At 67.1% G+C, this 455828-nt stretch carries 404 protein-coding genes, 8 tRNA genes, 3 pseudogenes and 2 riboswitches (2 of these 417 only partly in view); of the genes and pseudogenes, 237 read left to right on the top strand and 178 right to left on the bottom strand.

Going from position 1 to position 455828, the window contains the following annotated elements:
- The 6 genes from ACEOAB_RS16555 to ACEOAB_RS16530 form a co-directional block, all read right to left on the bottom strand.
- Positions 1-590: the 5' portion of a substrate-binding domain-containing protein gene (locus ACEOAB_RS16555; protein WP_495652972.1), read on the bottom strand. 301 nt of this gene lie to the left of the window's left edge; only the first 590 of its 891 coding nucleotides appear in the window; the start codon lies at positions 588-590; its stop codon lies off the left edge, out of view.
- 103 nt (positions 591-693) lie between these two features.
- Positions 694-891 (bottom strand): type II toxin-antitoxin system antitoxin, encoded by a 198-nt coding sequence (locus ACEOAB_RS16550; RefSeq protein ID WP_056592145.1) that lies wholly within the window; start codon positions 889-891, stop codon positions 694-696.
- A gap of 21 nt (positions 892-912) precedes the next feature.
- Positions 913-1809 carry an SPFH domain-containing protein gene (locus tag ACEOAB_RS16545; protein ID WP_056592148.1) on the bottom strand — a complete coding sequence of 299 codons (897 nt, stop codon included), beginning with the start codon at positions 1807-1809 and terminating at the stop codon, positions 913-915.
- 151 nt (positions 1810-1960) lie between these two features.
- A complete protein-coding gene (locus ACEOAB_RS16540; RefSeq protein ID WP_413748917.1) occupies positions 1961-2731 on the bottom strand; it encodes a TIGR04325 family methyltransferase in 771 nt (256 codons plus the stop codon).
- A 90-nt stretch (positions 2732-2821) separates the two neighbouring features.
- Complete coding sequence (locus ACEOAB_RS16535; RefSeq protein WP_413748918.1) at positions 2822-3715, bottom strand: response regulator; 894 nt, start codon at positions 3713-3715, stop codon at positions 2822-2824.
- Positions 3693-7091: a hybrid sensor histidine kinase/response regulator gene (locus ACEOAB_RS16530; RefSeq protein WP_413748919.1), complete on the bottom strand. Its 3399-nt coding sequence runs from the start codon at positions 7089-7091 to the stop codon at positions 3693-3695. Before ACEOAB_RS16530 ends, ACEOAB_RS16535 begins: the two co-directional genes overlap by 23 nt.
- A gap of 244 nt (positions 7092-7335) precedes the next feature.
- On the opposite strand from ACEOAB_RS16530, the gene urtA reads away from it, so the two are divergent.
- The 9 genes from urtA (at position 7336) to ACEOAB_RS16485 (ending at position 16164) form a co-directional block, all read left to right on the top strand.
- Positions 7336-8601 (top strand): urea ABC transporter substrate-binding protein, encoded by a 1266-nt coding sequence (gene urtA, locus ACEOAB_RS16525; RefSeq protein ID WP_056592157.1) that lies wholly within the window; start codon positions 7336-7338, stop codon positions 8599-8601.
- Between the two features lie 145 nt (positions 8602-8746).
- Entirely contained in the window at positions 8747-9661 is a 915-nt protein-coding gene (gene urtB, locus ACEOAB_RS16520; protein ID WP_056592160.1) for an urea ABC transporter permease subunit UrtB, read from the top strand.
- A 29-nt stretch (positions 9662-9690) separates the two neighbouring features.
- The gene (urtC, locus tag ACEOAB_RS16515; protein WP_413751194.1) at positions 9691-10881 is read left to right on the top strand and encodes an urea ABC transporter permease subunit UrtC; all 1191 of its coding nucleotides are present in this window, start codon (positions 9691-9693) and stop codon (positions 10879-10881) included.
- 18 nt (positions 10882-10899) lie between these two features.
- The gene (gene urtD, locus ACEOAB_RS16510; RefSeq protein WP_056592166.1) at positions 10900-11643 is read left to right on the top strand and encodes an urea ABC transporter ATP-binding protein UrtD; all 744 of its coding nucleotides are present in this window, start codon (positions 10900-10902) and stop codon (positions 11641-11643) included.
- Positions 11644-11972: 329 nt separating this feature from the next.
- Positions 11973-12662 carry an urea ABC transporter ATP-binding subunit UrtE gene (gene urtE / locus ACEOAB_RS16505; protein ID WP_056594302.1) on the top strand — a complete coding sequence of 230 codons (690 nt, stop codon included), beginning with the start codon at positions 11973-11975 and terminating at the stop codon, positions 12660-12662.
- A gap of 35 nt (positions 12663-12697) precedes the next feature.
- A complete protein-coding gene (gene fmdA / locus ACEOAB_RS16500; protein ID WP_413751326.1) occupies positions 12698-13930 on the top strand; it encodes a formamidase in 1233 nt (410 codons plus the stop codon).
- Between the two features lie 8 nt (positions 13931-13938).
- Positions 13939-14280 (top strand): zinc ribbon domain-containing protein, encoded by a 342-nt coding sequence (locus ACEOAB_RS16495; RefSeq protein WP_056592171.1) that lies wholly within the window; start codon positions 13939-13941, stop codon positions 14278-14280.
- Between the two features lie 129 nt (positions 14281-14409).
- Positions 14410-14760 (top strand): hypothetical protein, encoded by a 351-nt coding sequence (locus tag ACEOAB_RS16490; protein ID WP_056592174.1) that lies wholly within the window; start codon positions 14410-14412, stop codon positions 14758-14760.
- Between the two features lie 108 nt (positions 14761-14868).
- Entirely contained in the window at positions 14869-16164 is a 1296-nt protein-coding gene (locus tag ACEOAB_RS16485; RefSeq protein ID WP_413751223.1) for an aspartate carbamoyltransferase, read from the top strand.
- 42 nt (positions 16165-16206) lie between these two features.
- Here the strand turns inward: ACEOAB_RS16485 and ACEOAB_RS16480 are convergent, their stop codons facing one another.
- The 7 genes from ACEOAB_RS16480 to ACEOAB_RS16450 form a co-directional block, all read right to left on the bottom strand.
- Entirely contained in the window at positions 16207-18510 is a 2304-nt protein-coding gene (locus tag ACEOAB_RS16480; RefSeq protein WP_056592188.1) for a glycoside hydrolase family 3 N-terminal domain-containing protein, read from the bottom strand.
- A gap of 85 nt (positions 18511-18595) precedes the next feature.
- Positions 18596-19564 (bottom strand): Bug family tripartite tricarboxylate transporter substrate binding protein, encoded by a 969-nt coding sequence (locus ACEOAB_RS16475; protein ID WP_413751055.1) that lies wholly within the window; start codon positions 19562-19564, stop codon positions 18596-18598.
- 47 nt (positions 19565-19611) lie between these two features.
- A complete protein-coding gene (gene tcuB, locus ACEOAB_RS16470; protein WP_495652971.1) occupies positions 19612-20844 on the bottom strand; it encodes a tricarballylate utilization 4Fe-4S protein TcuB in 1233 nt (410 codons plus the stop codon).
- On the bottom strand, positions 20828-22255 hold the full coding sequence (tcuA, locus tag ACEOAB_RS16465; protein ID WP_413751053.1) for an FAD-dependent tricarballylate dehydrogenase TcuA: 1428 nt from the start codon (positions 22253-22255) through the stop codon (positions 20828-20830). The genes tcuB and tcuA overlap by 17 nt, the downstream gene beginning before the upstream one ends.
- Positions 22256-22332: 77 nt before the next feature.
- The gene (locus ACEOAB_RS16460) at positions 22333-23259 is read right to left on the bottom strand and encodes a LysR family transcriptional regulator (RefSeq protein WP_007834918.1); all 927 of its coding nucleotides are present in this window, start codon (positions 23257-23259) and stop codon (positions 22333-22335) included.
- 55 nt (positions 23260-23314) lie between these two features.
- On the bottom strand, positions 23315-24082 hold the full coding sequence (locus tag ACEOAB_RS16455) for a class II aldolase/adducin family protein (protein ID WP_413750454.1): 768 nt from the start codon (positions 24080-24082) through the stop codon (positions 23315-23317).
- A gap of 35 nt (positions 24083-24117) precedes the next feature.
- A complete protein-coding gene (locus ACEOAB_RS16450) occupies positions 24118-24711 on the bottom strand; it encodes an HD domain-containing protein (RefSeq protein ID WP_413750453.1) in 594 nt (197 codons plus the stop codon).
- A gap of 103 nt (positions 24712-24814) precedes the next feature.
- Between ACEOAB_RS16450 and ACEOAB_RS16445 the strand changes: the two genes are divergently transcribed.
- The gene (locus ACEOAB_RS16445; protein WP_413750452.1) at positions 24815-25537 is read left to right on the top strand and encodes a Crp/Fnr family transcriptional regulator; all 723 of its coding nucleotides are present in this window, start codon (positions 24815-24817) and stop codon (positions 25535-25537) included.
- A gap of 15 nt (positions 25538-25552) precedes the next feature.
- Here ACEOAB_RS16445 and ACEOAB_RS16440 read toward each other — a convergent pair whose 3' ends face one another.
- The 7 genes from ACEOAB_RS16440 to ACEOAB_RS16410 all read right to left on the bottom strand — a co-directional run bounded on the left by ACEOAB_RS16440 (position 25553) and on the right by ACEOAB_RS16410 (position 31672).
- Entirely contained in the window at positions 25553-26722 is a 1170-nt protein-coding gene (locus ACEOAB_RS16440; protein ID WP_056592207.1) for an ABC transporter substrate-binding protein, read from the bottom strand.
- Positions 26723-26817: 95 nt separating this feature from the next.
- The gene (locus tag ACEOAB_RS16435) at positions 26818-27228 is read right to left on the bottom strand and encodes a VOC family protein (protein WP_007834908.1); all 411 of its coding nucleotides are present in this window, start codon (positions 27226-27228) and stop codon (positions 26818-26820) included.
- Positions 27229-27262: 34 nt separating this feature from the next.
- Positions 27263-27712, bottom strand: a complete 450-nt coding sequence (locus ACEOAB_RS16430) for a helix-turn-helix transcriptional regulator (protein WP_056592209.1) — start codon at positions 27710-27712, stop codon at positions 27263-27265.
- Between the two features lie 55 nt (positions 27713-27767).
- Complete coding sequence (gene trmB / locus ACEOAB_RS16425; RefSeq protein ID WP_056592211.1) at positions 27768-28541, bottom strand: tRNA (guanosine(46)-N7)-methyltransferase TrmB; 774 nt, start codon at positions 28539-28541, stop codon at positions 27768-27770.
- Entirely contained in the window at positions 28541-29506 is a 966-nt protein-coding gene (gene gluQRS / locus ACEOAB_RS16420; protein WP_056594308.1) for a tRNA glutamyl-Q(34) synthetase GluQRS, read from the bottom strand. Before gluQRS ends, trmB begins: the two co-directional genes overlap by 1 nt.
- A 10-nt stretch (positions 29507-29516) precedes the next feature.
- Complete coding sequence (locus ACEOAB_RS16415; RefSeq protein ID WP_495652970.1) at positions 29517-30599, bottom strand: NAD(P)/FAD-dependent oxidoreductase; 1083 nt, start codon at positions 30597-30599, stop codon at positions 29517-29519.
- Between the two features lie 119 nt (positions 30600-30718).
- Entirely contained in the window at positions 30719-31672 is a 954-nt protein-coding gene (locus tag ACEOAB_RS16410; protein ID WP_056592214.1) for a LysR family transcriptional regulator, read from the bottom strand.
- A 161-nt stretch (positions 31673-31833) separates the two neighbouring features.
- Between ACEOAB_RS16410 and ACEOAB_RS16405 the strand changes: the two genes are divergently transcribed.
- From ACEOAB_RS16405 to ACEOAB_RS16390, 4 genes are all read left to right on the top strand, one after another.
- Positions 31834-32535, top strand: coding sequence for a pirin family protein (locus tag ACEOAB_RS16405; RefSeq protein ID WP_056592218.1), 702 nt, complete (start codon positions 31834-31836; stop codon positions 32533-32535).
- 75 nt (positions 32536-32610) lie between these two features.
- On the top strand, positions 32611-33063 hold the full coding sequence (locus tag ACEOAB_RS16400) for a DoxX family protein (protein ID WP_413751417.1): 453 nt from the start codon (positions 32611-32613) through the stop codon (positions 33061-33063).
- A gap of 334 nt (positions 33064-33397) precedes the next feature.
- Positions 33398-33949: a flavodoxin family protein gene (locus tag ACEOAB_RS16395; RefSeq protein ID WP_056592224.1), complete on the top strand. Its 552-nt coding sequence runs from the start codon at positions 33398-33400 to the stop codon at positions 33947-33949.
- 23 nt (positions 33950-33972) lie between these two features.
- Positions 33973-34896, top strand: a complete 924-nt coding sequence (locus tag ACEOAB_RS16390) for a pirin family protein (protein ID WP_056592227.1) — start codon at positions 33973-33975, stop codon at positions 34894-34896.
- Positions 34897-35232: 336 nt separating this feature from the next.
- Here the strand turns inward: ACEOAB_RS16390 and ACEOAB_RS16385 are convergent, their stop codons facing one another.
- The 5 genes from ACEOAB_RS16385 to ACEOAB_RS16365 form a co-directional block, all read right to left on the bottom strand.
- Complete coding sequence (locus tag ACEOAB_RS16385) at positions 35233-36801, bottom strand: tripartite tricarboxylate transporter permease (protein WP_007837948.1); 1569 nt, start codon at positions 36799-36801, stop codon at positions 35233-35235.
- Between the two features lie 4 nt (positions 36802-36805).
- On the bottom strand, positions 36806-37336 hold the full coding sequence (locus tag ACEOAB_RS16380; RefSeq protein WP_413749387.1) for a tripartite tricarboxylate transporter TctB family protein: 531 nt from the start codon (positions 37334-37336) through the stop codon (positions 36806-36808).
- A gap of 143 nt (positions 37337-37479) precedes the next feature.
- Positions 37480-39075, bottom strand: a complete 1596-nt coding sequence (locus ACEOAB_RS16375; RefSeq protein WP_495652969.1) for a sensor histidine kinase — start codon at positions 39073-39075, stop codon at positions 37480-37482.
- Complete coding sequence (locus ACEOAB_RS16370; RefSeq protein ID WP_413749389.1) at positions 39023-39742, bottom strand: response regulator; 720 nt, start codon at positions 39740-39742, stop codon at positions 39023-39025. Before ACEOAB_RS16370 ends, ACEOAB_RS16375 begins: the two co-directional genes overlap by 53 nt.
- A gap of 12 nt (positions 39743-39754) precedes the next feature.
- Positions 39755-40540 (bottom strand): sulfurtransferase, encoded by a 786-nt coding sequence (locus ACEOAB_RS16365; RefSeq protein WP_056592236.1) that lies wholly within the window; start codon positions 40538-40540, stop codon positions 39755-39757.
- A gap of 124 nt (positions 40541-40664) precedes the next feature.
- On the opposite strand from ACEOAB_RS16365, the gene dnaE reads away from it, so the two are divergent.
- Positions 40665-44183 (top strand): DNA polymerase III subunit alpha, encoded by a 3519-nt coding sequence (dnaE, locus tag ACEOAB_RS16360; protein ID WP_495652968.1) that lies wholly within the window; start codon positions 40665-40667, stop codon positions 44181-44183.
- Positions 44184-44196: 13 nt separating this feature from the next.
- Here the strand turns inward: dnaE and ACEOAB_RS16355 are convergent, their stop codons facing one another.
- The 13 genes from ACEOAB_RS16355 to ribD all read right to left on the bottom strand — a co-directional run bounded on the left by ACEOAB_RS16355 (position 44197) and on the right by ribD (position 60275).
- Entirely contained in the window at positions 44197-49371 is a 5175-nt protein-coding gene (locus ACEOAB_RS16355; RefSeq protein ID WP_495652967.1) for a PDDEXK-like endonuclease domain-containing protein, read from the bottom strand.
- A complete protein-coding gene (locus ACEOAB_RS16350) occupies positions 49368-50606 on the bottom strand; it encodes a SprT-like domain-containing protein (RefSeq protein ID WP_157610086.1) in 1239 nt (412 codons plus the stop codon). Before ACEOAB_RS16350 ends, ACEOAB_RS16355 begins: the two co-directional genes overlap by 4 nt.
- 34 nt (positions 50607-50640) lie before the next feature.
- Positions 50641-52371, bottom strand: a complete 1731-nt coding sequence (locus tag ACEOAB_RS16345) for a peptidoglycan D,D-transpeptidase FtsI family protein (RefSeq protein WP_413749393.1) — start codon at positions 52369-52371, stop codon at positions 50641-50643.
- A gap of 103 nt (positions 52372-52474) precedes the next feature.
- On the bottom strand, positions 52475-53386 hold the full coding sequence (tolA, locus tag ACEOAB_RS16340) for a cell envelope integrity protein TolA (RefSeq protein WP_495652966.1): 912 nt from the start codon (positions 53384-53386) through the stop codon (positions 52475-52477).
- A gap of 3 nt (positions 53387-53389) precedes the next feature.
- Positions 53390-53827 carry an ExbD/TolR family protein gene (locus ACEOAB_RS16335; protein WP_413750658.1) on the bottom strand — a complete coding sequence of 146 codons (438 nt, stop codon included), beginning with the start codon at positions 53825-53827 and terminating at the stop codon, positions 53390-53392.
- A 15-nt stretch (positions 53828-53842) separates the two neighbouring features.
- Positions 53843-54562 (bottom strand): protein TolQ, encoded by a 720-nt coding sequence (tolQ, locus tag ACEOAB_RS16330; RefSeq protein ID WP_495652965.1) that lies wholly within the window; start codon positions 54560-54562, stop codon positions 53843-53845.
- On the bottom strand, positions 54559-55017 hold the full coding sequence (gene ybgC / locus ACEOAB_RS16325; RefSeq protein WP_056592258.1) for a tol-pal system-associated acyl-CoA thioesterase: 459 nt from the start codon (positions 55015-55017) through the stop codon (positions 54559-54561). The genes tolQ and ybgC overlap by 4 nt, the downstream gene beginning before the upstream one ends.
- Positions 55014-56210 carry a pyridoxal phosphate-dependent aminotransferase gene (locus ACEOAB_RS16320; RefSeq protein ID WP_413750659.1) on the bottom strand — a complete coding sequence of 399 codons (1197 nt, stop codon included), beginning with the start codon at positions 56208-56210 and terminating at the stop codon, positions 55014-55016. Before ACEOAB_RS16320 ends, ybgC begins: the two co-directional genes overlap by 4 nt.
- A gap of 88 nt (positions 56211-56298) precedes the next feature.
- Positions 56299-56844 carry a transcription antitermination factor NusB gene (nusB, locus tag ACEOAB_RS16315; protein ID WP_007837974.1) on the bottom strand — a complete coding sequence of 182 codons (546 nt, stop codon included), beginning with the start codon at positions 56842-56844 and terminating at the stop codon, positions 56299-56301.
- Entirely contained in the window at positions 56841-57302 is a 462-nt protein-coding gene (gene ribH / locus ACEOAB_RS16310; RefSeq protein WP_413750660.1) for a 6,7-dimethyl-8-ribityllumazine synthase, read from the bottom strand. Before ribH ends, nusB begins: the two co-directional genes overlap by 4 nt.
- A 6-nt stretch (positions 57303-57308) precedes the next feature.
- Positions 57309-58463, bottom strand: coding sequence for a bifunctional 3,4-dihydroxy-2-butanone-4-phosphate synthase/GTP cyclohydrolase II (gene ribBA, locus ACEOAB_RS16305; protein ID WP_413750661.1), 1155 nt, complete (start codon positions 58461-58463; stop codon positions 57309-57311).
- Positions 58460-59122: a riboflavin synthase gene (locus ACEOAB_RS16300; RefSeq protein ID WP_056592278.1), complete on the bottom strand. Its 663-nt coding sequence runs from the start codon at positions 59120-59122 to the stop codon at positions 58460-58462. The genes ribBA and ACEOAB_RS16300 overlap by 4 nt, the downstream gene beginning before the upstream one ends.
- Positions 59123-59177: 55 nt before the next feature.
- On the bottom strand, positions 59178-60275 hold the full coding sequence (ribD, locus tag ACEOAB_RS16295; RefSeq protein WP_495652964.1) for a bifunctional diaminohydroxyphosphoribosylaminopyrimidine deaminase/5-amino-6-(5-phosphoribosylamino)uracil reductase RibD: 1098 nt from the start codon (positions 60273-60275) through the stop codon (positions 59178-59180).
- Between the two features lie 219 nt (positions 60276-60494).
- Between ribD and ACEOAB_RS16290 the strand changes: the two genes are divergently transcribed.
- The 6 genes from ACEOAB_RS16290 to ACEOAB_RS16265 are packed head-to-tail and all read left to right on the top strand — an operon-like array spanning position 60495 to position 66922.
- Complete coding sequence (locus ACEOAB_RS16290; protein WP_413749909.1) at positions 60495-60992, top strand: GspH/FimT family pseudopilin; 498 nt, start codon at positions 60495-60497, stop codon at positions 60990-60992.
- Positions 60986-61528, top strand: a complete 543-nt coding sequence (gene pilV, locus ACEOAB_RS16285; RefSeq protein WP_056592282.1) for a type IV pilus modification protein PilV — start codon at positions 60986-60988, stop codon at positions 61526-61528. The genes ACEOAB_RS16290 and pilV overlap by 7 nt, the downstream gene beginning before the upstream one ends.
- Positions 61525-62349, top strand: a complete 825-nt coding sequence (locus ACEOAB_RS16280) for a PilW family protein (protein ID WP_413749908.1) — start codon at positions 61525-61527, stop codon at positions 62347-62349. The genes pilV and ACEOAB_RS16280 overlap by 4 nt, the downstream gene beginning before the upstream one ends.
- Positions 62346-63041 (top strand): PilX N-terminal domain-containing pilus assembly protein, encoded by a 696-nt coding sequence (locus ACEOAB_RS16275; protein WP_413749907.1) that lies wholly within the window; start codon positions 62346-62348, stop codon positions 63039-63041. The genes ACEOAB_RS16280 and ACEOAB_RS16275 overlap by 4 nt, the downstream gene beginning before the upstream one ends.
- 20 nt (positions 63042-63061) lie before the next feature.
- Positions 63062-66457: a pilus assembly protein gene (locus ACEOAB_RS16270; RefSeq protein WP_413749906.1), complete on the top strand. Its 3396-nt coding sequence runs from the start codon at positions 63062-63064 to the stop codon at positions 66455-66457.
- A gap of 3 nt (positions 66458-66460) precedes the next feature.
- Positions 66461-66922, top strand: coding sequence for a type IV pilin protein (locus ACEOAB_RS16265; RefSeq protein WP_413749905.1), 462 nt, complete (start codon positions 66461-66463; stop codon positions 66920-66922).
- 18 nt (positions 66923-66940) lie between these two features.
- Here ACEOAB_RS16265 and nrdR read toward each other — a convergent pair whose 3' ends face one another.
- The 3 genes from nrdR to ACEOAB_RS16250 all read right to left on the bottom strand — a co-directional run bounded on the left by nrdR (position 66941) and on the right by ACEOAB_RS16250 (position 69685).
- Complete coding sequence (nrdR, locus tag ACEOAB_RS16260; protein WP_007836918.1) at positions 66941-67384, bottom strand: transcriptional regulator NrdR; 444 nt, start codon at positions 67382-67384, stop codon at positions 66941-66943.
- Positions 67385-67405: 21 nt separating this feature from the next.
- Positions 67406-68650: a serine hydroxymethyltransferase gene (glyA, locus tag ACEOAB_RS16255; RefSeq protein ID WP_413749904.1), complete on the bottom strand. Its 1245-nt coding sequence runs from the start codon at positions 68648-68650 to the stop codon at positions 67406-67408.
- 42 nt (positions 68651-68692) lie between these two features.
- A riboswitch (ZMP/ZTP riboswitch) is annotated at positions 68693-68817 on the bottom strand.
- Between the two features lie 28 nt (positions 68818-68845).
- Positions 68846-69685 (bottom strand): lytic transglycosylase domain-containing protein, encoded by an 840-nt coding sequence (locus ACEOAB_RS16250; RefSeq protein ID WP_056592289.1) that lies wholly within the window; start codon positions 69683-69685, stop codon positions 68846-68848.
- Between the two features lie 599 nt (positions 69686-70284).
- Between ACEOAB_RS16250 and ACEOAB_RS16245 the strand changes: the two genes are divergently transcribed.
- Both ACEOAB_RS16245 and ACEOAB_RS16240 read left to right on the top strand, forming a co-directional pair.
- Positions 70285-74100, top strand: coding sequence for a DUF748 domain-containing protein (locus ACEOAB_RS16245; protein ID WP_495652963.1), 3816 nt, complete (start codon positions 70285-70287; stop codon positions 74098-74100).
- A 201-nt stretch (positions 74101-74301) separates the two neighbouring features.
- On the top strand, positions 74302-77163 hold the full coding sequence (locus ACEOAB_RS16240; protein ID WP_495652962.1) for a DUF349 domain-containing protein: 2862 nt from the start codon (positions 74302-74304) through the stop codon (positions 77161-77163).
- A gap of 86 nt (positions 77164-77249) precedes the next feature.
- On the opposite strand, the gene ACEOAB_RS16235 is transcribed toward ACEOAB_RS16240, so the two are convergent.
- The 6 genes from ACEOAB_RS16235 to ACEOAB_RS16210 all read right to left on the bottom strand — a co-directional run bounded on the left by ACEOAB_RS16235 (position 77250) and on the right by ACEOAB_RS16210 (position 81337).
- Positions 77250-77846 carry a hypothetical protein gene (locus ACEOAB_RS16235; protein ID WP_056519039.1) on the bottom strand — a complete coding sequence of 199 codons (597 nt, stop codon included), beginning with the start codon at positions 77844-77846 and terminating at the stop codon, positions 77250-77252.
- A gap of 94 nt (positions 77847-77940) precedes the next feature.
- Positions 77941-78732, bottom strand: a complete 792-nt coding sequence (locus tag ACEOAB_RS16230; protein WP_056592297.1) for a M90 family metallopeptidase — start codon at positions 78730-78732, stop codon at positions 77941-77943.
- Between the two features lie 17 nt (positions 78733-78749).
- Complete coding sequence (locus ACEOAB_RS16225) at positions 78750-79538, bottom strand: UDP-2,3-diacylglucosamine diphosphatase (RefSeq protein WP_082572045.1); 789 nt, start codon at positions 79536-79538, stop codon at positions 78750-78752.
- On the bottom strand, positions 79535-80047 hold the full coding sequence (locus ACEOAB_RS16220) for a peptidylprolyl isomerase (RefSeq protein ID WP_007836899.1): 513 nt from the start codon (positions 80045-80047) through the stop codon (positions 79535-79537). The genes ACEOAB_RS16225 and ACEOAB_RS16220 overlap by 4 nt, the downstream gene beginning before the upstream one ends.
- Positions 80048-80073: 26 nt before the next feature.
- A complete protein-coding gene (locus ACEOAB_RS16215) occupies positions 80074-80670 on the bottom strand; it encodes a peptidylprolyl isomerase (protein WP_413749857.1) in 597 nt (198 codons plus the stop codon).
- 76 nt (positions 80671-80746) lie between these two features.
- A complete protein-coding gene (locus ACEOAB_RS16210; protein WP_495652961.1) occupies positions 80747-81337 on the bottom strand; it encodes a tetratricopeptide repeat protein in 591 nt (196 codons plus the stop codon).
- Positions 81338-81541: 204 nt separating this feature from the next.
- On the opposite strand from ACEOAB_RS16210, the gene cysS reads away from it, so the two are divergent.
- The 6 genes from cysS (at position 81542) to ACEOAB_RS16180 (ending at position 87019) form a co-directional block, all read left to right on the top strand.
- Positions 81542-82918 carry a cysteine--tRNA ligase gene (cysS, locus tag ACEOAB_RS16205; protein ID WP_056592306.1) on the top strand — a complete coding sequence of 459 codons (1377 nt, stop codon included), beginning with the start codon at positions 81542-81544 and terminating at the stop codon, positions 82916-82918.
- A gap of 17 nt (positions 82919-82935) precedes the next feature.
- Positions 82936-83586, top strand: a complete 651-nt coding sequence (locus tag ACEOAB_RS16200) for a DNA-3-methyladenine glycosylase family protein (protein WP_056519028.1) — start codon at positions 82936-82938, stop codon at positions 83584-83586.
- Between the two features lie 16 nt (positions 83587-83602).
- Positions 83603-84583, top strand: a complete 981-nt coding sequence (locus tag ACEOAB_RS16195; protein ID WP_007836892.1) for an acetyl-CoA carboxylase carboxyltransferase subunit alpha — start codon at positions 83603-83605, stop codon at positions 84581-84583.
- Positions 84584-84598: 15 nt separating this feature from the next.
- The gene (gene tilS / locus ACEOAB_RS16190) at positions 84599-85576 is read left to right on the top strand and encodes a tRNA lysidine(34) synthetase TilS (RefSeq protein WP_056592309.1); all 978 of its coding nucleotides are present in this window, start codon (positions 84599-84601) and stop codon (positions 85574-85576) included.
- 55 nt (positions 85577-85631) lie between these two features.
- Entirely contained in the window at positions 85632-86900 is a 1269-nt protein-coding gene (locus tag ACEOAB_RS16185; protein ID WP_007836888.1) for an aspartate kinase, read from the top strand.
- 26 nt (positions 86901-86926) lie between these two features.
- A tRNA-Ser gene (locus ACEOAB_RS16180) sits at positions 86927-87019 on the top strand.
- Positions 87020-87085: 66 nt separating this feature from the next.
- On the opposite strand, the gene ACEOAB_RS16175 is transcribed toward ACEOAB_RS16180, so the two are convergent.
- Positions 87086-88678: a tannase/feruloyl esterase family alpha/beta hydrolase gene (locus ACEOAB_RS16175; protein ID WP_413749859.1), complete on the bottom strand. Its 1593-nt coding sequence runs from the start codon at positions 88676-88678 to the stop codon at positions 87086-87088.
- Between the two features lie 101 nt (positions 88679-88779).
- Between ACEOAB_RS16175 and ACEOAB_RS16170 the strand changes: the two genes are divergently transcribed.
- Positions 88780-89475 (top strand): Crp/Fnr family transcriptional regulator, encoded by a 696-nt coding sequence (locus ACEOAB_RS16170; RefSeq protein WP_056592312.1) that lies wholly within the window; start codon positions 88780-88782, stop codon positions 89473-89475.
- 10 nt (positions 89476-89485) lie between these two features.
- Here ACEOAB_RS16170 and ACEOAB_RS16165 read toward each other — a convergent pair whose 3' ends face one another.
- Positions 89486-90946 (bottom strand): efflux transporter outer membrane subunit, encoded by a 1461-nt coding sequence (locus ACEOAB_RS16165; protein WP_056592315.1) that lies wholly within the window; start codon positions 90944-90946, stop codon positions 89486-89488.
- A 104-nt stretch (positions 90947-91050) separates the two neighbouring features.
- Here ACEOAB_RS16165 and ACEOAB_RS16160 point away from each other — a divergent pair, with 104 nt between their 5' ends.
- From ACEOAB_RS16160 to ACEOAB_RS16135, 6 genes are all read left to right on the top strand, one after another.
- Entirely contained in the window at positions 91051-91668 is a 618-nt protein-coding gene (locus tag ACEOAB_RS16160) for a TetR/AcrR family transcriptional regulator (protein ID WP_056592317.1), read from the top strand.
- Positions 91669-91750: 82 nt separating this feature from the next.
- Positions 91751-92860, top strand: coding sequence for an efflux RND transporter periplasmic adaptor subunit (locus tag ACEOAB_RS16155; protein WP_056592318.1), 1110 nt, complete (start codon positions 91751-91753; stop codon positions 92858-92860).
- A complete protein-coding gene (locus ACEOAB_RS16150) occupies positions 92857-95934 on the top strand; it encodes an efflux RND transporter permease subunit (RefSeq protein ID WP_056592321.1) in 3078 nt (1025 codons plus the stop codon). The genes ACEOAB_RS16155 and ACEOAB_RS16150 overlap by 4 nt, the downstream gene beginning before the upstream one ends.
- 39 nt (positions 95935-95973) lie before the next feature.
- Complete coding sequence (locus tag ACEOAB_RS16145) at positions 95974-96780, top strand: oxidoreductase (RefSeq protein ID WP_056592324.1); 807 nt, start codon at positions 95974-95976, stop codon at positions 96778-96780.
- A gap of 64 nt (positions 96781-96844) precedes the next feature.
- On the top strand, positions 96845-97750 hold the full coding sequence (locus ACEOAB_RS16140; RefSeq protein WP_056592328.1) for a LysR family transcriptional regulator: 906 nt from the start codon (positions 96845-96847) through the stop codon (positions 97748-97750).
- Positions 97751-97915: 165 nt separating this feature from the next.
- Complete coding sequence (locus ACEOAB_RS16135; protein WP_056592331.1) at positions 97916-98263, top strand: hypothetical protein; 348 nt, start codon at positions 97916-97918, stop codon at positions 98261-98263.
- Between the two features lie 33 nt (positions 98264-98296).
- Here the strand turns inward: ACEOAB_RS16135 and ACEOAB_RS16130 are convergent, their stop codons facing one another.
- The gene (locus ACEOAB_RS16130; RefSeq protein ID WP_056592333.1) at positions 98297-100240 is read right to left on the bottom strand and encodes a sensor histidine kinase; all 1944 of its coding nucleotides are present in this window, start codon (positions 100238-100240) and stop codon (positions 98297-98299) included.
- Positions 100241-100414: 174 nt separating this feature from the next.
- Here ACEOAB_RS16130 and ACEOAB_RS16125 point away from each other — a divergent pair, with 174 nt between their 5' ends.
- Positions 100415-101083 (top strand): hypothetical protein, encoded by a 669-nt coding sequence (locus ACEOAB_RS16125; protein WP_056592337.1) that lies wholly within the window; start codon positions 100415-100417, stop codon positions 101081-101083.
- Between the two features lie 31 nt (positions 101084-101114).
- On the opposite strand, the gene ACEOAB_RS16120 is transcribed toward ACEOAB_RS16125, so the two are convergent.
- The 4 genes from ACEOAB_RS16120 to ACEOAB_RS16105 form a co-directional block, all read right to left on the bottom strand.
- The gene (locus ACEOAB_RS16120; protein WP_056592339.1) at positions 101115-101921 is read right to left on the bottom strand and encodes a PPK2 family polyphosphate kinase; all 807 of its coding nucleotides are present in this window, start codon (positions 101919-101921) and stop codon (positions 101115-101117) included.
- A 47-nt stretch (positions 101922-101968) separates the two neighbouring features.
- Positions 101969-102406, bottom strand: coding sequence for an RNA-binding S4 domain-containing protein (locus ACEOAB_RS16115; protein ID WP_495652960.1), 438 nt, complete (start codon positions 102404-102406; stop codon positions 101969-101971).
- A gap of 19 nt (positions 102407-102425) precedes the next feature.
- The gene (locus tag ACEOAB_RS16110; protein ID WP_056592343.1) at positions 102426-103856 is read right to left on the bottom strand and encodes a sensor histidine kinase; all 1431 of its coding nucleotides are present in this window, start codon (positions 103854-103856) and stop codon (positions 102426-102428) included.
- A 115-nt stretch (positions 103857-103971) separates the two neighbouring features.
- On the bottom strand, positions 103972-104655 hold the full coding sequence (locus tag ACEOAB_RS16105; RefSeq protein WP_007836848.1) for a response regulator transcription factor: 684 nt from the start codon (positions 104653-104655) through the stop codon (positions 103972-103974).
- Between the two features lie 136 nt (positions 104656-104791).
- On the opposite strand from ACEOAB_RS16105, the gene ACEOAB_RS16100 reads away from it, so the two are divergent.
- From ACEOAB_RS16100 to ACEOAB_RS16090, 3 genes are all read left to right on the top strand, one after another.
- Positions 104792-105751, top strand: a complete 960-nt coding sequence (locus ACEOAB_RS16100) for a tripartite tricarboxylate transporter substrate binding protein (protein WP_413750266.1) — start codon at positions 104792-104794, stop codon at positions 105749-105751.
- A 106-nt stretch (positions 105752-105857) separates the two neighbouring features.
- Positions 105858-106394 (top strand): tripartite tricarboxylate transporter TctB family protein, encoded by a 537-nt coding sequence (locus ACEOAB_RS16095; protein WP_413750267.1) that lies wholly within the window; start codon positions 105858-105860, stop codon positions 106392-106394.
- Between the two features lies 1 nt (position 106395).
- Entirely contained in the window at positions 106396-107919 is a 1524-nt protein-coding gene (locus tag ACEOAB_RS16090; protein WP_413750268.1) for a tripartite tricarboxylate transporter permease, read from the top strand.
- An 80-nt stretch (positions 107920-107999) separates the two neighbouring features.
- Here ACEOAB_RS16090 and ACEOAB_RS16085 read toward each other — a convergent pair whose 3' ends face one another.
- The 4 genes and pseudogenes from ACEOAB_RS16085 to ACEOAB_RS16070 form a co-directional block, all read right to left on the bottom strand.
- Complete coding sequence (locus tag ACEOAB_RS16085) at positions 108000-111116, bottom strand: efflux RND transporter permease subunit (protein ID WP_495652959.1); 3117 nt, start codon at positions 111114-111116, stop codon at positions 108000-108002.
- 20 nt (positions 111117-111136) lie between these two features.
- Positions 111137-112339 carry an efflux RND transporter periplasmic adaptor subunit gene (locus ACEOAB_RS16080; RefSeq protein ID WP_495652958.1) on the bottom strand — a complete coding sequence of 401 codons (1203 nt, stop codon included), beginning with the start codon at positions 112337-112339 and terminating at the stop codon, positions 111137-111139.
- Positions 112336-113837 (bottom strand): annotated as a pseudogene (locus ACEOAB_RS16075) (efflux transporter outer membrane subunit). Before ACEOAB_RS16075 ends, ACEOAB_RS16080 begins: the two are co-directional and overlap by 4 nt.
- Positions 113834-114538 (bottom strand): TetR/AcrR family transcriptional regulator, encoded by a 705-nt coding sequence (locus ACEOAB_RS16070; protein WP_413748895.1) that lies wholly within the window; start codon positions 114536-114538, stop codon positions 113834-113836. Before ACEOAB_RS16070 ends, ACEOAB_RS16075 begins: the two are co-directional and overlap by 4 nt.
- Positions 114539-114675: 137 nt before the next feature.
- Between ACEOAB_RS16070 and ACEOAB_RS16065 the strand changes: the two genes are divergently transcribed.
- From ACEOAB_RS16065 to ACEOAB_RS16010, 12 genes are all read left to right on the top strand, one after another.
- A complete protein-coding gene (locus tag ACEOAB_RS16065) occupies positions 114676-116205 on the top strand; it encodes a sigma-54 interaction domain-containing protein (RefSeq protein WP_413748896.1) in 1530 nt (509 codons plus the stop codon).
- A gap of 68 nt (positions 116206-116273) precedes the next feature.
- On the top strand, positions 116274-116609 hold the full coding sequence (locus tag ACEOAB_RS16060; RefSeq protein ID WP_413748897.1) for a hypothetical protein: 336 nt from the start codon (positions 116274-116276) through the stop codon (positions 116607-116609).
- Positions 116606-116893: a hypothetical protein gene (locus ACEOAB_RS16055; protein ID WP_413748898.1), complete on the top strand. Its 288-nt coding sequence runs from the start codon at positions 116606-116608 to the stop codon at positions 116891-116893. Before ACEOAB_RS16060 ends, ACEOAB_RS16055 begins: the two co-directional genes overlap by 4 nt.
- A gap of 132 nt (positions 116894-117025) precedes the next feature.
- Positions 117026-118213, top strand: coding sequence for a substrate-binding domain-containing protein (locus tag ACEOAB_RS16050; protein ID WP_413748899.1), 1188 nt, complete (start codon positions 117026-117028; stop codon positions 118211-118213).
- Between the two features lie 227 nt (positions 118214-118440).
- Positions 118441-119886, top strand: a complete 1446-nt coding sequence (locus tag ACEOAB_RS16045) for an extracellular catalytic domain type 2 short-chain-length polyhydroxyalkanoate depolymerase (protein WP_056592372.1) — start codon at positions 118441-118443, stop codon at positions 119884-119886.
- Positions 119887-119927: 41 nt separating this feature from the next.
- Positions 119928-120695 (top strand): ABC transporter ATP-binding protein, encoded by a 768-nt coding sequence (locus tag ACEOAB_RS16040; RefSeq protein WP_056592375.1) that lies wholly within the window; start codon positions 119928-119930, stop codon positions 120693-120695.
- Positions 120696-120831: 136 nt separating this feature from the next.
- A complete protein-coding gene (locus tag ACEOAB_RS16035; RefSeq protein ID WP_056592378.1) occupies positions 120832-121557 on the top strand; it encodes an ABC transporter ATP-binding protein in 726 nt (241 codons plus the stop codon).
- 145 nt (positions 121558-121702) lie between these two features.
- A complete protein-coding gene (locus ACEOAB_RS16030) occupies positions 121703-122686 on the top strand; it encodes a branched-chain amino acid ABC transporter permease (protein ID WP_056592380.1) in 984 nt (327 codons plus the stop codon).
- Between the two features lie 13 nt (positions 122687-122699).
- Positions 122700-123767 carry a branched-chain amino acid ABC transporter permease gene (locus tag ACEOAB_RS16025; RefSeq protein WP_056592383.1) on the top strand — a complete coding sequence of 356 codons (1068 nt, stop codon included), beginning with the start codon at positions 122700-122702 and terminating at the stop codon, positions 123765-123767.
- Between the two features lie 118 nt (positions 123768-123885).
- Positions 123886-124761 (top strand): alpha/beta fold hydrolase, encoded by an 876-nt coding sequence (locus ACEOAB_RS16020; protein WP_056592386.1) that lies wholly within the window; start codon positions 123886-123888, stop codon positions 124759-124761.
- Between the two features lie 54 nt (positions 124762-124815).
- Positions 124816-125322 carry a DUF1993 domain-containing protein gene (locus ACEOAB_RS16015; protein WP_056594325.1) on the top strand — a complete coding sequence of 169 codons (507 nt, stop codon included), beginning with the start codon at positions 124816-124818 and terminating at the stop codon, positions 125320-125322.
- A gap of 124 nt (positions 125323-125446) precedes the next feature.
- Positions 125447-126019 (top strand): thioredoxin family protein, encoded by a 573-nt coding sequence (locus ACEOAB_RS16010; protein ID WP_056592389.1) that lies wholly within the window; start codon positions 125447-125449, stop codon positions 126017-126019.
- Between the two features lie 36 nt (positions 126020-126055).
- Here ACEOAB_RS16010 and hemH read toward each other — a convergent pair whose 3' ends face one another.
- Complete coding sequence (gene hemH / locus ACEOAB_RS16005) at positions 126056-127093, bottom strand: ferrochelatase (protein ID WP_056592392.1); 1038 nt, start codon at positions 127091-127093, stop codon at positions 126056-126058.
- Positions 127094-127108: 15 nt separating this feature from the next.
- Here hemH and ACEOAB_RS16000 point away from each other — a divergent pair, with 15 nt between their 5' ends.
- Positions 127109-127840 carry an HAD family hydrolase gene (locus tag ACEOAB_RS16000; RefSeq protein WP_007829818.1) on the top strand — a complete coding sequence of 244 codons (732 nt, stop codon included), beginning with the start codon at positions 127109-127111 and terminating at the stop codon, positions 127838-127840.
- A gap of 3 nt (positions 127841-127843) precedes the next feature.
- Here the strand turns inward: ACEOAB_RS16000 and ACEOAB_RS15995 are convergent, their stop codons facing one another.
- On the bottom strand, positions 127844-128149 hold the full coding sequence (locus ACEOAB_RS15995) for an NIPSNAP family protein (RefSeq protein ID WP_056592395.1): 306 nt from the start codon (positions 128147-128149) through the stop codon (positions 127844-127846).
- A gap of 115 nt (positions 128150-128264) precedes the next feature.
- Here ACEOAB_RS15995 and ACEOAB_RS15990 point away from each other — a divergent pair, with 115 nt between their 5' ends.
- Positions 128265-128906 carry a LysE family translocator gene (locus tag ACEOAB_RS15990; RefSeq protein WP_413748161.1) on the top strand — a complete coding sequence of 214 codons (642 nt, stop codon included), beginning with the start codon at positions 128265-128267 and terminating at the stop codon, positions 128904-128906.
- Between the two features lie 6 nt (positions 128907-128912).
- Here ACEOAB_RS15990 and ACEOAB_RS15985 read toward each other — a convergent pair whose 3' ends face one another.
- From ACEOAB_RS15985 to hpnC, 4 genes are all read right to left on the bottom strand, one after another.
- Positions 128913-129221, bottom strand: a complete 309-nt coding sequence (locus tag ACEOAB_RS15985) for a hypothetical protein (RefSeq protein ID WP_056592401.1) — start codon at positions 129219-129221, stop codon at positions 128913-128915.
- The gene (gene hpnE, locus ACEOAB_RS15980; RefSeq protein WP_495652957.1) at positions 129218-130474 is read right to left on the bottom strand and encodes a hydroxysqualene dehydroxylase HpnE; all 1257 of its coding nucleotides are present in this window, start codon (positions 130472-130474) and stop codon (positions 129218-129220) included. Before hpnE ends, ACEOAB_RS15985 begins: the two co-directional genes overlap by 4 nt.
- A 160-nt stretch (positions 130475-130634) precedes the next feature.
- On the bottom strand, positions 130635-131474 hold the full coding sequence (gene hpnD / locus ACEOAB_RS15975; RefSeq protein ID WP_056592407.1) for a presqualene diphosphate synthase HpnD: 840 nt from the start codon (positions 131472-131474) through the stop codon (positions 130635-130637).
- Positions 131471-132385 carry a squalene synthase HpnC gene (hpnC, locus tag ACEOAB_RS15970; RefSeq protein WP_495652956.1) on the bottom strand — a complete coding sequence of 305 codons (915 nt, stop codon included), beginning with the start codon at positions 132383-132385 and terminating at the stop codon, positions 131471-131473. Before hpnC ends, hpnD begins: the two co-directional genes overlap by 4 nt.
- Before the next feature lie 151 nt (positions 132386-132536).
- Here hpnC and ACEOAB_RS15965 point away from each other — a divergent pair, with 151 nt between their 5' ends.
- From ACEOAB_RS15965 to ACEOAB_RS15950, 4 genes are all read left to right on the top strand, one after another.
- Entirely contained in the window at positions 132537-134381 is a 1845-nt protein-coding gene (locus ACEOAB_RS15965; RefSeq protein WP_056594328.1) for a potassium transporter Kup, read from the top strand.
- A 93-nt stretch (positions 134382-134474) separates the two neighbouring features.
- Positions 134475-135674 carry an efflux RND transporter periplasmic adaptor subunit gene (locus ACEOAB_RS15960; protein WP_413748162.1) on the top strand — a complete coding sequence of 400 codons (1200 nt, stop codon included), beginning with the start codon at positions 134475-134477 and terminating at the stop codon, positions 135672-135674.
- Positions 135671-138832, top strand: a complete 3162-nt coding sequence (locus ACEOAB_RS15955; RefSeq protein WP_413748163.1) for an efflux RND transporter permease subunit — start codon at positions 135671-135673, stop codon at positions 138830-138832. The genes ACEOAB_RS15960 and ACEOAB_RS15955 overlap by 4 nt, the downstream gene beginning before the upstream one ends.
- Positions 138833-138933: 101 nt before the next feature.
- Positions 138934-139020, top strand: a tRNA-Leu gene (locus tag ACEOAB_RS15950).
- A gap of 84 nt (positions 139021-139104) precedes the next feature.
- Here ACEOAB_RS15950 and ACEOAB_RS15945 read toward each other — a convergent pair.
- On the bottom strand, positions 139105-140040 hold the full coding sequence (locus ACEOAB_RS15945; protein WP_495652955.1) for a hypothetical protein: 936 nt from the start codon (positions 140038-140040) through the stop codon (positions 139105-139107).
- 267 nt (positions 140041-140307) lie between these two features.
- Between ACEOAB_RS15945 and tig the strand changes: the two genes are divergently transcribed.
- From tig to ACEOAB_RS15900, 9 genes are all read left to right on the top strand, one after another.
- On the top strand, positions 140308-141624 hold the full coding sequence (tig, locus tag ACEOAB_RS15940; protein ID WP_007829791.1) for a trigger factor: 1317 nt from the start codon (positions 140308-140310) through the stop codon (positions 141622-141624).
- A gap of 112 nt (positions 141625-141736) precedes the next feature.
- On the top strand, positions 141737-142345 hold the full coding sequence (gene clpP, locus ACEOAB_RS15935) for an ATP-dependent Clp endopeptidase proteolytic subunit ClpP (protein WP_056592422.1): 609 nt from the start codon (positions 141737-141739) through the stop codon (positions 142343-142345).
- A 110-nt stretch (positions 142346-142455) separates the two neighbouring features.
- Positions 142456-143721 carry an ATP-dependent Clp protease ATP-binding subunit ClpX gene (gene clpX, locus ACEOAB_RS15930; RefSeq protein ID WP_007829783.1) on the top strand — a complete coding sequence of 422 codons (1266 nt, stop codon included), beginning with the start codon at positions 142456-142458 and terminating at the stop codon, positions 143719-143721.
- 23 nt (positions 143722-143744) lie between these two features.
- The gene (gene lon / locus ACEOAB_RS15925; protein WP_056592425.1) at positions 143745-146186 is read left to right on the top strand and encodes an endopeptidase La; all 2442 of its coding nucleotides are present in this window, start codon (positions 143745-143747) and stop codon (positions 146184-146186) included.
- Between the two features lie 61 nt (positions 146187-146247).
- Positions 146248-146323 (top strand) — tRNA-Gly (locus tag ACEOAB_RS15920).
- Positions 146324-146386: 63 nt separating this feature from the next.
- Positions 146387-146460 (top strand) — tRNA-Cys (locus tag ACEOAB_RS15915).
- A gap of 99 nt (positions 146461-146559) precedes the next feature.
- A tRNA-Leu gene (locus ACEOAB_RS15910) sits at positions 146560-146651 on the top strand.
- A 20-nt stretch (positions 146652-146671) separates the two neighbouring features.
- Positions 146672-147304, top strand: a complete 633-nt coding sequence (locus ACEOAB_RS15905; protein ID WP_007829779.1) for a DUF6806 family protein — start codon at positions 146672-146674, stop codon at positions 147302-147304.
- 24 nt (positions 147305-147328) lie between these two features.
- The gene (locus tag ACEOAB_RS15900) at positions 147329-148633 is read left to right on the top strand and encodes an MFS transporter (RefSeq protein ID WP_056592428.1); all 1305 of its coding nucleotides are present in this window, start codon (positions 147329-147331) and stop codon (positions 148631-148633) included.
- A 6-nt stretch (positions 148634-148639) separates the two neighbouring features.
- Here the strand turns inward: ACEOAB_RS15900 and ACEOAB_RS15895 are convergent, their stop codons facing one another.
- The 6 genes from ACEOAB_RS15895 to proV are packed head-to-tail and all read right to left on the bottom strand — an operon-like array spanning position 148640 to position 155288.
- Positions 148640-149419, bottom strand: coding sequence for a PA3715 family protein (locus ACEOAB_RS15895; protein WP_056592431.1), 780 nt, complete (start codon positions 149417-149419; stop codon positions 148640-148642).
- 5 nt (positions 149420-149424) lie between these two features.
- The gene (gene murI, locus ACEOAB_RS15890; protein WP_056592434.1) at positions 149425-150213 is read right to left on the bottom strand and encodes a glutamate racemase; all 789 of its coding nucleotides are present in this window, start codon (positions 150211-150213) and stop codon (positions 149425-149427) included.
- Between the two features lies 1 nt (position 150214).
- Positions 150215-151768 (bottom strand): fumarate hydratase, encoded by a 1554-nt coding sequence (locus ACEOAB_RS15885; protein WP_056592437.1) that lies wholly within the window; start codon positions 151766-151768, stop codon positions 150215-150217.
- A 56-nt stretch (positions 151769-151824) separates the two neighbouring features.
- On the bottom strand, positions 151825-152829 hold the full coding sequence (proX, locus tag ACEOAB_RS15880) for a glycine betaine/L-proline ABC transporter substrate-binding protein ProX (protein WP_413748166.1): 1005 nt from the start codon (positions 152827-152829) through the stop codon (positions 151825-151827).
- Between the two features lie 23 nt (positions 152830-152852).
- Positions 152853-154013, bottom strand: coding sequence for a glycine betaine/L-proline ABC transporter permease ProW (gene proW, locus ACEOAB_RS15875; protein WP_413748167.1), 1161 nt, complete (start codon positions 154011-154013; stop codon positions 152853-152855).
- A gap of 21 nt (positions 154014-154034) precedes the next feature.
- The gene (gene proV / locus ACEOAB_RS15870) at positions 154035-155288 is read right to left on the bottom strand and encodes a glycine betaine/L-proline ABC transporter ATP-binding protein ProV (protein WP_056592444.1); all 1254 of its coding nucleotides are present in this window, start codon (positions 155286-155288) and stop codon (positions 154035-154037) included.
- A gap of 498 nt (positions 155289-155786) precedes the next feature.
- Here proV and fumC point away from each other — a divergent pair, with 498 nt between their 5' ends.
- On the top strand, positions 155787-157184 hold the full coding sequence (gene fumC / locus ACEOAB_RS15865) for a class II fumarate hydratase (protein ID WP_056592449.1): 1398 nt from the start codon (positions 155787-155789) through the stop codon (positions 157182-157184).
- A gap of 113 nt (positions 157185-157297) precedes the next feature.
- Here fumC and ACEOAB_RS15860 read toward each other — a convergent pair whose 3' ends face one another.
- On the bottom strand, positions 157298-157915 hold the full coding sequence (locus ACEOAB_RS15860) for an NAD(P)-dependent oxidoreductase (RefSeq protein ID WP_056592453.1): 618 nt from the start codon (positions 157913-157915) through the stop codon (positions 157298-157300).
- A gap of 114 nt (positions 157916-158029) precedes the next feature.
- On the opposite strand from ACEOAB_RS15860, the gene ACEOAB_RS15855 reads away from it, so the two are divergent.
- Positions 158030-158938, top strand: coding sequence for a LysR family transcriptional regulator (locus ACEOAB_RS15855; RefSeq protein ID WP_056592456.1), 909 nt, complete (start codon positions 158030-158032; stop codon positions 158936-158938).
- Here the strand turns inward: ACEOAB_RS15855 and ACEOAB_RS15850 are convergent.
- Positions 158935-159570, bottom strand: coding sequence for a YqhA family protein (locus ACEOAB_RS15850; protein ID WP_056592458.1), 636 nt, complete (start codon positions 159568-159570; stop codon positions 158935-158937). The genes ACEOAB_RS15855 and ACEOAB_RS15850 overlap by 4 nt on opposite strands.
- Positions 159571-159716: 146 nt before the next feature.
- On the opposite strand from ACEOAB_RS15850, the gene acs reads away from it, so the two are divergent.
- Together acs and ACEOAB_RS15840 are read left to right on the top strand one after the other, a co-directional pair.
- Positions 159717-161714 (top strand): acetate--CoA ligase, encoded by a 1998-nt coding sequence (acs, locus tag ACEOAB_RS15845; protein ID WP_056592461.1) that lies wholly within the window; start codon positions 159717-159719, stop codon positions 161712-161714.
- Between the two features lie 148 nt (positions 161715-161862).
- Positions 161863-162363: an SPFH domain-containing protein gene (locus ACEOAB_RS15840; protein WP_056592464.1), complete on the top strand. Its 501-nt coding sequence runs from the start codon at positions 161863-161865 to the stop codon at positions 162361-162363.
- Between the two features lie 12 nt (positions 162364-162375).
- Here ACEOAB_RS15840 and ACEOAB_RS15835 read toward each other — a convergent pair whose 3' ends face one another.
- The gene (locus tag ACEOAB_RS15835; RefSeq protein ID WP_007829749.1) at positions 162376-162690 is read right to left on the bottom strand and encodes a c-type cytochrome; all 315 of its coding nucleotides are present in this window, start codon (positions 162688-162690) and stop codon (positions 162376-162378) included.
- Between the two features lie 105 nt (positions 162691-162795).
- Between ACEOAB_RS15835 and ACEOAB_RS15830 the strand changes: the two genes are divergently transcribed.
- Entirely contained in the window at positions 162796-163047 is a 252-nt protein-coding gene (locus ACEOAB_RS15830) for a TIGR04438 family Trp-rich protein (protein WP_007829747.1), read from the top strand.
- Positions 163048-163161: 114 nt separating this feature from the next.
- Here the strand turns inward: ACEOAB_RS15830 and ilvD are convergent, their stop codons facing one another.
- Positions 163162-164856, bottom strand: coding sequence for a dihydroxy-acid dehydratase (gene ilvD / locus ACEOAB_RS15825; protein WP_056592467.1), 1695 nt, complete (start codon positions 164854-164856; stop codon positions 163162-163164).
- A gap of 100 nt (positions 164857-164956) precedes the next feature.
- Here ilvD and ACEOAB_RS15820 point away from each other — a divergent pair, with 100 nt between their 5' ends.
- The 7 genes from ACEOAB_RS15820 (at position 164957) to ACEOAB_RS15790 (ending at position 172582) form a co-directional block, all read left to right on the top strand.
- Positions 164957-165916 (top strand): LysR family transcriptional regulator, encoded by a 960-nt coding sequence (locus tag ACEOAB_RS15820; RefSeq protein WP_056592470.1) that lies wholly within the window; start codon positions 164957-164959, stop codon positions 165914-165916.
- A gap of 133 nt (positions 165917-166049) precedes the next feature.
- Positions 166050-166880, top strand: coding sequence for a prolipoprotein diacylglyceryl transferase (gene lgt / locus ACEOAB_RS15815; RefSeq protein WP_056592473.1), 831 nt, complete (start codon positions 166050-166052; stop codon positions 166878-166880).
- Between the two features lie 119 nt (positions 166881-166999).
- The gene (locus ACEOAB_RS15810) at positions 167000-167668 is read left to right on the top strand and encodes a GntR family transcriptional regulator (protein WP_056519164.1); all 669 of its coding nucleotides are present in this window, start codon (positions 167000-167002) and stop codon (positions 167666-167668) included.
- Between the two features lie 46 nt (positions 167669-167714).
- A complete protein-coding gene (locus ACEOAB_RS15805) occupies positions 167715-169181 on the top strand; it encodes a malonyl-CoA decarboxylase (protein ID WP_056592479.1) in 1467 nt (488 codons plus the stop codon).
- Positions 169182-169266: 85 nt separating this feature from the next.
- A complete protein-coding gene (locus tag ACEOAB_RS15800; protein ID WP_056594331.1) occupies positions 169267-170253 on the top strand; it encodes a Bug family tripartite tricarboxylate transporter substrate binding protein in 987 nt (328 codons plus the stop codon).
- A complete protein-coding gene (locus ACEOAB_RS15795; protein WP_056592482.1) occupies positions 170250-171026 on the top strand; it encodes an enoyl-CoA hydratase/isomerase family protein in 777 nt (258 codons plus the stop codon). Before ACEOAB_RS15800 ends, ACEOAB_RS15795 begins: the two co-directional genes overlap by 4 nt.
- Before the next feature lie 17 nt (positions 171027-171043).
- A complete protein-coding gene (locus ACEOAB_RS15790; protein WP_056592485.1) occupies positions 171044-172582 on the top strand; it encodes a malonate--CoA ligase in 1539 nt (512 codons plus the stop codon).
- A gap of 6 nt (positions 172583-172588) precedes the next feature.
- Here ACEOAB_RS15790 and ACEOAB_RS15785 read toward each other — a convergent pair whose 3' ends face one another.
- On the bottom strand, positions 172589-173653 hold the full coding sequence (locus tag ACEOAB_RS15785) for a phenylacetaldoxime dehydratase family protein (RefSeq protein WP_056592488.1): 1065 nt from the start codon (positions 173651-173653) through the stop codon (positions 172589-172591).
- Positions 173654-173670: 17 nt separating this feature from the next.
- A complete protein-coding gene (locus ACEOAB_RS15780; RefSeq protein WP_056592491.1) occupies positions 173671-174681 on the bottom strand; it encodes a carbon-nitrogen hydrolase family protein in 1011 nt (336 codons plus the stop codon).
- Positions 174682-174861: 180 nt separating this feature from the next.
- Between ACEOAB_RS15780 and ACEOAB_RS15775 the strand changes: the two genes are divergently transcribed.
- Complete coding sequence (locus ACEOAB_RS15775; protein WP_056592494.1) at positions 174862-175824, top strand: AraC-like ligand-binding domain-containing protein; 963 nt, start codon at positions 174862-174864, stop codon at positions 175822-175824.
- A 12-nt stretch (positions 175825-175836) separates the two neighbouring features.
- Here the strand turns inward: ACEOAB_RS15775 and ACEOAB_RS15770 are convergent, their stop codons facing one another.
- The 4 genes from ACEOAB_RS15770 to ACEOAB_RS15755 all read right to left on the bottom strand — a co-directional run bounded on the left by ACEOAB_RS15770 (position 175837) and on the right by ACEOAB_RS15755 (position 178018).
- Positions 175837-176262 (bottom strand): universal stress protein, encoded by a 426-nt coding sequence (locus tag ACEOAB_RS15770; protein ID WP_007829729.1) that lies wholly within the window; start codon positions 176260-176262, stop codon positions 175837-175839.
- An 81-nt stretch (positions 176263-176343) separates the two neighbouring features.
- Positions 176344-177171, bottom strand: coding sequence for a sulfite exporter TauE/SafE family protein (locus ACEOAB_RS15765; RefSeq protein ID WP_056592497.1), 828 nt, complete (start codon positions 177169-177171; stop codon positions 176344-176346).
- 293 nt (positions 177172-177464) lie between these two features.
- Positions 177465-177797 (bottom strand): cell division protein ZapA, encoded by a 333-nt coding sequence (locus tag ACEOAB_RS15760; protein ID WP_056592500.1) that lies wholly within the window; start codon positions 177795-177797, stop codon positions 177465-177467.
- Positions 177794-178018: a hypothetical protein gene (locus ACEOAB_RS15755; RefSeq protein ID WP_007829722.1), complete on the bottom strand. Its 225-nt coding sequence runs from the start codon at positions 178016-178018 to the stop codon at positions 177794-177796. The genes ACEOAB_RS15760 and ACEOAB_RS15755 overlap by 4 nt, the downstream gene beginning before the upstream one ends.
- 113 nt (positions 178019-178131) lie before the next feature.
- On the opposite strand from ACEOAB_RS15755, the gene ACEOAB_RS15750 reads away from it, so the two are divergent.
- Genes ACEOAB_RS15750 through ACEOAB_RS15740 form a run of 3 tightly spaced genes read left to right on the top strand, consistent with a single transcriptional unit; the run spans position 178132 to position 180752 of the window.
- Positions 178132-179730, top strand: coding sequence for a flavin monoamine oxidase family protein (locus tag ACEOAB_RS15750; protein WP_056592503.1), 1599 nt, complete (start codon positions 178132-178134; stop codon positions 179728-179730).
- Between the two features lie 25 nt (positions 179731-179755).
- Positions 179756-180175: a c-type cytochrome gene (locus ACEOAB_RS15745; RefSeq protein ID WP_235507953.1), complete on the top strand. Its 420-nt coding sequence runs from the start codon at positions 179756-179758 to the stop codon at positions 180173-180175.
- 37 nt (positions 180176-180212) lie between these two features.
- Positions 180213-180752: a RidA family protein gene (locus ACEOAB_RS15740; RefSeq protein WP_056592507.1), complete on the top strand. Its 540-nt coding sequence runs from the start codon at positions 180213-180215 to the stop codon at positions 180750-180752.
- A 20-nt stretch (positions 180753-180772) separates the two neighbouring features.
- Here the strand turns inward: ACEOAB_RS15740 and ACEOAB_RS15735 are convergent, their stop codons facing one another.
- Complete coding sequence (locus tag ACEOAB_RS15735) at positions 180773-182491, bottom strand: ClcB-like voltage-gated chloride channel protein (RefSeq protein WP_413749642.1); 1719 nt, start codon at positions 182489-182491, stop codon at positions 180773-180775.
- 55 nt (positions 182492-182546) lie between these two features.
- A riboswitch (cobalamin riboswitch) is annotated at positions 182547-182804 on the top strand.
- An 88-nt stretch (positions 182805-182892) separates the two neighbouring features.
- Between ACEOAB_RS15735 and ACEOAB_RS15730 the strand changes: the two genes are divergently transcribed.
- From ACEOAB_RS15730 to ACEOAB_RS15650, 17 genes are all read left to right on the top strand, one after another.
- Positions 182893-184809 carry a TonB-dependent receptor domain-containing protein gene (locus tag ACEOAB_RS15730; protein ID WP_413749641.1) on the top strand — a complete coding sequence of 639 codons (1917 nt, stop codon included), beginning with the start codon at positions 182893-182895 and terminating at the stop codon, positions 184807-184809.
- A complete protein-coding gene (locus ACEOAB_RS15725) occupies positions 184794-186203 on the top strand; it encodes a cobyrinic acid a,c-diamide synthase CobB (RefSeq protein ID WP_495652954.1) in 1410 nt (469 codons plus the stop codon). Before ACEOAB_RS15730 ends, ACEOAB_RS15725 begins: the two co-directional genes overlap by 16 nt.
- Complete coding sequence (locus ACEOAB_RS15720; RefSeq protein ID WP_413751217.1) at positions 186187-186786, top strand: bifunctional adenosylcobinamide kinase/adenosylcobinamide-phosphate guanylyltransferase; 600 nt, start codon at positions 186187-186189, stop codon at positions 186784-186786. Before ACEOAB_RS15725 ends, ACEOAB_RS15720 begins: the two co-directional genes overlap by 17 nt.
- The gene (locus ACEOAB_RS15715) at positions 186783-187655 is read left to right on the top strand and encodes an ABC transporter substrate-binding protein (protein ID WP_413751216.1); all 873 of its coding nucleotides are present in this window, start codon (positions 186783-186785) and stop codon (positions 187653-187655) included. The genes ACEOAB_RS15720 and ACEOAB_RS15715 overlap by 4 nt, the downstream gene beginning before the upstream one ends.
- Positions 187652-188677: a FecCD family ABC transporter permease gene (locus ACEOAB_RS15710; protein WP_495652953.1), complete on the top strand. Its 1026-nt coding sequence runs from the start codon at positions 187652-187654 to the stop codon at positions 188675-188677. Before ACEOAB_RS15715 ends, ACEOAB_RS15710 begins: the two co-directional genes overlap by 4 nt.
- On the top strand, positions 188674-189456 hold the full coding sequence (locus ACEOAB_RS15705) for an ABC transporter ATP-binding protein (RefSeq protein WP_495652952.1): 783 nt from the start codon (positions 188674-188676) through the stop codon (positions 189454-189456). Before ACEOAB_RS15710 ends, ACEOAB_RS15705 begins: the two co-directional genes overlap by 4 nt.
- Positions 189457-189535: 79 nt before the next feature.
- Positions 189536-190105 carry a cob(I)yrinic acid a,c-diamide adenosyltransferase gene (gene cobO, locus ACEOAB_RS15700; RefSeq protein ID WP_413751442.1) on the top strand — a complete coding sequence of 190 codons (570 nt, stop codon included), beginning with the start codon at positions 189536-189538 and terminating at the stop codon, positions 190103-190105.
- Positions 190106-190378: 273 nt separating this feature from the next.
- Entirely contained in the window at positions 190379-191074 is a 696-nt protein-coding gene (bluB, locus tag ACEOAB_RS15695; RefSeq protein WP_413751257.1) for a 5,6-dimethylbenzimidazole synthase, read from the top strand.
- Complete coding sequence (locus ACEOAB_RS15690; RefSeq protein ID WP_413751258.1) at positions 191074-191547, top strand: MotA/TolQ/ExbB proton channel family protein; 474 nt, start codon at positions 191074-191076, stop codon at positions 191545-191547. Before bluB ends, ACEOAB_RS15690 begins: the two co-directional genes overlap by 1 nt.
- Positions 191544-191900 (top strand): DUF2149 domain-containing protein, encoded by a 357-nt coding sequence (locus ACEOAB_RS15685; protein WP_413751259.1) that lies wholly within the window; start codon positions 191544-191546, stop codon positions 191898-191900. The genes ACEOAB_RS15690 and ACEOAB_RS15685 overlap by 4 nt, the downstream gene beginning before the upstream one ends.
- Positions 191897-195901: a cobaltochelatase subunit CobN gene (gene cobN / locus ACEOAB_RS15680; RefSeq protein ID WP_495652951.1), complete on the top strand. Its 4005-nt coding sequence runs from the start codon at positions 191897-191899 to the stop codon at positions 195899-195901. The genes ACEOAB_RS15685 and cobN overlap by 4 nt, the downstream gene beginning before the upstream one ends.
- Before the next feature lie 21 nt (positions 195902-195922).
- Positions 195923-196897 (top strand): adenosylcobinamide-phosphate synthase CbiB, encoded by a 975-nt coding sequence (gene cbiB / locus ACEOAB_RS15675; protein WP_413749784.1) that lies wholly within the window; start codon positions 195923-195925, stop codon positions 196895-196897.
- Positions 196894-197883 (top strand): aminotransferase class I/II-fold pyridoxal phosphate-dependent enzyme, encoded by a 990-nt coding sequence (locus tag ACEOAB_RS15670; RefSeq protein ID WP_413749785.1) that lies wholly within the window; start codon positions 196894-196896, stop codon positions 197881-197883. The genes cbiB and ACEOAB_RS15670 overlap by 4 nt, the downstream gene beginning before the upstream one ends.
- 22 nt (positions 197884-197905) lie before the next feature.
- Complete coding sequence (locus ACEOAB_RS15665) at positions 197906-198259, top strand: CidA/LrgA family protein (protein WP_056592551.1); 354 nt, start codon at positions 197906-197908, stop codon at positions 198257-198259.
- Positions 198256-198984, top strand: a complete 729-nt coding sequence (locus tag ACEOAB_RS15660) for an LrgB family protein (RefSeq protein ID WP_056592554.1) — start codon at positions 198256-198258, stop codon at positions 198982-198984. Before ACEOAB_RS15665 ends, ACEOAB_RS15660 begins: the two co-directional genes overlap by 4 nt.
- A gap of 44 nt (positions 198985-199028) precedes the next feature.
- Entirely contained in the window at positions 199029-199580 is a 552-nt protein-coding gene (locus ACEOAB_RS15655) for a GNAT family N-acetyltransferase (protein ID WP_056592558.1), read from the top strand.
- A 27-nt stretch (positions 199581-199607) separates the two neighbouring features.
- Positions 199608-200069 carry an OsmC family protein gene (locus tag ACEOAB_RS15650; RefSeq protein ID WP_056592561.1) on the top strand — a complete coding sequence of 154 codons (462 nt, stop codon included), beginning with the start codon at positions 199608-199610 and terminating at the stop codon, positions 200067-200069.
- A gap of 6 nt (positions 200070-200075) precedes the next feature.
- Here the strand turns inward: ACEOAB_RS15650 and ACEOAB_RS15645 are convergent, their stop codons facing one another.
- Positions 200076-200990: a LysR family transcriptional regulator gene (locus ACEOAB_RS15645; RefSeq protein ID WP_056518855.1), complete on the bottom strand. Its 915-nt coding sequence runs from the start codon at positions 200988-200990 to the stop codon at positions 200076-200078.
- A 183-nt stretch (positions 200991-201173) separates the two neighbouring features.
- Here ACEOAB_RS15645 and ACEOAB_RS15640 point away from each other — a divergent pair, with 183 nt between their 5' ends.
- The 4 genes from ACEOAB_RS15640 (at position 201174) to ACEOAB_RS15625 (ending at position 208267) form a co-directional block, all read left to right on the top strand.
- Complete coding sequence (locus ACEOAB_RS15640; RefSeq protein WP_007837053.1) at positions 201174-202058, top strand: alpha/beta hydrolase; 885 nt, start codon at positions 201174-201176, stop codon at positions 202056-202058.
- Positions 202059-202205: 147 nt separating this feature from the next.
- Complete coding sequence (locus tag ACEOAB_RS15635; protein WP_495652950.1) at positions 202206-203450, top strand: efflux RND transporter periplasmic adaptor subunit; 1245 nt, start codon at positions 202206-202208, stop codon at positions 203448-203450.
- Positions 203451-203490: 40 nt separating this feature from the next.
- Positions 203491-206754, top strand: coding sequence for an efflux RND transporter permease subunit (locus ACEOAB_RS15630; protein WP_413749787.1), 3264 nt, complete (start codon positions 203491-203493; stop codon positions 206752-206754).
- Positions 206755-206773: 19 nt separating this feature from the next.
- Positions 206774-208267 (top strand): efflux transporter outer membrane subunit, encoded by a 1494-nt coding sequence (locus tag ACEOAB_RS15625; protein WP_495652949.1) that lies wholly within the window; start codon positions 206774-206776, stop codon positions 208265-208267.
- Positions 208268-208331: 64 nt separating this feature from the next.
- Here ACEOAB_RS15625 and ACEOAB_RS15620 read toward each other — a convergent pair whose 3' ends face one another.
- A complete protein-coding gene (locus ACEOAB_RS15620) occupies positions 208332-208565 on the bottom strand; it encodes a hypothetical protein (RefSeq protein ID WP_056592574.1) in 234 nt (77 codons plus the stop codon).
- 167 nt (positions 208566-208732) lie between these two features.
- Between ACEOAB_RS15620 and ACEOAB_RS15615 the strand changes: the two genes are divergently transcribed.
- Genes ACEOAB_RS15615 through ACEOAB_RS15600 form a run of 4 tightly spaced genes read left to right on the top strand, consistent with a single transcriptional unit; the run spans position 208733 to position 212593 of the window.
- Positions 208733-210193: a cobyric acid synthase gene (locus tag ACEOAB_RS15615; RefSeq protein WP_495652948.1), complete on the top strand. Its 1461-nt coding sequence runs from the start codon at positions 208733-208735 to the stop codon at positions 210191-210193.
- The gene (cobT, locus tag ACEOAB_RS15610) at positions 210190-211230 is read left to right on the top strand and encodes a nicotinate-nucleotide--dimethylbenzimidazole phosphoribosyltransferase (RefSeq protein WP_056592577.1); all 1041 of its coding nucleotides are present in this window, start codon (positions 210190-210192) and stop codon (positions 211228-211230) included. The genes ACEOAB_RS15615 and cobT overlap by 4 nt, the downstream gene beginning before the upstream one ends.
- 5 nt (positions 211231-211235) lie before the next feature.
- Positions 211236-212030 carry an adenosylcobinamide-GDP ribazoletransferase gene (locus tag ACEOAB_RS15605; protein ID WP_056592580.1) on the top strand — a complete coding sequence of 265 codons (795 nt, stop codon included), beginning with the start codon at positions 211236-211238 and terminating at the stop codon, positions 212028-212030.
- Positions 212027-212593 (top strand): histidine phosphatase family protein, encoded by a 567-nt coding sequence (locus tag ACEOAB_RS15600; protein WP_413751357.1) that lies wholly within the window; start codon positions 212027-212029, stop codon positions 212591-212593. The genes ACEOAB_RS15605 and ACEOAB_RS15600 overlap by 4 nt, the downstream gene beginning before the upstream one ends.
- A gap of 26 nt (positions 212594-212619) precedes the next feature.
- Here the strand turns inward: ACEOAB_RS15600 and ACEOAB_RS15595 are convergent, their stop codons facing one another.
- Together ACEOAB_RS15595 and nth are read right to left on the bottom strand one after the other, a co-directional pair.
- Entirely contained in the window at positions 212620-213459 is an 840-nt protein-coding gene (locus ACEOAB_RS15595) for an Ivy family c-type lysozyme inhibitor (RefSeq protein ID WP_056592583.1), read from the bottom strand.
- A 12-nt stretch (positions 213460-213471) separates the two neighbouring features.
- Positions 213472-214119, bottom strand: coding sequence for an endonuclease III (gene nth, locus ACEOAB_RS15590; protein WP_056592586.1), 648 nt, complete (start codon positions 214117-214119; stop codon positions 213472-213474).
- Positions 214120-214230: 111 nt separating this feature from the next.
- Here nth and ACEOAB_RS15585 point away from each other — a divergent pair, with 111 nt between their 5' ends.
- Positions 214231-215418, top strand: coding sequence for an aminotransferase-like domain-containing protein (locus tag ACEOAB_RS15585; protein ID WP_056592591.1), 1188 nt, complete (start codon positions 214231-214233; stop codon positions 215416-215418).
- 9 nt (positions 215419-215427) lie between these two features.
- On the opposite strand, the gene ACEOAB_RS15580 is transcribed toward ACEOAB_RS15585, so the two are convergent.
- Together ACEOAB_RS15580 and ACEOAB_RS15575 are read right to left on the bottom strand one after the other, a co-directional pair.
- Positions 215428-215655 carry a hypothetical protein gene (locus ACEOAB_RS15580; RefSeq protein ID WP_007837035.1) on the bottom strand — a complete coding sequence of 76 codons (228 nt, stop codon included), beginning with the start codon at positions 215653-215655 and terminating at the stop codon, positions 215428-215430.
- Positions 215656-215721: 66 nt separating this feature from the next.
- Positions 215722-216744, bottom strand: a complete 1023-nt coding sequence (locus ACEOAB_RS15575) for a histone deacetylase family protein (protein ID WP_056592594.1) — start codon at positions 216742-216744, stop codon at positions 215722-215724.
- Positions 216745-216867: 123 nt separating this feature from the next.
- Here ACEOAB_RS15575 and ACEOAB_RS15570 point away from each other — a divergent pair, with 123 nt between their 5' ends.
- On the top strand, positions 216868-217194 hold the full coding sequence (locus ACEOAB_RS15570; protein WP_007837030.1) for a DUF6172 family protein: 327 nt from the start codon (positions 216868-216870) through the stop codon (positions 217192-217194).
- A gap of 6 nt (positions 217195-217200) precedes the next feature.
- Here the strand turns inward: ACEOAB_RS15570 and ACEOAB_RS15565 are convergent, their stop codons facing one another.
- The 3 genes from ACEOAB_RS15565 to mfd form a co-directional block, all read right to left on the bottom strand.
- The gene (locus ACEOAB_RS15565; RefSeq protein WP_413751334.1) at positions 217201-218265 is read right to left on the bottom strand and encodes an Ldh family oxidoreductase; all 1065 of its coding nucleotides are present in this window, start codon (positions 218263-218265) and stop codon (positions 217201-217203) included.
- A gap of 315 nt (positions 218266-218580) precedes the next feature.
- A complete protein-coding gene (gene serB, locus ACEOAB_RS15560) occupies positions 218581-219294 on the bottom strand; it encodes a phosphoserine phosphatase SerB (RefSeq protein ID WP_413749395.1) in 714 nt (237 codons plus the stop codon).
- A complete protein-coding gene (gene mfd / locus ACEOAB_RS15555) occupies positions 219291-222773 on the bottom strand; it encodes a transcription-repair coupling factor (RefSeq protein WP_413749396.1) in 3483 nt (1160 codons plus the stop codon). The genes serB and mfd overlap by 4 nt, the downstream gene beginning before the upstream one ends.
- A gap of 119 nt (positions 222774-222892) precedes the next feature.
- Here mfd and ispD point away from each other — a divergent pair, with 119 nt between their 5' ends.
- Both ispD and ispF read left to right on the top strand, forming a co-directional pair.
- Positions 222893-223615, top strand: a complete 723-nt coding sequence (gene ispD / locus ACEOAB_RS15550) for a 2-C-methyl-D-erythritol 4-phosphate cytidylyltransferase (protein ID WP_056592608.1) — start codon at positions 222893-222895, stop codon at positions 223613-223615.
- On the top strand, positions 223612-224100 hold the full coding sequence (ispF, locus tag ACEOAB_RS15545; protein ID WP_007837020.1) for a 2-C-methyl-D-erythritol 2,4-cyclodiphosphate synthase: 489 nt from the start codon (positions 223612-223614) through the stop codon (positions 224098-224100). Before ispD ends, ispF begins: the two co-directional genes overlap by 4 nt.
- Before the next feature lie 13 nt (positions 224101-224113).
- Here the strand turns inward: ispF and ACEOAB_RS15540 are convergent, their stop codons facing one another.
- Both ACEOAB_RS15540 and ompR read right to left on the bottom strand, forming a co-directional pair.
- Entirely contained in the window at positions 224114-225529 is a 1416-nt protein-coding gene (locus tag ACEOAB_RS15540) for a sensor histidine kinase family protein (RefSeq protein WP_495653842.1), read from the bottom strand.
- A 74-nt stretch (positions 225530-225603) separates the two neighbouring features.
- Positions 225604-226335, bottom strand: coding sequence for an osmolarity response regulator transcription factor OmpR (gene ompR, locus ACEOAB_RS15535; RefSeq protein ID WP_007837017.1), 732 nt, complete (start codon positions 226333-226335; stop codon positions 225604-225606).
- Between the two features lie 172 nt (positions 226336-226507).
- Here ompR and ACEOAB_RS15530 point away from each other — a divergent pair, with 172 nt between their 5' ends.
- Complete coding sequence (locus tag ACEOAB_RS15530) at positions 226508-226867, top strand: hypothetical protein (RefSeq protein WP_056592612.1); 360 nt, start codon at positions 226508-226510, stop codon at positions 226865-226867.
- Between the two features lie 60 nt (positions 226868-226927).
- A complete protein-coding gene (locus tag ACEOAB_RS15525) occupies positions 226928-227635 on the top strand; it encodes an SIMPL domain-containing protein (protein WP_413749397.1) in 708 nt (235 codons plus the stop codon).
- Between the two features lie 27 nt (positions 227636-227662).
- Here ACEOAB_RS15525 and ACEOAB_RS15520 read toward each other — a convergent pair whose 3' ends face one another.
- Complete coding sequence (locus tag ACEOAB_RS15520) at positions 227663-228433, bottom strand: 3-hydroxybutyrate dehydrogenase (protein ID WP_056594347.1); 771 nt, start codon at positions 228431-228433, stop codon at positions 227663-227665.
- Between the two features lie 26 nt (positions 228434-228459).
- Between ACEOAB_RS15520 and ACEOAB_RS15515 the strand changes: the two genes are divergently transcribed.
- The 6 genes from ACEOAB_RS15515 (at position 228460) to rimO (ending at position 234448) form a co-directional block, all read left to right on the top strand.
- Complete coding sequence (locus tag ACEOAB_RS15515) at positions 228460-229449, top strand: alpha/beta fold hydrolase (RefSeq protein WP_413749399.1); 990 nt, start codon at positions 228460-228462, stop codon at positions 229447-229449.
- 47 nt (positions 229450-229496) lie between these two features.
- Positions 229497-231701 carry a RelA/SpoT family protein gene (locus ACEOAB_RS15510; protein WP_413749400.1) on the top strand — a complete coding sequence of 735 codons (2205 nt, stop codon included), beginning with the start codon at positions 229497-229499 and terminating at the stop codon, positions 231699-231701.
- A gap of 48 nt (positions 231702-231749) precedes the next feature.
- Positions 231750-231826 (top strand) — tRNA-Val (locus ACEOAB_RS15505).
- Positions 231827-231998: 172 nt separating this feature from the next.
- Positions 231999-232367: a hypothetical protein gene (locus ACEOAB_RS15500; protein ID WP_056592625.1), complete on the top strand. Its 369-nt coding sequence runs from the start codon at positions 231999-232001 to the stop codon at positions 232365-232367.
- A gap of 74 nt (positions 232368-232441) precedes the next feature.
- A complete protein-coding gene (phaR, locus tag ACEOAB_RS15495; protein WP_007837005.1) occupies positions 232442-233002 on the top strand; it encodes a polyhydroxyalkanoate synthesis repressor PhaR in 561 nt (186 codons plus the stop codon).
- Between the two features lie 39 nt (positions 233003-233041).
- Positions 233042-234448: a 30S ribosomal protein S12 methylthiotransferase RimO gene (gene rimO / locus ACEOAB_RS15490; RefSeq protein ID WP_056592627.1), complete on the top strand. Its 1407-nt coding sequence runs from the start codon at positions 233042-233044 to the stop codon at positions 234446-234448.
- 84 nt (positions 234449-234532) lie between these two features.
- On the opposite strand, the gene ACEOAB_RS15485 is transcribed toward rimO, so the two are convergent.
- Together ACEOAB_RS15485 and ACEOAB_RS15480 are read right to left on the bottom strand one after the other, a co-directional pair.
- Positions 234533-234617, bottom strand: a tRNA-Leu gene (locus ACEOAB_RS15485).
- Positions 234618-234772: 155 nt separating this feature from the next.
- Positions 234773-234857, bottom strand: a tRNA-Leu gene (locus ACEOAB_RS15480).
- A gap of 81 nt (positions 234858-234938) precedes the next feature.
- Here ACEOAB_RS15480 and rnr point away from each other — a divergent pair.
- Both rnr and ACEOAB_RS15470 read left to right on the top strand, forming a co-directional pair.
- Positions 234939-237200: a ribonuclease R gene (gene rnr, locus ACEOAB_RS15475; RefSeq protein WP_413749401.1), complete on the top strand. Its 2262-nt coding sequence runs from the start codon at positions 234939-234941 to the stop codon at positions 237198-237200.
- A 54-nt stretch (positions 237201-237254) separates the two neighbouring features.
- Positions 237255-238019: an SDR family oxidoreductase gene (locus tag ACEOAB_RS15470; RefSeq protein ID WP_413749402.1), complete on the top strand. Its 765-nt coding sequence runs from the start codon at positions 237255-237257 to the stop codon at positions 238017-238019.
- Between the two features lie 6 nt (positions 238020-238025).
- Here the strand turns inward: ACEOAB_RS15470 and ACEOAB_RS15465 are convergent, their stop codons facing one another.
- Positions 238026-239486, bottom strand: coding sequence for an NAD(P)H-hydrate dehydratase (locus tag ACEOAB_RS15465; RefSeq protein WP_495652947.1), 1461 nt, complete (start codon positions 239484-239486; stop codon positions 238026-238028).
- Positions 239487-239522: 36 nt separating this feature from the next.
- Here ACEOAB_RS15465 and ACEOAB_RS15460 point away from each other — a divergent pair, with 36 nt between their 5' ends.
- Complete coding sequence (locus tag ACEOAB_RS15460; RefSeq protein WP_413747919.1) at positions 239523-239951, top strand: hypothetical protein; 429 nt, start codon at positions 239523-239525, stop codon at positions 239949-239951.
- On the opposite strand, the gene ACEOAB_RS15455 is transcribed toward ACEOAB_RS15460, so the two are convergent.
- Together ACEOAB_RS15455 and ACEOAB_RS15450 are read right to left on the bottom strand one after the other, a co-directional pair.
- On the bottom strand, positions 239941-241194 hold the full coding sequence (locus tag ACEOAB_RS15455) for a D-amino acid dehydrogenase (protein ID WP_495652946.1): 1254 nt from the start codon (positions 241192-241194) through the stop codon (positions 239941-239943). The two genes, ACEOAB_RS15460 and ACEOAB_RS15455, sit on opposite strands and share 11 nt — an antisense overlap.
- 56 nt (positions 241195-241250) lie before the next feature.
- Complete coding sequence (locus tag ACEOAB_RS15450) at positions 241251-242573, bottom strand: amidase (protein ID WP_495652945.1); 1323 nt, start codon at positions 242571-242573, stop codon at positions 241251-241253.
- Between the two features lie 208 nt (positions 242574-242781).
- Here ACEOAB_RS15450 and rpsB point away from each other — a divergent pair, with 208 nt between their 5' ends.
- From rpsB to ACEOAB_RS15345, 21 genes are all read left to right on the top strand, one after another.
- Complete coding sequence (rpsB, locus tag ACEOAB_RS15445; protein WP_007836997.1) at positions 242782-243534, top strand: 30S ribosomal protein S2; 753 nt, start codon at positions 242782-242784, stop codon at positions 243532-243534.
- 81 nt (positions 243535-243615) lie between these two features.
- Positions 243616-244539, top strand: a complete 924-nt coding sequence (gene tsf / locus ACEOAB_RS15440; RefSeq protein ID WP_007836995.1) for a translation elongation factor Ts — start codon at positions 243616-243618, stop codon at positions 244537-244539.
- Between the two features lie 96 nt (positions 244540-244635).
- Positions 244636-245358, top strand: coding sequence for a UMP kinase (gene pyrH, locus ACEOAB_RS15435; protein WP_007836993.1), 723 nt, complete (start codon positions 244636-244638; stop codon positions 245356-245358).
- 11 nt (positions 245359-245369) lie between these two features.
- On the top strand, positions 245370-245930 hold the full coding sequence (gene frr, locus ACEOAB_RS15430) for a ribosome recycling factor (protein ID WP_056592642.1): 561 nt from the start codon (positions 245370-245372) through the stop codon (positions 245928-245930).
- 8 nt (positions 245931-245938) lie between these two features.
- On the top strand, positions 245939-246658 hold the full coding sequence (gene uppS, locus ACEOAB_RS15425) for a polyprenyl diphosphate synthase (protein WP_056518791.1): 720 nt from the start codon (positions 245939-245941) through the stop codon (positions 246656-246658).
- A gap of 19 nt (positions 246659-246677) precedes the next feature.
- Positions 246678-247523 carry a phosphatidate cytidylyltransferase gene (locus ACEOAB_RS15420; RefSeq protein ID WP_056592645.1) on the top strand — a complete coding sequence of 282 codons (846 nt, stop codon included), beginning with the start codon at positions 246678-246680 and terminating at the stop codon, positions 247521-247523.
- Complete coding sequence (gene ispC, locus ACEOAB_RS15415) at positions 247520-248710, top strand: 1-deoxy-D-xylulose-5-phosphate reductoisomerase (protein WP_056592648.1); 1191 nt, start codon at positions 247520-247522, stop codon at positions 248708-248710. The genes ACEOAB_RS15420 and ispC overlap by 4 nt, the downstream gene beginning before the upstream one ends.
- A gap of 30 nt (positions 248711-248740) precedes the next feature.
- The gene (gene rseP / locus ACEOAB_RS15410) at positions 248741-250114 is read left to right on the top strand and encodes an RIP metalloprotease RseP (RefSeq protein WP_056592652.1); all 1374 of its coding nucleotides are present in this window, start codon (positions 248741-248743) and stop codon (positions 250112-250114) included.
- Positions 250115-250152: 38 nt separating this feature from the next.
- A complete protein-coding gene (bamA, locus tag ACEOAB_RS15405) occupies positions 250153-252624 on the top strand; it encodes an outer membrane protein assembly factor BamA (protein WP_056592655.1) in 2472 nt (823 codons plus the stop codon).
- Positions 252625-253170 (top strand): OmpH/Skp family outer membrane protein, encoded by a 546-nt coding sequence (locus tag ACEOAB_RS15400; RefSeq protein ID WP_056592658.1) that lies wholly within the window; start codon positions 252625-252627, stop codon positions 253168-253170. It abuts the gene before it with no gap.
- Between the two features lie 14 nt (positions 253171-253184).
- Complete coding sequence (lpxD, locus tag ACEOAB_RS15395; RefSeq protein WP_056592662.1) at positions 253185-254162, top strand: UDP-3-O-(3-hydroxymyristoyl)glucosamine N-acyltransferase; 978 nt, start codon at positions 253185-253187, stop codon at positions 254160-254162.
- Between the two features lie 23 nt (positions 254163-254185).
- On the top strand, positions 254186-254644 hold the full coding sequence (gene fabZ, locus ACEOAB_RS15390) for a 3-hydroxyacyl-ACP dehydratase FabZ (protein WP_007836981.1): 459 nt from the start codon (positions 254186-254188) through the stop codon (positions 254642-254644).
- 26 nt (positions 254645-254670) lie between these two features.
- Positions 254671-255459 carry an acyl-ACP--UDP-N-acetylglucosamine O-acyltransferase gene (lpxA, locus tag ACEOAB_RS15385; RefSeq protein ID WP_056592665.1) on the top strand — a complete coding sequence of 263 codons (789 nt, stop codon included), beginning with the start codon at positions 254671-254673 and terminating at the stop codon, positions 255457-255459.
- A gap of 10 nt (positions 255460-255469) precedes the next feature.
- Complete coding sequence (gene lpxB, locus ACEOAB_RS15380) at positions 255470-256618, top strand: lipid-A-disaccharide synthase (protein ID WP_082572077.1); 1149 nt, start codon at positions 255470-255472, stop codon at positions 256616-256618.
- The gene (gene rnhB, locus ACEOAB_RS15375) at positions 256590-257312 is read left to right on the top strand and encodes a ribonuclease HII (RefSeq protein ID WP_056594355.1); all 723 of its coding nucleotides are present in this window, start codon (positions 256590-256592) and stop codon (positions 257310-257312) included. The genes lpxB and rnhB overlap by 29 nt, the downstream gene beginning before the upstream one ends.
- Positions 257313-257317: 5 nt before the next feature.
- Entirely contained in the window at positions 257318-258106 is a 789-nt protein-coding gene (locus tag ACEOAB_RS15370) for a TrmH family RNA methyltransferase (RefSeq protein ID WP_056592668.1), read from the top strand.
- Positions 258107-258248: 142 nt separating this feature from the next.
- Positions 258249-259433, top strand: a complete 1185-nt coding sequence (gene carA, locus ACEOAB_RS15365; RefSeq protein WP_056592670.1) for a glutamine-hydrolyzing carbamoyl-phosphate synthase small subunit — start codon at positions 258249-258251, stop codon at positions 259431-259433.
- Positions 259426-262674 carry a carbamoyl-phosphate synthase large subunit gene (gene carB / locus ACEOAB_RS15360; protein ID WP_056592673.1) on the top strand — a complete coding sequence of 1083 codons (3249 nt, stop codon included), beginning with the start codon at positions 259426-259428 and terminating at the stop codon, positions 262672-262674. The genes carA and carB overlap by 8 nt, the downstream gene beginning before the upstream one ends.
- A gap of 8 nt (positions 262675-262682) precedes the next feature.
- Positions 262683-263552 carry a Kdo hydroxylase KdoO gene (gene kdoO, locus ACEOAB_RS15355; protein WP_056592676.1) on the top strand — a complete coding sequence of 290 codons (870 nt, stop codon included), beginning with the start codon at positions 262683-262685 and terminating at the stop codon, positions 263550-263552.
- A gap of 66 nt (positions 263553-263618) precedes the next feature.
- Positions 263619-264095, top strand: coding sequence for a transcription elongation factor GreA (gene greA / locus ACEOAB_RS15350; RefSeq protein ID WP_056518766.1), 477 nt, complete (start codon positions 263619-263621; stop codon positions 264093-264095).
- An 11-nt stretch (positions 264096-264106) separates the two neighbouring features.
- Positions 264107-264523, top strand: coding sequence for a DUF4149 domain-containing protein (locus ACEOAB_RS15345; RefSeq protein ID WP_056592680.1), 417 nt, complete (start codon positions 264107-264109; stop codon positions 264521-264523).
- A gap of 33 nt (positions 264524-264556) precedes the next feature.
- On the opposite strand, the gene ACEOAB_RS15340 is transcribed toward ACEOAB_RS15345, so the two are convergent.
- The gene (locus ACEOAB_RS15340) at positions 264557-265276 is read right to left on the bottom strand and encodes a hypothetical protein (protein WP_056592683.1); all 720 of its coding nucleotides are present in this window, start codon (positions 265274-265276) and stop codon (positions 264557-264559) included.
- 41 nt (positions 265277-265317) lie between these two features.
- Positions 265318-265797, bottom strand: a complete 480-nt coding sequence (locus tag ACEOAB_RS15335; protein ID WP_056592686.1) for a YhbY family RNA-binding protein — start codon at positions 265795-265797, stop codon at positions 265318-265320.
- 33 nt (positions 265798-265830) lie between these two features.
- Between ACEOAB_RS15335 and ACEOAB_RS15330 the strand changes: the two genes are divergently transcribed.
- The 5 genes from ACEOAB_RS15330 (at position 265831) to ACEOAB_RS15310 (ending at position 271339) form a co-directional block, all read left to right on the top strand.
- A complete protein-coding gene (locus ACEOAB_RS15330; RefSeq protein WP_056592689.1) occupies positions 265831-266499 on the top strand; it encodes an RlmE family RNA methyltransferase in 669 nt (222 codons plus the stop codon).
- Between the two features lie 167 nt (positions 266500-266666).
- A complete protein-coding gene (gene ftsH / locus ACEOAB_RS15325) occupies positions 266667-268583 on the top strand; it encodes an ATP-dependent zinc metalloprotease FtsH (protein WP_056592692.1) in 1917 nt (638 codons plus the stop codon).
- Between the two features lie 103 nt (positions 268584-268686).
- Positions 268687-269499 carry a dihydropteroate synthase gene (folP, locus tag ACEOAB_RS15320; protein WP_413747922.1) on the top strand — a complete coding sequence of 271 codons (813 nt, stop codon included), beginning with the start codon at positions 268687-268689 and terminating at the stop codon, positions 269497-269499.
- Positions 269496-270824, top strand: coding sequence for a phosphoglucosamine mutase (glmM, locus tag ACEOAB_RS15315; protein ID WP_413747917.1), 1329 nt, complete (start codon positions 269496-269498; stop codon positions 270822-270824). The genes folP and glmM overlap by 4 nt, the downstream gene beginning before the upstream one ends.
- A gap of 14 nt (positions 270825-270838) precedes the next feature.
- Positions 270839-271339, top strand: coding sequence for a GNAT family N-acetyltransferase (locus ACEOAB_RS15310; protein ID WP_413747916.1), 501 nt, complete (start codon positions 270839-270841; stop codon positions 271337-271339).
- Between the two features lie 83 nt (positions 271340-271422).
- Here ACEOAB_RS15310 and ACEOAB_RS15305 read toward each other — a convergent pair whose 3' ends face one another.
- The 9 genes and pseudogenes from ACEOAB_RS15305 to lexA form a co-directional block, all read right to left on the bottom strand.
- Positions 271423-272697 (bottom strand): acyl-CoA dehydrogenase family protein, encoded by a 1275-nt coding sequence (locus tag ACEOAB_RS15305; RefSeq protein WP_413747915.1) that lies wholly within the window; start codon positions 272695-272697, stop codon positions 271423-271425.
- A gap of 28 nt (positions 272698-272725) precedes the next feature.
- Positions 272726-273832: a phosphotransferase gene (locus ACEOAB_RS15300; RefSeq protein ID WP_413747914.1), complete on the bottom strand. Its 1107-nt coding sequence runs from the start codon at positions 273830-273832 to the stop codon at positions 272726-272728.
- Between the two features lie 16 nt (positions 273833-273848).
- On the bottom strand, positions 273849-274568 hold the full coding sequence (locus ACEOAB_RS15295) for a Crp/Fnr family transcriptional regulator (RefSeq protein WP_007836955.1): 720 nt from the start codon (positions 274566-274568) through the stop codon (positions 273849-273851).
- Positions 274569-274629: 61 nt separating this feature from the next.
- Positions 274630-275409 carry an oxepin-CoA hydrolase, alternative type gene (locus tag ACEOAB_RS15290; RefSeq protein WP_056592706.1) on the bottom strand — a complete coding sequence of 260 codons (780 nt, stop codon included), beginning with the start codon at positions 275407-275409 and terminating at the stop codon, positions 274630-274632.
- A gap of 6 nt (positions 275410-275415) precedes the next feature.
- Positions 275416-276936 (bottom strand): 3-hydroxyacyl-CoA dehydrogenase, encoded by a 1521-nt coding sequence (locus tag ACEOAB_RS15285; protein WP_413747913.1) that lies wholly within the window; start codon positions 276934-276936, stop codon positions 275416-275418.
- 85 nt (positions 276937-277021) lie between these two features.
- Positions 277022-278180: pseudogene (locus ACEOAB_RS15280) on the bottom strand (MFS transporter).
- On the bottom strand, positions 278177-279184 hold the full coding sequence (locus tag ACEOAB_RS15275; protein ID WP_413747911.1) for a D-2-hydroxyacid dehydrogenase family protein: 1008 nt from the start codon (positions 279182-279184) through the stop codon (positions 278177-278179). Before ACEOAB_RS15275 ends, ACEOAB_RS15280 begins: the two are co-directional and overlap by 4 nt.
- A gap of 89 nt (positions 279185-279273) precedes the next feature.
- Complete coding sequence (locus tag ACEOAB_RS15270) at positions 279274-279651, bottom strand: hypothetical protein (protein WP_413747910.1); 378 nt, start codon at positions 279649-279651, stop codon at positions 279274-279276.
- A 138-nt stretch (positions 279652-279789) separates the two neighbouring features.
- On the bottom strand, positions 279790-280473 hold the full coding sequence (gene lexA, locus ACEOAB_RS15265; RefSeq protein ID WP_013541704.1) for a transcriptional repressor LexA: 684 nt from the start codon (positions 280471-280473) through the stop codon (positions 279790-279792).
- Positions 280474-280546: 73 nt separating this feature from the next.
- On the opposite strand from lexA, the gene ACEOAB_RS15260 reads away from it, so the two are divergent.
- Entirely contained in the window at positions 280547-281512 is a 966-nt protein-coding gene (locus ACEOAB_RS15260) for an asparaginase (protein WP_413747909.1), read from the top strand.
- A gap of 36 nt (positions 281513-281548) precedes the next feature.
- Here the strand turns inward: ACEOAB_RS15260 and adk are convergent, their stop codons facing one another.
- From adk to ACEOAB_RS15230, 6 genes are all read right to left on the bottom strand, one after another.
- Positions 281549-282205 carry an adenylate kinase gene (gene adk, locus ACEOAB_RS15255; RefSeq protein WP_413747908.1) on the bottom strand — a complete coding sequence of 219 codons (657 nt, stop codon included), beginning with the start codon at positions 282203-282205 and terminating at the stop codon, positions 281549-281551.
- Positions 282206-282337: 132 nt separating this feature from the next.
- Positions 282338-283111 (bottom strand): 3-deoxy-manno-octulosonate cytidylyltransferase, encoded by a 774-nt coding sequence (gene kdsB / locus ACEOAB_RS15250; protein WP_413313576.1) that lies wholly within the window; start codon positions 283109-283111, stop codon positions 282338-282340.
- Positions 283108-283290 (bottom strand): Trm112 family protein, encoded by a 183-nt coding sequence (locus tag ACEOAB_RS15245; protein ID WP_007836935.1) that lies wholly within the window; start codon positions 283288-283290, stop codon positions 283108-283110. Before ACEOAB_RS15245 ends, kdsB begins: the two co-directional genes overlap by 4 nt.
- Entirely contained in the window at positions 283271-284302 is a 1032-nt protein-coding gene (gene lpxK / locus ACEOAB_RS15240; RefSeq protein WP_413747907.1) for a tetraacyldisaccharide 4'-kinase, read from the bottom strand. Before lpxK ends, ACEOAB_RS15245 begins: the two co-directional genes overlap by 20 nt.
- Positions 284303-284728: an ExbD/TolR family protein gene (locus ACEOAB_RS15235; protein WP_413747921.1), complete on the bottom strand. Its 426-nt coding sequence runs from the start codon at positions 284726-284728 to the stop codon at positions 284303-284305.
- 11 nt (positions 284729-284739) lie between these two features.
- Positions 284740-285372, bottom strand: coding sequence for a MotA/TolQ/ExbB proton channel family protein (locus ACEOAB_RS15230; RefSeq protein WP_042674017.1), 633 nt, complete (start codon positions 285370-285372; stop codon positions 284740-284742).
- Between the two features lie 315 nt (positions 285373-285687).
- Here ACEOAB_RS15230 and xseA point away from each other — a divergent pair, with 315 nt between their 5' ends.
- The gene (gene xseA, locus ACEOAB_RS15225) at positions 285688-287001 is read left to right on the top strand and encodes an exodeoxyribonuclease VII large subunit (RefSeq protein ID WP_413747906.1); all 1314 of its coding nucleotides are present in this window, start codon (positions 285688-285690) and stop codon (positions 286999-287001) included.
- 49 nt (positions 287002-287050) lie between these two features.
- Complete coding sequence (locus tag ACEOAB_RS15220) at positions 287051-287632, top strand: superoxide dismutase (RefSeq protein ID WP_413747905.1); 582 nt, start codon at positions 287051-287053, stop codon at positions 287630-287632.
- Between the two features lie 68 nt (positions 287633-287700).
- Here ACEOAB_RS15220 and ACEOAB_RS15215 read toward each other — a convergent pair whose 3' ends face one another.
- The 3 genes from ACEOAB_RS15215 to ACEOAB_RS15205 form a co-directional block, all read right to left on the bottom strand.
- The gene (locus tag ACEOAB_RS15215) at positions 287701-288159 is read right to left on the bottom strand and encodes a DUF192 domain-containing protein (protein WP_413747904.1); all 459 of its coding nucleotides are present in this window, start codon (positions 288157-288159) and stop codon (positions 287701-287703) included.
- Positions 288160-288249: 90 nt separating this feature from the next.
- Entirely contained in the window at positions 288250-288450 is a 201-nt protein-coding gene (locus tag ACEOAB_RS15210; RefSeq protein WP_056590677.1) for a hypothetical protein, read from the bottom strand.
- A gap of 155 nt (positions 288451-288605) precedes the next feature.
- Positions 288606-288929 (bottom strand): cell envelope biogenesis protein TolA, encoded by a 324-nt coding sequence (locus ACEOAB_RS15205; protein ID WP_413331505.1) that lies wholly within the window; start codon positions 288927-288929, stop codon positions 288606-288608.
- A 219-nt stretch (positions 288930-289148) separates the two neighbouring features.
- Between ACEOAB_RS15205 and icd the strand changes: the two genes are divergently transcribed.
- The 5 genes from icd to sbcB all read left to right on the top strand — a co-directional run bounded on the left by icd (position 289149) and on the right by sbcB (position 296376).
- Positions 289149-290408, top strand: a complete 1260-nt coding sequence (gene icd, locus ACEOAB_RS15200) for an NADP-dependent isocitrate dehydrogenase (protein WP_413747903.1) — start codon at positions 289149-289151, stop codon at positions 290406-290408.
- 228 nt (positions 290409-290636) lie between these two features.
- A complete protein-coding gene (gene clpS, locus ACEOAB_RS15195) occupies positions 290637-290996 on the top strand; it encodes an ATP-dependent Clp protease adapter ClpS (RefSeq protein ID WP_042674481.1) in 360 nt (119 codons plus the stop codon).
- A gap of 67 nt (positions 290997-291063) precedes the next feature.
- A complete protein-coding gene (gene clpA / locus ACEOAB_RS15190; protein ID WP_007838831.1) occupies positions 291064-293385 on the top strand; it encodes an ATP-dependent Clp protease ATP-binding subunit ClpA in 2322 nt (773 codons plus the stop codon).
- A gap of 105 nt (positions 293386-293490) precedes the next feature.
- Positions 293491-294936: a cardiolipin synthase gene (gene cls, locus ACEOAB_RS15185; protein ID WP_413747902.1), complete on the top strand. Its 1446-nt coding sequence runs from the start codon at positions 293491-293493 to the stop codon at positions 294934-294936.
- Positions 294937-296376 carry an exodeoxyribonuclease I gene (gene sbcB, locus ACEOAB_RS15180; protein ID WP_413747901.1) on the top strand — a complete coding sequence of 480 codons (1440 nt, stop codon included), beginning with the start codon at positions 294937-294939 and terminating at the stop codon, positions 296374-296376.
- 55 nt (positions 296377-296431) lie between these two features.
- On the opposite strand, the gene ACEOAB_RS15175 is transcribed toward sbcB, so the two are convergent.
- Complete coding sequence (locus ACEOAB_RS15175; RefSeq protein ID WP_056590655.1) at positions 296432-297409, bottom strand: Bug family tripartite tricarboxylate transporter substrate binding protein; 978 nt, start codon at positions 297407-297409, stop codon at positions 296432-296434.
- A 69-nt stretch (positions 297410-297478) separates the two neighbouring features.
- On the opposite strand from ACEOAB_RS15175, the gene ACEOAB_RS15170 reads away from it, so the two are divergent.
- Entirely contained in the window at positions 297479-298312 is an 834-nt protein-coding gene (locus ACEOAB_RS15170) for an NAD-dependent protein deacetylase (protein ID WP_413747900.1), read from the top strand.
- On the opposite strand, the gene ACEOAB_RS15165 is transcribed toward ACEOAB_RS15170, so the two are convergent.
- The 12 genes from ACEOAB_RS15165 to ACEOAB_RS15110 form a co-directional block, all read right to left on the bottom strand.
- Entirely contained in the window at positions 298309-299193 is an 885-nt protein-coding gene (locus ACEOAB_RS15165; RefSeq protein WP_495652944.1) for an alpha/beta hydrolase, read from the bottom strand. The genes ACEOAB_RS15170 and ACEOAB_RS15165 overlap by 4 nt on opposite strands.
- Before the next feature lie 73 nt (positions 299194-299266).
- A complete protein-coding gene (locus tag ACEOAB_RS15160) occupies positions 299267-300553 on the bottom strand; it encodes an amidohydrolase family protein (RefSeq protein WP_056590646.1) in 1287 nt (428 codons plus the stop codon).
- 44 nt (positions 300554-300597) lie between these two features.
- Positions 300598-301062, bottom strand: a complete 465-nt coding sequence (locus tag ACEOAB_RS15155) for a hypothetical protein (RefSeq protein ID WP_056590643.1) — start codon at positions 301060-301062, stop codon at positions 300598-300600.
- On the bottom strand, positions 301062-301985 hold the full coding sequence (locus tag ACEOAB_RS15150; RefSeq protein ID WP_056590640.1) for an ABC transporter permease: 924 nt from the start codon (positions 301983-301985) through the stop codon (positions 301062-301064). The genes ACEOAB_RS15155 and ACEOAB_RS15150 overlap by 1 nt, the downstream gene beginning before the upstream one ends.
- Positions 301986-302115: 130 nt before the next feature.
- A complete protein-coding gene (locus ACEOAB_RS15145) occupies positions 302116-303177 on the bottom strand; it encodes an ABC transporter permease (protein WP_200955411.1) in 1062 nt (353 codons plus the stop codon).
- Complete coding sequence (locus ACEOAB_RS15140; RefSeq protein WP_413747899.1) at positions 303177-304784, bottom strand: ABC transporter ATP-binding protein; 1608 nt, start codon at positions 304782-304784, stop codon at positions 303177-303179. The genes ACEOAB_RS15145 and ACEOAB_RS15140 overlap by 1 nt, the downstream gene beginning before the upstream one ends.
- A gap of 127 nt (positions 304785-304911) precedes the next feature.
- Complete coding sequence (locus ACEOAB_RS15135) at positions 304912-305883, bottom strand: 5'-methylthioadenosine/S-adenosylhomocysteine nucleosidase (protein ID WP_200955409.1); 972 nt, start codon at positions 305881-305883, stop codon at positions 304912-304914.
- Entirely contained in the window at positions 305880-308693 is a 2814-nt protein-coding gene (locus ACEOAB_RS15130; RefSeq protein ID WP_495652943.1) for a polysaccharide deacetylase family protein, read from the bottom strand. The genes ACEOAB_RS15135 and ACEOAB_RS15130 overlap by 4 nt, the downstream gene beginning before the upstream one ends.
- 10 nt (positions 308694-308703) lie before the next feature.
- Positions 308704-309705 (bottom strand): BMP family protein, encoded by a 1002-nt coding sequence (locus tag ACEOAB_RS15125; RefSeq protein WP_413751104.1) that lies wholly within the window; start codon positions 309703-309705, stop codon positions 308704-308706.
- Between the two features lie 150 nt (positions 309706-309855).
- Positions 309856-310485, bottom strand: coding sequence for a uracil phosphoribosyltransferase (upp, locus tag ACEOAB_RS15120; protein ID WP_007837874.1), 630 nt, complete (start codon positions 310483-310485; stop codon positions 309856-309858).
- 35 nt (positions 310486-310520) lie between these two features.
- Entirely contained in the window at positions 310521-311930 is a 1410-nt protein-coding gene (locus tag ACEOAB_RS15115; RefSeq protein WP_495652942.1) for a URC4/urg3 family protein, read from the bottom strand.
- Positions 311927-313237, bottom strand: a complete 1311-nt coding sequence (locus tag ACEOAB_RS15110) for a GTP cyclohydrolase II (RefSeq protein WP_007837869.1) — start codon at positions 313235-313237, stop codon at positions 311927-311929. Before ACEOAB_RS15110 ends, ACEOAB_RS15115 begins: the two co-directional genes overlap by 4 nt.
- 112 nt (positions 313238-313349) lie before the next feature.
- Between ACEOAB_RS15110 and ACEOAB_RS15105 the strand changes: the two genes are divergently transcribed.
- Both ACEOAB_RS15105 and ACEOAB_RS15100 read left to right on the top strand, forming a co-directional pair.
- Positions 313350-313940, top strand: coding sequence for a sigma-70 family RNA polymerase sigma factor (locus tag ACEOAB_RS15105; RefSeq protein ID WP_413751362.1), 591 nt, complete (start codon positions 313350-313352; stop codon positions 313938-313940).
- The gene (locus ACEOAB_RS15100) at positions 313937-314578 is read left to right on the top strand and encodes an NrsF family protein (protein ID WP_495652941.1); all 642 of its coding nucleotides are present in this window, start codon (positions 313937-313939) and stop codon (positions 314576-314578) included. The genes ACEOAB_RS15105 and ACEOAB_RS15100 overlap by 4 nt, the downstream gene beginning before the upstream one ends.
- 19 nt (positions 314579-314597) lie before the next feature.
- Here ACEOAB_RS15100 and ACEOAB_RS15095 read toward each other — a convergent pair whose 3' ends face one another.
- Positions 314598-316112: a helicase HerA-like domain-containing protein gene (locus tag ACEOAB_RS15095; protein ID WP_413750568.1), complete on the bottom strand. Its 1515-nt coding sequence runs from the start codon at positions 316110-316112 to the stop codon at positions 314598-314600.
- Between the two features lie 126 nt (positions 316113-316238).
- Here ACEOAB_RS15095 and ACEOAB_RS15090 point away from each other — a divergent pair, with 126 nt between their 5' ends.
- The 10 genes from ACEOAB_RS15090 (at position 316239) to fabG (ending at position 325745) form a co-directional block, all read left to right on the top strand.
- Positions 316239-316550 carry a phosphopantetheine-binding protein gene (locus tag ACEOAB_RS15090; protein ID WP_007837856.1) on the top strand — a complete coding sequence of 104 codons (312 nt, stop codon included), beginning with the start codon at positions 316239-316241 and terminating at the stop codon, positions 316548-316550.
- A gap of 70 nt (positions 316551-316620) precedes the next feature.
- Complete coding sequence (locus tag ACEOAB_RS15085) at positions 316621-317199, top strand: COG4648 family protein (RefSeq protein WP_235507914.1); 579 nt, start codon at positions 316621-316623, stop codon at positions 317197-317199.
- Positions 317200-317215: 16 nt separating this feature from the next.
- A complete protein-coding gene (locus ACEOAB_RS15080) occupies positions 317216-318931 on the top strand; it encodes an AMP-binding protein (protein ID WP_056590613.1) in 1716 nt (571 codons plus the stop codon).
- The gene (locus ACEOAB_RS15075) at positions 318931-319953 is read left to right on the top strand and encodes a lysophospholipid acyltransferase family protein (protein ID WP_056590608.1); all 1023 of its coding nucleotides are present in this window, start codon (positions 318931-318933) and stop codon (positions 319951-319953) included. Before ACEOAB_RS15080 ends, ACEOAB_RS15075 begins: the two co-directional genes overlap by 1 nt.
- Complete coding sequence (locus ACEOAB_RS15070; RefSeq protein ID WP_056590605.1) at positions 319925-320551, top strand: LolA-related protein; 627 nt, start codon at positions 319925-319927, stop codon at positions 320549-320551. Before ACEOAB_RS15075 ends, ACEOAB_RS15070 begins: the two co-directional genes overlap by 29 nt.
- Positions 320551-322944, top strand: a complete 2394-nt coding sequence (locus tag ACEOAB_RS15065) for an MMPL family transporter (protein ID WP_056590602.1) — start codon at positions 320551-320553, stop codon at positions 322942-322944. The genes ACEOAB_RS15070 and ACEOAB_RS15065 overlap by 1 nt, the downstream gene beginning before the upstream one ends.
- On the top strand, positions 322944-323783 hold the full coding sequence (locus ACEOAB_RS15060; protein ID WP_056590599.1) for a polysaccharide deacetylase family protein: 840 nt from the start codon (positions 322944-322946) through the stop codon (positions 323781-323783). Before ACEOAB_RS15065 ends, ACEOAB_RS15060 begins: the two co-directional genes overlap by 1 nt.
- A complete protein-coding gene (locus tag ACEOAB_RS15055) occupies positions 323780-324547 on the top strand; it encodes a class I SAM-dependent methyltransferase (RefSeq protein ID WP_056590596.1) in 768 nt (255 codons plus the stop codon). Before ACEOAB_RS15060 ends, ACEOAB_RS15055 begins: the two co-directional genes overlap by 4 nt.
- A complete protein-coding gene (locus tag ACEOAB_RS15050; RefSeq protein WP_056590593.1) occupies positions 324544-325017 on the top strand; it encodes a hotdog family protein in 474 nt (157 codons plus the stop codon). The genes ACEOAB_RS15055 and ACEOAB_RS15050 overlap by 4 nt, the downstream gene beginning before the upstream one ends.
- Complete coding sequence (gene fabG / locus ACEOAB_RS15045; RefSeq protein WP_056590589.1) at positions 325014-325745, top strand: 3-oxoacyl-ACP reductase FabG; 732 nt, start codon at positions 325014-325016, stop codon at positions 325743-325745. Before ACEOAB_RS15050 ends, fabG begins: the two co-directional genes overlap by 4 nt.
- A 24-nt stretch (positions 325746-325769) precedes the next feature.
- Here the strand turns inward: fabG and ACEOAB_RS15040 are convergent, their stop codons facing one another.
- The 4 genes from ACEOAB_RS15040 to ACEOAB_RS15025 all read right to left on the bottom strand — a co-directional run bounded on the left by ACEOAB_RS15040 (position 325770) and on the right by ACEOAB_RS15025 (position 328914).
- Complete coding sequence (locus ACEOAB_RS15040) at positions 325770-326462, bottom strand: P-loop NTPase family protein (protein ID WP_007837844.1); 693 nt, start codon at positions 326460-326462, stop codon at positions 325770-325772.
- A gap of 64 nt (positions 326463-326526) precedes the next feature.
- The gene (locus ACEOAB_RS15035) at positions 326527-327819 is read right to left on the bottom strand and encodes a type II toxin-antitoxin system HipA family toxin (RefSeq protein ID WP_495652940.1); all 1293 of its coding nucleotides are present in this window, start codon (positions 327817-327819) and stop codon (positions 326527-326529) included.
- A complete protein-coding gene (locus ACEOAB_RS15030; RefSeq protein WP_413748093.1) occupies positions 327816-328130 on the bottom strand; it encodes a helix-turn-helix domain-containing protein in 315 nt (104 codons plus the stop codon). The genes ACEOAB_RS15035 and ACEOAB_RS15030 overlap by 4 nt, the downstream gene beginning before the upstream one ends.
- Positions 328131-328203: 73 nt before the next feature.
- Positions 328204-328914 (bottom strand): hypothetical protein, encoded by a 711-nt coding sequence (locus tag ACEOAB_RS15025; protein ID WP_495652939.1) that lies wholly within the window; start codon positions 328912-328914, stop codon positions 328204-328206.
- A 173-nt stretch (positions 328915-329087) separates the two neighbouring features.
- Between ACEOAB_RS15025 and smc the strand changes: the two genes are divergently transcribed.
- The 5 genes from smc to def all read left to right on the top strand — a co-directional run bounded on the left by smc (position 329088) and on the right by def (position 336957).
- Entirely contained in the window at positions 329088-332603 is a 3516-nt protein-coding gene (smc, locus tag ACEOAB_RS15020; protein ID WP_413748091.1) for a chromosome segregation protein SMC, read from the top strand.
- Between the two features lie 14 nt (positions 332604-332617).
- Positions 332618-333721: a cell division protein ZipA C-terminal FtsZ-binding domain-containing protein gene (locus ACEOAB_RS15015; protein WP_056590574.1), complete on the top strand. Its 1104-nt coding sequence runs from the start codon at positions 332618-332620 to the stop codon at positions 333719-333721.
- Between the two features lie 25 nt (positions 333722-333746).
- Complete coding sequence (ligA, locus tag ACEOAB_RS15010; RefSeq protein WP_056590571.1) at positions 333747-335834, top strand: NAD-dependent DNA ligase LigA; 2088 nt, start codon at positions 333747-333749, stop codon at positions 335832-335834.
- A gap of 115 nt (positions 335835-335949) precedes the next feature.
- Positions 335950-336381, top strand: a complete 432-nt coding sequence (locus ACEOAB_RS15005) for a hypothetical protein (RefSeq protein WP_082572018.1) — start codon at positions 335950-335952, stop codon at positions 336379-336381.
- Positions 336382-336417: 36 nt separating this feature from the next.
- Complete coding sequence (gene def, locus ACEOAB_RS15000; protein WP_056590568.1) at positions 336418-336957, top strand: peptide deformylase; 540 nt, start codon at positions 336418-336420, stop codon at positions 336955-336957.
- 6 nt (positions 336958-336963) lie between these two features.
- On the opposite strand, the gene ACEOAB_RS14995 is transcribed toward def, so the two are convergent.
- The gene (locus tag ACEOAB_RS14995; protein WP_056590565.1) at positions 336964-337359 is read right to left on the bottom strand and encodes a DoxX family protein; all 396 of its coding nucleotides are present in this window, start codon (positions 337357-337359) and stop codon (positions 336964-336966) included.
- Between the two features lie 173 nt (positions 337360-337532).
- Between ACEOAB_RS14995 and ACEOAB_RS14990 the strand changes: the two genes are divergently transcribed.
- The 4 genes from ACEOAB_RS14990 to ACEOAB_RS14975 all read left to right on the top strand — a co-directional run bounded on the left by ACEOAB_RS14990 (position 337533) and on the right by ACEOAB_RS14975 (position 342199).
- Positions 337533-338567, top strand: coding sequence for an amino acid ABC transporter substrate-binding protein (locus ACEOAB_RS14990; protein ID WP_056590562.1), 1035 nt, complete (start codon positions 337533-337535; stop codon positions 338565-338567).
- A complete protein-coding gene (locus ACEOAB_RS14985) occupies positions 338564-339562 on the top strand; it encodes an amino acid ABC transporter permease (RefSeq protein ID WP_056590559.1) in 999 nt (332 codons plus the stop codon). The genes ACEOAB_RS14990 and ACEOAB_RS14985 overlap by 4 nt, the downstream gene beginning before the upstream one ends.
- Complete coding sequence (locus ACEOAB_RS14980; protein ID WP_056590556.1) at positions 339559-340614, top strand: amino acid ABC transporter permease; 1056 nt, start codon at positions 339559-339561, stop codon at positions 340612-340614. The genes ACEOAB_RS14985 and ACEOAB_RS14980 overlap by 4 nt, the downstream gene beginning before the upstream one ends.
- Before the next feature lie 271 nt (positions 340615-340885).
- Positions 340886-342199, top strand: coding sequence for a homoserine dehydrogenase (locus ACEOAB_RS14975; RefSeq protein ID WP_495653818.1), 1314 nt, complete (start codon positions 340886-340888; stop codon positions 342197-342199).
- 97 nt (positions 342200-342296) lie between these two features.
- Here ACEOAB_RS14975 and pgm read toward each other — a convergent pair whose 3' ends face one another.
- The gene (pgm, locus tag ACEOAB_RS14970) at positions 342297-343952 is read right to left on the bottom strand and encodes a phosphoglucomutase (alpha-D-glucose-1,6-bisphosphate-dependent) (protein ID WP_056590550.1); all 1656 of its coding nucleotides are present in this window, start codon (positions 343950-343952) and stop codon (positions 342297-342299) included.
- Positions 343949-344626 carry an HAD family hydrolase gene (locus tag ACEOAB_RS14965; protein ID WP_056590671.1) on the bottom strand — a complete coding sequence of 226 codons (678 nt, stop codon included), beginning with the start codon at positions 344624-344626 and terminating at the stop codon, positions 343949-343951. Before ACEOAB_RS14965 ends, pgm begins: the two co-directional genes overlap by 4 nt.
- A 187-nt stretch (positions 344627-344813) precedes the next feature.
- Between ACEOAB_RS14965 and ACEOAB_RS14960 the strand changes: the two genes are divergently transcribed.
- Positions 344814-345158, top strand: coding sequence for a hypothetical protein (locus ACEOAB_RS14960; protein ID WP_056590547.1), 345 nt, complete (start codon positions 344814-344816; stop codon positions 345156-345158).
- Between the two features lie 124 nt (positions 345159-345282).
- Positions 345283-346632 carry a putative bifunctional diguanylate cyclase/phosphodiesterase gene (locus tag ACEOAB_RS14955; protein WP_495653817.1) on the top strand — a complete coding sequence of 450 codons (1350 nt, stop codon included), beginning with the start codon at positions 345283-345285 and terminating at the stop codon, positions 346630-346632.
- Positions 346633-346651: 19 nt separating this feature from the next.
- On the opposite strand, the gene ACEOAB_RS14950 is transcribed toward ACEOAB_RS14955, so the two are convergent.
- Genes ACEOAB_RS14950 through map form a run of 3 tightly spaced genes read right to left on the bottom strand, consistent with a single transcriptional unit; the run spans position 346652 to position 351186 of the window.
- The gene (locus ACEOAB_RS14950; RefSeq protein ID WP_495653816.1) at positions 346652-347689 is read right to left on the bottom strand and encodes a sensor domain-containing diguanylate cyclase; all 1038 of its coding nucleotides are present in this window, start codon (positions 347687-347689) and stop codon (positions 346652-346654) included.
- A 43-nt stretch (positions 347690-347732) separates the two neighbouring features.
- Positions 347733-350339: a [protein-PII] uridylyltransferase gene (locus ACEOAB_RS14945; RefSeq protein WP_056590542.1), complete on the bottom strand. Its 2607-nt coding sequence runs from the start codon at positions 350337-350339 to the stop codon at positions 347733-347735.
- Between the two features lie 22 nt (positions 350340-350361).
- Positions 350362-351186, bottom strand: coding sequence for a type I methionyl aminopeptidase (gene map, locus ACEOAB_RS14940; RefSeq protein WP_056590539.1), 825 nt, complete (start codon positions 351184-351186; stop codon positions 350362-350364).
- A 239-nt stretch (positions 351187-351425) separates the two neighbouring features.
- On the opposite strand from map, the gene purL reads away from it, so the two are divergent.
- Entirely contained in the window at positions 351426-355394 is a 3969-nt protein-coding gene (purL, locus tag ACEOAB_RS14935) for a phosphoribosylformylglycinamidine synthase (RefSeq protein ID WP_495653841.1), read from the top strand.
- 79 nt (positions 355395-355473) lie between these two features.
- Here purL and ACEOAB_RS14930 read toward each other — a convergent pair whose 3' ends face one another.
- The 6 genes from ACEOAB_RS14930 to ACEOAB_RS14905 all read right to left on the bottom strand — a co-directional run bounded on the left by ACEOAB_RS14930 (position 355474) and on the right by ACEOAB_RS14905 (position 360156).
- On the bottom strand, positions 355474-356259 hold the full coding sequence (locus tag ACEOAB_RS14930; RefSeq protein ID WP_056590532.1) for a peptidylprolyl isomerase: 786 nt from the start codon (positions 356257-356259) through the stop codon (positions 355474-355476).
- 71 nt (positions 356260-356330) lie between these two features.
- Positions 356331-356603, bottom strand: coding sequence for a BolA family protein (locus ACEOAB_RS14925; RefSeq protein ID WP_056590529.1), 273 nt, complete (start codon positions 356601-356603; stop codon positions 356331-356333).
- Positions 356603-357145 carry a septation protein A gene (locus tag ACEOAB_RS14920; protein ID WP_007837800.1) on the bottom strand — a complete coding sequence of 181 codons (543 nt, stop codon included), beginning with the start codon at positions 357143-357145 and terminating at the stop codon, positions 356603-356605. The genes ACEOAB_RS14925 and ACEOAB_RS14920 overlap by 1 nt, the downstream gene beginning before the upstream one ends.
- Complete coding sequence (msrB, locus tag ACEOAB_RS14915) at positions 357142-357552, bottom strand: peptide-methionine (R)-S-oxide reductase MsrB (RefSeq protein WP_007837799.1); 411 nt, start codon at positions 357550-357552, stop codon at positions 357142-357144. The genes ACEOAB_RS14920 and msrB overlap by 4 nt, the downstream gene beginning before the upstream one ends.
- The gene (locus ACEOAB_RS14910) at positions 357549-359030 is read right to left on the bottom strand and encodes a protein adenylyltransferase SelO (RefSeq protein ID WP_056590526.1); all 1482 of its coding nucleotides are present in this window, start codon (positions 359028-359030) and stop codon (positions 357549-357551) included. Before ACEOAB_RS14910 ends, msrB begins: the two co-directional genes overlap by 4 nt.
- Positions 359014-360156, bottom strand: a complete 1143-nt coding sequence (locus tag ACEOAB_RS14905) for an AraC family transcriptional regulator (protein ID WP_495653840.1) — start codon at positions 360154-360156, stop codon at positions 359014-359016. Before ACEOAB_RS14905 ends, ACEOAB_RS14910 begins: the two co-directional genes overlap by 17 nt.
- Before the next feature lie 231 nt (positions 360157-360387).
- Here ACEOAB_RS14905 and ACEOAB_RS14900 point away from each other — a divergent pair, with 231 nt between their 5' ends.
- The 18 genes from ACEOAB_RS14900 (at position 360388) to ACEOAB_RS14815 (ending at position 381743) form a co-directional block, all read left to right on the top strand.
- A complete protein-coding gene (locus tag ACEOAB_RS14900; RefSeq protein WP_413748090.1) occupies positions 360388-362031 on the top strand; it encodes a 3-(methylthio)propionyl-CoA ligase in 1644 nt (547 codons plus the stop codon).
- 140 nt (positions 362032-362171) lie between these two features.
- Positions 362172-363401 carry a branched-chain amino acid ABC transporter substrate-binding protein gene (locus ACEOAB_RS14895; protein ID WP_413748089.1) on the top strand — a complete coding sequence of 410 codons (1230 nt, stop codon included), beginning with the start codon at positions 362172-362174 and terminating at the stop codon, positions 363399-363401.
- A 199-nt stretch (positions 363402-363600) separates the two neighbouring features.
- Positions 363601-364833, top strand: coding sequence for a branched-chain amino acid ABC transporter substrate-binding protein (locus ACEOAB_RS14890; RefSeq protein ID WP_056590516.1), 1233 nt, complete (start codon positions 363601-363603; stop codon positions 364831-364833).
- A gap of 80 nt (positions 364834-364913) precedes the next feature.
- Positions 364914-365867 (top strand): branched-chain amino acid ABC transporter permease, encoded by a 954-nt coding sequence (locus tag ACEOAB_RS14885; protein ID WP_056590513.1) that lies wholly within the window; start codon positions 364914-364916, stop codon positions 365865-365867.
- Positions 365868-365871: 4 nt separating this feature from the next.
- Positions 365872-367209, top strand: coding sequence for a branched-chain amino acid ABC transporter permease (locus tag ACEOAB_RS14880; protein WP_056590509.1), 1338 nt, complete (start codon positions 365872-365874; stop codon positions 367207-367209).
- Positions 367206-367976 carry an ABC transporter ATP-binding protein gene (locus ACEOAB_RS14875; protein WP_413748088.1) on the top strand — a complete coding sequence of 257 codons (771 nt, stop codon included), beginning with the start codon at positions 367206-367208 and terminating at the stop codon, positions 367974-367976. Before ACEOAB_RS14880 ends, ACEOAB_RS14875 begins: the two co-directional genes overlap by 4 nt.
- A gap of 328 nt (positions 367977-368304) precedes the next feature.
- A complete protein-coding gene (locus tag ACEOAB_RS14870) occupies positions 368305-369000 on the top strand; it encodes an ABC transporter ATP-binding protein (protein ID WP_413748087.1) in 696 nt (231 codons plus the stop codon).
- A gap of 239 nt (positions 369001-369239) precedes the next feature.
- Positions 369240-371345 (top strand): 3-hydroxyacyl-CoA dehydrogenase NAD-binding domain-containing protein, encoded by a 2106-nt coding sequence (locus tag ACEOAB_RS14865; RefSeq protein ID WP_413748086.1) that lies wholly within the window; start codon positions 369240-369242, stop codon positions 371343-371345.
- 25 nt (positions 371346-371370) lie between these two features.
- Positions 371371-372846 (top strand): M20 family peptidase, encoded by a 1476-nt coding sequence (locus ACEOAB_RS14860; protein WP_056590500.1) that lies wholly within the window; start codon positions 371371-371373, stop codon positions 372844-372846.
- A 46-nt stretch (positions 372847-372892) separates the two neighbouring features.
- Entirely contained in the window at positions 372893-374068 is a 1176-nt protein-coding gene (locus ACEOAB_RS14855) for an acetyl-CoA C-acyltransferase (RefSeq protein ID WP_056590497.1), read from the top strand.
- A 137-nt stretch (positions 374069-374205) separates the two neighbouring features.
- The gene (locus tag ACEOAB_RS14850; protein ID WP_056590494.1) at positions 374206-376059 is read left to right on the top strand and encodes an acyl-CoA dehydrogenase; all 1854 of its coding nucleotides are present in this window, start codon (positions 374206-374208) and stop codon (positions 376057-376059) included.
- Entirely contained in the window at positions 376059-376325 is a 267-nt protein-coding gene (locus tag ACEOAB_RS14845; RefSeq protein ID WP_056590491.1) for a hypothetical protein, read from the top strand. Before ACEOAB_RS14850 ends, ACEOAB_RS14845 begins: the two co-directional genes overlap by 1 nt.
- 11 nt (positions 376326-376336) lie before the next feature.
- Complete coding sequence (locus ACEOAB_RS14840) at positions 376337-376639, top strand: Dabb family protein (RefSeq protein WP_056590488.1); 303 nt, start codon at positions 376337-376339, stop codon at positions 376637-376639.
- Between the two features lie 141 nt (positions 376640-376780).
- Positions 376781-377578 (top strand): SDR family oxidoreductase, encoded by a 798-nt coding sequence (locus ACEOAB_RS14835; protein WP_056590485.1) that lies wholly within the window; start codon positions 376781-376783, stop codon positions 377576-377578.
- A 1-nt stretch (position 377579) separates the two neighbouring features.
- Complete coding sequence (locus ACEOAB_RS14830) at positions 377580-378047, top strand: PaaI family thioesterase (protein ID WP_007832732.1); 468 nt, start codon at positions 377580-377582, stop codon at positions 378045-378047.
- Between the two features lie 28 nt (positions 378048-378075).
- Positions 378076-379092: an NADP-dependent oxidoreductase gene (locus ACEOAB_RS14825; protein ID WP_056590483.1), complete on the top strand. Its 1017-nt coding sequence runs from the start codon at positions 378076-378078 to the stop codon at positions 379090-379092.
- A gap of 41 nt (positions 379093-379133) precedes the next feature.
- The gene (locus ACEOAB_RS14820; RefSeq protein ID WP_056590480.1) at positions 379134-380774 is read left to right on the top strand and encodes an isovaleryl-CoA dehydrogenase; all 1641 of its coding nucleotides are present in this window, start codon (positions 379134-379136) and stop codon (positions 380772-380774) included.
- A 30-nt stretch (positions 380775-380804) separates the two neighbouring features.
- A complete protein-coding gene (locus ACEOAB_RS14815; protein ID WP_056590477.1) occupies positions 380805-381743 on the top strand; it encodes a glutathione S-transferase family protein in 939 nt (312 codons plus the stop codon).
- A gap of 30 nt (positions 381744-381773) precedes the next feature.
- Here the strand turns inward: ACEOAB_RS14815 and ACEOAB_RS14810 are convergent, their stop codons facing one another.
- Complete coding sequence (locus tag ACEOAB_RS14810) at positions 381774-382238, bottom strand: hypothetical protein (RefSeq protein WP_056590475.1); 465 nt, start codon at positions 382236-382238, stop codon at positions 381774-381776.
- Positions 382239-382553: 315 nt separating this feature from the next.
- Between ACEOAB_RS14810 and ACEOAB_RS14805 the strand changes: the two genes are divergently transcribed.
- The 3 genes from ACEOAB_RS14805 (at position 382554) to ACEOAB_RS14795 (ending at position 384285) form a co-directional block, all read left to right on the top strand.
- Positions 382554-383459: an SDR family oxidoreductase gene (locus tag ACEOAB_RS14805; protein WP_056590467.1), complete on the top strand. Its 906-nt coding sequence runs from the start codon at positions 382554-382556 to the stop codon at positions 383457-383459.
- A gap of 289 nt (positions 383460-383748) precedes the next feature.
- Positions 383749-383994 (top strand): hypothetical protein, encoded by a 246-nt coding sequence (locus tag ACEOAB_RS14800; protein ID WP_007832741.1) that lies wholly within the window; start codon positions 383749-383751, stop codon positions 383992-383994.
- A 75-nt stretch (positions 383995-384069) separates the two neighbouring features.
- Positions 384070-384285, top strand: coding sequence for a general secretion pathway protein GspL (locus ACEOAB_RS14795; protein ID WP_082572017.1), 216 nt, complete (start codon positions 384070-384072; stop codon positions 384283-384285).
- Between the two features lie 3 nt (positions 384286-384288).
- Here the strand turns inward: ACEOAB_RS14795 and ACEOAB_RS14790 are convergent, their stop codons facing one another.
- The 3 genes from ACEOAB_RS14790 to ACEOAB_RS14780 form a co-directional block, all read right to left on the bottom strand.
- Positions 384289-385008 carry a hypothetical protein gene (locus ACEOAB_RS14790; protein ID WP_056590460.1) on the bottom strand — a complete coding sequence of 240 codons (720 nt, stop codon included), beginning with the start codon at positions 385006-385008 and terminating at the stop codon, positions 384289-384291.
- Positions 385005-386582, bottom strand: coding sequence for a serine hydrolase domain-containing protein (locus tag ACEOAB_RS14785; protein WP_056590457.1), 1578 nt, complete (start codon positions 386580-386582; stop codon positions 385005-385007). Before ACEOAB_RS14785 ends, ACEOAB_RS14790 begins: the two co-directional genes overlap by 4 nt.
- Before the next feature lie 80 nt (positions 386583-386662).
- Positions 386663-387604: a LysR substrate-binding domain-containing protein gene (locus ACEOAB_RS14780; RefSeq protein ID WP_056590454.1), complete on the bottom strand. Its 942-nt coding sequence runs from the start codon at positions 387602-387604 to the stop codon at positions 386663-386665.
- A gap of 108 nt (positions 387605-387712) precedes the next feature.
- On the opposite strand from ACEOAB_RS14780, the gene ACEOAB_RS14775 reads away from it, so the two are divergent.
- Together ACEOAB_RS14775 and ACEOAB_RS14770 are read left to right on the top strand one after the other, a co-directional pair.
- Positions 387713-388453: an FMN-dependent NADH-azoreductase gene (locus ACEOAB_RS14775; protein WP_495653815.1), complete on the top strand. Its 741-nt coding sequence runs from the start codon at positions 387713-387715 to the stop codon at positions 388451-388453.
- A 133-nt stretch (positions 388454-388586) separates the two neighbouring features.
- Positions 388587-391364, top strand: a complete 2778-nt coding sequence (locus ACEOAB_RS14770; protein WP_413749988.1) for a sensor domain-containing diguanylate cyclase — start codon at positions 388587-388589, stop codon at positions 391362-391364.
- 26 nt (positions 391365-391390) lie between these two features.
- On the opposite strand, the gene ACEOAB_RS14765 is transcribed toward ACEOAB_RS14770, so the two are convergent.
- Entirely contained in the window at positions 391391-392581 is a 1191-nt protein-coding gene (locus tag ACEOAB_RS14765; RefSeq protein WP_413749987.1) for an MFS transporter, read from the bottom strand.
- Positions 392582-392672: 91 nt separating this feature from the next.
- Between ACEOAB_RS14765 and ACEOAB_RS14760 the strand changes: the two genes are divergently transcribed.
- Positions 392673-393635: a LysR family transcriptional regulator gene (locus ACEOAB_RS14760; protein WP_413749986.1), complete on the top strand. Its 963-nt coding sequence runs from the start codon at positions 392673-392675 to the stop codon at positions 393633-393635.
- On the opposite strand, the gene ACEOAB_RS14755 is transcribed toward ACEOAB_RS14760, so the two are convergent.
- Complete coding sequence (locus tag ACEOAB_RS14755; RefSeq protein WP_413749985.1) at positions 393584-394354, bottom strand: fumarylacetoacetate hydrolase family protein; 771 nt, start codon at positions 394352-394354, stop codon at positions 393584-393586. The two genes, ACEOAB_RS14760 and ACEOAB_RS14755, sit on opposite strands and share 52 nt — an antisense overlap.
- A 310-nt stretch (positions 394355-394664) precedes the next feature.
- On the bottom strand, positions 394665-397232 hold the full coding sequence (gene gspD / locus ACEOAB_RS14750) for a type II secretion system secretin GspD (RefSeq protein ID WP_495653814.1): 2568 nt from the start codon (positions 397230-397232) through the stop codon (positions 394665-394667).
- Positions 397233-397596: 364 nt separating this feature from the next.
- Between gspD and ACEOAB_RS14745 the strand changes: the two genes are divergently transcribed.
- Both ACEOAB_RS14745 and ACEOAB_RS14740 read left to right on the top strand, forming a co-directional pair.
- Positions 397597-397725 carry a hypothetical protein gene (locus ACEOAB_RS14745; RefSeq protein ID WP_413749983.1) on the top strand — a complete coding sequence of 43 codons (129 nt, stop codon included), beginning with the start codon at positions 397597-397599 and terminating at the stop codon, positions 397723-397725.
- Positions 397722-398258 carry a methylated-DNA--[protein]-cysteine S-methyltransferase gene (locus ACEOAB_RS14740; RefSeq protein ID WP_413749982.1) on the top strand — a complete coding sequence of 179 codons (537 nt, stop codon included), beginning with the start codon at positions 397722-397724 and terminating at the stop codon, positions 398256-398258. The genes ACEOAB_RS14745 and ACEOAB_RS14740 overlap by 4 nt, the downstream gene beginning before the upstream one ends.
- Before the next feature lie 17 nt (positions 398259-398275).
- Here the strand turns inward: ACEOAB_RS14740 and ACEOAB_RS14735 are convergent, their stop codons facing one another.
- Both ACEOAB_RS14735 and ACEOAB_RS14730 read right to left on the bottom strand, forming a co-directional pair.
- Positions 398276-399499 (bottom strand): MFS transporter, encoded by a 1224-nt coding sequence (locus ACEOAB_RS14735; RefSeq protein WP_495653813.1) that lies wholly within the window; start codon positions 399497-399499, stop codon positions 398276-398278.
- 76 nt (positions 399500-399575) lie between these two features.
- On the bottom strand, positions 399576-400463 hold the full coding sequence (locus tag ACEOAB_RS14730; RefSeq protein ID WP_056597932.1) for a LysR substrate-binding domain-containing protein: 888 nt from the start codon (positions 400461-400463) through the stop codon (positions 399576-399578).
- A 78-nt stretch (positions 400464-400541) separates the two neighbouring features.
- Between ACEOAB_RS14730 and ACEOAB_RS14725 the strand changes: the two genes are divergently transcribed.
- The gene (locus ACEOAB_RS14725) at positions 400542-401708 is read left to right on the top strand and encodes an MFS transporter (protein WP_056597930.1); all 1167 of its coding nucleotides are present in this window, start codon (positions 400542-400544) and stop codon (positions 401706-401708) included.
- Positions 401705-402325 carry a pyridoxamine 5'-phosphate oxidase family protein gene (locus ACEOAB_RS14720; protein WP_056597122.1) on the top strand — a complete coding sequence of 207 codons (621 nt, stop codon included), beginning with the start codon at positions 401705-401707 and terminating at the stop codon, positions 402323-402325. The genes ACEOAB_RS14725 and ACEOAB_RS14720 overlap by 4 nt, the downstream gene beginning before the upstream one ends.
- A 72-nt stretch (positions 402326-402397) precedes the next feature.
- Here ACEOAB_RS14720 and ACEOAB_RS14715 read toward each other — a convergent pair whose 3' ends face one another.
- On the bottom strand, positions 402398-402559 hold the full coding sequence (locus ACEOAB_RS14715) for an HHHH-motif protein (protein ID WP_165403270.1): 162 nt from the start codon (positions 402557-402559) through the stop codon (positions 402398-402400).
- 146 nt (positions 402560-402705) lie between these two features.
- Positions 402706-404559, bottom strand: coding sequence for a M48 family metallopeptidase (locus tag ACEOAB_RS14710; RefSeq protein WP_495653812.1), 1854 nt, complete (start codon positions 404557-404559; stop codon positions 402706-402708).
- A 293-nt stretch (positions 404560-404852) separates the two neighbouring features.
- Here ACEOAB_RS14710 and ACEOAB_RS14705 point away from each other — a divergent pair, with 293 nt between their 5' ends.
- The 11 genes from ACEOAB_RS14705 to ACEOAB_RS14655 all read left to right on the top strand — a co-directional run bounded on the left by ACEOAB_RS14705 (position 404853) and on the right by ACEOAB_RS14655 (position 416744).
- Positions 404853-405713: a CmcJ/NvfI family oxidoreductase gene (locus ACEOAB_RS14705; protein WP_056597119.1), complete on the top strand. Its 861-nt coding sequence runs from the start codon at positions 404853-404855 to the stop codon at positions 405711-405713.
- Positions 405714-405841: 128 nt separating this feature from the next.
- Complete coding sequence (locus ACEOAB_RS14700) at positions 405842-407056, top strand: multidrug effflux MFS transporter (RefSeq protein WP_056597117.1); 1215 nt, start codon at positions 405842-405844, stop codon at positions 407054-407056.
- A complete protein-coding gene (locus ACEOAB_RS14695; protein WP_495653811.1) occupies positions 407056-408510 on the top strand; it encodes an MFS transporter in 1455 nt (484 codons plus the stop codon). The genes ACEOAB_RS14700 and ACEOAB_RS14695 overlap by 1 nt, the downstream gene beginning before the upstream one ends.
- A 70-nt stretch (positions 408511-408580) precedes the next feature.
- On the top strand, positions 408581-409222 hold the full coding sequence (locus ACEOAB_RS14690) for a paraquat-inducible protein A (RefSeq protein WP_056597115.1): 642 nt from the start codon (positions 408581-408583) through the stop codon (positions 409220-409222).
- Positions 409219-409938, top strand: a complete 720-nt coding sequence (locus ACEOAB_RS14685) for a paraquat-inducible protein A (protein WP_056597113.1) — start codon at positions 409219-409221, stop codon at positions 409936-409938. The genes ACEOAB_RS14690 and ACEOAB_RS14685 overlap by 4 nt, the downstream gene beginning before the upstream one ends.
- On the top strand, positions 409935-411578 hold the full coding sequence (locus tag ACEOAB_RS14680) for a PqiB family protein (RefSeq protein WP_056597112.1): 1644 nt from the start codon (positions 409935-409937) through the stop codon (positions 411576-411578). The genes ACEOAB_RS14685 and ACEOAB_RS14680 overlap by 4 nt, the downstream gene beginning before the upstream one ends.
- Entirely contained in the window at positions 411575-412195 is a 621-nt protein-coding gene (locus ACEOAB_RS14675) for a PqiC family protein (RefSeq protein WP_056597110.1), read from the top strand. Before ACEOAB_RS14680 ends, ACEOAB_RS14675 begins: the two co-directional genes overlap by 4 nt.
- A gap of 153 nt (positions 412196-412348) precedes the next feature.
- On the top strand, positions 412349-413950 hold the full coding sequence (locus ACEOAB_RS14670; protein ID WP_056597108.1) for an MFS transporter: 1602 nt from the start codon (positions 412349-412351) through the stop codon (positions 413948-413950).
- Between the two features lie 140 nt (positions 413951-414090).
- On the top strand, positions 414091-415164 hold the full coding sequence (locus ACEOAB_RS14665) for a LacI family DNA-binding transcriptional regulator (RefSeq protein WP_056597106.1): 1074 nt from the start codon (positions 414091-414093) through the stop codon (positions 415162-415164).
- Entirely contained in the window at positions 415161-416162 is a 1002-nt protein-coding gene (locus tag ACEOAB_RS14660) for an NAD(P)-dependent oxidoreductase (RefSeq protein ID WP_056597104.1), read from the top strand. The genes ACEOAB_RS14665 and ACEOAB_RS14660 overlap by 4 nt, the downstream gene beginning before the upstream one ends.
- A gap of 105 nt (positions 416163-416267) precedes the next feature.
- Positions 416268-416744 carry a VOC family protein gene (locus ACEOAB_RS14655; protein ID WP_056597103.1) on the top strand — a complete coding sequence of 159 codons (477 nt, stop codon included), beginning with the start codon at positions 416268-416270 and terminating at the stop codon, positions 416742-416744.
- 17 nt (positions 416745-416761) lie between these two features.
- Here the strand turns inward: ACEOAB_RS14655 and ACEOAB_RS14650 are convergent, their stop codons facing one another.
- From ACEOAB_RS14650 to ACEOAB_RS14635, 4 genes are all read right to left on the bottom strand, one after another.
- Entirely contained in the window at positions 416762-418177 is a 1416-nt protein-coding gene (locus tag ACEOAB_RS14650; protein WP_056597101.1) for an MATE family efflux transporter, read from the bottom strand.
- Entirely contained in the window at positions 418174-418749 is a 576-nt protein-coding gene (locus ACEOAB_RS14645) for a DUF2239 family protein (protein ID WP_056597100.1), read from the bottom strand. The genes ACEOAB_RS14650 and ACEOAB_RS14645 overlap by 4 nt, the downstream gene beginning before the upstream one ends.
- A gap of 39 nt (positions 418750-418788) precedes the next feature.
- On the bottom strand, positions 418789-419157 hold the full coding sequence (locus ACEOAB_RS14640; RefSeq protein ID WP_235508056.1) for a GIY-YIG nuclease family protein: 369 nt from the start codon (positions 419155-419157) through the stop codon (positions 418789-418791).
- A gap of 149 nt (positions 419158-419306) precedes the next feature.
- Positions 419307-419813, bottom strand: coding sequence for a hypothetical protein (locus ACEOAB_RS14635; protein WP_413311981.1), 507 nt, complete (start codon positions 419811-419813; stop codon positions 419307-419309).
- A 515-nt stretch (positions 419814-420328) separates the two neighbouring features.
- Here ACEOAB_RS14635 and ACEOAB_RS14630 point away from each other — a divergent pair.
- The 5 genes from ACEOAB_RS14630 to ACEOAB_RS14610 all read left to right on the top strand — a co-directional run bounded on the left by ACEOAB_RS14630 (position 420329) and on the right by ACEOAB_RS14610 (position 425931).
- Entirely contained in the window at positions 420329-421123 is a 795-nt protein-coding gene (locus ACEOAB_RS14630) for a LuxR C-terminal-related transcriptional regulator (RefSeq protein ID WP_007827664.1), read from the top strand.
- A gap of 8 nt (positions 421124-421131) precedes the next feature.
- On the top strand, positions 421132-422100 hold the full coding sequence (locus tag ACEOAB_RS14625; RefSeq protein WP_056597096.1) for a sensor histidine kinase: 969 nt from the start codon (positions 421132-421134) through the stop codon (positions 422098-422100).
- A gap of 78 nt (positions 422101-422178) precedes the next feature.
- Positions 422179-424554, top strand: coding sequence for a Tex family protein (locus ACEOAB_RS14620; RefSeq protein ID WP_495653810.1), 2376 nt, complete (start codon positions 422179-422181; stop codon positions 424552-424554).
- A gap of 38 nt (positions 424555-424592) precedes the next feature.
- Entirely contained in the window at positions 424593-424850 is a 258-nt protein-coding gene (locus ACEOAB_RS14615; protein ID WP_056597092.1) for a type II toxin-antitoxin system prevent-host-death family antitoxin, read from the top strand.
- Positions 424851-424857: 7 nt separating this feature from the next.
- Positions 424858-425931, top strand: a complete 1074-nt coding sequence (locus ACEOAB_RS14610; RefSeq protein ID WP_056597925.1) for a patatin-like phospholipase domain-containing protein — start codon at positions 424858-424860, stop codon at positions 425929-425931.
- On the opposite strand, the gene ACEOAB_RS14605 is transcribed toward ACEOAB_RS14610, so the two are convergent.
- From ACEOAB_RS14605 to ACEOAB_RS14585, 5 genes are read right to left on the bottom strand one after another with little or no spacing between them, the layout of a single operon-like run.
- Complete coding sequence (locus ACEOAB_RS14605; RefSeq protein ID WP_056597090.1) at positions 425895-426263, bottom strand: hypothetical protein; 369 nt, start codon at positions 426261-426263, stop codon at positions 425895-425897. The genes ACEOAB_RS14610 and ACEOAB_RS14605 overlap by 37 nt on opposite strands.
- Positions 426260-426631, bottom strand: coding sequence for a RidA family protein (locus ACEOAB_RS14600; protein ID WP_056597089.1), 372 nt, complete (start codon positions 426629-426631; stop codon positions 426260-426262). The genes ACEOAB_RS14605 and ACEOAB_RS14600 overlap by 4 nt, the downstream gene beginning before the upstream one ends.
- Positions 426628-428136, bottom strand: a complete 1509-nt coding sequence (locus tag ACEOAB_RS14595; RefSeq protein WP_495653809.1) for an efflux transporter outer membrane subunit — start codon at positions 428134-428136, stop codon at positions 426628-426630. Before ACEOAB_RS14595 ends, ACEOAB_RS14600 begins: the two co-directional genes overlap by 4 nt.
- Before the next feature lie 12 nt (positions 428137-428148).
- The gene (locus ACEOAB_RS14590) at positions 428149-431244 is read right to left on the bottom strand and encodes an efflux RND transporter permease subunit (protein WP_413749078.1); all 3096 of its coding nucleotides are present in this window, start codon (positions 431242-431244) and stop codon (positions 428149-428151) included.
- Entirely contained in the window at positions 431237-432391 is a 1155-nt protein-coding gene (locus tag ACEOAB_RS14585; RefSeq protein ID WP_413749077.1) for an efflux RND transporter periplasmic adaptor subunit, read from the bottom strand. The genes ACEOAB_RS14590 and ACEOAB_RS14585 overlap by 8 nt, the downstream gene beginning before the upstream one ends.
- A 188-nt stretch (positions 432392-432579) precedes the next feature.
- On the opposite strand from ACEOAB_RS14585, the gene ACEOAB_RS14580 reads away from it, so the two are divergent.
- From ACEOAB_RS14580 to ACEOAB_RS14570, 3 genes are all read left to right on the top strand, one after another.
- Positions 432580-433284 (top strand): response regulator transcription factor, encoded by a 705-nt coding sequence (locus tag ACEOAB_RS14580; RefSeq protein ID WP_056597080.1) that lies wholly within the window; start codon positions 432580-432582, stop codon positions 433282-433284.
- Positions 433277-434683, top strand: coding sequence for a sensor histidine kinase (locus tag ACEOAB_RS14575; RefSeq protein ID WP_413749076.1), 1407 nt, complete (start codon positions 433277-433279; stop codon positions 434681-434683). Before ACEOAB_RS14580 ends, ACEOAB_RS14575 begins: the two co-directional genes overlap by 8 nt.
- A 103-nt stretch (positions 434684-434786) precedes the next feature.
- On the top strand, positions 434787-435767 hold the full coding sequence (locus tag ACEOAB_RS14570) for a tripartite tricarboxylate transporter substrate binding protein (RefSeq protein WP_413749075.1): 981 nt from the start codon (positions 434787-434789) through the stop codon (positions 435765-435767).
- A 15-nt stretch (positions 435768-435782) separates the two neighbouring features.
- Here the strand turns inward: ACEOAB_RS14570 and ACEOAB_RS14565 are convergent, their stop codons facing one another.
- The 7 genes and pseudogenes from ACEOAB_RS14565 to gbd all read right to left on the bottom strand — a co-directional run bounded on the left by ACEOAB_RS14565 (position 435783) and on the right by gbd (position 444659).
- Positions 435783-436169: a DUF4150 domain-containing protein gene (locus ACEOAB_RS14565; RefSeq protein ID WP_056597071.1), complete on the bottom strand. Its 387-nt coding sequence runs from the start codon at positions 436167-436169 to the stop codon at positions 435783-435785.
- A 33-nt stretch (positions 436170-436202) separates the two neighbouring features.
- On the bottom strand, positions 436203-436874 hold the full coding sequence (locus ACEOAB_RS14560; RefSeq protein WP_413749074.1) for a DUF3540 domain-containing protein: 672 nt from the start codon (positions 436872-436874) through the stop codon (positions 436203-436205).
- Positions 436871-437956: a pentapeptide repeat-containing protein gene (locus tag ACEOAB_RS14555; RefSeq protein WP_413749073.1), complete on the bottom strand. Its 1086-nt coding sequence runs from the start codon at positions 437954-437956 to the stop codon at positions 436871-436873. Before ACEOAB_RS14555 ends, ACEOAB_RS14560 begins: the two co-directional genes overlap by 4 nt.
- Complete coding sequence (locus ACEOAB_RS14550; RefSeq protein WP_413749072.1) at positions 437953-440616, bottom strand: DUF2169 family type VI secretion system accessory protein; 2664 nt, start codon at positions 440614-440616, stop codon at positions 437953-437955. Before ACEOAB_RS14550 ends, ACEOAB_RS14555 begins: the two co-directional genes overlap by 4 nt.
- 22 nt (positions 440617-440638) lie before the next feature.
- Positions 440639-441028, bottom strand: coding sequence for a DUF3592 domain-containing protein (locus tag ACEOAB_RS14545; RefSeq protein ID WP_413749071.1), 390 nt, complete (start codon positions 441026-441028; stop codon positions 440639-440641).
- A 17-nt stretch (positions 441029-441045) separates the two neighbouring features.
- Positions 441046-443322: pseudogene (locus tag ACEOAB_RS14540) on the bottom strand (type VI secretion system Vgr family protein).
- Positions 443323-443522: 200 nt separating this feature from the next.
- Positions 443523-444659 (bottom strand): 4-hydroxybutyrate dehydrogenase, encoded by a 1137-nt coding sequence (gene gbd, locus ACEOAB_RS14535; RefSeq protein ID WP_413749069.1) that lies wholly within the window; start codon positions 444657-444659, stop codon positions 443523-443525.
- 134 nt (positions 444660-444793) lie between these two features.
- Here gbd and ACEOAB_RS14530 point away from each other — a divergent pair, with 134 nt between their 5' ends.
- The 4 genes from ACEOAB_RS14530 to ACEOAB_RS14515 are packed head-to-tail and all read left to right on the top strand — an operon-like array spanning position 444794 to position 450791.
- Entirely contained in the window at positions 444794-445708 is a 915-nt protein-coding gene (locus ACEOAB_RS14530) for an alpha/beta hydrolase (protein ID WP_413749079.1), read from the top strand.
- Positions 445705-447075, top strand: a complete 1371-nt coding sequence (locus ACEOAB_RS14525; RefSeq protein WP_495653808.1) for an SWIM zinc finger family protein — start codon at positions 445705-445707, stop codon at positions 447073-447075. Before ACEOAB_RS14530 ends, ACEOAB_RS14525 begins: the two co-directional genes overlap by 4 nt.
- On the top strand, positions 447072-449873 hold the full coding sequence (locus ACEOAB_RS14520) for a DUF6493 family protein (protein WP_495653807.1): 2802 nt from the start codon (positions 447072-447074) through the stop codon (positions 449871-449873). Before ACEOAB_RS14525 ends, ACEOAB_RS14520 begins: the two co-directional genes overlap by 4 nt.
- Positions 449874-449915: 42 nt before the next feature.
- Positions 449916-450791 carry a YbgC/FadM family acyl-CoA thioesterase gene (locus ACEOAB_RS14515; RefSeq protein ID WP_413749066.1) on the top strand — a complete coding sequence of 292 codons (876 nt, stop codon included), beginning with the start codon at positions 449916-449918 and terminating at the stop codon, positions 450789-450791.
- Here the strand turns inward: ACEOAB_RS14515 and ACEOAB_RS14510 are convergent.
- Positions 450785-451693 carry a hypothetical protein gene (locus tag ACEOAB_RS14510; protein WP_495653806.1) on the bottom strand — a complete coding sequence of 303 codons (909 nt, stop codon included), beginning with the start codon at positions 451691-451693 and terminating at the stop codon, positions 450785-450787. The genes ACEOAB_RS14515 and ACEOAB_RS14510 overlap by 7 nt on opposite strands.
- Positions 451694-451840: 147 nt before the next feature.
- Positions 451841-452767: a CAF17-like 4Fe-4S cluster assembly/insertion protein YgfZ gene (gene ygfZ, locus ACEOAB_RS14505; RefSeq protein WP_056597047.1), complete on the bottom strand. Its 927-nt coding sequence runs from the start codon at positions 452765-452767 to the stop codon at positions 451841-451843.
- Positions 452768-452880: 113 nt separating this feature from the next.
- On the opposite strand from ygfZ, the gene mltG reads away from it, so the two are divergent.
- The 4 genes in view from mltG to ACEOAB_RS14485 are tightly spaced (each overlapping or abutting the next) and all read left to right on the top strand, a layout consistent with a single transcriptional unit that may run on beyond the window.
- Positions 452881-453906, top strand: a complete 1026-nt coding sequence (mltG, locus tag ACEOAB_RS14500) for an endolytic transglycosylase MltG (RefSeq protein ID WP_056597045.1) — start codon at positions 452881-452883, stop codon at positions 453904-453906.
- On the top strand, positions 453903-454559 hold the full coding sequence (tmk, locus tag ACEOAB_RS14495; protein ID WP_056597043.1) for a dTMP kinase: 657 nt from the start codon (positions 453903-453905) through the stop codon (positions 454557-454559). The genes mltG and tmk overlap by 4 nt, the downstream gene beginning before the upstream one ends.
- The gene (locus tag ACEOAB_RS14490; protein ID WP_495653805.1) at positions 454556-455569 is read left to right on the top strand and encodes a DNA polymerase III delta subunit-related protein; all 1014 of its coding nucleotides are present in this window, start codon (positions 454556-454558) and stop codon (positions 455567-455569) included. The genes tmk and ACEOAB_RS14490 overlap by 4 nt, the downstream gene beginning before the upstream one ends.
- A protein-coding gene (locus tag ACEOAB_RS14485) for a PilZ domain-containing protein (RefSeq protein WP_007827708.1) crosses the window boundary here: on the top strand, positions 455566-455828 show its 5' portion. 118 nt of this gene lie beyond the right edge of the window; the window shows 263 of its 381 coding nt (coding positions 1-263); it begins with the start codon at positions 455566-455568; its stop codon lies beyond the right edge, outside the window. The genes ACEOAB_RS14490 and ACEOAB_RS14485 overlap by 4 nt, the downstream gene beginning before the upstream one ends.

The raw sequence follows: 455828 nt of genomic DNA, 5'->3' as shown, positions 1-455828 counted from the left end.
ACCACCGAGCCCACGCGCTCGCTCAGGATGCGCTTGCTCTTGGGCTTCACCTGGTCTTCGATGCCCAGCTTCTTGAGCAGCTCGGTCTCGTAGTAGGTGCCGCTCGCGCTCGCCGAATAGGCGATCGACGGTGCCGCGAGCAGCGTGCGCTTGAGCGCGTCGACCGTGCCGATGTCCGGCTTGGGTGCGCCCTTGCGCACCGCAAAGCCGATGGGCGAGCGCACCAGGTCGACCTGGCTGCCCGCCACCACCTTGCCCTGCGCCACCAGCGCATCGAGCGCCGGGCGCGCGAGGATCACGACGTCGGCCGGCTCGTTGCGCGCCAAGCGGCTGGGGATCGAGTCGGTGGCGTTGCCCATCGAGGCGCCATAGGCGGTTTTGACGGTGCGGCCGCTGCTGCGCTCGAACTCCGGGCGCAGGTCGTTGTAGGCGGCGGTGAAGCCGCCCGAGGTCATGACGTGGATGTCTTCGCCCGCAGGCTTGTTGCCGCCGCCGAGGACGCCGCAGCCGGCGAGCGCGAGGGCCGCGACCAGCGGCAAGGCGGCGCGGCGGGTGAGGGCGAGGAAGGGGGAAGGAAGGGGCTTTGTCACGATGTCTCCGGGAGGAAGAAAAGGCCAGTGGCCTGGAGGCCGCCTGTCGTTGCCTATCGTAGAGGCCGGAGCTGTCATTCCGCCCTCAGCGGATTCGGGGTTATCACCGAGGCGATGCGGGCTTGTCGGGCGCGTCGGCGTCCTTGGTCGGCAGCCGCCCGCGTCTGGCCAGCCCCTCGCGCAGCAAGAACTCGACCTGCGCGTTCGCGCTTCGCAGCTCCTGCGCCGCCAGGCGTTCGATCTCGGCCCACAGGGCCGGGTCGATGCGCAGGGGGTAGGATTTTTTTCCGGGACTTGCCATCGAGGGGATCGGGAGCGGGCTTCAGGTGTACAGCGTACCGGTGTTCACCACGGGCTGCGTCTCGCGGTCCGAGCACAGCACCACCAGCAGGTTCGACACCATCGAGGCCTTGCGTTCGTCGTCGAGTACCACGAGGTTGCGCTCCGACAGGCCCTTGAGCGCCGCTTCGACCATGCCGACCGCACCCGCCACGATCTGGTGCCGCGCGCTGACGATGGCCACCGCCTGCTGGCGGCGCAGCATCACCTGCGCGATCTCCGGTGCGTACGCGAGGTGGGTGAGCTTGGCGTCGAGCACTTCGACGCCTGCGCTGGCGAAGCGTTGGTTCAGCTCCTCCTTGAGCGCGTCGGCCACCGTGTCGAGCCCGGCGCGCAGCGTGGTCTCTTCGCTTTGCAGGTCGTCGCCGCTGTCGTAGGCGTAGAGGGTGGCGAGATGGCGGATCGCGGCTTCGGCCTGGATGGCGACGAACCTGTTGTAGTCATCGATCTCGAACACGGCCTGCGCCGTGTCGTAGACCCTCCACACCACCGCCGCGCCGATCTCCACCGGGTTGCCGCGCTTGTCGTTCACCTTCAGCGGCGGCGTGTTGAGGTTGCGTGCGCGCAGCGAGATCTTCTGGCCGCTCTGCAGCGGGTTGGTCCAGCGCAGGCCTTCGGTGCGGTCGGTGCCCTGGTACTCGCCGAACAGCGTGAGGATGATGCCCTCGTTGGGCTGCAGCATGTAGAGGCCGGGGATCAGCACGAGGCCCACAACGATCAGCAGGATGCCGATCGGCAGGGGCATCAGGCGCTGCACTATCGCCAGCACGCCGACGGCGATCAGCAGCAGCACCACCGCGCACACGCCGTATCCGTTGATCGACCGGTAGGGGCGCTCCTTTCGCACCGGCCGGGGGGTGTTGGGGGTCTTCTCTTGCATGGATGCCTCCGTTAAAAGTGATATCACTTTAATATCTTTTCGGAGGCGGTCAAGATTTTTTTGGCGGCACTGCGCCGCCGCTGATGCCTGAGGCGGCGCCAAGCCGCCGGCCGGGATCTGCCGACCGGAGTTCCCCGGCCGGGTGGGCGCATCAATCGACGAGGTCGAAGCAGCAGCCCGCGTAGTACGGCTTGTCGCCACCGTCGACGAAAGGCACCTCGATCGGCTTGCCCTCGTTGCGCCACACGTCGCGCTTCCTGTAGCCCGAGCGTGCGAGATCGGCCAGGAGTTCGTCGTGGTGCTGGATGCGGTAGGCGCACACGGCCACGCCGATGCTGTTGAGCGTGTAGATCGTGCGCTCGGGGTGCACGGCCGTGGTGTTCATGACGATGCGCCTCGGCTTCACGGCCAGCGCGGAAAGAATCGCGTCCATGCGCGTCGGCAGGTACTGCAGGCTGCCCGAGACATACAGCACGTCGCAGCCGCTCGCATCGCGGTAGTCGGTGGTGAAGCCGAGCTGCGCGGTGGCTTCCCGCTTCACGGCCATCGCGCGGCCGCTCTCGACCACGCCTGGCACGTCGCACACGGTCCATTGCAGGGTGGTGGGGTAGGTCAGCACGCGCCGGAATGCGTAGTACTTGATGCCGACGTGTCCGCCGAGGTCGAACACGCGCGTCAGCCCCGCATCGATGGAGCGGCCCAGCCAGAAGAGGCCGGGATAGTCGTAGAAATAGATCTGCGGGCTGTAGAGATCGCTCGCATCGGCGTTGGCGTAGCCCACGGCTTTGGAAGGCGGCGCGCCGGCCTCGGCTGCCGCGAAGCTCTCGAACGAGCCCATGAAGAGGTTCTCGTCCGTGTTGTTCAGGAACTTGCGCCTGTACGCACTTTCGCGGGGAGGAAACTGCAGAAGGCTTGAGAGCATTGTTGACTCCGGTGGCGCTCTCATTTTGAATGCAACCAAAGTATTCGCGACCTATAGCCCCGTGCCGTTGGGGCGGTTACCCCATGGGGGTTACATACCGCTCGCCAGCGCCGCCGCAGCCGCCCGCGTCTCTACCCCCAGCTTCTCGAAGATGTGCTCCAGGTGCTTGTTCACCGTGCGTGGGCTGGTGCCGAGGATGTCGCCGATGTCGCGGTTGGTCTTGCCCTTGGCGAGCCAGGAGAGCACCTCGGTCTCGCGCGGCGTGAGGGCGGCATCGGCCAGCCGGGCCGCCGGGCCTTCACGCTGGATGGCGAACAACAGCATCGTCTCGCCGAGCGCCGCGGCGCCGAGGTTGCGCACCGACAGCCGCATGCCCGTGGCGGTGCCGATGGTAATGGCCGCGCCCGGTGCCAGCGCCGGTTCCAGCGACGCGGGCAGCAGGCCCGGCGCCACCGGGTCTTCGAGCGCGTGCAGCCACAGCGCGGCCTGCGGCGAGCGCCACGCGATGCGTCCGCGCGTGTCGACGAACACCACGCCCATGCCGGCCACATCGACCGCGTCGCGCGCCATGCGCGTGATGCGGGCGTTGCGCGCGTGCGTGTGCAGCCGCGCCAGCACCTCCTGTGCGCGGATCGGCTTCACCACGTAGTCGACGCCGCCGCACTCGAAGCCCTCGACCACGTGCGAGGTTTCCGACAGGCCCGTCATGAACAGCACCGGGATGTGCGCGAGCGCCGGGTTGGACTTGATGCGCCTGCAGGTCTCGAAGCCCGAGAGACCGGGCATCAGGCCGTCGAGCAGGATCGCATCGGGCACCACGAGTTCGAGCCGCTGCAGCGCGGCCTCGCCGTCGACCGCCACCAGCACGGTGTAGCCGCTGGCCTCCAGCGTGTCGCACAGCATGCCGAGGCTGCTGGGCGCGTCGTCCACCACCAGCACCACGGGCCGTTCGGATGACGATTCAGGGGGCGAGGGTGTCTGCATCTTCGGCCAGTGCATTGCGGAGGTTGTCGAGTTCGAAGCGCACGACCATGCCGCGCAGCCAGGTGCAGGTGGCGGCCGCGGCGGGCGAGGCGGCTGCCAGCCGGTCGAGCGCCGTGTGCAGGCCGCGCACGTGGCCCATTTGCACGAGGCGCATGAGTTCGGCGCGGTCGTCTTCCGAAAGAGCGAGTTGCCGGGGGCGCTGCGGCGCTTCTTCTGCTTCACCCGCGAGAGGCGAGAGCGCGTCGGCGGTCGACAGCCATTCGAGCCCGAGGTGGCGCTCCAGCGTGGCGATCAGCTCCGACTCGATCACTGGCTTGCCCACAAAGGCCTGGCAGCCTGCGGCTTGCAGTCGCTCGTTCTTGTTCTCGAACATGTTGGCCGAGACGATGATGATCGGGATGTCCCCGAAGCCCGAGGCGCGTACCGAGGTGGCGGTCTGCCAGCCGTCCATGTCGTCCATCGTCAGGTCGAGCAGGATGGCCGAGGGCAATTCTTCGCGCAGGCTGTCGAGGCATTCGGTGCCGCTTGCGGCCTCGCGTATCTCGAAGCCCAGCGGTGCGAGCATGCCGGCCAGCATCTGGCGCTGCACGGGCTGGTCGTCGACCACCAGCAGCGTGCGGCGCGCGCCGATGTAGCCCGACACGGGCTGCCGCAAGGCGCCGGCCTTGGCCTGCGGGCCGGGGTCGGCCACCTCGCGCAGGTACACGCGCACGCTGAAAGTGCTGCCTTGCGACGAGGTCTGCGCCAGCTTGAGCTCGCCGCCCATCAGCGAGGTGAGCAGCCCGGTGATGGTGAGGCCCAGTCCCGTGCCCGGCTCGCCACGGCGGCGGCCCGCAGCGCCGCGTTCGAAGGGCAGGAAGATGCGCTGGTGGTCCTGCGGCGCGACGCCGATGCCGGTGTCGACCACGTCGAAGCGCAGCACCTCGCGCCGCGCATCCACATGCAGCGTGACCGTACCGCTGTCGGTGAATCGCACGGCATTGGTCAGCAGGTTGATGAGGATCTGCCGCAGCCATTTCGCATCGGCGTGCACCCACGGCGGCAACTGCCCCGCATGCGTGAAGACGAAGGCCAGGCCCTTGTTCTCGGCCTGCGGGCGCACCATGTGCACGAGCTGGTCGAGAAAGGCGGGCAGCGCGAGCGGCGCGGGTTCGAGCTGCAGCCGGCCGGCCTCGATGCGCGCGAGGTCGAGCAGCCCGTCGATCAGGCCCAGCATGTGCTCGCCGCTGCGGTGAATGGTCTGCACCGCCTCGCGCGGGGGCGCGACCGCGTCGCCCTTGAGCAGGATCTGCGAGTAGCCCAGGATGCTGTTGAGCGGCGTGCGCAACTCGTGCGTCATGCCGGCCACATAGCGCGTCTTGGCCTGGTTCGCGGCCTCGGCGGCTTCCTTGGCGGTCTGCAGTGCGGCGTCGGTGCGGCGGTGCGCCTCGATCTCGAGCGCGAGCAGGTTGTTGTGGCGCATCGATTCTTCCTGCGCCATCTGCCGGCTCTCGCTGCCCAGCACCACCCACCATGCGGCGACCGCGGCCACCACCGAGAGCAGCGCGAACACTTTCAGGAAGGCCGTGGCCATGACCGAATCGCTCGTGCCCGCCAGCGCCTCCTGCGCATAGACCACGCCGACCACGGTGGCCAGCAATGCAATGAGCGAGGTGGCGATCAGCAGGTAATGCGCGACGCGGAAGTTGAGCCCCGCCGACAGCGCCGGCGGCAGCAGCGCCTGCAGCCAGCCGCTCATCTGTTCGGCCGCGCGCGAGTCGGTCTTGCAGCGGTCGTGGCAGCGCGATTCGAGCGTGCAGCACAGCGAGCAGATCGGTGCGCTATAGGCCGGGCAGTGCGCCATGTCTTCCGACTCGAAGCTGTTGTCGCACACCGAGCACTTCACGTTCTGTCCGGGCGTCCAGCGGTCGATGTCGTGGCGCGCCAGGTAATAGCGCCCGCGCGTGCGCCACGCCAGCAGCGGCGACAGCGCCATGGCGGTGGCCAGCGCGATGAAGGGCGAGAACGCCTTCGCCCAATGGCCCAGCGCGCCGGAGTAGGCCAGCATCGCCAGCGCGGCGGCCACCAGCATCGCCACCAGCCCGACCGGGTTGATGTCGTACAGGTGCGCGCGCTTGAATTCGATGGTCTTCGGGCTCCACCCCAGCGGCTTGTTGATGACCAGGTCGGCCACCAGCGCGCCGACCCAGGCGATGGCGATGTTGCTGTAGAAGCCCAGCACGTGCTCCAGCGCCGCGAACACGCCCAGCGCCATCAGCAGGATGGCGATGACCACGTTGAACACCAGCCACACCACGCGCCCCGGGTGGCTGTGCGTGAGCCGGGCGAAGAAGTTCGACCACGCGAGCGAGCCCGCGTAGGCGTTCGTCAAGTTGATCTTCATCTGCGACACCAGCACGAAAAGCACCGTGATGCCCAGCACCCAGGCCGGGTCGCGCAGCACGTACGAGAAGCCCGTGAGGTACATCTGCGTGGGCTCGATCGCATGATTGGCCGGTATCTCGTGCTGCAGCGCCAGGAAGGCGAGAAACGCGCCGCCCATCATCTTCAGCATGCCCGGCACGATCCAACCCGGCCCGGAGACGAGCACCGCCGTCCACCAGCGCACGCGGTTGGCGGCGGTCTTCTCGGGCAGGAAGCGCAGGTAGTCGACCTGCTCGCCGATCTGCACCACCAGCGAGAAGGCCACCGTGGCGGCGGCGCCGAACATCAGCGGATCGAAGCCGCTGCTGTCGGAGGTGCGGCCCACGAGGCCGGTGAAGTCGGCGTAGAGCTCGGGCTTCTTCACCATCACCGCGACGAAGGGGCAGACGAACAGCACGATCCAGATCGGCTGCGTCCACAGCTGCAGCCCCGAGATGAGCGTGATGCCCCGCGCCACCAGCGGAATGATGACGATCGACGACACCATGTAAAGCAGCCACAGCGGCCAGTCGAGGTACATCTGCAGCGCCAGCGCGAGGATGGCTGCCTCCAGCGCGAAGAAGATGAAGGTGAAGCTCGCGTAGATCAGCGAGGTGAGCGTGGAGCCCAGGTAGCCGAAGCCCGCGCCGCGCGTGAGCAGGTCCATGTCCACGCCGTGGCGCGCCGCGTAGTACGAGATCGGCAGCCCGGTGAGGAAGGTGATGAGCCCGACGACGAGGATGGCCCACAGCGCGTTCGAGAAGCCGTAGCTCAGGGCGATCGCGCCGCCAATGGCCTCCAGCGCCAGGAAGGAGGTGGCGCCGAAGGCCGCGTTCGCCACGCGGAACTCCGACCACTTGCGAAAGCTGCGCGGCGTGTAGCGCAGCGCGTAGTCCTCCAGCGTTTCGTTCGCGACCCAGGCGTTGTAGTCGCGGCGGATGCGGAAGATCTTCTGTCCGGAGACGGATTGCATGGCGGGTTGTCGCGGCGGCGGTGGCATGAGGGCGGACACAGCAAGAAGCGCTCCCTGGTTGCATTGCCGCCAATGTCGTGCCTTCGAGTCTGCAGGCAGGGCGCCTGCGCACCGCTACGTTGAATGACGTATTCGCGAGTACGCAGGTGATTTCTAAAGTACCAGCCATGGTGCTCGGGGCACCGTCCGATGCACTTCGATGGTGCGCGGCCTTACTTTCCAACAACCTGCCTGGAGTTTCCTGATGTCGCGTGATTCCGATCTTTCTCTCGATGCCCTGGCATTGCGCCGCCGCCGTCTGCTGCAGGGCGCCGCAGCGTTGCCCGTGTTGGGCCTGAGCGGCCTGAGCTTCGGCCAGGGACAGTTCCCCACGGCCAAGGTGAACACCACCAAGCTCGCCGTGACCGACACCGAGGTGACGGTGGGCCAGCTGCACTCGTCCTCCGGCACCATGGCCATTTCGGAGACCGGCTCCATCCAGGCCGAGCAGCTCGCCATCGACCAGATCAACGCGATGGGCGGCATCCTCGGCCGCAAGATCAAGGTCATCAAGGAAGACGGCGCCTCCGACTGGCCGACCTTTGCAGAGAAGTCGAAGAAGCTGCTCGTCAACGACCACTGCGCCGCCGTGTTCGGCTGCTGGACCAGCGCCTCGCGCAAGGCCGTGCTGCCGGTGTTCGAGAAAGAGAACGGCCTGCTGTACTACCCGACTTTCTACGAAGGCCTGGAGCAGAGCAAGAACGTGATCTACACCGGCCAGGAAGCCACGCAGCAGATCATCTGGGGCCTGGACTGGGGCGCGAAGGAGAAGAAGGCCAAGACCTTCTTCCTGGTGGGCTCCGACTACATCTGGCCGCGCACCTCGATGAAGATCGCGCGCAAGCACATCGAGAATTTCCAGAAGGGCTCGGTCAAGGGCGAGGAGTACTACCCGCTGGGCCACACCAACTTCAACTCGCTGATCAACAAGATCAAGGTGGCCAAGCCCGACTGCATCTTCGCGGCCGTGGTGGGCGGCTCGAACGTGGCTTTCTACAAGCAGTTGAAGGCCGCGGGCATCACGGGCGACAAGCAGTTCCTGCTGACGCTGGCCGTGACCGAAGACGAAATGACTGGCGTGGGCGGCGAGAACTTCGCGGGCTTCTACTCGTCGATGAAGTACTTCCAGTCGCTGGACAACGCGAACAACAAGAAGTTCGTGGAAGCCTTCAAGGCGAAGTACGGCAAGGACGCGGTGATCGGCGACGTGACGCAGGCGGGGTATCTGGGGCCGTGGCTGTGGAAGGCGGCGGTGGAGAAGGCGGGCAGCTTCGATGTGGACAAGGTCGTGGCCGGCTCGCCGGGCATCGAGCTGAAGACGGCGCCGGAAGGCTACGTGAAGCTGGATGCGAACCACCACCTGTGGAGCAAGGCGCGCATCGGGCAGGGGCAGCTGGATGGGACGTTCAAGGTGGTGGCGGAGTCGGCTGAGTTGATCAAGCCGGATCCGTTTCCGAAGGGCTACCAGTAAGTCTCCGTTTTTCTCCCTCCCCCTCTGGGGGAGGGCAGGGGTGGGGGCAAGCGGCGTTACCACTGGGCGCTCTCTGCCTGCCCCCATCCCAGCCTTCCCCCAGAGGGGGAAGGAGCCAATACCCCAACCACCGGAATTCGTTGCCATGACTCTGTCGGACATGATGAACATCGGCCTCATGCAGGGCTTCGCGGGGCTGAGCCTCTTCGCGGTGCTGCTGCTGATGGGGCTGGGCCTGGCGATCATCTTCGGCCAGATGGGCGTGATCAACATGGCGCATGGCGAGTTCATGACCATCGGCGCCTACTCGATCTACCTGGCCGCGCGCGTCACTGAGAGCCTGGCGCCCGAGTTCATGCCGTACTACTTCCCGATCGCCATCGGGCTCGCTTTCGGCTTCGCCTTCATCGTCGGCTGGCTCGTGGAGTGGGTGCTCATCCGCCACCTCTACAAGCGACCGCTCGACACGCTGCTCGCCACCTGGGGCGTGAGCCTGGGCCTGCAACAGATTTTCCGCACCTTCATTGGCCCGAAGGAAGTGAGCCCGACGCTGCCCGAATGGCTCATGGGCTCGTGGACGCCGCATGAAGGCCTCGACATTCCCATCAACGGCCTGTTCGTGCTGGCGCTCACCGCACTGGTCACTGGCGGCGTGCTGATCGCGCTGCACAAGAGCCGCTGGGGCCTCAGGGTGCGCGCCACCGTCGCCAACCGCACCATGGCCAACGCCACCGGCATCGACACGAAGAAGACAGACCGGCTCACCTTCGCCATCGGCTGCGGCATCGCGGGCATGGCCGGCGCGGCCTTCACCACCATCGGCTCCACCGGTCCGACCTCGGGCTCGCTCTACATCGTCGACGCCTTCCTGGTCGTCACCTTCGGCGGTGCGGCCAGCCTGCTGGGCACGGTGGTCTCGGCCTTCGGCATTGCGCAGACGCAGTCGATTTCCGAGTTCTTCATGACCGGCTCGATGGCCAAGGTGCTGACGCTGTCGCTGATCGTGCTGATTTTGATGATGCGGCCGCAGGGCCTCTTCGCAGTCAAGGTCCGCCGCTGAACCCGATTCCTGTTTTGGAGAACGTTCCGATGAATTTCATCAAGGCCTCGATCCAGCGCTACCAGCTCGGCAGCCTGTTGCTGCTGGTGCTGCTGCTGGCGGTGGTGCTGCCGCTGTCGCTCGACATCTTCCGCCTCAACCTCGTGGGCAAATACCTCACCTACGCTTTCGTGGCCGTGGGCCTCGTGATGGTGTGGGGCTACGGCGGCGTGCTGAGCCTGGGGCAGGGCGTGTTCTTCGGCATCGGCGGCTACGCGATGGCGATGTTCCTCAAGCTCGAAGCCTCCGACCCCGTCTCCACCAAGATCCAGACCACGCCCGGCATTCCGGACTTCATGGACTGGAACCAGATCACCGAACTGCCCACGCTGTGGCTGCCCTTCAAGAGCCTGCCGCTGAGCCTGGCGCTGGTGGTGCTGGCACCGATGGCGCTGGCCTGGCTCGTGAGCTTCGCGATGTTCAAGCGGCGCGTGGGCGGCGTGTACTTCGCGATCATCACGCAGGCGGTGGCACTGATCTGCACCGTGCTCATCATCGGCCAGCAGGGCTACACGGGCGGCGTGAACGGCATGACCGACCTGAAGACGATGCTGGGCTGGGACACGCGCACCGACGGCGCCAAGTACGTGCTGTATTACGTCTGCGTCGGCCTGCTGGTGGCGAGCATCGTGCTGTGTCGCTGGATACAGACCAGCAAGCTCGGCACGCTGCTGCTCGCCATGCGCGACAAGGAAGACCGTGTGCGCTTCTCGGGCTACGACGTGTCGAACTTCAAGGTCTTCATCTTCTGCCTGGCAGCCGGGCTTTCGGGCATCGGTGGTGCGATGTTCGCGCTGCAGGTGGGTTTCATGTCGCCGAGTTTCGTGGGCATCGTGCCTTCGATCGAGATGGTGATCTTCTGTGCGGTGGGCGGGCGCATGAGCCTGGTGGGCGCGGTGTATGGCGCGCTGCTGGTGAATGCGGGCAAGACGCTGTTCTCGGAGAGCTTTCCGGACTTGTGGCTGTTCCTGATGGCGGGGCTCTTCATCGGCGTGACCATGGCCTTCCCGATGGGGCTCGCGGGGTTGTGGGAAGAAAAGATCCGGCCGTGGTGGAAATCGCGCCGTCAAGCCTTGCGCGATGCGGCAGTCAAGCGACCGGCGGTCGCCGCACCCGTGGCACCCGCAGCAACACCATCCGAACCCACTCTGCCCGACGGCGTCGGCAGCCAGCGCGCCTGAACCCGGAGCCACACCCTCATGAGCAACACCGACTTCGCGCTCGCCGTGGAAGACCTCACCGTGTCCTTCGATGGCTTCAAGGCCATCGACGACCTCACGCTGTACATCGACCGCAACGAGCTGCGCGTGATCATCGGCCCCAACGGAGCCGGCAAGACCACGCTGCTCGACCTGATCTGCGGCAAGACGCGTGCAAGCGCCGGCAGCATCAAGTTCAACAACACCGAGCTCACGAAGATGGCCGAACACAAGCGTGTGCGGCTGGGTATCGGGCGCAAGTTCCAGACGCCGTCGATCTACGAGAACCTCTCGGTGTTCCAGAACCTGGAGGTCTCATTCCCGAAGGGCCGCTCGGTGTTCGGCGCGCTGGCCTTCAGGTGCGACGACGAGGTCAAGAACAAGGTGCAGGCCATTGCCGAAGACATCGGCCTTGCCGACAAGCTCGACACCGAGGCCGGCCTGCTGAGCCACGGCCAGAAGCAGTGGCTCGAGATCGGCATGCTGCTGATGCAGGAGCCCGAGCTGTTGATGCTCGACGAGCCCATCGCCGGCATGAGCGCGCGCGAACGCGAACTCACGGCCGACCTCCTCAAGCGCATCTGCCAGAACCGCGCGGTGATCGTCATCGAGCACGACATGGCCTTCGTGAAGCAGATCGCGCACAAGGTCACGGTGATGCACCAGGGAAAAATCCTTGCCGAAGGGCCGATGGAGAAGGTGCAGGCCGATCCGAAGGTCATCGACGTTTATCTGGGGCACTAGATGGCTGTTTGCTTTTCGAGTCTTTTCGGTGGGCGCTGTTCAGGGCGCGATCACGCCGACGGCGTGCTTCTTTTCTCGAATGTCCCCCGGCCTTCGGCCTCCTCCTTTATTTCGAGAAAAGAAGCCCACCATCGACGTGATCGTTCAGAGCACTCGTTGATCGGCCAGCACAAGCGCTGCGTCCATCGTGCGCAGGGCGCCGGGTGCTCCCCGCAGCGAAATAAAGGAGGAGGCCGAAGGCCGGGGGACATTCGCGGAGGGGAGTACCCGGTGGCCTGCGCACTCGCCAAGAACGTCAAAACCCGGAAATAAAAAACATGAGCAACATCATGCTGAAGGTCGAAGACCTGCACGTAGCCTATGGCCAGAGCGAGGCCCTGCACGGCATCTCGTTCGAGGGCCATGCCAACGAAACCATCGCCATCATGGGCCGCAACGGCATGGGCAAGACCACTCTGTTCAAGGGCCTGATGGGAATCTTGCCCTTGAAGAGCGGGCGCATCGAGGTAGCAGGCAAGGACGTGTCGCGCGACGAGAGCTTTCGCCGCGTCGCCAAGGGCATCGCCTACGTACCGCAGGGCCGGATGATCTTTCCGACGCTCACGGTGGAGGAGAACATCCAGACCGGCCTGGAGAACTCGAAGACCCGCCGCATCCCCGAGGAAATCTACGCGCTGTTCCCCGTGCTGTGGGACATGAAGAGCCGCAAAGGCGGCAACCTCTCCGGCGGCCAGCAGCAGCAGCTGGCGATTGCGCGCGCCCTCGTCACCGACCCCAAGGTGCTGCTGCTCGACGAGCCCACGGAAGGTATCCAGCCTTCGATCATCAAGGACATCGCCAAGGCGCTCAACGAGATCCGCAAGCTGCGCGGCATCACCATCGTCGTGTCCGAGCAGGTGCTCAGTTTCGCGATGGATGTGGCCGACAGGCTCTTCGTCATCGAAGGCGGCCGGCTAGTGCACGAGACCGCGCGCGACAAGACCGATGTCGACCACATCAAGGCCTATCTCTCCGTTTGACCTGACCACACCAACCCAACCAGGAGCCACTGCACATGACTGACACGCTGATCAAGGTCGACCTGACCAAGTCGCCCGTCGAGAACGAGAACATCCACAACCGCTGGCATCCGGACATTCCGATGGCCTGCTGGGTCAACCCGGGCGACGACTTCATCCTCGAGACTTTCGACTGGACCGGCGGCTTCATCAAGAACAACGACAGCGCCGACGATGTGCGCGACATCGACCTGAGCACCGTGCACTACCTCTCGGGCCCCGTGGGCGTGAAGGGCGCGGAGCCCGGCGACCTGCTGGTGGTCGATCTGCTCGACATCGGCGCCAAGCAGGACAGCCTCTGGGGCTTCAACGGTTTCTTCTCGAAGAAGAACGGCGGCGGTTTCCTGACCGACCACTTTCCCGAAGCGCAGAAATCGATCTGGGACTTCAAGGGCATGTTCACCAGTTCGCGCCACGTTCCGGGCGTGAACTTCGCGGGGCTGATCCACCCCGGCCTGATCGGCTGCCTGCCCGACAAGCCCATGCTCGACATGTGGAACGAGCGCGAGAAGGCCCTCATCGCCACCGATCCGGAGCGCGTGCCCGGCCTCGCGAACCCGCCGTTTGCAGGCACTGCCCACATGGGCAAGATGACCGGTGAAGCCCGCGCCAAGGCCGCCGCCGAAGGCGCGCGCACCGTGCCGCCACGCGAGCACGGCGGCAACTGCGACATCAAGGATTTGTCGCGCGGTTCGAAGGTGTTCTTCCCCGTGTACGTCGACGGCGCGGGCCTGAGCGTGGGCGACCTGCACTTCAGCCAGGGCGACGGCGAGATCACCTTCTGCGGTGCCATCGAGATGGCCGGCTGGGTGCACATGAAGGTCACGCTCATCAAGGGCGGCATGGCCAAGTACGGGATCAAGAACCCGATCTTCAAGCCCAGCCCAATCACGCCGCAGTACAACGACTACCTGATCTTCGAAGGCATCTCCGTCGACGAGAGCGGCAAGCAGCACTACCTCGACGTGAACGTGGCCTACCGCCAGGCCTGCCTGAACGCCATCGAGTACCTGAAGAAGTTCGGCTACTCGGCTGCGCAGGCCTATTCGATCCTGGGCACGGCGCCGGTACAGGGCCACATCAGCGGGGTGGTCGACGTGCCCAACTCGTGCGCCACGCTGTGGCTGCCCACGGGCATCTTCGACTTCGACATCAACCCGAACGCATCGGGCCCGGTAAAGTTCATCGACGGCAGCATCGACATGCCGCTGTCGCACGACCTGCGCTGAAGCCAGCCATGCCGACCTACGACTATGCCTGCGGGCAGTGCGGCGGCTTCGAGGCGTTGCGGCCCTCAGGCCTGCGCGACGAGCCGGCTGCGTGCCCCGATTGCAGATGCGCTTCGCCGCGCGTGCTGTCGGCCGCGCCGCGGCTCGCGCTGATGGCCTCGGGCACGCGCCGCGCCATGGAAACCAACGAGCGCGCGCGGCACGAGCCGGGCAGCTCGCGCGACTATGCGCGCTTCAAGCATCCGGCGGGGTGCGGCTGCTGCGGCTCGGGCAAACGAGGCGCGACGGTGACGGCGCCGAGCGGGGCCAAGTCCGCGCCGTCACGGCGACCGTGGATGATCAGCCACTGAAGACCGGCTGTTTTTCAAGGGCTCGATTGTTTCAATCCCGTGAACGCCGTGGTTCCTTTTGCCGGCGTTTTCCGAGGCTTTTCAGGATCAAACTTCTCCTCACCAACCAACCACCTGAAGGAGATTGAAATGAATGCCTCGAAGATCCTCGCTGCTGCTGCTCTCTCGCTCCTGGCCGCTGCCGGAGCCCATGCAGAAACCTACGACGGCGTGCACGTCGTGAACTCTTCTGTCAGCCGCGCCGAAGTCGCACCGCAAGCCGCTGCCGCCGCACGCGCTGGCAACGAGTACGCCGATGCCTCTAGCGCTGGCGCACAGACCTTCACGTCGACCGCCAACCGCGCGACCGTGCAAGCCGAAGCCGTTGCCAAGGCTCACGACCCGCTGGCCAGCCTCGATCGCCGCGCGTTCTACCGCGACGAAGTGCCGCAAGCCTACAAGAAGCCCAGCGTGTCGTTCACGCGCCAGGCCGGCCTGTAAGCCAAAGCCGCGACACCTGCGGGTGTGCGCAAGACAAAAACGGGCCTCGGGCCCGTTTTTTTCGCCTGTGCTTTTCAAGTATACGCATTGAGTATATATTTGCGGTCCATGAACATGCCGCAACAGGTGCTCCTCCGCGACGCGATGCGTCAACTCAACATGACGCGCGACGCTTTCGCCGAGCGCATCGGCAGCCGAAGAAGAGCGCTCGACGCCTGGCTGCTTCCCGATGAATCCAACGAATTCAGGGCCATGCCCGAGGTCGCTCGCCGCTTCGTGAGCGAAATCCTGGCTTCGGACGGTCGACGCAGTGAATATACGCAAAGCGCATATGAAGGCGCCTTTCGCAAGTCGATGGCGGTCGAGGGCGCGCACCACCTGCTCTCGGTCAGCCAGTTCAATCGCGACGCCATCGACGAGCTGTTCCAGCTGGCCGATGTCATGCAGCCCATCGCGCGGCGGCGCAAGGTCAGCCGCGTGCTCGAAGGCGCCGTACTCGCCAACCTTTTCTTCGAGGCCAGCACGCGCACGCGTGTGAGCTTCGGTGCGGCGTTCTGCCGGCTGGGCGGCTCGGTGTGCGACACCACCGGCTTCACCTTCTCGTCGATGGCCAAGGGCGAATCGATCTATGACACCAGCCGCGTGATCAGCGGCTATGTCGACGCCATCGTGGTGCGGCATCCGGAGCAGGGCTCGGTGGCGGAGTTCGCACGCGCCACCAACGTGCCGGTCATCAACGGCGGCGACGGACCCGGCGAGCATCCGAGCCAGGCGCTGCTAGACCTGTACACCATTCAGCGCGAGTTCTCGCGCCTGGGCAAGCTGGTGGACGGTGCGCACATCGCCATGGTCGGCGACCTGAAATACGGGCGAACCGTGCACTCGCTCATCAAGCTGCTCGCTCTGTACAAGGGGCTGAAGTTCACGCTCATCTCGCCGCCCTCGCTCGCGATGCCGGCGGAAATCGTGGACGCCGTGAGCCGCAACGGCCACGTGGTCGAGACCGCCGCCACGCCCGCGCAGGCGCTGGCCGTCGCCGACATCATCTACGCCACGCGCATCCAGAAGGAACGCTTCGCGCACGACGAAGTGCTGGAAGGCTTCGACAACGCCTTCGAGATCAACCGCGCGCTCGTCGAGTCGGCCTGCAAGCCCGATGTGGTGGTGATGCACCCGCTGCCGCGCGACAGCCGCCCCGGCTCGCACGACCTCAGCGTCGACCTGAACAACGACCCGCGCCTAGCCATCTTCCGCCAGACCGACAACGGCATCCCGGTGCGCATGGCGATCTTCGCCACGCTGCTGGGCGTGGAAAAGCTCGTGAGCCGCTCGATGCGCGACGCCGCCTGGACGCCGCCCTCGCACATCGGGCCGGACGACAGCGTGTTCCACGGGCTTGACTGAAACTGCCGCACGACGCACTGCCCCTGACGGGCGTCGACAGCTTCACTCCCGCGTGAGAGCGAACTGCTTGCGAATGCCGCCCGCGGCCGAAGGCCCCACCCAGAGATCGAAATCGCCGGGTTCCACGGCCGGCTTCATGTCGCGGCCGACGAATGCCAGGTCGTCGGCCGTGAGTGCGAACTCGACGACCGTCGATGCGCCGGGCGCAATGTCGACCTTGCGGAATTCCTTGAGCTCGCGCACGGGCCGGGTCACGCTGGCGGCGCGCTGGGCGATGTAGAGCTGCACCACTTCCTCGGCCTCGCGCTGGCCGGTGTTGCTGACGGTGGCGCGCACGCGCAGCGTGCCCGACAGCGGCAGGCGCTCCGAACTCAGCTCCACGCCGTCGTAGTGCACCGGTGCATAGCCGATGCCGAAGCCGAAGGGGTAGAGCGCTTCGTTGGTCGCGTCCAGGTAGCGGGTCCTGAAGGCCGTGCCCGGTGCGTTCTCGGGCGAGGGGCGGCCGGTGCGCTTGTGGCCGTAGTAGTAGGGCACCTGTCCCGCCGTCTGCGGAAAGCTCACGGGCAGGCGGCCCGAGGGATTGAAGTCGCCGAACACCACGTCGGCGATCGCGTTGCCGGTCTGCACGCCCAGGAACCACGTGACGAGGATGGCGCGCGCATCGCGCACCGCACCCTTGAGCGCCATCGCGCGGCCGTTGCTCAGCAGCACGACCACCGGCTTGCCGGTGGCGGCCACGGCTTCGGCCAGGTCCTGCTGCGCCTGCGGCAAGCCGATGTCGGTGCGCGAGCGCGCCTCGCCCGACATCTTCTGGCTCTCGCCGATGGCCAGCAGCACCACGTCGGCATCGCGCGCGGCGGCCACCGCGGCGTCGATGCCGCCGGGCAGCGCCGACTCGATGCCCGAGCCGCGCACGACGTTCACCGACGAATCGGCCCCCAGTGCCGCGCGCAGGCCCTGGTCGACGCCCACCGGCGCCGACTGGCCCGGGGACAGGCTCCAGGCGCCCATCAGATCGACAGTGCCCTCGGCGAAGGGGCCGATCAGCGCGATCTTCGTGCCGGCCTTGGACAGCGGCAGCAGCGCGCGCTCGTTCTTCAGCATCACGATGGAGCGGCGCGCGCTCTCCCGGGCCAGCGCGATGAATTCGGGGTTCTCGGTGCGTTGCGCGGCAGGTGGGCCGTCGAGGCCGCGCATGGGGTCGTCGAACAGGCCGAGCCTCTGCTTCACGCGCAGCACGCGGCGCACCGCGTCGTCGAGCCGTGCCATCGGCACTTCGCCCGAAGCCACCAGCTCGGGCAGGTAGCGCGCGTACAGGCCGCTCTGCATGCTCACGTCGGTGCCGGCCATGAAGGCCTGTCTGGCCGCTTCGCGCGGGTTGGCGGCGTAGCCGTGCTCCACCAGTTCCTCGTCGGCCGTGTAGTCGGACACCACGAAGCCCTTGAACTTCCATTCGTCGCGCAGCACGCCCGTGAGCAGCGCGGGGTTGGCGGTGGAGGGCACGCCGCCGATCTCGTTGAAGGCGCTCATGATCGACAGCGCGCCCGCGTCCAATGCCGCGCGGAAGGGCGGCAGGTACACCTCGCGCAGCGTGCGCTCGGAGATGTCGCTCACGCTGTAGTCGAGTCCGCCCTCGGCCGCGCCGTAGGCCGCGAAGTGCTTGGGCGTGGCCAGCATGGCGTCGGGCCGCGAGAGGTCGGGGCCCTGGAAGCCGCGCACGCGCGCGGCGGCGAACTGCCTGGAGAGATACGCGTCTTCGCCCGCGCCTTCGAGGCCGCGGCCCCAGCGCGCGTCGCGCGCGACATCGACCATCGGCGCGAAAGTCCAGCGGAAGCCGTCAGCCGTGGCTTCGACCGCCGCGGCGCGCGCGGTGCGCTCGGCGAGCGCGGGCTCCCAGCTCGACGCCTCGGCCAGCGGCATCGGGAACATGGTGCGAAAGCCGTGGATCACGTCGGCGCCGAAGATCAGCGGAATGCCCAGGCGCGACTCGCTTACCGCCATCTGCTGCAGCCGCCGCTTGCTCTCGAGGCCAGCGTTGTTGAACAGGCCGGTGAGGCGGCCGGCGCGCACGTCGGCGGTTTCCTGCTGCGCATTGCGCGAGCCGGCCTGCGGGTTGTTGGGGGTGTCGATGTCAGCCGGGCCGTACAGGCTCAGCTGGCCGGCCTTCTCCTGCACCGTCATGCGGGCGATGAGGGACTCGATGCGGGCCTCGGCGGCGTCGGGCGAGCGGGAGGGTTGAAGGTCCTTGGGAGCGGCCGCCGCGGTGGCGGGGGGAAGCAGGGCGGGGAGGGAGAGTGCGGAAAGGAGGAGGACGAGGGCGGGAACCGCAGCTTTTCGAACGTGCATGGCCCTCTATTCTGCAGACAACGCACGCCGGCCCCGGCCAGCGGGTTTCCGCCCTGGCCGTAGGGGCTTGTCCGAGCCGGCCCGCTTACTCGGCGGTGGCGCCGGCTTCCTTCGCCACTTTGACCCACTTGGTCGTCTCGGTGCCGATGAAGTTGGCCAGTTCCGTAGGCTTCATGTTGCCGGCCGTTACACCCTGTTCCTCGAAACGTTTGATCACATCGGGCTGTTGCAGCGCGCGGGCGAGTTCGGTGTTCAGGCGCTGCACGATCTCGGGCGGCGTGCCGTGCGGCGCCATGAGCGCGAACCACGTCGTCATGTCGTAGCCCTTGAGGCCGGCCTCGTCGAGCGTGGGCACGCCGGGGTAGGCGGGCGCGCGCGTCTTCGTTGTCACGGCCAGCGCATGCACCTTGCCGGCGCGGATATGCGGCGAAGCCGAGGGGCTGGTCTCGATGGCCATCTGGATCTGGCCGCCCATCAGATCGGCCATCATCGGCGCGCCGCCCTTGTAGGGCACGTGCACGATGTCGGTCTTCGTCATCGAGCGGAACAGTTCGCCCGAGATGTGCTCGGTGCTGCCGTTGCCGGCCGAGCCGAAGTTGACCTTGCCGGGGTTGGCCTTGATGTACGCGACGAGTTCGGCCACCGTCCTGGCGGGCACCTTCTCGTTGACGATCAGCACGTTGGGCGTGGACGCTGCGAGCGCGACGGGATCGAAGTCGCGCTGGAAGTCATAGGCGAGCTTCTTGTAGAGGCCCGGCGCGATCGCGTGTGCAATGGTGGCGAGGAACAGCGTGTAGCCATCGGCCGGCGCCTTCGACGCGATGGTCGCGCCCACGGTGCCGCCCGCGCCGCCGCGGTTGTCGACGATCACCGGCTGCTTGAGCGATTCGGAGAGCTTCTGGCCGATGGTGCGCGCGACGATGTCGGTGGTACCCCCGGCCACGAAGGGAACGACGAGCGTGATGGGTTTCGTCGGCCAGTCGGCGGCGGATGCCGCGCCGCTGGCGAGCATCAACGCGGCGATGGTGGTGCGAAGGAAGGTGCGTCGGTTCATGGTCGTGAGGTCTCGGTGTTGTTGTGAAATGGCAGGAGTCGGGTCGGTCAGTCCGCGCCCAGCCGCAGCCGGCTCGGCAGGCGCTTCTCGATGGCGAACTTCAGCAGCGCCGCGCAGCGGAAGATGCCGTGCGCGAACTTGCCGTAGGGCAGTGTGAGAAAGAGCGCCATCACCACGCCCAGGTGCACCGCGAGCAGCAGCGCCATGAAGCGGGTGTCGCGCCAGGCCAGCAATGCCAGGCCGGTGAGGCTCGTGAGCAGCAGCAGCGCGATGAAGCCGCGGTCCATCGGCCGCTGCGCCGCGTCGCCGTGCGCGGCGTGGCGACGCAGGTTCAGCCACAGCAGGCCGACGGGGCCGATCGCGAGGCCAACGCCGCCCGCGGTGCCCAGCAGCACCGGCAGGCTCGTGAGCGCGTAGGGCGCGTGCAGGTCGAACAGGTAGTGATAGAGCGTCGCCACGCAGGTCGAGGCGAAGCACAGCATGAAGCCGTAGAAGGTGAAGTGATGGAAGCGCCGGCGCCAGAGGGTGAAGCGGTCGTCGTCGTTGTTGCAGCCCTCGCCGTGGCCGCCGCCCAGGTACTTCAGGCGCAGCGCGTCGTGCGCGGCCTCGGCGCCGGCCGCGCGGCGCACGCCCGGCAGGTCGGGGGCATTGCCCGGATCGTTCGCGGGCGACACCTCGCGCCAGAAGCGGCGCGTGCCCATAGCCAGCGCGCACATCACGAAGAGGAACACCGCGCCGAACACCAAGGCGAGGAAGTTGTGCGGAAAGATCGCGTAGAAGTTGCCCGCAAGCGGGTCGTGCAGCAGCGAGCCCGACATCGCCACGGCCAGCACGAGGAACAGCGCCAGCCCGCCCGCCAGTGCGAGCGCGACGGTGAGCCCGGCCTTCTTGTAGAGAGCGCCCATCACGGGCGGCCAGGCGTAGTCGTGGTAGGTCTGCAGTCGCACCTGCGCCATCGCCTGCGGCACGTTCACCGCGAACTCGTGCGGCGGCGCGTACTGGCAGGCATGCAGGCACGAACCGCAGTTGTGGCAGAGGTTCGCGAGGTAGTGTGTGTCGGCCTTGCCGAACTCGAGTCGACGCGTCATCGCGGGGAACACGGCGCAGAAGCCTTCGCAGTAGCGGCAGGCGTTGCAGATCTGCAGGATGCGCGCGACCTCGCCTTCGGACGCGGTCAGCGGCAGGGCGGGCTGGATCGGGATCACGCGCGACGCGGGGCTGCCGCCGATGCCGTCGGCATCGGCACGGGCGCGTGCAACAAGGTCAGTGAGCTGCTGCAAGGGCGGCCTCCGGGGATTGCGTTGAAATGTTCTTTGCAGCGTTCGCCGCCTGCGTGCCGGCGATGCGCCCGAAGGCCGTGCCGATGCTCATGCCGACGCCGGCCGTGTAGCCCTTGCCCAGCACGTTGCCGGCCATCATTTCGCCGGCCACGAAGAGGTTGGGGCTCGGCCGGCCGCCGAAGCGCACGGCGGCGGTCTCGTCCACCTTCAGGCCGAGATACGTGAAGGTGATGCCGGGGCGCACGGGATAGGCGTAGAAGGGCGCGGTGTCGATCGGCCGCGCCCAGTGCGTCTTGGCGGGTGCGAGGCCTTCGGTGTGGCAGTCGTCCAGCGCGGTGTGGTCGAAGCGGCCGACGCGGCAGGCGGCGTTGTAGTCCTGCACGGTGCGAACGAAGGCGGCTTCGTCCAGGCCGAGCTTCTGCGCGAGTTCGCCGAGCGAGTTCGCCTGTGTGCCGCTGAACACCGGCGGCATGAAGCGGCCCACCGCCTGTTGGTCGATGACGGACCAAGCGATCTGCCCCGGCTGCTGCGCCACGAGCCGGCCCCAGATTGCATAGCGCTTGGGCCAGAAGTCTTCGCCTTCGTCGTAGAAGCGTTGTGCGTCGCGGTTGACCACCACGCCGAGCGACACGCAATCGATGCGCGTGCAGATGCCGCCGTCGTACAGCGGCGCGCGCGCGTCGATGGCCACCATGTGGCCCTGTGATGGATCGCCGATGCTGTCGGCGCCCGCATCGATCATGTGCTTGAGCAGCACGCCCTGGTTGAAGCGCGTGCCGCGGATCAGGAAGTTGTCGGCCGGCCATTCGCCGCGCTCGTTTCGGCCCCACGCTTCGCGCAGCCATTCGCGGTTCGACTCGAAACCGCCCGAGGCCAGCACGCAGCTCTTCGCCGCGATCCGCTCGCCGGCTTCGGTGCGCACGGCGACGAAGCGGTCACCGTCGAGTTCGACCGACGCTACGGGCGTGTCGTAGCGGATCTGCACGCCCAGCCTTTCGGCGCTGCGGTAGTAGGCGTTGACGAGCGCCTTGCCGCCGCCCATGAAGAAGGCATTGGTGCGCGCCACGTGCAGCGCGCCCGACAGCGGCGGCTGGAAATGCACGCCGTGGCTGCGCATCCAGTCGCGGCAGTTCGACGAGGCGCGGATCACCAGCCGCGCCAGGTGCTCGTCGGTGAGGCCGCCGGTCACCTTCAGCAGGTCTTGCCAATACTCCTCTTCAGGGTAGGCATCGACCAGCACATCCTGCGGCGCGTCGTGCATGCAGCGCAGGTTGCGGGTGTGCTGCGAATTGCCGCCGCGCCATTCTTTGGGCGAAGCCTCCAGCAGCAGCACCGAAGCGCCGGCCTCGCGCGCCATCAGCGCGGCGCACAGCGCGGCATTGCCGCCACCGACAACCAGTACGTCTATCACTCGTGGGTCTCCTTGGAATGCAGGAGACTTTAGGGAGCGTAGCCTTCACGCGAAAGGCCGAAAGAAGCAACAGGTGTTCAGTGATCGAGAAGACTTGCGCCGGCCCAACGGCCTTCGCGCACCAGCGTGCGCGCGGTCTCGGCCACCACCACGCGCGCGGCCAGCGCGGCGGGCGAGAGTTCATCGTCTGACAGGCTCACGAGCAGGTTGCGCCGGCCCACGTGCGCATCGGAAATCTGCGTGAGCACGAGATCGTCGCGGTCGTGCCGCGCCGTGGCGGCGCCGGGCTGGATGGTGGCGCCGTGGCCGGCGCGCACAGCGTCCATCAGCAGCGCGAGGCCGTCGACCTCCGCCACGATGCGCGGCGCCACGCGCGCCCGCGCAAAGGCGGCCATCAGCGTGGCGCGCAGGCCGTGGCTGCCGCTGGGCAGGATCAGCGGCACCTCGGCCAGCTGCGACAGTCGCACCTTCGCACCGGTGGGGCGCGGTGACAGCGTGGGCGAGGCGATCACGAAGAGCTTTTCGGCCAGCAGCGGCGCTACGCTCCAGCGCCGCGGCGTGTCGGTCTGGAACAGCACGGCCAGGTCGAGCTGGCGCGCGTGCAGCATCGTCGTGAGGTGGCCCGACAGCGCCTCGACCATGTGCAGGCGCACCTCCGGATAACGCGCCTGCATGGCCTGCATCAGCGGCACGCCCAGCACGGTGGCGGTGGTGGGCGCCAGGCCCACGCTCACATGGCCCGACAGGCGCGCCTGCTGGGCGGCGCGCACGGCGTCGTCGGCGTGGCGCAACGTGAGCTGCGCCTGGTGCAGGAAGGCCAGGCCCGCGTCGGTGGGCATGACGCCGGTCGAATGGCGGCGCAGCAGCCGCGTCGAGAGTTCACTTTCGAGCCGGCTGATCTGCTGGCTCAGAGCCGACGTGACCACGCCCAGCTCGACCGCCGCGCGGCCCATGCTGCGCAGCTCGCAGACCTTGACGAAGTAGCGCAGTTGCCGGAGTTCCATCGCCCGATCATCGCGCAGGCGCCGTCGGCCGCGAAAACAGCGGGCGACGCGCGTCTTATTGTTTGTAGCTGTCGTCGATGCGGTCGAGCTTGCGGATCAGCGAAGGCCAGACGAACTGGCCGCCCATGCCGCCGGTCTGCACCTTCATTGCCTGGCCCACGCCCTCGACGATCTTGGGGTTCACCTGCGTGAGTTCGGTGCCGCCGGACTGCGCCGCGATCTGGATCTGGCAAGTGTTCTCGAAGGTGTACATCGAGAGGAAGGCGTCGGCGATGGTCTTGCCGCAGGTCAGCAGGCCATGGTTGCGCAGCATGAGGAAGTTGGCGCTCCCCATGTCGGCCTGCAGGCGCGGCTTCTCGTCGTCGCGGAAGGCCACGCCTTCGTAGTCGTGGTAGGCCAGCGAGGCCAGCACGAAGGTCGACTGCTGGCTGATGGGCAGCACGCCGTTTTTCTGCGCACTCACGGCAATGCCGGCCTTGGTGTGGGTGTGCAGCACGCACTGGATGTCTTCGCGCGCGGCATGCACGGCGCTGTGGATCACGAAGCCGGCCGGGTTCACGGGGTAGGGTGAGTCGATGATCTTGTTGCACTGCTGGTCGACCTTCACCAGGCTCGACGCGGTGATCTCGTCGAACATCAGGCCGTAGGGGTTGATCAGGAAGTGGTGCTCCGGACCGGGGATGCGTGCGCTGATGTGCGTGAACACCAGGTCGCTCCAGCCGTACAGCGCCACGAGGCGGTAGCAGGCGGCGAGGTCGACGCGCAACTGCCATTCCTCGGCGGAGACGAGTTTCTGGATTTCGGGTTGGGTGGCGGCGTTCATGGTGTGGTGTCCTTTGGAGGTTGTGGAATTCGGCATCAGGCCGCAGCCGGCTCTTGCAAGGCCGCCTTGTAGATGCTTTGCTTCGGCTGCGCCATCAGACGGCGCAGCATGGGCTCGAATTCGCCGATCGGCAGGGTCTCGGCCTTGGGGTCGAAAGCGGGGTTGTCGTAGAGCGCGCAGAACTCGGCCGTGCGCTCGTAGTGCGGATGGTCCTTGAAGCTGTCGCGCATGTCGCGGTCCAGCCCGATGTGATGGAAGAAGTAGTGGCCCTGGAAGATGCCGTGGTGCTGCACCATCCAGTGGTTGGCTTCGCTCACGAAGGGCTTGAGGATGGCGGCGGCGATGTCGGGGTGGTTGAAGCTGCCGAGCGTGTCGCCGATGTCGTGCAGCAGCGCGCACACCACGTACTCCTCGTCGCGGCCATCGCGCAGTGCGCGGGTGGCGGTCTGCCGCGAATGGGTGTAGCGGTCGACCGGAAAGCCGCCGTAGTCGCCTTCGAGGATCTGCAGGTGCTTGATCACGCGTGCGGGCAGGCCGCCCGCGAACTGCATGAACTCGCCGCCGATCAGCTGCCAGTCTTCGCGCGTGCTTTCCTGCATGCTCCTGAAACTTGCGCGTGCGTTGCTCATCGTGAGGTCTCCGTTCTTGTGGGTGCCGGTCACTGTATGCCTGCGCTTGACCTGGAACTGTCAAGAATTTGACAATGCAGGGTTCTGGTAAACCCCCGCCCGCATGGCCACTTCGTCCAAACCCCGCCTCTCTGCCGCGCATCGCGGCGCCCTCGAGGGCAATCCATGGTTCACCAGCATTCCGCGCCCGCAACGGGAGGCGCTGCTCGGCGCGGCCGAGCTCATCCATGCACGGCGCGGCGCGATGGTGTTTCGCCAGGGCGATCCCATTCACGCGGCCGGCGGCGGCTTCTATGGGCTGGTGGCGGGCACCATCAAGATCTCGTCCCTGCGGCAGGACGGGCGCGAGGCCATCCTCGCGGTGCTGGAGCCCGGCAACTGGTTCGGCGAGATCACGCTGATCGACGGCTCGCCGCGCACGCACGACGCCACCGCGCTGGAGGCGCTCGACCTGCTCGCGGTGCCGCCCGCGGCCTTCGTGCAGCTGATGCGAGACGTGGTCTTCTCCAACGCCATCGCCGCGATGCTGGCGGCGCGCGTGCGCATGCTCTACGGCCTGACGGAAGACGCCATGCTGCGCAGCCTGCGCGCCCGCGTGGCGCACCGGCTGCTGGTGCTGGCGCGCGGCGATGCCACGCAATCGGTGCACCTGCGGCACCAACTGCAGCTGCCTCAGGAGGCGCTTGCCATGATGCTGGGCGTGACGCGGCAGACGCTGTCGAAGGAGCTCAATGCGCTGGCAGGCGAGGGCGTCGTCGCACTGGGCTACGGGCGCATCGAGCTGCGGTCGATCGATGCGCTGCAGGCGCTGGTGAGCACGGGTTGAGCCCGTGCGCCGGCGTCAGCGCAATACGCGGCCGTCGGCGGAGATGCTGATGAGGTCGATGCTGCGCACGTTGTCGCGCAGGCCCGGGCGCAGGTTGATGCGGAAGCCGCCCACGTCGTAGTCGGTCATGCCGGACATCACGCGCAGCAGGCTCGCCGTGTTGAAGCCGCGGCCCGCGCGGCGCACGGCCTCGCCGGCCGCCTTGGCCGCGATGAAGCCTTCGAGGCCTTCGTACGACGCGGTCTGGTCGGAGTTGTCGACGGCCGCAAGGTATTCCTTGACGATCGGAATGGCCGATGGCCGCGGCGAGGGCACCACCTGGGAGATCACGATGCCCCCGATGTCCTTGCCGAGCGTGGCGTAGAGCGGGTCGATGCCGACGATGGAGAAGGCCATGAAGTTGCCCGCATAGCCGCTCTTGCGCAGCTTGCGGATGGCGTTGGCCGTGGTGCCCGAGAGCGACACCAGAACGATGGCCTGGGGCGACTGCTGCTGCACCGTCTTCAAGGCTGCGTCGAGCTTGTCGCCGGTCGGCGGCACCAGTGCCGTCGCCACCAGCGGCGTCAGCTTGAGTTCGCTGATGGCCTGCTCGACGGCCGCGAGGCCGGCGCGGCCCATCGCGTCGTCGTCGCCCACCAGCGCCACGCGGGTCTGCCCCACGGTGGCGCACTGCTTCACTATCTTGAGGGCCTCGTCGATCATGCCGGGCCGCACGTGGAACACGTTGGGATGGTCGACGCCGCGCAGCGTGTCGGAGGCCGCGAAGGGCGCGAACAGCAGGCTGCCCTGCTGCGTCGCAACGTTGGCGCCGGCCTCGCTGCTGGCCGTGCCGACGAAGCCGAAGAGCATGTCGGCCTTGTGGGTGGTGAGCAGGGTGCGCGCGTTGGCGGCCGCGCGGGCCGCGTCGTAGCCATCGTCGAGCTGCAGCAGTTTCAGCTGCAGGCCATTGGCGGCGTTGCGTTCGTTGAACTGGCTCACCGCGAGGCGGCTGCCGGCAGCGAAGGCGGTGCCGATCTCGTAGGCACTGCCCGTGAGCGGCACCGATTGCCCGAGCAGCACGACATGCGGTGCGCCAGCCGCCGCGCGCGCGGACTGCGCCATGACGGGGCGGGCAATGCCGATGCCACTGCCCAGCAGCACTGCGCCCCATGCCTTGCCCAACCACTTTCTGCGTGATCCGTTCATTGGACACCTTCTTTCACATTAGTAAAAAAGTGTAGCAATTTCGGGGCCAAGGGGGAAGGCGGGTTAGCTCGGCCTCCCTCGTCGCAGGGGCCGGCTCAGGACAGCTGCTGGATGCGGATCAGGCTGCCTGCAGGATCGCGTACGGCGCAGTCGCGAACGCCGTACGGCTGGTCGGTCGGCTCCTGGACGATCTCGGTGTCGCTGGCCTGCAGCCGTGCGAAGGTGCCCTCGAGATCGGGGGTGGCCAGCAGGATGGCGGCGTAGGTGCCCTTGGCCATCATCTCGGCGATGGTGCGGCGCTCGTCGTCGGTGATGCCGGGGTAGGCGGCCGGCGGCGCCAGCACGATGGACGTGCCGGGCTGGCCGGCGGGGCCGACCGTGATCCAGCGCATGCCGCCGTATCCGACGTCGTTGCGGACCTCGAAGCCGAGGAGGTCGCGGTAGAAGGCCAGGGAGGCCTCGGGGTCGTTGTGGGGAAGAAAACTCGCGTGAATGGTGATGTTCATGGTGCTCGGTTCGGTCCAGGTGTTGTCAGGCCGGTCAGTCTAGATTCGGACCGCCGAGCGGCGCTTCTCGATTCCTGATCGGTCTGGTCACCTGTTTCGCCACGCACGCCGGCATTTCCGCGGCCGCATGCGCGGCCTGCCGCCGGTAGGTGCTGGGCGGCACGCCGACCAGTTCGGCGAAGCGCGTGCTGAAGGTGCCCAGCGACGAGCAGCCGACCTCGAAGCAGACCTCGGTGACGCTGAGGTCGCCGCGCCGCAGCAGCGCCATCGCGCGTTCGATGCGCCGGGTCATCAGATAGGAATAGGGCGACTCGCCGTAGGCGAGCCGGAACTGGCGGCTGAGGTGCCCGGCCGACATGTGCACGCCGTAGGCGAGCGCCTCGACGTCCAGCGGCTGTGCGTATTCCCGGTCGATGCGGTCGCGAACGCGGCGCAGCCGTGCGAGGTCGCGCAGATGCTGCGCTGCTTCGGGTTTGCTGGTCATCCGCGGGATCGTGCCACGCCCCACCGGGGCGCTCAAGCCCGCTGACGGGGCGTGCTCAGGTCGATGCGACCCGCTCGAACACCAGGTCCCACACGCCATGCCCCAGCTTGATGCCGCGGTTCTCGAACTTGGTGAGCGGGCGGTAGCCGGGCTTGGGTGCGTAGCCTTCGGCCGTGTTGCGCAGCAGCGGCTCTGTCGACAGCACTTCGAGCATCTGCTCGGCATAGGGCTGCCAGTCGGTGGCGCAATGGATGTAGCCGCCGGGGCGCAGGTGCTGCGCGAGCTTGGTCACGAACTCGGGCTGGATCAGGCGGCGCTTGTTGTGGCGCTTCTTGTGCCACGGGTCGGGGAAGAACACATGCACGCCGGCCAGGGTGCCGGGCTGCAGCATGTGGTCGAGCACGTCGACCGCGTCGTGCGCGCAGATGCGGATGTTCGACAGCGACTGCTCGCCGATGCGCTTGAGCAGCGCGCCCACGCCGGGCTCGTGCACTTCGCAGCAGAGGAAGTTGGTCTCGGGCAGCACGGTGGCGATGTGCGCTGTGGCCTCGCCCATGCCGAAGCCGATCTCCAGTACCGTAGGGCCGGCGCGGCCGCCGAAGGCGGCAGTCAGGTCGAGCGGTTCGGGCTTGTAGGGCAGGAGGAACAGCGGGCCCAGTTCGGAAAAGGCGCGTGCCTGGCCGTCGGTGGTGCGGCCGGCGCGCTTCACGAAGCTCTTGAGGCGGCGATGCAGCGGGTGCGGCTTGGCCGCGTCGTCGTCGCTGCCGTCGGAAGAGGGCGCATCGTCGCTGCGCGGGAGGTCGTTGGACACGGTGTCGGGAGAATTCATTACGGCTGCGAATTGTAGAGAGCGCGCCATTCGGGCACCCAGCCGGCCAGGGCGTCCGCGCAGCCGGTGGCCGTGGCGGGTCGCAGGCCGAGCACGCGTGCGGCGCTGTCCAGCGCGGCCAGGGCGGCTTCGGGCGTGCCCGTGTCGATGGAGATCGCGCCGTTTTGCTTCGACAGCTTGTCGCCGTCGGCGCCGCGCACCAGCGGCGTGTGCAGGTAGCTCGGCGTGGGAAAACCGAGCGCGCGCTGCAGCAGGATCTGGCGCGCCGTGTTGTCGGTGAGGTCCTCGCCGCGGACCACGTCGGTCACGCCCTGTTCGGCATCGTCGACCACCACGGCGAGCTGATAGGCCCAGGGGCCGTCGGCGCGGCGCAGCACGAAGTCGCCGACATCGCGGCTCACGTTCTGGCACTGGCGCCCGAGGCGGCGGTCGGTCCAGCAGAGTTCGCTGCCGGCATCCGGGGCGTCGGCGTCTTCTTCCTCCCAGGGCACGCCCGGCGTGGGCGGCCGGTCGGCTTCGAACTTCCCGGTGGCGAAGCGCCAGGCGCGCGCCGGCTTGCCGTGCAGTCCGTCGCGGCAGGTGCCAGGATAGACCCGCTCGCCGTGGCGCTCGTGCCGCAGGCCGAGGCGCGCGAGCGCCTGGTTGATGTCCTTGCGCGAGCAGCCGCAGGGGTAGGCCAGGTCGCTGGCCTGCAGCCTGGCCAGTGCGGCTTCGTAGCGCGCGGTGCGCTGTGTCTGCCACACGGGGGCTTCGTCGGGCAGCAGGCTGCAATCAGCCAACTGCTGGAGGATGTGCTCGCCCATGCCGGGCAGGCAGCGCTCGGTGTCGGCGTCTTCGATGCGGACCAGCCAGCGCGCCTGCGGACCGCGGGCACGCACGTCGAGCCAGCTTGCCAGCGCTGCCACCAGAGAGCCCGCATGCAGCGGGCCGGTGGGCGAGGGCGCGAAGCGGCCGGTCTCCCTCATCATCTCCCGGTCAGATGACGTCGAGTGCGAGCGACAGGCCGGAGAGGAACGCGTCTTCCACGCGGTGGCCGGTGCACCAGTCGCCGGCCACGCCGATGTGCGCCTTGGCATCCCAGAGGTGGGTGGTGCCCATCGGCACCTGCGTCTGCGCTTCGCTCCAGCACAGCGCCTGGGCGTGCGCGGGGGTGGCATGGACGCCGGTGATCTCGGCGAAGGCACGCAGCAGCTTGGCCTCGACGCGCGCGGGCGTGTCGCGCACGTGTTCCTGCGACCACGCGGCGCTGGCCTGCAGCGTCCAGCGTTCGACGGGCTCGCGGCCGGGCTTGGAGGATTCGCGTGCCAGCCATGCCACGCGGTGGTGGGTGCTGCGCGCAGCGTTCCACTGCGGGCCGAGGTGCGACATGGTGGGCTGGTTGGCCTGGGGGTAGGCGATCATCAGCGTCCAGCAGGGCGCGATGCGCACGGGTTCGATCTTGCGGCTGAGCGTGGCCGAGAGCTTGCCGTCGCCCAGCAGCGCGCGGGCGCGCGAAGGCGGCACGGCGAGCAGCACGGCGTCGAAGCCCGAATACACGTGCCGGGAGTCGTCGGTGCCCGTGGTGCGCAGCTGCCAGCGCTGGGGGGCAAGTGCATCGCACTCGATCTGCGTGCCCTGCGTGCCGGCGACGAGGCTGTCGCCGAGCGGCTTGGCCCAATGGGCCACCAGCGCATCCATGCCGGGCTGCGCCACCCAGTGCGGCTCGAGCGAAGGCAGGGCCGCCTCGGCTACGCGGCCGTGGGCGTCGAGCACGCGCACGAGGTTGGCGCTCCAGCGCTTGCACAGGCTGGGCGTGCTTGCCAGCGCCAGCGCAAAGCGCGGGTCGCGCACGGTGAAGTACTGCGCGCCGCTGTCGAAGCGGCCGAAGGCGGTGTCGATGCTCGCCATGCGTCCGCCGGCCGTGGCCTCGCGTTCGAACAGCGTGACCTTGTGGCCGGCTTGCACCAGCGTTCGCGCACAGGCCACCCCGGCAATGCCAGCGCCGACGACGGCGTAATGGCGCGGGGTGGCTGGGGTTCGGTGGCGGACGGAGGGCTTGGCAGTTGCGCGAGTGCTCATTGCAGACTCTTTTCTTCTGGGTGGGAATGCGGTTGGATGTGTCTGCACTCTACATCGGTCCGAGAGGGGCTTCGCCTGAGGGCACACCCTTAGCGACGCCGCGCGCTCCTCGGCAATACTTATCGGCCCCGATGCCGCTCGAGCAACGCGCGCCGCGTGCCTTCATGCTCGAACTGCGCCAGCCACCATTCGAGCGCCTTCCCCGGCTTGCCCGCGCTGCGCACGCGCCATGCGCAATGCATCGTTCCAAGCGGCGGCTTGCGCTCTGTCTTCAGCTCGACCAGGTGCCCGGCCTCGATGTACGGCCGCGCCATCGGCTCCGGCAGGAAGCCGCCGCCCAGCCCGTGCAGCTGCGCCGCGATCTTGGCCTGCATGCTCGGCACGGTGAGCACGTCCTGCCCGCCCACGAGGTTCACCGTCATGCTGGGGCCGTGCCGCGCCGAATCGGCTGCGGCCACCGCGCGGTGCTGCCGCATCACCGCGTCGCTCAGCGGCTCGGACATGCGCGCCAGCGGATGGTGCGGCGCCACGGCGTAGACGAAGCGCAGCTCGCCGATCAGCCGGCTGCGGATGCCGGTGGCGGTGAACGTCAGGCTCGCCGCATCGAGCACCGCGCCGATGGCCAGGTCGGCCTCGCCGGTGGTCAGCGCCTCGATGGTGCCCAGCAGCGTCTCGTCGCGCAGCTTGAGCCTCGTCGGCGGCTCGAGGGCGAAGAAGGCGGTGGCCAGGTCGAGCAGCGGGTCGCGCGCGATCACGCTGTCGACCGCGATGGTCAGCATCGGCTCCCAGCCCGTGGCGACGCGCTTCACGCGGTTGGCCACCGCATCGATCTCGGCCAGCAGCCGGTCGGCCTCGCGCAGCAGTTCGGCTCCGGCCTCGGTCAGCCGCGCCTGGCGGGCGCTGCGGTCGAACAGCAGCACGTCGAGCGCGTCCTCGATCTGGCGCACGCGGTAGCTCAACGCGCTCGGCACGAGATTCAGCGAGCGGGCGGCGGCAGCAAAGCTGCCGGTGCCGGCCACGGTCTGGAGCATGGCGAGGGCGTCGGGGGTCAGCACGTCTCGGGGGCTGGGCATGGGGGCTCCATTGATCAAATTATTTGAATGGTGCCATCAAACCGAGGCGTCTTTCCGAATGGGGTGCGGACCTAAAGTTCTTTACATCCGCTGCGCATCCGGCGCGGCATATGAAAGAGGCCCGCATACCCCCAAAGGGGCAGGGCCAAAGGAGTTCTACGATGTTGCAAGTCCGTAAATCTCAGGAACGCGGTTATGCCGATCATGGCTGGCTGCGCTCGTTCCACAGCTTTTCCTTTGCCGGTTACTACGACCCTGCCTACATGGGCTTCGGCAACCTGCGGGTGATCAACGAAGACCGCGTGGCGGCGGGCGCCGGTTTCGGCACCCACGGCCACAAGGACATGGAGATCATCAGCTACGTGCTCTCGGGCGAACTGGCGCACAAGGACAGCATGGGCAACGTGGAAAGCATCCCTCCCGGCGACGTGCAGCGCATGAGCGCTGGCCGCGGCGTGATGCACAGCGAGTTCAACCACAAGGCCGACGAGACCACGCACTTCCTGCAGATCTGGATCGAGCCGAATGTGCGCGGCATTGCGCCGGGCTACGAACAGAAGCAGTTCACCGACGCCGAGAAGCGCGGCAAGCTGCGCCTCGTGGCCTCGCCCGACGGCAGCGACGGCTCGGTGACGGTGCATGCCGATGCCCGCCTGTACGCCGGCCTGCTCGACGGCGAGGAAAAGGCCAGCCTGGCGCTCGACCCGCAGCGCAAGAGCTATGTGCACCTGGTGCGCGGCGAGCTCGAAGTGAACGGCCAGAAGCTCGTGGGCGGCGACGCCGCGATGCTGCAGGGCGAATCGCAACTGACGCTGGGCGCCGGCAAGGACGCCGAAGTGCTGGTGTTCGACCTGGCCGCCTGATCCCCCTTGCCGGGCGCTCGGTGCGCCCGGTTCTTTTCTCTTTTTTCTTTTTCAACAACCGAGGAGTTTTCAACCATGGCAACCGCAACCGCAACCGCAACCGCAACCGCAACAACCACCACCACTACCGCCAATTCCACACAAGACACGCTCGCTCTGATCGGCCGCATCCTGGTCGCCTACCTGTTCATTCCCGCCGGCATCGGCAAGCTCATGGGCTTCGGCGGCACAGTCGGCTACATCACCTCGGCCGGCCTGCCGCTGCCCGAAGTGGCGGCGGCCATCGCGATCGTCGTCGAGCTGGGCCTCGGCATCGCGCTGCTGCTGGGCGTCAAGACCCGCTGGACCGCCATCGTGATGGCGATCTTCTCTGTGGTCACGGCGCTGTTCTTCCACAAGTACTGGTCCGCGCCCGACGCGATGAAAATGATGCAGCAGATCAACTTCAACAAGAACATCGCGATTGCCGGTGGCCTGCTTGCGATCGCTGCTTTCGGCGCTGGTCGTTTCAGCATCGATAGAAAGTAAGCTCTTCCTGGAGGCTTCGCGCACTTCGAGTTGTTTCGGGGTGCGCTCACGCCGACGGGGTACCTTGCTCCGCGAATGTCCCCCGGCCTGCGGCCTCCTCCTTTATTTCGCTGCGCAAGGCACCCCATCGGCGTGATCGTTCAGAGCACTGGTTGATCGGCTGCAAACCAACAGCGTGCCCATCGTGCACAGGGCACCGGGTGCTCCCCGCAGCGAAATAAAGGAGGAGGCCGAAGGCCGGGGGACATTCGCGGAGGGGAGTACCCGGTGGCCTGTGCACGCACCCCGAACAAAAGCACTCCGAACAACCCACCGTCACTGGAGAAAACATCCCATGGCAAACATCGTCGTCGTCTTCCATTCCGGCTACGGCCACACCCAGCGCGTGGCGCAAGCCGTGGCCGATGGCGCTGACGCCCAACTGCTCGCCATCGATGCGGACGGCAACCTGCCTGAAGGCGGCTGGGAACTGCTGGCCGCGGCCGACGCGATCATCTTCGGCTCGCCCACCTACATGGGCGGCGTGAGCTGGCAGTTCAAGAAGTTCGCCGACGCGTCGTCGAAGGTCTGGTACACGCAGGGCTGGAAGGACAAGCTCTTCGCCGGCTTCACCAACAGCGCGACCATGAACGGCGACAAGGTCACCACCATGACCTACCTCTGGACGCTCGCGATGCAGCACGGCGGCATCTGGGTCAGCATGGGCATCCTGCCGGCCAACAACAAGGCCGCCACGCGCGACTCGATGAACTACGTGGGCGGCTACGGCGGCCTGCTGACGCAGTCGCCGACCGACGCCAGCCCGGCCGAGATGGCGAAAGGCGACTTCGACACCGCCCGCGCGTTCGGCGAGCGCATCGGCACAGTGGCAAGATCGCGCGAATAACCGGCAACCCCACGGAGAACACGATGACCGACACCAACCCCGAGACCCAATTGCTCAACCCGCACGACAAGGACCTCGGCGGTGGCTTCAAGGTGCGGCGCCTGCTGCCCGCGGCGCAGCGCCGATCGGTCGGCCCGTTCGTGTTCTTCGACCATTTCGGCCCGGCCACCGAGCAGCCGGGCACCGAGCACGACGTGCGGCCGCATCCGCACATCGGCCTCTCGACGGTCACGTATCTCTTCAAGGGCGCGATGATGCATCGCGACAGCCTCGGCAGCGTGCAGGAGATCCTGCCCGGCGCCATCAACTGGATGACGGCGGGGCGCGGCATCGTGCACTCCGAGCGCAAGCCCGAGCGCCTCAAGGCCGACACCTACGTGAACCACGGTCTGCAACTGTGGGTCGCATTGCCGCAGGCGCATGAAGAGATCGAGCCCAGCTTCGAGCACACGCCGGCCGACGCGATCCCCGAGCTGAAAGAGCAGGGCGCCGGTGTGCGCGTGTTGGTGGGCGAGGCCTTCGGTGCGCGTTCGCCGGTCAAGACGCTGTCGCAGACCGTGTACCTCGACATCGCGTTGCCGGCAGGTGGGCGCTTCGTGCTGCCCGCGCTGGCGCCCGAGCTGGCCATCTATGCGGTCGATGCCGATGTCAGCGTGAACGGCGAGCCTGTTTCCGTGCACACCATGGCCGTGCTGCCCGACGGCCAGGGCGCGGTGCTGGCTTCCGACACCGCCGCGCGCCTGATGGTGATCGGCGGCGAACCGCTCGACGGACCGCGCTACATCACCTGGAACTTCGTCTCCAGCCGGCGCGAGCGCATCCTTGAAGCCGGTTCCGACTGGGCCGCCCAGCGCATGGGCCATGTGCCCGGCGAGACCGAGTTCATTCCGCTGCCAGGCAAGCCTTTTGGCGTGCGCGAGCCTGATGTGGGCACTACGCCGGTCTGATCTCGAGTGGCCGTTGTCCAGGGCGCGTGCGCAGGGCACCGGGTACTCCTCTCCGCGAATGTCCCCCGGCCTGCGGCCTCCTCCTTTATTTCGCTGCGGGGAGCACCCGGTGCCCTGTGCACAACGAGCGTTGCTGTTGTTTCGCTCGATCAACAAGTGCTCTGAACGATCACGTCGATGCGGGGGCCTTTTTCGCGAAATAAAGGAGGAGCCCGAAGGGCGGGGGACATTCGCGAAAAAGGTCACCGCGTCGGCGTGATCGCGCCCTGAACGCACGCACAGCGCCATGAAAAAGGGCCCGCTCAACGGGCCCTATGCATTGGCGAAGCGCGCGGGCTATTCGCCGCTGAGCGACACCGCCTCGGCCGGCGGCGAACCTTCCGGCGCCTTCGGCAGCTCGACCATGGCCTTGCGGCCTCCACGAGCGCGCCACGCCGAGTAACCCACGCCCGCCAGCAGCAGCGCGCACAGGCCGATGAAAGTGCCGCTGATAGGACGCGTCACGAACACCGACATGTCGCCGCGCGAGAGCAGCAGCGCGCGGCGGAAGTTCTCTTCCACCATCGGGCCGAGCACGAAGCCCAGCAGGATCGGTGCGACCGAGAATTCGAGCGTCATCAGCACGGCGCCGACGATGCCGAACACCAGCACTTCCCAGATCTGAAACAGGCTGTTCTGCGTGCTGTACACGCCCGTCGCGATGAAGAACATCGCGGCCGGGAACAGGTACTTGTAGGGCACCTTCAGCAGCTTCACCCACACGCCGATCATCGGCACGTTCAGGATCACGAGGATCACGTTGCCGATCCAGAACGAGGCGATCAGGCCCCAGAAGATGTCCGGATGCTCGGTGATGAGCTGCGGGCCGGGCTGGATGCCCTGGATCAGCAGCGCACCCAGGATCAGCGCCATCACCGCGTCGCCCGGAATGCCCAGGCTCATCGTCGGGATGAAGTCGACCTGCGTCTTCGAATGGGCCGAGGCCTCGGGGCCGGCCACGCCTTCGATCATGCCGGTGCCGAACTTGTTCGGCGTCTTCGACACCTTGCGCTCCAGCGCATAGGCGATGAAGGTGGTGATGGTCGGGCCCGTGCCGGGCATTGCGCCGAACACCGTGCCCACCAGCGTGCCGCGCAGCATGGCGGGGAAGGCGCGCTTGAGTTCTTCCTTGCTCGGGCGCATGTCGCTGAGCTTGAGCGTGCCGGTGTCGCCGATGGCCTTCATGCGGTTCACGTTGAGCAGGAAGTCGGCCACGCCGAACAGGCCCATCGAGATCGCCACGAGTTCGAGGCCGTCGCTCAGCTCGGGCAGGCCGAACGCGAAGCGGAAGCTGCCGCTGTTCACGTCGGTGCCGACCACGCCGCACAGCAGGCCGAACAGCGTCATCGCCACGCCCTTGAGCGGCGAGCCGCGCGACATGGTGGAGCCGGCGAGCAGGCCCAGCAGCATGATCGAGAAGATCTCGGTCGGGCCGAACTTGAACGCGATTTGCACCAGCAGCGGCGAGGCGAAGATCATCACGATGATGCCGACGGACGCCGCGAAGAACGAGGCGATCATCGTCACCCCGAGCGCGACGCCCCCCTTGCCCTGCTTGGTCATCGGGTACCCGTCGAGACAGGTCACCGCATGCGGCGGGTGCGAGGGCATGTTCATCAGGATGGCACCGATGGCGCCGCCGTACTGCGAGCCGTAGAAGATGCCGGCCAGCATCAGGATGGCGGGCACCGGATGCATCGCGTAGGTGAGCGGCAGCAGGATCGAGATGGCCTGCAGCGCGCCCATGCCCGGCAGCACGCCGATCAGGTTGCCCACCAGCACGCCAAAGAACGACCACAGCAGGTTGGAGCCCTGGAACGCAACGCCGAAGCCGAACCAGAGGTCGTGGAGCGATTGACCGATCATGATCTCAGCCTCCCCACTGGAACAGGGGCAGCTGCAGCTTGAGCGCCCACCAGAAGACCACCACTGCGATGAAGCACATCGCGAGCGCCAGCAGCAGCGCCTCGGTCAGCGTGTTGTCGCGGTCGCCGAGCGCCGAGATGAACACGATCGCGAAGGTCGCCGGCAGCAGGCCGCCGTACTCGCCGAACAGCAGGAACGCGAGGATGCCGAGGATGATGCAGATGCAACCGCGCATGTCGGGCATGCCGCCCGGATGGCCGTGCGACGCGGCCTCTTCACTGGCGCCGCTCGCGGACTTCTCGCCGCGCGCCGAGATGGCGATGAGCAGGCCGGTGAGCGCCAGCAACCCGCCGAGCGCAACCGGAAAGAAGCCCGGTCCCATGTGCGCCAGCTCGCCCACGCGGTAGCCGATGCCGGCGTATACCGCGGCCAGTCCAGTGACGATCAGCAGGGCGCCGCCGTAGTAATTTTTTTTGAATTTTGAAGCGGGCCGGGGCGCGTGCGAGGCCGGATCTTCACCGAGCTGGTGCTGCATAAGTCTCCTTCGTTTGGAAGGAGCGCAGTCTAGGAATCGAGACTTTCAATCCCCTTTCGGAAGAGGCTCTGGCGGCCTTGCGAACCGCAAAATACGTGTAATCACGTACCGGCATGTCCGGTGAAACCCTTGCAAAAAGGACTTCAGAAGGCGCGCAGCGGCAGCCTCAGGATTGCGCGCAGTCCGCCGCCGTTGGCGCTCTCCGGCATGTCGGCGTTGTCGAGTTCGATCTCGCCGCCGTTGCGCCGCGCATAGCTGCGCGCAATGGTCAGGCCAAGGCCCGCGCCGTGCGCCGGACCGGCGCCTGCGGAGGGGTCGCGATGGAAGCGTTCGAACACCTGTTCGCGTCGTTCGGGCGCAATGCCCGGCCCGCTGTCGCACACCTCGGCCAGAGCGTACGAAGCCTCGCGCCGCACGGTCACGGTGATGTTGCCGCCGCGCGGCGTGTACTTGATGGCGTTGTGCACGAGGTTGGCGAGCGCCTCGTGCAGCTCGGCGGCGTTGGCCGCGACGGGCAGCACGGGTGGGTCGTCTTCCTCGCCGGCCGCGTCGGTGCTGTCGATGTCCGCCACGCCGTTTGCAGTGTCGCCGCGTGCATCGACCCAGCCCAGGTCCTGGTCGTTCTCGCGCGCGAGCGGCAGGTACTGCAGCACCACGGCGCGCGCGATGGCGTTGAGGTCGGCCACCGCGGGCTCGGCCGGTGCGGCCTCGTCTTCGGAGGTGGCGTGGGCCAGCGCCAGCAACTGTTCGCTCAGGCGGCGCGTGCGCGCGAGCTGCGCGACGATGGCGTGCAGCGATTCGCGCATGCGTGCCGGATCGGTCTCGCGCACCGCGTAGCCCGCCTGGATCGACAGGATGCTCAACGGCGTGCGCAACTGGTGCGAGGCATCGGCCAGGAACTGCGATTGCTTGGCCACCATGCGCCGGTGGCCCGCGATGTGGTGGTTCACCGCGTCGACCAGCGGCACGACTTCATGCGGCACGCCGCTGGCGTCGAGCGGCTTCAGGTCGTCGCGCGAGCGTTCGCGCAGCGAGCGGCGCAGGCGCTCCAGCGGGCGCAGCGACCAGGCCACGCCGAGCCACACCAGCAGCGCCATCACCACCACCATGCGCGTGTCGCGCAGGAGTTCCTGGCGCAGTGTCTCGGCCTGGGCCGCGGCGCGCGGGCCGATGCCCTCGGCCGCCTGGATCAGCACGCTGTAGGCAACGCCGGGGTGGACGTCGTCGTACACCGTCTGCCGCAGCGCGGCCACGCGCACCGGATGCTGTTCGTGCACCGCGTCGTAGAACACCGGCGTGCCGTCGGGCGGACGCTGCGCCGGGCGGGGCAGGGCAGGCACGCCCATCAGCGTGGTCTCGGGCGATTTCACGTCGAGCGCCTCGCCCTTCGGAATGCGCTGCACGCCGACGTGCAGGTATTTGTAGCGCAGGTGCGTGGACTCGAACATCGCCTGGATCGAAAACGGCTCCTGCACCCGCACGCTGCCGTCGCCGGCCACCACGATGCCGTTGGCCAGCGCCTGCACCGGCTCGAGCAGGCTTTGGTCGTAGGCGACCACGAGCGAATCGGTCAGCGCCTGGTAGTCGCTCCAACTGTCGAGCGCCAGCAGCGCGACGATGCCGGGCAGCAGCAGCGCGAGCATCCGCGCGCGGATGCCGAAGCGCTGCGCTTGCTGCGGCGCCGGCTCAGTCGTCTTCGCCGGGGAGCTCGGGGCGGACTGCTGGGGCAGAGGATCCATCGGCAATGCTCTCCAGCATATAGCCCAGGCCACGCACGGTGACGATGCGCACGTCGCTGTCCGCGAGCTTGCGCCGCAGCCGGTGCAGCACCACCTCGATGGCATCGGGGCCGGCAGTGCTGTCGTTGGTGAACACCTTGGCAAAGAGCTGCGACTTGCCGACCGGCGCGCCGCTGCGCATCAACAGGGCGGTGAGCGCGGCCTGCTCGCGCGGCGTGAGCGACAGCAGCGTGCCGCGCAGCGTGAAGGCGTGGCTCTGGCTGTCGTACGACAGCGAGGCGCACTGAAGGCGCGGGTGCTGCTTGCCGCGGCTGCGGCGCACCAGGGCCGACAGGCGCGCTTCGAGTTCGGCCAGCTCGAAAGGCTTGGTGAGAAAGTCGTCGGCGCCCAGGTTCAGGCCGCGCACGCGGTCCTGCAAGGCACCCTGCGCGGTGAGGATCAGCACCGGCGTGCGGTCGTCGGCATTGCGCATGTCGGCCAGCACGCTCAGGCCGTGCTTGTCGGGCAGGCGCAGGTCGAGCACGATGGCGTCGTATTCGGTGCCGGCCATGAAGGCCTCGGCGGTGCGCGCATCGGGCGCATGGTCGGCCACGAAGCTGCTCTGGGTCAATGCGCGGACCAGCCACGAGGCCATGTCCAGTTCGTCTTCCACCAGGAGGATCCGCATCCGGCGCCCGTGTTATTTCTTGATGCCGAGATCCGGATCTTCGGATGCGCGGGCACTGGCGCGTGCCGAGCGCGCGCTCAGGTCGGGCGCCAGGGCCTCGCGGCCGTCGAACACGAAGCAGTCGCCCTGGTAGTGCGCGCTGCCGATCTCCTCGAAGTACTTCAGGATGCCGCCTTCGAGCTGGAGCACGTGCTCCACGCCTTCCTCGCGCATCAGGATCGCGGCCTTCTCGCAGCGGATGCCACCGGTGCAGAAGCTCACGACCGTCTTGCCCTTGAACTCCTCGCGATGCGCCTTGAGGGCGGGCGGGAACTCGGTGAACTTGCCGATGCGCCAGTCGATGGCGCCTTCGAAGCTGCCGTAATCGACTTCGAAGGCATTGCGCGTGTCGAGCAGGGCGATCTCCCGGCCCTCATCGTCATGGCCCTGGTCGAGCCAGCGCTTGAGCGTAGGAGCGTCCACGCCGGGCGCCCGGCCCGCGGCGGGCTGGATGGCCGGATGGTCCATGCGGATGATCTCGCGCTTGAGCTTCACCAGCATGCGGCGGAAGGGCTGCGCGGCGGACCAGCTTTCCTTGGCCTCGAGGTCGGTAAAGCGCGCATCGGCGCGCAAATGCGCCAGAAAAGCCCGCACTCCGTCGGTGGGGCCGGCCAGGAACAGGTTGATGCCCTCGGGCGCCAGCAGGATGGTGCCCATGAGTCCCAGGGCCTGCGCGCGGGCGCGCAGGTCTTCACGCAGCACGGGGCTGTCGTCGATGGCCACGAACTTGTAGGCCGCGATATTCAAAATCTCTTGCACGGGGCGGGATTTTAGGTGCCGCCGGTGGGGCTTCCCTGACTCGGGGCCTCTTCCCGGCAGGCCGGGAGCGATTTCAGGGATTGCCAACCCACATCGTGGAGGCGGCGCTTTCTACAATGAAAGGATGTTTGTTCACCTGCGCCTGCACACCGAGTTTTCCGTCGTCGACGGCACCAACCGAATCGACGAAGTCATCAAGGCCGCCGCTGCCGACAAGCAGCCCGCGCTGGCCATCACCGACCTGAACAACCTGTTCGGTGCGGTCAAGTTCTACAAGCAGGGCCGCGGCAAGGGCGTCAAGCCCATCATCGGCGCTGAAGTGTTCGTGGAAGGGATGGGCAAGGAGCCCGGCGTGCTCACCCGCATCGTGCTGCTGGTGCAGAACATGGAGGGCTACCTGAACCTGTCCGAGCTGCTGGCGCGGGCCTGGACGCAGAACGTGGGCCGGGGCCAGTCGCAGGCGGCCTGCAAGCTGGAATGGGTCGAGGAACTGGCGGGCGGGCTGATCGCACTCTCCGGCGCCCAGGCGGGGCCGCTGGGACAGCCGCTGCTGCAGGGGCAGGGCGAGCGTGCGGCCGAGCTGGCACTGAAGCTGGCGGGCATCTTTCCGCATCGCTTCTACATCGAGCTGCAACGCGCGGGCCGGCCTGAAGACGAGCCGCACGTGATCGCTGCCGTGCAGCTGGCGGCCCGGCTGCACCTGCCGGTGGTCGCCACGCACCCCGTGCAGTTCGCCGCCCGCGAAGACTACGAGGCGCACGAGGCGCGCGTGTGCATTTCCGAAGGCGAAATTCTTGGCAACCCGCGCCGGATGCGCCGGTTCACCGAGGAGCAGTACTTCAAGTCGACCGCCGAGATGCAGGCACTGTTCGCCGACGTGCCGAGCGCGCTGGCCAACACGGTCGAGATCGCCAAGCGCTGCAACCTGACGCTGGTGCTCGGCAAGCCGCAACTGCCGGACTTTCCGACGCCCTTCATCAGCGAAGGCGTGCGCATGCCTATCGACGATTTCTTCCGCCAGGAATCGTTCGCCGGGCTGGAGCAGCGCCTGAAGCATCTCTTTCCCGACGAGGCCAGGCGCGAGGCCGAACGCCCGCGCTACGTCGAGCGGCTGGAGTTCGAGATCAACACGATCCTGAACATGGGGTTCCCGGGCTACTTCCTGATCGTGGGCGACTTCATCCAGTGGGCCAAGAACAACGGCTGCCCGGTGGGCCCGGGCCGGGGCTCGGGTGCCGGCTCGCTGGTGGCCTATGCGCTGAAGATCACCGACCTCGACCCGCTCGAATACAAGCTGCTGTTCGAACGCTTCCTGAACCCCGAGCGCGTCTCGATGCCCGACTTCGACATCGACTTCTGCCAGGGCAACCGCGACCGCGTGATCGACTACGTGAAGGACAAGTACGGCCGCAACGCCGTGAGCCAGATCGCCACCTTCGGCACCATGGCCGCGCGCGCGGCCATCCGCGACGTGGGCCGCGTGCTCGACATGAGCTACATGTTCTGCGACGGCATCAGCAAGCTGATTCCGAACAAGCCCGGCATGTCGGTCACGCTGCAGTACCCGCCCGAAAAGAAGATCGAGGGCGACAAGAACAACTACGCCATCGAGATGGAGCCGCAGCTCGCGGAGCGCATCGAGAAGGAAGAAGAAGTCCGAATGCTGGTCGAGCTCGCGCAGAAGCTCGAAGGCATGACCCGCAACATCGGCATGCACGCCGGGGGCGTGCTCATTGCGCCGGGCAAGCTCACCGATTTCTGCCCGCTCTACCAGCAGCCCGGCAGCGAATCGGCCGTGAGCCAGTACGACAAGGACGACGTCGAAGCGATCGGCCTCGTGAAGTTCGACTTCTTGGGTCTTGCCACGCTGACGATCCTGGAGATCGCGCGCGAGTTCATCATGAAGCGCCACAAGGGCCAGGAGAACTTCGCGTTCGAGAACATCCCGCTGAACGACGCGGCCACCTACCGGCTCTTCTCCGACGGCAAGACCGAGGCCGTGTTCCAGTTTGAAAGCCGCGGCATGCAGGGCATGCTGAAGGATGCGCGCCCGACACGGCTCGAAGACCTGATCGCGCTGAACGCGCTGTACCGTCCGGGCCCGATGGACCTGATTCCCAGCTTCGTGGCGCGCAAGCACGGCCGCGAAGAGGTGGAGTACCCGCACCCGGCGGTGGCCGAGATGCTCTCCGAGACCTACGGGATCATGGTCTACCAGGAGCAGGTGATGCAGACCGCGCAGATCCTGGGCGGCTACTCGCTCGGCGGCGCCGACCTGCTGCGCCGCGCGATGGGCAAGAAGAAGCTCGAGGAGATGGCCGAGCACCGCGAGAAATTCCGCGCGGGCGCGCTGGCAACGCACGGCATCGTCCAGGACAAGGCCGACGAGATCTTCGACTTGATGGAGAAGTTCGCGGGCTACGGCTTCAACAAGTCGCACGCGGCCGCCTATTCGCTGCTGGCGTATCACACGGGCTGGCTCAAGGTCCACTACACGGCCGAGTTCTTCTGCGCGAATATGACCGTGGAAATGGACGACACGGACAAGCTCAAGCTCTTGTTCGAGGACGCCCAGAAGAACTTCGGCATCACCTTCGAGCCGCCGGACGTGAACCGCGGCAACTACCGCTTCGAGCCAGTCACGAACAAGATCATCCGTTACGGCCTGGGCGCGGTGAAGGGCACGGGCCAGCTCGCGGTCGAGGCCGTGGTGCGTGCACGCGAGGAGGGCGGGCCGTTCAAGAGCCTGTTCGATTTCTGCGTGCGCATCGACCGCCAGCGCATCAACAAGCGCACGGTCGAGGCGCTCATCAAGGCCGGCGCGTTCGACGCGATCCAGCAGAACCGCGCGTCGCTGATCGCCTCGGTCGATCGCGCCTTCGAATTCGCCAACGCCACGGCGGCCAATGCGGCGCAGGTCGACATCTTCAGTGACGCGGAGCACGGCTCGGCCCCCGCCGAGCCCGACCTCGTCGACGCCACGCCCTGGGGCGTGAAGGAGCGGCTGACGCTCGAGAAGACGGCCGTGGGCTTCTACCTGTCGGGCCACCTGTTCGACGAGGTCTCGCACGAGGTGCGGCGCTTCTGCAAGCGCGAGATCGGCGACCTGCTCGACAGCCGCGACCAGCAGGTCATTGCCGGCATCGTGAGCGACTTCCGCGTGATCAACGGCCAGCGCGGCCGGCTGGCGATCTTCAAGCTCGACGACAAGTCGGACTCGATCGACGCCACGGCCGACGAGGCACTCATCAACGCCAACCGCAACACGCTGAAGGACGACGAGCTGGTCATCGTCAGCGGCCGGTTGCAGCCCGCGCGCGGCGGCTTCGAGGCGCGCTTCCAGGTGCAGCAGGTGTGGGACCTGGCCACCGCGCGCTGCCGTTTCGGCAAGTTCCTGCGCGTGGCGGTGAACGGCAAGGCGCCCGACATCGCGCGCCTGCTGAAAGACTTTCCGCCGCGCACCGAGCAAACCGAGGTCGGCGACCTGATCCAGGGCCTGCCGGTGCGGTTGTCGATGGCGCGTGGCGGTGCGCAGGTCGAGCTGCAGCTGGGCGAGCGCGCCAAGTTCTTCCCGACCGACGCGGCGCTGGCGAGTTGGACCGCGCAGGCGGAAGCGGGCAAGGCGCTGATCGTCTACGACTGAGCTTGGGGCGGGGTCAGGGGCGTTTCGCTAGCGCCTGCTCGATCTGCTCCAGCACGGCCTGCGGCGTGTGCAGCCAGTCTTTCGCCAGCACCTGCACCACGTCCCATCCGAACGCATCGAGCACGCGCGGACGCGAGACGTAGCGCTCCAGCACGTTGCGGTTCTCGTAGTGCGTCGCGGTATCGACCAGGATGCCCAGCGCATAGTGCCCCCCCCCGGGCGCACGCAACGCCAGATCGCAGCGAAAGCGCGACTGCCCCACCTGCTCGTCGACCGCATGGCCACGCGCACGCAACGCCGCTGCGAGCTGCGCCGTCACCTCGTCGGCACGCGCATGCTGCGCGCTGCTGCCCCGCGTGAGCGGATTCATGCTTTCGAGCACGCGCCGAGCCGTGGCCGAATCACCGCGCGACAGGCACTCCGCATAGCGCAGGAACTGCTTGAGCGCCGCGGCGCCTTCGTTGTGGTCGTTGGTGATGGCCTCGTGGCGAATCGTCGAGACCACGGCCATGTGGTGGCGCGCGCGGCTGAAGATCACGTTGAGCCGCTTCTCGCCGCCGCGCTGGTTGATCGGGCCGAAGCTCATCAGCATGCGGCCCTCGGGGTTGGGGCCGTAGCAGATGCTCAGGATGATGATGTCGCGCTCGTCGCCCTGCACGTTCTCCAGGTTCTTGATGAAGAGGCCGCAGAACTGGTCGTCTTCTTCGCGCACATACTCGGCTTCGAGCCGCGCGGCGAAGTCGCTGTCGATGGCGCCAAGCGCATCGAGCTCGGCCTCGATCTCGGTCTGCTGCGCTTCGGAGAACGCGACGATGCCCAGGCTGCGCCCGGTCTCGCGTTTCAACAGTTCACGCACCAGCTGCGCGATGTGGCGCGCCTCGCCGTCGTTGATGCGGTTCTCGTACACCGCATCGGTCACGCGATGGAAGCTGATGGCGCGCGAAAGCAGGGCGTCGACGTTCGCGGCCACCGATGCGTCCGTCGGGTTGCGCGATTGAACGAGGATTTCGTCGCGCGCGTCCGCCGGGAGGCTGCGGTCCGGAATGGTGAAGAGGTTGCCTGCGTAGAAGGCCGCGTTCGAGAAACCGATCAGCGATTCGTAGCGGCTGCGGTAGTGCCAGGCCAGCAGCGTGGCCGGCAGATTGCGCGCGCCCTGGTTCAGCAGGCTGTCGGCATCGAGCACGACTGCGATGCGGTCGCCTTCGTCTTCCACCGACACCGTCTCGTCCTCCGGGTCGCGGCCGGACGAGAAGAAGCTCGTCGGCGGCAGCTGCATCTCGTCGCCCACCACGATGATCTGCGGCGCGCGATAGAGCGCGGGCACGGCTTCTTCCACCGGGATCTGGCTCGCCTCGTCGAAGATCACCACGTCGAAGAGGTCGGCCGCGAGCGGCAGCGTGTCGGACACCGAGAGCGGGCTCATGAGCCAGATCGGCTTCATGTCGCGCACCACCTGGCCGGTGTCGCCCGAGGCGAGTTCGCGGATGGCCTTGTAGCGCATGGTCTTGCCGAACTCGTGTTCGAGCTCGCGCCGCCCTGCGTTGTAGCTCTTCTTGAAGAGCTTGCCGCCGGCGTCGAGCTGGCTCGCGGGCAAGGCGCTTTTCTGCACGTGGTCGCGAAAGCGCTGGCGCACTGCGGCGGCAAGGGTGCGAGCGTTGCGGTCGAGCAGCTTGCGCTCTCCGTCGGCCAGGCGCTGCGCATGGCGCGCGAGCGCGGCGCTGTCGAAGCGCGGCAGCCAGCGCTCGGTGCGGTAGACGCGCTCCAGGCCTTCGCGCGCGACTGCGTACTCGACGGCCTCGGGCGGCAGCGGCAGCGTGCGCAGCGCACGGGCCAAAGCCGGGTCGGCATCGGCAAGCTCCTGCAGGTGAGGCAGCGCGGCCGGCAGGCTGTCGGCTTGTTCGCGCAACGTGCGGGCCAGCGTTTCGAGCGAGGCCAGCGGCTGCGCGGTGGGGTCGTCGAGCAGGTCGCGCCACAGGGCGTCGAGCGCGTCGGTGCGTTCGCCGAGCGCGGCCAGCCGTTCGACACTGCGGCTCGCGCCGGCGTCGGAGCGCAGGTGCGCGTGGAAGGTTGCGCGCACGCCGTTGCCGGTGGCATCGCCGCGGCGCAGGGCGTCGAGCTGCTGCACGAAGTCATCGGGATCGGCGCAGCCGTAGGTGGCCTCGATCTGCATCGCCTGTTTGCCGACGGCTGCGCGGGCCGTGTGCTCGGCCAGCAGTTCATCGAGCACCTGGCTGGGCTGCGGGCGAACGGCATGCCCGGTGAAGTCGTAGCGGCGCTTGAGTTCGCCCGACAGCCGCCACCACGACGCCTTGAGCCAGCGCAGCAGCGAGCCTTGCTGCGCCTTGGCCTGGGCGAGGCCAGCTTCGGTGTCGCTCGGCGAGAGCTTGTCGCGCCAGCGGTTCGTGCGCTCGAGGGCCTCCTCGAGCGCCTGCTGCAGCGCGCGGCGCTGCGTCATCGCCTCGCCGAACGCGAGGCTCGTGGGGTGCGCGGTGTCGAGCAGCGAGAGATGCCCGCGCGCGGCCAGCGCGGCCACGCGGCGCGCGTCGGCCACCACGGCCAGCGCATCGCCCCAGAGGGTGGGATCGTCGCCCAGCGGCGGCCAGGCGCCGGCCAACGCGTCGCGATGCGGGCCGATCTGTTCAGCCGCGCGGTCGCTGAGTTCGACCAGCCGCGCAAGCGGCCGCTCCTGTCGCAGCAGCACCGGGGCGAGTTGTGCGAACGCATGTGCCGACAGGTACGGCACGCCGAGGCTTTCGGTGACGGCGAGATGCAGGCGCGCGACCAGGTCTTCGTGCCTGCGCCAGGCCGCAAAGGTGGGCAGTGCCTCGGCCTGCAGCGGCGTGAGCGCGGGATCGTGCGGCTTGAGCGCGATCAGTCGCGCCATCAGCGTGCGCACCGCCACGGCCAGGTGCTCGGGCGCCTCGCGCATCGCGGCATCGAAGCGTTCCAGCGCCTTCAGGTCGGCGTCCATGGTGTCGACGAGCTGCGTGCGCTCGCGGGTTTCTGCGTCCAGTTCCTCGGGGGCCGCGAGCCAGTGCTCGTAGGTCTTCTTGAGGTTCTGCACGAAGGCCTTCTTGTCGCCCTGCGAGTCGTGGATCATGCAGCAGAGCTCGTCCAGTCCCTGCTGCCGCAGGCGGTGGAAAACCACGTCGATGGCGGCGCGCTTCTCGCAGACGAAGAGCACGCGTTGCCCGCGCCCCACGTAGTCGGCGATGAGGTTGGTGATGGTCTGCGACTTCCCGGTGCCCGGCGGCCCCTGGATGATGTAGCTGGTGCCGGTGCGCGCAAGCGCCACGGCGGCGGTCTGCGTGGCATCGGCCTGCACCACGGGCCACTGGTCGGCCAGTGGCAGCGCGGCCGGCGGCTCGGCATCGACTTGGCGCGGCTGCAGCGAGAACACGCGGTCGAAGGCGTCGCTCGCGATTTCCGATTCGCTCAGTGCCGAGTAGTCGCGCACAAGAGACATCTTGCGGTGATTGAAGTTGCCGAGCGTCACCGAGGTGAGGTCGACGTCCCACTGGTAGGGGTTGCCGGTGCTTTCGTGCAGCGAGTACGTCTGCTGTTCGGTCTGCGCGGCGGTGGCGGCCATCTGCGGCGCGCGTGGCATGGGAGGTGCGCCCACCGCGCTGCGCAGCGGCAGCGGAACCGGCCGCACCTTGGCGTGATAGAGCTGCAGGCCGAGCGGGCGGAAGTCGTCCTTCGCATAGCTGAAGTCCTGTGCTGCGACGGGTTGCGCGCCGGGATTGCGCACACGGGTGCGGCGCTTGAACTGTTCGAGCCGCTGGCGCGCGCGCTGATGGATCAGCTCGATCTCGGGCTGCTTCACCAGCCGCAGCTGCACGCCGGGCTCGGTCGCCGCGATCTGCGCGGCCAACTGGGCGTGGAACTGCTCGATGGTGGTTTCGTGCAGGTCCACCGTCTCGGGCAGCACGATGCCGTAGAGCTGGCGCAGGTGGTGGCGCAGCGTCGGGTTGACCTGCGCTTCGCTCGAAGCGGCTTCGAGCAGGTACTGGTCCTTCACGCCCTTCTTGCGCGTGAGCTCGACCGACAGCATCAGCAGCGGCGAGGCAATGCGCTCGGCTCGCTCGCTCTCTCCTTCCTTCAGGTTGTGCCAGCGCAGGAAGGCCATCACCAGCGAAAGCTGCGAGAAGCCGTACTCGGAGCGATCTCGCCGCGCCTCCTGCAGGATGCGGTCGAGCGCGCCCGGCAGGTAGGGCTGGTCTTCGAAGCGCAGCCAGCGCGCGAGCGGCACCGGGTCGCAGGTGGCGATGTCGCTCGCGAAGCGGCCGTCCCACACGCAGAGCTGGTCGATGCGGATGTTCTTGATGTCCACCACCAGGGGCACGCTCGCCACCGTGAGGTTCACATGCGTCTGGCTGGGCTTGAAGTGCAGCAGGCGGTTGCGGCGCGAGAGGTCGAAGAGGCGATCGCGCAGGTGCAGGCGGATCGCCTGCCGGCGCTGGCCCGCGCCGTCCTTCGCGGGTGCGATGCGGTCCAGGCCCAGGTCCAGCGGCTGGTCGCGGTAGGTTTTGAGCCGGCGGATCACCGAGGGCAGGTCGCGTGCGCGCTCGTGGCGGTCCAGCGCGGTCATCTCCCCGATCACCGCGGCCACCACCGGGTGCAGGCGGCGGTTGAGCGCGAACAGGTTGCCGCGGCTCGCGGCGAAGCGGGCCAGTTCCTCGCTGTCGGTGAGATCGAGCCCGCACGAAAGGCTGGCGAGCACCTGGCCGAGGCAGAAGATGTCGCTCAGTGCGTCGTGGTGCGCAAAGCGCAATTCCCAGGCGGTGTAGCCGGGCAGGTACACGGGGCGGGTCGGCAGGGCATCGGGCGAGGCATCGGCCATGAGCGCAAGGTTCTCGACGGAGACGCCCTCGTCGGCATCGAGCGTCACGCGGTGCTCGCCGACCACGCGCAGCACGGAGGCGGCGGGCTGTTCGAGCGGCGCAATGGCTTCGCGGTTCTGGTGCGGCTCGGTGCCTTCGGGCTGCATAAGCATGAGGGCGGGCGTGTCGTAGACGCGGTAGGCGAACGCGCTGCCGAGCGCGGCGACCTTGCCTTGCTCGTGGAGTGCGGACACTTCGCGCAGCAGCGGCAGCACGAGGCTCAGCACGTCGTCGGTCTGCAGGCCGCCGTGGGCGTCCGCGGTGTCCAGCAGTTGCAGCAGGGGAGCGATGGCGGGTGTGGTCATGCGGATGCGCCCTGCAGATGTTGGGCCGCTGCCTTTTCGAGCAGCGTGGCGGCGTCGCGCTTCACACGCGTGAGGCTGCGCTTGGGAAGGCGCATGTCCTTGACGACGCGTTCTTCGAGTTGCGCGGCGCAGCCCATGGCTTCGGCCAGGCCGATCGCGGCGGCGAGCGTGATGTCGTCAAGATCGGGATCGGCCGCGACAAAGTCGACCAGCACGCTGGCCAGGTAATCGCGCACGCCGGCCGGCACCGGAGCAGGCGGCGGCATCGGCCCGGCGGGTGGCGCGAAGTTCGGAAAGAAACGGCGCGCATGGGCCAGCAGCGATTCGGACTGGAGGAACGGGCGTTGCAAGAGCTGCGCGATGGTTTCGCGCGTCAGCGCATCGGCGCGCTGCTGCCCGAGCAAATCGAGCGTGGCGATGTCCAGCGGGCCTTCGAGCGCGCCGGCCAGCCAATCGTCGGCCTCGGGCTGGCGCTCGGTCCACAGGCGCAGAGCCCGCGCCCGCACGAAGATTTCGGGATGGCTGGTGCCGCGCGTCTGCAGTTCGGGCGCAGCGCAGATTTCGTCGGCCTGCCTCAGGTAGCTTGCCGCATTGACCTGCGCCAGGCCCGTCTGCACCTTGACCAGCGCGGTGACCGCCGGTTCGAGCGCCTCGCAGGCGATGCAGGCGCCGCGGTCGGCAAAGGCCTCGGTGTAGAGCCCGTAGCGGCGTGCCGCATGCAGGTGGCTCGCATCGGCGCGGACATCGGCCGCCGCGGCCTGCAGGATGCGGTCGACCACGTGGTACCTGCCGCCGTCGCGCTCCCACAGCAGGTAGTGCGCGAGTTCGTGGCCGAGCACGGCCTCCAACTCGGGGCCTTGCAGCCGCTCCATCAGAGGGCCTGAGAGCACGATGTGCGCCTCGCCGGGCAGGAAGTAGAGCGTGGCGTTCATCGTGCCGTCGCCCGCCTGGTAGAGCGTGACGCGCGCCGCGATGCCCATGCGGTGCGCCGCCGCATTGCAATGCGCGTGCAGCTCGGGGTGGGCATCGGCATCGAGCCGGTACGAGTTGCGCAGCAGGTCGGCGCGGACGGCCGCGGCGTGCTCCTCGCGCGCTTCGGCTGAGGCCGCCCAGCGCCACAACTCGGGTTCGTTCGCCTGCAGATGGGCGGCGAGGGCTTGCTGGTAGGGGAGCGGGAGCAGGTCTTCGAGGCGAACGGCAGGAGAGGTGTCGACCATGTCGGGAGCGTCAGGCAATGAGTTGCCGGCGATCCTAAACGAGGGTGGCGAATCAATGCGCCATCGACGCCACCGCGAGGTCCGGCACCACGTTCATGACGCGCAGCGTCTGCTGCACGATCTGGCTGAACACCGGTGCCGCAACCAACCCGCCGAAATATTTGCCCGCGCCGGGTTCGTCGATCATCACCGCGACGATGATGCGTGGCTTGTCGATGGGCGACATGCCGGTGTACCAGGCGCGGTACTTGTTGCTCGCGTAGCCCTTGCCGACCTGCTTGTGCGCGGTGCCGGTCTTGCCGCCGACCGAGTAGCCCTCGGTCTGCGCGAGCGGCGCGGTGCCGCCGGGCGCGGCCGCCAAGTGCATCATCTGGCGCACCTCGCTCGCCACCTGCGGCGAGAACACCTGCACGCCGGGCGGCTCGGTGCCGGTGCTTTTCAGGAGGCTCACAGGAATGACCTCGCCGCCGTGCGCGAACGCGGTGTACGCATGCGCGATCTGGAAGAGCGACGCCGAAAGGCCGTAGCCATACGACATGGTGGCCTGCTCGATCGGGCGCCACGACTTCCAGGGCCGCAGGCGCCCGCTGACCGCGCCGGGGAAGGGCGTCTGCGGCTTCTGGCCCAGGCCCACGGCGGTGAACGAGTTCCACATCTCCTGCGCCGTCATGCGTTGCGAGATCTTGGTGGCACCGACGTTGCTCGATTTCTGGATCACGCCCTCGACCGTCAGCACGCCGAAGTTCTCGTCGTCGTGGATGGTCGCGCCCGATACGGTGATGCGCCCCGGGTTGGTGTCGATGATGGTTTTGGGCGTCACGCGGCCCAGCTGCAGCGCGGTGGCGACGGTGATCGGCTTCATCGTCGAGCCGGGCTCGAACACGTCGGTCATGGCGCGGTTGCGCAGCTGCTCGCCGGTGAGGTTGCGGCGGTCGTTGGGGTCGTAGCTCGGGTAGTTGGCCATGGCCAGCAGCTCGCCCGTGCGCGCATCGACCACCACCACGCTGCCCGCGCGCGCCTTGTTGGCGACCACGGCGTCGCGCAGCTTCTCGTAGGCCACAAATTGCACGCGGTCGTCGATGCTCAACTGGATGTCATGGCCGTCGGTCGGCGGCACCTGGTCCTCCGTGTCCTCGACGATGTGGCCCAGCCGGTCCTTGAGGACGTGGCGCGAGCCCGACTTGCCCGCCAGCTCCTGGTTGAACGCGAGTTCCACGCCTTCCTGCCCGATGTCTTCCACATTGGTGAAGCCGGCCACGTGCGCCGCCGCCTCGCCTTCGGGGTACTGGCGGCGATAGTCGCGGCGCAGGTAGATGCCCTTGATGTCGAGCGCGGCGACCGCCTTGGCGACCGGCTGATCGACCTGGCGCTTGATCCAGACGAAGGTCTTGTCCTCGTCCTCGAGCTTCTTGTCGAAATCCTTCTGCGGCATGCCGAGCAGCTTGGCGGCCTGCCTGAGCTTGGCCTGCACCGTAGGGTCGTCGCGCTCGATGTCCTCGGGAATGGCCCAGATGCTGGGCGCCGGAATGTCGGAGGCCAGAATCAGCCCGTTGCGGTCGAGGATGCGGCCGCGGTTGGCCGGCAGCTCCAGCGTGCGCTGGTAGCGCACCTCGCCTTGGTGCTGGAAGAAATCGTTGTTGAAGATCTGGACGTAGGCGGCCCGGCTTGCCAGCAGCACGAAGCCGAAGGCGATGCTGGCCACGATGAACTTGCTGCGCCACACGGGTGTGGGGCTGGCGAGCAGTGGACTGCTGCCGTAGCGGATGCGGCCGTTGGGGTTCATCTTGTGCGGGCGTGGACCCGGCTGTTGTTGTGCGCGGGTAGACAGTGCGGCAACCGAGGAGTTCCGGGCGGCCTTGGAGAAGATCGCCCGGAACCGGCAGGAATCAGCGCTTGGGCCGCAGTGACACGATCAGCGACGGGAAGATGCGCCCGTCGGTGTCGCGCGGCAGCTTGTCGGTCTTGCGCAGGCCGCGCTCGGCCGCGTCGTCCCAGCCAGGCAGGCCGCTCGATTTGCTCAGCTTGACGCCGACGATGGTGCCGTCGGGCGCGAGGCTCACCTCGAACTCGGCCGCCGGGTTGCCGTTCACGGTTTCGGCATCGGGGAAGGTGATGTTCGGGCGCACGGCAGCGGCGATGCGGCCGGCGTAGCCACTCGAAGGCCCCGAAGAGCGCTGGGCCGTGCCCTTCGAATCGTCGCTGCCGCTCGCACCGGCCAGGCCCTGCATGCGCTTGAGCGCTGCGGCACGGTCGGCGGCGGCCTGCTTCGTGGCGGCCTCGGCCTTCTTGGCTTCGGCCTGCTTGGCCTCGGCTTCCTGCTGCTTCTTCTGCTCGGCCAGCTTCTTCTGCTGTTCCTTCTTGCGCTCGGCTTCGTCCTCGGCGCGTTGCTTGGCTTCGAGCTCTTTTTTCTTCTGCTGTTGCTCCAGCTCGCGCTCTTTCTGTTCCTTCTGCTCCTTGAGCTTCTTCTCGCGCTCCAGGGCAATGTCGGGGGCCTTGGGTGCGGGCGCGGGCTCAGGGGCCTTGGCAACAGGCGGGGGCGGCGGTGCGGGGGCGGGCGGCGGCGGCGCGGGAACCGGTGCGGGCGCCGGCGGTGCCTGCAGGCGGGGCGCTGCCTGCTGAACCGTGGACGACCACAGCTCTGCATCGACCGCGCCTTCGTCGACATCGCTGCGCCAGCGCACGCCCCAGGTGAGTGCGGCGATCAGCAGCGCATGCGCAATGAGGGCCAGCACGACGGCGCGCGGCGTGCCGCGTTGCGGCGGCGGCGCGAACTCGGGGCGATCCAGTGCGAGCGACATGCCTTATTTGCCGCCCGTGGTCGTGACCGACAGGCCTACGCGCTCGACGCCGCTCTTCTTGAGCTGGTTCATTGCTTTCACGACGGTTTCGTACTTCACCGACTTGTCGGCGCTGATGACCACCGGGCGCTGGTCGTCGCCGCCCTGGGCGGTCTTGGCCGCGGAGCCAATCTGCGTCATGGGAATGGACGTACCACCCGTGCCGGTGGACGGGTCCTTCTTGATCTGTACCTCGTCATCGCTCTTGATGACGATCTCGATGGGCTTGTCGGGCTGCTTGTTGGCGCGGTCGACCGAAGGCAGGTTGATCACGCTCGGCGTGATGAGCGGCGCGGTGACCATGAAGATGATCAGCAGCACCAGCATCACGTCGATGAACGGGACCATGTTGATCTCGTTGATCGTCCGGCGGCCGCGGCCCCGGGATGAAACGGCGGGCATGCGTTGCGCCTCCGCTCAGCGGTTGGCCGGAGCCACCGACGATGCAACGCCCGCATTCGGGTTGGCCGAGAGGTTGCGCTGCAGGATGTTGGAGAACTCCTCGATGTAGGTTTCGAGGGCAATGGCGATCTTGTCGATCTCGCGGGCGAAGCGGTTGTAGCCCACCACCGCCGGAATGGCGGCGAACAGGCCGATGGCGGTGGCCACCAGCGCCTCGGCGATGCGGGGGGCCTCGGTGGCCAGCGTCACCTGGGCGAGGGCTGCGAGACCGGTGAAGGCATGCATGATCCCCCAGACCGTGCCGAACAGGCCGACGTACGGCGACACCGAACCCACGGTGGCCAGGAACGAGAGGTTCTGCTCGGCCGCATCCAGCTCGCGCTGGAAGCTCGCGCGCATGGCGCGGCGGGCACCGTCGAGCAGCGTGGCGGCGTCGCTCACGTGGCGTTCGCGCAGCTTCTGGTACTCGCGCATGCCGGAGGCGAAGATGCGTTCCATGGGGCCGGCGAACTTGGCGTTCTGCGCGGCCGAGGCGAACAGCTCGTTCAGGCTGGTGCCCGACCAGAACTCGCGCTCGAAATCGTCGTTGAGGGCGCGCATGCGCCGCAGCGCGAAGTACTTGCGGATGATCGCGGCCCAGCTGGCGATCGAGACGATCACCAGCAGCAGCACGACCAGTTGAACCACGAAGCTCGCATGGAGCAGGAGATTGATGATGGAGAGGTCTTGGTTCATGGCTTGAAAGGTTGTGTCATGGAGCCGCTGTAGCGCTCGAGGGTTCCCGTCACTTGCTTCGGAATGCGTGCGGGACGCAATGTGGCGGCGTCCACCCAGCCGATGCGGATCGTGCCTTCGCACAGCAGGACAGGCGCCGAGGCATCTGTCCGCTTTTGCTCTGTTTTTGATAGCACGCGCTGGCCGATTATCAACGACGCGGTGCCCAATTGTTGAAGATCGGCTGTAACGAGCAGTTCGTCGTCCAGCCGCGAGGGGCGATGGTATTTGAGCTGCGTTTCGCTCACCACGAACTGGCCGCCGGTTTCCTCGCGCAGCTTGTGCTGCTCGACGCCCAGTGAGCGCAACCACTCGGTGCGACCGCGTTCCATGAACTTCAGGTAGTTGGCGTAGAACACGATGCCGCCGGCATCGGTGTCTTCCCAGTAGACGCGGATCGGAAACGCGTAGCTCATTGGGCCCGGTTCTCTGCCATCGCCCGCAGACGCTCGATGGATTCCTGCAGGTGCGCCATCGAGCTGGCGGTGGAGAAGCGCACGAACTTCGCCGTCTCCGCCGTGCCGAAGTCGCGGCCGGGCGTGACGGCGACGTGGGCGCGCTTCATGGTTTCGAAGGCGAAGTCCCAGCTGCCGGAGATGCCGAGCTTCTCGGCGAAACCGGTGCAGTCGGCCCAGGCGTAGAAGGCGCCGTCGGGCACCACGGGCACGTTCAGGCCCAGCGCATTCAGCTGCGGAATGAACCAGTCGCGGCGCGCCTTGAATTCGGCGCGGCGGCGTTCGTATTCGGCGATGCTCTCGGGCTCGAAGCAGGCGAGCGCCGCGTACTGCGACACCGTGCTGGCGCAGATGAAGAGGTTCTGCGCGAGCCGCTCGACCACCGGCACCAGCGCCTCGGGCACCACCAGCCAGCCGAGGCGCCAGCCGGTCATGTTGAAGTACTTGCTGAAGCTGTTGATGCTGATGACGTTGTCGTCGATGGCCAGTGCGGTTTGCCCGAATGCGTCGTCGTACGAAAGGCCGAGGTAGATCTCGTCGATCAGCGTGATGCCGCCGCGCTGCGACACCACCTCGTGGATGCGGCGCAGCTCGCCGGGCGCGATCGAGGTGCCGGTCGGGTTGGAGGGCGACGCCAGCAGCACGCCGCGCGTCCTGTCGGTCCACGCGGCCTCGACCTTGGAGGCCGTCAACTGGAAGCGCTCTTCGGCCGTGGTCGGCACCAGCACGGCCTTGCCGTCCGCCGCGCTCACGAAGTGGCGATTGCACGGATAGCTCGGGTCGGGCATGAGAATTTCGTCGCCCGATTCGATCAGCGCGAGGCACGCCAGCTGCAGCGCGGCCGAGGCGCCGGCCGTGATGACGATGCGGCGGGCCGGCACGTCGACGTTGAAGCGCTGCCTGTACCAACCGCTGATGCGTTCGCGCAGATGGTCAAGACCGGTGGCCTGCGTGTACTGCGTGGCGCCGGCGCGCACGGCGCGGGCCGCGGCTTCCTGCACCAGTGGCGGAGCGGTGAAGTCGGGTTCACCGATGTTCAGGAAGATCATCGGCCGGTCGGTATGGGCCACTTCGCGGGCCAACGCACCGGCCGCCTTCGCCACCTCCATCACGTAGAAGGGCTCGATGCGCTGGGCGCGCGTCGAGATTCTCATTGCACCCCCAGGCTGCGGCGCTGCGGGTCTTCGCCTCCCCCCTCGCAAGCGAGGGGGCGAGCGCCTTCGGGCGGCCGGGCGGCGATCCTCATGCCTTGGCCTTCCCCGAAGCGCGGTCGGCTTCCACTTCGAGCGGGCGCAGCTGCGGCGCCAGGCCGTTCAGCACGGCGTTCACGTACTTGTGGCCGTCGGTGCCGCCGAATTCCTTGGCGAGTTCGATGCACTCGTTGAGCACCACGCGCCATGGCACGTCGGGGCAGTTCTGGAACTCGTACACGCCGATCCACATCACGGCGTGCTCGATGGGCGAAATCTCTTCGAACTTGCGGTCCAGCAGCGGGCGGATCAGCGCGTCGAGCTGCTCGGCGCCTTCGATCGAACCGTGCAGCAGCGCGTCGTAGTGCAGCGCATCGGCCTTGTGGAAGCCCGCGAGGTCGCGCGTGAAATGGTCGATGTCGGTCGGGTCGTTGCGGCCCACCAGATGCTGGTAGAGCGCCTGCAGCGCGAACTCGCGCGCGCGGCTGCGGTTCGATTTGGCCGAAGCCTTGCGCGCGCCGGTGCTGGTGAGTCCGACGCGCGACTGGCGCGGCTTGGCGCCAGCGGGCTTGAGGGGCTTGGAGGTGTCTTCGGTCATGAAAGGGTGGCCAGCAGTTGCGCCATTTCGATGGCGACCTGGGCTGCATCGCGGCCCTTGTCGGTTTGCCGCGCGATGGCCTGCTCGAGGTTTTCGGTGGTGAGGATCGCGTTGGCGATAGGCAGGCGGTAGTCGAGCGCAACGCGGCTCACGCTCGCGCCCGATTCGTTGGCCACGAGTTCGAAGTGGTAGGTCTCGCCGCGGATGATGCAGCCCAGCGCAATGAGCGCGTGGTAGCCGCCGCGCTCGGCGAGCGCCTGCAGGGCCACGGGCACTTCGAGCGCGCCGGGAACCTGCAGGTGGTGGATGTCGCTGGCAGCCACGCCCAGTGCCTCGAGCTCCGAGAGGCAGGCCGAGGCCAGCGCGTCGGTGATGTCGGCGTTGAAGCGCGCCTGCACGATGCCGATGCGCAGTCCTTTTCCGTTGAGCGTCGTCTCGCCCTTGTTTGAACCTTGCATGGTCGTTCAGTCTTTCGTGAGGTAGCCGGCGATTTCGAGGCCGTAGCCTGCTGCCATGCTGGGCATGCGGCGCGGCGTGCCCAGCAGGTTCATCTTGTGCACGCCGCATTCGCGCAGGATCTGCGCGCCGATGCCGTAACTGCGCAGGTCCATGCGGCCGCGTTCGGGGGCTTGCGCGGGACGCGCGGTGCCATCGAACTGGGCCAGCAATTCGCCGGCGGTTTCGCCGCAGTTCAGCAGCACGGCCACGCCCTTGCCTTCTTTCGCGATGTGCGAGAGGCTGGCGTCCAGGCTCCACGAGTGCAGCGAGCGGTTGATCTCGAGCGCGTCGAGCACCGACAGCGGCTCGTGCACGCGAACCGACACCGTGTCTTCCGGCGCCCACTTGCCGCGCACCAGCGCGAGGTGCACGCCGCGGCTGGGCTTGTCGAGGAAGGCATGGGCGGTGAAGGCGCCCCAGTTGGTCTGGATCTCGCGGCAGCCGACCTTCTCGACCAGCGATTCGACGCGGCTGCGATGCTCGATCAGCGCGGCGATGGTGCCGATCTTGATGTCGTGCTCGGCCGCGAAGATCTGCAGGTCGGGCAGGCGGGCCATCGTGCCGTCTTCGTTCATCACCTCGCAGATCACCGAGGCGGGCGAGCAGCCGGCCATCGCGGCCAGGTCGCAGCCGGCTTCGGTATGACCGGCGCGCATCAGTACGCCGCCGTCCACCGCCTGCAGCGGGAAGATATGGCCCGGTTGCACCAGGTCGGCGGCCACGGCGTTGGGCGCCACGGCGGCCTGCACGGTGCGGGCGCGGTCGGCGGCGGAGATGCCGGTGGTCACGCCTTCGGCCGCCTCGATGGACACGGTGAACGCGGTCGAATGCTTGGCGCCGTTGCGCTGGACCATCGGCGGCAACTGCAGCCGCTCGCACATTTCGCGCGAGAGCGTGAGGCAGATCAGGCCGCGTGCATGGCGCGCCATGAAGTTGATAGCTTCGGGCGTGATGTGGTCGGCCGCGATGACGATGTCGCCTTCGTTCTCGCGGTCTTCCTCGTCGACCAGGATCACCATGCGGCCGGCGGCGAGCTCGGCCACGATCTCCTCGACCGGGGAGATGGGGGCAGGAGCGCGCGCGGCGCGGGGGGCGCCGATCGGCGTGACGGAGGCATTCATTCGGCTGTGTCCTTGGAATACGTGGAGGGCGGCACCAGCACGCCGGCCTGGAGCATGCGCTCCACGTAGCGCGCCACGGTATCGATTTCGAGGTTGACCTTCGAGCCGGCCTGCAGGCTGCCGAGCGAGGTGTTTTCGACGGTGTGCGGGATCAGGTTGATGCTGACCTCGGCGCCTTCGGCGACGTCTTTCACGCTATTGACCGTCAGGCTCACGCCGTTGATGGTGATCGAGCCCTTGTACGCCAGGAAGCGGGCCAGCGCCTGCGGCGCAACGATGCGCAGCTCCCAGCTTTCGCCGACGGGCTCGAAGAAGCTCACGCGGCCGATGCCGTCCACGTGGCCCGAGACGATGTGCCCGCCGAGGCGGTCGCTGGCGCGCAGCGCCTTCTCGAGGTTGATGCGGCTGCCTTCGTCGGTCAGGCCCGCAGTCTTGTCGAGGGACTCGGCTGAAATGTCGATGGTGAACTGCTGTCGCTCGGGGGCGAGCGTGGTGACGGTCATGCAGGCGCCGTTGAGCGCGATGCTGTCGCCAAGGCCGACGTCATCGAGGTAGCCGTCGGGCACCGCGATGCTGAGTCTTTTGCCGTAGGAGGAGGAGGTGCCGAGGTCGTGAATGGCGGCGATGCGCCCCACGCCGGTGATGATTCCGGTGAACATCCGCGCATTTTCGCAGACATCCTGGGTCCGGCCGTCGGACGCCCGCATTCGCCCGCTAGAAAGCGTCCCTTCCGGCGACCCGGGCCACGATCCGCAGGTCCGGTCCCACCCGGTCGAAGGTCCGGAATTCGAGCGGTAGCGCGCCCGCCAGGTCGGCCAACAGGCCGCCCGTGTGAATGCCGGATGCCATGCCGAGGCCATCGCCGATCAGTTTCGGCGCCAGATACACCAGCAGTTCGTCGACCAGGCCTTCGCGCAGCAGCGATCCATTGAGCTTGTGGCCGGCCTCGACGTGGAGTTCGTTGACCTCGCGCCGGGCGAGATCCCGCAGCATCGCCGCCAGATCGACCTTGCCCTGCGCATTGGGAAGAAAGGCGATGGTGGCGCCGCGCGCTTCCAGGGCGGCGGCCTTCGCGCTGTCCTGGGCCGCGGCGTAGATCCAGACGGCGCGGCCGGGCAAGAAGAGCTTTGCGTCGGGCGGGGTCTGCAATTGGCTGTCGATCACCACCACGTGCGGCTGGCGCTTGGTTTCCACCAGCCGCACGTCGAGCCGGGGATCGTCTTCCAGCACCGTGCCCACGCCCGTCAGTACCGCGCTGGCCCGCGCACGCCATGCATGGCCGTCGGCGCGCGCCGGTTCGGACGTGATCCATTGGCTCACGCCGTTGTGCAGGCCGGTCTTGCCGTCCAGCGAAGCTGCGGCCTTGAGCCGCACCCAGGGTGTCTTGCGGACCATGCGGCTGAAGAAGCCGATGTTGAGCTCCCGCGCTTCCTCTGCGCCCGGGCCCACCTCGACCTCGACGCCCGCAGCGCGCAGCCGCTCGAAGCCCTGGCCGGCGACCAGCGGGTTGGGGTCGGCGAGCGATGCAACGACCCGGCCGATGCCCGCCGCGACCAGCGCATCGCAGCACGGGCCGGTGCGGCCGTGGTGGGCGCAGGGCTCGAGCGTGACCCAGGCGGTTGCGCCCGTGACCGAATGGCCCCGCGCGGCCGCATCGCGCAGCGCCATGATCTCGGCATGCGGGCCGCCGACCTGCTGGGTGCTGCCTTGGCCGATCACAGCGCCATCCGCGGCCACCAGGACGCAGCCGACACGCGGATTCGGATCGGTCTCGGGTCCGGCCTGGCGCGCGAGATCCAGTGCATGGGCCATGAAATTCGCAATTTCTTTTGTCATCTTTTTGTTAAATCGAATTTATTTGATTGGCAATTTGTAATCAATTGAAAACCATTGACCGTTGATCCATTTGCTTTGACCGCTTGTCGCGCAATGGCCTTCAATAAGAAATTGAAAAAATAGAATTTCCGGCTATTGCAAACAGGGGAGAAGCGTCCGTCCGGCACTGTGGTGCAAGGCGGCGGGCGACACGACATGAACAACAGATTCTGCGCGTCCGCGCGGGGCTTCACGCTGGTCGAAATGATGACCGTCATCGTACTGATGACCGTCCTGCTGGCCATGGCGCTGCCCAATTTCAGCAGCCTGATCGAAAAGTATCGCGTACAGGGCATGGCCTCGGCCTTGATGGCGAGCCTGAGCCACGCGCGCTCCGAGGCCGCCCGGCGCGGAAAAACCGTGACCCTCCAGCAGCGTGCAGAGTGCCGCGGCAGGGATTGGAGCTGCGGCTGGGACACGACGGTTAGCAGCGGGGACACCGTCGAAACCCTCAGGCGGCAAGACCCCGACACGCGGGTCGCGATCGGAAAGAGTTCCCTCGGTGCCGTGTCCTTCGATGCCATGGGCCACTCTGCAGGCGTTGCCAGCTTCAGCTTCCGCCCGGCCGGGAACGACGCTTCGCCCAATGCCGCCGCAGTGTGCGTGGCGCTCGGTGGGCGCGACCGGCTGGTGAAGGGGAGCGCAACGTGCTGAGCGTTCCATTTCGCAAGCCGCGCGGGAGCCAGGCGGGCTTTTCGCTGATCGAGGCCATGGTGGCCGTTCTCGTGCTCTCGTTCGGCCTGCTGGCGCTGGCCGGCCTCCAGCTGCGCGTGCTCGCAGACAGCGCGGGTGCCAGCAACCTGAACATGGCCGTGCAACTGGCCGGCGACATGGCCGACCGCATCCGTGCCAACCTTGTCACGGGCGCCACGGCCGACAGCCCCTATGTGGCCGACTGGTCGCCGGCAAGCGCTGCCGCACCCGAGCGTTCATGCGCAGGGGCCGATGCCAGCTGCAGCGCCGTCGAGCTCGCGGCCTACGATCTGTGGAACTGGAAGCGCACGGTAGCAAGTGCGTTGCCGGGCGGACTGGCCGACATGCAGGGCAAGGCGGCGGCCGGCGGCTTGCTGTTCATGCACATCGCCTGGGACGAGCCTGCCGTCGTCAACCCGATCGCGCCGGATCCGGCCTGGAGCTGCCCGACGGGCAAGGCCTGCCTGGAAGTCGTCGTTGCGGTGCCGCAGCCATGAACGACAAGGCCCGCGCTCCTCGCCCGCCGCAGGCCGGCTTCACGCTGGTCGAGTTCCTCGTCGCGCTGATCATCGGCATGCTGGTGGTGCTGGCTGCCATCGCCAGCATGCTCGGCACCCGCAACACAGCCATGACGAGCGACGACGTCAACGCGCTCCACCAATCGTCGGCATTGGCGTTCAGGCTGCTGGGCCAGCAGATCCGGCAGGCCGGCTACATCCCCATCGACGCGACCGAGCCGCTGTACTACTTCAATGCCAATGCGGACAGGAACACCAATCTTGCGAGCGAGCCGGCCTTCTTCGCGATCAAGGGAGAGGAGTCGCCGGGCGGTTCGGTGCACGACAGGCTGAAGATCGGCTACGCGCCGAATCCCGATTACTTCAAGGACTGCCTGGGGCAGGGCGCCAAGAACGCGGCGGGCGACGTTTACGACCCGGCCATTCCTGTCGCTCCGGACAACGTGCGGGTGATCACCAGCGAGTTCTCGGTGGCGAACGGCGTCCTGAGATGCAAGGGCAGCGGCAATACCGCGCCGCAGCCGATCATCGACGGCGTCGAGCGCTTCGATGTCGCGTACGGCGTAGGGGCTGCGGCGGGAAGCGAACAGGTGGTGCGCTACGTAACGGCCGATGACGTGGCGAGCTTCAACCGCGTTCGCACGGTGCGCGTCTGCCTGCAACTTGCGGGCAGTTCCAGGAACAACCCGAGCGGCGGCTATACCGATTGCGACGGCAAGTCGCAGGCCAGCGGCGATGGCAGGCTGCGGCGCGTCTACACGGCGGTATTCGCGCTGCGAAACAACCTGGGGGCGCTGTGAGGCGCGCGCTCCGGTTCGGCGGTGGTTCCGGCGCCTGGTTGGCGCAGCGTGGGTTTTCGCTTTTCATCGTGCTGATCATGCTGCTGCTCTCAGCGCTGCTGGCGGTGGGCGGCGCGCGAGTGGCGCAGTTGCTCGAGTCGGTGGCAGGCAACCAGCGCGAACACCAGCGCGCCTTCGAGGCTGCGGAAGCCGCGCTGCTGGATGCGGAGCGCGACATCCGGCAACTGGCTTTTGCCACCGCAACCCAGACCTACGTGGCCTGTTCGACGCTCCCGGCGTCGCGCTGCCGCAAGGCCGACGATGGCCGTGTCTTCCCCGACAGGGAAACCGGCTGGGTGACTGCCTACATGGCCGACGGCGCCAACAGTTGCGAGCAAGGCATCTGCTATTTCTCCGCGGCCGATTCGGTGGCGGCTGCGTCCGGCAGCGAGGCCTACCGGTTCTGGACCCGTACCGCGTATGTGAACAAGCATGCGTCGTACGGGCAATTCACGGGGGCGCCCGCTGCGGGCAATCCGGCGCTGGCCAGCGCCAGGTACTGGATCGAAGTCATCGACCGCAAGAACAGCAAATACCCGCTGTACCGAATCACCGCCGTCTCCACGGGGGCGCGCAGCGCGAGCGCCGCAGGCGGGACGCGGGTCGAATTGCAGGTGTCCTTCGATCCGGACCCGGTCACCGAGGTGAATTGAGCATTGCGAGAGGGAGGCATATGAACATCGACAGGTTTTCGAGGAACGCCCTGGTGTGCGGCTTGGTACTGGTGCAGGCCGTCGGCCACGCCGGGCAATATGTGCTGGCACAGGTGCCGCGCAGCACCACAGTCGATGAACCGGCGCCGAACGTGATCGTGTCGGTCGACAACTCGGGGAGCATGGCCTGGTCCTCGCGGGCGTCGGACGGGCAAGCTGCGCCGCCTCCCGGAACGCCCAACCGGATGGAAGCGCTGAAGACCGCGCTCCGCGCCAATTTCTCGGTGGCCAACATTCCCGATGACCGTATTCGTCTCTCCTGGCAGGCGATGAACGACAACAAGGACAACAGCTGCGTCGGGTTCTTCGGCGACACCTCGCCAGGCACCTACCAAGCCGGCGGCTGCCGGATCAACGGCCTCGCCAATGCGAACCTGATGAATTCGCTGGGCGGCACGCACCGCGCCGCGTTCATGAGCTGGGTCGACGCCCTGGCCGCGGGCGGCGGCACACCGCTGCACGCCATGATGACCCGCGCCGGCGAATACATGAAGACCACCGGGCGCTACAGCCCTTACTCGGACGACCCGGGCGTGGAGGGGGCCGCACAGTCGAGTTGCCGCAAGTCCTTTCACATCTTCATGACCGACGGCGACTACAACTTCTTCGGATTCAACCCGGATCCGGCGGCGCTCGGCATGCCGGCCATCGGCAACGCCGACGGGACGAATCGCGTGCTGCCCGATTCCGTGGACTACCTGCCGCGCGCGCCCTACAAGGACAATGCCGGCGCCATCAGCGACAGCGCCAACTGGGCGAGGGATGCCACGGGCAACTGGAGGCCGATCGCGGAATACCGTCCGACCCTGGCCGACATGGCCTTTCACTACTGGGCCAGCGACCTGCAGCCGGGCGTGCCGAACAATCTCAGGAAGATCGTTGCGGAAGCCGGCAACGTCACGGTAGGCACGGCGACCGTCCCCGAGTACTGGAATCCCAAGAACGATCCGGCCACTTGGCAGCATCTGACGACCTACACCGTCGGTTTTGGCGCCGCTTCGTCGTGGACGGGCGCACCGGCCATTTCAGCCGAGACCGCGCAGCCGACGTACAGCGGGGACTATGCGCGCCTGGTCGATGGCTCGGCCACCTGGATGAACCCGCTGGCGAGCACGGCGACGGAAACCGAGACCAGCTCGTCGAATGGAACCAGAATATTCCCGCCCTGGCGTTCCGGCAGCGGCTCCTATGGCTATTACCACGAGAAGGCTGCCAACGCCGCCGCCGTGCGCATGGACCTCTGGCATGCCGCGCTCAACAGCCGTGGCACCTTCACGCCGGCCTCCAATTCGCAGGCGCTCAGCGATGCTTTCAGGTCCATCCTCGGGCAGATCCTGCTCAACACCAGCATCCCGCTGACTTCGATTTCGGCGAGTGCCTCCAGGGTGTCGACCGGCACGGCGGTCTATCGAGCCGGCTACGACTCGGCCGACTGGTCGGGCGCGCTCACCGCCACCAGGTTCGGTGCCAACGGCAGGCTGGCCGCCACGTCCGACTGGTCGGCGCGCGGGCTGCTCGATGCCCGCATAGCCGCAGGGGGCGCGCACGACGGCGATCGCAAGGTGCTGAGCTTCTCGGGCACTGCCGCGGCAACGGCCACCAGTGCCGCAACCACGGGCTCAGGCGTGCCGTTTCGCTGGGCCAGCCTCAGCGACGTGCAGAAGGCCGCGCTCAAGGGAACCGCCAGCACAGACACCGCGAGCATCGCGCTCGGCCGTGCCGTGCTCGATTTCCTGCGCGGCGATCGCAGCAACGAGGGCGCCGGCCTTCAATTGCGCAAGCGCGGCCATGTGCTCGGTGACATCGTGGGTTCCAGTGTCTGGTATGCGGGGCAACCCAGGAGCGGTTTCACCAACGATGCATATGCCACGTTCGCCGCCACCGCTCGCACGCCCATGGTCTACGTGGGCGCCAACGACGGCATGCTGCATGCCTTCAATGCGGCAACCGGCAGGGAAGAGTTCGCCTATGTGCCCGAAGGCCTCTACGGCACGGCGGCCGAACCCGGTCTCAAGCGGCTCAGCGAAACCGCCTACTCGCACAGGTACTACGTCGACGGCAGCGCCTTCGTGGCCGACATCTACATGGGGGCGGCTGCCACGGCCACAGCCACTGACGCCGAGAAAGCGGCTGGGTGGAAATCCTTCCTCGTGGGCACGCTGGGTGCGGGCGGCAAGGGCTACTTCGTGCTCGACGTGACCAAGCCCGAGAACATCGACGAGTCCAGGGCTGCCAGCGTGGCGGTGATCGATACGACCGCGCTTTCCGATAGCGACCTGGGCCATCAGTTCCAGCAACCCGCGCTCGATTCCTTCTCCAGGCGTGCGCTGCAGGTGGCGCTGCTGAACAACGGCCGCAAGGCCGTGATCCTCGGCAATGGCTACAACAGCACGAGCGAGAAAGCGGTGCTGTGGATCCAGTATCTCGACGGCGACAAGTCGGTCCTCAAGATCCCCGCGCCTGCCACACAGGGCAGCGGCACCGGCAACGGGCTTTCCGCCCCGCGCGTGGTGGACCGCAACGGCGACGGCAAGGTCGACTTTGCGTACGCCGGCGACCTGCTCGGCAACCTGTGGCGGTTCGACCTGAGCGATGCCGACAGCCGCAAATGGAAGGCCACCATGGGCTCGGGCGCGACCGCGTCGAGCCTCGACGACGTGCCGCTGTTCACGGCCGGCGCCACGCAGCCGATCACGGCGGCGCCGGTGGTCGTCGGCCATCCGCGGGGCGGCTACATGGTGGTGTTCGGCACGGGTCGCCTGTTTGCCGCCGGCGATGAAAGCACTGTCGCCAGCCAGTATCTGTACGGCGTCCGGGACCGGGCCAACGGCAGCACGGGCACCGCGGCATTGACCGACCTTGTGGCGCAGGCCATTGGCACCGACGCCGTCAGGGAAGGTGATGCCGAGTTCCGCACCGTTTCGGGCAACAGTGTGAGCTACAGCGGTTCCAGCGCCAGGCGCGGCTGGTACCTCCGACTGCCGGCCGCCAGGGAGCGCATCGTCTATCCGGGCGACGCGCTGAGCAACAGCGCCGGCTTGTTCTCGACCACCATTCCCGGCACCGGCAGCAATCCGCTCGATTGCACCGCGGGCACCGGCGACGACGGCTGGTCGATGGTGATCGACTTCTTCAGCGGCTCGGCCCCTGACGGCATCGCCTACAACGGGTCCGGCACGGCTGGCGGCTACCTCGGCTTTCGCAATCGTTCCGGCAGGGACGACATCGCCTTCGAGCCGCAGGACCGGGAAAAGGGCAAGGACGTCATCTGCAACGCGGCCGGCGAATGCAATGCGCCGAAGCGGCCGGATATCGTCCGGCGCTTCGGCTGGCGCAACCTGATGTCGTCGAACTAGGCCATGGACAAGCATCCCGAGGCGCAGGCCAAGGAGCGGTTCCGCTCGCGCGGCTTCACGCTGATCGAACTCATGATCGTGACGGCGGTGATCGCCATCCTCGCGGCGATCGCCTACCCGAGCTATACGCGTTATGTGCTGCGGGCCAAGAGGGCCGATGCCAAGCAGCAGTTGCTGCAGGCGGCGCAATGGACGGAGCGGTACCTGACCGTCAATGGCCGGTATCCCCCGGCGACCGTCGCGCTGCCGGCAGGGCTGCGGCAGGCGCCGTCGTCCGGTACGGCGAACTACGCCATCGGCTATGCCGCGAGAACAGCGACCACCTACACGCTGCAGGCCGTGCCGGAGGGCGCATCGCGCAACGACGAGTGCGGAACACTGACGGTGAACCAGCAGGGTGTCAGGCTGGCTGCGGGCCAGGCCGACGCTTCGGATGCGCTGGTGCAGCTTTGCTGGAATCGTTGAGAGGCCGGCGCCCGGCCCTCAGATGTCGCGCAGTAACTGCCTGAACTCGTCCACGTCCTCGAAGCTCCGGTACACCGAGGCGAAGCGCACGTAGGCGACCTTGTCGAGCTTCTTGAGTTCGCGCATCACGAGTTCGCCAACCTTGGTCGAGTCGATTTCGCGCAGGCCGCTGGCCAGCAGCTTCTGCTCGATGCGCAGCAAGGCGTTGTCGATCTGCTCGATGCTCACCGGACGCTTGCGCAGCGCCAGCATCATCGAGGCGCGCACCTTGGTCGAGTCGAAGTCAGCGCGGCTGCCGTCCTTCTTGACCACCACGGGGAAGTTGACGTCAGGCCGCTCGTAGGTGGTGAAGCGCTTGTCGCAGGCGCTGCATTGGCGGCGCCTGCGCACGAAGTCGGCGTCTTCCGAAACGCGGGTCTCGACGACCTGCGTTTCAAGATGACCGCAAAAAGGGCATTTCATGCGGTCAGGTCTTCCAGGTGATCAGCGGTAGACCGGGAAGCGGCTCGTCAGCGCGTGCACCTTGGCGCGCACCGCGTCGATGTTCGCCGCATCGCGCGAGTTCTCGAGCACATCGGCCACCAGGTTCGCGGTGATGCGAGCCTCTTCGTCCTTGAAGCCACGCGTGGTCATCGCCGGGGTGCCGATGCGCACGCCGCTGGTGACCATCGGCTTTTCCGGGTCGTTGGGGATCGCGTTCTTGTTGATCGTCATGTGGGCGGCGCCCAGGACGGCTTCGGCTTCCTTGCCGGTGATGCCCTTGGCGCGCAGGTCGACCAGCATGACGTGGCTTTCGGTGCGACCACTCACGATGCGCAGGCCGCGCTCGGTGAGGGTGTCGGCCACGATCTGGGCGTTCTTGACCACCTGTTGCTGGTAGGCCTTGAACTCGGGCGCCATGGCTTCCTTGAACGCGACGGCCTTGGCGGCGATCACGTGCATCAGCGGGCCGCCTTGCAGGCCCGGGAAGATCGCACTGTTGATGGCTTTTTCGTGCTGCGACTTCATCAGGATGATGCCGCCGCGCGGGCCGCGCAGGCTCTTGTGGGTGGTCGAGGTGACGACGTCGGCGTGCGGCACCGGGTTGGGGTACACGCCCGCGGCCACGAGGCCGGCGTAGTGGGCGATGTCGACCATGAAGATCGCGCCCACGTCCTTGGCCACCTTGGCGAAGCGCTCGAAATCGATGCGCAGCGAATAGGCCGAGGCGCCCGCGATGATCAGCTTGGGCATGTGCTCGTGCGCCTTGCGTTCCATCGCGTCGTAGTCGATGGCTTCGTTGGCGTCCAGGCCGTAGCTCACCACGTTGAACCACTTGCCGCTCATGTTCAGCGGCATGCCGTGCGTCAGGTGGCCGCCTTCGGCCAGGCTCATGCCCATGATGGTGTCGCCGGGCTTCAGGAAGGCCAGCATCACTGCTTCGTTGGCCGAGGCGCCGCAATGCGGCTGCACGTTGGCGGCGTCGGCGCCGAAGATCTGCTTGATGCGGTCGATGGCCAGCTGCTCGGCCACGTCGACATGCTCGCAGCCGCCGTAGTAGCGCTTGCCCGGGTAGCCTTCGGCGTACTTGTTGGTGAGCTGCGAGCCCTGGGCGGCCATGACGGCCGGCGAGGCGTAGTTCTCGCTGGCGATCAGCTCGATGTGGTGTTCCTGGCGCGCGTTTTCGGCTTGGATCGCGGCCCAGATTTCGGGATCGGTCTGTTCGACCAGGATATTGCGTTGGTACATGGCAGTCCTTTGAAGACGAGGTCCTTGTTCTTCAACCAAAACAAGGGCTGCCCAGGCGAACGGCTGAACGCCTGTGGTGCCAGGCGGTACGCTTCCCAGTGGTGTTCCACGTCAGCGCGTGGCACCTTGTTCGGATGCTGCGCCTATCGCCAGTCGCGTACCGGCCGAGTGTAGCTCACACCCGGCCCGCGAAGCTCAGGAAACGGAGGAGAGCAGGGCGACCTTGGCCGGTTCGGTGCTGCGTTCCTCGGGCTTGGGGGGCACTGCCACGGGGATCGGCTGCGCGCGCACGCTCGGCGGCGTGACGGTCGACGGCGCGCGGCCGTTGGCCACCTGCCGCAGGCGCTCGTGCTCGGCCATCACCTTGCTGGCGTAGCCGCCGTCGTCCTCGAGATTGGCCGCGCCCACGTAGTAGCGCAGGCCGCCTTCGAGCGAACCGGCGCGGGTGATGCATTCCTGCAGCACCTTCACGCCGACACGCATGTTGGTCACCGGATCGAAGGCGGTGAGCGTGCCGCCCGCGCTTTCGTACTTGTCGCCGTGCACGCGGGTCATGACCTGCATCAGGCCTTGCGCGCCGACCTGGCTCTGGGCGAACGGATTGAAGCTGGACTCGACGGCCATGATCGCGAGGATCAGGGTCGGATCGATCTTGGTGCGCTTGCCGATGCCGTAGGCCTCGGCCACGAGCACGCTCAACGGCTCGGCGGCCACGCGGTACTTCTTGCTCAGCCAGTAAGCCACGGCGGCCTGCTGCTTGGGCAGGTCGGCGGGGCTCGCGGCCGTGGTGCGCTCGATGGCGGTCGGCTCCAGGTCGGTGGCTTCAGGCGCGGGCTTGCGCGACTGCAGCCAGCCCATCAGTTGCTCCTCGCCGGTCTGGCGCAGGTCGGGCCGCGCCACGAGGGCGAGGGCCGCGAACACGATGGCCAGTCCGACCAGCGCAAACCCGTTGTGGGTGATTTCAAAAAAGCCGTCTGTCACGTCGGACACGAAGGTCCGTAGCCCGCGGGCTGTGGCATGGAACGCCTTGTTCATCGCTCTTCCTTTCTGTGCGGCACCTGCTCGCAACGCCTGGAGAGGCGATGGATGAAAGGCAACGGCGCTTGGATTGGTACGAATCAGGCTCCGCGCATGGAGTGAAGGGGGTTGAGGGCGCGGCGACCTGATCAAGCCGGGGGAATTCGGCAGCGGATTCAGGGAGGCTCCGCTGCATCGGGCAGTCGGAGCAGGGCGGATTCTAGCGTGGCTAAATACCCGGTCAAGTATAAGAAATTGTTTCCTTATGCTAATAAATGGTTAAAAAAGCGACTGGCAAGAGGTGTTTAGGTTTACGGGAAACCCCTTGGCAAAACGCGTTTGCAATCCGAGGGTGCGACGCCTAATCTGGATCGGCCTGAGTTTTCAGGTGTTTTCCGAGGTCCGGCAGCCCGAGGTGCAAGTCAAGGGCTCAGCGGCCGAGGATCCATGGTGGCAATCTCTTGCTGCCAGCACGGCAGGAACCATTGACTTCCGGTCGCGCGAATCGATGGCATGGGTTTTGGGCCCGCCATCAAGCCCGGCAACAAGGCAATTCCGTCGCGTTGCCGGGCTTTCTTGCTTCTGGATGGGCCATCCGTTTGCGGCACACTCCCTTGATGGACTTTGCTTCGATCAAACAAAACAAATGGGTGCGGCGTGGGGTCGTCGCGGTGCTGGGTCTGCTGGCCTTCTGGGCCATCGCCTGGCTGGCAGTGCCGCCGATTGCCAAAAGCCAGCTCCAGAAGATCGCGAGCGAGAAGCTCGGGCGCCAGGTAACAGTAGGAAAGATCGATTTCAAACCCTGGACGCTCGAACTCACGCTGAGCGATCTGCGCATCGCCACCGCCGACGGCAGCAAGCCGCAGGTGGCCATCAACCGCATCTACGCCGATGCCGAATTGCAGTCGCTCCTGCGCCTTGCGCCGGTGATCGATGCAGTCACGATCGACGGCCCCGCCGTCCTGCTCACGCACCTGACCGACGGCAAATACGACATCGACGACATCCTGGCCAAGCTCTCGGCCGGCCCGCCGCCCGATCCGAACGCCAAGCCCGCGCGCTTTGCCATCTACAACATCGCGATTAATGGCGGCTCGGTCGATTTCGACGACCAGACAGTCAAGCGCAAGCACGAACTGCGCGATTTCGTGCTCAAGGTGCCGTTCCTGAGCAACCTCGATTCCAAGCGCGACATCAACACCGAGCCCAAGCTGGCCTTCGCGCTCAACGGCAGCAAGTTCGACTCTGCCGCCTTCACCACGCCCTTCGCCAACAACCGCAAGACCGACGCCCACGTGCAGTTCAAGGGGCTCGACCTGGTGCCGTACCTTGGCTACATCCCCGGCGGCCTGCCGGTGCGCCTGCAGGCGGGCAGCCTCGACGCCGACCTGAAGATCGGCTTCGAACAAGCGGAGACCACCGGCCTGAGGATCACCGGCACGGTCGAGGCGCACACCGCCAAGGTGGCCGATGCGCGCGGCCGCGACCTGCTGGCCTTCGATTCGCTCAAGCTGGCGCTGGCCGACGTGCGCCCGCTGGAATCGGTGTTCCACCTGAGCGAAGTCGCGCTGGTCAAACCGCAGCTGGCGGTGGCGCGCGATGCGGCCGGCAAGCTCAATCTGCTGGCCACCGATCCATCCACTGGCGCGGCCGAGAAGGCGGCGCCGCTGCCGGCTGCTGCGGCGAGCGCTCCGGCCGGCAAGGCGGTGCCAAAACCGGCCTTGAAAGTGCAGGTCGACAAGCTGGCGCTGGATGGCGGGCGCATCGGCTGGCGCGATGAAACGACCAATCCGGCCGCGGCCGTCGACCTGATCGACCTGGGCATCGGCGTCACGGGCGTCACCTGGCCGATGGAAAAGCCGGCCGCATTCAACGGCAGCACGGCCATCGCCGGCGCCTCGCTCAAGTTCAAGGGCACCGCCACCGACAAGGTGGCCGACGTGCAGACCGAGGTCGACGCGCTGCCGCTGTCGCTGGCCGCACCTTATCTGGCACAAAGCCTGGAGCCCACGCTGGACGGCAAGCTCAGCGGACAGATCGACGTCGCCTGGGCTCAGCCCGACCTGAAGTTCAAGGCGCGCCGCCTGTCCGCCGAAGGGCTCGCGCTGACCCAGGCCAAGACCGCGCTGGCGAGCGTCGGCCGCTTCGAGCTGGTCGATGCCGAGGCCGACATGACGAAGCACACATTGAACGTGGCCTCGTTCACCGCGACCAACCCCAAGGTGCGCGTCGAGCGCGACAGCGAGAAGCGCTGGATGTTCGAGCGCTGGCTCAAGACGCCGGCCGGCGGTGGCGAGAAGGAGGCCGTAGCCAAGGTCGCCGCGCCCAAGCCCGCGGGCGCCGAGACGCCGAAGCCCGGCGCCAACACCAAGCCCTGGGCGCTGACCATCGGCACGCTGGCGATCGACAACGGTGCGCTTTCCTATGCGGACAAGGCCGGCGCCACCCCAGTCGCAGTGGAAGTCACCGCCTTCAAGCTCCAGGCCCAGAAGATCGCGCCCGAAACCAGCACGGCGTCGCCGCTGGAAGTCTCGGGCCGCATCGGCTCCGGTCGCTCCGAGCCGGGCCGTTTCGACTACAAGGGCAACGTGGTGCTCAAGCCGCTCGCGGCCGAGGGCCGGCTCGAGGTGGCGTCGTTCCCCGCGCATACCTTCAAGGCCTACTACGCGGACGCGCTCAACGTCGACATCCGGCGCGCCTTCGCAAGCTACCGTGGCACGGTGCGCTATGCCACGTCGCCGGCGGGCATGAGCCTGAAGCTGGCGGGCGACACCGCGCTCGACGACTTCCGCGCCAACAGCGTGTCCCTCACGCAGTCGCCCGGTTTCGACCGCAACACCAACCAGTTGCTGAGCTGGAAGACCCTGAGCCTGCGCGGCCTGCAGGTCAGCATGGTGCCCAACGCCCCGCCGAACGTGGACGTGCGCGAAACCACGCTGACCGACTTCTTCGCCCGCGTGATCGTCGACCCGACCGGCCGGCTCAACCTGTCGAGCCTGACCAAGAAGGGCGAGGCCGAGGCGAACGCGGCTGCGGCGGCGGCCGGCGAGGCCAGCACCCGCAAGGGCCTGGGCGGAACCTCCACCACCACGGCCCGGGCACCCGTGCAGAAACCCACGGGGGGCGCGCCGGTGTCGGCCGAGGAGATGGTCGGCGGCGCACCTCCATCCGCCAAGCCGGTGGCGACCGCAGCGGCGCCCGCTCCGGCGGCCGACGCGGGCCCCGCACCCATCATCAACTTCGGCCCGATGAGCCTGGTCAACGGCAAGATCGACTTCACCGACCTGTTCGTCAAGCCCAACTACTCGGCCGACCTCAGCGAGCTGACAGGCAAGCTCAGTTCGTTCTCGTCGAACCCGCCCAAGGGCGAGGGCGGGCGCCCCGCGCTGGCCGACCTCGAACTGCGCGGCAAGGCGCAGCAGACCGCGGCGCTGGAAATCACCGGCAAGCTCAATCCGCTGGCCAAGCCGCTCGAACTCGACATCACCGCCAAGATGCGCGACCTCGACCTCGCTCCGCTGTCGCCGTACTCGGTGCGCTATGCCGGCCACGGCATCGAGCGCGGCAAGATGAGCATGGACGTCAACTACAAGGTCGCGCCGGACGGGCAGCTGACGGCCACCAACAAGCTGGTGCTCAACCAGCTGCAGTTCGGCGACGAAGTTGCAGGCTCCACCAGCAGCTTGCCGGTCAAGCTGGCCGTGGCGCTGCTGGCCGACCGCAACGGCGTGATCGACGTCGACCTGCCGCTCAGCGGGTCGCTCAACGATCCGCAGTTCAGCGTCGGTCCGTTGATCTGGAAGGCCGTGGTCAACCTGATCGCCAAGGCCGCGACGGCGCCGTTCCGCCTGCTTACAGGCGGCCTCGGCGGCGGCAGCGACGAATCGAGCGCCATTACTTTCGAGCCCGGCAGTTCGGAACTCGGCGCCACCGCCAAGGAGGGCCTCGACAAGGTCGCCAAGGCGCTGACCGACCGGCCCACGCTGCAGATGACAGTGGTCGGCACCTCCAGCCTCGAGAAGGAGCGCGACGCCTACCAGCGCCAGCGCGTGCGCCAGCTCGCCTACGCCGAGAAGCGCCGGGTCGCCGTGCGCGGCGGGGAGACCGGCACCGAGGTGCCGCCTGTCACCGATGCCGAATACCCCGCGCTGCTGACCGCCGTGTACAAGCGCGCCGACATCACCAAGCCGCGCAACCTCGTCGGCCTGGCGAAAGACCTCCCGGTTCCGGACATGGAAAAGCTGCTGTTCGCCAGCGTGCCGGTCGACGAAGAGTCGATGCGCCAGCTCGCGGTCGAACGTGGCGCAGCCGTGCGCGACTACCTGCTCGCGAAGAAGCTGCCGAGCGAGCGCCTGTTCCTGGGCGCCGTGCGCACCAGCGCCAGCGGCGGCGACTGGAAGCCGGGCGCCGAGCTCAGCCTGACCATGAGGTGAGGCGCGGCGATCCGTCCGCGGGACTTGGTTTTTTTCTTCAGCTTGCTATATATGTAGTTCGTTCACCTCCCGCCCACGACCCGTGTTCGCCACCGTTTCAGGACGGAATTCAGCGGCCAACCGCAAGTGGGTGAAAATATCGATGTGCGCCGGCCTTTGCCGGCGCCTTCGCTTTCTCTACCAAGACAACGATTTCGCGCAGTGACCTCTACTTCTTCCAAGCCACACGACCTTCAGGCCCTCGACACGCTCACCGGCGGCGCCTTCACCGCGCCGACCTCCGGAGAGCGCGCCGCGCGCATCCGCGACTGGCTCGCGGGCAACCCCGCGCCCGAGCTGATGCAGGAGGTCTTCAAGGAGCTGAGCGGTCGCGACAAGGGCGCCGCGCGCCTGCTGCGCGAAAAGCTCGACGAACTCAAGCGCGCCAAGGGCCAGGAGGCCATTGCCGCCAAATGGGCGCAAAAGGCCGAGGCGCTGCTGGGCCAGTCCAAGCTCAACATCGCCGATGCACTGGCCTGGCAGCGCGACGCCGCCAAGGCCGGCGCGCCGCTGTCGCGCGAGCCGCTGGCCGGCTTGAAGGCCAAGCTGGCCGAACGCGTCAAGGGCATCGAAGACCTGCAGCACCGTGCCCAGGTGCACCGCGAAGCCGCCGTGCTGCTGGCGCAGCGCTTCGAGGTGCTGTCCACCAAGGGCTGGCAGGACGCCCAGGCCGCCGAGGAATCGCTGCGTGCCGACGTGACCCACTGGCAGCAGCAGGCGGGCGAGATCACGGCCGATGCCAACTGGACCAGCCTCGACGCCAAGTTCGCGCCGCAGCTCGAATCGTCGAAGTCGCAACTGCTGGTGGTGTCCGATGCGTTCCACAGCGCGCTGGCCCAGGCCGTCGCGGCCGCGGCCGATGCGGCCGCACCGCTGCCGCCCGTGCCCGTGTGGGCCGATGAATTGCGCGCTGCGCGCGGCGAGGTCGTGGCGCCAAAGCCCGCCGCCCCCGCTCGCCCCGCTGCGCCCAAGGTCGACCCGGCCGTGCGCGCCGCCGCGCAGGACGCGGTGCAGGCCGCGCTCGCCAAGCTCGAGCAGGAAACCGCCGAAGGCCATGGCAAGGCCAGCGCCGGTGCGGCCGCTGCGCTGCGCGCTGTGCTCAAGGAGCACGGCAAGCTGGTCGAGGCGCCGCTCGAAGCCCGCGTGCATGCCGCGCTGGTGGCCGCCGGCGAACTCGAAGGGTGGCAGCGCTGGAGTGCCGACAAGGTGCGCGAAGACCTCGTCGCCAAGGCCGAAGGCCTGCTCAAGCGTCCCGAAGGCCAGGCCCTCGGCGGCCGCAAGATGCAGGAAACCCTGCGTGCCCTGCGCGACCAGTGGAAGCAGGCCGACCAGGGCGGTGTGCCCAACCACGCGCTCTGGAAGCGCTTCGACGAAGCCTGCAACGAAGCCCACAAGGTGGTCGAAGCCTGGCTCGAGAAGGTCCGCGCCGATGCGGCCGAGCACCGCGCGCACCGCGTCGCGCTGATCGAAGAAGTCAAGGCCTGGGCCGCCGAACATGCCGGCGCCACCGACCTGAAGGCGCACAACCGCGCGCTGCACCAGTTCGCCGACCGCTGGCGGGACGGCGGCCACGTGGGCGAGAAGGTGTTCGCCGAGCTGCAGTCGCAGTGGAACGAAGCCTTTGGCGCAGCCCGCGCACCGTTCGAGGCCGCGCAGAAGGCCAGCGTCGAACGCCGCCAGGCGATGATCGCCGAGGCGATCGAACTCGGTGCCCAGCCGATGCTGCGCATCGATGCCGTCAAGGCGCTGCAGCAGCGCTGGCAGGCCGAAGCGCAGAGCGTGCCGCTCGACCGCCGCCACGAACAGAAAATGTGGGACGCATTCCGCGCGCCCATCGACGAAGCCTTCAACCGCAAGACGGCCGAGCGCGAAAAGGCGTCGTCCGCAATGAGCGAGCACGACCGCCATGTGCTCGACGCGTCCAAGGCACTCGACGCAGCCAATGCCGGCGGCGACGTGCAGAAGATCCGCGCCGCCATTGCCCGGCTGGAAGCAGCGATGCGCGGTGAAGCACCGCCGCCCGCACCGAAGGCCGAGCAGGCCGCTGTCGCGAGCGACGGTCCGTCGGTTGGCGCGACCGAGATCGAGGCTCCGGGTCAGGCCGCCGCTGAATTCGGCGAAAGCGCGGAGCAGGCGCCGAGCCCGAGCGATGCGGAAGCCTCGCCCGGTACGCACGCAAGCCAGGCGCTTGCCGCTTCGGTCGACCTCGTGGCGCCCGCCGACGGTGCCGATGCCTCGGCACGCGCCGATGGCCCGGCGCATGACGCTGGCGAAGCTGCCGCTGTCGAAGCGCCTGCTGCGGCACCGAAGCCCGCGCCCAAGCCCGTCGTGGCGATGCGCGGCGACGACCGCCCCAGCAGCAAGAAGGCCGAAGCAGCGCCCGCGGCCCGTGGTGCAGGTGGCCGGTTCGGCGATCGGCGCGAAGGCGGCAGGCCAGGCGCTGGCGGTCCGGGCCGCTCGAGCGATCGCGGTGCTCCGCGCTCCGATGCACGCGGCGATCGGGGCGCACCTGCCGGCCGTTTCGGTGACCGTCCGCCGCGTTTCGAAGACCGGGGCCCGCGCCTGGGCGATGCAGCCTTCCGCGCGCAGCGCGAAGCACTCGAACGCGCCGACATGGCACTGCGCAAGCTCGCCGCGCAGGCGCATGGCGAAGCGCTGACCCAGGTGCTGGGCGCATGGGAACAGCGCGACGCCAGCCGCCTGCCGAGCATTCAGGAGCTGGGCCGCGCAGTCACGCCCGCCGTGCGCAGTGGCTGGTCGCAAGCCATCGGCTCCGCGCCGACGGCCGCCGCACCCGACGCCGCCGAAGCATTGCTGCGCCTCGAAATGGCAGCCGAAGTGCCGACGCCGGCCGAGCAGCTCGACGCGCGCCGCGCGTTGCAGCTCAAGCTGCTCACGAAGCGTGGCGACCCGGCGCCCGACCAGACCTGGGGCCAGGATGCCGGCAAGGTTCTGGCCGCGGCGCACGATGCCTCCAGCGCGCGACGTTTGCAGAACGCACTGAAGGCGCTGCTGCGCAAGTAAGCGGCCGGCCGAAAGTCAGGGCCACGAAAAAGGCGCCCCCGCGGGGGCGCCTTTTTCTTTGGGGGTTGAATCGAATGTCGATCCGTTCAAACCTTCTCGCCGATGACGGGCGTCTGCACGGCGGCAGCCTGCTCGGCCTGGTAGCCGTCGCCGATCCTGCGCCGGATCAACAGCCCGCCGATGCCCAGCAGCAGGGCGACGGCGCCGGCGATCAGCGTGCCCTTGTCCGTGGCACTCGATGCCGCAGCCTGGTCCTTGCTTTCCATGATCTTCTGCACGTCGGCCAGCTTCACCACGGGCTGACCCTTGAGCTTCACTTCGTAGACAAGGTTGTTGTCCGAGGGATCGATGCGTACTTCGACGGATTCGTCGATCAGCGGCTCGAGCTTGCTGCGGCCGATTGCGTAGTCGACGCGCCATTTTTCGGTGCTGCCGTCGGCAACCTTGGCGTCGAGCACGAAATAGTGGCGCGTGGTACTGCCGCCGCGACGGCGCTTGGTGGTTTCGGTGACTTCGCTGCCGCTGACGATCTTGCCGCTCCTGGCAACGAGGTCTTCCACGGCGGCGCCGTGCGTGTCGGAACCAGCCTTGAACTGCGCATAACCTGCCCAACCCAGGATGCCGATGCCGAAAACCAGTGCAAGCCACGCCTTGCCCGTGAGCTGATAGAGCCAATCCCTCATGTTGTTTACCTTTTTAAACGAGTTGTTAACCCGTCTATGGTAGCGATGGAGTTGCTATTGAATGAATAGCATGCCAACAAGAGTGGGCGAGCGTTCAGGGACTTTTAGGTAGAAAGAATTCATCGAAAAGCGCGAGCACGCCCGGGAAGTCCCGGGCGAAGTTCGGGCGGTTCACGAAATAGGCCTCGCACGCCACCGCGAAGAACTCGCTGATCGAGGTGGCGCCGTAGGCGTCGAGCCACGGCGGCGCGGCGCCGAAGCGCTCTGCCTTGATGGTCCGCTCGCGAAAATCCTCGTAGGCGGGCTGCAGCACCGCAAGCCATGCCGCGCGAGCCGCACGTGCGCTACGCTGGCCCGCAAAGCCGGCGGGCAGCGGCGGGCAGCCGTTGGCGTCGCCGCTGCGCATGTCGATCTTGTGGGCGAACTCGTGGATCACGACGTTGTAGCCGCGCTCGCTGGTGATGCTGCTTGCCAGCACATCGTCCCAGCTCAGCATGACGGGGCCGCGGTCCATGGCTTCGCCGGCCACGACTTCGCCGTACTCGTGGACCACCTGGGCTTCGTCGACAACCTTGCGGCGCGCCACCACCTCTGAGCGGTGCACGACGATCCCCACGAAGTCGTCGTACCAGTTCAGCCCGCCCTTGAGATGCAGCACCGGCAGCACGGCCTGCGCTGCGATGGCCAGCGCAACTTCATTGGTGATGGTGAAGCCCTTGGCGCCGTGGAATTCCTTGTCGCGCAGGAACTCGGCCGTCAGCGTGCGCAGGCGTTGCTGGTCGGCGGCGGGCAGGGCGCCGAGAAAGGCGTAGCGCCTGAGCGCGGACTGCCAGGCGGCTTCGGGAATCGGGGGCAGGGCGCGCAGGCGGCGCAGCCACTTGAACATTGGCGGCGGCGGCGCGGCTAGCGCAGATCGACGCGCTGCGCGCCGACGGTGGACAGGCACAGCAGCTGCGCGCGCGGCGGATGCGCTGCCGCATCCCAGTCGCTCAGCACGACGCGGCGCAGGCCGTCGCCCAAGTCGTGATCGGCAGGGCGGTGCGTGTGGCCGTGCACCAGCGTGTGGGCGTTCGCCTGCTGCAGCCAGTTGCGCGCGGCGGCGGTGTCGACGTCGGCCCAGATGGTCGAGGGGTTGCGCTTGCGGTCTTCGCTCTGCACGCGCATGGAACGTGCGAGCGCACGGCGCTCTTCCAGCGGCCTGGCCAGGAATGCGGCCTGCCACTCGGGCGTGCGAACCTGCGCGCGAAACCTGAGGTACTCGGTGTCCTCGAGGCAGAGGATGTCGCCGTGGCTCAGCAGCCATCGTTGGCCGTGCAGCACGAGCACCGTGGGATCGTCGAGCAGCGTGAAGCCGCATCGCGCCGCGAACGCGGGGCCGACGAGGAAGTCGCGGTTGCCGTGCACGAAGAACACCGGCAGCCGCTGCGCGGCGCGGCGCAGCAGCTCGGCGCACTGTGCCTCGAAACCAGCGGAGTCGAGCGAGTCGTCGCCGACCCATACTTCGAACAGGTCGCCGAGGATGATCAGCGCGTCGGCGGGTGTGGTCTGCAGGTAACCCTGCCAGGCTTCGAAGGTGGCGGGCTCGCCGGCCTGCAGGTGCAGGTCGGAAATCAGGTCGACCGTACGCCACGCAGGCGGCGCCACCAGTTCCTTGAACACTGTCGTTGCGACCGCCGCCGGGCTCACAGTCACTCGGCGATGACGACGGCCTTCTCGATCACCACGTCTTCGAGCGGCACGTCGTCGTGGAAGCCCTTGCGGCCCGTCTTCACGGCCTTGATCTTGTCGACCACGTCGGTGCCGTTGATGACCTTGCCGAACACGGCATAGCCCCAGCCCTGGGCCGAAGGTGCGGTGTGGTTCAGGAAGCCGTTGTCGGCCACGTTGATGAAGAACTGCGCGGTGGCCGAGTGGGGCGCGCTGGTGCGGGCCATCGCCACGGTGTAGTTGGCGTTCTTCAGGCCGTTGTTGGCCTCGTTCTCGATCTCGGCGCCGGTGGGCTTTTGCTGCATGCCAGGCTCGAAGCCGCCGCCTTGCACCATGAAGCCGGGGATCACGCGGTGGAACACCGTGTTGTCGTAGTGGCCCTTCTTCACGTACGAGAGGAAGTTCTCGACCGACTTCGGCGCCTTGGCGGCGTCGAGTTCGAGCGTGATCACGCCGTAGTTCTTGATGTGCAGTTCGACTTGGGGGTTGCTCATGAGGGGACTCCTGCTTGGGAAATGAATTACTTCGCCACCAGCGTGGCGGACTTGATGGTGACGGCCTCGAGCGGCACGTTCTGCATGCCGCCCTTGTTGCCGGTGGCCACCGCGCGGATCTTGTCGACCACGTCGGTGCCGGCGACGACCTTGCCGAACACGGTGTAGCCGTAGCCGTCGGGGTTGGGCGCGTTGAGCGAGTCGTTGTTCTTCACGTTGATGAAGAACTGCGAGGTCGCGGAATTCGGATTGCCGGTGCGGGCCATGGCGATCGTGTATTTGTCGTTCTTCAGGCCGTTGCTCGCTTCCAGCGGAATGGGCGCTCGCGTGGGCTTTTGCTGCATGTCGGCCGTGAAGCCGCCGCCCTGGATCATGAACCCATCGATCACGCGGTGGAACACCGTGCCGTCGTAGTGCTTGTCCTTGACGTACTGCAGGAAATTCTCGACCGACTTGGGCGCCTTGGCCGCATCGAGCTCGACCACGATGTCGCCGGCCGAGGTGGCCAGCTTGACGTGCGGCGCCGCGGCAGTCTGCGCATGGACCGTGGCTGCGAACGCGAGGGCGGCGGCCAGCGCGAGTGCGCTGCGGCGGCTGAAGCGGGAGAGGGACTGGATCGTCAAATGAGGCTCCGTGTGCGGATGAGGAAACGGGGCCGCGCGGCAGGCACCGTTGCGGCGCCCATGCCGGCGGTGGCGATTACTTGCTGGTGCGGCCGACCGGTTTGCGGATGACCGCCGGCGGTGCGGGCAGGGGGGCCGCCTCGGCTTCGGCCGTCGGCGTGAAGATCTGGCGTATCAGCACGAGCTTGGGCGCAACGCTCACGTTGGTGCTGGCGAACTGTTGCGCACGCACGTATTCCTGGGCAGCGAGACGGGCGTACACGTCGCCGAGGTTCTCGTGCGCCGTGGCGTAGTTCGGGTTGAGCTTGATGGCTTGCTCCAGCGCGGCGCGCGCCTGGTCGAACTTGCTTTGTGACGCGTACAGCGCGGCCAGGTTGTTGTAGGGCTCGGACAACTCGGGGAAGTCCTGCGTGAGTTGCGTGAAGGCGGCGATGGCCTCGGCCTGCTTGTTCTGCTCGGTGAGGATCACGCCGCGCAGGAAGCGCATCTGCGGATCGCGCGGCTTGCCGGCGATGTAGGTGTCGGCCTTGGCGAGCGCCTCGTTCGACTTGCCCTGGCGCAGCATCAGGTTCACGTCGTCGTATTCGTTGGCGTGCGCTGCGGAGCCCCACAGGCTGAAGAGCAGCGCGAAGGCAATGAAGAGTCTGGAGAATGCGGCGTGCTTCATGTAGCCTCGGCGGAAATGGGGGAGATGCGGGCTCGGCGGGCTTGGGGAACACCCGCACGCCGCTCGACGGCAGACGTTTATACTAGGTCGGATTGTAGCCGAGGGGCCATGTCCAACCCCTCGCGACACAGCCCCCGTCACCCCTGAAAAAACACCGTCTTTCGCCCGTGCCGCACGTGCGCGAAACGACGCTTTCCGAGCCTCATGAGTCTGCGCATCTACAACACGCTGTCGCGTGAATTGGAGGAATTCTCCCCATTGCAACCGGGACAGGTGCGCATGTACGTTTGCGGCATGACGGTCTACGACTACTGCCACCTCGGCCACGCCCGCTCGATGATCGCCTTCGACGTGGTGCAGCGCTGGCTCAAGGTGAGCGGCTTCGATGTGACCTATGTGCGCAACATCACCGACATCGACGACAAGATCATCCGCCGCGCCGTGGAAAACGGCGAGAGCATCCGCGCGCTGACCGACCGCATGATCGACGCGCTGCACGAGGACGCCGACGCGCTGGGCATCGAACGCCCCACCCACGAACCCCGCGCCACCGACTACATCCCGCAGATGCTGTCGATGATCGGCACGCTCGAGCAGAAGGGCCTGGCCTATCGCGCCGAGAACGGTGACGTGAACTACGCGGTGCGCAAGTTTCCGGGCTACGGCAAGCTCAGCGGCAAGTCGATCGACGAGTTGCATGCGGGCGAGCGCGTGGCCGTGCTCGACGGCAAGGACGATCCGCTCGACCCGGTGCTCTGGAAGAGCGCTAAGGCCACCGAACCCGACGAGGTGAAGTGGGCCAGCGAATTCGGCGCCGGCCGTCCGGGCTGGCACATCGAGTGCTCGGCCATGGCCTGCGAACTGCTCGGCGAGACGCTCGACATCCACGGCGGCGGCGAAGACCTGCAGTTTCCGCACCACGAGAACGAAATCGCGCAGAGCGAGGGTGCCAACGGCAAGCCGCTGGCCAACTTCTGGATGCACAACGGTTTCATCGTGACCGACAACGAGAAGATGTCCAAGAGCCTGGGCAACTTCTTCCTGATCCGCGATGTGCTCAAGAAGTACGACGCGGAGACCATCCGCTTCTTCGTGCTGCGCGCGCACTACCGGCGCCCGCTCAACTACAGCGACGTGCACCTCGACGATGCGCGCGCCTCGCTCAAGCGGCTGTACACGGCGCTCGATCTTGTGGCGCCGGCCGACGTGAAGATCGACTGGACCGACCCGTACGCCGCGCGCTTCAAGGCCGCGATGGACGAAGACTTCGCAACGCCCGAAGCCGTGGCGGTGCTGTTCGACCTGGCGGGCGAAGTGAACCGCACGCAATCGGCCGCCCAGGCTGGATTGCTGAAGGCATTGGGTGGCTGCGTGCAGATCCTGCAGGACGACCCGAAGGCCTTCCTGCGCGCGGGCGCCACGCTCGACGAGGCCACCATCCAGGGCAGGATCGACGCGCGCGCCGCCGCCAAGGCCGCGAAGAATTTCGCCGAAGCCGATCGCATCCGCCAGGAACTCCTCGAGCAGGGCATCGTGCTCAAGGATTCGCCCACAGGCACGACCTGGGCGGCTGCGCAGTGAACGGAACAACGAACCCCATGCCCGCCACCAAGAAGACCAGCGTTCAGATCTATACGCCGGACTATTGGGAAGAGGCATGCAAGCACCTCTCCCGGAAAGACCGCGTCATGAAGCGGCTCATTCCGAAGTTTGGCGATGCGTGTCTCGAGTCGCGCGGCGACGCGTTCACCACGCTCGCGCGCAGCGTGGTCGGCCAGCAGATCTCGGTGAAGGCCGCGCAGTCGGTCTGGGACAAGTTCGCCGCGCTGCCGCGCAAGCTCACCCCGGCCAACGTGCTCAAGCTCAAGGTCGACGACATGCGCGGAGCAGGGCTCTCGGCGCGCAAGATCGAGTACCTCGTCGACCTGGCCCTGCATTTCGACTCCGGCATGGTCCACGTCGATGCGTGGAAGGACATGTCGGACGAGCTCATCATCGAGGAGCTGGTGGCCATCCGCGGCATCGGCCGCTGGACGGCCGAGATGTTCCTGATCTTTCACCTGATGCGCCCGAACGTGCTGCCCGTGGACGACCTGGGGCTGCTCAACGGCATCAGCGTCAATTATTTTTCCGGCGATCCCGTGAGCCGCAGCGATGCCCGCGACGTCGCCGTGGCCTGGGCGCCATATTGCAGCGTGGCGACTTGGTATATTTGGCGATCACTGGACCCGGTTCCAGTCGCGTATTGAACAACAGGAGAAGACGTTGGCGAAACGAACCTTCCTCGACTTCGAGCAGCCCATTGCTGAACTCGAAACCAAGATCGAAGAATTGCGCTATGTGCAGACCGAATCCGCGGTCGACATCTCTGAAGAGATCGATCAGCTCGGCAAGAAAAGCCAGCAGCTCACCAAGGACATCTACAGCGACCTGACGCCCTGGCAGATCACCAAGATCGCCCGGCATCCGGAGCGCCCGTACACGCTCGACTACGTCAACGAGATCTTCACGGACTTCGTCGAACTGCACGGCGACCGGCACTTTTCCGACGACCTGTCGATCGTGGGCGGCCTTGCGCGCTTCAACGGCGTGCCCTGCATGGTGCTCGGCCACCAGAAGGGCCGCGACACGAAGGAGCGCACAGCGCGCAACTTCGGCATGAGCAAGCCCGAGGGCTACCGCAAGGCCTTGCGCCTGATGAAGATGGCCGAGAAGTTCAAGCTGCCGGTGTTCACCTTCGTGGACACGCCCGGCGCGTACCCCGGCATCGACGCCGAGGAACGCGGCCAGTCGGAAGCCATCGGCCGCAACATCTTCGAGATGGCGCAGCTCGAGGTGCCGATCATCGTCACCATCATCGGCGAAGGCGGCTCCGGCGGCGCGCTGGCCATCTCGGTCGGCGACCAGTTGGTGATGCTGCAGTATTCGATCTATTCGGTGATCAGCCCCGAGGGCTGCGCTTCCATCCTGTGGAAGACCAGCGACAAGGCGCAGGAGGCGGCCGATGCACTGGGCATCACCGCGCACCGCCTCAAGGCGCTGGGCCTGGTCGACAAGATCGTGAACGAGCCCGTCGGCGGCGCGCATCGCGACCATCGGCAGATGGCGGCTTTCCTGAAGCGCGCGCTCAACGACGCGTTCCGCCAGGTCAGCGACCTGAAGACCAAGGAACTGCTGGATCGCCGCTACGAGCGCCTGCAGAGCTACGGCCGCTTCAACGACACCAAGGCCGACAGCGTCAGATAACGCGCGGGCGCTGTCATGAACTCCGCTTTCGAACGCGCCATCGCCGCGTTCGAGCCGGCGCATTGGCCGCTGGCGGTGGGGTTCAGCGGCGGCGCGGATTCAACCGCCTTGCTGGCCGCCTGCGCATCGCGCTGGCCGGGGCAGGTGGTCGCCTTTCATGTGCATCACGGGCTGCAGGCCGCGGCTGACGATTTCGAGCGGCATTGCCGGGCGGTATGCGAGCGCCTGGGCGTGCCGCTGGTCGTCCATCGCGTCGATGCGCGGCATGCGCCCGGCGACAGTCCGGAAGACGCCGCCCGCCGTGCCCGCTACGCGGCGTTCGCCGAGATGGCACGCGCGGATGGGGCGAGGGCGGCTGTCAAATGCGTGGCGCTGGGGCATCACGCCGACGACCAGGTCGAAACCCTGCTGCTGGCGTTGTCGCGCGGCGCGGGCCTCCCGGGGCTTGCTGCCATGCCAGCGCAGGCGCGACGCAACGGGCTCGACATCCGTCGGCCGCTGCTTGCCGTTGCTGGCGCCGACATTCGCGAATGGCTGGCCGGCCGCGGCCTGCCATGGATCGAAGACCCGACCAACGGCGACGCACGCTATACCCGCAACCGGATTCGCTCAGTGCTGATGCCGGCGCTGGAGCAGGCCTTTCCGCAGTTCCGTACGACGTTCGCGCGCAGCATTGGCCATGCCGCACAGGCGCAGCAGCTGTTGGCCGAACTGGCGGCGCAAGACCTGGAAACCGTGGGCAGCCCGCCGCGCATTGCGACGCTGCAGACGCTGTCGCGCGCCCGCCAGGCCAACGTGCTGCGCCACTGGCTGATGCAGTCGCACGGCTGCGCGCCCAGCGCCGCGCAGCTCGACCAGCTGCTCGACCAGGTCCGCGCCTGCACGACGCGCGGCCACCGCATCCACCTCAAGGTGGCCGCCGGTTTCGTCGAGCGGCAGGGCGATTTCCTGCATTGGTACAATGTTTCGCCCTCGCCGAAGACTTTGCTCTGACAGCTTGCAGGGCGCCGCCTTTCAAGCGGCCCTTTCCCTTTCTCTGATTTCACCCATGGCATTGATCGTTCACAAATACGGCGGTACGTCGATGGGCTCGACCGAGCGCATCAAGAATGTCGCCAAGCGCGTCGCCAAATGGGCCCGCGCAGGCCACCAGATGATCGTGGTTCCGAGTGCCATGAGCGGCGAGACCAACCGCCTGCTCGGCCTGGCCAAGGAACTGGCGCCCAGCAAACCCGGCGTGGCCCACAGCCGCGAGCTCGACATGCTGGCCTCGACCGGCGAGCAGGCGTCGTCGGCGCTGCTGGCCATCGCGCTGCAGGCCGAGGGCGTCGAATCCGTGAGCTACGCGGGCTGGCAGGTTTCGGTGCGCACCGATAACTCGTACACCAAGGCCCGCATCGAGAGCATCGACGACGAGCGCGTCATGGCCGACCTGAACGCCGGCAAGGTGGTGGTCATCACCGGCTTCCAGGGCGTGGACGACGACGGCAACATCACCACGCTGGGCCGTGGCGGCAGCGACACCTCGGCCGTGGCCATTGCCGCGGCCATGAAGGCGCACGAATGCCTGATCTATACCGACGTCGACGGTGTCTACACGACCGACCCGCGCGTCGAGCCCGATGCGCGCCGCCTGACCACCGTGAGCTTCGAAGAGATGCTCGAGATGGCGAGCCTGGGCTCCAAGGTGCTGCAGATTCGCTCGGTGGAATTCGCCGGCAAGTACAAGGTGCCGCTGCGTGTGCTTTCGAGCTTCACGCCGTGGGACATCGACATCAATGAAGAGGCCAAGTCCGGCACGCTGATCACATTCGAGGAAGACGAAAACATGGAACAAGCCGTCGTATCCGGCATCGCATTCAACCGCGACGAAGCCAAGATCTCGGTGCTCGGCGTGCCCGACAAGCCCGGCATCGCGTATCACATCCTCGGTGCCGTGGCGGACGCCAACATCGAAGTCGATGTGATCATCCAGAACCTCAGCAAGGACGGCAAGACCGATTTCAGCTTCACCGTGCATCGCAACGAATACGCGAAGACGGTCGACCTGCTGCAGTCGAAGGTCATGCCTTCGCTGGGCGCGACCGAGATCGTCGGCGACACCAAGATCTGCAAGGTCAGCATCGTGGGCATCGGCATGCGCAGCCACGTGGGCGTGGCGAGCAAGATGTTCCGCGTGCTGAGCGAGGAGGGCATCAACATCCAGATGATCTCGACCAGCGAAATCAAGACTTCGGTCGTGATCGACGAAAAATACATGGAATTGGCAGTGCGTGCACTGCACAAAGCCTTCGATCTGGATCAGCCGAGCGCCTAAAGATGGCATAATCTCGGCTTCTTTCAGGAACTGTGACCGAGTGGCCGAAGGTGCTCCCCTGCTAAGGGAGTATGGGGTGTAGAGCCTCATCGAGGGTTCGAATCCCTCCGGTTCCGCCAAGCTGATAAGGCCCCGTTGATCGTTTGATCGGCGGGGCTTTTTTCATGCTCCGGAAAGCTCAGTCCTCAAGAACCTTGGCAGCTGTAGCTGTCCGCCGAATTTACGTCGCCGCTGCCCTTGTATTTCGGGAAGGTCGGGTACCGGCACAAGGGCCGCGCCAGCGTGGCGGCCTTGGTCGCCGGATCGAGCTTCTTCGCCACGATGCTCTGCGCGGAAGGCTTGGCGCCACCTTCTCGCCATTTCACGACAGCGTCCACAAGATCGACGGTGTCAGGGCCGACCCCGCCAGAGCAATGCTGGACGCCCGGCTGGAGAAAGAACTCCATCGAGGCATCCCGCGTGGATGCGCCACCAACCGCGGTCGCGACATCGTTGAAGTACTTGATCGAGCCCTTGTAGCTGATCGCCCAGTCATTCGTTCCGTGAGCAAGGATCATCTTGCCGCCCTGTCCGAAGAAGGAGCGGAGGTCGGGCGTCGCATCGAGCGTGGTGGCCGCGAGGCGCAGTCCCGGAGAGTAGAGCTCCGGATCGAAACCCAGCACGTTGAAAGCCGGCTCGCCCGTGACCCAGTACTTCACCAGGCCGCTGCCGAACATGAACTGGAGGCCGGTGCCGCCGATGGCGGAGCCGGTCACCCACAGGGGCCAGCCCAGGTTCTCGCCGCCGGGCCCCCAGCCGGGATAGACGCTCGTGCTGTCCGCACGCTTGAGTTCGGAATAGATCGTCTTGGCCGTCGCTATCTGCTGGTCGGTCAGGCAGGTTTCCGCATCCCCTGCCGTGCAGCGCAACACCGCCGGGTCGAAGGTGCAGGCGGCCTGATTGCTCACGATGCCGTCCGCAATGCCGTCAAGCGCATCGCACTGCGCGGTGACGGTGTTGCCGATGAGCGAGGCCTTTGCATCGCTGAGCTGCCCACCGGGTGCCGCGAGAGCCTTTCCGTTCGCAACGAAGGCCTGGAACAGTTCGGTGAAAGAGTAGGCCGGTGCACGCACGACGATGCCGTCGAAGTCGTTCGGGAAGCGCGTGGCCTGGATCAGCGCCTCTCTGCCGCCGTTGGAGCAACCTTCGAAGTAGCTGAACGCGGCATCCGAGCCATAGCGCTGGCGAACGATCTCCTTGGTGACCTCATTGACCGAGTGGATCGAGAGATAGCCGAAGTCCGCCTGTGCCGTGGAATTGTTCAGGAAAACCGAGGCGTCCAAGGCGTCTCCCTGACGCCCTCCGTCCGAGGCCACGAGCACGTAGCCTGCGGTGGACCCGCTGGGCGAGATGGGCGTGATGTTGATGCTGCCGTCCCAGCCGCCACCGCCGGAATACAGGAGCTTGTTGTTCCACGCGGTGGGGAGGTGCACCTCGAAGTTGAGCGTGCCATGAAGAGTGCCCGTGACCTTGCAGTACTCCGCGGAGTCTGCTGTTGCGGCGAGGAGCTTGGCGTCTTTCAGCGACGCACCGGCGAGCGAGGCGCCGGCGAAGGCCGTGCACTTCTCCTGCGCTGACGCGACCGGGGCTGGCGCGGGCGCCGGCGGCGGGGTCGATGTCGGCGCAGGCGTGGGGAACAACACCGGCAGGTTGCTCCCGCCACCGCCACCACCGCAAGCCGCCAGCATGATGGGGATGCACGCAAGAGTGCAGCGCGCCATCGAGAGAGGGTTTTTCATGATTTGTCTCCTGTTCGTACTGCCACATAAACTCAGGCGGCCCGGACCATCGCCTGCGCAGCGCATGCTAGGCACTACGGTCGAGGAAGAAAGTCTTTCCAATGACAAAGCACGTGCAGACCATTGCCATGCTGCGAGCGGCTGCCTGGGCTCGCGGCTTGTCGCAAGAACAGCTTCAGCGCGTCGAGCAGGAAACGCAGGATCGTTTCTATTCGGCCGGCGAAATCGTCTGTCAGAAATCGAGCCCGGCCACGCATTGGATCGGGGTCGTCGAAGGCATGGTCAAGGTGGATGTTCTTTCGGCGGATGGCAGAAGCACCACTTTGACCGGGGTATCCGATGGAGGTTGGCTCGGGGAAGGATCCGTGCTGAAGGGAGAGTCGCGTCCCTACGGCGTTGCGGCGCTACGAGACAGCCGCATCGCATTGATGCCGAGCTCGACCTTCCACTACCTGGTCGCCAACAGCCTGACCTTCTGCCATTTCATGATCGACCAGCTCAACGCAAGGCTTGGCCAGTTCATCGCCCTCGCTGAAGGCTATCGGATGCATGACATCAATTCGCGAGTGGCGCACTGCCTAGCCGAACTCTTCAACCCCCAGCTCAATCCCCAGACCAATCCTGTGCTGCACATATCGCAGGAAGAGATCGGTCGGCTGGCCGGCATCTCGCGCCAGATCGCCCACCGCGCGCTGCACGAACTCGAGGACGCGGGCCTGCTTCACATCCGCTACGGCAGCATCGACGTGCTGGATGTCGACGGCCTGCGGCTGTATGCGCGCGAACACGCGGAGTAAGGGCCTTGGGCTATTCGATGGCCGCCACCTCGGACTTGCTGACGGGTTGCCAACCCCCGCCCAGTGCCTTGAAGGCAGTCACCGCGGCGCGTGCCGATTCGGTTTGCGCCTGGGCCCGTGCATCGGAGGCGCGCAGCAGGTTCTCGTCTGCCTGCAGCACTTCGATCAAGCTGACCACGCCTTTCTGGTAGGCCGCGAATGAAGCGCCTCGCGCGCGGCCGAGCGAATCCACGCCCTGCGCGAGCGTGCTGGCCTGCTCCTCGCGCTTGACCAGCGCCGAGAAGGCGTTTTCCACGTCCTCGGTGGCGCGCAGCACGGCCAGCCGATACGCGGCGAGCATCTCCGCATCCTGTCCCTTGGCGAGGTCGATCTGCGCGTCGATGCGGCCAAAGTCGAACAGGCGCCAGCGCAGGCCCAGCACCCCGGCGGCCTGGTTGGCACCGCCGGTGAACAGGTGGCCGCCGGACACCGACGTCGCACTGCCGATCAGCCCGCTCAGCGAGAACTTGGGGTAGTACTCCGCGATGGCGACCCCGATCCGGGCGTTCGCTGCGGCGAGGCGGCGCTCGGCCGCGATCAGGTCGGGCCGTCGCCTGAGCAACTCGCCCGGCGATCCCGAGTCCCTGATCTGCGGGGCGACCGGAATGGCACCGGCCTCGGCCAGTTCCGCCCGATGCGTGCCCGGCGGCGAGCCCAGCATCACATCCAGCGCGTTCATGGCCGCGTCCAGGCCTGCCTCCAGGACCGGGACGGAGGCGCCGACCTGGGCAAGCGCACCTTCGGCCTGCCGCACCTGAAGTTCAGCCGTCAGCCCTTTGCCATAGAGAAGATTGACTGTGGAGAGCAGGTCCCGCTGCGTGCGCACCTGCCGGCGCGCCACGTCGAGCCGGGTCTGCAGCCCCCGGATGCTGATGTAGATATCGGCGGTCTGTGCCGCCACCGCCAACCGGGTGGCGGCCGCGCCTGCTTCCGAAGCCCGGTAATCCGCCTGCGCCGCCTCGCGTCCACGGCGCAGGCCGCCGAACACGTCCAGTTCCCAGCTCGCGCCGAGATTGGCCTCGTAGGCGCTGCCGTAACGATCGAAACCGGGCCTCGAGTTCAACACCTGTCCCAGGGGCGTTTCAACCGACTGGTAGGCCCTGGCCGCCTGGCCGCTGACATTTCCGGAAGGCAGCAGGGCGGCATTCGCCGCCCCGAGTCCTGCACGCGCCTGGGCCACGCGCGCGGACGCCTGCGCGAGGTCGAGGTTCTGCTCCAGCGCCAGCGTGACGAACCGGGCCAGTTGCGGGTCGCCGAAACCCATCCACCATGCGGTGAGATCGGCATTGGAGGTGGCGGGGCGTCGATCGACGGCGGCTTGGCCCATGTAGCGTTCGGGCAAGGGCGCCTCGGGCCGGGCATAGTCGGGGCCGACTGTGCAGCCTGCAGCGAGGCTGGCAACGAAGAGCGTGGCAAGGGTGCGTTGGAGCATGGCTTCTTCCGGAAGATGGGAAAGAAAAACGTGATCAATTGAGTGACTATAATTCAATATGGTCACTTGTTGTTGATTTTCAGGGGAGGCGCTAAGCTTCAGGCATGAGCAAAGCCACCCTTCCTTCCGTTTCGGCGCGCGGCCCGGCCGACCACGACGTGCGGGACCAGATCGTTCTCGCGGCCACGGAGCACTTCAGTCGGTATGGCTACGAGAAGACCACTGTTTCCGACCTCGCCAAGGCCATCGGTTTCTCCAAGGCCTACATCTACAAGTTCTTCGAGTCCAAGCAGGCCATCGGCGAGATGATCTGTGCGAACTGCCTGCGCGAGATCGAGGCCGAGATCCGGGCGGCCGTCGAAGGCGCCGATCGCCCTCCCGAGAAGCTGCGCCGTATGTTCAAGGCGGTGGTCGAGGCCAGCCTTCGCCTGTTCTCCGAGGATCGCAAGCTCTACGAGATCGCGATTTCTGCGGCGACCGAGCGCTGGCAGTCGGCGCTCACGCATGAAGAGTGCATTCGGCAGTTGCTCCACGACATCTTGCGTGAAGGCCGTGAAATGGGGGAGTTCGAGCGCAAGACGCCGCTGGACGAGGCAGCGGGGGCCATCTATCTCGTCATGCACCCCTACATCAATCCGCTGCTTCTGCAGCACAGCTTCGACCACACGGCCGAAGCGCCGGCACAACTGTCGGGCCTGGTGCTGCGCAGCCTGTCGCCTTGAGGAAAAGATGGATGTGACTATTGACTGAATTAGTCACTAGTATCAAAATGACGGTCCCGATCACTTCGTCACTGGGACTCTCATGCTCTGGCGCCGCCTTGCCACTTCTGCAGTCATCTGCGCATTGCCGTTGGCGTTGGTCGCTTGCGGCGAAGCAACGCCCTCCGATCCACGCACGCAGGCGCCGCAGGTGCGTGTCACCTCCGTCCAGGGGGCCGGCGCCGCATCGCGCGCCTTCACCGGCACCGTAGCCGCCCGGGTCCAGAGCGACCTGGGTTTTCGCGTCCCCGGCAAGGTGCTGGAGCGCCTGGTGGATGCGGGGCAGGCCGTCAAGCGCGGCCAGTTGCTCATGCGCATCGACCCCGCCGACCTGAAGCTCGCGGCCCATGCCCAACAGGAGGCGGTTGCCGCTGCTCGGGCGCGCTCGCGGCAGACGGCGGAGGACGAAGCCCGCTACCGCGACCTGCGGGGTACCGGTGCGATCTCGGCCTCGGCCTACGACCAGGCCTTGGCGGCCGCGGACGCCGCCAAGGCCCAGCTCAGCGCCGCCGAGGCCCAGGCCGACGTGGCCCGCAATGCGAGCCGCTATGCGGAACTGGTGGCGGACGGCGATGGCGTCGTCATGGAGACGCTGGTCGAGCCCGGTCAGGTCGTCGCCAGCGGACAGGTCGTGGTGCGCGTGGCCCGCGTCGGAGCGCGCGAAGCCGTGGTCCAGTTGCCCGAAACCCTGCGGCCGGCGGTCGGTTCCGCCGGGCAGGCCACGCTCTTCGGCAAGGAGGGCGTGGCGGTGCCGGCCACGCTGCGGCAACTCTCGGACGCCGCGGACCGGCTGACCCGCACCTTCGAGGCGCGTTATGTGCTCAAGGGCGAGCTCGCCAATGCCCCGCTGGGGGCCACGGTCACCATCCGGATTCCGGACGGGCTTCCCGCCGCGCAAGGCGGCCTGCAGGTGCCGATCGGCGCCCTGTTCGACGCGGGCAAGGGGCCGGGCGTGTGGGTCGTCAGCGGCGAACCGGCGAAGGTCAACTGGCGGCCCGTCATGGTCGAGCACCTCGATGACGATGGCGCGCGCGTTGCCGGCTCGCTCAAGCAAGGCGACCGGATCGTCGCGCTCGGCGCGCACCTGCTGCGCGAAGGCGAGCAAGTGCGTGTGGCGGGTCAGGCCGCTGCGGCGGAGGGAGTCCGTCCGTGAGCGAAGGCCGCTTCAACCTGTCGGCGCTCGCAGTGCGCGAGCGCTCGGTCACCCTGTTCCTGATCTTCCTGATCTCGCTCGCGGGTCTTGTCTCGTTCTTCAAGTTGGGTCGGGCGGAAGACCCCGCCTTCACGGTGAAGGTGATGACCATCATCACCGCTTGGCCCGGCGCCACGGCGCAGGAAATGCAGGACCAGGTGGCCGAGAAGATCGAGAAGCGCCTGCAGGAGCTGCGCTGGTACGACCGCTCCGAGACCTACACCCGGCCAGGCCTGGCCTTCACGACCCTGACCCTGCTCGACAGCACGCCGCCTTCGCAGGTGCAGGAGCAGTTCTACCAGGCTCGCAAGAAAGTCGGCGACGAGGCGGGCAACCTTCCGTCCGGCGTGATCGGACCGATGGTCAATGACGAATACGCGGACGTCACCTTCGCGCTGTACGCACTGAAGGCGAAAGGCGAGGCGCAGCGCCTGCTGGTGCGCGACGCGGAGGCGCTGCGCCAGCGCCTCCTGCATGTGCCGGGCGTGAAGAAGGTCAACATCGCCGGCGAGCAGTCCGAGCGAATCTATGTCGAGTTCTCGCACGAGCGCCTGGCAACCCTGGGCATCGGCCCGCAGGACGTGTTCGCCGCGCTCAATGGCCAGAATGCCTTGACGCCGGCGGGCTCCGTCGAAACCAAGGGACCCCAGGTGTTCATCCGCCTGGACGGCTCTTTCGATGAACTGCAGAAGATCCGCGACACGCCGGTCGTGGCACAGGGGCGCACCCTGAAGCTGTCGGACATTGCCACCGTCAAGCGCGGCTACGAAGACCCGGCGACCTTCATGATCCGCAACGGCGGCGAGCCTGCCCTGCTGCTGGGCGTCGTCATGCGGGACGGCTGGAACGGGCTCGACCTGGGCAAGGCGCTGGATGGGGAGGTGGGTGCGATCAACGCCGGGCTGCCGTTGGGTATGAGCCTGGCCAAGGTCACGGACCAGGCCGTCAACATCAGCGCCGCGGTCGACGAGTTCATGGTCAAGTTCTTTGCTGCGCTGCTGGTGGTCATGCTGGTGAGTTTCGTGAGCATGGGCTGGCGCGCGGGCCTGGTGGTGGCCGCGGCCGTGCCGCTGACATTGGCGATCGTCTTCGTGGTGATGGCCGCGACCGGCAAAAACTTCGACCGCATCACGCTCGGGTCGCTGATCCTCGCGCTGGGCCTCCTGGTGGACGACGCCATCATCGCCATCGAGATGATGGTGGTGAAGATGGAAGAGGGCTACAGCCGCGTCGCTGCCTCCGCCTATGCCTGGAGCCATACCGCGGCGCCGATGCTCTCGGGCACGCTGGTCACGGCCGTCGGCTTCATGCCCAACGGCTTCGCGCCATCGACCGCGGGCGAATACACCAGCAACATGTTCTGGATCGTCGGTATCGCACTGATCGCGTCCTGGGTCGTCGCCGTGGTTTTCACCCCCTACCTGGGCGTCAAGCTGCTGCCTGATTTCAAGAAGGTCGAGGGCGGCCATGCCGCCATTTACGACACGCCGCGCTACAACCGCCTGCGCGCGGTGCTCGGGCGCGTCATTGCGCGCAAGTGGCTGGTCGCCGGCGCGGTGGTGGGCCTCTTCGTCGCGGCCATCCTGGGCATGGGACTGGTCAAGAAGCAGTTCTTCCCGATCTCCGACCGGCCCGAAGTCCTGGTCGAGGTGCAGATGCCTTATGGCACTTCGATCACGCAGACCAGCGACGCCGCGGCGAAGGTGGAGGCATGGCTGGCCACGCAGAAAGAAGCGCAAATCGTCACAGCCTACATCGGGCAGGGCGCGCCGCGTTTCTACTTCGCGATGGGTCCGGAGCTGCCCGATCCGTCGTTCGCCAAGATCGTGGTGCGAACGGGCAGCCAGGAAGAGCGCGACGCGCTGAAGCACCGGCTTCGCCAGGCGATCGCCGATGGCCTGGCCCCCGAAGCGCGCCTGCGTGTCACCCAGCTCGTGTTCGGTCCCTATTCGCCGTTCCCTGTCGCCTACCGGGTCATGGGGCCGGACCCGGACAAGCTGCGCCAGATCGCGGCCGAGGTGCAGCAGGTCATGGATGCCAGTCCGACGATGCGCACGGTCAACACCGACTGGGGAACGCGCACGCCCACGCTGCACTTCACCTTGCACCAGGACCGGCTGCAGGCCGTGGGGCTGAGCTCCAGCGCGGTGGCGCAGCAGCTGCAGTTCTTCCTGAGCGGCGTGCCCGTCACCGCGGTGCGCGAGGACATCCGCACGGTGCAGGTCGTGGCCCGCTCGGCCGGTGCCACCCGGCTCGATCCGGCGAGGATCGCGGACTTCACGCTGTCCGGCGCCAACGGGCAACGCATCCCGCTGTCGCAAGTGGGCGAAGTCGACGTGCGCATGGAAGAGCCGGTCATGCGACGGCGCGACCGCATGCCCACGATCACCGTGCATGGCGACATCGCCGATGGCTTGCAGCCGCCGGACGTGTCGACGGCCATCACCAGGCAACTGCAGTCCATCATGGACAAGCTGCCGGCCGGCTACCGCATCGAGGAGGCCGGCTCCATCGAGGAATCGGGCAAGGCGACCAAGGCCATGCTGCCGCTGTTCCCGATCATGCTGGCGATCACGCTGCTCATCATCATCCTGCAGGTGCGGTCCCTCTCCGCGATGGTCATGGTCTTCCTGACCAGTCCGCTGGGCTTGATCGGCGTGGTGCCGACGCTGATTCTTTTTCGGGAGCCTTTCGGCATCAATGCGCTGGTCGGCCTGGTGGCGCTGTCGGGCATCCTGATGCGCAACACGCTGATCCTGATCGGGCAGATCCACCACAACCAGCAAGAGGGGCTCGATCCGTTCCGCTCGGTCGTCGAAGCCACCGTGCAGCGTGCGCGGCCGGTGGTCCTGACGGCGCTCGCCGCGATCCTGGCCTTCATCCCCCTGACCCATTCGGTGTTCTGGGGAGCGCTCGCCTACACACTGATCGGTGGCACTTTGGCGGGAACGGTGTTGACGCTGGTGTTCCTGCCGGCCATGTACTCCATCTGGTTCAGGATCAGACCCGCCCACGGCAGCCAGCCTGCGCACTGATCCGCTCTTCACCCCATTCACCTGTATCGAGGAACTGCAATGTCGAATTCAACAGTGGTCGTGGTCACCGGCGTGTCGTCGGGCATCGGACGCGCCGCCGCACAGAAGTTTGCCGAGCGGGGTTGCCAGGTATTCGGCACCGTACGCAACCTTGCGAAAACGCCAGAATTGCGCGGCGTCGAGCTTGTCGAGATGGATGTCCGCGACGAAGCTTCCGTCCAGGCTGGAGTTCGATCCATCATCGACCGGACCGCGCGCATCGACGTGCTCGTCAACAGCGCAGGAACGACGATGATCGGCGCGGTGGAGGAGACCGCGACGGCCGAGGCCGCGGCGCTGCTCGACACCAACGTGCTCGGTATCCTGCGCACGACCCAGGCTGTGCTCCCGCACATGCGGGCACAGCATCGCGGAAGGATCGTCAACATCAGTTCGGTGCTCGGCTTTCTTCCGGCTCCGTACATGGGCCTCTACTCGGCGTCCAAGCATGCCGTGGAGGGGCTGTCCGAAACGCTGGACCATGAGGTTCGCCAGTTCGGCGTGCGCGTCACGCTCGTCGAGCCGTCTTACACCAAGACCAACCTGGATATCAATTCGCCGCATGCAAAGTCAAAGATCGCGGCCTATGACCGCGAACGCGACGTCGTAGCGCGCTCCATCGCCAGCAGCGTCAACGGTGCACCCGAACCCGATGGCGTGGCAAACACGATCGTCGAAGCGGCGATTGGCGCGTGGCGCATGCGTTGGACTCCACCGGGCCAGGCATCTTTGCTAAGCAAATTGCGTCGCTTCATGCCGGCTGGTCCTGTCGATGCAAGCTTGAGAAAGAAACTCGGACTCGCCTGAAACATCGAAAGGCGGATCGGCCATCGGCCGATCCCACGCAAAGTCTTGCAAGGAAGGAGATGCTTTGGACAGCTTGGATCTTTTGCGAACCTTCAGCGAGGTTGCAGTTTCAGGCAGCTTCTCGCGCGCCGCCGAGCATCTGGAGATGTCGAGAGGAACCGTGAGCAAATACATCGCGACGCTCGAGGGGCGTTTCGGTGTCCGGCTGCTGAACAGGAACAGCCACGCTGTCAGTCTTACAGATGCCGGCGTGTTGCTGCTCGAAAGAAGCAAGCCCATGTTGGAGCTGGCCGACATAACGCGCGCGGAACTCCAGGAACGAGCGCTGACGCCCAGTGGGCGCCTGCGTATCTCCGCACCGCATGGCATCGATCAGACGGAGCTTCCGGCGCTGGTCAATACTTTCTTGGGCCACTATCCGGAAGTCAGCGTAAGCCTTGTTCTGACCAATCGCCAGGTCGATCTGGCGGCAGAGGGGATCGACATAGCCCTGCGTTTCGGGCCGACTGCGAACGAGAACCTCATCGTCCGCAAGTTGCTTCTGATGGATCTGACGGTGTGCGCGTCTCCGATGTACTGGAAAAACCGAGGAGTTCCAGCGCACCCCGGCGATCTTGCAAATCACGATGCGCTGGTAAGCGTCCATCTGAACCCCCTATCGAAGTGGCGATTTCAAGTCGACGGAGAACCATTGGAGGTTGCGGTGCGCGGCCGACTGGACGCGACAGAAGCCGGGCCGTTGATCCAGGCCGCGTTGCGGGGCGCGGGCGTCCTGTACCTGCCGTCGGTGATGCTGAGGCCGTACATCGAGAGCGGCCGCCTCGTCCCGGCATTGACGGAGTTCGTTCGCAGCGACATGTGGCTCTCTGCGGTCTATCTGCAGCGGCGACACAGTACCGCGGTCCAGCGCGCCTTTCTGAGCTTTCTCGAGGACCGGATCAGTCCTCTGCGGTCTCCACGCAGAACTTGAGCCAAGGCGAGAAAGCGAAGTTTCCGCCTTGAAGACACGACGTTGCTGCATGCGCGTACCAAGATGGCGGGAAGGCGCCAGAAAATCGCACACGCAGGCAACAAATTTCAGAGCAGTGAAAGTTTGAGCCGAGCAAGGATCGACACTCAACTCTCAAGGACAGACATGAAGAAAATTCAAATTGTTCAAGGCGCCATTCTTGCGCTTCTTTTCGCTTCGGCCGCTCAGGCGGAAACCTACGACGGCGTGCTTCAAGGTTCCAGCGTTCGCTCCCGGGCAGACGTCGACGCAGAGGCCGCAACCGTCGCGCAGAAGGAAGATCTTTACAGGGAATCGGCATCGAGCGGAGTCATCGCACCGCTCGGGTCTTCAAAGTCCCGGGATGTCGTCAATGCCGAAGCAGTCAAGGAAGCCCATTCCGCCAATCAGAATCTCACTGGCAAGGCCTATTACAGGGATGCCATTCCTTCCCAGTACCAGAGTCGGCCGCAGCTGGTGAACGCGGCGAAGTAGGAATGTGGTCAGCGGACCCCGTTGCCTGGAACGTCATGCCGCGTGTGGCTCCCGCTGCAGCGGCAGCCACAGCACGAACCGCGTTCCCGTCGGTTTCGATTCCCAACGGACCACAGCCTTGATCGCCTGCGCCCGCCGCCGCTGGTTCTGCAGGCCCCGTCCGGATGCGGACGGATTGCCCATCACCTTCTGGACGTCGAAGCCCTGGCCGTTGTCCTCGATCGTCACCTGCACACCCGCGCCCTCCAGCGAGGTGCCAACGCGTATCTCCGTAGCGCGCGTGTGCCGCAAGATGTTCGAGATGCTTTCCTGCACGATGCGCAGGATGTGCAGCGCGCTGGAGGGATCGAGCCAGCCCAGGGCCGGCAACTCCTGCACTTCCCATCGCAGCGAAACACCAGTGCCTTCGAGCCGCGGCTCCAGCCGGTAGCGCAGCGTGGCCAGCAGCAGCAGCAGGTCGGCCTCGACCGGCTCCAGGGAGTCGAGCGCGAGCCTCAGGTCGTCCAGGCAGCTCTTGAGGATCTGCGAGACCTTGTCGTCGCTCATGCCGCCGCTCTCGACCGAGCGGATCGCGCTGATCAGCGAAGAGCCGAGCCCGTCGTGCATGTCCTGCATCAGGCGCTGGCGCTCGTCGCTGATGGTCTGCAGGCGCTCGACCTCGCGCAGCCGCTGGTGGCTCAGCTCGAGTTCGGCCTCGCGTTTCTGCAGGCGCTGCGCAAGGCTCGCGTTGAGCTGCTCGACCTCGCCGATGGCGTGCATGTAGCGGCGGTACATCAGCACGCCGAATACGCTGAAAGTGACGGCGTTGGTGTACGCCCCCATGTACCAACCCTCGGGGCTGATGAAGTTGTTCTGCAGAAGCCAGTCGGTAAGGCCCAGCAGCACGCAGATGCCGATCCCTACCGCCACCAGCCGGCCTTCGTTTGAGCGGCGCCATGCGCTGACGCCGCCCACCAGGCAGACCGCCGCGCCCAGCAGTGCCGCGACCGCGTAGATCAGCGGCGTGACCCGGGGGGTGTTCTGCACGATGGACAGGCCGGGCATCGTGACGATGCCGATGGCGGTGGTTGCCACGACCACGCCGCAAGTCAGCGCTTTGAGCTGCCGGCCGTGCAATTGGCGCAGGAAGAAGTGCACGATCATCACCAGCCAGAAAAGCGAGTTGACGGTCAGCCAGGCGAACCAGTCGTTCGCTATCGGCAGGCTCACGTAGAAATGCAGCCCCCGCATGAAAGAGGTGGCTGAGAGGTTGAAGAACAGCAGGTAGGCCGTTTCGTCGCGGCGCCTGAACCACACGAACAGGGCGAACACGCCCACGGTCATGAAGGCCGCACTGAGCAGTGCCGGCAGCTCCTGCTGCAGCCACTGGCGCATGCCGTAGCGGCCTCTCAGCGCGTCGATGGGGCCGATCCACAGCGACGACAGCGCCACCTGGGCACCCCGGGTGTGCTCCAGGCGCAGGAGGATCTCGCTGGGCGGCTTGCTGCCGGCGCCGTCGTCCAGCTGGACCCACAGCGGAGTGCGGGTGCTGTTCCATAGCGGACCCGACTGCTGCGCCCGGTGGACCAGATGGCCATCGGCGTAGACCGCGATGGTGCCGTCGGTCTTGATCCGGATGCCATACAGCGCAAGCGGCCCGGGGTTGGGCGGCAGGCCGCGCACGGACAGCCTGATCCAGGTCGTGCGCGTCGTCCTTGTGGAAGTGGCCTCTGCCTGTCGCAGCAGCGCAATGGGAAGGGCGAGGGGCAGTTCGACCTGCTTCCAGGTGTTCGGCAGGGTGCTGCTGTCCTGAAGAGGCGCTGGATTGCTGAAGCCAGGCGCGTCGTCGACCTGCCAGTCGGCCCGCGTGAGGTGCAACAGCGCATCGGACTGCTGCGAGCCGACCGCTCCGACCAGCAAGACACCGATGACGCCCAGCAATGCCATCGAAACGACGAGCACCACGTTGGCGAAGAAGGGCGCGGGACGGTAGGTCAAGGGAAGTTCGGATGGGCAGCGTTCAGAACCGACGCGAACGAGATGTAACCTATTTTCTCATTTTGTAATCCAACTTCGAGACGTGCGCCGTCGTGCATTCACGACAAGGTGATTCAGGAGTAACTATATGTATGGTTAAATCCCGCAACTATCGCGAAGAAGACGAGGGATTGCATGAAGCTGCTGCTGAGCATTGTGTTCGCCGCCGTGGGCCTGGCCGGTTGCGCCAGCGCACCGCCGACACCCACCGAACCCGGAACGGGCACAGGCACTTCCTATGTGCCCATGGTCGCCATGGAGGGCGTGGACAAGGCGCGCTACGACAACGACGTGGCGGCATGCCGCACGGCATCGACCCGCATCACGGCCCGCAGCGAAACCGGCGACGCCATGTGGGGCGCGCTGGGCGTCGGGCTGATCACGGTGTACGGGCAGGGTATCGTCGCTGCAGCCTCTTACACCGGCATCACCGCCGCCGTCATCGACTGGAACGGCCGCCCTGATCCGGAACTGATCGCCGAGCACCAGCAGATCGCGATCGTGCATTGCATGGCCAAGCGCGGCTATCGCAACCTCGACCCCAACGTGCGCGAATCGTTCTACGGCAACACCTTCACCCCGGGCGTCATTGCGAAGCCCCGCCGTACCGGCGTCGACACCTACAACGTCGAGACGCTCGCCAAGGCCGGCCGCTGCAACCTGCAGCCGCGCGCCGAGCTCACGGCCAAGGGCCCCGGCTACGAGAACTACAACGTGCCCTGCGACAACGGCGGAACCTGGGCCGTGCGTTGCGAGTTCGGCCAGTGCCGCGTGCTGGCGCAGGCACCAACCCGCCGCTCCTGAGCTTCGACGGCCCCGCGCGGGGCCGGCAAGCTCACTTGACGATCATTCCCTTGAGCGCCGGGTCCGGCGGCGGCGGCTTGAGCTTCATCTGCCGCATCGTCTTCACCAGCAGCTGCGCGATCATCACGTTGCGATGCCGCTTGCTGTTGGCGGGCACCACGTACCAAGGCGCGTGATCGGTCGATGTGGCGCCCAGCGCGGTCTCGTAGGCCTGCTGGTAGGCGCTCCACTTGGTGCGCACCGCGAGGTCGTCCATGCTGAACTTCCATTGCTTGCCGAGCGTATCGATCCGGGCCTGCAGGCGCTCCCGCTGCTCGTCCTTGTCGATGTGCAGCATGCACTTGACGATCACCGTGCCGGTTTCGGTCAGCAGCCGCTCGAAGTCGTTGATCTGGGCGTAGCGGCGTTTCGCCTCGGCCTTGTCGATCCAGCCCTCGACCACGGGAACGAGCACGTCTTCGTAGTGGCTGCGGTTCCACACCATGATCTCGCCGGTGCGCGGCACGGCGGCATGGCAGCGCCAGAGGTAGTCGTGTGCGCGTTCCTCGTCGTTCGGCGCCTTGAAGGCCGTCACGCGCACGCCCAGCGGCGAGGTGCGCGAGAACACCCAGCGCACGGTGCCGTCCTTGCCGCTGGTGTCCATGCCCTGCAGCACCAGCAGCAGCTTGCGCCGCCCCTCGGCGTGCAGCACGTCCTGCAACTCGTCGAGCTCGACGGCCAGGGCGTCGAGTTCGGCGCGTTGCAAGGCCTCGTCGCCATGGCAGAACGACGTGTCGTCGGGGTCGATGTGCGAGAGCTTGAACTTGCCGCCGGCGCGGTATTTCTTGAAGCTGGCCATGAAGCGGGACTCCGTGAAGAAAAAGAGCCGACAGCGTACGCGATCGATCAGCGCTCGTCGTCTTCGGGGGGCAGCGAGGCGCTCCAGCGGTCGTCCCATTCGGCATGCCGGCGCGCGGCGCCGTCGAGCTCGCGCCGGTCGCGCTTGGTGGGGCGGCCCTGTTCGATGGCCAGGGCCGGCTCGGTGCCCGCGCGGCGCTGCTCCCGGAAGGCGGCCTGCGCCGCGAGGCTCTCGGCGGTTTCCTCGTAGAGCTGCTGCGCCACCGGCGCCGGCCCGCGCTGGCCGCTGAGACCGCGCACCGTCACGGTCCGCGTCAGCGGGCCCATGCGCATGGCCACGGTGTCGCCGGGCTTGACCTCGCGCGATGCCTTGGCGACGTCGCCATTCACCTGCACGCGGTTCTTGCCGATTTCCTCCGCGGCCAGCGAGCGCGTCTTGAAGAAGCGGGCGGCCCAGAGCCATTTGTCGATGCGCAGACGGTCCATGGATGTCGAAGAGTGGGTGTCAGGAATTGTGCCCCGACAGCGGCAGATGCACGACCGCGTCCAGCCCGATCACCTGTTCGGCCCCGTTGTGCGCGTCCGGCTCGCAGCGGTTGTCGAGGCTGATGCGCCCGCCGAGCGCCAGCACGATCTCGCGGCAGATCGCCAGTCCCAGCCCCGAACCGCTCGACGCGCTGCCGGCGGAGAAGGGCGCGAACAGGCGCTGCCGCAGCTCGGGCGAGATGCCGGGGCCGCAGTCGCGCACGGTGAGCACCGCGTCATCGCCCTCGGCGCGCACCGAGACCGACAGCGCAGCGCCCATGGGGCTCTGCTTGATCGCGTTGTGCAGCAGGTTGCGCGTGAGCTCCTGCAGCATCCAATGATGGGCGCGCACCGGCACGGGCTCGTCGATGGCGAGCTCGAAGTCGAGCGCCTTGTCGGCCACCAGCGGCGACAGGTCGAGCGCGATCTGCCGCGCCACCTCGCCGAAGTCGAGCGTCACCGACTCCGGCTGCTGGCGCAGCTGCTCCACCTTGGCGAGCGACAGCATCTGGTTGGCCAGCGTGGTGGCGCGCTCCACCGTGTGGCTGATCTCGCCGAACGCCTGCTCGGGAGCGACGTCGCCGCGCCGCGCCGACTGCACCTGGGCCTTCAGCACGGCCAGCGGCGTGCGCAGCTGGTGGGCGCTGTCGCGCACGAAGCGCTTCTGATGGTCGAGCAGCCGCTGCAGCCGGCCCATGACCTGCGTGGTGGCGTCGATCAGCGGGCGCAACTCGCGCGGCGCATCGGGCGCGTCGATGGGCGAGAGGTCGTCGGCCGGGCGCTTCTCGATGGCTTCGCCCAGCTCGCGCACCGGCCGCGTGGCGCGCTGCACCACGAACACCGTGACCAGCGCGATCACGCCCATCAGCAGCAGCTGGCGCCACAGCATGTCGAGCAGCAGCTTGCGCACCAGGGTTTCGCGCAGCTCCAGCGTCTCGGCCACCTGCACCACGGCCATGCCGCGGCCGGTGGCGCTCGCCACCGGCTGCAGCAGCACGGCGACCCGCACCGGCTGGTTGCGGAATTGCGCGTCGTAGAAGTCGACCAGCGCCGCATACGCGCCGCGGTCCGGAATGCGGCCGCGCCAGAAGGGAAGCTCGGCAAAGCCCGAGATCAGCTTGCCGTCGAGCGCCGAGACCCGGTAGAACAGCCGGCTGCGGTTGTCGGCCTCGAAGGCCTCCAGTGCGGAGTAGGGCACGATGGCCCGCAACCGCGCCATGTCGTCGTAGCCCTCCACGTCGAGCTGTTCGCCGATGGTCTTGGCCGACGCGAGCAATGTGCGGTCGTAGGCCGTGGTGGCGGCCGCGAGGCTCTGGCGGTACAGGCTCACGCTGTTGATCACGATGAACACCGCAATCGGCGCGAGGATGCCGAGCAGCAGCCGTGCGCGCAACGAGATCGCGCGGGTCATCGAATGGGCCTGCAGCTCGGGGAACGCCGCGGAACCGGCTTTGCCGGGCCGCAGGCGTTGCCCCCTGCAAGGGGGTTGGCGAAGCGACACGAAGTGCGCGCAGCCTGGGGGTGAATCATGTCTCGGGGCGCAGCAGGTAGCCCAGCCCGCGCATGGTCATCAGCACGGCGCCCGTGCCCACGAGCTTCTTGCGCAGGCGGTAAACCACCACCTCGATGGCTTCGTACTGCACGTCGGCCTCGCCTGGAAACACCAGCTCGAACAGGCGCTCCTTGGTCACGGCGTGGCCGGGCTTCATCATCAGCGCCTTCAGCAGCGCCAGCTCGCGCGGCGTGAGTTCGAGCAGTTCGGCGCGGTTGTAGATGGCGCCGTTGTCGGGCTCGAAGCGCAGCCCGCCGATCTCCTGCGGGTTGAGTCCGGCGTCCTGCCCCGCGACGCCGTGGCTGCGCCGGCGCAGCGCGCGGATGCGGGCTTCCAGCTCGTCGAGGTCGAAGGGCTTGGGCAGGTAGTCGTCGGCGCCGGCGTTGAGGCCCACGATGCGGTCGCCGACCGTGCCGCGGGCGGTCAGCAGCAGCACCGGCGTGCGCAAGCCTTCGGCCCGGGCCTGGGCCAGCACCTGCAGGCCGTCGAGGTTGGGCAGGCTCAGGTCGAGGGCGACCACGTCGGGCTCGATGGCGCGCCACTGGGCGACGGCTTCGGCCCCGTCGCCGCAGACGCGCACGTCGATCCGGCGGCGCCCGAGGGTGCGCTGCAGGGTGATTTGCATCGAGGGATCGTCTTCGACCAGCAGCAGCTTCATACGGTGGCGGCAGGGGTGGGTACTTTGGTGTTTTCCCCAGTCTGGCGGACAGCCAACTGACAGCGGGGCGGCGCATGATAGCGCTCAGCTAAAAGTCAGCTTCCTTTCAAGTTCCTTCCAATTCCAGGAGACACGCATGCGTCGCGACACCTTTCTGAAGTCATTGGCCGCGCTGGCCGCCACCGGGGCCCTGCCACTGTCGGCCCTGGCGGCCGCCAACGTCAAGATGATGATTCCCGCCAACCCCGGCGGCGGCTGGGACACCACCGGCCGCGCACTGGGCAAGGCCCTGACCGAAGCCAAGGTGGCCGACACCGTCACCTACGACAACAAGGGCGGCGCCGCCGGCGCGCTGGGCCTGGCCCAGTTCGTGAACGGCTCCAAGGGCGACGCCAACGCGCTGATGGTCATGGGCTCGGTCATGCTGGGCGGCATCATCACCGGCAAGCCGCCGGTCAACCTGTCGCAGGCCACGCCCATCGCCCGCCTGACGACCGAGTACAACGTGTTCGTGCTGCCGGCCAACTCGCCGCTCAAGAGCATGAAGGACGTGGTCGACCAGCTCAAGAAGGACCCGGGCAGCGTCAAGTGGGGCGGCGGTTCGCGCGGCTCCACCGAGCACATCGCCGCGGCCATGATCGCGCAGAAGGTGGGCGCAGATCCGTCCAAGATCAACTACGTCGCCTTCCGCGGAGGCGGTGAAGCCACTGCCGCTGTCCTGGGCGGCAACGTTACCGTCGGCGGCAGCGGCTACAGCGAATTCGCCGAATACATCGCCGCCGGCAAGATGAAGGCCATTGCCGTCACCTCCGCGCAGCGCCTGCCGGGCATCAACGTGCCCACGCTGAAGGAGCAGGGCATCGACGTCGAGATCGGCAACTGGCGCGGCGTGTACGGCGCGCCCGGCATCTCGGCCGAGCAGCGCAAGGCGCTGACCGACATGGTGCTGGCCGCGATGAAGAGCCCGTCGTGGGCCGAGTCGCTCAAGAAGAACGACTGGACGCCGGCGGTGCTCTCGGGCGACGCCTTCGCCAAGTTCGTCGATGACGACTTCGCCAGCCTCCGGGCCATCATGACCAAGTCCGGCATGGTCTGACCCTGCGGCGCCCGCACCGTTACTGGCCCGCCCCACGGCGCGCTGTCCTCGCAAGAGACGACAGCGTGCCGTTTTCAAATCCAGCTCCACATCCCCGGGAGAAAAAATGACAACTCCAGACTCCTCGGCCTCGCCGCGACCCTCGGCCACATGGCCACAAACCCTGGTCGGCGCCGGCGTGCTGCTGACCGGCCTCGCGCTGGCCTTCGGCGCGATCGGCATTTCTTCCGAAGCCGGCTATGGCGGCGTCGGCCCCAACTTCCTGCCCTGGCTGGTGTCCGTGGTGCTCGTGCTGTGCGGCGCCTGGATCCTGTGGGAGGCGCGCACCGGCGGCTTCCGCGAGCTCGACGCGCCTACTGGCGCCGAGCATGCCTACTGGCCCGGCTTCGTCTGGGTGTCGGCGGGGCTGCTGCTCAACGCAGCGCTCATCACCACGCTCGGCTTCATCCTGAGCTGCACGATGTGCTACGTGCTCGCGGTGCAGGGCCTGCGCCGCGCGAGCGGGCAGGGCGGCGTCAACTCGCCGCGCACCTGGCTCATCGACTTCGTCACCGGCGCGCTGATCTCGGCCCCGGTGTTCTGGATGTTCACGCAATTCCTGGCCATCAACCTGCCTGGCCTCACCAACACCGGGTGGATCTGACATGGATATCTTCAACGCACTCATGGCGGGCTTCGCCGCCGCCATCACCCCCGTCAACCTGCTGTGGTGCCTGGTCGGCTGCGCCCTGGGCACGGCCGTGGGCGTGCTGCCCGGCATCGGCCCGGCCGTGGCCGTGGCCATGCTGCTGCCCATCACCGGCAAGGTCGACATCACGGCCTCGATGATCTTCTTCTCGGGCATCTACTACGGCGCCATGTACGGCGGCTCGACCACCTCCATCCTGCTGAACACGCCCGGCGAAACCGCCAGCATGGTGACGGCGATGGAGGGCAACAAGATGGCCAAGAGCGGCCGTGCGGGCGCAGCGCTCGCCACGGCTGCCATCGGCTCGTTCGTGGCCGGCACCATCGCCACCGTCATCGTCACGCTGTTCGCGCCCTTCGTGGCCGACTTCGCGGTCAAGCTCGGCCCGCCCGAGTACTTCCTGCTGATGCTGCTGGCCTTCACCACGGTGAGCGCGGTGCTCGGCAAGAGCACGCTGCGCGGCATGACGGCGCTGTTCGTCGGCCTTGCCGCGGGCTGCGTCGGCCTCGACCAGATCTCGGGCCAGGGCCGCTACACCGGCGGCGTGCCCGAGCTGCTCGACGGCATCGAGATCGTGCTGGTCGCGGTCGGCCTGTTCGCGGTGGCCGAGGTGCTCTATGCCGTGCTCTACGAGGGCAAGGTGGTCGAGGCCCAGAACAAGCTGAGCCGCGTGCACATGAGCAAGCGCGACTGGAAGCGCTCCATTCCCGCCTGGCTGCGCGGCACCGCCATCGGCACGCCGTTCGGCTGCATTCCGGCCGGCGGCACGGAGATCCCGACCTTCCTGAGCTACGCGACCGAGAAGAAGCTCGCCAAGGACAAGGACGCCAAGGCCGAGTTCGGCACCACCGGCGCCATCGAAGGCGTGGCCGGCCCCGAGGCCGCCAACAACGCCACGGTGACGGCCGCGCTGATCCCGCTGCTCACGCTGGGCATTCCGACCTCGAACACCACCGCCATCCTGCTGGGCGCGTTCCAGAACTACGGTATCCAGCCGGGTCCGCAGCTGTTCACCACCTCCGCCGCGCTGGTGTGGGCGCTGATCGCATCGCTGTACATCGGCAACGTGATGCTGCTGGTGCTGAACCTGCCGATGGTCGGCCTGTGGGTCAAGCTGCTGAAGATTCCGAAACCCCAGCTCTACGCCGGCATCCTGATCTTCGCGACGGTGGGCGCTTACGGCATGCGCCAGAGCGCGTTCGACCTGTTCCTGCTGTACGCCATCGGCCTGCTGGGCGTGGTGATGCGCCGCTTCGATTTCCCGACGGCTCCCGTGGTGGTCGGCATGATCCTGGGCCCGCTGGCCGAAGCGCAGCTGCGCAACGCCATGTCGATCGGCGAGGGCAGCGCGTCGGTGTTCTTCCAGCGTCCGATGTCGATCGCGCTGGTCGTCATCGTGGTGGCCGTGCTGGTGCTGCCGCGCCTTGCCAAGCGCATGAGCGAACGCAAGCTGAAGCGGTTGGCGCAGCTGGACGCCTGATTCTTCTTGGGGCCCGCTAGAGGGCCAGGCAAAAAAAAGCTGCGGCATTGCCGCAGCTTTTTTCATTTCCGCTCGGGGATTTATCGCCCCGCCGCAGGCGTCTCGACCAGGTCGTCGTCGATGTGCGGATCGGCCGGCTGCCCGCGCAGCTTGCGCATGGTGCGCCGGATCCAGTGCTCGATGTCGTCCACGTAGGTGAACACGGCCGGCACCACCAGCAGGCTCAGCACGGTCGAGGTGATCAGCCCGCCGATCACCGCCATCGCCATTGGCGAGCGGAAGCTCGAATCGGCCGCGCCGAAGCCCACCGCAATCGGCAGCATGCCCGCGCCCATGGCCAGCGTGGTCATGATGATGGGCCGCGCGCGCTTGTGGCAGGCGTCGCGCAGCGCGTCCCAGCGGCTCATGCCGTGGTCGCGGCGCGCCACGATGGCGTACTCCACCAGCAGGATGGAGTTCTTGGTGGCAATGCCCATCAGCATGATGAGACCGATCAGCGAGGGCATCGACAGCGCCTTCTGCCCGATCAGCAGCCCCACGAACGCGCCGCCCAAGGCGAGCGGCAGCGCGCACAGGATCGTCACCGGATGCAGGAAGTCCTTGAACAGCAGCACCAGCACGATGTAGATGCATAGCACGCCCGTGAGCATGGCGAGACCGAAGCTGGCGAACAGCTCGGTCATCACCTCGGCGTCGCCCACTTCGGTCACGCGCACGCCGGCCGGCAATTTCTGGATCGAGGGCAGTTTTTCCACAGCGGCCTTGGCGTCGCCCAGGCCCACGCCCGAAAGCTCGATCTCGAAGTTCACGTTGCGCGAGCGGTCGTAGCGGTCGATCACGGCCGGGCCGCCTTCCATGGTGAGCGAAGCCACCTGGTTCAGCATCACGGGCCCGCGTGCGCCGGGCACCGAGAGGCGCCCGAGCAGATCGATGTCCTTGCGTGCCGAGTCTTCCAGCTTCACCACGATCGGCACCTGCCGCTGCGCGAGGTTGAGCTTGGCCAGCGCCTGGTCGTAGTCGCCCAGGGTGGCCACGCGAAGCGTTTCCGCGATGGCCGAGCTGGTCACGCCCAGGTCGGCGGCGCGCGCGAAGTCGGGCCGCACGGCGATCTCTGGACGGATCAGGCTGGCGGTGGAGGTGATGTTGCCCAGGCCGGGAATGGTGCGCAGGTCTTTCTCGACCGCGCTGGCGGCGCTGGCCAGCGCCGCCGGGTCTTCGCCCGTGAGCGCCAGGATGTACTTCTCGCCCGAGCCGCCCAGGCCCACAGTGCTGCGCACGCCGGGCAGCGTTTCGAGCGCGGCGCGGATCCGGTTCTCGATCACCTGCTTGCGCGGGCGGTCGCCGCGCGGATCGAGCTTGATGGTGAGCGTCGCCTTGCGCGTCTCGGGCGTGCCGAAGTTCGCGAACGGGTCGCCACCCGCGCTGCCGCCCGCCACCGTGGTGTAGACGCTCTTCACGTGGTCGATCTTCATCACGCGGTTGCGGGTTTCCTCGGCAGCGGCCGTGGTCTGCGCCAGCGTGGAGCCGGGTGCGAGCGAGAGATAGATCTGCGTCTGCGAGTTGTCGTCCGCCGGAATGAAGCCGGTCTTGAGCAGCGGGATCATCGCCAGCGAACCGAAGAAGAAGAGGGTGGCCAGCACCATCGTCTTGAAGCGGTTGTGCGTGCTCCATTCCACCGCGCGCATGTACCAGCGCAGCCAGCCCGGCTCCTTCTCCGCGCCGACGATCGGCTTGAGGATGTAGGCCGCCATCATGGGCGTGAGCACGCGCGCCACCACCAGTGACGCGAACACCGCGAGCGAGGCCGTCCAGCCGAACTGCTTGAAGAACTTGCCGGCCACGCCGCTCATGAAAGCCGTGGGCAGGAACACCGCGATCAGCGTGAAGGTGGTGGCGATCACGGCCAGCCCGATCTCGTCGGCCGCCTCCATGGCCGCCTGGTAAGGTGTCTTGCCCATGCGCAGGTGGCGCACGATGTTCTCGACCTCCACGATGGCGTCGTCCACCAATATGCCGACCACCAGCGACAGCGCCAGCAGCGAGATCACGTTGACCGAGAAGCCCAGCAGGTACATGCCGATGAACGCCGGGATCACCGACATCGGCAGCGCGATGGCCGACACGAACGTGGCGCGCCAGTCGCGCAGGAACAGCCACACCACCACCACGGCCAGGATGGCGCCCTCGTAGAGCAGGTGCAGCGAGCCGTTGTATTCCTCGTCCACCGGATCGACGAAGTTGAATGCCTCGGTCAGCTCGATGTCGGACCGCTTCGCGCGCAGGTCGGCCAGCGCCTTCTGCACGGCGTGGCCCACTTCCACCTCGCTGGCGCCGCGGCTGCGGGCCACTTCGAAGCCCACCACCGGCTTGCCGTTGAGCAGCGCGGCCGCGCGCGGCTCGGCGATGGTGTCGCTGATGCGCGCCACCTGGTCGAGGCGGATGCGCCGTCCGTCGGTCAGCACGATCTGCATGTCGGCCAGCTGGTCGGCCGACTGCACCGTGGCCATGGTGCGAACGGGCTGCTCGCTGCCGCCCAGGTCGAAGCGGCCGCCCGCGCTCTCGGTCTGCACCTGGCGCAACTGGCGCGAGATGTCAGCCGCCGAGGCGCCCAGCGCCTGCAGCTTGCCCGGGTCGAGGTCGACGTGCACCTGGCGCGTGACGCCGCCCACGCGGTTCACCGCGCCCACGCCGGGCAGCGCGAGCAGCTTCTTGGTGATGTCGTTGTCGACGAACCAGCTCAGCGCTTCGTCGTCCATGGCCGACGAGGCGATGGTGAAGGCCAGCACCGGCTGGGCCGCGAAGTCGAGCTTGGTGACGACCGGGTCGCGCACGTCGGCCGGCAGGTCGGCGCGCACGCGCTGCACCGCGGAGCGCACGTCGTCCACGGCTTCCTGCACCGGCTTCTCGAGGCGGAACTCGACGATCAGCGTGGCGGCGCCGTCCTGCACCTTGGTGGTGATGTGCTTCAGGCCCTGCACCGTGGCGATGGAGTTCTCGAGCTTGCGCGCGACGTCGGTCTCCAGCTGCGAAGGTGCGGCGCCGGGCAGCGACGCCGAGACCGTCACGGTCGGCAGGTCGATGTCCGGAAAGTTCTGCACCTTCATCGCGTTGAACGACAGCAGCCCCCCGAAGGTGAGCAGCACGAACAGCATCACCGCCGGAATCGGGTTGCGTATGGACCAGGCGGAAACGTTCATGGGCGTGTCCTTTGAATTGCTTACTTGGCCGCGGCGGCGGAGGCCGCCGACCTGGCAGGCTGCGCCGCGGAGCCCGGAGCGGGGGGCGCATCCACCACGCGCACCAGGTCGCCGTCGTTGAGGAAGCCCGCACCCTGCACCACCACCTGGGCGCCGTCGGGCAGCGCGCTGGTGATTTCGATGCGGTCGTTCAGGCGCCGGCCGATCTGCACCTTCATCTGCGCCACCTTGTTGTCGGGCTTGAGCAGGAAGACGTTGTTGAAGCCGTCGCGCGGCACGATGGCGCTCTGCGGCACCGTCGGCGCCGAGCTGCGGCCCAGCTCGAAGTCACCGCGCGCGAACATGCCCGCCTTGATGCCGGTGTTCTGCTGCACGTTGGGCAGGTCGACGTACACCAGCGCCGCGCGCGTCTGCGGATCGACCGTGGGCGCGATGCTGCGTACTTTGCCCCGCACTTGCGCGCCGCTGGCGCTGACCACGAAGGCGGTGGTGCCGACCGCGATGCGGCTCAGCTCCGCCGAGGTCACCTCGGCGCGCCATTCGAGCCGGCCCTGGCGGATCAGGCGGAACAGCTCGGTGCCGGCCGAGACCACGCTGCCGACCGTGGCGGTGCGCGCCGAAATCACGCCGTCGTCGGGCGCCAGCACCTGCGTGTTGCGCCCGCGCACCTGCTGCGCGGCCAGCACCGCCTCGGCCGCCTCGACGCGCGCCTTGGCGGTCTGCTCGGTCGTCTGGTACTGGTTGATCTGCTGCTGGCTCAGCGCACCGGTGGCCTGCAGCGTGCGGGCGCGCGCGGCATTGCCGGCGGCGTCGGCCGCGGTGGCGCGGGCCTCGGCCAGCGAGGCGCGCGACTGCGCGATGTCGGCCTGCACCGTCTCGGGCGAGAACACGGCCAGCACCTGGCCCTTCCTGACGACGTCGCCCACGTTCACGCGCACCTCGGCCAGCTTCAGGCCGTTGGACTCGGAGCCGACCACGGCCTCCTGCCAGGCGGCCACGTTGCCGTTGGCTGCGAGCGTGAGCATCAGCTCGGTGGCCTCCGGCCTGGCGACGGTGACGGTCAGCGCGGGCCTGGGCGCGGAGGCGCCGTCCTTTGCCTTGGCGGTGGCGGACTCGGCCGCCTTGTCCGAGGGCTTGCCGCGCGCCACGAAGAAGATCGCCGCAATGACGACGACCAGCGCGAGCAGCGCGATGACGAGAGTGGAACGCTTCATTGTTTTCATGGCGACGTCGCGACCTGGGTGGCCGGGGTGGTGGTCATTGAGGACGATTCGGAAGAGGGCGCGGAGCGGCTCCAGCCGCCGCCCATCGAGCGGTACAGCGCGACCCATGCCTCGGTGCGCTCGCGCTGCAGCGAGACGCGCGCTGTCTGCGCGGAGAACAGCGTGCGGCGCGAATCCTCCAGCTCGAACAGGCTCGCGAGGCCGCTGCTGTAGCGGGCCTGCGTGGCGTCGAAGGAGGCCTGGTAGTTTTTCACCGCGGCGTCGGCGTCGGTGGTGCGGGCGTCGGTGGCGTCGAGGTTGACCAGCTCCTCCTCGACCTCGCGCAAGGCCTGCCGCACGTTGGCGCGGTAGAGCGACACGGCCTCGGCGTAGCGCGCCTTGGCGGCGTCGGTGTTGGCCCTGCGCGCGCCGCCATCGAGCAGCGGAACGGTCAGCGCCAGCGGGCCCACTGTCCAGGTCTCAAGCGACTGGTATACGCCGCCAACGCGGTATTGCGTGCGCCCGATCGAACCCGACAGCGTGAGCTTTGGGTAGCGCTCGGCTTCGGCCGAGCCTACGTCGGCGCTGGCCGAGGCTACGCCGAGCTCGGCCGCGTACACGTCGGGCCGCTGCGAGATCGCCTCGGCCGGCACGCTGGCGATGCTGCCTACGGCTGGTAGTGCACGCTGTGCCGGCGCGGCGGCGAGCTTCTGCTCGAGCGTGGTTTCGTCGATGCCGCTGAGCGCCACCAGCGCCTTGCGCTGCACCGCGCACTGGGCGCGCTGCTGGGTGAGACGGCCCGAGGCGTCGGAGGCGCTGGCGCGGGCCAGTGCGGCATCGGCCGGTGCGGTGAAGCCGGCCTTCGCGGAGAGGTCATTGAGCCGCGCCGTCTCCGAGCGCGAACGCGCGTCCGATTCGGAGACCCGCAGCTGCTGCTGGCAGGCACGCTCGGCGAAATAGGCGTTGGCCGTCTCGGCCGCCACCGCCACGCGCGCGTCGTGCCACTTGGCGTTGGCGCTGTTCTGCTTGGCCTCGGCGGCGTCGCGGTCGGCGCGCAGGCGGCCGAACAGGTCGATCTCCCATTTCGACTGCAGGCCCGCCTGCAGCGTGGTGATCGGCGTGCTGGCCGAGAGGCTGCTGCCGCTGCTTCCGCTCGTGCCCGAGCCTCCGCTGGAAAGGCCCACGGGGCCGCGGCTGGCCGAAGCCGTGCCGTCGAGGCTCGGCAGCAGCGCGGCGCCGGCCTGCACGCGCGTGGAGCGCGCCTCGGCCACGCGCGCCGCCGCGCTTGCGATGTTGGGGCTCGCGGCCTCGGCTGCGGCGATCAGTTCGACCAGCAGCGGATCGTCGAGCTGGCGCCACCAGTCGGCCAGCGATGCCAGCGAGCCGCCGTGGGGCAGGGGGCGTGCCATTGCGCAGGGAACGGCGCCTCGACCTGCGCGGGCGGGCGCGTCAGCGAACAGCCCGCCAGGCCGATGCCCAGGCAGAGGGCAGTCATCAGTTTCAGTCGGAGTCTTCTCATTTCTTCAGCTTTCTCTCGGCATTCCGGCGGACCGCTTCGGCCTCGACCAGCGCCAGCGCATAGCCCGTGAGGCGGTCGGCCCAGGTGTCGATGGCGCGCGGTGTGCGCAGCAGCGAAGGGCGGATGGCCTCGATGAAATCCTGGCTCACGTAGAGCTGCATCGACAGCCCGGTGATCGCGAAGGTCAGGCGGTGGATGTCGTCGTCGGCGCGCTCCACCCCCAGGTGGCGGCACAGCAGGTCGGCGATGGCGCGGTGCGGACCCTTGATGTCGCGCTCCAGCTCCTCGGCCCAGCGGCTCGTCGGCTCCAGCATCTCGCGCATGTGCAGCTGGATGCACTGCCGCACGATTTCGCCCTGCTTGAGCGGATCGATCATCGACACCATGCAGATGCGCAGCGTGTCCTCGAGCGACTGGCCGGGCACGTTGCAGGCGGCGACGAGGTCGCTGGAGTCGCCGCCCATCGGTTCGCTGAAGGTGGCCGCGTACAGCCCTTCCTTGTCGCCGAAGTAGTAGCTGATGGCCGAGATGTTGACCCCGGCCTCGCGGGCGATCTCGCGCGTGGAGGTCTTGGAGAACCCCTTCTGCGCGAACAGCCGCAGCGCGGTGTGGAGCAGCCGGTGGCGTGCCTCGGCGCCGTCGCTGCGCGGTGCGCGGCGCGGGGCCTGGGTGATCGGGTCTCTCGCATTCATGCCCTGCATTAAACCATGCATAAAATCAAACGATTGATTTACTTAAGGGCTGCTGAAGGCTTTCGTCTGCAACTTCGATTCTGGGCATTTCCCCGCGGCCTTTGATGCCGGATTTGTTGCCGATTGATGCGCGCTACGATCCCGCCATGCCTGTCGCTCCCACCGCACCGCCCACACTGCCCCTCGACGCCGAGGGCATCCTCGCGCTGGCCGCGCGCTCGATGTTTCATTTGTTTTCAAGCATCAGCCAGGGCATGTTCCTGGTGGACAGCGGCGGGCGCATCGTGTGGGTGAACGAGGGCTACCGGCGCTTCCTGCCGGCGCTGGGCTTTTCGTCCATCGACCAGTTCCTGGGGCACATGGTGGAAGACGTGATTCCCAACACGCAGATGCGGCGCGTGCTCGAGACCGGCGAGCCGATCCTCGTGGACCTGCTGACCAACAAGGCCGGCACCTTCGTGGTCAGCCGCCTCCCGCTGCGCCAGGAGCGCGAGGGCGGGGCGGGCGAGGTGATCGGCGCCATCGGCATCGTGCTGTTCGACCAGCCCGAGACCACGCTGCAGCCGCTCATCAGCAAGTTCGCGCTGCTGCAGCGCGACCTCGACGATGCGCGGCGCGAACTCGCGAGCCAGCGCAACAACCCGCTCTACCAGCATGCGCCCGACGGCCAGCGCCGCTCCAAGTACACCTTCGCGAGCTTCATCGGCAGCAGCCCGGCGGCGGTGGAGGTGAAGCGGCATGCGCGCCGCGCGGCCCAGTCGGCCAGCCCGGTGCTGCTGCTGGGCGAAACCGGTACGGGCAAGGAACTGCTGGCGCACGCGATCCATGCCTCGTCGGCGCGGGCGAAGGGCCAGTTCGTCAGTGTCAACATCGCGGCCGTGCCGGACACGCTGCTCGAAGCCGAGTTCTTCGGTTTCGCACCCGGTGCCTTCACCGGCGCCGACCGCAAGGGCCGCGAGGGCAAGTTCAAGCTGGCCGACGGCGGCAGCCTGTTCCTCGACGAGATCGGCGACATGCCGCTCGGCCTGCAGGCCAAGCTGCTGCGCGCGCTGCAGGAGGGCGAGATCGAGCCGCTGGGCTCCAACAAGCTCGTGCCCTTCGATGCCCGCGTGATCGCGGCCACTTCGCGCGACCTGCCGGAGCTGGTGCGGCGCGGGCTGTTCCGCGAAGACCTCTACTACCGCCTCAACGTGCTGCCGCTGCGCGTGCCGCCGCTGCGCGAGCGGCGCTCGGACATTCCCGCACTGGTCGAGGCGCTCGGCGAAGACATGGCGCTGCGCAGCGGCGAGGCGCCACCCGAACTCACGCCCGACGCGCTCGCGCTGCTCGCGGGCCAGCACTGGCGCGGCAACATCCGCGAGCTGCGCAACGTGCTGGAGCAGGTGACCATGCGCAGCGACTCGCAGCGCATCGATTCCGCGCAGCTCGAACGCATCCTGCGCGAGGCGGGGCTGGAGCAGATCGAGTTGCCGGCCACCTTGCAGAGCGCGCACGATGCGGATGAAGAAGCGGCGTTGCTGCGGCCGCTGGCGCAGCAGGTGGCCGAGCTGGAGCGCAAGGCGATCGCGGCGGCGCTGGCGTCGACGGGCGGGAACAAGCTGGCGACCTCGCGGCTGCTCGGGATTTCGCGGGCGACCTTGTATGAACGGATGACGAGTCAGGAACAGCCAACGTGAATCCGCTGTCTGCAGGATTGCCGAGAGCGATACTCCCGCTCCAGCCCACAACTCCGACGCCACATCCGATGAAGAAGGCCCTTGCCCGCTACGCTGCCTGTCTTGCCCTCTGCGCCGCCGCCAGCTTGGCAAACGCCGCGCCTCAGTGTTCCGGCGAGGCCGTCGCCCGTGCCAAGAAGCTGCTGACCTTCCACTTCGGCGAGGACGACCGCATCCGCATCAGCCCCGACGTGAAGGAGCTGCCGCCGATCCGCAACCCAGCCAACAAGAAGCAGCAGTTCAAGGTGCTCGAAGTCTGGGGCAGCATTTACAAGGGCGAGTACCGCATGCGGCTCATCTACTTCGTGTCGGGTAACGACTGCACGCTGATGGGCCAGGAGATCCTGGAGTACGCGAACCTGTGAGCATCAAGGCACTGCGCTCCACCTTCGGGCCCAACTGCCATTGGTGCGGGCTGCCTATGGATTTCGAGGAGCCCGCGGGCCGGCCGGAGTCCGCCACCATCGAACACCTCGTCGACTCGACCTTCGGCGGCATGCGCTCGCCCAAGCACCGGCGGCTCGCGCACGCGGCCTGCAACCATGCGCGCAACGAATTCCGCATGCAGGCCGAGCGCCAGTTCAAGCAATGGATCGCGCAGCGCCAGGTCTCCGCGAAAACCCTGAACAATAAAAAGACAAATGTCTGAAAAAAAGACATAGACAGTGTTCTGAATTCAGCCGAACGGCGCTCTTCTCGAATAAAGAAGCGTTTGTAATCAACGGCTTAGAGAATGGCACGAACTGTGCAATATTCAGTCACCATCATCAGGAGACAAAGAATGAACCGTCGCCACCTCGTCGTCCTGGCCGCGCTCGCCACCTGCGCAGCCGCCGCACCCGCCTGGGCCCAGTCCAACGAAATCCGCATCGCCCACATCTACAGCAAGACGGGCGCGCTGGAAGCCTACGGCAAGCAGACCCAGACCGGTTTCATGATGGGCCTGGACTACGCCACCGGCGGCACGATGACGGTCAACGGCAAGAAGCTCGTGGTCATCGAGAAGGACGACCAGGGCAAGCCCGACCTCGGCAAGTCGCTGCTGGCGGCTGCGTACTCCGACGACAAGGCCGCGCTGGCCGTCGGCCCGACCGCTTCGGGCGTGGCGCTGGCGATGCTGCCGGTGGCCGAGGAATACAAGAAGATCCTGATCGTGGAGCCGGCGGTCGCCGACTCGATCACCGGCGACAAGTGGAACAAGTACATCTTCCGCACCGGCCGCAATTCGAGCCAGGACGCCATCTCCAACGCGGTGGCCGTCGACAAGCCGGGCGTCACCGTCGCCACGCTGGCGCAGGACAACGCCTTCGGCCGCGACGGCGTGAAGGCCTTCGGCGCAGCGCTCAAGAAGGCCAAGCTGGTCCATGAGGAGTACCTGCCGCCCACCACCACCGACTTCACGGCCGGCGCGCAGCGCCTGATCGACAAGCTCAAGGACCAGCCGGGCCGCAAGGTCATCTGGATCGTCTGGGCCGGCGCGGGCAACCCGTTCAAGATCGTCGACCTCGACTTGAAGCGCTACGGCATCGAGATCGCCACCGGCGGCAACATCCTGCCCGCGATGGCGGCCTACAAGAACCTGCCGGGCATGGAAGGCGCGGCGTACTACTACTTCGGCATTCCGAAGAACCCGGTGAACGAGGCGATGGTGTCGGCGCACTACAAGCAGTTCAAGACGCCGCCGGACTTCTTCACGGCCGGCGGCTTCTCGGCCGCGATGGCGGTGGTCACGGCGCTGAAGAAGACCAACGGCGACACCAACACCAACAAGCTCATCAGCACCATGGAGGGCATGAGCTTCGACACGCCCAAGGGCAAGATGACCTTCCGCAAGGAAGACCACCAGGCGATGCAGTCGATGTACCACTTCAAGATCAAGGTCGACCCGGCGTTTGCCTGGGGTGTGCCGGAGCTGGTGCACGAGATCAAGCCTGAAGAGATGGACATCCCGATCAAGAACAAGAGGTAAGGGCTCGCCCCCAGGCTGCGCGCACTTCGTGTCGCTACGCCTTCCCCCTACCGGGGGCAACACCCGCGGCCCGGCAAAGCCGGTTTCGCGGTGTTCTTCGAATGTTCTCTATTTCGCCCCGGATGGCCGCCGGGCGAAGCGCCAGCCTGCGTCTGCGCAGCCAGCGTGATCCACGGCCGATTCGTCAGCAAGCAAGCGTTCGATACCGACAACACAAGGAGACAGCGATGCGATCGATGAACTGGAAGGGATTCGCCGCGGCCGCGGCATTGGCGGTGGCGGCGCATGCCGCCACGGCGGCGGTGCCGCTGCCGGCGCTCGGCGCCAACCCGGTGGAAGTGAGCGTGTCCGGCCTGTCGGCGGGCGGCTTCATGTCGGTGCAACTGCACGTGGCCTACTCGGCCACCTTCAAGCGCGGCGCCGGCGTGGTGGCGGGCGGGCCGTTCTATTGCGCCGAAGGCTCGGTGACCAACGCCACCGGGCGCTGCATGACGCACAGCACCAGCATTCCGGTGTCGTCGCTCGTGAGCACCACCAACAGCTGGTCCGCCAGCGGCGCGATCGACCCGGTGTCGAACCTCAGCGGCTCCAAGGTGTACCTGTTCTCGGGCACCTCGGACAACACCGTCAAGCAGGCGGTGATGGACGACCTGAAGACCTACTACCAGAGCTTCGTGCCCACCGCCAACACGGTCTACAAGAACAACATCGGCGCGGGCCACGCGATGGTCACCGACGATTACGGCGGCGCCTGCAGCACCACCGCCGCACCCTACATCAACAACTGCGGCTTCGACCTCGCGGGCGAGATCCTCTCGCAGCTCTACGGGCCGCTGAACCCACGCAACAACGGCACGCTGGGCGGCACCTTCACCGAGTTCAACCAGTCGGAGTTCATCACCGGCCACGGCATGGCCGCCACCGGCTGGATCTACGTGCCGCAGGCCTGCACCACCACCTCGTGCCGCGTGCACCTGGTGCTGCACGGCTGCAAGCAGAACTACACCGACGTAGGCGACCAGTACGTACGCAAGACCGGCTACAACCGCTGGGCCGACACCAACAACATCGTGCTGATCTACCCGCAGACCAGCACGGCCGCCACCAACAGCTGCTGGGACTGGTGGGGCTACGACAGCGTCAACTATTCCAAGAAATCCGGACCGCAGATGGCGGCGATGAAGGCCATGATCGACCGCGTCACCGGCTCGGCGGGCGGCAGCGGACTGCCGGCGCCCACCGGCGTGGGCACCTCGGGCGCGACCAGCAGCAGCATGGTGATCGGCTGGGCTGGCGTCACGGGCGCCAGCGGCTACAACGTGTACCGCGGCGGCAGCAAGGTCAACGCCTCTCCCGTCGCCGCCACCAGCTACACCGACACCGGTCTGGCCGCATCGACCACGTACAGCTGGACCGTGGCCGCGCTGGACGCGAGCAACGTGGAAGGTGCCATGTCGGCCGCAGCCACGGGCGCCACCACCGCGGGCTCCGGCGGCGGCGAAACGTGCTTCACCGCGAGCAACTACACGCACACCGTGGCCGGGCGAGCCTATGCACTGTGGGGCCTCACCTATGCCTACGGCTCGGGGCAGTCGATGGGTCTGTGGAACATCTACGTCACCACCACGCTGAAGCAGACCGGCCCCAACTACTACGTGATCGGCACCTGTTGAGGTCCGTCTTCATTTCTCTTTTCAATTCGCAATGACCAACGATGCTTGAGACCCGGGACCTGACCATCCGCTTCGGTGGGCACGTGGCCGTCAACGGTGTGAGCTGCGCCTTCGCGCCGGGCACGCTGACGGCCATCGTCGGCCCCAATGGGGCGGGCAAGACCACTTACTTCAACCTGATCTCGGGCCAGCTCAAGGCGAGCGCCGGCACGGTCTCGCTCGACGGGCACTCGCTGTCGGGCCTGTCGCCGTCGGCGCGCACGCATGCGGGGCTGGGGCGGGCCTTCCAGCTGACCAACCTGTTCCCGAACCTCACGGTGCTGGAGAACGTGCGCCTCGCGGTGCAGGCCACGCGCGAGGGCGCGCACCGGCGCGGGCTCAACCTGTGGAGCATCTGGAGCGACCACAAGGCGCTGACCGAGCGCGCGGACCAGATCCTCGCGGACGTGGCGTTGAAATCGCGCGAGCATGCGACCGTGGCGAGCCTGCCGCACGGCGACCAGCGCAAGCTCGAAGTGGCGTTGCTGATGGCGCTGGAGCCGAAAGTCTTCATGTTCGACGAGCCGACCGCAGGCATGAACGCGGCCGAGGCGCCGGTCATCCTCGACCTGATCCGCAAGCTCAAGCAGGACAAGAGCAAGACCATCCTGCTGGTCGAACACAAGATGGACGTGGTGCGCGAACTCGCGGACCGCATCATCGTGCTGCACAACGGCACGCTGGTGGCCGACGGCGAACCGGCGGAGGTGATCGCCTCGCCGGTGGTGCAGGAGGCGTACCTGGGCATCGCGAAGGAGGCTGCTGCATGAAGGCGTTGATGAATTTCTCCCTCCCCCGCTGGGGGAGGGCAGGGGTGGGGGCTCGCGGCCTTCACATCACCGCGGCCTCGCCAGCGCCGCTTGCCCCCATCCCAGCCTTCCCCCGGAAGGGGAAGGAGCAAGACCGATGACCCAGAACCTGCTGACCCTCGAAGGCGTGCACACGCACATCGGGGCGTACCACATCCTGCACGGCGTCGATCTCGCCGTGCCGAAGGGCCAGCTCACGATGCTGCTGGGCCGCAACGGCGCGGGCAAGACGACCACGCTGCGGACCATCATGGGCCTGTGGCACGCGTCGCAGGGCAGGGTGCGCTTCGGGGACAAGGAGATCACCGCGCAGCACACGCCGCAGATCGCCGGCCTGGGTATTGCCTACGTGCCCGAGAACATGGGCATCTTCTCCGACCTCACGGTGAAGGAGAACATGCTGCTGGCCGCGCGCGGCGCCAAGAACGCGCAGCAGATCGACGACACGCGGCTGAAGTGGATCTTCAAGCTCTTCCCCGCGGTCGAGAAGTTCTGGAACCACCCGGCGGGCAAGCTGTCGGGCGGGCAGAAGCAGATGCTGGCCGTGTCGCGTGCCATCGTGGAGCCGCGCGAGCTGCTCATCATCGACGAGCCCAGCAAGGGTCTTGCGCCCGTGATGATCAACAACTTGATCGATGCCTTCGACGAGCTGAAGCGCAGCGGCGTGACCATCCTGCTGGTGGAGCAGAACATCAACTTCGCCCAGCGCCTGGGCGACACCGTTGCGGTGATGGACAACGGCCGCGTGGTGCATAGCGGCTCGATGGCGGCGTTCTCCGAGGACGCACAACTGCAGCAATCGCTGCTTGGACTGGCTCTATGAAGTATTCGATGTATTTCTCCCTCCCCCTCTGGGGGAGGGGTGGGGTGGGGGCTCGCGGCCTTCGATACAGCGCCGCCTTGCAAGCGCCGCCAGCCCCCATCCCAGCCTTCCCCCAGAGGGGGAAGGAGAAAGAAGGAGCGCGCGCATGACGAAGATCGACTTCGACTGGAAACCTCTGCTGCTCGCGCCGGTCCTCGCGCTGGCTGCGCTGCCCCTCACCGGCTCCTTCTCCACCTGGCTCACGCTCACCGTCGCGGGTCTGGCGATGGGCATGATCGTCTTCATCATCGCCTCGGGCCTCACGCTCGTGTTCGGCCTGATGGATGTGCTGAACTTCGGCCACGGCGTGTTCATCGCGCTGGGCGCCTTCGTGGCCAGCAGCGTGCTCGGCCTGATGGGCGACTGGACCGGCTCGGGCGAGCTGTGGCGAAACCTCGTGGCCGTGTTCCCCGCGATGCTGGTCGCGATGGCTGTTGCCGGCGCGGTGGGCCTTGCCTTCGAGCGCTTCATCGTGCGGCCGGTGTACGGCCAGCACCTGAAGCAGATCCTCATCACCATGGGCGGCATGATCATCGGCGAAGAGCTCATCAAGGTGATCTGGGGGCCGGGGCAGGTGCCGCTGCCCTTGCCCGACGCGCTGCGCGGCTCGCTGCTGGTCGGCGACGCGGCCATCAGCAAGTACCGGCTGCTTGCGGTGGCCGTGGGCGTGGTCGTGTTCGGCCTGCTCGCGTGGACGCTGGGCCGCACCAAGATCGGCCTGCTGATCCGTGCCGGCGTGCAGGACCGCGAGATGGTCGAGTCGCTCGGCTATCGCATCGGGCGCCTCTTCGTCGGCGTGTTCGTGGTGGGCAGTGCGCTGGCCGGGCTGGGCGGTGTGATGTGGGGCCTGTTCCAGCAGAACCTCGTGCCGCAGATGGGCGCGCAGGTCAACGTGCTGATCTTCATCGTGATCATCATCGGCGGGCTCGGCTCGACCGGCGGTGCGCTGATCGGCGCGCTGCTGGTGGGGCTCATGACCAACTACATCGGCTTCCTGTTGCCCACGCTCACGCAGTTCGCGAGCATCTTCCTGATGGTCGCGGTGCTGCTGTGGCGTCCGCAGGGCGTGTATCCCGTGGCAAACCGCTGAGGAAGAAGACGTCATGTTCCTGAAACGACTTCTCTCCAACGACATGCCGCGCAGCCGCTTGCTCGCGCTGCTGCTGGTCGCGTTGTTCATCGCGCTCGCGTTCGCGCCGTTCATCTTTCCGGGCGTGAAGGCGCTCAGCGTCGCGGCCAAGATCCTGGTGTTCGTGGTGCTGGTCGCGAGCTTCGACCTGCTGCTGGGCTACACCGGCATCGTGAGCTTCGCGCACACGATGTTCTTCGGCATCGGGGCGTACGGCATCGCGATCTCGGCGACGCGGCTCGGGCCCAACTGGGGTGCGGTGCTGGTGGGGCTGGGTGCATCGCTCGCGATCTCGCTGGTGCTCTCGTTCGCCATCGGCCTGTTCTCGCTGCGGGTGCGCGCGATCTTCTTCGCGATGATCACGCTGGCCGTGGCCTCGGCCTTCCAGACGCTGGCTTCGCAGCTGTCGGACTTCACCGGCGGCGAAGACGGCCTGACCTTCAAGCTGCCCGAGCTGATCTCGCCGAGCTTCGAGTTCTCGGAAGAGCCCTTCCTCGGCGTCTCGCTCGACGGCCGGCTGCTGTGCTACTACCTGCTGTTCGTGGCCGCCGTGGTGCTGGTGCTCGCGCTACTGCGCATCGTCAACTCGCCCTTCGGCCGCGTGCTGCAGGCCATCCGCGAGAACGAGTTCCGCGCAGAGGCCATCGGCTACCGCGTGGTGGTGTACCGCACCACGGCCGCCGTGCTGTCGGCGTTGTTCGCCACGCTGGCCGGCGCGATGCTCGCGGTCTGGCTGCGCTACAACGGTCCCGACACCTCGCTGAGTTTTGAAATCATGATCGACGTGCTGCTGATCGTGGTGATCGGCGGCATGGGCACGATCTACGGCGCGGCCATCGGCGCGGTGCTGTTCGTGGTGGCGCAGAGCTACCTGCAGGACCTGCTGCGCATGGGCAGCGAGGCGGCGAGTGGCTTGCCCTGGCTGGCCGCGCTGCTGTCGCCCGACCGCTGGCTTCTGTGGCTGGGCGTGCTGTTCGTGCTGTCCGTCTATTACTTCCCCACCGGCATCGTCGGAAAACTGCGTGCGAGGGCGGCCAAATGAAGCTCACCCCCAGGCTTCGTGCACTACTTCGTGTCGCTACTCCCACCCCCTTGCAGGGGGCCGTGCCAGCGGCCCGGCAAAGCCGGTTCCGCGGCACGCCTGAAAGGGACTCACAGAAATGAACTTGCCACTTTCCCGCTACGCGCAGCTCGCGGGCCGCGAAATCCACTGGCTCGACTGGGGCGCGCCAGAGGCGCCGGTGGTCATCGCATGGCACGGCCTGGCGCGCACCTGCCGCGACATGGACGAACTGGCGCAGCACTTCGCCTCGCGCGGCTTCCGTGTGATCTGTCCTGACACCATCGGCCGCGGCCTGAGCCAGTGGAGCCCACTGCCCGACGAGGAGTACAAACTCTCGTTCTATGCGCGCATCGCCAATGCGCTGTGCGACGAACTGCAGCTCGGGCGTGTGCATTGGGTCGGCACCTCGATGGGCGGCGCCATCGGTACGGTCTGCGCGTCGGGCCTGTTCGAGCCGCGCATGAAGGCACGCATCGCGAGCCTGGTGCTCAACGACAACGCGCCCGAACTGGCGCAGCCGGCCATCGAGCGCATCCGCGCCTATGCGGGCGAGCCGCCGTCGTTCGATACGGTGGCCGAGCTGGAGGCCTTCTTCCGCACGGTCTACAAGCCCTACGGCTGGCTCAGCGATGCGCAATGGAGGCGCCTGACCGAAAGCTCCACGCGCCGGCTGGCCGACGGCCGCGTCACGCCGCACTACGACCCGGCCATGGTCCGCCAGTTCAGTGCGCACGACAACGACTACCTGATCTGGCCGCACTACGACACCATCGAGGTGCCGGTGCTGTGCCTGCGTGGCGCGGAGTCGGACCTCGTACTGCCCGAGGTGACGCAGCAGATGCAGCAGCGAGGGCCGGGCGCCGCCGGGTTGCTGAAGGTCGTCGAAATCCAGGGGTGCGGCCACGCGCCCGCGCTCAACGTGCCGGAACAACTGGAGCTGATCGAAGGGTTTATTCGCGCGGCCGGATCCTGAGGCTCGGGCGGCGTGACAATCGCCGCCGATTCCAACCACAAGGCCTCGAACACCATGGCGCTCTCGATGTACGATCTGTCCGTGCCCGTCTTCATCCGCGGACTCGGACAACTCACCCATTTTCTCGACAAGAGCCTGGTGCATGCCAAGGCCAACGGCATCGATCCGGCCACGCTGGTCGAGGCGCGCCTCGCGCCCGACATGCTCACGCTGGCCGGCCAGATCCAGCGCGCGAGCGACGCGTCGAAGCTGGGTACGGCCCGTATCACGGGCATCACCGCGCCGAGCTTTCCCGATGAGGAAAATACCTGGGACGACCTGGTGGCGCGCATCGCGAAGACGCAGGACTTCCTCGCGAGCGTGGACCGGGCGCTGATCGACGGCCAGGAGGAGCGGCCCGTGACCATCAAGGCCCGCGAGGGCGAGGCGCATTTCACCGCGCAGCGCTACCTGCTGCAGTTTGCGCTGCCCAACTTCTTCTTCCACGTGACCACGGCCTACGACGTGCTGCGCCACAAGGGCATGCCGATCGGCAAGATGGACTTTCTGGGCAAGTTCTGAAGACCGGGCGCCCTCACGGCGCCGGGACAAACTTCAAATTGCCGTGACACATGCGCACGCAGCGCGTGCGCCGCAAACAATCGCGCCTGACCGCTGTCGGTCTGACACGAACAAGGTTGCGATCATGAAGAGCATGGTGTCCAGAAGGGCGTTCTCGGGGTTCGCCGTGGGGGCCTCGGCGCTTGTCGCGGCAACAGGCGGCGCGTGGCCGGCGCGCAGTGCACTGGCCGCGTCGCCGGGCCTGCGCGACTACGGCAAGGCGCCCGAGTTCGCGGGCATCGACAAGTGGCTCAACTCGGAGCCTCTCACGCTTCAGGGGCTGGCCGGCAAGGTGGTGCTGGTCGATTTCTGGACCTATTCCTGCATCAACTGCATCCGTACGCTGCCGCACGTGGTGCGCTGGTACGAGAAGTACAAGGAACAGGGCTTCGTGGTGGTGGGCGTGCACTCGCCCGAGTTCGCGTATGAAAAATCGACGCGCAACGTGCAGGACGCGATCGAGCGCTTCAACATCCGCTACCCGGTGGCGCAGGACAACAGCTTCACCACCTGGAGGGCCTACAACAACCAGTACTGGCCAGCGTTCTATCTGGTCGACAGCAAGGGGCAGGTGATGCGGCAGCACTTCGGCGAAGGGGAGTACGCCGAGATGGAGGCCGCCATCGAGGTGTTGCTGGCGCGCAGGCCGGCGGGTTGAGCGCGACCGGTCATTCCGGCGACGAGACGATGCGCTTCATGTCGCGACGGATGTCTGTTGCGTGGGCCAGCCCGCCAGGTTGCGTTCGGCGATGTTCGCGAGCGCAGTGATCCATGCCGGGCTGTCGTTGAGGCAGGGGATATAGCTGAAGGCCTGGCCGCCCGCGTGCATGAAGGCTTCGCGGCCTTCCATGGCGATTTCTTCGAGCGTCTCCAGGCAATCGGCCGGGAAGCCCGGGCACACCACGTCGACCCGCTTGATGCCGGCGGCACCGAGTTCGCGCAGCGTGGGCTCGGTGTAGGGCTCGAGCCACTTGGCGCGGCCGAAGCGCGACTGGAAGGTGACGCGGTGCTGGGCGGCCGTGAGGCCGAGCCGCGCCGCGAGCAGGCGCGCGGTCTCGAGGCACTGCGACTGGTACGGATCGCCCAGCGCGATGTTGCGCGCGGGAATGCCGTGGAAGCTCATCAGCAGCACTTCGCCGCGGCCTTCGGCCTTCCAGTGCTTCTCGAGGCCTTGCGCCAGCGCTTCGATGTAGGCCGGGTCGTCGTGGTAGTCGTTGACGAAGCGGAACTCCGGCAGGCGGCGCTGCCTGCGGCTCCAGTCGTTCACCGCGTCGATCACGCTGGCCGTGGTGGTGGCCGAGTATTGCGGGTAGGCCTGCAGCACCAGCACGCGCGTGGCGCCTTCGGCCTGCAGTGCGTCGAGGCGGGAAGCGATGGACGGGTTGGCATAGCGCATCGCGTCGCGCACCGTCACGCGGTGGCCGCGCTCGCCAAGCCAGCCGGCCAGCAGCGTGGCCTGCTTCTGCGTAAACACTTTCAGGGGGGAGCCCTCGGGCATCCAGATGCTCGCGTACTTGGCGGCCGACTTCGCCGGGCGCGTGCGCAGGATGATGCCGTGCAGGATCAATGCCCAGATTGCCTTCGGGATTTCGACCACGCGCGGGTCGCCCAGGAAGTCGGCGAGATAGGGTCGAACGGCGGCTGCGGTGGGCGCGTCGGGCGAACCCAGGTTGCACCAAAGCACAGCGGTGCGCGGGGTACTCGAAGAGGCGTTCTCGTGGGTCGAAGGCATGCGATATTCTCGGGCATGACTTCCGCTTCCCCGGTGCCTGCGGGCGCCGCGCCCCTCGATCTCAAGCGCATCTCGGCGATCTCTCTCGACCTCGACGACACCCTGTGGCCGATCTGGCCGACCATCGAACGCGCCGAGGCCGTGCTGCATGCATGGCTGCTGCGCGAGGCGCCGAAGACGGCGTCGCTGCTGATGACGCCAGGCATCCTGCGCGAGCTGCGCGAAGCCACAGCCAAGGAGCGCTCCGACCTCGCGCATGACCTGAGCGCATTGCGCCGCGAGTCGATCCGCACCGCGCTCACGCGGGCTGGCGAAGACCCGGCGCTGGCCGATCCGGCCTTCGACGCCTTCTTCGCAGAGCGCCAGCGCGTGACGCTGTACGACGACGCGCTGCCCGCGCTGAAGTGGCTCAGCGAGCGCTATCCGCTGGTCGCGGTCTCGAACGGCAATGCAGACATCCACAAGACCGGCGTCGGCCGCTGGTTTCGCACCGCCTTCAATGCACGCGCCTTCGGCAGCGGCAAGCCGCACGCGCCGATCTTCCGCGCCGCCGCCGCTTCGGTCGGCCTGTTGCCGAAGGACGTGCTGCACGTCGGCGACGACGCCGAGCTCGACGTGGTGGGCGCGCTCAACGCCGGCATGCAGGCGGCCTGGCTGGTGCGCGACGAGCGGCCCTGGGTGCATGGCGCGCGGCCGCAGCTGATCGTGCCCAACCTGCACGCGCTGTGCATGGCACTGGGCGGCTGAGCGCTACTTGAAGACCGGTCGGAAGAAGCTGCGTTCGTAGCTGAGAAAGCAGCGCGTGTCCTGCGCGTACTTGAACGCGGCCTGGCATTCGGGGTCCTGCATCGAGTCGGCGCGGTATTTCTCGTAAGCGGCCAGGCTCGGGAAACTGAACATCGCCAGCGCCACGTCGTTCGCCCCCTCGGAGGGCAGGAAGTAGCCGTGGTGCTGGCCGCCGAACTTCTCGACCAGCGGAAGCCAGAGCCTGCCGTAGTGCTCGAACTCCTTGAGCTTGTAGGGGTCGACGATGTAGCGCAGGTAGCAGGTGACCATGAATGTTGTTCCGGCTGTCAGGGGGTATTGCCGCCGCGTCTGCGGCGATTCATGGGCCTGACTATAGTTTGCGCCTCGACGTCTCGCGGCTGCACTCCGGCCAGGAAAACCCCACATGCATTTCTCCAACTGGCTTCTCTTCTGCGGCGTGACGCTGCTCGTGGTGTTCACGCCGGGTCCGGCCGTGCTGCTCGCCGTCTCGAATTCGATGAGCGTGGGTCCGCGCCGCGCGATGATCGGTTCGCTCGGCAACGCGATGGGGCTGTTCATGGTCTCCGCCGCGTCAATGGCCGGGCTGGGCGTGGTGCTCTCCACCTCGGCCAATGCGTTCATGGTGCTGAAGGTGGCCGGCGCGGCTTACCTGATCTATCTGGGCATCAAGCAGTGGCGCAGCCAGGGCAGCGTGTTCGCCGATCTGCAGGGCACGTCGGCCGAGGGTTCGCCGCGCTCCAGTTGGCGGCTGTTCGGGCACGGCCTGACGGTGGCGCTCACGAACCCGAAGGGCATTCTTTTCTTCTCGGCGCTGTTTCCGCAGTTCCTTACGCAGGACGCGCCGCTCGCCATGCAGTTCGCGGTGTTGACGACCACCTTCGCGACGGCCGCGGTGCTGTCGCATGGGTTCTATGTGCTGCTGGCGCGCCTGCTGCGCAAGCAGCTGTCGGACCCGCGCCGCACGCGGGTTTTCAACAAGTTGTCGGGCGGGGCGTTCGTGCTGCTGGGGCTGAGCCTGCTGCGCCTGCGCAACAAGGCGGCCTGATCTTTTTCAGTCCAGCGCGAACTGCTCGCGCAGCGCGGCGCAGAAATCGGCGGTGCCGCTCAGCGAGAGGGTGAGGGTGTCGAAGCGCGGGTTGTCTTCGTGCGTCTGCTGCAGGTCGTAGTCCCAGGTCGCGCCTTCGTCGAGGGCGCCGCGCGCATGGGGAAACGTGGCTTCGGCCCAGTCGAGCACCTGCGCGATTTCAGCTTGCACTTCGGGTGTCTTGTCCGGCGTGGTCGACGCCATCGCGTCGAAGGTGCCGTGGCCTTCGGTGTCCTCGCTGTAGTCGAAGTCGAGATAGCGCAGTTCGGTCGTCATGCGTTCAATGCCTTCGCCGCTGCCAGTCCGCTGAGCACCGCGCCCTCCAGCGTGGCGGGGTAGGGGCCTTCGATGTAGTCGCCGCAGGCTCGCAGGCCGGGGGCAATGTCCATGGGCGGCCGCGACAGCCCGGGGCTGCAGGCGAATGTGGCGCGCTTCTCGACCACGGTCTGCACGAGCTGCAGCTTCGTCTGGCCCAACTGCGCAACCGCTTGCGCGATCACCTGTTCTTCCAGCGCTTCGCGCGGCGTTTCGTTGGCGCTTACGACCATGGCGAGCACTCCGGGCAGGCCGCTGAGCTGGCCCCGATCGAACGCGAATTGGGCGGGTGCGCTGGCCGGATCGCTGCGCAGCGCGAGCATCGGTTCGGCGAGCGGCGTCGCACCGCGCACGTAGACCGTGGCGATGGCTTCGAAGCGCAGGGCTTCGGTGGTTTCGCACCAGCGCTCGGCCGGCAGTCCGGATGCGCGGACCAGCCGCGCAGCATCCCATGGCGCGCAAGCCAGCACGACCTTGTCGAAGACCTCGTCGTCGACGCGCCACTGTCCGGCTTCAGGCGCGATGGCACGCACACGGGCGCCGATGCGCACTGCCGCGCCGTGCTCCGTCAGCCATTGGATGGCGGCATCGGGCATCAGGGCGCCGAGGTCGGCGCATGGCAGCAGCGGGTCGGCGCCGCCGCTGCCGCTGAACAAGGCGTCGTTCAGCACGCGCAGGAACACCTCGCCGCTCGATTGCGCGACGGGCGTGTTCAATGCGGAAACGCACAGCGGCTCGATCAATTCCTGCATCACGCGCGGCGTGAGGCCGGCGCACAGGTCTGCGACCGTGGTACTGCTGGCGCAGCGAAAGCCTGCCAGCCGCCACCGGTTCGCGGTGCGCAGCAGCGACGACTTGTCGCGCCACGTCCAGCCGCGCGCCGTGAAGATGCCGGCCAGCAGGTCGAGCGGCGCAGGCAGCCGCGGCAACTTGAGCCCGCCGCCATCGGCGAAGCGCAGCGAGAGAGGCATGCGCAGCAGCGCGCCATCGACGTCCACGCCGACGTCTCGCATGAGCTTCAGCGTGGCGGTGTACGCGCCGATCAGGATGTGCTGGCCGTTGTCGAGCGCCAGCCCGTGCATGTTGTCGACCCGACGTGCGCGCCCGCCCGGCATGTGCGCGGCCTCGAACAGCGTCACGGCGTGCCCGAGCCGCGTGGCCTCCACCGCGCAGGCGAGGCCGGCCCATCCCGCGCCGATGACGGCGATTCTCATGGACACTGGTTTGCGGCGCCGAAGTGGCCGTCCTCGCGACACGACAGTGATCCGGCCCCATTTCCAGAAACACCGAGGAACCGGCTTTGCCGGGCCTCAGGTGTTGCCCCCGGCAGGGGGGAGGCGAAGCGACACGAAGTGCGCGAAGCCTGGGGGCGAGTCATATCCTCCCCAGCGCCTGAACCTTCCAGGCCAGCCAGAACTTGCGCACCGGCGTCAGGCTCACGCGCTGGTTGAGCACCTGGAAGTTGTCGCGCTCGATCTCGCGCAGCAAGGTGCGGTAGATGCTGGCCATCATCAGCCCGGGCTTCTGCGCGCGGCGATCGGCCAGCGGAAGCAGCGCGAGCGCTTCGTCGTACGCCGCGTGGGCGCGCTCGGACTGGAACTTCATCAGCGCGACGAAGCGATCGGAGTGCACGCGGTTGAGGATCTCGTGCGCCTTCACGTCGAACTTCTGCAACTCGTTCACCGGCAGGTAGATGCGTCCGCGCAGGGCGTCCTCGCCCACGTCGCGCAGGATGTTGGTGAGCTGGAGTGCCAGGCCGAGCTTGTGGGCGTAAGCGGTGGTCTGCGGATCGGTCTGGCCGAAGATGCGCGCCGCGACTTCGCCGACCACGCCGGCCACCAGGTGGCAGTAGCGCGCAAGGCCGGGAAAGTCGAGATACCGGGTCTGCTCGAGGTCCATCTGGCAGCCGTCGATCACTTCGTTGAGCTGGCGTGCCTCGATACCGTAGGCCGCGGCATGCGGCATCAACGCCTGCATCACTGGATGGCGCGGCGTGCCTGCGAACGACTGGGCGACCTCGGTGCGCCACCAGGCGAGCTTGGTGGCGGCCACGCCGGGGTCGGAGACCTCGTCGACCACGTCGTCGACCTCGCGGCAGAACGCATAGAAGGCCGTGATCGCGGCGCGGCGCGGCTTGGGAAGGAACAGGAAGGCGTAATAGAAACTGCTGCCCGAGGCGGCGGCCTTGTCTTGTACGTATTGCTCGGGATTCATCGGGGAGGCGCTGCTTTCATGGGCCGCAATTGTCTCCGCATCCGCATGGCCTTCCAGAGCAGCACGGGCGCATCGAATTTGCCGATGGTGGGGCGCTGCGAGAAGGTGTCGAAGCCCAGGGCCTCGATCTTGTCGAGGATGCGCAGGCCGCCCTGCACCACGAGGCGCAGCTCCCAGCCGGCGCGGCCCGGCAGGCGGTGCACGAGAGGGGCGCCCTCGTGCATGAGTTCGCGCGCCCAGTGCGACACGATCGCCATCAGGTTGATGGCCTCCTGCGGAGGCGGGCCGCTCGCGAGCGGCGCAAAAACCTTGAAGTTCTCGCGTGTCAGGCTGCGCCGCTCGCAGTCGGCCAGCGGAAAGTAGAAGCGGTCGCGCGGCAGGTCGACGCTCGGGTCCTGCCAGAAATTGACGAGCTGCAGCGCGCTGCAGATGGCGTCGCTCTGAGAGAGGGCCTGTGCGTCGTGCACGCCGTAGAGATGCAGCAGCAGGCGGCCGATCGGGTTGGCGGAGCGGCGGCAGTAGTCGAGCAGCTCGGCGCGGTCGGCGTATGTACCGCGATCGCGGGTCTTCTCGATGTCCTGCATGAAGGCGCTCAGCAGGTCGGCGAGCAGGTCTTCGGGCAGGCCGTATCGGGCGATGCTGTGGGCCAGCGGCCCGAACACCTGTGGCCAGCGCGATGCGGGCAGCACCTCGCCCCGGGCGGCGGCGGCGAGTTCCTCGCGGTAGGCATTCAGGTCGGCCAGGCGTTCGCCGGGCGAGGCAATGCCTTCATCGGCGATGTCGTCGGCGGTGCGCGCGAAGTGGTAGATGGCGGCGATCGGCGGGCGCAGGTGCGGCGGACACAGCCAAGAGGCGACCGGAAAGTTCTCGTAGTGCGCGGACGGCGCGGCAAGGTGGGGAGTGGCGGACACGCCACGATTGTCAGCGACGACGCCATGCTCCGGCACTATGCTCGCAGCGTCGCCACTCTGAATTCCCCGCTTCATGAAAGCATCCGCTCCGGCTTCCGGGCCCCAGGTTTCCGCGTACGGCGAGGCGGCGCACCCGAAAGGCCCGGTGCTCATGATCGCGGCCCTGGGCGTCGTGTTCGGCGACATCGGCACCTCGCCGCTGTATGCCTTCAAGGAAACGATGAACCCCGAGCACGGCATCCCGTTCTCGGCCGATTCGGTGCTGGGGCTGCTCTCCCTGATCTTCTGGGGGCTGATGTTCGTGGTGACGCTGAAGTACGTGGTGTTCGTGCTGCGCGCCGATCACGACGGCGAGGGCGGTATCCTGGCGTTGCAGGCCCTGGCACGCAGCGCGGTGGCCGGACCGAAGACCAAGCCCTGGGTGTGGAACGTGATCGGCATGCTGGGCCTGGTGGGCGCGGCCATGTTCTACGGCGACAGCCTGATCACGCCGGCCATCTCGGTGCTCTCGGCGGTGGAAGGGCTGGAGGTGCAGGCGCCGGTGCTGCAGCGCGTGGTGATTCCGATCACGATCATGATCCTGATCGCGCTGTTCGCGCTACAGAAGAAGGGCACGGGCGTGGTCGGCAAGGTGTTCGGGCCGATCATGCTGCTGTGGTTCCTGGTGCTGGCCGCGGCCGGCCTGTGGCAGGTGCTGCAGCAGCCGCAGGTTCTGGCGGCGCTCGATCCGCGGCGGGCCGTGGGCTTTCTCGTCGAGCACCGGGCGCAGTCGCTGGCGGTGCTGGGCGCGGTGTTCCTGGCTTTCACGGGCGGCGAGGCGCTGTATGCGGACATGGGGCACTTCGGTGCGCGGCCGATCCGGCTGGCATGGCTGTTCATCGCGCTGCCGGGGCTGGTGCTGAACTACTTCGGGCAGGGCGCGCTGGTGCTGGCCAACCCCGGCGCCATCGACAACCCCTTCTTCCGGCTCTTTCCCTCGTGGGGCGTGCTGCCGATGGTGGTGCTGGCCGCGATGGCCACGGTGATCGCCTCGCAGGCGGTCATCTCGGGCGCCTTCTCGCTCACGGCGCATGCGATGCGCATGGGCTACCTGCCGCGCATGCGGGTGATCCAGACCTCGGGTGCGGCCATCGGGCAGATCTACGTGCCAGCCGTGAACTGGATGCTGATGGTGGGCGTGCTGCTGCTGGTGCTGGGCTTCCGCAGCTCGAGCGCGCTGTCGGCGGCGTACGGCATCGCGGTGTCGATCACGATGGTGACGACCACGCTGCTGGCCGGCATCGTGGCCTGGGGGCTGTGGCGCTGGAACAAGGTGGCGGTGGTGGTCGGCGTGGCGGCCTTCGCTGTGGTCGACCTGACCTTCGTGATCGCCAACAGCCTTAAGGTCGCCGAGGGCGGCTGGCTCACCTTGGCGGTGGCCGTGGTGGTGATGGTGGTGTTCACCACCTGGGCCAAGGGCCGTCGCCTGGGGCTGGAGGCGGCCGCGGCCGAGAGCCTGCCGCTGCGGCCGTTCGTCGAGTCGCTGGCGCTGCACATGCCGCACCGGGTGAGCGGAACGGCGGTATTCCTGAACCCCGACGCCACCGCGGTGCCGCACGCGCTGCTGCACAACCTCAAGCACAACCAGGTGCTGCACGAGCAGGTGATCGTGCTGCGCGTGCTGCCTTGCGACACGCCGCGCGTCGACGCACGCATCCGCATCGAGGCAGAGCAACTGATGGACGGCATCTGGATGGTCACGGCGCGCCACGGCTTCATGGAGCGGCCCGACGTGCCGGAATTCATCCGCATCCTGGCCTACCAGAAGACGCTGGCGATCGATTCGATGAAGACCTCCTACTTCGTTTCGCGCGCCTCGATCGGCGAGGAAACCCTGCCTGGCATGAACCCGATCCGGCGTGCCCTGTTCGGCTGGCTGCAGCGCAACGCGGGGCGCGCTTCGGACTATTTCGAGCTGCCTGACAACCGCCTCGTGGAGATGGGCCAACGAACCTAGTGACCGGCGGGTCATTGACAGTGCTTCACGTTTACCCTAAATTACTAACCAGTGGGTCATTAATGATCCGGTTCGTCCTTTCCAGGGTGTCTCATGACCGCCTCCGCCTTCTTCTCGTCCCGTGTCCGCAGCGCCGCATGGCTGCTGCTTCCCGCCATTTTTCTGGCCGGCTGCTCGCCGAAACCCGCCGCCGAGGACCCCGTGCGCGCGGTCAAGTTCGTGACCGTGGGCACGAGCGAATTCGATGCCCAGCCCGAGTTCTCGGCCGAGGTTCGGGCGCGTGTCGAATCGCGCCTGGGCTTCCGCGTGGCCGGCAAGATCACCAGGCGCCAGGCCGAACTCGGCCAGCATGTGCAGGCCGGCCAGGTGCTGGCCCAGCTCGATCCGCAGGACTACAAGCTCGCCGCTGAGGCCGCTCGAGCCCAGCAGGCCGCCGCGCTGACCAACCGCGATCTGGCGGCCGCCGACCTGAAGCGCTACACCGAACTGCGCCAGCAGAACTTCATCAGCGGCGCCGAGCTCGAGCGCCGCGAAACGACCTGGAAGGCCGCGCAGGCTCAGCTCGAACAAGCGCAGGCGCAGCTCGCCTCGCAGGGCAACCAGGCCAACTACACGACGCTGGTGGCAGACGTGGCCGGCATCATCACGGCCATCGAGGCCGAGCCGGGCCAGGTGGTGCAGGCCGGCACCCCGGTCGTGCGCATCGCACAGGACGGCGCGCGCGACGTGGTGTTCGCGGTGCCCGAAGACCGCGCCACGCTGATCAAGGCGGGGTCACCTGTCACGGTGCGCGGCTGGTCCGGCGGCAGCGAGCTGCAGGGCGAGGTGCGCGAAGTGGCGGCCAGCGCCGACGCGGTTACGCGCACCTACTCGGTCAAGGTCGCCATCGATGCGGCCGCCTCGCCGCCGCTCGGCGCCACGGTCTATGCGCGTCCGCAGGCGCTCGCGCATGGCACCACCGCGGTGATGAAGCTGCCGACCAGCGCACTGCGCCAGGAGGGCAAGGGCTCCGCCGTGTGGGTGCTCGACAAGCAGACCATGACGGTGCGTTCGCAGACTGTGCAGGTCGCCACGGCTGACGGCAACGAGGCGGTGATTGCAAGTGGTATCGCCCCCGGCATGATGGTCGTGGCTGCGGGCGTGCACGTGCTGTCGCCTGGGCAGAAGGTCACCATCTACCAGTCCAAGGAGGCGGCCGCGGCCGCCGCCAATGCCGGTGCGAAGGACTCGGCACAGCCCGTGGCGGCTGTCGCTGCGACGAACAAGGCGATCGCAGCGGGTGCCGCCAAATGAGCGGCGGCGCAGCAACTCCCCCCGCTGAAAAGCCCGCCGGCTTCAATCTCTCCAAGTGGGCGCTGGACCACGCGCCCCTCACGCGCTACCTGATGGTGGTGCTGATGGTGCTGGGTGCCTTCGCGTACTTCCAGCTCGGCCAGGACGAGGACCCGCCGTTCACCTTCCGCGCGATGGTGGTGCGCACCTACTGGCCCGGCGCCACCGCGCAGCAAGTAGCCGAGCAGGTCACCGACAAGCTCGAACGCACGCTGCAGGAAGCGCCGTACGCCGACAAGATCCGCAGCTACTCGAAGCCCGGCGAGTCGCAGATCATCTTCAACATCAAGGACTCGTCGAAGTCCACCGAGGTGGCCAACGTCTGGTACACGGTGCGCAAGAAGATCGGCGACATGCGCTCGACCTTGCCCGCCGGCGTGCAGGGGCCGTTCTTCAATGACGACTTCGGCGATGTCTATGGCGTGATCTACGCGCTGGAGAGCGAAGGCTTCAGCTACGCCGAGCTCAAGACGCTGGCCGACGACACGCGCCAGCAGCTGCTGCGCGTGAAGGACGTGGCCAAGGTCGACCAGTTCGGCGTGCAGGACGAGAAGGTCTACATCGAGATCTCGCAGAAGCGCCTGGCGCAGCTGGGGCTCGATTTCAACGCGGTGCTGGCGCAGCTCGGCTCGCAGAACGCGATCGAGAGCGCGGGCTCGATCCAGTCGCCGCTCGACGTGGTGCAGGTGCGCGTGGCCGGCCAGTTCACCAGCGTCGACCAGCTGCGCGAGATGCCCATCCGCGGCAGCTCGGGCAGCCAGATCAAGCTCGGCGACATCGCCGACATCCATCGCGGCTACATCGATCCGCCGGCGGTCAAGGTGCACCACCAGGGCAAGGAAGTGATCGCGCTCGGCGTGTCGATGGCCAAGGGCGGCGACATCATCGCGCTGGGCAAGGCGCTGAAGGCCACCACCGCCACCATCGACCAGCGCCTGCCGGCCGGCGTGAAGCTGGCGCAGGTGCAGGACCAGCCGGTGTCGGTGGCCAGCTCGGTCAACGAGTTCGTCGGCGTGCTGATCGAAGCCGTGGCCATCGTGCTGGCCGTGAGCATCATTTCGCTCGGTCTGCACAAGGGCGGGCGCTTCGGCTGGTACATCGACATGCGACCCGGGCTGGTGGTGGCGATCACCATTCCGCTGGTGCTGGCCGTGACCTTCCTGGCGATGAACTACTTCGGCATCGGGCTGCACAAGATATCGCTGGGCTCGCTGATCATCGCGCTGGGCCTGCTGGTGGACGACGCGATCATTGCGGTCGAGATGATGGTGCGCAAGATGGAAGAGGGCTACGACAAGGTCCGCGCCGCCACCTTCGCCTATGACGTCACGGCCAAGCCGATGCTCACGGGCACGCTCATCACGGCCGCGGGCTTCCTGCCGATCGGCATCGCCAAGTCGGTGACGGGCGAGTACACCTTTGCGATCTTCGCGGTGACGGTGATCGCGCTGGTGCTGTCGTGGATCGTCTCGGTGTACTTCGTGCCTTACCTCGGCACGCTCTTGCTGAAGGTGAAGCCGCACGACCCCGAGGCGCCGCCGCACGAGCTGTTCGACACGGCCTTCTACAACGCCTTCCGCCGTGCGGTGAACTGGTGTGTGCAGCACCGCTGGATGACCATCGGCGCCACGGTGCTGATCTTCGCGCTCGGCATCTTCGGCATGGGCAAGGTGCAGCAGCAGTTCTTTCCGGATTCGAGCCGGCCCGAGATCCTGGTCGACATCTGGTTCCCCGAGGGCACCTCGTTCGCGGCCAACGAAGAGGTGGCCAAGCGCGTCGAGAAGCGTTTCATGCAGGAAGCTGGCGTGAAGACGGTCAGCACCTGGATCGGCTCGGGCGTGCCGCGTTTCTATCTGCCGTTGGACCAGGTGTTTCCGCAGACCAACGTGTCGCAGCTGATCGTGCTCGCCAAGGACCTGAAGGTGCGCGAGACGCTGCGCCTGAAGCTGCCGCAGGTGCTGGCGCAGGAATTTCCGGAGGTGCGCGGGCGCGTCAAGCTGCTGCCCAACGGGCCGCCGGTGCCGTACCCGGTGCAGTTCCGCGTGATCGGCACCGACCCGGCGCAGCTGCGTGGCCATGCCGACGAGGTGAAGGCCGTGCTGCGCGAGAACGCCAACATGCGCGGCGTGAACGACAACTGGAACGAATCGGTCAAGGTGATCCGCCTCGAAGTCGACCAGGCCAAGGCGCGCGCGCTCGGCGTGACGAGCCAGGCCATTGCGCAGGCCTCGAAGACCATGTTCAGCGGCACGACAGTGGGCCAGTATCGCGAGAACGACCTGCTGATCGACATCGTGCTGCGCCAGGCGCCCGACGAGCGCCAGGCCATCTCGGACATCGGCAACGCCTACATCCCGACCACCTCGGGCCGCTCGATTCCGCTCACGCAGATCGCCAAGCCGGTGTTCACCTGGGAGCCGGGCGTGATGTGGCGCGAGAACCGCGACTACGCCATCACCGTGCAGGGCGACGTGATCGAGGGACTGCAGGGCGCGACCGTGACGGCACAACTGCTGCCGAAGCTGCGCCAACTCGAGGCCGGCTGGGTAGAGGCCGGGCAGGGCGGCTACCGCATCGAGGTGGCGGGCGCGGTGGAAGAAAGCAGCAAGGGCTCGGCCTCGATCGTGGCAGGCGTGCCGATCATGCTGTTCCTCGTGTTCACGCTGCTGATGCTGCAGCTGCACAGCTTCAGCCGCTCGCTGCTGGTGTTCGTCACCGGCCCGATGGGCATCGCCGGCGTGGCCGGTGCGCTGCTGGTACTGAACCGGCCCTTCGGCTTCGTGGCGCTGCTGGGCGTGATCGCGCTCATGGGCATGATCCAGCGCAACGCGGTGATCCTGATCGACCAGATCGAGCTCGACCGTGCGGCCGGCGTGCCGGCTTGGGACGCGATCGTGGAGTCGGCGGTGCGGCGGTTGCGGCCGATCGTGCTGACGGCCGCAGCGGCGGTGCTGGCCATGATCCCGCTGTCGCGCAGCGTGTTCTGGGGGCCGATGGCCGTGGCCATCATGGGCGGCCTGATCGTCGCGACGGTACTGACGCTGCTGGCCTTGCCGGCGATGTATGCCGCGGCATTTCGTGTGAAGCGGGAGCCGAAAGAGGCGCCGATTAGCGTTTAAAATCGAGAGCTGACCGATTTCAAGCGGATGGTCTTTGGCCCGTGGGGCTCCACGGCGCAAAGAGGCCGTCCGCTTTTGCATTCACCTGAAAGATTGGCATCGCGCGGGTGGCGAAATTGGTAGACGCACCAGGTTTAGGTCCTGACGTTCGCAAGAACGTGCCGGTTCGAGTCCGGCCCCGCGCACCAGCCTGCCGAGTAGCCCGTTTCATCGGGCATTGACGAAGCCCCCGTTTCGAGAGAGACGGGGGCTTTTTCTTTTTTTGCGGGCCTTCACCAGTCGCTGTTGTCGTCGCCGCTGCTGCTGCCCCCGTCGTCCCACGAACCTGTATCGGTGATGCCGAAGTCGTTGTCGACGATGCGTTCGGGCGCCTGGTCGGAGGAGGGCGAGGAAGAAGGCCAGAGGCTGCGCCCCATCTCGGCGTTGCCGCTGTCGGCGACGTGAGATGTGTCGTTCCGGTCGGCGCCGTCCGACCGGTTGTTCATCCAGTGGCGCACGGCCTCCTGGGCCACCACCGCGCCTACGCCCACCGCCGCACCGGTGGCCAGCGCCGAGCCCAGGCCCATGCCGGGAGCAGCTGCGGGAGGGGCTGCGGGCGTCCAGTTGCCGCCCGGCGCGTAGCTTCCGTACCCGGCGCCTGGTGCGCCCGCTGCAGGGCCGTACGACGGGGCTTGGGCTACAGCTTGGGCTACAGGCGGCGCCACCCGGCGACGGAAGGCGAGGTAACCCACGACCAGCAAGCCCAAGAGCGCGATCGGCAGCCATGGCGTCGAGCCGCTCTTGGCTTCGGTCTGCGGCGCGGCCGGGGCTGGTGTGCTCATGCGCGCGGGTTCGGTCCGGGTCGGTGCGGCGGCGGGCTTGTCGAGCTTGCTGGTCAGCCGCTCGACGGCCTCGGCCCTGTCGAAAGACAGGTCGGGCGCGAGCGCCTTCGCCTGCGCCAGCGCGCTTCGCGCGCCATCGAGCTTGCCTTGCGCCGCGAGCAGTTCGGCCTGGACGAAATGAGCCTTGGCGCTTTTGGGGTGGTCCTTCAGCACCTTTGCGATCATGGTGTCGGCCTCGGCCATCCTGCCGCCGTTCGCGGCCTCGTAGATCTGCTGGATGGTGGGCTCGGCCGGGGCGGGCGAATCGGACTTGGCCTGTGCCAACGAGGGCATGCCGAATGCCACGATAAGGGTGAAGGTGAGGGCGGCGAACAGTCGCTGAAGCATGATTTTTCCTGTGCGTTCCTGTGGAGAGGGGACGAATCGGAACTGACTTTACGGCTGGAATATTGGTCAAGCCTGACCATCGTCCGCGCCGCGCCAGGGCCCCGTGAAAACCCGCTTTCCCGGCGGATTAGAATCTCGGGTTGCCCAGTTTTGCAGGCGGCACCCGCGTGCCTCCGCATAAATCCCGCCAGCGCGTGTAAGTCCTTGATCTGTATTGATAAAAAAGATGCAGGCCCCGCGCACCGGCCCCCTTACCAGGAAGACATCATGACCGTGACCGTTGAAACTCTCGAGAAGCTCGAACGCAAGATCACGCTGACCCTGCCGGTCGGCACCATCCAGAACGAAGTCGATTCGCGCCTCAAGAAGCTCGCGCGCACCGTCAAGATGGACGGCTTTCGTCCCGGCAAGGTGCCGATGAACGTGGTGGCCCAGCGCTATGGCTATTCGGTGCACTACGAAGTCATGAACGACAAGGTCGGCGAGGCCTTCTCGCAAGCGGCCAACGAAGCCAAGCTGCGCGTGGCCGGCCAGCCCCGCATCACCGAGAAGGAAGAGTCGCCCGAAGGCGAGCTGGCCTTCGACGCGGTGTTCGAAGTGTTCCCCGAAGTCAAGATCAACGACCTGACCGGCGCCGAAGTCGAGAAGCTCTCGGCCGAAGTGGGCGACGAAGCCATCGACAAGACGCTCGACATCCTGCGCAAGCAGCGCCGCACCTTCGCCCAGCGCGCGCAAGACGCCGTTGCGCAGGACGACGATCGCGTGACCGTCGACTTCGAAGGCAAGATCGACGGCGAGCCCTTCCAGGGCGGCAAGGCCGAAGACTTCCAGTTCGTGGTCGGCGAAGGCCAGATGCTGAAGGAATTCGAAGACGCCGTGCGCGGCATGAAGGCCGGCGACAGCCGCACCTTCCCGCTGTCGTTCCCGGCCGATTACCACGGCAAGGACGTGGCCGGCAAGCAGGCCGACTTCATGGTCACGCTGAAGAAGATCGAAGCCTCGCATCTGCCCGAAGTCAACGAACAGCTCGCCAAGTCGCTCGGCATCGCCGAAGCCACCGTCGAAGGCCTGCGCGCCGACATCAAGCGCAACCTCGAGCGCGAAGTGAAGTTCCGCCTGCTGGCACGCAACAAGAACGCCGTGATGGACGCTCTGGTGGCCAACGCCGAACTCGACCTGCCGAACGCCAGCGTGCAGTCGGAAGTCAACCGCATGGTCGAAGGCGCCCGCGCCGAACTGAAGCAGCGCGGCATCAAGGACGCCGACAAGGCTCCGATCCCCGACGAAGTGTTTCGCCCGCAAGCCGAGCGCCGCGTGCGCCTGGGCCTGGTGGTGGCCGAACTGGTGCGCGCCAACAACCTGCAGGCCAAGCCCGAGCAGATCAAGGCCCACATCGACGAGCTGGCCGCCAGCTACGAGAAGCCGGCCGACGTGGTGCGCTGGTACTTCAGCGACAACAACCGCCTGGCCGAAGTCGAAGCCGTGGTCATCGAGAACAACGTGACCGATTTCGTCCTGGGCAAGGCCAAGGTCAACGAAAAGTCGGTGTCGTTCGACGAGCTGATGGCGCAGCAGCAAGGTTGATCCGCCGCTCCGGTAACGCCAATGGGGCTTGTGCTTTGCGGCACGAGCCCCATTTCACTCAGGCGTACAGTTCAGAAACAGCGAACGATTCCATTTCTCGGAGAGCAAATTCATGAGCGCACAGGAAATCCAAGGCCTCGGCATGGTCCCGATGGTCATCGAGCAATCGGGCCGCGGCGAGCGGTCCTACGACATCTATTCGCGCCTCCTCAAGGAGCGCATCATTTTCCTGGTGGGCGAGGTCAACGACCAGACGGCCAACCTCGTCGTGGCGCAGTTGCTGTTCCTCGAGAGCGAGAACCCGGACAAGGACATCTCGTTCTACATCAACTCCCCGGGCGGCAGCGTGAGCGCCGGCATGGCGATCTACGACACCATGCAGTTCATCAAGCCCGACGTGTCGACCATGTGCCTCGGCTTCGCGGCCAGCATGGGCGCCTTCCTGCTGGCGGCCGGCGAGAAGGGCAAGCGCTTCTCGCTGCCCAACTCGAAGATCATGATCCACCAGGTGCTCGGCGGCGCACGCGGCCAGGCGACGGACATCGAGATCCATGCGCGCGACATCCTGCGCACCAAGGACCAGATGAACCGCATCCTGGCCGAACGCACCGGCCAGCCGCTGGAAAAAGTCAAGGCCGACACCGAACGCGACTATTTCCTGACGGCCGACGAGGCCAAGGAATACGGTCTGGTCGACCAGGTCGTTGCCAAGCGCGGTTAAAACTGCCCGGCGCCCTGTGGCGCAAAAGGCGAAAAACGGCGTTTTCCACACGGGAAACGCCGTTTTTGTTTAGTTATCATTGTCCCTACCCTGTAACGAGGCAAAAGTCCATGGCCGATAAAAAAGGCTCCTCCAGCGAAAAAACGCTTTATTGCTCGTTCTGCGGCAAGAGCCAGCACGAGGTCAAGAAGCTGATCGCGGGCCCTTCGGTCTTCATCTGCGACGAGTGCATCGACCTTTGCAACGAGATCATCCGCGATGAGCTCCCCGCGGGCGAAGAAGCGCGTGAAGCACGCAGCGACCTGCCGACGCCGCTCGAGATCAAGACCAACCTCGACAACTACGTGATCGGCCAGGAGCCGGCCAAGCGCATGCTGTCGGTGGCCGTCTACAACCACTACAAGCGCCTGCGCCACAAGGAAAAGGCCAAGGGCGACGACGTCGAACTCAGCAAGAGCAACATCCTGCTGATCGGCCCCACGGGCTCGGGCAAGACGCTGCTGGCGCAGACGCTCGCGCGCATGCTCGACGTGCCTTTCGTGATGGCCGACGCCACCACCCTGACCGAAGCCGGCTACGTGGGCGAGGACGTCGAGAACATCATCCAGAAGCTGCTGCAGAGCTGCAACTACGAGGTCGAGCGCGCCCAGCGCGGCATCGTCTACATCGACGAAATCGACAAGATCTCGCGCAAGTCCGACAACCCCTCGATCACGCGCGACGTGTCGGGCGAGGGAGTGCAGCAGGCGCTGCTGAAGCTCATCGAAGGCACTATGGCCAGCGTGCCGCCGCAAGGCGGGCGCAAGCACCCGAACCAGGACTTCCTGCAGATCGACACGACCAACATCCTGTTCATCTGCGGTGGTGCGTTCGCGGGCCTGGAGAAGGTCATCGAAAACCGCACCGAGGCCTCGGGTATCGGCTTCGGCGCCGCAGTCAAGAGCAAGGCGCAGCGCAGCATCACCGAGGTGTTCCGTGAGGTCGAGCCTGAAGACCTGATCAAGTTCGGACTGATTCCCGAACTGGTGGGCCGGATGCCCGTGGTCGCCTCGCTCGCGGAACTCAGCGAGGACGCGCTGGTGCAGATCCTGACCGAGCCCAAGAACGCCGTGGTGAAGCAGTTCACCAAGCTGCTGCAGATGGAAGGCGTGGACCTGGAGATCCGTCCGGCGGCGCTCAAGGCGATCGCACGCAAGGCGCTGGCCCGCAAGACCGGCGCACGCGGCCTGCGCTCGATCCTTGAACAGTCGCTGATCGACACCATGTTCGAATTGCCGAACGCGACCAATGTCGACAAGGTGGTGGTCGAGGAATCGACCATCGACGAAAACAAGCCCCCGCTGCTCGTGTACCGCGAAGCGGCGAAAAAGGCGTAAAGCCAAAGACGCGAAGGATCTGCATGTCTGGCCACACCCCTCTGCCTTCCGAAGCCCTCGACCTGCCGCTGCTGCCGCTGCGCGACGTCGTGGTGTTTCCCCACATGGTGATTCCGCTCTTCGTGGGACGCCCCAAGAGCATCAAGGCGCTCGAACTTGCCATGGAGGCGGAGCGCCGCATCATGCTGGTGGCGCAGAAGGCCGCCGCCAAGGACGAGCCCTCGGTCGAGGACATGTTCGAAGTCGGCTGCGTCTCGACCATCCTGCAGATGCTCAAGCTGCCCGACGGCACCGTGAAGGTGCTGGTCGAAGGCCAGCAGCGCGCACGCGTGAACCGCATCGATGACGGCGAGACGCACTTCTCGGCCAACGTGACGCCCGTCGAGGTGCCCGAAGGCGGCGAGAAGGGCACCGAGGTCGAGGCGCTGCGCCGCGCGGTGATGCAGCAGTTCGACCAGTACGTCAAGCTGAACAAGAAGATCCCGCCCGAGATCCTGACCTCGATCTCGAGCATCGACGATCCGGGCCGCCTCGCGGACACCATCGCCGCCCATCTGCCGCTCAAGCTCGACAACAAGCAGGCCGTGCTCGACCTCGACGACGTCAAGGCACGCCTGGAGAACCTGTTCGGCCAACTCGAGCGCGAGGTCGACATCCTCAACGTCGACAAGAAGATCCGTGGCCGCGTGAAGCGCCAGATGGAGAAGAACCAGCGCGACTTCTACCTCAACGAGCAGGTCAAGGCCATCCAGAAGGAGCTCGGCGAAGGTGAAGAGGGCGCGGACATCGAAGAGATCGAGAAGAAGATCAAGCTCGCCAAGATGTCCAAGGAAGGCCTGAAGAAGGCCGAGGGCGAGCTCAAGAAGCTCAAGCTCATGTCGCCCATGTCGGCCGAGGCCACCGTGGTGCGCAACTACATCGACGTGCTCATCGGCCTGCCGTGGAGCAAGAAGACCAAGATCAAGCACGACCTCGCCAATGCCGAGGCGGTGCTCAATGCCGACCACTATGGCCTCGAGAAGGTCAAGGATCGCATCCTGGAATATCTCGCGGTGCAGCAACGCGTGGACAAGGTGAAGGCGCCGATCCTGTGCCTGGTCGGCCCACCTGGCGTGGGCAAGACCTCGCTCGGGCAGTCGATCGCCAAGGCGACCGGCCGCAAGTACACCCGCATGGCGCTGGGCGGCATGCGGGACGAAGCCGAGATCCGCGGCCATCGCCGCACCTACATCGGCGCGCTGCCGGGCAAGGTGCTGCAGGGCCTGAGCAAGATCGGCACGCGCAATCCGCTGTTCCTGCTCGACGAAATCGACAAGCTGGGCACGGACTTCCGTGGCGACCCGTCGAGCGCGCTGCTCGAAGTGCTCGATCCGGAGCAGAACCACACCTTCGGCGACCACTATGTGGAAGTCGACTTCGACCTGAGCGACGTGATGTTCGTCGCCACCTCGAACTCGATGAACATCCCGCCGGCGCTGCTGGACCGCATGGAAGTCATCCGCCTCTCGGGCTACACCGAGGACGAGAAGACCAACATCGCCATCAAGTACCTGCTGCCCAAGCAGATGAAGAACAACGGCGTGAAGGACGACGAGCTCTTCGTCACCGAAGAGGCCGTGCGCGACATCGTGCGCTACTACACGCGTGAAGCGGGTGTGCGTTCGCTCGAGCGCGAACTGTCCAAGATCTGCCGCAAGGTGGTGAAGGGCCTGCTGCTGAAGCAACTCGCGCCGAAGGTCACGGTCGACGGCAAGAACCTCAACGAGTTCCTGGGCGTGCGCAAGTTCAGCTTCGGCCTCGCGGAGAAGCAGAACCAGGTGGGCCAGGTGGTCGGCCTTGCGTGGACCGAAGTCGGCGGCGACCTGCTGACGATCGAAGCCGTGACCATGCCCGGCAAGGGCGTGATCAGCCGTACCGGTTCGCTGGGCGACGTGATGAAGGAATCGGTCGAGGCTGCACGCACCGTGGTGCGCAGCCGCTCGCGCCGCCTGGGCATCAAGGACGAGGTGTTCGAGAAGCGCGACATCCACATCCACGTGCCCGATGGTGCGACGCCGAAGGATGGCCCGAGCGCGGGCGCGGCGATGACGACGGCCTTCGTGTCGGCGCTCACGGGCATTCCCGTGCGCGGCGACGTCGCGATGACCGGCGAGATCACGCTGCGCGGCGAGGTCACCGCCATCGGCGGCCTGAAGGAAAAGCTGCTGGCGGCACTGCGCGGTGGCATCAAGACCGTGCTGATCCCGGAGGAGAACGCCAAGGACCTGCAGGACATCCCCGAGAACGTGAAGAACGGCCTCGAGATCGTGCCCGTGAAGTGGATCGACAAGGTCCTCGAGATCGCGCTCGAGAAGATGCCCGAGCCGCTGTCCGACGAAGAAGTCGCTGCATCTGCTGCTGCCGTGGCCGAACTGGCCAAGCAGCGCGCGGCGGCACCCGCCGTGGAAGGTTCGGTCAAGCACTGACCGGTTGATCGCAAAACTTGTGGAGCCTCGAAAAATTGTTATATAATTCGAGGCTCGAAACGCGGGAATAGCTCAGTTGGTAGAGCGCAACCTTGCCAAGGTTGAGGTCGAGAGTTCGAGACTCTTTTCCCGCTCCAGTTTTGAAAAAGGGAAGCAGCAGCTTCCCTTTTTTTCGCTAGTTCGATTTCGTATTTCTGCGTGGCGCGATAGCAAAGCGGTTATGCAACGGATTGCAAATCCGTCTAGCCCGGTTCGACTCCGGGTCGCGCCTCCACCTTCTCGTTCAACTCGAATCGACCCCGACGACCAAGCTCCGCCAACCCACGTTGCCGGGGCTTGTTTTGTTTGGGTTATCGTCGATGTTCAACCTGACGCCCGGATGGTGAAATTGGTAGACACATCGGACTTAAAATCCGCCGCTTCCTTAATCGGGGCATACGGGTTCGACCCCCGTTCCGGGTACCACACTTACAAGGGAGCATTCGATGCCTCGCTACAACGCTCCATTTGAGATCCATGTGCACGGCGACGTGCCGCTGCGTTCGGACGTGACCTTCGACCAGATCCAGGAAGCGCTCAAGCCGCTCTGGAAGTACGCTGGCGCCAAATCGCTGGCCGACGGTGCGACCAGCACCTACGAGGAAGAGCCCGGCATTCGCTTCGAGCAGAAGGACCACACGCTGCAGATGTGCTGGACCGTGCCCGGCGATGAAGACTTCCGCCAGGCCCTCGACGAGATGTGCATGGCCCTGAACGAGCTCTCCGAGCGCGGTGCGGCCATCGAGGTCACCTTCTACGACACCGACTTCGACGAGGAAGAGGGCGACCCCGAGGAAGAATCGCGCGACGACTTCCTGATGCTGTTCGTCGGCCCGAACCCGGCCGCGATCATGCAGGTGCAGCGTGACCTGCTGGTGGAAGACGTCGTCAACCTCATGGAGCGCCACTTCGACGGCGCCGAACTGGGTGGCGTGGTCTCCGAGATCGACCGCCTCTTCAGCGACCGTTTCGACGCGCTCGTGAACTCGCTCGAGATCGGCAAGCGTCCGCGCGGCACGGGCGGTCCCGGCAGCGGCGGTGGCCACGGCGGCGGCCGCCGTCCGCGCCACCTGCATTGATCCGCGCTTCATAGACAAGGCCTCATGGCCCTGTTTCCCGCCTCCGCGCTGCGCCCTGGGGTACGCAAGCGCGAGGTGTTCGGCTGGGCGATGTACGACTTCGCCAATTCGGGCTACACCACGGTCGTCATCACGGCAGTGTTCGCCGCCTACTTCGTCGGCGGCATCGCCAGGGGCGCGCCCTGGGCAGCCTTCGCATGGACAGCTGCACTCAGCACGTCTTACGCCATCGTGATGCTTACGATGCCCGCCATCGGCGCCTGGGCCGACTTGCATGCGGCCAAGAAGCGGGTGCTCGTCTGCGCGACCGTCGGCTGCGTCCTTGCCACGGCAGCGCTTGCAATCACGCCCGGTTTTTCGGGCACTTCCGGCGTCGCACTGGCGATGGCACTGGTAATTGTCTCCAACGCCTTCTATTCCTATGGCGAGTCCCTCACGGGCGCCTTCCTGCCCGAACTCGCCACCGCCGAGGGCATGGGCAAGGTGAGCGGGTGGGGCTGGGCCTTCGGCTATGTCGGCGGCATGCTGGCCCTGGGCATCTGCCTGGCCTATGTGCTGTGGTCGCAATCGAAGGGCTTGCCGGCGGCGCACTTCGTGCCGGTCACGATGCTGATCACGGCGGCCATCTACGGCGCGGCCGCCTGCGCCACCTTCGTGCTGCTGCCCGAGCGCGCGCAGCCTCGAACAGTGGATGTCGAACTCGGTGCCTGGCAGCAACTGCGCGCCACGTTTCGGCAGGCGCGGGCATACCGCGACTTCATGTGGCTGCTGGCCTGCACGGTGTGCTACCAGGGGGGCGTGGCGGTCGCCATCACGCTTGCTGCGATCTATGCGGAGCAGGTGATCGGCTTCGTCGCGAGCGAGACCATGGTGCTGATCTTCGTGCTCAACATCGCGGCGGCGCTGGGCGCCTTCGGCTTCGGCTACATCCAGGACCGCATCGGCCACAAGATTTCGCTGGCCGCCACGCTGGCCGCGTGGATCGCGGTCTGCGTGATCGCCGCGCTGGTGACGACCAAGGGCGGCTTCTGGTGGGCGGCCACCATTGCGGGGCTGGCCATGGGATCGAGCCAGTCGGCCGGTCGCGCCATGACGGGCTATCTGGCGCCGCCGCAGCAGCTCGCGGAGTTCTTCGGGCTCTGGACCTTCGCGACCCGGCTCGCCAGCATCATCGGTCCGCTGAGCTTCGGCGCGATCACCTGGATGACGGGCGGCAACCAGCGCATCGCGATTCTCTCGACGGCGGTGCTGTTCGTGGCGGGGTTGCTGCTGTTGCTGCCGATCCGCATGGAGCGGGGCCGCGCTGCCGCTCTTCGCAGCCCGGCCTGAAGGCGTTCAGGGCACCTGCTGGCGCAGCGACTTCGGCACCTTGAAGCGTTCGCCGTCGTAGCGCAGCGTGACGGTGTTGAACTTCGGGGGCAGTGCCTTTTCCACGCAGCCCTGGTCTTCCTGCTCCTGCGCGCGGCTCTGCAGCAGCGTGCGCGACAGCTGCAGGTCGGCAAAGCCGTTGCTGCTGCCCTTGCCGACGGACAGCATAGTGCGCAGCTTGTCGAAGTGGCCGGTGCAGGTGGTGTCCCACCCGCCGTGGTCGTGGTCCAGCTCGATCTCCTGCAGAACCTCGCGCAACTGCTTGCCATGGTGCACGTAGAGCCGCACGGTCTCGCTGGCCAGCGGGCTGCCGGGCGCGTTGCTGCCGCGGTAGCGCACGCGCAGGCCGAAGGCGCGGGCCTCGGGCGACAGCACGTAGCGCGCGGTGTCGATGCGGATGTCCTGTATCGAAGTGGTGGCGTCCTCGTCGAGCGCTTCGGGCTGGACGAGCCGGGCGATGATGGTGTCGCGCTCGGTGTTGCCGTTGTCGGGGCGCTGGATCAGCAGGATCTCGAGATCGAAGACCTTGGCGCCGTGGTCGGTCGTTTCGCGCGGCATGGGCAGCACGACGATGCTGCGCCCCGGAAAAGCCGGCCAGACCTTGCAGGCCGCGAGCCGCTCGTCGAGCGGCCGGTGGGGATGCAGCTTGGCATGCATGCGCTCGGCGAGTCCGCTTTCACAGGCCGCGTGGCTCAGCCCGGCGGCCGAGAGGCAGAAGAGAAGAGCGGCGTGGCGCAGCAGGCGCATCGAGGTCAGGCCTCGGTGGCCGTGGGAAGCCCGAGCCAGCGTGTGGCCGCCGCTTCGAGCACGGCGACGTTGCCGCTGCTTTGCAGCAGCAGGCTGCCGACGCCGCCATCCGCGAGCCGGCCGGCCGAAGCGAGCAGGCGCCGCGCCTGCTGCGCGACTGGCACGCCGGTGTCGATGAAGCGCAGCGTCGCCGGCGCATGCCGGCTCAATTCGTCTTTCACGAGCGGGTAGTGGGTACAGCCCAGCACCACGGTGTCGACGCCATCGGGGCCGTCGCCGAAAGGCCCGGCCTCTTTCATGTAGCGCTCGCACAGCGCCGCGATGCCTTCGGCGTCGAAGCCTTCGATGGCCTTCACGAGCCCGTCGCACGGCACGGGGCGTACGTCTGCCGATCCGGCGAACGATGCGCGCAGGGCCGCGTACTTGGCACTGGCCAGGGTGCCTCGCGTGGCCATCACCGACACGCGTCCGGTACGGCTGGCCGACACTGCGGGCTTGAGGCCGGGTTCCAGCCCCACGATTGGCAGGTCGGGATGCTCGGCCCGAAGCAAGTGGATGGCGGCCGTGGTGGCTGTGTTGCAAGCCACAACGAGCGCCTTGATTGCATGCTCCCGCCGCAGATGCTCGACCACCGAGCGCGAGCGCTCGATCACGTAGGCGTCCCCGCGCTCGCCGTACGGCGCATAGGCCGTATCGGCAAAGTAGACGAAGTTCTCCTGCGGCAGCTCGGCCCTCAGCGCGGCCAGCACGCTGAGGCCGCCGACCCCGCTGTCGAAGACGCCTATCGGGCTCAACTCAGGCTTCTTCCATCATGATGGTCTTGAACTCGCCGCTGGCGATGCGCTTTTGCCACTCGGCCGGGCCGGTGATGTGCGCGCTGGTGCCGCCGGCGTCGACCGCCACCGTCACGGGCATGTCGACCACGTCGAACTCATAGATCGCTTCCATGCCCAGGTCGGCGAAGCCCACCACCTTGGCGGTCTTGATGGCCTTGCTCACGAGGTAGGCGGCGCCGCCCACGGCCATGAGGTAGGCGCTCTTGTGCTTCTTGATGGCCTCGATGGCGACCGGGCCGCGCTCGGCCTTGCCGATCATCGCGATCAGGCCGGTCTGGGCCAGCATCATCTCGGTGAAGCCGTCCATGCGCGTGGCCGTGGTGGGGCCGGCGGGGCCCACGGCTTCATCGCCAACCGGATCGACCGGGCCGACGTAGTAGATGACGCGGTTGGTGAAGTCCACCGGCAGCTTCTCGCCCTTGGCCAGCATGTCCTGGATGCGCTTGTGCGCGGCATCGCGGCCGGTGAGCATCTTGCCGTTGAGCAGCAGGGTGTCGCCAGGCTTCCAGCTCGCCACTTCGGCGGGCGTGAGCTTGTCGAGGTCGACGCGCTTGCTCTTCTTTTCGTCGGGTGCCCAGTTGACGTTGGGCCACAGGTCGAGCGACGGCGGATCGAGGTACACCGGGCCGCTGCCGTCCATCACGAAGTGTGCATGGCGGGTGGCCGCGCAGTTGGGGATCATCGCCACGGGCTTGCTGGCCGCGTGCGTCGGGTACATCTGGATCTTGACGTCGAGAACGGTGGCCAGGCCGCCCAGGCCTTGCGCGCCGATGCCCAGCGCGTTGACCTTCTCGTACAGCTCGATGCGCAGCGCTTCGACTTTGCTGAGTTCGGCGCCCGACTTCTTCTTGGCCTGCAGCTCGTGCATGTCGAGGTCGTCCATCAGGCTTTCCTTGGCCATCAGCGCGGCCTTCTCGGCGGTGCCGCCGATGCCGATGCCCAGCATGCCCGGCGGGCACCAGCCGGCGCCCATGGTCGGCACGGTCTTGAGCACCCAGTCGACCACGCTGTCACCGGGGTTCAGCATGGCCAGCTTGCTCTTGTTCTCGCTGCCGCCGCCCTTGGCCGCGACCGTCACCTCGACGGTGTTGCCCGGCACGATCTCCGTGAAGATCACCGCCGGCGTGTTGTCCTTGGTGTTCTTGCGGTCGAACTGCGGATCGGCCACGACCGATGCGCGCAGCGTGTTGTCGGGGTGGTTGTAGCCGCGGCGCACGCCTTCATTGATGGCGTCGTCCAGGCTGCCGGTGAAGCCGCCCCAGCGCACGTCCATGCCCACCTTGAGGAACACGTTGACGATGCCAGTGTCCTGGCAGATCGGGCGGTGGCCCGTGGCGCTCATCTTGCTGTTGGTCAGGATCTGCGCGATGGCGTCCTTGGCCGCTGGGCTCTGCTCGCGCTCGTAGGCCTTGGCCAGATGGGCGATGTAGTCGGCGGGGTGGTAGTAGCTGATGTACTGCAGCGCGGCGCTGATCGATTCGATCAGGTCGGCCTGCTGGATCGTGGTCGTCATGGTGGGGGGAGTTTTTTGGAGTGTGGAACGCCCCCCGATTATCTCAGCCGCCGCGCCTACCTCGCCGAGGCCCGGGCTTCCTCGATCCAGCCGTCGAACAGCGGCCGATGCGCCTTGATCCAACCATCGGTGTGGCGCTCCAGGTCTTGCTGGGTGTTGGCGCCCTGGCTCATGCGCAGGTTCTGGGCATTGATGTCGCCGATCGGCAGCTTCATCACTTCGAACAGCTTGCCGGCCGCGGGGTTCTTCTCGACGAAGGCCCGGTTGGCGACGATCTGCTCCTGGTTGGCCTGGAAGCCGTAGTTCTTGCCGTTGGGCAGCCGCGTTTCGGCGCCGTCGCCCTGCGACGAAGAGGACGGCACCTGCAGCCACACCACGTCCGCACCCGGCCGCAGCACGGCGCTTACCCAGTAGGGCGTCCAGGTGTAGTACAGCACCGGCTTGTCCTGCCTGAAGCGGGCGATGGTGTCGGCCATCAGCGCGGCATAGCTGCCCTGCTTGTGCGTGACGGTGTCGCGCAGCTGGTAGGCCGTCAGGTGTTTTTCGATCGCCAGTTCGCAGCCCCAGCCGGGGTTGCAGCCTGTCAGGTCGGCACGGCCGTCGCCGTCGGTGTCGAACAGCTTCGCAATGGCCGGGTCCTTCAGCTGCGCGATGTTGGTGATGTTGTATTGCTCGGCCGTCTTGCGGTCGATCAAGTAGCCCTGCACCGCGCCGTCGGAGTACACGCCCTTGCGCCACAGCTTGGCGTCGCCGCCGCTGTTCTTGTAGAAATCGGCGTGCAGCAGGCTCCAGTGGTTGGCCATGAAGGTGGCGTCGCCGTTAGCGATGGCGAGGTGTTCGGTGGCGGGCTCCAGGTCTTTCATGGGCTCGACCGTGTAGCCGAGCTTTTCGAGCGCGCGCATCACCAGCAGCGTCTGGAACGCTTCTTCGGCGAGCGAGCTCTTGAGCGGCTGCACGGTCACGCCCTTGCCGGGGAGGTCGTTGGCGGCTTGCGCGGCCATGCCGAAGGCGACGAAGCCCAGGGCCAGAAAGCTGTGTGCGATGAGAGTGGTTTTCTTCATGCGTTGAATTCCTCCGTGGTGGGTCATTGCGCTTGCGTGGACAAGGCGGGAACAGGCGCGTTCGCACCGCGCGACGGCGTGCCCAGCAAGCGCTGCAGCACGCGCAGCGAGAAGCCGGCCGGCCCGGTGTGCCACCAGCGGCGACCCGCGCTGCGGCGCGACTTGCCCATCGCCTGCGTCAGCCGGTCGAGCGAAATCGCCAGCAGCACGATGCCCAGGCCGCCGACCGTCGCCAGGCCCATGTCGAGCCGACCGATGCCGCGCAGCACCATCTGGCCCAGGCCGCCCACGGCGATCATCGAGGCGATGACCACCATCGACAGCGACAGCATCAGCGCCTGGTTGATGCCCGCCATGATCGACGGCATGGCCAACGGCAGTTGCACCTTCACCAGCATCTGCCATGGCGAAGCGCCGTAGGCGCGCGCGGCCTCGATAAGGTCGGGTCGCACCTGGCGCAGGCCCAGGCTGGTCAGGCGCACCAGCGGCGCCAGCGCGAAGATGATCGTCACGATCACGCCCGGCACGTTGCCGATGCCGAACAGCATCACCACCGGCACGAGGTACACGAATGCAGGCGTGGTCTGCATCGCATCGAGCAGCGGGCGCATGAGGCGCTGGGCCCGGTCGCTGCTGGCCAGCAGCACGCCCAGCGGCAGGCCGATGAACATGCAGAACACGAGCGAGGTCAGCACCAGCGACAGCGTCACCATGGCTTCGGGCCAGATGCCCAGCATCGCCACGAGCAGCAGCGCGACCGTGGTGCCGATGGCCAGCGCGCGGCCGGCGAACTGCCAGGCGAAGAGGCCGATCAACGCGATCATCGCCAGCGTGGGCAGGCCGGTGAGCAGGCCCTGCACCCAGTTCAGCGTGCTGTCGATGGGCAGGCGCACGGTCTGGAAGAAGGGGCGGAAATGTTCCACCACCCAGCCGAGGCCCTGGTTGATCCAGGATTCGACGGGCAGGGAACCGTCCCAGAGGCGGTGTAGCTGGAAGCCGTCGGTCGCGGCATTGGCCGATCCGGCCAGCTGGTGGGCCGTGTCGACGGGGGCATCGAGCCAGGCGCTGGTGGCGGAGGTGTCGGGCGCGGCCGAGAGTGCTTCCCACGGATCGACGAAGGTGGGGGCTGCGGGCGTGTCCAGCACCGGCGTGCCCAGGTCGGAAGGAAGTGTGTTGTCGTTCATCGTTCAAGGTCCTCCGTGAATTCAGTGCGGCTCGGCGGCGAGCGCGGGGGCGGCGTTGGGCAAGACGGGCTCGATCGGCGGCGTGTCGCGGTCGAGGAACTTGAGCAGCGTCGTCTTGCTGATCGCACCGCAGAAGCGGCCGTCGCTCGCCACCACCGGCAGCGCGCACGGTGCCTGCGCGAGCTGGCCGATCAGGCCCGCCACGGGGGCTTCGGCGTCGATGCGCGGCAGGTCGTCGAGGAACGCGTGCTGCAGCCCCAGCGGACCCGAATGCCCATCGAGTGCGCTGCGCAGCGTGTCCGCCGACACCACTCCCAAGTAGCGCCTGTTCGGGCTGGTCACGTAGGCGAAGTCGCGGTCCTGGTCTTCCAGCACCTTGAGCGCCGCGCGCGCACCGCGCTCCGGGTGCTCGCACACGACGGTGAGCGACTTGCGCGCGATGTCCGCGGCCTTGAAGACGGCCGCCGCATCCACGCCGCGCACGAAGCTGCGCACGTAGTCGTCGGCGGGGCTGCGCAGGATCTCGTCGGGCGTGCCGACCTGGATCACCTGGCCGTCCTTCATGATCGCGATGCGGTCGCCGATGCGCATCGCTTCATCCAGGTCGTGCGAGATGAAGACGATGGTGCGGCGCTGCGCCTGCTGCAGCCGCAGCAGCTCCGATTGCATCTCGGTGCGGATGATCGGGTCGAGCGCCGAGAAGGCCTCGTCCATCAGAAGGATCGACGGGTCCGAGGCCAGCGCACGCGCCAGGCCCACGCGCTGCTGCATGCCGCCGGAGAGTTCGTCCGGATAGCTGTCGCCCCAGCCTGCAAGGCCTACTTGCGCGAGCGCCAGGTCGGCCTGTGCGAGACGCTCCTTCTTGCTCGTGCCCGACAGTTCGAGGCCGAAGGCGGTGTTCTCGCGCACCGTCATGTGCGGCATCAGCGCGAACGACTGGAACACCATGCTGATGTCCTTGCGGCGCAGCGCGCGCAGCTTGGCGTCGGAGTGCTCGTTGATGTCGGCGCCGTCGATCACGATGCGGCCGGCGGTCGGCTCGATCAACCGGTTCAACAGGCGCACCAGCGTCGACTTGCCCGATCCCGAGAGGCCCATGATCACGAAGATCTCGCCGGCCTGGATCTCGAAGGTGGCATCGAACACGCCGATCGACTGGCCCGTCTCGGCGAGGATTTCCTTCTTCGAAAAACCTTGCCGCACGAGTTCCAGGGCCTGCTCGGGCGCGTCGCCGAACACCTTGAAAACATGGTCGATGAGAATTCCTTTGGCCATATGCCGGGGCTCCTTGTGTGAAGGTTGGACACAGCACCGCCCCGGAGGACGGCAACGGTCACGCCATCAGCCGATGGGGCTGTCCGAACAGAGAGCGCGTGAGGGAAACGCGTGCAATGGCCCGGCGAGCCTCTGGGGCTGCCGACAGGCACTGAAGACGACGTGGCGACGAAACCAGTGCCCGCCGAAAGGTGGCGTGGCAGTGGGGCCGGAAACGATCCGGCCGGTTTGCCGGGCAGGGCCCGGCGGGGAGAACCTTGCACCGCGACGGGATTCGGAGATCCGCGAGTAGTGCAGGGCCGATCAACATGACTTGTTGGTCGTCTGAAGCCCATGATTATAACTTTTTGACATGACGCGAGTCAACCCAACGGGCGTAACGTAATGTCGGCGGCGGCCCAATGGCCCCGTCAGATGCGAGCTATTCTTATTGGCCGATACTCGGGCTCGCGCCCGATCAGGCGGCGCGACCATCCAAGACTGCGGAGCTTTTCCACCATGACGACTTCCCCCAAGACCCGTGCCGAGCGCGATACCTTCGGCCCGATCGACGTGCCGGCCGACAAGCTGTGGGGCGCGCAAACGCAGCGCTCGCTGCAGAACTTCGACATCTCCGGGGAGCAGCAGCCGCGCGAGATCATCAAGGCGCTGGCCCAGGTGAAGCGCGCGTCGGCCGTGGTCAACCATGCGCTGGGCCTGCAGGACCAGAAGAAGACGAACGCCATCGTGGCAGCGGCCGATGAAGTCATCGCCGGCAAGCACCCGGGCGAATTCCCCCTGGTCGTGTGGCAGACCGGCTCGGGCACGCAGACCAACATGAACGTCAACGAGGTGCTGGCCAACCGGGCGAGCGAAATCCTCGGCGGCGAGCGCGGGGAAGGGCGCCTCGTGCACCCGAACGACGACGTCAACCGCAGCCAGTCGAGCAACGACGTGTTCCCGACCGCCATGCACGTGGCCGCCGTCGAGGCGATCACGCACAAGCTGCTGCCGGCCATCGCCAAGTTGCGCGGCACGCTCGACCAGAAGGCCAAGGACTTTGCGGACATCGTGAAGATCGGCCGCACCCATCTGCAGGACGCCACCCCCCTCACGCTGGGCCAGGAGTTCTCGGGCTACGTGGCGCAACTGGCGCACGGCGAAGCGCATGTGCGTGCCGCGCTGCCGCACCTGTGCGAACTGGCGCTGGGCGGCACGGCCGTCGGCACCGGGCTCAATGCGCCCAAGGGTTATGCCGAGAAGGTGGCCGCCGAGTTGGCCAAGCTCACGGGCCTGCCTTTCGTCACCGCGCCGAACAAGTTCGAAGCCATGGCCAGCGTCGACGCGCTGGTGCACGCGCACGGCGCGCTCAAGACGCTGGCCGCCAGCATGAACAAGATCGCCAACGACGTGCGCTGGCTCGCGAGCGGCCCGCGCAGCGGCATCGGCGAACTGAGCATCCCGGAGAACGAACCCGGCTCGTCGATCATGCCGGGCAAGGTCAACCCCACCCAGAGCGAAGCCGTCACGATGCTGGCCGCGCAGGTGTTCGGCAACGACGTGGCCATCAACATCGGCGGCGCCTCGGGCAACTTCGAGCTGAACGTGTTCCGCCCAATGGCGGCGCACAACTTCCTGCAGAGCGTGCGCCTGCTGGCCGACGGCATGGTGAGCTTCAACGACCATTGCGCCGTGGGCATCGAGCCGAACCGCGAACGCATCACTGAGCTGGTGCAGCGCTCGCTGATGCTGGTGACGGCGCTGAACACGCACATCGGCTACGACAAGTCGGCGTACATCGCGAAGAAGGCGCACAAGGAAGGCACGAGCCTGCGCGAGGCGGCGATTGCGTCGGGGCACCTGACGGCCGAGCAGTTCGACCAATGGGTGGTGCCGGAGAACATGACCGGTCGCTGAGCCTCACCGGTCTTTTCGTGGGGGCGCCGCGCACGGCCGCCCGAAGCGGCCGGCCCGCCCCCGGTAGGGGGTTGGCGAAGCGACACGAAGTGCGCGCAGCCTGGGGGCGAGCCTCAATATCCGATCGTGTAGCGCTGGCGCGAGTGCGCCGGCTTTTCGAGTTCGTCGATGAACGCGATCGCGTAGTCCTCGAACGTGATCCAGCTGCGGCCTTCGGCGCTCACCAGCAGGTCGTCCTTGCCGAGGCGGAACTTGCCCGTGCGCTCGCCTTCGACGAACTCGGCGGAGGGCGACAGGAAGGTCCAGTCGAGTTCCTTCTCGTTGCGCAGCGCATCGAGGAACACGCCACCGGCCGAGGCTTCGGCGCGATAGGCGTCGGGGAAGTTCGGCGTATCGATCACCTTCAGGCCGGGTGCCGCGAACAGGCTGCCGGCGCCGCCGACCACCAGCAGGCGCTTCACGCCCGCGCGCTTCACGGGTTCGATGATGGCCGCAGGCGGCACGGTGGAGAAGTGCGCGGCGCTGAACACGGCGTCATGGCCGGCCAGGGCTTTCTCGAGCGCGGCGCCGTCGAGCACGTCGAGGTCGACGGCCTTCACGTTGGCGCGGCCCGCCAGCTTGGCGCTGGCCTTGCGCGCGATGGCCGTGACCGTGTGGCCGCGGCGCAGGGCTTCTTCGAGAAGGCGGCCGCCGGCGCGTCCGGTGGCACCAATGATGGCGATGTGGCTCATGAGGGACTCCTGTGAAAGATCGAAAGGATCGGATGGGATGAGCCGCATCTTAGGTTTCCGTTTTCGAAAGAAATACCTCGATTTGCGCGCTTGTTTATTCCTAAAATCGTTCGAATGGATCGATTGAATGCAATGCGCGTGTTCGTGAACGTGGTCGACTCGGGCAGCCTTTCGGCCGCGGCCGACAAGCTCGACCTGTCCCGGCCGGTCGTCACGCGCTACGTGGCCGAGCTGGAGCAATGGACCGGCGCGCGCCTGCTGCACCGCACGACGCGCCGGCTGAGCCTCACCGCCGCGGGCGAAGAACTGCTGCCGCGCTGTCGCCAGGTGCTCGAGCTCACCGGCGACATGCAGGCCGCGGTGCGACATCCGGCCGAGGCGCCGCGCGGGCAGTTGCGCATCACGGCCAGCACCTCGTTCGCCCAGGCGCAACTGGCCGATGCGGTGGCCGACTACGTGCGGCTCTACCCGGGTGTGGCTGTCGACCTGGTGCTGCTCGACAGGGCCGTGAACCTCGTCGACGAACGCATCGACCTGGCCATTCGCGTGGCCGCGGAGATCGATCCCAACCTGATCGCGCGCCGGCTCACCGACTGCCGCTCGGTCGTGTGCGCGTCACCGGCGTACCTGAAGGAGCACGGCCAGCCGCTGCGCGTGGAAGAACTGGCGCAGCGCAATTGCCTCACGCATTCGTACTTCGGGCGCAGCCTCTGGAACTTCACGCGCAAGGACACGGGGGAGCCGGCCTCGGTGGCCGTGGGCGGCAATGTCTCGGCCAACGATGCAGCCAGCCTGATGTGCCTGGCCCGGGCCGGGGCCGGCATCGCGATGCTGCCGACCTATCTGGCGGCGCCGCTGCTTCAGGAAGGGGAACTGGTGCGGCTCTTCGGCGATTTCGAGCCGCAGGTGGTGGGCATGTACGCGGTGTATGCCTCTCGCAAGCACATGCCGGCCGCGCTGCGCACGATGCTCGATTTCCTGGCCGCGCGCTTCACCGAAACGCCGGCCTGGGACACGCCTTAGTGGCGCGTGTTGGCGGCTGCGGCTTCGTTCATCAGCTTGTCGGTGTAGGCGATCGCCATGGCCGAGAACAGGAAGGCGATGTGGATCGCGGTCTGCGCGATCAGCACGCGGTCGGTGTAGTTGTCCGCGTTGATGAAGGTCTTCAGCAGGTGGATCGAGCTGATGCCGATGATGGCGGTGGCCAGCTTCACCTTGAGCACCGAGGCGTTCACGTGGCTCAGCCATTCGGGCTGGTCGCGGTGGCCTTCGAGGTCCATGCGGCTCACGAAGGTCTCGTAGCCGCCCACGATCACCATGATCAGCAGGTTCGAGATCATCACCACGTCGATCAGCGCGAGCACCACCAGCATGATCACAGTCTCGTTGAGCGTGCCCACCGGCGCCGTGGTCTTGTAGCCGATGCTGGTGACCAACGCCTGCAGCGCATCCTGGCTGCCGAAGGCGGCTTCGACCAGGTGCAGCAGTTCGACCAGGAAGTGCACCACGTACACCGCCTGCGCCACGATCAGGCCCAGGTAGAGCGGCAACTGCAGCCAGCGGCTCGCGAAAATCAGCTTGGGCAGAGGACGCAGCGGCGAACCACGGGCTGGTACGGGCGGGTTCCGGGTGTCGAAAGGATCGGTAGCGGACATTGGCGGGCGAGAGATGAAAGACCGCGGATTCTAGGTGTGCCCCTGTGTCGTACTCGTGATAACCCTGCGAACTAACATCGAACCCGTCAGTGACCCGTAAGTGCGGCCACCGACATTACGGCCGCACCCTCCAGGAGACAAAAAGCATGAGCAGCGCATCGAAGAACATTGAATCCGTCCTCGTCGAGAACCGTGTGTTTCCCCCTGATGCCCGCGCCACCGAAGGCGCCCGCATCTCCGGCATGGCCGCCTACGAGGCCCTGTGCAAGGAGGCCGAGGAGGACTTCGAAGGGTTCTGGACCCGCCTGGCCAAGGGCAACCTGCAGTGGACCAAGCCCTTCACGAAGACGCTGGACGAATCGAAGGCCCCGTTCTACGAATGGTTCGGCGACGGCGAACTCAACGCCAGCGCCAACTGCCTCGACAGGCACATGGGTACCCCGGTCGAGAACAAGACCGCCATCATCTTCGAAGCCGACGACGGCACCGTCACCAACGTCACCTACAAGGAACTGCTCGCCCGCGTGAGCCAGTTCGCCAACGCGCTGAAGGCCGCGGGCATCCAGAAGGGCGACCGCGTCGTCATCTACATGCCGATGACGGTCGAGGGCGTGATCGCCATGCAGGCCTGCGCGCGCATCGGCGCCACCCACAGCGTGGTGTTCGGCGGCTTCTCGGCCAAGGCGCTGCAGGAGCGCATCATCGATGCGGGCGCGGTGGCGGTCATCACGGCCAACTACCAGATGCGCGGCGGCAAGGAACTGCCGCTCAAGGCCATCGTGGACGACGGCATCGCGCTGGGCGGCTGCGAATCGATCAAGACCGTGTTCGTCTACGAGCGCACGCCCACCGCATGGACGCGCGTCGAGGGTCGCGACAAGACCTTTGCCGAGGCGCTGAAAGGGCAGGGCACCGAATGCGCCCCGGTGCCGGTGAATGCCGAGCACCCGCTCTTCATCCTCTACACCTCGGGCTCCACCGGCAAGCCCAAGGGCGTGCAGCACGCCACCGGCGGCTACCTGCTGTGGGCCAGGCTCACGATGGACTGGACCTTCGACATCAAGCCCGAGGACGTGTTCTGGTGCACCGCCGACATCGGCTGGATCACCGGCCACACCTACGTCGCGTACGGCCCGCTCGCGGCCGGCGCCACGCAGGTGGTGTTCGAGGGCATTCCCACCTTCCCGCACGCGGGACGCTTCTGGCAGATGATCGAGAAGCACAAGGTGTCGGTGTTCTACACGGCACCCACCGCGATCCGCTCGCTCATCAAGGCGGCCGAGGGCGACGAGAAGGTGCACCCGAAGAACTGGGACCTGACGAGCCTGCGCATCCTCGGTTCGGTCGGCGAGCCCATCAATCCCGAGGCCTGGATGTGGTACCACCGCAATATCGGCGGCGAGCGCTGCCCGATCGTCGACACCTTCTGGCAGACCGAGACCGGCGGCCACGTGATCACGCCGCTGCCGGGCGCCACGCCGCTGGTGCCGGGCTCGTGCACGCTGCCGCTGCCGGGCATCATGGCCGCCATCGTCGACGAGACCGGCAAGGACCTGCCCAACGGCGCCGGTGGCATGCTGGTCATCAAGCGGCCGTGGCCCTCGATGATCCGCACCATCTGGAACGATCCCGAGCGTTTCAAGAAGAGCTATTTCCCCGAGGAAATGGGCGGCACCATCTACCTGGCCGGCGACGGTGCGGTGCGCAGCGCCGACCGCGGCTACTTCCGCATCACGGGCCGCATCGACGACGTGCTGAACGTGTCGGGCCACCGCCTGGGCACGATGGAGATCGAGTCGGCCCTCGTGTCCAAGACCGACCTCGTGGCCGAAGCCGCGGTGGTCGGCCGTCCCGACGACGTGACAGGCGAGGCCGTGTGCGCCTTCGTCGTGCTGAAACGGGCCCGCCCGACCGGCGAGGAAGCCAAGCAGATCGCCAACGAACTGCGCAACTGGGTGGCCAAGGAGATCGGGCCCATCGCCAAGCCCAAGGACATCCGCTTCGGCGACAACCTGCCCAAGACGCGCAGCGGCAAGATCATGCGGCGCCTGCTGCGCAGCATCGCCAAGGGCGAGGCGATCACGCAGGACACCTCGACGCTCGAGAATCCGGCCATTCTGGAGCAGCTCTCGCAGACGAACTGACCAGCAGTGCATTAGTGCTGTAGGACGTGGCCGTTTATGCGGCCATTTGCGCCGAACAGGGCTCTTCGCTGAGGTAAAACTATCGGATCACCGCGCGCCTCGAAGCGCGCGGGTTTCCATGTGTTCGATCTTTCCGAAGGAGGCCCCCATGGGCGTGAGATCTGCTTTTCTTCTTGTCATCGTGCTGTTCATCGCAGCGCTCGCCGCGCTGAACTGGGGCACGCTGTCCGCACCCACCAACGTATGGCTGGGGTTCATGACCGTCTCGGCGCCGCTGGGCCTGATCATGCTAGGCCTGACGGTGGTGCTGGCTGCCTTCTTCCTCGTCTACGTGCTGTACCTGCACAGCTCGGTGCTGATCGAAACCAAACGCCACACCAAGGAAATGCAGGTCCAGCGCGACCTTGCGGACAAGGCCGAGGCCTCGCGCTTCACCGAACTGCGCAACTTCCTGGAGGCGCAGGAGAACAAGCACATGGCGCAGAACGCCGACCGGCAGGCGGCGATGCTGGCGCGCCTGGAGCAGCTCGAAACCGCAATCCGCCTGCGCTCGGACCAGACCGACAACACTGTGGCCGCGCACATCGGCCAACTCGAAGACCGCATCGAGCGCCGGCCGCTGCCGGTGGACATCAACCCGCAGGCGTGATACCCCCGGAACCTACTTCGTCGACAGCACCCAGGCTGCGAGCTTCCGGGCGTCGGCTTCGCTGACCTGATTGTTCGCCGGCATCGGCACCGGCCCCCATACGCCGGAGCCGCCCTTGACGATCTTGCTGGCAAGAGTGTCGACGGCACCCTTGTCGTCCTTGTACTTGGCGGCCACGTCCTTGAATGCCGGGCCGAGCACCTTGCGCTCGACCGCGTGGCAGCTCATGCAGTTCTTCGAGGTTGCCAGGGCCAGGTCGGCGAAGGCGGGCGCGGCGAGTCCGACAAGGCCGAGGCCGAGGGCTGCCGACAACAAGACTCTTTTCATGGGGCGTATTTCGTAAGGGCTGAGTTACATTCGACTCAACGCGATTGTAGGTAGCGCCGTGCACGTCGTACGGGTGCGTGCCAATACAACCCGGAGGGATTCGCGATGTGGTTTCTGGCGCTGGGCCTGCTTGGATTGGCCCTCAAGTATTTGGAAGTGGGCATGGTCGCCGGCTGGAGCTGGTGGATCGTGCTGTCGCCGTTTGCAATGGCCGTCGCATGGTGGGCCTGGGCCGATTCGTCGGGCTATACCAAACGCAGGGTGATCGAGCGGGAAGACCGACGCAAGCAGGATCGCATCGACCGCCAGAAGACCAACATGGGCATGAAGACCGGCAACGGGCAGCGCCGGAAGTAGGGCCCGCCCCCTGGCTGCGCGGCACTTCGCGTCCGCTTCGCCTTCCCCCCAGCCGGGGGCAACACCCGAGGCCCGGCGCAGCCGGTTCCTCGGTGTTTCACGCAACAGCCCCGATCAGAACTTGTCGAGCACTGCGCCCGAACTGGCGCTGGACGCATTGAACGCGAACTTCGCCTGCACGCCGCGCGTATAGCGCGGTGCCGGTGCCTTCCAGCCTTCGCGGCGCTTCGCGATCTCGGCTTCGGGCACGTTCAGTTCGAGCACCAGCTTGTGGGCATCGATGGTGATCGAGTCGCCTTCGTTCACGAAGGCGATGGTGCCGCCGGCGGCCGCTTCGGGCGCCACGTGGCCGACCACCATGCCCCAGGTGCCGCCGGAGAAACGGCCGTCGGTGATCAGGCCGACGCTTTCGCCGAGGCCCGCGCCGATCAACGCACCCGTGGGTGCCAGCATTTCCGGCATGCCCGGGCCGCCCTTGGGTCCGAGGTAGCGCAGCACCATCACGTCGCCGGCCACGATCTTGCCGGCCAGGATGGCCTGCAGCGCCGACTGCTCGTCGTCGAACACGCGCGCCGGGCCGGTGATGACGGGGTTCTTCAGGCCGGTGATCTTGGCGACCGCGCCTTCGGGCGAGAGGTTGCCCTTCAGGATGGCGAGGTGGCCCTCGGCGTACATCGGCTTGTCGATCGGGCGGATCACGTCCTGGTCGGCGCGTGGCACGTCGGGCACGTCCTTCAGCACTTCGGCAATCGTCTGGCCCGAGATGGTGATGCAATCGCCGTGCAGCAGGCCTGCGTTCAGCAGCACCTTCATCACTTGCGGAATGCCGCCCGCCTTGTGCAGGTCGACCGCGAGGTACTTGCCCGAGGGCTTCAGGTCGCACAGCACCGGCACCTTCTTGCGCATGCGCTCGAAGTCGTCGATGGTCCATTCGACTTCGGCCGCGTGCGCGATCGCCAGGAAGTGCAGCACCGCATTGGTCGAGCCGCCGGTAGCCATGATCACGGCCACTGCGTTCTCGATGGCCTTTTTGGTCACGATGTCGCGCGGCTTCAGGTCTTTCTTGATGGCTTCGATCAGCACCTTGGCCGATTCCTTGGCCGAGTTGGCTTTTTCGTCGTGCGGATTGGCCATGGTCGACGAGTAGGGCAGCGAGATGCCCAGCGCCTCGAAGGCGCTGGACATGGTGTTGGCCGTGTACATGCCGCCGCACGAGCCGGTGCCGGGAATGGCGCGCTTCTCGATCTCGTGCAGGTCTTCGTCGCTCATGTTGCCCGCGGCGTTCTGGCCCACAGCCTCGAACACGCTCACGATGTTCAGGTCTTGCCCCTTGTAGCGGCCGGGGAGGATGGTGCCGCCGTACACGTAGATGGCCGGCACGTTGGCGCGCAGCATGCCCATCAGGCCGCCGGGCATGTTCTTGTCGCAGCCGCCGACCACGAGCACGCCGTCCATCCACTGGCCGCCGACGCAGGTCTCGATGCAGTCGGAAATGACCTCGCGGCTGACCAGCGAGTACTTCATGCCCTCGGTCCCCATGGCCATGCCGTCGGAGATGGTGGGCGTGCCGAACACCTGTGCGTTGCCGCCGGCTTCCTCGATGCCGGCGATGGCAGCGTCGGCCAGCTTCTGCAGGCCCGAGTTGCAGGGCGTGATGGTGCTGTGGCCGTTGGCGACGCCGACCATCGGCTTCTTGAAGTCGCCTTCCTCGTAGCCCATGGCGTAGAACATGGAGCGGTTGGGCGCGCGGCTCTTGCCTTCGACGATGTTGGCGCTGCGGCGGTTGATCTGGATCGGCTTGGTGTCCATGGTGTCTCTTCTGTCGTGGGGATCGGGGGGAGCCCAAGTATCGGACTTCTGATTGATTGGTTCCAATCCATTTTCAAGCACGGATTGATATGCTCGGCATATGAATGAAGCCCTGATCGACCTGCGGGCCTGGCGCCAGTTCGTCGCCGTGGCCGAGGAACTGCACTTCGGCCGCGCCGCGCTGCGGCTGCACATGACACAGCCTCCGGTGACGCAGGCCATTGCCCAGCTCGAGAAGACGCTGGGCGTGGTGCTGTTCGACCGCACGCGAAGACGCGTGGCGCTCACGCCCGCCGGCGAGGCCCTGCTGCCCGACGTGCGCGAGCTGCTGGCGCGCGCGCAGGCGCTTCCCGCGCGGGCACGGGCGGCAGCGGCGGGGCAGGTGGGGCGGGTGCGCATCGCCTTTGTCTCGACGGTCGGCTTCGAGCAGCTGCCGGCCTGGGTGCGCGAGTTTCGCGTGCTGTGCCCGGAGGTTGCGCTCGAACTGGTCGAGGCCACCGGCGACGTGCAGCTCGAAGCCTTTGCGCGCGGCGAGATCGATGCCGGGCTGATGTTGCATTCGCCCGGCGCGGCGCCGCCCGGCCTGTCCCGCCTGCCGGTGGAAGAAGAGGGGCTGGTGCTGGCCCTGCCGGCGCAGCACCGGCTTGCCCGCGCACGGCCCGTGCCGCTGGCGGAGGTGCTGGCCGAGCCGCTGGTGATCTTTCCGCGCCGCATCGTGCCGTCGCTGCACGACGCGGTGTTCGACCTCTATCACGCAGCTGGCCGAGTGCCTCAGGTGGCACAGGAGGCGATCCAGATGCAGACCATCGTCAACCTCGTGTCGGGCGGCATCGGCGTGGCCTGGGTGCCGCACAGCGTGATGCAGTTCCGGCGCGCAGGCGTCGTCTACCGGCAGGCCGGCGAGTTCAAGGGCGTGGGCCGGCGCCGCGTGGCGCTGCCGGCTTGTGAGACGAGCCTCGTATGGCCGGCGCAGGCCGCGCATCCGGCGCTGGCGCGGTTCGTGGCGTTCGTGCGCGAGCGCACGGCGGAGGCCAAGCAGGGCGCAGGGTCCGCTCGCTGACCAGCAAATTCGCAGAACACCGCGGAACCGGCTTTGCCGGGCCGCTGGTGTTGCCCCCGGTAGGGGGAAGGAGAAGCGACACGAAGTGCGCGAAGCCTGGGGGCGAGTCATTTGCAGCGGGCACAATCTGCGGATGCTCATGTATCCGCAGATCAATCCCATCGCCCTGCAACTCGGGCCGGTGGCCATCCACTGGTACGGCCTGACCTACCTGGCCGCGTTTGCGCTGTTCTATTTTCTCGGCACGCGCCGGCTGCACCATGAGCCGTACCGCTCGCTGGTGGGCGCGGGGGTGTGGCAGCGCAAGGACATCGAGGACATTCTTTTTCTCGGCGTGATGGGCGTCATCGTCGGCGGGCGGCTGGGCTACTGCCTGTTCTACAAGCCAGAGTTCTATCTGACGCATCCGCTCGAAATCCTTTACGTGTGGCAAGGCGGCATGAGCTTCCATGGCGGACTGCTCGGCGTGATCGGTGCCATGGTCTGGTTCTCGCGTTCGCGTGCGCGGCCGTTCTGGCAGGTGATGGACTTCGTCTCGCCCTGCGTGCCGACCGGGCTTGCAGCCGGCCGCGTGGGCAACTTCATCAACGGTGAACTGTGGGGCCGCTTCAGCAGCCCCGATCTGCCCTGGGGCATGGTGTTTCCGCAAAGCGGATCGATGCTGCCGCGCCATCCCTCGCAGGTCTACCAGTTCCTGCTCGAGGGGCTGTTGCTCTTCGTGGTGATGTGGCTCTATGCGCGCAAGGAGCGCAAGCAGGGGCAGGTGGCCGCGGTGTTCCTCATCGGCTACGGCGTGCTGCGCTTCGTGGCCGAGTACTTCCGCGAGCCCGACGACTTCCTCGGGCTGCGCGCGCTGAACCTGAGCCAGGGGCAATGGCTCAGCGTGCCGATGGTGATCGCCGGCATCGCGCTGTGGTTCTGGTTCGGCCGCGCCAACAACAAGACCGCCACCGCGCGAGCGTGAGGTCGTTCAGCCGGAAGCTTGCAGGGTAAGTCCCAACCGCGCAGGGCGTGCGCGGCTCTTGCGCCAAATGCCCGGCAGGCTCAGAATTACGCGTAATTACAGGAAATTATGCGATTCCCATGCGCCTGGTTCCCAACTCCCTGCACGACGAAGTCGCTGCCACGCTGCGCGAGCAGATCTTCGACGGCACGCTGGCGCCCGGCAGCTTCGTGGACGAGGTGGCGCTGTGCGAGCGGCTCTCCATTTCCCGTACCCCGTTGCGCGAGGCACTCAAGGTGCTCACCGCCGAGGGCCTGCTGCGGCACGAGCCGCGGCGCGGCTGCTTCGTCAACGAGGTGACCGAGCGCGATCTCGACGAAATCTTTCCCGTCATCGCGCTGCTCGAGGGCCGCTGTGCCTACGAGGCCGCGCGCAACGCCAGCGACGCCGAGCTGAACGAACTCGATGCGCTGCACGAGCGGCTGGTGCGCCACGCCAGGGCGCGCCGCATCAACGACTACTACGCCACCAACCACATCATTCACGAGGCGATCATCAAGCTCGCCGACAACAAGTGGCTGGCGCAGGTGATCGGCGACCTGCGCAAGATCCTCAAACTCGCGCGGCTGCAGCAGCTGCATGCGCCGGGGCGGCTCGACCAGAGCCTGTCCGAGCACCTGGCCGTGTTCGCGGCGCTCAAGGCGCGCGACAGCGAAGGCGCCGACGCCGCCATGCGCACGCACATGACGCGCCAGCGCGAGGCGCTGCGTGAAGTCGCGCGCCAGCAGAAATCCAGGGTAATGCCGTGACCGCCGAACGCGCCATGCCCGCCCCCTCAAGCATTGGAGTGCCCTGATGAGTGCGACCGAATGGTTCCAGGCGCGGCTGCGTTCTGGCGAAAAGTCCAAGGTGCCGGTGGCGTCCGAAGGCGCCGCCAAGGGCGCGTCGAAGAGCGCGCCCAAGCCCAGCGCACGTTCCACAGCCGAGCGCCTGCAGGCCACGCTGCGCAAGGCCGACGAAGCCTTGTCGCCGCGCGCGCTGCGCCGCGTGCTGGCCGACCTGCAGGCCGTGATCGATCCGCGCGTGAGCGAGGTCGAGGGCGGCCGCCGCGCGCATGCCATCGCCGACGCCTATCGCGCCGCCACGCCCGAGGAGCGCCGCGACTACTGGGCCCTGATGAGCGAGCATTTCGCTGCCGACGCGCAAAAGCTCGAGACCGCCCGCAACCAGCACCAGGCTGCCGTGGGCACGCCCGACGAAGGCCAGGCCGAGCTGCGCCTGCGCCGCGCGCTGGTGTCGCCGCGCATGCGCCTGCTGCAGCGTTTCGCGGTCGAGCCTGAAGGCATGCGCTTCCTGGTCGATCTGCGTGCCGACCTGCTGCCGTGCCTGAAGGCCGACAAGCGCCTGCTCGCGCTCGATGCCGAGCTGGAGCACCTGTTCTCCACCTGGTTCGACGTGGCCTTCCTCGAACTGCGCCGCATCGACTGGGACTCGCCGGCCTCGCTGATCGAGAAGCTCATCCGCTACGAGGCGGTGCACGACATCAAGAGCTGGTCCGACGTGAAGAACCGGCTCGACGACAGCGACCGCCGCTGCTACGGCTTCTTCCATCCGCGCCTGCCCAACGAGCCGCTGATCTTCGTCGAGGTGGCGCTGGTCGACCGCATCAGCGACGGCATCACGCCGCTGCTCGACGAGGCTGCCGTGCCCGTGCTGCCGGCCAGGGCCACCACCGCCATCTTCTATTCGATCAGCAACACGCAGAACGGCCTGCGCGGTGTGAGCTTCGGCGACTCGCTCATCAAGCGCGTGGTCGAGACGCTGCAGGACGAACTGCCGCGCCTGAAGACCTTCGCCACGTTGTCGCCCATTCCGGGCTTTCGCACCTGGCTCGCGAAGAATGTGGTCGACCTGCTGCCGCGCCTGGACGAGAAGCGCGAAGCCGAGCTCGGCCGCCTCGTCGGCTCGCTGCCGCCGACCGCCGAGCGCCTGCTCGCCGCGGCGGACTCGGCCGCCACCTTCGACGCGAAGTCGCCGTTGCGCCAATGGCTGATGCAGGCCGCCGCCGAATACCTCGGCCGCGCGCTGGTCGACGGCACGCCGGCCGACCCGGTCGCGCGCTTCCACCTGGGCAACGGCGCCCGCGTGGAGCGCCTGAACTGGGCCGGGGACCCGTCGCCCAAGGGGCACAAGCAGTCGTACGGGCTCATGGTCAACTATCTCTACGACCTCAAACGCCTGGACAAACATCGCACCTGGCTGGCGGACGGCAAGGTGGCAGTATCGGGAGACATCGAAAGCCTGTACTTCAAAAAAGGCTGATGGCGTTCGCAGGCCGGTGGCAAACAGTACGCCGGACACCGCATCGGGCGGCAAGATCCACAACGACAAACTGGAGATGAGACAAATGAATCCAAGCTTTCAACGCCGCGACGTCTTGCGCGCGGCTGCCGCCGGTGCGGCCGTTCTCTGCGGTGCTGCCCGGGCCCAGCAGGGCTGGCCGACGAAGCCGGTGACGATGATCGTGCCGTTCCCGGCCGGCGGCGGGACCGATGCGTTCGCGCGGCCGCTCTCGGGCCAGTTCTCACGCATCGCGGGGCAGACGCTGGTCATCGACAACCGCGGTGGGGCAGGGGGCACGCTGGGCGCGAGCATCGCCGCCAAGGCGCCGGCCGACGGCTACACGCTGTTCATGGGCGCGGTGCACCACGCGATCGCGCCGTCGATCTACCCGAAACTCGACTACGACCTCGAGAAAGACTTCGTGCCGCTGATGCTGCTGGCCAACGTGCCGCAGGTGGTGGTGATCAACCCGAAGCGCGTGCAGGTCAACACGGTCCAGGAGTTCATCGCACTGGCCAAGCGCAACCCCGGCAAGTTCAACTACGGCTCGGCCGGCTCGGGCACCTCGCACCATCTCGCGGGCGAGCTGTTCAAGCTCCAGACAGGCACCTTCATTACCCATATTCCGTACCGCGGCGCGGGCCCGGCACTGTCCGACCTGATCTCGGGCAACGTCGACCTGATGTTCGACGGCCTGGGCTCCTCGGCCCAGCACATCAAGAGCGGCCGCATCAAGGCGCTGATGGTCGCGGGCAGCAAGCGCAACCCCGCCTTCCCCGACGTGCCCTGCGCCGCCGAGGTGGGCCTGCCCGACTACACCGTCACCACGTGGTACGGGCTGTGGGCACCCAAGGGCACGCCAGCCGAAGCGCAGGCGCGCGCGATCGACGACATGAAGAAGGCGCTCGCCACCGATGACCTCAAAGCCATCTGGGCCCAGAACGGCTCCGAGATCCCGAACCTCACCACCACCGCCTATGGCAGCTTCGTCAATGCCGAGATCAAGCGCTGGGCCGCAGTGGTGAAGGCATCGGGCGCCAAGCTCGAATGACTGACAGCTGCATTTCGCTGCGCCGGGAAGGCGCCATCGCGGTCGTCATTTTGTCGAACCCGGGGCGCCTCAATGCCATGACGCGCGCCATGTGGCGCGAGCTGCGCGCCGTGTTCGACGGCCTCGGCGGTGACGACGATGGCCTGCGCTGCGTCGTCGTGCGCGGCGAGGGCGCAGCCTTCTGCGCGGGTGGCGACATTTCCGAATATCCGTCGTTCCGCTTCGAAGAGCCGAGCCTGCGCGAGTTCCACGAGAACGAAGTGTGGGCCGCGCTGCAGGCCATGCTCGACTGCCCGCTGCCGCTGGTCGCGCAGATCGAGGGCGCCTGCATGGGCGCGGGCGTCGAGATCGCGAGCTGCTGCGACATCCGCCTGGCCGGTGCGTCGGCGAAGTTCGGCGCGCCCATCGCCAGGCTCGGTTTTCCGATGGCACCGCGCGAAGCCGCGCTGGTTCATGGCGCCGTCGGCGACGTGCTCGCGCGCGACATGCTGCTGGCCGCCGGCGTGCACGGTGCGCAGCGCCTGTACGACGCGGGCTTTCTGCTGCAGGTGCTGCCCGACAACGAAGTGGCGCTCGCGGTGCAATCCCATGCTGCGCGCATCGCCGCGCTCGCCCCCCAGGCCGCACGCCTGCACAAGAAGACCTTTGCCGCGCTGCGTGCCGGCGCCCCATCCGCTCACGGCCTGCTTGCCAGTGCCTATGACTACGCCGACTCCGCGGAGCACCGCGAAGGCATCGCCGCCTTCCTCGCGAAGCGGCCCCCGAATTTCTGAAGAGAAGAAACCGTCCGATGAAGAAGACCGCCAACGCCAACCTGTTCGCCGCCTTGCGCGCGGCGTTTCCCGCCGACCTCGACCGCATCGCCGTCGAGACCGACAACGGCCTGTTCTACTCGTGGCGCGACATCGAGCGCGCCAGCGCCATGATCGCGAACCTGCTCGACGCGCTGGGCCTGGAGAAGGGCGCACGCATCGCGGTGCAGGTCGAGAAGTCGGTCGAGGCGATGCTGCTGTACCTCGCCACGCTGCGCGCGGGCTATGTGTTCCTGCCGCTCAACACCGCCTACCAGAGTGCCGAGATCGAATACTTCATCGGCAACGCCGAACCGGCCGTGGTGGTGTGCACCAGCCGCAATGCCTCGTGGGTCGCGCCGATTGCCACCGCGGCGGGTACGAAGCACGTCTTCACGCTGGACGACGACCGCACCGGCACGCTGCTCGAAGTGGCCGCGCAGTGCAGCGACCGGCACACGGTGGCGCAGCGCAAGGCCGACGACATGGCCGCCATCCTATACACCAGCGGTACCACGGGCCGCAGCAAGGGCGCGATGCTCACGCACCGCAACCTGCTGTCGAACGCCCAGGTGCTGAAGGACTACTGGGGCTGGACCGAAGGCGACGTGCTGATCCACGCGCTGCCCATCTTCCACGTGCATGGCCTGTTCGTGGCGCTGCACGGCGCGCTGATCAATGGCAGCAAGATGCTGTGGTTCTCGAAATTCGAGCCGAAGCGCGTCGTCGCGAAGCTGCCCGAAGCGACGGTGTTCATGGGCGTGCCCACGCTGTACGTGCGGCTGCTGGCCGAGCCGGGCCTCACGCGCGAGGCGGTGCGCAACATGCGGCTGTTCGTCGCGGGCTCGGCGCCGCTCTTGATCGAGACCTTCGACGAATGGCGCGAGCGCACCGGCCACACCATCCTCGAGCGCTACGGCATGAGCGAGACGGCCATGCTCACGTCCAACCCCTACAGGCCGGAGCAGGGCGAACGCCGCGGCGGCACCGTCGGCTTTGCGCTGCCGGGCGTGCAGCTGCGCGTGCGCGACGACAGCGGCCGCAGCTGCGCCACCGACGAGATCGGCAACATCGAAGTCAGCGGCCCCAACGTGTTCGCGGGCTACTGGCGCATGCCCGAGAAGACGAAGGAAGAGTTCACCGCCGACGGCTTCTTCAAGACCGGCGACGTGGGCAAGATCGACGGCCGGGGCTACATCACCATCGTCGGGCGCAGCAAGGACCTGATCATCAGCGGCGGCTACAACGTGTACCCGGCGGAGATCGAGGGCTACATCAACGAGATGGCCGGCGTGGCGGAAAGCGCCGTGGTCGGCGTGCCGCACCCCGACTTCGGCGAGGTGGGCGTGGCCATCGTCATTCCCAAGGCAGGCTCCTCGCTCGATGCCGATGCCATCGTGGCCGAGCTCAAGTCGAAGCTCGCGAACTTCAAGATCCCCAAGCGCTGCTTCGTGGTGCCGGAGCTGCCGCGCAACACGATGGGCAAGGTGCAGAAGGCGCTGCTGCGCGCTGAGCACAAGGGGCTGTTTGCCGCCTGAGACTGCCTACGAAGCGGGCGCGAGCCCGTTCATCAGCCCGCTACCCGCGTGGCAGTTGACGTACTCGTAGCTCTGCTCGTCGGCCTTGAGCACCGACACCTCGTGGTACACGCGCAGCTGCAGCTGAAAGTTCAGCGCCTGCACGTAGCGCATGAAGCTGCCGAAGATCGCGACGTGCGTGGGGTGCGACTCGGCCCAGCGCTCCATGTCGGCCAGCGAGCGCCAGTAGCTCAGGCCGAATGATTTCTGCAGCGGCGCGCCTTGCGCGTCGAGGTGGCGCATGTAGCGGTTGCTGTAGCAGCCGATGCCTAACCCCTGGTCGCGCAGGAAGTCCATGCCTTCGCGCAGCACCGGCTCCATCTCCTGCAGGTAGAGCGTGCGTTCCTGGCCGGTGGTGTCGGTCCATTCCTGGCCCGAGCGGATCATCGCGACGTTCTCGTGGCCCGCGATGCGAACGCGCTGTCCCGGCGCCGGCGTGCCCGCGATCACCGCGCGCGTGCCCGAGGGCGCCATCGCGTCGGTCTGCGACAGTGGAATGCGGTCGCGCATCGAACCCCAGTAGCCGTGCTCCTGCAGCTCGCCGCTGACCCCGCCCATCACCATACCGACCCCTTCGAAGCGGTCGGGTGTGTTGAACATGGTCTCGAAGTGCTCGACGCGCGGCGAGGCGATTTCGCGGAAGTAGCCCAGGCCCTCCGCGAGGCGCTCGTCGGAGCGCCACCAGGCATCGACCGCGGGCGTCGCGCACCAGCGCGCGTAGGCGGCTGGGTCGCTCCAGTAGGCGATGGCGATCATGTTGTCGAAGCCTTCGGCATCGACATGGTGCGTCAGGTCGTGATGGCCGGGGCCGTCGGGCAGCGCGAAGTCGCGCGCGATCTTCATCAGCGCGGCGCAGGCCCGGCCTTGCATTTCGGGGCCGCGCGACTGCACGCCGAAGTAGCCCATCACGACCTGCTTCACCGAGATCGGGGCCCGCGCCGACCACACGGGGTAGGGCGGCACGTAGTCGTCTTCCACGCGGCGGTGGCGCGTGCGGGGGCACTTCAGGTGCTCGTCGATAGCGGATTCCATGGCGTGCCTCCGGGGATTCAGGCGACGACCGCTTCGGGAACGCTGAGTTCGGGTTCGGGCGATGACGCCTGCTGCACCACCACCGGCTCGCGGCGCGTCTTGTTGAGCAGCAGCTGCGTGACGTCGGGCCGCGAGTAGTGGCCGCTGGGGTCGGCGGCAGCCTTGGCGAGCGAGATCATGCCGAGGTCGATGTCCGCAACGACCAGGCCTTCCTCGTCTTCCGCCAAGGGCGTGCCCAGCGGCGAGCCGTCGGGTGCGTAGATGCGCGCATAGCCGCCGCCGGTGCGCAGCATCTGCTGCTTGCCGGCATCGGTGCACATCAGTTCGCTCATGGCCTTCGACACGGTGGCGCAGGGCGCGATCACGAAGCACTGGCCCTCGGCCGCATAGACCTGGCTCGCGGCGTTGTTGACCTCGGGGCCCAGCGCGTAGGCCGCGCCGCGGTACAGCGAGAAGCTCGGCCATGCGCCGCAGTGGATCTGCTCGTTCTGCGAATACATCGCGTACTTGCTCAGCGGCTGCAGGTGCTCCCAGCAAGAGAGCGAGCCGATGTTGCCCAGCGGCGTCTGGACCACGGCGAGGTCGGAGCCGTCGCCTTCCCCGAACACCGTGCGTTCGACGTGCGTGGGCTTGAGCTTGCGCCGCGTCTGCACCGTGTTGCCCTGGTCGTCGATGAGCGCCTGTGCGATGTAGAGGCTGCCCGCGGCCTTCTCGCTGTAGCCCAGCGACACCCAAATCCCGAGTTTGCGCGCGGCCTCTTTGACGCGGTCGAACTCGGCCGAACCGACCACCAGCGAGTTGTCGTGGTAGCGCTGCACGAACTGCATGCCCCAGGCCGGCGAGTCGAGCCAGATCCACCACGGGTAGCCGGGCACCCAGGTCTCGGGGAAGGCGATGAGCTTCACGCCCTGTCTGGCGGCTTGCGTCATCAAATCGATGGTCTTGTCGATGGTGCCGTCGAGGTCGAGGAACACGGGGGCGGCCTGCACTGCGGCAACGCGCAGCTTGGGATGGACGGTGGTCGGCATGAAGCTTCTCCAGATGCAATGAAAGTAACGGGGCGTGGGCCGCAAGCACCGGGTTTGCGCTGTGGCATGCGGGTTGCTTGAAGCGTAGATTCGCGCCGCCGGAACGCCTTGACCCGGTTTGGCGGCGTTCTTGTTCCTGCGTTGCATGCCTTTGCAGCCAGGCTTTCCGAGGAACCCCCGATGACCCAGTTGCTCAGCACCGACGCCGTCCCGCGCGACCAGCGGCTCGCCTACTGGACCGACATGATCTGCAACGTCTACGTGCAGCTCGGTTGCGACCCGGTGCGCGAGGGCGAGGCCGGCGATTTCGAAGGCAGCATCCGCCAGCACACGCTGCCCGGGCTCGATGTGTCGGTCGTCACCTCGGGACCGCAGAAGGTGATGCGCACGCCGGGGCATATCTCGCATTCCAGCGACGACTACTTCCTCGTGAGCATCCAGGCGCGCGGCCAGGGCGTGGTGCGGCAGGACGGCCGCGACGCGGTGCTGTCGGCCGGCGACTTCGCGCTGTACGACAGCACGCGGCCCTACCAACTGCTGTTCGACCAGTCCTTCGAGCAGATCGTGCTCAAGCTGCCCGGCGAGCGCCTGCGCAGCGAGTTGCGCGACACCGAGGCGCTGACGGCCACCACGGTTTCGGGGCGCGAAGGCGCGGGGCACCTGTTGCTGGGCATGATCCGCACGCTGCGTGAGGACATCGACACGCTGCAGCCGGCCTCGGCCCTCGCGGTGGCCAACGGCGTGCAGAACATCCTGGTGGCCGGGCTGCAGACCTTGCCGGCGGCGAGCGCGCCATCGCTGAGCAATCTCGCGGCTTACCACCTCGCGCGCGTGAAGCGGCGCATCGACGAGCAGCTGGCCGACCCATCGCTGTCGGTGAGCACGCTGGCAGCCGGGCTGGGCGTGTCGGTGAGCCACATCCACCGCGTGTTCAAGAGCGAGCCGCTCACGCCCTCGCAGTACATCTGGGAGCGCAGGCTGGAGGCATGCAGCCGCGACCTGCTGGAGCCGCGCCTCGCGGGCCGCCCCGTGGCCGACATCGCCTACGGCCGGGGATTCAACGACGCGGCGCATTTCAGCCGCGCGTTCAAGGAGCGCTTCAGCTGCTCGCCGCGCGAATGGCGGCAGCAGCGCACGCAGTAGCGACGAAGAAAACTACTGCACCAGCAGCACCGTGGTGTTCGTCTCGGCGATCACCTTGGTGGCGACCGAGCCCATCAGCGCGCGGCCGAAGATGCCATGGCCGTGGGTGCCGAGCACGATCAGCCCCGCTTGCGCTGCAGTGGCCGACTTGAGGATTTCCTCGGCCACGTGGCCGTGGCGCGATTCCACCGTGTAATTACTCACGCCGCTCTCGGCGAACAGCGCCTTCACGGGGTCGAGCACCTTTGCACTTTCCTCCGCGTAGTAGTCCGCGACGATCTCCTTGCTCAGGTGGCGCGAGACGTGGCCCGAGATGCCGGTGCACACGTTCACCACCACCAGCTGATGCCCGTCCACGAACATGCCCCGGTTGGACAACAGGTAATCGAGCGCCTTGCGGGTGTAGGCGCTGCCATCGACGGCGATGAGGATTTTCATGAGGCCGTTATACGGCGCGGTCCTGCGCGCCGCAATGGGACGGACCTCGGGCGCGAAGGGCCTTTTCGCCCGCCCGACGGATCAGCCGTGCAGCCCCTTCCAGAGCATGTAGGCCGCCAGCAGGTACAGGATGCTCGCGAACACGCGCTTGAGCTTCCTCACCGGCAGGCTGTGCGCGGCCTTCGCGCCCAGCGGCGCGGTGAACACGCTGCAAATGGCGATCACCGCCAGCGCGGGCAGCCAGATGTAGCCGAAGGAGCCCGCCGGCAGGCCCTGCACCGACTGGCCGCTGACCGCATAGCCCAGCACGTTCGCCACCGCGATCGGAAAGCCCAGCGCCGCGCTGGTCGCCACCGCGTTGTGGATCGACACGTTGCACCACGTCATGAACGGCACGCTGATGAAGCCGCCGCCCGCGCCCACGAGGCCCGAGATGAAGCCGATCGCACCGCCCGCCGCGAGCTGGCCGCCCGCACCCGGCATCTGCCGCGTGGGCGCGGGCTTCTTGTCGAGGAACATCTGCGTGGCCGAGAAGCCCACGAACAGCGCGAAGAAGATGGCGAGCGCCGTGCCCTTGAGCAGCGCGAACACGCCGAGGCTGCCCGCGAGGCTGCCGATGACGATGCCGGGCGCGAGCCGCCGCACGATGTCCCAGCGCACCGCGCCGCGTTTGTGATGTGCGCGCACGCTCGACACCGACGTGAAGATGATCGTCGCCATCGAGGTCGCGATCGCCATCTTTACTGCGAGGTCGGCCGGCACGCCGCGATGGCCCATGATGATCGTGATGAACGGCACCATCAGCATGCCGCCGCCGATGCCCAGCAGGCCCGCGAGAAAACCGGTGCCCAGGCCCAGGGCGGCGAGTTCGGCGATCAGGATGGGGTCGAGCAGGGCAGCGAAGTTCACGGGAAGGTCAGGCGAGGGGAGTTTGGAAAAAGCAACGGCCCCGTGCAGTGAATGCAGGGGGCCGTGGCAGGAATAGGTGTCTGCAGGTGATGTGCCGGACCCGCATCCTGAACCAGGGTTCAGGTGGGCGAGGGCAGCAGGACTTCGGGTTCATCTGACGCGAGATGATCACGCCCGTCGAGCGATGTACCAAGCCCGGCTCCGGAGAGCATTGGAACAAGGAAATATTAAGCCCGACACAGTCTGCAGACGGAGTGGATTTTACGCTTCGTCTGTCCCTCTGCGGGATTCATTCAGAGTAAATGTCCATCGCCGGCCAGGGCCTGATCGAGTCTTTGAATGAGTTGCGCGGCCTTCGGGTCTGTGTCGCCGCTGTCCGCTGTGGCGGCAACGGCGGGCGCCGCCATTGGCACGGCTGCGGCCTGCTGCTGTGCCGCCAGATCGAACGCCAGGTTCAGCGAGGCCAGCACCGCGATGCGATCGCGGGCCTTGACTTTTCCCGCATCGCGGATCTTGCACATGGCCGCGTCCACGCGTTCGACGGCTTCGCGTAGCTGCGCCTCGCCGCCATCGGGGCAGCCGAGCAGATAGCTCTGGCCCATGATCTGTACTTCAATCTGCTTCATGCGGGGGAATCTTCGGAAGGTGGTTCAGCCGGCAGCCGTTCGAGCAGGGCGTCGAGGCGCGTGCGAGCCGCGGCGAGGCGCGATTTCAGGCCGTCGCGTTCGCGCGTGAGCGCATCGACCTGCTCCTGCAGCAACGCATTGGTGCGTTGCACCTCTTCGTGACGCACGAGCAGTCGTTCAACACGCTCGGCGATCTGATCGATGGGGCTGGAGGCGGGCATGGTTGGCGATTGTAGTTTCACGGGGAGGCGGTCCCGCCGAGGCCGGGCGCGGCACCTTCGTGGCATGGATTCTGCTGCCTTCCAGTTGCCTTTCAAACTCCCAGAAGCAACCAATGACCACGAAGAGCAACACTTTATTCAGCCGGCGTGACCTTCTCACGCTCATCGGCAAGACCGCGGGAGGCGGTGCGATGTACCAGGCGATGAGTTCGCTGGGTTTTGCTGCCGAGTCCAACTACGCGGGGCCGCCCCGGCTCGACGGTGCGAAGAAGGGCGCATCGGTGCTGATCCTGGGCGCTGGCCTGGCCGGCATGGCCGCCGCGCTCGAACTGCGCAATGCCGGGTATTCCGTCAAGGTGCTCGAATTCAGCCAGCGCGCGGGCGGCCGCTGCTGGACACTGCGCGGCGGCGACACCTTCACCGAACTGGGCGGCGCGGTGCAGCATTGCGGCTTCGCCGAGGGCGAGTACTTCAACCCCGGGCCGTGGCGCATTCCCTACCACCACCATGCGGTGCTCGGCTACTGCAAGCGGCTGGGCGTGGCGCTCGAGCCCTTCGTGCAGGTCAACTACAACGCGCTCGTGCATTCGAGCAAGGCCTACGGCGGCAAGCCGCAGCGCTACCGCCATGTGCAGGCGGACTACCAGGGCTATGTGGCCGAACTGCTCGGCAAGGCCTCCTCGCAGGGCAGCCTCGACACGGCGCTGACGAAGGAAGACAAGGAGAAGCTGCTCGAGGGCCTGCGCCGCTGGGGCGCGCTCGATACGCAGTTCCGCTACCGCGAAGGCACCATCAGCAGCGACCGCCGCGGCTACGAAGTCGATGCGGGCGGCGGCCTCATGCCGCTGGCCAAGCCCTCGAAGCCGCTGGACATGAGCGAGCTGCTGCAATCAAACCTTTGGCGTTACATCGCGAGCGGCCAAGACTACGAATTCCAGAGCGCGATCTTCCAGCCCGTAGGTGGCATGGACATGATCGCCAAGGCCTTCGCCAAAGAAGTCGGCAGCCTCATCCGATACGGCGCGAAGGTCACCAGGATCGAGCAGAACGACCGCGGCGTCACCGTCACCTACACCGACGAGGCCAAGGGCGGCGCAATCACGCAGGCCAAGGCCGACTGGTGCCTGTGCACCATTCCGCTGTCGGTACTCAGCCAGATCGACATCCAGGTCGGCAGCGCGATGCAGGAGGCCATCAACGCCGTGCCCTATGGCGCATCGGTGAAAGTGGGCCTGCAGTTCAAGCGCCGCTTCTGGGAAGAAGACGAGCACATCTACGGCGGTATCAGCTACACCGACTTGCCGATCTCGCGCATCTCGTACCCCTCGACGCGCTACGGCGCCAAGGGCAAGGCGGTGGTGCTCGGCGCCTATGTGTTCGACGGCCCCAACTCCTATGAATTCACCGCCATGGCGCCCGAGGAGCGCGTGCGCCGCGCGGTCGAGTTCGGCACGCAGTTGCATCCGCAGTACGCGAGCGAGTTCGACAACGGCATCTCCGTCGGCTGGCACCGCGTGCCGGGCACGCATGGCTGCTACGGCATGTGGACCGACGAGACGCGCGCCAAACACTACAAGAACCTGTGCCAGGTCGACGGGCGCATCGCGCTCGCGGGTGAACACGCGTCCTACATCCCGGCGTGGCAGGAAGGGGCCTTGCTCTCCTCGCTGGACGCCATCCAGCGCCTGCATGCCCGCGCGGTTGCCGCGTAGCCGCCGAGTGAAGGACATACCCACCATGAACAACTGCAAGACCATGATGAGTTTTTTCAAGCGCGCGCTGCTCGCCGTTTCGCTCGGGGCGCTGGCCGCGACGGCCCTCGCGCAATCGCCGGAGCCGGCGTTCTCGGTCGGCCCGAAATTCCAGGAGCTGTCGGGCGAGTCGATCTACCGCGCCACCTGTCAGGGCTGCCACATGGCGCAGGGGCAGGGCGCGAAAGGCGCGGGGACTTACCCGGCGCTGGCCTCCAACCCGAGGCTGGCGGCACCCGAATACCCCCTCTACGTGGTGCTCAATGGCCAGAAGGGCATGCCGGCCTTCGGCAAGATGCTGAGCGACGAGCAGATCGCCGCGGTGGTCGGCTATGCGCGCACCCATTTCGGCAACCAGTACCCCGAGGCGATTCCCGCCGAGACCGTCAAGAAGCTGCGGCCTTGAGATCTTTTTTTCACTCACCCGTGCAGAGACAACACCCATGACCATGCCCCCCCTCGCAAGGAAGCTGGCGCTCGCCGCCGCCCTGTCCACCGCCGCCGCAGGCGCCGCCCATGCGGCCGACGACGTCATCCGCCATCGCATTCCGAACTCCACCTTCCCGATCTCGGCGGCGGTCGAGGTACCGGGTTCCTTCACGAACGTTTACCTCTCCGGCCAGGTGCCGCCGCTGCAGGACGCGACGCAACCGAAGAACAGCGCGGCAGCCTACGGTGGCGACACCAAGGGCCAGACCGTCGGCGTGCTCAAGGCCATCGAGAAGAGCCTCACGGGCCTTGGCCTGACGATGGGCGACGTGGTGAAGATGCAGGTGTTCCTGGTCGGCGACCCGGCCAAGGACAACAAGATGGACTTCGCCGGCTTCATGGAGGGCTACACCCAGTTCTTCGGCACCACCGCGCAGCCCAACCTGCCGTCGCGCTCGGCCATGCAGGTCGCGGCGCTGGCCAATCCGGCCTACCTGGTGGAGATCGAGGTGGTCGCGGTGCGCCGCGCCAAGCCGGAAAAGCCGGAGAAGTAAGAAAGGGGGAAGCCGGCGCGCTATTCGCTCAGCCGCACGTAGGTGGCGAGCAGCGCGCTCTTCGCTGCAACGCCCAGTAGCACCGGGTTGGCCGCGCTCTCGATCACCGGCAGCCGCTCGCCCAGGTGCTCCAGGAAGCGCTGCAGCGCTTCGCCCAGGCCGGTGTCGGCGGTCAGCGGCAGGATGGCCTGCGAGAGCAGGGCGCCCGCGGTCGTCTCGATGGGTGCCATACCAAGAGCCGACAGCGGCACCACGCCGAGATAGCGGTTGTCCGCATCGACCACGTACAGATACTTCACGGGGTGCTGCAGGAAGAGCTTGCTCATCGCCTCGCGGTCCGCCTCGGGCCTGACCACCGTTTCGGCTGGCTGCACCAGGTCGCGCATGTGCAGCCCGCGCAGGCGCATCTGCGCGTCGCGCTGTTCGTTGCGGCGCAGGGTGATCTCGTACATCGAGCCGGCGTTGGCCGAGCGCGCGACGAAATACGCGATGACGCTCGCCGCCATCAGCGGCAGCATGACCTGGTAGCTCAGCGTCATCTCGAAGATCATCAGGATCGCCATCAGCGGCGCCTGCGTCGCGCCCGCCAGGAACGCACCCATGCCGACGATGGCGTAGGCGAACGGCGCCGAGCTTGCGGCCGGCCACAGCGCCTGCACGCCCTGGCCGAACAGCGCACCCACCATGCAGCCGAAGAACAGCGCCGGCGTGAACACGCCGCCCACCGCGCCCGAACCGGCCGTGGCCAGCGTGGCGACGGCCTTGGCGGCCAGCACCATCGCGATCAGCGTCCACGCCCAGGGCGTGTGCAGCACCGCATTGACCACGCTGTAGCCGTTGCCCCAGACCTCGGGCACGGGCACAGACACCACGCCCATCACCAGCCCGCCCAGGGCCAGCCGCCACGGCAGCGCCAGCGGCAGCCGCGAGAACAGCGCGCGGCTGCCCTGCAGCGCACGCAGGAAGCCGATCGCCGCAAAGCCCAGCAGCACGCCGAGCACGCAGAACAGCACGACCTCGGCGCCATGGATCTCCGGGAACGCCGGCATCTTGTAAGGCGGCTGGTAGCCGGGCAGCGCCCGCATCGCCACATTGGCGACCACCGAGGCGATGATGATCGGCCCCACGCTCTCCATTGCGATCGAGCCCAGCACGATCTCGGCGACGAAGAAGGCGCCGGCGATGGGGGCGTTGTAGGCCGCGGTCAGGCCCGCCGCCGCGCCGCAGGCCACCAGCAGCCGCAGCCGCTCGACCGGAAAGCGGAACACCCGCCCCAACAGCGAAGCCGCCAGCGCCGCCAACTGCACCATCGAGCCCTCGCGCCCGATGGAGCCGCCGCTGCCGATGCTCACCAGCGACGACGCGCTGCGCACCAGTGTCTGCGCTACCGGGATGCGTCCGTCGCCGAGCACGATGGCTTCCATGTAGTCGGAGGTGGCGCTGCGCTGCGCGACGCGTTTCGCCAGCACGAGCAGCAGCCCGGCCACGAGCCCGCCCAGCGTGGGGCAGGCAATGCGCGCCCACCACGGCAGGTGCTTGGCCGTCGCCACCAGCCCTTCGCCCGGCCCGAGCACCAGGTGCTCGAAGGCAAGGAGCGCCGCGCGGAAGACTTCGGTCGTCAGCGTGCCCAGCAGGCCGGCCCCGATGGACCACAGCAGCATCGACTGCCAGCCCGAGACACCGAAGAGACGCTGCAGCGCCGAACGAAGATCCAGGAAAACCGAGGCGGGCCGCATCATGGCCGCCGATGTTAGCGGCGACCGCAACTTTCGAATTAACGAGCTGCCGGCAGGCTCTAAAATCCCACCCGTTGGTGCCTGCGGCGTGGTTCACGCGCCGCGGTTCAACGGGAAGCAGGAGTGGAAGCCCCGACCCATCAGGTCGGAACAAGGCCGAAGCCGCCTGCGCTGCCCCCGCAACGGTCAAGCAGACGGCGCCGCAAGGCGCCAACCCCTTTCCATCGAAGCCACTGGGTGCCCTGAAACAGGCGCCTGGGAAGGCGGCAGGGGTCGTTCTGCCAGCCCGGATACCGGCCAACAAGGCGGCTGCCGCATGCGTGATCGATGCATGAGGCGGCCATGGCGCCCAGGCGCCGGCGGGGAGGCCGGCGAGGGGTATTGACGTTCGTTCGGCTCATTCCATGATTTCCCACGTTTGCTTTTCTCGCGGCCGCGCTCCTGCGCGCCGTTTCCGCCACGCCTGCCTGCCGCTGGCGCTGGCTGCCGCCTTCGGCGGCCTGGCCCATGCACAGGAGGCCCCCACGCTCGGCGAAACGGTGGTCACGGCCAACCGCACGCCGCAGGCGCTGTCGGACCTCGTGGGCGACGTGTCCATCGTCGACCGGCAGACCATCGAGCGCAGCGGCGCGACCGGCGTGGCCGACGTTCTCTCGCGCCTGCCCGGCATCGAGATCTCGCGCTCGGGCGGCTTGGGCAACGCCACCAGCGTGTTTATCCGCGGCGCGGAAACGCGCTTCACGGCGGTCTACCTCGACGGTGTGCGCATCGACTCGCAATCGACCGGCGGCGCCGGCTGGGAAGGCATTCCGCTCTCGCAGATCGACCGCATCGAAGTGCTGCGCGGCCCGGCCGCCGCGGTCTATGGCTCGGATGCCATCGGCGGCGTGATCCAGCTCTTCACCAGGCGCGGCGAAGAGGGCGTGGCGCCTTACGCGGGCATCGGTTTCGGCAGCAACGGCCTGCGCAAGATCGAAGGCGGCGTGAGCGGCAAGTCGGGCCTGTTCGACTATTCGTTCGGCGTGGCGCATGAAGAAAGCAAGGGCTACAACGTGCAGCCCGCCGACAAGCGCAACGTGGTCAAGGACGGCTACGCCAGCCCCGACCGCGACGGCTACACCAGCACCTCGGGCAACGTGAAGCTGGGCTTGCAGATCACGCCCGACCAGCGCATCGATGCCACGCTGCTCACCAGCGAAATCAAGGCCGGCTACGACGCCGCCGTGTCCTACAGGACCAGGCCGCCCGTCCTGTTCCGCGACGACCAGTCGACCAACACCCTGCGCACCGCCGGCCTGACCTGGTCGGCCAAGTGGAACGACGTCTACAGCACCCGCGTGCAGGTGACCGATTCGCAATCGGTCTACAAGACGCAGCCTTCGTTCTACCGCACCGAAACCAACCTGCGCGGCTACCTGTTCCAGAACGAGTTCCGCTTCGGCCCGCACCTGGTGACGGCCACGCTCGAACGCCGCGAGGACGCACTCGAAAACGCGCCCACCACTACATCCAAACTGCTGTCGCGCGACCGTTCGCAGGATGCAATTTCGCTCGGCTACGGCTTCGTGCAGGGCCCGCATTCGCTGCAGCTGCACGTGCGCCACGACAAGGACAGCGAGTTCGGCGGCAAGACCACCGGCAGCGCGGCCTACGGCTATGCCATCACGCCATCGCTGCGCTTTACGGCTTCTGCGGGCACGGCCTTCCGCGTGCCCACGCTGTATCAGCGCTTCAGCGAATTCGGCCTGGCCACGCTCAAGCCGGAATCGAGCCGCAACGTCGAGCTGGGCCTGCAGTACACCGAAGGCGCTACGCAGGCGGGCATCGTCGTCTACAGCAGCCGCGTGCGGAACCTGATCGGGTTCGATGGAACGGCCAAGGGCTGCGCCTCCTCGTTCGGCTGCTACTCGAGCACCGCGCGCGCCCGCTACCAGGGCGTCACGCTGTCGGGCAGCCAGCGCTTCGGCGACGTCACGCTGCGCAGTTCGTTCGACTTCCAGGACCCGCGCGATCTCGCCACCCACAACCTGCTGGCCCGCCGCGCGCAGCGCCACGCCACCCTGGGCGCCGACTGGCGGATTGCCGGCTGGACGCTGGGCGCCGAGGTGCAGACATCGAGCCGCCGCTACGACGATGCAGCCAACAGCGTGAAGCTGGGCGGATACACCGTGCTGAACCTGTCGGCCTCCACGCAGATCACGCGCGACCTCAACCTCGTGGCGCGCGTCGACAATGTGGGCAACAAGGACTACCAGTACGCGCGGCTGTACGCCAATGCCGGCCGCACCGCGTACGTCGGTCTCAAGTGGACGCCTCACTAAGCCAACCCTCGCCACGAAGCGGCGCCGCCGGTGCCGAGGCGGGCTCGTGCGCCGCCGTGCTGGTGGCCGCTCCGGCCTCGGGGCAGGGCAAGACCACCATCGCGGCGGCCCTGGCGCGGCTGCATGCGCGCCAGGGCCGCCGGGTGCGCGCCTTTAAGTGCGGGCCCGACTTCCTCGATCCGCACTGGCTCGCGCTGGCCACCGGCGCGCCGGTGCATTCGCTCGACCTGTGGATGACCGGCGAGGCCGATTGCCGCGCGCGCCTGCGCGCCGCGGCGGCCGAATGCGACCTGCTGATCGTCGAAGGCGTGATGGGTCTGTTCGACGGCACGCCCAGCGCGGCCGACCTGGCCGAGCGTTTCGGCCTGCCGGTGCTCGCGGTGATCGATGCGCATGCCATGGCGGGCACCTTCGGCGCGCTGGCCTACGGACTGCAGAATTTCCGGCCAGGATTGCCGTGGGCGGGCGTGCTGGCGAATCGGGTGGCCAGCGAAAGGCATGCGGGCATGCTGAAGGACGCATTGCGCGAGCCTTCGCAATGGCTCGGCGCCTTGCCGCGCGACGCAGGCTTCACGCTGCCCGAGCGGCACCTGGGCCTCGTTGCCGCCACCGAACTCGGCGATGCGATGGCGCGGCTCGATGCGGTGGCCGATGTGCTGGCCGCCACGCCGCTCGGCCAAATGCAGGCCAGTCAGCTGCCGCAGGTGCGCTTCGAAGCGACTGAACCTGAAGCAGCCATCCCGGCGTTGCTGGCGGGGCGCACCATCGCCATCGCGCGCGATGCGGCCTTCTCGTTCATCTATCCCGCGAACCTCGACGTGCTCACTGCGCTGGGCGCGCGGCTGTCCTTTTTCTCGCCACTCGCCGGCGATGCCCTGCCGGCCTGCGACGCCGTCTGGCTCCCCGGCGGCTACCCTGAGCTCCATGCCGAAGCGCTGGCCGCCTGCGTGCCGATGCGCGAATCGCTCGCCGCGCATGCCGCATCGGGCAAGCCGGTCTGGGCCGAGTGCGGCGGCATGATGGCGCTGTTCGACGAACTGGCCACGCAAGACGGTGCACAGGTCCACCGCCTCTGGGGCCTGCTGCCCGGCCGCGTGACGATGCAGAAGCGGCTCGCGGGCCTCGGCCCCCAGCAGCTCACGCTCGGCAGCGACACCTTGCGCGGCCACACCTTCCACTATTCGCGCTGCGAAACGACGCTCGCGCCTGCCGCCCACACCGCTCGGCCTGGCGCAACGCAGGCCGTGGGCGCGCGCAGCGGTGAAGCGCTGTACGTGCACGGCTCGGTGCGCGCGAGCTATTTCCACGCGTGGTTTGCCTCCAGTCCGCAAGCCACAGCCCGCCTTTTCGGCGCCATGCCCATCGAGTGGGAGAGCCATGCCGCAACCGAGTAAGCCGAAGACCGCCGAGCACGAATTCATCCTGGGCGGCCAGAAGAGCGGCAAGTCGCGCCGGGCCGAGCAGCGCGCCATCGACTGGCTCGCCGCCGAGCCTCGCACGCACCGCGCCGTGCTGATCGCCACCGCGCAGACCTACGACGACGAGATGCTGGAGCGCATCGTGCGCCACCAGGCCGACCGTGCCGAGCGCGTGCCCGGCATGCGCACCATCGAGGAGCCGATCGAGCTCGCGCGCGCCATCGTCACGCAGAGCACGCCAGAGACGCTGGTCGTGATCGACTGCCTCACGCTGTGGCTCACCAACCTGCTGATGCCCGTGCCTTCCGAAGACGCCCCGCCCGTGACGCGCACACCGGCAACGCACGTCGCGATGCTGCTGGCCGCGCTGCGCGAGGCGCGCGGGCCGGTGGTGCTGGTCGGCAATGAGATCGGGCTGGGCGTGATTCCGCTCGGCCGCGAGACGCGCGCCTTCGTCGATGCGCTCGGCCGCCTGAACCAGGACGTGGCCGCTGCATGCGACCGTGTCACCCTGATGGCGGCCGGCCTGCCGTTGAGCCTGAAAGCGCCCGCTGCATGAGGAAGACGATCCGCATTCCACTGGCTGCGCTGGGCCTGGCCCTATTCGCGCTTGGCGCGCATGCCCTCGACGTGGTCGACGAACGTGGCGTAACCGTGAGCCTGCCGCAATCACCGCAGCGCATCGTCTCGCTGCTGCCGGCGCTGACCGAATCGGTCTGCGCGCTCGGCGCCTGCGACAGGCTGGTAGGCGTCGACCGCTACTCCAATTCGCCCGGACAGGTGAAGGCGCTGCCGCAGCTCGGCGGCGGCATCGACCCGAACGTGGAAGCCATCGCCGCGCTCAGGCCCGACGCGGTGCTGCTCGCCAAGTCGTCGCGCGTCACGCAGCGGCTCGAAGCGCTGGGCATGAAGGTGCTGGTGCTCGAACCCAAGAGCCACGCCGATGTGCAGCGCGTGCTCGACAAGCTCGACCAGGTGCTGGGCACGCATGAAGCGCGGAGGGTGTGGCGCGTGATCGATGCCAGCGTGTCGGCCGCCGCGCAGTCGGTGCCCGCGAGTGCGAAGGGGCTGCGCGTGTATTTCGAGGTGAACAGCGCGCCGTATGCGGCGGGCGAGTCGTCGTTCATCGGCGAGACGCTCAAGCGGCTCGGGGCGAAGAACATCGTGCCGGCATCGCTGGGGCCGTTTCCCAAGCTCAACCCCGAGTACGTGGTGCGCGCGAATCCCGACCTCATCATGGTCAGCGTGCGCAGTGCGCAGGGGCTGGAGCAGCGCCCCGGCTGGGCCGGCATCCGCGCGGTGCGCGAAGGCCGCATCTGCCGCTTCAGCGCGGAACAGTCCGACGTGCTCGTGCGCCCCGGCCCGCGCATGGACGAGGCCGCACGCCTGATGGCGCAGTGCTTGGCCGACAAGGGCAGCAAGCGGTGAACACGGCGTCCAGGCATACGGCCCACCTGCGCCGCGTCCTGCTGCTCGGCGCGGGCCTGCTGGTACTCGGCGCGGCGCTGATGGCGCTGGGGCTGGGCATCGGGAGCACCGGTTTCGAAAGCCTGTTCGCGGCGCGGCACGACCCGGTGGCGCTGCAGATCGTGTGGGAGATCCGCCTGCCGCGCACGCTCGGTGCATGGCTGGCCGGCGCGCTGCTGGGGCTGGCGGGTGCGGTCGCGCAGGGGCTGTTCCGCAACCCGCTGGCCGATCCGTACCTGCTGGGCAGTGCCTCTGGCGCTTCGCTCGGCGTGGCACTGGCGCTGCTGACGTTCGGCGGCTCGGCCGCCAGCGCTCAGTGGGTGATGCGGCTCGGGCTCACGGGCGCGGCCTTCCTCGGTGCGGTGCTGGCGGTGATGCTCACGCTGATGCTGGCGCGCGGCGTGCAGCAGACGCTGCGGCTGCTGCTGGCCGGCGTGATCGTCGGCGTGGTGCTCGGCGCCGCGAAAGACCTCATCACCATCGCTTCGGCCGACATCCTCCAGGCGATCCAGGGCTTCATTCTGGGCAGCACCGGCCTCGTCGGCTGGAGCGCCTGCGCGGTGATGGCGATGGTCGGCGCGGTCTGCCTGCTGCAGGCCTGGGCGCTGGCGCCGGTGCTCGACGGGCTCGCGCTCGGCGAGGCCACGGCGCGCAGCCTCGGCCTGCCGCTCGGCGCGATGCGCGCGGCGCTGGTCGTGGTGCTGGCGTTGGCCACGGGTGCGGCGGTGGCGCAGACCGGGTTGATCGCCTTCGTCGGTCTGGCCGCGCCGCATCTCGTGCGCTCGGTCGTCAAGACCACGCACGCGCGGCTGATCGTGCTGTCGGCGCTGATGGGCGGGCTGCTGCTGATGGCGGCTGACCTGCTGGCGCGCTGGCTGATCGCGCCGCAGGAACTGCCGGTGGGTGTGCTCACGGCGGTGCTGGGCGGCAGCTACCTGCTGTGGCTGATGCACCGGCGCGGCGCGCGGAGTGGCGTGGCATGAGCGAGCGGCACACACCCGCCCTCGAAGCGCGCCGCGTGAGCGCCACGCTGGGCGCTACCGAGGTGCTGCACGACATAGACCTGGCGCTGTCCGCCGCCCGCTGGACCAGCATCGTCGGTCCGAACGGCGCGGGCAAGTCGACGCTGCTCAAGGCGCTCGCGGGCCTGCTCGCACACCGCGGCGAGGTGCGGCTCTTCGGCGAGCCGCAGGGCAAGGTGCCGGCGCGCATCCGCGCCCAACGCCTCTCGTGGCTCGGCCAGAGCGGCACGGGCGAGGGCAGTGCCGACGACCTGATGGTCTACGACGTCGCCATGCTCGGCCGCTTGCCGCACCAGCGCTGGCTGGCTGCGCCCAGCACGGCCGACCGCGAGGCCGTGGAGCGTGCCCTGCGCAGCACGCAGGCCTGGGACTGGCGCGATCGTCCGCTGGGCCAGCTTTCCGGTGGCGAGCGCCAGCGCGTGCTGCTGGCGCGCGCCCTCGCGGTCGAGGCCGAACTGCTGCTGATGGACGAGCCGCTCGCCAACCTCGACCCACCGCACCAGGCGGACTGGATGCAGACTGCGCGCGCGCTCGTGGCCGGCGGCAAGACCGTGGTCAGCGTGCTGCACGAACTGCCGATGGCGCTGGCTGCCGACGAGCTGGTCGTGATGGACCGCGGCCGCGTGGTTCACCACGGCGGCTGCGGCGACCCCACCACTCACGCCGCACTGGAACAGGTGTTCGACCATCGCATCCGTGTGCACCGGGTGGCGGACCAGTGGATTGCGTTGCCGCTATGACGTGTGCTGTGCTTTTTGCGCGCTATTCGGGGTGCGCTCACACCCCGAAACAGCAGCCCCGAAACTGACGAGAGAACCCATGCAAATAGAAACCCCTCCCAGCGAGAAGCCCTACGAGAAGCCCGAAGGCGAACGCCGCGGCCTCGTCATCGTCAACACCGGCGACGGCAAAGGCAAGAGCACCGCAGCCTTCGGCCTCGCGCTGCGCGCGCACGGCCGCGGCAAGGCCGTGAAGATCTACCAGTTCATGAAGGTGCCGTCGGCGCGCTTTGGCGAGCACCGCATGTTCGAGCAGATCGGCATTCCGATCGAAGGCCTCGGCGACGGCTTCAGCTGGAAGAGCCAGGACCTCGAACGCTCGGGCCAGCTCGCGCGCGACGGCTGGGAGAAGGCCAAGGCGGCGATCCTGTCGGGCGAGCTCTTCCTCGTGGTGCTCGACGAAATCACCTACCCGCTGATCTATGGCTGGCTGCCGCTCGAAGGCGTGCTGGAAACGCTGCGCGCGCGGCCCAAGCATGTGCATGTGGTGCTCACGGGGCGGCGCTGCCCGCCGGAGATCATCGAGCTGGCCGATACCGTGACCGAGATGACGTTGGTCAAGCACGCCTTCAAGGCGGGCATCCCGGCGCAGCGCGGCATCGAGGACTGAGGTGAATAGCTGTCGTCGTCGTTCAGGGCGTGATCACGCCGACGGGGTACCTTGCTCCGCGAATGTCCCCCGGCCTTCGGCCTCCTCCTTTATTTCGCTGCGCAAGGCACCCCGCCAGCGTGATCGATCAGAGCACTTGTTGATCGGCCAGCACAAGAGCAGCGCTGGTTGTGCACAGGGCACCGGGTGCTCCCCGCAGCGAAATAAAGGAGGAGCCGAAGGCGGGGGACATTCGCGGAGGGGAGTACCCGGTGGCCTGTGCACACACCCCGAATGAGCAACGTGACGCATCAAGCTTTCTCGACAGACGAGGCGCAGGCCGTCTACCGCGCCATCCACGAGCGCCGCGACATGCGCCACTTCGCGGGCGGACAGGTCGAGCCCGAAGTGCTGCGCCGGCTGCTCGATGCGGCCCACCACGCGCCCAGCGTCGGCTTCATGCAGCCCTGGCGTTTCATCCGCATTCGTGGCGAAGCGCTGCGCCAGAAATTGCACCGTGTCGTCGAACAGGAACGCGTGCTCACGGCCCGTGCCCTGGGCGAGCGTGAAGACGAGTTCATGCGCCTCAAGGTGCAGGGCCTGCTCGACGCCGCCGAACTGCTGGCGGTGACGCTGGCCGACGGCCGCGAGAAGCATGTGTTCGGCCGGCGCACGCTGCCGCAGATGGACCTGGCTTCGGCATCGTGCGCCATCCAGAACCTCTGGCTCGCGGCGCGCGCCGAGGGGCTGGGCATGGGCTGGGTGTCGCTGTTCGATCCGGCAGAGGTGTCGGTGCTGCTCGGCCTGCCCGAAGGCGCCGAGCCCATTGCGCTGCTGTGCCTGGGCCCCGTGCATGGCTTCTACGAAGAGCCGATGCTGCAGCGCGAACGCTGGGCGAAGCGCGAGCCGCTCGCTTCGCTGGTGTTCGACGAAGGCTGGGGCCGGCCTTCGGACCTTTTCGACCAACCGCCTGCCGTGGAGCCCACCTGATGCTGGCCTTCGATACAGTTCTCTTCGAGCTCGCGCGCCTGTTCCTCTGGCCGGTGACGCTGGGCGTGCTGCTGTCTTTCGTCTATGCCGTGTACTGCCTCGGCGCGTTCGGCATCGAGTATCTGCAGCGGCGCCGCGATCCGTTGCGCGCGCTGGTGCTGCAGCGCCACGCGCAGGCCAGCCAGGAGCAAATGGAGCTGGTCGTGCTCAAGCAGCTCGAAGGCGTGCGCCTGTGCAGCCGCGTGGCGCCGATGCTGGGGCTGATCGCCACCATGATCCCGATGGGCCCCGCGCTCGTGGCCGTGGCCTCGGGCGAATCGCAGGGCGTGGCGCAGAGCCTGGCGCCCGCGTTCGCGAGCGTGATCGTGGCGCTGGCCTCGGCCTCGATCACCTTCGTGGTCTACACCGTGCGCCGCCGCTGGCTCATGCGCGAGCTGGTGGCGGTGCTCGATGCGCGGGACCGGCTGTCATGAGCAGTCGTCGCCAGTTTTCCATACTGAGCAGCCTGGACAGCGACGACGACGACCCGGTGCTCTCGACCATCAACCTGATCGACGTGTTCATGGTGGTGATCGGCATGCTGATGATCGCGGTCATCAACAACCCGATGAACCCTTTCGCGCAGGACAAGGTGACGATCATCCGCAACGAAGGCCAGCCGAACATGGAGATCGTCACGCGTGAGGGCCGCAAGATCACGCGCTTCAAGGCCAGCGGCGCGACGGGGCAGGGCGACGGCGAGAAGGCCGGCACGGCATGGCGGCTGAAGGACGGCACGATGGTCTATGTGCCGGCCGATGCGGTGCCGGCGCAGGGCGGGAAGTGACGCGATTCCTTTTCTGGTTGTTGATGCTGGGGCTGGGTGTCTTCGCGCCGGCCCAGGCGCAGCAGGCTCCTTCCCGCGTCGTGGTGCTGAGCACGTCGCTGGTGTCTCCGGCGCGCGTGGTGCGGTTGCAGGCCGCGGCGCGCGAGGCGGGGCTGCCGCTGCAGGTGGTGTCGGCGTCGCAGAACTCGCCCGGGACGCTGGCCGCCGCGCTCGAAGGCGCGCGTTTGCTCGTCATCGATGCGCCGCACATCAGCGTCGCGCAGGCGGCGGCGGCACGCTTCGGCGACACGATTGCGCAGAGCGCCGCGCCGTATGTGCTGATCGGCGAGTTCGCGTTGGTGGCCAGGGGGCAGACCTCCGCCGCCGCTCCTCTGGTGGCTGAACGCGGTGTCGATGCGGCGTGGGCGCAGCGGGTGCGCGAGTACTGGCGCTTTGCCGGTACCGCCAACCTCGACGCGGCAATGAAGGCACTGGCGCAGCCCGGCAATCTCGCTGGCCTGCCCGATGCCGTGCCGCTGCCGCTGGCCGGCCTCTATCACCCGGCCTGGCCCCGCATCGAAGCCGACATTGCCGCCATCGAACGGCTGCCCGGCAGTGGCACGGTCGCCATCGCCGTCAACAGCGCCACCGTGACGGGCGACGACACCGGCTGGCTCGACGCGCTGATCGCCTCGCTCGAACGGCGGGGCCTGCGCGCCTATGCCTTCTACGGCCCGCGCCAGCAGAAAGACCTGTTCTTCCGCATGACGCACGCCGGCGAACGCCGCATGGCCGATGCGATCGTCAATGCCTCGCTGGTCTTCAGCCCCAATGAGCGCAAGGCCGAGCTCGAACGCATCGGCGTGCCGGTCCTGCAGACGCTGCCTTCGCTGGCGATGGATGCCACGCAATGGGCGCAGAGCAAAGACGGCCTCTCGCAAATCGACATCGCTGCGTACTACAGCCCGAGCGAGCTGGCAGGCATGACCGACCCGATGCTCGTCAGCGCCCGCGATGCGGCGGCCGGCACGCTGCAGCCGCTGCCCGCGCAGGTCGACGCCGTGGCCGACAAGGCTGCCGCGCTGCTGCGCCTGCAGCGCACGCCGGCTGCGGACCGCCGCGTGGCGATGCTGGTCTACAACTATCCGCCGGGCGAGGCGAACTTCGGCGCGTCCTTTCTCAACGTGCCGCGCAGCGTGAGCAACATGCTCGCGGCGATGAAGTCGGCCGGCTACCGCACCGAGCTGCCGGGCGCCGACGCGCTGATCGCGCAGGTGCAGGCCACGATGAAGGCGTATTACCCGACGGGGCAGGGCGATGAGCTGCAGCCGCTGCTCGACAGGAACCTTGCCGATGCGATGCCGCTGTCGCACTACCTCGCGTGGTTTCGCGCGCTGCCCGTGGAGACGCAACTCCGCATCGAAAGCTACTGGGGCCCGCCCGAAAGATCGACCATGCTGCGCCCCGTTGCGGGCGAGCCGGCCTTCGTGATTCCGCGCGTGCAGTTCGGCAACGTCGCCGTGCTGCGCCAGCCGCCGCGCTTCGAGCCCGGCACGCAGGTGGCGGGCAAGGCCGAGCAGGTCTACCACCGCTCGCCCGTGCCGCTGAGCCATGGCTACCTCGCCACCTACCTCTGGCTGCGCACGCAGTTCGGCGCCGGCGCCGTGGTGCACGTGGGCACGCACGGCACGCTCGAATGGTCGGCGGGCAAGGAGCGCGGGCTGTCGGTGCAGGACGATCCGCTGCTTGCGCTCGGCGATCTGCCGAACGTCTATCCGTTCATCATGGACAACCTCGGCGAAGCCACCACCGCCAAGCGCCGCGGCCGGGCGACGATGGTGAGCCATTCGACGCCGATGTTCGCACCCGCCGGCTTCCGGCCCGGCGTGCAGGAAATGCACGAGCGCATGCACGACTGGGAAACGCTGTCGCCCGGCCCCGTGAAGACCGCGATGGAAAAGCAGCTGGCGGCCGAGTTCATCGAACAGCACTACGACCGCGACCTGAGCTGGACGCCCGCGCGCATTCGCGCGGACTTCGCGGGCTTCGTCGCCGTGCTGCATCCGTACCTCGACGAACTCGCGCAGACCGCGCAGCCGCTGGGCCTCGCGACCTTCGGGCAGGCGCCCGATGCGCAGCGCCGCCGCATGACCATCCTGCAGATTCTCGGCAAGCCGCTGGTCGGGGCGCTCGGCGAAGACATCGACGAGGCCTTCCTGGTCGATGCGAAGAACATTGCTGATTCGCGGCCCGCGCGCTGGGTCGAGCTTGCACTGACCGATGCGCAGGCCGCAAGCGCCATGGGCAAGACCGCCGCCGAGAAGCAAAGTCTTCTGCTGCTGGCCGAACGCGCGCAGAAGCTCGACGCCGTGCTCGCGCACAACGAGGAAATCGAAGGCCTGCTGACCGCGCTCGATGGCCGCTACCTGAAGTCGAGCTACGGCGGCGACCCGGTGCGCAACCCCGACAGCCTGCCGACCGGCCGCAACCTCTACGGCTTCGACCCGAGCCGCATGCCGACGCGCGCGGCGTGGGAGACAGGCGTGGCCGCCATGGACGCTTGGATCGCCGAACACGCGAAGTCCCATGCCGGCAAGCCGCCGGAGAAGATCGCCTTCACGCTCTGGGCCGGCGAGGCCTCGCGCCACCAGGGCGTGCTGGAAAGCCAGGCCTTCTACGCCATGGGCGTGAAGCCGCGCTGGGACGAGGGCGGGCGCATGGCGGGCATCGAGGTGATTCCCGCGTCGGTGCTGAAGCGGCCGCGCATCGACGTGCTGATCAGTGTCACCGGCTCCTACCGCGACCAGTTTGCCAACGCGATGCGCTGGCTCGATGAGGCCGTGCAGCAGGTGGCGGCCCTGCACGAATCGGGCAACGCCGTGGCGCAGCACAGCGAGGCACTGGCACGCAAGCTCCGCGCGGAAGGCGCATCGGCGCAGGAGGCGCAGCGCTGGTCGACCGCGCGCGTGTTCTCGAACGAGCAGGGCAGCTACGGCGCCGGGCTGGAGGAAGCCGCGCTTGCGAGCGACGTATGGGCGAGCCAGCAACGCGGCGGCGGCGACGCGCAGATGGCGCAGCTCTACATGGACCGCATGGGCCACGCCTACGGCAAGGGCCTCGACGGCGCCGCGCGGCCTGGCGCCTATGCGGGCAATCTCATGCAGGTCGATGCGGCACTGATGGCGCGCAGTTCCAACCTCTACGGCGTGCTGACCAACGACGATCCGTTCCAGTACCTCGGCGGCATCGCGCAGGCCGTGCGGCAACTCACGGGCAAGGACCCGGCCCTTTACGTGCAGAACCTGCGCGACGGCAGCGCGGTGCGCACCGACACGGCCGCAGGCGCCATCGCGCGCGAGATGCAGACCCGCTACTTGCACCCGCAGTGGATCGAGGCGCAGAAGGCCGAGGGCTACAGCGGCACGCTGCAGGTACTGAAGACCGCGCAGTTCCTCTGGGGCTGGCAGGTCACGGCGCCGCAGGCCGTGCGGCAGGACCAGTGGCAGTCGCTGCACGACGTGTACGTGCGCGACAGATACAAGCTGGGCACGCGCGAATGGCTGGAAGGCGACAACCGCGCGGCCTTCGCGCAGACGCTGGAGCGCATGCTCGATGCGGTGCGGCTGAATTACTGGAAGCCGGATGCGGCCACGCGGCGCGAGCTGGCCCGGGCCTATGAGGAGGCGGTGCGCGCGACCGGGCTGCGCGAGCGCAATGCGGGTGTGCAGCGGTTCGCCCGGGCGGAGCTGTCGCCGCCTGCGGCTTCGCACAAGCCGAGCGCGTCGGTCGAGCCCGTGGTCGCGGCTGCATCGGCGGCGGCACCGGTGCAAACACCGGCGACCGAGCCTGTGCCCGATAGTCCCGAGCCCGTCAGCGGCCTCAAGCTCGAACCCACGCCCGCCGACGCGCCATCGCCCAAGGCCGGGACAGTCGTCCTTCGACTTTGGGTGGCATTGGGCGCCGCACTGCTTGTCGCACTCGGTGCGCTGATGCAGTGGCGCCGGGGCAGGGCGCCCGCCTGATTCGCGAGAATGACGGCACTCATGCCCTATCTGAATCCCGAGCACGCCATCGCGGCCACCGCCACGCTGTGGCTCGCGCTGGCCATCGACCATTGGCTGGGCGAGCCGCCCGCACGCCTGCATCCGGTGGTGTGGATGGGGCGCTACCTCGGCTGGATCGGTTCGAATGTTGCGCCGCCTGCGCACCCTGCGAAGCCGGTGGATCTGCCGATGTTCTTCATCGGCGCGCTGACGTGGTGCGTGGGCGCGGCGGCCGTGTGGGGTGTCGCCATGGCCATGCAGACATTCGTTGCGCTGTCGTTGCCCGCATGGGCCGGTGCATTGTTGCTGGGCCTGCTGCTCAAGCCGCTTTTCGCATGGCGCATGCTGCGCGACGAAGTGCTCGCGGTCGAAGCCGCATTGGGCGTATCGCTCGATGCGGGACGCAAGCAACTGGCGCGTCTGGTGAGCCGAGATGTCTCCCGGCTCAGCGAGCGCGAAGTGCGCGAGAGCGCCATCGAATCGCTCGCCGAAAACCTCAACGACTCGCTCGTGGCACCGGTGTTCTGGTTCGTGCTGCTCGGCCTGCCGGGCGCGGCGCTCTACCGTTTCGCCAACACCGCCGATGCGATGTGGGGCTACCGCGGCGAGCGCAACGGCTGCGACTGGACATGGCTCGGCAAATGGGCCGCGCGTGCGGACGATGTGCTCTCGTGGATTCCGGCGCGCATCACCGTGGGGCTGCTGGCGCTGGCGGCGTGGCGCTGGCCCACGGGGTTGTCCGGCGAGGCGCGTCGCACGCCGTCGCCCAACAGCGGCTGGCCGATGGCGACGATGGCGCTGCTGCTCGGTGTGCGGCTGGCCAAGCCGGGCGTGTATGCGCTGAATGCCGAGGGGCGCGCGCCTTCGGCGGCGGATATGCAACGCACTGCGCAACTGGGCGGACGCGCCGCTGCAGCGCTGGGCGTGTTCGCGTCGCTGGTCATCGCGGCGACGACCGGCTGGAGGTGGGTATGAGCGCGGTCCTGCACGGTGGCCCCGATGCATCCGGCGCCGCGCCGCACGACTTCTCGACCAATGGCAATGCCGTGGGCGCGTGCCCGGCCGTGCTGTCCGCGTTGCGCGCTGCCGATGCGGCGCACTATCCGGACCCGCAGTACACGGCGCTTCGAAGCAGGCTTGCGGCCTTTCATGGGGTGACAGTCGCACGCATCGTCATCGCGGCGAGCGCGAGCGAGTTCATTCATCGCATCAGCGCCGCTGTCGCGCAAGGCGATGGCCGACGCGTCTGGCTGCCGGCCCACAGCTATGGCGACTATGAGCGTGCGGCGCAGGCCTGGGGTTTGCAAACGGTTCGCGCACCTCAGGCATACAGCGACGCCGCGCTGCGCTGGTGCTGTGAACCGTCGAGCCCGCTGGGGCAGCCGCAAGCCGATCTGCCGCAGCTGGCGGCGAGCCCGGGTGGCGCATGTGTGCTCGACCTGGCCTATGAGCCGTTGCGCCTCGAAGGCCAGGCTTCGCTCGACGCCACTCAGCGCGACCGCGTCTGGCAGCTGTGGACGCCGAACAAGGCCATGGGCCTGACGGGCATCCGCGCCGCCTACGCGATCGCCCCTGAAGACGCCGATGCGAGCCTCGTGCAGCGCATCGAACGGTTGGCCTCCTCATGGCCGCTGGGCACGCACGGCGTGGCGATGCTCGAGGCCTGGACCGGCGAGGAGGCACAACGCTGGCTCGCACAAAGCCGGCAGACATTGAAGGACTGGAAAACCCGACAACGCGCGGTCTGCGAATCGCTCGGCTGGCAGTGTCTTGCGAGCGACGCCAATTTCTTTTGCGCACGCACCGACCGTCCGTACCCAGACGTGGCCGCCGCGCTGCGCACCGAAGGCATCAAGCTGCGCGACTGCACCTCCTTCGGCCTGCCCGGCCACGTGCGCCTCGGCGTACTGCCCCCGGCCAGCCAGCAGGCGCTGAAACAGGCCTGGACAAACACGTCCTGACCACATACACCCCCGAGAAAAAATGCTCTACGCCATCACCACGCTCTTTATCTGCCAACTGGCCGGCGAACTGCTCGTGCAGTGGCTTGGCCTGCCCATCCCCGGCCCGCTGATCGGCATGGTGCTGCTGTTCGCCGGCCTGCTGGTGCGACGCGGCGTGCCACAGGTCCTGGCCGACACCTCGGGCCATCTGCTGCGCAACCTGATGCTGCTGTTCATTCCGGCCGTGACCGGCGTCATGCTGCATTTCGAGCGCGTGGGGCGCGAGTGGCTGCCGTTCCTTGCGGCGGGCATCGCCGGTGCGGCATTCACCATGACGGTCACCGCGCTCACGTTCCGCTGGATGATCCGCATCACCGGCAAGGACGCCGAATGACCGCGCCCGCGAAGCTCTCCGAGATCTGGGTCTTCCTCGCGCAGTCGCCGCTGCTGTGGCTTTCGCTCACGCTGCTGGCCTATCTTGGCGCGCTGTGGCTGCACACCCGCAGCGGACGCAATCCGGTGGTCAACCCGGTGCTGGTTTCGGTGATCGTCATCGTCGGCGTGCTGCTGCTCACGCGCACGCCCTACGACACGTATTTCGAAGGCGCGAAGTTCGTGCACTTCCTGATCGGCCCCGCCACCGTGGCACTGGCCGTGCCGCTCTACAGCCAGGTCGGACGGCTGCGGCGGCTGTGGCTGCCCATCGGCGTGGCGTTGCTCGTGGGCTCGGTCGCGGCCATCGTGTCGGCCATCGGCATCGCGTGGGTGCTGGGCGGATCGCACGAGCTGATGATGTCGCTCGCGCCCAAGTCGGCCACCATGCCCATTGCCATGGGCGTGGCCGAGAAGATCGGCGGGCTGCCCTCGCTGGCGGCGGTGGCCGCGGCCATTGCCGGCATCTCGGGCGCGATCATGGCGACGGGGCTGCTGAACCTGCTGCGCATCAGGGAGCCCGCGGTTCGCGGCTTCGCGGTCGGCCTTGCCGCGCATGGCATCGGCACGGCGCGGGCGATCCAGGTGAACGAGACGGCGGGCGCATTTTCCGCGCTGGCCATGGGGCTCAACGGCATCGCGACCGCACTGCTGGTGCCGCTGGTCGTCAAACTGATGGGAGCGTGAAGGTGCCGCTGTACCGATCCCGTCCCGTCACCGATCCCCGGCCGATGGAGCTCGTCTGGCCCGCGAGGCCTTACCTGGCCGGCTACGTCTCGGCGTTGAACAGGGGCTGGTCGCGCGACGAGACGCGCCCCGAATCGGGCGCCGAGGAACGCGCCGCGATCAAGGCCGACCCCGCCCTGTTCCTCGCGAGCCTGGTCGACCGCGAGGCCAGGGGCGCGCCCATCACCATGCCGGACGGCACGCAGGTGCCGCGCCTGCCGGGCTACAAGTGCTGGATGTGGGACGGCGAGTTCTGCGGCAGCATCGACCTGCGCTGGCAGCCCGGCACCGACGCCTTGCCGATCTACTGCCTGGGCCACATCGGCTACAACGTGGTGCCGTGGAAGCAGCGCAGAGGCTACGCCACGCGCGCACTCGGTGCCATGCTGACGCTGGCCGCGCGCGAGGGGCTGAGCCGCGTCGAGATCACGACCAGCCCGGACAACTTCGCGTCGCAGAAGGTGATCGCGGCCCATGGCGGCCTCCTGGCCGAGACCTTCGTCACGTTGCCCAGCCAGGGCAGCCTCACCAAGTACCGATACTTCATCCATCTCTGAAATTTTTTCGAGCAAGGAGCACGACCCATGGCCCAGTACACCGCGGAAATCCTTTGGGAGCGGGGCGATCAGGACTTTCTCGGCAACACCTACAGCCGCAGGCATGTGCTGCGCTTCGACGGCGGTGCGGAGGTGGCGGCCTCGTCGTCCCCGCACGTAGTGCCGCTGCCGATGTCGGATGCGTCGGCGGTCGATCCGGAGGAAATGTTCGTCGCCTCGCTTTCCAACTGCCACATGCTGTGGTTTCTCACGATGGCCGTGAAGCGCAGGTTCGTGGTCGACCGCTACTTCGACGCGGCCACCGGCGTGATGGAGAAGAACGCCGACGGCAAGATGGCGATGACGGTGGTCACGCTGCGGCCGGAGGTTGCGTTCTCGGGCGAGAACATTCCTACGCGCGAGCAGATCGAGCAGATGCACCACCGGGCGCATGAAGAATGCTTCATCGCCAACTCGGTGAAGACCGAGGTGCGCTGCGAGCCGGTGTAGTTCGATTCAGCGGCGCTGCAGCCGCGGATTCTTGGCGAACAGCTCCGCCGCCCAGTCCACGAACGCGCGCACCTTCGCGCTCAGGTGCCGGTTGGGCGGGTACACCACGTGGATCGGCAACGGGTCGCGATGCCAATCGGGCAGCAGCTCGATCAGCTCGCCGCTTTCCAGCAGAGGCTCGGCCATGAAGGTGATGCACTGCGAGATGCCGAAGCCGCCCAGCACCGCGGTGATGTGCGCGTTGCTCTCGTTCACCGACACGCGGTAGGGCCCGTTCAGCTCGATCTGCTCATCGCCCTTCTTGAACTCGTGCGGGTAAACGCGCCGCGTGGTGCCCGAGAAGTAGCTCACCACGTGGTGGCGCTTCTCGATGTCGCTCGGGTGCTGCGGCACGCCGTAGCGCTTCACGTACGCCGGCGATGCCACGGTGACGAAGTGCAGCGTGCCGATGCGCCGCGCCACCAGCGACTGGTCGTTGAGCTCGCCGGCGCGGATCACGCAGTCGACGTTGTCGCTGATCAGGTCGACGGTGCGGTCGCTCACCCCCAGGTCGACCTGGATGTCTGGGTAGCGGTCGCAGAAGCTGGCCAGCGCGGGCAGAATGATCTGCCTTGCCACCGAGGTGCCGACGTCGATGCGCAGTCGCCCCGTGGGGTTGGCCTGCGCATTCGTCATGCTGGCTTCCATGTCGTCGAAGTCGTTGAGCAGGCGCGCGGCCCGCTCGAAGTAGGCCGCGCCGTCGGGTGTGACCGTGACGCGCCGCGTGGTGCGGTTGAGCAGCTTCACGCGCAGGCGCGATTCGAGCGCCTGGATCTGTTTGGTGACCGTGCCTTTGGGCAGGGCGAGAGAGTCCGCCGCACGGGTGAATGTGCCGGCTTCCACGACGCGGACGAAGATCCGCATGGCCTGGATTTGATCCATTGAATGCCTGTTCTTGGTACCCGGCCCACACCGGGGGAGGCGGATTCTCACACAAGCGGCCAAACCCTTCGCGGTGGCCCCGATTGTTATCGGTTTGGAAACAGAGTAGGGCCGGCTTGCCTGTTTCAACGCTGCACCGGGCGACTTATATTTCAACCATCGCCCAATTCCCTGAGGTCGCCCATGTCACCCGTTCCATCGTCCCGCTCTGCCGAAGCCGCCGCCCGTGCGGCGGTACAGGGCGTGGAAGCCGATCTGTCGATCGAGCTGCCCGGCCGCGAACCGGTTGGTGCCCGTGTGTACGGTCAGCGTGCCAAGGGGGAAGTCGCACCGCTGGTGCTGCATTTCCATGGCGGCACCTTTGTGTGCGGCGACCTCGACAACGGCCGCAACGTGGCCCGGCTGCTGGCCGGCGCGGGGGCGGTGGTGGTGTCGGTGGCCTATCCGCTGGCGCCCCAATCGCCGTTCCCGGAGCCGATCGAGGTGGGCTATGCCGCCCTCGAATGGCTTTACAAGCAGCGCACCAAGCTTGGTGGCAAGGGCGCGCAGGTGTACCTGGCCGGCGAGGAAGCCGGTGGCAACCTGGCGGCCGCGGTGGCGCTGATCGCCCGCGACCGGGCGCATCCGCCGGTGGCCGGCCAGATCCTGCTGTCGCCCATGCTCGACCCGTGCGCCGGCACCGCCTCCCTGCGCAAGGCCACCAGCGATGCAGCCGAATGCCGCTGGGCCAGTGGCTGGGAGAAGTACCTGAGCTGCCCCTCGAACGCCACGCATCCCTATGCGGTGCCTAGCGGTTCGCTGCGGCTGTCGGCCCTGGCGCCCGCGCTGGTGCTGGTGGGACAGGACGACGCCATGCGCGACGAGGCGCTGACCTTCGCCGGCCGCCTGCGTGCCGCCGGCATCGAGGTCACGAGCAGCGTGCTGCCCAGCGCCTCCAACTGGCCCAAGGCGCTCTACGACACCGAGAACACGGGTTGCGTGGCCTGTGAGGCCACGGTGCAGCAGCACTTCCGCGAGTTTTTCAGCGCGACCACGCCACCGGGTGCGGCGCCGAACCACCCCAGCTAGTTCCCGGCCGATCCCGGCTGCCTGATCGACACGCCGCCAGCGCGGCAGCGTGCGAGGGCCTTGTTTTTTCTGAATTCCGCCGCCTGGTGCCAAAAGCGCCGGGATGGCCTGTTGCATCCCTGAAGTCATCGAGAAGGACGAACCATCATGTCGAACAACGAGAAAAAGCTGTCTTCCGTCGCCCGCAAGGGCCTGTGGCCCGCCGTGACCGGCATTACCGCACTGCTGGCCGTGGCGGCCGCCGTGCTGGGCATGCACAGTTTCAAGGCCGAGGCCAACAACGCACCGGCGGCGCCGCAGGCCACGCCGGTGTCGGTGGCCACCGTGGCGTCGAGCGAGATCAACGCCTGGGACGAGTTCTCGGGCCGGCTCGAAGCCGTCCAGCGCGTCGATGTGCGCTCCCGCGTCGCAGGCGCCGTGCAGTCGGTGCACTTTCGCGAAGGCGCACTGGTGAAGCAGGGCGACCTGCTGATCACCATCGATCCCGCGCCGTACGCGGCCGAGGTCGAGCGCGCCGAAGCGCAGGTGGCCTCCGCACAGGCCCGCCAGTCGTTCAGCCGCAGCGAGCAGGAGCGCGCCAAGCGCCTGTGGGACGACAAGGCCATTGCCCAGCGCGAGTACGACGAGCGTGTGAATGCCGGCAGCGAAGCCAATGCCAACCTGCGCGCCGCCCAGGCCCAGCTGCAGACCGCGCGCCTGAGCCTGGGCTACACCCAGGTGCGGGCGCCGGTGTCGGGCCGCATCGGCAAGCTCGAAGTGACGGTGGGCAACCTTGTCGCCGCGGGCCCCGGCGCGCCGGGGCTGACCACGCTGGTGTCGGTGAGCCCGATCTACGCGAGCTTCGACGCCGACGAGCAGGTCATCACGCGAGCCCTGAAAGACCTGCCGAGCGGCTCCAGCGCCCGAGGCCAGATCGAGAGCATTCCCGTGCAGATGGGCACCGCCGGCCTCGACGGCACGCCCTTCACCGGCAAGCTGCAGCTGATCGACAACCAGGTCGATGCCAAGAGCGGCACGGTGCGTGTGCGTGCTTCGTTCGACAACAAGGACGGCGCGCTCATCCCCGGCCAGTTCGCCCGCATCCGCATGGGACAGGCCCGCAACGACACCGCGCTTCTCGTGAGCGAGCGCGCCATCGGTACCGACCAGAACAAGAAGTTCGTGATGGTCGTGGGCGAAGACAACAAGGCGGTCTACCGCGAAGTCACGCTCGGTGCGTCGATCAACGGGCTGCGTGTCGTGAGCAAGGGCCTGAAGGTCGGCGACAAGGTCGTGGTCAACGGCCTGCAGCACATCCGCCCGGGTGCGCTGGTGGCGCCGAAGCAAGTGACCATGGACGCCAAGGCCGACACAAAGCAACCGGAACACGTGGCCGAGGCCGCGAAGTCCTGAACTCGGAGGGGAGTGCAGTCGCACCCACCGGAGAACCAACATGAATCTCTCAAAATTCTTCATCGACCGGCCGATCTTTGCCGGCGTGCTGTCGCTATTGATGCTGATAGCCGGGCTGATCGCGCTGCGCAGCCTGCCGATCTCGGAGTACCCGGAAGTCGCGCCGCCCTCGGTGGTGGTGCGCGCCCAGTACCCCGGTGCCAATCCGAAGGTGATTGCTGAAACGGTGGCCACGCCGCTCGAAGAGCAGATCAACGGCGTCGAAGGCATGCTCTACATGGGCAGCCAGGCAACGACCGACGGCGTGCTCACGCTCACCGTGACCTTCCGCCTCGGCACCGATCCCGACAAGGCACAGCAGCTCGTGCAGAACCGCGTCTCGCAAGCCGAGCCGCGTCTGCCCGAGGAAGTGCGCCGGCTCGGCATCACGACCGTCAAGAGCGCCCCCGACCTGACGATGGTGGTCCACCTCGTCTCGCCGAACAACCGCTACGACATCAACTACCTGCGCAACTACGCGGTGCTGAACGTGAAGGACCCGCTGGCACGCATCGAAGGCGTGGGCCAGGTCCAGATCTTCGGCGGCGGCGACTACTCGATGCGCGTCTGGCTCGACCCGCAGAAGGTCGCGCAGCGCGGCCTCTCGGCCAGCGACGTGGTGGCGGCCATCCGCGGCCAGAACGTGCAGGCCGCGGCCGGCGTGGTCGGCGCATCGCCGGGCCTGTCGGGCGTGGACATGCAGCTGTCGATCAATGCGCAAGGGCGCCTGCAGAGCGAGGAAGAGTTCGGCGACATCATCGTCAAGAGCGGCACCGATGGCGCCGTGACTCGCCTGCGCGACATCGGCCGCCTCGAGATGGGTGCCGCTGACTACTCGCTGCGCTCGCTGCTGAACAACGACCCGGCCGTCGGCATGGGCGTGTTCCAGGCGCCGGGCTCCAACGCGCTGGACATCTCGTCCAACGTGCGCAAGACGATGGCCGAGCTCAACAAGAATATGCCCGAGGGCCTGGAATACCGCATCGCCTACGACCCGACGCAGTTCGTGCGCGCATCGATCGAATCGGTGATCCACACGCTGCTCGAAGCCATCATGCTGGTGGTGCTGGTCGTGATCCTGTTCCTGCAGACGTGGCGCGCGTCGATCATTCCGCTGCTGGCCGTGCCGGTGTCGGTGATCGGCACCTTCGCGGTGCTGCACGTCCTCGGTTTCTCGATCAACGCGCTGAGCCTGTTCGGGCTGGTGCTGGCGATCGGCATCGTGGTGGACGACGCCATCGTGGTGGTGGAAAACGTGGAGCGGAACATCGAGGCCGGGCTCACGCCGCGTGAAGCCACGTACCGTGCCATGCGCGAAGTGTCCGGGCCCATCATCGCGATCGCGCTGGTGCTGGTGGCCGTGTTCGTTCCGCTGGCTTTCATCAGCGGCCTCACGGGCCAGTTCTATCGCCAGTTCGCGGTGACGATTGCGATCTCGACGGTGATCTCGGCGATCAACTCGCTGACGCTGTCGCCTGCGCTCGCTGCACTTCTGCTGCGCGGCCATGACGCTCCCAAGGACGCGCTGACGCGCGGCATGGACAAGGCTTTCGGTTGGCTGTTCCGCGGCTTCAACAAGCTGTTCCATCGCGGCTCCGAGGCCTACAGCGGCGGCGTGAAGAACGTGATCTCGCGCAAGGCGCTGATGCTCGCGATCTACGTCGCGCTCATCGCCGTGACCTTCGGCCTCTTCAAGGCGGTGCCCGGTGGCTTCGTGCCGGCGCAGGACAAGCAGTACCTGATCGGCTTCGCCCAGCTGCCCGACGGCGCCACGCTGGACCGCACCGACGAAGTGATCCAGCGCATGGGCGAGATCATGAAGAAGAACCCGAACGTGGAAGACGCCATCGCCTTCCCGGGCCTGTCGATCAACGGCTTCACCAACAGCTCCAACTCGGGCATCGTGTTCGCCACGCTCAAGCCCTTCGACCAGCGCAAGCGCGCCGACCAGAGCGGCGGTGCGGTGGCGGGCCAGTTGAACGGCGCCTTCTCGAGCATCCAGGACGCCTTCATCGTGATGTTCCCGCCGCCGCCGGTGGCGGGCCTGGGCACCACGGGCGGCTTCAAGCTGCAGCTGGAAGACCGCGGTTCGGTGGGCTACGACCAGATGGACGCGGCAGTGAAGGCCTTCATGGCCAAGGCTTACCAGGCGCCCGAACTGGCCGGCATGTTCACGAGCTGGCAGGTCAACGTGCCGCAGCTCTATGCGGACATCGACCGCACCAAGGCCCGCCAGCTCGGCGTGCCCGTGACGGACATCTTCGACACCATGCAGATCTACCTCGGCAGCCTGTATGCGAACGACTTCAACAAGTTCGGCCGCACGTATTCCGTGCGCGTCCAGGCCGATGCGCCTTACCGCGCCCGTGCCGAAGACGTCGGCCTGCTGAAGGTGCGCTCGACCTCGGGCGAGATGGTGCCGCTGGCCGCGCTGATGAAGGTGAATTCGACCTTCGGTCCGGAACGCGCCATGCGCTACAACGGCTACCTCGCCGCCGACATCAACGGCGGCCCGGCGCCGGGCTACTCCTCGGGCCAGGCGCAGGACGCGATCACCAAGATCGCGGCCGAGACGCTGCCCAAGGGTGTGAGCTTCGAATGGACCGAGCTGACCTACCAGGAGATCCTGGCCGGCAACTCCGCCTTCCTGGTGTTCCCGCTGGCCATCCTGCTGGTGTTCCTGGTGCTGGCCGCGCAGTACGAAAGCCTGACGCTGCCGATCGCGATCATCCTGATCGTGCCCATGGGCATCATGGCCGCGATGACCGGCGTATGGATATCGGGGGGTGACAACAACGTCTTCACGCAGATCGGGTTGATCGTGCTGGTGGGGCTGAGTGCGAAGAACGCGATTCTTATCGTGGAGTTCGCCCGGGAGCTCGAATTTGCCGGCCGCACACCGATACAGGCCGCCATCGAAGCCAGCCGCTTGCGCCTGCGCCCGATTCTCATGACCTCGCTGGCCTTCGTGATGGGCGTGCTGCCCCTCGTGCTGTCGACCGGCGCGGGCTCGGAGATGCGCAAGGCCATGGGCGTGGCGGTGTTCGCCGGGATGATCGGCGTGACGGCCTTCGGCCTGTTCCTGACGCCTGTGTTCTACGTGCTGCTGCGCCGCCTCGCGGGCAACCGGCCACTCAAACTGCATGGCGAAGTACCGCATGGCGACGACTTCGTGTCGGCCGGGCATCCGGCTTCGCATGGCGGCGCCGGTGGTGGCGGCCTGCATCCGGTGCCTGCATCGCCGCGTTCTTCGCATGACGACTGATCGATCGAGAAAGCGCATCATGAAATTTTCAGTACAACCTCTGGTGAAGCCGCTTCGTACCGCGTTGCTGCCGCTGATGGCCGCCCTGGTGCTCGCCGGCTGTGCCACCGCGCCCTCGGGCCTGCCCGAGATCACGACCACCGCCCAGTTCAAGGAGCAGGGCAAGGACCAGGCGGTGACGCCGCCCGCCGGCTTCACGCGGGCCGCGCCCTCCGAGGCGCAGCCGCGCGGCGCCTGGTGGCTGGCGTTCAACGATTCGGCGCTCAACGCACTGATCGAGAAGGCCGACGTCAACAACACCAACATCCAGGCCGCGGCCGCGCGGCTGGCCGAGGCTCGCGCGCTGGCGCGCAGCGCCAACGCCGACCGCCTGCCGCAGATCGGCCTGGGCGCTGGCGCCAACCGCGGCGCGGGCCTGGACAAGGCCACGGCCAGCACCCGGCCGGCCACGATGACGAACATCGGCGCCACGTTCTCGTATGAGGTCGACCTGTTCGGCCGCCTCTCGGGCGCGAGCAACGCGGCCAAGCTCGATGCGGCCGGCCGCGAGGCGCTGCTGCAAAGCACGCGCCTCGCAGTGCAGGCCGAAGTGGCGCAGACCTACCTGCAGTTGCGCGCGCTCGATGCCGAGCGCGCCCTGGTGCGCGAGCAGGTCGAGGCGTATCGCGACACGCTGCGCCTGTCGCAGCGCCGCGAGCAGGCCGGCGACATCGCCGAGCTCGACGTGGCGCGCGTGCAGACCGAGGTGTCGTCCACCGAGTCGGATGCGCTCGCGCTCGACCGCCAGCGCGCCCAGGTGGAGCATGCGCTCGCGGTGCTGGTGGGCGATTCGGCTTCGAGCTTCGGCTTGCGTGTCGACGAGTGGGCGACGGCGCTCCCGTCCATTCCGCCGGGTGTGCCCGCCACGGTGCTCACGCGCCGCCCCGACGTGTCGGCCGCGCAGAGCGCCGTGCTGGCCGCGCAGGCCCGCGTGGGCGTGGCGCAGGCCGCGTGGTTCCCGGACATCTCGCTGACCGGCGCCGCCGGCTATGCCTCGCCCGAGATCGGCGACCTCTTCAAGTGGTCGGCGCGCTCGTGGGGCGTGGGCGCGCTGCTGTCGCTGCCGATCTTCGACGGCGGCCGCCGCGAGGCCGGCGTGCAGGGTGCCAATGCTCAGCTCGACGGTGCGCTTGCGAGCTACCGCACGCAGGTGCTGGTGGCGTTCCAGGAAGTCGAAGACCAACTGGCCGCCATCCGCATCCTGCAGGAGCAGTCGGTCGTGCAGGCACAGGCCGTGACCTCGGCCCAGCGCGCCACCAGCCTGTCGGACACGCGCTATCGCAACGGCTATGTCAGCCAGCTCGACCTGCTGGACGCGCGCCGCAGCGAATTGCGCAACCGCCGGCAGGCACTGCAGGTGAAGTCGGCGCAGTACCAGGCGGCGGTGGGGCTGATCCGCGCCATCGGCGGCGGCTGGGAAGCGCCGGCGCCGGTCGCGGTTGTCCCGGCGCGGACGGCCGTGGCCGTGCGCTGAATCGCGATCAAGGATTGAAATTGAAAGCCTGAGCGCCGCAAGGCGGTCTTGCGCCGCCGTGGGTTCAGTCGGTTTTCTTGCCGGCTGGATTCGCGGCGGCGCTTATTTTTTGCAGCTCCACCGCGCCCACGGCCAGGGCGTTCGAATAGCTGGCCTGCGGCCTCGACGCTGTCCGGTAGACCCGGTAGTCGAAGGTTTCGGAGGCGGCGTCGCCATGGTGGGCTTCGAGCAGGATCCAGAAGAACTGGCCCGGTTCGCGTTCCTCGACGGCTAGCGCCAAATCATTCAAGGCTGGCATGGGTTCCCGGGTGCAATGCGGTGTGGTGGCCTCTGGTGTACGCAAAAAATGCTACTGTTTGATGCGCCGGATGTATTTGCAATGCCCTGCGATGTGAAAGATGTCGCATTTCGTCGCTTCCATTTGGCCTTTCCCGGACCGGTGTGGCGCTCAACGACAATTCGCCGATGAGTTCAAAGGCGAAAAGCGGGCCGGCGCGTTGCGTCATGGTCCTGGGCACCACCAGCGGCGCCGGCAAGAGCTGGCTGGCCACGGCGCTGTGCCGCTGGTATGCGCGGCAGGGCCTGAAAGTGGCGCCTTTCAAGGCGCAGAACATGAGCAACAACGCCCGCGTGGTCGACGGTGGCGAGATCGGCAGCGCCCAGTACTTCCAGGCCCTGGCCGCCAATGCCGTGCCCGAGGTGCGGATGAATCCGCTGCTGCTCAAGCCCGAGCGCGATACCCACAGCCAGGTGGTGCTGATGGGGCAGGTGAATGACGAACTCTCGGCCTTGCCCTGGCGCGGCCGCAGCGAGCGCGTCTGGCCGCAGATCGCGCAGGCGCTCGACGAACTGCGCGCCGGAAACGACGTGGTGGTGATCGAAGGCGCGGGCTCGCCGGCCGAGATCAACCTGATGGCCAGCGACATCGTCAACATGCGCATCGCCCGGCACGCGCAGGCGCGCTGCCTGCTCACGACCGACATCGACCGCGGAGGCGCCTTTGCCCATCTGTACGGCACTTGGGCGCTCCTGCCAGAGGCCGACCGCGTGCTGCTGCGCGGCTTCGTGCTCAACAAGTTCCGCGGCGACGCCTCGCTGCTCGCGCCTGCGCCGCAACAGTTGCAGGAGCTGACCGGCGTGCCCACCGTGGCCACGCTGCCGATGTGGTGGCAGCACGGCTTGCCCGAAGAAGACGGCGTATTCGACGACCGCAGCCGTGCGAGCGGCACCGTGACGCGCACGGTCGCGGTCGTGGCATATCCGCGCATCAGCAACCTCGACGAATTACAGGCGCTGAAGAACGTGCCCGGCGTGCGGCAGGTCTGGGCTCGTACGCCCGCCCACGTGGCCGGCGCCGACTGGATCGTGCTACCCGGCTCCAAGCACACCAGCGGCGACCTGGCCTGGCTGCGCGCCCAAGGGCTGGACAGCGCCGTGGCCGCGCATGCCGAACGCGGCGGCGCGGTGCTGGGCATCTGCGGCGGGCTGCAGATGCTGGGCGAGGCGCTGGTCGATCCGCACGGCATCGACGGCAATGCGCCGGGGCTGGGCCTGCTGCCGCTGGTGACGGTGTTCGCGCGCGAGAAGACGGTGCGGCACCGCACCGCGGCTTTCGGCGAGCTGAGCGGCGCCTGGGCCGCGCTGTCGGACGTGCCCGTCGCCGGCTACGAGATCCACCATGGCCAGACCGCCGCACACCCGCAGATGGCGCAGCACGGCCAGGCCGTGATGTCCGACGGACTGGCCTGGCAGAACGCGCGTGGCAACGTGCTCGGCATTTATCTTCACGGCCTGTTCGAGGACCCGCGCGCCCTGCACGCGCTCTTCGGCGCCTCCGTGCCCACGCTCGACGCCACCTTCGACGGTCTGGCCGACTTCATCGATACCCACTTCGACGCCGGCGTGCTTGCCGGACTGATTGCATGACCGAAACCATCCCCACCATTTCCGACATCACCGACATCGCGCTCGCCGCCCGCCTGCAGAGCGCGCTCGACAACAAGACCAAGCCGCTCGGCGCGCTGGGCCGGCTCGAGGCGTTGGCCTTGCGCATCGGCACCATCCTCGGCACCGAAAGCCCGGTGCTCGAAGCCCCGCAGATGCTGGTCTGCGCGGGCGATCACGGGCTCGCCGCACGAGGCGTCTCGGCGTACCCGAGCGACGTGACCTGGCAGATGGTCGAGAACTTCCTCGCCGGCGGCGCGGCCGTGAGCGTGCTGGCGCGCCAGCACGGGCTGGCGCTGACGGTGGTCGACTGCGGCGTGCGGCGCGACTTCCAGGCGCGCCCGGGGCTGGTGTCGCGCCGGATCGCCGAAGGTACGGTAGACGCTTCGCAAGGCCCGGCCATGACGGCCGCGCAGTGCGCCCAGGCCATCGCCAACGGGCGCGAGGTGGTGCGCGTGCTGCCGGGCAACGCGTTGCTGCTCGGCGAGATGGGCATCGGCAACAGTTCGTCCGCCGCGCTGCTGCTCTCGCGGCTGGGCGGGTTGGACATCGACGCCTGCACCGGCGCCGGCACCGGCCTCGATGCGGCCGGGCTGGCGCGCAAGCGCGAGGTGCTGCGGCAGGTGCTGGCGCTGCACGCTGGCGCGACCGCGCCTCTGGACGCGCTGGCCGCCTTCGGCGGTTTCGAGGTGGCTACGCTGGTCGGTGCGGTGCTTCAGGCGGCCGAGGAGCGGCGCGTGATCGTGGTCGACGGCTTCATCGCCAGCGCAGCGGTGCTGGTGGCGCAGGCGCTGCAGCCGCACGCGGTGCAGCGCTGCGTGGCCGCGCATTGCTCGGCCGAACCCGGCCACGTGCTGCTGCTGGAGCGGCTGGGGCTGGAGCCGCTGCTCAAGCTCGAACTGCGCCTGGGCGAAGGTTCGGGTGGGGCGCTGGCCTGGCCGCTGCTCGAATCGGCCTGCCGCATCCTGCGCGAGATGGCGAGCTTCGAGTCGGCCGGTGTGTCGCGCAAGGACAGCTGAAGCGGATGAACGGCGTTCGCCATTTCCTGCTCGCGCTGCAATTCTTCACGCGCGTGCCGGTGACGGGGCCGCTGGCTGCGTGGGTCGGCTTCAGTCCGCAGATGCTGCGTTCGAGCGCGGCGCATCTGCCCGGCATCGGATGGCTGGCAGGCGGGGTGGCGGCGCTGGTGTTCGTTGCTGTGGGCATGGGGCTGCCGGGTGTCGCCGGTGCGCTGGCTGCTGCCGTGCTGAGCACCACGGCCACCGTGATGCTGACCGGCGCCTTCCATGAAGACGGCCTGGCCGACGTGGCCGATGGCCTGGGCGGTTCGGCCAACCGCGACCGGGCGCTGGAGATCATGAAGGACTCGCGCATCGGCGCCTTCGGTGCGCTGGCGCTGGTGCTGGCGCTGGGCCTGAAATGCGCGCTGCTCGCAGTGCTGGCGGGGCACGGCTTGCAGGCGGTTGTTGTCGCCATCGTCGGCGCGCATGTGCTGTCGCGGCTGATGCCGCTGTTCCTGATCCGGTGGTTGCCCTATGTGGGCGACAGCGGGGCGAGCAAGGCGAAGCCGCTGGCGGATGCGATCAGCGGTGGCGCGTTGCTGATCGCGGGGGTGTGGGCGCTGCCGGCGGTGGCACTGCTGCTGTATGCACACGATGTGGCGCACAGCGTGGCAGCCGTGCTTGCGGCCGTTGTTGCTGCAGGCTGGATGGCGCGTCTTTTCATGCGCCGGCTGCAGGGCTTCACCGGCGATGGCCTTGGCGCGACCCAGCAGGTCTGCGAGCTGGCGATCTACCTCGCACTGGCGTGGCGCGCATGAGCGACGCCACCCGAAGGACGCTCTGGCTCCAGCGCCACGCGCCCGTGGTGGCCGAGCCCGGCCTGTGCTACGGCGCCACGGACCTCGAAGCCCATGCAGACGCCACGCTCGCCGCTGCGCAGCGCATCGCGCCTTTGCTCCCTGCGGGCATCACCGTGCGCAGTTCGCCGCTGCGGCGATGTGCCGGGCTGGCCGATGCCATCGTCGCGTTGCGCCCCGATCTTCGGGTGCGGCACGATGCACGGCTGGCCGAGATGAACTTCGGCGCCTGGGAAGGGCGGCCGTGGTCCGCCATCGCACGCGAGGAATTCGACGCGTGGACCGGCAATTTCGCCGATGCGCCTGCCGGCGGCCATGGCGAAAGCGTGCGCGCATTCATGCAGCGCGTGGCCGCCGCGCATGACGAATGGCTTGCGGGCGAGGGCGATGCGCTGTGGATCACGCATGCAGGCGTGCTGCGGGCGGTAACGTTGCTGCAGCGCGGCACCCGCTGCCCCGGAGCCGCCGCCGACTGGCCTGCTGGGGAACTGGCCTTCGGCGGTTGGCTGACTTTCGATAATTAGCTGCCGTCGGACAGTGTCGATGCGGCTCAGTTCTTCTGCCGCCACTGTTCGCGCCAGAGCCGCTCCAGCTGCGGCGCCAGCGCAGCCGGCGGCGTGCCCAGGAAGCGGTTGCTGCCGTGGCGCTGCACCAGGCCGTAGAGGCGGCCGGAGCCCTGGTCGTAGAGCGCGATCGCGTTGTTGTCGTAGCAGTCGTGCGGCTTGCAGAAGGCGTGCAGGAGGTAGCGCGTTCCCTCGACCGTCACCCATTGCGGCTCGGGCGCCGGACCTTCGCGGCGCACCAGCCAGCGGTCGTTCTCGCGCGTGCCCAGGGCGACGCGCCAGGCCTTCTCCATGGCCGGGCCCCGCGCCAGCGCCGCTGGGCTGCCCGTGGGCGGGGGAGGCGCCTTGACGGCGGGCTCGACAGGCGGGGCCACGGCCCGCACTGCGCCGTTGCAGCGCCAGTAGCGCAGCTTCATCATGTCGGGGCCGAGCTGGCCGGCGACCGGCTTGTCGGCGTCCAGCGCGATGTACTGGCCGCGCGCTTCGCGGTAGACGAGGAAGGTCATGGAGCCGGACTTGCCCGCGCTGCTCATCAGCGCCACGTCGAAGCCCGCCGGCGGCGGGCGGTTGCCGAAGAAGCTGTGGGCGGTCTGCGGTTCGTTGCCGGTCACGCGGCGCTTGCCGCTTTCGGCGATCAGCATGTCCTGGCGCACCTGCAGCGTCGGTGCGGCCGCGTTGGCGCAGTTCGTCGACCAGCGGCCGCCGTAGAGCGCCATGGCCTCGGGCGGCAGGCCGCCGCCCTGCTGCGACCATGCCGCGGCCGGAAGGAGGGCGGCGAGCAGCGTGGCGACCAGCAGTGCCCGGGAGTCGTTCTTTCGTGTCGTCATTCGTCGTCGGTCTCAGGCCGTCTTCGGCATCGGTGTCTTTGGCTTGTAGGCGCAGAAAGTGGCCACTGCGCACTCCCAGCAGCGCGGCTTGCGCGCCACGCAGATATAGCGGCCATGCAGGATGAGCCAGTGGTGCGCATGCAGCCGGTATTCGGGTGGGACGCGCTTCTCGAGTTTGAGTTCCACCTCCAGCGGCGTCTTGCCCGGCGCAAGCCCGGTGCGGTTGCCGACGCGGAAGATGTGCGTGTCGACCGCCATGGTCGGCTCGCCGAAGGCCACGTTGAGCACCACGTTCGCGGTCTTGCGGCCGACGCCCGGCAGCGCCTCCAGTTCGGCGCGGGTGCGCGGCACCTCGCCGCCGTGCAGCTCCACCAGCATGCGGCAGGCCTCGATCAGGTGCTTCGCTTTGCTGCGGTACAGGCCGATGGTCTTGATGTACTCCTCCAGCCCCTCGACACCCAGATCGAGAATGGCCTGCGGCGTATTCGCCACCGGATACAGCTTGCGCGTGGCCTTGTTCACGCCCACGTCGGTGGCCTGTGCCGACAGCAGCACGGCGGCCAGCAGCTCGAAGGGGGTTGTGTATTCGAGTTCGGTCTCGGGCTCGGGGTTGGCCGCCTGCAGGGTGGCGAAGAAGAGGGGGATGTCGTTTTTTTTCATGGGGCTTCGTGGGGGCGGCACGCGCAATATATCGTTGAAAGGCGATAGCCTTACGCAGCTTTATTGCCCGCCGCTTTCGCGACAATGGCACCCCAGAAAGTGAGACCGACCATGCAATTCGCCTCCCGCCTCGACAACGTCGAGACCTCCGCCATCCGCGAACTCTTCAAGCTGCTGGGCAAGCCCGGCATCATCAGCTTCGCGGGCGGCTTTCCCGACAGCGCCATGTTCGACGTCGAGGGCCTCAAGGAGGCGAGCCAGAAGGCGCTCTCCGAAGAACCCGGCGCCGCGCTGCAGTACGGCGCCACCGAAGGCTATGAGCCGCTGCGCAGCCAGCTCAGCGCCTTCATGAAGACCAAGGGCGTCGAGGTCGACCCCAGCGGCCTGATCGTCACCACCGGCAGCCAGCAGGCGCTCGACCTGCTGGGCAAGACCATGATCTCGCCCGGCGACAAGGTGATCGTCGAGGGCCCGACCTTCCTGGCGACCATCCAGTGCTTCCGCCTGTACGGCGCACAGCTCATCAGCGCGCCCATCGATGCCAACGGCGTGAAGACCGACGAGCTCGAGAAGCTCATCGCCGAGCACAAGCCCAAGTTCGTCTACCTGATCCCGACCTTCGGCAACCCCAGCGGCGCGATGCTGACGCTGGAGCGCCGCAAGAAGGTGCTCGAGCTGGCCGTGAAATACCAGACGCTGATCGTCGAGGACGACCCCTACGGCGACCTCTATTTCGGCGAAGCACCTCCGCCCTCCATCCTGGCCCTCAGCAAGGACGTGCCGGGCAGCCGCGAGTTGCTGGCGCACTGCGGCAGCCTGAGCAAGGTGCTGAGCCCGGGCCTGCGCATCGGCTGGATGATCGCGCCGCCCGAGCTGCTGGCCAAGGCGACGATGTGCAAGCAGTTCAGCGACGCGCACACGAGCACGTTTTCGCAAGCCACGGCCGCGCAATACCTCAAGAGCGGCCGCATGCCGGCCACGCTGGCGCACGTGCGCGAGGTGTACGGCCAGCGTGCCCAGGCCATGGGCGCGGCGCTCAAGCGCGAGCTGGGCGATGCAGTGACCTTCACCCAGCCCAATGGCGGTTTGTTCTTCTGGGCGCGCCTCACGGGCGCCAACGGCAAGCTGGCCGATGCGAACGAACTGGCGAAACGAGCGATCGAGAAGCTCGTGGCCTTCGTGCCCGGCGCGCCGTTCTTCGCGGGGAAGCCCGATGTGGCCACGCTGCGGCTGAGTTTTGCGACGGCCGACGTGGCGAAGATCGAAGAGGGCGTGAAGCGCCTGGGTCAGGCGCTGTAGTCGATCCGGTCAGGGGGACCGGTGCAGCCGGGGCGCTGCAAGCAGGTCCAGGTTGTCTGAAATGGCCGCATCCACGTTCGGATAGCGGCCTTTCATTTTCGACAACGTCATGATGGTCTGCAGCGCCTTCAGGTCCTTGACCGATGGCGCGACCTTGATCTGCGCGATGGCTGCGGCGGGGTTGCCACCGTTGATCAATGCCATCACCTTGCTTGCCCAGTCGTTTGCGCGCGCCATGTCTTCACCTGCTTTCGTTCGAAGCGCCGACTGTACACAGCGCCGCGCCGATCGCCGCCGGGACCGTCACGCCGTGCCTGCAAATCCTCCGAAGAAAGCGCGCGCGTTGGCCTCCAGGCTGTCGAGGTGATAGCCGCCTTCCTGGACGATCAACGTAGGCAGGCCCAGCGCACCTATGGCCTTGCCGAGACGGCCGAAACCCTCGGTCGTCACCGCGACCTGCGACTGGGGGTCGTCCTTGTAGATGTCGAACCCGAGGGCCAGGACCAGCGCGTCCGGCGCGAAGCGTTGCAGCACGCCCGCCGCATCGTCGACGCGCTCGAAGAAGGTCGCTTCCGTCGCCCCGTGCGGCATCGGGAAATTGACGTTGAAGCCATCGCCGTCACCGGCCCCGCGCTCGTCGTCGTAGCCGGCGACGGCAGGGTAGAAGTTGGTCGGGTCGCCATGGATCGAGACATACATCACGTCGCTGCGGTCGTAGAAGATTTCCTGCACCCCCTGGCCGTGGTGCATGTCGGTATCGAGGACCGCCACGCGAGCGAAGTGCCCGCGCAACGCCTGGGCGGCGATGGCTGCGTTGTTGAGGTAGCAGAAGCCGCCAGCGGCATCGACGCGCGCATGGTGGCCGGGCGGGCGGCACAGTGCATAGGCTGCAGGGGCGCCGTCGACGATGGCCGCCGCCCCGGCCGCCGCGCTCTGGGCCGACCAGTACGCGGAGCGCCAGGTCTCGGCCCCGACCGGGCAGCTGCCGTCGGCAAGGTAGCGCGCCGCCTTGGCCAGCACGCCGCGCAGGCGGTTGGGCTCGCGCACGTAGACGTTCGACATCACCTCGTCGCCCCAGTCGGGCGGCATCTGCTTCCATTCGTCGTGCGCGTCCTCGAGAAAGCGCAGGTAGTCGGCGCTGTGCACGGCGGCCAATGGCGCCATGCCGGCATCGGCCGGTGTACGGAGATCGAAGCCGAGCGATTGCACGGCGGCGACGAGCCGAAGCGCACGGTCGGGAATTTCCTGCGGGGTGCGCATCTGTCCGCGCGACAGATAGCTGCGCGGATGGTGCAGCAGCTGCTCTGGATGGAAGTAGGTCAGCATGGGCGATTCGGCATGGCCGCCGTGGAATTTGCTTGGCAGCCATGGTAGCGAGCAAGATCGGTGCCCATCTAGGGCATCGGATGGCGCCCGAATCGACGGCATCCACATTGGTTACGATCACCCATGAGAAAAACCTTTCAGCTTCAGGTCGAGGGCAAGCACCCCGACCGTCTCCTCGAAGCCATCAAGCACGAGATCCGCAAGTACATCAAGCGCGAGCGGCGGCGCGAATTGCCCGAAGGCAGCGATTTCTGGGACTTCGATTGCAAGTTCGGCGCGGCCCAGGAATCCGCCGAAGTCATCCACCTTTCTGCCATCACGGGCCTCATCGACGGCGTGGTGAAGGAAGGCGGCAAGCAGTTCTACATCGAGATCCTGGCCAAGCCCGGCAAACGCAAGCCGCGGCCTGAAGGCGAACAGGGCGCTGCCACCGATTCCGAAGAGGAATAACTCCCGTCAGACCTGCGCCTGCGCCAGCCGCAGGCCGTACCGCTGCTCCGCATCCTGCAGCGAGCGCGCAATCGACGGGTGCAGCCGCACCCCGTTCCTGGCCTGCGCTTCCCGACGCTTCAAACCGCCTTCGCCTGGCAGCCGCACAGGCTTGGCCGGGTCGATGGGCACGTTGCCGCGGCACTTCGCCGCCACATGGTCCATCTGGCGCAGGAAGGCGTCCTTGCCGCCGAAGGCATTCAGGTCGTACAGCGTGATGTGCACGGTCGCGCCCCAGCCCTCGGGCGGATCGGCCCGTCCGTGGCCCGCGAGGCCGGCCGTGAGCGTCTCGACCAGCAGCGCCATGCCGTAGCCCTTGTGGCCGTGGCTCAATCCGCCGACCGGCAGCAGCGTGCCGGGCGGCTGGTCGAACAGCACCTGCGGGTCGTTCGACGGCTTGCCGGCAGCGTCGATCAGCCATTCCTCGGCGAAGGTTTCGCCCGCTGCGCGCTTGCGATTGCTCATGCCGTTGGTGGTGATGGAGGCCGAGATGTCGACCATCACGCCGCCTTGCGAGAGCGGAAAACCCATGGCCAGCGGATTCGGCGTGAACACGGCCTGCGTGCCGCCGAAGGGCGCGACGCTGGCGGCATTGGGGTCGGAGCAGGCCAGCAGCATCAGCATGTCTTCCTGCAGCGCGCGCAGCATGTAGACGGCGAGGCAGGCGATGTGGTGGCTGCGGCGGATGACGAGCGAGGCGGTGCCGAGTTCGCGGGCACGCGGAATCAGCAGGTCCATGCCGCGGCCCATGAGCCAGGGACCGGGCAGGCGCTTGCCGTCCCAGAGCACGGCGGCGGGGCGGTCGGACAGCACCTCGGGGGTGCCGTCGCGCGTCATGCCGCCCGACTCCAGCTCCTTCACATAGCCCGCCAGCAGCGCGAGGCCGTGCGTGTCGTGGCCCAGCAGGTCGCCTTCGACGAGCGTGCGTGCGACGCTGTCGGCCATCGACGCGGCGAGCCCGGCTTTTTGCAGCAGGGCGCTGGCGTAGTCCTTGAGGGCTTCGGCGCGGTAGAGCGGGGTGGTGTCGGTCATGTCAGTGGTCCTTGTCTCGTTGGGGCCGTTGTTCTGGGCGCTGTTGTTCAGGGCGCGTGCGCAGGGCACCGGGTACTCCCCTCCGCGAATGTCCCCCGCCTTCGGCTCCTCCTTTATTTCGCTGCGGGGAGCACCCGGTGCCCTGTGCACGATGGGCGCGGCGCTTGTGCTGGCCGATCAACAAGTGCTCTGATCGATCGCGCCGGCGGGGTGCCTTGCGCAGCGAAATAAAGGAGGAGGCCGCAGGCCGGGGGACATTCGCGGAGCAAGGCACCCCGTCGGCGTGATCGCACCTCGAACCACGCCCCCAACCGCTCATCGCAGTATTTCGAGAAGGCGGTCCAGCCCGCCTTCGTTGATTGCAACCATTGCCTGTTCACGCACCTTGGGTTTCGCGTGATAGGCCACCGACAGGCCGGCTTCGCCCATCATCGGCAGGTCGTTCGCGCCGTCGCCCACGGCGATGGTTTCCTGTGGCGAGATGCCCATGAGCGACGCCACTTCGAGCAGCGTGCGGCGCTTCTCGGCGCCGTCGCAGATGTCGCCCCAGCTCTGCGTGACCACCTCGCCGGTGAGCTTGCTATCGGCTTCGTCGAGCAGGTTGGAGCGCGCGAAGTCGATGCCCAGCCGGTCCTTCACCCGGTTCGCGAAGAAGGTGAAGCCACCCGACACCAGCAGCACCTTGAGGCCGGCCGCCTTGCAAGCCGACACCAGCTCGGCCGCGCCCGGGTTGAGCTTCAGCCGCTCGTCGTACACCTGCTGCAGCGCCTCGACCGGCACACCCTTCAGCAGCGCCACGCGGCGGCGCAGGCTTTCCTTGAAGTCCTTGATCTCGCCACGCATCGTGGCTTCGGTGATCGCGGCGACCTCGGCCTTCTTGCCGACGGCATCGGCGATCTCGTCGATGCACTCGATGTTGATGAGCGTCGAGTCCATGTCGAACGCGATCAGCTTGAAGTCGGTGAGCCGGAGCGGCGGCTTCACGCGCCGAATGACGAGGCCGGGGGAGATTTCTTGGGTAGCGCTCATGCGGTGACGGTTTCCTTGACGAGGGGTTGGCCCAGGCTGCGCAGCACGTCGCGCACCATCTGGGCTCGCTCTTTCGGCTCTTTCAGCTCGCGCTCGATGCGCAGCTTCTCGTTGCCGGCGAGCTTGATGTGCTTGTTCTTCTGGATCAGCTGGATGATGGCCATGCCATCGACCGGTGCGTCCTTCTTGAACGTGATATTGATGATGCCCGGCGCCGCATCGACCTTGACCACGCCGTAGGGCCGCGCCAGCACGCGCAAGCGGTGCGTGTCGATCAGCGTCTGCGCCTGCGGCGGCAGCTTGCCGAAGCGGTCGACGATTTCTTCGAGCAGCGTGTCGATCTGGTCGGGCGTCTTCGCGGTGGCCAGCTTCTTGTAGAACGACAGGCGCAGGTGCACGTCGCCGCAGTAGTCGTCAGGCAGCAGGGCGGGCGCGTGCAGGTTGATCTCGGTGGTGACCGACAGCGGCGCCAGCAGGTCGGGCTCCTGGCCGGCCTTGAGCGAGCGCACGGCCTCGCTGAGCATCTCGTTGTAGAGCTGGAAGCCGATCTCCATCATGTTGCCGCTCTGGTTCTCGCCGAGCACCTCGCCGGTGCCGCGAATCTCGAGGTCGTGCATCGCAAGGTAGAAGCCGGAGCCCAGCTCTTCCATCTGCTGGATGGCGTCGAGCCGCTGCGCCGCCTGCTTGGTCAGGCCCTCGGTGTCGGGCACCATGAGGTAGGCATAGGCTTGGTGGTGCGAGCGGCCGACGCGGCCGCGCAACTGGTGCAGCTGCGCCAGGCCGAACTTGTCGGCGCGGCTCATCACGATGGTGTTGGCGGTCGGCACGTCGATGCCGGTCTCGATGATGGTCGAGCACAGCAGCAGGTTGTAGCGCTGCGCCACGAAGTCGCGCATCACGCGCTCCAGATCGCGCTCGGGCATCTGGCCGTGGGCCACGGCGATGCGGGCCTCGGGCAGTATTTCTTCCAGCTTCTGGCGCCGGTTCTCGATGGTCTCGACCTCGTTGTGCAGGAAGTAGACCTGCCCGCCGCGCTTGAGCTCGCGCAGCACGGCCTCGCGGATCACGCCCGTGCCTTCGTTGCGCACGAAGGTCTTGATGGCGAGGCGCCGTTGCGGTGCGGTCGCGATCACGCTGAGGTCGCGCAGGCCTTCGAGCGCCATGCCCAGCGTGCGCGGAATCGGCGTGGCGGTGAGCGTGAGCACGTCGACCTCGGCGCGCATGGCCTTCATCGCCTCCTTGTGGCGCACGCCGAAGCGGTGCTCCTCGTCGATGATGAGCAGGCCCAGGTTCTTGAACTTGACCGACTGCGACAGCAGCTTGTGCGTGCCGACCACGATGTCGACCTGGCCCTCGGCCAGGCCCTTGGCAGCGGCGGTGATTTCCTTGGCCGAGCGGAAGCGGCTCATCTCGGCCACCTTCACGGGCCACTTGGCGAAGCGGTCGACCAGCGTCTGGTAATGCTGCTCGGCCAGCAGCGTGGTGGGCGCGAGGAAGGCCACCTGCTTGCCGCCGGTGACGGCGATGAAGGCGGCGCGCAGCGCCACCTCGGTCTTGCCGAAGCCCACGTCGCCGCACACCAGGCGGTCCATGGGCTGGGGCGAGATCATGTCCTGCACCACGGCGTGGATCGCGGCCTTCTGGTCGGCGGTTTCCTGGAAGCCGAAGTCGTTGGCGAACACCTCGTAGTCGGCCGGCGAGTAGCGGAAGGCATGGCCTTCGCGCGCGGCGCGGCGGGCGTAGATGTTGAGCAGCTCGGCAGCGGAGTCGCGCACCTGCTCGGCGGCCTTTCGCTTGGCCTTTTCCCACTGGCCGGAGCCCAGCTTGTGCAGCGGGGCCTCGTCGGCGCTCACGCCGGTGTAGCGGCTGATCTGGTGCAGCTGCGAAACGGGTACGTAGAGCGTGGCCTTGTCGGCGTACTCCAGGTGCAGCATCTCCTGCAGCAGCGGCTTGCCGTCGGGACCGTTGCCCTGGCCGAGGTCCATATGGATCAGGCCGCGGTAGCGGCCGATGCCGTGCGCCGTGTGGACCACGGGGTCGCCGACGTTGAGTTCCGACAGGTCCTTGATCAGCGCCTCGACATCGCTGACCTGCTCCTGCTTCTTGTTGCGCCGGCGCGTGGTGGGCGCGGTGGCGAACAGCTCGGTCTCGGTGACGAGGTCGATGCCCTGTTCGCGCCAGGCGAAGCCCGAGGCCAGCGCGGCAGTGGCGATGCCGATCTTCTCGTCGGCGGAGGCTTCGAACTCGGCCAGCGAATCGAAGGCCGGCGGGCTCACGCCGCTGGCGCGCAGGAAGTCGAGCAAGCTCTCGCGGCGGCCGTCGCTCTCGGCGATCAGCAGCACGCGGTGCGGCGTGGCCCTGATGTGGGCCTTGAGCCCGACCAGCGGGTCTTCCGCGCCGCGCACCACGGCGAAGGGCGGCAGCTTGTCGAACTCGGCGTAGGGCGCTTCGGTGGGCACGTCGCCACGAATGGCGAGCTGCGCGTGCGGCTTGGCGCGCTGGTAGAACTGCTCGGCATTCAGGAACAGCGCCTCGGGCGGCAGGGCGGGGCGCTCGGGGTCGCCGCGCACCAGCCGGTAGCGCTCGTTCGTGTCCTGCCAGAAATGCTGGAACGCAGGTTCGAGGTCGCCGTGCAGCACCACCGTGGCGTCTGCGCCCAGGTAGTCGAACACCGTGGCCGTCTCGTCGAAGAACAGCGGCAGGTAGTACTCGATGCCGGCGGTGGCCACGCCGTTGCCCATGTCCTTGTAGATGCGGCTCTTGGTCGGGTCGCCCTCGAGCAGTTCGCGCCAGCGGCTGCGAAAGCGCGCCCGCGCGTCGTCGTCCATCGGGAATTCGCGGCCCGGCAGCAGCCGCACCTCGGGCACGGGGTAGAGGCTGCGCTGGGTGTCCGGGTCGAAGGTGCGGATCGTGTCGATCTCGTCGTCGAACAGGTCGACGCGGAACGGCACCGGCGAGCCCATGGGGAACAGGTCGATCAGGCCGCCGCGCACCGCATATTCGCCCGGGCTCACCACCTGCGTCACGTGGGTGTAGCCGGCCAGCGTGAGCTGGGCCTTGAGCTTCGATTCCTCGAGCTTCTGCTTGGCTTTGAAGTGGAAGGTGTAGCCGGCCAGGAAGGCCGGGGGTGCGAGGCGGTAGAGGGCGGTGGTGGCGGGCACCAGCACCACGTCGGCCTCCTTCTGGCTGATGCGCCAGAGGGTGGCCAGGCGCTCGCTGATCAGGTCCTGGTGGGGCGAGAAGCTGTCGTAGGGCAGCGTTTCCCAGTCGGGGAACAGGGCGCAGCGCAGCTCGGGCGCGAAGAAGGCGATTTCGTCGATCAGGCGCTGGGCGTCGTTGGCGTCGGCCGTGAACATCGCCGTGGCGCGCCCGGCGGCTTTCTCGCGCATGGCCAACTGCGCCAGCAGCAGGGCATCGGCCGACAACGGGGGGCGCGGCAGCGTGAAACGCTTGCCCGCCGTGAGGTGGGGGAGGTCCATGGAACGCTTACTGGAAATGCACAACACCCCGCGCCGGTTGGCGAGGGGTGTGCGTAGCGGTCGATTCTAGAATGGCGGCCCCTTATTCGCTTGCTGGCCAGCGCCGGCGCCGGGCCCTCATGTCCTCTTCCCGACTTTTCGTGCTGATTCCGTGTGCCGGCTCCGGCCATCGCGCGGGGCATGCGCAGTCCACGCTGCCCAAGCAGTATCGGCGGCTGGCCGGCCTGCCGATGGTGGCCCACACGCTGGAGGCTTTCCGCGCGCTGGCGGGGCGCTTCGCGGGGCTGGCGCTGGTGGTGTCGCCGGACGATCGCGACGTGGATGCGGTGCTGCCGCGCTTTCCCGCCGAGAACGAATACCTGCTGCGCGTGGGCGGCGTGACCCGCGCGGCCACGGTGCGCAACGGCCTGGTGGCACTTCGGCAGAAGGGCGCCGGCGCGCACGACTGGGTGCTGGTGCACGACGCGGCGCGCTGCCTCGTCACGTCGAGCCAGATCGAGGCGCTGATCGCGGCCTGCGAGCACGACGCCGTCGGCGGCCTGCTGGCGCACCGGCTGGCGGACACGCTGAAGGCGTCGACGGCCGAGAGCCGCGTGGCCCAGACGCTGTCGCGCGCCGACAAGTGGCTGGCGCAGACGCCGCAGATGTTCCGCATCGGCATGCTGCTCGACGCGCTGGAGCGCACGGGCGACACCGTGACCGACGAGGCCAGCGCCATCGAAGCCATCGGCCTGTCGCCGCTGCTGGTGCAGGGCAGCGCGCAGAACTTCAAGGTGACGTTCCCCGAGGACTTCGCATTGGCCGAGGCGGTCCTGCAGGGCCGCAAGAAGGGCATTGCATGACGAGCGCCTTCAACATCCGTGTCGGCGAGGGCTGGGATATTCACCAACTGGTGGCGGGGCGCAAGCTGATCCTGGGCGGTGTCGAGGTGCCGCATACCACCGGCCTGCTGGGACATTCCGATGCCGACGTGCTGCTGCACGCCATCACCGACGCCCTGCTGGGTGGCGCGGGGCTCGGCGACATCGGCCGGCATTTTCCGGATACCGACGAGCAGTTCCGGGGTGCCGATTCGTCGGTGCTGCTGGCCGAGGCGGCGCGCCGGGTGCGCGCGGCGGGCTGGGAGATCGGCAACGTCGACAGCACCGTGATCGCGCAGGCGCCCAAGCTCGCGCCGCACATTCCGCTCATGTGCCAGCGCATTGCCGGCACGCTGGGCATTGCGGTCGACCAGGTGAACGTGAAAGCCAAGACGGCCGAGAAGCTCGGCCCGGTGGGCGAGGGCCGCGCGATGGAAGCCCGCGCGGCCGTACTTCTGCATCGCTGAGGCCTCCGCAGGCTCAGGCCGGCTTCCTGCCTCCCGGCAGTTCGCCCGGCTTCGGTGCCGGCATCGCGCGCGGCATCCGGATGTGCGCCGCCAGGCCGCGGCCCGGTGTGCTGGTCAGCGCGAAGGTGCTGCCCATGCGCTCGATGTTCTTCGCCACGATCGACAGGCCCAGGCCCGCGCCGGCCGCCGAGGTGCGCGCCGTGTCGCCGCGGAAGAAGGGCTTGGTCAGCTGCGAGAGCAGGGCGGGCTCGACGCCTGCGCCGTGGTCGCGCACCTTGATCAGCACCGCGTCGTTGTTGGCCTGCGCCTGGATCGTGACGTCGGCCACGCCCGTGGAGGGCGATTTGCCATAGCGCCGCGCGTTCTCGACCAGGTTGGAGATCACGCGCGTGAGCTCGACCTCGTCGCCCATCACGCGCAGGTCGGACGGAACCTCGACCTTGATGTTCATCTCCTCGTAGTCCTGCACCGCATAGGTGCAGGCGTCGACCACGTCGCGCAGCAGCACCGGGCGCGGATCGACATGGTCGGGGCGCGCGTAGTCGAGGAACTTGTCGATGATCGCGTCGAGCTGGGCGATGTCGGCCGCCATGTGGTCGCGCGCGTCCTCGTCGGCGACGCTCATCTCGGTTTCCAGCCGCAGCCGGGCCAGCGGCGTGCGCAGGTCGTGCGAGATGCCGGCCAGCATGATGGCGCGGTCCTGCTCGATCTTGGCGAGCTGGTCCGCCATGCGGTTGAAGCCGATGTTGACGGCGCGGATCTCGTTGGTGCGGGCTCGCTCGTCAAGCCGGTGCGCCTCGTACTCGCCTTCGCGCACCTGCATGGTCGCGCGCGACAGCTGCTTGAGCGGCAGGTTGATGAGCCGCGTGATCAGCGCGGCGCCGGCCAGCGAGAGCGCCATCGCCGTGCTGAGCCAGACCAGCCAGGTGCGCCCTCCCACGCGGCTGAAGCGCGTCGGGTCGAGCAGCAGCCAGTAGGTGTCGCTCTCGATGGTGAAGCCGATCCAGAGACCCGCCTCGTCGTTCACGCGGCTGGCCACCGTGGTGCCTTCACCGAGCTGCTCGATCAGCTCCTCGGTCACGCGCAGGTCGAGCGCGCCGCTGGTGTAGGGCTGGAACCGGTCGTTGGGTTCGCGCGGCAGGATGCGCACGCCTTCCTGGTCGGCCAGCGTCTTGATCAGCGACACCCGGGTGATCGCGTCCGAATACACCAGCGCCGCGCGCGTGAGGTTCACGAGCGAGGCGATCTGGTGCGCGGTCTGGATGGCGCGCGGCTCGTATTCGAGCGAGCGGAAAGTCTGCAGCCAGGCGACCGTGCAGCCGATGAGCAGCAGCGCCAGCAGAAAGAAGGTGCGCCAGAAAAGGCTGAAACCCAGCTTGAGGCCGGGGCGGCGGTCACGTTGCGCGCTCGCTTCGAGCGGGCTCGGCATCGTGACCTGCACGCCGTCCTCCTGGGCCGCGCCGGGTCTGGTGGGTTGGCCGACGGCCACCTGTCAACGGCGCGTCAGGCCGTGCCGTCCGGCACGAACACGTAGCCGACGCCCCAGACGGTCTGGATGTAGCGCGGCGCCGCGGCGTCGGACTCGACCAGCTTGCGCAGGCGCGAGATCTGCACGTCCAGGCTGCGGTCGAAGGGCTCGAACTCGCGCCCGCGCGCCAGCTGGGCCAGCTTTTCGCGCGACAGCGGTTGACGCGGATGGCGCACGAGCGCCTTCAGCATCGCGAACTCGCCGGTGGTCAGCGAGAGTTCTTCGCCATCCTTCTTCAGGGTGCGCGAGCCGAGATCGAAGGCGAACGGGCCGAAAGTGACGGTCTCGTTCTCGGTAGAAGGGGCGCCCGGCGCCTCCAGCGGCGGACGGCGGCGCAGCACGGCGTGCACACGGGCCAGCAGTTCGCGTGGATTGAAAGGCTTGCCGAGATAGTCGTCGGCGCCGACTTCGAGGCCGACGATGCGGTCCACGTCCTCGCCCTTGGCGGTGAGCATGATGATCGGGGTGCGGTCGTTGGCGGCCCGCAGGCGGCGGCAGACCGAGAGGCCGTCTTCGCCGGGCATCATCAGGTCGAGCACGATCAGGTCGACCGTGTCGCGCAACAGGATGCGGTTGAGCGCCTTGCCGTCCTCGGCCACGATCACTTCGAAACCTTCTTGCGTCAGGTAGCGGCGCAGGAGGTCGCGGATGCGGGCGTCGTCGTCGACGATCACGATCTTGTCGGTGCGAGCGGGAACTTGAGTCATTTCTACAACGATGAATTTGTAACAGGGCCGATTCTGAAGGCGTTAAGCCTCCGTTGAGCCGGATTTACTTATGGTTTGACACTAAGTTACAAAACTTGCGGACGCTCGCGGTCTGGTCATCCGACGTTAGCGGGGAGGTGGCAAAGTCCCATTTCCTGATGATTTGCGCTCAATGAGACGTCCATTTTTCGCCCTCCCGTTCATCCTCGTTTTCGCCTGCGGTCCGGCGCTGGCGATGTCCGGCGATTTCTTCAGGGTGGGCGACGTGCGCCGCAGCGAAGTCCGGGACGCGGTGGCGGCACATCGTGCCGCGCAGCGCGAGGAGGTCCGCCGCGAACAGGCGGCCGCCGGCAGGCGCCTGACCGCCGCCGAACTGTTCGAGCTGCGGCAGCAGGTTCGCGGCCAATGGACCCCGCCCGCGACGGGTGCTTTGCTCAATTCGGCAGAATCGCAGCCGGCCGAGCGGATCGTGCCGGTGCCACCGCCCGCAGCTCGCCCGTCCTTGACTGCACCGCGCAGCCAGCGCCGCTGATGCGTGGGCCTGCGGGGCGCAGGCTTGTCTTTTCATACCAATTCAGGGGAGTACTTCGTCTTGAAGAAAACAATCAAATTGCTCGCGGCGTGCGCCGCCCTGGCCGCCGCCGGCACCGCACTGGCCCAGAACGCCGCTGCGCCGGTACCGCAGAACGTGCTGCAGTTGGCGGCTTCCGGTACGGTCGAAGTGCAGCAGGACATGCTGAGCATGACGCTCGTGACCACCCGCGACGCCCCTGACGCGGCCGCCGTGCAGACGCAGCTGAAGGCCGCGCTCGACGCGGCCCTGGCCGAAGCGAAGAAGAACGCCCAGGCGGGCCAGCTCGACGTGCGCACCGGCAACTTCAGCCTGTCGCCGCGCTATTCCAAGGACGGCAAGATCAACGGTTGGCAGGGCTCGACCGAGCTGGTGCTCGAGGGGCGCGACTTCCCGCGCATCACCCAGACGGCCGGCCGCATCACGACGCTCAGCGTGGGCAACGTGGGCTTCGGCTTGAGCCGCGAGCAGCGCGCCAAGACCGAAACCGAGGCGCAGAACATCGCCATCGAGAACTTCAAGCAGAAGGCCGGCGAGCTGGCCAAGGGCTTCGGCTTCAGCGGCTACACGCTGCGCGAGGTATCGGTGAACGCGAACGACGGTGGTCCGATCCGCCCGCGCATGATGGCGGTGCAGGCCAAGTCGTTCTCGTCCGACTCGACGGTGCCGGTCGAAGCCGGCAAGACCAGCGTGGTGGTGAACGTGTCCGGTTCGGTGCAGCTCAAGTAAGGGGCGCGCGTACCGGCAGGCTACCCTTTATTGGGCAGTCCAGCCGCCATCCATGGCCCAGGCGACGCCTCGCACCTGATCGGCCGCCGGCGAGCACAGGAAGACGGCCAGGCCGCCCAGCTGCTCGACGGTGGTGAACTGCAGCGATGGCTGCTTTTCGCCCAGCAGCTCGTTCTGCGCCTGCGCCGCCGTGATGCCTTCGCGCGCCGCGCGGTCGTCGATCTGCTTTTGCACCAGCTGGGTCAGCACCCAGCCGGGGCAGATTGCGTTGGCAGTGACGCCGGTGGTCGCGGTTTCGAGCGCGACCGACTTGGTCAGGCCGACGATGCCGTGCTTGGCGGCCACATAGGCCGATTTCTGCGCGGATGCCACGAGGCCATGGGCCGACGCAATATTGATGACGCGGCCCCAGTTGGCTTCGCGCATCGCGGGAATCGCCAGCCGTGTCGTATGAAATGCGCTGGTGAGATTGATCGCGATGATCGCGTCCCAGCGTTCGGTGGGGAAGTCTTCGACCTTGGCCACATGCTGGATGCCGGCGTTGTTCACGAGGATGTCGACGCGGCCGAACTTCGACGCGGCGAACTTCATCATGTCTTCGATCTGTTCGGGTTTGCTCATGTCTGCGCCGTGGTACTCGGCGCGTACGCCGAGCGCCTCGATCTGGGCCTTGGGAGCTTCGGCATCGCCGAAGCCGTTGAGCACGATGTGTGCGCCCTGCTGGGCGAGAGCCTTGGCGATGGCGAGGCCAATGCCACTGGTGGACCCCGTGACAAGCGCGGTTTTGCCTTTGAGCATGAAGATCAATCTCCGGATGAATTAGGATGCGACGGAACAATTATCCGCACCAGGACGACTTCGTTTTCATGACAGAACCGACGCTTCATTACGTGGCGTGCGATGACGCCCAAGGCGGCCATCGCATGGCCTATTGGCAATGGGGCGACGCGCGCAGTGCGCATGTCGTGATCTGCGTGCACGGGCTGACCCGGCAGGGCCGCGATTTCGACCTGTTGGCCCAGGCCATCGTGGCGCGCGCTGGCGGCAATGTGCGCGTGGTCTGCCCCGACGTGGTGGGCCGTGGGCGCAGCGACTGGCTGCGCGACCCCGCTTTCTATCAGGTGCCGGTGTATGCGGCCGACATGGTCGCGTTGATCGCGCAGCTCCATCGCGAGCAGGCCATCGGCACGCTCGACTACCTCGGCACCAGCATGGGCGGACTGATCGGCTTCGTGCTCGCAGGCCACAAGGAGCTGCCGCTGGCGCGGCCCATCCGCCGCTTCGTCGCGAACGATGTTGGTCCGACGATCGAGCCGGCCGCAGTGCAGCGCATCGGCGCCTACGTAGGGAAGAACGGTTCCTACGCGAGCGTGCAGGCGGCGGCCGATGCCATGTGGGCGCTGTCGACCAGCTTCGGTCCGCACACGCCCGCGCAGTGGCTGGCGCTGTCGCAGCACATGGTGGTGCCTGCGTCGCAGCGCACGGCCGATGGTTCGGCCAAGGCCGAGGCTGGCGGCGACGAGGGGGCCTGGCTGCTTCACTACGACCCCGCCATTGGCGTGGCGCTGCGCGCCATCACGCCCGAGGCCGCGGCGCAGGGCGGCGCGATCATGTGGAGCCTGTACGACGCCATCGAGGCGCGCACGCTCGTCACGCGCGGCGCCGAATCGGATCTGTTGTCGCGCGAAACCGCGCTGGCCATGACACAGCGCGGCCCGCGCGCCACGCTGGTCGAGTTCGAAGGCGTGGGCCACGCGCCGACCTTTGTCGATCCCCTGCAGATCGCCGCAGTCACCAACTTCCTGTTCGATTGATTGATTGAAGCGTGAAGCGCGATTCCTCGAGTCTCCAGACGGCACCCATGTCCGACGCGGCCATGGTCGACTATCCGTTGTCTGCGGCAACGGCCGACCGTACGCCGGTGATGGAAAACATGCTGGCGCGCGCGCGTGCGTTCGCCGAACCGCTGATCGCCGACGAGAAGCTCGACACGGGCGAGAACTCGCTCGCGCATGCCGACGCGGTGGCCGCCATCGTCGCGAAAATGGGTGGCTCCGAGGCCATGCAGGCGGCGAGCTACCTGGTTTATTCGTGCCAGCACCTGAACCGCCCGCAGGAGGTGATCGCCAAGGTGTTCGGCGACAACTTCGCGGCGCTCGCCGTCGAGACGACCAAGCTGGTGCGCGTGCAGGAGCAGGCCCGCTCCGCCTCGCAGGGGCATCACGTCGAAGGCGCGGGCGCGCAGACCGAGAACGTGCGCAAGATGCTGCTTGCGTTCTCGCGCGACCTTCGCGTGGTGATGCTGCGGCTGGCTTCGCGCCTGCAGACGCTGCGGCATGCGGCCGCAAGCAAGCAGCCTGCGCCCGAGAGCGTGGCGCGCGAGTCGTTGCAGGTGTTCGCGCCGCTGGCCAACCGGCTGGGCATCTGGCAGGTGAAGTGGGAGATCGAGGACCTCTCGTTCCGCTTCCTCGAGCCTGAAACCTACAAGCTGATCGCGCGCCTGCTCGACGAAAAGCGCATCGAGCGCGAAGGGCACATCGAGCAACTGCGCTCGCAGCTCGAGCGCGAACTGCAAGCCGAAGGCGTCAAGGCCACTGTGCAGGGGCGCCCCAAGAACATCTACAGCATCGTCAAGAAGATGCGCGGCAAGTCGCTCGACTTCGAGCAGGTCTTCGACATCCTTGCACTGCGCGTGGTGGTGCCCGACGTCAAGGATTGCTATGCGGCGCTGGCGTGGGTGCATTCGCACTTCCAGCCGATCGACGAGGAGTTCGACGACTACATCGCGCGGCCCAAGCCCAACGGCTATCAGTCGCTGCACACGGTGGTGCGCGAGCTGGTGGATGGCAAGGCGGGCAAACCGATCGAGATCCAGATCCGCACCGAAGAAATGCATGACCACGCCGAGCATGGCGTGGCGGCGCACTGGGCCTACAAGGAAGCGGGCCACAAGGGCTACGCAGGCGTATGGGCGAGTGGCGAGTACGACGCGAAGATTGCGGTGCTTCGGCAACTGCTGGCGTGGGAGCGCGATCTGTCGGGCGGCCTGCAGGGTCAGGGCCTGTTCGACGACCGCATCTATGTGCTGACACCGGATGCCGCCATCGTCGAGTTGCCGCAGGGTGCGACGCCGGTCGACTTTGCCTACACCGTGCACACCACGCTGGGCCATCGCTGCCGTGGAGCGCGCGTCGATGGTGCGATGGTGCCGTTGAACACGCCGCTGTCGAACGGGCAGACGGTCGAGATCATTGCGGCCAAGGAGGGCGGGCCGTCGCGCGACTGGCTCAATGCGGAGCTGGGCTATCTGGCCAGCCACCGTGCGCGCGCGAAGGTGCGCGCATGGTTCAACGCACAGATCACGCACGAGACCGTGGCGCGCGGACGCGAAGCGGTCGAGAAGTTGCTGCAGCGCGAAGGCAAGACTGCGGTGCGGCTCGAAGACCTGGCGTCGCAGCTCGGCTTCAAGTCGGCGGACCATCTGTTCGAAGTGGTGGGCAAGGACGAGTTCTCGCTGCGCAACATCGAGACGCTGCTGCGTCCGCCCGAGCCCGCACCGGGGCCAGACGACGGCGTGCTTATCAAGAAGGCGCGCGGCAGCGAAAAATCGGGCAAGGGTGGCGTGCTGGTGGTGGGCGTGTCTTCATTGATGACGCAGCTCGCCAAGTGCTGCAAGCCCGCGCCGCCCGATGCGATTCGCGGCTTCGTCACGCGAGGTCATGGCGTCAGCGTGCACCGCGGCGATTGCAGCAACTTCCGCACGATGGCAGCGAAGGACGGTGAGCGCGTCATCGATGTGGAGTGGGGCGTTGCGAAGAAGGGTGCCGACGCACCTGTGTATGCGGTGGACGTGGCCGTCGAGGCGGCCGACCGCCAAGGGCTGCTGCGCGATATCTCCGACGTATTCGCGCGCGAGAAGATGAACGTCATCGGCGTGCAGACGCAGTCGATCAAGGGCACGGCGTGGATGACGTTCACTGTTGAAATCGCCGACGCCGCGCGGCTCACGCAGGTCCTTGGACTGGTCACTGCAGTTATTGGTGTGCGATCTGCACGTCGTCGCTGAAAAGCGCGTTTTCTCCTGCTACAATAGCTGCTTCTCGGACACATCCTTAGGCGCGTAGCTCAGCTGGTTAGAGCACCACCTTGACATGGTGGGGGTCGTTGGTTCGAGTCCAATCGCGCCTACCAATTTCTGCTTCAGCCCCGGCCAACCACCGGACCCGTTGAACAGAGCATGCACCGGGTTCCCCGGTGCGCATATCGTCCCATTTGCGGTGATTCAGAAGAAGCCCTCGGCCATGTTGTTGTGCTACCTTGGCCTCTCTGCATCCTCATTCCATTTTTCTTGACAAGCGATCCGATGAATACGCGATCAACGCTGGTTGATCGGGCTCATGCCGACAAGCGCCTTGCGGCGCTGATGAGGCAGGCTCCCATCGAGTTTGCGCGTGCTGTCTACGGCATCAACGACCACGCGGGCGGACGCACCGACACGATGGCGGCGCGCGAAGTGGCGCGTGCCCAACGCCAGGGCATGCCCTTGACCGAAGAGCGCGCCGAACAGCGCGCTCGTGCCTACCTGCCGACCGTGGGGCAGGAGCACTGTCCGCGCTGCTGGGTGGTCTACGGGCAAAAAACACCGCTGCGTTTTCGGGAGGCCGACGAAGAGCGGCCCGAGTCGGCCGCCTGCCATGCGTGCGGCGCGGAGTACGCAACATCGTTGGATTGAGGAAGGCGGCGAGCCCGGTCAGGGTAAACCTTGTCGCGGCGCAACAAAACCGCTCCCTAGAATCATCCGATGACATGGGCGTCCATGTGAAGGAGTCCGCAGTGCAGAGCAAGAAGTCCGGGGTCAAGCCGGTACAGCGTGTGATCAAGAAGTACCCCAACCGAAGGCTCTACGACACCGAGACATCCACGTATATCACGCTGACCGAGGTGAAGCAGCTGGTCATCCAGAACGCCCAGTTCGTGGTGCGCGATGCCAAGACGGGCGACGACCTCACTCGCAGCATCCTGCTGCAGATCATTCTCGAAGAAGAGGCGGGCGGCGCGCCGATGTTCACCGAGCAGGTGCTGGCCAACATCATCCGGTTCTATGGGCAGGCTATGCAGGGCTACATGGGGCCGTATCTCGAGAAGAACATCCAGGCCATGACCGAGGTGCAGGCGCAGTTGGCCGAAAAGGCCGAGGGGCTGACGCCCGAAATGTGGTCGCGCTTCATGACCATGCAGTCTCCGATGCTGCAGGGGCTGATGGGCAATTACGTCGAGCAATCGAAGAACGTTTTCTTGCAGATGCAGGAGCAGATGCAGAAAAACACCGAACAGGTACTGGGGGCCTTTGGCATCAAGCGCCCTTGAATACCCAGCCGTCACCGATAGCTGGGACAATAGAGGCATATGAGCGAAGTTGCCTCCCCCGAACGTACGGCCACGCCGGCCGCCCCCAAGGTCGGATTCGTGAGCCTGGGCTGCCCCAAGGCCCTTACCGATTCCGAACTGATCCTGACCCAGCTGAGTGCTGAGGGTTATCAAACCGCCAAGACTTTCGAAGGCGCCGATCTGGTGATCGTCAACACCTGCGGCTTCATCGACGATGCCGTGAAGGAGAGCCTGGACACCATCGGTGAGGCTTTGGCCGAGAACGGCCGCGTGATCGTCACTGGCTGCCTGGGCGCCAAGACTGGCGATCAGGGGGGCAACCTGGTGCGCCAGATGCACCCGAGCGTGCTGGCCGTGACCGGTCCGCATGCCACGCAGGAGGTGATGGATGCGGTGCATGCGAACCTGCCGAAGCCGCACGACCCGTTCATCGACCTGGTGCCGAACACCTTCGGCGTTGCCGGCCTCAAGCTGACGCCGCGCCACTACGCCTACCTGAAGATCAGCGAGGGCTGCAACCATCGCTGCACCTTCTGCATCATTCCCTCGATGCGCGGCGACCTCGTGTCGCGGCCGGTCGGAGATGTTCTGAGCGAGGCGAAGGCCCTGTTCGAAGGCGGCGTGAAAGAACTGCTGGTGATCAGCCAGGACACTTCGGCCTATGGCGTCGACGTGAAGTACCGCACCGGGTTCTGGGATGGCAAGCCGGTCAAGACCCGCATGCTCGAATTGGTGCGCACGCTGGGTGAAATCGCCGAGCCGTATGGCGCGTGGGTTCGCCTGCACTATGTGTACCCGTACCCGAGCGTCGACGAGATCATTCCTCTGATGGCGAGTGGCCAGGTGCTGCCGTACCTCGACGTGCCATTGCAGCACAGCCATCCCGATGTGCTGAAGCGCATGAAGCGTCCGGCCAGTGGCGAGAAGAATCTGGAGCGGCTGGCGCGCTGGCGCGAGGTGTGCCCGGAGCTTGTGATCCGCAGCACCTTCATCGCCGGTTTTCCTGGCGAGACGGAGCAGGAATTCGAGCATCTGCTCGACTTCATCCGGGAAGCCGAGATCGACCGTGCCGGTTGCTTTGCCTACAGCCCGGTCGAGGGCGCGACCGCCAACGACATTCCCGGCATGCTGCCCGAGCCGGAGCGTGAAGCGCGTCGCGCTCGCTTCATGGAGGTGGCGGAGGCCGTATCAATCGCCAAGCTGCGGAAGCGTGTTGGCTCGACGATGCAGGTGCTGGTCGATTCGGCGCCGGGCATGGGCCGCAAGGGTGGGGTGGGGCGCACGTACGCCGATGCGCCGGAGATCGACGGCACGGTTCGCCTGCTGCCGCCCGAGAAGATCAGCAAGACGCTGAAGGTGGGCGAGTTCACTCGCGCCCGCATCGTGGGCGCCGAGGGCCATGACCTGATCGCGCTGCCTGTTTGATGCTTCAGATTCAAGCGGATAAGAAAAAAGCCACCGGAGGCCGGTGGCTTGAATCGAATGACCTGGTAAGGGTCTTGTTGAATCTGGTGCCCAGAAGAGGACTCGAACCTCCACGATGTTACTCGCTAGTACCTGAAACTAGTGCGTCTACCAATTCCGCCATCTGGGCTTGTTTTTGCTTTTCAGCAAAGATTGCGATTATACATATTTTTGCGAAGCAACTTTGCTGCGCCGGCTGCTCGATGCAAATTCAAGCAGCCATGAAAAAAGCCACCGGAGGCCGGTGGCTTGAATCGAATGACCTGGTAAAGGTCTGTTTAAACTTGGTGCCCAGAAGAGGACTCGAACCTCCACGATGTTACTCGCTAGTACCTGAAACTAGTGCGTCTACCAATTCCGCCATCTGGGCCCACAGAACTGCCGAAGCAGTTATGTTTTGAATTTCAGGAAAGAAGGAGATCATATCAAAAATAATGTCACTTCCAGCGGCTTGCTGGATGAATTCGAAGGAACGGTCCAAGGGCATCGCGACGGGCACGGCTTCGTGCAGCGCGACGACGGCGAAGCAGATATCTACCTGCCGCCGAACGAGATGCGCGCGGTGCTGCACAAGGACCGCGTCAAGGCGCGCGTCGTGCGACAGGATCGCCGTGGCCGCCCCGAGGGGCGCGTGGTGGAGATCATCGAGCGCCCCGAGCAGCCCATCATCGGCCGCCTCTTGCATGAAGGCGGCATCTGGCTCGTCGCGCCAGAAGACAAGCGCTACGGCCAGGACGTCCTGATTCCCAAGGGCGCAACCGGTCCTGCAAAGGTGGGGCAGGTGGTGGTCGTGCAACTCACCGAGCCGCCGGCGCTGTTCGGCCAGCCGGTGGGCCGCGTGAAGGAAGTGCTGGGCGAGATCGACGACCCTGGCATGGAGATCGAGATCGCCGTGCGCAAGTACGGCGTGCCGCACGAGTTTTCCGCAGAGTGCCTGGCCGAGGCCAAGGCGCTGCCCGAGAAGGTCCGTCCCGCCGACAAGAAGGGGCGCGTGGACCTCACCGACATTCCGCTCGTCACCATCGACGGTGAAGACGCGCGCGACTTCGACGACGCCGTGTACTGCGAGCCTGCGAAGGTGGGCCGCGGCAAGGGCTGGCGCCTGCTGGTTGCGATTGCCGACGTCAGCGCCTATGTGCAGACGGGCTCTGGCATCGACATTGACGCCTATGACCGCGCCACCAGCGTCTACTTCCCGCGCCGCGTCATTCCGATGCTGCCCGAGAAGCTGTCGAACGGCTTGTGCTCGCTGAACCCCGAGGTCGAGCGCCTGTGCATGGTGTGCGACATGCTCGTGGCCGCAGACGGCGAGATCTACGCCTACCAGTTCTATCCCGCCGTGATGTTCAGCCATGCGCGCTTCACGTACACCGAAGTGGCGGCCATCCTCGGCAATACGCGCGGCCCCGAAGCCGCCAAGCGCAAGGACCGCGTCAAGGATCTGCTGAACCTCGCCGATGTCTACAAGGCGCTGCTCAAGCAGCGCGGCAAGCGTGGCGCGGTCGACTTCGAAACCACCGAGACGCAGATCATCTGCGACGATGCCGGCCGAATCGAGAAGATCGTTCCGCGCACGCGTAACGAAGCGCACCGCCTGATCGAGGAAGCGATGCTCGCGGCCAACGTCTGCAGCGCCGACTTCATTGCCGAAGGCAAGCACCCGGGCCTGTACCGCGTGCATGAAGGCCCGACGCCCGAGAAGAAGGAAATCCTGCGCGGCTACCTGAAGGCGATGGGCGTCGGCCTGAGCATCACCGACGACCCCAGGCCGGGCGAGTTCCAGGCGATTGCCGATGCCACTAAAGAGCGCCCCGACGCGCAGCAGATCCACACCATGCTGCTGCGCTCGATGCAGCAGGCGATCTATACGCCGATCAACAGCGGCCACTTCGGCCTGGCCTACGAGGCCTACACGCATTTCACGAGCCCGATCCGGCGCTATCCGGACTTGCTGGTGCATCGCGTGATCAAGGCGATCCTCGGCAAGACGCGCTATCAGTTGCCGATGCTGCCCACGCCCGGCGAAGCGCATGCCAAGCTGGCCAAGCGGCTTGCGTCGCGCGTGAAGGCGCCGACCAACAAGCCGCAGAAAGCCGCCGTGGCGCCAAGCAAGGAAGTGCTGGCATGGGAGGCCGCGGGCCTGCATTGCAGTGCCAACGAGCGCCGCGCCGACGAAGCCAGCCGCGACGTCGAGGCATGGCTCAAGTGCAAGTACATGCGCGAGCACCTCGGCGAGGAATACGGCGGTGTGGTCACGGCCGCCACGACCTTCGGTATCTTCGTCACGCTCGATGCGATGTACGTCGAGGGCCTGGTGCACATCACCGAGCTTGGCGGCGAGTACTTCAAGTTCGACGAGATGCGCCAGGAATTGCGCGGCGAGCGCACCGGCATCCGCTACGCCATCGGCACGCGGGTGCGGGTGCAGGTGAGCCGTGTCGACCTGGACGGCCGCAAGATCGACTTCCGCCTCGTGCGCGAAGGCGAGGAACTGGCGACCCGTGCCATGAAGGACAAGGGCGTGACATCGGGCGTGCCGGTCAAGGCCTCGGCCAAGCGCAGCACGCGCCACAAGGCTGAAGCCGGCAACGCCGAGCCGCGCGCGGAGCGCGGTTCCTCGCCCACGGCCGGACCGCAGTCGGCAATGCAGGCCTTCAAGTCGGCGGTCAAGAAGGCCGCCAACAAGATGAAGGGGCGCAAGCCGCGTCGCTGAAGCCCAGGCCGCACGAACCATCGACCAACCCAAGAAGAGAAAGAGGCACACAGCATGAGCGCTGAAGACAACAAGGGCCGCATCGCCATCGTCACGGGGGCGGGCTCCGGCATCGGCCGCGCCGCCGCACTGGCGCTGCTGGGCGACGGCTGGAGCGTGGCTCTGGCGGGGCGCCGCATGGAGCCGCTGGAACAGGTGGCACAAGAATCGGGTGCCGGCGCGCGCGCCTTCGCGGTGCCGACCGACGTGGCCAATGCGGACTCGGTGCAGGCCCTGTTCGCGGCCACGGTCGAGCGTTTCGGCCGTGTCGACCTGCTGTTCAACAACGCCGGCGTGGGCAACCCGCCGGGCCCGTTCGAGGACTGGACGCCCGCGCAGTGGCAGGGCGTGGTCGACATCAATCTGACCGGCATGTTCTTCTGCATCCAACAGGCGTTCCGCACGATGAAGTCGCAAACGCCGATGGGCGGCCGCATCATCAACAACGGCTCCATCTCGGCCACCGCGCCGCGGCCGAACTCGGCGGCCTATACGGCGACCAAGCATGCGGTCGAAGGGCTGACGAAGACCGCTTCGCTGGACGGCCGCAAGTACGACATCGCGGTGGGGCAGGTCGACGTCGGCAATGCCATGACCGAGTTGGCCGCGCGCATGGCCAAGGGTGTGCCGCAAGCCAACGGCGAACTTGCGATCGAGCCGCTGATCGACGTCAAGATCGTGGGCCAGTCGGTGCTCTACATGGCAAACCTGCCGCTGGAAGCCAACGTGCTGTTCCACACCATCATGGCGACGAAGATGCCCTTCGTCGGGCGCGGCTAGGGGCAGTCAGGAGGGCGCACGGCGGGCCAGCGCGCCGGCCGTGAGCGGGGCGGCACCGGCCGGCCAGGTGTCGGCGATGTGGCCGTGCTGCCAGACGGCTTCGTGCGCCGCTTCGAAGGCTGGCTGGCGCATGGCCAGTGCCGCGCCGATCATGCCGGCCAGCACGTCGCCTGTGCCGGCCGTCGCGAGGCGCGCGTTGCCGGTCAGGCTGATGGCGGGTGGCGCGCTGCCGGCGTCGGCAACCACAGTGCCTGAACCCTTGAGCAGTGTCACGACACCTAAGTCCACGGCGTGTCGGCGGGCCGCGGCCAGCCTGTCGGCCTGGACCTCGCCGACCGTGCAGCCCAGCAGTCGCGCCGCTTCCAGCGGATGCGGCGTGATCACGGTGGGTGCTCCGCCTTTTCCTCGCAATACCAATTGGGCTTGCAGCGCGCTATCGGCTGCGATGGCGTTGAGTGCGTCGGCATCGAGCACCAGTGCGGCCGCCGTCGAGAGAACGCGCGGCAGCAGTTCGGCCACCGCCTCTGCACCTCCGCATCCGCACACTGCCGTCATGCCCGACAGGTCGAGCGTTCGGGCGTCGCGCAGCATCAGTTCAGGTTGCGCGATGTCGACGGGGGCCGCGCTCGGATCGAGCAGCCCGACGAAGACGCGCCCCACACCGCTGTGCAAAGCCGCCGACCCGGCCAGCAGCGCGGCTCCTGCCATGCCGGGCGCGCCGCCGATCACCGCGACATCGCCAAAACTGCCCTTGTGCGAGGCATGTGCGCGCCGCCGAGTTTCAGGGGCCCCGGCGATCCGGGCCGCGGGTTGATCCTTGAATGCGCCGCAACCCAGATTGTCGAACCACACGGCGCCTGCCGCATCGCGGCCCTGGGCCGTGAACAGGCCGGGCTTCAGCGTGAGGAAGGTGATGCAGCTGCGCGCCGATGATTGGGCTGGTTCGATGCCGTGGGTTAGCGTGCCCGTGTCGGCATTCAGGCCCGATGGCACGTCGACGCTGAGCACCGGCCGGGCACTTGCATGCATCTCCGCCAGCCATTCGGCCATCGTGCCTTCGGGGGGCCGCGTCGATCCGATGCCGAGCAGCGCGTCGATGGCCAGCTCATAGGCCGAAGGCGGTGTCGATGCGAATGTCACGCCTGCGTCGCGGGCACGCTGCAGCGATGCCTTGGCGTCCGGCGGCAAGCGGCCTTCATCCCCGAGGAAGGTGACGACCGGAAAGAAGCCCCTGTGCCGCAACTGCGCGGCGGCCTCGAAGCCATCGCCGCCGTTGTTGCCTGGCCCGCAGGCCACCCAGATCGTTCGTGCATGCGGCGCGATCGCCATGGCCAGCCGTGCGACTGCGAGGCCGGCACGCTGCATCAGCGCGTGCGCGGGCAGGGCGGCCGCCGCAGCCTGTTCGATGCGGCGCGTGGCGGCGATGTCGAACAGCTCGGCAATGGTGGCGGACGTGATGCGTTGCATCGGCGCATTGTGCCGTCGCGTCCCTATCATCCGGGGATGAATCTCAAGAGCGTCGCCTGGGTGCTCGTCCTGTTTTGCGCGGCGCTCGTCTTCTTTGTGGCTGCGACGATGTCGTGGATTGCAGGGCTGGGATGGGTCCTGGGCCTGCTGTGCGGCGTGTGGGGCGTCTTTCTGCTGGCCGATTTGAAGCGATGGGTGGCTTTGCGGGACCTGGCATGGGCCGCCAATGTCGGCTTCGGCATCAGCGTGGTCCGCTGGTTTGACGTGCCGTCCGAAACCGTTTCCGGTCTGACGCGCCTCGCGCTGCTGAGCGCTGATGCGCTGTGCCTGGGCTTCTTTGTGCTGGTCGGCCCCGGTTTGCTGGGATGGATTGCGCAGAAACTCCGGCCGCCGCCGGAGCCCGCGTTGCCCGTCGAGCAGCCGGCCAGCCCCGAGTGCCTGCGCCGGTGGGGCCCTAAAGACTGAGCCGTTCGACGCCCAGGCCTTCGAGGTCGATGCCCGGGTCCTGTCCGGCGATCAGGTCGCCCAGCACGCGCGCGCTGCCGCATGACAGCGCCCAGCCGCTCGAGCCGTGGCCGAGATTGAGCCACACGCCGGGGATACCGCTTGCGCCCAGCACGGGCGGGCCGTCGGGCAGCATCGGCCGCGCGCCTTTCCACTGCTGCACGCCGGACTGTAGCGTGGCCGCGCCCGGGAACCAGTCGTGCAACACCTTGTAGAGCGTCTGCACGGCGGCCGGATTCGTCGTGTCGAGCGAGCCGCCGATTTCGGCGCCGCCGGCCACGCGCACGCGCTGGCCCAGGCGGGAGATGGCAACCTTGTAGCGCTCGTCCATCACCGCGCAGCGCGGTGCATTGAGCGGTTCGCGGATCGGCGCGCTGATCGAATGGCCGTAGACCGGCGCCATCGGGATGCGCAGCCCCAGCGGCCGCAGCAGCGACGCCGATGCCAGGCCGGCGCACATCACGACTGCGTCGTAGCGCACCGGATCCGAGCCGCTCGCCAAAGACAGCGAAGTGGGCGCCGCGCGGCTCAGGGGGGCGATGTCGCAGTTGAAGTGAAACTGAGCACCGAGCGACTCGGCCTCCCACTTGAGCAGCAGAGCGAACTGCCGGCAGTTGGCCACTTCATCGTCGGGCAGGTGGATGGCGCCCGCCAGCGGGGAGTCGGGGTTGAGGGCCGGCTCGATCAGCCGGGCCTCGTCTGCATCGACTTCCTTGAAGGCGCTGCCGGCCGCGCGCAGTACGTCGAGCCCGGGCTGCACCAGTTTCTTTTCGCGCTTGGAACGCAGCAGCACCAGGTAGCCGTCGCTGCGTTCGTAGCTGAGCTCGCGCGCCTCGGTCACTTCGTGCAGGCGGTTGCGGCTGTAGAAGGCCAGGCGCTGCATGCGTGCGCGATTGGCGAGGTAGGTTTCGAGCTTGCAGGCCTTTTGCCAGCGCGACAGCCAGCCGAGGTCGCGCGAAGCGAGCGGCCAGCGCAGCTTGACGGCGCCGTGCGAGGACAGCAGCGAGCGCAGCACCTTGCCGCGCATGCCGGGGGCGGCCCACGGCGTGACGTACCCGGGAGCGACCACGCCGGCGTTGGCGAAGCTGGCTTCTTCTGCGGCGGCGCCCCTGCGCTCGAACACGGTCACTTCATGGCCGTCGGAAACCAGTTCCCAGGCGGTGGTGACGCCGACGATGCCGGCGCCCACGATCGCGATTTTCATTGAATTTTCTGGATAAGAGAGATGGTTGGCGCCCGTGCGTTGGGCAGCGTCGGCTGCTATTTTTGCAGCGTGCGCTCGGCCTGGAGCGCAACTGCGAGCACGGCGTCGTCGTGCAGCGCGGCGTGCCACAGCATCAGGCCGACCGGCAGTTCGCCGTCGGCGTGGCAGGGCAGCGAAATGGCGCAGCCGTCGAGCATGTTGACGATCGATGGATTGCGCAGCAGCAGTGCATTGACGCGGAAGAATTCGTCGTCGCGCTCGGCGCCCGGCGCCACGCTGGCGATGGACGGCGCGGTGATCGGCACGGTCGGCGACAGGACGGCGTCGAACGGGGCGAGCGCGGTTTCGACACGGGCGATCCAGTCGCGGCGGGCATGGATCAGGTCGATGTATTCGTGCGCTTTCATCGTGGCACCGCGCAGGATGCGCTGGACCACGCGCGGATCGTAGCCTGCACCGCTGCGCTCCAGCAGCAGGCGGTGCCAGGCGTACGACTCGGCTGCCGAGAAACCGCCGGTGGCGTTGATGGTGGTCAACTCGGCCAGTTCGGGCAGTTCGATCTCGACGATGCGGGCGCCGGCGGTCCGCAATGCCTTCAGCGAGCGCTCGAAAGCGGCGGCCACGGCGGGTTCGGCGCCGTCGAAGAATACGTTTTTCACCACCGCCAGCCTGTAGGCGGCCAGCGGGGCGTTGCCGGCGGTCACGCGCCGCGCGGCGAGGATTTCGTGCGCCGTGATGGCGTCGCGCACCGACCGCGTCATGGCGCAAACCGTGTCCAGGGTGGTCGAGAGCGGCAGTGCGCCTTCCGCAGGCGTTAGCCGGGCCGTGTTCTTGAAGCCGACGATGCCGTTCAGCGCCGCCGGGATGCGGATCGAGCCGCCGGTGTCGGAGCCCAGCCCGATGAACGCAGCGCCGCTGGCCACCGACACCGCTGCGCCGGAGGACGAGCCGCCCGGGATGCGGGGCGTGGCGGCGTCGCACGCGTTGGCCGGCGTGCCGTGGTGCGGATTGACGCCGACGCCCGAGAAGGCGAACTCCGTCATGTTGGTGCGGCCGGTCAGCACGCCGCCCGCGGCGCGCAGCCGTGCCACGGCGAGGGCGTCGGCCTTGGCCGCGGGCGCATGGGCCAGCACCGCGGAGCCGGCGGGCGTTGGCTGGCCTTCAACATCGAACAGGTCCTTCGCGGTGAAGGCCAGTCCGGAAAGGCGGCTGTCGGGGGGCGACGCGGCGGTGGTCTGGCGGGCCTCGTCGAACATGGTGCGGGTGAAGACGTGCACGCAGGCCGGGGATTGGGCAATGCCGATGGCGTGCTCCATTTCGGTGCGGGCATCGGAGCCACCTGTCAGAAGGGTGAAACGAGTGGCGTGAAGATCGTTCATGGGCGCTGCGGATGCCGTGAGGCGGCTCGGTTTCGAGGGAGAAGGGGCGGCGGCCGTGCTATACTCTTTGGGTTTCGCTGGCAAAGCGACGGCTTTCGTTGCATCCAGCCAGACACATCCGCAAACCGGCCCAATCAAGGTGTTGTGACTCCGTTCAAAAGAGCACAAAACGGGCTGGATTTTAGACCCAACCTTTGGAGTAATTTCAATGTCTACCACCATGCGCGAAATGCTGGAAGCAGGTGTCCATTTCGGTCACCAAACCCGCTTCTGGAACCCCAAGATGGCCCCGTTCATCTTCGGCCATCGCAACAAGATCCACATCATCAACCTGGAAAAGTCGCTCCCGATGTTCCAGGACGCGATGAAGTACGCCAAGCAGCTCACCGCCAACCGCGGCACGATCCTGATGGTCGGCACGAAGCGCCAGGCCCGTGAAATCGTGGCTGCCGAAGCTCGCCGCGCCGGTGTGCCTTTCGTCGACACCCGCTGGCTGGGCGGCATGCTGACCAACTTCAAGACCGTCAAGACATCGATCAAGCGTCTGAAGGACATGAAGGCCCAGCAGGAAGCCGGCCTCGACTCGCTGAGCAAGAAGGAGCAACTGACCTTCTCGCGCGAAATCGAGAAGCTCGAAAAGGACATCGGCGGCATCCAGGACATGACCGCGCTGCCCGACGCCATCTTCGTGATCGACGTGGGCTTCCACAAGATCGCCGTGGCCGAAGCCAAGAAGCTCGGCATTCCGCTGATCGGTGTGGTGGACTCCAACCACTCGCCCGAAGGCATTGACTACGTGATCCCCGGCAACGACGACTCGTCGAAGGCTGTCACGCTGTACGCCCGCGGCATCGCCGATGCGATCATCGAAGGCCGCAACAGCGCCACCGGTGACGTGGTCAAGGCCATCGCCGAAGGCAGCGACGAATTCGTCGAAGTCGAAGAGGGCGCTTCGGCCTGATTGGCGCGCTCGCGAGCCTGAAGAAGGGGCTTTGGTGCCCCTTTTTTTTAACCTGATTTTTGGATTTACGGAGATACAACAATGGCTGCAATCACCGCAAGCATGGTCGGCGAACTGCGCGCAAAGACCGACGCGCCGATGATGGAATGCAAGAAGGCCCTGACCGAGGCCGACGGTAACATGGAAAAGGCCGAAGAGCTGCTGCGCATCAAGCTCGGCAACAAGGCTGGCAAGGCATCGGGCCGCATCACTGCCGAAGGCGTGGTCACGGCATTCGTCGATGGCGCTGCCGGCGGCATGATCGAAATCAACTGCGAAACCGACTTCGTCACCAAGAACGACAGCTTCCTGGCCATGGCCAACGCTGCCGCGATGCTGGTCGCCAAGAACAACCCGGCCGACATCGCTGCGCTGGGCGCGCTGCCCTACGAGCAGGACGGCTTCGGTCCGACGCTCGAGGACGTGCGCAAGGGCCTGATCGGCAAGATCGGCGAGAACATGAGCTTTCGCCGCTTCAAGCACTTTGCCGGCAACGGCAAGCTGGCTTCGTACCTGCACGGCACGCGCATCGGCGTGATGGTCGAGTTCGAGGGCGACGACACGTCGGCCAAGGACGTGGCGATGCACATTGCCGCCATGAAGCCGGTCGCCATCCAGGCGTCGGACGTGCCTGTCGAACTGATCGAAAAAGAGCGCGCCGTGGCTGCCGGCAAGGCTGCCGAAGACCGCAAGGTGGCCGAGGCCGAAGGCAAGAAGCCGCAGCCCGACGACATCGTTGCCAAACGCATCGAAGGCGGCGTGCAGAAGTACCTGAAGGAAGTCTCGCTGCACAACCAGCCGTTCGTGAAGAACGACAAGCAGACCGTCGAGCAGATGCTCAAGGCCGCCGACACCTCGATCAAGGGCTTCACCCTGTACGTGGTCGGCGAAGGCATTGAGAAGAAGGTTGACGACTTCGCTGCGGAAGTTGCCGCGCAGGTCGCAGCAGCCAAGGCCGCTGCCTAAGCCTTTCGGGCTCCAGCGACGGCGCGCCAACGCGTGCCGTCGCTTTTTCATCGCTACGTTTTACACTCGTCCCCGCCAAATCAAAGGAAATTGCCCATGTCTGATGCCCGCCCAGCCCACAAGCGAATCTTGTTGAAGCTGTCGGGAGAGGCATTGATGGGCGATGACGCCTTCGGCATCAACCGCGCCACCATCGTGCGCATGGTGCAGGAAGTGGCCGAGGTTGTGAACATGGGCGTCCAGGTGGCGGTCGTGATCGGGGGCGGCAACATCTTCCGCGGCGTCGCGGGCGGCTCGGTCGGCATGGACCGCGCCACGGCCGACTACATGGGCATGCTGGCCACCGTGATGAACTCGCTGGCGCTGGCCGACGCAATGGACAAGCAGGGTCTCGTGGCCCGCGTGATGTCCGCCATTGCCATCGAGCAGGTGGTCGAGCCCTATGTGCGCCCCAAGGCCCTGCAGTACCTCGAAGAGGGCAAGGTCGTGGTGTTCGCGGCCGGCACGGGCAATCCGTTCTTCACCACCGATACGGCTGCCGCGCTGCGCGGCGCCGAGATCGGTGCCGAGCTCGTGCTCAAGGCGACCAAGGTCGACGGCGTCTACACCGCCGATCCCAAGACCAACCCCGATGCAACGCGCTACGCCACGCTGACTTTCGACGAGGCGATCGCAAAAAATCTCGGCATCATGGACGCCACGGCTTTCGCGCTGTGCCGCGACCAGAAGCTGCCGATCAAGGTGTTCTCGATCCTCAAGAACGGTGCGCTCAAGCGCGTCGTGATGGGCGAGGACGAGGGCACGCTGGTGCATGCCTAGGAGTATTTGAGATGACCATTGCAGACATCCGCAATGCGACCGACGCGAAGATGAATCAGTCGCTCGCCGCATTCCAGAACAACCTCACCAAGATCCGCACGGGCCGCGCAAATTCGGCGCTGCTCGACTCGATCCACGTCGAGTACTACGGCTCGCAGGTGCCGCTGAGCCAGGTGGCCAACGTGTCGGTGCTCGACTCGCGCACCATCAGCGTCCAGCCCTGGGAAAAGGGCATGGGCGCCAAGATCGAGAAGGCCATTCGCGAAAGCGACCTGGGCTTGAACCCCGCCTCGATGGGCGACCTGATCCGCGTGCCGCTGCCCGCCATGAGCGAAGAGCGCCGCAAGGAAATGACCAAGCTGGTTCGCAACGAAGGCGAAACCGCCAAGATCGCCACGCGCAACCTGCGCCGTGATGCGAACGAGTCGGTCAAGAAGCTGGTCAAGGACAAGCTGGCCTCCGAAGACGACCAGAAGCGTGCCGAAGCCGAGATCCAGAAGGTCACCGACCGCCACATCGCGGAAATCGACCGCCTGGTCGCGGCCAAGGAAGCGGAGATCATGGCCGTTTGAGGCCTGTCATGGCCTCGTCAGCGCCGCGCATTCCCCACCACGTTGCCATCGTCATGGACGGCAACGGTCGTTGGGCGACGCGACGTTTCCTGCCTCGCGTTGCGGGGCACAAGCAGGGCGTCGAAGCGCTGCGGCGCTGTGTCAAGGCCTGCGCCGATCGCGGCGTGGGCGTGCTGACGGTGTTTGCGTTCTCGTCCGAGAACTGGAACCGGCCCGTCGAGGAAGTCTCCGGGCTCATGGAGCTGATGGTCGGGGCGCTCGCCCGCGAGGTGCCCAAGCTCAGCAGCGACGGTGTGCGGCTGCATTTCGTCGGCGAGCGGGGCGGGCTGTCACCGAAGATGGTGAAGGGCCTGGTCGACGCCGAGGTTGCCACGGCGCACAACACGCGCATGGTGCTCAACGTCTGCTTCAACTACGGCGGGCGCTGGGACATCGCGCAGGCTGCCGCCAGGTTGGTGGCGCAGGGCGAAGCGATCACCGAGGTCAGCCTCGACCGCGCCATGGCCCTGGCCCATGTGCCCGACCCCGACCTGTTCATCCGAACGGGCGGCGAGCAGCGGTTGTCCAATTTCCTGCTCTGGCAGAGTGCCTACGCCGAGCTTTTCTTCAGCGACAAGCTGTGGCCCGAATTCGACGAGGCCGCGCTGGACGAGGCGATTGCCGCGTTCCAGGGCCGCGAGCGCCGCTTCGGCCAGACCTCGGCACAGGTTTCGACGGCTGCGGCCTGAAGACCTCACAACTTCACGCATGCTCAAACAACGCATCCTCACGGCGATCGTGCTGCTCGCGATCCTGCTGCCGGCGCTGTTCTATCGAAACTACATCCCATTCGCCTGTGTGATGCTCGTGCTGATCGGTGCGGCTGCGTGGGAGTGGGGGCGTCTCAACGGCTACGGCCAGAAGGTGTCGCTGTTCCTGGGTGCCGAGACCGTGGTGCTTTGCGGGCTTTCGTGGTGGCTGGGCCTGCTCGAACAACCGTTGATCCTGATGTGGACCCTGGCCAGCGCGGCCTGGGTGCTGGGCGGCGCGGCGCTGCTGCGCGTGGCGGTGCCGGGTTGGCCCCGCATTCCGCGTGGGCTGCGGCTGGTCGGCGGCCTGCTTGCGCTCTGGGTGGCGTGGCTTGCCGCGGTGCAGGCGCGCATGATCGGCATCAACTTCCTGCTGTCGATCCTGGTGCTGGTGTGGGTGGCCGACGTGTTCGCCTATTTCGCCGGCCGTGCCTTCGGCCTCAGGTTCACGCGCAACAAGCTCGCGCCCGCGATCAGTCCCGGCAAGAGCTGGGAAGGTGTCTGGGGCGGCATGATCGGCGTGGTGGTGCTGGCCTTTGCCTGGGTCTGGGCCGACAAGGCCACCGGCGCCGCCGTGGCCAGCCTCTACACCCGTCTCAACGAGCGTGGCTGGTGGCTCTTGCTGCTCGCCGCGTTGTTCCTCTCGGCCATGAGCGTCGTGGGCGACCTCGTCGAATCTCTCATCAAGCGCAGTGCCGGCGCCAAGGACAGCAGTCGGCTGTTGCCCGGCCACGGTGGTGTTCTCGACCGCGTGGATGCCCTCTTGCCGGCGCTTCCTATTGCCATGATGCTGGCTTTCCTGTGAACTCAACCAGAAGACAACGCGTCACGGTGCTCGGCTCGACCGGCTCGGTCGGCGTGAGCACGCTCGACGTCATTTCGCGCCACCCCGAGCGCTTTGAGGTGTTCGCGCTTTCGGCTGCCACCAAGGTCGACGAGTTGCTGGCGCAGTGCGCCCAGTTCTTGCCGCGGTTCGCCGTGATGGCCAGCGCGCCGCATGCCGCGATACTGGCTGAAAAGCTGAAGCAGAACAGCCTGAAGACGGTTGTCCTGATGGGTGACGGTGCTCTCGAAACGATAGCGTCCCACGACGAAACGGATGCCGTCATGGCCGCCATCGTCGGTGCCGCGGGCCTGGGGCCGTGCCTGGCCGCCGCGCGCGCCGGCAAGCGCCTGCTGCTGGCCAACAAGGAAGCGCTGGTCGTCGGCGGCGAGCTCTTCATGCGTACCGTGCGCGAGGGCGGCGCCACGCTGCTGCCTATCGACAGCGAGCATTCAGCCATCTTCCAGTCGCTGCCCGAAGATCCATCCACCTGGGCACGGCGCATCGACAAGATCATCCTGACCGCCTCGGGTGGCCCGTTCCGTACGCGTGCCCCGGAAACCCTGGGCACGGTAACGCCCGAGCAGGCCTGTGCCCATCCGAACTGGGTCATGGGCCGCAAGATCTCGGTCGACTCGGCCACCATGATGAACAAGGCGCTCGAAGTGATCGAGGCGCGTCACCTGTTCGGCGTCTCGCCCGAGCAGATCGAGGTCGTCATCCATCCGCAGAGCGTGGTGCACTCGATGGTGCAGTTCACCGACGCCTCGGTCATCGCACAGCTCGGTACGCCCGACATGCGGGTGCCGATCGCGGTGGGCCTGGCCTGGCCCGAACGCATCGAGAGCGGCGCCGCGCGGCTCGACTTCCGCCAGATGGCCTCGCTGACCTTCGATGCGCCCGATGCAGCGCTCTTTCCAGGGCTGGGCCTGGCATGGCACGCGCTGCGCGCCGCGCCGGGCACGACGGCGGTGCTCAATGCCGCCAACGAGGTTGCGGTGGAAGCTTTCCTGAGCCACCGCCTTCGGTTCGATTGCATTCACGCGGTCAACATGGAAACTTTGGAAGCAGTCTCTCCCTCCAAGCCGGCATCGCTGGCCGACCTGCTGGCGATCGATGCCAGCGCCCGTGCGGCGGCCAATGCCGCTGCGCTGCGCTTCGCAGCCTGACGTACCCCCCTCAAGAGACCAAGGATCCCGATGCTGCTCACAGTCATAGCCTTCGTGGTCGCGCTCGGTGTCCTGATCGCGGTGCACGAATACGGGCACTACCGCGTGGCCGTGGCCTGTGGGGTCAAGGTCGAGCGCTTCTCCGTCGGATTCGGCAAGGCGCTGTTCCGCTGGCAGCCGAAGCGCCAGCACCCGGGGCAGCAGACCGAATTCGTCATCGGCGCCTTTCCGTTGGGCGGCTACGTCAAGATGCTCGACGAGCGCGAAGGGCCGGTAGCGCCCGAAGAGCGTCATCGCGCCTTCAATACTCAGCCTCTGCGTTCGCGAGCGGCCATCGTCGCAGCGGGGCCTATTGCCAATCTGCTGCTGGCCGTCGTGCTTTACACCGCGGTCAACTGGATCGGCGTGCAAGAGCCGGTCGCCAAGCTGGCGCGGCCGGTGGCGGCTTCGCTGGCCGAGGCAGCGGGCCTGCGCGGTGGCGAACAGATCACCCGGGCGGGCTTCGATGGCGACCTTTCGCCGGTGCAGTCCTTCGAGGACCTGCGCTGGCGCATGACCCGCGGCGCGCTGGACGGACACGACCTGACGCTCGAAGTGGCGGGCGAAGGCGGCCGGCCGGTGCGGCAACTGGTGCTGCCGCTGAGCCGCATGGAGGCCAAGGACGCCGATCCTCAGATGTTCCGCAAGATCGGCGTGCTGGCACCCCTGACCAAGCCCGAGATCGGTGAAGTCATGGCGGGTAGCGCCGCCGAGGGTGCCGGTCTTCGCAACGGCGACCTCGTGCGTGCCATCGGAGGCACGGCCATCGTCGACGGGCAGCAGCTGCGTGAAGCGATCCGGGCGTCGGTCGACGGCGGCCAGCCGCGCACGCAGGTCTGGCAGGTCGAGCGCGGTGGCCGGTTGCTTACGATCGAAGTGAAGCCCGAGGTGCGGGAAGAGGGTGGCAACAAGGTCGGCCGCATCGGCGCGTACGTTGGTGCGCCGCCCGAAATGGTGACGGTGCGCCAGGGGCCGGTCGACGGTGTCTGGCGCGGCGTGGTGCGCACCTGGGAGGTCTCCGCGCTGACCGTGCGCATGATGGGCAAGATGGTCATCGGCGAGGTCTCGCTCAAGAACCTGAGTGGTCCGCTCACGATCGCCGACTACGCGGGCAAGTCCGCAAGCCTCGGCTTCACTCAGTATCTGATCTTCCTGGCGCTCATCAGCGTGAGCCTCGGGGTCCTCAATCTCATGCCGCTGCCGGTCCTCGATGGAGGACACCTGATGTATTATCTTTGGGAGGGCCTGACCGGCAAGAGCGTCTCCGACGCTTGGATGGAACGGCTTCAGCGCGGGGGTGTGGCCCTGCTGCTGGTCATGATGTCGGTCGCACTCTTCAACGACGTCACGCGGCTCTTTGGTTAACTTTCAGCCGGCCCTTTCCGTGCCGGTTCAATTCACAGATGAACAAAAACTTCAGTCGCTTTCGCCTGCGTAGCGTTGCCGCGGTGGTCGCCAGTGCGCTCGCCGCCACGGCAGCTTGGGCCGTCGAGCCTTTCACGGTGCGCGACATTCGCGTCGAAGGCCTGCAACGCGTCGAAGCCGGCACGATCTTCGCATCGCTGCCGCTGCGCGTGGGCGATACCTACAGCGACGAGCGCGGTTCAGCCGCCATTCGCGCGCTGTTCGACTTGGGGTTGTTCAAGGATGTGCGCATCGACGTGAACGGCAACGTGGTGGTGGTGATCGTCGAAGAGCGGCCGACCATTGCAGACGTCGATTTCGTCGGTACCAAGGAGTTCGACAAGGCGGCTTTGCAGAAGGCGCTGCGCGAAGTCGGACTGGCCGACGGCCGCCCCTACGACAAGGCGCTGGCCGACCGTGCCGAGCAGGAGCTCAAGCGCCAGTACGTGAGCAAGAGCCTCTACAACGCACAGGTCGTGACCACCGTCACGCCCATCGAGCGCAACCGCGTCAACCTGACCTTCACCGTGACCGAAGGCGATTCGGCCCGCATCCGCGAAGTGCACGTGGTGGGCAACAAGGCCTTCAGCGAATCGACGCTGCTGAGCTTGTTCGACCAGGACAGCGGCGGCTTCATGAGCTGGTACACCAAGTCGAACCAGTACTCGCGCGCCAAGCTCAACGCCGACCTCGAAACCCTGCGCTCGTACTACATCACGCGCGGCTACCTCGAGTTCCGCATCGACTCGACCCAGGTTGCCATTTCGCCGGACCGCAAGGACCTGACGGTGACCGTGAACATCACCGAAGGCGAGAAGTTCGTTGTGTCGAGCGTCAAGCTCGATGGCAACTATCTCGGTCGCGACGAGGAGTTCAAGTCGCTCATCACCATCAAGCCGGGCGAGCCCTACAACGGCGAACAGGTCACTGAAACCACCAAGGCCTTCAACGACTATTTCGGCACCTTCGGCTACGCGTTCGCACGTGTGCAGGCGCGCCCCGAGATCGATCGTGTCAACAACCGGGTGGCGCTCACGCTGCAGGCCGAACCTTCGCGCCGCGTGTACGTGCGGCGTGTGTCGGTGGGTGGCAACAACAAGACCCGCGACGAAGTCATTCGCCGTGAGTTCCGCCAGTACGAGGCCTCCTGGTACGACGGCGACAAGATCAAGCTCTCGCGCGACCGCGTGGACCGCCTGGGGTTCTTCACCGAGGTGAACGTCGATACGCAGGAAGTGCCCGGCTCGCCCGACCAAGTGGACCTGACCGTCAACGTGGCCGAAAAGCCCACCGGCAGCCTGCAGCTCGGCGCCGGCTACTCGAGCGCCGAGAAGGTCGCACTGACCTTCGGTATTTCGCAGGAAAACGTGTTCGGCTCGGGCAACTTCCTGGGCGTGCAGGTCAACACCAGCAAGTACAACCGCACGTTGTCGCTGACGACCACCGATCCGTACTTCACGCCTGACGGCATCTCGCGCACGATCAGCGTGTATCACACGACGACACGGCCGTATTCGACGACCATCGACGGCGACTACAAGCTGGTCAACCAGGGCGCTTCGATCCGCTTTGGCGTTCCGTTCAGCGAGGTCGATACGGTCTTCTTCGGCATCGGCCTGGAGCGGTATGCGTTCGATCCGAACAAGACGACGGCACTCGCGGGCTTGACCACGCCGCGTTCCTACCTCGACTACTTCCAGTGCCATCTCAACACGAGCCCTGTCAGCAACGGCCCGCTGCTGCCGCCTACACCGGCTGGCTGGCTCGTCACGGGCTGCTCGCAGGACAGCGTCTGGGGCGTGCCGCTGAGCGTGGGCTGGGGCCGGGACAACCGCGACAGCGCGTTGATTCCGACCACCGGGCGGCTGCAGCGTGCCAACCTCGAACTGGGGGTGGCGGGCGACATGAAGTACGTCAAGACGAACTACCAGTACCAGCAGTTCTTCGCGATCAACAAGCAATACACCTTCTCGATCAACGGCGAAGTCGGCTATGCCAAGGCGCTGGGCGGCAAGGTCTATCCGATCTTCAAGAACTTCTATGCGGGTGGTCTTGGCTCCATTCGCGGTTTCGAGCAAAACTCGCTGGGTCCACGCGATGTGCCGCTGTTGGGCCAGAGCGAAGGTGCTGCTTTGGGCGGCACCAAGAAGGCCATCTTCAACGCGGAGCTGAGCACGCCGTTCCCGGGCGCCGGCAACGACCGCACGCTGCGCCTGTACGGCTTCTTCGACGTCGGCAATGTGTTCGGTTCGCGTGCCGCCGGCCTGACCGACGAGCAATGGAAGGCCGAGAAGAAGCTGCGCGCTTCGGTCGGCCTGGGCATCAGCTGGATCTCGCCGCTGGGCCCGCTGCGTCTCGCCTACGCCTTCCCCATCAAGTCCCAGAAGGAAGTAGGGGTCCCGCTGACGCCCGGCTACATCCCGAAGGATAGAATTCAGCGCCTCCAATTCCAGATCGGAACGTCTTTCTAAATGAAGCATTTGATTCGCGCCGCGGCAGGCGTGTCGTTGATTTCCGCTCTCGCGTTCGCTGCGGTGCCCGCCCAGGCGCAGGAAACCTTTCGCATCGGTTTCGTGAACCCGGACCGCGTGCTGCGCGAGGCGCAGCCGGCCAAGACTGCCCAGGCAAAACTCGAAGCCGAATTCCTGAAGCGCGAGAAGGATCTGACTTCGCAGGGCGACGCTCTGAAAGCGGCCTCGGAGAAGTTCGAGCGCGAGGCGCCCACCCTGTCGGAAAGCCAGCGGGCAGCGCGCCAGCGCGGGCTGGTCGACCAGGATCGCGACTTTCAGCGCAAGCGGCGCGAGTTCCAGGAAGACCTGAACTCGCGCAAGAATGAAGAGCTCCAGCAGGTCTACGAGCGCGCCAACCGCGTGGTGAAGCAGGTGGCCGAGGCCGAGAAGTACGACGCCATCCTTCAGGAGGCGATCTACATCAATCCGAAGCACGACATCACCGACAAGGTGATCAAGGCGCTGAACGCGTCGGTCAGCTCTCCTGCGCCTGCGGCCGGCAAGTAACGCCGGGAGCCGGCGTGTCACTGCAGCTCGGAGCCATCGTTGACGCCCTTGGGGGCGAACTTCATGGCGATGCGGCGCTGTCCATCGAGCGGCTGGCGCCGCTGCAGAATGCGCAGCCCGATGCGCTCAGTTTTCTGAGCCATCCCAAATACCAGCAGGAATTGGCGGCTTCGAAGGCCGCTTGCGTGATCGTGTCGCCGGCCATGCGCGAGGCGGCTGCGGCGCGTGGCGCTTTCATCCTCACGCCGGATCCATACTTCTACTTTGCCCGCCTGACACAGCTCTGGAAGGCGCACCACGCGCGTCCGGAAGCCGATCGCATCCATCCCAGCGCAGTGATCCATGCAGAGGCCCAAGTTGATGCCACTGCGCGCATCGGCGCGCTGTGCGTGGTGGAGCGGGGCGCGCGCATCGGTGCGGGCACTGTGCTGAAGTCCCGGGTGACGGTCAGCGAAGACTGCACCATCGGCGAGCGCTGCCTGCTGCACCCGGGCGTGGTCATCGGTGCCGACGGCTTCGGCCTGGCGCCGCACGAGGGGCGCTGGATCAAGATCGAGCAGTTGGGCGCGGTGCGCATCGGCAACGACGTCGAGATCGGCGCCAACACCTGCATCGATCGCGGCGCGCTCGACGACACAGTGATCGACGACGGCGTGAAGCTCGACAACCTGATCCAGATCGGCCACAACGTGCGCGTTGGCAAGAACACCGCCATGGCGGGCTGTGTCGGCGTGGCTGGCAGCGCCATCATCGGCGCCAACTGCACCTTCGGTGGTGGCGCCATCGTGCTGGGCCATCTGACGGTGGCCGACGGCGTCCACGTGTCCGCCGCAACCGTGGTTACCCGTTCGATCCACAAGGCCGGCCAATACACCGGCATGTTTCCCATCGATGACAATGCGAGCTGGGAAAAGAATGCGGCAACGCTCAAGCAGTTGCACAGCCTGCGCGAACGACTGAAGGCGCTGGAGAAGGCTCCCTCGAAAAAATGACGACGATGCAGGAACAGAAAATCATGACAAAGCCAGCGATAGCGCTCGATATCCATCAAATCCTCAAGCTGCTGCCTCACCGCTACCCGTTCCTGCTGGTGGACCGCGTACTGGACATGGAAAAGGGCAAGCGCATCACGGCGCTGAAGAACGTGACGATGAACGAGCCGTTCTTCAACGGCCACTTCCCGCACCGCCCGGTGATGCCGGGCGTGCTGATGCTCGAAGCCATGGCCCAGGCCGCGGCCCTGCTGTCGTTCCATTCGCTCGACATCGTGCCGGACGACAACACCGTCTACTACTTTGCCGCCATCGACGGCGCACGCTTCAAGCGGCCCGTGGAACCCGGCGACCAATTGACGCTCGAAGTCGAGATCGAGCGCATGAAGGCCGGCATTTCCAAGTTCAAGGGCCGGGCCCTGGTGGGCAGCGAACTCGCCTGCGAGGCGACGCTGATGTGCGCCATGCGCCAGATCAACTGATCCGGCCGCAGTCGTTTCCACAACGCATGACCCAGGTTCACTCGACAGCACTCGTCGACCCCCAGGCCGAACTCGACGCCTCGGTGTCGGTCGGTCCCTATACCGTGATCGGTCCGCATGTGCGGGTGGGCGCGGGCACTACCATCGGCGCGCATTGCGTGATCGAGGGGCGCACGACCATCGGGCGCGACAACCGGATCTTCCAGTTCTCGTCGCTCGGCGCCATTCCCCAGGACAAGAAGTACGCGGGCGAGCCGACCGAGCTCGTCATCGGCGACCGCAACGTCATTCGCGAGTTCTGCACGTTCAATCTCGGCGTACCGGGGGCGGGCGGCGTGACGCGCGTGGGCAACGACAACTGGATCATGGCGTACACGCACATCGCGCACGACTGCCAGGTCGACAACCACACCACGCTGGCCAACAACACCACGCTGGCCGGCCACGTTCACCTCGCGGACTGGGTGACGGTCGGTGGGCTCACCGGCATTCACCAGTTCGTCTCGGTGGGGGCGCATGCCATGCTCGGCTTCGCAAGCGCGGTGTCGCAGGACGTGCCGCCTTTCATGCTGGTCGACGGCAATCCGCTGGCAGTGCGCGGCTTCAACATCGTCGGCCTGCGCCGGCGCGATTTCTCCGCCCAGCGGCTCGCGGCGGTGAAACAGATGCACCGGCTGCTGTACCGCCAGGGCAAGACGCTCGAGGAAGCGCGCACGGCCATTGCCGCGCTCGCGACGGAAATGCCGGAAGCTGCAGGTGACGTCGCGCTGATGGAGTCCTTCCTCGCCAACTCGACGCGCGGCATCGCGCGCTGACGTGACCGCGATGCAGAAGGACGGACAGCGACGCTTCGCGCTGGTCGCGGGCGAAGCCTCCGGCGATCTGCTCGCGGGTTTGCTGCTCGATGGCCTCCAGGCCCGTTGGCCGGATCTCCAGACCGTCGGCATCGGCGGCCCTCGCATGTTGGCCCATGGCTTCCAGAGCTGGTGGCCACAGGAAAAGCTCGCGGTGCGCGGCTACGTCGAGGTGTTGCGGCACTATGCCGAGATCGCCGGCATCCGCCGCCAGCTGAAGACCCGTTTGCTGAGCGAACGGCCCGAACTGTTCATCGGCGTCGATGCGCCTGATTTCAATCTCGATCTCGAAGCCGGGCTGCGCAGCCAGGGCATCAAGACCGTGCACTTCATCTGCCCTTCGATCTGGGCCTGGCGGCCGAAGCGCATCGAGAAGGTCCGGGCTGCGGCCGACCATGTGCTGTGCATCTTCCCGTTCGAGCCCGAACTGCTCGAAAAGCAGGGTGTTGCGGCGAGCTATGTGGGGCATCCGATTGCCAACGTGATCCCGATGACGCCCGACCGCGCCGCGGCCCGCGCCGCGATCGGGTTGGCGTCCGACGCTCAGGTCGTCGCCTTGTTGCCGGGCAGCCGTCGCTCCGAGATACGCTACCTGGCGGACCGATTCTTCGCCGCCGCCGCGCTGATGCAGAAGGCCCGGCCGGCGCTCCAGTTCGTGGCGCCCATCCTTCCGGGGCTGCGCTCCGAGGTCGAGGCCTTGCTCCAGGCCAGCGGCATGACGGGCCGGGTGAAGCTGCTCGATGGCCAGTCGCACGCCGCGCTGGCCGCCTGTGACGCGACGCTGATCGCCAGCGGCACCGCCACGCTCGAGGCGGCGCTGTTCAAGCGGCCGATGGTCATTGCCTACAACATGAACGCGCTCTCGTGGCGCCTGATGCAGCGCAAGCAGTTGCAGCCGTGGGTCGGCCTGCCCAACATCCTGTGCCGCGAGTTCGTGGTGCCCGAACTGCTGCAGGAAGCCGCCACGCCAGAGGCGCTGGCCCAGGCCACGCTGGCCTGGCTCGACGATCCCGAAAAGACACGGGCCCTGCAACAAAGATTTTCCGAGCTGCACGTGCAATTGCAGCGCGATACGCCGACACTTTGCGCCGATGCGATCCAGAAAGTTCTTGAAAGCTGAGCAAGCCCGTTTGGTGTGGGACGCGCCGGGCCTGCTCGCAGGCGTGGACGAGGCCGGTCGCGGCCCGCTGGCGGGCCCCGTCGTGGCCGCGGCGGTGATCCTCGACGACACCCGGCCGATCCGCGGACTGGCCGATTCCAAGACCCTCACGCCTTTGCAGCGCGAGCGCCTGCACGACCAGATCCTGGCCAAGGCCCTTTGCTGCTCCATCGCCCAGGCGAGCGTCGAGGAAATCGATACGCACAACATCCTGCAGGCCACGATGCTTGCGATGCGGCGCGCGGTCGAGGGCTTGCGCCTGAAGCCGGCCAAGGTGCTGGTCGACGGCAACCGCCTGCCGACGCTGGACGTGCTGGCCGAAGCCGTGGTCAAGGGCGATGCGCTGGTCAAGGCGATTTCGGCTGCGTCCATCCTGGCCAAGGTCCACCGCGACCGCCTCTGCGAGCAATTGCACGTCGAATTTCCAAATTACGGCTTTGCCGGCCACAAGGGCTATGGCACGCCGGAGCACCTGGAAGCGCTGCAGCGCCACGGCGCCTGTGTGCATCACCGCCGGTCGTTCAGCCCGGTTGCCGCCGCGCTGGCTCGAACGGCAGCGGGTACCGCGCAGGTCGTCGAGGCCATGTCGGCCGCGCCCACGGTGTTTGCGGCAACGGTCGAGACCGTGCACCTCGACTTGCGCGCCGCGCCCTGACCCCCATGACCACCACCGATCCCGGCGCGAGCCTCATCAGTTCGCGCGACAACCCGCTGCTCAAGGACCTGCGCAAGCTGGCCCAGGACCCGGGCGCCTATCGCAAGCTGCGCCGCATCTGGCTCGAAGGTGACCATCTGTGCCGGGCGGCGCTTGCGCGCGGCGTGAAGCCGGCGATTGCGGTGTTTTCGGAGTCTTTCTGGCCTGCAGCCCCTGCCGAATGGGCAAATAGTGCTATCAAAACCGTAGTGGTCAGCGATGATCTGCTGCGCGGCGCCAGCGGCCTGGAATCGCCTGCGCCGATGGGCTTCGTGCTCGACCTGCCAGCGCGGCCGGAGCTGATCCCCGATGCGCCCAGCGTGGTGCTCGACCGTCTGCAGGACGCCGGCAACGCCGGCTCCATCCTTCGCAGCGCGGCTGCTTTCGGCTTCACCCAGGTGATCGCGCTCAAGGGCACGGCGGCGCTGTGGGCGCCGAAGGTGCTGCGTGCAGGCATGGGTGCCCATTTCGGCCTGCGGCTGATCGAGGGCGTGGACGCCGACGTGCTCGACGGCCTGAAAGTACCGTTGATGGCTACCAGTTCGCACCACGGCGAGTGGCTTCACAAGGCCGAGCTGCCGCATCCCTGCGCCTGGCTGATGGGCCATGAAGGGCAGGGCGTGTCACCCGCGCTCGAGGCGCGCGCCACGCACCATATCCGCATCGCCCAGCCGGGCGGCGAGGAGTCCCTCAACGTCGCGGCAGCCGCCGCGATCTGCCTGCATGCGAGCGGAGCAGCCCTGCAGGCCGAATAACACACCCAGACCGGGCTACAATCGGGGGCTTACTCGCAAATCAGCGTCGCCCGGCCGCCTTTAACGCCAAAATCCCCTGAAGCAGCAGTCCGCAGGCAACGCGCCTGGGGCTCCGGGCGACCGTAACCATCCGGAGAACCCAGTGCTTTTGTCTCTCAAGGGAAGTTTCCCGCCCGCCATCCTGGCGCTCGCAGACGGCACGGTCTTTCAAGGCAATTCGATCGGAGCCACCGGCTCCACGACCGGTGAAGTGGTGTTCAACACCGCCATGACCGGTTACCAGGAAATCCTCACCGACCCGAGCTACTGCCAGCAGATCGTGACCCTCACGTATCCGCACATTGGCAACTACGGCGTCAACGGTGAAGACATCGAAGCCGACAAGATCCATGCCGCGGGCCTGATCATCAAGGACCTGCCCCTCGTTGCGTCCAACTTCCGCAAGACCGCCACGCTGACCGAGTACCTCGTGTCGGGCAACACGGTGGCCATTGCGAACATCGACACCCGCAAGCTCACGCGACACCTGCGCACTTACGGCGCGCAGAACGGCTGCATCCTGGGCCTGGCCGTGGGCGAGACCGTGACGCAGGCGCTGATCGACAAGGCCATCGCCGCAGCCAAGGCTGCGCCGAGCATGTCGGGCCTCGACCTCGCCAAGGTGGTGTCGGTCAAGCAGACCTATGAATGGACTGAAACCGAGTGGAAGCTCGGCGCGGGCTACGGCGTGCAGATCACGCCGAAGTTCCACGTCGTCGCCTTCGACTACGGCGTCAAGAAGAACATCCTGCGCATGATCGCGCAGCGCGGCGCGCGCATCACCGTGGTGCCCGCACAAACGCCCGCGGCGGACGTGCTCAAGCTCAAGCCCGATGGCATCTTCCTGGCCAACGGCCCCGGCGACCCGGAGCCTTGCGACTACGCCATCAGCGCCGTCAAGGAACTGATCGAGACCGGCATCCCGACCTTCGGCATCTGCCTGGGCCACCAGATCATGGCGCTGGCCTCGGGCGCCAAGACCTTCAAGATGAAGTTCGGCCACCACGGCGCGAACCATCCGGTGAAGGACCTCGACAACGGCCGCGTGAGCATCACCAGCCAGAACCACGGCTTCGCGGTCGACGAGAAGTCGCTGCCAGCCACCCTGCGTCCTACCCACATCAGCCTGTTCGACAACACGCTGCAGGGGCTGGCGCGCACCGACAAGCCCGCGTTCTGCTTCCAGGGCCACCCTGAAGCCTCGCCCGGTCCGCACGACATCGGCTACCTGTTCGATCGCTTCACGGCACTCATGGAAAAGCACAAGACGGAGAGCAAGAATGCCTAAGCGCACAGATCTCAAATCGATCCTCATCATCGGCGCCGGCCCGATCATCATCGGCCAGGCCTGCGAGTTCGACTACTCCGGCGTGCAGGCCTGCAAGGCGCTGCGCGAAGAGGGCTACAAGGTCATCCTGATCAACAGCAACCCCGCGACGATCATGACCGACCCGGCCACCGCCGACGTCACCTACATCGAGCCGATCACCTGGCAGACGGTCGAGAAGATCATCGCCAAGGAACGCCCCGACGCGATCCTGCCGACCATGGGCGGCCAGACCGCGCTGAACTGCGCACTCGACCTGTGGCGCAACGGCGTGCTCGACAAATACACGGGCGCAGCCACCAACAAGCCCGTCGAGCTGATCGGCGCCACGCCCGAGGCCATCGACAAGGCCGAGGACCGCCTGAAGTTCAAGGACGCGATGACCAAGATCGGTCTCGGTTCGGCGCGCTCGGGCATTGCGCACACGATGGACGAAGCCTGGGCCGTGCAGAAGACGCTCGGCTTCCCGACCGTGATCCGCCCCAGCTTCACGCTCGGCGGCACCGGCGGCGGCATCGCCTACAACCCCGACGAGTTCGAGACCATCTGCAAGCGCGGCATCGAAGCCTCGCCGACCAACGAGCTGCTGATCGAAGAGTCTCTGCTCGGCTGGAAAGAGTACGAGATGGAAGTCGTGCGCGACAAGGCCGACAACTGCATCATCGTCTGCTCGATCGAAAACCTCGACCCGATGGGCGTGCACACCGGCGACTCGATCACCGTGGCACCCGCGCAGACGCTGTCCGACAAGGAATACCAGATCCTGCGCAATGCTTCGCTGGCCGTGCTGCGCGAGATCGGCGTGGACACCGGCGGCTCGAACGTGCAGTTCGCCATCAACCCGAAGGACGGCCGCATGGTCGTCATCGAGATGAATCCGCGCGTGTCGCGTTCGTCCGCCCTGGCTTCCAAGGCCACGGGTTTCCCGATCGCCAAGGTCGCGGCCAAGCTGGCCGTGGGCCACACGCTCGACGAGCTGCGCAACGAAATCACCGGTGGCGCCACGCCCGCATCGTTCGAGCCCTCGATCGACTACGTGGTCACCAAGATCCCGCGTTTCGCCTTCGAGAAATTCCCGCAGGCCGATTCGCGCCTCACGACGCAGATGAAGTCGGTGGGCGAGGTGATGGCCATGGGCCGCACCTTCCAGGAATCGTTCCAGAAGGCCCTGCGCGGCCTCGAAGTGGGCGTGGACGGCCTGAACGAGAAGACGCAGGACCGCGAAGTGCTCGAAAAGGAACTGGGCGAGCCCGGTCCCGAGCGCATTTGGTACGTGGGCGATGCCTTCGCCATGGGCCTGAGCGTTGATGAAGTGTTCGCGCTGACCAAGATCGACCCGTGGTTCCTGGTGCAGATCGAAGAGATCGTGAAGATCGAACTCGAGCTCGAAACCAAGTCGCTCGAGCAGATCGACAAGGACACGCTGCTCGCGCTGAAGAAGAAGGGCTTCTCCGACCGCCGCCTCGCCAGGCAGTTGAAGACCACCGACACGGCCATCCGCGAGAAGCGCCGCGCCCTGGGCGTGCGCCCGGTCTACAAGCGCGTGGACACCTGCGCGGCCGAGTTCGCGACCAACACGGCCTACATGTACTCGACCTACGAGGACGAGTGCGAAGCCGATCCGACCGACAAGAAGAAGATCATGGTGCTCGGCGGCGGTCCCAACCGCATCGGCCAGGGCATCGAGTTCGACTACTGCTGCGTGCACGCCGCGCTCGCCATGCGCGAGGACGGCTACGAGACCATCATGGTCAACTGCAACCCCGAGACCGTCTCGACCGACTACGACACGTCCGACCGCCTGTACTTCGAGCCGCTGACGCTCGAAGACGTGCTCGAGATCGTCGACCGCGAGAAGCCGCTCGGCGTGATCGTGCAGTACGGCGGCCAGACGCCGCTGAAGCTCGCGCTCGACCTCGAAGCGAATGGCGTGCCGATCATCGGCACCTCGCCCGACATGATCGACGCGGCCGAAGACCGCGAGCGCTTCCAGAAGCTGCTGCACGAGCTGGGCCTGCGCCAGCCGCCGAACGCCACCGCGCGCACCGAACCCGAGGCGCTCGAGAAGGCCGCGGCCCTCGGCTATCCGCTGGTGGTGCGTCCGAGCTACGTGCTCGGTGGTCGCGCGATGGAAATCGTGCACGAGCAGCGCGACCTCGAGCGCTACATGCGCGAAGCCGTCAAGGTCAGCAATGACTCGCCGGTGCTGCTCGACCGCTTCCTGAACGACGCTGTCGAGTGCGATGTCGACTGCATCCGCGACGCCGAAGGCGCCACGCTGATCGGCGGCGTGATGGAGCACATCGAACAAGCCGGTGTGCATTCGGGCGACTCCGCCTGTTCGCTGCCGCCCTACAGCCTGAGTGCAGAAACCATCGCTGAACTGAAGCGCCAAAGCGCCGCGATGGCCAAGGCTCTGAACGTGGTCGGCCTGATGAACGTGCAGTTCGCGATCCAGCAGAAGGATGGCAAAGACGTCATCTACGTGCTCGAAGTGAACCCCCGTGCTTCGCGCACCGTGCCCTACGTGAGCAAGGCCACCGGCATCCAGCTCGCCAAGGTGGCGGCACGCTGCATGGCTGGCCAGTCGCTCAAGTCGCAGGGTGTGACGAAGGAAGTCACGCCGCCGTACTTCAGCGTGAAGGAAGCCGTGTTCCCGTTCGTCAAGTTCCCGGGCGTGGACACCATCCTCGGCCCCGAGATGAAGTCGACGGGCGAGGTGATGGGCGTGGGCAAGACCTTCGGCGAAGCCTTCGTGAAGTCGCAGCTCGGCGCGGGCACGCACCTGCCGAAGTCGGGCAAGGTCTTCATCTCGGTGAAGAACAACGACAAGGCGCGTGCCGTGGAAGTGGCGCGCGGTCTCGTCAAGCTGGGCTTCGAGATCATCGCCACCAAGGGCACGGCTGCCGCCATCGGCGCCGCCGGCATCGAATGTGCGACGGTGAACAAGGTGACCGAAGGCCGCCCGCACATCGTGGACATGATCAAGAACAACGAGATTGCGCTGGTCATCAACACAGTGGAAGAGCGCCGCAATGCGATCACCGATTCGCGGCAGATCCGCACTTCGGCGCTGCTGGCGCGCGTGACCACCTTCACCACGATCTTCGGTGCCGAAGCTGCGGTGGAAGGCATGGGCTTCATGGACGAGCTGGGCGTGATCTCGGTGCAGGAGATGCACGCGCAGCTGGCTGCCGCCTGAGCGCCGTCATGGAAACGCAGCTCGTCGAACTGGACCTGAGCGACTGGAACGCGGCCACGCCGAAGGAGGCGTGGATCGCGGCGCTGGAAGCGGGCAAGGTGCTGTATTTCCCGCGCCTGGGCTTCGAGCTGCTGCCCGAAGAGCGCAGCCTGCTCACGCCGAGCCTGCTGTCGCCCGATGTGCGCAACATCAGCCTCGATGCCAATGGCAAGCTCAAGGGCGCGGTCGGCGACGAGGCGGTGCAGCGCAAGGCTGCGGCGATGGTAGGGCGCTTCCGGGCGCAGGCGACGCAGCTCATTCATGGGCTGTTGCCGCACTACACGCCAGCCTTGCGGCTGGCGCCCACGAGCTACCGGCCGGCGCAGGTCGAGACGCGCGTGCAGTCGTGGCGCGCGGACGATCGGCGTTTGCACGTCGATGCGTTCCCGTCGCGTCCCAACTACGGCGAGCGCATCCTGCGTGTGTTCACCAACGTCAATCCTGAAGGCGCGCCGCGCGTGTGGCGCGTGGGCGAGCCTTTCGAGAACATCGCGAAGCGCTTCCTGCCGCGCGCCAAGCCGTATGTGCGCTGGCAAGCCACGCTGCTGCAGGCGCTGCACGTGACCAAGTCCTTCCGCAGCGAGTACGACCACCTGATGCTGCAGCTGCACGACGGCATGAAATCGGACATGGCGTACCAGGAAAACTCGCCGCAGGAAAAGGCCGAGTTCCCGCCGGGCTCGGTGTGGGTGTGCTTCTCCGACCAGACTTCGCACGCCGTGATGGCGGGCCAGTACATGCTCGAGCAGACCCTTCATCTGGCCGCTTCGAAGCAATACAATCCCGACTCGAGCCCGCTCGCCATCCTGAGCCGGCTGACCGGACGCAATCTCGTCTGACCTGTCCCCCCAATCGACCGCCGAACGGCATCGTTCGGCGGTTTCGCTTTATGGAGAACCAACAACATGGCCACCATTCCGATCACCAAGCGCGGCGCTGAAAAATTGCGTGCCGAACTGCACCAGCTCAAGACGGTCGACCGTCCCTGGGTCATCAACGCCATTTCCGAGGCACGCGCCCAGGGCGACCTGAGCGAGAACGCCGAGTACGAAGTCGCCAAGGACCGCCAGGGCTTCATCGAAGGCCGCATCCAGGAGGTCGAAGGCAAGCTGTCGGCCGCGCAGATCATCGATCCGAGCGAGCTCGATGCCGGCGGCAAGGTGGTGTTCGGCTCGACCGTGGAGCTCGAGGAGGAAGAGAGCGGCGACGCGGTGAAATACCAGATCGTCGGTGAGGACGAAGCCGACCTGAAGCTCGGCCTGATCAACATTTCCAGCCCGATCGCGCGCGCGCTGATCGGCAAGGAAGAGGGCGATACGGCCGAAGTGCAGGCGCCCGGCGGACTCAAGCGCTACGAGATCGTGGCCGTGCGCTACCTCTGATTTTTCGATCCATGAAAGACCGCATTGCGCTGATGCTGGCCGCCTTCTGGTGGGGCAGCCTCACCACGATCGGTTTCCTGGTGGTGCCGATGCTGTTCGCGAAGCTGGGCAATCCATCGGTGGCGGGCAACTTCGCCGGCCAGTTGTTCGAGGCGCAGAGCTGGATCGCAATTGCCTGCGGGCTGATCCTGCTGATCCATTTCAGGTCCAAGGCCGACGAGCGCATGGACGGGCCGGCGATGACGGCGATCTTCTTCATCCTGGGTGCGCTGTTGCTGGCGCTGCTTCAGCAGTACGCCGTGGCGCCGCGCATCCTGGCGCGCGAGAACCTCAAGTTGTGGCACGCCGTGGGCAGCGGCATGTACTTCGCGCAGTGGCTGTGCGCCGGCGTGCTGCTATGGCGCATGGGCGCCCGCAAGCCGGGCTGAAGTGCAGAGGCGGCAACTGCCGCCTCGCGCCTCTCACTCTTTCCAATACTTGGCGACCCAGCCCGCAGGCCGGATGTACCGGAAGGCCCGGTTGCGGCGGCCCGCCAGCGCATCCGGCGGGTTGCACTCGCCATGGAACACCATGATGCGCGCGCCCTCGGGCACGAAGGGCTCTTCCCAGTAGTTGGTCGGCCAGGTCGGGATGCCGTGGTACTTGAAGCTCGGGCACCAGGCGTCAGGCCAGTAGGCCAGCTTGCCCTGCTTGTGGAGCACGTCAGAGAGGTAAGCCTGCTCGTTGCGGTACTCGGCCTGGACCTTGTCCATGTTGGCGCGGAAATACGCCAGCACGTCGGCATGGGCGCCCAGCTCGAAACGGTAAACCGACGAATTGCCGGTGACCCGCTCGCGTCGCCAGGGGCGGGCGTAGTCGTGAATGATCAGGAATTCGCCGGGCTGTTCGAAGAAGGCGTCCAGGCTGCCGACGACCACCACGTCGAGGTCGAGGAATAGGGCGGTGCCGCGCAGGCCGTGCAGATCCTGCTCGAAGGTTGTGAGCTTCTTCCAGGCGCCATCGCGCTGGCCCGGGGCCAGGTGCAGATTGAGGGGCGGGATCGGCAGGCACGTCACCTCGGGGTGGATGCCGTTGCCGTCGTCGGTCAGGCACACGAACTTGAAGTCGCCGCGGAGGTTGCGGCGCACCATCGCGTAGAGCCGGTTGACGTATTCGGGGCCGTATTTCGTGCCCCATTTCATGCAGAGGATGTGGCGCTGGGCGCCTTGCGCTGCCACCGAGCTCAGTCCGACTGGTTGCGCTTCTTGGCCGACAGCGGCCGCTTCGCCTTGGCGCGCTTGATGGTGCCACCGGGGGTGAGGCGCTGATTGCCGAGCACACGCAGGGTCTTGATTTCGGGGCGCTGGCCGCCGCGCTTGCTGTATTTGACGATCTTGACGTCGCGCGGGCCGGGCATGCGGTCTTCATCGACCACGCGCTCCTTCTCGGGCTTCGGGCGCCAGAGCACCAGCAGCTTGCCGATGTGCTGGATCGGGGCGGCGCCGAGTTCGTCGGACAGCTCGCGCAGCATGGCGTCGCGGGCGAGGCGGTCGTCGGAGAAGACCCGGACCTTGATCAGGCCATGGGCCTTGAGCGCCGCATCGGCCTCTTTTTTTACGGCAGGGGTGAGCCCGTCTCCACCGACCATGACGATCGGATCCAGGTGATGAGCTTCGGCGCGGTGCACCTTGCGCTCGGCAGGGGTAAGTTGAATGGCGGGCATCCCCGTATTATCGACGCGTACACGAAGACCTTCATGAGCACCAAAGCCAAAAGCAAAAAAGTCAACAAGGCGTGGCTGCACGACCATATCAACGACCCCTACGTGAAGCTCGCCACCAAGGAGGGTTATCGCGCGCGCGCCGCCTACAAACTCAAGGAGATCGACGAGTCCCTCGGGCTCGTCAAGCCAGGGCAGCTGGTGGTGGACCTTGGTTCTACCCCGGGTGCCTGGAGCCAGTACCTGCGCCGGCGCATGTCGCCCGGCGGGGCGGCGGCCGGCGAGCTGAACGGCACCATCGTTTCGCTTGACATCCTGCCGATGGAGCCCATTGAGGGGGTGATCTTCCTGCAGGGGGATTTTCGCGAAGACGCGCTGCTGCAGCAGTTGCTGGGCGTGCTGGCGGGCCGAAAGGCCGACCTGGTTGTGTCGGACATGGCGCCCAACCTATCAGGCATTCATTCGGCCGACGCCGCCCGCGTGGCGCACCTGATCGAGCTTGCGATCGACTTCGCCCAGCACCATCTGAAGCCTGAAGGAGCACTGGTGGCCAAGCTGTTCCATGGCAGCGGCTACGACGACCTGGTGAAGCTTTTCAAGGCGAATTTCCGCGTCGTCAAGCCGTTCAAGCCCAAGGCATCGCGGGACAAATCGGCTGAAACCTTCCTGGTCGGCGTGGGCCTCAAGGCCTCGGATACGCCTTGATACCTTGCTGCGCAGCGGCTCGCCAGGGGCACAAACCCATGCCAGCCTATCGCCACATTAGGGAAATGCCCGCTTTTCGCAGCTTGAAAAGCCTAAAATGGGTCGCAATTGCGTACCCATAGCGCGTTTTTCATCTGTCTGTCACGCGCTTTAGCCTGGAGCTTCGTTTGAACAATCAGTGGTTTTCCAAAGTTGCCGTATGGCTCGTCATTGCCATGGTGTTGTTCACTGTGTTCAAGCAGTTCGACACCCGCGGCGGCGTCGGTTCAGGGACAGTCAGCTATTCCGAGTTCCTGGACCAGGTCCGGAACAACCAGGTCAAGAGCGCCATCATTCCTGAAGGCGCTGCCGGCGGTGAAATCGTCGCCGTCACCAACGACGATCGCAAGATCCGCACGACCGCCACGGTGCTCGACCGCGGCCTCGTGGGCGATCTGATCGACCACAACGTCAAGTTCGACGTCAAGCCGCGCGAAGAGGGCTCGCTCCTCATGACGCTGCTGGTCAGCTGGGGGCCGATGCTGCTGCTGATCGGCGTCTGGATCTACTTCATGCGACAGATGCAGGGCGGCGGCAAGGGCGGGGCGTTCAGCTTCGGCAAGAGCAAGGCCCGCATGATGGATGAGAACAACAACACGGTCACTTTTGCCGACGTCGCGGGCTGCGACGAGGCCAAGGAAGAGGTCCGTGAAGTGGTCGACTTCCTGAAAGACCCGCAGCGCTTCCAGAAGCTCGGCGGCCGTATTCCCCGCGGCCTGTTGCTGGTCGGCCCCCCGGGCACCGGCAAGACGCTGCTGGCCAAGTCGATCGCCGGCGAAGCCAAGGTGCCTTTCTTCTCGATCTCGGGTTCCGACTTCGTTGAAATGTTCGTCGGCGTCGGCGCCGCCCGTGTGCGCGACATGTTCGAGAACGCCAAGAAGAACGCACCCTGCATCATCTTCATCGACGAAATCGATGCGGTGGGCCGTCAGCGCGGCGCCGGTCTTGGCGGTGGCAACGACGAGCGCGAGCAGACGCTGAACCAGATGCTGGTCGAGATGGACGGCTTCGAAACCAACCTCGGCGTGATCGTGGTGGCTGCCACCAACCGCCCCGACATCCTGGACGCTGCTTTGCTGCGCCCCGGCCGCTTCGACCGTCAGGTCTACGTCACGCTGCCCGACATCCGCGGCCGCGAGCAGATCCTCGGCGTGCACATGCGCAAGGTCCCGCTGGGCCAGGACGTGAACCCGAGCGTGATCGCCCGCGGCACACCCGGCATGTCGGGTGCCGACCTGGCCAATCTCTGCAACGAAGCTGCCCTGATGGCCGCACGCCGCAATGCGCGCGTGGTCGAGATGCAGGACTTCGAGAAGGCCAAGGACAAGATATTCATGGGCCCGGAGCGCAAGAGCATGGTCATGCCCGAGGAAGAGCGCCGCAACACGGCCTACCACGAGTCCGGCCACGCGCTCATTGGCAAGCTGCTGCCCAAGTGCGACCCGGTCCACAAGGTCACGATCATCCCGCGCGGCCGAGCCCTCGGCGTGACCATGAGCCTGCCTTCGCAGGACCGCTACAGCTACGACCGCGAATACATGCTCAACCAGATCAGCATGCTGTTCGGTGGCCGCATCGCCGAGGAAGTGTTCATGCACCAGATGACCACCGGCGCCAGCAACGACTTCGAGCGCGCGACCTCCATTGCCCGCGACATGGTCACGCGCTACGGCATGACCGATGCGCTGGGCCCGATGGTCTACGCCGAGAACGAAGGCGAAGTGTTCCTGGGCCGCTCGGTTACCAAGACCACGAACATGAGCGAACAGACCATGGAAAAGGTCGACAGCGAGGTGCGCCGCATCATCGACGAGCAGTACGCCCTGGCGCGCCGCCTGATCGAAGAGAACAGCGACAAGATGCACGCCATGGCCAAGGCGCTGCTCGAATGGGAAACCATCGACAGCGAACAGCTCGACGACATCATGGCCGGTCGTGCGCCCCGTCCGCCCAAGGATTGGACGCCGCGCATCCCGCCTTCGGGCAGTGGCGGCAGTGGCGGCACGCCGGCGGTCAATCCCGACCCGGCGCCCACTGCGGCTTGAAGTGGACTTGGCAGCAAGCAACAACGGGGCCTCTGGCCCCGTTTTCCATGGAGAGGTCTGGCAGACCTCACGCTTTCGCATCGACCTCGCGCAGCCGCGCGTGATGGGCATCGTCAATGTCACGCCCGACTCCTTCTCCGATGGCGGTGCCCACGCCTCCACCGGCAGCGCGCTGAAGCACTGCGAGCAGCTGCTGAAGGAGGGCGCCGACATCCTCGACATCGGCGGTGAATCGACCCGCCCCGGGAGCCCCGCGGTGCCGCTCGATGCCGAGTTGGCACGCGTGCTGCCCGTGGTGCGCGAGGCGGTGAAGCTGAACGTGCCGATCTCCATCGACACCTACAAGCCCGGGGTCATGCGTGCCGTGCTCGACCTGGGCGCGGACATCGTCAACGACATCTGGGCGCTGCGCCAGCCGGGCGCGCGCGAAGCCGTTTCGGCGCACTCTTCATGCGGCATCTGCCTGATGCACATGCATCGGGACCCGCAGACCATGCAGGCCGTGCCCATGGCCGGCGACGTGATCCCGGCAGTGCTGTCTTTCCTCGGGGAGCAGGCGCAACTTCTTCGTGCGGCGGGAGTCGATTCTTCGCGCATCACGCTCGACCCCGGCGTTGGGTTCGGCAAGACCGTGATGCAGAATTTCGCCTTGCTGGCGCGCCAGCGCGAGTTGCTCTCCGGCGGTTACCCGCTGCTGCTAGGCTGGTCGCGCAAGTCGTCCATCGGTGCCGTCACGGGCATCGAGGCGGCGGGCGAGCGCATGGTGCCCAGCGTCGCCGCGGCGGTGCTGGCCGTGGATCGCGGCGCGGCCGTGGTGCGCGTGCATGACGTGCGCGACACGGTGGCCGCTCTCGCGGTATGGCGAGCAATGAAGGCGGCAGAAGAACCACAACAAAGAAAAGAGGAAACCACATGACCCGCAAATATTTCGGCACCGACGGCATCCGCGGCACTGTCGGCCAGGCTCCCATCACGCCCGATTTCGTGCTGCGCCTCGCGCACGCCGTGGGCCGCGTGCTCAAGAGGACCCAGGCGCGTCCCACGGTGCTGATCGGCAAGGACACGCGCATCTCGGGCTACATGCTCGAGTCGGCGCTCGAGTCGGGCTTCAATTCGGCGGGCGTCGATGTGGTGCTGCTCGGCCCGTTGCCGACGCCCGGCGTGGCGTACCTCACGCGCGCCCAGCGCGCGAGCCTGGGCGTGGTGATCAGCGCGAGCCACAACGCCTACCCCGACAACGGCATCAAGTTCTTCAGCGCGCAGGGCACCAAGCTCGACGATGCCTGGGAACTGGCTGTCGAGGCGGCATTGGAAGAAGCGCCGGTATGGGCAGCCTCCGCCGACCTGGGCAAGGCCCGCCGCCTCAACGACGCGCCGGGGCGCTACATCGAGTTCTGCAAGAGCACCTTCGCCAACGACCTGACCCTGCGCGACATGAAGCTGGTCGTCGACGCGGCGCACGGCGCGGCGTATCAGGTCGCGCCCAACGTGTTCCACGAACTGGGTGCGGAGGTCAGCAGCATCGGCGTTTCGCCCGACGGGCTCAACATCAACAAGGGCTTCGGTGCCACGCATCCACAGGCCTTGGTGACCGCGGTGACGACGCAGCAGGCCGACTATGGCATCGCCCTCGACGGCGACGCCGACCGCCTGCAGCTGGTGGATGCCAGCGGGCGCCTGTTCAACGGCGACGAGCTGCTCTACCTCATGGTGGCCGAGCGCATCGCGCGCGGCGAAAAGCCGGCGGGCGTGGTCGGCACGCTCATGACCAACAAGGCCGTCGAAGTGGCGCTGCGCGGGCAGGGCATCGAGTTCGTGCGTGCCAAGGTCGGCGACCGCTACGTGCTCGAAGAGCTGGACAAGCGCGGCTGGCTGCTGGGCGGTGAAGGTTCCGGCCACCTGCTGGCGCTCGACCGCCACACCACGGGCGACGGCATCGTAAGCGCACTGCAGGTGCTGCAGGCTTGCGTGCGCAGCGGCAAGACCGTGGCGCAGCTGCTCGAAGGCGTCACGCTGTTCCCGCAGACGCTGATCAACGTGCGCCTGTCTCCGGACCAGGACTGGAAGTCCAACAAGGTGCTCGCGAGTGAAACGCAACGCATCGAGGCGGAGCTCGGCGACAGCGGCCGCGTGCTGATCCGCGCGAGCGGCACCGAGCCGCTGGTGCGGGTGATGGTCGAGGCGCGCGATGCGGCACAAGCCGACTCGTACGCCCAGCGCCTGGCGGCCACGCTGGGCTGATCGGCGCGCATCGCATGTCGACGCCCGACCACGCCGCGATCGCGACCCTGATCGCCGACTATCGCAATCCCGCGCACGCCGAGGCTGTCGTGTCCCTGCTGGACAGCTATGCCCGCGACCCGTCAGGTGGCGGCACGCCGCTCGACGCGGCCGTGCGCGAAGCCTTGCCTGCGGCGCTGGCAGCGCGCCCGCAGGCCTTCAGCGTGCTGGCCTACGACGGCGAGCAGGCCGTGGGCCTCATCAACTGCATCGAAGGCTTCTCGACCTTTGCCTGCAAGCCACTGGTGAACGTGCACGATGTGGTCGTGCAGGCCGGCCATCGCGGGCAGCGCGTGGCGCAGAAGATGTTCGCTCAGGTGGAGCAGGAGGCGCGCAGGCGCGGCGCCTGCAAGCTCACGCTCGAAGTGCTGTCGGGCAACGCGCCCGCACTGCGCGCCTATGAGCGCGACGGATTCGTGAGCTATCAGCTCGATCCGGCGTTCGGCAGCGCCGTCTTCCTGCAGAAGAAGCTCTGAAAAGAAAAAGGGCCGAGGCCTACCTGTCGCCGTCGGCCCTCACCCCAACCCTCTCCCCCCGCGGGGAGAGGGGGCAAGACAGATCAGAAGCGCGTGACCGGCATTTCGGCGTCGCCCGCCTTGGCCGGCGCGTACTTGCCCAGCTCCCACTTGGCGATTGCATTGCGGTGCACTTCGTCCGGGCCGTCCGCGAAGCGCAGCGTGCGCGCACCGGCGTAGGCGGCTGCAAGCGGGAAGTCGTCGCACATGCCGCCGCCGCCGTGGACCTGCATGGCCCAGTCGATCACCTGGCAGGCCATCGACGGCGCGACCACCTTGATCATGGCGATCTCGTTCTTGGCAACCTTGTTGCCGGCCACGTCCATCAGCCAGGCGGCCTTCAGCGTGAGCAGGCGAGCCATGTCGATCTTGCAGCGGGCTTCGGCGATGCGTTCCTGCGTCACGGTCTGCGAGGCCACGGTCTTGCCGAAGGCCACGCGCGACGAGGCGCGCTTGCACATCAGCTCGAGCGCGCGCTCGGCCAGGCCGATCAGGCGCATGCAGTGGTGGATGCGTCCCGGGCCGAGGCGGCCCTGGGCGATTTCGAAGCCACGGCCTTCGCCCAGCAGAATGTTGTTGACGGGCACGCGCACGTTCTCGAAGTACATCTCGACGTGGCCGTGCGGCGCATCGTCGTAGCCCATCACGTTCAGCGGGCGCACGATGCGGATGCCCTTGGCATCGGCCGGCACGATGACCATGCTCTGCTGCGAGTGGCGCGGCGCATCGGGGTCGCTTTTGCCCATGGTGATGAAGACCGCGCAGCGCGGATCGGCCGCACCCGAAATCCACCATTTGTGGCCGTTGATCACGTATTCGTCGCCCTGGCGTTCGATGCGCGTGGCGATGTTGGTGGCATCGCTCGATGCCACTTCGGGCTCGGTCATCGCGAAGGCCGAGCGAATCTGACCTTCGAGCAGCGGCTTGAGCCAGCGGGCCTTGATTTCTTCCGAGCCGTAGCGCGCGATGGTCTCCATGTTGCCGGTGTCGGGCGCCGAGCAGTTGAAGGCTTCGCTCGCCCATGGCACCGCGCCCATGATCTCGGCCAGCGGGGCGTATTCCTGGTTGGTCAGGCCCGCGCCCTCATAGCCCGAGGCGGCGGCGCTGTCGACCGGCAGGAACAGGTTCCACAGGCCCTGGGCCTTGGCCTTTTCCTTCAGCTTCTCGACGGTCTTGAGGGCCGACCAGCGCTTGCCGGCGACCGTGTTGGCGGCCAGTTCGGCGTGGTACTCGGCTTCGGCCGGATAGATGTGGTCGTCCATGAATGCCTGGACGCGTTTCTGCAGGTCTTTGGTCTTGGCCGAGTATTCGAAATCCATCTTCGTCTCCTGGTGGGTGTGGGGCGGCTTATGCCTTTTGGGCAAACTGCCAGGCCATTTCGGCCATGGGGCGGGCGCCGCGGGCCGAGGCCACGGCTTGCTCGCTCGACGCGGTGCCGGCCTCGACCCGCTTGGCAATGCCTTGCAGGATCGCGGCCATGCGGAACAGGTTGTAGGCCTGGTAGAAATTCCAGTCGGGCGCCAGCGCCTCGGGCGTGCTGATGCGGGTGCGCTCGCAATAACGGCGGATGTATTCGCTCTCGGTGGGGATGCCCAGCGCGGCGACGTCCACGCCGCCGATGCCGCGTCCCGTGGTGGGCGGCATGTGCCAGGACATGCAGTGGTAGCTGAAGTCCGCCAGCGGGTGGCCCAGCGTGGAGAGTTCCCAGTCGAGCACCGCGATGATCCGCGGTTCGGTGGCGTGGAACATCACGTTGTCGAGGCGATAGTCGCCATGGACGATCGACACCTTGCTCTCGTCGCGCGCGCTCGCCGGCATGTGGGCGGGCAGCCAGTCGATCAGGCGCTCCATGGCCTCGATGGGCTGGGAGAGTTCGCCGGTGCCGTCGGCCGAGGCCTTGTACTGCTTGCTCCAGCGGCCGATCTGGCGCTCGAAGTAGTTGCCGGGCTTGCCGTAGTCGGCCAGGCCGCGGGCGGCGAAGTCGACCGTGTGCAGCGCCGCGATGACGCGGTTCATCTCGTCGTAGTGGGCCGCGCGTTCGGCATTGCTGAAGCCGGGCAGCGACTGGTCCCACAGCACGCGGCCCTGCATGAACTCCATGATGTAGAAGGCGCGGCCGATGATGGCCTCGTCTTCGCACAGGCAGTACATGCGTGGCACGGGCACATCGGTGCCGGCCAGGCCGCTCATCACCTTGAACTCGCGCTCCACCGCGTGGGCAGAGGGCAGCAGCTTGGCGACCGGACCCGGCTTGGCGCGCATCACGTAGCTTTGCGACGGCGTGACGAGCTTGTAGGTCGGGTTCGACTGGCCGCCCTTGAACATCTCGACCGCGAGCGGACCCTTGAACCCCTCGAGGTTCTTCTCGAGCCAGGCCGCAAGCGCGTCGACGTCGAAAGCGTGCTGTTGCGAGACGGCACGGGTGCCGATGAAGTTGGAGAAGTCCTGGCTCATGTTTGCGTCTGGCTTTTCAGTTCTCGGCTTCGGAAATGCGCCTCAAGGCTGCGCGGTCCAGCACGACCAGGCCGCCCTGTTCGATGCGGATGCTGCCCTCGCGCTCCATGGTCTTGAGTTCCTGGTTGACCCGCTGGCGCGATGCGCCCAGCAGCTGCGCCAGCTCTTCCTGCGCCAGCTGCAAGCCGATGCGCATCTGGTTGCCGTCTTCCAGGTTCGGCACGCCGTAGCTGCGCACGAGGTGAATGAGCTGCTTGGCCAGCCGTGCCCGCAGGGGCAGGGTGTTGAGGTCTTCCACCAGCCCGAACAGCGTGCGGATGCGGCGTGCCTGCAGCCGCATCAGCGCCTCGTACAGCTCCACGTGCGAGGCCAGGATCTTCTGGAAGTCGGCGCGCGCCACGCACAGGATCGTGGTGTCGCCGTGCGAGTAGGAGTCGTGCGTGCGCCGGTCCCCGTCGAACATCGCCACGTCGCCGAACCAGATGCCCGGCTCCACGTAGGTCAGCGTCACCTGCTTGCCGGAGACGGCCGTCGAACTCACGCGCACCGCGCCCTTGGCACAGGCGATCCAGTGTTCGGGAGGATCGCCGCGGGCAGCGATCAGGTCGCCGTCCTTGTAGCGTTTGACGAAGGCGCATCGGAGGATGTCGTGCCGTAGCGATGGAGATAGGGAAGAAAACCAGCGACCACTGTTGATCGCTTCACGTTCTTCGATGGTAAGAATGGGGTCGTCCATTGGTCTGTCCTCTCGGCGACTGGAATGCTGGTGGGTGTCACGGGAGCGACGCCGTTTGGCGTTACTCGTACTGCGGCGGCTTCTTCTCGAGGAACGCGGCGATGCCGATGCCTGCGTTCGCATGGTGCAGGTTGCGCACGAAGTGGTCGCGCTCCTGCGAGAGCTGCGTGGCCAGGGTGGCGCCTCGCGCTTCGCTGAGCAGTTCCTTGATGCTGGCCAGCGAGTTCGGCGCGCGTGCATTGAGCTTCGCGGCCAGCGCCAGCGCACCTGCAAGCGCCTGGCCGTTTTCCGTGAGTTCGTTGACGAGGCCGAGCGCATGCAGGCGCGGTGCGTCGATGCGCTCGCCGTTCATGAGCCATTCGCTCGCCAGTTGGCGCGGCAACTGCTGCCCGAGGTGCCAGCTCAGCCCGCCGTCGGGCGACAGCGCCACGTTGCTGTACGAGGCCGCGAACACCGCATCACGGGCCGACACGACGAAGTCGCAGGCCAGCGCGAGCGAGAAGCCGGCACCGGCAGCCGCGCCTTCGACCGCCGCGATGACCGGCTTGGGAAAGGTGCGGATCGAATCGATCCAGTTGTGCAGGCCCTCGATGCTCTCGGCCTGCACCGAGCGGTCGAGCTGCCGGTTGGCCAGCAGCCGCTGCAGCGAGCCGCCGGCGCAGAACCATGCACCTTCGCCCACGATGACGACACTGCGGATCTCGGCGCTGTTCTCGGCGCCGTTGAGCGCCTCGATGCCCGCGGCATAGATTTCCGGGCCCAGTGCGTTGCGCTGGGTGGGGTTTGCGATCGTCAGCACCATGGTGCTGCCTTCGCTCGTGCTCTTGAGTTCGGCGGTCATGGTTGTCTATTCTTCTTCGTGCAGCAGGCTCAGGCCCAACGCGCCGCGGCGGCGCAGCCACGGGCTCGGGCGATAGCGCGGATCGCCGTACACCGTCTGCAGGTTGAACAGCACTTCGAGCATGTTGGTCGGACCGTAGAGATTGCCCATGGCGAGCGGGCCGCGCGGATAGCCGAGTCCCAGCTGCACCGCGGTCTCGAGGTCGGCCGGCGTGCACACGCGCTGCTGGCACATGTCGGTGGCGATGTTGACGATGGTGCCGATCACGCGTTGCGTGACGAAGCCGCCGCTGTCGCGGATCACGCTCACGGCCTTGCCGTCGCGCGCGAAGAGGGCATGCGCGGCATCGCGGACGTCGCGGCGCGTCGCAGGGTTGGTGGCGAGTACGCGGCGCTTGGTAGCGGCGTCGTCGATGAGCATGTCGATGCCGACGGTGCGCGTGGCGTCCAGGCGCTCGACCGCGGCGACCGTGGTCACGTCGAAGCCCAGCGGCGCCACCAGGATCAGCGAATGCGGCGCGGCCGCAGCGCCGCTGTCGATCTGCGCGCCCAGCGTGTTCACCAGGCGCAGCAGCTCGGCGCGGCGTGCTGCACGCGGAGACACCCAGACCGAAGGCGTGCCCTCGACCACCGGCGCAGGAGCCTCGGGCACCTGCTGCATCACGCCGTCGTTGTAGCGGTAGAAGCCTTCGTTGGTCTTGCGGCCCAGCGCGCCCGCGGCCAGTCGCTGCGCGGTGATCACGCTCGGTCGGAAGCGCGGCTCCTCGAAATACTGGTGGTAGATCGACTCCATCACCGGATGCGACACGTCGAGCGCCGTCAGGTCCAGCAGCTCGAACGGGCCCAGGCGAAAGCCCGCCTGGTCCTTGAGGATGCGGTCGATGGTCGCAAAGTCGGTAACGCCTTCGCCGACGATGCGCAGCGCCTCGGTGCCATAGCCGCGGCCCGCGTGGTTGACGATGAAGCCTGGCGTGTCCTGCGCCTGCACGGCGCTGTGGCCCATCTGCACCGCGTAACCGGCCAGCTGCTTGCAGACATCGGGCGCGGTCTTGAAGCCCGCGACCACCTCGACCACCTTCATCAACGGCACGGGGTTGAAGAAGTGGAAGCCCGCGAAGCGCTCCGGGTGCTTGAGGCCGGCGGCGATGGCCGTCACCGAGAGCGACGAGGTGTTGGTGACCAGCGTGGCGGTCTCGCTCACCGCGCCTTCGAGCTCGCGGAACAGCTTGCGCTTGACTTCGAGGTCTTCGATGACCGCTTCGATCACCAGGTCGCAGCCGGCCAGAGCCTGGATGCTGTCGATCGCCTTGACGCGGGCGATCTGGGCATCGCGCGTGGCGGCGTCGATCTTGTTCTTCTCGTGCAGCTTGTTCCATTGCGCAACGAGGGCTTCGCGGCCGCGCTCGGCGGCGCCCGCGAAACTGTCGAGCAGCAGCACTTCGCTGCCTGCCTGGGCGGCGATCTGTGCGATGCCGCGACCCATGGCGCCTGCGCCTATGACGCCGATTCGGGTGTAGTTCACTGTCATTTGCTGGAGGTTGATGCTGTCGAAGACTCTGATTTTGCAGCCCCGCGCGGGTGGGACGTGACGGGTTTAACGCGGGGGCGCGTTTTCAGGCCGCGCGGCGGCTGCGATCGATGGCCACGCTGAGCGAGATGGCGACCAGCAGCAGGCCGAAACCGACCCAGCTCATCCATGCCCCGGCGTCGTTGGCAAGCAGCCAGCCACCGACCGCGGCGCCCACGGCCTGCCCGGTATAGATGCCGGAGCTGTTGAGCGCCACGGAGCCTGGCGCGAGGGCCGGCGCCAGGCCCACCAGACGGGCCTGCTGCGCCGAGTTGGCGGAGAAGCAGCCCAACCCCCACGGAACGAGCACGACAGCCAGCCAGGCGAGCGTGGAGGCCAGCGGCCACAGCAGCAGGCTCGAGGCGATCAGCACGGTCGTGATCAGTACCATGCGCCCGGCGCCCACGCGGTCGATGAAGCGGCTGACCACCATGTTGCCGACCAGCCCGCAGGCGCCGAACAGCGCCCACATCACGCTCAGCGTAGTGGCGTCCGCGCCGAAGCCCTGCTTGAGGACCGGGCCGAAATAACTGAACAGCACAAACTGGCCCGCCCCCTGCAGTGCCGTGACCGACACGATGCCCATCAGCACCGGGCTGCGCAGCACGCGCGACCATGCTTCGGCGGTCAGCGCGGCGGGGCGGATGCCGTTCGGCAAGGTGAGCCAGACCGCTGTCGCGCTTGCGACACTGAGCGCCGCAATGGCCAGGAAGGCCATGCGCCAGCCCAGGTGGCCGCCGATCAGCGCGCCGATGGGCAGGCCCAGCACCGAGGCCATGGACCAGCCCAGGAAGACGAAGGTGACGGCGCGTCCGCGCTGCTCCGGCGGCACCAGCATGCCGGCGCAGGCCGCGGCCTGGGGCGTGAAGATGGCTGGAGCGACCACTGTGAGCATGCGCACCGGCAGCAGGGCGCCGAAGCTCGGCATCAGCGCGCAGAGGATGTGGCCCACGGCGTACCAGAGCAGGCTGAGCGCCAGCAACTGGCGGCGGTCCCAGCCCGCGCACCGCTGCGGCCAGCAGCGGTGCGCCAATGCACATTACCGCCGCTGCGGCCGTGATCAGCTGGCCCGCGGTGGCGGCAGTGACCGAAAGCGATGTGCTGATTTCATTGAGCGTGCCGGGCACCACCATCACGCCCGTGCCGATCACGAAATTGCCGGCGAGCAGCGCCCAGAGCGCACCCTGGGGCGCCGGCCGGTTCACCGGCGAACCTGCAGCGCGCCGGGATTCACGATGTTCGTCGGATTGCCGTTGATGTAGCTCACCACGTTGTCGAACGCCTGACCGAAGTAGCTCTCGTAGCTCTCCTGCTCGACGTAGCCGATGTGCGGCGTACAGATGCAGTTCTCGAGCCGCAGCAGCGCATGGCCTTGCAGCGGCGGCTCGCTCTCGAACACGTCGATGGCGGCCAGCCCGGGGCGGCCGCGGTTGAGCGCGGCGAGCAGGGCGTCGGCTTCGACCAGTTCGGCGCGCGAAGTGTTGACGAACAGCGCCGTCGGCTTCATGCGCGAGAGGTCTTCCAGCGTGATGAGGCCGTTGGTCTCTTCGTTGAGCCGCAAATGCACCGACAGCACGTCGGCCGCGGCAAAGAACTCGTGGCGGTTCTGCGCGACCTGGAAGCCGTCGGAGCGGGCCTTGGCACAACTGGCTTCACGGCCCCAGATCACGACCTGCATCCCGAAAGCCTGCCCATAGCGCGCCACCAGTTGGCCGATGCGGCCATAACCCCAGATGCACAGCGTCTTGCCCTTGAGCACCGAGCCGATCCCGAAATTGGGCGGCATCGATGCCGACTTGAGCCCCGACTGCTGCCACGCGCCGTGCTTGAGGTTGCTGATGTACTGCGGCAGCCGGCGCATGGCGGCCATGATGAGCGCCCAGGTGAGCTCGGCAGGCGCTTGCGGCGAGCCCGAGCCCTCCGCAACCGCGATGCCACGTTCCGTGCAGGCTGTAACGTCGATGTGCCCGGCGACACGCCCCGTCTGCGAGATGAGCTTGAGCTTCGGCAGCTTTTCGATCAGCTGGCGCGAGATCTGGGTGCGCTCGCGGATCAGCACGATCACGTCGGCATCCTTGAGGCGAACTGAAAGCTGCCCGATGCCCTTCACCGTATTGGTATAGACCTTGGCCGCGTACGCGTCCAGCTTGGCGGCGCAGCGCAGTTTGCGCACGGCGTCCTGGTAATCGTCGAGGATCACAATGTTCATGGCGTGCCATTGTGCCTCGCAGCATTGGAATGTCGTGCCAGTGAACGTTTGGATACCCACCCCACAGCCGCTCGCAGGGGTGTTCGGGCTCAGTGCAGGCGGGTCGAACGAGGGGCCGCGGCCGCGGTTTCGGCGGTTTCGAGTGCGGCCAGCCGGTCGAGTTCGGCGCAGACATCGGCCATGCGGCCCGAGATCACGACGCGGTTGCTGCGCTGCTGGCCCATGCCGTCGACCACGCGAACCACGCGCAACGGACGCGCTGGCGCGGTGCTGGCTGCTGCGGGTGTTGCACCGCCGCCGGAGCGGGCGGTGCAGGCAGGGCGCACCGCCACGTAGCGAAGCCCGGCCGAGGATTCGGCAGCGTCGAGGCGATCCCTGCGGCGAGGACGGTGTGCCGGCATCAGGCGGCTGGCCAGCGATTGCAGCGGCATCCAGAAATCAGCGATGGCGAGGAGGGCGATTCCCATGTGAACTCCAAAAAAGTATGAGGTTGAACACAGGCAGGATTTCTTGAATCGGCTGCGACAGGGTGATGGCGACTCTTCGCCATACGCCCGCCACCTGTCGCTGCCGGATGGGGTGCTGCGGAAAGCAGGCCGCGGGGCCTACATCAGCATGGTGTTGCGGATGAGCCCGACCGCAAGGCCTTCGATTTCGAAGGGCTCGCCGGGCTGGACGATGATGGTCGGGTAGTCGGGGTTCTCGGCGTGCAGCTCGATGACCTGCTTGTTGCGCTTCAGGCGCTTGACGGTCACTTCGTCGCCCAGGCGCGCAACCACGATCTGGCCATTGCGCGCTTCCTTGGTGGCCTGCACCGCGAGCAGGTCGCCGTCCATGATGCCGGCATCGCGCATCGACATGCCGCGCACCTTGAGCAGGTAATCGGGCTGGCGCTGGAACAGCGTGTTCTCGACGTAGTAGGTCTGGTCGACGTGCTCCTGCGCGAGGATGGGCGAGCCGGCTGCGACGCGGCCGATGAGCGGCAATGCCAGCTGGGCCATGCCGGGCAGCGAGAGCGAGAACTGGCCGCCTTCGCGGTGGCGTGTTTCATTGAGCGAACGCAGGGCGTCGCCCTTGAGGCGGATGCCGCGCGAGGTGCCGCTCACGAGCTCGATGACGCCCTTGCGCGCCAGTGCCTGCAAATGCTCTTCGGCGGCGTTGGCCGACTTGAACCCGAGCTCGTTGGCGATTTCGGCGCGCGTGGGCGGCGCACCGGTGCGTGCGATGGCGCTCTGGATCAGGTCCAGGATCTGCTGCTGGCGGGCTGTAAGCTTCACGGCGAACTGCATATGTGGTTCCTTGCGGCACTGGCTAGATATCCAGTAGCTGTATTTTTAACCAGTTTTTAAAAGTTGACAAGCCATGGTCAATTCCTCTTCGCCTGAATCGCGCCGCCGTGTCGTGGTTTTGGGCACGGGCGGCACCATTGCCGGCCGGGCCGCCAGCAGCGGCGACAACATCGGCTACACCGCGGGACAGGTCGGCGTGGCCGACCTGCTTGGCGGCATCGAGGCGCCCGAAGGCGTGTTGCTGGAGGCGGAGCAGGTCGCGCAGCTCGACAGCAAGGACATGTCGTTCGCCATCTGGCAGCAACTGGCCCGGCGCTGTGCGCACTGGCTGGCGCAAGCCGACGTGACAGGCGTGGTGATCACGCACGGCACCGACACGCTCGAAGAGACCGCGTTCTTCCTGCACTCGGTACTGGCGCCTTCCAAGCCCGTGGTACTGACCTGCGCGATGCGCCCGGCGACCGCGCTGGCGCCCGACGGACCGCAGAACGTGCGTGACGCCATCAGCGTTGCCGCGACGCAGGGCGCGCGAGGCGTAACGGTGGTGTGCGCCGGCGCGATCCACAGCGGCATCGACATCCAGAAGGTGCACACCTATCGGCCTGACGCCTTTGCTTCAGGCGATGCGGGGCCCGTCGGTTATGTCGAGGAAGGGGAGGTTCGCCTTGTCCGGTCTTGGCCGGAAGGCGCTGCATCACACGCGTCGAAGATCTTCCTGGAGGCCGAGGTTCGGTGGCCCCGCATCGAGATCGTCGTGAGCCATGCCGGCGCCAGCGGTGCTGTGATCGATGCGCTGCTGCAATCCGGCGGTGCCGATCCCGTGCGAGGACTGGTGCTTGCCGCCACTGGCAACGGCACCCTGCACCACGCCCTGGAAGCGGCCGCGCTCAAGGCGCAGGACGCAGGCGTTGCGATCGTTCGCGCCACGCGTTGCGCCAACGGGCGCATCCTGCCGAAGGCGGGGGACGCGCTGCGCGATGCTGGCGCGCTGACGCCCGTGAAGGCGCGCATCGCGCTGATGCTGGAACTGCTGGGGTGAAAGCAAAACCGCCCCGTACAGGGGCGGTTGGGAGGATCAGCTGTTCAGGGCAGCCAGTGCACGTTGCGTGATCTCGTCCACCGTGCCCACGCCCTTGATGGCGCGGTATTTCGGGGCGGCAGCCGGGTCGGCCTCGGCCCAGGCCGAGTAGTAGTCGACCAGCGGACGCGTTTGCTGGCTGTACACCTCGAGCCGTTTGCGCACGGTTTCTTCCTTGTCGTCCTCGCGCTGGATCAGTTCCTCGCCGGTCACGTCGTCCTTGCCTTCGACCTTGGGCGGATTGAACTTGACGTGATAGGTGCGGCCCGAGGCCGGGTGCGAGCGGCGGCCGCTCATGCGTTCGATGATGTCGCTGAAGGGCACGTCGATCTCGAGCACGTAGTCGAGCTTGACGCCCGCTGCCTTCATGGCATCGGCCTGGGGGATGGTGCGGGGGAAACCGTCGAACAGGAAGCCGCCGGCGCAATCGGGTTGCGCAATGCGTTCCTTCACGAGATTGATGATCAGGTCATCGCTGACCAGTGCGCCGGCGTCCATGACGGCCTTGGCCTGCAGGCCGAGCGGCGTGCCGGCCTTGACGGCGGCGCGCAGCATGTCGCCGGTCGAGATTTGGGGAATGCTGTATTTCTGGCAGATGAAAGCCGCTTGCGTGCCTTTGCCCGCCCCGGGCGCGCCCAGCAAAATTAGTCTCATGGTTTCCTCGGACGGTTCTTGGATTTTGTGTCGCACCAAGCGTCGGCCCCAGGGCTGGGCTAGGCGGAGTTGCTTCGAGGATAGCACGCGTGCCCGCGAAGAATTTCCGCTGCGGGCAGGCTGCAGAGCGTCTCAGGCGGGGGGCGCGGCAGCGAAGACGGCACGCACGCGCGCCAGGTCTTCGGGCGTGTCGATGCCCGGTCCGGGGGCGACATGGCTCACATGCACCGCGATGCGATGGCCGTGCCATAGCGCGCGCAGCTGTTCGAGTGCTTCGGTTGCCTCGACAGGCGCCGGCGGCAGCGAAGGAAACTTCCGCACGAAACCCGCGCGATAGCCGTAGATGCCGATGTGGCGCAGCGGGGCGGGCGTGGGCAGCACCGCGGGTGCCGCGCCGTTGGCGGACCCGTCGCGCCACCATGGGATCGGTGCGCGGCTGAAGTACATGGCGTTGCCTTGCGTGTCGAGCACGGCCTTCACCACGTTGGGGTTCATGAAGTCGCCGATCGAGTCGATCTCGTGGGCCGCGGTGCTCATCGCTGCTTCCGCATGGGTGGCCAGCGTTGATGCCACGGCGTCGATCAACGCGGGATCGATCAGTGGCTCGTCGCCCTGTACGTTGACAACGATGTCGTCGCCGTCCAGGCCAAGCTGCTCACAGGCTTCGGCCAGCCGGTCGGTGCCGCTGGGGTGGTCCTGGCGCGTGAGGATGGCTTCGACGCCGTGCGCCTTGCACGCCGCAACGATCGAAGGATCGTCGCCGGCGACCACCACGCGCGCTGCGCTGGATTCGCCGGCGCGCTGCGCTACGCGCACCACCATGGGCAAGCCAGCGATGTCGGCCAGCGGTTTGTTGGGAAGCCGTGTCGACGCCAGACGCGCCGGCACCAGAACGGTGAAGCTCACAGCCCGAGCTCTTCGTCGGAGAGCGTGCGTGCTTCGTTCTCGAGCAGCACCGGAATGCCGTCGCGCACCGGATAGGCGAGGCGCGCGCTGCGCGAGCAGAGCTCCTGCTTCTCGGGGTTCCAGGTCAGCGGACCCTTGGTGACGGGGCAGACGAGCAGTTCAAGCAGCTTGGTATCCATCGAGCGATGATAGCTTTGCGTCGAGTGCGATGAAGAATTCCGGCGAGGGCGCGAAGTGCAATGGCACCGCCAGCGCATCGGGCGCCTTGCGCCACACCTTGACGGCATCTTTTTCCGTGCAGACGATGGTGCGTTCGGTGGCGGCAGGGTGCTGCCAACTCCCGAAATCAAAGTGATCCGGCAGTGCGATGGTTTCGGCGAGCGTCAGGCCGCGTGCGCGCAGCATCTCGAAGAAGGCCTCCGGCCGCGCAATGGCTGCCAGTGCCACCAGGGGCCGGCCTGCAAGGGTTGCCAGGGGCACGTGTTGTCCGCCGCCGGTCAAGGCGTCGTTTGCGAGAGCGCGGGTGGCGGTGTAGCCACCGGCGAACGCGGGCCGTGCGCCGCTGTGCAGCACCAGATCGCATGGCCGCGGCCAGGCTTCGCGCAACGGGCCCGCAGGCAGTCGCCAGCCGTTGCCGATGCCGCGGTCGTCGAACACGCAGATCTCGATATCGCGACCCAGTGCCAGATGCTGCAGGCCGTCGTCGCTCACGACGACCTGCGTGGCCGGGTGGCTGGCGAGCAGGGCGCGCGCCGCATCGATGCGCTTGCGCGCCACGAACACCGGCGCTTTCGTGGCATGGTGGATCAGCGCAGGTTCGTCGCCGACATCCTGCGGATCGCTGTCGCCGAGCACCTCGCGGCAATCATCGGTGCGCCGGCCATAGCCGCGCGACACCACGCCGACCGTCAGTCCTCGCGCCTGCAGATGCCGGACGACGGCCATCACGACCGGTGTTTTCCCCGCTCCACCCGCGATCACGTTGCCGACCACGATCACCGGGACGGGCACTCGCTCGGTCCGCAGCCATCCCAGCCGATAGAGCGAGCCCCGCACCGCGAAGAGCGCGGCATAAAGCAACGACAGTGGCCACAGCAGGCAGGCCAGCGGGCCTCGGCGCAGCCAGGCGCGCTGCAGCCGCGAGGCGGACGGCGAACCCGCCTTGCTGCTGCTGCGGCCGTCGGAAGGCACTCAGTGCCCGGCTTGTGCCGTCGACTGGGCTGCGAAGGTGATCTGCATCATGCCGGCGCGGCGCGCAGCCTCCATCACCGTCACCACGGCCTGGTGCGGGCTGGTCGCATCGGCGCTGATGATCACCACGCTGTCCTTGCCGCCGGTGGCCGCGGCGGCGAGGGCTGCCGTCACGGTTTCCACGCTCCGGTCGGCCACCGGACTCTTGTTGATCGAGTAGCGGCCGTCGGCCGACACCGTCACGATCACTTCCTTCGGATAGTCGCGTTGTGCGTCGACGTCCGCCGTCGGCAGCCTCAGCTGCATTTCGGTGAACTTGCTGTAGGTGGTCGACAGCATCAGGAAGATGAGGATCACCAGCAGCACGTCGATGAACGGGATCAGGTTGATCTCCGGCTCGTCGCGCGCACCATGGCGGAACTGCATGCGGCCGCGGGTCATTTGCGCAGTGCGTTCAGGTGGCGGGCGAAGCGCTCGCCGGACAGTTCGAGGTTCAGCAGGTATTCGTCGACGCGGCTGCGGAAGTAGCGCCAGAAGATCAGCGTCGGAATGGCCACGATCAGGCCGAAGGCGGTGTTGTAGAGCGCGATCGAGATGCCGTGCGCCAGCTGGGCCGGGTTGCCCGAGCCGACAGCGCCGCTGCCCGGCGACTGCGAGCCGAAGATCTCGATCATGCCGATCACCGTGCCCAGCAGCCCCAGCAGCGGGGCGGCCGAGGCGATGGTGGCCAGCGCCGGCAGGTAGCGCTCCAGCTTGTGCGCCACCGTGCGGCCCGAGGCCTCCATGGCGGCACGCAGATCGTCTTCGGTACAGCGCGGATTGGCGTTCAGCGCACGCAGGCCGGCGGCCAGCACCTGGCCGAGCATCGAGTTGCGTTCAAGTTTGGTCACGATGTCCGGGCCGGGAATGGCCCCGTGCGACACGGTGATGGTTTCGTCGAGCAGCTTCGGCGGAAGTACCCTCACGGTCTTCAGACTCGTGAAACGTTCTATAACCAGCGCGAGCGCAATGACCGAACAAGCGAGCAAGGGCCAGATTGGCCAACCCGCGGCAACTATGATGGAAAACAAGAAAAAATCCTCCGGCCCGTAGACTGCAAATGCGCGGCGATTATCCACTGAGCCCACCATCGGCACGCACCTTGTTTTTGTGTCGGCAAGGACGCACAGATTCTGTGGATAACTTTGTGATTAACCCGCTACGCAACTCGTCCGGGCCCGCATGGGGCGGCCTTTCTGCTAGATCGACTGAATTTTGAGCAGCACTTTTTTTAATGAAATCAACGGCTTGCACGAGAAACCGTGCGTTTTCCTCGCTCCAGGGGCTGACGCGGGGCCGCTTGCGGCCTGTTGTGGACGAGTGGCATCCGGCCGAGCGTGCATTCTGTGAACTTGCGTGAATCGAACTCCGCGCCCGGGCCGCGTATCTGGGCCGTCGGTGCGTTGTGCCGGGCGGTGGCCGACGCACTCGACGCGCGCTTCAATCCGGTCGCGGTGCGGGGCGAAATTTCCGGCTTCTCGCGGGCCTCAAGTGGACATTGTTACTTCTCGCTCAAGGACGAGTCCGGCCAGCTGCGCTGCGCGATGTTCCGCCGCGCTGCCGGTTTGCTCGACTTTTCGCCGCGTGATGGCGATCAGGTCGAAGTGCGTGGGCGCCTTGCGGTGTATGAGCCTCGCGGCGATCTGCAACTGGTGGTCGAGAGCTTGCGGCGAGCCGGGCAGGGCGCCCTGTTCGAGCAGTTCATGCAGCGCAAGGCACGCCTGGAAGCCGAAGGCCTGTTCGACCCGGCGCGCAAGCGGACGTTGCCGGCCATGCCGCGGGCGGTCGGTATCGTCACGTCGTTGGGCGCGGCGGCCTTGCACGACGTGGTGACGGCGCTGCGAAGGCGTGTTCCGCACATTCCGGTCGTGCTCGCACCGGCGGCAGTGCAGGGAGCCGGCGCACCAGCCGAACTGGTGCGGGCGTTGCAGTCGCTCTACCGCCTCGAACCTGCCGTGGACGTGATCCTGCTGGTGCGTGGCGGTGGCTCCATCGAAGACCTCTGGGCTTTCAACGACGAGACGCTGGCGCGCACCATCGTGCAGAGCCCGGTGCCGCTGATCAGCGGCGTGGGCCACGAAACCGACTTCACCATCGCCGATTTCTGCGCCGACCTGCGCGCGCCCACGCCGACGGCCGCGGCAGAACTGGTGAGCGCGCCGCGCGACCTGTGGCTCGGTGCACTCGATCTGCTCGACGAGCGGCTCGGCGATGCGCTGGGTGGGCGCATCGACGCGCTCGGGCAGCGCATCGACCAGGCCGCGGGACGCCTGGGCCGCCCCTCGAGCCTCGTGGCGCGGCAGCAGCTCCGATTGGCGCATCATGCGCAGCGCCTGCGGTATGCGGTGCTGTCGAGACGGGAGCGCCTGTCGCAGACGCCGCGGTCGATAGCGGCCGACTTTCCCTTGCGGCTGGGGCGTGCACTGGTTCAGCGTCGCGAGCGCCTGGAGCGCATGGCCCTGCGTTTGCGGCTGCTCGACCCGGCCCTGGTCTTGCAACGCGGCTATGCGTGGCTGACCGACACAGACGGTCATGCGATCGTCAGTGCAACGCAACTGGCGGCGGGCGACGCCGTCAAGGCGCGGCTTGCCGATGGCGAGGTCGACCTGACCGTCACTCCAGGCGATGCAACGGGCACACGTCTGACGCTGCCTCGGTAATTACTTCCTAGAATCGCTGATTCCTACAACCAACCCACGAGAAAAAACCATGGAACATGTGCTCCCACCCCTGCCTTACGCTCTTGACGCACTGGCGCCCGAGTACTCGCAGGAAACCCTCGAATACCACTACGGCAAGCACCACAACGCCTACGTGGTGAACCTCAACAACCTGCAGAAGGGCACCGAATTCGAATCGATGACGCTCGAGGAGATCGTCAAGAAATCCAGCGGCGGCATCTACAACAACGCCGCGCAGATCTGGAACCACACCTTCTTCTGGAACTGCATGAAGCCCCAGGGCGGCGGCGCTCCGACCGGCGCCCTGGCCAAGGCCATCGACGCCAAGTGGGGCAGCTACGACGCGTTCAAGGAAGCCTTCGTGAAGTCGGCCGTGGGCAACTTCGGCTCGGGCTGGACGTGGCTGGTGAAGAAAGCCGACGGCTCGCTGGACATCGTGAACATGGGCGCTGCGGGCACGCCGCTGACCACCGGCGACACCCCGGTGCTGACGGTGGACGTGTGGGAACACGCCTACTACATCGACTACCGCAACCTGCGCCCGAAGTTCGTCGAGACCTTCCTGGCCAAGCTGGCGAACTGGGACTTCGCGGCGAAGAACTTCGGCTGAGCCCGGGTTTCTCCAGCAAAAAGCCGACCCATGGGTCGGCTTTTTTGAGGGCTTGAGACGGCAGATGCTCAGCGCTTGCCGGCTGCGAACAACTCGCCGCCGAGCTTGGCTCCCTTCTTGATGTTCTTCTTGGCGAACCAGCCCTGGTTCATTTCGAGCACGTAGCGCACCGGCTCCAGCGAGCAATGCGAGTTCTCGGTCATGGGCTGCATGTCGACCAGGTTGACGATGCGGCCGTCATCGGCCACGAACGCAGCGGTCAGCGGCAGGATCGTGTTGCGCATCCAGAAGCATTGCGTTGCAGGCTGCTCGAACACGAAGATCATGCCTTCAGCCTGCGGCATTTCCTTGCGGAACATCAGGCCGATTTCGCGCTGCAGGGGCGTTTGCGCGATCTGCGCGTCGATCTTGTACAGACCGACCGACAACTGCGTGCGTGGCAGGTCGGTCTGGGGTTGCTGCTGGGCATGAGCCGGCATCAAGAAGGACGCAGACACAAGGAGCAGGGCGGCGAGACGCTGGAACATCGGGGACAACTCTTTCAGAGCGGGGCGAAGCCCAGCCCGTAACCAATAAAAATGCCCGCTGATGCGGGCATTGCCGGTGAGCTGGAAAGCTTACACCTTCTTGGCGGCAGCCGTGTGGGCCTTGGCCACGTGGCGAACCTTGTGCTTCTTGGCAGCGGCGTGCTTCTTGGCGGGCGCGTGCTTGGCCACCTTGGGAGCGGCTGCGGCGGGAGCGGCCGTGGGTTCGGCTTGTTGAGCGAAAGCACCGACGGCGAAGAGACCGGCGACCAGGGCTGCGAGCAGCTTGTTCATGAACATATCCTTTGAAATTCGTTGATCTGGATTGCCCTCCCTGCGGAAGGTAGACATTCAACGAAAGCCGTTTCGCGCGGTTGACAGCCACGCAGCTCCCTCGATCAAAAAAAAAAGCGCTCGGAAGAGCGCTTTTTTTTGGGAGGCAGGCCGAATTACTGCGGGGTGCCGCCTTGGGTCGACTTGCGCTTGATGCTGCCGTCCTTGTTGCGACGACGCTGGTCGCGGGTTTCAGCGCGCTTCTCGCCAGAGGCAGCAGCCTTGTCGGTGCCGATGGCGCCGCCTTCGGGCGTCTTGGCTTCGTCGCCGCCAGCAGCCTTGACCTGGCCAGCGGGCTTGGCAGCCTTCTTGGCTTCAGCACGTTGCTGCGACTTGCTGTTGGTGGCGTTACCTTGTTCGGGCGTCGTACCGGCCGGGTTTTGGGCGTAGGCGCCAGCGGCGAACAGGCCAGCGATCATGACTGCGAGAATTTTGCTCATTGATGATTCCTCTATCGAGAATTGGTTGGAAACGCCTCCCGGCGAGCAGAAGGTCAGCCACTAACGAGCCCATTGGCTCGCCGGTTGACAAACGCTTGCTGATGGGCTGCGTCTAAAATGTACAGCGATTTGTTCACAGTCTGTACAGCGAATCCACCCCGTGTCTGAATTCGCTGACAGTCGTCAAAAATTACGTCAATTCCGGAGCCATCCCCTCTCATGACCAGTTATCAGCACATCAAAGTCCCGACCGACGGCCAGAAGATCACGGTCAACGCCGACAACTCGCTCAATGTGCCTGACCAACCGGTCATTCCCTTCATCGAAGGCGACGGCACTGGCCTGGACATCACCCCGGTGATGTTGAAAGTGGTGGATGCGGCGGTGGCCAAGGCCTACGGCGGCAAGAAAAAGATCCACTGGATGGAGGTCTATGCCGGCGAGAAGTCGACCAAGGTCTACGGTCCCGATGTCTGGCTCCCCGAGGAAACGCTGCACGCCGTGCGTGACTATGTGGTTTCCATCAAGGGCCCGCTGACCACGCCCGTCGGCGGCGGCATCCGCTCGCTGAATGTCGCGCTGCGCCAGGAACTCGACCTTTATGTCTGCCTGCGCCCCATCCAGTACTTCGAGGGCGTGCCCAGCCCGGTGCGCGAGCCGCACAAGACCAACATGGTGATCTTCCGCGAGAACTCGGAAGACATCTACGCCGGCATCGAGTTCGAAGCCGAGAGCGACAAGGCGAAGAAGCTCATCAAGTTCCTGCAGGACGAAATGGGCGTCAAGAAGATCCGCTTCCCCAATACCTCGGGCATCGGCGTCAAGCCCGTGTCGAGGGAAGGTACCGAGCGTCTCGTGCGCAAGGCGTTCCAGTACGCCATCGACAACGACAAGCCCAGCGTCACCCTGGTGCACAAGGGCAACATCATGAAGTTCACCGAAGGTGGCTTCCGTGACTGGGGCTACGGCCTCGCCGCCAAGGAATTCGGCGCCGAACTGATCGACGGCGGGCCGTGGATGAAGTTCAAGAACCCGAAGACGGGCAAGGAAATCACCGTCAAGGACAGCATTGCCGACGCCTTCCTTCAGCAGATCCTGCTGCGTCCTGCCGAGTACAGCGTCATTGCTACGCTCAACCTGAACGGCGACTACGTGTCCGACGCACTGGCCGCGCAGGTCGGCGGCATCGGTATCGCCCCGGGCGCGAACCTCAGCGACACCGTCGCCATGTTCGAAGCCACCCATGGCACGGCACCCAAGTACGCTGGCAAGGACTACGTGAATCCCGGTTCCGAAATCCTCTCGGCTGAAATGATGCTGCGGCACATGGGCTGGAAGGAAGCCGCCGACCTCATCATCAGCTCGATGGAGAAATCGATCGCCAGCAAGAAAGTCACCTATGACTTCGCGCGCCTGATGGAGGGCGCCACGCAGGTGAGCTGCTCCGGATTCGGGCAGGTGATGATCGACCACATGTAATTGCCATGGTTGCTCGTCGATGCCTGCCGGCGTCGAGCATCAAGCCCCTGAGCCCCCGAAAGGCGTTCAGGGGCTTTTTTCATTCATGTGCTCGCCTGAGCTCGTTTCCCGCGAATTCTCCGGAAATTCCGTCGTCATTCACGGGGCAAGACCCTTGATTTGTCGAATACACGTCACCAAGTCTTCCTGCGCCGGCACGGCGCTTGCACGCTCTATAGAATCATTTTCATGGCAACGAGAATTCCAAAAACTCCCAGCACCCCCCCGGCCCAAAAACCGGCCGGGGATGACGGGGATTCGGTCGTCCTGGAGCGCCGGCCGCAAAAAACCGCGCCGCCCCAGATGTACCAGGTGGTGATGCTGAACGACGACTACACGCCAATGGAGTTCGTGATCGTCGTGCTGCAGGAATATTTCAGCAAGGATCGCGAAACCGCGACCCAGATCATGCTCAAGATCCACCTCGATGGCCGAGGCGTCTGTGGGGTTTATTCCCGCGACATGGCGGCCACCAAGGTCAACCAGGTGATGGAAGCCGCACAGCAGGCCGGGCATCCACTCCAATGCGTCAGTGAACCTGTTGCATGAACCAGTTGAATTGCGCAAGCTCCAACCCATCTGAGAACTTATTTACAGCAAGGCAAAAGGAAATCACATGATTGCCCAAGAACTGGAAGTCAGCTTGCACATGGCCTTCGTCGAGGCCCGGCAGCAGCGCCACGAGTTCATCACCGTGGAGCATCTGCTGCTCGCTTTGCTGGACAACCCGAGCGCCGCGGAAGTTCTGCGCGCCTGCTCGGCCAACGTCGACGACCTGCGGGCGTCGCTCACCAACTTCATCAAGGACAACACGCCCCAGGTGGCGGGTACCGACGATGTAGACACCCAGCCCACGCTGGGTTTCCAGCGCGTGATCCAGCGCGCCATCATGCATGTGCAGTCCACCGGCAACGGCAAGAAGGAAGTCACCGGTGCCAACGTGCTGGTCGCGATCTTCGGCGAGAAGGACTCGCATGCCGTGTACTACCTGCACCAGCAGGGCGTCACCCGCCTCGACGTGGTCAACTTCATAGCCCACGGCATCAAGAAGAGCGATCCGCCGGAAGCCGTCAAGGGCAGCGGTGAAGCACCTTCGGGCGAGGGCGAGGAGGGCGGCGGCGAACGCAACGAGAAGGCATCGCCGCTCGAGCAGTTCACGCAGAACCTCAACCAGATGGCCAAGGACGGCAAGATCGATCCGCTGATCGGTCGCGAGTACGAGGTCGAGCGCGTCATCCAGATCCTCTGCCGCCGGCGCAAGAACAATCCGCTGCTGGTCGGCGAGGCCGGTGTGGGCAAGACCGCCATCGCCGAGGGCCTTGCATGGCGCATCACGCAGGGCGACGTGCCGGAAATCCTGGCCGAGTCGAACGTGTTCTCGCTCGACATGGGCGCGCTGCTGGCCGGCACCAAGTACCGCGGCGATTTCGAGCAGCGCCTGAAGGGCGTGCTCAAGTCGCTCAAGGACAAGCCGAACGCTATCCTGTTCATCGACGAAATCCACACCCTGATCGGTGCGGGCGCGGCTTCGGGCGGCACGCTCGATGCGTCGAACCTGCTGAAGCCGGCGCTTTCCAGCGGCCAGCTGAAGTGCATCGGCGCGACCACCTTCACGGAATACCGCGGCATCTTCGAGAAAGACGCGGCCCTGTCGCGCCGTTTCCAGAAGGTCGACGTGGTCGAGCCGTCGGTGCAGGAAACCGTCGACATCCTCAAGGGCCTGAAGTCGCGCTTCGAGGAGCACCATGGCGTGAAGTACGCGGTGGCGGCCCTGCAGGCTGCGGCCGAGCTCAGCGCCAAGTACATCAATGACCGTCATCTGCCCGACAAGGCGATCGACGTCATCGACGAAGCCGGTGCTGCCCAGCGCATCCTGCCGCCGAGCAAGCGCAAGAAGACCATCAGCAAGACGGAAGTCGAGGAAATCGTCGCGAAGATCGCGCGCATTCCCCCGGCCAACGTCAGCAACGACGACCGCGGCAAGCTGCAGACCATCGAGCGCGACCTCAAGAGCGTGGTGTTCGGCCAGGACAAGGCGCTCGAAGTGCTCGCCTCCGCGGTCAAGATGGCGCGTTCGGGCCTGGGCAAGGGCGACAAGCCGATCGGCTCGTTCCTGTTCTCCGGTCCCACGGGCGTCGGCAAGACCGAAGCCGCGAAGCAGCTCGCCTACATCATGGGCATCGAGCTGATCCGCTTCGACATGTCGGAGTACATGGAGCGCCATGCGGTGAGCCGTCTGATCGGCGCGCCTCCGGGCTACGTCGGGTTCGACCAGGGTGGCCTGCTGACCGAGGCCGTCACGAAGAAGCCACACTCGGTGCTGCTGCTCGACGAAATCGAGAAGGCGCACCCGGACATCTTCAACGTGCTGCTGCAGGTCATGGACCACGGTACGCTGACGGACAACAACGGGCGCAAGGCCGACTTCCGCAACGTCATCATCATCATGACGACGAATGCGGGTGCCGAGACCATGAACAAGGCGACCATCGGCTTCACCAACCCGCGCCAGGCGGGCGACGAAATGGGCGACATCAAGCGCCTGTTCTCGCCCGAGTTCCGCAACCGGCTGGATGCCATCGTCAACTTCAAGGCGCTCGACGAGAACATCATCCTGCGCGTGGTCGACAAGTTCCTGCTCCAGCTGGAAACGCAGCTCAGCGAGAAGAAGGTGGAAGTCACCTTCAGCGACAAGCTGCGCAAGCACCTGGCGAAGAAGGGCTTCGATCCGTTGATGGGCGCTCGCCCGATGCAGCGCCTGATCCAGGACACGATCCGTCGTGCGCTGGCCGACGAACTGCTGTTTGGTCGTCTGACCGACGGCGGTCGCCTCGAAGTCGACCTCGACGACAAGGACGAAGTGCTGCTCGACATCCAGCCGCTTCCGAAGAAGGAAGGCAAGCAGAAGCCCGAAGCAGAGGAAGCAGCAGCAGGCTGAGCCCACTGCGGTTCCAGGAATGAAGTCAAAGGCCGGTAGCATCGCTACCGGCCTTTTTCTTTTGGGCCAGCCCTATCGCACAGCCATTCCAACCGCTTCTTCGCCTTGATCCTCCCCGAACTCAGCCACGAATGGAAAACCGGCCTCTCCCTTGCGTGGAGCGGCTACATCGCAGTGCTGTCGATCTGGATCGTGATGCAGAAGCGCGCGCCGGTGTCGACGATGAGCTGGATCCTGTCGCTCGCGCTGCTGCCGTTCGCGGGCTTCGTCATCTATTACTTCCTCGGGCCGCAGCGCCTGCGAAAGCAGCGGCTCAAGCGCCTGCGCAGCCGCGCCAGCGCCTTCGCCCAGGCCGACGTGGCGCGGCTGCGCGATGCGGCGCAGAACGCACCGCCGGCCCTGCAGCAGATGGCGAAGCTCGGCACGGCGACCTGCGGGCTGCCGGTGTCGAGCGCGGTCGATGTCGAACTGCTCTCGGGCGGGGCGCGCACCTTCGATGCGATCTTCGAGGCCGTGCGCGCCGCACGGAACCACGTCCACCTCGAGTACTACATCTTCGAGCCCGACAGGATCGGCACCGCGCTGCGCGACCTGCTGGTCGAGCGCGCGAAGCAGGGCGTGACGGTGCGCTTGCTGATCGACGCACTGGGCTCCAAGCGCGTCGGCCGCAAGTTCATGGCGCCGCTGCACGAGGCGGGCGTCAAGGTGGCGCTGTTCCACGACACCAAGATCGGCCGCCGCCTGCGCCCCGTGACCAACTACCGCACCCACCGCAAGATCGTGGTGTGCGACGGTCGCGTGGGCTTCACGGGCGGCGTGAACATCACCGATGAGGAAGACAAGCGCACCCGGCCCGATGCGTACCACGACGTGCACCTGCGCATCGAGGGCAGCGCCGTGCGCTGGCTGCAGACCACCTTCCTCGAAGATTGGACCTACGCCACCGGCGAAGACCCGCGTGGCATGGACGATGTCATGAACGCCATGTTGCCGCAGCTGGAGGCTGGCAACATCCCGGTGCAGATCGTCACCAGCGGCCCCGACAACGCAATGGAGGCCATCCACCGCATGCACGTCGAGGCCATCCATTCGGCCACGCACCGCGCGTGGCTCACCACGCCGTACTTCGTGCCGGGCGAGCCCGCGCTGATGGCGCTCACCAGCGCCGCGCTGCGCGGCGTCGATGTGCGCCTGCTAGTGCCGCGCCGCAGCGACTCGGCCATCGTGAGCGCGGCGGCGCGCTCGTATTTCGACGAACTGATCGCAGCCGGCGTGAAGGTGTGGGAGTACAAGGCGCGCATGCTGCACTCCAAGACTCTGGTGGTCGACGACCATTGCGCGATGATCGGCACCGCGAATTTCGACAACCGCAGCTTCCGCCTCAACTTCGAGGTGTGCGCGGTGGTTTATGGTCCGGAACTGGCCCGGCCGCTGGCGGCGCAGTTCGAGACCGACCTGCACAGTTCCGGCGCGGTGCGTGCCCACCGGCCACAGAATTTCCGGATTCGCCTCGGCGATGCCATCGCCCGCCTGTTTTCACCCTTGCTCTGAATGAACCACACCTTTCTCTGGCACGACTACGAAACCTTCGGCGCGGTGCCCCGCCGCGACCGGCCCTCGCAGTTCGCGGCCATCCGCACCGATGCCGAGCTCAACGAAGTCGGCGAGCCGCTGATGATCTACTGCAAGCCCGCGCCGGACTACCTGCCCAGCCCCGAGGCCTGCCTCATCACCGGCATCACGCCGCAGGTGTGCCTGGAGCGCGGCATTCCCGAGCATGAATTCGCCGCGCACATCGAGCGCGCCTTCTCGCAGCCCGGCACCATCGGCGTGGGCTACAACACCATCCGCTTCGACGACGAGGTCACGCGCTTCCTGTTCTGGCGCAACCTGATCGACCCGTACGCGCGCGAATGGCAGAATGATTGCGGCCGCTGGGACCTGCTCGACGTGGTGCGCCTCACCTACGCGCTGCGCCCCGACGGCATCGAGTGGCCGAAGAAGGAAGACGGCAAGCCCAGCTTCAAGCTCGAGGACCTGGCGCGCGCCAACGGCCTGCTGCACGAATCGGCGCACGATGCGCTGTCCGACGTGCGTGCCACCATCGCGTTGGCTCGGCTGATCCGCGACAGGCAACCCAAGCTGTTCGACTTCGCCTTCGGCCTGCACAAGAAGGACCGCGTTGCCAGCGAACTCGGCCTGCCCGCGATGCGCGAGACGGCAAAGCCCTTCCTGCACGTGTCGGGCATGTTCCCGGTCGAGCGCGGCTGCCTGGCCGTGATGTGGCCGCTGGCCAGCCATCCCACCAACAAGAACGAACTGCTGGCCTGGGACCTGGCCCACGACCCGAGCGAGCTGCGCGACATCGACGTCGAGACCCTGCGGCTGCGCCTCTTCACCCGCACGGCCGACCTGCCCGAAGGCGTCGTGCGCCTGCCCATGAAGGGCATCCACCTCAACAAGTCGCCGATGGTGGTCGGCAACCTGCGCACGCTCGCGCCGGCCATGGCGGGGCGCTGGGGTGTCGATCTCGACACTGCCATGCGCCACGCCGCGATCGCACGCGACCTGCCCGACATGAGCGCCATCTGGTCGCAGGTTTACGCCCGGCCCAAGGAGGCCACGCCCGACGTCGACGAAGACCTCTACGGTGGCTTCGTCGGCAACGCCGACCGGCGGCGCCTGAACCAGCTGCGCAATCTGTCGCCCGAAGAGCTGGCCAAGGACCGCACGGGCTTCGATGACGGCCGGCTCGACGAGATCCTGTTCCGCTACCGCGCGCGCAACTGGCCCGAATTGCTGAACGAGGAAGAAGCCGAGCGCTGGGAGACCCTGCGCGTGGCCAAGCTCTTCAAGGGCGAGGGCGGGGCGCGCACCATCGAGATGCTGTTCAGCGAGGTTGACGCGCTCTCCGAAAACGCCGACGAGCGCGGAGAGGAAATCCTCGGCGCGCTCTACGAATATGCCGAGGCCATCGCGCCAGAGGCCTGAGCGAAACACCCGAGCGCACAGCCCATGAGCCTGACGAACAACACCGAACTCTGCTCTAGAGCTTGATGCCGGCGGCCTTGACCGTCGGCCCCAGCACATCGACCTGTTCCTTGACGAAGCCGTTGAACGCGGCCACCGATTCCGGCTTGGCGACGATGCCCAGCTCGGTCAGCTTCTTCTGGATTTCGGGCATGACCAGCACTTCGTTGCAGGCGGCGTTGAGCCGGGTCACAACGTCCGCCGGCAGCTTGGCGGGGCCCGACAGGCCGAAGAAGTTCTCGAGTACCAGCTTCGGCTGATGCAGCTCGACCATCGTCGGCACATCGGGCATCAGCGGCGAGCGCTGCGCCCCCGTCACCGCGAGCGGCACCAGCTGGCCGCCCTTGAAGAAGGGCACGTACGAGGTGATGACGTCGATGCCCACCGGAATGGTGTTGGCGATCAGGTCGGTGCTCATCGGTGCACCGCCGCGATAGGGCACGTGCACCATGTTGAGCCCGGTGATCTTCTTCAGCAGCTCGCCGTGGATGTGACCGATGGAGCCCGGGCCGCCCGAGCCGAAGTCCAGGCGGCCTTCCTTGCGCGCCATCGCCTCCAGGTCGGCATAGCTCTTCAGGCCCGACTGCTTGCTCGCCATGATCACCAGCGGCGCCGCGCCCAGGTAGGCGACGTGCGTGAAGCCCGTCACCGGGTCGTATGGCAGCTTGTCGAGCGTGAACGGTCCGAGCGCGATCGGCGTGGTGTTCGAAAGCATCAGCGTGTAGCCATCGGCCGGCGACGCCGCCACCTGCGCGCCGCCGATGGTGCCGCCGGCACCTGGCTTGTTGTCGACCACCACGGGCTGTCCGAGCTTCTTCGCGAGCTGCTCGGCCATCACGCGCGCCAGCACGTCACTGGAGCCGCCCGGCGGAAAGGTCACGATGATCTTGATCGCCCTGTCGGGCCATTGGGCGAAGGCGGGAAGGGCGGCCGAGGCGACGCCTGCGGCAAGAATCTGCAGCGCGCCGCGGCGCGTGGGATGAAGGTGTGGCATGGCATTCTCCGCTGACGGATAAGAATGAGGCCTTTAGCAGGAATCGGGCCGCCGGCTTATGCTGGCCGGATGCCCGCCACCCCAGCCCCGCACGATGCGCTCGCCGACTTCGCCACACGCCACCGCAAGCTCTTCGTGCTCACCGGCGCGGGCTGCAGCACCGATTCGGGCATTCCCGACTACCGCGACGTGGATGGCGAATGGAAGCGCCCGTCACCCGTCACCTACCAGGCCTTCATGGGCGAGGAATCCACGCGCAAGCGCTACTGGGCGCGCAGCCTGATCGGCTGGCCGACCATGGCGGGAGCACGGCCCGGCGCAGCGCACCGCGCATTGGCACGGCTCGGAGACGCGGGCCGCGTGGGCCTGCTGCTCACGCAGAACGTCGATGGCCTGCATGAAGCAGCCGGCAGCCAGGGCGCCATCGACCTGCATGGGCGCATCGACACCGTGCGCTGTATGGGCTGCGAGCGGCGCACGCCGCGCGCAGAACTGCAGCTCGAACTGCGGCGCCGCAATCCGCGCTGGGCCGAACTGGAAGCCCGCGCCGCGCCGGACGGCGACGCCGACCTCGAAGGCCGCGATTTCTCCAACTTCGACGTGCCCGCCTGCTCGCACTGCGGCGGCCTGCTCAAGCCCGACGTGGTGTTCTTCGGCGAGAGCGTGCCGAAGGAGCGCGTCACCGCCGCCTTCGCCGCGCTGGAAGAGGCCGACGCGGTGCTCGTGGCCGGCTCGTCGCTGATGGTCTATTCGGGCTTCCGCTTCGTGCAGGCGGCGGCCGCGGCGGGCAAGCCGGTGGCGGCGGTGAACCTGGGGCGCACGCGGGCCGACGCGCTGCTTTCGCTGAAGGTCGAGCGCCCCGTCGGCGAGGCGCTGACGGCGCTGGCGCAGCAGCTTGCCTAGCTCCGGCTGGACGTGCTGATCAGGGAGCGGACGAAGGCATCCACCTCCGCGGTGTAGGCGCCGGGCAGCCCCAGTTCGGAATTGATCTGTGCATGCGAAAGATCTTCCGGCGCCACTTCCGCACGGCCACCGGTTGCGCCGATGCGCACCGCGAACTGCCGGGCCTGCGTGCACGAGCCGTCGCGGCGCTGGGTGGAGCACACCAGCAGCATCGGCGGCGCGCCGGGCGCAAGGGCATCGGTAGGCGACACGGTGCGCCAGAAGGCGGGATCGTTGCCGAACACGCGGTCGTAGAAGGGCATGTGGCGGCGCCGCATCAGTCCGACCGTGTCGAGCGCGGCGCTGTCGAGTGCCACGGCGCCGAGCCAGGGGCGGGCACCTTGCCGCCGGGCGATGGAAAGCGATGCGCTGAGCAATGCGACAAGGTGCGCGCCGGCCGAATGGCCCATGAGCACGAAGCGGCCGGCGTCGCCGCCCCACGACGACGCGCTCGCCTGCGCGGTGGCGATGGCACGCGCCACGTCCTGCGCCTGCTGCATCACGTCGACCTGCGGCACGAAGCGGTAGCTCACCGAAACGAGGATGAAGCCTTGTCCGCGCACCCAGTGTTCGATCTTCTGGTTCACCACCGACGCGGCCGCCTTGTCGCCGAACATCCAGGCCCCGCCGTGGACCATCACGAGCACCGGCGCACCTTGCTGCACGTTCGGCGGCAGGTAGACGTCCATGCGCTGGCGCGGATCGGGGCCGTAGGGCTGGTTGGCCAGCAGGCGCACGCCGGCGGGCGGCGTGGCCGTTTCGCCGCCGGGTTGCTGCGCGATGGCCGGCGAGAACGCCAGCGCCAGCAGCCAGGCCGCGCAGATCCGTGCAAGACGTTTCATGAGAGGGCTCCTGGTGAACCGATGAAGGCCGGATTTTCGCGCTGCAGCCCTGTTGCCGGGCTGACCGCCGCGCTCAGCCGGCGTGCTTCGGCGCCATCCAACTCGTCGATGCATCCCGGCCCGGGAGGTGCAGGCTGGCCGTGGCGGCAGGCGTTTCGGCCAGCAGACGGCCCTTGCGGAACACCTTGAGCCGCGCGGCGCGCAGCCGGATCGCCTCGACCGCATCGCGCGCCTGCAGCAGCACGAAGCTCGCGTCGCAGCCGACCTCGATGCCGTAGCCCTGCAGGTGCATCACGCGCGCGGCATTGGTCGTCACCGCTTCGAAGCACTGGCGGATGCCGTCCTGGCTCGTCATCTGCGCCACGTGCAGGCCCATGTGCGCCACTTCGAGCATGTCGCCCGAGCCCATGCCGTACCACGGGTCCATCACGCAGTCGTGGCCGAAGGCGACGTTCACGCCGGCGGCCATCAGCTCGGGCACGCGCGTCATGCCGCGGCGCTTGGGGTAGGTGTCGTGGCGGCCCTGCAGCGTAATGTTGATGAGCGGATTGGCGACGACGGCCACGCCGCTCTGCGCGATCAGCGGCAGCAGCTTGCTCACGTAGTAGTTGTCCATCGAGTGCATCGACGTACAGTGCGAGCCCGTCACGCGGCCCTGCATGCCGAGGCGCTGCGCCTCGAAGGCCAGCGTCTCGATGTGGCGCGAGAGCGGGTCGTCCGACTCGTCGCAATGCATGTCGACCAGCTTGCCGCGCTGGGCGGCGATCTCGCACAGAAGCTTCACGCTGGCCGCGCCATCGGCCATGGTGCGCTCGAAATGCGGAATGCCGCCGACCACGTCCACGCCCTTGTCGAGCGCGCGCTCCAGGTTTCCGACGCCGCCGTGCGAGCGCAGCACCCCGTCCTGCGGGAAGGCGACCAGCTGCAGGTCGAGGTAGGGCGCCACCTTGCGCTTGACTTCGAGCAGCGCATCGACTGCGAGCAGGCTCGGATCGCTGGTGTCGACGTGAGAGCGAATGGCCAGCAGCCCCTTGGCCACGGCCCAGTCGCAGTAGGCCAGGGCGCGCTCGATGAGCGCGTCGGCCGTGAGCAGCGGCTTCAGCTCGCCCCACAGCGCGATGCCTTCGAGCAGCGTGCCGCTCTCGTTGACGCGCGGCAGGCCGTAGCTCAGCGTAGCGTCCATGTGGAAGTGCGGGTCGACGAAATGGGGCGCGAGCAGGAGGCCCTGCGCATCGAGCTTCTCGTGCGCCGGTGCGTCGAGGCCCGCGGTGACTTCGGCGATGCGCCCGCCCTGCACGGCGATCGACATGCCGGTGCGGCCATCGGGGAGGGCGGCGTTGGTGATGAGTAGGTCGAGCATCGTGGCGGCCTTTGCGTGTTCTGTTTCGATCGAGCGCCGGCACTTCAGCGCGTGTTCTGCGCCCGATACCGGTACTGCCCCGGCGCCGGCCCGACCTCGATGGTCACTCGGCGCAGCTTCTCATCGTGCCCCGAATCGGCCTTGGCCGTCACCACGATGCCGCGCGGCGTGGCGCGGCAGGTGAGGTCGGACAGCGAGATTTCGGCGTGGTCGTTGTCGAGTTCAGCGATCGCCACCGTGTGCTCTGCGCGCAGGCTGCCGTTGGCGTCGCGCGTCATCCACTGCACGTAGAGGAAGGACTGCGCGTATTGCTCGGCGTGCACGACGCGGTAGGTGCCGTGGTGGTCCTTGCCCCAGGTGCCGCACATCTGCACCCAGGTCACGGCGTCGGCCGTGCTGAAGGCCTCGTAGCCGTAGTTCATGCCCAGCGCATGAGCCCCTTTGCCACCCAGTGTCAGCAATGCCGCTAGCAGTGCGCCTCGCATGGCGGTGGCGGTCCTGGTGGTCATCAGCGTTCCCCCTTGCGATACGGTTTCATCAGCGCCTGCGGATAGCTGGCCTTGCGCGCCACCAGCACCAGCGCCAGGATCGACAGCAGGTACGGCAGCATCAGGTACAGCTGGTAGGGCAGCACGGCATCGCCCGATTGTTGCAGCCGCAGCTGCAGCGCGTCGAAGAACGCGAACAGCAGCGCGCCGACCAGCGCCTTGCCCGGACGCCACGAGGCGAACACCACCAGCGCCACGCAGATCCAGCCGCGGCCGTTCACCATGTTGAAGAAGAAGGCGTTGAAGGCAGACAGCGTGAGGAACGAGCCCGCCACCCCCATCAGCGCCGAGCCCGCGACGATGGCGCCGGTGCGCGTGGCCGCGACCGACACGCCCTGGCTCTCGGCCGCCTGCGGGTTCTCGCCGACCATGCGCAACGCGAGGCCGAGCGGGGTGCGGTACAGCACCCAGCCGATGATGGGCAGCAGCAGCAGCGCGAACAGCGTGAGCGCGGTCTGGGCATTGAGGATCGGGATGGGCAGCCAGTCCATCGGCGCAAAGGGCGTGATGGTCGGCGGTGTGTTGACCTTCGGAAAGCTCACGCGGTAGCCGAAGTAGCTGAGCGCGGTCGCAAGCAGCGTGATGCCCAGCCCCGAGACATGCTGCGAGAGCGCCAGGCCTACGGTGAGAAAGGCGTGCAGCAGCCCGAACACCAGGCCCGTCAGCGCGGCCACGCCCACGCCCACCCACAGCGGCGCGCCTGCATACACCGCGAGCCAGCCGGTGAAGGCGCCCGCGACCATGATTCCTTCGATGCCGAGGTTGAGCACGCCTGCGCGCTCGCACAGCAGCACGCCGAGCGTGCCGAGAATCAGCGGCGTGGCGATGCGCAGCACCGCGACCCAGAAGGCCGGGTTGGCGAGGATGTCGAGGAGGTCGGTCATGGATAGTTTCTCCCTCCACCTTTTGGGGAGGGTTGGGGTGGGGGCACGCGGCGCTCGAAGGGGAGGCCGACGCCACCATCCCAGCCTTCCCCCGGAAGGGGAAGGGGCAAGACCGGAGTGGGACATGCTGTCATTTGAATCGCACCCGGTATTGCGTCAGCAGCGTTGCCACCAGCACCGCGATCAGCGAGGCCGCGACGATCACGTCCGCAATGTAGGTCGGTACGCCGACCGCGCGGCTCATGGTGTCGGCGCCGACCAGCACGCCCGCCACGAACACGCCGGCTGCGATCACGCCCAGCGGATGCAGCCCCGCCAGCATCGCGATCACGATGCCCGTGTAGCCGTAGCCCGGCGACATGTCGAGCGTGACGTAGCTCGTGCGGCCCGCCACCTCGATCGCGCCCGCCAGCCCGGCCAGCGCGCCCGAGAGCAGCGCCACCATCACCACGGTGCGCGTCACCGGCACGCCGGTGAAGGCCGCGGCGCGCGCATTCGCACCCACGGCGCGAATGTCGAAACCCAGCACCGTGTACTTGAAGACAGCCCACACCGTCACGGCGAGCGACACGGCCCACAGCAGTCCGGTGTGCACGCGCGTCTGCGCGACGAGCTTGCCCAGTTCGAGGTCGGACTGCAGCGACACGCTCTGCGGCCAGCCCATGGCGCTCGGGTCTTTCATCGGCCCGTCGAGCAGCGCCGAGACGCCGAGCAGAACGATGAAGTTGATCAGCAGCGTGGTGACGACCTCGTCCACGCCGAGCTTGTTCTTCATCAGCGCCGGGCCCAGCAGCATCAGCGCGCCGGCCGCTGCTGCCGCCAGCATCATCAGCGGAAACAGCAGCCAAGGCGACAGCTCGAACCCGGTGCCGCCATGCATACCGCCCACCGCCACGGCGGCCAGTGCACCCGCGTAAAGCTGGCCCTCGGCGCCGATGTTGAACAGCCGCGCCTTGAATGCGACCGTGGCCGCCAGCCCGGTGAGGATCAGCGGGATCGCGCGCGTCAGCGTCTCGCTCCACGCGAACACCGAGCCGAAGCCGCCCTGGAGCAGCAGCGCATAGGTGCGACCGACCGGAGCGCCGGCCCACAGCACCAGCAGCGCACTGACCGCCATGGTGAAGACGACCGCGCCGATGGGGGCAAGCACCAGCGAGGCGCGCGAGGTCTCGTGGCGTCGTTCGACCCGCATCATGTTGCGGCTCCTTTGGATGGAGGCGCCGTCGCGCCGGCCATGGCCAGCCCGATGGCCTCGCGCGTCCACGCGGCGGCCGGACGGGCTTCGCCCAGGTGGCCGCCATGCATCACGGCCACGCGGTCGCCGAGCGCGAGCACTTCGTCGAGGTCATCGGAGATCAGCAGCACGGCCGCGCCTGCGTCGCGCGCCGCAATCAGTTGCTGCTGCACATAGGCCACCGCGCCGATGTCGAGACCCCAGGTCGGCTGGTGCGCGACGATCAGGCGCGGTGCGCGGTTCGGATGCTTCCTGTTGTCGTCGCCTTTGGCAGCTTCGGGCTGCTCAGGCGCAAGCAGTGCACGCCCCAGGATCAGTTTCTGCATATTCCCGCCGGAGAGCGAACGGGCCGGCGCCATCAGGCCGGCGCCGCGCACGTCGAATGCCTTCTCGATGCGCCGCGCATGCAGCCGGGCGGCGGTGCGTTTCACGAGCCACGACCAGCGCGAGAACACCGGACTGCGCAGCCGTTCCGATACCGCGTTCTCCCAGACCGGCAGATCGCCGACCACGCCGACGGCATGCCGGTCTTCCGGAATGCGCGCAACGCCGCGCTGCACCAGCCGGGCGGGCGAGGGCGGCAATGCGCGTCCCATCAACTGCGCCGTGCCGGCCGTTGCGCGGCGCGTGCCGCTCAGCAACTCGGCGAGCGCCACCTGGCCGTTGCCGGAGACGCCCGCAATGGCGGTGATCTCGCCGGCGCGCAGCGTCAGCGATACCTCGCGAAGGCCGGCCGAATGGTCCTGCGCGCCGTCCTTGTCCGATGCGGTGCTCACGTGATCGAGCACACAGACCGCATCGCCCACTGACTTGGCCGGCCGCCGTTGCGGCGCCTCGACCGCATGCCCGACCATCCACAGCGCGAGCTGCGCCTGCGTGGTGTCGGCGGTGCGCGCCTGCGCCACCAGCTTGCCGCCGCGCAGCACGGCAATGCGGTGCGACACGCGCAGCACCTCGCCGAGCTTGTGGCTGATGAAGATCACCGACAGGCCCTGCGCCACCATCTGCGCGAGCGTGGCGAACAACGCCTCGCTTTCCTGCGGCGTGAGCACGGCGGTCGGCTCGTCGAGGATCAGGATGCGCGCGCCGCGGTACAGCGCCTTGAGGATTTCCACGCGCTGGCGCTCGCCGACCGAGAGGCTGCCGATCTGCGCATCAGGCTGCACCGGCAGGCCGAAGCGCCGGGCCACCTCGAGCAGCCTGGTGCGTGCGGCGGCGCGGCGCGACACCGGGTGCCACAGCGGCTCGGTGCCCATCATCACGTTGTCGAGCACGCTGAGGTTGTCGGCCAGCGTGAAATGCTGGTGCACCATGCCCACGCCGGCTGCGAGCGCCGCCTTCGGGTTGCCCGCCGGCAGCGGTGCACCGAAGACTTCGATGCTGCCTTCGTCGGCGACGTAGTGGCCGAACAGGATGGACATCAGCGTCGACTTGCCGGCGCCGTTCTCGCCAAGCAGCGCGAGCACCTCGCCCGCCTGCAGGTCGAGGGAGATGGCGTCGTTCGCGACAAGGGAACCGAAGCGCTTGGTGATGCCCTGGAGGCGGAGAACGGTCGTGGTGTTCATGAAGGTCTTGCTCCTTCCCCTTTCGGGGGAAGGCTGGGATGGGGGCAAGCGGCGCCTGCCAGACCCCCGCGATCGATCGAGCGCCGCGTGCCCCCACCCCGACCCTCCCCGGGGAGAGGACGCGGGATCACTTCCACGCAGCGAGGAACGCCAGCATGACCTTTGCGGAGTTGTCCGCCGCAATGCCCATGAAGGTGCCCATCTCGTTCTCGCCGTCGCCGCCGCCCGCGAGGTCGCTGAGCGAGCGGAAGGCGATGTAGGGCACGCCATTGGCATAGGCGACCATGCCCACGGCCGCGGTTTCCATGTCGAGCACGTTGGCCTGGAAGGTCTTGTAGGTGTATTCGCGGTAGGCCTTGTTGTCCATGAAGGCCTGGCCCGAGACGCCGTTGCCGCCGACCACCAGCTGCGGCTTGCGCGGCAGGCACTTGCCGGCGCTGCAGTTGGCAAGGTCTACGCTGCGGATGCCGCGCGCCACGTCGAGCATTTTCGGGTCGGCCTCGAACCAGAACTTGCGCACGATCTGCGGATGCGCCGCCGAGCGCACCTCCACTGGGCGCGGATGCATCATGCCGAAGTTCGGCAGTGTGGCGTCGGTGATGAAGGGCGGCGCCGTGAACTTGCCGGGCGCGGTTTCGCGCGCCATCAGCACTTCGAGGTACTGGCCCCACTGGGCCGGCACCGTGACGTCGCCGACGTGCAACGACGGATTCACGCCGCCCGCGATACCGCTGAACACGATGTTCGTGACACGGAATCGGTCGAGCACGAGCTGTGTGTTCATCGTCGCGTTCGTCATGCTGATGCCCGACAGGAACAGCACCACGGGCTTGCCTTCGAGTGTGCCGGTGGTGAATTCCACGCCATTCACGCTGTGCTTCACCGGGCCTTGCAGGCGCGTCAGCAGCAGCTTGAGCTCGGGTTCGAAGGCCGAGAGCACTGCGATGCGCGGCGTGTCGTCCAGGCGCGTGCTGCTGTTGGTACTGACGACATCGGGCGACCTGTAGACGCCGACGCAACCCGAGAGCACGAGGCCGAGCGTGGCGGCAAGCACCGGACCCCGCAGGCGTTGCAGCAATGAAGTGTGGTGGGTCGTCATGAGTTGGTGGGTGGTAGTGCAGGGCGATGCGCGGCATCGGGCGCGGCGATCCAGGCCTGCAGCGCCGGAACGCGCGGGTGCTTCGGCGCCAGGCCGACGAAGGTGGTGTAGGCGGCGAGCGCCTTGGCGTCGTTGCCGGCCTGCAGCTGCGCATCGCCGAGGTTCAGGTAGGCGAGGGCGCGGCTGCCGTCCATGTCGATGGCCTGCTCGAACCAGCGCGCAGCCTCGACCGGCTTGCCGCGCTTGAAGTACAGGAAGCCGAGGTTGTTGGCCGCCAGCGCGAAGCGCGGCTGCTGCTTGAGCGCTTCGGTGAAGGCGGCCTCGGCCTCGTCGTAGCGGCGCTCGCGGTACAGCTGCAGCCCGCGGTCGTTGGCGCGCTGGGCCGCCACGCGCGGCGGCAACGGCGCGGCGGCCGGCATCGTCAGCTTGGCCTCGGCGCCGTCCAGGTTCTTCACCACCACCTCGATGGCGGCGGCGGCCTTGGGCGTCGCGGCGGCGGCATGCACGGCCTGCTCGTTGGCCTGGTCGATGCGCTTGTTGACCTGGCTGGCCGCGGCATCGAGCTGCACGACGTCGCCGCTGAGGCCTTCTCGTTCCGTCGGCAGCGCGAACACGAACTCGCCGCCCTCCGAGCCCGGCAGGCTGCCGAAGGCCGGCGTCTGCCGCGCAATGGCCGAGACGGCAGGCGCCACGTAGGCCGCGAGCTCGGTGCTGGTGATGACGCCGTCGCCATTGAGGTCGGCCTTGCCCGACAGCGCCTGCAGCACCGTCCAGGTGAAGACCGAATGACCGCCGGGGCCGTCGTCGGCCACCTGCTGGTCGGCGCCGCCCGCGGTGATCATCTGGCGGCCGATGCGGCGCGCGTTGTCGCTCAGGAAGTTCTTGCTGCCGCGCGGCCCGCCGCCCCGCGTGAGGCCCAGGCCCGAGTAGCAGGCGTCCACCATGAACAGCACATGCTTGGCCGACAGCGCTTCGGCCACTTCCTGCAGCTGCGGCATGGAGATGGCATCGGCCGACAGGTCGTCGAGCGACGCATCGACCGGGATGATGTAGCCGACGTCGCGCCCGCTCGCGAGCTTGCGGGTGCTGCCGTGCCCGGCGAAGAACACCAGCACGCGGTCGTCGCGTTTCACGCGCTTGCTGTCGGTCAGCTTGTCGTTGAGCGTGCGCAGGATGTTGGCGCGCGTGGCGTCGCCGTCGTACAGCGCCGTGACGTTCTCGGGCTTGAAGCCGAAGCGCGTGACCAGTGCCTGTTCCATGGCCTTGCCGTCGAGCACCGCGTGATGCAGGCCGGGCCACTTGGCGTACTTGTCGATGCCGATCACCAGCGCGTAGCTTTCGCGATAGAGCGTATCGCCGGCAGCGGCGGTGGCAATGCCGTCGTCCGGCGCCGCGCGCTTGGGCGCATTGACGACGAACTTGCCGTCGCGCCAGGTGGCGAAGCGGTAGCCGTCGGCCACCAGCTGGTCGAGCACCGTCGGCAGCGCCTGCACGGTGCGGCCCTGGATGTCGTGGAACAGGATCACGCCGTGCTTGGCCTTGTCGACCTCGGCCAGCACGCGGTCGGCGATCGACTTGGGCACCGGGTCGGCCCAGTCCATGGAGTCGACGGTCCACATCATCGAGCGCAGCTTGAGCGCCTCGACCGTGCTGAGCTTGTCTTCGTTGCGCGCGCCATAGGGAAAGCGGAACAGCGTTGATTGCGGGCGGCCGGTGACGTCGAGCAGGGCCTCGGTTTCGGTGGCTTCGGTGCGCACCGCGTCGTCGCTCATCTTCGCCATCATGCCGTGGCTGAAGCTGTGGTTCGCGAGCACATGCCCCGCGGCCAGCACGCGCTTGGCCACGGCGCCGTTGGCGCCGAGTTGGGCCTTGCCCTGGGCATCGAGCTTGCCGAGGTTCTGGCCGAGCTCGAAGAAGATGGCCGGCGCGTCGTAGCGCTTGAGGATCTCGAGGATCTCGTCCGTGTGCTTGGCGTGGGGGCCGTCGTCGAAGGTCAGCACCACGGTCTTGGGAGGCAGCGAGGTGCCGAAGATCTCGCGCGAATCCGCGGCGCTTTCCTTGGCGCTGCCCGCGGGCTGGGTGTAGGGGACGATGGCGCCGAAGTCCTTGAGGATCTTCTCGCGCGAATAGATGCCCTGGAGCTTGGCCACGTAGTCGGCCCATTTTTCCCGCTTGGGCTCGATGCCGCGCTGCGCGAAGCGGCCGAACACGTCCTTCAGTTCACGGTCGTAGGCCTGCTCGATCTCGGCGAGCACGGCCAGGTCTTCGCTCGCGCGGCGACCGAGCTTGAGGCCGGACAGCGACTGCGCCTGGCCGTAGCGCGTGCTCAGCTCGCCGAGGAATTCCTTGAACGCGAGGCGGTCGGCATCGAACCAGCTCGGCTCGCTTTCGATGCGGTCCAGCAGCGCGTTCAATGCGGGCACCGTGGCCGGGTCGGAGTCCTCGCCGGCCTGGGCGACCAGTGCGCGCTGGCGCTCCTGCATGTCGTGGAACAGCAGTTGCCCAACGGCGCCGCCTGCGCGCTTCTCGGCCGCGTCGAGCGTGCGCTCGCCGGTCATCAGCACGATCATCTGCCGGTGGGCGGCGAGCAGGGCATCGGCACGCTCCTGCAGCTGGGGCGGGATGCCGACCGGCGCCGCGGCCACCGGGGGCGCTGCCGCCGATGCGGCCATTGCAGGGGGCGTGGCCACCGCGGCGGGCGCCGCCGCAGCCACGGGCTGCTCACGCTGGCACGCGGCGAGGCCGAGCGCCAAGGCCACGACAGCCACGGCCTGGCTTGCGGTCTGCCACCGCACACGATTCATTTGCATTCGACGATGCCTACTTTGCGGTGGATTTGGGCTGGCTGTCGTCCACCTTCACTGTGAACTTGCCCGAAAGAATGTCGGCCTGCCTGGCCTTCACCTTGGCGACGATGTCGGCCGGCACCTTCTTCTCGAAGGTGCCCAGCGGCGCGAGCTCGGAGCCCTTGTGCTTCATCTGCGCGTACACACCGTAGTCCTCGGCCGCGAACTTGCCTTCCTTCACGAGCTTGATCGCGCGGTCGGCGGCGGGCTCGAAGTTCCACAGGGCCGAGGCGACCACCGTATCGGGGTACTGGCTTTGGGTGTCGATCACGTTGCCGATGGCGAGCTTGCCCTTTTCCTTGGCCGCGTCCGAGACGCCGAAGCGCTCGGCGTACATCACGTCGGCGCCTTTGTCGATCATGGCGAAGGCCGCTTCCTTGGCCTTCGGCGGGTCGAACCAGCTGTTGATGAAGCTCACGCTGAACTCCACCTTGGGGTTCGTTTCCCTGGCGCCCGCCATGAAGGCGTTCATCAGGCGGTTGACCTCGGGAATCGGAAAGCCGCCGACCATGCCGATGCGGTTGCTCTTCGTCATGCCGCCCGCGATCATGCCGCTCAGGTAGGCCGGCTCCTGGATGTAGTTGTCGAACACGCTGAAGTTGGGCGCCTGCGGCTTGAGCGACGAGCCCATCAGGAAGGCCACCTTGGGAAAGTCCTTGGCCACCTTGCGTGCAGCCGCTTCCACCCCGAACACCTCGCCCAGGATCAGCTGGTTGCCGCCGGTGGCGTACTCGCGCATCACGCGTTCGTAGTCGGCGTTGCTGACGTTCTCGGTGGCCTTGTATTCGATCTCGCCGCGCGCCTCGGCCGCCTTCAGCGCCTTGTGGATGCGGCCGACCCATTGCTGCTCGAAAGGCACGGTGTACACCGCCGCCACCTTGAGCTTGGCCTGCGCAAGCGCAAGGCCGGGCGCGCCGGCCGCAAGCGCTGCGGCGATGGCGACGGAACGAATGATCAACTGACGGCGTGCTGTCACGGTGCTTCTCCTCGGTCTATGAAAAAAACGTGGCCTCGATGGCGCATCTGTTCGGGGAACACCGCGGAACCGGCTTTGCCGGGCCGCTGGTGTTGCCCCGGTAGGGGGAAGGCGAAGCGACACGAAGTGCGCGCAGCCTGGGGGCGAGCCTTACTTCGTGCCGAAGATCCGGTCGCCCGCGTCGCCGAGGCCGGGCAGGATGTACCCGTGGCTGTTCAGCTCGCGGTCGATCGCGGCCGTGTAGATCGGCACGTCGGGATGGGCCTTCTGCATGGTCGCGACGCCTTCGGGGCAGGTCAGCAGGCAGACGAACTTGATCGACTTCGGGTTCAGCTCTTTCAGGCGCTCGACTGCGGCCACGGCCGAGTTGCCGGTGGCCAGCATCGGGTCGACCACGATCACGTCGCGGTTCTCCATCTCGCCCGGCATCTTGAAGTAGTACTCCACGGCCGTCAGCGTCTTGGGGTCGCGGTACAGGCCGATGTGGCCGACGCGCGCGCCCGGCACCACGGTCAGCATGCCGTCCAGGATGCCGGTGCCGGCACGCAGGATCGACACCAGCACCAGCTTCTTGCCGTCGATGACCTTGGCCTGCATGGTCTCGAGCGGGGTTTCGACCTCGATGTCCTGCATCGGCATGTCGCGCGTGACCTCGTAGGCCATCAGCATGCTGATTTCGTTGAGGAGCCGGCGGAAGCTGTTGGTGGACGCATCCTTGCGGCGCATCAGGGTGAGCTTGTGCTGGACGAGGGGGTGGTTGACGAGGTGGACGTTGCTCATTGGAATTTTTTCTATCGTTGCTGAAAACCGGGAGTCTAGAAGACAGTGCCGTCGCTCTCGATCAGCAGAGGCGGAGCACCGTCACGCAAGCGCTGTGCCAGAGCCCGGCCCGCCGCCCAGGTGCCGCCTTCCAGAACGCAGGCCAGCGGCAGTTCTTCCTCGGTGCGGTCGAGCACCTTGCGCACGCGCGGCGCCACCTCGTCGAGCAGCGCCACGGTCAGCGCGCGCCATTCGACGATGAATTCGTCGCCCACCTTCCAGCGGCGTTCGAGGAAGGCCGGGTCCTTCGGCACGATCACGCCGCTGTCGATCAGCAGGCCGCCGTTGCGGTACTCGGGCAGGGCGGTGAGCGCGTCGAGGTGCCGCACCTTCACGCCGGCCCACTCGAAGGGCTCGAGCAGCGAGTACGTGAGCCACTGCGAAAGCTTGTGAAAGGGCATCCAGCCGTTGGTGAGGCCGGGTCCGCGCACCGCGCTGTGCCGCCAGCAGTCCCCCAGCGCCAGCGCCGGGTCGCCCGAGCCGATGCCGCCTGCGCTGTCGCTGCCGTCGGCGGCAATGCTGTCGACCGCGTTGGCCGCCGGCCAGATGCGCGAGAGCGTCTCCAGCAGCAGCGAAAGAATCTGGTGGGCGGTGATCTCGGCGGTGGGCGGCGTGGCGGCGCCGAAGGGGGCCACGAGGGCGTCGAACATGCCGGCGGGGCGGCCGTCCTCGCCGAAGGTCTCGGGCTGCTCGCTCATCGCTTCGCCAAGCCGGCGCAGCAGCACCGCGCGGCCCGCAAGGCCCACCAGCGGATTGACTTCGCTGACCTGGAATGCGTCGCCGAGCCGGTCGGTGACGAGGCCGCGCAGGCCGGCCGCATCGGCCTGGCAGGGATGGTCGGGGTTCGACGAGAAAAGCCCGCTGGTGAAGGCGTGGAAGCTCGCCACGCCCAGCCCTTCGGAACGCGTGAAGCGCGCGCCCGTGGCCGGCTCGGTGTAGCCCCAGTCGGGGCCTGCGCCGGCGTCGAGCAGAACGCTCACCAGCACGAGGTCGATGTGCGCGCGGGCGCGCTGCCGAGCATCGATGCGCGGACCGAGCAACTCGTCCAGTTGCTTCAGCCGGTCGACGCCCCCCGCCTCGAAATGGCGCCAGCGGCTGTGGTAGGGGATGGTGTCCCACGGATAGCGCTCGCGCGTGACCTCCGCGACGGTGCGCGCGGCGTCTTCGAGCGTGTCGTCGCCGCCGATGCGGAACCACTGCGATTCGCCCCGTCGCGCGCGCGCCAGCAGGGCGCCCGCGCGCTGCCGGATGGCGGCTGTGGTGCGCAGCAGGCTGGCCGCGCCGGCGGGGTGCGCAGTGTCGGCCGTGAATTCGATGGATGGGTCGATCTCGCCCGCGCCGCCCGGCGGCAAGCTGCCCGATCCGTCGACCGGCATGTTGTCGAATTTGTCGTGGCTGCTGCTCATTCGGCGAGTCCCCGGCCTTTGGCCTTCTTGAGTTCGTCGGCGTCCGGCACCGGTCCGGGCGTGAAATAGCCGGCGGCCATCTTCGCGTCCATCTCGACGCGGGCATCCGCCGGGATCAGCTCGTCGGGAATGTTCACCCGCTCGCCGATCTCGATGCCCGAGCCGGTGATCGCGTCGAACTTCATGTTGCTCATCGACACGAGCCGATGGATCTTCTTGATGCCGAGCCAGTGGAAGACGTCGGGCATCAGCTCCTGGAAGCGCATGTCCTGCACGCCGGCCACGCACTCGGTGCGCGCGAAATACTGGTCGGCCGTGTCGCCGCCGACCTGGCGCTTGCGCGCGTTGTAGACCAGGAACTTGGTCACTTCGCCGAGCGCGCGGCCTTCCTTGCGCGAGTAGGCGATCAAGCCGACGCCGCCGCGCTGCGCACCCTGGATGCACTCCTCGATGGCGTGCGTGAGGTAGGGCCGGCAGGTGCAGATGTCGGAACCGAACACGTCGGAGCCGTTGCACTCGTCATGGATGCGCGCGGTGAGCTCAACGTCGGGATTGGCCAGGTCGCGCGGATTGCCGAAGATGTAGAGCGTCTGCCCACCGATGGGCGGCAGGAACACTTCGAGGTCGGAGCGCGTGACCAGCTCCGGATACATGCCGCCAGTTTCTTCGAACAGCGTGCGGCGCAGGTCGGTCTCGGAGCAGCCGAAGCGGCGTGCCACCTCGGGCAGGTACCACACGGGTTCGATCGCAGCCTTGGTCACCATCGCTGCGCCGCCGGCGGTGAGGAACTTGCCATCGGCCTTGAGGCGGCCGCTCTGCAGCGCCTCGATCACCTCGGGCAGGATCACATGGGCCTTCGTGATCGCGATGGTCGGGCGGATGTCGTAGCCCGCCGCGAGTTCTGCAGAAAACACATCGGCCACCAGCGCGCCCCACGGGTCGAGCGACACGATGCGGCCCGGATCGCTCCACTGCGGATACGGGCCGATCACGTCGGTCGGCGCGGTGTTGGTCAGGTCGGCCTTGTGCTCGCGCTTGAGCGCCCCGGCCGCCACCGCGAGTGCGCGGTACACGCTGTAGGAACCGCTGTGCGTGCCGATGACGTTGCGGTGCGCGCGCTTGGTGGTGGTGCCGACGACCGGCCCTCGTTCGGTGGCGGTGGCCGCGCCCCACTGGATGGGCAGGGCACCGAAGCCACCGGCGTGCGAGGTGAGCCGGATGTGGCCGGTCGACGTCGAGGGATGGAGCGGGGGGAGGGGCGTGACGCCGCCGGGGACGGAAGGGATCGTTGTACTGTCTGCAGACATTGGAGGCCCTCAAAAAACACAATGTACCGATGGCGTGTGGCGCTTGCAAGCGGGTGGCTTGGGCACAATCAGCCGGAATCTTTTTTCGATGCGGCTGTAACCGGCCGGCCCGATGGCACGAAACACAATAGGCAGCAGGATGAACCCGAGCGACGCGGAAGCGGCGCTGCGCAGCCTGTTCCTTCGCGGCCTCGACGGCGACGCGAAGGCCTACCGCGACTTCCTGCAGCGACTCAGCGCGCACCTGCGCGCCTTTCTGGGCAAACGCCTCTTTGGCTGGCCCGATGAAGTGGAAGACCTCGTCCAGGAATGCCTGCTCGCCATGCACAACCAGCGCCACACCTACCAGAGCGACCAGCCGCTGACGGCCTGGGTGCATGCGATTGCGCGCCACAAGATGATCGACCTGCTGCGCGCCAAGTCGGTCCGCGAAGCCCTGCATGACCCGCTGGACGACGACCTGGCCGTGTTCACCGAATCGGCCGAGGAGGCCAGCGATGCGAAGCGCGACCTCGGCGGCCTGCTCGAAACCCTGCCCGAGCGCCAGCGCCTGCCGATCGTGCACGTGAAGATCGAAGGCCTGTCGGTGGCGGAAACCGCGAGCCTGACCGGCATGTCGGAGTCGGCCGTGAAGGTCGGCATCCACCGCGGGCTCAAGGCGCTGGCGGCCCGGTGTGGCAGCAATTGGGGAAGTGCGGCATGAAGACTGACGATCTCGTCGCGATGCTTGCGAATGGCGAGGTGGCCGCGCCGCGCCGCCGCGCCGGCTGGCGCATCGGGCTGGCGGTGCTGATGGGCCTGCCGCTCTCGTTCGCGATCCTGTTCGTCGGGTACGGCGTGCGGTACGACATCGTGCAGGCCATGTTCTGGCCGATGTTCTGGGTCAAGGTGCTGTTTCCGCTGTGCATCGCAGCGGCCGGCTTCGTGGCCGTGGAGCGGCTTGCGCGGCCGGGTGTGGCGCCGCGGCGCGCCTGGGTCGGCGCGGCGGTGCCGGTGCTCGGGGTGTGGGCGCTGGCGGTGGCCGCCTGGTTCACCCTGCCGATGGAAGAGCGCATGCCCTCGCTGATGGGGCAGTCATGGCGCATCTGCGCGCTGAGCATCGGGCTGATGGCGCTGCCGGTGTTCGCGGCCACGCTGGTGGCGCTCAAGGGGATGGCGCCCACGCGGCCGGCGCTGGCGGGGGCCGCGGCCGGGGCGCTGGCCGGAGGCGTTGGTGCCGCGATCTATGCGCTGCACTGCATGGAACTCACCGCGCCGTTTCTCGCAGTCTGGTACGTGAGCGGGATCGCGGTGCCTGTGCTGGCCGGCGCCGCGCTGGGGCCGCGCCTGCTGCGCTGGTAGTCGGCCCGGTTTTTCCTCCTCAGCGCTTCTTGCTGCCGAAGATCCCGCCCAGCACCCCGCGCAGGATCTCCTTGCCCACCGAGGTGCCCATCGTGCGCACCGCCGACTTGGCCATGGTCTGCACCAGCCCGTCGTGCTTCGCGCCGCGCGGGCCGGTGGTGCCGAAGAGCATGTCGTTGAGCATGCCGCCCATGCCGGAGCCGGACGATTCGGCCGCGGGCTTGCCACCCGTGCCAACCGCGGGCGCGTCGGGTGCGCTCTCGGCGCGGCCCTTGAGCTTTTCGTAGGCCGATTCGCGGTCCACCGTCTTCTCGTAGACGCCCGCGACCAGCGAGCCGGCGACCAGTGCCTTGCGCTGGTCGGGCGTGATCGGGCCGAGCTGGCTGCCCGGCGGCAGCACGAACACGCGTTCGGTCACGCTCGGACGGCCCTTTTCGTCGAGGAAGCTCACGAGCGCCTCGCCGACCGCGAGTTCGGTGATGGCGGTTTCGATGTCGAGGCCCGGCTTCTGGCGCATGGTGCTGGCGGCCGCCTTCACGGCCTTCTGGTCGCGCGGGGTGAAAGCGCGCAGCGCGTGCTGCACGCGGTTGCCCAACTGGGCCAGCACCGTATCGGGAATGTCCAGCGGGTTCTGCGTGACGAAATACACGCCCACGCCCTTGGAGCGCACCAGGCGCACCACCAGCTCGATGCGTTCCACCAGCGCCTTGGGTGCCTCGTTGAACAGCAGGTGGGCCTCGTCGAAGAAGAAGGCCAGCTTGGGCTGCTCGGGATCGCCGATTTCGGGCAGCTGCTCGAACAGCTCCGACAGCATCCACAGCAGGAAGGTGGCGTACAGGCGCGGCGAGTTCATGAGCTTGTCGGCTGCGAGGACGTTGATGACCCCCTTGCCGCCCACGGTCTGCATGAAGTCGGCGATGTTGAGCATCGGCTCGCCGAAGAACTTGTCGCCGCCCTGGGTCTCGATCTGCAGCAGGCCGCGCTGGATGGCGCCCACGCTAGCGGCGCTGATGTTGCCGTACTGCGTAGTGAACTGGCTCGCGTTCTCGCCCACGTACTGCAGCATGGCGCGCAGGTCTTTCAGGTCGAGCAGCAGCAGGCCGTTGTCGTCGGCGATCTTGAACACCAGGTTCAGCACGCCGGCCTGTGTTTCGTTCAGGTCGAGCATGCGGGCCAGCAGCAGCGGACCCATGTCGGAGATGGTGGCGCGCACCGGGTGGCCCTGTTCGCCGAACACGTCCCACAGCGTGACGGGGCAGGCGGAGGGCTCGGGCAGGTCGATGCCGCGTTCTTTCAGCGTGGCGGCCAGCTTGTCGCCGATAGTGCCTTTCTGGCTGATACCCGTCAGGTCGCCCTTGACGTCGGCCATGAACACCGGCACGCCGATGCTGGAGAGCTTCTCCGCGATGGTCTGCAGGGTGACGGTCTTGCCGGTGCCGGTGGCGCCGGTGATCAGGCCGTGGCGATTGGCCAGGCTGGGGAGAAGATTGCACTCGATGGCTTCATGCCGTGCGATCAGAAGGGGGTCGGCCATGGGGCGCTCCGGGTCGTATCGAAGCGGGTAGTCTAGGGCCCTTGCACAGGGCGAACAGGCCCTAAGCGGCACTCCTATAATCCACGACCCGCACGGTAGTTCAGGAAAAAGTTTCAGGAGGTTTTTTTGTCATCGACTGCTCAGCCCCCCATTCCCGCCACTGGCGATGCCTCCGAACAGTCGCCGATCGAAAAAGAGCTGGCCGTGCTGCTCGTGAGCGCGCTGAATCTCGAAGTGGCCCCCGAGGATATCGTGCCGACCGAGCCGCTCTATGGCGAAGGCCTGGGACTCGACTCCATCGACATCCTCGAAGTGGCGCTCGAAGTCTCGCGTCGCTATGGGTTCCAGCTGCGTTCGGACGACGAACGCAACCAGCAGATTTTCCAGTCGCTGCGCACGCTCGCGACCCACGTCGCCCAGCATCGCGTGGCTTCCTGATCACATGTCGCGATGGCGAATAGCACTCCTGTTGGTGGTGGGGGTTGCATATGCCGGCCTCTCTCACTGGATGACGCTGTTCCACGCCACGGAGCCATGGGCGGTGGTGGTGCTGCTCGGCCCGCTCTGGCTCGCCGCCATGGGCCTGGCCGCCAGCTGGTTCGGCCGCTGGGGCCTTGCCGCCGTGGCCGTGCTGGGCATTGGCGGTTTTTCGCTCGTCTTCCTCGGTGAGGCGGGCGATCCCAACCGGCTGTACGTGCTGCAGCACGTGGCCATCAACGCAGCCTTGTGCGGCTGGTTCGGCTCGACACTGCGCGGCCGCGGCCTGCCGCTGATCACGCAGTTCGCGCAGCGCGTGCATCCGCTCAAGGGCCACATGCTGGCCTACACCACGCAGCTCACGCGCATCTGGACCGGCTTCTTCGCGCTGACGGTGCTGGCGTCGATCCTCATCTACCTGACGCGGCCGTTTTCCGAGTGGTCGCTGTTCGCCAATGTGCTGTCGCCGGTCATGGTGACGCTGCTGTTCGTCGGCGAACACCTGCTGCGCTACCGGCTGCATCCCGAATTCGAACGTACGCGCCTTGTGGATGCGGTGCGCGCGTTCTATGGCACATCGTCGGTGGACACCAGCCCCGGCGGCCAATGACACAGGCGCTGCCAGCGTGACGACAGACCTTCGCTTCCTGCCGCTGCTCGCGGACCGAGACCCCGATGCCCCCCTTGCCTGGCGCGCCGGTGTTCCCGTGAGTGCGCGGCAGTTCCTGGCCGACGTGGCCCGCTTCGCACCCGGGCTTCCGGGCGAGGGGCCGGCCGTCAATCTTTGCGCCGACCGATACGCCTTCGCCGTGAGCCTGGGCGCGGCGCTGGTGCGCGGCCATGCCAGCCTGCTGCCGCCCGACGCGCGGCCCGACACGCTCGCGCGCCTGCTCGAATCCGGCGGCTCGCATCTTTTTGCGCTCACCGATGACCCGAAGCTGCAGGCCCCGGGGATGCAGCGCGTGCTGTTCGAAAACCGCGCGAGTCCCGGCGGGGGTGCCGATCCCGATGGCGCGGTGCCCGCGATCGACGCGGCCATGCACGCGGCCAGCCTGCTCACCTCGGGCTCGACCGGCGTACCGCAGCCGCACGCCAAGACCTGGCGCACGCTGGTGGGCGACGTGGCGGTGGCCGTCAAGCGCCTGTGCCGGGTGCTGGAGCGTCCCTCGCTCGAAGGCCTCACGCTGGTCGCGACCGTGCCGGTGCAGCACAGCTACGGGCTCGAATCGTCGGTGCTGCTCGCAATGCTCGGCGGCGCAGCATTCGAAAGCGGCCGGCCGTTCTTTCCGGCTGATGTTGCGAAAACGCTGGCCTCGGTGCCACGGCCGCGTGCGCTGGTCACCACGCCGTTCCATCTCAAGACATTGCTGCTCTCGGGCATCGAGCTGCCAGCGGTCGACCTGATCCTTTCGGCCACCGCGCCACTGTCGCCGCAGCTTGCGCAGCAGGCCGAGCAGGCCATGGGGGGCGTGCTGCTCGAAATCTACGGCAGCACCGAGTCGGGCCAGGTTGCCACGCGCCGCACCACCGACAGTGAAATCTGGGAGACCTTCGGCGAGATCCGCGTGCACGCCGAGCCCTCGGCCGACGGCGGCCCCGAGCGCTTCATCTTCAGCGGCGACTTCATGCCCGAGCCCACGCCGATGGCCGACGTGCTCGAACTGCTGGACGAACGCCGCTTCCGCCTGTTCGGCCGCGCCAACGACCTGATTCACGTGGCGGGCCGGCGCAGCTCGCTGGCGCACCTGAACTTCCATCTCAACAGCATTCCCGGCGTGAACGACGGCGCCTTCTGGCTGCCCGACGAGGTGGCCGACGGGGTCGTGCGGCCGGTGGCCTTCGTGGTCGCGCCAGAGCTCTCGGCGGGCGACATCATCGCGGCCCTGCGGCAGCGGCTCGAACCCGTGTTCGTGCCGCGCAGGGTGGTGCAGGTCAAGGCGTTTCCACGCGAAGGCACGGGCAAGCTCACGGTGCGTGCGCTGCGCGAATTCGCGCTGGCACAGCTCGCGGAAGACGACACGCCAGTGCAGATGGCGCACATGGTGCCGGCGGATCACCCCGTATTCGCCGGCCATTTTCCGGGCCAGCCCCTGCTGCCTGGCGCGCTGGTGCTGGCCGAGGTCATGGAGTCGATCCGGCGCGTGCCGGCCCTGGTGGCGCGGCTGGGCGCACATCCCACGCTCGCCGCGGCAAAGTTCCTGTCGCCGGTGCGCCCGGGCGCCGCGCTGTCGATCGAGCTGCATCCGGAGGCCGGACCTGGCCGCGGCGTACGTTTCGACGTTCGCTGCGACGGCGTGGTGGCCGTCACCGGTCGCTGGACGGCCGTGCAAGAGTCCGCGTGATGAAACACGCCGACGTTGAAGCGCGCGCCTTGAAAGAGGCTGACCGGGCAGGGCAGGCGGCACCGAATGGCGAGCGCGGTGAAAGTGGCGGCTGGGCGCATGCGCCAGAGCGCAGCAACATGCTTGCGCTGCGTTTCATCGTCGCGATGGCGCTGGTGTGTGGGCGCCACGTCACGCGCCTGCTGCTGCCGCCCATCGCGCTCTACTTCCTGCTGTTCGCACCGGCGCAGCGCCGGCACATCAAGCGCTATCTGTTCAGGGCCATCGGCCCGCAGGCGGGCTGGGTCGACGGTTTCCGCCTGCTGCACGCCTTCGCGTCGACGGTGCTCGACCGCGTCTACTTCCTGCGCGGGCGCATGGACCTGTTCAAGGTCGGCATCGAGGGCAATGTGCCGATCGAGTCCGAGATCGCACAAGGGCGGGGCGCCTTCCTGCTCGGCGCCCACGTCGGCAGCTTCGAGGCGCTTGGCGCCTGCAAGCAGCAGACGCACCAGCGTAACCTGCGCCTGGCGATGCTGATGTACCCGGACAACGCGCAGCGCATCACGGCCATCCTCAACGCCATTGCGGTGCCTGAACTGCGGCCGCACGTCATCGCGCTGGGCCGGCCGCATTCGATGCTCGAATTGCGCGACTGGCTCGACGGCGGCGGCCTGGGCGGCATGCTGGCCGACCGTACGCTGCCGGGCAGCGAAGACCAGCCCGTGCACCAGCGCGGCAACAACATCGTGCTGCCATTCCTCGGGCAGCCGGCGGTTTTCAACGATGGTCCCTTCCGTCTGGCGGCCCTGCTGCGCCGCAAGGTGTTCTTCATGGCCGGGCTCTACGGCGGCGGTGCTCGCTACGATGTCCGGTTCGATCCGCTGGCCGACTTCGGCGAGGCGGTCTGCAGCCCCGCGGAGCGCGAAAAGCGCATCCGCGCGGCCGTCGAAGCCTATGTGGCACGCCTGGAAGCGCTGTGCCGCGCGTATCCCTACAACTGGTTCAATTTCCATGATTTCTGGCTCGAAGATGCGGCTTGACTGGCTTTGCAGGGCCTGCGTGCTCGCGCTGGCCTTCTTTGCCGTGCCGGCCTGGGCGGCGTTCGACCTGCCCGAGCTGATGACGCTGCTGGCCAAGCAGAAGAGCGGGGAGGCTCGCTTCACCGAACAACGCTTCGTGCACGGCCTCGAAGGTCCGCTCGACGCCAGCGGCACGCTGAGCTTCGACGCACCCGACAAGCTGGTGCGCCGCACGCTGTCGCCGCGCATCGAGACCATGGCTGTCGAGGGCAACACGCTGACGCTTTCGCGCGGCGGCCGCACCCGCACGCTGGCGCTGGACAGCATGCCCGAGCTGCTCGGCCTGGTCGAAGCCATGCGCGGCACGCTCACCGGCGACGGTGTCACGCTGCAGCGCTATTTCCGCAGCACCGTGTCGGGCTCGGCTGCCAAGTGGACGCTCGACCTCGTCCCGATGGACAGCCGATTGGCGGCGCAGGTGCGCAGCATGCGCATCAACGGCCGCGCGAGCGACGTGCTGGGGCTCGAGATGGAGTTCGTCGGCGGTGACCGCTCGGTCATGAACATCACACCGGGCAACGCGGCTCCATCCAGCGCGCCCGGACGCACCACGCCGTGATGCCGCAACAGCAGGCAGGCGGTCCGCCGGGCTGGCGGCGCAGAGCGGTCGTGCTGCTGGCGTGGCTGCTGGTGCTGCTGTGCGGTGCCGTCGTCATTGCGCGCACGCAGATCGGCGCAGATCTTTCCGCCTTCCTTCCCAAGAGCCCGGACGTGCGCCAGCGCGTGCTGATCGAGCAGCTGCAAAGCGGCGTCGCCTCGCGCACGCTGATGCTGGGCATCGAGGGCGGCAGTACCGAGCAGCGTGCCGCCGTGTCGCGTGCGGTCGCCAAAGACATGCGCGAGAGCAAGCTGTTCGATCTGGTCCAGAACGGCGACGTCGGCGACTGGAGCGAGGCGGGAGCCTGGGTGCTGCAGCACCGCTATCAGCTGTCGCCAGGCGTAGTGCCTGGGCAGTTCACCGCCGAGGGTCTGCGCGACGCCATCAACGAAACCCTGTCGATGCTCGGCACGCCGGCCGGCAACGTGATCAAGCCGTTTCTCGACCGCGACCCGACCGGCGAGACACAGCGCATTGCCATGGAACTGGTGCCCGCCAGCGCGCCGCGCAGCGAAGACGGCGTGTGGATGTCGCGCGCCGCGCCGCGCGCGCTGATGATCGCCACCACGCGCGCCGCCGGCAGCGACCTCGACGCGCAGGCCGTGGCCATCGCACGCGTGCACGCCGCCTACGAGGCCGCCACGCGCGACATGGGCGCAACGGCGCCGAAGCTGCTGCTCAGCGGGCCGCCGGTGTTCTCGGTGATGAGCCGCGACAAGATCAAGACCGAAGCGCTCCATCTCGCGGTGGTGGGCGGCATCGTCATGGGCGGGCTGCTGTTGCTGGCGTTCGCCTCGCCGCGTGCGCTGGTCATCGCCTTCCTGCCCGTGGCCACGGGCGTGGTGATCGGCACGGCGAGCGTGAGCCTCGTGTTCGGTTCGGTGCATGGCCTCACGCTGGGCTTCGGCAGCACGCTGATCGGCGAGACGGTCGACTACGCCATCTACTACCTCATTCAGGCGCGGGGCGCGGCCGTGGCCGGCACCGGCTGGCAGCGCTGGCGCGACCTGAACTGGCCGACCGTGCGGCTCGGCCTGCTGACCTCGGTGTGCGGCTTTGCGGCGCTGGTGTTCTCGGGCTTTCCGGGACTGGCGCAGCTGGGCGTGTTCTCCATCGCCGGCCTCGTCGCGGCCGCGCTGGCCACGCGCTACGTGCTGCCGGTGCTGGCGCCCGACGGCGCCACCGGCATGGGCATGCGCAGGTACATGGCGCAAATGGCCGGCGCACTGGTGCGCGGCCTGCCGCGCCTGCGCTGGCCGCTGGCGGCGCTGGGCGTGGCCGCGCTGGCGCTGGTGCTGTGGCAGGGCGGCCACCTGTGGCGCGCCGACCTGGGCGCGATGAGCCCGGTGCCCAAGGCGGCCCAGCAGCTCGACGAAATGCTGCGCAACGACATCGGCGCGAGCGACGGCGGCGTGCTGGTGGTTGCATTCGGCGACGACGAACAGGCCGCGCTTCGCAACACCGAGGCGGCCGCGGCGCGGCTCGATGCGCTGGTGGAGCAGGGCGAACTCGTCGGCTACGAAACCGTGACGCGCGTGCTGCCGAGCGTGGCGGTGCAGACGGCGCGCATCGCGAGCCTGCCGAACGCCGAAACGCTGCGCACCAATCTGGCCGAGGCGACCAAGGGCATGCCGCTGCCGGCATCGCGGCTCGGGCCGTTCCTGGCCGACATCGAGGCGGCACGCAAGCTGCCGCCGGTGGAGCGCGCCGAACTGGCCGGTGGGCCGCTCGGTTCGATCCTGAACACGCTCATGTATCAACGCCCGGGCGGCGGATGGGGCACGCTGGTCGTGCTGCACCCCGGCACCAAGTTCGACCAGGGCCGCCTCGAAGCAGCCTTGGCTGGCGTGCCCGAAGTGCAGGTGGTCGACGTCGGCCGCGAACTCGCGGGCCTGTACCAGCGCTACTTGCACGAGGCCTTCGTGCAGGTGCTGCTCGGCGCGCTGGCGGTGGTGGTGCTGCTCGGCATCTACCTGCGCTCGTGGCGTCGGCTGCTGGCCGTGTGCCAGCCGCTGCTGTTCGCGGTGGTGCTCACGCTCGGCGGCATGGCCTTGCTGCAGGCGGCGCTCGGCATCCTGCATTTGGTGGGGCTGCTGCTGATCGTGGCGGTGGGGTCGAACTACGCGCTGTTCTTCGACCAGCTGCGCACGACTGGGCGGGCCGACGAAGACACGCTGGCGTCCCTGATGCTGGCCAACCTGACGACGGTGGTGTCGTTCGGGCTGATCGCGATTTCGGACATTCCGGCGTTGTCGTCCATTGGTCGCGTGGTTGCGCCGGGCGCGCTGCTGGCGCTGCTGCTGTCGGCGGCGTTTGCGCGGAGCGTGGCGCCTGCGAAAGCGGCGCGCCGCTGATGGGAAAATCGACCCCCATGTCTTCCGCTCCTGCGTCCACCGAATCCTGGCCCTGGCCGCCGGCCATCCGCGCCAGCGCGGCATGGCATGTCGCGGCCATCGGCGCGGGCGTGCTGGTGCCGGGTGCGTTGCCGTGGGCCATCGGCGCGATCGTGCTGAACCATGCGTTGATCACCGGCGCCGGCCTCACGCCGCGCAGCAGCCTGCTGGGCCCCAACGTCACGCGGCTGCCCGAAGCGGCTGCCGCGCGCCGCGAAGTGGCGATCACCATCGACGACGGGCCGGAGCCCGAGGTGACACCGCAAGTGCTCGATCTGCTCGATGCGCACGGCCAGCGCGCCACGTTCTTCTGCATCGCCGAACGCGTGCTGGCGCATCCCGAACTGGCGCGCGAGATCGTCGCGCGCGGCCACAGCATCCAGAACCACACGGCGCAGCACCGGCACAACTTCTCTTTTCTCGGGCCGCGCGGCTTTGCAGCCGAAATTGCGCGGGCGCAGGACATCCTCGCCGACACCGTCGGCCAGCGCCCGACCTGTTTCCGCGCGCCGGCCGGCTTGCGCAACCCGTTCCTCGAACCCGTGCTGCACCGCCTCGGCCTCTCGCTGGTGAGCTGGACGCGGCGCGGCTTCGACACGCGCGAAGGCGACGCCGCCAAGGTGATGGCGCGCCTGAGCCACAACCTGCAGGCGCGCGACATCCTGTTGCTGCACGACGGCAATGCCGCGCGCACCGCCAAAGGACAACCCGTTTTGCTGGAGGTATTGCCCTTGTTGCTCGAACGCCTGCGCGCCGATGGATTGCGCGCTGTTACCTTGCCCGAGGGCCTCAAAGCATGAGCGCGGTGATGCCCTCGTCGTCGACCGACAACGCCTGGCGCGAGCTGCATGAGGCCGCGACCGTTCCCTACCGGAAGAGCGGCAGCTTCGCCTGGCACTTCGCGCGCGGCAAGCTGGGACGCGATCCGGTGTTTCGCGGCTTGCTCGAACATCGGCTGGTCGGCGCGCAGCACAGCCGCGTGGTCGACATCGGCTGCGGCCAGGGCCTGTTCGCAAGCCTGCTGGCGTCGATGAGCACGATGCAGAAGCAGGGCCGCTGGCCGTCGTCATGGCACGCCACGACGCACGGCGCAGACTACACCGGCATCGAGCTGATGCCGAAGGACGTGGCGCGCGCCGAAGCCTCCATCGGCCATCTGCAGCCCGCGCCGAAGCTGGTCTGCGCCGACATGTGCTCGGCCGCCTTGCCGGACTGCGACCTTGTCGTGATCCTCGACGTGCTGCACTACGTGAACCTTGAAGCGCAGGAAGGCGTGCTGCAGCGCGTGCGCGACGCGCTGCGCCGTGGCGCCAACCCGCAGGCGCGGCTGCTGCTGCGCGTGGGCGACGCGTCGAGCCGCCGCGGCTTCGCGATCAGCCAGTGGGTCGACCGCACGGTCACGCGCATCCGTGGCCACAAGGTCTCGCCGACCTGGGGCCGGCCGTTGGCCGACTGGACGGCGCTGCTGCGGCGCCTGGGCTTCCGCGTGCAGAGCATTCCGATGAGCGCGGGCACGCCCTTCGCCAACGTGCTGCTGGTGGCCGACCTGGAAGGGGCCGCGTGACGGCGCCGCAGACGCTCGACCGCGCCGGCATTGCCCGGCGCATTCCGCACAGCGGCAGCATGTGCCTGCTGGAACGGCTCGAGAGCTGGGACGCCGAGGCCATTCACTGCAGCACGACCACGCACGCACAGGCCGACAACCCGTTGCGCACCGAGAGCGGACTGCTCGCGCCCAATGCCATCGAATACGCGGCGCAGGCCATGGCGTTGCATGGCGGCCTGCTGGCTGCCGAGGGCAGCACGCCGTCGGCGGGTTTCCTGGCGAGCGCGCGCAACGTGAAACTGGCGGTGGCGCGTCTCGACGACGTGCCCGGCGCGTTGCAGGTGGGAGCCCGGCGCCTGTCGGGCGACGACCGCCAGATCCTCTATGAATTCACGGTGAAGGCGGACGACGGCCGCATGCTGGCCGAAGGCCGCGCCGTGGTGGTCCTGAACACACCGCTAGCTGCAGAAAGCATGACATCGCCATGAGTCTCGAAGGAAAACGCGCGCTGATCACGGGCGCCAGCGGCGCGCTCGGCGCTGCCATGGCCGAACGCCTCGCGCGGGACGGCGCCACGGTCCTGCTGCACGCCAATGCGCGGCCCGAGGCGGTCGAGCAACTGGCTGCATCGATCACGGCGGCGGGCGGCAAGGCGGAGTGCCACGTGTTCGACCTGTGCAGCGACGAAGCCTCGGCGGCGGCGTGCGCGCGCATCCTGGAAGGCGGGCCGGTCCAGATCCTCGTCAACAACGCCGGCGTGCACGACGACGCCGTGCTGCCGGGCATGCGCGCAGAGCAGTGGCACAAGGTGATCGACGTATCGCTCAACGGCTTCTTCCGCGTCACACAGCCGCTGCTGCTGCCCATGATGCGCACGCGGTGGGGGCGCATCCTGAATATCTCTTCCGTAGCCGCGATTGCGGGCAACCGGGGGCAGGTCAACTACGCCGCGGCCAAGGGCGCGCTGAACAGCGCGACCAAGGCGCTGTCGCTCGAGGTGGCGTCGCGCGGCGTGACGGTGAACGCGATTGCACCCGGAATCATTGCATCGCCGATGGCGGATGCGGTGTTCGATCCCGCGATCGTCAACCAGATGGTGCCGGTGAAACGCGCGGGGACGCCGCAGGAAGTGGCAGCGCTGGCCGCCTTCCTGGCGAGTGACGAGGCGGCCTACATCACGGGCCAGGTGATCTCGATCAACGGCGGGATGATCTGAAGAGATCCGCCGCCGGGATTTCTTTTACAGCGGCAAGGTGTCGAACGCCGCGTAGGCCGTAGCCAGCCAGGACTTCACGCGCTGCCGTTCCAGCAACCCGAGCGCATGCGGGCCTTCGCGGTCGTTCACGGCCTTCCAGAAGCTCGTGTTCTGCGCATCGATCTTGCGCATGCTCGCGTCGTGCAGGCGGGGCAGGGTGATCACGCGTGCGCCGTTCGCCGTCGCCTTCGAGAGCGATTGCGAGGCCAGCAGCATCCCGAAGTCGCTGCCGCGGCCGTAGTTCTGCACCACGATGTAGTTGGGCCGGTTGCCGAAGGTGTCGATCAGCGCGCCGAGCAGGTCGGTCGAGTCCTTGCCGTCGTCCAGCACGTGCCAGAAATTGACGGTGACGCCGATGTCGGCGAACACGTCGAACAGGTCCGACTCCTTGATCCAGCGCGACAGCGGTGCCAGCGTTTGCGCGGCAAGGTCGACGATCACGCTTTGCTGCGGGTTGGTCTCGAAGCCGTTGACGACCGTGTCGAGCCCTTCGAAGCTGTCGACCACCACCTGCGAGGCGAAGCCTTCGTAGAAGCGGGTGAACGAGCTGTGCGAGCGGTCGGTGTCGAAGCCCGTGAAAGGGCGGCTGTGGTCGATGAAGTACTGCGCCAGCACGCGCGCCGTGACCGACTTGCCGACACCGCCTTTTTCGCCGCCGATGAAATTGATGGAGCTCATGAGTTGCTGCTGCCTCGAATGGGTTGAGGGGTGGAGGGCGGATTCATTCTAGGGGCCAGTTTTTCTACCTGCCGCGTTTTGCCATGGCTTGCAGCAAGGGATGTGCCTGCAAGCGCTGCTGCAGCCGCTTCTTCCACGGCGCCGGCAGCGCCGAGGCGTCGATCATTGCGGGCCACTTGTCGCGGGCGAGCCGTGCTGTGTCGGCGACGACACGGCGCACCAGCGGCTCGTGCAGCCCGGTCGAGAAGCAGAAGGCGCGTACGTTGGCGGGCGTGAACAGGGCGGTGCGCCGGGCCGAGACCGTGGATTCGGGCAACAGCGGCAGCGCGTGGCCGTCGACACCCTGCAGCGCGGCGTACGCGACGATGTCGTAGGCCGGCGCGAATCGCGGCGCAACGCCGTCGGGATACAGCACGCCGAAGTTCTTGAGATGCGCGTCGGGGTTGCCGAGCAGGTCGTTCACCACGAGCCGCCGCAGGAGCTCGAGCACCGCATCGTCGCCCAGCGACGGAAACGCGCGCATCGCGAGCGCCATGTCGAGGTAGCTGCCGCTGTACTTGCGCATCGGGTCGATCGCCAGCACCTGAGCGAAGTCTTCGAAATGGATGCGGCGCGCGCCGTCGCGGTCGAAGCGCGTAACCGCCAGGAATTCGGGCTCGTCGGGCAGCGCATAGCTGTGCTCCGCGGCAATGGCCGAGAGCGGGGCGAGTTCCGCATGGCAAACCTCTACGCCCGCCGCGCCGGCCATCTGCAGCGACAGCATCTCGAGCTGCGGCATGTGCGGCCGGCCGGCGACCGGCAGCTTGGCGATCACCCGGGTGCTTGCGCCGGCCCGCGTGCGGGCCGCGTACCGCCCGCCCTGGCGGCGCAGGCCCAGCTTGGGCTGCACGCCAGAGACCGAAATGCCTTGCGGCATCGGCAGTTCGACCACGGACATCTCCAGCGCATCCTGGTCCTGCGTGATGAGGCGCTGCAGCGTGCCGCGGTCCACCGACACGGGCCGGGCGCTCACTGCACCGGGCAGGTCGCCGCCGCAGGCAGCGAGCAGTTCGAAATGATCGTTCTCGCGACAGCCGCGCAGCTGCGCGATGTGACTGCGCAGCACGCCTTCGGGCAGCAGGTTCTGGAAAAAGCCCGGCAGCTGGCCACTCTGGGCGTTGAACAGCGGGTTCTTGACGTCGCTCCAGAGTGCCGACTGGGCCGCCGGGTCGCTCGCCACCATCGAGAGCGACAGCACTTCGGCTGGCGGATTGGCGACCAGCTCGGGCTCCGCGACGAAGCGGCACAGGTCGGCGTACTGGAACAGCTTGCCGAAGTGGCGTGTGCCGAGCGAAATCTCGAGGATCTTGACGTTCATGGCGGCAAACGGCGCTTGTTGTGTGGCGCGCCGGGCGCCTGCGCCACTGCATGGCCCACGCGCGTGGCCACGGGGCGATAGCCGGGATCGGTGGCCGTGGTTTCGCCGAAGCCCTTCGGCGCAAGTTGCAGTTCGAGCCCCAGTGCATCGACCAGCGCCAGCAGCGACGACAGCTGCGGGTTGCCCCGCAGGCTCAGGGCGTTGCGCACGGAGCGCTCGGTGAGTCCCGAGCGCAGAGCGATCTCGGCATGCGAGATGCCAGCGGCATCGCGGCGAGCGGCCAGGGCGGTGATGAGTTCCTGCTTGTCCACGGAAATATATTACCGCAAATGAGGTTTTAGGAAATATCTTTCCTAAGAACCTTCGCTGCTTCTTCCGTCGCTTTCACTTGGGTATCAGCGTGAAGAAGGGCATGACCACGCCCATTACCCAGTTCTGGCCGAAATCGAGCGCCGCCCGGCGGTATTTTTCGTCGGCCTGCGCAGCCAGCAGGTCGAGCCGCGCCACGACCTTCGACAGTTCGCGGTCGGCCACGAGGTTGCGGCCGCGGTCACTGATTTCGGTGGCCAGCAGCAGTGGCTGGCCATCGGGGCCGGTCTTGGAGGAAATGAGCCAGAGCGAGATCTCGAAGTTGCGCGCGGCCCTGAAGCTGTTCTCGGCATTGATGCCGTCGATCATGGTCTGGTCCCAGGTGTCGCCGTTGGCCTGCTTGAGCATGGTGGCCCAGCCGTACACCAGCGCCGCGACACGGTCGCCCTGGTAGCCCTGCGGCCCGGTATCGAAGGCCAGGCGGATCGCGTCGATGCCGGTGGCGCCCTTCAAAAAGGGCAGGGGCGGGCCCTTGAGCACGGCGTCCCAGGCGCGCTGGGTGGCCTCGTCCAAACTGGCTGCCGACTTGCGCCATTCGCGCGGATTGCGCTTGTAGAGTGTGCTTTGCACGCGACGCACCGACTGCAGGTTGTCGCGCAGCGACAGGTTGGCGATGCGGTTGGCGCCGGACTGCATCCATTCGTGGCTGCTGTAGGGCTCGGCGCGCTGGGTATCGCGCGTCGACGAGCAGCCTGCAAGGCCAAGCAGAACAGCCGTGCCCGCCAAGATGCCTCCAAGGAGGCAGGTACGTCGCATGGCGAGGGGAGAAACCAGGGAATCGCTCATGCCCTGACGTTATCATCCACGGCTGGGGCGGCGGCCTGCTGCAAGCTGCAGGCCCGTGCAATTTTCCTTACAAATCAATACCTTGGCGCTAGAGCCAAGCAGGCCGACAAGTCGTGCGTCTTAATTCCATCAAGCTTTCGGGCTTCAAGTCGTTCGCCGAACCCACCAACTTCCTGCTGCCGGGCCAACTGGTGGGCGTCGTCGGGCCGAACGGTTGCGGCAAGTCGAACATCATGGACGCGGTGCGCTGGGTGCTCGGCGAGTCGCGTGCGTCGGAGTTGCGCGGCGAGTCGATGCAGGACGTGATCTTCAACGGCACGACCACCCGCAAGCAGGCCAGCCGTTCGAGCGTGGAACTGGTGTTCGACAACGCCGACCACCGCGCCGGCGGCCAATGGAACCAGTTCGGCGAAATCGCCGTGCGCCGCGTGCTCACGCGCGACGGCACCAGCAGCTACTACATCAACAACCAGCCGGTGCGCCGCCGCGACGTGCAGGACGTGTTCCTCGGCACCGGCCTCGGGCCGCGTGCCTACGCCATCATCGGCCAGGGCACGATCAGCCGGATCATCGAGTCCAAGCCCGAAGAGCTGCGCCTTTTCCTCGAAGAGGCTGCGGGCGTGTCCAAGTACAAGGAACGCCGCCGCGAAACCGAAAACCGCCTGGGCGATACGCGCGAGAACCTCACGCGGGTCGAGGACATTCTTCGCGAGCTCAACGCCAATCTCGAAAAGCTCGAGAAGCAGGCCGAGGTGGCTGCGCGCTACAACATGCTGCAAGGCGACGCTACGAAGAAGCAGCATCAGCTGTGGTTCTTGAAGCGCAGCGAAAGCAACGCCGACCAGGCCAAGATCAAGTTCGAATCCGAAAAGGCGATCAACGACCTCGAATCGCGCACCGCCGACCTGCGCCACATCGAGGCCGAACTCGAAACGGTGCGCCAGGCCCATTACGGCGCCGGCGACCAGGTCAACCAGGCGCAGGGCAAGCTGTACGAGGCGAGCGCCGAAGTCGGCCGGCTCGAGGGCGAGATCCGCTTCGTGGTCGAAGGCCGCCAGCGCGTCGAGCAGCGCCTGGTGCAACTGCGCGAGCAGATGGGCCAGTGGGGCCGCCGCCGCGAAGAGGCCGAGGCCGAGATCGAAATGCTGGCCGGTGCCGGCGTGGACGCCGAGGAGCAGGCCATTTTGCTGGCCGCCCAGCTCGAAGAGCACGACGCGCGCATGCCCGAGCTCGAGGAAGCCGTGCAGCGCGCCCAGGACGAGGCCAACGCCCAGCGCACGACCGTGTCGCAGGTACAGCAGCAGATCCAGGTGCTGGCCGCCGACCAGCGCAACATCGAAGAGCAGAGCCGCCAGCTCACGCAGCGCAGCGAGCGCCTGCGCGCCGACCAGAACGCGCTGGCCGCGCCCGACGAAGCCCGCCTGCTCGAGATGCAGGAGCAGCACGCCATGGCGCAAGAGGCCGCGAGCGAAGCCGACGCCCGCCTGCATGAGCTGCAGGAAGCCGTGCCGCAACTCGACGACGACCGCCGCGCGAAGCAGCAGGCCGTCAACACCGAGGGCGCCCGCCATGCAGAGTTCTCGGCCCGCCTCGAAGCGCTGCGCGCGCTGCAGGAAAAGGTCAAGACCGACGGCAAGCTGGCGCCCTGGCTCGCCAAGCACGGCCTCGACGGCCTGCAAGGCCTGTGGAGCCGCATCCACGTCGAGCAGGGATGGGAAAACGCGCTCGAAGCCGCGCTGCGCGAACGCCTGGGTGCGCTCGAAGTCAGCCGCCTGGAGATGGTGCGCGCCTTCGGCAACGATGCGCCGCCCGCCAAGCTTGCCTTCTACAGCCCGCCCACCGCCGGAGCGCCCGAAGGCTCGGCCGCGCTGCCGCGCCTGTCCAGCCTGCTTCGCCTGAACGATGCCGGCCAGCAGGCCCTGCTGAACGGCTGGCTGCGTGGCTGCTACACCGCTGCGAGCTTCGAGGAAGCGCTGGCCCAGCGCGCCACACTGCAGCCTGGCGAAGTCATCTACGTGCAGAGTGGCCACGCCGTGTCTTCGCACAGCGTCAACTTCTACGCGCCCGACTCCGAACAGGCCGGCCTGCTGGCCCGCCAGCAGGAAATGGAAAACCTGGAGCGCCAGCTGCGCGCCCAGACACTCATCAACGAAGAAGCGCGTACGGCCCTGGTCCGCGCCGAAGCCGCCTACGCCGACGCCGCGCAGCGCCTCGTGACCGCACGTCGCGAAGCCGCCGAGACCCAGTCGCGCGCGCACGAACTGCAGGTCGAGACCCTGCGCATGACACAGCTCGCCGAGCAGACCCGCGCGCGCAGCCAGCAGCTGGCCGCCGACCTCGGCGAAGTCGACGCGCAGCTCGAAGAACTGCAGGAGAGGCGCATCGCCGCCGAAGGCCGATTCGAAGAGCTCGACATGCAGCTGGCCGACAGCCAGGAGCGCCACGCGCAACTCGACGAGCGCGTGATCGAAGCCGGCCGCGCGCTGAGCGCGAGCCGCGAGCAGCACCGCAGCCTCGAGCGCCAGGCGCAGGAAGCGACCTTCTCGCAGCGCACGCTCGAAGCCCGCCGCGGGGAGCTCAATCGCTCCATCGAAACCGCGGCGCAGCAGACCGTGGCACTGACCGACGAAGACGAGCGCGCCCGGGCCGAACTGGCCCGGCTGTCCGATGCCGCCGCGCAGGCCGGCCTGCAGGATGCCCTGTCGCTCAAGCTCGAACGCGAAGCCGCGCTGGGCTCGGCGCGCAGCCAGTACGACGACCTCACGCTCAAGCTGCGCGCGAGCGACGAGCGCCGCCTGCAGCTCGAACGCGAACTCGATCCGCTGCGCCAGCGCATCACCGAGTTCCAGTTGAAGGAACAGGCCGCGCGTCTGGGCGTCGAGCAGTACCAGCAGCTGCTCGACGATGCCGGCGCCGATCTCGAAGCCATCGAGCAGTCGATCGAAACCGACAAGGTCAAGCTCACTGGCCTGCAAGGCGAAATCGACCGGCTCAACCGCGAGGTGGTCGCGCTCGGCGCGGTGAACCTGGCCGCGCTCGACGAACTCGCCATCGCGAGCGAACGCAAGACCTTCCTCGACGCACAGTCGGCCGACCTGAACGAGGCCATCGGCACGCTCGAAGACGCCATCCGCAAGATCGACGCCGAAACGCGCGACCTGCTGGGCGGCACCTTCAAGGTCGTCAACGAGCACTTCAGCCGCATGTTCCCCGAGCTGTTCGGCGGCGGCAACGCCAAGCTGATGATGACGGGCGACGAAATCCTCGACTCCGGCGTGCAGGTGATGGCGCAGCCCCCGGGCAAGAAGAACCAGACCATCCACCTGCTCTCGGGCGGCGAGAAGGCGCTCACGGCCATTGCGCTCGTGTTCGCCATCTTCCAGCTCAACCCGGCCCCTTTCTGCCTGCTCGACGAAGTGGACGCGCCGCTGGACGACGCGAACACCGAGCGCTATGCCAAACTCGTGACAGCCATGAGCCGCGAAACCCAGTTCCTCTTCATCAGCCACAACAAGATCGCCATGGAAATGGCCGAGCAGCTGATCGGCGTGACGATGCAGGAGCAGGGCGTGTCGCGCATCGTTGCGGTCGACATGGAGTCGGCGGTCTCGATGGTCGAAGCCGCGTAAGCCGAGCGGCACCCATGAGCAGCCTCACTCTCGCCCTGACCATCCTCGGCGGCCTCGTTCTCGCGGCCGTCGTTGCCTACAACACGTTGATGTCGCGCCGCAATGCGCCGCGCCAGCCCGATGCGATCGACATCGCGCTCGATGAAGCCGAGCGCGCATTGGCGGAGAGCGGCGGCGGCATGGAGCCGATGCTGCATGCCGATCCGCACCAGATACAGGGGGCAGACCGCCATGAACCCCTGTTCGACCCCGACCTGCCGGCGCCCAGCGGCGTGCCCGTGGCGACCGGCGAACGCCGCGGCGGGCTCGACCCGCTGATCGACGTGATCGCACCGATCTCGCTCGATGGCCTCGCCTCGGGCGATGCCGCCATCGCCGCCATGCCGCCGACACGGCGCGCGGGCAGCAAGCCGGTGGCCATCGAAGGCCTGAATGAACACACCGGCCAGTGGGAGCCGCCGGTGGCCGGCCAGCGCTACAGCGCTTTCCAGGTCGGCGTGCAGCTGGCCAACCGCACGGGTGCGCTCAACGAGATCGAGTACTCCGAATTCGTGGTCAAGGCCCAGGCCTTTGCCGACGCCGTCAACGGCGCGCCCGAGTTTCCCGAGATGCTCGACGAAGTGGCGCGCGCCCGCGAGCTCGATCAGTTCGCTAGTGCGCACGACGCGCAACTGGGTTTTGTCCTGCGCGCATTGCATGCGGCCTGGAGTCCTGGCTATGTGCAGCAGAACGCGGCGCGGCTCGGCTTCGTGGCCGGCATCATCCCGGGGCGCATGGTGCTACCCACCAGTGAAGCCGGCCTGCCACCGATCCTCGGGCTGGCCTTCGACACGCAGGCCGCGCTGGCCGACGACCCGGCCCAGTCGGCCATCCGCGAACTCAGCCTGAGCCTCGACGTGCCGCAGGTCGACCGTGGCGAAGAGCCGTTCCGCCGCATGCGCGAAGCCGCCGCCACGCTGGCGCGCGAGATGGACGGCGTGGTCACCGACAGCGACGGCCAGCTGCTGCGCGACGAGACAATGGACGTGATCGGCGCCGACCTCGAGCAGCTCTACGACACGCTCGATGCGCGCGACCTCGCTGCGGGCTCGCCGCTGGCACGGCGCCTCTTCAGCTAACAACTCCGACCTCCGGGAGACACCCATGACGACGCGCGACGAAGCGGCACGCGAAGCCGCCGCACTGAGCGAACAGCTCCACCGCCACGCCCATCTCTACTACGTGCTCGACACGCCCGAACTGCCGGACGCCGAGTACGACAGGCTCTTCCAGCGCCTTCAGGCCATCGAAACCGAGTTTCCCGACCTGCGCACGCCCGATTCACCGACGCAGCGCGTGGGCGGCAAGGTGCTCGACGGTTTCGTCAAGGTGCGCCACAAGGTGCCGATGCTGTCGATCCGCACCGAGACCGACATCACGCCCGCCGGCGCGAGCGCCTTCGATGCGCGCGTGCGCAAGGAGCTGGGCCTGTCCGAGGACGGACCACAGGTCGCCTACGTCTGCGAGCTGAAGTTCGACGGCCTTGCCATGAACCTGCGCTACGAGAACGGCGTGCTGGTGCAGGCCGCCACGCGCGGCGACGGCGAGGTGGGCGAAGACGTCACGCAGAACATCCGCACCGTGCGCGAGATTCCGTTGCGCCTCAACGGTACGGCGCCGCCGGTGGTCGAGGTGCGCGGCGAGGTCTACATGAAGCGCGCCGATTTCGACGCGCTCAACGAGCGCCAGCGCCAGAAGATCGCGGACGGGCAGAAGAACGAGAAGGTGTTCGTCAATCCGCGCAATGCCGCTGCCGGCGCGGTGCGCCAACTCGACCCGGCGATTGCCGCGGCGCGGCCGCTGAGCTTCTTTGCCTACGGGCTGGGCGAGGTGACGCCAGCGGCCGAGGGCGGACCCGACTGCCCGACGCAATTCGACTGGCTGCAGCAGTTCGATGCCTGGGGCTTTCCCGTGGCCAGGCAGACGGCGCGCGCGACAGGTGCGATTGAACTCATAGCTTTCCACGAGAACATCGGCCGCCAACGCGACGCCTTGCCCTATGACATCGACGGCGTGGTCTACAAGGTCGACAGCATCGAGCTGCAGCGGCAACTGGGCTTTGTCTCGCGCGAGCCGCGCTGGGCCGTGGCCCACAAGTACCCGGCGCAGGAGCAACTGACCGAGGTGGTCGGCATCGAGATCCAGGTCGGACGCACCGGCAAGCTCACGCCGGTCGCCAAGCTCGCGCCGGTGTTCGTCGGCGGCGTGACCGTGACCAATGCCACGCTGCACAACGAAGACGAGGCGCGCCGCAAGGACGTGCGCGTGGGCGACACGGTGATCGTGCGCCGTGCCGGCGATGTGATTCCCGAAGTGGTCGGCGTGGCGCCTGACAGCCTGGCCAAGCCCGACGATCAGCGCGGCGCAGTTTTCACCATGCCGCACAAGTGCCCCGTGTGCGATTCGGAAGCCGTGCGCGAGGAGGGCGAGGTCGATTACCGCTGCAGCGGCGGCCTGTTCTGCGCGGCGCAGCGCAAGGAAGCCATCCTGCACTTCGCGGCGCGGCGTGCGGTGGATGTCGACGGACTGGGCGACAAGCTGGTCGAGCAACTGGTCGACGCCAACCTGATCCGCACCTTGCCTGATCTCTACAAACTGGGTTTCACCACGCTGGCCGGGCTGGACCGCATGGCCGAGAAGTCGGCGAAGAACCTTGTCGACGCGCTCGAGGCCTCGAAGAAGACTACGCTGCCGCGCTTCCTGTTCGGCCTTGGCATCCGCCACGTGGGCGAAACCACCGCGAAGGACCTGGCCAAGCACTTCGGCAAGCTCGACGCGATCATGGACGCGAGCGAGGAGCAACTGCTCGAAGTGAACGACGTGGGACCGGTGGTGGCGCAAAGCCTGCGCACCTTCTTCGATCAGCCGCACAACCGCGAAGTGGTCGAGCAATTGCGCGCCTGCGGCCTGAACTGGGAAGAGGGCGAGCCCGCCGCCAGGGCGCCGAAGCCTTTGGCGGGTCTGACCTTCGTCATCACCGGCACGCTTCCTACGCTGAGCCGCGACGAAGCGAAGGATAAATTGGAGGCAGCCGGAGCCAAGGTTTCCGGCTCGGTCAGCAAGAAGACCCATTACCTCGTGGCCGGTGAAGAGGCCGGGAGCAAGCTCGACAAGGCGCGTGAGAACGGCGTCGAGATCATCGATGAGGCGCGTATGCTGGAGATACTCGCCAACGGTGTTCCGGCGGAGTAAGCCGCAGAGGTGCCGACAGGCCCTTTACCGGTCGTTACGCGACTTCATCGGAACGCAGTCAACAGGGTCTACAACCTGGCGTTGAAAACTAATCGAAGGCCACAAGGAGTCCCTCATGCAAAAAATTCGTGTTCTTGGTGCTTGCGCCGCGCTCGGCGGCGTTGCGTTGCTGAGCGGCTGCGTGGGCGTGCCCGCCGATCCCTACTATGGCGGCGGCTACTCGTCGGGGCCTTACTACAGCGAACCGTCGCCCGTGGTCGTTTCACCCGCGCCGGTCTACATCCAGGGTGGCGGCTACTACGAGCAGCGGCGTCCGTACTACTACGACCGTCCGTACTACGGCCGGCCAGGCTATCCGGCCGCGCGCCCTGTCTATCCGAATCCCGGCGTGGTCGGACGCCCGTCAGGCAATTGGGGCGCTGGCCGACCGGGCGTCGCACCGCGTCCGCCCGTTACCGGTGGAGGACCAGGCTCCATCCCGACACCGCCGCGCGGCAATGCGCGCCTGTGGACTTCGCCGGACTCCAAGACCCAGACGCCTCCCTGATCGCGGCGGCTGCGGGCCTGTCGCGATAATCCCGCCATGGCCATCCGCGAAATCCTGAAAATGGGCGACCCCCGGCTGCTGCGCATCGCGCAGCCCGTGGCCGCCTTCGACACCGACGAACTGCACCTGCTGGTGCGCGACATGTTCGAAACCATGCATGCGGTCAACGGTGCCGGCCTTGCCGCACCGCAGATCGGCGTGGACCAGCAACTCGTGATCTTCGGCACCGATGTCGTGAATCCCCGCTATCCCGATGCGCCACCGGTGCCGCGCACCGTGCTGCTCAATCCCGTCATCACGCCGCTGGACGACGAGGAGGAAGAGGGGTGGGAAGGATGCCTGTCGGTGCCGGGCCTGCGCGGCGTGGTGCCGCGCTTCGCCAACATCCGCTATACCGGGTTCGACCCCTACGGCGACCCGATCGACCGGGTCGCCACCGGCTTTCATGCGCGCGTGGTGCAGCATGAAGTCGATCATCTGCTGGGCAAGCTGTACCCGATGCGGGTGCGCGATTTCTCGCGCTTCGGCTACACCGAGGTCCTGTTTCCGGGCCTCGACGCGGCAGACGACGATTGAGCCGGTTCAGTTGTATTTGCTGCTGAGCGCGAAGCGGCCGCCGCCCATGAGGGCGATGGCGAGTGCCGCGAACAGGAACATGCCTTGCATTTCCAGTGCCCAGCCGCCTTGCTTGCCGAGCGAGGTCAGGTCCTTCATGTGGACCAGCGTGAAAGCCACGAGCATGTTGATCGCGACGATCCATGCCGCAGGCCGCGTGTAGAGACCGACGATAAGCAGCACGGGCGCCACCACTTCACCGATATAGACCAGGTAGGCCAGCCCGCCCGGCAGACCATGCTGGGCCAGCATGCCGGAAATGAAGCCGACGCCGCCCTGGAGCTTGGCGATGCCGTGCAGCAGGATCAGGACGCCAAGCGCGACGCGCAGGATGAACTTGCCGGTGTCGTCGGATTTGACCATTTGTGTGGATTCCAGTTGTAGTGATTCGAGGGCCGTATGGTAGTGAACCTGCAGCGTCTTCGGGCACCGGATTTGCGTCGGGCTACGGGCATATGCATCAAACCCGTGGTTCTTTGGCAGAGTCTCGTGTCGGCCCGTACACTGCCTTTTGCCTACTGTTGAGGAGAACACCAATGAACAATCGTTTCCGTCCGGCATTGCTTGCCGCAGCCTCCGTCATCGTGCTCGCCGCTGCTGCGCCGGCCTTCGCCGGCAAGACGCTCGATGCGGTCAAGCAGCGCGGCACCGTCAAGTGCGGCGTGACCAACGGCGTGGCGGGCTTTTCCGCACCGGACACCCAGGGCAACTGGTCGGGCCTCGACGTCGACACCTGCCGCGCCATCGCGGCCGCCGTGCTTGGCGACGGCAAGAAGGTCGACTTCGTGCCGCTCAATTCGCAGCAGCGCTTCTCGGCCCTGCAGGCCGGCGAGATCGACATCCTCGCGCGCAACACGACATGGACGCTCACGCGCGATGCCTCGCTGGGCTTCAACTTCACCACCATCACCTACTACGACGGCCAGGGCTTCCTGGTGCCGAAGAAGCTCAAGGTAACGAGCGCCAAGCAACTCAAGAACGCGACCATCTGCACGCAGTCGGGCACCACCAACGAGAAGAACGTGTCGGACTACTTCCGCGCGCAGAACATCCCGGTGAAGACCGTCGTCTTCGAAAGCTTCGAGGCTTCGTTCAAGGCTTTCTTCTCGGGCCGCTGCCAGGCCTTCACGACCGACGCCTCGGCGTTGGCCGGCCTGCGCAACAAGGAAGCGCCGAACCCCGACGACTACGTCATCCTGCCCGAGCTGATCTCCAAGGAGCCGCTCGCGCCGCTGGTGCGCCGTGGCGACGACGAATGGTTCGCCATCGCCAAGTGGGTGCCCAATGCGCTCATCGAGGCCGAGGAGTTCGGCGTCACGCAGGCCAATGCCGACGAGCTCAAGGCCAGCAGCAAGGACCCGGCGCAGCAGCGCCTGGTCGGCACCGGCGAAGACCTCGGCAAGCTGCTGGGCCTCGACAAGGACTGGTCGTTCCGCGCGATCAAGGCCGTGGGCAACTACGGTGAGATGTTCGAGCGCAACGTCGGGCCGAAGTCGGTGCTCAAGCTGCCGCGCGGCTCCAACAACCTCTGGAACAAGGGCGGCCTGATCTACGCACCCCCGGTTCGATGAGCGCCAGGGCCTCGCGCCGCGGGGTCTGGCTGGCATGGGCCGTCCAGGCGCTGCTGGTGCTGGCCGTCGTGGCCGGCGCGGTCTGGGTGGTTCACCATGCGCTCGAGGTGCTGCGTGCACGCGGCGTGCGCTCCGGCTTCGACTTTCTCACCGAGCCCGCGGGCTTCTCGATCAGCGAAGGCTGGCTGGACTTCGACGCGAACCAGCCGTTCTGGCGCGCGTTTCTCGCGGGCCTGATCAACACGGTGCGCGCGGCGGTGCCGGCGGCCATCTTCTCGGTCGTGCTCGGCACGCTCATCGGCATCGGCCGACTGGCGCCGCACGTGCTGCTGCGCGGCATCTGCACCGCATACGTCGAGTTGCTGCGCAACGTGCCGCTGCTGGTGCAGTTGCTGATGCTGGCCTTCGCGATGGCCAACCTGCTGCCCGACCCGACGGAGCCTGTTCGGTTGCTGCCCGGCGTGTGGCTCAGCAAGGGCGGCCTCAGCGTGCCATGGCCCGTGGCAGGCGAGGGCGGCTGGTGGCCCACGCATTTCGAGTTTCCCGAGCGTGGCGACTTCGGCGTGAGTGGCGGCGCTGCATTGAGCCCCGAGTACGTGACCATCGTGGCGGGCCTGACCTTTTATTCGGCCGCGTTCGTGGCGGAGATCGTGCGCGCAGGCATCCTGTCGGTCTCGCAGGGGCAGGTGCTCGCGGGGCAGGCGCTGGGCCTGTCGCCGGTGCAGCAGCTTCGCATCGTGATCCTGCCGCAGGCGCTGCGGGTGATCGTGCCTTCGCTCACCAACCAGCTGCTGAGCCTCACCAAGAACTCGTCGCTCGCTGTGGCCGTGGGCTATCCGGAACTGGTGTCGGTGGCCAACACCACCATCGGTTCGAATGGCCGGGCCTTCGAGTGCATCGCGATCATCATGGCGGTCTATCTGCTGTTGTCACTGCTGATCTCGTTCGGCATGAACCGCTACAACGCGCGCGTTGCATTGCGAGGCTGGCAATGAGGCGCGTCACGCAGGAACCCGTCGCGTGGCGCAGCGAACTCTGGGGTTCGCCGCTGCGGGCGCTGGCGACGGTGCTGTTGCTTGCGCTGCTCGCGTGGGGCGGCTTCCACGCCGTCGAGTGGGGCATCGTGCATGCGGTGTTCCGGCCCGACGCCGAGGCCTGCCGGGCCGTGCGGCACGGCGCCTGTTGGGGCGTGGTGGCAGAGAAGTGGCGGCCGATGCTGTTCGGGCGCTTTCCGTATGAAGAGCAATGGCGCCCGGCCATCGCGGTCGTCGTGCTGTCCGCCGTCACCGTGCTCAGCGCCTGGCCGCGGAGCTGGCGCTGGTGGCTCGTGCCGCTGTGGATCGGCGCGCTGCTGCTGTTCGTGCTGCTGATGCGTGGCGGCGTCCTGGGACTGAGCCATGTGCCGACGAGCCGCTGGGGCGGCCTGCCGCTGACCATCGGGCTCGCGGTGGTGGGGCTGGCGCTGGCCTTTCCGCTGGCCTTGTTGCTGGCGCTGGGCCGCCGCTCGGGTTGGCCCGTGGTGCGCACGCTGAGTGCGAGCTACATCGAACTGGTGCGCGGCGTGCCGCTGATTTCGGTGCTGTTCATGGCCTCGTTCCTGTTGCCGCTGCTGTGGCCGGCCGGATGGCAGCCCGACGTGCTGGTGCGCGTGCTCGCGGGGCTGACGCTGTTCGTGGCGGCGTACCTGGCCGAGATCATCCGCGGCGGCCTGCAGGCCGTGCCGCGCGGGCAGACCGAAGTGGCGATGGCGCTGGGCTTCGGCCGCTGGCCGGTGCAGCGCGACATCGTGCTGCCGCAGGCGCTGCGCCTCGTGGTGCCCGCACTGACCAACAGCGTGGTCGGTACGCTGAAAGACACCTCGCTCGTCACCGTGGTCGGCCTGTTCGAGTTGACGGGCGCGCTGGGCCTGGCGCTGGGCGGTGATCCGACGTGGCGGCCGTTCTATCTTGAGGGCTATCTCTTCATCGCGGCTGTGTACTGGGTGCTGTGCTTCGGGCTCTCGCGCTACAGCGTGTGGCTCGAAAAGCGGCTGTCGGCCGCGCGCTGAGCCGGGCACGGCCGGGGTCCTGTACACTCCGGGCCTTCATGTCGAGCCACGATTTCCACCCCGCATCCGATGCAGCCCTGATGGCTCGCATGATGCCGCCTGCCTCCGCGCAGGCGATGGTCGTTGCTCGAATGATTACCACCATTACCACCGCGGCCACCTGAGCACGCGCAGGTGGCCGTTCCGGCAGCCACCTGGTGTATCGCTCTCTCCCCGAACGAATGAACCCAGCTCTGGCAGCTGGGTTTTGTTTTTTCGTCTGGAGATGTCCATGTACCGCGACCCCGTTGAATCCCTCGAGCCCCTGCACAGCCGCCCTGCGCTGAACCGTACCCTGCGCGTGGGGATGATCGGTATCGGAACCGTGGGTTCGGGCACCTTCCGCGTGCTCGTGCGCAACCAGGCCGACATCGCGGCGCGGGCCGGCCGGGCTATCGAACTTGTGATCGTTGCCGCGCGCAACCTGGAGCGCGCCGCCAGCATCGTGGGAGAGGGCGTTGCGCTCACGGCCGACCCGATGCAGGTTGCCGCGCATCCCGACGTCGACGTGGTCGTGGAGGTGGCCGGCGGCACCGGTCCCGCGCGCGACTGGGTGCTGGCCGCCATTGCGCACGGCAAGCATGTGGTCACGGCCAACAAGGCATTGCTCGCGGTGCACGGCGCCGAGATCTTCGCCGCCGCGCGAAAACAGGGCGTGACCGTGGCCTACGAGGGGGCGGTGGCCGTGAGCATTCCCATCGTCAAGGCGCTGCGTGAAGGCCTGGCGGCCAACCGCATCGAGTGGGTGGCCGGCATCATCAACGGCACCACCAATTTCATCCTGAGCAAGATGCGCGATGAAGGCCTCGACTTCGCCGCCGCGCTCGCGCAGGCCCAGGCGCTGGGCTATGCGGAGGCCGACCCGAGCTTCGACATCGAAGGCATCGACGCCGCGCACAAGCTGTCTTTGCTGGCCGCCAACGCCTTCGGCATGCCGCTGCGCTTCGCCGATGTGCAAGTGGAGGGCATCACCGCCCTGCAAGGACTGGACGTGGCCTGCGCCGAGCAACTGGGCTACCGCATCAAGCTGCTGGGCGTGGCGCGCCGGCAGGCGTCGGGCGTCGAGCTTCGCGTGGAGCCCGCGCTCGTGCCCGCCACGCATCTGATGGCACAGGTGAACGGTTCGATGAACGCCGTCATGGTCAAGAGCGATGCGGCGGGCCTGACGATGTACTACGGTGCGGGCGCCGGTTCGGAGCAGACGGCCTCGGCGGTGATCGCCGATCTCGTGGATGTGGCGCGGCTCGACGGCGTGAATGCCGCGCAGCACGTGCCGCACCTCGGTGTGCATGAGCACGCGACGAACGCCCTGGCGGTGTTGCCGCGTGCCGCCGTGCACACCTCGCACTACCTGCGGGTGCCGGTGTGCGCCGTCAGCCAGATCCAGGCGGTCACGGCCTGCCTCGCGGAGCAGAAGGTGCCGGTGCGCCAGGTCGCGCTGGCGGCTGAACGCCCCGGCGTCGGCCCGCAGGTGCTGGTGCTGACGGGGCCGGTGGCGCAGGGCACGCTGGACCTTGCCGTGCACGCGTTGCAGGCGCGTTCCTAGGTGGCAGGCGCGGTGGCGACGCTGTGCGTGGAGCTGCTGGAGGGTTAAGCCACGAACGCCGCCCGGGGTCGGCCGAAGCATCAGCGCCTGCATTCCTTCAGGGCGCAGAGAGTGCCCCGTCCACCACGTGCTGCGCTTCTTCAAGAATGCGCGCGAGGTGGTCTTTGCCCTTGAAGCTCTCGCCGTAGATCTTGTAGATGTTCTCGGTGCCGGAGGGCCGCGCCGCGAACCAGCCGCTCTCGGTCACGACCTTCACGCCACCGATGGCCGCGCCATTGCCCGGCGCATGGCTCAGCACGTTGACGATCCGGTCGCCCGCCAGTTCGGTCGAGCGGATCTGCTCGGGCGACAGGCTCGACAACCGCTTCTTCTGCTCCACCGTAGCTGCGGCATCCACGCGATCGGACACCGGCTGGCCCAGCGCCTGCGTCAGTTTGGCATAGCGCTCGCCAGGGTCGCGCCCGGTGCGCGCGGCGATCTCGGCCGAGAGCAGGGCGGGCACGAGGCCGTCCTTGTCGGTGGTCCACACCGAGCCGTCCTTGCGCAGGAAGGTCGCGCCCGCGCTTTCTTCGCCGCCGAAAGCCAGCGACGCATCGACCAGCCCGTCGACGAACCACTTGAAGCCCACCGGAACCTCGTACAGCCTGCGCACTAGCCGCGCCGTCACGCGGTCGATCATCTGGCTGCTGACCACCGTCTTGCCGACGGCCGCCTGCGCCGGCCATTGCGGGCGGTGCGTGTAGAGGTAGTCGATCATCACCGCGAGGTAGCTGTTGGGCTGCATCAGGCCCGTGCTGCCCGCCACGATGCCGTGGCGGTCATGGTCGGTGTCGCAGGCGAAGGCGATGCCGAAGCGGCCCTGCAGTTCGATCAGCTTGTGCATGGCGTCGGGCGACGACGGGTCCATGCGGATGCGGCCGTCCCAGTCGAGCGACATGAAGCGGAAGGTCGGGTCGACCTCCTGGCTCAGTACGTTCAGCCGCGCGAGCTTGTAGCGCTCGGCAATCGCGGGCCAGTAGCGCACGCCTGCGCCGCCCAGCGGGTCGACGCCCAGGTCGATGTCGACGCCGCGAATGGCATCCATATCGAGCACCTGCGCCAGGTCTTCGACATAGGTGTTCAGGTAGTCGTGCCGGTGCGTGGTCGAGGCGCGTAGCGCCTGCGCGAGCGGCATGCGCTTCACACCTTCGAGCCCGTTGGCCAGCATCCTGTTGGCGGCCGCCTCGACGGCCGAGGTGATGTCGGTGCCCGCCGGTCCACCGTTCGGCGGGTTGTACTTGAAGCCGCCGCTCTCGGGTGGGTTGTGCGAAGGGGTGATGACGATGCCGTCGGCGAGTCCCGTCGTGCGCCCGCGGTTGAAGGCCAGGATGGCGTGCGACACGGCCGGCGTCGGCGTGTATTCGTCATCCTTCGAGATCATCAGCTCGACCCCGTTGGCCGCGAGTACCTCGACGGCGCTGTTGAAGGCCGGTGTCGACAGCGCGTGCGTGTCGATCCCGAGGAACAGCGGCCCGTCGATGCCTTTCTGCTTGCGGTAGTCGCAGATCGCCTGGCTGATCGCCAGCACGTGCCATTCGTTGAACGCATCGTCGAACGAGGAGCCGCGGTGCCCCGAGGTGCCGAAGGCCACGCGCTGGCTCGGCACCGACGGATCGGGCCGTCCGGTGTAGTAGGCGGAGATCAGGCGCGGTACGTTGACCAGCAGTTCGATGGGTGCGGGCTTTCCCGCGAGAGGGTTGGTTGCTTGGCTCATGCGGGTGGAAAGTCGAGGTTGACGATGTCGCCGATGCGCTCGATGGCGATGTCGGCGGGCGCATATGCGGCGTTGGCCTGCGTGTCGAGCGCATAGTGCCCCTGCCGCACAAAGACCGTCGTCAGGCGCGATCCCCAGATGGCCTTCATGGCTGAGAGGATGCGCAGCTTGTCGTCGATCATCACGTAGTGCCGCGCGGGGTAGCACTGCTCGACGGCGTCGAGCATCTGTTCCTTGTGCACGTAGATCAGCACGCGGCCCTCTGTGGCGTCCCAAAGGCCGGAGCGTTGCACCTTGCGCGGCTGGAACACGACGTCGCCGTCGGACAGGATCACCGTGGGCCCGCGCTCGCGCAGGTGCTTCAGCGTCTCCAGCGCGCCGGGGTAGAGCCGGTCGGCAAAGGGGTAGTCGATGAGAAATTCCGACATCAGCAGCAGCCGCGAATTGCTCATGCCGCGGCTGCTTTCCTCGGCGCGGTAGCGTTGCAGGGCGCCGAGGTAGTCGACATAGCCGAGCTCGTTGCGCAATTGCTCGAAGGCCGTCCAGTAGCGGCTGGCGCTTTCGGCGCCGAAGGACTGTTCGAGATGGGTGCGAAGGTCGGCGATGATGCCGTCGTTGTCGAGCAGGGTGTTGTCGACGTCGATCAGAAAAACGGTGGCAGGGGGCGGTGTCATGGTGTGTGGCGGGTGGGCCTGAACTGCGCGCGTCGCTTCCAGCATACGCCTCGAATGCGACTCCGAACGGCCGCAGCGTGATTTTGTCGAGGCTCCGAGATCCATTGCCTTGATCCGTGCAGGGGATCGCCCCTCGGAATTGAATAAGCTCCTGCTCAGGTTGCAGTTTGAAGAAGGAGCAAGACAGATGCGCATCACCAACGGTCGCCACTGGATCGGTCTGCCGGCCGTGGCCATGGGCCTTTTGCTGGCTGGCTGCCAGACGCCACCGGCCGACCGGCCCCTGACATCGGAAGTCCCCGAACCCCCGAGCTTCGTCACGCCGCCTGAAACCTGCCAGGCTGCTGCCGTGCGGTTTGGCCTGGGCCTGCGCGTCAGCCAGCAGTTGCTGGAAGAGATGCGCCAGCGCGCCGGCGCCCGCCTGGCACGTACGGTGCCCGCCACGGAAAAAGCCGATCCGGTGCAGGACACGGCGAGGCTCAATGTGCAGGTCGAACCGACCGGCCGCGTGGTCGGTGCCTATTGCGGCTAGAAGACGAGGCGCGGGGGCTCGGGTGTTGCGCGAATACAGCGCTCATGTAACTAATATTAGCTACCACACACGCAATCGCCCCAATTGGGGGAACAATAGCCCGCGACCTCCGGAGCCCAGTCTTTTGTCGAACAAGCAACCCACAGTCTCTTTGCCGTCGTACTACGACGGGTCGGCACGTCTCCCGCCGGACGAGGTGCTGCGCCCGTTGATGGACGACTGGGCTCGTGCAGGCAAGCGCCTGGCTGCCGTCTGCTACATCGACGTGGACCGCTTTGCCTCGCTGAATGACCGCCTTGGCATGGTGGCGGGCAATGTCGCCCTCAAGGAGGTGGCCCGCCGCATCAAGGCTCAGCTGCCGCGCGAGAGCGTGATGGCCCGCGTGGGCGGCGACGAATTCGCGGCCCTGTTCGCCGGCCTCGGAACCTCGCAGTGCACCCAGGTGCTGGAGCGCATCCAGGCTTCCCTTGCCGAGCCCTGGAGCTGGCATGACCAGGCGGGCAGCATTGACGCGAGCATCGGTGCCATGCTGCTCGACAGCAATGGCCCGCCCCCTGAAACCGCGCTGCGCCAGGCGCAGCACGCCGCCTTCTTCGCCAAGCGCGCGGCCGATGGCAAGGTGCATTACTTCGACGCGCCGCAGGCGCGCGCCGACGAGCAGGTGGTGCGCGAGCGCCAGCGGATCCAGGAAGGCCTGCTGCAGGGCGAGTTCTTCCTGGTCTACCAGCCCAAGGTCGACATGCAGCGCGGCGTGGTGGTCGGCGTCGAGGCGCCGCTGCGTTGGCAGCACCCCGAGCGCGGCCTGCTGCCGCCGGCCCAGTTCGTGCCGCTGATCGAAGACGACGCGCTGGTCGAGCAGATCGGCGACTGGGCCATCGCCACGGCTCTTTGGCAGGCGCACCAGTGGCGCCTGGCGGGCCTGCAGATGTCGGTGAGCGTGAATGTGGCGCCGCGCCACATGATGCGCTGGGACTTCGTCGAACGGCTCGCGCGGCACCTGGCGCAGTTTCCGAAGCTGGGTGCGGGCATGCTGGAGCTCGAGATCCTGGAAACCACGGCCATCAGCCAGTTCGCGAACGTCGCGCTGTTCGTCGAAGCCTGCAAGACGCTGGGCGTGGGCGTGACCATCGACGACTTCGGCACCGGCTACTCCTCGCTCACCTACCTGCGCCAGCTGCCGGTGTCGACCGTGAAGATCGACCAGTCGTTCGTGCGCGGCATGCTCGACAACGGCCAGGACCACGCCATCGTGCAGGGCATCATCGCGCTGCTCCACGCGCTCGGGCTCACGGCGGTGGCCGAAGGCGTCGAAACGGTGAAGCAGGGCGAAGAGCTGCTCGCCCTGGGCTGCACGCTCGCCCAGGGCTACGGCATTGCCATGCCGATGGCGGCCAAGGACATCGTGCAATGGGTGGCGCAGTACGAGCGGGCCCCCCTTTGGGGTACCCACGCGGCGGCGCTGCCCGGCGCCTGAGCGCTGCGGCGGTGTCCGTTCAGCTGGACGCGGAGACTACGGCGTCGCGGGCCATGGCCCGGCGGCTTTGCTTGACGGCGCGCATCGCGGTGTCGGCCTGGCGCAGGGCGGCCTCGGCGGAGACCGTGCGCGGGTCGACGGCCACCACGCCGACACTGGCGCCGCTGTAGTCGATCGTCAGGTTCCGCAGCTTCAGCTCGAAGATGGTGTTTTCCGCCAGTCGGTCGGCCATGGCCCGCGCTCCCGTGCGCGGCGATTCGTCCAGCGCGGGCCCGAGGCCGATCACCACGAATTCGTCGGAGCCGAAGCGCGCCAGCATGTCGCTTGCGCGCACCGAGGCCGAGAGCTGTTTCGCCATGGCCGACAGGAACTCGTCGCCGGTCTCGTGGCCGTGCGTGTCGTTGATCTTCTTGAAATCGTCCATGTCGATGTAGCCGACCAGCACGCTCTGGCCGCTGCGCGCGCCCTGCGCCAGCATGCGCTGCAGTTCGTCGGTGAGCGCGCGGCGGTTGGGCAGGCCGGTGAGTGCGTCGGTCGCGGCGTGGGTGGCGAGCTGGGCCTGGGCTTTCTTGAGCTTTGCGACGAGCAGCTCGCGCTCCGCCTGCTGGCCGATCAGCCGCGCGAAAAGCCGCAGCACCGGCTCTGCATGGGGCGGCAGCGGCAGCTGTTGTGAGCTGGCACCGCACAGGACACCGAAGAGGTCGCCGTTTCCGGCCGTCACCGGTGCGCTCACGCAGGTCTGGATGCCGAGCCGGCGGGCGGCGTCGGCATTGCCCCAGCAACCGCCGGCGTCGTCCGTGTAGATGCGGCCTTCCTCCAGGGCGTGCCGGCAGAGCGTGTCGGCCCACGGCACCGGCGCACCCTCGGGCAGGGACAATTCACCGGCGTTGTGGGCGAACAAGATGCGCTGTCGGCCCTTCTCGAGGTCGATGGTCGTGAGGTAAGCCGACTCCAGGCCCGTCGCCGCCTCGAGCATTTCGAGCATCGGGCGTGCGAGGTCTTCCAGCGTCTTGGCCGAGGAGACGGAGTCGGATAGCTGTTCGATCAAGGATTCCATGGCCGACATTCTGATGGCATCGGTTGCTTTCGGGAGGGCAATTTCAAGAAGCCAGGGCTTCCATCAATTCGGTTTCGATGGCCAGTTGCGTCTTTTGGCCCTGGAGTTCAGGGCCGCTGATCAGGAAGGTGTCTTCCACCCGCTCGCCCAGCGTCGTGACCTTGGCGAGCTGCAGGTTCAGGTGATGGCGCGCCAGCACCCGGGCCACCGAGTACAGCAGGCCGGCACGGTCGCTGGCCGAGATGTTGAGCAGCCAGCGCTGCGCCTTGTCATCCGGCAACAGGCTGATGCGCGGCTTGATCGGAAAGCTGCGCACCCGGCGCGAGACCCGGCCCATGCTGGGCGGGGGCAGGGCGCCGGCCTCGGTGAGTGTCTGCGCCAGGCCCGACTCGACCATGCTGATCAGGTCGCGGTAGTGGTCGGGCACGAAGGTGGTCACCACCTGGAAGGTGTCGAGTGCGTAGCCGTTGCTCGCGGTGTGCACCTTGGCGTCCAGGATGCTGAAGGACGCCTGGTCGAAGTAGCCGCAGATGCGCGCGAACAGGTCGGGCTGGTCGGGCGTGTAGACCACCACCTGCAGGCCTTCGCCTACCGGAGACAGGTGTGCGCGCACCACAGGCGGGGCCTTCGGGTCGACCGGCACGTTCTTGGGCGGCACGAAGCGCGAGAGCTGCTTGGCATGCCAGGCGATCTCGGTGGCATCGTGGCGCATGAAATAGCCCACGTCGAGCGTGTCCCACAGCGCCTTGTGCGCCTCGAAGCGCTGCGCGTGCAGGGCCAGCTGCACCAGCGCCTCGCGCTTGCGCGACTCGACCTCGGCGTCCGGGTCGGGCATGCGTCCGCCCAGCGCGCGCAGCGTGTAGCGGTACAGGTCTTCGAGCAGCTTGCCTTTCCAGGCATTCCACACGCGCGGGGAGGTGCCGCGGATGTCGGCGACGGTCAGCAGGTAGAGCGCCGTCAGGTAGCGCTCGTTGCCCACTCGCTTGGCGAAGGCGCCGATCACCTCGGGGTCGCTCAGGTCCTGCTTCTGCGCGACCTGGCTCATCACCAGGTGCTCGGCCACCAGAAACTCGATGAGCCTGGAATCTTCGCGGGCGATGCCGTGCTGCTTGCAGAAACGCTGAACATCGCGCGCGCCGAGCGTGGAGTGGTCGCCGCCGCGGCCCTTGGCGATGTCGTGGAAGAGGGCGGCCACGTACAGGATCCAGGGCTTGTCCCAGCCGGCCGCCAGCTGCGAGCAGAACGGGTATTCGTGCGCATGCTCGGCGATGAAGAAGCGCCGCACGTTGCGCAGCACCATCAGGATGTGCTGGTCCACCGTGTAGACGTGGAACAGGTCGTGCTGCATCTGCCCCACGATGCTGCGGAACACCCGCAGGTAGCGCCCCAGCACCGAGGTCTGGTTCATCAGCCGGAACGCATGCGTGATGCCGTAGGGCTGCATCAGGATCCGCATGAACGTGTCGTGGTTGACCGGGTCGTTGCGGAACTTGCTGTCCATCACGTGGCGCGCGTTGTAGAGCGCGCGCAGCGTGCGCGCCGACAGGCCCTGCACGCCGATGGTCTTCTGGTACAGCAGGAAGGTTTCGAGCACCGCATGCGGCTCGCGTTCGTACAGGTCGTCGCTGGCGATCTCGATCAGGCCGGCACGCTCGTAGAAGCGCTCGTTGATCGGCGTGTGCTGCTCGTCGATGGGCTGCAAGCGCTCGGCAATGTTGAGCAGCAGGATCTGGTTGAGCTGCGACACCGCCTTGGCCGCCCAGTAGTAGCGCCGCATCAGCGCCTCGCTCGACTTGCGCTGCGACTCGCCTTCGTAGCCGAAGCTTGCCGCCACGGCCGTCTGCAGGTCGAACACCAGCCTGTCTTCGCGCCGGTTGGCAATCACGTGCAGCCGGGCGCGGATCAGCGAGAGCAGGGCCTCGTTGCGCTTGATCTGCTGCGCCTCGAACGGGGTGGCCAGGCCGTTCTTGGCGAGGTCGTCCCAGCGGCCGCCGTAGCCGGCGGCCTTGGTCATCCAGAGGATGGTCTGCAGGTCGCGCAGGCCACCCGGCGATTCCTTGCAGTTGGGCTCCAGTGCGTAGGGCGTGTTGTCGAACTTCTGGTGGCGGTGCCGCATTTCCTGCGACTTGGCCACGAAGAAGGCCTGCGGGTCGATGGCGCGGGTGAAGCGGCGGCGGAACGCGGTGAAGAGCTTCTTGTCGCCCACGATCAGGCGTGCTTCGAGCAGCGAGGTCTGGACGGTGACGTCCTTCTCGGCCTCGGCCAGGCATTCCTCGACCGTGCGCACGCTGGAGCCGATCTCGAGGCCCGCGTCCCAGCAATGGCCGATGAAGGCCTCGATGCGGGCCGGGTCGATTGCGCTCTCGTGGCCCTCCGGCGGCAGCAGCAGGAGCACGTCGACGTCGGAATACGGAAACAGCTCGCCGCGCCCGAAACCGCCCACGGCGGCCAGCGTGAGCGAGTCGCCGAAGCCGGCCTCGCGCCACAGCGTGCAGAGCGTTTCGTCGGCCAGCGCCGAGAGCTGGCGCAGCACCGCGTGCACGCTGCGGGTCGGGGCGCGCGCAAAGCGCAGGGTGTCGAACAGGGCGAGCTTCTTGGCGCGGTAGGCTTCGCGCAGCATCGCTACGTCGATCTTGGCTGCTTCGATCACGGCCGGGGAGCGCGTGCGCGCGTCAGGTTTTGGTCGAGGTGACGAAGGAGGGCGGCGGCGGGCTGCCCGCGGACAGCGTCAACACCTCGTAGCCGGTCTCGGTGACGAGCACCGTGTGTTCCCACTGGGCCGACAGCGAATGGTCGCGCGTGACGATGGTCCAGCCGTCGTATTGGCCGCCCTTGAAGTCTTCCTTCACGTCGCGCTTGCCGGCATTGATCATCGGCTCGATGGTGAAGATCATGCCGGGCTTGAGTTCTTCCATCGTGCCCGGGCGGCCATAGTGCAGCACCTGGGGTTCTTCGTGGAAGCGCTGGCCCACGCCATGGCCGCAGAACTCGCGCACGATCGAGAAGCCCTGGCCCTCGGCGAACCGCTGGATCGCATGGCCCACGTCGCCCAGATGCGCACCGGGGCGCACCTGCAGGATGCCGTGCCACATGGCTTCGTAGGTGATGCTGCACAGGCGCTTGGCGGCGATGGAGGCGTCGCCGATCACGAACATGCGGCTGTTGTCGCCGAACCAGCCGTCCTTGATGACGGTCACGTCGACGTTCATGATGTCGCCCTTCTTCAGGGGCTTGTCATTGGGAATGCCGTGGCACACCACGTGGTTCACCGAGGTGCAGAGCGACTTCGGGAACGGGACGCTGCTCGCGCCCATGTAGCCCACCGTGGCGGAGGTGGTGCCCTGCTTGACCATGTACTCGGCGGCCAGCCGGTCGACATCGTTCGTGGTGATGCCGGGCTTGATGAAAGGGGTGAGGTAGTCCAGCACCTCGGAGCCAAGGCGGCAGGCGACCCGCATGGCTTCGATGCCCGCAGCGTCTTTGTAGTTAATGCTCATGCCCGAATTATCCCATCCAGCAAATGAACCTGCCCCCGACGCGGGGCACTTCGTGTTCCCGCTGCCCCCCAAGGGGGATGGCCAACTTGGGGCGGCCCGGCGTTAGCCTAAAATTCCGGGTTAACGCGGATGACCCCAGTCAGCGGCCGTCCGCCTCGTTTCCTTGAATTCCAACGCGGCCCTCGAGGCCCCCATCGACCGTGACGCAGCCCGCACCTCAAGCCCTTCCTGTCGTAACCATGTTCGAGGGCGGCAGCGCGCTCAGCGACTTCCGCGCGCGGCAGCTGCTGCCGAAGCTGCAGGCCATCGAGCCGCGCATCGAGGGCATTTCGGCCCGGTTCGTGCACCTCGTGGTCACCGACGCGGCGCTGGATGCGGCCGGCCGCGAGCGCTTTGCGGCGCTGCTGACCTACGGCGAGCCCTTCGAGGCGCCGGCCAAGGCGGGCACCTCGGTGGTGGTCACGCCGCGCCTGGGCACCGTGTCGCCCTGGGCTTCCAAGGCCACCGACATCGCCCACAACTGCGGCCTGGCATTGCGCCGGGTCGAGCGCGTCACGCAGTACCACCTGAAGCTCAAGGCCCCGTTGATCGGCAAGGCGGCCGTGATCGAGGGCGACACGCTCGCCGCGGTGGCCGGCCCGCTGCATGACCGCATGACCGAATCGGTGCTGGCCACCGTCGAGCAGGCGGCCAGCCTCTTCAGCGAGCTGCCGGCCCAGCCGATGGCGCAGGTCGATGTGCAGGCCGGCGGCCGCGCCGCGCTGGTGGCCGCCAACACGGGTTTCGGCCTGGCGCTGGCCGAGGACGAGATCGACTATCTGGTCGACGCCTTCACCCGCCTCGGACGCAACCCCAGCGACGTCGAACTGATGATGTTCGCGCAGGCCAACAGCGAGCACTGCCGCCACAAGATCTTCAACGCCCAGTTCACCATCGACGGCAAGGCGCAGCCCCAGAGCCTGTTCTCGATGATTCGCCACACCGAGAAGCAAAACCCGCAGCACACGGTCATCGCCTATGCCGACAACGCCTCGGTGATGGAAGGCGCGACCATCGAGCGCTTCATTCCCGCCCACGGCTCGCAGAGCTATCAAAAAGATAGCGCCCTGAACCACGTGCTGATGAAGGTCGAGACGCACAACCACCCGACCGCGATTTCCCCATTCCCGGGCGCCTCGACCGGCGCGGGCGGCGAGATCCGCGACGAAGGCGCCACCGGCCGCGGCTCCAAGCCCAAGGCGGGCCTGACGGGCTTCACCGTGTCGAAGCTCTGGCCGGAGGATGGCCACTACGGCAAGCCCGAGCACATCGCGAGCCCGCTGCAGATCATGACCGAGGGCCCGCTGGGCGGCGCCGCGTTCAACAACGAATTCGGCCGGCCCAACCTGTTGGGCTACTTCCGCGAGTACGAGCAGACCGTGGCGAGCGACCTCGACACTGTGCAGCGCGGCTATCACAAGCCCATCATGATCGCGGGCGGCCTCGGCAGCATCGACGCCACGCAGACCAAGAAGATCCAGTTCCCGGCCGGCTCGCTGCTGATCCAGCTCGGCGGCCCCGGCATGCGCATCGGCATGGGCGGCAGCGCCGCCAGCTCGATGGCCACCGGCGCCAACGCGGCCGAGCTCGACTTCGACTCGGTGCAGCGCGGCAATCCCGAGATCGAGCGCCGCGCGCAGGAGGTCATCAACCACTGCTGGCAGCAGGGCGCGGCCAACCCGATCCTGGCGATCCACGACGTGGGCGCGGGCGGCCGGAGCAACGCCATCCCCGCACAGACCAACGCCGCCCGCCGCGGCGCGCGCTTCGACCTGCGCGCCGTGCCGCTCGAAGAGTCGGGCATGGCCCCCAAGGAAATCTGGTGCAACGAAAGCCAGGAGCGCTACGTGCTGGCCATTGCGCCGGAATCGCTCGAGCAGTTCAAGGCTTTCTGCGAGCGCGAGCGCTGCCCGTTCTCGGTGGTCGGCGTGGCGACCGAAGAGCGCCAGCTGCTGGTGGCCGACGAAGGCGCCGAGGTGCAGCCCGTCGACATGCCGATGGACGTGCTGCTCGGCAAGCCGCCCAAGATGCACCGCGACGTGAAGAGCGTGGCGCGCACGTTCAAACCGCTCGACCTGACAGGCGTCGACCTGCAGAAGGCCGCCATCGATGTGCTCTCGCACCCGACCGTCGCCTCCAAGCGCTTCCTGATCACCATCGGCGACCGCACCGTGGGCGGCATGAGCCACCGCGACCAGATGGTCGGCCCGTGGCAGGTGCCTGTGGCCGACTGCGCCGTGACGCTGGCCGACTACAAGGGCTTTGCCGGCGAAGCCATGAGCATGGGCGAGCGCACGCCGCTGGCTGCGCTCGACGCGCCGGCTTCGGGCCGCATGGCCGTGGCCGAGGCCATCACCAACCTGCTGGCCGCGCCGATCGAACTTTCGCGCGTCAAGCTCTCGGCCAACTGGATGGCGGCCTGCGGCGAACCCGGCGAAGACGCCGCGCTGTACGAGACCGTGAAGGCCGTGGGCCTGGAGCTGTGCCCGGCGCTGGGCGTGTCGATTCCGGTCGGCAAGGATTCGCTGTCGATGCGCACGCAGTGGAAGGACAACGGCGAAGCCAGGAAGGTCACCTCGCCCGTGAGCCTGATCGTCACCGCCTTCGCCTCGCTGGCCGATGTGCGCGGCACGCTCACGCCGCAGCTCGACGCCGAAGAAGCCGACACCACGCTGGTGCTGATCGACCTGGGCCGCGGCCAGCACCGCATAGCCGGCAGCATCCTGTCGCAGACGCTCAACCAGAGCGGCGATGAGGTGCCTGACCTCGACGACCCGGCGCAACTCGTGGCGCTGGTCGATGCTGTGAACGCGCTGCGCGCCGAGGGCAAGATCCTCGCGATGCACGACCGCAGCGACGGCGGCCTGTTCGCCACCGCTTGCGAAATGGCCTTCGCCGGCCATGTCGGCGTGGCGCTGAACGTCGACATGCTCGTTACCGAAGGCGATGGCATTTCCGACAGCCGCATGGAAACCGGCGACGCCAAGAACTGGGCGCAGCAGGTCAGCGCGCGGCGCGAAGAGCTCACGCTCAAGGCGCTGTTCAACGAGGAGCTGGGCATGGTGCTGCAGGTGCGCACGGCCGAGCGCAACGACGTGATGCAGGTGCTGCGCTCGCACGGCCTGAGCACCCACAGCCACTTCGTCGGCAAGACCCGGCCTGCGAGCTCCACGATGGATGCCGGCAAGGGCAAGCTCGAAGTCTGGCGCGATGCCAAGTCGGTGTTCAGCGCGAGCCTGCACGACCTGCACCAGGTGTGGGACTCGGTCAGCTGGACGATCGCCCGCGAGCGCGACAACCCCGCCTGCGCCGATGCCGAGCACGCGGCGGCAGGCGTGCCTTCGGACCCCGGCATGCATGTGTTCCTGCCGAATGCGCAGCCCGCGGCGCCGGCCATCCTGCAATCGCGCCCCAAGGTCGCCATCCTTCGCGAACAAGGCGTCAACTCGCACGTCGAGATGGCCTACGCCTTCACCGAAGCCGGTTTCGAAGCCTTCGACGTCCACATGACCGACCTGCAGACGGGCAGGGCGGACCTCGCCAATTTCAAGGGCGTGGTCGCCTGCGGCGGCTTCAGCTATGGCGACACGCTGGGCGCCGGCATCGGCTGGGCGCGCAGCATCACCTTCAACCCGAAGCTGGCCGAGCAGTTCAAGACCTTCTTCGGCCGCGCCGACACCTTCGGCCTGGGCGTGTGCAACGGCTGCCAGATGTTCGCCGAGCTGGCCGACATCATTCCGGGTGCCGAAGCCTGGCCGCGCTTCACCACCAACCAGAGCGAGCGCTTCGAGGCGCGCCTGTCGATGGTCGAGGTGCTCGAATCGCCGAGCATCTTCTTCCAGGGCATGGCCGGCAGCCGCCTGCCGATCGCGGTGGCGCACGGCGAGGGCTATGCCAACTTCAAGCACCGCGGCGACGCCGCCAAGGCCATCGGCGCAATGCGCTTCGTGGACAACCACGGCCAACCGACCGAGCAGTATCCGTTCAACCCGAACGGCAGCGCGGGCGGCCTGACCTCTGTGACCACGCCCGATGGCCGCTTCACCGCGGTGATGCCTCACCCCGAGCGCGTGTTCCGCAACATCCAGATGAGCTGGACGCCGGGCGACCGCAGCGAGCTGAGCCCGTGGATGCAGATCTGGCGCAACGCGCGCAAGTGGGTGGGTTGACCGCCGCCCGAGGTCGCTTCGGCGGCCCATAAAAAAACGGCCCGAGGGCCGTTTTTTTATGAAAGAGAAAGTCTGAGGCTTACTCGACTTTTGCCTTCGCGCGCAGTTCTTCCTGGTACTTCTGCAGGCGTTGCTGCTGCAGCTGCTGCGTGATCTGCGGCTTCACCTCTTCCAGCTTCGGCAGCTGGGCCTGGCGGATGTCGTCGACGCGGATGATGTGCCAGCCGAACTGGGTCTTGATCGGAGCGGGGGTGGTCTCGCCCTTCTTGAGCTTGATCATCGCTTCCGAGAACTCGGGAACGAAGCCTGCGGGGTTGGCCCAGTCGAGGTCGCCGCCGTTGGCGCCCGAGCCCGGGTCCTTGCTCTGCTTCTTGGCGATGTCTTCGAACTTGGCGCCCTTCTTCAGGTCGGCCATGATCTTCTTGGCCTGGTCTTCGGTCTCGACCAGGATGTGGCGCGCCTTGTATTCCTTGCCGCCGTTGGCAGCAACGAACTTGTCGTACTCGGCCTTCACGTCGGCGTCCGAGATGGGGTTGGTCTTGCGGTAGTTCTCGAACAGCGCGCGGATCAGGATGGCCTGGCGGGCGAGTTCGAGCTGATTCTTGTAGTCCTCGCTGGCGTCCAGGCCTTGCTTCTGGGCTTCCTGCATGAACACTTCGCGCGCCACGATTTCCTCACGCAGCTGGCTCTGCATCTCGGGCGTCACCGGGCGTCCTGCGGCGGCCAGCTGCTGCGCCAGAACGTCCATGCGTGCCTTGGGCACCGGCTTGCCGTTCACGATGGCTGCGTTCTGCGCCAGAGCCGCCACCGGAATGGCACCGATCAACGCTGCGGCCGCAACGGCCTGCAAGATGTGTTTTTTCATGAAATGAATATCAGGCTGGACAAGAAATGCGCGTGTAGGAATAGGCGCGTGAAAGAAAGCGGACAGAGGGCTCAAAGCACCTCGATGGCGATGGCGTGAAGGCCCTGCGCGATAAAAACCTGGAGGGCATCATACACAAGCCGATGCCGCGCCACGCGGGGCTTTCCGGCGAACAGCGGCGAGGCGATGCGCACTCGGAAATGGCTGCCTCGTCCTTGCGCATTGGCACCGGCGTGGCCCGCGTGGGCGCTGCTTTCGTCGATTACTTCGAGCTGCGTCGGGGCCAGCGCCTCGCGCAGTGCGGCTTCGAGGTCGGCGGCGGTGGGGAGGGAGTCGGTGCGCATCAGGCGGTCGGCTTGTCGTCGCCCTTGATGTGCGGCGCGATGTAGAGACCCTGCGCCACCAGGAAGACGATCGGGAACACATAGCCCCAGAGCTTGAAGTTGACCCAGGCCTCGGTCGTGAAGTACGCCGCCACGTAGCCGTTGATCAGCGCCATGAAGAGGCAGTAGCCGATCCACGCCACGTTGAGCCGGCCCCAGATGCGGTCGGGCAGCTCGAGCTGCGAGCCCAGCAGCATCTTCAGGAAGTTCTTCTTCAGCGCCCAGAGCGCCACCGCCAGCGCGATGGCCATCGCGCCGTACAACACCGTAGGCTTCCACTTGATGAAGCGGTCGTCGTGCAGCACCAGTGTGAGCGTGCCGAACAGCAGGATCAGCACCAGCGTGGCCTTCTGCATCGCCTGCAGCTTGCGCTCCATGGCATAGATGATGGCCATCTGCACCACGGTGGCGGCCATGAGCACGCCGGTGGCGGTGTAGATGTCGGCGAGCTTGTAGGCGCCGAAGAACAGGAGGATGGGGAAGAAGTCGAGGAGCAGTTTCATTTTTTATGGAAGTCGAGCGACGCCGAGTTCATGCAGTAGCGCAGGCCGGTTTCGGTCGGGCCGTCGGGGAACACGTGGCCCAGGTGGGCGCCGCAATTGGCGCACACGTTCTCGGTGCGCACCATGCCGTGCGATCGGTCGACGATGTTCCTGATGGCGCCGGGCACCGCTTCTTCGGAGAAGCTGGGCCAGCCGCAGCCGGCATCGAACTTGGTCGATGACTCGAACAGCTTGGCGCCGCAGCACACGCAGTGGTAGGTGCCGTCGTCCCAGTGCGCTTCGTACTTGCCGGTGAAGGGGCGTTCGGTGGCCGCGTGGCGCGTCACCTCGAAGGCCGCGGGCTCGGCGCCTTTTTCAGCGAGCAGGGCTTTCCATTCGGCGTCGGTTTTCTGTACGGGAGTGGTCATGATGAGCAGCTGATTTCGATCGTGGAGGCCCAGTCGGGCGGGAAGCCGGCGAGTGCGTCGGCGTCGGGATGTTCTTCAAATGGGGTCTCGAGCACAGCCAGCAAGGTTGCCACAGCCGAGTGGTCTTTTTGCTGACTTGCTTCGATCGCTTGCTGCCCCAGGTGGTTGCGCAGCACGAACCTGGGGTTGGATTTGAGCATCAGATCGGCGGCTTGCGTGCGTCCAGCGGTCGTATGGCGCTCTGAAAACGCTAGCAGCCACGCATCGAAGCCCTCGCGGTCCAGGAACAGGTCGCGCACCGGCTCGACGTTGCCGTCGGCCATGTGGTTCGAGAGCCGGCGCCAGAAGATCGTGTAGTCGACCTTGCCGGCGGCCAGCAGCTTGAGCACGCCTTCGATCAGCGCGCGGTCGCCTTCGGCCGGGCTCGCGAGTCCGAGCTTGGCGCGCATGCGGCCCTCGAACTCGTTCGGGAACGCGGTCTTGTACGACTCCAGGGCGGCCACCGCGACTTCCTGGTCGCCGATCAGCGGCAGCAGCGCCTGCGCGAGGCAGAACAGGTTCCAGTAGGCCACGTTGGGCTGCTGGTTGAAGGCGTAGCGCCCGCTGGTGTCACTGTGGTTGCAGATGTGGCGCGGGTCGAAGCCATCGAGGAACTGGAACGGGCCGTAGTCGATGGTGAGCCCGAGGATGCTCATGTTGTCGGTGTTCATCACCCCGTGGCAGAAGCCCACGGCCTGCCATCGGGCGAGCAGGGCGGCGGTGCGCTCGCTCACGGCTTCGAGGAAGGCGGCATACGCGTTGCCGTTGAAGCGCCCGGTGGTGCGGCAGGCCGGGTAGTAGCGGTCGATGACGTAGTCGGCCAGCGCGCGCAACTCATCTTCGCGCTGGTTGGCCGCGAAGTGCTCGAAGTGGCCGAAGCGGATGAAGCTCGGTGCGACGCGGGTCACGACGGCCGCGCTTTCCGGCTCTTCGCGGTACACGCGGGCGTCGGAGCCCGTCACGCACAGCGCGCGGGTGGTCGGGATGCCGAGGCCGTGCATGGCCTCGCTGCAGAGAAACTCCCGGATGCTGGAGCGCAGCACCGCGCGGCCGTCGCCGCCGCGCGAGTAAGGCGTGCGGCCCGCGCCCTTCAGCTGCACTTCGAGCCCGCCTTCGGTCTCGCCGATCGAGATCGCACGCCCGTCGCCGAGCTGGCCTGCCCACACGCCGAACTGGTGGCCGCTGTAGACCGTCGCGAAGGGGCGGGTGCCGGCGACGGGCAGGTTGCCCGTCAGGGCAGCGAGCGTGCCGTCCGACGAATGCCAGCCGGCCGGCAGCCCGAGTTCGCGTGCTACGGCTTCGCTGCGGCCCACCCAGTACGGATCGGGCAGGGGCGTCGGCCTCAGTTCAGTGAAAAATGCCGGGCCCAAGGCGGCGAAACCGGGTTTCCAGCGCAACCCCAGGTCCGCGACCTCGGTGTCTTCAGCAAGCAAGCTCATGCCCGGATTGTCCGGCACAGCGCGTAACCCCTTGCCGAACGGGCCATCGCGGCCTGAGTGCGGCAGGCCCGTCCCAGATGCGCGCCCGGTATTGCGCCGGCGGCACGCCGAACCAGCGCTTGCAGGCGCGAAAAAAATTGCTGCTGTCGACGAAGCCCAGCCTGTCGGCTACTTCGGTCAATGTGTGGCGGTCGTCGGCGAGGTACTGCTGCGCCAGCTCGCGACGGGTGCGGTCGAGCAGCGACTGGAACGACACCGACTCCTCCTGCAGCCGCCGCTGCAGCGTGCGCTCGGCCAGGCCCAGACCCGAGGCCACGTCCTGCCGGCGCGGCTCGCCGTGCTGGAGCCGGCGCGCGATCTCGGCGCACACCAGGCTGCTGGTGGTGGCTTGGCCCAGCAGGTCGAGCTGCTCGTCCAGCAGATGCTCCTGCATCTCGCCGAGCGTCTCGTGGTAGGTGGGCAGCGGAATCGCCATGTCGGCGCTCGACAGCAGCAGGCGGTTGGCCGCTGCATTGAAGCGCACCTCGCAGCCGAAGGCCTCCCGGTGCAGCCGGTCGCTGGTCGGCGCGGGGTAGACGAACTCCATCGCCAGCGGCTGCAGTTCGCGCCGTGTGAGCCACTGGCACTGCATCAGCGTGGTCAGCAGGGCGTATTCGACGCGCTGGCGCGGAATCGGCAGGCTGCCGCCGGTGTGTTCCATGGACAGCCAGCAGCCGCGCGGCTCAGGGTGCAGCGAGAAGCCGGTCGCATCCGAGATCACCGCCATGTAGCGCGCCAGCCGCGCGAGCGCCGCCCCGAGCGTGGCGCTGCACGACATCGCATGCCCCACCGTTCCCAGTTTGCTGTGCGTGGCGGCCAGCTCGCGTCGCAGGCCCAGCGTGGGCTTGCCGGCGCGGGCTACCGCGAGCTGCCACATCACCGTGACCTCGTCGACCGGGATGCGCGTGTTCTGCCGGTGCAGCGAATCGGGATCGAAGCCGGCGTCGCGCAGCAGCGAGGGCACGTCCAGCCCCTCCGCCTCGAACATCGAGAGCACGCCTTCTAGCCACGCGGCCGAGCTGGTGCGCAGCTCCGGCTGCGGGATGCCGGCCGGCCGGCGTTGCGGCCCGCGCTGGCGGTGCGGCACGGAGGCTCCTGAAGTCATTCGTTTGGCTTCCTTGCGATAGGGGTGAAAACGGCGCCGGTTCCTAGAATTTTCCGCGTGCTCGGCGGCCGGAAGTATGCGGGGTCGCGCGGCAGGCCAGGAATTCGAGGCCAGATCCCGCAGTGCGGGTTTGTGTCATTGTGAAAGTCGCCGAAGCTTGCGTGAATCCGATGTCCGCAAGTTCATGAAGTCATTTCTTTCAGGAGTCCGTAGATGCTGGGTTTGATGCAAGACCAACCGCTTTTGATCTCGTCGCTGATCGAGTTTGCCGAGCGCCACAACGGCGACGGCGAAATCGTCTCGCGCAGGGTCGAGGGCGACATCCACCGCACGACGTGGGGCGGTATCGCATCGCGTGCCCGGCAGGTGGCCAATGCGCTGGACGGCGAGCAGCTGCTGTTCAGCGACCGCATCGCCACGCTGGCCTGGAACGGCTACCGTCACCTGGAGCTGTACTACGGCGTGAGCGGCAGCGGCCGCGTGCTGCACACCATCAACCCGCGCCTGCACCCCGACCAGATCGCGTGGATCGCCAACCATGCCGAAGACCAGATCCTGTGCTTCGACCTGAGCTTCCTTCCGCTGGTGCAGGCGGTGCATGCCAAGTGCCCCACGATCCGGAAATGGATTGCACTCTGTGATGCCGACAAGCTGCCCGCCGACAGCGGAATTCCCAACCTCGTGAGCTACGAGGGCTGGATGGGCGCGCAGTCCACCGACTACGAATGGCCGACCTTCGACGAGAACTCCGCGTCGAGCATGTGCTACACGAGCGGCACCACGGGCAATCCGAAGGCCGCGCTCTACAGCCACCGCTCGACCATGCTGCATGCCTATGCCGCGGCCCTGCCGGACGTGATGCGCCTGTCGGCGCGCGACTCGGTGCTGCCGGTGGTGCCGATGTTCCACGTCAACGCCTGGGGCATTCCGTATTCGGCCGCGCTGGTGGGCTGCAAGATCGTGTTTCCGGGCCCGGCGCTGGATGGCAAGTCGGTGTACGAGCTGATCGAATCCGAAGGCGTGACCTTCGCGGCCGGCGTGCCCACCGTGTGGCAGATGATGCTGGGCCACATGCAGGCGAACGGCCTGAAGTTCTCGAAGCTCAACCGCACCGTCATCGGCGGCTCGGCCTGCCCGCCGGCCATGATCAGGGCGTTCCAGGACATCTACGACGTCGAGGTGCTGCACGCCTGGGGCATGACCGAGATGAGCCCGCTGGGCACGCTGTGCACCCTCAAGAACAAGCACCTGTCGTTGCCGGCCGACGCGCAGCTGCAGATCCGCATGAAGCAGGGCCGTGCCATTTTCGGCGTCGACATGAAGATCGTCGATGGTGACGGCAACGAGCTGCCGTGGGACGGCAAGGCCTACGGCGACCTGCTGGTCAAGGGCCCGTGGATCGTCAAGGAATACTTCAAGGGGGAGGGCGGCAACCCGCTCGTCCCCGATGCGCGCAACCGCGGCTGGTTCCCCACCGGCGACGTCGCCACCATCGATGCCGAGGGCTACCTGCAGATCACCGACCGCAGCAAGGACGTGATCAAGTCCGGCGGCGAGTGGATCAGCTCCATCGAGATCGAGAACATCGCCGTTGCGCACCCGGCCGTGGCCATGGCCGCGTGCATCGGCGTGTTCCATCCCAAGTGGGACGAACGGCCGATCATCGCGGTCGTGAAGAAGCCCAACGCCGAGGTCACGCGCGAGGAACTGCTGAAGTTCTATGAGGGCAAGACCGCCAAGTGGCAGATCCCGGACGACGTGGTGTTCGTCGAAGCCATTCCTATCGGCGCCACCGGCAAGATCCTCAAGACCAGGCTGCGCGAACTGCTCAAGGACTACAAGCTGCCGACCCTTTGAAGACCCGCGCGAGCCCTGCCGCGCTGTCGCGCAGGCGATAGGAACGCCGCCCCGGCGGCCAGGCTTGCGGGCAATCCCTGTGCGGCGAAAAAAAGGGCGCTTGTAGGCTGGCACTCCGCCTTACAAACTGGAGACTCTTCATGCAATTTGCTATCAAGTCAGTAGCTGCCTGTGCAATGTTGGTGAGCCTGACCGCCGCATTCGCCCAGAAGGGCGAGACGGTCAAGATCGCCTGGCTCGACCCGCTTTCCGGCCTCATGGCCGCGGTCGGCACCAACCAGCTCAAGACCACGCAGTTCCTTGCAGAAGAGTTCAACAAGAAGAACCAGTCGGGCGTGAAGTTCGAGATCATCGCGCTCGACAACAAGCTCAGCCCGCAGGAGACCACCGCCGCGCTGCGCTCGGCGCAAGACCAGGGCGCGCGCTACATCATGCAGGGCAACGGCTCCGGCCCCGCGCTCGCGATCATCGACGCCATCGAGAAGAACAACGCGCGCAATCCGGGCAAGGAGCTGCTGTACATGAACTACGCGGCCGTCGACCCCGACCTGACCAACAGCAAGTGCAGCTACTGGCACTTCCGGCTCGACGCCGACACCTCCATGAAGATGGAGGCGCTCACCACCTGGATGAAGGACCAGCCGGACATCAAGAAGGTCTACATCCTCGGCCAGAACTACGCCCACGGCGTGCAGGTGTCCAAGTTCGCCAAGGAAGACCTGAAGGTCAAGCGCCCCGACATCCAGATCGTTGGCGACGACCTGCATCCGCTTGCGCAGGTGCGCGACTTCTCTCCCTACATCGCCAAGATCAAGGCCTCGGGCGCCGACACCGTCATCACCGGCAACTGGGGCTCCGACCTGTCGCTGCTCATCAAGGCCGCCAACGACTCGGGCCTGAACGTCAAGTTCCTGACCTACTACGCGCCGGGCGCCGGCACGCCTACGGCCATGGGCGCCACGTCGGACGGCAAGGTCTACACGGTCGCCTACGCCCACTACAACATGGGCGGGGAGATCCAGAGGCTGCTCGGGGGCTACAAGAAGCGCATGAACGACGACCTCACGCAGTCCTCGATCTACCACGTGTTCGCGTTGCTCGACGCGGCCTTCGCCGCCACCAAGTCGACCGACCCGGTCAAGGTGGCCGCGGCGCTGGAGGGCATGAAGATCAAGAGCTTCAACGGCGAGGTCGAGGTGCGCAAGGCCGACCACCAACTGCAGCAGGGCCTGTACATCTCGCGCTGGGAAAAGGCCAGCGCCAAGTACCCGTACGACGCGGAGAACACCGGCTACACGAACGTACCCGTGAAGTACTACGAGTCGTACGTGGCGAGCACGCCCACCACCTGCCAGATGAAGCGCCCCTGAGCGTCTTTGCGAGCGCGTTTCCTACCCGCGGGTAGCAGATGTCTACCCGTGGGTAGCAGCTTGGAGAAATGCGGTGTCGCATGCGCGATAGAAACGGGCCTTTGCGGCACCCCTCTTACGGGCATTCCCTGAGGGGAGGGGCTGCAAACGCTTGTACTCTCGTGCGGCGTTTCGAATCGGTTTGACCAGGAGATATAAATTGAATTTCGCTCTGAAAATCGCCGCCGCAGCCGTCATCGCGGCAACTGCCACCGGCGCCCTTGCCCAGAAGGGTGAAACCGTCAAGATCGCATGGCTCGACCCGTTGTCGGGCCTCATGGCCGCGGTCGGCACGAACCAGCTCAAGACCTTCCAGTTCTTCGCCGAAGAATTCAACAAGAAGAACGCGGCGGGCGTGAAGTTCGAGATCATCGGCATCGACAACAAGCTCAGCCCACAGGAAACCACCAGCGCACTGCGCTCGGCCCTCGACCAGGGCGCACGCTACATCGTGCAGGGCAACGGCTCCGGCCCCGCACTGGCCATCATCGATGCGCTCGAGAAGAACAACGCGCGCAATCCCGGCAAGGAAGCGCTGTACCTCAACTACGCGGCCGTCGACCCCGACCTGACCAACAGCAAGTGCAGCTACTGGCAGTACCGCTTCGACGCCGACACGTCGATGAAGATGGAAGCGCTGACCACCTACATGAAGGATCAGCCGGAGATCAAGAAGGTCTACCTGCTCAACCAGAACTACGCGCATGGCCAGCAGGTTTCCAAGTTCGCCAAGGAAGACCTGAAGCACAAGCGCCCGGACATCCAGATCGTCGGCGACGACCTGCACCCGCTGGCCCAGGTGCGCGACTTCGCGCCCTACGTCGCCAAGATCAAGGCCTCGGGCGCCGACACCGTCATCACCGGCAACTGGGGCTCCGACCTCGCGCTGCTGATCAAGTCGGCCAACGATTCGGGCCTGAACGTCAAGTTCTACACCTACTACGCCGTGACCACCGGCACGCCGACCGCCATGGGCGCCGCGTCCGACGGCAAGGTGTACCAGGTCAGCTATGCCCACTACAACATGGGCGGCGACATGCAGAAGTACGCCGAAGAGTTCAAGAAGAAGTTCAACGACGACCTCTACACCAGCGACATCTACACCGTGTTCCAGGCCCTGACTGAAGCCTTCGTGAAGACCAAGTCGACCGACCCCGTCAAGGTGGCGGCCGCGATGGAAGGGCTGAAGTTCAAGAGCTTCAACGGCGAGATCGAGCTGCGCAAGACCGACCACCAGGCGCAGCAGGGCCTGTACATCAGCAAATGGGAGAAGGCCAGCACCAAGTATCCGTACAGCCCGGAGAACACCGGCTACACGCTGGCGCCCGTGAAGTTCTACGACGCCTACGTGGCCAGCACGCCGACCTCGTGCCAGATGAAGCGTCCCTCCTGAGTACGGGAACGCGCCAAAGCGGTCGAGGCCCGACTTCAACACTCGGGCCTTTTTCTTTTTTCACCTGACACGAAAGACCGATGAACGTCGAATTCTTCGTCATCTCGCTGCTCAACGGCGTGAGCTACGGCTTGCTGTTGTTCATGCTGAGCTCCGGCCTCACGCTGATCTTCAGCATGATGGGCGTGCTCAATTTCGCGCACGCCAGTTTCTACATGCTGGGCGCCTACTTCGCCTACACGCTGTCGAACATCGTCGGCTTCTGGCCTGCGCTCTTCATCGCGCCGCTGCTGGTGTTCGCGCTGGGTGCGGCCTTCGAGCGCTACTGCCTGCGCCGGGTCCACAAGTTCGGCCACGTGCCCGAGCTGCTGGTGACCTTCGGCCTTTCGTACCTCATCCTCGAACTGGTGCAACTGGTGTGGGGCCGCTCCACGGTGCCGTACGGCCTGCCGTCGGCGCTGCAGGGGCCGCTCTTCACGCTCTACGGCACGCAGTTTCCCAAGTCACGCTCATTCATCATGCTGGTGGCGGTGCTGATGCTGGTGTCGGTGTGGCTGCTGCTCACGCGCACGCGCATCGGCCTGGTCATCCAGGCGGCGCTGAAGCACCCCGACATGGTCGAGGCGCTGGGCCACAACGTGCCGCGCGTGTTCATGCTGGTGTTCGGCGGCGGCGCCGCGCTGGCGGGCCTCGCGGGCGTGGTCGGCGGCAACACCTACGTCACCGAGCCTGCCATGGCGGGTTCGGTCGGCTCCATCATCTTCGTGGTGGTGGTGGTCGGCGGCATGGGGTCGCTGGCGGGTGCCTTCCTGGCCTCGCTGATCATCGGCATCGTGCAGACCTTCGCCGTGGCCATGGACCAGTCGCTCGCGACCGGCTTGCAGGCCTTTGGCGTGGCAGTGAGCGACCAGACCTTCGGCTACGAGCTGCTGAAGCTCACCATCTCGCAGGTGGCGCCCATTCTTCCGTACCTGTTCCTGGTGCTGATCCTCATCTTCAGGCCCAAGGGTCTTCTCGGAACGCGGGAGGACTGACGCCATGAACACCGCAACGACAACCACACCAACCGCTTCGGCCAAGGCGCCGACCCGGTACTACCGCTTCAAGCCGCTGAACATCGGCCGCATCCTGATCTGGTCGTTCTTCGCGCTGCTGCTGATCGTGGCGCCGATGATCTTCACCAGCAGCCTGGCGCTGACCATGCTGTCGCAGATCGGCTATCTCATCATCATCTGCCTGAGCTACAACATGCTGCTGGGGCAGGGTGGCATGCTCAGCTTCGGACACGCCGTGTACGTGGGCCTGGGCTCCTTCATCGCCATCCACGCGATGAACCTGGCCGGTGCCGGCAAGCTGCCGATTCCGCTGGTGTTCATTCCGCTCGTGGGCGGCCTCGGCGGCATGTTCTTCGCCATGGTGTTCGGCTATGTGTCGACCAAGAAGTCGGGCACCACCTTCGCGATGATCACGCTTGGCCTCGGCGAACTGGTGGCCGCCATGGCGCTGATGTTCCCGAGTTTCTTCGGCGGCGAGGGCGGCATCACCACCAACCGCGTGTACGGCGCCTCGTTCTTCGGCATCAACTTCGGGCCGCAGAACCAGGTGTACTACTTGATCGCCGTGTATTGTTTCATCTGCACCGGGCTGATGTTCGCCTTCACCGGCACGCCGCTCGGGCGCATGCTGAACGCGGTGCGCGACAACCCCGAGCGCGTGGAGTTCATTGGCTACAACACGCAGCGCGTGCGCTACTACGCCTTCATCATCGCGGGCTTCTTCGCGGGCATCGGCGGCGGGCTGGCGGCCATCAACTTCGAGATCGTGAACGCGGCCGACAGCCTGAACGGGCTGCGCTCGGGCAGCTACCTGCTGTTCACCTTCCTCGGCGGCGCGACCTTCTTCTTCGGGCCGATCATCGGCGCGGCGCTGCTGGTGTTCGCGCTGGTGCTGCTGTCGGAACTCAGCAAGGCCTGGCTGCTGTATGTGGGCCTGGTGTTCCTGCTGATGGTGATGTTCGCGCCGGGCGGCGTGGCCAGCCTGATCATGATGAACGTGCGCGTGGCGCTGTTCGGCAAGATCAAGCGCTTCTACCTGCTGTACGTGGGCCTGTTCGTCGGTGCGGCCATCATGCTCGCGGGCGCGGCGGCCATTGTCGAGATGATCTATCACATGCAGCTCAACGCGGCGCTCGGGCCCATGGTGCCGTTCGCGGGCCTGCAACTCGACACCTCATCGGCCACGAGCTGGGTCGTCGCGATGGCCTTGCTGGCGGTGGGACTGGGTGTGTTCGAGGTGTTCCGCCGGCGCTTCGCGAAGCTCTGGGGCCACGCGCAGGAAGAAATCGAAGCCGAGATCAAGCGGCGGGAGACGGCATGACCTATTCACTCGAGCTCAAGAACCTGCGCAAGAGCTTCGGCAAGACCGACATCATCCGCGGCGTCGACCTGGCCGTGACGGCGGGCGAGCGCATCGCCATCATCGGGCCGAACGGTGCGGGCAAGTCCACGCTGTTCAACCTGATCAGCGGTCGGCTCGCGCCCACCAGCGGCGAGGTGCTGCTCAACGGCCAGCGCATCGACGGCAAGCAGCCCTACGAGATCAACCGGCTCGGGCTGTCGCGCAGCTTCCAGATCACCAACATCTTTCCGAAGCTCACGGTCTTCGAGAACTTGCGCTGCGGTGTGCTGTGGAGCCTGGGCTACAAGTACACCTTCCTGCGCTTCCTCTCGAACCTCGACGATGCCAACGAGCGCACCGAGGAACTCATCAAGCAGATCGGCCTGGAGAAGAAGCGCGACGTGCACGCGGTGAACCTCACCTACGCCGAGCAGCGCGCACTGGAGATCGGCGTGACCATCGCGGGCGGCGCCAGCGTGATCCTGCTGGACGAACCCACGGCCGGCATGAGCAAGACCGAGACTTCGCATTTCATCTCGCTCATCAAGTACGTGACTGTCGGCAAGACGCTGCTGACGGTGGAGCACGACATGGGCGTGGTGTTCGGACTGGCCGACAAGATCGCGGTGGTGGTGTATGGCGAAGTCATTGCCTTCGACACGCCGGCCGCCGTTCGCGCCAATGCGCGGGTGCAGGAGGCCTATCTGGGGTCTTCGGTCGCAGACGCGCAAGGGGCGGGGCACTGATGAACTCTTGCTCTTCTACTCGGCGCGGTGTGTGTTCGGAGGGCGATCACGCCGACGGGGTACCTTGCTCCGCGAATGTCCTCCGGCCTTCGGCCTCCCCCTTTATTTCGCTGCGCAAGGCACCCCATCGGCGTGATCGTTCAGCAGAGCGGTTGAACGGCCGGCACAAGCAGAGCGCCCATCGTGCACAGGGCGCCGGGTGCTCCCCGCAGCGAAATAAAGGAGGAGGCGAAGCCGGGGGACATTCGCGGAGGGGAGTACCCGGTGGCCTGTGCACGTGCCCCGAACAAGAACACCTCCGAAACACAACGCGCCGCGAGCCACTGACATGCTGAAGCTTCACGACATCCACGCCTACTACGGCAAGAGCCATGTGCTGCATGGCGTCTCCTTCGACGTGAAACCCGGCGAAATCGTTGCGCTTCTGGGCCGCAACGGCTCGGGCCGCTCGACCACCGCCAAGGCCATCATGGGCCTGGTGCATGCCGAAGGCGACCTGCACTGGAAGGGGCAGGACATCCTGCGCCGAAAGGCCTACGAGATCGCGCACTTCGGCATCGGCTACGTGCCCGAGAACCGCGACATCTTCCCCAAGCTCACGGTGCACCAGAACCTGCTGCTGGGGCAGAAGGGCTCGGGCAAGGGCAGCCGCTGGTCGTTCGACGACATGTACGGCATGTTCCCGCGCCTGAAGGAACGCCAGCACACCGAGGCCGGTGTGCTCTCCGGCGGCGAGCAGCAGATGCTCACGCTGTGCCGCACGCTGATGGGCGACCCCGACCTCATCATCATCGACGAGCCGACCGAGGGCCTGGCGCCCAAGATCGTCGAGCTGGTGGGGCAGTACCTGCGCACGCTGAAGGACAAGGGCATCTCGGTGCTGCTGATCGAGCAGAAGCTCACCATCGCGATGCAGATCTCCGACCGCGCGCTCGTCATGGGCCACGGCAGCATCGTGTTCGACGGCACGCCCGACAGCCTGCGCGCTGACGCGACAACTCGCAAAGAGTGGTTGGAGGTTTAGGCAAACCCCCAGGCTTCGCGCACTTCGCGTCGCTGCGCCAACCCCCTTGCAGGGGGCAACACCTGCGGCCCGGCAAAGCCGGTTCCGCGGTGTTTCCCGAAAGTCCTGCCCTCCTCATGGAAGGCCTTGTCTCTACAGCGACTGCGAGCCATTGTTAGGTCGCGCGAAACGCCTAGAATCCCCCGAAAAAGAACACTCGTGCTTTTTCTTCTTTTTCTTCTCACACCAAGGAACGCAGCATGACGGCTGAATACAAAGTGCTCGGCGATGTCGCCGTGATCACCATGACCAACCCTCCGGTCAACGGTCTCGGCTTCTCGACGCGCATCGGCATCACCGATGGCCTGTCGAAGGCCAACGCCGACGACGCCGTCAAGGCCATCGTCATCACCGGCGCCGGCAAGGCGTTCTCGGGCGGCGCGGACATCAAGGAATTCGGCACGCCCAAGGCGCTGCAGGAGCCCAACTTGCTGAGCGTGATCCTCGCGCTCGAAGCCTCGGCCAAGCCCATCGTCGCGGCCATCCATTCGGTGTGCATGGGCGGCGGCCTCGAGCTGGCCCTGGGTTGCCACTATCGTGTGGCCGCACCGGGCACCAGCATCGCGCTGCCCGAAGTCAAGCTCGGCCTGATCCCGGGCGCTGGCGGCACGCAGCGCCTGCCGCGCGTGTTGGGCGTGGAAACCGCACTGAACATGATCGTCGGCGGCGAACCCGTGAAGAGCGAACTGCTCGCGAGCCTGCCCGGCCAGAAGCTGTTCGACAAGCTGGCCGACTCGCCTGAGTCTGTGTTCGACGAAGCCGTGGCTTTCGCCAAGAGCGTGGCCGGCAAGACCGGCGACGCACTGCCGCTGGTGCGCAACCTGCCGTGCAAGCACCCGCAGGGCGACGCCTACTTCCAGTTCGCCAAGAACATGGTCGGCGGCATGTCGAAGAACTACCCCGCGCCGCTGCAATGCGTGGACGCCGTGCAGGCTGCCACCAAGATGAAGTTCGACGCCGGCATGGCCGAAGAACGTCGCATCTTCACCTCGCTGATGTTCACGCCCGAATCGCTGGCCCTGCGCCACCTGTTCATGGCCGAGCGCGCCGCGAGCAAGATCCCCGACGTGCCCGAAGACACGCCCAAGCGCGAGATCAAGGCCGTGGGCGTGATCGGCGCCGGCACCATGGGCGGCGGCATCTCGATGAACTTCCTGAACGCGGGCATCCCCGTGAAGATTCTCGAGATGAAGCAGGAGGCGCTCGACCGCGGCGTCGCCACCATCAAGAAGAACTACGAAGCCCAGGTCAAGAAAGGCAAGCTCAAGCAGGACAAGTACGAGCAGCGCATGGCGCTCCTGAGCACCACGCTGAGCTACGACGACCTGAAGGACGCCGACCTCATCATCGAGGCTGTGTTCGAAGAAATCGGCGTGAAGGAAAAGGTCTTCAAGGAACTGGACCGCGTCGCCAAGAAGGGTGCAATCCTGGCATCGAACACCTCCACGCTCGACGTCGACAAGATCGCATCGTTCACCGAGCGTCCGCAGGACGTGGTCGGCATGCACTTCTTCAGCCCGGCCAACGTGATGAAGCTGCTCGAAGTGGTGCGTGGCAAGGCCACCGCCAAGGACGTGCTCGCCACGGTCATGGCCATCGGCAAGAAGATCAAGAAGACCTCGGTGGTTTCGGGCGTGTGCGACGGCTTCATCGGCAACCGCATGATCGAGCAGTACAGCCGCCAGGCCGGCTTTCTGCTGGACGAAGGCGCCACGCCGCAGCAGGTCGACAAGGCCGTCGAGAAGTTCGGCTTTGCCATGGGTCCGTTCCGCATGGGCGACCTCGCAGGCAACGACATCGGCTGGGCGATCCGCAAGCGCCGTGCCGTCGAGCGCGCCGACATGAAGTACAGCCGCACGGCCGACAAGCTCTGCGAACTGGGCCGCTTCGGCCAGAAGACCGGGGCAGGGTGGTACGACTACCAGGCCGGCAAGCGCGACGCGATTCCGTCCGAGCTCGTCAACAAGATGATCGAGGACCACCGCAAGGAACTGGGCATCACGCCGCGCAAGATTTCCGATGAAGAGATCGTGCAGCGCCTGGTGTTCGCCCTGGTCAACGAAGGCGCGCACATCCTCGAAGACGGCATTGCCTCGAAGTCGGGCGACATCGACATGGTGTACCTCACGGGCTACGGCTTCCCGATCTGGCGCGGCGGCCCGATGCACTACGCATCGCAGGTCGGCCTCTACAACGTGGCCGAGACGATGAAGCGCTTCGCGAAGAACCCGCGCGACGACGGCGAGTTCTGGCAGCCCGCGCCGCTGATCCAGAAGCTCGTTGCCGAAGGCAAGCAGTTCAGCTGAAACTGAACAGGGGTCAAGACCGCTCATGTTGAAACGCATCTTCCTCGGGCTGCTGCTGGCAATCGTCCTGCTGGCAGCCGCCGTGGCGGTCAAGACCTGGACCACGCCATCGCAGCAGCTGGCGGTGGCGCCCGCGCCGAAGCTGAACATCGACCTGCAGGCGGCCGCCAAGCGGCTGTCCACGGCGATCACGTTCCGCACGGTGTCGAGCCTGGACGACCCGGCCGCCAACGCGGCCGAGTTCGACAAGCTGCACGCATTCCTCGAACAGCAGTTCCCCAAGGTGCATGCCACTCTCAAGAAGGAAGTGGTCGGCAACAAGGCGCTGCTCTACACCTGGGCCGGCACCGACCCGAGCGCCAGGCCCATCGCGCTGATGGCGCACCAGGACATGGTGCCCATCGCACCGGGCACCGAGAAGGCGTGGACGGTCGACCCGTTCGCCGGCGAGATCAAGGACGGCTTCGTCTGGGGCCGCGGCACGCTCGACGACAAGAGCAACCTGTTCGCGCAGATGGAAGCCGTCGAGCTGCTCATCGGTGCCGGCTTCAAGCCCAGGCAGACCGTCTACCTCGTGATGGGCGACGACGAAGAGGTGAGCGGACTGCGCGGCGCGCTGCCCATTGCCGAACTGCTCAAGTCGCGCAACGTGCGCCTGGACTGGGTGCTCGACGAAGGCCTGCTCGTGCTCGACGGCGTGCTGCCGGGCCTGAGCAAGCCCGCAGCGCTCATCGGCCTGGCGGAGAAGGGCTACGGCACATTCTTCCTGTCGCTTGACACCGCGCCCGGCCATTCGTCGATGCCGCCGCAGCACAGCGCGATCGGCAGCATGAGCGCGGCGCTCGCGCGGCTCGAGGCCAATCCGATGCCCGGCGGCATCCGCGGCGTGGCCGGCCAGATGTTCGGCGCGCTGGCGCCCGAAATGAGCGGCGTCAACCGCGTGATGCTGTCCAACCTGTGGCTCACCGAGCCGCTGGTGCGCGGCCAGCTCGAGAAGAGCCCGAGCAGCAACGCCATGCTGCGCACCACCACCGCGCTGACCATCGTTCGCGCCGGCAACAAGGACAACGTGCTGCCCGGCCGCGCCGAGGCCGCCGTCAACTTCCGCGTGCTGCCGGGCGACACCTTGGCCAGCACCGAGGCGCACCTGCGCAAGGCGCTGGGCAACGACGACATCAAGATCAAGGCCTACCCGGGCAACTCCGAGCCGTCGCCGGTGTCGCCGACCGACAGCACCGGCTACCGCGCGATCCAGCAGGCCGTGCGCCAGAGCTTTCCCGATGCGGTGGTGGCCCCCGGCCTCATGACCGCTGCCACCGACTCGCGCCACTTCAGTCTCGTGAGCGATGCCGTCTTCCGCTTTTCGCCGTTCCGCGTGAAGAGCGAAGACCTGGCCCGCTTCCACGGCAACAACGAACGCCTGGCCATCTCGAACTACGGCGAGATGATCGGCTTCTATCACCAGCTCCTGAGCAACACCAACGCTGCTCCGGCGCAATGACGACAGCTCTCTCTTTTTCCTTCCATCTGCTTCAAAGGACCTCACCATGACCAGCGCCGTCATCGTTTCCACCGCCCGCACGCCGCTCGCGAAGAGCTGGAAGGGTGCCTTCAACATGACGCACGGCGCCACGCTCGGCGGCCACGCGGTGCAGCACGCCGTGCAGCGCGCCGGCATCGACCCCGCCTCGGTCGATGACGTCATCATGGGCTGTGCCACGCCCGAAGGCGCGACCGGCTCCAACATCGCGCGCCAGATCGCGCTGCGCGCCGGCCTGCCGATCACCACCTCGGGCATGACCATCAACCGCTTCTGCTCCTCGGGCCTGCAGACCATCGCCACCGCCGCCCAGCGCATCATCGCGGGCGAGGGCGACGTGTACGTGGCCGGCGGCGTCGAGAGCATCTCGTGCGTGCAGAACGAAGCCAACAAGCACATGCTGGCCGACCCGTGGCTCGTGAAGCACAAGCCCGAGATCTACTGGAACATGCTGCAGACGGCCGAGCAGGTCGCCAAGCGCTACAACATCGGCCGCGACGCCATGGACGAATACGGCGCCGCCAGCCAGCAGAAGGCCACCGCCGCGCTGGAAGCCGGCCGCTTCAAGGACGAGATCGCCCCCATCACCGTGCTGGCTGGCGTGGCCGACCCCGTGATGGGCCTGCGCACCAAGGAAGTCACCGTCGAGAACGACGAAGGCATCCGCCCGGGCACCACCAAGGAAGGCATCAGCGGCATCCGCTCGGCCATGCCTGGCGGCCTGATCTCGGCCGGCAACGCCAGCCAGTTCTCGGACGGCGGCGGCGCCTGCGTGGTGGTCGACGAGAAGTACGCGCAGCAGAAGGGCCTGAAGCCGCTCGGCCGCTTCCTCGGCTTTGCCGTGGCTGGCTGCGAGCCCGACGAAATGGGCATCGGCCCCGTCTTCGCGATCCCGAAGGTGCTCAAGCGCCTGGGCCTCACGGTCAACGACATCGACCTGTGGGAGTTGAACGAAGCCTTCGCCGTGCAGGTGATCTATTGCCGCGACAAGCTCGGCATTCCGGCCGACCGCCTGAACGTTGACGGCGGCGCCATCGCCGTGGGCCACCCCTACGGCGTGAGCGGCCAGCGCCTGACGGGCCACGCGCTCATCGAAGGCAAGCGCCGTGGCGCGAAGAAGGTCGTGGTCACGATGTGCATTGGCGGCGGCATGGGTGCCGCGGGCGTGTTCGAAATCATTTGACTCTCCCCCAGGCTGCGGCGCACTGCGTGTCGCCTCCGCCCACCCCCTTCCGGGGGCAACACCAGCGGCCCGGCTGAGCCGGTTCCGCGGTGTTCCTGGCGCAGAACCCGCGCGTTCATTCACACCGAGATCCAGCCATGAGCCTTCGTCCCACCCTCGACTTCCTGCTCTACGACTGGCTCGACGCCGAGTCGCTCAACCAGCGTGAACGCTTCGCCGACCACTCGCGCGAAACCTTCGACGCGGTGCTCGACACCTGCGAGCGCATCGCGCGCGAGAAGTACGCGCCGTTCAACCGGACGGTGGACACGCAGGAGCCGCATTTCGACGGCGAGAAGGTCATCCTGCCGCAGGCCACGCACGACGCGCACAAGGCCTTCGTCGAATCGGGAATGATGAGCGCGGCGCAGGACTACGACATCGGCGGCATGCAGCTGCCCTACACGATGCAGGCGGCGGCCAACAGCTTCTTCGCGATGGCCTCGGTGAGCATCGGCTCCAACATGCTCACGAGCGGCAACGCCAACCTGCTGATGGTGCACGGCACCGAGATGCAGAAAGAGGTGTTCGCGAAGAATGAATTTTCCGGACGCTGGGCCGGCACCATGTGCCTGTCGGAACCGCAGGCAGGTTCGTCGCTGAGCGACGTGGCCACGCGCGCCGTGCCCGACGGCGACGACTTTCAACAAGATCCGCTGGGCCCGCGCTACCGCCTCACGGGCAACAAGATGTGGATCTCGGCGGGCGACCACGAGCTGACCGAGAACATCGTGCACATCGTGCTGGCCAAGATCCCGGACGAGAACGGCAAGCTGGTGCCCGGCACGCGCGGTATCTCGCTGTTCATCGTGCCCAAGCGCATGGTGGACACGCAGGGCGAACTCACGGGCGAGCGCAACGACGTGGCGCTCGCGGGCCTCAACCACAAGCTGGGCTGGCGCGGCACCACCAACACGCTGCTGAACTTCGGCGAGGGCAAGTACCCGGTCGGCGGCAAGGCCGGCGCGGTGGGCTACCTCGTCGGCGAACCCGGCAAGGGCCTGCACTGCATGTTCCACATGATGAACGAGGCGCGCATCGGCGTCGGCACGGCGGCCACCATGCTGGGCATGGCGGGCTACCACGCCTCGCTCGAATACGCCAGGAGCCGGCCGCAGGGCCGCCTGGTGAAGAAGCCGGACGCCGCCGGCGCCGCGGTTGCGAAAGACTCGGCCGCGCCGCAGGTGCGCATCATCGAGCACGCCGACGTGCGCCGCATGCTGCTCGCACAGAAGGCGTACTGCGAAGGCGCGCTGGCGCTGGAGCTGTACTGCGCCCGGCTGGTCGACGAGCAGAAGACCGGCGATGCACAGGCTGCCGACGACGCCCGCCTGCTGCTCGAAGTGCTCACGCCCATCGCCAAGAGCTGGCCCAGCGAGTGGTGCCTGGAGGCCAATTCGCTGGCCATCCAGGTGCACGGCGGCTACGGCTATACGCGCGACTTTCCGGTGGAGCAGTACTGGCGCGACAACCGCCTGAACATGATCCACGAGGGCACCCACGGCATCCAGGCCGCCGACCTGCTGGGCCGCAAGGTGCTGATGGAGAAGGGCCGCGGCCTGCAGCTGCTGGCCGGGCGCATGGCAGACACCATCGTCCGAGCGGCCAAGGTGCCGGCGCTGGCGGCGCACGCCGAGGCGCTGGGCGCCGCGCTGCAGCGCATCGGCAGCGCCACCGAGGCCGCCTGGTCCACCGGCGACCCGGCCGATGCGCTGGCCAATGCGGTGCCGTACATGCAGGCTTTCGGCCACACGGTACTGGCCTGGATCTGGCTCGACGTGGCCCTGAAGGCCCTGCAGATCGACGCGGAAAAGGCGAGGGCGGTAACAGCTGGCAAGATCGGCGCCACGGACTACTTCTTCCACTACGAGCTGCCGAAAATCGGCGCATGGCTCAACGTGGTCGAAACCCGCGACCCGACCTGTACCGCTTTGCCCGAGGACGCCTTTTGATGGCCACTACCAATTCGCCGAACGCCAACCCCAGCAACAACACCCCTTCCGTCAAGCCTCCCAAGCCGCACGCGCGGCTCGAGAAGTGGATCTGGATCCTGATCTACGGCGGCCTGTTCGTCGTGATCGTGGGCATCGCCACCGGCCGCACCGACGCCGCGCTGGGCTGGTCCATCGCCGTGCCTGGCGGCGTCGTGGCGCTGATCGGCTTTGCGCTGATCTACGTGCGCTCGCGCCTGCCCAACGACAACCCCACCAGCAAGTAACGAGGCCCACCATGCTCAAGCACATCGTGATGTGGAAGTTCAAGGAACACGCCGAAGGCACCGACAAGGCGACCAACCTGTTGAAAGCCAAGGCCTTGCTCGACGCCTGCGCCAAGCTGTCGCCCGGCACGCTGCGCTTCGAGGTGGCCATTGCCCAACCCGGGCTCGAAGCCACCTACGACCTGATCCTGTACTCGGAATTCACCGACGCTGCCGCGCTTGCGGCCTATGCGGATCACCCGCAGCACGTGGCGTTGAAGCCCTTCATCGGCGCAGTGCGCGAAGCCCGCCAATGCATGGACTACATGGTTTGACTCACCCCCAGGCTGCGCGCACTTCGTGTCGCTTCGCCAACCCCCTTGCAGGGGAAAACGCCTGCGGCCCGGCAAAGCCGGTTCCGCGGCATTTCCCGGACTGACAAAGACAAATCCAACGCCTAACGGAGACACCGCACCATGACCGCACGCACCACCCAGCAACTCTTCGACCTCACCGGCAAGACCGCCCTCATCACCGGTGGCTCGCGCGGCCTGGGCCTGCAGATGGCACACGCATTGGGCGAAGCCGGCGCGAAGATCATGCTGAGTTCGCGCAAGGCCGACGACCTGGAGCAGGCCGCCGCCGAACTGCAGGCCGCGGGCATCGACGCGCGCTGGATCGCCGCCGACTGCTCGAAGGAAGAAGACACCCGCCGCCTGGCCGACGAGACGCTGCAGCGCATGGGCGCGGTCGACATCCTCATCAACAACGCGGGCGCCAGCTGGGGCGCGCCGGCCGAGAGCCACCCGGTCGAGGCCTGGGACAAGGTGATGAATCTCAACGTGCGCGGCTACTTCATCCTGTCGCAGCAGATCGCCAACGGCTACATGATCCCGAAGAAGACCGGCCGCATCATCAACATCGCCTCGATCGCCGGGCTGAACGGCAACCCGCCCGAGATGCAGACGCTGGCCTACAACACCTCGAAGACCGCGGTGATCGGCTTCACGCGCACGCTGGCTGCCGAATGGGGCAGGTACAACATCACCGTGAACGCGATCTGCCCGGGCTTCTTCATGACGAAGATGGCGGCCGGCCTCATCAAGTCGCTGGGCGAAGAGAAGATGGCCGCGCAGGCGCCGCTCGGCCGCCTGGGCGACGACGAAGACCTGAAGGGCCTGACGCTGCTTTACGCGAGCGATGCCGGCAAGCACATCACCGGCCAATGGCTGGCTGTCGACGGCGGCGTGAGCGTCGTGCTGGGTGCTGCCTGACATGTCTTCTTCTTCCGATTCCAGCGACATCAACATCCGCTCGTACACGAGCCAGATTCCGTTCGCGCGCCACCTGGGCTTTTCTCTGACGAAGTTCGAGGGCGGCGAGTCCGAGATCTGCTACACCGCCAAGCCCGAGCACCTGAACACTTTCGACGTGACGCACGGCGGCGCCTGCATGACGCTGCTCGACATCACCATGGCGGCCGCAGCGCGCAGCGTGGCGCCCGAGACCGGCGTGGTCACCATCGAGATGAAGACCAGCTTCATGCAGCCTTCAGTGGGCCCGCTGCACGCGCGCGGCACGCTCATTCACCGGACGGCGACGCTGGCTTTCACCGAGGCCAAAATCTACGACGAACAGGAGCGCGTTTGCGCCCACGCCACCGGCACCTTCAAGTACGTGAAGCGCCGGCTGCCTACCGGCCCCTCGAGCGTCAACGAGATGCGACCGCCATCGACCGACTGACACGACCACATTCCCGGAGACTTTTTTCATGCCTACCAACAAGCAGATCCATCTCGACAACCGCCCTGACGGCGAAGCCGTGGCGGGCAACTTCAAGCTCGTGACCGCCGAGACCCCCGCGCTCGCGGACAACCAGGTGCTCGTGCGCCACCACTACATGAGCCTCGACCCGTACATGCGCGGGCGCATGAACGACTCGAAGAGCTACGCGCAGCCGCAACCGCTGGGCCAGACCATGCAGGGCGGCACCGTCGGCGAAGTGGTCGAAAGCAAGCACCCCCGGTATGCCGTGGGCGACAAGGTGGTCGGCTTCGGCGGCTGGCAGGAATACAGCGTGGTCGACGCCTCGCAGCCCGGCGCGCTGAAGAAGGTCGACACCACGCATGTGCCGCTGTCGCACTACCTCGGCGCGGTCGGCATGCCCGGCGTTACCGCCTGGTACGGACTGGTGAAGATCATTGCGCCCAAGGCCGGTGAAACGGTGGTCATCACCGCCGCCAGCGGCGCGGTCGGCAGCGCCTTCGGTGCGCTGGCCAAGGCGCGCGGCTGCCGCGTGGTCGGCATTGCCGGCGGCCCCGACAAGTGCAAGTACGTGACCGACGAGCTTGGTTTCGACGCCTGCATCGACTACCGCGTGCACCCCGACGTGAAGACCATGAGCGCCGCGCTCAAGGAAGCTTGCCCGAACGGTATCGACGGCTACTTCGAGAACGTCGGCGGCTACATCTTCGACGCCGTGCTGCTGCGCGCCAACGCCTTCGCCCGCGTGGCGTTGTGCGGAATGATCGCTGGCTACGATGGCCAGCCGTTGCCGCTGGCAAACCCCGCGCTGATCCTCATCAACCGCATGAAGATCGAAGGCTTCATCGTCAGCGAGCACATGGAAGTGTGGCCCGAGGCGCTGACGGAGCTGGGCACACTGGTTGGCACCGGCAAGCTCAAGCCACGCGAGTCGATCGCGCAGGGCATCGAAGCTGCGCCTGAAGCCTTCCTGGGCCTGCTCAAGGGCCGGAACTTCGGCAAGCAACTGGTCAAGCTGATCTGATTGCCCCCGATGAACTGAACGCGCGGCAAAGGAGGCCGGTCATGGCAACAACGCACGAGGTGTTCAACCAGCCCACGCCGCTGGTGGACTACAACCTCTTCGACACCAACCGGCCCCTGCGCGATGCGCTGAAGTTCAACGCGCCCGCGCTGCAGACCACGCAGCTGCACGAACTGGGCGCCACTCTCGGCACAGCCGGCATGCAGGCGCATGCACGGCTCGCCAACATCCACGCGCCCGAGCTGCACACGCACGACCGCTTCGGGCGGCGCATCGACGAGGTGGAGTTCCATCCGAGCTACCACGCGTTGATGACCGCCGCGGTGGGCGCGGGCCTGCACGGTACGCCGTGGACCGGCACCTCGGCCTCGCCGCACGTGCTGCGCGCGGCGGGCTTCATGCTCTTCACCGAGCTGGAGCCTTCGATTCTTTGCCCCGTCTCCATGACCTATGCGGCCACGCCCGCGCTGCGCAGCAATGCAGGGGTGTACGCCGACTGGGGACCGAAGCTCGGCAGCCTCTGGTACGACCCGGCGCTGAAGCTTTTCAAGGACAAGCCCGGCGTGACCATGGGCATGGGCATGACCGAGAAGCAGGGCGGCTCCGACGTGCGGGCCAACACCACCCGGGCCGTGCGCGACGGCAGCGACGCATGGGGCGAGCGCTATGCGATCACCGGACACAAGTGGTTCTTCTCGGCGCCGATGTGCGATGCCTTCCTGGTACTGGCGCAGGCGCCGGCCGGGCTCAGCTGCTTCTTCCTGCCGCGCGTGCTGCCCGACGGCACGCGCAACGGCATCCAGATCCAGCGCCTGAAGGACAAGCTCGGCAACAAGGCCAATGCGAGTTCCGAAGTCGAGTTCCAGGGCGCAAGCGCATGGCTCGTGGGCGAGGAGGGCCGCGGCATTCCGCAGATCCTCGAGATGGGCACGATGACGCGGCTCGACTGCGCGCTGGGCACCAGCGGCCTCATGCGCCAGTCGCTGGGCATCGCGCTCAACCACGCGGCGCAGCGCGACGCCTTCGGCAAGCCGCTGATCGAGCAACCCTTGATGAAGAACGTGCTGGCCGACCTCGCGCTCGAAAGCGAAGCCGCCACCGCGCTCGCCATCCGCCTTGCCAGGGCCTTCGACCAACAGACCGACGAGCATGAGCGCCTGATGGCCCGCCTGCTCACGCCTGTCGCCAAGTTCTGGATCTGCAAGCGCGGCAGCCATTTCGCGCAGGAAGCCATGGAGTGCCTCGGCGGCAACGGCTATGTGGAAGAGGGCGGCGAAGGCATCATGGCCCGCATCTACCGCGAGATGCCGCTCAACTCCATCTGGGAAGGCGCTGGCAACATCATGGCGCTCGACCTGCTGCGCGGCCTGCGCAAGGGCGATGCAGTGGCCGCGCTGGCGAAGGAGCTGGCACCCGCGCGCGGCCAGCACGCCGCGCTCGACCGGCTCGCCGACGCACTGCCGGCGCGCATCGAAGCGATGGCCTCCGAAGCCGAGGCCCGACGCCTCGCGCAGGACGTGGCGCTGGCCGTGCAGGGCGCGCTGCTCGCGCAGACCGCGCCCCCCGCCGTCGTCGGCGCCTTCTGTGCTTCGCGCCTTGGCGGCGACTGGGGCAATGTCTTCGGCACGCTGGCCGCGGGCACCGATTTCGATTCGATCATCCAGCGCGCGCAACCTCGCTGAACACACAACGACAGTCCCACAGGAAACACCATGGCCGACCTGATCCTCCACCACTACCTGACCTCGCCGTTCTCGGAGAAGGTGCGCCTGATCCTCGGCGCCAAGAAGCTGCCGTGGAAATCGGTCTTCATCCCGCCGATCATGCCCAAGCCCGACGTGGAGGTGCTCACCGGTGGCTACCGCAAGACGCCGTTCCTGCAGATCGGCGCCGACATGTACTGCGACAGCGCGCTCATCGCCGACGTGCTGGAACATCTGCAACCCGAACCCACGCTGTACCCGGAGCCTGAGAAAGGCATGTCGCGCATCCTCGCGCAGTGGGCCGACACCACGCTGTTCTGGTCCGCCATGGCCTGGAGCCTGCAGCCCAAGGGCGCGGCCGAGGTGTTCGCCAAGGCGCCGCCCGAAGCCGCGAAGGCCTTCGGCGAAGACCGCGGCAAGATGAGCGCGGGCAACATGACCCGCCTGCGCCCGGCCGATGCCGCCAGCGCCTACAAGTCGTACCTGCGCCGCCTGTCGGACATGCTCGACGAGAAGCCCTACCTGCTGGGCGAGGTGCCCACCATCGCCGACTTCTCGGCCTATCACCCGCTCTGGTACACGCGCCGCATCGAGTCGGTGCGCACCATCCTCGACCTGACGCCGGCGGTGATCGACTGGATGGACCGCATGGCCGCCATCGGCCATGGTGTGCCCGAGAAGTTCACGAGCGACGAGGCCATTGCAGTCGCCAAGGCTGCGACGCCGCACACGCTGCTGACCGACAGCACTTTCCAGGACGACCACGGCATTCCGCTCGGCAGCGACGTCACCGTCCGCGCCGAGAGCTTCGGGTTGGAAGAAACGCCGGGCACGTTGGTCGCGGCCACGCGCACGCACTACACGCTGGAGCGCAGCCACGAGCGAGTGGGCACGGTGCACGTGCACTTTCCGCGCATCGGGTATGTGCTGAAGAAGGCTGATGCCTAGAGGCGTTCGCCGTGGCTGGCGACGCTCTGCCTAACGCTTGAATCCCGGGATCGGGACTGGAGAGCAGTCGGGCAGCTTCAGCGCCTCGTAGTCGGGGTGAAACTGGACTACGACAAAGTCGTTGCCTGCTTCCCTCGACATCCTGTTGTCTTCATAAATATTCGAAGTGGTTTCCAGCTTGATCTCGTTCGGCTGGAACTGCCTGTATGCCTGGGTCACCTTTCGGGCTCGCTGTTCTGCCAGTCGGGCCGCTTCATCGGGCGTCCTGCCCGGAGTCTTGACGGTGGCCCCTCCATCGATCGAAACCTCGAGGTATTTGGTGAAGGTCGAGTTCGCTCGGTCAACGAAATTCGCCAGCTTCGCGATCTGAGCCGGCTCAAGGTCGGCGGAGCCCTCGGCGAAAGTAAGCCTTGTCACCACGACAGGTTTGCAGGCCATGGCGCTCGAGCTCGCCAGCACGGCGGCGACGAGCAAAGGCCTGAAGATGTATTTCATATGGATGCCTTCGCCACAACACCAAGAATGTAGCCGGCGATGCTGTCGGCGTTGACGCGGGACCTCGGGTCTTCAGCGTGATCCCTTGCGTTTTTCGTGCCGTACCAGGTATCGAATGAGCTGAAGGTGTCGTCGAAGTGCGTGACTTCGTGAATCAACGTCAGGAGCTTCGAGTCCCCGTCACGGATGCTGGGAGCGGGGTCCCGGCTTGGATCCGCCACAAACCGCTCGCGGCGCGCGTCACACGAACGACAGCCAACCACTGGGCAAAGCGTTCCAATAGCCGATGCAGAGTCAACCAAAGGAAAGCACCCAATGATTCAGGACTTCAAGGGCAAGACCGCCGTTCTCACCGGCGCGGGCTCGGGCTTCGGCCTGGAGTGCGCGCGCATCGGCGCCGCCCGCGGCATGAACCTCGTGCTGGTCGACGTGCAGCAGGATGCGCTCGACAAGGCCCAGGCAGAAATGGAAGCCGCTGGCGCTCAGGTGCTGGCGCGCAAGGTCGACGTGTCGAACGCGGCACAGATGGAAGCGCTGGCCGCGGCCGTGAAGGAGCGCTTCGGCGCGCCGCACTTCGTGTTCAACAACGCGGGCGTGGGCGCTGGCGGCCTGGTGTGGGAGAACACCGTGGCCGACTGGGAATGGGTGCTGGGCGTGGACCTGTGGGGCGTGATCCACGGCGTGCGCCTGTTCACGCCGATGATGCTCGAAGCGGCAGCCAAGGACCCGGGCTATCGCGGCCACATCACCAACACCGCGAGCATGGCCGGCCTGCTGACGCCACCCAACATGGGCATCTACAACGCGGCCAAGGCCGCAGTCGTGAGCCTTACGGAGACGATGTACCAGGACCTGAACCTCGTCACCGACCAGATCGGCGCGAGCCTGCTGTGCCCGTACTTCGTGCCCACGGGCATCACCAGCAGCGAGCGCAACCGGCCCAATGCACCGAAGGACAGCGAGCTCACCAAGAGCCAGCTCATCGGCCAGGCCATGAGCAACAAGGCGGTGAGCAGCGGCAAGATCACGGCGGCCGAAGTGGCGGCCAAGGTGTTCGACGCCATCAGCGCCAACCAGTTCTACGTGTTCAGCCATCCGAAGGCGCTGGGCAACGTGAAGAGCCGCATGGAGAACATCGTCTCCATCACGAATCCGGCCGACCCATTCCTGGAACGCCCGGAGATCGGGCAGAAGCTGCGCGAGCAGCTTCGCTCGGCCTGACCTCGAGCTTCTTTTTCAAGAAGCCTGCAACTCGCCGCGCTTCGACGCGGACGAGCCGGGTTTTGACATATGTCAAATATTGCTCAGGCACTCGAGCTTTCTGCCTGCACCGGCTCTTCATGCGCGATGTTTGCGAACTACTCCCTTAGCCAGGGCGCATATTTTTCATAACCTCTCCCTGTAACTTTCTTGGTGAAGTTCAGGGGCAGTTGCAAGCGGATCCGAAGGGGCTTGACCCAAGGTCAACCTGAGCCGATCCGCCGCGACATCTTGCAAGAGGAGGCAATTCATGCGCACCCCGTTCCTGTCCGACATCAGCCCGGACGAACCTTTGGCGACCCAGCTCAGGCCGGCATACATGGCCTGGTTGTCGGTGCTCCTGTGCATCCTGGCGGCCGTTGCCTTCGTGGTCGGGGCCATTCGGGTTCCCAACATCGTTGCGGCATCGATGCTCATGACCGCGGCCATCGTGTCGCTGGGAGCCGGCCTGATTCTTGGGTTGAGCATGTGGGTCTTTCCAGACCTCCCGCGCTAAATGGCTTTGCAAGAACCTACAGCACCCGCGGCGAGCAAGTCCGCAGCGTCGATCCTTCGCATTCAGGACTGGCGCATGACGCTGGTGGCCGCCCTGATCGGACTGCTGATCGTGATGGCCATGCTCATGAAATGGGTCGTCGAATTCCAGGTCGAGGCCGCGCGGGAGCGGCGCTTGAGCGAATCCGTTGCCCGCGAGGCGGCAGCGCGCTGTCACGAAAAGGCACCGCCCCAGGCGGTCAGCGCGTGCCTGAAGGAACTGGCGGCCGGGGCTGTTCCAGTCAACCGCTGACGGTCATTCGCCACTGCGCCACTGACCGGTACTAGGGCACACGGCGGCCTGCTCGCCGTTCAGCCGGACCTGCTCTTCCTCCAGTTGTGACGAGGTCGAGGGGTCGACGTCGAAAGTGATCTGAAGAGCGCGCGCGACATGGGTGTCTTCGATCGGAAGCTCCCAGGTCAGGAACATTTGCGTGCAATCCTGGCCCGGCGCGAAGTCGGCCACATCGAAGCCGCTGCTGCCGCGTCGAATGACGGCATGAGGCTGGCCGGTATCGAATATCACGGCAGTACCCCGGACAAGGGGGATTCGATGACCTGCAAAGGGGAAGTGCAAGTCCAGCCCCTTCTCCTCGCTCACGAAGAGATTGCAGAAGGCCGCGCCGCCGTATTGCGCACCGTCATGGTGGTACCTCGCGCCGCGGCAAGCCATGAGGGCGACGTCGCTGGAGGCAAGCACCTCGGGCAGCCCGAGCGTGCGCGTCCAGTCGGATACGGCCTGCACGCAGAGCCGGTAGTCCGGCCAGCGTGCACGCGCGCGGACCAAGGGCAGCGGCTCGACGTCGCCGGGTTCCAGCAACAGGTGCGAAGAAATCTCTCTCTCCCAATCCGCAAGCAGGCGTGCAGGTGGCGCGGGCACGTCGAGCGTGTTCGTCAGCACGAGATCGCTCACGCTTCGGCTGCGGATGGCGTCACCGCTCCAGAAGTGGGAAACGAGGAGGTCTCTGTTGCTCACGACGAACTGGGCACGGCTTGCATCAAGAGCGACAGCGCCTTTCGCAGGCTCGTGGCCGATGCCCGCTCTCCCTTGTCATGGCCCAGACGCACCACCACCAGGTCGTGCGAAGGAACGATCAGCACCGTCTGCCCACCCGCGCCCAGCATGTAGTACGCCGTGGTCGGCACCGGCCACGTGCTCGTGCCGTTCAACCAGAAGAACCCGCCGTAGATCGGGCGCTTGTCGGCCGCCCAGGCCGGTGCAAGGGTGCTCACGAACTTGACGAAACCTTCGGGCAGGATGCGCTCGCCATTCCAGACGCCGTCCTGCAGATACAGGTTGGCCAGGCGCGCCCAATCGCGTGCCGACATGAAGTCATAGCCCTGCGCGAGGAAGTTGCCATACGGATCGGTCTCCAGGGTCATCGTACGGATGCCGATCTTGTCGAACAGGTTTCTCTGCGGGAACGACAGGTACTCCTCGCCGCGCTTCTCGACAGCAAGGCGGATCAGGTAGTTCGCCAGCACCGGGTCGGTATTGCGATAGCGCCCGACGGTGTTGGGCGGCCACTGCTGCGGGCGGGTGGCCGCGTAGTTGAACGAGTTGATGCGGCCGGTGTAGAGGTAGGTGTGGTCGGGGTAGGTGCCGTTGGGGTCGAAGTCCGGGTCATCGGGTGCCTTGATGCGCAGCCCGCTCGACATGTGCAGGATGTCCGCGATCCGGATCTCCTGGCGCTTGTCGCCGGCGGCCTGCCACTCGGGAATCGGCGCGCGCTGGTCGAGCCGGTATTCGCCCTGCTTCATCAGCACGCCCAGCATCGTCGCGGTCACGCTCTTGCCCATCGACCACGATTCGAGCGGCGTGGTCGCCGTGATGCCGCTCCTGTAGCGCTCGCCGACGATGCGTCCCTTGTGCGTGACGACGAAGGCTGCGGTGTAGGCCTCCGGCAGCTCGAAGGCCGCGTCGACTGCCTGGCCCACCTTTGCCGTGTCGATGCCGGGCGCGGGACCGGCGGGCGTCACGTCGCCCATGGGCCACGGCTGGGTCGAGGGATCGGGCAGGGCGCTCTTGACGGCCACCGGCGTGAAGAACACGCCGTCGTTGCCGGCTGGCAGCGTGATGCAGCCCTGCGAACCGTAGTAGCGCGCCACCAGCGTCGGCCCATTGGGCATGGCGATGCGGACTTCCTTCTTGTCGCGGTCGACCACCGGCGTGCCGACCTTCTTGCGCTGGTCGTAGGGCCCTGTGAAGTAGCCCACGCTCTCGACGGCGAATCCGGGATCGAGTCCGGTGATGAATGCGGCGGAGCACATCGTCTTGGCGTAGCCCGAGGTGTTGTGCTCCAGCGGATCACCGGGTGGCGGCACGTAGGGCGTGTCGAGTTCGAAGGTTCTCGCGCGAGCGATGAGGGCCTCGCGTGCAGGTAGCTCGGGGGCGCCGGTGACCGGTGTCGTTCCTCCAGAACCCGTACCCAGCCCTATGCCGATGCCTGCGCCTCCGCCACCCCCGCCGCCTCCTCCACATGAAGCCAAAGCCATTACAAGAAGCGCGCCTGTTGCGATGGCAAGAGGGATGCGGGCAAACCTCGTCATGACTTCTCCTCACTTTGTTGTTGGAACGCGAGTCTCCACGAGAACTGCGACAGCCTGCAAGTTCTGCGTCCAGCTTGTCCTCAGCCTCGCGATTGCGGCTCCGGTGCGGCCTGCGACGCGATCCATTCCCACACTGCCCGCACGGCCGGCTCGTTCTCGCTGCCGCGTGCGACCGCCAGAAAGTAGCTGCCGGTGTCGAGCGCAGGACCGAAGGGCTGCACCAGCGCGCCGCTGCGCAGCTCTTCGGCCGACAGCGTGAGGCTCAGCAGCGCCACGCCATGTCCTGCGAGCGCGGCCAGCGTCGCGTGTGTCTCGTCGGAGAACGACAGGCCCGAGGCCTTCATCGCGCGCCCCCTCGGCGGCGCGATGCCGGCTTCGCGAAACCAGCGCGTCCACACGGCAGGTGCGAGCGCCTGCGGCTGCCAGTCGCAATGGATCAGCTGGTGCCTCGGCAGGTCTGCGGCGCGCTTGAGGCCCAGCATCGGGCTGCACAAAGGCGCATAGCGCTCGGGCATCAGCTCGCGCGACACCAGCCCCGGCCAGTTGCCGTGGCCCGAGCGAACAGCGATGTCGGCGTCGCCGCGCGCCAGGTCGACCAAGGTGTCGCTCGCATGCAGCCGCAGCTCGACTCCGGGGCAGGCCCTGCGGAACGCCTCCATGCGCGGCAGCACCCAGCGCGCGGCGAATGCGGTGTTGGTGGTAAGGGTGACGGCCTGCGACGCGGCCGGGCGGCGCAGCTTGTCGACGCCGGCTTCGAGCATGTCGAAGCCCATGCGCAGGTCGGCGAACAGCCGCTGGCCCGCTGGCGTCAGCGCGAGCTGCCGCGTGAGCCGGCGGAACAGCGGCTGGCCCAGCGTGTCTTCGAGCGCACGCACCTGGTGGCTGATGGCCGACGGCGTGACCGACAGTTCGAGCGCCGCGCGCTGAAAGCTCAGGTGCGCGGCCGCAGCCTCGAAGGCGCGAAGTGACAGCAGGGGAGGCAGCCGCCGGAGAGGGCGGATGGATGAGCCAATCTCGTTCATGTGTGGAGAAATCGTCGTTTGTGATGAGTGGCTCGTGAACCTAGATTCAAGGCCTGCGCACCATTCCGGCCGCGCGGGACGAAAGATACCAATTCATCCATCAAGACCATGACCATGAACCTCCTCCACATCGACGCCAGCGCCCGACCGGGCCGTTCCGACACCGACCTCCACGGCTCGCACACGCGCCGCCTCTCGGCGCGTTTCGTCGAGCGCTGGCGCAAGGCGCGGCCCGCCGACCGCATCGACTACCTCGACGTGGGCCGGCAGCCACCCGCGCACGTCGACGGCCGCTGGATCCACGCGGCCTTCACGCCGCCGGCCGCGCGCGAGCCATGGATGGCCGAGGCGCTCGCCGAGAGCGACCGGCTCGTCGACCAGCTCGTTGCCGCCGACGTGGTCGTGATCGGCCTGCCCATCTACAACTTCCGCGTGCCCGCGCAGTTCAAGGCCTGGATCGACAACATCGTGCGCGTGGGCCGCACCTTCGGCTTCGACCGTTCGCGCGGCGCGGTGCCGTACTGGCCACTGCTGGCGGACGCGGGCAAGCGCGTGGTGCTGCTGGGCGCGCGCGGCGACCATGGCTACGACGCGGGCGGCCGCGTCGCGCACCTCAACCACACTGAGAGCAGCGTGCGTTCGGCGCTCGGGTATATCGGCATCACCGAAGTGTTCGAGGCGGCGGTGGAGTCCGACGAATTCGGCGGCGAGCAGCTTGCGGATTCGATGCGGCGCGCGGAGCAGCGCGCGGACAGCCTCGTCGATGCACTGATCGCCCCGCGTGCGCGTGCGCGGTCGGGGGCTACAGATGTTTGCCAGGCAGACCGGTCCTTGTCCGAACAAAAGTAAGGCAAAGGTGATCATTTTTCCCGAGTCATGGAGCGGTTCGCCGCGCCCTGCATCCAAGCCCTTTGCCGGTGCGTGGATCGCACCGATACTGTCCGGAAATTCCCTCCGGCAACGTACCGGTCCGAACAGTTCAATGACTCAAACAGGTTTCTCGAAATTCCGGTTCGGTTTGCACACACGCCTGAGCCTCGGCGTGATGGCGGTGGTCCTGACGGCCACCTTCGCGATTGCCACCTTCGCTCTGCACTTCGTCAAGAGCAACATGCGAGCCTCGATCGAGGCCGAGCAGCTCTCCCGCGTGGCCGCCATCGCCGACTCCATCGACCAGAAATTCGGCAGCCGGCTGATCCTGCTGCAGACCTTCGGCGATAGCGTGGAAGCGCAGGACTTCCAGGACACCGTGCCGCTGCAGGCCTTCCTCGAAAGGCACGCCTCGCTGCGTCAGGCCTTCGACAACGTCGCCTTCCTCGACATGGACGGCAACCTCGTGGCCAACCTCAACGGTGCGAACCGCATCGGTACCGTGAACGTGAAGGATCGGCCCTATTTCCAGCGAACGGTTGCGTCCCGGGCCGGTCTCGTATCCGAGCCGTACCGCAACCGGCTCAACGGGCTGGCACAGGTGGCCATCACCGCGCCGGTGCTCGACAACGCGGGACAGGTGAGGTTCGTGATCTCGGGTGCCATCAACCTGAAGGATCGCAACATCCTGGGTGCGCTCGCCGACATCAAGTTCGGCAAGACCGGCTATCTGTTCGTGACGACCGCGGATGGCATCGTGGTCGACCATCCGGACACCTCGCGCATCCTGAACCACATTCAGGCGAACGGCGGCGGCGACCCCGAGGTCCTTCGCGCGCTGGCCGGCTTCCAGGGCTCGAGCGAGGGCGTCAACAAAGCCGGCGTGCGTGGCCTCTATGCCTTCGACCGCGCCGAGCAGGCGAACTGGATCGTCGGTGCCATGTACCCGCGCAGCGAGGCCTTCGCGGGCATCAATGCCATCGAACGCGGTGCGTGGTTCGGGGCACTGGCGCTGGCGCTGACCGCGGGCGCGCTGGCCCTGGCAGTGGTGCGCCGGCAGCTGAAGCCGCTGTCCGAACTGCACCAGCACATGCAATCCACCCAGGAGGCGTCTACCGGGACCGCGGCGGCGCGCACCTACGCCTTCGACGAGATCGGCGATCTCTCGCGCACCTTCGACGAACTGATGGCGCAGCGGCGCGCCATCGAGCTCAGCCTTGCGCACAGCGAGGCTCAGGTACGCATCATTGCCGACAACATCCCGGCGATGGTGTCGCACGTCGATGCGTCGATGCGCTACACCTTCGTCAATGCGCACGTGCGGGCCCTGCACAAGGACAAGACGCTGGTGGGCCGCCTGATGCCGGAAGTGCGCGGCCCCGCGGATTTCGCGCTGGTGGAGCCGAGCTTCCGGCGCGCGCTGGCCGGCGAGACCGTGATCCTCGAGAAGTCCGGCGACCCGGCGCTGGGCATTGGCGGTCGCACGTTCAAGGCCCACTACATTCCCGACATCGATGCCGACGGCGTGGTCCGCGGCGTGTTCTCGATGACCTTCGACATCACCGAGGACGTGAACATCCGTCGGGCCCTGACCGAGCAGGAAAAGCGGCTGCGCGACGTGACCGACAACATCCCGGCGCTGGTCGGCTATTTCGACCGTGAGCAGAACTGCCTGTTCGCCAACGTCAGGGCACGCCAGACGGCGGGGCTGGACCAGAGCGCTTCGCTGAAGGGCACGACCCTGCGCTCGGCTCTCGGCAAGGCGGTGCATGCGCAGCTCAAGCCCTACCTGCCCGTGGTGTTCTCGGGCAAGAAGGTGCGTTTCCCGGTTCGCGCTCCGATGCATGGCAGGGAGGGGTACTTCCAGGCCAACCTGATGCCGGACAAGAACCTGCGCGGCGAGGTCGTCGGCTTCTACCTCATGTCCTTCAACATCACGGCGCTGAAGCAGGCGGAGCTGCGCCTGGCCGAGAGCGAACTGCGCCTGCGCGCCATCACCGACAACATGCCGGCGCTGATCACCTACATCGACCGCGACGAGAAAATCACCTTCGCCAATGCCACCAGCCGCGAATGGCTCGGGCTCGACCCGGCCGAGGTGCTGGGGCGCCAGGTGCAGGACGTGCTGGGCCGCGAGGTGTACGAGTCGCGCCAGCCGATGCTCGCGCGGGCGCTGGGCGGGGAGCGGGCGGAGTTCGAGGCCCGCATGCAGCGCCAGGGCTTCGATCGCATCACGCAGGTCACCTACGTGCCCGATGTACGCGAAGACGGCATGACGCACGGCATTTTCTCGCTGGCGCACGACATCACGGCACTGAAGGTGGTGGAGCACAAGCTCATCGAGCTGGCGCGGCTCGACACGCTCACCGGCCTGCCCAACCGGCTGGCGTTCAACGAGTACCTGCCCGGGGCGGTGCTGCGCGGGCGGCTCGCGGGCAATGCGATGGCGCTGATGTTCCTCGACATCGACCATTTCAAGGCCATCAACGACACGATGGGCCATGCGGTGGGCGATGCGGTGCTCACCGAATATGCGCGGCGGCTTCTGGGTTGCGTGCGCGGCACCGACATGGTGGCCCGGCTGGCGGGCGACGAGTTCGTGCTCGTGCTCGAAGGCCTGACCGCACCGGACACCGCGGCCACTGTTGCAGCAAAGATCGTGGAGCGCATCCACACGCCGCCTTTCACGGTGGACGGCCGGCGCATCAAGGTGACGACCAGCGTCGGCATCGCGTTTCACCGTGCGGCCGATTCCTCCGTCACCGCAGAGGAGTTGCTGGCGCGGGCCGATACGGCGCTCTACAACGCCAAGGCGGCGGGGCGCGACCGGTTCGAGTTCTTCATGCCTGTTGAGGGCGCGCGCAGCGATCTGATCACGCGGCAGCACTGAATTCGGCGGCTGCGACCGCCGGTGAATCAAACCCGCGCCGAAGCGCTGTCCCCCAGCACATTGCGCGGTTCGCGCCGGTCGAGCGAGCGGCTCCACAGCGCGATCATCAGGCCCACCAGCGTGAGCAGCGCCGCCGTCCAGCCCAGCGCGCGCAATCCCGGCCCATGGTCGATGACCACGCCACCGACCCAGGCGCCGAGCGCGTTGCCGAGGTTGAAGGCAGCGATGTTCAGGCTCGACGCGAGGTTCTGGCCCGCGCCCGAGGCCTTCTCCAGCACCCGCAACTGCATCGGCGCCACGGTGGCGAACGAAGCCACGCCGAGCAGGCCGACGAACACCACCGCCGTGAACGGCGTGCCGATGGTGAACTGCATCGCACCCAGCACGACGGCCAGCGCAGCCAGCGTACCGAGCACGGCGGCCATCGGCGCGCGGTCGGCCAGCTTGCCGCCCAGGATATTGCCGACGGCCAGCCCGCCGCCAAACACAAGCAGGATCGGCGACACGGCCGACTCCGACAGGCCGGTGATCTGCGTGAGCAAGGGCTGGATGTAGGTGAACACCACGAACACGCCGGCAAAGCCGAGCACCGTCATCGCCAGGCCGAGCAGCACCTGCGGGCGCGCCAGCACGGCCAGTTCTTCACGCAGCGGCGCGGACCCGGTCTTGCCCTTCACGCGCGGCACGAACACCGCAAGTACCGTGAAGGCCAGCACGCCGATCAGCGTCACAGCCCAGAAGGCCGAGCGCCAGCCGAACTCCAGGCCCAGCCACGCACCGGCCGGCACGCCCAGCAGCGTGGCGGCGGTCAGGCCGGTGAACATGATCGCGATGGCCGAGGCGCGCCGTTCGGGCGCCACCAGGCCAGTGGCCACCACCGAGCCGACGCCGAAGAAGGTACCGTGCGCCAGCGAGGTGATGACGCGCGCGGCCATCAGCATCTCGTAGTTGGGCGCCACGGCGCAGGCGAGATTGCCGAGCGTGAAGATTCCCATGAGCGCGAGCAGCACGGTCTTGCGCGGCAGCTTGCGGGTGGCGATGGTGAGCACCGGCGCGCCGACCGCGACCCCGAGCGCGTAGCCCGAGATCAGCAGGCCGGCGGCCGTGATGGAGACGTGAAGATCCGTCGAGACCTGCATCAGCAGGCCCATGATGACGAACTCGGTGGTGCCTATACCGAAGGCACCGGCGGTGAGGGCGATTAGAGCGATTGGCATGATGCCCTGTACTGTGCGGACGAAAGTCACCGATGACTAGAATGCCGCTGGTACACATACTTGTGACTTGAATTCATAGATCGGAGGGGCCATGCCGCGTATCGACGTCAACCGTTCCGGCGAGATGGAAGCCTTCGTGCAGGTGGTCGAGTCCGGCGGGTTCTCGGCGGCGGCGCGCCTGCTGGGCATGACGCCTTCGGCCGTGAGCAAGCTCGTGGCACGGCTCGAATTGCGCCTGGGCATCCAGCTCGTGCACCGTTCCACGCGCAAGCTGCAACTCACGCCCGAAGGCACGGAGTTCTACGAACGCAGCCTGCGCGTGCTGGCCGACATTGACGAGGCCGAGCGCTGCGCGGCGGCCGGTGCGGCGGCGCGCGGGCGCGTGAGCATCAATGCCAGCGTCTCGTTCGGGCACCACAAGCTGGTGCCATTGGTGCCGCGCCTGCTCGAACAGCATCCGCAGATCACGCTCGACATTGCGCTGACCGACCGCATCGTCGACTTGATGGATGAGCGCGCGGACATCGCCATCCGCTGGGGCCAATTGCCGTCGTCCGATCTCGTGGCGCGTCGGCTCGGTGGGACCAGCCAGTCCATCGTCGCCGCGCCAGACTACCTCGCGAAGTACGGCACGCCGCGCACGCCGCAGGAGCTGGAGGCGCACAACCGACTGGGCTGGAGCTACCGGCGCAGTTCGCCCGACTGGCCGCTGCGTGTCGACGGCCGCATGGTGTGGCTGCCCGTGGCCGGTCCGGTGCGCGCGGGCGATGGCGAAACGCTGCGCCGGCTGGCCATCGCGGGGGCTGGCGTGGCGCGGCTGTCGCTGTATCACATCCAGCACGACATCGACGCCGGTCGGCTCGTGCCGTTGCTCGAAGAGTTCAACCCGGGAGAGGTGGAGCCGATCCACGCGGTCTACATCGGCAAGGCCGGCACGCTGCCCGCGCGGGTTCGGGCGGTGCTCGACTTTCTGGTGGCGTGCTCGGGGGTGGGCGGCGAGCGCTACACGATCAAGCGGACGGCGCCTATGCCGGCAAACTCCACCGTCACCTGATCGCCGCGCCGGCAGGGCACGATGCCGACCCACGAGCCGGTGGTGACCACCGTGCCCGCGGGAACGGTCTGGCCGTGGCGGGTCAGGTGGCGCAGCCAGATCGGCAGCAGCCATGCGGGGTCGGCCAGCGGATGTGTGCCTTCGCGCACCACGGTCTCTGCGTTGCCGACCTTCGTTTCGCAGCGCTGCGAGGCCCAGTCGACGGCGGCGTAGGGCGTCCATTCGCCGAGCGCGAGTGCACCGTGCACCTGCGAATCGGCAAGGCGCAGCAGGGCGGGTGTGGCGGCGAGGTCTTGCCAGCGAGAGTCGACGATTTCGACCGACACGGTCATGGCGTCGATGAGCGATGCGGTGTTGTCGTGATCGAGCTGCGCGGCCTGTGCCGGCGTAACCTCCTGTCCGAGCCGCAAGGCGATCTCGGCCTCGATGCCGGGCGCGTGGAACACGAGGTCGCTGAAGTTCGCCGGGCTCTGGCGCACACCGGCGGGAGGCAGTGGCGCATGTGTGAGCGTCGCGCTGCGCGAACCGCCGCCCGACTTCCACACGCCGGGCACGGGCTGAGCGTCGAACCAGCCGAGCGCGGCCGCGACGGCGTCCTGCACTTCATAGGCCTGGACGTCAGTTTCGAGCGCGTCGGTCCAGAGCGTGGCATCGAGGGTGCGGTTGCCGCGGCGCGCGGCCACGAGTGCGTCGGTGAGAGCGGTCTGGGATGGGGTCATGTTCTGGATCTTCTCAGTTTCTGTTGGGCACGTTGTTGTTCGGGGTGCGTGCACAGGCCACCGGGTACTCCCCTCCGCGAATGTCCCCCGGCCTGCGGCCTCCTCCTTTATTTCGCTGCGGGGAGTACCCGATGTCCTGTGCACGAGGGACGCTGTCGTAGTGCCGGCCGATCAACGACGGCTCTGATCGATCACGCCGGCGGGGTGCCTTGCGCAGCGAAATAAAGGAGGAGGCCGAAGGCCGGGGGACATTCGCGGAGCAAGGTACCCCGTCGGCGGGATCGCACCCCGAGCGACCTCAAGCAGTCCCTCAGCTTCCCGCAGGCAGAGCGAGCTTCCGCGTATCGGCCGGCGGCGGCGAAATAGGCTGCGTGCCCTCCATGCGGGTGCTGCCGCTGCCGCGGTTGTTCGAGCGCTGCAGTGCGGAGTCGGGCAGTACCGGCGCGGCGTTCACCCCACGCAGCATGACGTTGTCGGTGTTCGGCTGCGTCTGCAGCTGCTGGCCGCGGATCTCGTCGTAGCGGTCGTAGGCGAAGGCCTCGGACGAAGCGCCGTCGCGCATCACCGCGGGGCGCAGGAACATCATGAGGTTGCTCTTGCTGCGCGTGCGGTTCTCGTTCTTGAACAGGTTGCCGAGCACCGGGATGTCGCCGGCCAGCGGCACCTTCTCGATGTTGTTGTTGTAGGTGTCCGACAGCAGGCCGCCCAGCATGACCAGGCCCCCGTCTTCCACCAGCACGCTGGACTCGATCGAGCGCTTGTTGGTGGTCGGGCCGTTGGGGTTGCTCAGCGAGTTCTGGTCGACGGTCGAGGTCTCCTGGAAGATCGTCATCCGCACCGTGCCGTTCTCGTTGATGGTCGGGCGCACGCGCAGGGTGAGGCCGACGTCCTTGCGCTCGACGGTGGTGAACGGGTTCACGCCCACCGAGCCCGAGGTGCTGGCATACGAGCCGGTGGGGAAGGGCACGTTCTGGCCGATGATGATCTTGGCCTCTTCGTTGTCCAGCGTCAGCAGGTTGGGCGTGGAGAGCACGTTGGCGTCGCCGTCGCTGTTGAAGAAGTTCGCGATCGCGCCCAGGATGTACTGGCCGCCGATCTTGCCGGCGATGCCGAGGTTCAGCCCCGGCTGGATCGACGTTGCCAGGCCGGCGGCATTGCGGGTGGCCAGCGCCTGGGTCAGCGCCAGGATGTTCGTCTTGTTCAGGCTGGAATTGGTGCCGATGACCGCGTTGTTGCCCAGTGCGCTCTGCCACTGCACGCCGAAGTTCGCGGCCTTGTTGGCGCTGACCTCGACGATCAGCGCCTCGATCATGACCTGGGCGCGGCGCCCGTCGAGCCGGTCGATCACCGCGCGCATCTGGCGGTATTGCGGCTCGGGTGCCGTGATGATCAGCGAGTTGGTCGACGGGTCGGCCTGGATCTGTCCGCCGGTGGAGGGCTGGTTGGCGTTGTTGAGCGGGGCGTTGGCCGCGGCCGAACCGCCGCCCTGGTTGTTGTTCAGGTTCACCTGCATGGCCTGCGGCGCGCTTTGTTGCGGCACGGCACCGCCGCCTGCGCCCGGCGTGATGCTCTGCTGGTTCGCCGCCATCGCGGCGCGCAGCGTGGCCGCCAGCCGCACCGCATCGGCGTTCTTCAGGTAGACCACGTAGATGTTGCCGGCCGCGCCGTTGCTGCTCTCTGCGGGCATGCGGTCGAGCTTCTCGACCAGCGTGCGCACCAGTTGTGCCCGTGCAGGATTGGCCGCGCGCAGGATCAGTGAGTTGCTGCGCGGATCAGCCTGCAGCGTGGTGTGGAACGACGTGTCGGCCACGCCCGGTGCGGCGGCGCCCGCAGCACCCGAGCCGCCGCCGTCGACGAGACGGGTGATCAGCGGCAGCATGTCGGTGGCGATCGAGTGCTTGAGCTGGATGATCTCGATGTCAGACGCGTTTGGCACGTCCAGCGACGCGATGATGCGCGCCAGCCGGCGCATGTTGTCGGCGTAGTCGGTGATCACGAGCGAGTTGTTGCCCGGGTTCACGTTGATGGTGTTGTTCGGTGCAATCAGCGGGCGCAACACCGGCAGCAGGTTGTTCGGTGACTCGTGGTTGAGCCGGAAGATCTGCGTGACGATCTGGTTGCCGCCGCTCGACGCGGTGGCGCTGATGGAGGTGTTGACGGTGCCGCTCTGCAGCTTGGCGCTGGCCTCGGGCACCACCTTGTAGAGGCCGTCGGCTTCTACCAACGCGAAGCCCCGCAGCCGCAGCGCCGCGGCAAACTGGTCTAAGGCGGCGGCCGGCTGGATCGCACGGTCGGTGACCAGGTTCATCGTGCCCTTGACGCGCGGGTCGACCACCACGTCGCGGCCCGTGACCACCGCCATGGTGCGGGCCACGGCCTCGATGTCGGCATTGGCGAAGTTCAGCGTGATCGGCCCGCCGCGAACAGGCGCCGTCGCGGCGTCTGCCGGTGCGGATGGCTCCGGCGACCGTGTCTCGGCAACGGTCTGCAGCGTGACCCGCAGCGAATTGCCTCGTATCTCTGCCTTGTACGGCGTCGGCTGCCTGAGATTCAATACCACCCGGCTGCGCTCGCCTGCCTGAACCACATTGATCGAGCGCAGGTTGGGTTGATTCACTTCGATGGCTGCGCGTCCGACATCGTTTGCGACCCCGGGGAAGTCCAGCGCGATGCGCGCGGGGTTTTGGACGGAAAACCCGCTGGGCACGGCGGCGAGTGATTGCGCCAGATCGATCTGGATCACCTCGACGCCCTGTTGGATGGAGCCTGCGACCGCCTTGATCGCATTTTGCGCACAGGCGGCGCCGAACGCGCCGGCCGCGAGCAGGCTTAAGCACACGGCGCGAACGCTGCGCGCAATGACGATCGACCTCCTCATGCGCCAGCGCCGAGACAACCTGTGGTTATCCTGCAATCGAGAAGGGAGGAATCATCGTGGCACGCACCAGGCGCGCGGGAAAAAGGAGCATGAGATACAGCATCAACGGCGGTTTAAATTTGGATGTCGATCACACGCCGCTGCGGCTTTGTCGACCCTGAGAGTCGCATTCCGCATTCACTGCCCGTCTCGCCCACAAAAGATGCGGATCTTCCGGCGACGAGGGCACATGTGTCATTTAGTAACATTGAGTGCCGATTGTCCACCGAAACGTGCACTTTGCGCCACCCATGAGAAATGGAATTCTGAAACTCAGCTTTCGGGGTAATTGCCGAGGGCACAGAATGGCAGACCGCCCGCCCTCATGTTGATGACGCTCACTTCCTTCGCCCCCGTACTGCCCACGCTGCGGCTCGCGTTCGCGCTGTCGATGGGCGCGGCAGTGTCGCTCGGCATCGCCCGCATTGCATATGCGCTGCAGGAGGCGTCATGACCGGGTTTGCCTTGTTCGAAACTTCCATCGGCATGTGCGCCTTGGCCTGGGGGCCGCGCGGACTGGTCGGCGTGCAACTGCCCGCCGACAAGGGCGAGGCAGCCACGCGGGCGCGGATGAAGCAACGCTTCCCGGAACTGAGCGAAAGCCCGCCGAGCGAGGCAGCGCAACGCGCCATCACCGCCATCCAGGGCCTGCTGCAGGGCGTACACGACGACCTGGGCCACATCGAACTCGACATGCGCGGCGTGTCGGAGTTTCACCAGCGCATCTACGCGATCGCGCGGCGCATTCCACCTGGGCAGACGCGCACCTATGGCGAGATCGCCGAGGAGCTGGGCGACAAGGGCCTGTCGCGCGCCGTGGGCCAGGCCATGGGCCACAACCCGTTCGCGCCCGTGGTGCCTTGCCATCGGGTTCTGGCGGCGGGCAACAAGCCCGGCGGCTTCTCGGCCGGCGGTGGCGCGCTGACCAAGCTGCGCATGCTCGACATCGAGGATGCGCGGCCTAACGGGATGGCTTCGCTTTTTTAGCGGCGCTTCCCGGCGGCTCAGGTGACCGGCACCGGCAACCGGTGCAGCCCCGCGATGCGCGATGCGAAGATGATCGCCGCCTGCAGCACGAACCCTGCGAGCGCCAGCAGCAGGCAGGCCGGCTCGCCCCAAGCGGCCCCGACCACGCCGCCCAGCGCTGCGCCGATGGGCCGCGCCCCCGCGTTGATCGTGAGGAACACGGCCGACACCCGGCCCAGCATCGTCGCTGCCGTCACGCTCTGGCGCAGCGTGGTCGTGGTAATGACCCACACCATCGGACCCGCGCCGAACAGAAAGAACGAGAGCGCGGCCAGCGCGGCGGTCGGCACGACGAGCGTGGCCGCCATCGTCGCCGCTGCAACAACCGCGACCGCGGGCCCGACCTGGATCGCGCGGCCGAACGCCAGACGCGCCACTGCGCGCGGCGTCAGCAGCGCGCCGACGACCATGCCCGCGCCGTACATCGCCAGCGTGAAGCCGACCGCCTGCGCGCCCAGGCCAAGCACCCGCACCGCATAGGGCACGTAACCGGCCTGCAGCACGAACCACGAGATGTTGAAGACCGCGCCGGTCATCAGCATCGGGCGCAGCATCTCGTGCCGCCAGACGAAGCGCGCGCCGTCGCGCACCTCGAGCAGCGGATGCCGTCCGGAGGCGGGCGCGCGCGGCACCTCGCCCAATCGCAGCAGCAGGCCCACGGCCGCCACTGACAGCACCGCAGCCAAAACGAACGCGGCAGGCGCACCGGCCCACGCCACCAGTGCGCCCGCGAGCGCGGGGCCGGCGGTGAATGCTGCGCTGCGCGCCAGTTCGAGCCGTCCGTTGGCCACGGCCAGCGCCTCACGCGGCACGAGTGCCGGCACCAGCGCGGGCGCCGCGACGCTGAAGCCCACGGTGCCGACAGCGCCCAGGAAACCAAGCGCGGCCAGCCAGCCGATGCTGAGCTTCGACGCGAACACCATCGCCAGCAGCACGAGCAGCGATATCGCCCGCAGCCCCTCGGCCCAGACCATTAGCCGCCGGCGCGACATACGGTCCGCGAGCAGGCCCATGGGCATCGAGACCAGCAGGAAGGGCAGCGTCTGCACCGCCGCGAGAAAGCCGATTTCGCCCGGCCCTGCGCCAAGCGCCAGCACGGCTACCAGCGGCACGGCCGCAAGGCTCAGCTGCTCGGCGGACTGCGCGGCAAGGTTGGACCAGGCCAGGTTCTGGAAGGAGCGGGGGAGGAATGTAGGGGGCATGCACGCATCTTGCGAGCAGCGAGCTCGTGGCGCCGGCCGTTTCCGGACGCACGAGCATCCGCCGCACGCTGATCGACTACGCGCCCTGGGCCTGCATCTCCATGAGCCATTCGGCCACGTACGCCGCTTCCGGCGCGGCATCGGGCGCCAGGCCGTAGTAGTACCGCTCCAGCGTCATGCGCAGCATGGGCAGCGGCGATTGCAGGCGGCCCGAGGCCAGGTCGTGCGCCACCAGCGAGGTGGGCGCCAGCGCGATGCCAAGCCCGTCGACCGCTGCCTGCAGCACGAAGTGCAGATGGTCGAACTGCAGCCGGCCCGCCGGCCGCGTGCGCGGCGCGCCGACCTGCTTCCTCCAGGCGTCCCAGTCGTCCTTGCGCGTGCGGGCTGACAGCAGCACGTGCGAGGTGAGCGCGCGCAGGTCGCCCAGCGGATGGGTCTTGAACAGCGAAGGTGCACCGACCACCAGTACCTCGTCTTCGAGAAAGGGCTGCACCTCCATCGAGGAGGGCCAGCCTTCGAGGCCCCGGCGCACCGCGATGTCGAAGCTGCCGACGGCCTGTTCGGGCATGACGGTGCTGGTGACGACCTGCGGCTCGATGTCGGGGTAGCGCTCGACGAAGGAGGGCAGGCGTGGAATGAGCCAGCGCACCGCGAAGGAAGGGCGCACGTTGATCCGCACCGCGCGGGCCGCCCCTTGCGACTGCAGCGCCCGCGCCGCCGCGCCGATCTGCGCGAGAGCCGGCTCCACCTCCGCGAAGAACTGTTGTCCCTCGGCAGTCAGCGCCACCTGCCGGATGCGGCGCTCGAACAGCGCGACGCCGAGGAACTCCTCCAGGCTCTTGATCTGCCGGCTCACCGCGCTGTGCGTGACGTGCAGCTGGAGCGCCGCACGCGTGAAGCTCAGGTGGCGTGCCGCGGCGGTAAAGGCGCGCACGGCGTTGAGGGGAGGCTCTCGAAGCGGCATGCGTGCAATTTTCTCACGCATGACAGGCGTTAATGTCGTTTGTCGGCGAAGCAGGCGGCGGCGCACCATCAGGGCTCGATGTCTCGCACCCAACCCGCTTCCAGCCCCACGTCCACCGACCTGAATTCCCGCCACGCGGCGATGGCGCTTGGCCTTTCACTGCCGGCCGACGTGGTGCTCTACCTGCTGCTGCCGATGTACGCCAGCCAGTTCGGCGTGACGCTCGCCGAGGCCGGCATGCTGCTCGCGGCCAACCGGCTGGTGCGCATCGCCGGCTATGGTTTCGTCGCGCGCTTCTACGCCCGCAACGGCGACCGGCTGACCTGCACCATTGCGGTGGCGGCGGCTGCCGTGTGCGGCTTGGGCTACGCCACGCTTTCGGGCTTCTGGGCGCTGCTGCCGTTGCGGCTCATTTGGGGCCTGTGCTTCGCGATGCTGAACCTGTCGACGCAGGCCCTGGCCACAGCCGACCCGATGGGTGCGGCGCGGCGCAACGGACGCTCGCGCGCCTTCATCGCGATGGGGCCGGTGCTGGCGCTGCCGCTGGGTGCGCTGCTGGCGCACTGGACCGGGCCGCGCGCGATCTTCGGCATCCTCGCGGCGTTCTCGCTGCTCGCGTGTTTCGTCACTCGGCGGCTGCCGGTGGCGCCGCACCCCGTCGGCAAGCCGGGGCGGCGCTTTACGCGGCCCAACAGCCTCGATGGATGGTCTTTCATGGAAGGGCTGACGCTCGACGGGCTCTTCATCGTCGGCCTGTCCTACCTCGGCAAGGACCTGCTGCCGGGCGGCGCGGTGATCGTGGCCGGCGTGCTGATGGCGCTGCGTTATCTGGCGGAGATTCTGTTGAGCCCGGTCGGCGGACACATGGCAGAGCGCTTCGGCGCGGAGCGCCTGCTTGTGAGCCTGTCGCTCTTCACCGCCATCGCGCTCGTGGGCTTCGGCCTTGGCTGGCTGTGGAGCTGTGCGGCACTGATCGTGGTGCTGCGCGCTTTGCAATTGCCGTTGTTGCCACCCATCGTGGCCCGCCGCACGCCCGGCCCGGAGCGCGTGCAGGCGCTGGCTGCGCGCTCGGTCTGGCGCGACATCGGCGCCGGCGCCGGTCCACTGATCGCGGGCCTCCTGCTGCCGATTGCGTCACCGGCATGGATCTACGGTGTGGCTGCCTCGCTGCTCGCGCTGATGGCGCTGGCCTGCGGCTGGAGCGCATCGCCACAATCCGCCAACATCCGGCAAGAAAGCACATGACAACCTCCCACGCCATCGAAACCGTCGCCCAGCTCGAAGCCCTGTTCGGACAACCCGTCGAGGCTTCGCTGAAGAAGGAGGTGCCCTACCTGCATCCGGGCTACCAGGCGCTGATTGCCGCGTCGCCTTTCGCGGTGCTCGCCACCATCGGCCCGGACGGGCTGGATGCTTCTCCGCGCGGCGATCCGCCAGGCTTCGTCGCGGTGCAGGACGAGAAGACGCTGCTGCTGCCCGAGCGCCGCGGCAACAACCGCATCGACAGCCTGCGCAACATCGTGGCCGACCCGCGCGTGGCGCTGCTGTTCCTGATACCCGGGGTGGGCGAGACGCTGCGGGTGAACGGCAGGGCGCACGTCACGGTCGAGCCTGAGTTGCTTGAGCGCTTCGCAATGGACGGCAAGCCGCCGCAATGCGTGATCCGGATCGCCGTGGAAACCGTGTTCTTCCAGTGCGCTCGCGCAATCCAGCGCTCCAAGCTGTGGGCGCCGCTGCCGGCGGACGCGAAGCGCGAGGTGCCGACGCCCGGCGAGCTTCTTTCGGCGCTGACCGAGTCGGCGTTCGACGGGGAGACGTATGACCGGGAGCTGCCGGCGCGGCAGCGGGCGACCTTGTACTGACGGCCTGTTCTGGCCGCCCATGAAAAAAGCCCGCATCAGCGGGCTTCCTGGAGCGGGTCTACACCGACAGAATCAACGCACCCAGTGGCAAACGCGGTGGTGATGACGTGCGTCCCACTTGCACACCTTGTGCTTTTTCGGGTGGTACGGCGCGGCCGAGGCGATGCTCGGCGCCAGCATGGCGAGGCCGGCGAATGCAAGGATGCTGGAGAGGATGAGCTGCTTGGTCTTCATGGGGTTCTTTCTAAGCAAAGACATCGAAGGAATGCGTCGTTCCAGGCGCTCTTGCAAAACGTGCCCGGGTCACGTCCAGATGACATTCCGAACCGCCTGGCGCATGAAATATTGCACAGGGCGGCTGCCGATGGCGGCACCGGGCCTCATGGCTGCCGTTGCTGCTGCGCCCTCATGATCTGGTGCCGCTGCCAGTAGTGCCCCGTGGCGGCCTTGAAGTTTTCCTTCTGCTTGCCCAGGCCCGCGAGCTTCACCTTGGTGGTGCGCGCGCCCAGCATGCCCTTGTCGTGGTGGGTGACGATGAGCGTGTCGCCGAAGCTGCCGTCCTTGTAGGTCAGGCCCTTGACTTCGTCCCACGCGATCGTCGAGCCGCCGTCGGCGCTGGGGTGCATGCCGGCGTAGGTGATGTCGATGCGGTCGCCGTTCTTCAGCGCGAAGCCGACCGGCGGAAAGTGCCGCAGCACGATGGCACGCTCTTCCTCGGTGGCCGGCTCGTAGCGGTAGGCCAGGCTCAGCTCGTGGTTCTGCACGAAGCGCTGCTCGTAGTCGCTCCACAGGCGTTGCTCGATAGCGGGGGCGGTCTCGATGTCATCGGCCCACGAGGCTTGCGGTGCGGTCGCGACGATGGCGCCGTAGGCGCTCTCGGGCACGTGGTGGCCGACATTGCGCATGCGCTCCAGCAGCGGAGGGTGGCTGTCGTAGGGGTGTGGCACGTCGGCGGTCTTCATCGCCTCGATGAACGCTTCGGAGCTGGCGTAAGGCGGCAGGCCGTCCGCCACGAAGCGGGCGATGCCCAGTGCGCCGTCATGCTCGCGGTTCTGCGCGAACAGCTTGCGCTCGACGTCGTTGCGGTAGCTCGCGTAGGCCGAGATTTTGATGAGCGACTGCACGATGGCAAGCGGCGCCGTGAGGCCGGCGGCCACGCGGTCGGCCTTGTATTCGCGCTCGCGGCTGTCTCGCGCCAGGGCGAACGCGAAGATCATGCGGTACAGCCGCAGCAGGTAGTGCGCCACGATGGTGAGGCCGCCGCTGCGCATCTTCCAGGTGTACTGGTCGAACTGCTGCAGCTTGGGGCCGAGCGCCGCGCTGCTGCGGGTGTCGCCGCCGCCCAGGTGCGCCAGCTCGTGCGCGAGCACCGCATCGGCCTCGGCCTGGTCGAGCACGCGCAGCAGCGGAAGGCTGACGAACAGCGTGCGGCCCTGCAGGGTGCGGCCCCTGACTTCGCACGGCGCCTCGGTCACGAAGAAATTGGTGTCGATGCCGGCCACGATCTGGTCGGGCGGCGCGGTCTTCACGCGGCCCGCAAGTTGGCGGATGCGCTCCCACAGGCGCGGTGCGTCCGCCTGCGCGATCAGCTCGCCCTCGATCTCGTTGCCCCAGGGCAGCTTCTTGAACAGCGTGTAGATCGCGTAGAACACAGCGGCCCCGGCCATGATGCCCGCCAGCGCGATCAGCTTGACGTAGTAGCTCTGCCAGAAATAGGCCGTAAGCCAGAACGACAGCCACACCAGCATCGCGCTCTGCAGCACGACCTCGACCGCGCTCGACACCGTCATCAGCCGCCAGCCCGCAACGAAGCTGGCGTAGCGCAGCCCGCGGTTGGCGAAGGCCAGCGCGCCCAGCACCAGCGCCGCCGCGAGCAGCGCGGCACCGAGCACGATGGTCCAGATGGCGGCGCGGTCGGCCCAGTGGAACTGCCACTGCATGGAGTAGGGGCTGCACACCTTGTCGTGGAAATTACTGTCTTCCGGCGCGGTGGCGTCGCAGGCCCTGGAAAGCGGATGGCTGCGATAGAAATCGGTGGCTTCGGCCTTGTCCTTGGACGAGAGCTGTGCATCGGCGGCGATGCGCTTCTCTATCGATTGCAGAAAGGCCGCGTCCTGCGAACGCAGCGCGTATTCGGTGAAGGCCAGCGTCGCCGCCGGAATGGCGAACAGCGACACGAGCGTGAGAACGAAAACGCGCAGGAGGTCTGCGTGGATCGTGCGGGCGAGGGCCATAAGGGTGCTGCTCCTGGATAGCGGATGCTGTGAGTTGTTGTGGGGGCGGTCCGGGAAGGCGATAGGGTAGCGGGTGCGGCGCGTGGAGTGAAGCCCGCTGCAACGTCAAGCGGCGCAGGGCACCGACCAGTCGGCGAGCAAGGTTATGCCCTTTGCATTCTTCTGTTTCGCGGGGTGCAGGTATAGCCTTGGCGATCATCCGTGGCCGCAGGCTTCATCATCACTTCTTCTGTGCTTTCTTCCCATTCCAGGCTCGCGGCCATTCGAGCAATCGTTTCGAGGAGTCGCATCGCATGAGTGCTGGGTCGAACGGACAGATGCTGGCAGCCACGCTGCCTTCGGTGGTGGCGGAGCTCAACTACCTGAAGGCGGGCCAGGGCCGGCCCGTGAGCTACACCTTCGAGCCGCCGCCAGGTACGCCCTGGGTGACTGGCGAACTGGAGCCGCGCCGCGTAACGATCCACGACGGCCGCCCGCTGGTGGCGCTGAACGAACTGACGCTGGACCGCAGCGGCTTCACGCAGATTTCGCATCGCAGCGCGCTCGCCGATTTCTCGCGTGATGCAACGATCCGCGACATCTACTACCGCGAGTCCGAGGCCTTGCTGCGCGACCTCACCGGTGCCGAGAAGATCGTCGTGTTCGACCACACGCTGCGTGACAGCGCACAAGGCTCGCGCCGCACGGCCGAACTGCGCGAGCCGGTGCGTCGCGTGCACAACGACCAGACTTTCGTTTCTGCGCCGCGCCGCGTGCGCGACCATCTGCCGCCCGAAGAGGCCGAGGAACGCCTGAAGCAGCGCTTCGCGATCGTCAACCTGTGGCGCCCGCTGGCCACTGTCGAGCGCTCGCCGCTTGCGCTGTGCGATGCACGCTCCATTTCACCGCAAGACATGGTGCCGAGCGACCTCGTCTATCCGGACAAGGTCGGCGAAATCTATTCCTTCACCTGGAACCCGAACCACCGGTGGTACTGGTTCCCGCGCCTGCGGCCCGACGAGGCGCTGCTGCTGAAGATCTACGACTCGCGCGAAGACGGCGTGGCGCGCTTCACCGCGCACACCGCGTTCGAAGACCCGACAGGTTCGCGCGAGGCGCCGCCCCGCCGCAGCATCGAACTGCGCGCGCTGGTGTTCTGGCCCGCCGGCAAGTAAGTCGAAACCGCTCATCCGAGCGAGGTCTTGCGGCCTCGCGCCTGCGCGATTCTTTGGCCAGGATTAGCTCTGGCGAGAAGCAGACCCCACGCCTGCAGCGATTGCCGTGCTTGACGACAATCGGTTCAATGCGTTCTTCCCCCTTCTTCAAGATGGCCCTGCTGCTGGGCCTGCTCTCGGCCATCGGGCCATTCGCCATCGACATGTACCTGCCGGCGCTGCCCGCCATCGGACAGAGCCTGCGCGCCGACATCGGCGCCGTGCAAATGAGCCTCACGGCCTTCTTCCTGTCGCTCGGCGCGGGCCAGTTGCTGTACGGGCCGATCTCTGACATGGTGGGCCGCAAGCCGCCGCTGTATGCGGGCCTGCTGCTGTTCGCGCTCGCCAGCGTGGGCTGCGCGATGGCGACCGACATCCAGACGCTGATCGTGCTGCGCTTCGTCCAGGGCCTGGGCGCCGCGGCCGGCATGGCGATCCCGCGCGCGGTGGTGCGCGACCTGCACACGGGCACCGATGCCGCACGGCTCATGTCGCTGCTGATGCTGGTGTTCAGCGTATCGCCGATCCTCGCGCCGCTCGCGGGCAGCGCGGTGATCGCGGTTGCGGGCTGGCGCGGCGTGTTCTGGGCCGTGACCATCGCGGCCGTCGCGGGCCTCGCGATGATGGTCAAGCTGCTCGACGAAACGCGCCCCGCCTCGGAACGCGTCGAAAGCAGCCTCGGCAGCGCGCTCTCGGCCTATTGGCTGCTGCTGCGCGACACGCACTACCTCGGCCTGGTGTTCATCGGCAGCTTCGCGATGGCGGGCTTCTTCACCTACCTCGCGAATTCGTCCTTCGTGATGATCGACCACTACGGCCTGTCGCCCGCGCTCTACAGCGTGGCCTTCGGCGTGAACGCGGCCGCCTTCATCGGGGCCTCGCAGTTCACCGGCTCGCTGGGCGAGCGCTACGGGCTGGTCAACCTCGTGAAGTTCGGCGTGGTGTGCTGCGGCGTTGCAATGCTCGCGATGTTCGCCTACTTCGCGATGGGCGGCGACAACCTCTGGGTGCTCATCGTGCTGTACTTCATCGCCTCGGGCTTCATGGGCCTGGTGATCCCGACCACCGGCGTGCTGGCGCTCGAGATGCACGGCGCCATCGCGGGCACCGCCTCGGCGCTGCTCGGTACGCTGCAGATGCTGACGGGCGCGCTGGCGATGGCGGTGGTGGGCTTCTTCACCGACGGCCGACCGCTGCCGATGGTGGCCGGCATGGCCGGCGGCGCGCTCATCGCGCTGGTGCTGACCTGGCTCACGCTAGGCGGCGTGGGCTCCGAACAGGCGCGCAGGGCGCAGCAGGCCTGATGAACACGGTGCGCGCAGGCGCCGGGAGCCCGGCGGTCGAAGAAGACGACAGCAGCAACGCGGGCCACAAGCCCGTCGACGGGCTGGCCATGCCGGAGCGCGGCTGGGCGATGCTGGTCATCATCCTCGGGCTGATCGTGGCGGTGCTCGACGGCACCATCGTCAACCTCGCGCTGCCGGGCATCGCGCGCGAACTGCAGGCCAGTCCGTCGCAGGCGATCTGGGTGGTCAACGCGTACCAGATCGCGACGCTGGTGATGCTGCTGCCGCTGGCTTCGCTGGGCGACCTCGTGGGCTACCGGCGCGTATACCTCGTGGGCATGGCGGTGTTCGCGCTGTCGTCACTGGCCGCAACCTTCGCCAATTCGCTCGGCACGCTGATCGCGGCACGCGCCTTCCAGGGGTTGGGTGCCGCCGGCATCATGAGCGTGAACGCGGCGCTGGTGCGGCTGACGTATCCGTCAGCGCAGCTGGGCAAGGGCATGGCCATCAACTCGCTGGTGGTCGCGACGTCTTCCGTGGCCGGGCCTTCGGTGGCCGCGGCCATCCTGTCGGTGGCCTCGTGGCCGTGGCTCTTCGCCATCAACGTGCCGCTGGGCATCGTCACCTTCGCGCTGGGCATGCGGGCGCTGCCGTTCAACCGCGTGGCGCCGGCCGCGGGGCTGCGGTTCTCGCCGGTCGACGTGGCGCTCAACGTGCTGATGTTCTCGCTCGTGTTCCTCGGCGTGGACCGGCTCGGCGTACGCGAAGGGGCGGTGCAGGGGGCCGGTGGTTCGCAGGCCTCGGCCTGGGGCATCCTGCTGGCCGGGGTGGTGGTCGGCGTCGTCTACCTGCAGCGCCAGCGCAGGCAGGCAGTGCCGCTGTTCCCTATCGACCTGCTGCGCATCCCGGTGTTCGCGCTGTCGATGGGCACTTCGGTCGCTGCGTTTTGCGCGCAGATGCTGGCCTACATCGCGCTGCCGTTCCTGCTGCTGGACGTGTACGGGCGCAGCCACATCGAGGCCGGGCTCTTGATCACCGCATGGCCGCTGGCCATCGTGGTGATGGCGCCCATCGCCGGGCGCCTGATCGGCCGCTACCCCGACGGGCTGCTGGGCGGCATCGGGCTGGGCCTGCTGGCCAGCGGCCTGGCGCTGCTGGCGGCGCTGCCCGCGCGCCCGGGCGATGCCGACATCGCCTGGCGCATGGCGCTGTGCGGGCTGGGTTTCGGGCTGTTCCAGTCGCCCAACAACCACACCATCGTGACCTCTCCGCCCGCGCACCGCAGCGGCGCGGCCAGCGGCATGCTGGGCACGGCCCGGCTGACCGGGCAGACGCTGGGGGCGGTGGTGCTGGCGGGCGTCTTCAGCGTCTGGAGCCCGCACGGGGGGCATGGCCCGGTGGTGGCGCTGGTGCTGGCAGCCAGCTGTGCCGCGGTGGCGGCGGTTTTCAGCACCCTGCGCCTCAGGACGTAGGGCCGGGCGAGGGCGGTTAATTGGTTTCAATTCCAGGCCCCGGCGGCTGAATGAGTTAGGGTACTCACCTATGACGGAAGTACCTGACACCGTGGTCTGCCCGGGTTGCGATGCGGTCTACAGCCGCACGCCGCTGCAGCCGCGCGACGTGGCGCACTGTCCGCGCTGTGGCACCGAGCTCGACCGGCACCCCGGCCGGCAGGAGCGCCGCATCCTTCCGCTGACGGTGGCCTGCCTGATCATGTTCGCCATCGCGAACCTGTTTCCCATCGTCGAGATCGAGCTTCAGGGCCTGCGCAGCCAGACCACGCTGGCCGGTGCGGTGGTAGCGCTGGGCGCCGAGGGCATGTCGGTGGTGGCGCTGCTGGTGCTGGCCACGACCATTCTTTTTCCCTTCCTGCAGCTGTGCATCCTCGCGTACCTGCTGGTTCCGCTGAGCCGCGAGCGGCGGCCCCTGGGCTTCGCGCTGCTGGTGCGGCTGATGCAGTCGCTGCGGCCCTGGGGAATGATCGAAGTGTTCCTGCTCGGCGTGCTGGTGGCCATCGTCAAGCTCTCCAGCATGGCGACCGTGGTGCCGGGCGCGGCGTTGTGGGCCTTCATGGCGCTCACGGTCATGCTGACGGTGGTGCTGTCGTTCAACCCCGGCGCGTTCTGGGAGATGACGTTCCGCCCGAAGGGCGAGGCGCAGGATGAAGGAGCGCCGGCCTCATGAAGCTTTTCGCCTTCCCGTGGCCGCGCGAACCCCGCGAGGCCGACGATACCCACGACCTCCACGACGAAGACGCGCACGTCCCCACCGCCGCCTCGCTCGGCCTCACGGCCTGCCCACACTGCGCCGCCGTCTGGAAGAACGCCGAGGAGGGCGAGGCCTGCGGCCGCTGCGGCACTCGCCTGCACACGCGCAAGCCGCAGAGCCTGAACCGCACCTGGGCCCTGCTGATCGCAGCGTGCATGATGTACATCCCGGCCAACCTGCTGCCGGTGATGATCACGCGCACGCTGTTCGGCACGCAGAACGACACCATCCTGAGCGGGGTGATCTATTTCTGGGTGTCGGGCGCCTACGGCCTGGCAGCCATCGTTTTCATCGCCAGCTTTCTGGTGCCGCTGTTCAAGCTGGCGGTGCTTTTCCTGCTCGTGGTGCTGGCGCAGCGCGGCAGCACCTGGCGCCGGCGCGAGCGCGCGAGGCTGTATCACATCATCGAGGTCATCGGCCGCTGGTCGATGCTCGACGTGTTCGTGGTGTCGCTGCTGACCGGGCTGGTGCAGATCCAGGGTTTCGCGGTCATCACCGCGGGCGTGGGCATCGCGGCCTTCGGGTCGGTGGTGGTGCTCACGATGCTGGCCTCGCTGAGCTTCGACCCGAAGCTCACGTGGGACAGCGAGGTTGCACAGGGACATGAAATCAGAGACGAGAAACCAGCATGAGTGAAGAAGACCAACCCCAGGACAAACCGGCCCCCCCGCCCGCATTGCCCAAGCCGCGCGTGGTGCGCCGGCGCGAATGGCTGCCCTCGCTGATCTGGCTGATTCCCATCGTGGCCGCGCTGGTCGGCATCACGCTGGTCGCCCGCATCCTGCTGGAGCGCGGGCCCGAGGTGGTGCTGACCTTCAAGACGGCCGAGGGGCTGGAGGCCGGCAAGACCGCCGTGAAGTACAAGGACGTGCAGATCGGCCTCGTCACCCACCTGCGGCTGGCGCGCGACCGCTCGCACGTGCGCGTGCTGGTGCAGTTCAACAAGGACGCCAAGGGCTTCACCGCCGCGGATTCGCGCTTCTGGGTGGTGCGGCCCCGGCTCGACACCTCGGGCATCTCGGGGCTCAACACCTTGCTGTCGGGCGCTTACATCGGCGCCGACGCGGGCGTATCGGAAGACACCGCGGGCGAGTTCACCGGGCTCGAGACCCCGCCCATCGTCACGCGTGACGACTCCGGCAAGCAGTTCCTGCTGCGCGCCAACGACGTGGGCTCGCTCGACGTGGGCTCGCCGGTGTACTTCAGGCGCGTCAAGGTCGGGCAGGTGGCGGCCTACGAACTCGATGGCGACGGGCGCGGCGTGACCATGCGTGTCTTCGTGAACTCGCCCTACGACAAGTTCGTGGGCATGAACACGCGCTTCTGGCAGGCCAGCGGCATCGACGCGCAGCTCAGCGCCAGCGGCTTCACGCTGCGCACGCAGTCGCTGGCGACCATCCTGCTCGGCGGCATCGCCTTCCAGGCGCCCGACGACGCAATGGGCCCGGTCGCCAAGGAGAACGCCGCCTTCACGCTGGCGCAGGACGAGTCCGCCGCCATGAAGGAGCCCGACGGGCCTTCGCAACCGCTGCTGATGTACTTCAACCAGTCGCTGCGCGGCCTGACGCCGGGTGCGCCGGTGGATTTCCGCGGTGTGGTGATCGGCGAGGTCAAGTCGATCGGCGTCGAGTTCGACCGCGCCGAGCGCGAGTTCCGCATGCCGGTGCTGGTGCAGGTCTACCCCGACCGGCTGCGCCGCCGCGCGGGCGAGAGCGGCACCGAATCGCGCGCCACCCAGCAGGAGCGGCTGCGCTTCCTGGCCGAGAAGGGCCTGCGCGCCCAACTGCGCAGCGGCAACCTGCTGACCGGCCAGGTCTACGTGGCGCTCGACTTCTTCCCGAAGGCGCCGCCGGTCAAGATCGACCTGACGAAGAACCCGGTCGAGCTGCCCACGGTGGCCAACAGCCTCGACGAGATCCAGTCGCAGGTGCAGGAAATCGCGACCAAGCTCAACAAGGTGCCGTACGAGCAGATCGCGGGCGACCTGCGAACCACGCTCGCGGCGCTCAACAAGACGCTGACCACCACCGAGCAGACGGTGAACCGCATCAACAACGACGTCACGCCCGAGCTGGCCGCGGCCATGAAGGACGTGCGCAAGACCGTGAACTCGGCCGAGCGCACGCTGGCCGACGACTCGCCGCTGCAGCAGGACATGCGTCAGACGCTGCAGGAGCTGACTCGCGCCGCGGGCTCGGTGCGCGTGCTGACCGACTACCTCGAACGCCATCCCGAGTCGCTGCTGCGCGGCAAACCGGACGACAAGAAATGAAGAAGAACCTAGCCTTCCTCGCGCTGGCGGCCCTGCTTGCGGGCTGCGCCAGCAAGCCCGACAGCTACTACACGCTGGCCAGCCCGGTGGCCGCCGCCGAGGCTGCGCCTTCGACGCTCGGCAGCGCCGCGCCGCTCTACATCGAGCTCGCGCCCGTGGCCGTGCCCGAGCGCTTCGCGCGGCCGCAGATGGTGGTGCGCCAGCCCAACGGCAGCGTGCAGGTCGAGGTGCTGGAGCAGCACCGCTGGGCCTCTTCGTTCGAGAACGAGCTGCGCGATGCGCTGGCCAGCGGCATTGCCGGGCGGCTCGGCGCGCTGGATGTGACCAAGGGCGGCCGGCAGGGCTCGCAGCCGGTGTGGCGCATCGCGGTGCAGCTGCGGCAGTTCGACGCGGTCGATGGCGGGCGCGTCGATGCCAGCTTCGACTGGACGCTGCGGCGCTCGGACGAGGCACGCACGGTGGTGTGTCAGCTGGACCTCGGCGAGGCCGTGGGCACCGGGATGGACGCGGTGGCGCAAGGGGCGCAGCGCGTGGCGTCGGCGGCGGCCGCAGCGATGGCGCGCAGCTTGAATGCGGCGCGTGCGAATCCGTCGGCCACGGTCTGCGCGACGACCTGACCTCGTCTTTCTCCCTCCCCCTCTGGGGGAGGGCTGGGGTGGGGGCGCGACGGCGATCGATCGAGCATGGCGTATCGTGCGGGGGGCAGCCCCCATCCCAACCTTCCCCCAGAGGGGGACGGAGCAAAACGGAATCCAATCGACGGAAATCCCATGGCACAGATCGGCAAGGCTCCTTGCGACGACGCGTTGATCCTGCATGGCGCGCGGGCGGAAGAGGGGACCTGCCCCGAGGCTTCCAAGCCCTGGGTGCTGGCCGCGGCCGTCGTGGGGTCGAGCATGGCCTTCATTGACGGCACGGTGGTCAACGTGGCGCTGCCGGCTATCCAGGCCGATCTGCAGGCCACGGCGTTCCAGGCGCAATGGGTGGTCGAGTCGTATGCCTTGCTGCTGGCGGCGCTGCTGCTCGTGGGCGGCGCGCTGGGCGATCGCTATGGCCGGCGGCGCATCTTCGCGATCGGCGTCGGCATCTTCGCGCTCTCTTCGGTGGCCTGCGGGCTCGCGGCGACCGTGCAGCAGCTCATTGCCGCGCGGGCGGTGCAGGGCATCGGCGGCGCGCTGCTGGTGCCGGGCAGCCTGGCGCTCATCAGCGCGTCGTTTCCCGAGAAGGAGCGCGGCAAGGCCATCGGCACATGGTCAGGCTTCAGCGGCATCACGGCGGCGGTGGGGCCTGTGCTGGGCGGCTTCCTGGTCGATCACTTCTCGTGGACCTGGGCCTTTTTCATCAACGTACCGATGGCGCTGCTGGTGCTGTGGATCGTGTGGCGCCACGTGCCCGAGAGCCGCGGCGCATCGGCCACCGGCAGGCTGGACTTCTGGGGCGCGCTGCTGGCGACGGCCGGGCTTGGTGGCGTCGTCTATGCCTTCATCGAGGCGCCCACGCAAGGCTGGGGTTCGCCGGCCGTGCTCGGGGCGCTGGCCCTGGGTGTGTTGGGCAGCGCGGGCTTCATCGCCGCCGAGCGCAAGGTGCGCACGCCGATGCTGCCACTGGCCTTGCTGCGCATCGGCAACTTCAGCGGCGCGAACCTGCTGACCCTGCTGCTTTATGCGGCGCTGGGCGGCGGGCTGTACTTTTTTCCGCTCAACCTGATCCAGGTGCAGGGCTACTCGGCCACCGTGGCGGGCGCGGCGCTGTTGCCTTTCATCTTCACCATGTTCGCGCTCTCGCGCTGGGCCGGACAGTTGGTCGACCGCTTCGGGCCGCGCTTGCCGCTGGTCATCGGGCCTTCGATTGCGGCGGTCGGCTTTGCGCTCTTTGCCGTGCCGGGCGTTGGCGCGAGCTACTGGAGCGGCTTCCTGCCGGCCGTGGTGGTGCTTGGCTTTGGCATGACGGTGACGGTGGCACCGTTGACCACCACCGTCATGAACTCGGTCGGGCCGGATCTGGCGGGCGTGGCTTCGGGCGTGAACAACGCCGTGTCGCGCGCGGCGGCGGTGCTGGCGATTGCGGTGTTCGGCGCAATCATGGCCTGGGCCTTCGACGTTGCGCTGGAAGAGCATCTGCGGGGCATGGGCGCTTCGGCGCAGGTGGCGGCTTTTCTCGAAGGCGAGCGCAGCAAGCTGGCGGGCGCGGCGCTGCCGCCGGGCGTGGATGCTGCCACGGCGGCAGCCCTCAAAAGGGCCGTGGCCGAATCCTTCGTGGCGGGCTTTCGTTGGGTGATGCTGCTGAGCGCGGGGCTGGCTGTGCTGAGCGCGGTGAGTGCCTGGCTGATGATCGGTGCGGAGCCTGCGGTCAGGCCGGCCACGGAGAAATAACTAGGGCGGGTACGGAGGCGGGACTCGACGAAGTCCGTTACCTTCGTTGTGCGTTGGCGGAAGTGCCGGCGTATTCCGCGTGGCCGCCAATGCACGCGGGGGAGCGACTCGAAAAACATAAGACAGAAGGGGGAGATGCCATGAGCAGAATCAGCGACGTGGCCAAGCGGGCAGGCGTTTCGAACAGCACCGTATCGAACGTGATGAACGGACGCATCGATCGCATGGCCAAGGAAACGCTGGCGCGCGTCGAGGCCGCCATCCGCGATCTGAAATACCGGCCCAACACCTCGGCGCGGCAGCTCAAGACCGGGCACACGCCGCTGATCGGCCTGCTGGTGCCGTCGATGGCCAACCCCATGTACGGCTTCATCGCGCGCGAAGTCGAAACGCTGGCGCAGGAGCGCTACGGCTTCCGGATCATGATCGGCAACACCTACCGCGACGCCGCGAAGGAAGCGCATTTCTTCGAGGACCTGATGGCGCACGGCGTGCGCGGCGTGATCATCATCTCGTCGCTGCTCGACGAGCAGCACGTCGAGGCCGCCGCCGAGGGCGGGCTGGTGGTGGTCAGCTACGACCGGCGCGCCACGCCGGGCATGGCCTCGGTCATCGACCACGTGACCGTCGACAACTTCGAGACCTCGCGCCTCGCCACCCAGCACCTGATCGAGCAGGGACATTTGCGGCTGGCGTTCGTCACGCCCTCGGGGCGCACCATGAGCCGCAGCGAAAAGGTCGACGGCTTCCTCGCTGCCGTCCGGACTGCGGGTCTCGAAGGCAGCGCCCAGGTGGTCGAAGGCATGCCGGTCGACGAGTACGGCGATTCGATGATGAGCGAACTGGGCCGCGCGCAGGCGGTGCTGATGGCGAAGTCGAAACAGCGCCCGACCGGCGTGATCGGCGTGAACGACCTGCTCGCCTTCGGCCTGATGGCGGGTTTTCGCGACACCGGGCTTGCGGTGCCGCAGGACGTGTCGGTCATCGGCATCGACAACGTGTTTCTATCGACGCTGATGTATCCGGCCATGACTTCTGTGCGCGTGCCCGTGCCCGAGATGGCGCAGGTGATGGTGGAGCGCGTGATGAACCGGCTGTCGGACCCGTCGATGCCGGCGCAGGAGTTTGTCTTTGCGCCCACGCTGGTGGCACGCGATTCGGTCGCGGCGCCGCTGCGCGGAGAGTCGCCAGCCGGACAGGTGCTTTTTTCATGACCACGGTTTTCGTCAGCCATCCGCAGAGCAAGCTCGCGCACTATTTCGGCGATCGGGCCTCTGCCGCCTTGGAGGCCATCGCGCAGGTGCGCTTCAACCCCACGGACACCGATCTTTCGTCGGCCGACCTGGCCGAGCAGGCGCGGGACTGCGACGCCATCGTTTCCTACCGCCAGACGGTGGGCGACGAGGCGCTGTTCGCCGCGCTGCCGCAGTTGAAAGCCTTCGTGCGCTGCGCCATCGACATCCGCAACATCGACGTGGCGTCGGCCAGCCGGCATGGTGTGCTGGTGACGCAGGCGAGCGCGGGGTTCGTTCCCGCCGTGTCGGAATGGATCGTGGGCGCGATGATCGACCTGGGGCGGCACATCAGCGCGTCGTCCGAGGGCTACCACGCAGGCCGGCCCGTGGCATCGACAATGGGGCGCGAACTGCGCGGCAGCACGCTGGGTGTGATCGGCTACGGGCAGATCGGCCGCTACCTGTGCGGCATCGCGCTGGCGCTGGGCATGCGCATCGTCGTGCACGACCCGCACACCGCAACCGGTCGGGCCGAGTTCGCACAGGCGACGCTCGAAGCGCTGCTGGCGCAAGCCGACTTCGTGGCCTGCCTCGCGGCGGCCACCGGTGAGACCGAGAACATGATGAACGCCGCGGCCTTCGCAGCGATGCAGCCGCATGCCTTCTTCATCAATGCATCGCGCGGCGATCTGGTGGATGAAGACGCGCTGCTTGCTGCGCTCGATGCAGGAGTCATTGCCGGCTGCGCGCTGGACGTGGGCCGTGCACCCGACCAGATGCCGTCGCTGCGCGTGGCGGCGCACCCGCGCGTGATCGCCACGCCGCACATCGGCGGACTTACGCCGCCAGCCGTGGAGCACCAGGCCATGGAGACCGTGTCGCAGCTGGCGGAGATTTTCCAGGGCAGGGCGCCGCAGGGCGCGGTCAATGCGGCCGAGGCATTCCGCTGGCGGCAGGCGTTCGGCGTGGGGGCCTGAGCCTCGATGGGAACTTCCCGCTGACAGGCGCACACGGGTTGACAAGGTCCTCCTGCCGATTTGATACTGAACCCTCTGGTTCATCATTCAAGCGAAGGAGACCCCATGCAAAAGATCGTTCCCTGCCTCTGGTTCGATGGCAACGGCGAAGAAGCGCTGAATTTCTACACCGCGATCTTTCCGAAATCGCGCGTGACCGACAAGCTGCTCTGGGGCGACGTCAACCCCGCCAAGAAGGGCTCGGTGCTCACCGCGACCTTCGAACTCGAAGGGCAGGAGTTCATGGTGCTCAACGGGGGACCGGAGTACAAGTTCACCCCGGCCATCTCGATGCTCGTGAAGTGCGAGACCCAGGCCGAGGTCGACTACTACTGGGACAAGCTGCTCGAAGGCGGCGGCCAGCCGGTGCAGTGTGGCTGGCTCACCGACCGCTACGGCGTGTCCTGGCAGGTCGCGCCCATGCCGATGATCCGCATGTTCCAGGACAAGGACCCGGCCAAGGCAGCCCGCGCGATGCAGGCGATGATGAAGATGGTCAAGCTCGACATCGCCACGGTGCAGAAGGCCTTCGACGGGGAGTGATCCGCCGCCGCCGGCGGCTATACCAGCCGGCGGATTCCCTTCTTGCGCCACACCAGCTGGTAGTACGCGGTCTGCAGCAGCAGCATCGCGCCGAAGGTCACCGGGTAGGCGATCCAGATGCCGTTCAGGCCGATGCGATGGCTCACGAGCCAGGCCACCGGCACTTCTATTCCGAGGATGCAGAGGATGGAGATCAGCGTAGGCACCAGCACCGAGCCGCTGGCGCGCATGATCCCCGACAGCGCCGCGGCCATGCCGAAGATCACCAGGCTCCACAGCATGATGTGCAGCAGCGTCTGCGCGATCTCGAGCACCGGTGCGCTGGTGATGAAGAAGGCCATCAGGTGGCGCGAGAACAGGTAGCCCAGCAGCACGAGGCCGCCGGTCAGCACGAGGTTCATCAGCAGCGCCGTCTTCGCGATGGCGCCGAGCCGGTCGGCACGGCCCGCGCCGATGGCCTGCGCGCCGAGGATCGACGCGGCGATGGCGATCGAGATGGCCGGGAACTGCACGTACGCCACCACCTGGTTCACCGCGCCGTAGGCCGCGGTGGCGCTCGAGCCGTAGCTGTTGACCATCGACAGCAGCACCACCTCGGCCAGCGCGACCACGATCATCTGCACGCCCGTGGGCACGCCGATCTTCAGCACCGCCTTCAGCAGGTGCGGCTGGATGCGCAGGTTGCGCACGAACGCCGCGTCGGGCGCGAGCGGGCTCTTGCGGCTGCGCAGCCGGAAGCCGAGCCAAGTGGTCGCCACCGCGAAGGACAGCACCGAGGCCCACGCACCGCTGGCCACGCCAAGCTGCGGCAGGCCGCCCCAACCGCGGATGAGCGCGGGCGTGACCACCAGCCCGATCAGCGTGGAGATCAACAGCGTGAGCAGCGGCGTGACGGTGTCGCCCACGCCGCGCAGCATGGCCGTGACGAGCAGGAACACGAACACGCCCGGCATCGCGATCAGCATGATGCGGGCGTAGCGCGTGGAATCGGCCAGCACATCGGGCGGCGTGCCCAGTGCGGCCAGCATCGGCGTGGTGAAAGCACCGCCGAACACTGCGATCACCAGGCCCATGAGCACGCCCACCGTGAGCGTGGTGCCGGCCACGGCCTTGGCCTTGTCCACGTCGCGCGCGCCCCAGGCCTGGCCGATGAGCACCGAGGCGCCCGCGCCCAGGCCGATGATGAAGGCGATGAAGAAGAACATCACCGGGAAGAAGCTCGACACGGCCGCCAGCGCGCCCACGCCGAGCATCTGCCCCACGTAGACGTTGTTGAGCGTGCCCGAGAGCGACTGCAGGATGTTGCTGAGCAGCATCGGCGCGAGGAAGAAAAGAAAGACCTTCCACAGCGGACGCGTTGCGCCCACTGGCGCTACGGACACGCCCTGAGGGCCGCTCCGGCCGGTTGCGGAAGTCTCGGGGGTTGCTCTCATGCGGGGGTGCTCCAGCCGGCGGCTGACAGTTTTTGAAGATGGGAGCGCAGGTCCACGGGCCAGGCGTCGATGAGTCCCTCGAAGCGATTGCGCTCACCGGCGAACAGCGCGCGCGTGGCTTCCTCGAAGCCGGGCAGGGCGCCGGCAATCGCGGTCATGAAGCGATAGGTGGCCTCGCGCGAGGCGCGCACGGCGTCGCGGTCGGCGTTGACGCGGCTCGCCTCCTGCACCAGGCGCCGCAGCGCGACCGATGCGCCGCCGGGCTGTCGGTTGAGCCAGTCCCAATGGCGTGGAAGCAGGGTGACTTCGCGCGCGACCACGCCCAGCTTCGGGCGGCCTACGCCGCGGGGCGTGTCTTCATGGGCCTCTGCACCGGCGGCGTGCGGCACGAGGCCGGCCCGGTTGTGCACGTCGAAGTCGAGCGGCTCGCCGGTCTGCTCGTTGAACACGAGGTAGGGCGTGTCGTCCTTGCGCTCGCGCAACTGCGCGAGCACGTCGGCGGTGCTTCCCTGGGCAATGCACTTGAAACCGGCGAAAACGATCAGGTTGGTGGGTGGCGTGTCGGAGGGCATTGTTCTTTCTTCCGGTCCGTTCGAAACGAGGTGCGTAATCTACCCGTTGAACGGCTCAGGTGTTTGGTGTGTCGTCGAGGCAAAGCGCAAGAAGCGCGGCGTTGATTTGCGGCAGGCTTTTTCGGCCGCCGGGGCGGATGGCGTGTTGTAGCCCTTCTCGCCGTCGCATTGGAGTTCTTCGCGCCAGAGCGCGAGGAGTTTCTCGAGTTCCGCCGCGCGGTCGAAGGTTGGGTCTTCGCTTTCCTTGACCCGGTCGATCACCTCGAAGGTGAACCGATTGGCGCCGTGCGCGATCCAGTCCCGCCCGAGCGCCTTGTTGCGGTGCGAGTGCAAGTTCAGCTCGAAGCGGGCGCGGTTCATGGCGCCTTCGACGTCGAGGCTGCCGGCCACATAGATGCGGCCGGTCAACCCGTTGCGAATGACGAAGACGCCGGCGGGGCGCGCGGTTTCCTTGTATTGACGGGAGATGGCTCGCCGGCTTTCTGGTGAGAGGTTCATGCTTCAAATATTACCCGGGTTAAATGTTGATGGCAATATACCCGGGTAAAAATAACTGCTCAACCTTCCCTAAGCCGACGCCAGCCGCGCGAGATGCGCCGGTTCAACGCCCGCACCACGCGCCAGGGCCGGCTCTGGCGAACGAGGGTGAGCACATGGTCTTTCCATGCCTTCCATCGCGGATACCAGCGGGCGAACCACGGAATGCGCATCAACGGCCCTTCGACCAGCTGGAAGATCCGCGCGACGATGGCCGTGCCCACCAGCTTGGCCAGCACGAGCACGGTGAGGGCGCTGGCCGCATGGCCGCGGCTGAAGAGAAAGAGCGCCAGTACCTTGACAGGCAGCAGCAGCACAACCGGCACGAAGAAAGCCAGCAACGCGCCCCAGGGCGGCAGCCGGCGCAACCGTTCTTCGAGCGCTGCCCAGAAGGGCAGGCGGGACAGGCGCGCGGCGAGCGCGGCCAGTGGCTCCCAGCCCCACTCCTCGAAGAGCAGCACGGGAACGACGAGCACGATACCGATGGCGCGGAGCAGTGCGCGCAGTGCGCGGGCGAATGAGGTCATCCGCGAAGGGTAAGGCAGCGCGTGTCCCGGGCCACCTGGAACGCTCTGCCTGTTGCAAGGCCGTTGCCGGTTGTCGCGGCCACGCTGGTTACCTGGCCCTGCGTGTTGGCCGAACCGCTTGCCGTCGCGCCGCCGATCCGAAGGCTCGGAAGAAGACCGCGCGACCCGCTCGATATCCGGACGATCCGGCCCCGGCTATCGCTCAGTGGCGCGGTTTAGGTGCTTTCGCCATGACCGGAGTGCAGTTTCCGGGTCGGGAAACCAGCCAGAGATGTCTCACGCTGGGTAGTGCAAGGCTATGACGAAAGTAGTGGTTTGCTCCCTCTCCGCTGGCATCGGAAGGCGTCCTTTCACGCGACGCCAGCATGGAAATTACAACTTTCAGTTGACATCGAAAATCAATGGAAACAAGATGCAACCAAAGTAATCAAAAAAGCCGAAACTCAAAATCTGAGTAGAAATGGATTAACTTTTCGACACGAACAAAGTGCATTAATTGTCACAAAGGGGCTGGAATGGAAAGCGATCTCGACATTTCGTTGACGGAAACAGGGAATGGGGCTAAGCACTATGCCAACCCCGGTCAGTTTGGCGGGCTGCTCGCGCCGTCCGCCGACACGCTCCCGTGGCCCGATTTTCTTACCGGGCAGCACACCAAACCCGTGCGCGTCCTGCTGGTGGACGATGACCCCTTCGTGCGTCGCGTCATCGCCCAGGAGTTGCTGGGCGACCTGCGCATCCAGCTCGAGGGGCAGGCCGGCACCCTGCGCGAAGGGCGACGATTGCTGATGCAGCATGAGTTCGACGTGCTGATGGTCGACATCCGCCTCGGTGACGGGAGTGGATTCGAGCTCATCGAAGAGGCCAAGCGGCATCGCAGCGCGGCGGAGATCATCGTCATCTCGGCACTCGAGGACGAACCCCAGGTGCTGCACGCCTTCGAGCTTGGCGCCTCCGGCTACCTCGTCAAGAACGCGTGGTTCCAGAGCTATGCCCAGGCCGTGCTGCAGGTGGTGAATGGCGGGGCCGCCATCACGCCGCGGCTGGCACGCCGGCTGCTCGTGCACCTCGATCACAAGCGCTCCAACGTGAACCCGGTGCGTCCCCCGGAGAGCAAGGCGACGTTATCCACGCGCGAGCGCGAAGTGTTACGACTTGTGGCGACGGGCTACGTAACCGAAGAGATCGCGCTGCAGCTCACCATCAGCGCCCAGACGGTGAATGCGCATGTGAAAAACATCTACCGCAAGCTGCACGCCCATACCCGCGCGCAGGCCGTGAGCTTTGCCTCCCACCGGGGGCTCCTGTAGGCCATGCCATGCTGTCGCCGCAGGTCCTTGATTTGCCGCACTTTCTGGAAGACCAGTTCGTGTGGCTGTCGATCGGCTCGTGGGGCGTGCTGTTGATGTGGCTGCGCTTGCGCATCTCGCGCAGGCGTTTGCTGATGTGGGCTGGCCTGGCGGCGGCGCTGCATCTGACCCCGGTGACCGCGCAGGTGATCCGGGCTGCATCGGCCGCCAACTTGATGGGGAATGACATGCCATTCACATTTTGGGCAATGCAGGCGCTGAACCTGGGAGTGCTTGCCACGGTCGTCGGCATCTGGCTCGTTTCCCGGCACCGCGCGGAAAGCCACGGGCCCTCGCAGGAGGTGATGATCGAGCGGCGGCGCATCGCCCACGACCTGCACGACGGGGTTGGCTCGCGGCTGGTGGCGCTGCTGGCCAGCCAGGACCCCCGCTTCAACGGGCCAGGCAGCCTGTCGATGGCCCTGCAAACCTGCCTGCTCGAACTCCAGATGACGGTGGACGACCTCGACGACCAGACCTCCGCCACCGTCGTCGAGCGGCTGGCCCATCTGCGCTACCGGCTGCAGCCTGCGTTCGACCGGCTCGGCATCGCGCTGGTATGGAACATCGCCAGCGAGACACAAACCCACTCCGTGCCGCCCGAGACCGCAATGCAGATCTGCCGGGTGGCGCAGGAAGCGCTGTCCAATGCGCTGCGGCACGCCCGTGCGACCCGCGTCGAACTGCGCTTCGGCATCCAGGTCCACCCGCAGGGGCTGGTGCTGGAGGTGCACGACGACGGCCGCGGCCTGGGGGCTGCCCGCAGTGCCTCTTCCGCCTCGATGGGCAAGGGCCTGCGCAGCATGCGCAACCGGGCCGACGCCATTGGCGGCGAACTGACGCTGGCGAATATCGTGCCCCGTGGACTGTGTGTGCAACTGGTGGTTCCAAGCCGGGCGCAGGCCGGCACCCGGCCCGAAGCGGAAAGCATGCTGTAACGCGCTCCGCCGGGCGGCCCGGCCGGGCACCGTGCGCCTATGGCAAACTTCCGCGCTTTGCCAGGGACGCGCTCAAGCATGCAGAAAATCATTCGCCAGCTCGCCGCCGAGATCAAGGTCGGCGAGAACCAGGTGAAGGCCGCCGTCGAACTGCTCGACGGGGGCGCCACGGTTCCATTCATCGCCCGCTACCGCAAGGAGGTCACTGACGGCCTCGACGACGTGCAGCTGCGAGAACTGGAAGCTCGCCTTTCCTACCTGCGCGAACTTGAAGATCGCCGCGGCGCCGTGCTCAAGGCCATCGACGAGCAGGGCAAGCTGACCCCCGAACTGCGCGCCGCGATCGAATTCGCACCCACCAAGCAGGAGCTCGAAGACCTGTATCTGCCGTTCAAGCAGAAGCGCCGCACCAAGGGCCAGATCGCCCGCGAATTCGGCATCGAGCCGCTGGCCGACAAGCTGCTGGCCGACCCCATGCTGGACCCGGCCGTCGAAGCCAAGGCCTTCCTGCAGCCCGCCACCACGCTGGACGACGGCAAGCCGGGCCCCGATTTCTCCACCGTGCCCCTCGTGCTCGACGGCGTGCGCGACATTCTTTCCGAGCGCTGGGCCGAAGACGCTGCTCTGGTCCAGGGCCTGCGCGAATGGCTCTGGAACGAAGGCCTGCTCAAGTCCAGCCTGATGGCCGGCAAGGACGAGAACAACGCCGACGTCGCCAAGTTCCGCGACTACTTTGAATACGACGAACCCATCGGCCGCGTGCCATCGCACCGCGGGCTGGCCGTGTTTCGCGGCCGCGCGCTCGACATCCTCGATGCAAAGCTGGTGCTGCCGGTCGAGCCCGAACCGGGCAAGCCGAGCATCGCCGAAGGCCGCATCGCCTTGCACCTGGGTTGGAGCCATGCGGGCCGCCCGTCGGATGACCTGCTGCGCAAGTGCGTGGCCTGGACCTGGCGCGTGAAGCTGGCGCTGTCGACCGAGCGCGACCTGTTCACCCGCCTGCGCGAAGATGCGGAGAAGGTGGCCATCAAGGTGTTTGCCGACAACCTGCGCGACCTGCTGCTGGCTGCGCCGGCCGGACCGCGTGTCGTGATGGGCCTTGACCCTGGCATCCGCACCGGGGTGAAGGTGGCCGTGGTCGATTCCACCGGCAAGCTGGTCGAGACCGCCACCGTGTTCCCGCACGAGCCGCGCAAGGACTGGGAAGGCTCGCTGCACACGCTGGGCAAGCTTTGTGCCAAGCATGGCGTGAACCTGATCGCCATCGGCAACGGCACCGCCAGCCGCGAAACCGACAAGCTGGCCGCCGACCTCATCAAACTGCTCGCCAAGATGGCCGCGCAGGCCGGCGCGCCGGAAATCAAGGTCGAGAAGGTCGTGGTGAGCGAGGCGGGCGCTTCGGTGTACTCCGCCAGCGAATTCGCCTCGCAGGAAATGCCCGATGTCGACGTGAGCCTGCGCGGCGCAGCCTCCATCGCGCGACGTTTGCAGGACCCGCTGGCCGAACTCGTGAAGATCGATCCCAAGAGCATCGGCGTGGGCCAGTACCAGCACGACGTGAACCAGAGCGAACTCGCGCGCACGCTGCAGGCCGTGGTCGAAGACTGCGTGAACTCGGTGGGCGTGGACCTGAACACGGCCAGCGTGCCGCTGCTGTCGCGCGTTTCGGGCCTGTCGGGCAGCGTGGCCAAGGCCGTGGTGCGCTGGCGCGAGGCCAATGGTGCATTCGCCACCCGCAAGCAACTGCTCGACGTGACCGGCTTCGGCCCCAAGGCCTTCGAGCAGAGCGCGGGCTTCCTACGCATCCGCGGCGGCACCGACCCGCTGGACATCACCGGCGTGCACCCGGAAACCTATCCGCTGGTCGAGCAGATCATCGTGAAGACCGGCAAGCCGATTGCCGAGCTGATGGGCCGCGCCGACATGCTCAAAACGCTCAAGCCCGAGCTGTTCGCCAACGAGAAATTCGGCGTCATCACGGTCAAGGACATCCTGGGCGAACTCGAGAAGCCGGGCCGCGACCCGCGCCCCGACTTCAAGGTGGCGCGTTTCAACGACGGCGTGGATGACATCTCCGACCTGGCCGAGGGCATGATCCTCGAGGGCACCGTGAGCAACGTGGCCCAGTTCGGCGCCTTCGTCGACCTGGGCGTGCACCAGGACGGCCTGGTCCACGTGAGCCAGCTGAGCCACAAGTTCGTGAACGACGCGCGCGAAGTCGTCAAGACCGGCGACATCGTCAAGGTCAAGGTGATGGAAGTGGACGTGGCGCGCAAGCGCATCGGCCTGTCGATGAAGCTCGACGCGGCGCCCGCGCGCCGCGACGGTCCGCGCGACAACCGCTTCGAAGGGGCAGGGCGCGGCCAGCAGCAGCAAGGCCGGCGGGACAACTCGCCGCAGCCGGCGGGGCAGATGGCCAGCGCGTTTGCCAAGCTGCAGGGGTTGCGCAAGTAACGGTGCGCCTGCGCATTCCAGATTGATAGGTGGTCGCCATGAAAACCTGGTCTGTACAGAAAGCTGAAGCCCGGTTCGGCGAGCTTCTCGAAGCTTGCCTGGTGGATGGGCCGCAGATGATCACCAAGCACGGTACCGAGACCGCCGTGCTCGTGCCTGCGGCGTGGTGGCTGCGATCGAACGCAGGCGCCGAGCACTCACTCAAGGAGTTGCTGCTCTGCGCCGAGGCGCGTACCGAGTTCCTCGTCCCGCCGAGGGGTGTCGCGCGCCGACGCCGCGTCGCGCTACTTCGCTGAGGCCGGCATGAAAGCCCTGCGCATCTACGCCGGCCCCGCGGCCCGCAAGCACATCGAACGGCACGGCCTGCGCCCGCAGGACGTGCGCACCATCCCCGGTGCGGCCGGCGGTCCCAAGGGGCTGATCCTCGGGCCGCTCGACCGCTTCATCTTCGGGCGCTGGCTCACGCAGTCGAGCCAGCAGGTGCATCTGGTGGGCGCGTCCATCGGCGCATGGCGACTCTCGACGGCCTGCCTGGCCGACCCTGACGCCGCTTTCGAACGCTTCGAGCACGACTACGTGCACCAGCAGTTCGAAGTGCCGCCGGGACAAAAGCGGCTCAGCCCAAGCCAGCTCAGCGACAAGTTCGCCCAGAGCCTCGAGGACTTCTATGGCGGGCGCATCGGCGAGGTGCTCAACCATCCGCGCTACCGCCTGCACGTGGTGACCTCGCGCGGACGCCACATCCTCGGGCGCGAGGGCAGGGCACGCACCCCCGTTGGTTACCTGGGTGCCTTCGCGACCAACAGCCTGCACCGCAAGAGCCTGGGGGCATGGCTGGAGCGCTGCGTGTTCTCCACGCCCGGCGCCGCCTTGCCCTTCGGCACGCGCGACTTCCGCACGCGCCAGCACGCGCTGAGCGAGGCCAACTTCAACATGGTGCTGCAGGCCTCGTGCTCCATTCCTTTCCTGCTGGCAGCGGTGCACGACATTCCGGGCGCGCCGCGCGGCGCCTATTGGGATGGCGGCATCACCGACTACCACCTGCACCTGGACTACCAGCCGACCGACGACGGCATCGTGCTGTACCCGCACTTCCAGCAGGCGGTGGTGCCGGGCTGGCTCGACAAGGGCTTGCGCTGGCGTCACAAAGCCAGCGGCTTCCTCGACCGCATGGTGTTGCTCGCGCCCGACCCCGAATGGGTGCGGTCGCTGCCCAACGGCAAGCTGCCCGATCGCAAGGACTTCATCCACTTCGCCAACGACGCGCAGGCGCGCATCGCGGCGTGGGGACGGGCCACGCGCGAGGCCCAGCGGCTGTCGGACGAGTTCGAGGGTTGGCTTCAGCGCGACGGCGTACCGGAGATGCTTCCGCTCTGACCCGGCAGCGCCAGCGGCACGGCGCAGTCAAGGATGTTCACCTCCACCGCATCGCCGACCTTGGGATCGGCGCGCGCAGGCCAGTGCCCCGTGCCGAGCGAGTGCGAATGCACGCCGCCGTTGCGGTAGCGCACGATGGCGTAGGGCGCCGCGGCGCCACCCTCGGCACCGCAATCGCGATCGACGGACCTGGCCAGCTCGCCCGCGCGGCCCACGCTGACCACCTCTGCGGCCCGCCAGCCTGCCGAGTGGTCGAAGGAGTGCGCGTCGAAGGCGGTGCAGCCGCCGAGCGTCAATGCGCACAGGGCTGTTGCGCGCCGAATGCGTTTCATGCCCTGGGCCCGATCGCCGCCGTGGCCTGTATCTCGACGCGGTATTCGGAGTCGATCAGCTTCGCCCCCACGGTCGCGCGCGCCGGCGTGTGGCCGGCCGGCACCCATTCGTCCCATACCGAATTCATCGCCGCGTAGTCGCCCACGGTGCGCAGGTAGATCGTCACGCTCACCAAGTCTTTCTTGGTTGCGCCTTGCGTGGCGAGCATGTCGTCGATGTGACGCAGGATCTCGCGCATCTGCCCGGTGATGTCGAGCGACGGGTTCTCGGCCACCTGGCCCGAGAGGTACAGCAGGCGTGCGGTACCCAGGTCGACGGTCACCATCTCGCTGAAGCGGGGGCCCATCTCGTGGCGGATGATGTTCATGGCAGTTGGGGGGAAAGAGAAGAAGAGGGCGAAGCGGCCAGTTGCGCCGGCGGCGGATTCCACCACCCGCCACCGAGCGCCTGGAAGAGTGCAGCCGCGTCGGTCAACCGCAGCGCGCGGGCCTGCACAAGGTTGAGCAGCGCCTGCTGCCGGGCTGGCTGCGCGACGCGCAGCGACAGCGCGCTGGCATCGCCGAGCCGCACCTGCGCCTGCGTGCGCGCCAGGCTCTGCGAGGCCGTGCGCTCAGCCTTGATGGCAGCCTGCAGCGCGCGCGTGTCGGCGTCGATGGCTTCGAGCGTGTTGGCCACGTCCTGGAAGGCGGTGAGCACCGTCGCGCGGTACTGCGCAGCCGCCTGGTCGAACGAGGCCCGCGCGGCGGCTTCGCGGTGCTTCAGCGCGCCGCCGTCGAAGATGGGCTGCGTCACGCTCGCGGCCACGGTCCAGAACAGCGACGACGATTTGAACAGCCCCGACAGCGTATAGGCCGACGAACCGTACGAGTTCACGCCCAGCGTCATGTTGGGCAGCCGTGCGGCGACTGCAACGCCGATGGCGGCGCTCGCTGCCTGCAATTGCGCCTCGGCGGCGCGCACGTCGGGGCGGTGCTCGACCAGCGTGGAAGGCAGCGTCAACGGCAGCTCCGTCGGCAGCTGCAACGCGTCGAGATCGAAATGCGCCGCCACGCCCTCGCTCGGGTAGCGGCCCGCCAGCGTGGCCAGCAGGTTGCGCTGCTGCGCGAGTTGCTTGTCCAGTGGCGGCAGCGTGGCTTCGGTGGCGGCCAGAGAAGCCTCCTGCGCATCGACGTCGGCCAGCGCCACCTGGCCCAGCGTCCGCTGCTTGCGATAGGCCTGCAGCACTTCTTTCTGCCCCGCAATGATCTCCAGCGTGGCGCGCTGCTGCGCGCGCAGCGACGCCTCGGTGATCGCTGCCGTCACCACGTTGCTGCTCAGCGTGAGCTTTGCGGCCAGGCTCTGGAAGCGCTGCAGTTCGGTTTGCGCCTGCGCGCCCTCGACCTGCCGGCGCGTGGCGCCGAACACGTCGGGCGTGTACGACACCGTCACCTGCGCCGTATGCAGCGTGTAGAGGTTCGCGTTCGACGACACCGGGCTCGCGACCGTAGCGGCCACGCGCTGCCGCGTGGGCGAGTAGCCCAGCGCCACGCTCGGCCAGAAGGCGGCGCGGTCGGCGGCTTCGTTCTCCTGCGCCGCGCGCAGGGCGGCGTCGGCGGCCTCGATGGTCGGATTGCCGGCCAGGCTCTGCGTGACCAGCGCGTTCAGCGGCTCGGAGCGAAAGGCCTGCCACCACTGCGCCGGCACGTCGAGTTCGGGCGACAGGCGCGCCAGCGGCACGCCTTCGGCCTCCCGGCTCGCGGGCGGTGCGGCCGTGTACGGCATGGGCAGGTTCAGCGGCGGCCGCGCATAGTCGGGGCCGACCGCGCAGCCGGCCAGCAGCAGCACGATGCAGGCCGCCACGGGCGTTGCAAGGCTTGTGTTCTTCGTCGTCATTTTTCTGCTTTCCTAGCGGTCGCGGCGCGAACGCATGCCCCAGCCCTTGCTCTCGAACACACGTTCCATCGCGAAGTAGAGCGTCGGCAGGATGAACAGCGTGAGCAGCGTCGACACGACCAGCCCGCCGACCACCACCGTCGCCAGCCCGCGCTGCACATCCGTGCCGACGCCGGTGGCCAGTGCCGCCGGCAGCATGCCGACCGAGGCCACCGTGGCCGTCATCAGCACCGGACGCAGCCGTTCGGCCGCGCCTTCGAGCACCGAGGCCTGCAGCGCCAGCCCTTCGCCGCGCACGCGCCGGAAATTCGCGACCATGATGATCCCGTTCTGTATCGATACCCCGAACAGCGCGATGAAGCCTACCGCCGTCGCCACGTTGAGCGTTTCGCCCGCCACGTGCACCGCGATCAGCCCGCCCAGCATGGCCATCGGCACCACGCCCAGGATCAGCGCCACCTGCCGGATCTTGCCGAACTGGAAGAACAGCAGCACCGCCATGATGCCAACCACGATGGCCAGCGAAATGCCCAGCCGCGACTGCGCGCGCTGCTGGTTCTCGAACTGGCCGGCCCACTGCAGCCGGAACTTGGTCGAATCGAACTTCACTTCCTTCGCGATGCGTTCGCGCGCCTCGACCAGGTAGGAGGCCAGGTCGCGGTCGCGGTTGTCCACGCGCACCGTGATCTGGCGCTCGTTCATCTCGTGCGAAATCGTGCTCTCGCCAGTCTGCAGCCGGATGTCGGCCACCTGCGACAGCGGTACCTTGGCGCCGCTCGAGCTGTTGAGCAGCAGCGCGCCGAGGGCCTCGGTGTTGCCCTTGGCGCTTTTCGGCATCTTCACCGCCACGTTGTAGGTGCGGTTCTCCGCATACACCGTGATGACGGGCGCGCCGCCGATGCCGGTCTGGACCAGGTTGGCCACGTCGTTCGCATTGACGCCGAAGCGCGCGGCCGCCTCGCGGTTGAGCTGGATCACCACCTGCGGAATCGGCGGCTCCTGGAACAGTGAGGCCGAGGCCGTACCGCGCACCGTGCCCAGCAGCTCGACGATCTGGTTGCCGATGCGCCGGCTTTCCTTCAGGTCGTCGCCGTAGATGCGCAGCACCAGCGGGCTGTGCGCGCCGCCAACGGCGTCGTTCACGCCGTCGATGATGGGCTGGCTGATGCCCACGTCGAAGCCGGGCATGCGCGCGAAGCGCTCGGTCAGCGTGTGCACGAACGCGGCCTTGTTCACGCCGGCCGGCCACTCGCCATACGGCTTGAGGCCCACGGGCACTTCCATGTGCGAGGGCGTCCAGGGGTCGGTGCCGTCGTCGTTGCGGCCGATCTGCGTCACCACGTACGACACCTCGGGGTATTCGAGCAGCACGTGGCGCAGCTCGGTCGCCATGTCGCTGGCCTTGTCGAGCGACAGGCCCGAGGGCAGCTGCACCTGCAGCCACAGCGCGCCTTCGTCGATGTCGGGCAAGAACTCTCGCCCGGCCGTGGCGCCGAGCACCACCACCGCGGCCAGCGCCAGCACGCTCAGGCCGTAGGCGATGGCCGGCACGTCCAGCAGCTTCGACAGCACGCGGCGGTACGCGCCCGTGAGCCACACCAGCGGCTTGTTGACGAAGGGCTTGCTCGGCTTGCGCAGCGCCACGTAGGCCAGGCTGGGAATGAGCGTGAGCGCGCAGAGCAGGGCGCCCACCAGCGCGTAGCCCACCGTAAAAGCCATCGGCTTGAACAGCTTGCCCTCCGCGCGCTCGAAGGCGAAAAGCGGAAAGTACGCCGTGATGATGATCAGCGTGGCAAAGAAGATCGGCCCCGAAACGTGGCTCACGGTTTCGAGGATGTTGCCCTCGGTGAGCGTGGCATGTGGTTCTTCTTCCCTTCGCCGCAATATCGCCTCCATCACCACGATGGCCCCGTCCACGATGATGCCGAAGTCGATCGCGCCCAGAGAGAACAGGTTGGCCGGCATGCGCGTGAAGTGCATCACGATGAACACCGTGACCAGCGACATCGGAATGGCCACCGCCGCCACCACCGCACTGCGCGGGCTGCCGAGGAAAAGAATGAGCACGAAGCACACCAGCGCCATGCCTTCGAGCACCGTGTGCGTCACCTTGTCGACCGTGAGCTTCACGAGGTCGTCGCGGTCGATGTAGGGCACGATCTTCACGCCCATGGGCGCAAGCTGCGCCTGCAGCTCGTCGATTTTCTGGTGCACGCCTTCGAGCACGCGCGAGGGGTTCTCGTACTTGAGCATCAGCACGATGCCCTCGACGGTGTCGGGGTTGGTGTCCTTGCCCAGGATGCCGCCGCGCTCCTGGTGGCCGAACTGCAGCCGGCCCAGGTCGCGCACCAGCACCGGCGAGCCGCTGTTCTGCGCCACCACCACCGTGCCCAGGTCGTCCAGCGTGTGGATCTGGCCGATGCCGCGCACCACATAGCTCTGGTCGCCGCGCGCGATGCGCCCGCCGCCCGCATTGGCGCTGTTGTTGTTGATGGCCGTGACCACGTCGTTCAGCACCAGCCCGTACTTCTGCATACGCGCCGGGTCGAGTTCGAGCTGGAACTCCTTGGTGAAGCCGCCGAAGTTGTTGATGTCGACCACGCCCGCCACCTGCTTGAGCGCGGGAATCACCTTCCAGCGCTGCAGCTCCGACAGCTCCATCAGGTTCTTCGTGTCCGACTCCAGCGTGTAGCGGTAGATCTCGCCCGCCGGCCCCGCCACCGGCCCCAGGCCCGGCTGCGCGCCCGAAGGCAGGCTGACCTGCCCGATGCGCTCGGTCACGCGCTGGCGCGCGAAATAGTCGTCGGTGCCGTCCTTGAAGCTCAGGTTGATCAGCGACAGCCCGAAGGTGCTGCTCGATCGGATCGAGGCCAGCCCCGGCGTGTTGCTCAGCGCGCGCTCCAGCGGCGTGGTGATCTGTTGTTCGATCTCCTCGGCGGCCAGGCCGTTGACCTGCGTCGTCACCTGCACGGTCACGTCGCCGAGGTCCGGGTAGGCCTCGACCGTCATCTGCGTCCACGACCAGGCGCCGAACAGCACCAGCGCGATCGACATCGCCCAGGCCAGGTGCCTGCGGCGAAAGAACTGGGTGATGATGAGATTAATCATTCAGCAGCACGCCGCCACGGACCACCACGCGCTCGCCGGCGGTCAGGCCGCTGCGGATGCGAACCTTGTCGCCGTCTTCCCGGCCCAGTTCCACCGTGCGCCGCACGAAGGTCCACGGTTCAGCCTCGACGAACACGCTCACGCTGTCGTTGTTCATCAGCAGCGCCGAGGACGGCACCTGCGGCTGCGCGCCCTGCGGCACGCCCAGCACGGCCGTCGCATACATGTTGGGCTTGCAGAGGCCGTCGGGGTTGGCGAAGACGATGCGCGCGCGGGCGCGGCGCGTGTCCGCGTCGAGCACCGCGCTCACGAAGCCGACCTTGCCGGTGAAGCTGCGCCCCGGGTAGGCCGCCAGCGTGATCACCGCGTTCTGCCCAGGCGCAACCGCGCCGACGATGTTCTCCGGCACGTTGACCGTGACCCAGACCGAATCGAGGTTCGACACGGTCATAAGCACTGCATTGGCATCGTTCAGGTTGGCGCCCGCGGCCGCGTTCAGGGCCGTGACCGTGCCGGCCAAGGGCGCGACGATCTTCAGCACCTGGCCCGCCTGTCCGCCGCTGCCTTCCGCGCCAAGGCTGCGCAGGCGCGTCTCGCTGCGGTGCAGCTCGGCCGTCTGCTGGGCAACGCTGCTCTGCGCCGCTTCGACGTCCTTCGCGGCGTTGGAGCCGGCCTCGTTCACGCCGCGCGCCCGCACCAGTGCCCGCTTCGCCAGTTCGAGCGCGTCGCGAGCCTTCTGCGCATCGGCCACGGCCTGCGCGAGGTCGGGCGAGGCCATCGTGGCGAGCACCTGGCCGCGCTTGACCGTGTCGCCCAGGCGTACCTTCAGCTCGAGCAGCTTGCCGGTCAGCGGCGGCAGGATGTTGACGGTGTTGGCCGGATTGGCCTCTACCGTAGCGGGCAGGCTCACTTCATGCGGCAGGGTGTCCTGGCCGACCGTGGCGACCAGCAAGCGGTCACGCAGCGGCGAGCCGGCGGGCACGCTCAATCGGTTGTCCTTGCGAACCAGCATCGGCGCCGGTGCGGCGGCCACGGTGGCGGCGGCATGGGCCGTGTTGTCGAACGAATCGACGCACAGGGCCGCGCAGGTCAGCACGCCGAAGACGATGCGTGCGGGGGTGATCTGGTAGAGGGATTTTTTCTTCATCGCGATGCGTCCGTCACGGACGGGCGCGCCGTGCGCGGGATGCTTCCCGTGCCTTCGATCCGCTCCCGTCTCCTGCGGGGGAGGGTACGAAAGCGCGACTGAAGAAGCCCTCAAGAAATCCTGAAGATGTCTTCAGGATCCGGGACCCGGCGGCCAGCAGTCAGGTAGGCCCGGCATGATCCGCGCCCATGAGAATCCTGTTGATCGAAGACGACCGCAAGGCCGCCCGGCTGCTGGCCCGGGGCCTGCAGGAAGAGGGCTTTGTCGTCGATGTCGTGCACACGGCGGAGGAGGGCGACGAAGAAGCCTTCGTCGTCGCCTACGACCTGATCGTGCTCGACTGGATGCTGCCCGGCAAGGACGGCCTCACCCTGTGCCGCGACCTGCGCCAGCGCGGCTGCAAGACGCCCGTGCTGATGCTCACCGCCCGCGATGCGCTGAGCGATCGCGTGGCCGGCCTCAACACCGGTGCCGACGACTACCTGACCAAGCCCTTCGCCTTCGACGAGCTGCTGGCCCGCGTGCGCGCCTTGCTGCGCCGCTCCGAGATCATGCGACCGGTGGTGCTCGCGCTGGCCGACCTGAGCCTCGATCCGCAGAGCCAGCGCGTGCTGCGCGGCGGCATGGCGCTCGACCTGACCCACAAGGAATTCGCGATCCTGCAGATACTGCTGCGCCACGCCGGTGAGGTGGTGAGCCGCTCGCGCCTGGCCGAGCAGGTGTGGAAGGACGACCTGATCGCCATCGACAACCTGATCGATGTGCATATCAGCAACTTGCGCCGCAAGGTCGACGCGCCGCCGGCCGCGCCGCTGATCCAGACCGTGCGCGGACGCGGCTTCAGGCTGGCGCTGGCTGACGACCACAACGGCGGCGGCAGCGCACATGCTTAGTTTTCGCAAGCGGCTGGCGCTGGCGCACGTCGGCGCGATCGTGGTGGTGATGGCGATTGCCGCCTTCGGCTCGTACCTCGTGTTCGCGCGCAACGTGCACCGCGAGCTCGACGCGGCGCTGCTGGCGCTGGCCGAAACCGAAATGGGCATGCTGCTGTCCGCCGGCGAGGGCGACACCGTCATCGTGCACGAGGCCCCGCCCGGCCCCGGCGCACCGTCGTTCGTGCGGCTCGACCGGCTGGTGCAGATCGTCGACGCCGAGGGCCGTGTGCTGGCGCGCAGCGCCAACCTCGGCGAGGCGCAGCTGCCCATTCCCCCGGTACTGCGCGAGCGGCTCGCGGCGGGCGAAACCGTGTTCGAAACGCTCGACGGCTTTGGCGAAGAGCCGACGCGCATGGTCTCCGTGCCCGTGCAGGGCCACCGTTCGCTGCTGGCGGTGCAGGTGGCGGGCTCGCTGGACGACGTGAACCGTACGGTGGCGATGGCCAGCGTGCTGTTCGTGATCCTCGGCGGCGCGCTGCTGCTGGCGCTGGGTGCGGCGGGCGCGATGATCACGCGGCGCGCCTTCGGCGCCATCGACGACGTGGTGCAGCACGCACACCGCATCGGCGACGCGAACCTCGGCGAACGCCTGCCGCACCCAGGCACGCATGACGAGATCGGGCGGCTGGTGGACACGCTGAACGACATGCTCGGGCGCATCGAGCAGGGCATGGAGGCGCAGCGGCGGTTCACGGCCGATGCATCGCACGAGCTGCGCTCGCCGCTGTCGCGCTTGCGTACCGAGCTTGAACTCGCACTGCGCAGGCCGCGCGAACCGGTCGCCTATGTGGAGACGCTGCATTCTTCGCTCGAAGAAGTCGAGTCGCTCACGCTGCTGGTGGAAGAACTGCTGGTGCTGGCCCGGCTCGACGCCGGACAGGAGCGCGGCGCGGCCGAGACGGTGTCGCTGAACCAGCTGGCGGAAGAGGCGGTGCGGCGACTGGAGCCCTTGGCTCGCGAGCGGAAACTGGAGTTCGCGTTGGCACCTGCTCCGCCCGTGGCCGCGCGGGTGGCGCGTGGCGCGGCCAGCCTTGCGCTGGCCAACCTGCTCGACAACGCGCTCAAGTTTTCGCCGGCCGGCACCACGGTGCGCGTGAGCCTGCGCGCGGATGCGGAAGCGAACGAGGCCGTCATCAGCGTGGCGGACAGCGGGCCCGGCATCCGCGGCGACGAACTGCCGCATCTGTTCGAGCGCTTCTACCGCGGCGCCACCGCGCGTTCGGACGAGAACACACCGGGCCTGGGACTTGGGCTGGCACTGTCGCAGGCCGTGGTGCATGCGCATGGCGGGCGCATCGAGGCGGCGAATGAAGCGGGTGGCGGGGCGCGCTTCGACATGCGGTTGCCGCTGGCGTGATGACACGGCGGCCGGCCGGGCAAACCCTGACCGTGCCGCCCGCGCAGCGCTTCGAGAATGATCCGATCCATTCCGAAGCAAAGAAGAAAAGGTTCCCGCCACCATGCCCCACGCCACGCTGTCGCGCCGCCGGTTCACGCTCGCCACTGCCGCCGCAAGCCTCGCCTTGCCGTCGTTCGCGCAGGGCACATGGCCCACCAAGCCGATCCGCATCATCGTGCCTTACACGCCGGGCGGCTTCACCGACCAGATGGCGCGGCTGGTGCAGATCGGCCTGCAGACAAAGCTCGGCCAGCCGGTGCTGGTCGACAACAAGCCCGGCGCCAACAGCCTGATCGGCGTCGACGCCATCGCCAAGGCCGCGCCCGATGGCAGCACCTTCGGCGTTGTCATCGCCGCGTACGCGGCCAACACCACGCTGTACCCCAAGCTCCCATACGACCCGCGCAAGGACCTCACCGGCGTGTCGCTGATGGGCGTGTCGCCGCTGCTGGCCGCGGTGAATATCGATGCGCCGTTCAAGACCGCGCGCCAGCTCATCGACTATGCGCGCGCCAACCCGGGCAAGGTGAGCTTCGGCTCCTCGGGCAACGGCTCGGCCGCACACCTCACCACCGAGCTTTGGAAGTCGCTGACGCAGACCTACATGATCCACATCCCGTACCGGGGCGCGGTGCCGGCGCTGACCGACCTGATGGGCGGGCAGATCCAGCTTTTCTTCGACGCGCCCACGGGCCTCATCAATCAGGCCAAGGCAGGCAAGGTGCGGCTGATCGGCGTGGCGGGCGACAAGCGCCTGGCAGCGGCTCCCGAGGTGCCGACCTTCATCGAGCAGGGCTTCGCGGGCTTTACCGGCAGCACCTGGGCCGGCATGGTGGCGCCGGCGGCCACGCCGCGCGACATCGTCAAGCGCATGTCGGAGGAACTGGGCCGCATCATCAGGAGCGACGAGACGCGTGCCAAGCTGGATGCGATGGGCACCATTCCGGTGGGCAGCACGCCGGAGGAGTTCGACGCCTTCATCACCGCCGAGACGGCGAAGTGGGGCAAGGTGATCCGTACGGCGGGGGTGAAGGCGGAATAGCCCTGGGAGGACGTGTCAGGCAGCGAGCATCAGCACCTTGCACTGGCTGGGCACGATGCGCATGCCGATCGCGTTGCTGCGGTTCTGCACCGACAGGCTCGTCATGCGCGTGGCCGGGCTGCCCTTCAACAGCACGGTGAACGAGCCGGTGATGTGGCGGGAAGGGCCCATGACCGAAGGCGAGATCACGCCCAGCGTCACGCCGGGGTTGTCGCCGTTGGTCAGCGGCGTGACGGTCGCGAGGTTGTGCGCTGGCGCGAACATGAAGAGGATGTTCCACGCATTGGGTATCGCGGTCGGGCCGAGCGCGAAGTTGGGGTAGGGGATGGGAATGGCCGGTGGTGTCTTGCACACGTCGGGAAAGGCCAGGTCGATGCCCATCATCTGGCAGTTGGCAAACATGGTGTCGGTTCCTTTCCTTTTTCCTGAAAGGGCTCAGCCCATGTGGATCTGCTTGGCATCGACCTTCACGACCGCCTGCGCCGTGACTACCGTCTGCGCCGCATGGATGCGGGCAAGGTCGGCGGCTTCGTAATCGAGCTGGCCGCACCGCAGCTGCTCGGTCTGCTCGGTCATGCGAAAGGCCGTGCGGCTGATGTGCACCAGCCGGTCCATGACGGTCTCGCACAACCTGCCGACGACGTGGATGCTGGCCGTCATGGCCCGGACCGTGCTGCCGACGTAGTTGAGCTGGTCCACCTTGCAATCGGCCTCGCTCGCATTGAGTGCGAAGCGCTCGCTGCTGACCTCCACTGCCTTGGCGGATTGCAGCCGGATGGTCTCGCCGCTTTCGATCTGCACGCCGCCCGAGGGCGCGGCCAGCACGAGGCGGCCGGTGGTCTCGATGCGCGCCGCGCTGGTGTCGGCCTGATCGATCACCGCGATCAGGTAGACGTGGTAGCGGTCGGGACCCGAGATCAGTACCGTGTCGCCCGGCTCGGGCCGCAGCAGGCAGCTGGCGGCGCGGCGGCATTGCCAGGCACCGTCCTCGCATTCGACGCGGTACAGCGACCCCTCGGCCAGGAACTCGACCACCTTGCCAAGGCGCTGCACGGGAGCGTCGGCGGTGCCTGCCTGGGAGCTGCGCAATGCTGCGATGTTCTTCATCGGGTTTCGCCTTTCGTGAACGGGGTGGGATGTAGCTTGCGGTGCGCGGACCAGCGCTGCGCCTCGAACAGGTCGGGGTCGTTGGGCAGCACGCCGGCATTGCCGCGCAAGGCGTCGGGAACGTCGCGTGCCCCGTGCAGCTGGGTGCGGAAGAGGCGGGCGTCGAGATTCGCGCCCGGGAGCATGGCCTCGGAGAAGTCGGCGTAGGTGAGGTCCGTGCCGGCAAAGCTGGTGCCGGTGCAATCGGCGCGGTGGAAGATGCATTGCTGCATGCTGGCCCCGCCGAAATCGGTGCCTGCGAGCACTGCCTCGATCCAGAGGCTCTGGTCGAAATGCGCGCCGCGCGCGTCGGCTCTACTCAGGTCGGCCTCGGGAAAGAGCGCCTGCGGCGCATGCACGCCGCGCAGAACCGCGTCGCGCAGGCTGGCGCCCTTGAAGTTGCACTGTGCCATGTGCGCCCCCTCGAAGTTGCAGCCTTCGAGGTCCGCATCCGTGAATTGGCACAGCAGGAAGTGGTGCCTCGAGAAATCTTGGCCACCGAGGCGCGACTCGACGAAGACGACCCGTTCGAAACGCGCGCTGGCGAGCGCGGTCGTGCGCAGGTCGACCTGGTAGAACACCGCCTTGTCCAGACGGGTGCCCGAGAGATCGGCACCGTCCAGTGGCGACTGGAAGAAGAGCGTCCGGTCCAGCAGCCCGCCCGCGAAGCGGCTGCGCGAAAGCGTGCTTTCCATGAACTTGGTGTCGACCACGCTGGCCTGCGAGAAGTCGCTGCCCGGCAGCTTGCAGCGATGGAATACGGCGTCGTCCAGCACGGCGGCCGTCAGGTCAGCCGACGTGAGCGCGCATTGGGAGAAGGCGGCCTTCTTCAGCTGTGCGTCGTTGAGCCGCACGCCGCCGAGCGTGCAACGTTCGAACTGGCTCTCTTCGAAGCGCGTGCCGATGCAGCTCACGCCGTCGAAATCGACCTCGATGAACACGCCGCCGGAAAGATCCATTCCGTCGAGGCGCCAGCCCTTGCAGCTTCGCTCCCGGATCGGTTCGCCACGCTGCACCATGGTTTGCAACCGGTGCGGCGTCATGCGGCCGAGGCTTCCTGGCGCAACGGATAGACCTTGGCCAGGTGCGTATAGGCGCCGTCGAGCAGCGTGGTGCCGTCCATGAGGCTCTGGGAGACGTCGGCGCGGAAGAGGTTGGCGCCGCGCAGGTCGGTGAAACGAAAGTCGGCCTTCTGGAAGCTCGCGTCGATCAGGTCGGCGTCGCGCAGATTGGCGTGCTGGAGATTGGCGCGCACGAAGCGCGAGTCGCGTGCGTTGCTGCGCGAGAAATCGGCGCGCGTGAGGTCGCAGCCGGAGAAGTCGCTGTTGTCCAGCCGGGCATCGGCAAAGCTGGCGCCGGAGAGAGCCACCGCGCGCAGGCTGCACTCGCGCAGATGGGAGCCCTGGAACTTCGCCTCGCGAAAACTGCTCGTGCCCACGACGCAGGTGGTGCGCAGATTCGCGCGCGCGAAATCCATCTGCCCGTCGGCCTCCACGTCGACGAACACGCAGCTGTCGAGCCTGGCCGCAGCAAAGCCGATCGCGCCGGGCTTGCAGCGCACGAAGTGCAGCTTGAAGAGCTCCGCCTCTTCGAAGTCGAGCTGGTCCAGCCGCACCTTCTCCAGGAACATGACCACCTTGAGGCTTGCGCGGTGAAAGCGGCAGCGCGCGAATGAGGCTTCGACCACCGTGTTGTCTTCCCACTGCGAGGCGCTGAAGTCGCAGTCTTCGCACAGGATGTTTTCGAGCGTGGCATTGCGCAGACGCGCGCCGACGAACACGGTCTGCCGGCACCGGGCGAAGCCGAGGTTGGCTCCTTCGAGCAGCGTTGCGCGCAGCGAGGCGCCGTCGAGGCAGGCGCGCGCGAGCACCGCGCGGGAGAAGTCGGCGCCGTCGAGCCGCGCGCCGCGCAGGTTGGCGCTCTCCAGCAGAGCGCCGCGGAAGTGCGCGCCGCTCAGGTCCATGCCCGACAGGTCGGCACCGGTCAGATCCATGTCCGAGAAATCGCGGTTGCCGGCGAGGATCGCCGTTACCTGTTGGCGTGTCTCGGCAGCCCGCTCCGGCGTCATCGGGTCGGCAGCGTCCTGATGGTGGGCGCTGCTCAGGTACATCTTGCGTTGCGCCGCGGCGATGAACTCCCCGCGGCCCAGGAGTTCTGTGACTGGAGCCATGTCGGCCGCAAGCGTCCCCGGCACTTCCGAGATGGATGCACCCATGCTCCGGAGATGCGGCGTCATTGCCGCGGCGGGAGGCCCCTTGAGCGCGGAGCGCTCGCGGCCCTCGGCCAGCGCGAGCAGCGGGCTCATGTCCGGCCCCGTGGAGCCGGTTTCGGCCGCGCCCGCGCGAAGCGTCTCTGACAGCTGCTGCCGCTGCTCGTGCAGCTTCTGTTTGGCTTCCTCTTGCAGACGCTTGCTGCGCGCGATGAATTCGGGCAGGGCGTCCAGTGTGGGCAGTTCGTCGGCCGGGTCCGGTGGCGGAAAGTAGCGCTCGGGGTCCTGGCCGTCGTCGATCATCTTCTGGCGCATCTGCTCGCGCATCCACGCGCCGTGCCGATGTGCATTGCTCGCCAGCGGGCCGAGCGGACGGTCTTTCAGCGACAAGGTGTCGAGCCAGGGGGCGATTGCTCTGGCGGGAATCAGATCGCGATCACGAAAGCTGTAGAGTGCGCCGCTTTCCGGGTCCAGTCGCTGCTGCAGGACGGATTGATAGTGGCTGACCGGCAGCGGCTCGGCGCCTGCTTCTTCGAGAGCGGGCATCAGGTGGACGACGTCGGCCGCGTCATCTTCCCGGATGTCCGCCACGCCGTGATAGATCAGCACGATGCGCTCGCGGTGCGGGAAGAACCAGGCGGTGGTCATCCGCATGGGGACGTCGGTGAAGGTGGTCCCTCCGGCCTCGGACGCCAGCGTGAGGAAGCAGCGTGCACGCCAGTCGGGCAGCCGGCCCTCCTGATGCGGCTTGTGCGGGTGCATGTTCCAGATTTCGTAGGGCGCTGCGCCGGGAACGCAGTCGGCGTCGCGCCACCACTGGTCTTCGGGTGCCGCGTTGAAGAGATGCCAGTCCATGTCGCCGGAGAAGGCCGGGAAGTCTTCCTTCGCCCAGCGGTCGCCATAGTCCTTGCCGATGCGGGCGAAGCGCCGGGGCCACATCACGTCGATGGCGCCGAAGCCGGCCGGCGAGAGCCGCTGGTCGTGGCGCTGGATGGGTGCATCGGGTGACTCGATGTTCGGAAGCCGGCGCGTGCGCACGCCGTTGATGGTCTCCTCGTCGGCACCGATGCCCAGCGGGTTGTCCGCGAACGACGCGCCGCCATAGGCGTGCTGCCAGTCGAGCGGCATGCTGTCGAAGGCCTGCGGCGGGGTGGCGCGCTTGTCGAGCCAGTAGCGGTCACCCGACACGCGCAGGCTTTTCTCGATCGTGCCGACGCGCATCTTCACCATGCACTGGTTGCGGGTCTGCTGGTGCGCGGTATAGGCGTGGCCGGTGACAAGAAACTCCGCGCTGCGCTTGGGCATGCCCAGGTCGAGCACACCTTGCTCGCCGATCTCCTCGGCGACCAGGGGCCAGAGTTCGGCATCGGGATGGAGCACGGGCACGGCATCCATGCCCGTCATGGCGATCACGGTAAGGCCCAGTCGCTGGCGGCGCTGCCATGGAAAGGGGCGACTCAGTACGCTGAGCCGGAGCGGCTTGATGACTTTCATGAAACAGGAGATGCGCGCGCGATCAGCGGGAAATGGTCGTGGTCGACTGCCGGCGGTCGATGGCCACGGCCGTGGAGTCGGCCGGGTCGACCAGTACGTGGATCGTCCGGCCGGGCATGAAATTGACCACCAGCTCGCGCGCGATGCGGGTCTTGAGCGTCTGTTCCAGTGGTGGACGACCGGCCAGGGCGGCTGTGCGCACTCGCAGTTCGACGTCGTTGTCGTAGGTGCCTTGCGCCAGCTCCCGCAGGGCCAGCACCTGGGCGCTGGCGGGCTGACCTTGGGTCGCGAGCCGTTCGTAGCGCTGTTCTTCTTCGCGGTAGGGCTTGTTGCTGCGCACGGTGTGCACGATCACGAACGCCAGGAAGAGGACGATCAGCACACCGGAAATAACTGGCAACCAGAACTGCATGGGCAAGGTCGTCGTGCTCAGCTGAAGATGCTCATGACCTTGGCCTGGATCGCCAGCCCGCCGCTGCGGATCTTGGCGCCCGCGGCCTTCACGTTGGCGCCCGAGGTTTCGAGGGTGAGCCCGTTGTCCTTGTTCTTGAAGGCCGAGATGTCGATCTTCACGGCTGCCAGCTGCAGGTTAAGGGCCGCGTAGATCTGCGCTCTCGCGCCCCAGACGTCGAAGGAGGTGGCCACCGCGCCGAAGCGGAAGACGCAGCCGCTGGCGCGCCCGACCCGCCAGTTGTTCTCCTGCGAGGAACTGATGGTGTGCTGCGGCACGTTGTAGGTGACCTTCGGCGCGTTCACGATGATCTCGACGCTGACGTTCTCGGTGACGGTGCCGGTGATGTTGCGGGTCTCGCCTGCGGTGATGTTCTCGGTGCGCGGCCCCTTGGTGTTGAGTATCTCCGCGCCGTCCACCGTGGCCGTGAGGCCGCCGGTGATGGTCCACGTCGCGCCACCGGTGATGGTGCGGGATTCGCCGCCCGCGATGGTTTCGCTCTGGCCACCTGTGATGCTGCGGGTTTCGCCGCCGGAGATCGTCTCGGTGCGGCCGCCGGTCACGGTGCGCGTTTCGCCGCTGTGGATGGTCTCGGTCTCGCCGCCGTTGACGGTGCGGGTCTGCCCGCCGTTGATGGTCTCGACACCGCCGCTGTTCACGAGCCGCTCTTCGCCGCCGTTGTAGGTGGCGGTTTCCTTGCGGGTGATGGTGGTGGTGCGCGTGCCCAGCACGTCGATCTTTTCGTTGCCGTGGATGACGCTGGTGCGGTTTCCGCCCACGTCGCGGGTTTCGTCCGCTTCCACTTCGACATCGAGGTTGCGCTCGGCGTGCAGCAGGATCTGCTCGGCGCCCGAGCGGTCCTCGAAGCGCAGCATGTTGGCCTGGTTGGCCGCACCGCCGGCGCTGGAGCGCGTGAGGATGCCGCTGGCCGTGGCGTTGGCGGGCAGCTCCCATGGCGGCATCTGGTCGCTGTTGTAGACGCGGCCGGTGATGATGGGGCGGTCGGGCTCGCCGCCGATGAAATCGACGATCACTTCCTGGCCCACGCGCGGCATGTGCATGGTGCCGTAGTTGGCGCCGGCCCAGTTGCTCGACACGCGCACCCAGCACGAGCTGTTCTCGTCCGACTGGCCGTAGCGGTCCCAGCGGAACTGCAGCTTCACGCGGCCGAAGCGGTCGGTCCAGATCTCCTAGGGACCGCCCACGGTGGCGGTCTGCGGGCCGTTGGTGCGCGGGCGCGGCGTGGTGCGTGCGGGGCGGTAGGCCACGGAGGAGGGCAGCACGGTGAAGTCGAACTCGCACACCGATTCGCTGCTGCCGCCTGTGGAGTACTCGGGCTCCTGCAGGTTGTAGCGGGTCTCGGTGACGAGGTATTCGCGGTTGTCCGATTCGCGCGGGCAGTGCGTCATCTCGAACAGATAGCCCGGCGCCATGCCGACGACGTTGGTGTGGCCCGAGGCCAGCTCGTGCGCGCACTGCAGCTCCTGCAGGCGGACCTTGGCGTAGGCATCGCCCTGCTGGTGCTCGCTGTAGCCGCCCAGCCATTCGTAGACCTCGTAGGTCGAATGCTCATGGGCTTTCGGGTCTTGCTGCACGCTCTGCAGCGAGGCGCGCGACTTCTTGAAGTCGAAATCGTCGAGCATCACGCGGCCCGAGGTGATCTGCTCGGCCACGCGCCACTGGTCGATACAGGGCTCCAGCGCATTGAGCACGCGGTCGCGCGGGCGGTAGGCGATGCTGGCGTGGCCGGGCAGCGGCTTGTAGCTGCCGGTGTCGTCGGCCAGCACCAGCAGGTGCGAGCCGTTGCCATGCTCGAAGTGGTAGGCAATGCCTTCGTGCTCCATGAGGCGGCTCACGAAGGCGAAGTCGCTTTCCTGGTACTGCACGCAGTACTCCATGGCGGGGTAGCTGCCCGTGAGGCGCTTGTCGAACTGGAAGCCGTACTTGCCCAGCACTTCGTCGAGCACCTCGGGCACGCTCTTGTTCTGGAAGATGCGGCAATCGGTGGTGCGCGTGAGGTACCACAGCCACGGCTGCACCAGCGCGCGGTAGATGTAGTGACGGCCGGTTTCGTTGGCGCGGCCTACAAGCTCGAAGCGCACCACCGTGCCGTTGAGAAAGCGCGGCGCGCCTTCGTCGGCCAGCTCCAGCGTAAGCGAGGTGCCGAGCAGTTGCTTCAGGTCGAGGCTGAAGCTGGTGCTGACCATGTCCACCTCGAACTCGAAGAGTTGCGAGAGCCCCTCCCGTCCCCGCATGGCGCGGAACTTGAGCTGCTCGGAGCTCAGCACGGTGTGGACTTGGACGGTACGCGGCATTCGGAATTTCCCTGACCCATGGGGCTTCTGCGGATGCGAAACCTTCGATGGGCAGTCTAGAAATTCCTTATGTCATATACATGACGCGCAGGGGCGGCACGGGCCGCATTCCCCTCTGAAAACAGGCGTAGAAGAAGCCCTTACATCGAGGCTTCGAGCATGGCCTTGTAGTCGTCGCGCGTGGCCAGGCGCGGATTGGTCTTGTGGCAGTGGTCGGCCATGGCGCCATCGATGATCTGCTCGAACATCGCGGGCGTCACGCCCACCTCGGCCAGGCCCTTGGGCAGGCCGAGGCGCGCGTTCATGTCGCGGATGGCGTCGCCGAGATCGCCGGCCGAATCGAGGTGCATGGCCTGCGCCATGCGCTGCAGGCGCTGCTCCTTCTGCACCGATTCGGCACCCGAGTTGAAGTGGATCACGGCGGGCAGGAAGAGGGCGTTGAGCGTGCCGTGGTGCAGGCGCGGATCGACGCCGCCAAGGCTGTGGCTCAGCGAATGCACGCAGCCCAGGCCCTTCTGGAAGGCCATGGCGCCCTGCATCGATGCGCTCATGAGGTTCAGGCGCGCCTCGCGGTCACTGCCGTCCTTTGTTGCGCGTTCGATGTGGCCCCAGGCGCGTTCGAGCCCGTCGAGGCCGATGCCATCTGCGGGCGGGTTGAACGCGGCCGACATGAATGTCTCCATGCAATGCGCGATGGCATCCATGCCGGTGGCGGCCGTGAGCCTGGGCGGCAGGCCGAGCGTGAGCTCGGGGTCGCAGATGGCAGCCTTGGGCATCAGGAACCAGCTGTGGAAGCCGAGCTTGCGGTGGTCGTCGACGATGACGATGGCGCCGCGTGCCACCTCGCTGCCCGTGCCGCTGGTGGTGGGCACCGCAATCAGCGGCACCGCGCGCTCGGTGATCCTGGGCGAGCCGCCTTCGATGGTGGCGTAGGTCTTGAGCGGGCCTTCGTGCGTGGCCGCGATGGCGACGCCCTTGGCGCAGTCGATGGCCGAGCCGCCGCCCACTGCGATGAGCCCGTCGCAGCGGCCGCTGCGATACAGCTCGACGGCTGCGCGCACCGCGGCCTCAGTCGGGTTGGAGGGCGTCTGGTCGAACACCGAGACCTCGAGGTCGGAAATGGCATCGAGCGCCTTCTGCAGCACGCCGACCGCGCGCACGCCGGCGTCGGTCACGATCAGCGGGCGGTTGATGCCGATGCGCGCGCATTCGCTGGACAGCAGCTTGATCGCGCCGAATTCGAATTGGATCTGGGTGAGGTATTGGATGAGTGCCATGAATGTGGATGTGCCCTGGGGCAGTACGATTGCCGACCAGCCCAATCTAACAAGAGCGATCAGTCTTGCACACGAAAGAAACCCTTGCCGTTGTCGCGACCGGAACACCGCCGGCCACGCGGCTCACACCGAAGATGGCCGGCGTGGTGGAGCGCATGGCGCGCGCCGGCCACCCCCCGCTCGACCGGCTCACGCCCGAGGAGGCCAAGGCCTCCTACGAAAAGGGCGCCGGCGTGCTCGAAGTACCCAAGCCCGAACTGGCGCGGGTCGAAGACTTCAGCATCGAGGCACGCGACGGGCATGCGATTCCGGCGCGGCTGTATGCGCCGTCCGTCGACGCGCTGCCCGCGCTGATGTACTTTCACGGTGGCGGCTTCACCGTCGGCAACATCCGCACGCACGACACGCTGTGCCGCGTGCTGAGCCTCAAGAGCGGCTGCGCCGTGGTGTCGGTCGACTATCGCCTGGCGCCGGCGTACAAGTTTCCCACCGCGTCCAACGACGCATGGGACGCCTTCGCCTTCCTGGCCCGCGAAGGCGGGCGCGTCGGTGTCGATCCGCGGCGCCTGGCGGTGGGCGGCGACAGTGCAGGTGGCACGCTGGCGGCCGTCTGCGCGATCCTTGCGCGTGACGCGGGCCTGCCGCTCGCGCTGCAGATGCTGATCTACCCCGGAACCACCGCGCACCAGAACACGGCCTCGCATCTGCGTCATGTCGATGGTCCGCTCTTGACCAAGTCGATGATCGATTTCTTCTTCGCGCAATACGTCCGCACGCCGGCCGACCGCGACGACTGGCGCTTTGCGCCGCTGCTGGCCGATGATGTCGAGGGCGTGGCGCCGGCCTGGATCGGCCTGGCCGAATGCGATCCGGTGGTCGACGAAGGCATCGCCTACGCCGACAAGCTGCGCGCCGCGGGCGTGCCGGTCGACCTGGAGATCTACCGCGGCGTGATCCACGAATTCATCAAGATGGGGCGGGCGATTCCGGAGGCGCTGCAGGCGCAGCAGGACGCGGCCCGCGCACTGCGCGAGGCCTTGCAGCCTTGAGCGCTGTCACACACGCCTACCGGTACGCGCACATGTCGGCCACGCTGGCGGAGCCGTCGGGCCCGCGGCTGAGTCTGGCAACGTCCAGCCTGCAGGCCGATGGCGGCACGGCGCATCCGCATTTCTTCGAGGGCCGCCTGTTGCAGCCCCGGCTCTACGCGGAACTGCTCAGCGCCGTTCACCTGGTGGTCGGCTCGCGCTTCTTCACGCCAGCCAACAGTGTTGCGCGCGCCGTCGCGCTGGCCGATCCCGTGGTCACGGCCGGCGGCGAGCTGTTGCGCTTCGAGGGTTTCTCGGCCTGCTGCAGCTGCTATGTGCGTGTGGACCTGCTGCCCGATGCCTATGACGGACAGGTGGTCGGCAAGGGCACGACCAATGTCGATTTCAACGCCCCGATGCGCGCCGCGCTGGCCCGGCTGCGCGACGCCGACGGGCTGGCACTGTCGGTCGGGCGCGACGCGCTGACGCTGCAATCGGGCGGCGGCGAGGTGGTCGAGCGCAAGGTGGCGCTGCCGTTGCGCTGGCTGCGCGGCATGGTCGAGGTGCAGTCGTACCTTGCCGGCATGCGGCCTCGCTTAGAACTCAAGGGGCTGGAGGGCCTGCGTTTTCTTCGCACGCTGCCCAAGGCATCGACCAGCCGCACTCCCCTTTGGGTGGCGCCCTCGCCGAAGGGGCCGTTTACCACCACGCGGCCACATCCGCAGGGCGTGCGCGTGACCGACACCAGCCGGCTGCGGGTGCTCGAAGCACTGCTGCCCAAGGCGCGCAGCCTCGCCGTGCATGCCGACGAGACACAACAGGCCAGTGCATGGGTACTCGCGTTTCCCGGCGCGCGGCTCACGCTGGCGCTCAGTGCGGAGCCTTGGCGCGGCTTTTCGGGCGAAGGGCAGGCGCTGCGCGCACTGATGCGCATGGACGACGAACGCGCGGTGGCGCTGGTGAGAGCGCAGCTGAACTGGCAGACGGTAATCGACCCGGCGGCCCTGGCGTACACGCTGGGCATCACCGAGGCGAGCGTGGACGACAGCCTGCGAATCCTCGGTGCTTCGGGCCTGGTGGGCTTCGACGTGGTCGAGCGGCGCTACTTCCACCGTGTGCTGCCGTTCGACCTGTCGTCGGTCGAGGACATGCATCCGCGCCTGGCCGATGCGCGCGAACTCCTGGCTCGCGGCGCCGTCAGCATCGCGAATGCCAGCCCGGTCGAGGCTCAGGTGAGCAGTGCGGGCAGCGTGTACAGCGTGCGCGAGATCGACGGCGAACTGCGTTGCACCTGCCCCTGGTATGCAAAGCACCAGGGCGAGCGCGGCCCCTGCAAGCACGTATTGGCGGTGGAGGCTTCAGCCTCGGCTGCGGAAGGCGATCGATGAGAAACGCAGAAGAACTGCCGGTGTTAGTGCCGGCCGGCGCGCTGGAACAGGCGGTGCACCGGGGCGATTTCGAGGCCGCGATCGCCGCCCTGCAGGCCATGCCAGCGGCCGGCCGCAAGGCATGTGCCGAATCGCTCGAGAAGATGGGCCAGATCATGCGCTCAAGCCACTGGCAAGGCAGCCCGTATGCACGCCAGTGGGGCGGCGAGGCGCAGGCGGCGCAATACCGCGCCCTGCAGGGGGCCATGGTCGTTTGCATGGGACCCGAGGCTTTGCTCGATCACGCCGGTCCCCAGGTCGCCCTCGACCCGGAAACTGCCGCGGCGCTATGCAAGCGGTTCGGCATCGACGCCGCCGGCTGGCGTGCCGCACTGCAAAAGGCGGCCGAAGCGACGCTGCGCACTTTCGTCGCCCACATCCTGCCGGTGCAAAACCTGGTGGCCGCGGGGCTGATCGACCGGCCGCAGGGCGACGACTACGCCATTGGCCTGATGGCCCTGCCGCGTGCCTCGTATCGCTCGGCCACCATGGACCGGCATTTCGACCGCGACCCCGGCCTGTATCAAGCCGTGCTCCGCCTGTTCGATGTGGAGGGAACGAGCGAGCACAACCTGTCGGCGGTGGACAAATACAACCACTCGCCGGAGAACTCCTGGTCGCACATCTTCATCGAGGGCGTGGCGCGGGGCGAATTCACGCGGGAGCAACTGCTCGAAAGGGCCCTCGGCACGCTCGAGAAAGACTGGCCGCAATTCCGCGCGGGCTGGTTCTCGCGCTTTCACGAGACCCTGGCTCCCTCCGCGAGCGAGATGGCGCCCCTTGCCGCGCGCTATCTGGGCCTTTGCCAGAGCCGCATTCCGCCGACCGTGGCACTGGCGCTCGGCGCGCTGAAAACGCTGCATGCGGCGAAGCACATCGACGGAGCCTCGCTGCTGGGCGCGTTGAGGCCGGTGTTCTATGCGAGCGCCAAGTCGCAGGTCGATGCGGCGCTGAAGCTGGTCGAGGCCGTCGTCAAGCGAGAACCCGCCCTGGCACATGAAGCCTCGGCGTTGGCGCTGCACGGACTGGTGCACGAGGCGGCCGAACTGCAGAAGAAGATCATCGAGCGGCTCGATGCCTGGGGCATGGACGACGCTGCACGCGGTGAGCTGGCGGCACACATCGGCAGCGTGGCAACGGTCAACCGACCGGCGCTTGGGGCGCTGCGCGGCGTCGGATCCGACGCCGCGGCCCCTGCGCCGGCAACGGCCGGGTCATTGCCGATGGGGAGCGGCCCGATGGATCCGCTCGACGCCGGCCGCGCGCTCGCGCCTGTCACCGATCCCGCCGAGCTGACCGAACGGCTGGCCTTCGTGCTGGAGAACCCCAACGACACCGACGAACTGGAGCGCGTCGTCGAAGCGCTGGTGCGCATGGCACCGCTGCCGGAAGCGCTGGTGAAGCAGTGCGCGCCGGTGGTCAAGCGTGCCCGCAAGCTGCTGCGCAGCGAGGTGCCGAGCCGGCTGGCGAGGCTGCTGGTCTTCGTCGCGAGCGCAGAGCGGTTGCCCGATCTGCGCGACAACCCGCACCGCAGCGGCCTGCAGAAACCGCAGGCCGACGAATTTCTGGCTCTGCGGGTGGACGACCTGATCAATCAGGCCGCGCAGGGCTGGGGCCTCGCGCCGCTGGCATCGGCCACGCATGCGCGCGGGTTCATCGACCCGGCGGTGTTCATCGAGCGCATTGCGGCGTATCAGGGGCGCGGGGCGCAGCCATGCCTGGGCGAGCAGGTGCGGGGCATGCTGCGGCTGGCTCCGCCGCAGGGACAAGGCGCAGCCATCTTGCGCGAGAAGGCTCGCCAGTTGGCCGATGCCCCTCTGGTGCGCGCGTTGCGCCACGCGCTGGGCGAGGATGGCGTCGCCATTTCCGCCAAGGCGGACGAGGCGCAACAGGCCCTGTTCGCGACCGCGGCACGCATCCGCCACCCCGGCGGCGACGATTCGCGCGTGCTGGATGCCTGGGGTGACCTCGGGCCCGACGGGGCGAGCGCAGCCCGCTACACATGGTCGGTGAATGCCAGGAGTTCCACCTACGAAGGCAAGACCTACATTCACCACGATTTGCAGTTGGCGTCCGCCGCGGTGCACCCGGACACGCCGCACGCGCTGGTGGCCGTGCGCCGCGCCGGCATGGACGGCGCCCATGACGAGGCGTTGTTGCGCCATGCCGCCACGGTGCTGCCGTCGTCGCTTGAGAGTTTCTTCGCCGATGGCTGCCGGCAGATAGGCAACAACCTCGACTGGTGGGAAGCACAGTGGCAAAACCGGGCCTACCTCATGCCGCTGCTCGATCCCACGGTCCCCGTCACTGCTTCGCAGCCGATGGCAGTGCTGCTGCTTGCACTGGCGCTCGCCGGCAAGGAGCCGGGCCAGACGGCGCTTGCGGTCGATGCGCTGGTGCAATCCTTTACCGAAGGCCGGCTCGACGTGCCGGCGCTGGGAGCGCAATTGCGTGCGCTGCTGGCGTCGTCGCTCACGATGGCCAAGCGCCATGGCAAGAGCCTGGAGGCGGCGGTACGGGCCGATACACGGCTGGCTGCGCCGGTCTTCGACCTTCTCTGCGACATGCTGGCGGCCGATGCCGGAAATCCGCCCAAGGACCTGGCTGCGCTGATGGAACTGCTGCTCGAGATTGCGCTGAGTTCGCAGCGGACGCTGCCCGCGCCAACGCTGGAGCTGCTGGCAGGGCTCGAGCTCGGTGGCAAGGGCCGTGCGGTGCGCAAGAGCCTGTTGGCGCTGGGCGCAGGCGCTCGGGGCTGAAGCGTCCGGTTCCTACAATTCCAACCCTTTCCGGAGACAAGAATGCAACGCAGCGATTTCCGCTTCTTCCACCGCCTGCGCGTACGCTGGGCCGAAGTCGACATGCAGAAGATCGTCTTCAACGCGCACTACCTGATGTACTTCGACACCGCCATCTCGGACTACTGGCGCGCCTTGGCGCTGCCGTACGAAGAGGCGATGCATGCGCTGGGCGGCGACCTCTACGTGCGCAAGGCCACCATCGACTTCCGCGCCTCGGCGCGCATGGACGACATGCTGGACATGGGCGTGCGCTGCGCGCGCATCGGCAATTCTTCGATGGTGTTCGAGGGCGGGTTGTTCCGGCAGGACCAGTTCCTGGTCGGCTGCGAGCTGGTCTACGTGTTCGCCGACCCGGCGACGCAGACCTCGAAGCCGGTGCCTGCTGTGCTGCGAGAAGTGCTGACCGGCTACGAGGCCGGCGAGACGATGCGCACCGTCGAGACCGGCGACTGGGCCACCCTCGGCGAAGGCGCTGGCGCCCTGCGGCGCGCGGTGTTCATCGAGGAGCAGAACATTCCCGAAGCGATGGAATGGGACGCGCAGGACGCCGTGGTGCTGCACGCGGTGGCGCGCAACCGCATCGGGCAGGTCATCGCCACAGGGCGGTTGCTGGCGGCCGAGAACGGCGTCTCGCACATCGGCCGCATGGCGGTGCACCGCAACCTGCGCAGCGGCGGGCATGGCGCTGCGGTGATGCAGGTGCTCGAAGACGCCGCCAGGGCGCGCGGCGACAGCGTGGTGGCGCTGAATGCGCAGCGCAGCGCCGAGCGTTTCTATGCGCGGCTGGGCTATGTGCCGCACGGCGACGGCTTCGAGGAGGCCGGCATCCCGCACATCGAGATGCGCCGGTCCCTTCTTCCTTCTTCTCCTCAATAGCGCGCGGGCGGGTCCGGCACGTAGCCCGGCTCCGAACCCGGGAACGGCGACGGACCGGCCGGACGCGGCCAGCGCGGCGCGGGCGGCACCGGGATCACACCCGCGGCAACGAGGTTCTCGCGGCTGTCGTAGCGGATGCGGACCACTTCGTCGGGCGACGGCTGCGCGCGCTCGAAGGTGGTCTTGCCGACGTACGAGGTTTCGCGGCGGCCGTGCGCGGTGCCCAGGCTCGGGCTGGGCGCGGACTGGCGCAGGCTGCCCGCGGGGGATTCCGCCGCCGCGGCGGCACCGTCGGCCGAACGCGCCTTCGCGCGCGCATCGCCCAGGGACGACGACTCGCTTCGGCGCTCGCGCTCGCCGTGTTCGTCGCGGTACGGAAAAGGCGTGACCGGCGGCGGGAGCGGCTCGGGCATGCGCTCGCGAAACATCGCGACGCCGATCACGCCCACGTCGTCCGGGCGGCCCGTGCGGCTCGCATAGGAGTTGCCGGCCGCGGCGAACTCGAAGGCCGCGATCTGCGAATCGCTCTTGCGCCACCCAGTGATGTCGCTGCGTTCGCCTCCGCTGAACACATAGCCGTTCTGCCCGACACCGGCCGTTTCACCCGTGACGACATTGATGCCGTCCACCGACATCACGGCCATGATGCGTTCACCCATCGTGTTGCGCGCCCGGATGGCGTAGCGCGCACCGGGGCGACCGGCTACCCAGTATTCACCGCGGTGGCGGTAGATCGGCAGTTCGGTGCCGGTGCCGCGGTCGACCACGCTGATCTGCATCAGCGAGCCGATGCGGCTGGACGGCGTGGGCGGGGCGTAAGGCCGCTCCGGGCTCTGCGCGCAGGCCGAGAAGGAGGCCGCGGCGCTCAGGGCCAAGGCGGTGGAAAAGAGTCTGCGCTTCATGGTGTCTTCCTTGCCGGGAGTTGATCGGTGCAGGCTTCTACGGCGCTGCATCGGCGGCAGGGTTAAACGACGCGCAAAAAAATGGCGCCATCTGTTCGATAGCGCCGAACGCCCCTTTTCTTCAAGGGCGTTGGGGGGATGGGAGACTCAGATGTCCTCGAGCAGGGGGTAGGGCAGCGGATCGACCGTGAGTGCCGGGCCGTCGGCCGCGCCCGCGCGCAGGCCACCGGCCTCGAGCGCGGCGATCTGCATCGAGACCAGCGCGGACCAGCCGCCGTCTGGCGCCGGCGCGGCCTGCGCCACGATGCCCACGGGCTGCTCGGCATCGGCGGCCGCGAACACCTCCTGTCCGGCGGAGACGGCCGCATCGGCCTGCACGAGGTAGGTGCGCCGCTTCAGCGTGCCGCGGAACTGGCTGCGCGCGACCACTTCCTGGCCGGGGTAGCAGCCTTTCTTGAAGTTCACGCCGCCGACCGATTCGTAGTTGATCATCTGCGGCACGAAGGCGTCGACGATCGGCGTGGTCAGCGTCACGATGCCGCTGCGCACCTCGCTCCACTGCCACAGGGCGGCATCGAGCGCGGGGCCCGTGGGTGCGGCGTGGCCGGCCGGCGCGATCCAGAGCGCACGCGGCACCCCGTCGGCTGGATACAGCGACACGGCGCTGACGTCATCGCCGACGGCCGTGCGCTTGCCGGGCGAGGCGGCGGCGTCGAGGCCGTTGCCGGTCAGGGCAGTGCCAGCCAGGCCATACAGCGCAAACTGGTCGGTGGCATCGGTCAACTTGGCCTTGGCACGCAGCACGAACATCGACAAGCGCTTGAGCGTCGCGGCCAGGATGTCGCGGCTGCACACCAGCAGGATCAGCTCGGGTTGCGGCTTGATGCCGATGAAACTTGCGATCACACGGCCCTTGGCGGTGCACAGCGCAGCCAGCCGGGCGTCGGAGGCGCCGAGCAGCGAAAAGTCCTGGGTCAGCTGGCCGTGCAGGAAGCTGGCGGCGTCCGGGCCCTCGGCACGGATCACACCGAGGTGGGAGAGGGCGGTCACGCCATTGAGAACGACTGTGGTCATCGCTGAATTATCATGGCCGGGCCTGTTCCTTCGGGGCGGCAGGGGCTCCTTCCCTGCAGCCTGCGAATCCACCGGTTTTCTCCGGCTTTTTCCGTCTTCCCCACATCGGATCCGTGCGCAGCTTCTTCCTTACGCTTTTCCTGCTTGCCGCCCTGATCGCGCTCGCGCTTGGCGGCGCCGGTCTCTGGTGGGTACACCAGCCGCTCAAGCTGCCGGCGCCCAGCGTCGACCTGTCTGTCGAGCCCGGCACCACGCCGCGCGGCATCGCACAAGCCGTGGCCGACACGGGCGTCGACGTGCAGCCGCAGTTGCTCTACCTGTGGTTCCGCATCTCGGGACAAGACCGCCAGATGCGCGCCGGCAGCTACGAGCTGGAACGCGGCGTCTCGCCCAAGCTACTGCTCAACATCCTGGTGCGCGGCGAGGAAGCCACGCGCAGCCTGGTGCTGGTCGAGGGTTGGAACATCCGCCAGGTGCGCGCCGCGCTCGCCAAGGCCGACCAGCTCAAGCCAGACAGCGTGGGCCTGACCGACGAGGCGCTGATGGCCAGGCTGGGCAAGCCGGGCCTGCACCCGGAAGGGCGCTTCTTTCCGGACACATATACCTACTCGAAAGGCTCGACCGACATCGCCCTGATGCAGCGCGCGATGCGGGCCATGGACAAGAAGCTCGAAGCCGCCTGGGCCGCCCGCGCCTCCGATCTGCCGTTGAAATCGGCCGATGAGGCGCTTATTTTGGCCAGTATTGTCGAAAAGGAGACAGGCAAGGCCAAAGACCGCTCGGAAATCGCGGCTGTCTTCACCAATCGCCTGCGCATCGGTATGCCGCTGCAGACCGACCCGACGGTGATCTACGGCATGGGCACCGCCTTCGACGGCAACCTGCGCAAGAAAGACCTGCTGACCGACACGCCCTGGAACACGTATACGCGCGGCGGGCTGCCGCCGACGCCGATTTCCATGCCCGGCAAAGCCGCGCTGCTGGCAGCGGTGCAGCCCGCGCAGAGCAAGTCGCTGTACTTCGTCTCGCGCGGCGACGGCACAAGCCAGTTCAGCAGTTCGCTCGACGACCACAACCGCGCGGTCAACCGCTATCAGCGCGGCGGCGGCAGCGATTCCAAACCGAAGGCAACCCAATGAGTGACAACGGCCTGTTTCTGACGCTCGAAGGCATCGACGGGGCGGGCAAGTCGAGCCATCTCGATGCGCTGGAGGCTCTGTTCAGGACGCAGGGCCGCGAGGTCGTGCGCACGCGCGAGCCAGGCGGTACGCCGCTGGCCGAGACGCTGCGCGGGCTGATCCTCGAGCAGCCGATGGACCCGCTGACCGAATCGCTGCTGGTGTTCGCGGCGCGGCGCGACCACATCGCGCAGGTCATCGAGCCGGCGCTGGCGCGTGGCGACGTGGTGCTGTGCGACCGGTTCACCGACGCGACCTTTGCCTATCAGGGGGCGGGGCGAGGCTTCGATGAAGCCGTGCTTTCGACGCTCGAACAATGGGTGCAGGCGGAGGCGGGCAGGGCGGCGCTGCTTCAGCCGCATATCACGCTGTGGTTCGACCTCGCGCCCGGGATCGCCGCGCAGCGATTGGCCGGCGCTCGCGTGCCCGACAAGTTCGAAGCCCAGCCCGTCGAGTTTTTCAGCCGCGTCGCCCGGGGCTACGCGGCCCGCGCGGCCGCTGATGCGACGCGCTTCGTGCGCATCGATGCCAGCCAGTCGCGCGACCAGGTGTGGCAGCAGGTTGAAACGGCATTGGTGGCGCGTGGCGTGCTGAACAGCGGAATTGCCCGATGAGCGTGCCGGCTCTGTCCCCCTGGCTGCGCCAGCCGCTCACCGAGTTGCTGCGCCAGCGCGGCCATGCCTGGCTGCTGCAAGGTCCCTCCGGCATCGGCCAGTACGAACTGGCGCTGGCGCTCGCGTCCGCATGGCTGTGCGAGCAGCCGACGCAGGAGGGCACGGCCTGCGGCCACTGCGCCAGCTGCCATGCCATCGAGGTTCGCACCCATGCCGACCTGTGCGTGCTGATGCCCGAAGTCGCCATGCAGGAACTGAACTGGCCGCTCGACGAGAAGGCGCAGGCCGACATCGACGACAAGAAACGCAAGGCCAGCCGCGAGATCCGCGTCGAGGCAATGCGCGACGCGGTCGGGTTTGCGCAGCGAACCAGCGCGCGCGGCCGTGGCAAGGTGGTGCTGGTGTATCCGGCCGAGCGCATGAACACCATCACCGCGAATGCGCTGCTGAAAACGCTCGAAGAGCCCGTCGGTGATGTGCGCTTCGTGCTCGTCAGCGAGGCCGCGTGGCAACTGCTGCCGACCATCCGCAGCCGCTGCCTGGGCTTCACGCTGCCCTGGCCTGAAACCGCCGAGGCCGAAGCCTGGCTGGCCGCGCAGGACGTGCCCGCCGCCGATGCGGCCGCATTGCTGCGCGCCGCCGGTGGCCGGCCGAGCGACGCCTTGCGGCTCGCGCGCTCGGGTCAGTCGCCCAAGGCCTGGTCCTTGCTTCCCAAGGCCATGACGCGTGGCGACGTGGGCGCGCTGGCCGATCACGCGCCGGCGCAGGCCGTCGGTGCGCTGCAGAAGCTTTGCCACGACCTGATGGCTGTCGGCAATGGTGCCGCGCCCCGGTTCTTCGACGCCGCCGACCTGCCCGCCGCGCCGTCGCGGCTGGCGCGGGCGCGCGGGTGGAAGTGGTTGGCAAGTGCCGCGAGAACCGCGGAACACCCGTTCAATGCGGGCCTCATGCTGGAAGCGCTTGTGAGCGAAGCGCGAACCACCCTAAACTCTGCCGCTCGTCGCCCATGAACCAACCTGTCGCCTCCGCCGTTCCCAACGCCACGCCCGCCCGGCCGAGCGTCATTCAACTCGCCATCAAGGAGAAGGGCGCGCTGTACGCGGCTTACATCCCTTTGTTTGCAGAAGGCGGCATCTTCATTCCGACCACGCGCGAATACCGGCTCGGCGACGATGTCTACGTGCTGCTGACGCTGCCCGAAGACCCGCAGCGCTATCCGGTGGCCGGCAAGGTCGCCTGGATCACGCCATCGCGTGCGGCTGGCAACCG

This window comes from Variovorax sp. Varisp53, from assembly GCF_059491555.1.
The sequence above is the reverse complement of the archived record's forward strand: the minus strand, read 5'-3'. Positions and strand labels throughout refer to the sequence as shown.

Bases quoted from the DNA above. Each gene is read 5' to 3' on its own strand.
- ACEOAB_RS15370 (WP_056592668.1), top strand. From the start codon at position 257,318: ATGACCACCACCGATCCCGGCGCGAGCCTCATCAGTTCGCGCGACAAC.
- ACEOAB_RS16200 (WP_056519028.1), top strand. From the start codon at position 82,936: ATGCCCGCCACCAAGAAGACCAGCGTTCAGATCTATACGCCGGACTAT.
- ispD (WP_056592608.1), top strand. From the start codon at position 222,893: ATGTCCTCTTCCCGACTTTTCGTGCTGATTCCGTGTGCCGGCTCCGGC.
- ACEOAB_RS14930 (WP_056590532.1), bottom strand. From the start codon at position 356,259: ATGAAAAAACACATCTTGCAGGCCGTTGCGGCCGCAGCGTTGATCGGT.
- ACEOAB_RS15310 (WP_413747916.1), top strand. From the start codon at position 270,839: ATGTCGACGCCCGACCACGCCGCGATCGCGACCCTGATCGCCGACTAT.
- ACEOAB_RS14570 (WP_413749075.1), top strand. From the start codon at position 434,787: ATGCCCCACGCCACGCTGTCGCGCCGCCGGTTCACGCTCGCCACTGCC.
- ACEOAB_RS14985 (WP_056590559.1), top strand. From the start codon at position 338,564: ATGAGCGCCAGGGCCTCGCGCCGCGGGGTCTGGCTGGCATGGGCCGTC.
- ACEOAB_RS16085 (WP_495652959.1), bottom strand. From the start codon at position 111,116: ATGAACGTTTCCGCCTGGTCCATACGCAACCCGATTCCGGCGGTGATG.
- ACEOAB_RS14785 (WP_056590457.1), bottom strand. From the start codon at position 386,582: ATGACGAGGTTTGCCCGCATCCCTCTTGCCATCGCAACAGGCGCGCTT.
- icd (WP_413747903.1), top strand. From the start codon at position 289,149: ATGACCAGTTATCAGCACATCAAAGTCCCGACCGACGGCCAGAAGATC.
- ACEOAB_RS15270 (WP_413747910.1), bottom strand. From the start codon at position 279,651: ATGGGAATCGCCCTCCTCGCCATCGCTGATTTCTGGATGCCGCTGCAA.
- ACEOAB_RS16415 (WP_495652970.1), bottom strand. From the start codon at position 30,599: ATGAGCACTCGCGCAACTGCCAAGCCCTCCGTCCGCCACCGAACCCCA.
- rseP (WP_056592652.1), top strand. From the start codon at position 248,741: ATGCTGCTCACAGTCATAGCCTTCGTGGTCGCGCTCGGTGTCCTGATC.
- def (WP_056590568.1), top strand. From the start codon at position 336,418: ATGGCCATCCGCGAAATCCTGAAAATGGGCGACCCCCGGCTGCTGCGC.
- ACEOAB_RS16080 (WP_495652958.1), bottom strand. From the start codon at position 112,339: ATGAAAACAATGAAGCGTTCCACTCTCGTCATCGCGCTGCTCGCGCTG.
- ACEOAB_RS15640 (WP_007837053.1), top strand. From the start codon at position 201,174: ATGTCACCCGTTCCATCGTCCCGCTCTGCCGAAGCCGCCGCCCGTGCG.
- folP (WP_413747922.1), top strand. From the start codon at position 268,687: ATGGGCATCGTCAATGTCACGCCCGACTCCTTCTCCGATGGCGGTGCC.
- nusB (WP_007837974.1), bottom strand. From the start codon at position 56,844: ATGACCGAAGACACCTCCAAGCCCCTCAAGCCCGCTGGCGCCAAGCCG.
- ACEOAB_RS15745 (WP_235507953.1), top strand. From the start codon at position 179,756: ATGAACAACTGCAAGACCATGATGAGTTTTTTCAAGCGCGCGCTGCTC.
- ACEOAB_RS15895 (WP_056592431.1), bottom strand. From the start codon at position 149,419: ATGCGCCTGCTGCGCCACGCCGCTCTTCTCTTCTGCCTCTCGGCCGCC.
- ACEOAB_RS15585 (WP_056592591.1), top strand. From the start codon at position 214,231: ATGCAATTCGCCTCCCGCCTCGACAACGTCGAGACCTCCGCCATCCGC.
- ACEOAB_RS14655 (WP_056597103.1), top strand. From the start codon at position 416,268: ATGCAAAAGATCGTTCCCTGCCTCTGGTTCGATGGCAACGGCGAAGAA.
- ACEOAB_RS16410 (WP_056592214.1), bottom strand. From the start codon at position 31,672: ATGCCCAGCCCCCGAGACGTGCTGACCCCCGACGCCCTCGCCATGCTC.
- ACEOAB_RS15235 (WP_413747921.1), bottom strand. From the start codon at position 284,728: ATGCAGTTCCGCCATGGTGCGCGCGACGAGCCGGAGATCAACCTGATC.
- glmM (WP_413747917.1), top strand. From the start codon at position 269,496: ATGACCCGCAAATATTTCGGCACCGACGGCATCCGCGGCACTGTCGGC.
- nrdR (WP_007836918.1), bottom strand. From the start codon at position 67,384: ATGAAATGCCCTTTTTGCGGTCATCTTGAAACGCAGGTCGTCGAGACC.
- ACEOAB_RS15995 (WP_056592395.1), bottom strand. From the start codon at position 128,149: ATGGTCACCTGCTACCTGCGCTACATCGTCGACCCCTACAAGCTCAAG.
- ACEOAB_RS16430 (WP_056592209.1), bottom strand. From the start codon at position 27,712: ATGACCAGCAAACCCGAAGCAGCGCAGCATCTGCGCGACCTCGCACGG.
- ACEOAB_RS14845 (WP_056590491.1), top strand. From the start codon at position 376,059: ATGGCCACTACCAATTCGCCGAACGCCAACCCCAGCAACAACACCCCT.
- sbcB (WP_413747901.1), top strand. From the start codon at position 294,937: ATGAACCACACCTTTCTCTGGCACGACTACGAAACCTTCGGCGCGGTG.
- ACEOAB_RS14695 (WP_495653811.1), top strand. From the start codon at position 407,056: ATGAACACGGTGCGCGCAGGCGCCGGGAGCCCGGCGGTCGAAGAAGAC.
- ACEOAB_RS15775 (WP_056592494.1), top strand. From the start codon at position 174,862: ATGACCCAGTTGCTCAGCACCGACGCCGTCCCGCGCGACCAGCGGCTC.
- ACEOAB_RS15945 (WP_495652955.1), bottom strand. From the start codon at position 140,040: ATGCTTCAGCGACTGTTCGCCGCCCTCACCTTCACCCTTATCGTGGCA.
- ACEOAB_RS15650 (WP_056592561.1), top strand. From the start codon at position 199,608: ATGGCCCAGTACACCGCGGAAATCCTTTGGGAGCGGGGCGATCAGGAC.
- ACEOAB_RS14520 (WP_495653807.1), top strand. From the start codon at position 447,072: ATGAGAAACGCAGAAGAACTGCCGGTGTTAGTGCCGGCCGGCGCGCTG.
- ACEOAB_RS15750 (WP_056592503.1), top strand. From the start codon at position 178,132: ATGACCACGAAGAGCAACACTTTATTCAGCCGGCGTGACCTTCTCACG.
- ACEOAB_RS14490 (WP_495653805.1), top strand. From the start codon at position 454,556: ATGAGCGTGCCGGCTCTGTCCCCCTGGCTGCGCCAGCCGCTCACCGAG.
- ACEOAB_RS14685 (WP_056597113.1), top strand. From the start codon at position 409,219: ATGAAGCTTTTCGCCTTCCCGTGGCCGCGCGAACCCCGCGAGGCCGAC.
- ACEOAB_RS15170 (WP_413747900.1), top strand. From the start codon at position 297,479: ATGCCCGCCACCCCAGCCCCGCACGATGCGCTCGCCGACTTCGCCACA.
- ACEOAB_RS16010 (WP_056592389.1), top strand. From the start codon at position 125,447: ATGAAGAGCATGGTGTCCAGAAGGGCGTTCTCGGGGTTCGCCGTGGGG.
- ACEOAB_RS14545 (WP_413749071.1), bottom strand. From the start codon at position 441,028: ATGCAGTTCTGGTTGCCAGTTATTTCCGGTGTGCTGATCGTCCTCTTC.
- ACEOAB_RS15075 (WP_056590608.1), top strand. From the start codon at position 318,931: ATGAAACACGCCGACGTTGAAGCGCGCGCCTTGAAAGAGGCTGACCGG.
- ACEOAB_RS15780 (WP_056592491.1), bottom strand. From the start codon at position 174,681: ATGCCGACCACCGTCCATCCCAAGCTGCGCGTTGCCGCAGTGCAGGCC.
- ACEOAB_RS15015 (WP_056590574.1), top strand. From the start codon at position 332,618: ATGAGCAGCCTCACTCTCGCCCTGACCATCCTCGGCGGCCTCGTTCTC.
- fabG (WP_056590589.1), top strand. From the start codon at position 325,014: ATGAGTCTCGAAGGAAAACGCGCGCTGATCACGGGCGCCAGCGGCGCG.
- ACEOAB_RS15860 (WP_056592453.1), bottom strand. From the start codon at position 157,915: ATGAGCCACATCGCCATCATTGGTGCCACCGGACGCGCCGGCGGCCGC.
- hemH (WP_056592392.1), bottom strand. From the start codon at position 127,093: ATGCCTTCGACCCACGAGAACGCCTCTTCGAGTACCCCGCGCACCGCT.
- trmB (WP_056592211.1), bottom strand. From the start codon at position 28,541: ATGAATTCTCCCGACACCGTGTCCAACGACCTCCCGCGCAGCGACGAT.
- ACEOAB_RS16155 (WP_056592318.1), top strand. From the start codon at position 91,751: ATGCTCTGGCGCCGCCTTGCCACTTCTGCAGTCATCTGCGCATTGCCG.
- ACEOAB_RS14925 (WP_056590529.1), bottom strand. From the start codon at position 356,603: ATGCGCACCGACTCCCTCCCCACCGCCGCCGACCTCGAAGCCGCACTG.
- ACEOAB_RS15400 (WP_056592658.1), top strand. From the start codon at position 252,625: ATGAAGCATTTGATTCGCGCCGCGGCAGGCGTGTCGTTGATTTCCGCT.
- ACEOAB_RS15605 (WP_056592580.1), top strand. From the start codon at position 211,236: ATGAACGGCGTTCGCCATTTCCTGCTCGCGCTGCAATTCTTCACGCGC.
- ACEOAB_RS16135 (WP_056592331.1), top strand. From the start codon at position 97,916: ATGAAGAAAATTCAAATTGTTCAAGGCGCCATTCTTGCGCTTCTTTTC.
- ACEOAB_RS15565 (WP_413751334.1), bottom strand. From the start codon at position 218,265: ATGACCGACACCACCCCGCTCTACCGCGCCGAAGCCCTCAAGGACTAC.
- ACEOAB_RS15040 (WP_007837844.1), bottom strand. From the start codon at position 326,462: ATGAGCTCCATCAATTTCATCGGCGGCGAAAAAGGCGGTGTCGGCAAG.
- ACEOAB_RS16380 (WP_413749387.1), bottom strand. From the start codon at position 37,336: ATGCAGCACCAGCTCGGTGAAGATCCGGCCTCGCACGCGCCCCGGCCC.
- ACEOAB_RS14710 (WP_495653812.1), bottom strand. From the start codon at position 404,559: ATGGCCCTCGCCCGCACGATCCACGCAGACCTCCTGCGCGTTTTCGTT.
- ACEOAB_RS14595 (WP_495653809.1), bottom strand. From the start codon at position 428,136: ATGACGACGAAGAACACAAGCCTTGCAACGCCCGTGGCGGCCTGCATC.
- ACEOAB_RS15820 (WP_056592470.1), top strand. From the start codon at position 164,957: ATGAATGAAGCCCTGATCGACCTGCGGGCCTGGCGCCAGTTCGTCGCC.
- ACEOAB_RS14875 (WP_413748088.1), top strand. From the start codon at position 367,206: ATGACCTATTCACTCGAGCTCAAGAACCTGCGCAAGAGCTTCGGCAAG.
- ACEOAB_RS15130 (WP_495652943.1), bottom strand. From the start codon at position 308,693: ATGCAAATGAATCGTGTGCGGTGGCAGACCGCAAGCCAGGCCGTGGCT.
- ACEOAB_RS14765 (WP_413749987.1), bottom strand. From the start codon at position 392,581: ATGCCAATCGCTCTAATCGCCCTCACCGCCGGTGCCTTCGGTATAGGC.
- ACEOAB_RS14805 (WP_056590467.1), top strand. From the start codon at position 382,554: ATGATTCAGGACTTCAAGGGCAAGACCGCCGTTCTCACCGGCGCGGGC.
- ACEOAB_RS14850 (WP_056590494.1), top strand. From the start codon at position 374,206: ATGAGCCTTCGTCCCACCCTCGACTTCCTGCTCTACGACTGGCTCGAC.
- ACEOAB_RS15460 (WP_413747919.1), top strand. From the start codon at position 239,523: ATGAATCTCAAGAGCGTCGCCTGGGTGCTCGTCCTGTTTTGCGCGGCG.
- ACEOAB_RS15070 (WP_056590605.1), top strand. From the start codon at position 319,925: ATGATTTCTGGCTCGAAGATGCGGCTTGACTGGCTTTGCAGGGCCTGC.
- ACEOAB_RS14665 (WP_056597106.1), top strand. From the start codon at position 414,091: ATGAGCAGAATCAGCGACGTGGCCAAGCGGGCAGGCGTTTCGAACAGC.
- upp (WP_007837874.1), bottom strand. From the start codon at position 310,485: ATGAGCAACGTCCACCTCGTCAACCACCCCCTCGTCCAGCACAAGCTC.
- cbiB (WP_413749784.1), top strand. From the start codon at position 195,923: ATGCCCTATCTGAATCCCGAGCACGCCATCGCGGCCACCGCCACGCTG.
- ACEOAB_RS14625 (WP_056597096.1), top strand. From the start codon at position 421,132: ATGCTGTCGCCGCAGGTCCTTGATTTGCCGCACTTTCTGGAAGACCAG.
- ACEOAB_RS15705 (WP_495652952.1), top strand. From the start codon at position 188,674: ATGAGCGAGCGGCACACACCCGCCCTCGAAGCGCGCCGCGTGAGCGCC.
- ACEOAB_RS15035 (WP_495652940.1), bottom strand. From the start codon at position 327,819: ATGAACGTCAAGATCCTCGAGATTTCGCTCGGCACACGCCACTTCGGC.
- ACEOAB_RS16035 (WP_056592378.1), top strand. From the start codon at position 120,832: ATGACCCAGAACCTGCTGACCCTCGAAGGCGTGCACACGCACATCGGG.
- ACEOAB_RS15800 (WP_056594331.1), top strand. From the start codon at position 169,267: ATGAATCCAAGCTTTCAACGCCGCGACGTCTTGCGCGCGGCTGCCGCC.
- ACEOAB_RS16450 (WP_413750453.1), bottom strand. From the start codon at position 24,711: ATGAGCAACGCACGCGCAAGTTTCAGGAGCATGCAGGAAAGCACGCGC.
- ACEOAB_RS15790 (WP_056592485.1), top strand. From the start codon at position 171,044: ATGAAGAAGACCGCCAACGCCAACCTGTTCGCCGCCTTGCGCGCGGCG.
- ACEOAB_RS14990 (WP_056590562.1), top strand. From the start codon at position 337,533: ATGAACAATCGTTTCCGTCCGGCATTGCTTGCCGCAGCCTCCGTCATC.
- ACEOAB_RS14680 (WP_056597112.1), top strand. From the start codon at position 409,935: ATGAGTGAAGAAGACCAACCCCAGGACAAACCGGCCCCCCCGCCCGCA.
- ACEOAB_RS15625 (WP_495652949.1), top strand. From the start codon at position 206,774: ATGAAATTTTCAGTACAACCTCTGGTGAAGCCGCTTCGTACCGCGTTG.
- ACEOAB_RS16125 (WP_056592337.1), top strand. From the start codon at position 100,415: ATGAAGCTGCTGCTGAGCATTGTGTTCGCCGCCGTGGGCCTGGCCGGT.
- ACEOAB_RS16230 (WP_056592297.1), bottom strand. From the start codon at position 78,732: ATGTTCAAGTGGCTGCGCCGCCTGCGCGCCCTGCCCCCGATTCCCGAA.
- ACEOAB_RS14960 (WP_056590547.1), top strand. From the start codon at position 344,814: ATGCGCATCACCAACGGTCGCCACTGGATCGGTCTGCCGGCCGTGGCC.
- ACEOAB_RS14510 (WP_495653806.1), bottom strand. From the start codon at position 451,693: ATGAAGCGCAGACTCTTTTCCACCGCCTTGGCCCTGAGCGCCGCGGCC.
- dnaE (WP_495652968.1), top strand. From the start codon at position 40,665: ATGTTTGTTCACCTGCGCCTGCACACCGAGTTTTCCGTCGTCGACGGC.
- hpnE (WP_495652957.1), bottom strand. From the start codon at position 130,474: ATGAGAATCGCCGTCATCGGCGCGGGATGGGCCGGCCTCGCCTGCGCG.
- cysS (WP_056592306.1), top strand. From the start codon at position 81,542: ATGAGTCTGCGCATCTACAACACGCTGTCGCGTGAATTGGAGGAATTC.
- ACEOAB_RS16025 (WP_056592383.1), top strand. From the start codon at position 122,700: ATGTTCCTGAAACGACTTCTCTCCAACGACATGCCGCGCAGCCGCTTG.
- clpS (WP_042674481.1), top strand. From the start codon at position 290,637: ATGGCAACGAGAATTCCAAAAACTCCCAGCACCCCCCCGGCCCAAAAA.
- urtC (WP_413751194.1), top strand. From the start codon at position 9,691: ATGAATTTCATCAAGGCCTCGATCCAGCGCTACCAGCTCGGCAGCCTG.
- ACEOAB_RS14855 (WP_056590497.1), top strand. From the start codon at position 372,893: ATGACCAGCGCCGTCATCGTTTCCACCGCCCGCACGCCGCTCGCGAAG.
- ACEOAB_RS16390 (WP_056592227.1), top strand. From the start codon at position 33,973: ATGACCGACACCAACCCCGAGACCCAATTGCTCAACCCGCACGACAAG.
- ACEOAB_RS14560 (WP_413749074.1), bottom strand. From the start codon at position 436,874: ATGAAGAACATCGCAGCATTGCGCAGCTCCCAGGCAGGCACCGCCGAC.
- ACEOAB_RS16455 (WP_413750454.1), bottom strand. From the start codon at position 24,082: ATGAACGCCGCCACCCAACCCGAAATCCAGAAACTCGTCTCCGCCGAG.
- map (WP_056590539.1), bottom strand. From the start codon at position 351,186: ATGAGCATTAACTACAAAGACGCTGCGGGCATCGAAGCCATGCGGGTC.
- proW (WP_413748167.1), bottom strand. From the start codon at position 154,013: ATGAACGACAACACACTTCCTTCCGACCTGGGCACGCCGGTGCTGGAC.
- ACEOAB_RS15095 (WP_413750568.1), bottom strand. From the start codon at position 316,112: ATGGCCGACCCCCTTCTGATCGCACGGCATGAAGCCATCGAGTGCAAT.
- ACEOAB_RS14910 (WP_056590526.1), bottom strand. From the start codon at position 359,030: ATGAGCTTGCTTGCTGAAGACACCGAGGTCGCGGACCTGGGGTTGCGC.
- ACEOAB_RS15615 (WP_495652948.1), top strand. From the start codon at position 208,733: ATGAGTTCAAAGGCGAAAAGCGGGCCGGCGCGTTGCGTCATGGTCCTG.
- ACEOAB_RS14865 (WP_413748086.1), top strand. From the start codon at position 369,240: ATGACGGCTGAATACAAAGTGCTCGGCGATGTCGCCGTGATCACCATG.
- ACEOAB_RS15455 (WP_495652946.1), bottom strand. From the start codon at position 241,194: ATGAAAATCGCGATCGTGGGCGCCGGCATCGTCGGCGTCACCACCGCC.
- ACEOAB_RS16050 (WP_413748899.1), top strand. From the start codon at position 117,026: ATGAACCGTCGCCACCTCGTCGTCCTGGCCGCGCTCGCCACCTGCGCA.
- ACEOAB_RS16530 (WP_413748919.1), bottom strand. From the start codon at position 7,091: ATGCAATCCGTCTCCGGACAGAAGATCTTCCGCATCCGCCGCGACTAC.
- frr (WP_056592642.1), top strand. From the start codon at position 245,370: ATGACCATTGCAGACATCCGCAATGCGACCGACGCGAAGATGAATCAG.
- ACEOAB_RS14800 (WP_007832741.1), top strand. From the start codon at position 383,749: ATGCGCACCCCGTTCCTGTCCGACATCAGCCCGGACGAACCTTTGGCG.
- ACEOAB_RS14620 (WP_495653810.1), top strand. From the start codon at position 422,179: ATGCAGAAAATCATTCGCCAGCTCGCCGCCGAGATCAAGGTCGGCGAG.
- lexA (WP_013541704.1), bottom strand. From the start codon at position 280,473: ATGCAGTTCGCCGTGAAGCTTACAGCCCGCCAGCAGCAGATCCTGGAC.
- ACEOAB_RS15520 (WP_056594347.1), bottom strand. From the start codon at position 228,433: ATGCTCAAAGGCAAAACCGCGCTTGTCACGGGGTCCACCAGTGGCATT.
- ACEOAB_RS16185 (WP_007836888.1), top strand. From the start codon at position 85,632: ATGGCATTGATCGTTCACAAATACGGCGGTACGTCGATGGGCTCGACC.
- ACEOAB_RS14820 (WP_056590480.1), top strand. From the start codon at position 379,134: ATGGCAACAACGCACGAGGTGTTCAACCAGCCCACGCCGCTGGTGGAC.
- ACEOAB_RS16040 (WP_056592375.1), top strand. From the start codon at position 119,928: ATGCTTGAGACCCGGGACCTGACCATCCGCTTCGGTGGGCACGTGGCC.
- lpxA (WP_056592665.1), top strand. From the start codon at position 254,671: ATGACCCAGGTTCACTCGACAGCACTCGTCGACCCCCAGGCCGAACTC.
- ACEOAB_RS14660 (WP_056597104.1), top strand. From the start codon at position 415,161: ATGACCACGGTTTTCGTCAGCCATCCGCAGAGCAAGCTCGCGCACTAT.
- ACEOAB_RS14515 (WP_413749066.1), top strand. From the start codon at position 449,916: ATGCAACGCAGCGATTTCCGCTTCTTCCACCGCCTGCGCGTACGCTGG.
- ACEOAB_RS14825 (WP_056590483.1), top strand. From the start codon at position 378,076: ATGCCTACCAACAAGCAGATCCATCTCGACAACCGCCCTGACGGCGAA.
- ACEOAB_RS15300 (WP_413747914.1), bottom strand. From the start codon at position 273,832: ATGAGCCAGGACTTCTCCAACTTCATCGGCACCCGTGCCGTCTCGCAA.
- ACEOAB_RS16015 (WP_056594325.1), top strand. From the start codon at position 124,816: ATGGCGCTCTCGATGTACGATCTGTCCGTGCCCGTCTTCATCCGCGGA.
- ACEOAB_RS16120 (WP_056592339.1), bottom strand. From the start codon at position 101,921: ATGGCCAGCTTCAAGAAATACCGCGCCGGCGGCAAGTTCAAGCTCTCG.
- ACEOAB_RS14720 (WP_056597122.1), top strand. From the start codon at position 401,705: ATGACAACCTCCCACGCCATCGAAACCGTCGCCCAGCTCGAAGCCCTG.
- ispF (WP_007837020.1), top strand. From the start codon at position 223,612: ATGACGAGCGCCTTCAACATCCGTGTCGGCGAGGGCTGGGATATTCAC.
- kdoO (WP_056592676.1), top strand. From the start codon at position 262,683: ATGGAAACGCAGCTCGTCGAACTGGACCTGAGCGACTGGAACGCGGCC.
- ACEOAB_RS14690 (WP_056597115.1), top strand. From the start codon at position 408,581: ATGACGGAAGTACCTGACACCGTGGTCTGCCCGGGTTGCGATGCGGTC.
- lpxB (WP_082572077.1), top strand. From the start codon at position 255,470: ATGCAGAAGGACGGACAGCGACGCTTCGCGCTGGTCGCGGGCGAAGCC.
- ACEOAB_RS15245 (WP_007836935.1), bottom strand. From the start codon at position 283,290: ATGGATACCAAGCTGCTTGAACTGCTCGTCTGCCCCGTCACCAAGGGT.
- ACEOAB_RS16460 (WP_007834918.1), bottom strand. From the start codon at position 23,259: ATGGAACTCCGGCAACTGCGCTACTTCGTCAAGGTCTGCGAGCTGCGC.
- ACEOAB_RS14760 (WP_413749986.1), top strand. From the start codon at position 392,673: ATGCCGCGTATCGACGTCAACCGTTCCGGCGAGATGGAAGCCTTCGTG.
- ACEOAB_RS15960 (WP_413748162.1), top strand. From the start codon at position 134,475: ATGACCGCCTCCGCCTTCTTCTCGTCCCGTGTCCGCAGCGCCGCATGG.
- ACEOAB_RS14830 (WP_007832732.1), top strand. From the start codon at position 377,580: ATGTCTTCTTCTTCCGATTCCAGCGACATCAACATCCGCTCGTACACG.
- ACEOAB_RS16110 (WP_056592343.1), bottom strand. From the start codon at position 103,856: ATGACCCGCGCGATCTCGTTGCGCGCACGGCTGCTGCTCGGCATCCTC.
- ACEOAB_RS15540 (WP_495653842.1), bottom strand. From the start codon at position 225,529: ATGCCGAGCCCGCTCGAAGCGAGCGCGCAACGTGACCGCCGCCCCGGC.
- ACEOAB_RS15165 (WP_495652944.1), bottom strand. From the start codon at position 299,193: ATGAAACGTCTTGCACGGATCTGCGCGGCCTGGCTGCTGGCGCTGGCG.
- ACEOAB_RS16290 (WP_413749909.1), top strand. From the start codon at position 60,495: ATGAACAACAGATTCTGCGCGTCCGCGCGGGGCTTCACGCTGGTCGAA.
- purL (WP_495653841.1), top strand. From the start codon at position 351,426: ATGTTCGAGGGCGGCAGCGCGCTCAGCGACTTCCGCGCGCGGCAGCTG.
- ACEOAB_RS15570 (WP_007837030.1), top strand. From the start codon at position 216,868: ATGAGAAAAACCTTTCAGCTTCAGGTCGAGGGCAAGCACCCCGACCGT.
- ACEOAB_RS15160 (WP_056590646.1), bottom strand. From the start codon at position 300,553: ATGCTCGACCTACTCATCACCAACGCCGCCCTCCCCGATGGCCGCACC.
- ACEOAB_RS15100 (WP_495652941.1), top strand. From the start codon at position 313,937: ATGAAGACTGACGATCTCGTCGCGATGCTTGCGAATGGCGAGGTGGCC.
- ACEOAB_RS16100 (WP_413750266.1), top strand. From the start codon at position 104,792: ATGCGTCGCGACACCTTTCTGAAGTCATTGGCCGCGCTGGCCGCCACC.
- ACEOAB_RS14675 (WP_056597110.1), top strand. From the start codon at position 411,575: ATGAAGAAGAACCTAGCCTTCCTCGCGCTGGCGGCCCTGCTTGCGGGC.
- uppS (WP_056518791.1), top strand. From the start codon at position 245,939: ATGGCCTCGTCAGCGCCGCGCATTCCCCACCACGTTGCCATCGTCATG.
- clpP (WP_056592422.1), top strand. From the start codon at position 141,737: ATGAGCGCACAGGAAATCCAAGGCCTCGGCATGGTCCCGATGGTCATC.
- fabZ (WP_007836981.1), top strand. From the start codon at position 254,186: ATGACAAAGCCAGCGATAGCGCTCGATATCCATCAAATCCTCAAGCTG.
- ACEOAB_RS15140 (WP_413747899.1), bottom strand. From the start codon at position 304,784: ATGAACACCACGACCGTTCTCCGCCTCCAGGGCATCACCAAGCGCTTC.
- ACEOAB_RS16250 (WP_056592289.1), bottom strand. From the start codon at position 69,685: ATGAACAAGGCGTTCCATGCCACAGCCCGCGGGCTACGGACCTTCGTG.
- ACEOAB_RS16345 (WP_413749393.1), bottom strand. From the start codon at position 52,371: ATGAACCCCAACGGCCGCATCCGCTACGGCAGCAGTCCACTGCTCGCC.
- ACEOAB_RS14635 (WP_413311981.1), bottom strand. From the start codon at position 419,813: ATGACCTCATTCGCCCGCGCACTGCGCGCACTGCTCCGCGCCATCGGT.
- ACEOAB_RS14590 (WP_413749078.1), bottom strand. From the start codon at position 431,244: ATGATTAATCTCATCATCACCCAGTTCTTTCGCCGCAGGCACCTGGCC.
- ACEOAB_RS14880 (WP_056590509.1), top strand. From the start codon at position 365,872: ATGAACACCGCAACGACAACCACACCAACCGCTTCGGCCAAGGCGCCG.
- ACEOAB_RS16485 (WP_413751223.1), top strand. From the start codon at position 14,869: ATGAACATGCCGCAACAGGTGCTCCTCCGCGACGCGATGCGTCAACTC.
- ACEOAB_RS14580 (WP_056597080.1), top strand. From the start codon at position 432,580: ATGAGAATCCTGTTGATCGAAGACGACCGCAAGGCCGCCCGGCTGCTG.
- ACEOAB_RS14810 (WP_056590475.1), bottom strand. From the start codon at position 382,238: ATGAAATACATCTTCAGGCCTTTGCTCGTCGCCGCCGTGCTGGCGAGC.
- ACEOAB_RS14835 (WP_056590485.1), top strand. From the start codon at position 376,781: ATGACCGCACGCACCACCCAGCAACTCTTCGACCTCACCGGCAAGACC.
- ACEOAB_RS16495 (WP_056592171.1), top strand. From the start codon at position 13,939: ATGCCGACCTACGACTATGCCTGCGGGCAGTGCGGCGGCTTCGAGGCG.
- ACEOAB_RS14725 (WP_056597930.1), top strand. From the start codon at position 400,542: ATGTCTCGCACCCAACCCGCTTCCAGCCCCACGTCCACCGACCTGAAT.
- ACEOAB_RS16540 (WP_413748917.1), bottom strand. From the start codon at position 2,731: ATGCTCTCAAGCCTTCTGCAGTTTCCTCCCCGCGAAAGTGCGTACAGG.
- ACEOAB_RS16335 (WP_413750658.1), bottom strand. From the start codon at position 53,827: ATGCCCGCCGTTTCATCCCGGGGCCGCGGCCGCCGGACGATCAACGAG.
- ACEOAB_RS14555 (WP_413749073.1), bottom strand. From the start codon at position 437,956: ATGACGCCGCACCGGTTGCAAACCATGGTGCAGCGTGGCGAACCGATC.
- ACEOAB_RS15660 (WP_056592554.1), top strand. From the start codon at position 198,256: ATGACCGCGCCCGCGAAGCTCTCCGAGATCTGGGTCTTCCTCGCGCAG.
- ACEOAB_RS15285 (WP_413747913.1), bottom strand. From the start codon at position 276,936: ATGACAGTGAACTACACCCGAATCGGCGTCATAGGCGCAGGCGCCATG.
- ACEOAB_RS14575 (WP_413749076.1), top strand. From the start codon at position 433,277: ATGCTTAGTTTTCGCAAGCGGCTGGCGCTGGCGCACGTCGGCGCGATC.
- ribH (WP_413750660.1), bottom strand. From the start codon at position 57,302: ATGCAAGGTTCAAACAAGGGCGAGACGACGCTCAACGGAAAAGGACTG.
- ACEOAB_RS14705 (WP_056597119.1), top strand. From the start codon at position 404,853: ATGAGTGCTGGGTCGAACGGACAGATGCTGGCAGCCACGCTGCCTTCG.
- ACEOAB_RS14645 (WP_056597100.1), bottom strand. From the start codon at position 418,749: ATGCCCTCCGACACGCCACCCACCAACCTGATCGTTTTCGCCGGTTTC.
- tig (WP_007829791.1), top strand. From the start codon at position 140,308: ATGACCGTGACCGTTGAAACTCTCGAGAAGCTCGAACGCAAGATCACG.
- ACEOAB_RS16175 (WP_413749859.1), bottom strand. From the start codon at position 88,678: ATGAAAAACCCTCTCTCGATGGCGCGCTGCACTCTTGCGTGCATCCCC.
- hpnD (WP_056592407.1), bottom strand. From the start codon at position 131,474: ATGAATCCCGAGCAATACGTACAAGACAAGGCCGCCGCCTCGGGCAGC.
- ACEOAB_RS15515 (WP_413749399.1), top strand. From the start codon at position 228,460: ATGCGACGGAACAATTATCCGCACCAGGACGACTTCGTTTTCATGACA.
- ACEOAB_RS16490 (WP_056592174.1), top strand. From the start codon at position 14,410: ATGAATGCCTCGAAGATCCTCGCTGCTGCTGCTCTCTCGCTCCTGGCC.
- ACEOAB_RS15690 (WP_413751258.1), top strand. From the start codon at position 191,074: ATGCTGGCCTTCGATACAGTTCTCTTCGAGCTCGCGCGCCTGTTCCTC.
- tmk (WP_056597043.1), top strand. From the start codon at position 453,903: ATGAGTGACAACGGCCTGTTTCTGACGCTCGAAGGCATCGACGGGGCG.
- ACEOAB_RS15805 (WP_056592479.1), top strand. From the start codon at position 167,715: ATGAGTGCGACCGAATGGTTCCAGGCGCGGCTGCGTTCTGGCGAAAAG.
- ACEOAB_RS15785 (WP_056592488.1), bottom strand. From the start codon at position 173,653: ATGGAATCCGCTATCGACGAGCACCTGAAGTGCCCCCGCACGCGCCAC.
- gspD (WP_495653814.1), bottom strand. From the start codon at position 397,232: ATGAGGAGGTCGATCGTCATTGCGCGCAGCGTTCGCGCCGTGTGCTTA.
- pyrH (WP_007836993.1), top strand. From the start codon at position 244,636: ATGTCTGATGCCCGCCCAGCCCACAAGCGAATCTTGTTGAAGCTGTCG.
- ACEOAB_RS14900 (WP_413748090.1), top strand. From the start codon at position 360,388: ATGCTGGGTTTGATGCAAGACCAACCGCTTTTGATCTCGTCGCTGATC.
- ACEOAB_RS16070 (WP_413748895.1), bottom strand. From the start codon at position 114,538: ATGCAGGGCATGAATGCGAGAGACCCGATCACCCAGGCCCCGCGCCGC.
- ACEOAB_RS14860 (WP_056590500.1), top strand. From the start codon at position 371,371: ATGTTGAAACGCATCTTCCTCGGGCTGCTGCTGGCAATCGTCCTGCTG.
- ACEOAB_RS16165 (WP_056592315.1), bottom strand. From the start codon at position 90,946: ATGCTCCAACGCACCCTTGCCACGCTCTTCGTTGCCAGCCTCGCTGCA.
- ACEOAB_RS14755 (WP_413749985.1), bottom strand. From the start codon at position 394,354: ATGACCCCATCCCAGACCGCTCTCACCGACGCACTCGTGGCCGCGCGC.
- ACEOAB_RS15770 (WP_007829729.1), bottom strand. From the start codon at position 176,262: ATGAAAATCCTCATCGCCGTCGATGGCAGCGCCTACACCCGCAAGGCG.
- ACEOAB_RS14630 (WP_007827664.1), top strand. From the start codon at position 420,329: ATGGAAAGCGATCTCGACATTTCGTTGACGGAAACAGGGAATGGGGCT.
- ACEOAB_RS15760 (WP_056592500.1), bottom strand. From the start codon at position 177,797: ATGAAGCAGATTGAAGTACAGATCATGGGCCAGAGCTATCTGCTCGGC.
- ACEOAB_RS14650 (WP_056597101.1), bottom strand. From the start codon at position 418,177: ATGAGAGCAACCCCCGAGACTTCCGCAACCGGCCGGAGCGGCCCTCAG.
- lgt (WP_056592473.1), top strand. From the start codon at position 166,050: ATGCTCATGTATCCGCAGATCAATCCCATCGCCCTGCAACTCGGGCCG.
- ACEOAB_RS15105 (WP_413751362.1), top strand. From the start codon at position 313,350: ATGGCACGAAACACAATAGGCAGCAGGATGAACCCGAGCGACGCGGAA.
- urtA (WP_056592157.1), top strand. From the start codon at position 7,336: ATGTCGCGTGATTCCGATCTTTCTCTCGATGCCCTGGCATTGCGCCGC.
- ACEOAB_RS14995 (WP_056590565.1), bottom strand. From the start codon at position 337,359: ATGGTCAAATCCGACGACACCGGCAAGTTCATCCTGCGCGTCGCGCTT.
- ACEOAB_RS16445 (WP_413750452.1), top strand. From the start codon at position 24,815: ATGGCCACTTCGTCCAAACCCCGCCTCTCTGCCGCGCATCGCGGCGCC.
- ACEOAB_RS16160 (WP_056592317.1), top strand. From the start codon at position 91,051: ATGAGCAAAGCCACCCTTCCTTCCGTTTCGGCGCGCGGCCCGGCCGAC.
- ACEOAB_RS15295 (WP_007836955.1), bottom strand. From the start codon at position 274,568: ATGGACGACCCCATTCTTACCATCGAAGAACGTGAAGCGATCAACAGT.
- ACEOAB_RS16550 (WP_056592145.1), bottom strand. From the start codon at position 891: ATGGCAAGTCCCGGAAAAAAATCCTACCCCCTGCGCATCGACCCGGCC.
- ACEOAB_RS14920 (WP_007837800.1), bottom strand. From the start codon at position 357,145: ATGAAACTGCTCCTCGACTTCTTCCCCATCCTCCTGTTCTTCGGCGCC.
- ACEOAB_RS15900 (WP_056592428.1), top strand. From the start codon at position 147,329: ATGGCCCTGTTTCCCGCCTCCGCGCTGCGCCCTGGGGTACGCAAGCGC.
- ACEOAB_RS16270 (WP_413749906.1), top strand. From the start codon at position 63,062: ATGAACATCGACAGGTTTTCGAGGAACGCCCTGGTGTGCGGCTTGGTA.
- ACEOAB_RS15215 (WP_413747904.1), bottom strand. From the start codon at position 288,159: ATGTTCCAGCGTCTCGCCGCCCTGCTCCTTGTGTCTGCGTCCTTCTTG.
- greA (WP_056518766.1), top strand. From the start codon at position 263,619: ATGGCCACCATTCCGATCACCAAGCGCGGCGCTGAAAAATTGCGTGCC.
- ACEOAB_RS14780 (WP_056590454.1), bottom strand. From the start codon at position 387,604: ATGAACGAGATTGGCTCATCCATCCGCCCTCTCCGGCGGCTGCCTCCC.
- ACEOAB_RS14795 (WP_082572017.1), top strand. From the start codon at position 384,070: ATGACGCTGGTGGCCGCCCTGATCGGACTGCTGATCGTGATGGCCATG.
- ACEOAB_RS14870 (WP_413748087.1), top strand. From the start codon at position 368,305: ATGCTGAAGCTTCACGACATCCACGCCTACTACGGCAAGAGCCATGTG.
- rpsB (WP_007836997.1), top strand. From the start codon at position 242,782: ATGTCTACCACCATGCGCGAAATGCTGGAAGCAGGTGTCCATTTCGGT.
- ACEOAB_RS15530 (WP_056592612.1), top strand. From the start codon at position 226,508: ATGAGACGTCCATTTTTCGCCCTCCCGTTCATCCTCGTTTTCGCCTGC.
- ACEOAB_RS14885 (WP_056590513.1), top strand. From the start codon at position 364,914: ATGAACGTCGAATTCTTCGTCATCTCGCTGCTCAACGGCGTGAGCTAC.
- ACEOAB_RS14965 (WP_056590671.1), bottom strand. From the start codon at position 344,626: ATGACACCGCCCCCTGCCACCGTTTTTCTGATCGACGTCGACAACACC.
- ACEOAB_RS14565 (WP_056597071.1), bottom strand. From the start codon at position 436,169: ATGTTTGCCAACTGCCAGATGATGGGCATCGACCTGGCCTTTCCCGAC.
- ACEOAB_RS16245 (WP_495652963.1), top strand. From the start codon at position 70,285: ATGGACTTTGCTTCGATCAAACAAAACAAATGGGTGCGGCGTGGGGTC.
- carB (WP_056592673.1), top strand. From the start codon at position 259,426: ATGCCTAAGCGCACAGATCTCAAATCGATCCTCATCATCGGCGCCGGC.
- ACEOAB_RS16145 (WP_056592324.1), top strand. From the start codon at position 95,974: ATGTCGAATTCAACAGTGGTCGTGGTCACCGGCGTGTCGTCGGGCATC.
- ACEOAB_RS15835 (WP_007829749.1), bottom strand. From the start codon at position 162,690: ATGAAAAGAGTCTTGTTGTCGGCAGCCCTCGGCCTCGGCCTTGTCGGA.
- ACEOAB_RS15060 (WP_056590599.1), top strand. From the start codon at position 322,944: ATGGGAAAATCGACCCCCATGTCTTCCGCTCCTGCGTCCACCGAATCC.
- ACEOAB_RS15990 (WP_413748161.1), top strand. From the start codon at position 128,265: ATGCATTTCTCCAACTGGCTTCTCTTCTGCGGCGTGACGCTGCTCGTG.
- ACEOAB_RS16220 (WP_007836899.1), bottom strand. From the start codon at position 80,047: ATGAGCAACCCCCAAGTCGAACTGCACATCAAGAACTACGGCGTGATC.
- ACEOAB_RS16320 (WP_413750659.1), bottom strand. From the start codon at position 56,210: ATGAGAATCTCGACGCGCGCCCAGCGCATCGAGCCCTTCTACGTGATG.
- ACEOAB_RS14610 (WP_056597925.1), top strand. From the start codon at position 424,858: ATGAAAGCCCTGCGCATCTACGCCGGCCCCGCGGCCCGCAAGCACATC.
- ACEOAB_RS16235 (WP_056519039.1), bottom strand. From the start codon at position 77,846: ATGAGGGATTGGCTCTATCAGCTCACGGGCAAGGCGTGGCTTGCACTG.
- ACEOAB_RS15685 (WP_413751259.1), top strand. From the start codon at position 191,544: ATGAGCAGTCGTCGCCAGTTTTCCATACTGAGCAGCCTGGACAGCGAC.
- ACEOAB_RS15740 (WP_056592507.1), top strand. From the start codon at position 180,213: ATGACCATGCCCCCCCTCGCAAGGAAGCTGGCGCTCGCCGCCGCCCTG.
- ACEOAB_RS15795 (WP_056592482.1), top strand. From the start codon at position 170,250: ATGACTGACAGCTGCATTTCGCTGCGCCGGGAAGGCGCCATCGCGGTC.
- lon (WP_056592425.1), top strand. From the start codon at position 143,745: ATGTCTGGCCACACCCCTCTGCCTTCCGAAGCCCTCGACCTGCCGCTG.
- ACEOAB_RS15850 (WP_056592458.1), bottom strand. From the start codon at position 159,570: ATGTCCGCTACCGATCCTTTCGACACCCGGAACCCGCCCGTACCAGCC.
- gluQRS (WP_056594308.1), bottom strand. From the start codon at position 29,506: ATGAGGGAGACCGGCCGCTTCGCGCCCTCGCCCACCGGCCCGCTGCAT.
- ACEOAB_RS16115 (WP_495652960.1), bottom strand. From the start codon at position 102,406: ATGGACCGTCTGCGCATCGACAAATGGCTCTGGGCCGCCCGCTTCTTC.
- pgm (WP_056590550.1), bottom strand. From the start codon at position 343,952: ATGAGCCAAGCAACCAACCCTCTCGCGGGAAAGCCCGCACCCATCGAA.
- ACEOAB_RS15465 (WP_495652947.1), bottom strand. From the start codon at position 239,486: ATGCAACGCATCACGTCCGCCACCATTGCCGAGCTGTTCGACATCGCC.
- acs (WP_056592461.1), top strand. From the start codon at position 159,717: ATGAGCAGCGCATCGAAGAACATTGAATCCGTCCTCGTCGAGAACCGT.
- ACEOAB_RS16265 (WP_413749905.1), top strand. From the start codon at position 66,461: ATGGACAAGCATCCCGAGGCGCAGGCCAAGGAGCGGTTCCGCTCGCGC.
- ACEOAB_RS15510 (WP_413749400.1), top strand. From the start codon at position 229,497: ATGTCCGACGCGGCCATGGTCGACTATCCGTTGTCTGCGGCAACGGCC.
- proX (WP_413748166.1), bottom strand. From the start codon at position 152,829: ATGAAGAAAACCACTCTCATCGCACACAGCTTTCTGGCCCTGGGCTTC.
- ACEOAB_RS14740 (WP_413749982.1), top strand. From the start codon at position 397,722: ATGACCGGGTTTGCCTTGTTCGAAACTTCCATCGGCATGTGCGCCTTG.
- ACEOAB_RS15055 (WP_056590596.1), top strand. From the start codon at position 323,780: ATGAGCGCGGTGATGCCCTCGTCGTCGACCGACAACGCCTGGCGCGAG.
- adk (WP_413747908.1), bottom strand. From the start codon at position 282,205: ATGAGACTAATTTTGCTGGGCGCGCCCGGGGCGGGCAAAGGCACGCAA.
- ACEOAB_RS15330 (WP_056592689.1), top strand. From the start codon at position 265,831: ATGAGCACCAAAGCCAAAAGCAAAAAAGTCAACAAGGCGTGGCTGCAC.
- ACEOAB_RS16535 (WP_413748918.1), bottom strand. From the start codon at position 3,715: ATGCAGACACCCTCGCCCCCTGAATCGTCATCCGAACGGCCCGTGGTG.
- ACEOAB_RS14980 (WP_056590556.1), top strand. From the start codon at position 339,559: ATGAGGCGCGTCACGCAGGAACCCGTCGCGTGGCGCAGCGAACTCTGG.
- ACEOAB_RS16395 (WP_056592224.1), top strand. From the start codon at position 33,398: ATGGCAAACATCGTCGTCGTCTTCCATTCCGGCTACGGCCACACCCAG.
- ribD (WP_495652964.1), bottom strand. From the start codon at position 60,275: ATGGCCCATGCACTGGATCTCGCGCGCCAGGCCGGACCCGAGACCGAT.
- ACEOAB_RS16545 (WP_056592148.1), bottom strand. From the start codon at position 1,809: ATGCAAGAGAAGACCCCCAACACCCCCCGGCCGGTGCGAAAGGAGCGC.
- ACEOAB_RS14700 (WP_056597117.1), top strand. From the start codon at position 405,842: ATGCGTTCTTCCCCCTTCTTCAAGATGGCCCTGCTGCTGGGCCTGCTC.
- glyA (WP_413749904.1), bottom strand. From the start codon at position 68,650: ATGTACCAACGCAATATCCTGGTCGAACAGACCGATCCCGAAATCTGG.
- ACEOAB_RS15755 (WP_007829722.1), bottom strand. From the start codon at position 178,018: ATGCCCGCCTCCAGCCCCATCGATCAGATCGCCGAGCGTGTTGAACGA.
- ACEOAB_RS15840 (WP_056592464.1), top strand. From the start codon at position 161,863: ATGGGCGTGAGATCTGCTTTTCTTCTTGTCATCGTGCTGTTCATCGCA.
- ACEOAB_RS14745 (WP_413749983.1), top strand. From the start codon at position 397,597: ATGTTGATGACGCTCACTTCCTTCGCCCCCGTACTGCCCACGCTGCGG.
- ACEOAB_RS16060 (WP_413748897.1), top strand. From the start codon at position 116,274: ATGAAGAAGGCCCTTGCCCGCTACGCTGCCTGTCTTGCCCTCTGCGCC.
- rnhB (WP_056594355.1), top strand. From the start codon at position 256,590: ATGCGATCCAGAAAGTTCTTGAAAGCTGAGCAAGCCCGTTTGGTGTGG.
- ACEOAB_RS15600 (WP_413751357.1), top strand. From the start codon at position 212,027: ATGAGCGACGCCACCCGAAGGACGCTCTGGCTCCAGCGCCACGCGCCC.
- ACEOAB_RS15855 (WP_056592456.1), top strand. From the start codon at position 158,030: ATGGATCGATTGAATGCAATGCGCGTGTTCGTGAACGTGGTCGACTCG.
- ACEOAB_RS15450 (WP_495652945.1), bottom strand. From the start codon at position 242,573: ATGAACGATCTTCACGCCACTCGTTTCACCCTTCTGACAGGTGGCTCC.
- ACEOAB_RS15210 (WP_056590677.1), bottom strand. From the start codon at position 288,450: ATGAACAAGCTGCTCGCAGCCCTGGTCGCCGGTCTCTTCGCCGTCGGT.
- ACEOAB_RS16355 (WP_495652967.1), bottom strand. From the start codon at position 49,371: ATGACCACACCCGCCATCGCTCCCCTGCTGCAACTGCTGGACACCGCG.
- fmdA (WP_413751326.1), top strand. From the start codon at position 12,698: ATGACTGACACGCTGATCAAGGTCGACCTGACCAAGTCGCCCGTCGAG.
- ACEOAB_RS16375 (WP_495652969.1), bottom strand. From the start codon at position 39,075: ATGGATCCTCTGCCCCAGCAGTCCGCCCCGAGCTCCCCGGCGAAGACG.
- urtB (WP_056592160.1), top strand. From the start codon at position 8,747: ATGACTCTGTCGGACATGATGAACATCGGCCTCATGCAGGGCTTCGCG.
- ACEOAB_RS15885 (WP_056592437.1), bottom strand. From the start codon at position 151,768: ATGACGACCACGATCCAGCAGGCCGACCTGATCGAATCGATCAGCGCC.
- ACEOAB_RS15620 (WP_056592574.1), bottom strand. From the start codon at position 208,565: ATGCCAGCCTTGAATGATTTGGCGCTAGCCGTCGAGGAACGCGAACCG.
- ACEOAB_RS15470 (WP_413749402.1), top strand. From the start codon at position 237,255: ATGAGCGCTGAAGACAACAAGGGCCGCATCGCCATCGTCACGGGGGCG.
- ompR (WP_007837017.1), bottom strand. From the start codon at position 226,335: ATGACTCAAGTTCCCGCTCGCACCGACAAGATCGTGATCGTCGACGAC.
- ACEOAB_RS15955 (WP_413748163.1), top strand. From the start codon at position 135,671: ATGAGCGGCGGCGCAGCAACTCCCCCCGCTGAAAAGCCCGCCGGCTTC.
- rimO (WP_056592627.1), top strand. From the start codon at position 233,042: ATGAGCGAAGTTGCCTCCCCCGAACGTACGGCCACGCCGGCCGCCCCC.
- ACEOAB_RS14840 (WP_056590488.1), top strand. From the start codon at position 376,337: ATGCTCAAGCACATCGTGATGTGGAAGTTCAAGGAACACGCCGAAGGC.
- ACEOAB_RS15670 (WP_413749785.1), top strand. From the start codon at position 196,894: ATGAGCGCGGTCCTGCACGGTGGCCCCGATGCATCCGGCGCCGCGCCG.
- ACEOAB_RS16405 (WP_056592218.1), top strand. From the start codon at position 31,834: ATGTTGCAAGTCCGTAAATCTCAGGAACGCGGTTATGCCGATCATGGC.
- ligA (WP_056590571.1), top strand. From the start codon at position 333,747: ATGACGACGCGCGACGAAGCGGCACGCGAAGCCGCCGCACTGAGCGAA.
- tolQ (WP_495652965.1), bottom strand. From the start codon at position 54,562: ATGAACCAAGACCTCTCCATCATCAATCTCCTGCTCCATGCGAGCTTC.
- ACEOAB_RS15175 (WP_056590655.1), bottom strand. From the start codon at position 297,409: ATGCCACACCTTCATCCCACGCGCCGCGGCGCGCTGCAGATTCTTGCC.
- ACEOAB_RS15150 (WP_056590640.1), bottom strand. From the start codon at position 301,985: ATGACCGACCTCCTCGACATCCTCGCCAACCCGGCCTTCTGGGTCGCG.
- ygfZ (WP_056597047.1), bottom strand. From the start codon at position 452,767: ATGACCACAGTCGTTCTCAATGGCGTGACCGCCCTCTCCCACCTCGGT.
- ACEOAB_RS14770 (WP_413749988.1), top strand. From the start codon at position 388,587: ATGACTCAAACAGGTTTCTCGAAATTCCGGTTCGGTTTGCACACACGC.
- bluB (WP_413751257.1), top strand. From the start codon at position 190,379: ATGAGCAACGTGACGCATCAAGCTTTCTCGACAGACGAGGCGCAGGCC.
- ACEOAB_RS14600 (WP_056597089.1), bottom strand. From the start codon at position 426,631: ATGAACATCATCCGCCACGAGATGGGCCCCCGCTTCAGCGAGATGGTG.
- ACEOAB_RS15135 (WP_200955409.1), bottom strand. From the start codon at position 305,883: ATGACGACCCACCACACTTCATTGCTGCAACGCCTGCGGGGTCCGGTG.
- ACEOAB_RS14975 (WP_495653818.1), top strand. From the start codon at position 340,886: ATGTACCGCGACCCCGTTGAATCCCTCGAGCCCCTGCACAGCCGCCCT.
- ACEOAB_RS14735 (WP_495653813.1), bottom strand. From the start codon at position 399,499: ATGCCCCCTACATTCCTCCCCCGCTCCTTCCAGAACCTGGCCTGGTCC.
- ACEOAB_RS14605 (WP_056597090.1), bottom strand. From the start codon at position 426,263: ATGAAACGCATTCGGCGCGCAACAGCCCTGTGCGCATTGACGCTCGGC.
- ACEOAB_RS16090 (WP_413750268.1), top strand. From the start codon at position 106,396: ATGGATATCTTCAACGCACTCATGGCGGGCTTCGCCGCCGCCATCACC.
- ACEOAB_RS15110 (WP_007837869.1), bottom strand. From the start codon at position 313,237: ATGTCTGCAGACAGTACAACGATCCCTTCCGTCCCCGGCGGCGTCACG.
- ACEOAB_RS15305 (WP_413747915.1), bottom strand. From the start codon at position 272,697: ATGGATTTCGAATACTCGGCCAAGACCAAAGACCTGCAGAAACGCGTC.
- gbd (WP_413749069.1), bottom strand. From the start codon at position 444,659: ATGGCACTCATCCAATACCTCACCCAGATCCAATTCGAATTCGGCGCG.
- ACEOAB_RS15645 (WP_056518855.1), bottom strand. From the start codon at position 200,990: ATGGATCAAATCCAGGCCATGCGGATCTTCGTCCGCGTCGTGGAAGCC.
- cobT (WP_056592577.1), top strand. From the start codon at position 210,190: ATGACCGAAACCATCCCCACCATTTCCGACATCACCGACATCGCGCTC.
- ACEOAB_RS14730 (WP_056597932.1), bottom strand. From the start codon at position 400,463: ATGCCGCTTCGAGAGCCTCCCCTCAACGCCGTGCGCGCCTTTACCGCC.
- ACEOAB_RS15830 (WP_007829747.1), top strand. From the start codon at position 162,796: ATGTGGTTTCTGGCGCTGGGCCTGCTTGGATTGGCCCTCAAGTATTTG.
- ACEOAB_RS16370 (WP_413749389.1), bottom strand. From the start codon at position 39,742: ATGCGGATCCTCCTGGTGGAAGACGAACTGGACATGGCCTCGTGGCTG.
- ACEOAB_RS16435 (WP_007834908.1), bottom strand. From the start codon at position 27,228: ATGAACATCACCATTCACGCGAGTTTTCTTCCCCACAACGACCCCGAG.
- ACEOAB_RS16045 (WP_056592372.1), top strand. From the start codon at position 118,441: ATGCGATCGATGAACTGGAAGGGATTCGCCGCGGCCGCGGCATTGGCG.
- ybgC (WP_056592258.1), bottom strand. From the start codon at position 55,017: ATGAGCTACGCGTTTCCGATCCGCGTCTACTGGGAAGACACCGATGCC.
- ACEOAB_RS15965 (WP_056594328.1), top strand. From the start codon at position 132,537: ATGATCGCGGCCCTGGGCGTCGTGTTCGGCGACATCGGCACCTCGCCG.
- msrB (WP_007837799.1), bottom strand. From the start codon at position 357,552: ATGACCACTCCCGTACAGAAAACCGACGCCGAATGGAAAGCCCTGCTC.
- ACEOAB_RS15985 (WP_056592401.1), bottom strand. From the start codon at position 129,221: ATGACGACCGAACTGCGCTATCTCGACTTCGACTACAGCGAGGACACC.
- ACEOAB_RS15905 (WP_007829779.1), top strand. From the start codon at position 146,672: ATGCCTCGCTACAACGCTCCATTTGAGATCCATGTGCACGGCGACGTG.
- ACEOAB_RS15065 (WP_056590602.1), top strand. From the start codon at position 320,551: ATGCCGCAACAGCAGGCAGGCGGTCCGCCGGGCTGGCGGCGCAGAGCG.
- ACEOAB_RS16020 (WP_056592386.1), top strand. From the start codon at position 123,886: ATGAACTTGCCACTTTCCCGCTACGCGCAGCTCGCGGGCCGCGAAATC.
- ACEOAB_RS14550 (WP_413749072.1), bottom strand. From the start codon at position 440,616: ATGAAAGTCATCAAGCCGCTCCGGCTCAGCGTACTGAGTCGCCCCTTT.
- urtE (WP_056594302.1), top strand. From the start codon at position 11,973: ATGCTGAAGGTCGAAGACCTGCACGTAGCCTATGGCCAGAGCGAGGCC.
- ACEOAB_RS16095 (WP_413750267.1), top strand. From the start codon at position 105,858: ATGACAACTCCAGACTCCTCGGCCTCGCCGCGACCCTCGGCCACATGG.
- ACEOAB_RS15500 (WP_056592625.1), top strand. From the start codon at position 231,999: ATGAATACGCGATCAACGCTGGTTGATCGGGCTCATGCCGACAAGCGC.
- ACEOAB_RS15335 (WP_056592686.1), bottom strand. From the start codon at position 265,797: ATGCCCGCCATTCAACTTACCCCTGCCGAGCGCAAGGTGCACCGCGCC.
- ACEOAB_RS15340 (WP_056592683.1), bottom strand. From the start codon at position 265,276: ATGAAATGGGGCACGAAATACGGCCCCGAATACGTCAACCGGCTCTAC.
- cobO (WP_413751442.1), top strand. From the start codon at position 189,536: ATGCAAATAGAAACCCCTCCCAGCGAGAAGCCCTACGAGAAGCCCGAA.
- ACEOAB_RS15630 (WP_413749787.1), top strand. From the start codon at position 203,491: ATGAATCTCTCAAAATTCTTCATCGACCGGCCGATCTTTGCCGGCGTG.
- ACEOAB_RS15155 (WP_056590643.1), bottom strand. From the start codon at position 301,062: ATGACCACCAGGACCGCCACCGCCATGCGAGGCGCACTGCTAGCGGCA.
- ACEOAB_RS15220 (WP_413747905.1), top strand. From the start codon at position 287,051: ATGGAACATGTGCTCCCACCCCTGCCTTACGCTCTTGACGCACTGGCG.
- ACEOAB_RS14950 (WP_495653816.1), bottom strand. From the start codon at position 347,689: ATGGAATCCTTGATCGAACAGCTATCCGACTCCGTCTCCTCGGCCAAG.
- ACEOAB_RS16000 (WP_007829818.1), top strand. From the start codon at position 127,109: ATGACTTCCGCTTCCCCGGTGCCTGCGGGCGCCGCGCCCCTCGATCTC.
- ACEOAB_RS16280 (WP_413749908.1), top strand. From the start codon at position 61,525: ATGAACGACAAGGCCCGCGCTCCTCGCCCGCCGCAGGCCGGCTTCACG.
- ACEOAB_RS14585 (WP_413749077.1), bottom strand. From the start codon at position 432,391: ATGAAGAAAAAATCCCTCTACCAGATCACCCCCGCACGCATCGTCTTC.
- ACEOAB_RS16030 (WP_056592380.1), top strand. From the start codon at position 121,703: ATGACGAAGATCGACTTCGACTGGAAACCTCTGCTGCTCGCGCCGGTC.
- ACEOAB_RS14895 (WP_413748089.1), top strand. From the start codon at position 362,172: ATGCAATTTGCTATCAAGTCAGTAGCTGCCTGTGCAATGTTGGTGAGC.
- ACEOAB_RS15275 (WP_413747911.1), bottom strand. From the start codon at position 279,184: ATGAACATTGTGATCCTCGACGATTACCAGGACGCCGTGCGCAAACTG.
- ACEOAB_RS16385 (WP_007837948.1), bottom strand. From the start codon at position 36,801: ATGATCGGTCAATCGCTCCACGACCTCTGGTTCGGCTTCGGCGTTGCG.
- ACEOAB_RS15575 (WP_056592594.1), bottom strand. From the start codon at position 216,744: ATGCTGACCTACTTCCATCCAGAGCAGCTGCTGCACCATCCGCGCAGC.
- ACEOAB_RS15420 (WP_056592645.1), top strand. From the start codon at position 246,678: ATGCTCAAACAACGCATCCTCACGGCGATCGTGCTGCTCGCGATCCTG.
- serB (WP_413749395.1), bottom strand. From the start codon at position 219,294: ATGAGCGCTACCCAAGAAATCTCCCCCGGCCTCGTCATTCGGCGCGTG.
- ACEOAB_RS15115 (WP_495652942.1), bottom strand. From the start codon at position 311,930: ATGAGCAGCAGCCACGACAAATTCGACAACATGCCGGTCGACGGATCG.
- ACEOAB_RS15085 (WP_235507914.1), top strand. From the start codon at position 316,621: ATGACGCTGTTCCACGCCACGGAGCCATGGGCGGTGGTGGTGCTGCTC.
- ACEOAB_RS14670 (WP_056597108.1), top strand. From the start codon at position 412,349: ATGGCACAGATCGGCAAGGCTCCTTGCGACGACGCGTTGATCCTGCAT.
- ilvD (WP_056592467.1), bottom strand. From the start codon at position 164,856: ATGGACACCAAGCCGATCCAGATCAACCGCCGCAGCGCCAACATCGTC.
- ribBA (WP_413750661.1), bottom strand. From the start codon at position 58,463: ATGAATGCCTCCGTCACGCCGATCGGCGCCCCCCGCGCCGCGCGCGCT.
- ACEOAB_RS16480 (WP_056592188.1), bottom strand. From the start codon at position 18,510: ATGCACGTTCGAAAAGCTGCGGTTCCCGCCCTCGTCCTCCTCCTTTCC.
- ACEOAB_RS15735 (WP_413749642.1), bottom strand. From the start codon at position 182,491: ATGATGCGGCCCGCCTCGGTTTTCCTGGATCTTCGTTCGGCGCTGCAG.
- ACEOAB_RS15005 (WP_082572018.1), top strand. From the start codon at position 335,950: ATGCAAAAAATTCGTGTTCTTGGTGCTTGCGCCGCGCTCGGCGGCGTT.
- ACEOAB_RS16440 (WP_056592207.1), bottom strand. From the start codon at position 26,722: ATGAACGGATCACGCAGAAAGTGGTTGGGCAAGGCATGGGGCGCAGTG.
- bamA (WP_056592655.1), top strand. From the start codon at position 250,153: ATGAACAAAAACTTCAGTCGCTTTCGCCTGCGTAGCGTTGCCGCGGTG.
- ACEOAB_RS15345 (WP_056592680.1), top strand. From the start codon at position 264,107: ATGAAAGACCGCATTGCGCTGATGCTGGCCGCCTTCTGGTGGGGCAGC.
- urtD (WP_056592166.1), top strand. From the start codon at position 10,900: ATGAGCAACACCGACTTCGCGCTCGCCGTGGAAGACCTCACCGTGTCC.
- ACEOAB_RS15715 (WP_413751216.1), top strand. From the start codon at position 186,783: ATGAGGAAGACGATCCGCATTCCACTGGCTGCGCTGGGCCTGGCCCTA.
- ACEOAB_RS14775 (WP_495653815.1), top strand. From the start codon at position 387,713: ATGACCATGAACCTCCTCCACATCGACGCCAGCGCCCGACCGGGCCGT.
- ACEOAB_RS16400 (WP_413751417.1), top strand. From the start codon at position 32,611: ATGGCAACCGCAACCGCAACCGCAACCGCAACCGCAACAACCACCACC.
- tilS (WP_056592309.1), top strand. From the start codon at position 84,599: ATGAACTCCGCTTTCGAACGCGCCATCGCCGCGTTCGAGCCGGCGCAT.
- phaR (WP_007837005.1), top strand. From the start codon at position 232,442: ATGGGCGTCCATGTGAAGGAGTCCGCAGTGCAGAGCAAGAAGTCCGGG.
- ACEOAB_RS15145 (WP_200955411.1), bottom strand. From the start codon at position 303,177: ATGCGGGTCGAACGACGCCACGAGACCTCGCGCGCCTCGCTGGTGCTT.
- ACEOAB_RS16170 (WP_056592312.1), top strand. From the start codon at position 88,780: ATGACAAAGCACGTGCAGACCATTGCCATGCTGCGAGCGGCTGCCTGG.
- ACEOAB_RS15635 (WP_495652950.1), top strand. From the start codon at position 202,206: ATGTCGAACAACGAGAAAAAGCTGTCTTCCGTCGCCCGCAAGGGCCTG.
- ACEOAB_RS16475 (WP_413751055.1), bottom strand. From the start codon at position 19,564: ATGAACCGACGCACCTTCCTTCGCACCACCATCGCCGCGTTGATGCTC.
- ACEOAB_RS14530 (WP_413749079.1), top strand. From the start codon at position 444,794: ATGGCCGGCGTGGTGGAGCGCATGGCGCGCGCCGGCCACCCCCCGCTC.
- ACEOAB_RS15595 (WP_056592583.1), bottom strand. From the start codon at position 213,459: ATGACGACACGAAAGAACGACTCCCGGGCACTGCTGGTCGCCACGCTG.
- proV (WP_056592444.1), bottom strand. From the start codon at position 155,288: ATGGCCAAAGGAATTCTCATCGACCATGTTTTCAAGGTGTTCGGCGAC.
- mfd (WP_413749396.1), bottom strand. From the start codon at position 222,773: ATGGACCTCCCCCACCTCACGGCGGGCAAGCGTTTCACGCTGCCGCGC.
- ACEOAB_RS16065 (WP_413748896.1), top strand. From the start codon at position 114,676: ATGCCTGTCGCTCCCACCGCACCGCCCACACTGCCCCTCGACGCCGAG.
- ACEOAB_RS16210 (WP_495652961.1), bottom strand. From the start codon at position 81,337: ATGAAGCACGCCGCATTCTCCAGACTCTTCATTGCCTTCGCGCTGCTC.
- tolA (WP_495652966.1), bottom strand. From the start codon at position 53,386: ATGTCGCTCGCACTGGATCGCCCCGAGTTCGCGCCGCCGCCGCAACGC.
- ACEOAB_RS15290 (WP_056592706.1), bottom strand. From the start codon at position 275,409: ATGACCGCCGAACTCAAGAGCACGAGCGAAGGCAGCACCATGGTGCTG.
- ACEOAB_RS16105 (WP_007836848.1), bottom strand. From the start codon at position 104,655: ATGAAGCTGCTGCTGGTCGAAGACGATCCCTCGATGCAAATCACCCTG.
- ACEOAB_RS15720 (WP_413751217.1), top strand. From the start codon at position 186,187: ATGCCGCAACCGAGTAAGCCGAAGACCGCCGAGCACGAATTCATCCTG.
- ACEOAB_RS14715 (WP_165403270.1), bottom strand. From the start codon at position 402,559: ATGAAGACCAAGCAGCTCATCCTCTCCAGCATCCTTGCATTCGCCGGC.
- ACEOAB_RS15730 (WP_413749641.1), top strand. From the start codon at position 182,893: ATGATTTCCCACGTTTGCTTTTCTCGCGGCCGCGCTCCTGCGCGCCGT.
- ACEOAB_RS15580 (WP_007837035.1), bottom strand. From the start codon at position 215,655: ATGGCGCGCGCAAACGACTGGGCAAGCAAGGTGATGGCATTGATCAAC.
- ACEOAB_RS14815 (WP_056590477.1), top strand. From the start codon at position 380,805: ATGGCCGACCTGATCCTCCACCACTACCTGACCTCGCCGTTCTCGGAG.
- clpA (WP_007838831.1), top strand. From the start codon at position 291,064: ATGATTGCCCAAGAACTGGAAGTCAGCTTGCACATGGCCTTCGTCGAG.
- ACEOAB_RS15205 (WP_413331505.1), bottom strand. From the start codon at position 288,929: ATGAGCAAAATTCTCGCAGTCATGATCGCTGGCCTGTTCGCCGCTGGC.
- ACEOAB_RS15260 (WP_413747909.1), top strand. From the start codon at position 280,547: ATGGTCAATTCCTCTTCGCCTGAATCGCGCCGCCGTGTCGTGGTTTTG.
- nth (WP_056592586.1), bottom strand. From the start codon at position 214,119: ATGAAAAAAAACGACATCCCCCTCTTCTTCGCCACCCTGCAGGCGGCC.
- clpX (WP_007829783.1), top strand. From the start codon at position 142,456: ATGGCCGATAAAAAAGGCTCCTCCAGCGAAAAAACGCTTTATTGCTCG.
- ACEOAB_RS15655 (WP_056592558.1), top strand. From the start codon at position 199,029: ATGGAGCTCGTCTGGCCCGCGAGGCCTTACCTGGCCGGCTACGTCTCG.
- ACEOAB_RS15665 (WP_056592551.1), top strand. From the start codon at position 197,906: ATGCTCTACGCCATCACCACGCTCTTTATCTGCCAACTGGCCGGCGAA.
- ACEOAB_RS16300 (WP_056592278.1), bottom strand. From the start codon at position 59,122: ATGTTCACCGGAATCATCACCGGCGTGGGGCGCATCGCCGCCATTCAC.
- ACEOAB_RS14615 (WP_056597092.1), top strand. From the start codon at position 424,593: ATGAAAACCTGGTCTGTACAGAAAGCTGAAGCCCGGTTCGGCGAGCTT.
- tsf (WP_007836995.1), top strand. From the start codon at position 243,616: ATGGCTGCAATCACCGCAAGCATGGTCGGCGAACTGCGCGCAAAGACC.
- ACEOAB_RS15810 (WP_056519164.1), top strand. From the start codon at position 167,000: ATGCGCCTGGTTCCCAACTCCCTGCACGACGAAGTCGCTGCCACGCTG.
- fumC (WP_056592449.1), top strand. From the start codon at position 155,787: ATGACGACTTCCCCCAAGACCCGTGCCGAGCGCGATACCTTCGGCCCG.